Raw genomic sequence first — 461,373 nt, 5'->3', positions numbered from 1 at the left:
CCAGGATCCCACCCGGACCGCGCCGCGATCCCGCCGGGCCGCGCGGACGGGCGACGCCGGTCCGCGGCCCGGCGGGTGTGGCGCGTCGGCGGGTGCGCGGTAGGGTCGGCCCCCGTGACCGAGACCGCCCGCGAGCACGCGGCGACAGCGGACGCCGGTCCGGAGGCTCCCGGCGGCGCCGTGCGGGTGCTGCTGCGCCGGCTGGACCCGGACCTGCCGCCCCCCGCCTACGCCCACCCCGGCGACGCCGGTGCCGACCTCGTCGCCCGGGAGGACGTCGTCCTGCCGCCGCACGGGCGGCGCACCGTGCCCACGGGCGTCGCGATCGCCCTGCCCGAGGGGTACGCGGCGTTCGTGCACCCGCGCTCGGGGCTCGCGGCCCGGCACGGCGTCACGGTCCTCAACGCACCGGGGACGGTGGACGCCGGCTACCGCGGGGAGATCGCCGTGACGCTCCTCAACACCGACCCCGAGCACAGCGTGGAGCTGCGCCGGGGCGACCGGATCGCGCAGCTGGTCGTGCAGCGCGTCGAGCACGCCGCGTTCGTCGAGGTCGACGAGCTGCCCGACTCCGTCCGCGGGGCGGGCGGCTTCGGCTCCAGCGGCGGCTGGGGGTCGGCTCCGCCACGGGCCTGAGAGACGCCTGAGGACGAACTACCGTCGTCACCGACGGCGTTGATGATGGACGAGGGCGCACGGGCGCCGGTCGGAGGAGTGGGGATCGTGGGTCTGTTCCGTCGGGGGCCGAAGAAGGTCGAGGAGGCCGACGCGGCCGAGGTCGCCGAGGTGGCGGACGGGGCGACGCCGCCGGGCGAGGACGCCGGGGAGGCGTCCGTCGACGGCACGCCGGGCGTCGGCCCGTGGGACGCCGCGGACGCGGTGCCCGGGGTCCCGCGCGTCGACCTCGGCGCGATCCTCCTGCCCGGTGTGCAGGGCATGGAGGTGCGCCTGGAGATCGACAAGGCGACGAACGTCGTCTCGGCGGCGACGGTGCTGCTGGAGGGGTCGTCGCTGCAGGTGCAGGCGTTCGCCGCGCCGCGCACCGAGGGCATCTGGGACGAGATCCGCGAGGAGATCGCCCAGTCGATCACGCAGCAGGGCGGCACGGTGGACGACCTGCCGGGGCCGTTCGGGCGCGAGCTGCTCGCCCGCCTGCCCGTGCGCACCCCCGAGGGACGCACCGGGCACCGCCCGGCCCGCTTCATCGGGACCGACGGGCCCCGCTGGTTCCTGCGCGGCGTCCTCACCGGCAAGGCCGCGGTCGAGCCGGACGCGGCCCGCGCCCTGGAGGACCTGTTCGGGCAGATCGTCGTGGTGCGCGGCCAGGAGCCGCGGCCGCCGCGCGACCTGCTCGCCCTCAAGCTCCCGGAGGGTGCGCCGACGCCGCAGGCGCCGGCCGCACCCGCACCGCGGTTCGAGCCCCCCGCCCGGGGCCCCGAGATCACGGAGATCGGATGACCCTCAAGGACCGGGTCCGCAAGGCCCTCGCCTCCCAGGCGGAGATCGAGGCGGACGAGGAGCGCGCGGACGCCCTCGCCGTGCCGGGCTGCTGCGCCGTCGACCGGCTGCAGGACCGCACGCGTGCGTCGGTGTCCGGCGTGCTGCGCTCGGTGACGCTGCGCCCGCGCGAGGGCGTGCCGGCGCTCGAGGCCGAGCTGTACGACGGGTCGGGCACGCTCGACCTCGTGTGGCTGGGCCGCCGGCAGATCGCCGGCATCGAGCCCGGGCGCCGCCTGCGCGTCGACGGCATGGTGTGCCGGGTGGACGGGCGGCGCACGCTGTTCAACCCCCGCTACGAGCTGCGCCCGCGGCCGGGGGAGTGAGCGTGGACGGGACGGGACCCGAGCGGCCCGCGGACGACCCGCCGGTGCTGGACGTCGTCGACGACGTGACGCCGCCCGAGGACGGCGGCGCGCGCGGGATGCGCGCGATCACCGCCGAGCAGTTCTCCGCGCTGGACGCGATCGGCGGCGTGCGCGGTGCGGTCGAGGCCGTCGCGCCGGGCCTGCTGTTCGTCGTCGTGTACCTGGCCGCCGGTCAGCGGCTCACGCCCGCGCTGGTCGCCGCCGGGGGTGCCGCCGTGCTCGCGGTGCTGGCGCGGCTCGTGCAGCGCACGCCCCTGACGCAGGCGTTCTCGGGCGTCATCGGCGTCGCGGTCGGCGTGATCTGGGCCTGGCGCACGGGCGACGCGAGCGACTACTTCGCCTACGGCCTGCTCGTGAACGCCGCGTACCTGGTCGGCACGCTGGTGACGATCCTCGTCGGCTGGCCGCTGGTCGGGCTCGTCGTCGGGCTGTTCCGCAACGACGGGCCGCTCACGGGCGGCCCCTGGTCGGCGGTCGTGGACTGGCGGCGCGACCCCGTGCGCCGGCGGCGGTACGCGCTCGCGACGTGGCCGTGGGTCGGCATGTTCGGGCTGCGCCTGGCCGTGCAGCTGCCGCTCTACTGGGCGGGCGAGGTCGCGTGGCTCGGCACCGCCAAGCTCGCGATGGGCCTGCCGCTGACGGCGCTCGCGCTGTGGCTCAGCTGGATGCTGGTGCGCGGGTCAGGAGGCGCTGCAGCGCCGCCTCGTCCGCGTCCCGACCGGTGACGAAGAGCAGCTCGTCGCGTCCCTCGAGGGTGTCGTCGGCGGTCGGCGCGATGGGCCGCGCGTCGCGGACGATGCACGCGAGGACCGTGTCCGCCGGCCAGGCGACCTGACCGACGCGCACGCCCGCCAGCGGCGAGTCCTCGGGCAGCGTGAGCTCGAGGATGTCCGCCTTGGACTGGTGGAACGTGAAGATCCGGACGAGGTCGCCGACCGCCACGGCCTCCTCGACCATCGCCGTCATGATGCGCGGCGTCGACACGGCCACGTCGACGCCCCAGGCCGCGTCGAACATCCACTCGTTCTTGGGGTTGTTCACGCGCGCGACCGTGCGCGGCACGCCGAACTCGGTCTTCGCGAGCAGCGAGATGACGAGGTTCGCCTTGTCGTCGCCCGTCGCGGCGACCATGACGTCGCACTCGTCGGCGCGCACCTCGCGCAGCGTGGGCAGCTCGCACGCGTCGGCGAGCAGCCAGTCGGCGTCCGCGACCTGCGCGACGCGCATGGCCGACGGCTGGCGGTCGACCAGGGTGACCTCGTGGTCGGCCGCGAGCAGCTCGCGGGCGATGGAGCGGCCGACCGAGCCGGCCCCGGCGATGACGACCCTCACGCGGTCACCGCCGGGGGAGCGGTGAGCACGCGCTCGACGGCGGGCGCGTCGTCGGCGCGCAGCAGCATGTGCACGGTGTCGTTCTCCTGGAGCACGGTCGCGGCGGTCGGCAGCACGCCGTCGCCGTAGCGGGTGAGGTAGGCGACGCGGGCGCCGGAGGCGTCCTCGAGGGCGCGGACGGGCAGGCCGACCCAGCCGGCGTGGACGTCGACCTGCGAGAGCTGGATCTGCCCGGAGGCGTCCCGGTACTCGTCGGTCGTGCCCATGGGCAGCAGCCGGCGCAGCACCTGGTCGGCGGTCCACCGCACCGTCGCGACCGTGGGGATGCCCAGGCGCTGGTAGATCTCGGCGCGGTGCGGGTCGTAGATGCGCGCGACGACGTTCTGCACGCCGAACGTCTCGCGCACGACGCGCGCGGCGAGGATGTTCGAGTTGTCGCCGTCCGACACCGCGGCGAACGCGTACGCGTCGTCGATGCCGGCCGTGCGCAGCGTGTCCCGGTCGAACCCCAGCCCGGTCACCTTGTTGCCGGTGAAGCCCGCGTCGAGGCGCCGGAAGGCGTCGGGGAACTGGTCGATGACGGCGACGGAGTGGCCGCGGGACTCCAGGGACTGCGCCAGGGTGGCCCCCACGCGGCCGCAGCCCATGATCACGAAGTGCACAGCCGGTCACGGTATACCCGCGCACCCGTCCCCACCGCCTCGGCGGGGATCGTGTACGGAACCCTGACGGGGCATACGATCGCTGACCGTGTCCGACCTCAGTGACGCCGCCAAACGGCTGCTGCTCGGCCGCCCGGTCCGCAGCGACCGGCTCGGCCACACCCTGCTGCCGAAGCGCATCGCGCTCCCGGTCTTCGCGTCCGACGCGCTCTCGTCCGTGGCGTACGCCCCCGACGAGATCCTCCTGACGCTCTCGATCGCCGGGCTGGCCGCCCTGACGATCTCGCCGTGGGTCGGCCTCGGGGTCGTGCTCGTCATGGTGACGGTCGTCGCGTCCTACCGGCAGAACGTGCACGCGTACCCGTCGGGCGGCGGCGACTACGAGGTCGCGTCGGTCAACCTGGGCCCGAAGGCCGGCGTCACGGTCGCGAGCGCGCTGCTGGTCGACTACGTCCTCACCGTCGCGGTGTCGATCTCGTCCGGGGCGCAGTACGCGGCGACGGCGATCCCGGCGCTGCGGGGGCACGAGACCGCGTTCGCGGTGGCGCTGGTCGTGCTGCTCACGCTCGTCAACCTGCGCGGCGTCAAGGAGTCGGGCTCGGCGTTCGCGATCCCCGTCTACCTGTTCATGTTCGCGATGGGCTCCCTCGCGGTCGTCGGGGCCTTCCGGTACTTCACCGGGACCCTCCCCGCCGCCGAGAGCGCCGACCTCGAGCTCGTGGCCGAGGCGGGGTTCGACCAGGGCCTCATGGGCCTGGCCGGCGGGTTCCTCGTGCTGCGCGCGTTCGCGTCGGGCTGCGCCGCCCTGACGGGCGTCGAGGCGATCAGCAACGGCGTGCCCGCGTTCCGCAAGCCGAAGTCGCGCAACGCGGCGACCACCCTGCTGCTGCTGGGCACGATCTCGATCGCGATGATCATGTCGATCCTGCTGCTCGCGCAGGCGACGGGGGTGCGCTTCGCGGAGGCGCCGGCCGAGCAGCTGCTGCGCGACGGCGTCCCGGTCGGCGAGGACTACGTCCAGCACCCGGTGATCAGCCAGCTCGCCGCCTCGGTGTTCGAAGGCGCGGACGTGCTGTTCGTGCTCGTCGCGATCGTCACCGGCCTCATCCTCGTGCTGGCCGCCAACACCGCGTTCAACGGGTTCCCGGTGCTGGGGTCGATCCTCGCGCGCGACGGGTACCTGCCGCGGCAGCTGCACACCCGCGGCGACCGGCTCGCGTTCTCCAACGGCATCGTCACGCTGGCGGCCGCGGCGGCCGTGCTCATCTGGGCGTTCGACGCGCAGGTGACGCGGCTGATCCAGCTGTACATCGTCGGCGTGTTCGTGTCCTTCACGCTGTCCCAGCTCGGCATGGTGCGGCACTGGACGCGCGCGCTGCGCACCGAGGTCGAGCCGCGCGCCCGCGCCCGCATGGTCCGCTCGCGCGTCATCAACACCGTCGGCCTCGGCATGACGGGGACCGTGCTCGTCATCGTCCTGGCCACCAAGTTCCTGCTCGGCGCGTGGATCGCGATCCTCGCGATGGTGGTGGTGTTCGTCGCGATGCAGGGCGTGCACCGGCACTACCAGCACGTGCGCGAGGAGCTCGCGCTGGGCGACGACGTGGAGGCGGCCCGCGCGCTGCCCAGCCGGGTGCACGCCGTCGTCCTGGTCTCGCACCTGCACCGGCCGACGATGCGCGCGCTGGCGTACGCCCGCGCGTCCCGGCCGCAGGTCCTGGAGGCGGTGACGGTCGGCGTCGACCCCGACGACGTCGCCGCCCTGCGGGCGCAGTGGGAGGCGGCGGACCTGCCCGTCCCGCTCAAGGTGCTCGACTCGCCGTTCCGCGAGATCACGCGTCCGGTGCTCGCGTACGTGCGGTCGATCCGGCGCGACAGCCCGCGCGACCTCGTGGTCGTGTACATCCCGGAGTACGTCGTGGGTCACTGGTGGGAGCAGCTGCTGCACAACCAGAGCGCCCTGCGGCTCAAGAGCCGTCTGCTGTTCACGCCCGGCGTCGTCGTGGCGTCCGTGCCGTGGCAGCTCGCGTCGAGCGAGGGGCAGACGGGTATGGAGGAGACCGTGCGAGGACCGGTGAAGCGTGTCATCTGAGGACCCGACCACCACGGCCGAGGCCGGGGACGTCGTCGAGCTCGAGGTCGGGCCGGTGGCGCACGGCGGCCACTGCGTCGCCCGGCACGAGGGACGCGTCGTGTTCGTCCGGCACACCCTGCCGGGCGAGCGCGTGCGCGCGCGCCTGACGGACGCGGGGGAGACGGCGAAGTTCTGGCGCGCCGACGCCGTCGAGGTCCTCGACGCGTCGCCCGACCGCGTGCCGCACGTGTGGCCCGAGGCCGGCCCCGGCGGGGTGGGCGGCGGCGAGCTCGGCCACGTGGCGCTGCCCGCGCAGCGCGCGTGGAAGGCCGCGGTGCTGGCCGAGCAGCTGCGCCGGCTGGCCCGGCTGGACCTCGAGCCGCCCGTGCTCGCGGCCCCGGGGGACGACGAGCGGGACGGGCTCGCGTGGCGCACCCGGATCGACCTGGTGACCGACCGCGCGGGCCGGGCCGGCATGCACCGGCACCGCTCGCACGACGTCGTCCCGCTCGACGCGATGCCCCTCGCGACCCCGGAGGTGGCGGCGCTCGGGCTGTTCGACCGCCGCTGGCCGGCGGGGGTGCGCGTCGAGGCCGTCGCGCCCGCGGACGGCTCGCCGGCCCTCGTGCTCGTCGACGGCGTCCCGTTCGACCGTGGCCGCGGCCGGCCGGACCCCCGCCCGAACGCGCGCACGGCCGTGCGCGAGCGGGTCGAGGTCGGCGAGCGTCGGTACGACTACCGGGTCGCCGGCGCCGGGTTCTGGCAGGTGCACCGCGAGGCGCCCGCGCTGCTCGTGGGCGAGGTGCTGCGGGGCGTCGGGGACGTCGCCGGCGCGACGGTGCTCGACCTGTACGCCGGGGCCGGCCTGTTCTCCCTCCCGCTCGCCGACGCGGTCGGGGAGGACGGCCGGGTCGTCAGCGTCGAGGGGGACGCCCGGGCGGTCCGGGACGCGCGGCGCAACGCGCACGACCGGCCCCAGGTCGAGCTGCACGCCGGTGACGTCGCGACGGCGCTGTCCGGCCGGGGCGGCGTGCCGGCGGCGGTGCACGCCGACGTGGTCGTCCTCGACCCGCCGCGCACGGGTGCCGGGCGCGCGGTCGTCGATGCGATCGCCGCGCTGCGCCCCGAGCGCATCGTCTACGTCGCGTGCGACCCGGCGGCGCTCGCGCGGGACGTCGCGCTGCTCGGCGAGCACGGGTGGACGGGCCTGGATGTGCGCGGGTTCGACCTGTTCCCGCACACCCACCACCTCGAGGCGGTCGCGGTCCTGACGCGCTGACGGCAGACCCCTCGCGGCGGTCCCGGGGCGGGCCTACCGTGGCACTGAGGCCCTTACAGGGACGGGCCGCCGGACGACGGAGGTGGACCATGACCGAGTCGCAGGACGCCCAGCGCCGGCTCGCGGAGGCCAGCCGGATCGCGACGCAGGAGCTGCACAAGCAGGGCACGCCCGACTACGACCGCCGTGCGCACCAGCGGGCGGTCGAGGCCGAGCGGAAGGCGGCGGAGGCGGTCCGCGCGGCCGGCGGGGCGCAGCAGCGCTGACCGCGGGCACGGCAGACCCGCCGACCGTCCGCGAGGGGCGGCCCGTCCGCCGGGCCGCCCCTCGCGCCGTGCGGGACGTGCGGGGCGCGTCGTGCGTGCGGTGCGTCCCGGAGCAGGTACGATGTATCTCGACATCAAGATATCTACGGACGGGCGCCGCTGCCGGTGGCAGGGGCCGCGCGTCACGAGGTCGCGCGGCCGGGTCCTAGGCTGGTCGCCGGCCGCCCCCGCCGGGCCCGGACGACCGCCCGGCCACTCGCCAGCGAAGGAGCCCACGTGAGCAGCGTCGACAGCTTCGGATCGAAGGGAACGCTCGAGGTCGGTGACGACTCGTACGAGATCTTCCGACTCTCCGCGGTCCCCGGTGTGGAGCGGCTGCCGTACAGCCTGAAGATCCTCGCCGAGAACCTCCTGCGCACGGAGGACGGCGCGAACATCACCGCGGACCACGTCCGCGCGCTCGCCGGGTGGGACCCGCAGGCGCAGCCCGACACCGAGATCCAGTTCACGCCGGCGCGCGTGATCATGCAGGACTTCACGGGCGTGCCGTGCGTCGTCGACCTCGCGACGATGCGCGAGGCGGTCGCGGACCTCGGCGGCGACCCGTCCCGCATCAACCCCCTCGCCCCGGCCGAGCTCGTCATCGACCACTCGGTGCAGATCGACGTGGCGGGCCGCCGTGACGCGTTCGAGCGCAACGTCGAGCTCGAGTACCAGCGCAACCGTGAGCGCTACCAGTTCCTGCGCTGGGGCCAGACGGCGTTCGACGACTTCAAGGTCGTCCCCCCGGGCACCGGCATCGTGCACCAGGTCAACATCGAGTACCTGGCCCGCGGCGTCATGGTCCGCGACGGCCGCGCGTACCCCGACACCTGCGTCGGCACCGACTCGCACACGACCATGGTCAACGGCCTCGGCGTGCTCGGCTGGGGCGTCGGCGGCATCGAGGCCGAGGCCGCCATGCTCGGCCAGCCGGTGTCGATGCTCATCCCGCGGGTCGTGGGCTTCAAGCTCACCGGCTCGATCCCCGCGGGCGTCACGGCCACCGACGTCGTCCTGACGATCACGCAGATGCTGCGCCAGCACGGCGTGGTGGGGAAGTTCGTCGAGTTCTACGGCGACGGCGTCGCGTCCGTGCCGCTCGCCAACCGCGCCACCATCGGCAACATGAGCCCCGAGTTCGGCTCGACCGCCGCGATCTTCCCGATCGACGGCGTGACGATGGACTACCTGCGCCTGACCGGCCGGTCCGAGCAGCAGCTCGCGCTCGTCGAGGCGTACGCCAAGGAGCAGGGCCTCTGGCACGACCCGAGCGCGGCGTCCTACGTCGAGCCCGTGTTCTCGGAGTACCTCGAGCTCGACCTGTCGACGGTCGTCCCGTCGATCGCGGGCCCGAAGCGCCCGCAGGACCGGATCGAGCTGTCGGCGGCCAAGGAGTCGTTCGCGACCTCGATCCTCGACTACGTCGACCCGCACGAGGCGGCGTCGTTCACCGGTCTCGACGAGTCCGTCGCCGAGACGTTCCCCGCCTCGGACCCGATCGCCGCCGGCGAGCACGCCGACGGCTCCGACAAGCCCTCGCACGTCGAGGGCGGCGACTCGGCCCGGCGCCCGCACAAGCGCGTCCCGGTCACGCTCGCCGACGGCACGACGACCGAGCTGGACCACGGCCACGTCGTCATCGCGTCGATCACGAGCTGCACCAACACGTCGAACCCGTCGGTCATGCTCGCCGCGGCGCTGCTCGCGAAGAACGCGGTCGAGAAGGGCCTCACGGCCAAGCCGTGGGTCAAGACGTCGATGGCGCCGGGCTCGCAGGTCGTCACGAACTACTACGAGAAGGCCGGCCTCTGGCCGTCCCTCGAGAAGCTCGGCTTCCACCTGGTCGGCTACGGCTGCGCCACCTGCATCGGCAACTCCGGCCCGCTCGCCGACGAGATCTCGGCGACGGTCAACGAGCACGACCTGTCGGTCGTCTCGGTGCTGTCCGGCAACCGCAACTTCGAGGGGCGCATCAACCCCGACGTGAAGATGAACTACCTCGCGTCGCCGCCGCTCGTCATCGCGTACGCGCTGGCCGGCACGATGGACTTCGACTTCGAGAACGAGCCCCTCGGCCACACCGAGGCCGGCGAGCCGGTGTTCCTCCGGGACATCTGGCCGTCCCCGGAGCAGGTGCAGGCGACGATCGACGCGTCGATCGACCGCCAGATGTTCGAGTCGGACTACGCCGACGTCTTCGCGGGCGACGACCGGTGGCGGTCGCTGCCGACGCCCGAGGGCGACACGTTCGCCTGGGACGCGGAGTCGACCTACGTCCGCAAGCCCCCGTACTTCGAGGGCATGGGCGCCCAGCCGGAGCCCGTCACGGACATCTCCGGGGCGCGCGTGCTGGCGAAGCTCGGCGACTCGGTCACGACCGACCACATCAGCCCGGCCGGCTCCATCAAGGCCGACAGCCCCGCGGGCCTCTACCTCGCCGAGCACGGCGTCGAGCGCCGGGACTTCAACTCCTACGGCTCGCGCCGCGGGAACCACGAGGTCATGATCCGCGGCACGTTCGCGAACATCCGCCTGCGCAACCAGCTGGTGCCGGGCGTCGAGGGCGGCTTCACGGTCAACCACCTCACGGGCGAGCAGACGACGATCTACGACGCGTCGGTCGCCTACCAGGAGGCGGGCGTGCCGCTGGTCGTCCTCGGCGGCAAGGAGTACGGCTCGGGCTCGTCCCGCGACTGGGCCGCCAAGGGCACCCGCCTGCTCGGTGTCCGCGCCGTCATCACCGAGTCGTTCGAGCGCATCCACCGCTCCAACCTCATCGGGATGGGCGTCCTGCCCCTGCAGTTCCCCGAGGGCGAGACGGCGGACTCGCTGGGCCTGGACGGCACGGAGACGTTCGACATCGCCGGCGTCACCGCGCTCAACGAGGGCACGACGCCGCGCACGGTGAAGGTCACCGCCACGAAGGCCGACGGCTCGGTCGTCGAGTTCGACGCGGTCGTGCGCATCGACACCCCCGGCGAGGCGGACTACTACCGCAACGGCGGCATCCTGCAGTACGTGCTGCGTTCGCTCGTCGGCTGACGAGCACGCGGCGGACGGCCCGCCGGCACCCGGACTCCCGGGCGCCGGCGGGCCGTGCCATGCTCGGGTGATGGGCGACGGCACCCCCAGGACGGTCGAGAACGACGGCGACGTCGCCGCGTTCCTCGCCTCGGTGCCCGACGACCGCCGCCGCGAGGAGGCGCACACGCTCCTCTCGCTGCACGAGCGTGCGACCGGGCAGCCCGCGCGCATGTGGGGCGGCTCGATCGTCGGGTTCGGCCGGTACCACTACCGGTACGCCTCGGGACGCGAGGGCGACGCCGCGGCGGCCGGCTTCTCGCCCCGCAAGGCGAGCTCGACCGTCTACCTCCCGCTCGGCTTCGACGGGCTCGAGGACGACCTCGCCCGGCTCGGGCCGCACACGACGAGCGTGTCGTGCCTGTACCTCACGCGGCTCGACGCCGTGGACCTCGACGTGCTCGAGGGCATGGTCGGCCGGTCGTACGCGCGCGTCGTCGCGCACGTCTGGGGCTGAGGCCGCCGCGCGTCCGACGCGCCGGGTCAGCGCCCGTCCGAGGCGATCTGCACCGCCGCGTGCCGGCCGACGGCCGCCATGAGCGGGTACTCCTCGGGGTGGGCGACCAGGACGGGGACCAGGGCCGCGGCCCAGGCGCGCGCGCGGACCCACGTCGCGTCGTCCCACCCGCGCAGGGCGGTGGTGCGTGCGCGGAACGCCGCCCGGCCCTCGGCGTCGAACGTGAGCCACGCCGTCGCGAGGTCCGACGCGGGGTCGCCCGCGGTGAGGTCGCCGAAGTCGAGCAGCCCGGCCAGGCGGCCGTCCCGGCTGACGAGGTTGCCCGGGTGCGGGTCCCCGTGCAGCCACACAGCCGGTTCCGACCAGGCCGGTGCCGCGAGGCCGGCCGTCCACGCGCCCCGCAGGGCGGTGCCGTGCGGCAGGTCGCTCGCGAGCCGGTCGGCGACGACCGCGTCGCGCTCGGCGAGCGGGACGCCGCGGTACGGGTTCGGCGGGGCGCCGGGTGGTGCCGGGACGTGCAGCGCCGCGAGGGCGTCCGCGAGCTCGTGCGCCCAGGCGGTCCGTGGCGCGACGGCGGTGGCCGCGACCACCTCGCCCGGGAGCCACGGCACGACGCTCCACGCCCACGGGTAGCGGGGACCGGGGTGTCCCGCGCGCACGGGCGTCGGCACGGGCACGGGCAGGCGCGGAGCCAGCACCGGCAGCCACGTCTGCTCCCGCTCCACGAGCGGCGACGACATCGCCCGCACGGGGAAACGCAGCGCCAGGTCGGCGCCGAGGCGCCAGGTGATGTTGTCCCAGCCGTTCGTCCGGCCGTGCAGCGGCAGGTCGGCGAGGTCGGGGTGCTGCTCGGCGAGCAGCGTGCGCGCGAGGTCGGCGTCGACGTCGACCTCGATCATCGGGTGGGCGGGCGGCGGGGTCACGGCGTCACGGTACGGCGGTCGTCCCACGGCCGGGTCCAGCCGAGCGCGTCGAAGATGCCCGAGAGCACGATGGCGGTGAAGCCCCACACGAGCACGCCGCCGTCGAGCTCGAACGCCGGCGTGCGGCTGCGGCCGCGGGGGACGGGGTGGACGACGACGGCGCGGCGCGCGGGGTCCAGCAGGTCCGCGACGGGGGCGCGGAACACGTCGACCGCCTCGCGGTGGTCCACCGCGGCGACGCGGGACGGCCGCGTCCACCAGGCGACGACCGGGGTGACGACGTTGTTGCTGACGGGCAGCGGGATCTCGTCCAGCTCGCCGAGCACGTCGACGCCGCTCGGGTCCAGGCCCGTCTCCTCGACCGCCTCGCGCAGTGCCGCCGCCGTGGGGCCGTGGTCGTCCGGGTCGATGCCGCCCCCGGGGAACGCGACCTGGCCGGGGTGGTGCCCGAGCGTGGCGGCGCGCCGCTGCAGCAGCACGTCCAGGTCGTCCGGCACGTGCCCGTGGCCGTGCTCGTGCGCCGGGACGGAGTCGAGGACGCCGAACAGCACCAGCACCGCGGCCCGTCGGACGCGAGCCGGGTCCATGTGCAGACCGGTCGGGTCGCCGGGCCACCGCACGCCCGCCCGGACCATCCGGAGCAGCTCGTCCCGCGGGCCCGACGGCCCGCCGGCGGCGGGACCGGTGGTGCCGCGGCCCGGTGCCGTCACGCGCGCGCCCGCACCCGGTCGGCGAACGCGCCGAACGCCTTCTCCGCGGCCGGGACCAGAGCCGGCAGGTGCTGCTCGCCACCGGCCCGGATCGCGGCCACCTCGTCCTCGTCGAGGTCCGCCGTCATGTCGGGCGTCGCCAGCCAGAGGTCCAGCATCGTGGCGTCGAGCTCGGGGTGGAACTGCAGCCCGACCGCGCTGCCCGCGCGGAACGCCTGCACCTCGGTCACGGCCGACGACGCGAGCAGCGTCGCCCCCGGGGGCAGGTCGACCTCGTCGGAGTGCCAGTGCAGCACCGTCGGCGACGAGCCGACCGCGCCGAGCGCCCCGACCACGGGGTCGTCCGCGACGACGTCGACCGGGGCGAACCCGACCTCGCGCGCGGTGCGCCGGTGCAGGCCCGCCCCGAGCGCGAGGGCCAGCAGCTGCGCGCCGAGGCACACCCCGAGCACCGGCACGTCGGCGTCGACCGCCGCACGCAGCAGCGCCCGCTCCGCGGCCAGGCCCGGGTGACCGGCCACGTCGTCCGCGTCCATCGCGCCGCCCATGACCACGAGCCCCGCGAGGCCCTCGGCCGCCGGCAGCCGCGGCGCGTCCTGGTGCAGCACCGTGCGCAGCGTGTACGGCGTCCCGGCCAGCGCGCGGCCGATCAGCCCGGGTCCCTCGTGCGGCGCGTGCGTCAGCACGAGGACGGGACGCGGTCCGGTGGCCGGCCCGGTCACCAGCCGTCCGGCAGCGGCCGGCCCTCGTCGTAGCCCGCGGCGGACTGGATGCCCACCACGGCGCGCTCGTGCAGCTCCTCGAGGGTGGTCGCGCCGACGTACGTCGCGGCCGAGCGCACGCCCGCCGTGATGTGGTCGACGAGGTCCTCCACGCCGGGGCGACGCGGGTCGAGGTACATCCGCGAGGACGAGATGCCCTCCTCGTACAGCGCCTTGCGGGCGCGCTCGAACGCCGACCCGCCGCGGGTGCGCGCCGCGACGGCCCGCGCGGACGCCATGCCGAAGCTCTCCTTGTAGAGGCGGCCCTGGCCGTCGGTGTGCATGTCGCCGGGGGACTCGTGCGTCCCGGCGAACCAGGAGCCGATCATCACCTGGGAGGCGCCGGCGGCGAGCGCGAGCGCGACGTCGCGGGGGTGACGCACGCCGCCGTCGGCCCAGACGTGCCGGCCGAGCCGTCGCGCCTCCGCCGCGCACTCCAGCACCGCGGAGAACTGCGGCCGGCCGACCGCGGTCATCATGCGCGTCGTGCACATCGCGCCGGGGCCCACGCCGACCTTCACGATGTCCGCGCCGGCCTCCACGAGGTCCCGCACGCCGGCGGCCGTCACGACGTTGCCGGCCACGACGGGCACCTGCGGGTCGACGGAGCGGACCGCGGCCAGCGCGTCGAGCATCTTGCGCTGGTGGCCGTGTGCCGTGTCGACGACCAGCGTGTCGACGCCGGCCTCGAGCAGCTCCGCCGCCTTCGTCTTGACGTCGCCGTTGATGCCGACGGCCGCGGCGATGCGCAGCCGCCCCTGGGCGTCCAGGGCCGGCGTGTAGATCGACGAGCGCAGCGCGCCGACGCGCGTGAGCACGCCGACGAGGCGGCCGTCGCGCACGACGGGGGAGAAGCGGCGCCGCTCGTGGTGCAGCCGCTCGAACGCCTCCTCGAGCCCGCGCGTGCCGTGCTCCTCGACGACCGACAGCTCGATCGTCGTCGGGTCCGGCGTCATCACCTGGTCGACCTGCGTGAACAGGTCGACGCCGCGGCAGTCCGCCTCCGTGACGACGCCGACGGGCCGCCGGTCCGCGTCCACGACGACCGCCGCGCCGTGCGCGCGCTTGGCGATGAGGGACAGCGCCGTGTGGACGGTGTCGTGCGGGTCGACGACGGTCGCCGTCTCGACGACCGGGTGCCGCTCCTTGACGCTCGCCACGACGGTCGCGACGACGTCGGTCGGCGTGTCCTGCGGCAGGACGGCGATGCCGCCGCGCCGGGCGATGGTCTCGGCCATCCGGCGGCCGGCGACGGCGGTCATGTTCGCGACCACGAGCGGGACGGTCGTCCCCGTGCCGTCGACCGACGTGAGGTCGACGTCGAAGCGGGACGTGACCTCCGAGCGGGACGGGACGAGGAAGACGTCGCCGTAGGTGAGGTCCGAGGTGGGCGTGTGGCCCGGGAGGAAGCGCATGAGGATCCCCTTTCCGACTCATGCTACCTGCTCGTCGTCACGACGACGGGGGACGTGCTGGCACTCGCGGCGTGAGAGTGCTAAGAGAAGTGCGGGCGCCCCGGGCGCCCCAGGATCGGGCAGGTGGTCAGCTGCCCCTCGGACACGTCGTAGGAGGACGACACCCCATGACTGTCGTGGAGCTCGCGTCGGCGCCGGGCGCGCCGCAGGTCCCCACGTCCGCACCGCTGCGCGTCGCGATGGTGGCGCCGCCGTGGTTCGAGCTGCCGCCCGCCGGCTACGGCGGCATCGAGTCGGTGGTCGCCGACCTCGTGGACCAGCTCGTCGCCCGCGGCCACGAGGTCACGCTCGTCGGCGCCGGCCGGCACCGCACCGCGGCGCAGCGCTTCGTCCAGGTCTTCCCCGAGCCGCCGTCGCACCGGCTGGGCACACCCGCACCCGAGGTCATCCACGCCGCCGCCGCGGCGGAGGCGCTCGACGGCCTCGACGTCGACCTGGTGCACGACCACACCCTCGCCGGCCCGCTGCTGGCGCGCGGCCGGGCCGTCCCCACGGTCGTGACGATGCACGGCCCCGTCACCGGTGAGCAGGGCGACTACCACCGGCGCCTGGGCCGGACGATCGACCTCGTCGCCATCTCGGACGCGCAGCGGCGCCTCAACCCCGACCTGCACTGGGTGGGCCGGGTGCACAACGCCGTCGACGTCGCGTCCTTCCCCTACCGGGAGGACAAGGACGACTACGTCCTGTGGCTCGGCCGGTTCAACCCGGACAAGGGGCCGGACCTCGCGATCGACGCCGCGCGCGCGGCGGGCCGGCGCATCGTGCTCGCCGGCAAGCGCAACGAGCCCGGCGAGCGCGCGTTCTTCGACGAGCGGATCGCCCCGCGCCTCGGCCCGGGCGTCGAGTACGTGGGGGAGGCGGACGCCGCGCTCAAGCGCGAGCTGCTGGCCGGGGCGCGCGCCCTCGTCTTCCCGGTCTGCTGGGAGGAGCCGTTCGGCATGGTGATGATCGAGGCGATGGCCTGCGGCACGCCGGTCGTCGCGCTGCGCCGCGGGGCGGTCCCGGAGGTGGTCGCGGACGGCGAGACCGGCCGGCTGCTCGACGACCCGGCGCACCTGCCGGCGGCGATCCTGTCCGCCGACGACCTCGACCCCGCCGCGTGCCGCCGCCGCGCGCTCGAGCACTTCGACCTGCCGGTCATGGCGGCCGGGTACGAGGCGGTCTACCGGGCCGCCGTGGGGAGCGCCGCCGGCGGGCGCGCCGGCGCCGGCCGCCGCCACCGCGGGCGCGGCGCCGCGCGGCCGCACCGGACCGCACGCGCCGCGGCCGCGCGCGGCGCCGTCGTGGAGGAGGTGGGCGCGTGAGCGTCGTGCCCGCCGCCGAGCCCGTGGCCGTCGCGAGGGCCGCCGTCGACCAGCACGAGGCCGTCCCCGCCCGTGACGAGGTCACCCTCGTCGAGGGCGCGTCGTTCTGCGTGAGCGACCGTGCGGGGGACATCGAGCCCGACAGGCCGCAGGGCGTCTTCTACCGGGACACCCGGATCGTCTCGGCGTGGCGGCTGCTGGTGGACGACGAGCCGGTGCAGGCGCTCGCGGTCGTGCCCGGCGAGCCGTTCGGCGCCCGCTTCGTCACCCGCGCCGCGGCGCGTCCCGGCCAGGACGACAGCACGGTGGTCGTCGAGCGGCGCCGGCTGGTCGCCGACGGCATGCGCGAGGACCTGCTGGTGACGAACCACGGCACCGAGCCCGCGGGGCTGACCCTGCAGCTGCTCGTCGACGCCGACTTCGCGGACCTCTTCGACGTCAAGGACGGCCGGCCGGGGCGGCGCGGGGCCGTGCGCCGCCGGGACGACGGCGACGCCGTGACGCTCGAGGCGGGGCACGGCACGCGCCGGCGCGGCGTGCGGGTGCGGGGTCACGGCGCCCGCGCGCACCCGGGCGCCCTGTGGTGGCGCGTCGTCGTCCCCCCGCGCGGGACGTGGCGGACGACGGTCGAGGTCCTGCCCTCGACCGACGAGGGCGAGGTCGACGCGTCGTTCCCCGTGGACCGGCCCGTCGAGCAGGCGGACCCGTCGCGGCGCATGCGCGCGTGGCGGCGGGAGCGGCCGGAGGTCCGGTGCGCCGACCCGCGGCTGCGCGACGCCGTCCGCCGCTCCGTGCTCGACCTGGGCGCGCTGCGCATCTCCGACCCCGTGCTGCCCGGCGCCGACGTGGTGGCGGCGGGCGCCCCGTGGTTCATGGCGCTGTTCGGGCGCGACTCGCTGCTGACGAGCGCGCTGGCCCTGCCGTTCGACCCCGACCTCGCGGTCGGCACGCTGCAGACGCTCGCGGCGCACCAGGGGCGGCGCGTCGACCCGCTCAGCGAGGAGGAGCCCGGCCGGATCCTGCACGAGGTGCGCCGCGGCGACGAGGAGCGCGCCCTGGGCGGCAGCGCCGTCTACTACGGCTCGGTCGACGCCACGCCGCTGTTCGTCGTCGTGCTCGACCTCGCCGCCCGGTGGGGCGTGCCGCTGGAGGACGTCTGCGCCCTGCTGCCGGCCGCGGACGCCGCCCTGGAGTGGGTCGAGCGGTACGGCGACCGCGACGGCGACGGCTTCGTGGAGTACCAGCGCTCGACGGACCGGGGGCTGCTGCACCAGGGCTGGAAGGACTCGCACGACGCGATCTCCTTCGCGGACGGGCGACCCGCCGCCGGGCCGGTCGCGCTGGTCGAGGTGCAGGCGTACGTGCACGGCGCGTATCGGGCCCGCGCGCACCTGGCGTCCCTGCTGGGGGACGAGGCGGGTGCGCGCACGTGGGCGGAGCGGGCCGAGCGGCTGCGCGCCGCGGTGGACGACGCGTTCTGGCTGCCCGACCGCGGGTACTACGCCCTCGCGCTCGACGGACGCAAGGAGCCGGTCGACGCCCTCGCCTCGAACCAGGGGCACTGCCTCTGGACGGGGCTGGCGACGGGGGAGCGGGCGGCGCAGGTCGCCGAGCACCTGCTCGGGCCCGCGCTGTTCACCGGGTGGGGCGTGCGCACGCTCGCCACGACGGCCGCCCGCTACAACCCGGTGAGCTACCACAACGGCTCGGTGTGGCCGCACGACAACGCGCTCGTGCTGGCCGGGCTCGTGCGCGCCGGCCTGCTCGACCACGCGCACCGGCTGGCCGAGGGCCTGCTCGACGCGGCGGCCGCGTTCGGCGGGCGGCTGCCGGAGCTGTTCTGCGGGTTCGACCGGGGCGACGTGCCGGTGCCCGTGCCGTACCCGACGTCCTGCTCGCCGCAGGCCTGGGCGGCCGCGAGCCCGCTCGGTCTGCTCACCGCGCTGCTGCGCCTCGACCCGTGCGTGCCGCACGGCCGCCGCGTGGCCCGGCCCGCGCTGCCGGCGTCGTGGGGCCCGGTCGAGGTGCAGGGCCTGCCGCTCGGCGACGACCGCTGGGACGTCGCGGGCCCCGACGACGGTGCGACCGGGGCGTGCGCGGGGCTGCTGACCTGCTGACACGAGGCCCGCGGCGGGCGCGGCCGGTAGCCTCGCCCCATGCTCGTGGCGCTCACCGGGATCGGCCTGTCGGCCGCCGCGGGCCTCAACGCCTACATCCCGTTCCTCCTGGTCGCGCTGCTCGCGCGCCTGACGGACGTCGTGACCCTGCCGTCCGCGCTCGTGTGGATGGAGAGCTGGTGGGCCATCGGCCTCGGCGCCGTGCTGCTGCTCACCGACGTCGTGCTCGACAAGGTCCCGCTCGTCGACACCTTCAACGACGTCGTGCAGACGGTGATGCGCCCCGCCACCGGCGGGATCGTCGCGGCCGCGACCACGGCGGCCGAGAGCGTCGAGGGCTCGACGTGGGTGAGCGAGAACCCGTGGGTGCCGATCGTGGCGGGTGTGCTCGTGGCCGCGCTGGTGCACAGCGGCAAGGCGGCGGTGCGTCCGGTCGTCAACGCGGCGACCGGCGGGGCGGGCGGACCGGTGGCCTCGGTGGTCGAGGACGTCGTGTCCGTGGGGCTCAGCCTCGTCGCGATCTTCCTGCCGGTGCTGGTCGTGGTCGTGCTCGGCCTGCTCGTGTGGGCGTTCGTGGCGCTCTGGCGCCGCCGGCGGCGACGCCGCGTCGGCGCGTCCGCGCCGCCGGCGCCCGCCGGGCCCGCCTGAGCCGCGCCTGAGCGGCCGTGCCGGCGAGCCACCGGCGGGCGCGCGCACGCCTAGACTGATCCGTCACTGAGGACGTCCCGTCGCCCGTGCGGCAGGGTCGCCGCACCGGGAGGAGACCTCGTGGGACTGCTGGACCGCATCACGTCGCCGCAGGACGTGCGCGCGCTGCCGGCGCGCGACCTGGACCGGCTCGCCGCCGAGATCCGCGACTTCCTCGTCGACCAGGTCTCGCGCACGGGGGGCCACCTGGGCCCGAACCTCGGCGTCGTCGAGCTGACGATCGCGCTGCACCGCGTCTTCGAGTCGCCCCGGGACACGATCGTGTTCGACACGGGCCACCAGGCGTACGTGCACAAGCTGCTGACCGGCCGGCGCGACTTCTCGCGGCTGCGCCGCCGCGGCGGCCTCTCCGGCTACCCGAGCCGCGCGGAGTCCGAGCACGACGTCGTGGAGAACTCGCACGCCTCGACCGCCCTGTCGTGGGCGGACGGCATCGCGAAGGCGCGTCAGCTGCGCGGCGAGGCCGACCGCCACACGGTCGCCGTCATCGGGGACGGGGCGCTCACCGGCGGCATGGCGTGGGAGGCGCTGAACAACATCGCCGCGGACGCCGACCGCCGCCTCGTCGTCGTGGTCAACGACAACGGGCGCTCCTACGCGCCGACCATCGGCGGTCTGGCCCAGCACCTCGACGCGCTGCGCACGACGCGCGGCTACGAGTCGATGCTGTCGTGGGGCAAGTCGACCCTGCGCCGCTCCGGCCCGCCCGGACGCCTGGCCTACGACGCCCTGCACGGCCTGAAGAAGGGCATCAAGGACGTCGTCGCCCCCCAGGGCATGTTCGAGGACCTGGGCCTGAAGTACATCGGCCCGATCGACGGCCACGACGAGGCGGCGGTCGAGACCGCGCTGCGCCGGGCCCGGGCGTTCGGCGGGCCCGTGATCGTGCACGTCATCACGGAGAAGGGCCGCGGCTACACGCCGGCCGAGCAGGACGTCGCGGACCGGTTCCACGCGGTCGGGCGGATCCACCCCGAGACGGGGCTGCCCCTCGCGCCGTCGCGGTTCGGCTGGACGAGCGTGTTCGCCGACGAGATCGTGCGGATCGGCCGCCGCCGCCCCGACGTCGTGGCGATCACCGCCGCCATGCTGCAGCCGGTCGGGCTCGCGCCGTTCGCGGAGGAGTTCCCCGACCGCGTGTTCGACGTCGGCATCGCCGAGCAGCACGCCGCGACGTCGGCCGCCGGCATGGCGTACGGCGGGCTGCACCCGGTCGTCGCGGTGTACGCCACGTTCCTCAACCGCGCGTTCGACCAGGTGCTCATGGACGTCGCGCTGCACCGGGCGGGCGTCACGTTCGTGCTCGACCGCGCGGGCATCACGGGGGACGACGGCGCGAGCCACAACGGCATGTGGGACATGGCGATGCTGTCCGTCGTGCCGGGCCTGCGGCTCGCGGCCCCCCGCGACGAGCCGACGCTGCGGGCCGCGCTGCGCACGGCCGTCGACGTCGACGACGCACCGACCGTCGTGCGGTACCCGAAGGGCGCGATGGGCGACACGATCCCCGCGCTCGACGAGGTCGACGGCGTCGACGTGCTCGCGCGGCACGAGGGCGAGGGCCAGCGCGTGCTCGTCGTGGGTGTCGGGCCGATGGCGACGACCGCGCTCGCCACCGCCGAGATCCTGGCGGGCCACGGGCTCGCCGTCACCGTGGTCGACCCGCGGTGGGTGCTGCCGGTCCCGGCGGCCCTCGTGAAGCTCGTGGGGGAGCACGACCACGTCGTGACGCTGGAGGACGGCCTGGTCGACGGCGGCGTCGGCGCGATGATCGGGCAGCGCTCGCGCGAGGCGAACGTCGCCACGCCGGTGCAGTCGGTCGGCGTCCCGGCGGCGTTCCTCGACCACGCGCAGCGCGACGAGATCGTCGACGCGCTGCGCCTGCGCCCGCACGACGTCGCGGCGGACGTGCTCGCGGCGCTCTCCGCCCGCGGCTGACCACGCTGCCGGGACGGAGGTCCCGAGACATCCCATCACTGCGCTCGTAGCGTCGAGGTATCGACCCCCGACGACCTCAGGAGCGTCAGATGTCCCTCACCGTGGAGCCCGTCAGCGAGACCGCCGTACCCGCGGCCTGGCAGGGCTTCGTCACCGGGCCGTGGACCGACACGGTCGACGTCCGTGACTTCATCCAGCGCAACTACACGCCCTACACGGGCGACGCGTCCTTCCTCGCCGGGCCGACCGCCCGCACCACGGGCATCTGGGACCGCCTGAGCGCGATGTTCCCGGCCGAGCGCGAGAAGGGCGTCTACGACGTCGACGCGGCCACGCCCTCGACGATCACGTCGCACGCGCCCGGCTACATCGACGAGGCGAACGAGGTCATCGTCGGCCTGCAGACCGACGCGCCGCTCAAGCGCGCGATCATGCCGAACGGCGGCTGGCGCATGGTGGCGACCTCGCTGCAGACGTACGGCTACGAGGCGCCGCAGGAGATCGTCGACATCTTCACCAGGTACCGCAAGACGCACAACGACGGCGTCTTCGACGTGTACCCGCCGAACGTCCGCGCGGCGCGCAGCTCGCACATCATCACGGGCCTGCCCGACGCCTACGGCCGCGGCCGGATCATCGGCGACTACCGCCGGGTGGCCCTGTACGGCGTCGACGCGCTCGTCGCCGCGAAGAAGCTCGAGAAGGCGTCGCTCGACATGGAGCGGTCGGTCGAGGACGTGATCCGCGACCGCGAGGAGCTGGCCGAGCAGATCCGCGCCCTGCACGAGCTCAAGGAGATGGCGGCGTCGTACGGCTACGACATCGCCCGGCCGGCGACCACCGCCCGCGAGGCCGTGCAGTGGCTCTACTTCGCCTACCTCGCGGCGGTGAAGGAGCAGAACGGTGCGGCGATGTCGCTCGGGCGCACGTCGACCTTCCTCGACGTCTACCTGCAGCGCGACCTCGAGGCCGGCGTCCTCACCGAGGAGCAGGCGCAGGAGATCATCGACGACTTCGTCATCAAGCTGCGCATCGTGCGGTTCCTGCGCACGCCGGAGTACGACCAGCTGTTCTCCGGCGACCCGACCTGGGTCACCGAGTCGATCGGCGGCATCGGCGAGGACGGGCGCCCGCTCGTCACGCGGACCTCGTTCCGGTACCTGCAGACGCTGTACAACCTGGGCCCGGCGCCGGAGCCGAACATGACGGTGTTCTGGAGCGAGCGGCTGCCCGAGGGCTTCAAGCGGTTCTGCGCGCAGGTGTCGATCGACACCTCCGCCGTGCAGTACGAGTCCGACGAGCTGATCCGCGCCTCGTGGGGCGACGACGCGGCGATCGCGTGCTGCGTCTCGCCGATGCGGGTGGGCAAGCAGATGCAGTTCTTCGGCGCCCGCGTGAACCTCGCGAAGGCGCTGCTGTACGCGATCAACGGCGGTCGCGACGAGGTCACCGGCAAGCAGGTCGCCCCGGTGGCGGCGCCGGTGGAGGGCGAGATCCTCGACTACGACGACGTCCTGGCGAAGTTCGACCGGACGATGGACTGGCTCGCCGAGACCTACGTCGACGCGCTCAACTGCGTGCACTACATGCACGACAAGTACGCGTACGAGCGCATCGAGATGGCGCTGCACGACCGTGCGATCCTGCGCACGCTCGCGTGCGGCATCGCCGGGCTGTCCGTGGTCGCGGACTCGCTGTCCGCGATCAAGCACGCGAAGGTCCGGGCGCTGCGCACGGCGGACGGCCTCGTCACCGAGTACGTCGTCGAGGGCGACTACCCGACGTACGGCAACGACGACGACCGCGCCGACGAGATCGCCGTGTGGGTGGTCCGGCGCTTCATGGAGAAGATCCGTGCGCTGCCGACGTACCGGAGCGCGCTGCACACGCAGTCGGTGCTGACCATCACGTCGAACGTCGTCTACGGCAAGGCCACCGGCTCCACGCCCGACGGGCGCAAGGCCGGCGAGCCGTTCGCCCCCGGCGCCAACCCGATGAACGGCCGCGACACGCACGGCATGCTCGCCTCGGCGCTGTCGGTCGCGAAGCTGCCGTACTCCGAGGCGCAGGACGGCATCTCGCTGACGTCGTCGATCGTCCCCTCCGGCCTCGGCCGCACCAAGGACGAGCAGGTGACGAACCTCGTGGGCCTGCTCGACGCGTACGTCCTGTCGTCGGGCTTCCACATGAACGTCAACGTCCTCAACCGCGAGACGCTCCTGGATGCCATGGAGCACCCGGAGAACTACCCGCAGCTGACCATCCGGGTGTCCGGCTACGCCGTGAACTTCGTCCGCCTCACGCGCGAGCAGCAGCTCGACGTGCTCTCCCGGACGTTCCACGGCGGGGTCTGACCCGCCCGCCGGCCCCGGCCCGGCCCGCTGACACCGGGCCGGGGCCCTCGCACCGCCCCCGCACCACCGACGACCGGAGGTCCCCGTGACCACGACCACCACCGAGCAGACCGGCGCCCCGGTCGTCGCGCTCGGCACGCCGCTGGTCGCCGGGTCGCACACCCGCGCGCACGGGCACGGCACCGCCGGCCTGGAGCCGACCGACGCGGAGCGCGCCGAGCGGCTCGCGGCGGTCCGCGAGGGCCGGCTGGGCTCGGTGCACTCGTGGGAGCTCGTCACGGCCGTCGACGGTCCCGGGACGCGGCTGACGGTCTTCCTGTCGGGCTGCCCGTTGCGGTGCCTGTACTGCCACAACCCCGACACGATGGAGATGCGCCGCGGCACCGACGTCGCCGCGGACGAGGTCCTCGCGAAGGTCGCCCGCTACCGGGGCGTCTTCCGGGCGACCGGCGGCGGCCTGACCATCAGCGGCGGCGAGCCGCTCATGCAGCCGGCGTTCGTGCGCCGGCTGGTGCGCGGTGCCGCGGCGATGGGCGTGCCGGTCGCGATCGACACGTCCGGCTTCCTCGGCGCGCACGCCACGGACGCGATGCTCGACGACGTCGACCTCGTCCTGCTCGACGTGAAGTCCGGCCTGCCGGACACCTACCGTCGCGCGACCGGCCGGGAGCTGCAGCCGACGCTCGACCTCGGGCGCCGCCTCGGCGCGCGGGGCACGCGGATGTGGATCCGGTTCGTGCTCGTCCCCGGGCTCACCGACGCCCCGGAGAACGTCGCCGCCGTGGCCGACCACGTCGTGTCGTTCGGGCCCGCCGTGGAGCGGGTCGAGGTGCTGCCGTTCCACCAGATGGGCCGCGACAAGTGGGCGGACCTGGGCATGCGGTACGAGCTCGGGGACGTCGAGCCGCCGACGGCCGAGGCGACCGAGGCGGTGCGCGAGGTCTTCCGGTCCCGCGGGCTCACGACGTTCTGAGGGCGACCGGAGGCGCGGAGGCCCTCGCGCCGCTATCAGCTGCCGGAGGGCGCTCATCGCTCCTTGAAGTAGCGGAAGAGGTGCCGCTCCCGGGTGGCCGCCACACCGGCGAGCGTGCCCAGGACGACGGCCGCGGCACCCGCACCGAGGGTGCGCGAGCCGGCCACCCAGGTGGGCCACGCGGGGCCGGGGTTCCCCACGCCGGCGACCCACACGAGGGCGGCCGCGGCGACGAGCGACGCGGCCGCGAGCCACGCGACGGTCTCGAGCAGGTGCTGCCACGTCAGGTGCGAGCGGGGGACCCGTGCGTGCAGGGCGCTCGCGATCTCGAGCCGACGCACTCGGGTGGAGCCGAAGCCCAGCGCGAGCCCCGCGACCGCCGCGGCGACGGGAGCGAGCGCGGTCGCGCGCGCGGCGAGGAGGTCGGGCGTGGGGTGCGCGGCGCCCAGGGCGGGGTTGAGCTGCGCGACGGTGGCGTCGGCCGTGCGGCCCGCGCGCGCACCGGTGTACAGCAGCCCGGTGACGTCCTCGTCGACCGGCCACGTCTGGGCCCAGCACTGGGTGAACGCGCCGCCGGCGGCCACCGGCGCGAGGACCGCGAAGCCCAGGGAGCGCGCGCGACCGTCCTCCGGCCAGCGGTAGACGCCCGCCACCGTCGCCGGGCCGCTGCGGGTCAGGACCTCGTCGCCGGGCCGGGTGCCGAGCACCTCCGCGAGGTCGGCCGAGAGCCAGAGGCCGCCGGTCGCGCCCGCGTCCGCCGCCGTGCGTCCGCCCGCCTCGCGCACGACCTCCAGCAGACCGGGGGTGACCTCGTACGTCGTCAGGTCCTGCGCCGGCAGCGTCGCGACGCGTGTGGGCTCCGCCAACCGCAGCGCCCCGGCCGCCTGGACGCCGTCGGTGCCCGCCAGGGCGTCGCAGGCCGCGCCGTCCACCGCACCTCCACCGTCGGCGCCCGCCTCGAGGACCTGCACGGCTGCCCCGCTCCTGCGGAACTGCTCGGCGCTGTCGAGCACGCCGACCACGGCACGCACGTCCGCGGCGGCGACCCCGCCGACCACCAGGAGGAAGAGCACCGCGAGCAGGCCGGGGCGACCCGTCCCCGTGACCACGTCCCGCCACGCCTCGGAGCACACCGACGACGCCCGCATCCGGCGCGTCACGGGCCCACCGGTGCGCTCTGGTGGTCCGCCAGGTCCACCACGCGGGTGCATGCGTCCCGCGTGCGGGGGTCGTGCGTCGCGACGACGACCACGGCATCCTCCTGCGCGATGCCCGCCAGGACGTCGTTGACGGTGTCCGCCGTCTGCAGGTCGAGCTGGGCGGTGGGCTCGTCGACGAGCAGCAGGTCCGCCGCCGTCGCGACGGCGCGAGCCAGCATGAGGCGCTGCGCCTCGCCGCCGGACAGCGCGCGGAAGGGGCGCGCCGCGGCGGCCGCCAGGCCGAAGCGGGCCAGCAGCGCCATGGCCTCGTCCTCGGCGTCCACCCGGCGCCGTCCCCGCGCCAGCAGCGGCAGGACGACGTGGTCGAGGGTGCTGCGCCGGGCGACGCCGTGCGGGTTCTGCAGGACCCAGCCCGTGTGGTCGATGCCGATGCGCTCCACGCGCCCGCCGAGCGGCGTCACCCAGCCGGCCAGGACGGAGAGCAGCGTGGACTTCCCGGAGCCGGACGGGCCCACGAGCCCGACGACCTCGCCGGCCCGCAGGACCAGGTCGAGTCCGGTGAACAGCGGGCCGGTGCCCGGGAAGGCGTGCGTCAGCCCCTCGGCCCGGACCAGCCTCACGTGCACGACGTGCCCGCCGGGACCGGGGCGGTGACGACCGCAGAAGGGGCGCCGTCGAACGTCACGAGCGCCTGGCCCAGGGCCGAGGACACGATCGTGACGGGACGCGGGACGCCGTCGGCCAGCACGCAGCCCGACCGCTCGTCGCTCGCGCGCACGGCCGCCGGTGGCACCACGGCGACGTCGACCGGCTCGGCCAGCGCCTCCTCGAGCTCCAGCGTCGCCGGCTCCCCGTCCTGGGGTCCCGATCGGAGCTCGGGACCGGCGGCGACCGCCGCGAGGAACCCGGGGTCCGTCACGGTGCCGTCGTCGGCGACGGGGGCCGCGTGCTGCCCGTAGCGGAGCACGAACCCGTCGCCGCGCGGCTCGGTGACCTCGAGCGCGGTGAGGCCGCCGTCGACCGTGGCGACCACGCCGTCGGTGAGGGGGTCGCCGACCCGGGCGGCGCACGTGGTCGCCACCACGTCGGGCGCGGGCAGCCACAGCACGGACGCGACCGGCAGCGCCCCGCTCGGCCGCACCGCTCCGAGGGAGGTCAGGAGCGCGCGGACGGCCGCGCGGGTGCGCTCGCGGTACACGCCGTCCGGGCGCAGCTCGTGGCCGAGGCGCACCAGCTCGTCCTGGAGCGCGCGGACGTCGGCACCGGTGGCGCCCAGGTCGAGGTCCCGCCACAGGGGCACCGCGGTGGACAGGGCGACGACCGGCCGGTCGTCCAGGGTGAGCGGACTGGTCCCCGAGGTGAGGTGCGCGCCGGGCGCGCACGCGCTCGCCGTGACGCGCCCCGTGTCCGTGACCGTCAGGTCGCGCGGCTCCGCGGTGCGCGGGATGACGGTCACCCGGCGCGCGGCGTCGAAGCTCTGCGTCGTCACGGCGACATCCCGGGTCGTGACGTCCGCCGCGGCCGGGCCGGCGACCGGCTGAGGCAGCAGGACGCTGGCGGCCAGGGCGCCCGCGGCGACCAGTGCCGTCCCCACCAGCCCCAGCACGGCGGGGGAGCCGGCGGCGGCGGGCAGACGCGGGCTCACGGTGCGGGCACCTCGGCGGACGTCCGCGCCTGCTCCACGGCCTCGGCGAGCTCGCCGGGGCTGAGCTGGCCGGTCGGGTCGACGACGCAGGCACGGGCCGCGTCGCTCGACGGCACGTACGACTCGTCGTGCAGCAGCTGGGTCAGCTGCTCCTCGCTGAGACCGTCGCCGTCCGGCACGCCCTTCTCCGCGAAGCAGGCACGGATGACCTGCACCCCGGTGCTGCCCTCGGGGTTGGAGCGCATCGCCTCGTAGAGGTAGCCGATGCTCGCCGTCGTGCCGTCCTCGCAGCCGGCGACGACCGCGTCCATCGCTGCGAGGGCCTCCTCGTCGCTGCCGTGGGCGTCCTGGACCTGCGGTCCGGGCCCGATGTCGAACCCGCCGCCCTCGAGGAAGGTCACCTCGTAGTGCGCGTCCTCGGCGCACTGCCGGAAGGCGTCCCGCGCGGTGGAGTACTCGGCGTCGGTGATGCGCCGGTCCTCGAGGACCTCGCGCTCGAGGTCGCTCGGGTCGCCGGCCAGGACGCGGTCGAACTCCGCCGCGTACACCGCGGGGAGGTCGGGGTCGGGCTCCGGGGCGCCCCCCGCGCAGGCCGCGAGGGCCGGCGCGAGGGACGTCACGGCGAGCACCCCGACGAGGGCTCGTGCGCGCATGCGTCAGTACGTCGGGAAGCCGGTGGTGGACGAGCCCAGCTGGACGTCGACCGCCCGGCTGACGAGCATCCCGCCGTGCGTGAAGCTGGCCGCGGAGTACGCCGCCCACGAGCCGTACACGTAGCGAGCGGTGCCGCCCGAGTCGCGGTACCCGACGCGGGCCCGGACCGAGGTGCAGGTGTTCCTGCTGGAGGCGGCACCGCTGGCGAGGCGGTGGTCGATCGTCTGGCAGACCGACCCGCCGACGGCGGCGGTCACGGCGGTCGCGGGCGCCGCGACGGCCACCGAGGCCCCGACCGCGGGCGCCGCGGCCGTCAGGGTGGAGAGCAGGACACGCGTCATTGCAGATCCTCTCGAGCAGAAACTGTCGGACCGCGCGGCGGGCCTGGTCGAGATCCGGACGAAGCATGGCGGCGCCCCCACCGCGCGTCAAGGGTCGTCCCTCTGCGGTCACGGCGGGCCGCGACGCGTCACCGCAGCGGGGCGGCCAGGCCAGAGATTCGAAAGTTGCGATCTCGTCGTGCGGTCGGGCCCGGGCCTCCCGGCGGCGCCTCCGTTCAGAAGGCGGCGACGACCCCCGGGGCCCGCTGCGGACGGCTGAGGGCGCGTACGAGCGCCGCCTGCCCGTGCCGGCGCACCGCGAGGTCGGTGAGCACGCGCAGCACGGGGACGGCGGCACCGGCCGGCAGGTCCGGCGTCGGCAGGTCGACGCTGGAGGCGAGGTCGTCGGTGTGCACCACGATCTCGAGCAGGCGGGTGACGAGGAAGTCGTCGGTGGCCATCACGGCGCCTGTCCAGGGCACGAGCACGCGCGGGCCCGCTTCGGCCAGCACGGCGTCGAGGCGGGCGAGGGACGCGCGGAGCCCGTCGCGCACCACCGCCGGCCCGTGCTCCGCGGCGTCCCGGGAGCGCGTCCGCACGGCGACGTTCGACGGGCCGTCCAGGTCCTCCTGGATCCACGTCGCCTGCGCGTAGTGCTCGTCCACGGTGACGTGCGGGCCGTCCGACGCGGGAGGGGCCGGTGCGCCGAGCACCTCGACCGTGCGCTGCGGCTGGAGCGTGAGGTGGTACGCCAGCGCGCCGACGCTCATGCCGGGGCACGAGGACTCCGCGTCCCAGGCCGCGAGCACCTCGGGACGGTCCACGAGGTCGGCGACGACGTGGGCCGCGGCGACCACCGCGGAGCGGTCGAGGGCGTCGGCGAAGGTCAGGGGCGGCAGCGTCTCGGGCACGGCGTCACCCTGGCGCAGGCGCGGTCGCCCGGGCAAGACGGTCCCCAGCGGCGAGGTCGCGGGGAGGTGCTGACGTCGCGGGCTGCGGCCCGCGACGTCGCACGTTCCCCGCGACCTCCCCGACCGACCGCTGCAGCGGTCCGGGTGAGGCCGGTGGGTCAGCGGCCGGGGACGTTCGCGACGCCGTCGGGCAGCAGCCGCCGCCCGAGCACGCGCTCGCTGTACCCGGTGCGGTCCAGGTACGGCGTGATCCCGCCGAGGTGGAAGCCCCAGCCGGCGCCGAGGATCATGCACAGGTCGACCTGCTGGGTCGTCGCGACGACGCCCTCGTCGAGCATGTGCCCGATCTCGACCGTCAGGGCCGTGAGCACGGCGTCGAGCACGCCGGCCTCGTCGAGCGGGGCGCCGGCCGCGGGCGTCTCGCGCGCGGAGTCGAACACCGCCTGCACCGCGGGGTCGACGCGCTTGGGCAGCCCCTTGGCGGGCGCCGGCCGGACGACCGTGGTCCCGTCGGCGACGAGCTTCTCCAGCCCGGGGGAGCGCGGGAACCGGTCGCCGAGGTCCTCCCGCAGCGACGTCAGCACGTGCAGGCCCACGGCCGGGCCGACGAGGTCGAACAGCTCGAACGGCGGCATGGGCAGTCCCAGCGGGTCGAGCGCGCGGTCCGCCACGTCGACGGGCGTGCCGTTCTCGACCGCCTCGACGATCTTCCCCAGCAGCAGGACCAGGAGCCGGTTGACGACGAACCCGGGCCGGTCGGCCACGAGCACCGCCGTCTTGCGCAGCTTCTGCGCGACCGCGAAGCCGGTCGCGAGCGCGGCGTCGGACGTGCGCTCCGCGCGCACGACCTCGACCAGCGGCATCGCGGCCACGGGGTTGAAGAAGTGCAGCCCGACGACGCGCTCCGGGTGCTCCAGGTCGGCCGCCATGCGGGTGACCGACAGCGCCGAGGTGTTCGTCGCCAGGACCGTGTCGGGCCCGACGACCTGCTCGAGCTCGGCGAAGACGCGCTTCTTGAGGTCGAGCACCTCGGTGACGGCCTCGATCACGAGGTCGCAGCCCGTGAAGACGGACAGCTCCGTCGAGCCGGTGACGGAGGCCGTGATGCGCGCGCCCGCGTCGGGGGTCATCCGGCCGGTCGAGACGAGCCGCTCGACCTGCTGCCGCACCGCCGCCAGGCCGTGGTCGACGCGCGCCTGGTCGAGGTCGCGCATCACGACGGGTACGCCGAGGCGCTGCGCGAACAGCAGCGCGATCTGCGACGCCATGAGCCCCGCGCCGACGACGCCGACGCGCGTGACGGGCTGCGCGAGCGACGGGTCCGGCGCGCCCTCCGGCCGCTTGCCGCCCTGGACGAGGCCGAACGCGTACACGCTCGCGCGCATCTCGTCGCTCATGATGAGGTCGGCCAGCGCCTCGTCCTCGGCCGCGTACGCGGCGTCCACGTCGGCGTCCCGCGCGGCCGCCATCAGGTCGAGCGCGCGGTACGGCGCGGGGCGCGACCCGTGGACGGTCGCGCCGAGCCGCTCGCGGGCCGCCGAGACGACGGCCTCCCACGTCCCCGCGTCGTCGAGGGGACGCCGCTCGACGACGACGGACCCGTCCAGGACCCGGGCCGCCCAGCGCACCGACTCCTCGAGGAAGTCCGCCGGGTCGAGCACGACGTCGACGAGCCCGGCCTGCGCCGCCTGCGCCGCGGTGTACGGCTTGTTGGCCGCGGGGCGGGTCAGCACGACCTCGAGCGCCTTCTCGATGCCGACGAGCCGCGGCACGCGGTACGCGCCGCCCCAGCCGGGCACGAGGCCCAGCCCCGTCTCCGGCAGCGCGAGCGCACGCACGTCGGCCGCGGCCGTCCGGTAGTCGCACGCCAGCGCCAGCTCGAGCCCGCCGCCGAGCGCGGCGCCGTTGACGAACGCGAACGTCGGCACGCCCATGTCGTTCAGCAGCCGGTACGCCGCGTGCCCCCCGCGGCCGAGCTCGAGCGCCTGCTCGCGGGTCGTCACGGACGCGACCTGGGTGAGGTCGGCTCCGGCGGCGAGGTAGTACGGCTTGCCCGTGACGGCGACGGCGGCGACCTCGCCGGCGGCGACGCGCTCGCGCACCGCCGTGAGCGTCGCGGTGAGCTCGGCGATGCCCTGCGGGCCGAACGTCGTCGGCTTGGTGTGGTCCAGCCCGTTGTCGACGGTGACGAGGACCAGCGTGCCCAGGCCGCCGGGCAGGCGGACGTCGCGGGCGTGCGCATGCGTGACGCGCTCGGGGCGGGGGGTGCTCGTGCTCATCGCGCGTCCTCCGTGAAGTGCGGGTTCTCCCAGACGACCGTGCCGCCCTGGCCGAGGCCGACGCACATCGTCGTCAGGCCGTACCGGACCTCGGGGCGCTCCTCGAACTGCCGCGCGAGCTGCGTCATGAGACGCACGCCCGACGAGGCGAGCGGGTGCCCGACGGCGATCGCGCCGCCGTACGGGTTCACCCGCGGGTCGTCGTCGGCGATGCCGAACGCGTCGAGGAACGACAGCACCTGCACCGCGAACGCCTCGTTGATCTCGATGAGGCCGATGTCGTCGATCGTCAGGCCCGCACGCGCGAGCGCCTTCTCGGTCGAGGGGACCGGGCCCAGGCCCATCACCTCGGGCTCGACGCCCGCGTACGCGAACGACACCATGCGCATGCGGACCGGCAGGCCCAGCTCCTCGGCCACGTCCTCGGCGGCGAGCAGGCACGAGGCGGCGCCGTCGGTGAGCGGCGCCGAGGTGCCCGCCGTGACGCGCCCGCCCGGGCGGAACGGCGTCGGCAGGCCCGCGATCGCCTCCACCGTGGTGCCCGGGCGCGGCGGCTCGTCCGCGGTGGCCAGACCCCAGCCGCGCGCGGGGTCGCGCAGCGCGACGGGCACGAGGTCGGGCTCGATCTGCCCGGCGGCGAGCGCCTTCGCGAACTTCTCCTGGCTCGCGACGCCGTACGCGTCGGCGCGCTCGCGCGTGAGCGCCGGGAACCGGTCGTGCAGGTTCTCGGCGGTCACGCCCATGTTGAGGGCGTCGGCGGCGACGAGCCGCTCGGCCATGAAGCGCGGGTTCGGGTCCGCGTCGAAGCCCATCGGGTGGCGCCCCATGTGCTCGACGCCGCCGGCGACGGTCACGTCCTGCGCGCCGTAGCCGATGGCCGCCGCGGTCGTGGTCACGGCCGTCATCGCGCCCGCGCACATGCGGTCGATCGCGAAGCCGGGGACGGTCGGCGGCAGGCCCGCGAGCATGGCGACGGTGCGGCCCAGCGTGAGGCCCTGGTCGCCCTGCTGCGTGGTCGCGGCGAGCGCGACGTCGTCCACGCGCTCGGGCGGCAGCTGCGGGTGGCGGCGCAGGAGCTCACGGACGGTCCTGACGGCCAGGTCGTCGGCGCGCGTGTGCGCGTACAGGCCGTCCTTGCGGGCGCGGCCGAAGGGGGTGCGGACGCCGTCGACGAAGGCGACGCGGCGTGCGGCGGGTGGGGACGAGGTCGGCATCGATCCTCCTGGGACGGCGGTGTCCGGGCGCCCGGCGGGCGGGGCGCGCGTCAGGACCATCGTCCCTGGACGCGCGAAGTTACTCAAGGGTAACAGTGGCGTCCGGACGGTCGGTGCCGAGGTCAGGAGGCCGCGAACGCCTCCGCGAACCGACCGGCGACGAGCTCGACCTGCCACTCCCGCGCACCGCCGGCGCGCAGGGCGGCCGCGATCGCGTCCGCGTCGGCCGGCTCAGGCGGGGACCACGCGAGGCGACGCAGGAGGTCGGGCTGGAGCAGGTTCTCGACCGGGACGGACCAGTGCTCGGACAGGTCGGCCACCACGGCGCGCGCGGCGGCCAGGCGTCGCGCGGCGGCCGGGTCGCGGTCGGCCCACGCGCGCGGCGGCGGCGGGCCGTCGCTCGACGGGCCCCGCGGCGACGGCAGGGCCGTCTCCGGCAGCGCCATCGCGCGGTCGATCGCGGACTGCCACAGCGCGGCGCGCCGGCGCGTGCCCTTGCCCGCGAAGGCGGGCAGCGCGACGAGCTGGCCGACGGTGCGCGGCAGCGCCTGGGCGGCGGCGACGATCGCCGCGTCGGGCAGGACGCGGCCGGGGGAGATGTCCCGCTCGCGCGCGTTCTTGTCGCGCGTCGCGTACAGCTCGCGCACGACCGCCAGGCGGCGCGGGTCGCGCAGCGTGTGCAGACCGGACACCCGGCGCCACGGGTCGGTGCGCGGCGCGGGCGGGGGAGCCAGCCGCACGGCCTCGAACTCCTGGCGCGCCCACTCGGCCTTGCCGGCCGCCGCGAGCCGCTCGGCGAGCACCTGGCGCACCTCGACGAGGACCTCGACGTCGAGCGCGGCGTAGCGCAGCCACTCCGCGGGCAGGGGTCGCGTCGACCAGTCGACGGCCGAGTGCTCCTTGGCCAGGCCGAGCCCGAGCGTGTCGGCCACGACGGCGGCCAGCCCCACGCGCTCCATCCCCAGCAGGCGCGCCGCGAGCTCGGTGTCGAAGACGCGGCTCGGGCGCATGCCCTGCTCGACGAGCCCCGGCAGGTCCTGCGACGCGGCGTGCAGGACCCACTCCACGCCGACGAGCGCGTCGGACAGCGCCGACAGGTCCGGCAGCGCGACCGGGTCGATGAGCGCCGTCCCGGCCTCCTCGCGCCGCAGCTGCACGAGGTACGTGCGCTGGCCGTAGCGGTAGCCGGACGCGCGCTCGGCGTCGACCGCCACCGGCCCGGTCCCGGCGCCGAAGGCCTCGACCACCGCGGCGAGCGCCTCGGGCGTGTCCACCACGGGCGGGACGCCCTCGGCGGGCTCGAGCAGGGGGACGACGGCGGGAGCGTCCGGGTCCGGCGCCGCGTCGTCCGGACCCGGGGCGTCGGGGGACGTGACGGGGTCCATGGCGACCACCGTAGGCGACGGGACGTGCACCTCCGTGCAGCGGCGCACCGCACCGCGTGCGGCGTGCGTCACCGCGGCGCCCTCAGTCGATGAGGCGGTTGCGGATCGCGATCGCCACGAGCTCGGCCCGGTCGCCCGTGCCGAGCTTGCGGGAGATGCGCGCGAGGTGGCTCTTCACCGTGAGCGCGGACAGGCCGAGCTCCTCGCCGATGAGGCGGTTGGTGCGCCCCTCGGCCACGCGCGCCAGCACGCTGAGCTCCCGGGCCGACAGGTCGGCGACGGGGACGGGCGCGGGCGGGGGCGTCGGACGTGCGGGCGGCGCGACGTCGGTCCCGGCGGCGACGCCGCCGCGCAGGCCACCGGCCAGGAGGGTGCGCAGCTCCGCGCGGCCGGCGCGACGGGCGAGCACGACCACGCGGGCGGCACCGCGACGACGCAGCGTGCGCACGAGCACCTCGCCCTCGCCGTCGCCGATCTGCGTCACGACGACGCACATCGGGTTGCGGGCCGGCGCCGCCTGCGCGGGCCGGCGCACGGAGGGGACCTGGGCCGCGCCGGGCGCGCGCCGGGCCGAGATCTCGCGGACGTCGCGTCGCAGGGGCTCGATGGTCACGTCCGGAGGATCGGCAGCACCCCCGGTCCACTTGAGGCGTCCGTCACCGTCGGCACCGCCGGCGGGTCGATCCGGCGCCGGTCGGTCCCGGTCTGGGGCGTTCTGACCGGGGTGAGCGTCCATCCCCCGGACGGGCGACGGCGGTGCTCAGCGGCGGGGGAGCGGGACGACGCCCTCGGGCAGGGGCGGCAGCCCCGCGGCGGTGCACAGCAGCGTCGTCCACGCCGTCAGGTGCGGTGCGAGGTCCTCGTCCCACGCCGTCCAGGACGCGCGGATCTCGAGCTCGGTCTGCTCGTCGCGCCGCTCGAGCGCGCCGAAGCTCTGCGACAGCACCCGCGTCACCGTGCCGCCGGCGGCGTGCGCCGGCACGCCCGCCGCGGCGAGGGCGTCGCCGAACCAGGTCCACGCCACCTCCGCGAGCAGCGGATCCGCCCCCACCTCCGCCTCGAGCGACGCGCGCACGAGCGTGACGAGCCGGAACGAGCCCTCCCACGCCTCCTGGCCCTGCGGGTCGTAGAGGACGACGAACCGCCCGGACGCGAGGTCCTCGGCCGCCACCGAGCGGCGGGCCGTGCGGACCTCGGCGGTCAGCGCCGCGGAGTACGGCGCGATGCGGGCGGGGCCGGGCACCTCGTCGAGGACGACCTCGGGTCGCACGGGCACGGCGCGCAGCGAGCGGAGCGCCCGGACGAACTCGGCGGGCACGTCGTCGGGTCCAGCGGGGGTCACGCCGGTGAGAGTAGGGCGGGCGTGCGCGTCTCGACGTCCGGCACGCCGCAGGGCCGGTGCCGTTCGTCCGACTAGTCTCGGCTCCCGTCACCGCACGTCCGCGCCCCGGCGCCGGGTCACCCGGCGGGCGCGGGTGCACCCTCGCGTCGAAGGAGTCCCGTGATGTCTGTCCCCGCGTCTGACCAGGGCACCGCGCAGATCGGTGTGACCGGACTGGCGGTGATGGGCCGCAACCTCGCGCGGAACTTCGCGCGCCACGGCTACACGGTCGCCGTGCACAACCGGACCCCCGCGCGCATGCACTCGCTCGTCGCCGACCACGGCGACGAGGGCACGTTCGTGCCGGCCGAGACGCTGGCCGACTTCGTCGCCGCGCTCGAGCGCCCGCGCAAGGTCGTCGTCATGGTCAAGGCGGGTGCCCCGACGGACGCCGTCATCGACGAGCTCGTGCCGCTGCTCGAGCCCGGCGACATCGTGGTCGACGCCGGCAACGCGCACTTCCCCGACACGGTCCGGCGCGAGGCGGCGCTGCGGGCGGTCGGGCTGCACTTCGTCGGCACCGGCGTCTCCGGCGGCGAGGAGGGGGCGCTCAACGGCCCGTCGATCATGCCGGGCGGCACGCGCGAGTCCTACGAGTCCCTCGGCCCGATCCTCGAGGCGATCTCGGCGAAGGTGGACGGCGTGCCGTGCTGCACGTATGTCGGCCCCGGCGGCGCCGGCCACTTCGTGAAGATGGTGCACAACGGCATCGAGTACGCCGACATGCAGCTCATCGCCGAGGCGTACGACCTGCTGCGGCAGGGGCTCGGCGCCTCCGCGAAGGAGATCGGCGAGGTCTTCGAGGCGTGGAACACCGGCGACCTCGAGTCCTTCCTCATCGAGATCACCGCCGACGTGCTGCAGCACGTCGACGCGTCGACCGGCCGGGCGTTCGTGGACGTCGTCGCCGATGCCGCCGAGCAGAAGGGCACCGGCCGCTGGACCGTGCAGAACGCGCTCGACCTCGGCGTGCCGATCACCGGCATCGCCGAGGCGACGTTCGCCCGCGCGCTGTCCGGCTCGGCCCCGCAGCGCGCCGCCGCGCGGGGCGTGCTGCCCGCCGACACGGTCGCCTGGCACGTGCCCGAGCCGGGGCAGTTCATCGAGGACGTGCGCCTGGCGCTGTACGCCTCGAAGGTCGTCGCGTACTCGCAGGGCTTCGACCAGATCGCCGCGGCCTCGCGCGAGTTCGGCTGGGACATCGACCGCGGCGCGATGGCCCGCATCTGGCGCGGCGGCTGCATCATCCGCGCGCGCTTCCTCGACCGGATCACGCAGGCGTACGAGCGGGACGCGGACCTGCCGCTGCTGCTCGCCGACCCGTACTTCACGTCCGCGGTCGCGAACGGCGTCGCCGCGTGGCGGCGCGTCGTCGCCGCCGCCGCGACGCACGGTGTGCCCACGCCCGCGTTCTCGTCCTCGCTTGCCTACTACGACGGGGTGCGCGCCGAGCGCCTGCCGGCGAACCTCATCCAGGCGCAGCGCGACTTCTTCGGCGCGCACACGTACCGCCGGGTGGACCGCGAGGGCGTGTTCCACACCGAGTGGTCGGGCGACCGGTCCGAGACGGCCGAGTGAGCGCGGCGCGTCCCACGGGGGCGCAGGTCCCGGTGCCGGACCTGCTGCCCGTGATCCTGGGCGGCGACATCGGCGCCTACAGCCTCGCGCGGACGTTCCACGAGGCGTACGGCGTCCGTTCGGTGGTCCTGCCGTCGGTGTCGACCGGCCTGACCCGCCACTCGCGGATCCTCGACGCGGTCGTCGAGCCCGGCATCGACGACGCCCCCACGGTCGTGGCGCGGCTGCGGGCGATCGCCGAGCAGCACCCGGGCCGGTCCCGGGTGCTGCTCGGCAGCGCCGACTGGCTCGTGCGCACGATCGTGGAGAACCGGGCCGAGCTCGAGGACCTGTACACGATCCCGTACGTCGACGTCGCGACACTCGACCGCGTCACGGACAAGGTGCTGTTCGGCGAGCTGTGCGTCGAGCTGGGCATCGACCACCCGGCCACCGTCGTGCACGACGTGCAGGCGGGCGGGACGCCCGACACCTCCGCGCTGCGCTTCCCGGTCATCGCCAAGGCGGCCGACACCGCGGCGTACCACCTCGTCGAGTTCCCGGGGAAGAAGAAGGTCTTCACGGTCGACTCGCCGGCCGACCTGGCGGACCTGCTCGAGCGCGTGCGCGTCTCCGGGTACCAGGGTCGCTTCGTCGTGCAGGACCTCATCCCCGGTGACGACTCGGGCATGCGGATCCTCACGTGCTACGTCGACCTCGACGGCAAGGTCCGGTTCTCCGCGTTCGGCCACGTGCTGCTCGAGGAGCACACGCCCGGTGCGCTCGGGAACCCCGCCGGCATCGTCACGGGGCACGACGAGGAGATCGTCGCCCAGGCGACCCGTCTGCTCGAGCACCTCGGCTGGCGCGGGTACGCCAACTTCGACCTGAAGTACGACCCGCGCGACGGGCGGACGGTGTTCTTCGAGCTCAACCCCCGGCTCGGGCGGTCGAACTTCTACATCACCGCGGGCGGGCGCAACACGGCCGAGCTCTACGTGCGCGAGCACGTGCAGGGGCTGGACCCGCTGCCGGACGGCGCGGCGGACCACCTCACGTCGCCCCACCTGTACACGGTGCTGCCCATGGCGCTCCTGCTGCGCTACGTCACCGACCCCGCCGTCCGGGCGCAGGTCCGCGGCCTGCAGCGGTCCGGCCAGGTGACGAACCCGCTGTGGTACTCGGCCGAGACCCACCCCCGGCGTCTCGCGTACCTCGCCGCCGCCCAGGCGAACCAGGTCCGCAAGTACCGCCGGTACCACCCGTGGCCGGCGCGGGGGGCGCAGGCGTGAGCGGCGAGGTCGGGGTGATCGGCGGCGTGGGCCCCGCGGCGACGGTGAGCTTCCTCGACCTCGTCGTGCGGCACACCGACGCCGGGCGGGACCAGGACCACGTCGACATGGTGGTGCTGCAGCACGCGTCCATCCCCGACCGCACCGCGTACATCCTCGGCGACTCGCCCGACGACCCCGGGCCGGTCATGGCCGCCGACGCGCGCCGGCTCGAGGCGCTCGGCGTCGACTTCGTCGTCGTGCCGTGCAACACGGCGCACCACTTCACGGAGGAGGTCGCCGCCGCCGTCCGGATCCCGGTGCTGAGCATCGTCGACGAGACCGTCGACGAGGTCGCCGCGCGCCCCGGTGCGTCCGCCGTCGGCCTGCTCGTGACGAGCGGCACCCTCGCGTCCGGCGTCTACCAGCGGGCGGCCGCGGAGCGCGGGCTGGCCGTGGTCGAGCCGGAGGCGGACGAGCAGGCCCGCGTCATGTCGATCATCTACGACCAGGTGAAGGCCGGGCGCCCGGCCGACGTCGACGGCCTGCGCGCCGTCGCCGGGCGGCTGGCCGAGCGCGGGGCGGACGTCGTCGTGCTCGGGTGCACCGAGCTGTCCGTGGTGGCCCTCCAGCACGACCTGCTCGCCGACCCGCTGTTCGTCGACTCGCTCGACGTGCTCGCGCGCCGCACCGTCGTGCGGTCGGGGCGACGGCTGCGCGGCGACGCCGGCTGACCGGCGACGTCCGCGTCGCCAGGGCGGACGCGACGGAGGGCGGGACCCGCGGGTCCCGCCCTCCGTCGCGTCCCGGTGGCGTCAGCCGAGCTCGCTCGTCCCGCTGTACAGGTGCAGCACGGGCACGTGCAGCTCGTCGCGGGCGCGCGACGCCCAGTCCGTGTGGAACGTGTCCTCGACCAGGTGCGGGTAGGTGACGACGACGACCTCCCGGACGTCGCCCGCCGCGACCGCGGTACGCAGGGCCGGCAGCGGGTCGTCGTCGGTGATCTGGCCGGTGGCGTCCCGGCCGGCGGCGCGGAACGCGGCGACGCTGCCGTCGACCTGCTCCTGCGCGGTCGCGCGCGCCTGCGCGCGGCTCGGCTCCTTGCCGAGAGCGCGGTCCCACGCCTCGCGCAGCTCGCCGAGGCTGAGCGCGTCGACGATCCACGGCACGAGGGGCCGTTCGGTGTCGGCGGGGACGAGCACCCGGTAGGCGAGCTGCTCCTCCTCGTGCAGCGCGAGGATGTGGCGGACGTCGGCGTCGGCGAGCGTGTCCTCGGTGAGGACCAGGATCGTGTCGGTCACGCGCCCGAGCCTACGGGCGGGGCGCTGACCTCGCCGGACGTCGCACCGCCGGCTGCCGGGCCCCGCAGGTCCCACCGGGCGAGCAGCGTGCCGTCCGCGTGCAGCAGGTGCCGCAGCCGGGCACCCGCCGGCGACGCCAGCCGTGCCTCCCCGTCCAGGAGGCCGGGTGCGGCGGGCCCGGCGAGCAGGGGCGTCGTCGTCAGGCACAGCTCGTCGACGAGCCCCGCCGTCAGCAGGTCGCCCAGGAGCGTCGGGCCGCCCTCCGTGAGCACGTGCGGCAGCCCTCGGTCCGCGAGGGCGCCGAGCCCGGCGGCGAGGTCGAGGGCGCCGTCGCGCTCGGGGACCGCCAGCACGCGGTCCGCGCCGACCGCGGCGGTCGCCGCGTCCCGCCCGTCCCGTCCCGTGACGACGAACGGCGGGAGGCCGCCGGGGCGTACGTCGGGCGGCACCGCACCGCGACGTGTCACGACCGCCAGTGCGATCCGCGGTGCCCGGCCGAGCGCGGCGCGTGCGTCGCGGAGGTGCTCGGCCACCGGCAGCTCGCGGTACCCCTCGACGCGGACGGTCCCCGCGCCGACGAGCACGACGTCCGCGAGCGCGCGCAGCACGCGGAACATCCGGCGGTCCGCCGGGCTGCTGATCGACGCGGACCGGCCGTCGGGTCCCACGCCGGCGCCGTCGAGCGTCCCGACCATGTTGGCGCGCACGTACGGACCGGCCGGGTCCTCGGCGTCCGCGAACAGGGCGAGCAGGTCCGGCTCGCCCTCGCGCACCGGCAGCACGCCGGCCCGGTCGTGGGGGAGCAGCAGGTCGTAGGCGGGGGCGGGCAGCACGCGGTTCAGGCTAGGGGCTGCGGCCCGAGCACCTCGGCGAGCGACGCCACGTGGCCGACGACGACGACCGCGGGGTTCTGCACCCCGACCGCCCGGGCGCGGGCCGCGATGTCGGCGGCCGTGCCGAGGGTGGTCCGCTGCCCCGGCAGCGTGCCGTTCTCGACGACGGCCACGGGGGTCTGGCCGGCCAGACCGTGCGCGAGCAGGCGGTCCATGTGGTCGCCCAGGCGCGCGACGCCCATGAGCAGCACGAGCGTGCCCCGCAGCCGGGCCAGGGTCTCCCAGTCGGTCTCGGCGTCGTGGGCCGAGACGATCGTCACCTGCCGGGCCACGTGCCGGTGGGTCACGGGGACGCCCGCGGCCGCGGGCACGGCGATCGCACTGGTCACGCCGGGTACGACCTCGACCTCGACGCCGGCGTCGCGGCACGCCTGCAGCTCCTCGCCGCCGCGCCCGAGCACGAACGGGTCGCCGCCCTTGAGCCGGACGACGCGCTGCCCGGCCTGCGCGCGCTCCACGAGCAGCCGGTTGATCTCGTCCTGGGTGAGGGTGTGCGCGTGCGGGGCCTTGCCCGCCTCGACGACCTCCACCCCGGCCTCGAGCTCGTCGAGCAGCGCGCGCGGCGCGAGGCGGTCGACCACCACGACGTCGGCCTCGGCGAGCGCGCGTCGACCACGGGTCGTGATGAGACCCGGGTCGCCGGGGCCGCCGCCGACGAGCGTCACACGCCCCGGTCCGGGCCTGTGCCGCCGGACGGGCAGCGCGCCCGCGTCGAGCAGGCCCTGGAGGGCTCCGCGCAGCGCGACCGCGCGGCGGGGGTCGCCGCCCGCGGTCACCGCCACCGTGACGTCGCCCGCGCGGGCCACGGCCGGCGTCCACGCCGTCGACGCGGCGGCGTCGTCGGCGCGCACGCACCACGTCCGCGCGGCCTCCGCGTCGGCCGCGACCGTGTCGTCGGTGCGGCGGTCGCCGGTGGCCGTGTGCACGAGCCACGCACCGTCGAGGTCGCCCGGCGCGTACTCGCGCGCCTCCCAGCCGATGGCACCGGCACCCGCGAGCTCGGCCAGCTCCTCGCACAGCGCGGGCGCGACGACGTGGACGTCGGCGCCGTCGGTGAGCAGGCCACGGGCGCGGCGGGCGGCGACGGGACCGCCGCCGACCACGACGACGCGGCGCCCGGTGACGTCGAGCAGCAGCGGGTGCCGGGCGGTCATATGCCGGCCCCCGCCAGCCAGTCGTCGTCCCGCTCGTCCGCACGGACGGGCGCCAGCCGGTCGAGCAGCGTCGGGCCCACCATCCCGGCGGCCAGCGTGCTGCCGTCCGCGGGGTCGACGAGCAGGAACCCGCCCGTGCGCCGGTGCGTCGCGTAGTCGTCGAGGACGACGGGCTCGGCGAGCCGCACGCGGACGCGCCCGATGGCGTTGAGGCCGAGCGAGCGCGGCGCGGCGTCGGACGACGTGTCCGTGGCGTCGATCGTGCGCACCGTGTCGACCGGGTCCCACTGCTCGACGGTGAGGGTGTCGACGTCGAGGCGGGCGTCGACCTCGCGCAGCAGCGCCCGCACGGTGCGGGTACCGGTCCGCACGAGCACCCGCGCCCCGGCGACGGAGCGACGCTCGGTGAGCCAGCAGACCGTCCCGACGAGGTCCTGGCCCGTGCGCACGTGCTCCTGCGCGGGCACGAGCACGTCGCCCCGCGACACGTCGAGGTCGTCCGCGAGCCGCACCGTGACCGACCGCGGTGCCTCCGCCTGCGTGAGGGGCCCGTCGAAGGTGTCGATGCCGACCACGCGGCTCGTCCGGCCGGACGGGAGGACGCGCAGCTCGTCGCCGACCCGCACCAGACCCGACGCGACCTTGCCGGCGTACCCGCGGTAGTCCGGGTGGTCGGGCGTGCGCGGGCGGATGACGTACTGCACCGGCAGCCGCAGGGGCTCCGCGGCCGCGTCGCGGCCGACCGGCACCTGCTCGAGCAGCTCGAGCAGCGTCGGGCCGTCGTACCAGGGCGTGCGGTCCGAGCGCAGCACGACGTTGTCGCCGTCGAGCGCGGACAGCGGCACGGCGTGCACGTCCGGCAGCCCGAGCACGTGCGCGTAGTCGGCGAACTCCCGCGCGATCGCGGTGAACGTCGCCTGGTCGAAGCCCACGAGGTCCATCTTGTTCACCGCGAGCACGACGTGCGGGACGCCGAGCAGCGCCGTGAGCGCGGCGTGCCGGCGCGTCTGCTCGAGCACGCCCTTGCGCGCGTCAACGAGGACGATCGCGAGCTCGGCTGTCGAGGCGCCCGTGACCATGTTCCGCGTGTACTGCACGTGCCCCGGTGTGTCGGCGAGCACGAACGCGCGGCGGGCGGTGGAGAAGTACCGGTAGGCGACGTCGATCGTGATGCCCTGCTCGCGCTCGGCGCGCAGGCCGTCGGTGAGCAGGGCGAGGTCGACCGCCGTGCCGTCGCCGCCGCGCGCCCGGGTCGCGCGCTCGACCGCGGACAGCTGGTCGGCCAGCACGGACTTCGTGTCGTACAGCAGGCGTCCGATGAGCGTGCTCTTGCCGTCGTCGACCGAGCCGGCGGTGGCCAGGCGCAGCAGGTCGCGCTGCGCGTGGTCGGCGGCGCCGCCCGCCGCGGGGAGGTCGGTCGTGGTCTGGGTGCCCATCAGAAGTACCCCTCGCGCTTGCGGTCCTCCATGGCGGCCTCGGAGGCCCGGTCGTCCGCGCGGGTCGCCCCGCGCTCGGTCAGCCGGCTCGACGCGACCTCGGCGATGACGTCGGCCACCGTCGCGGCGTGCGAGTCGACGGCCCCCGTGCAGCTCATGTCGCCGACGGTGCGGTAGCGCACGACGCGGCGCTCGACCACCTCGTCGGGGCGCGGGCCGCCCCAGTCGCCGGCGGTCAGCCACATCCCGTCGCGCGCGAACACGTCCCGCTCGTGCGCGTAGTAGATCTCCGGGAGCGGGATCCCCTCGCGCTCGATGTACCGCCACACGTCGAGCTCGGTCCAGTTCGACAGCGGGAACACGCGCACGTGCTCGCCGGGCTTGTGCCGGCCGTTGTACAGGTCCCACAGCTCGGGCCGCTGCCGGCGCGGGTCCCACTGCCCGAACTCGTCGCGCAGGGAGAACATCCGCTCCTTGGCGCGCGCCTTCTCCTCGTCGCGGCGCCCGCCGCCGAACACGGCGTCGAACCGGTGCTGCGTGATGGCGTCGAGGAGCGGCACCGTCTGCAGCGGGTTGCGCGAGCCGCCGGGGGTCTCCACCACGCGGCCGTCGTCGATGGCGTCCTGCACGCTCGCGACGACCAGGCGCAGCCCGTGCTCGGCGACGGTGGCGTCCCGGTACGCGATGACCTCGGGGAAGTTGTGCCCCGTGTCGACGTGCATGACGGGGAACGGCACGGGAGCCGGCCAGAACGCCTTGCGGGCCAGGTGCAGCATCACGATCGAGTCCTTGCCGCCGGAGAACAGCAGCACGGGACGCTCGAACTCGCCGGCGACCTCCCGCATGACGTGGATCGCCTCGGACTCCAGCGCGTCGAGCTGGGTCAGGCGCGCCGGTGCCGCCGTGGCCGCGCCGGGCAGGGTCGTGGTGCTCGTCGTCATGTGTGCAGCCCGCATTCCGTCTTGTTCGTGCCTGCCCAGCGCCCGGCGCGCGCGTCCTCGCCCGGGGCGACGGGACGCGTGCAAGGGGCGCAGCCGATGGAGGCGTAGCCGGCCTCGCGCAGGGGGTTGAGGACGACGTGGTGCTCGGCGACGTACGCGTCGACGTCGTCCTGCGTCCACGCCGCGAGGGGGTTGAGCTTCACCTTCGACCGCTTGGCGTCCCAGCCCACGACAGCGATGTCGGACCGCGTCGGGGCGTCCTCGCGGCGCATCCCGGTGACCCACGCCGTGTACGGCGCGAGGCCCCGCTCGAGCGGCTCGACCTTGCGCAGCGCGCAGCACAGGTTCGGGTCGCGCTCGTGCAGCCGGGGCCCGTGCGCGGCGTCCTGCTGCTCGACGGTGAGCAGCGGCAGGACGGTCCGCAGCCGGACGTCGGTGAAGTCGGCGTAGTAGTCGCGCGTGCCGATGGTCTCCGCGAAGTGGTAGCCGGTGTCGAGGAAGATCACGTCGATGCCCGGCACCGTCTTCGCGGCGAGGTCGACGAGCACCTCGTCGCCCATCGACGACGCGACGACCAGGTCGGGGCCGAACCGGTCCGCGGCCCACCGCAGGATCTCGCCGGGGTGCGCGCCCTCCAGGTCGCGCCCGGCCTGCTCGGCGAGGGCGCGCAGCTCGTCGGGAGCGACCCCGGTCAGGGGGCCGGCGACGGCGTTCACCGCGCGCCCACCAGACCGACGAACCGCAGCGCGAACGCGCGCCGGCACTCGCGGCACTCCCACTCGCCGTGCCGCTCCCCGGCGGGGAACAGGTCCTCGCCGGCGCAGAACGGGCAGTAGTAGGGAACCGCCCGCTGCCCGAAGCCGTCGCCGCTCATCGCAGGTCCTCCTCGTCCGCCCGGTGCGCCCACTCGGCGAAGAGCTCGCCGTCGAACCGCTGCTCGTCGTACCGGCGCGTCACGCGCTCGACGTAGTCCGGCAGCTCGGCCGCCGGCACGCGCAGGCCGCGCAGCGTGCGCCCGAGACCGCTCGTGAGGCCCAGCCCGCCGCCGAGGTGCACCTGGTAGGCGTCGGACCCGTCCGGTGCGAGCACGCCCTTGAGGCCGATGTCGGCGACCTGGATCCGTGCGCAGGAGTTCGGGCAGCCGTTGAGGTTGATCGTGATCGGCTGCTCGAAGTCCGGCATCCGCCGCTCGAGCTCGTCGACCAGCGCGGCGGCCCGGGCCTTGGTCTCGACGATCGCCAGCTTGCAGAACTCGATGCCCGTGCAGGCCATCGTCCCGCGCCGGAACGTCGAGGCGGCGCGGACGCGCAGCCCGATCGCCTCGAGGCCCTCGACCAGCGCGTCCACGCGCTCGGGCAGCACGTCGAGCACGACGAGCTTCTGCTCGACGGTGAGCCGGACGCGGTCGGATCCCGCCGCCGCCGCGAGGTCGGCGACCTGGGCGAGCAGCGGCCCGGAGACCCGGCCCACCGTGGGCGCGGCGCCCACGTACCGCAGGCCGTCGACCTGCTCGTGCACGCCGACGTGGTCCCGCCGGCCCGACGGGGGCGGGGGCGGCTCGGGCCCGTCGGGCAGGGTGTACCCGAGGTACTCGCGCTCGAGCACGTCGCGGAAGACCTCGGCGCCCCAGTCCGCGACGAGGAACTTCAGCCGCGCGCGGTTGCGCAGCCGGCGGTAGCCGTAGTCCCGGAAGATCCCGGTCACGCCGGCCCACACCTCGGGCACCTGCTCGAGCGTGACGAACGCGCCCAGCCGCACGGCGAGCTTCGGGTTGGTCGACAGCGCCCCGCCGACCCACAGGTCGAAGCCGGGGCCGAGCTCGGGGTGCACCACGCCGACGAACGACACGTCGTTGATCTCGTGCGCCACGTCGTGGTGCGGCGAGCCGCTGATGGCGGTCTTGAACTTGCGCGGCAGGTTGGAGAACGCGGGGTCGCCGATGAAGCGGCGCGTGATCTCCTCGACGGCCGGGGTGCCGTCGATGATCTCGTCCTTCGCGACGCCGGCGACGGGGGAGCCGAGCACGACGCGCGGCGTGTCCCCGCACGCCTCCTGCGTGCTCAGGCCCACCGCCTCCAGGCGACGCCAGATCTCCGGCACGTCCTCGATGCGCACCCAGTGCAGCTGGATGTTCTGGCGGTCGGTGATGTCGGCGGTGCCGCGGCCGAACGTGGTCGACACGTCGGCGATCGCCCGCAGCTGCGGGACCGAGAGGGCGCCGCCGTCGCAGCGGACCCGGAGCATGAAGTACTCGTCGTCGAGCTCGTGCGGCTCGAGCGTGGCGGTCTTGCCGCCGTCGATGCCGGGCTTGCGCTGCGTGTACAGCCCCCACCAGCGCATGCGGCCCCGGAGGTCCTCGCCGGGGATCGAGGCAAAGCCCTCGCGGGCGTAGACGGTCTCGATGCGGTGCCGCACGTTGAGGCCGTCGTCCTCGAGCTTGAACTTCTCGTTGGCGTTCAGCGGCTCGCGCTCACCGAACGCCCACTGGCCCTCGGGTCGCTTGGGGGGTGCCACGACGGGTGTCTGCGCCACGGGGCGCCACCTTTCGGGGGGATCTCGGGGCGTGCTCGCGCATCCGCACGACGGGGGTGTCGTGTGCACGGACGGCGACCACGCGCCCGTGCAGGAAGGGACGGGGCGGGGTCAGCGGTTCCGCGGACAGCACGCACACGGGACCGCGACGGCGCGACAGCACCGACACGTGAGGGAGGTCCCGTGGAAGATCACCGGACGAGAGTGTCACGCGTCCGCGTGACTCGGCACCATCCGTCCGGATGACGAGACGCGTGTTCGACAGGTGGACGAGCGTCCGGGCGCACGGGGCGGCACCGTCGCGTCGCGCCCGCCGCCGTATCCTGGAGCGTGTGACTCCCGCCGTGCCGGCCTCGCTCACCGCGCGCCGCCCCCAGGTGCCCGCGGACCGCCTGCTCGCCGAGCTCGTGCCCCCGCGCCACTTCGCGGACGAGTCGTTCGACACCTACCGCCCGGACCCCGCGCACGCGTCCCAGGCGCGGGCCCTCGCCCGCCTGCGCGAGGTCGGGGACACGCTCGCCCGGCCCGCGGCCCGCAGCGGCTGGTTCGGTCGCCGGCGTGCGGCGCAGGCCCCGGCGGTCTACCTCGACGGCGGGTTCGGGGTCGGCAAGACGCACCTGCTCGCGTCCCTGGCGCACGCCGTGGGCACCGAGCAGGCGGCGTTCGGCACGTTCGTCGAGTACACGAACCTCGTCGGGGCGCTCGGGTTCGGACCGACGGTGGAGGCGCTCGGCGCGAAGCGGCTCGTGTGCATCGACGAGTTCGAGCTCGACGACCCGGGCGACACGGTGCTCATGTCGCGCCTGCTGCGCGAGCTGGCCGACCGGGGCGTCGCGCTGGCGGCGACGTCGAACACGCTGCCCGAGTCGCTGGGCGAGGGCCGCTTCGCCGCCGAGGACTTCCTGCGGGAGATCCAGGCGCTGGCGGACCGGTTCGAGGTGATCCGCATCGACGGCGAGGACCACCGGCACCGGGCCGCGACGACGCACGCCGCCACCGTGCCGGACGCGCGCCTGCGGGCGGTCGTGGCCGGCCGCGACGACGCGACGCTCGACGACCTCGGCGCCCTGCTCGAGCACCTGTCCCAGGTCCACCCGAGCCGCTACGGCGCGCTGCTCGACGGGGTGGGCCTCGTGGCGCTGACCGACGTGACGCCGGTGGACCGTCAGGACGTCGCGCTGCGGCTCGTCGTGCTCGTCGACCGCCTGTACGACCGCGACGTGCCCGTGCTCGTCGCACGCGAGGGCGTCACGGACGCCGGGCTCGACCTGTTCACGCCCGAGATGCTGCGGGGCGGCTACCGCAAGAAGTACTACCGGGCGCTGTCCCGGCTCGGGGCGCTCGCCGCCGAGGGGGCGGCGCTCGCCGTGGAGCAGCCGGCCGCCTGACGTGCCGCACCCCGTGCCGGACCTCGACCGGTGCGGCACGGGACGCGGCGCGGGCTAGGCCAGGACGACGACGCTGCGCGCGGGCAGCTCCACGACCACCGGGGCGTCCGGGTGCTCCGCCGGCTGCACGGCACCGCCGTCCCACGCCGCACGGACCTCGACCGGCGCGGAGAGCGGCACCGGCACGGCGGCGGGCTCGTGCGCCAGGTTCAGCACCACGCGCGCGTCCCCGCGGTGCAGCACCAGCGCGCCCTGCCACGGCCCGTCGCCCTGACCCTCCACGGCGTGCACGTCGAGCGCGACCCGGCTCCGGTCGCCCGAGGCCAGGTCCGGCACCTGGCGGCGCAGAGCGACGAGCTCGCGGTACCAGTCGAGCAGGCGCGCGTGCTCCGGCTGCCCGGGCTCGGACCAGTCGAGGCGGCTGCGCTCGAACGTCGTCGGGTCCTGCGGGTCGGGCACCTCGATCTCGCCGCCGTACAGGCTCTCCCAGCCGTGCCCGCCGAACTCCTTCGTGCGGCCCTCGCGGACCGCCTCGGCCAGCTCGGGCTCGGGGTGGTCGGTGAAGAACATCCACGGCGTGCGCGCGCCCCACTCCTCGCCCATGAACAGCAGGGGCGTGAACGGGGAGAGCAGCACGAGCGCGGCCTGCGCGGCGAGCCCGCCGGCGTCGACGCGCGACGACGGACGGTCGCCGAGCGCGCGGTTGCCCACCTGGTCGTGGTTGGCGTCGAAGACGACGAACCGGTGGCCGTCGACGTCGTCGGGGACGGGCCGCCCCCAGGGCTCGCCGCGGAACGTCGACATCTGCCCGGCGTGGACGAACACCCCCGTCAGGGCCGTGCGCAGCGTCTCGGGCGAGCCGAAGTCGACGTAGTACCCGTGCCGCTCGCCGGTCACCAGCGCGTGGATGCTGTGGTGCACGTCGTCCGCCCACTGGCCGGTCATGCCCCACCCGCCCGCGGCGGTGGGCGTGACCGAGACGACGTCGTTGAGGTCGGTCTCGGCGACGAGGGAGAGCGGCCGGCCCAGCTCCTGCGACAGCGCGGCCACCTCGTCGGAGAGCTGCGCGAGCAGGTGCCGGTCGGACTCGTCGACCAGCGCGTGCACGGCGTCGAGGCGGAACGCGTCCACGTGGAAGTCCCGCGCGAAGCGCAGCACGCTGTCGACGATCCACCGCCGGACGTGCTCGGCGCCCTCCTGGTCGAGGTTGATCGCCGCGCCCCAAGGCGTGTGGTGCTCCTCGGTGAAGTACGGCCCGAACTCGTGCAGGTAGTTGCCCGACGGGCCCAGGTGGTTGTGCACGACGTCGAGGCACACCGCCAGGCCGCGCGCGTGCGCGGCGTCCACGAACGCCTGCAGCGCCGCCGGCCCGCCGTACGGCTCGTGCACCGCCCACAGCGCGACGCCGTCGTACCCCCAGCCGTGCCGGCCGTTGAAGCCCGCGACGGGGAGGAGCTCGACGACGTCGACCCCGAGCCCGACCAGGTGGTCGAGCCGCTCGATCGCGGACGTCAGCGTGCCCTCGGGCGTGAACGTGCCGACGTGCAGCTCGTAGAAGACCTTGCCGCGCACGTCGACGCCGCTCCAGCCCGCGTCGGTCCAGGCGAACCGGCCCGCGTCGAACACGCGTGCCGCACCGTGCACGCCGTCCGGCAGCCAGGCCGCACGGGGATCCGGACGGGCGGGCCCGCCGTCGAGCGCGAAGGCGTAGTCGGTGCCGTGCGGCAGCGGCCCACCCGCCCGCCACCAGCCGTCGCCGGCGGCGTCCATCGGCACCCGCACACCGGGGCCGCGCGCGTCCGCCCGGGCACCGCCGACGTCGACGCCCTCGGGGGCGCCCGACGGCAGCACGAGCTCGACGCGGCCGGCGGCGGGCGCCCACACCTCGGGGACGTAGGTCATCTCAGTGCTCCTCGTGCACGAGCAGGGCCACCGGCAGGCGCTCGAGCAGCTCGGCGACCGGCTGCACACCCCCCGGCACGGAACGGTCGGTGAGGACGTCGTGCCACGTGCCCTCGGGCAGCGCGACCGTGTGGTCCGCCCACCCGCCGAGGCGCTCGACCGCGGCGGCCAGGCGCGTCGCGACGACCGCGACCCGCGGCTGACCCGCCACCGTGCGCGCGTACGTGAGCGTGTGCCCCGAGGAGTGGGGGAGCGGGACGAAACCCGCGTCCGGCCCCACGAACGCCTCCGGCAGGTCCCGGCGCAGCCGCACGGCTCGGGACGTGACGAGCATCTTCTCGTCCGCCAGCGACCGGGCGCCCGCGCCCCCGTCGAGCCGCTGCAGGCGGGCGGCGAGCGCGTCCGCGTCCACGGGCCGGCGGTTGTCCGGGTCGACGAGCGACAGGACGGGGACCTCGGTGCCCTGGTACACGTCCGCGATCCCGGGCAGCGTCAGCTGCACGAGCTTCGTGCCGAGGGTGGCGGCCCGGACGGCCTCGTGCGTGCGGGCGTCCCACGCGGCCAGCAGCTCGAGCACGGCCGGGTCGGCGATCGCACGCGCGGCGGTGCCGAGCACGGCCTCCTCGTACGCGGTGTCCGGGGCCGTCCACGACGTGCGGGACTTCGCCTCGCGGATCGCCTTCGTCAGGTACTCGACGAGGCGCTGCTCCTCGATCGGCGCGTCGCCGTCCCACGTGCCGACGAGCGTCTGCCACAGCAGGTACTCGGTGCGCCCGTCGAGCAGCGCACCGCGGTAGCCGGCGGTGGCACGGCGCAGGTCGTCCACGAGCGCCGCCCACTCCGTCGGCAGCTCGGACAGCACGCCGATGCGGGCACGCGTGTCCTCGCCGCGCTTGGTGTCGTGCGTCGAGAGCGTCGTCATGCCCAGGGGCGTGGCGACCTGCGCGCGCGAGGCCCAGGCGGCGAGGTCCGTCGGGGTGAACGCGAACCGGTCGGGCTCGCCGCCGACCTCGCACAGCGCGACGAGGTGCGTCCATCGGTAGAACGCGGTGTCCTCGACGCCCTTGGCCATGACGGCGCCGCACGTCTGCTGGAAGCGCACCACCAGCTCGTCCCGGCGCGGGTCGCGGGTGCGGCCGGCGGAGCCGACCTCGCGGCCCAGCAGCAGGTCCACCAGCACGGACATCGTCTCGTGGCGCTCCGCCGGCAGACGACGGCGCGCACGCTCCGCCGCGGCCTGCAGGACCGCGACCTGCTCGTGCGACGGCGTCTCGCCCGGCACGACGTAGGCGCGGTAGCGGTCGAACGCGACGAGCAGCTCGACGAGGCACTCCTCGAGGGACCGCCACGTGTGGTCCCGCAGACGCAGGTCCTCGTGGCAGATCTCCGCCGCGATCGTCGTGAGGCGGTGCACCTCCGCGTACAGGGGGCCGTCGACGATCTGCCGCTTGGCCTCGTCGACCAGCCGCTCGAACGCGTCGGGCTCGTCGCCCGTGTACCGGTGCATGAGCGCACCGAGCCGCGCCGCGCCCCCCGGGTCGGTGAACGTCTGCTGGATCCGCCACAGCGCCTCGTAGCCGGTGCTGCCCGCGGTGTCCCAGTCGCCGGGCAGCTCCTCCTCGCCGGCGAGGATCTTCTCGACGACGACCCAGGCGCCGTCCGTGGCCTCGCGCAGCCGCGAGAGGTAGCCCCCGGGGTCCGCCAGACCGTCGGGGTGGTCGATGCGCAGCCCGTCGATCACGCCGTCGCGCAGCAGCCGCAGCACGAGCGCGTGCGTCGCGTCGAACACCTCGGGGTCCTCGACGCGGATCGCGACGAGGGTGCCGACGTCGAAGAACCGCCGGTAGTTGAGCTCCTCGTCCGCGACCTTCCAGTACGCGAGCCGGTAGTGCTGCCGCTCGACGAGCTCGCCCAGCGGCAGCGCCTCCGTGCCGGCCCGGACGGGGAAGACGTGGTCGTGGTAGCGCAGCACCCAGGTGGTGCCGGCGCCGGGCACGTCCTCCTCGACCAGGCGCAGCTCGTCGCGGGCGAGGACGGCACCGATGCGGTCGCCGAGCACCGGCATGAGCACGGCGCCGTCGCCGGACGACCAGTCGACGTCGAACCACGCCGCGTACGGCGACTCCGGGCCGTGCGTGAGCACGGACCACAGCGCGCGGTTGTGCCACACGGGCGTGGGCACGGCCATGTGGTTCGGCACGATGTCGAGGACCAGGCCGAGCCCGGCCTCGTGGGCGACGTCCGCGAGGCGGCGCAGCGCGTCCTCGCCGCCGAGCACGGGGGAGATCTCGTCGTGGTCGACGACGTCGTAGCCGTGGGTCGAGCCGGGGGCGGCCGTCAGCACGGGGGAGAGGTAGACGTGCGTGACCCCGAGGGACGCGTAGTAGGGCACGCGCGCCGCGACGTCGTCGAACGTCAGGTCGGCCCCGAGCTGGACGCGGTACGTCGAGACCGGGACCTTGTGCGGCGACCGGACGAGGCGGCGCTCGGGCGTGGTCCAGGTATCCGTCACTGCACCGCACCCGTCGCGCGCGCCGAGTCGCGCGCCGCCGTCGCAGCCGAGGGGGCCGCACCGGTCCCCGGACCGCCCGGCGTCTCGGTCATCGGCGGGCGCGTGAGCACGACCATCGAGCGCGGCGCGATCTCGAGCTTGCCGCGCGCGTCGATCTCCGTGCCGATCGCGACCGTCGAGTCCGTGTCGAGGACCGCCGTCCACACCTGGCCGTACTCGGCCGCCGGGATCTGGAACTGGCGCTTCTCCCAGTGCCCGTTGAACAGCAGCAGGAAGCTGTCGTCCACGACGTCCTCGCCGCGCATGTCCGGCTCGGCGATCGCGTCGCCGTTGAGGAACACCTGGACGGCGAACGCGTGGTCGGCGTGCCACGCCGAGTCCTCCATGTGCTCGCCGCCCGGGGACAGCCACGCGATGTCGTGCAGGTCGGACTCCCCGCCGTGGTCCGGCGAGCCGGCGAAGAAGCGGCGCTGACGGAAGACGGGGTGGTCCCGGCGCAGGCGCACGAGCCGCCGCGAGAACTCCAGGAGCGACAGGCGGTCCTCGTCGAGGTCCCAGTCCATCCAGGTGATCTCGTTGTCCTGGCAGTACCCGTTGTTGTTGCCGCCCTGCGTGCGCCCGATCTCGTCGCCGTGCGCGATCATCGGCACGCCCTGCGAGAGCAGGAGCGTGGCGAGGAAGTTGCGCTGCTGCCGCGCGCGCAGCCGGTTGACCTCCGGGTCGTCCGTCGGCCCCTCGGCGCCGCAGTTCCAGGACCGGTTGTGGCTCTCGCCGTCCCGGTTGTCCTCGCCGTTCGCCTCGTTGTGCTTCTCGTTGTACGAGACGAGGTCCTTCAGCGTGAACCCGTCGTGCGCGGTGACGAAGTTGATGCTCGCGATGGGACGGCGGCCGGTGTGCTCGTACAGGTCGGACGAGCCCGACAGCCGGCTCGCGAACTGCCCGAGCGTCTGCGGCTCGCCGCGCCAGAAGTCGCGCACCGTGTCGCGGTAGTCGCCGTTCCACTCCGACCACAGCGGCGGGAACCCGCCGACCTGGTAGCCGCCGTCGCCGAGGTCCCACGGCTCGGCGATGAGCTTGACCTGGGAGACGACCGGGTCCTGCTGGACGATGTCGAAGAACGCCGACAGGCGGTCCACCTCGTGGAACTGCCGGGCGAGCGTCGCCGCGAGGTCGAACCGGAACCCGTCGACGTGCATCTCGGTCACCCAGTAGCGCAGCGAGTCCATGATCAGCTGCAGCACGTGGGGGGACCGCATGAGCAGCGAGTTGCCCGTGCCGGTCGTGTCGAAGTAGTGCGCCGGGTCCTCGTCGACGAGCCGGTAGTAGCTGGCGTTGTCGATGCCGCGGAAGCTCAGCGTCGGGCCCAGGTGGTTGCCCTCGGCGGTGTGGTTGTAGACGACGTCGAGGATGACCTCGATGTTCGCGTCGTGCAGCGCCTTGACCATCGACTTGAACTCCTGCACCTGCTGGCCGGAGGTCGTCAGCGAGGAGTACGCGTTGTGCGGCGCGAAGAAGCCGATCGTGTTGTAGCCCCAGTAGTTCGACAGGCCGCGCTCCTGCAGCGTCGGGTCGTTGACGAACTGGTGCACGGGCATGAGCTCGATCGCGGTCACGCCGAGGCTCGTCAGGTGCTCGATGACGGCGGGGTGCGCGATGCCCGCGTACGTGCCACGCAGCTCCTCGGGCACCGCCGGGTGCAGCTGCGTCAGGCCCTTGACGTGCGCCTCGTAGATGACCGACTCGTGGTACTGGTGCTGCGGCGGGCGGTCGTGGCCCCAGTCGAAGAACGGGTTCACGACGACCGACGTCATCGTGTGGTCCTTCGAGTCCTCCTCGTTGCGCTCCTCGGGCGCGTCGAAGCGGTAGGAGAACAGCGAGGCGTCGCCGTCGATCTGCCCGTCGATCGCCTTGGCGTACGGGTCGAGCAGCAGCTTCGAGGGGTCGCAGCGGTGGCCCTGCGCCGGGTCGTAGGGGCCGTGCACACGGAACCCGTAGCGCTGGCCGGGGGCCAGGCCGGGCACGTAGCCGTGCCACACGAAGGCGTCGACCTCGGGGAGGTCGATGCGGGTCTCGCTGCCGTCGGCGTCGATGAGGCACAGCTCGACGCGCTCCGCCACGCCGGAGAACAGGGCGAAGTTGGTGCCCGTCCCGTCGTACGTGGCGCCGAGGGGGTAGGGGCGTCCGGGCCAGATCTGCATGGTGGACAGCGTGCCAGCGAGCGGTCGGGTCGGCCTGTCGAGCGGGACCCCCGGGCGCCGCGACGACCAAGGTCACAGCGCCGCCGCCGTCGTCAGCCGATCGACACCAGCGAGCGCACGTCGTCGTCGGGGAGGGTCTGCGCGACCGCCGCGACCGTGACCTCCTCGAGCACCGCCACGCCGCCGTGCACGGTGAGGAAGGCGGTGTCCGACGCGTCGCGGCCCGTGGCGACCCGCACGAGGGACGCGCGCGGGGCGAGCGTCGTCGCGTCCACGACACGCCAGGCGCCGTCGACCCACGCCTCGGCGACCGCGTGGAAGTCCATCGGCGCGAGCCCCGGGGCGTAGACCGCCACCAGGCGCGCCGGCACGTCGAGCGCGCGCAGCAGCGCCACGACGAGGTGGGCGTAGTCGCGGCAGACGCCGCGCCGTGCGAGCAGCGTGCTCACGGCGCCGTCGGTCGGCTGGCTCGACCCCGGCACGTACGCGAGCTGCGTGCCGACCCACGACGACACGGCGGCGAGCAGGTCGGCGCCCGCGAGCCCCGCGAACTGGGCGCGTGCCGTGGGACCGAGGGTGTCGGACTCGCAGTAGCGGCTCGGCCGCAGGAACCACAGGCGGTCCGGCTCGTCGGTCCCGGGCGGCTGCGCGCCGGCCCCGGGCACCGTCGCGCGGTAGTCGACGACGAGCGTCCCGGGCTCCGCGGTCACCACGTGCAGGCGGGTGCCGTGCGGCCCCGCGAGCTCGCGGACGGTGGCCGGGACGCCGTCGAGCGTCACCGCCAGCTCCTCCTGCGGGTCGTGCCCGAGGGCCACGGCCACCTCGAGGACGAGGGTCGCGGCCGAGCGGACCGTCACGGACAGGTGGGCGGAGACGTCGCGCTGCACGGACCCATGCTGCCGTGCGCCGGGCCCCGGCCGCGCGGAGACTGGGTGAAGCGTTTCGCCGGTTCGGTCCCTTCTGCCGTCTCAGGACGGTCGGCTACCGTGACCGGGTCGCCGGGGACCTCCTGGGCCGAGCGGTGCAGGAGCACCACGAGCGTGAACGAGGGTGAGATGACCGGACCGTCGCCGAGCACGCCGCGGCTCACCGTCGTCGTCCCGACGTTCAACGAGGCGCCGAACGTGCCCGAGCTCGTCCGTCGTGTCGCCGCCGCGACCCGGGGGCTCGACGCCGAGCTGCTGTTCGTCGACGACTCGACCGACGACACCGCGGACGTCGTGCGCGCGGTCGCGCCGACCGCGGGCATGCCCGTGCGGGTCCTGCACCGCGAGGACCCGGTGGGCGGGCTGGGCGGCGCCGTCGCCGAGGGTCTGCGCGCCTCGTCCGCGCCGCTGTGCCTGGTGATGGACGGCGACCTGCAGCACCCGCCCGAGCTGATCCCCACCATGGTGGCGCGGGCCGCCGAGGACGACGTCGACGTCGTCGTCGCCTCGCGGTACGTCGGCGACGGCAGCAGCGCCGGCCTCTCCGGCGCGGTGCGGCAGGCGGTGTCGTCCACGTCCACCGCGGTCACCCGCGCCATGTTCCCGGTGCGGCTGCGGGACTGCTCGGACCCGATGACGGGCTTCTTCCTCGTGCGGCGCAGCGCCGTCGACCTCGAGGTCCTGCGCCCCCGCGGCTTCAAGATCCTGCTCGAGATCCTCGCCCGCCACCCCATGCGGGTCGTCGAGGTGCCGTTCGTGTTCGGGGAGCGGTTCGCGGGACGCTCGAAGGCGAACGTCGCCCAGGGGCTGCACTTCCTCTGGCAGCTCGGCGGGCTGCGCTTCGGCCGCATGTCGCGGTTCGCGATCATCGGCGGCTTCGGCGCGCTGGTGAACGTCGCGGTCGTCGCGGCGCTGACCTCGCTCGGCGCCGGCTGGCTCCTCGCCGCGATCGTCGCGGCCGAGCTCACGATCGTCGGCAACTTCCTGCTGCAGGAGCGCTTCGTGTTCCGCGACCTGCGGCACGAGGGCAAGGGCGCCTGGGCACGGTTCGGGCAGTCGTTCACGTTCAACAACGTCGAGACGCTCCTGCGGATGCCGGTCATGGCCCTGCTGGTGGAGACGATGCACGTGGCGGCCGTGCTCGCGACGGCCATCACCCTCGTCGTCGCGTTCGTCGCCCGCTTCACGTTCCACTCCCGGATCGTCTACCGGCCGCGCGCGAGCCGTCGCCGCGTGCGCCTGACCACGCCGGCGGCCGCCGCCGTCGCCGCAGCGGACCGTCCCGACGCGGTGACGCCGCTGCTCGGCGAGCCCGACGTCGTGCTGCCGTCCGACCGCGCCTGACCGTCACCGCCGCTCTCGCCTGGCGCCGCGGGCCCCGAGGGCCCAGCATCGACACCACCCACGCCGGGCGGCCACGGCCGTGCGGCGGTCACGCGCGAGCGGAGGAGCGATGAGCACGCAGCAGCCCGAGATCGACCGCACCCTGCTGGCGACGTACCTCGCGGACCACGTCGCCGGCGCCTCGGCCGTGATCTCGCGCCTGACCCGGCTGAGCCAGGTCGAGGAGATCGGGGACATGCGCGCCCCGCTGGCACGTCTCGCCGACGAGCTGCGGGAGGAGCGGGCGACGCACGTCGCCACCGCGCAGGACCTGGGCCTGCCGCTGTCGCGGTGGAAGGCGCTGGCCGCCGCGCTCGGCGAGCGCGTCGCACGGCTCAAGCCGAACGGGCGGGTCGTCGGCCGCTCGCCGCTATCCCTCGTGCTCGAGCTGGAGATCGTCCGGTCCGGGCTGGAGGGCAAGCGCATGGGCTGGGTGACGCTGCGCGAGCACGCCGACCAGCTGGGGCTCGACGAGGCCCGGATCGAGCGGTTCGTGGAGCGCTCGCGGGACCAGGCGGAGCGCATCGAGCACCTGGCCTCCCGTGCGCGGGAGAAGGCGTTCGCCCCGCACCTGGGCACGTCGTCGAGCGACGACGCCTGACCCGGCGCGCGTAGGCTCGCCGACGCCGGGCGGGCGGGCCGCCCGCCGCCACGGGGAGGCACGCATGCCGGACGCGGAACCGCTGTACGACTGGCTCGCGCACGTCGCCGACGTGCTCGGCGTGGACCGGGCGCTGGTCGAGGAGACCACGCCGCCCGTGCTCGGCATGGTCCGCGACGTGGCGCACGGCGTCGTGCGCCCGGCGGGCCCGATGACCGCGTTCCTGGTCGGCGTGGCGGCGGGCAGTGCCGGCGGCGGCGCCGCGGAGACGGCGGCACGGGTGCGCACCGCGCTGGCGGAGGTGGAGCGCGAGCTGCGCGCGCGCGAGGCGACGCAGGGCTGACGCGCGGAGACGTTCAGCCCGTGCCGGGACCGGTGCGCCCGGCGGGACGGGCGTGCGGGACGGCACGGCGCGCCCGCGCCAGGTCGTCGGGCGCGTCGACGTCGAGCAGCTGGGCCGCGGGCAGCGGCACGGGCACGACGCGCAGGCCCGCCCACAGCGACCGCACGGGGCGGTCGGCGACCGGGCCGCGCAGCACGGCGGCGACGGCCGCCGTGCGGTACGCGGCGAGCAGGGGCTGGAGCCGGCCGTCGGGCTCCGCGGCCGCCGCGGCGTCGGCGTCGGGTGCGGCGTCGAGCGCCGCCAGGAGCGCGGGCACGGCACGTCCGGCGAACGGCTGGTCGCCGGCGACGGCGACGAGCACCCGCGCGTCCGGTGCGCGGGCGAGACCGGCGGCGAGGGCGGCGAGCGGGCCGGCGCCCGGCGGGTCCTCGCGGCACCACCGCACGTGCCGGGTGCGTGCGCGCACCGCGGCGGCGGGCGGGTCGGCGACGACCACGGTGGGCAGCGGGGCGAGGTCGGCGAGCAGCCGCTCCAGCACGGTGCGGCCCCCGACGTCCAGGGCGGTCTTGTCGCCGCCGCCCATGCGGCGCGAGGTGCCGCCGGCCGGGACGACGACCAGGACGTCGGGCCCGGGCGCGCTCACGTCCCCACCGTAGGCGTCGGCGAGCCGGGCGGGCGCTCGTCGTGACCGGCGCCCGCGAGTCCGGCGACGTACGCCGTGGCCGGGGCCGCGACGAGGTCCTCCGGGGCGCCGCGCTGGACGACCCGGCCGCCCTCGAGGACCGCCACCTCGTCGGCGAGGGCGCGCGCGTCGGCGAGGTCGTGCGTCACGAGCACGAGCGGCACCGCCCGGGTGCGCACGTGCCGGTCGGCCACCGCGCGGACGTGGGCGCGGGCGTGCGCGTCGAGCGCGGCGAACGGCTCGTCGAGGACGAGCGCGGCCGGCTCGACGGCCAGGGCTCGGGCCAGCGCGACCCGTTGCGCCTGCCCGCCCGACAGCCGGTCGGCGCGGGTGCGGACGTGCGCGGTCAGGCCGAGGTCGTCGAGCAGCGCGTCGGCGTGCCGGCGGGCGTCGCGCGCCCGCTCGCCGGCGGCTCGGCGGCCGAACGCGACGTTCTCGCGAGCAGACAGGTGCGGCACGAGGAGCACGTCCTGCAGGACGACGCCGAGCCCGCGCCGCTCGGGGGGCAGGTCGACGCCGGAGGTCGCGTCCGTGAGCGTCCGGCCGCCGAGCCGCACGTGCCCGCTGCGGAGGGGGACGAGGCCCGCCAGGGCGGCGACGGCGGTGGACTTGCCCCCGCCGTTGGGCCCGAGGACGGCGAGCACCCGGCCGGGCGCGACGGCGAGGCGGACGTCGAGGCGCCACGTGCCGCGCTCGACGACGAGGTGCGCGTCGAGGCCGTCTCCGTGGCCGGGGGCGACGCGGCTCACGACGGCACCGTGGTGCGGGCCGGCGCCGTGCGCGCGCCCGTGATCCCGCCCACCCACCGGCCGCGCAGCGCGACCAGCACCGCGACGGACAGCACGAGCAGCAGCAGCGACATGGCGACGGCGGCCTGCGGGTCGGTGTCGAGCGCGAGGTACACCGCGAGCGGCATCGTGCGCGTCGTGCCGGGGAAGCTGCCGGCGAACGTCAGGGTCGCCCCGAACTCGCCCAGCGCCCGGGCGAAGCACAGCGCGGCCCCGGCGGCGATGCCCGGCGCCGCGGCCGGCAGGGTCACCCGGCGCGTGACGTACCAGCGGGACGCGCCCAGCGTGGCGGCGGCGAGCTCGCGCCGCTCGTCCGTGCCGGCGATCGCGCCCTCGACGGCGAGGACGAGGAACGGCAGCGCGACGAACGTCTGCGCGAGCACGACCGCGGCGGACGTGAACGGCACCGTCACGCCGAACCACGCGTCGAGGTGGCGGCCGAGCAGCCCCTGACGCCCGAGCAGGAGCAGCAGCGCCACGCCGCCGACGACGGGCGGCAGGACGAGCGGCACCGTGACGAGGGCGCGCACGAGCGCCCGGCCGGGCAGGTCGGTCCGCGCGAGGACCCAGGCCAGCGGCACGCCGACCAGCACGCACAGCGCGGTGCTGACGCCCGCGGTGAGCAGCGACAGCCGCAGGGCGTCGAGGACCTCGGGCGCCAGGACGCGCGCGGCCAGGTCGCCCCACGGGGTCGCGACGACGAGCGCGAGGAGCGGGGCGACCAGCAGGACGAGCCCGAGCGCGGCCGGTGCGAGCAGCGCGACAGGGGCGCGGCGGCGGGTCACGGCGTGGTGAAACCCGCCGCGCGCAGCGCCTCGACGCCGGCGGGGGAGCGCAGGTGGTCGACGACGGCGCGCGCCGCCGCCGGGTTCGGCGCGTCGGGCAGGACGAGGGCCGGGTACGCCGTCGCCACCGCGTGCTCGGGGGGGACGGCGACGCCCTCGACGGCGTCGCCCCCGGCCAGGACGTCGGTGCGGAAGACGAGCGCGGCGTCCACCTCCCGCAGCCGGACCTTCGTGAGCACGGCCCGCACGTCCTGCTCGAGCGTGTCGGGCGCGGCGGTGACGCCGGCCGAGGCGAGGACCTCGGCCGCGACCGCGCCGCACGGCACCGACGGGTCGCACAGCGCCACCGTGAGGTCGGGGTCGGCGAGGTCGTCGAGCCCCGTGACGCCGCCGGGGTTCCCCGCCGGCACGGCGATCTGCAGGGTGTTGCGCGCCACGACGACGGGCTCGCCGCCGAGCGCGTCGGTCACGGTGGCCGTCGTCGCCTCGCTCGCCGTGACGAGGACGTCGGCCTGGGCGCCCGCGACGACCTGGGCGGCGAGCGTGGAGCTCGCCGCCGGGCTCGTGCGCACGTCCAGCCCCGGGTGGCGCGCCTCCAGCGCGGTCTCGACCTCGGCGAGGACGTCCGTCAGCGACGCGGCCGCCAGCACGACGACCGTGCCCGTGGGACCGGGGGAGGACGACCCGGCGGGGACCGCGGCACCGCCGCCCGCGCAGCCGGCGGCGAGGCACCCGGCCGCGAGGGTGGCGAGCGCCCCGCGGACGCGCACCGTCGTGCCGTTCACGCGCGCTCGACGTGCTCGACGGCGACGTTCGTCGCCTTGACCGACGCCACCGCGACGACGCCCGGCTCGAGCCCCAGCTCGTCGGCCGCCTCGCGGCTGATCAGCGACACCACGCGGTACGGCCCGGCCTGGATGTCGACCTGCGCCATCACGCCGTCGCGCACCACCCGGGTGACGATGCCGCGCAGGCGGTTGCGGGTGGAGTGCCGTGCGCGGCCGTCCTCGCCGGACCCCGCCTCGTCGGCGAGCTCCTGCGCGAGGCGCGCCAGGTCGACGCCGTCGATCTCGTGGCGGCCCGACGCCGTGCGGGTCGAGCGCAGCCGGCCCGCCTCCACCCAGCGGCGGACCGTGTCGTCGCTGACCGCCAGCAGACGGGCGGCCTCACCCACGCGGTAACGCATGCGGTCAGCGTAGGGCAGGCACCCGCTGCTGCGGCATCCGGCGGACGCGCACGCCGCAACCGCGGCGTTCGCCGCGCTCGACGCCGCCGTCCCGCGGGACCGCGCGACGCGCGGACTGCGGCCGTGCCTAGGGTGGCGCCGTGAGCCCGCACGACACGTCCCGCCGCACCGCCCCTGCGCGCCGCGTGCTGGTCGCCGACGTCACCGAGGAGGCCGTGGACGTCGCCGCGCTCGCGGACGCCGTGGCGGACGCCGCCGCGGGCGCGGTCGTGACGTTCGCGGGCGTGGTCCGCGACCACGACCACGGGCGCACCGTGACGGACCTCGAGTACGTCGCGCACCCGGACGCCGGTGCCGTCCTCGCCCGCGTGGTCGCCGCGGTCACCGAGGACGCGCCCGTCGACGCCGTCGCGGTGGTCCACCGCGTCGGCGCCCTCGCGCTCGGCGACTGCGCGCTGGGCGTCGCCGTGAGCGCCGCGCACCGGCAGGAGGCGTTCGCCGCGGCGGCGCGGCTCGTCGACGAGGTCAAGGAGCACCTGCCCGTGTGGAAGCGGCAGGTGTTCGACGACGGCACCCACGAGTGGGTCAACTGCGCCTGACGCCCGCGGCGTCCGGCGCGTCAGCCCCCCGCGAAGGGCGGCAGCACGTCGACGACCGCCGGCGCGCCCAGCAGCGCGTCCCGGTCGCGGTGCAGGGTGCCGTCCGCGAGCAGCGCGCACACGGCGAGCACGTCGCGCAGGGCGCCGCCGTGCCGCGCGGCGAGCGTGTCGAGGAGGGCGCCGACCGTGGTCCCGCCGGGCACGTCGACCCGTTCCTCCGCGACGCCCGCGGCCTCGTGCGCCGCCGCGAAGTACCGCACGGTGAGCGTGTGCACCGCCGCGCTCGTCCCGGTCATGTCAGCCTCCGATCGCGCTCATCGTGCGGGCCGGCTGCAGGAAGCCGACGTCGTCGATCCCGTGCCCCGGCTTCTTGCCCCACATCGCGGCGCGCCACGCCTCGGCGAGCGCCTCGTCGTCGGCGCCGGACCGCAGCAGACCCCGCAGGTCGTGCTCCTCGCGGGCGAACAGGCAGCTGCGCACCTGACCGTCCGCCGTCAGGCGGGTGCGGTCGCACGCCCCGCAGAACGGCCGGGTCACCGAGCCGATCACGCCGACGGTCGCCCCGGGACGCCCGCGCACGGTCCACGTCTCGGCGGGTGCGCCGCCGCGCGCCCCCTCGGGCTCGGGCTCGAGGTCGTACGCCGCCGTCAGGGCGTGGAGGATCTCCTGCGCCGTGACGAGCCCCGCGCGGTCCCAGGACCCGGCGGGGCCGAGCGGCATCTGCTCGATGAACCGCAGGTGGTAGCCGTGCTCGAGCGCCCAGGCCAGCAGCGGGACGGCCTCGTCGTCGTTGACGCCGCGCACGAGCACCGCGTTGACCTTGACCGGCCCCAGCCCCGCGTCCTGCGCGGCCCGCAGGCCGGCGAGCACGTCGGGCAGGCGGTCGCGGCGCGTGATCGCCGCGAACCGCTCGGGGCGCAGGGAGTCCAGCGAGACGTTGACCCGGCCCAGCCCGGCGGCGGCGAGCGCGCGGGCACGCTTGTCCAGCCCGAGGGCGTTGGTCGTCAGCGCGGTGCCGACGGGCGCGCCGTCGGTGGTCCGCAGGGCGGCGGTGGCCGCGACGATGCCCTCCAGCCCGCGGCGCAGCAGGGGCTCGCCACCGGTGAACCGGACGTCGCGGACGCCGAGCCGCTCGACCGCGACGCGCACGAGGCGCACGACCTCGTCGTCGGTCAGGACCGTCTCGTCGGGCGCCCACGGCAGGCCCTCGGCCGGCATGCAGTACGAGCAGCGCAGGTTGCACCGGTCGGTCAGCGAGACCCGCAGGTCCGTCGCGGTGCGCCCCCAGCGGTCGACGAGCCCGTCGCCGCGCAGCCGCGCGGTCGGTCCCGGCGCCGCGGTCGCGCGGGCCCGCCGCACGGGCGCGGGGCCCAGGGCGACCGGCACGGCACCGCGGGGCGTGACGGGCTCCATCGGGCCGATCATACGGACGTGCGGCGACGCGGCCCGGCGCCGGGGCGCGCGACGGGCCGGCGGCGCAGGTGCGGGCGCCGGCCCGCGTGCCGGGCGACGCTAGGTTGGGCCGCATGCCCGACACCGCCGCCGTGCCCGCCCGGCCGGTGCGCACGCTCGACGAGCACGCCGCCGCCGTGCTCGCGCTCGGTGCGCCCCTGCCCGTGCAGCAGGTGCCGCTGGCCGCGGCGCGGGGCGCCGCGCTCGCGCGGGACGTCGTCTCGGCGGTGGACCTGCCCCCGTGGGACAGCTCGGCGATGGACGGCTACGCGCTGGCGGCGACCGACGTGCGGTCCGGCGCCGTGCTGGACGTCGCGGACGACGTCCCGGCGGGGGACACCCGCACCGTGCGCGTCCCCGCCGGTGCGGCCGTCCGGATCATGACCGGCGCACCCGTCCCCGCCGGCGCCGACACGGTGGTGCCCGTCGAGCTCACGGACGCGCGCACGGACCGGGTGACCCTGCACGACGTCGTCGCCCCGGGCGCCCACGTGCGCCGCCGCGGCGAGGACGTGCGCACCGGGGACGTCGTCCTGCACGCCGGCGACGTGCTCGGGCCGGCCGCGCTGGGCCTGCTCGCCGCGACCGGGCACCGGGAGGTGCCCGTGCACGCGCGTCCCCGCGTCGCGGTCGTCTCGACCGGCAGCGAGCTCGTCACCGACGGGGGCGCGCTCGCGCACGGGCAGATCCACGAGTCCAACGGCGTGCAGCTCGCCGCCGCGGCCGAGGCTGCGGGCGCGTCCGTCGTCGACGTGGCCGTCCTGCCCGACGACGTCCCGGACGTGCTGCGCGTCCTGGACGACCTCGGCGCGCGCGCCGACGTCGTCGTGACCACCGGGGGCGTGTCCGTCGGGGCGTACGACGTGGTGCGGGACGCGCTGCTCACGGGCGGGCACGGCGAGCTCGTGCACGTGCGGATGCAGCCGGGCAAGCCGCAGGGGGTCGGCCGGCTGCCGTCCGGGGCGCCCGTCCTGAGCCTGCCGGGCAACCCGGTCAGCGCGTTCGTCTCGTTCGAGGTGTTCGTGCGCCCGCTGCTGCGTCGCATGCTCGGCGCGCGGGACGTGCACCGGCGGCGGCTGCCGGCCGTGCTCGCGTCGGACGTGCGCTCGCCCGCCGGCCGGCGCCAGCTGCTGCGCGCACGCCTCGACGTGCGCGACGGCGCGCTCGTGGCCACGCCCGTCGGCGGGCCCGGCTCGCACCTGCTCGGCTCGCTCGCGCGCGCCGACGCGCTCCTGGACGTCCCGGCCGACGTGACGCACGTCGGTGCCGGGGAGACGGTGACCGTGGTGGACCTGAGGGAGGGGGACGCGTGAGCGACCCGGACGGCGGCGCGCAGCCGCGGCTGACGCACGTGGACGCGCGCGGTGCGGCGCGGATGGTGGACGTGGCGGACAAGCCGGTGACGGTGCGGACCGCGCACGCGTCCGGGCGGCTGGTGACCACGCCCGAGGTCGTGGCGCTGCTGCGCGGCGAGGGCGTCCCGAAGGGCGACGCGCTCGCGGTCGCGCGGATCGCGGGCATCCAGGCGGCGAAGCGCACGCCGGACCTGGTGCCGCTGTGCCACCCCATCGCGATCCACGGCGTCCAGGTGGACCTCGCCGTCGAGGACGACGGCGTGCGCATCGCGGCGCGCGTGCGCACCGCCGACCGCACCGGCGTGGAGATGGAGGCGCTGACGTGCGTCGCCGCGGCCGGCCTCACGCTCGTCGACATGGTCAAGGCCGTCGACCCGGGCGCGTCGATCACCGACGTGCGGGTCGAGGCGAAGGAGGGCGGGCGCAGCGGCGCCTGGCACCGTGGCTGACCCGGGGGCGAGGCACGGCGACCTCGGGCGCGCGGTGGTCGTCACGGCCTCCGACCGGGCCGCCGCCGGCGTCTACGGCGACCGGTCCGGCCCGGTGCTCGTGAACGCGCTGCGCGAGCTCGGCTTCGCCGTCGACGACGCGGTCGTGGTGCCCGACGGCGAGCCCGTCGAGGCGGCGCTGCGCGCGGCCGTGGCCGAGGGCGCCGCGCTCGTCGTGACGAGCGGCGGGACGGGTCTGGGACCGCGGGACCGCACGCCCGAGGCGACCCGGGCCGTGCTCGAGCGCGAGGTGCCGGGCATCGCCGAGGCGCTGCGCGCCGACGGCGTGGCACGCGGGGTGCCCGCCGCGATGCTGTCGCGCGGGCTCGCGGGCGTCGCCGGGCGGACGCTCGTCGTTAACGTCGCGGGGTCGACCGGTGCCGCGCGGGACGCCGCCGCGCTGCTCGGGCCCGTGCTCGTGCACGCCGTGCGCCAGCTGCGGGGCGCCGACCACGGGTGACCGGCGCCCCGGCGGGCGGGTGGGTCAGGGGACGACGAGCGCCGGGTCGACCTCGCGGGCCCAGGCGACGAGCCCGCCGTCGAGGTTGCGCACGTCCCGCACGCCGGCCGCGCGCGCGACCGCCGCCGCCCGGGCGGAGCGCATGCCGGAGCGGCACACGAGCACGAGCGTGCGGTCCGGGTCGAGGCCGGCGAGCGCGGAGCCGTCCGCCCACGCGCCGAGCGGGACGAGGCGCGCGCCGGGCAGCGTGCCGGCCGCGGTCTCGCCCGGCTCGCGCACGTCGACGACGTCCACGTCGGCGGTGCCGGCGTCGCGTGCGGCGAGCAGGTCGCGCAGGTCGGCGGGGGTCAGGTCGGGGGCGTCGGGGGTCGTCACGGTGTCGACGCTACCCGCCGCGCGGGCGGGCGCCGCGACCGGGCGGTCCGTGCGGGGGCGTACCGGGACCTCGCGCCACGTGGCGTCGAACGCGTCGAGGACGGCGACCCGCCCCAGCAGGGCGCGGCCGGTCCCGCACACGAGCTTCACCGCCTCCACGGCCATCGCCGAGCCCGCGGCCGCGCAGACGGCACCGAGCACGCCGTCCTGCGCGCACGACGGCACGGTGCCCGGTGCGGGCGGCTCGCCGAACACGTCGCGCAGGTCGACCCCGCCCTCGACGCCGGCCCAGAACACGCTGACCTGCGCGTGCCCGCGCAGGACCGAGCCCCACACCCAGGGCAGGCCCAGGCGCGCGCACGTGTCGTTGACGAGGTAGCGCGTCGCGAAGTTGTCCGTCCCGTCGACGACGAGGTCGTAGCCGCCGAGCAGCTCCTCCGCGTTCTCCGCGGTCAGCCGCACCGGGTGCGTGCGGACCGTGACGTCGGGGTTGAGGCCGCGCAGGCGGTCCGCGGCCGAGTCGACCTTGCGCCGGCCGACGTCGTCGGCTCCGTGCACCACCTGCCGCTGCAGGTTCGAGGCCTCGACCACGTCGTCGTCCACGACGCCGATCGTCCCGACACCGGCCGCCGCGAGGTACAGCAGGGCCGGCGACCCCAGCCCGCCCGCGCCGAGCACGAGGACGCGCGCCGCGAGGAGCCGGCGCTGGCCCACGTCCCCGACCTGCGCCAGCGCCAGGTGTCGCGCGTACCGGTCGACCTGCTCGAGCGTCAGCGGCGGGCCGGGGGTGACGAGCGGGGGGAGCGTGCGGGTCATCCGTGCGGCGTGCGGTCGACGCTCGTCACGGTGGTGAGCAGCAGCACGGAGTCCTCCAGCGCGAGCACGGAGTGCCGCTCGTGCGTGAGCGTCCACAGCTCACCGGCGGCGACCTCCTGCTGCACCTCCTCGCCGACGTGCACGCGCACGCGGCCGACCAGCGCCTGCAGGCTGGCCGCCGGCGGGGACGCGTGCTCGCCGAGCTCGGAGCCCGCGGTCAGCGCGATGACGGTCTGGCGCAGCTCGCCGTCGTGGACGACGAGCTCGGCGCTGCGGCCGTGCGCGTCCGCGCGGGCCAGGTCCAGGTGGGTGGTCACGAGGGCGTTCAGGTCCGGCATGCGCCCATCCTGGCAGCCGCCGCGCGAACCGCCCGTCGGGACGCCGCCGCCCGGCTCCTTCTCACACCCGCCGCCGGGAGCGTGTGCGGAAGACGTTCGCGGCGGGTTACGCCAGGCCGCGGTCGGGCGAAACACGACATCCCTAGCGTCGGGGCACGGCGACGGACAGGTCCGCCGTCGCCCCCGCAGCCAGCCCCCGCACGACCGCGAGGCCCCGGGCACCGCCCGGCGCCCGGACGCCCCACCCGTGCCGCGCACCGCGCGCACCCGACGCCCGGAGGCTCCCGTGACCCAGACGACCACGCCCACCCCCGCGACCGCACCGCCGGCCGCCGGCGCACCCGCCACCGCCCCCGCCGAGCTCACCCTCCGCCGCGGACGCTGGATCGACGGCTGGGACCCCGAGGACGCCGACCAGTGGCGGACCGTCGGGCGCGCGTTCGCCCGCCGCAACCTCGGCCTGTCGGTGTTCGCCGAGTTCCTCGGCTTCGCCGTGTGGGCGCTGTGGAGCATCGTCGTCCCGCGGCTGCCCGACGCGGGCTTCGCCCTCACGGTCGACCAGATGTTCTGGCTCATCGCGGTGCCGAGCCTCGTCGGCGCGACGCTGCGCATCCCGTACACGTTCGCGGTGCCCGTGTTCGGCGGCCGCAACTGGACGGTCGTGTCGGCGCTCCTGCTCCTGCTGCCGACGGGCGCGCTCGTGTGGGCCGTGCAGAACCCGCAGCTGCCGTTCGGCGCGCTGCTGGCCGTGGCCGCGCTCGCCGGCGTCGGCGGCGGCAACTTCGCCTCCTCGATGGCCAACATCTCGTTCTTCTACCCCGAGAAGGAGAAGGGGAAGGCGCTCGGCCTGAACGCGGCGGGCGGCAACATCGGCACCGCCGCCGTGCAGCTCGCCGTGCCGCTCGTCGTCGCCGCCGGCGCGGGGCTCTCGCTGGAGCGGGCCGGTCTGATGTTCCTGCCGCTCGCCGTGCTCGCGGCCGTGCTCGCGTGGCGGTTCATGGACAACCTGAGCAACGCCAAGGCCGACCCGCGCGCGTACGGCGCCGCCGCCCGGGCCAAGCACACGTGGGTCATCTCGTTCGTCTACATCGGCACGTTCGGCTCGTTCATCGGGTTCTCCGGCGCGTTCCCGACGCTGCTGGACGCGCAGTTCCCCGAGGTGACGCTCACCATCGCGTTCCTCGGTGCGCTCGTCGGCTCGGTCGCGCGGCCCGCCGGCGGCGCGCTCGCGGACCGCTTCGGGGGTGCGCGGGTCACGGTCGTCGCGTTCGGCGTGATGGCGCTCGGCACGGTCGGGGCGATCCTCGCCCTGCGGGCGCAGTCGTTCGGTCTGTTCTTCGGCTCGTTCCTGCTGCTGTTCCTCGCCACCGGCGCCGGCAACGGCTCGGTGTACCGGATGATCCCCGCGGTGTTCCGCTTCGGCGCCGGTGACGACGCCGACCGCGCGCGCCGCGCCAAGGCGGCCGCCGGGTGCATCGGGATCGCCGGCGCCGTCGGGGCCCTCGGCGGGTTCCTCATCCCGCGCGGCTTCGCGGTCTCCACGTCGCTGACCGGGTCCATCCAGGCCGCGCTGTGGGTGGTCGTCGGGCTCTACGCGGTCATGGCGCTCACCACGTGGGCCGTCTACCAGCGCCGCGGGTCGGCGTTCGGCACGACGGTCATCTGACCGACGGCGACGACCCCGGGGAGGGCACGAGCGTGACGGTGACCACCACCGCGCAGGACGAGCGCACGACAGCGACGCAGGTCGCGACCGTGTGCTCGTACTGCGGCGTCGGCTGCGGCGTCGTCCTCGACGTGGTCGAGGACGACGCGGGCGGCCGGCGCGTCCGCAGGGCCAGCGGCGACCGCGCGCACCCGTCCAACGGCGGGCGCCTGTGCACCAAGGGCGCGACGAGCGCCGACATGCTCGCCGCCGGCGGACGCCTCACCCGCGCCCTCGTCCGCACCGAGCGCGGGGCCGAGGCCGCGCCCGTGCCGCTCGACGAGGCGATCGCCACGGTCGCCCGACGGCTGCGCGAGATCGTCGACCGGGACGGGCCGGACGCCGTCGCCCTCTACGTGTCCGGCCAGATGAGCATCGAGGCGCAGTACCTGGCGAACAAGCTCGCCAAGGGGTACCTGCGCACGAACCAGATCGAGTCGAACTCCCGGCTGTGCATGGCCAGCGCCGGCACCGGCTACAAGCTCTCGCTCGGCGCCGACGGGCCACCCGGCTCCTACGAGGACCTCGACCACGCCGACGTGTTCCTCGTCATCGGCGCCAACATGGCCGACTGCCACCCGGTCCTGTTCCTGCGCCTGCTCGACCGGGTCAAGGCGGGCGCGAAGCTCATCGTGGTCGACCCACGCCGCACCGCCACGGCGGAGAAGGCCGACCTGTTCCTGCAGGTGCGACCTGGGTCCGACCTCGCCCTGCTCAACGGGCTCCTGCACCTGCTCGTCGAGTCGGGCGCGGTCGACGAGGAGTTCGTGGCCGAGCACACCGAGGGCTGGGACGCGATGCCCGCGTTCCTGGCCGACTACCCGCCGGACGTCGTCGAGACCCTCACCGGCGTGCCGGCCGACGACCTGCGGGCCGCCGCCGCCCTCATCGCCCGCGCCGGGAGCTGGGTGTCCTGCTGGACCATGGGCCTCAACCAGTCCACGCACGGCACGTGGAGCACGAACGCGCTGGTCAACCTCCACCTCGCCACCGGCGCGATCTGCCGCCGCGGCAGCGGTCCGTTCTCGCTCACCGGGCAGCCCAACGCGATGGGCGGACGCGAGATGGGGTACATGGGCCCCGGCCTGCCGGGCCAGCGGTCCGTCCTCGACCCCGACGACCGGGCGTTCGTCGAGGACCTGTGGGACCTGCCCGCCGGCACGCTGCGCGCCGACGGGGTCGGCACCGGCACTATCGACATGTTCCGCCGCATGGCCGACGGCGAGATCCGCGCCTGCTGGGTGATCTGCACCAACCCCGTCGCGTCCGTCGCCAACCGCCGCACCGTCATCGAGGGGCTCGAGCGCGCCGAGCTCGTCGTCACGCAGGACGTCTTCGCCGACACCGAGACGAACGCCTACGCCGACGTCGTGCTGCCGGCCGCGCTGTGGTCCGAGGCGGAGGGCGTCATGGTGAACAGCGAGCGCACGATGACGCTCGCGCGCCGCGCCCTCGACCCGCCCGGCGAGGCCGTCCCCGACTGGCAGCTCATCGCCCGCGTCGCGACCGCCATGGGCTTCGACGGGTTCGCGTACGCGAGCGCCGAGGAGGTGTTCGAGGAGATCCGCCGCAGCACCAACCCGCGCACCGGCTACGACCTGCGCGGCGTCACCCACGCACGCCTGCGCCGCGGCCCCGTGCAGTGGCCCGCCGCCCCCGACGGTCCCGCGCGCAACCCGGTCCGGTACCTCAACGACGGCGTGCACCAGCCCGTGCAGGTGCGCCCCGACGGCACCCGCCCCCGCCTCGTCTTCCCCACGCCGAGCGGGCGCGCCGTCTTCCACGCCCGCCCGCACCTCGACCCCGCCGAGATGCCCGACGACGACTACCCGTTCGTCCTGACCACCGGCCGCGTGCAGCACCAGTGGCACACCCTGACCAAGACCGGGAAGGTCGCCGCGCTCAACCGCCTCGACCCCGGCCCGTTCGTCGAGGTCCACCCCGACGACGCCGCTCGCCTCGGCGTGGCCGCCGGCGGGACCGCCGAGGTCGCGTCGCGTCGCGGCCGCGCCGTGCTGCCCGTCGTCGTCACCGACCGCGTCCGGCCCGGCACGCTGTTCGCCCCGTTCCACTGGAACGACCTGTTCGGCGAGTACCTGTCCGTCAACGCCGTCACGAACGACGCCGTCGACCCCCTGTCGTTCCAGCCCGAGCTCAAGGCGTGCGCGGTCACCCTCACCCCGGTGTCCCCGCCCGACGCCGCGGACGTGCCCGACCGGGGCGACACCGCCGCCGACGACGCGGCGCCGCCCACCGGCACCCTCGACGGGCCCGCCACCATGCGGGCGCTCGCGGCCGCCCTCGGGCTCGAGGACGTCGGCCCGCCCGCTCTCGGTCCCGACGAGCAGCGCTACCTCGCCGGCTTCCTCGCGGGCCTCGGCCGGGGCGTGGCCGGCACGCCCGTGCTCCCGCCCACCGCGCCCCTCGACGGGCCCGCCGCCCTCTGGGTCGACGGCGTGCTCGCCGGCATGTTCTCCCGCGCGCCGGGCGGCGGCCGGCGTCCCGGTCCGCCCGCCGCCCCCGTGCGCGAGCTCGTCGTCCTGTGGGCCTCGCAGACCGGCACCGCCGAGGAGCTCGCCACCACGGTCGCCGCCCGCCTCGCCACCGCGACGGGCCGCACGCCCCGGGTCGCGGCGATGGACGACGCGCTCGAGAGCCTCCCGCGCCGCGCCGACGTCGTCCTCGTCACCAGCACCTTCGGCGACGGTGACGCACCCGACAACGGCACCGCCCTGTGGGAGCTGCTCGCCGACCCCGCCGCACCCCGCTTCGACGGCGCCCGCCACGCCGTCCTCGCCCTGGGCGACCCCGCCTACGACCAGTTCTGCGGGCACGGGCGCCGCCTCGACCGGCGCCTGGAGGAGCTCGGCGCGCAGCGCCTCGTGCCCCGGCTCGACCGCGAGCCCGGCGACGACGACGCCGTCGGCCCCTGGGTCGACGCGCTGGTGGCCGCGCTCGCGGACGGTGCCGACGCGACCACGACCGGCGGCGAGGCGACCGACGACGACGCCGCCCGCGCGCAGCCGGCTCCTCCCGCGCGGACGGCACCGGCGGGACCGGCGGCACCGCCCGCGCCCGCCGCGCCGCCGACGCACGCCACCCGGGCGCACCCCGGCCGGGCGCGCCTCGTCCTCAACCGCCGGCTCGGCGAGCCGGGGTCCGCGAAGGAGGTGCGCGAGATCGTCCTCGACACGAGCGCCAGCCCGCTGCCCGTGCCGTACCGGGCCGGGGACGCGCTCGCGGTGCGACCCGTCAACGCCGAGGCGCTGGTCGCCGAGTGGCTCGACGTCACCGGTGCTGACGCCGCCGCCGTCGTCACGGTGGAGGGGGTGGGTCCCGTCCCGCTCGCCGACGCGCTGCGGACCGAGCTGGACGTGACCCGACCCTCGACCGCGCTCCTGCGGTTCGCCGCCGAGCGCTCCGGCAGCGAGCGGCTGCGCCGGCTGCTGCGCCCGGACAACCGCAACGACCTCGCGCGGTGGCTGTGGGGGCGGCAGGCGGTCGACGTCGTCGCCGAGCTGGGCGTGCGGGCCGACGCGCAGGAGTGGGTGGACGTGCTCAAGCGCCTGCAGCCGCGGCAGTACTCGATCTCCTCCAGCCCGCTCGTCGACCCCCGGCGCGTGCGGCTGACCGTGTCGGTCGTCCGGTACGCCGGCCCCACCGGCGCCGCCCGCACCGGGGTGTGCTCGGCGTACCTGGCGGACGCCCCCGACGGCACGGAGGTCGCCGTGCACGTCCAGCCGTCCGCCCACTTCCACCTGCCCGACGACGGCACGACGCCGGTCGTGATGGTCGGGCCCGGGACGGGGGTCGCGCCGTTCGTCGGGTTCCTCGCCGAACGGCAGGCCCGGGGTGACCGCGGCGAGAGCTGGCTGCTCTTCGGCGAGCAGCACGCGGCCACGGACTTCTGGTACCGCGAGGAGCTCGACGCGCTGCGCGCCGACGGCGTGCTCACCCGGCTGGACACGGCGTTCTCCCGCGACCAGCGCACCAAGGTCTACGTGCAGGACCGGATGCGCGAGCAGGGGGCGCGGCTGTGGGCGTGGCTCGAGCGCGGCGCGCACGTGTACGTGTGCGGGGACGCCTCCCGCATGGCGGCGGACGTGGACCTGGCCCTGCGGGAGGTCGTCGAGCGGCACGGCGGCCTCGCGGCGCCGGACGCGGCGGCGTACGTCAAGCGCCTCGCGGAGCAGCGGCGGTACGCGCGCGACGTGTACTGACGCGCGCTCAGGCGACGGTGACCTCGACCTGGTGGTACCCCGTCGCCCCGTCGGGCACGACGCCCTCCCGCGCGCCCGTCTGTGGCCCCTGCGGGTCGAAGGCGCGCACGTGCAGCCGGTGCGCACCGGCGGGTGCGGCCCGCCACGTCCAGCGCCACTGCCGCCAGGTGTCGACGCCGCCGTCGCCCGCGAGCTCCGCGTCCTGCCACGCCCCGTCGTCGACCCGCACCTGCACGCGGTCCACCCCGCGGTGCTGGGCCCAGGCGGTGCCCGCGACGAGGACGTCGCCGGCGGGGACGGTCGCGCCCGCCCGCGGGACCTCGATGCGCGACTGCGTCTTCACCGGCCCGCGCTCCGACCAGCCCCGCCGGGTCCAGTACGCCTGCGCGGCGTCGAAGCGGGTGACCTCGAGCTCGGTGACCCACTTCGTCGCGGACACGTACCCGTACAGGCCCGGCACGACCAGCCGGACGGGGAAGCCGTGCTCGGGCGGCAGCGGGGCGCCGTCCATGCCCACCGCGAGGAGGGCGTCACGGTCGTCGGTGAGCGCCTCGAGCGGGGTGGACGCGGTGAACCCGTCGACGCTGCGGGACAGGACCATGTCGGCCTCGCCCGTGGGCCGTGCGCGAGCGAGCACCTCGCGCACGGGCAGGCCGAGCCAGCGCTGGTTGCCGACGAGGTCGCCGCCGACCGGGTTCGAGACGCACGCCAGGGTCACCCACGCCTCGACGAGGTCCGACGCGAGCAGCTCGTCCCACGTCAGCTCGACCTCGCGCTCGACGAGGCCATGCACGCGCAGGCGCCACGTCCCGGGGTCGACCTGCGGCACGACCAGGGCGGTGTCGATCCGGTAGAACGTCGCGGGCGGGGTGACCCACGGCTCGACCCCGGCGACGGCGACCTGCACGTCGGGCGGGGGAGCGGGCGCGGGACGGACGGGCCGCGGCAGCCGGAGGCCCTCGCGGACGGCCTGCACGCCGCGTCCGGCCGCGCCGGCGACGCGGCCGACGGCGAGCCCGACGACCCCCAGCGCGGCGGCGAGCGACGCCGCGAGCAGGAAGCCGCGCCGGGACGGGTCGGCCGGCGCGGACGGGGCGGCCGCGACCGGGGCGTCCGCGACCGCGGCGTCCGCGGGAGCGGCCTCGGCCGCGGCGGGCGGGAGGCGGCGCAGCAGGGTCCGCAGCACCAGCAGCCCGGCCGCGGCCCCCGCCACCGCGGGCAGCGGCGCGAGCAGGCCGGCGTCCGCACGCGTCATGGCGGCGAGGCCCGCGAGGCCGCCCAGCGCGACGACGAGCAGGGCGCCCCACGACCACCTGCGGTGCGCCAGGACCCCCGCGAGCGCCGCGAGGGCCGCCAGGACGACCGCCTGACCGGCCGCGAGCACCGCCTTGTCGGCCGTGCCGAACGTCGCGACCGCCCAGTCCTTCAACCAGGGCGGCGTGAGGTCGACGAACGCCGCGCCGACGGCGACCAGCGGGTCCGACGACGCGCCGGCGGCGGCCGCGAGGAGCGCGCCGACGCCGACCGTGACGGCACCCGCCGCGAGGCCGGCCGCCGCGGGGGCGGCCGCGGACCGGTGCCGATCACGTCCCATCCCGCCACGGTAGGCCCGCACCCCCGTCCCGCCCGCCGGGGACGGGCACGACGACGTCCTCACACCGCCACCCGTGCGGGTGTGCGCGGATCGTTCCGCCGGGGTAACGCACGCGCGACGCCGCCCGAAACACGCCGTTCGTAGCGTCGTGCCACGCCCCGCCGGACCCGCAGCCGCGGACCCGCACACCGCCACCCGCACCCCGGAGGCCCTCATGGACGGACCCCGCCACCTCGTCGTCGTCGGCGGCGGCATGGTCGCCCAGCGCCTCGTCGAGGCCCTGCGCGACCGCGACACCGCCGGGACCTGGCGCATCACGGTCCTCGCGGAGGAGCCGCGCCGCCCCTACGACCGCGTCGCCCTCACGAGCTTCTTCGCGGGCCGCACCCCGGACGACCTCGCGCTCGGCGACGCGGCCCTGTGGGACGACCCGCTCGTGACGCTCGTGCGCGGCGACGCCGTCACGGCCGTCGACCGGCAGGCGCGGACCGTGACGGCGGCGTCCGGGCGCACCTACCCCTACGACCACCTCGTCCTGGCGACCGGGTCGTACGCGTGGGTGCCGCCCATGGAGGGCGCGGACCTGCCGGGCGTGTTCGTGTACCGCACGCTCGACGACGTCGCGGCGCTGCGTGGCTACGTGACGCGGCTGCAGGAGGACCGGGCGCACCCGGTGCGCGGCGTCGTCCTCGGTGGTGGCCTGCTCGGGCTCGAGGCGGCCGGCGCGCTCGACGCGCTCGGGGCGCGGGCCACCGTGCTGCAGGTCGACACCCACCTGATGTCCGCGCAGGTCGACCTCGGCGGCGGCGAGGCGCTGCGCCGCCTCATCAACCGGATCGGCATCGGCGTGCGGACGCAGGCCATGACGACGCGCGTGCACGAGCACCGCCGCGGGGGCGTCGGCCGCGTCGAGCTGGCCGACGGCACCCGGCTCGACGCGGACGTCGTCGTCGTGGCCGCCGGGGTGCGTCCCCGGGACGAGCTGGCCCGGGCGGCCGGGCTGGCCGTGGGCCCGCGCGGCGGCGTGGTCGTCGACGACACGTGTGTGTCGGAGGACCCGGACGTCTCGGCGGTCGGCGAGGTGGCCTGCATCCAGGGCGCCTGCATCGGCCTCGTCGCGCCCGGCTACACGATGGCCGAGATCACCGCCGACCGGCTGCTCGGCGGGTCGGCCACCTTCCCGGGGGCCGACACGGCGACGAAGCTCAAGCTCGCCGGTGTCGACGTCGCGAGCTTCGGGGACGCGTTCGCGCGCACCCCCGGCGCGCTGGAGATCGTCTGGGCGGACCCGGTCGCCGGCGTCTACAAGAAGCTCGTCCTGTCCGACGACGCGCGCACGCTGCTCGGCGGCGTCCTGGTCGGCGACGCGAGCGCCTACGCGAGCCTGCGGCCCATGCTCGGCCGCGAGCTGCCCGGCGACCCGTCCGCGTTCCTGCTCCCCGAGGGCACGGGCGGCGCTCCCGACCTCGAGCTGCCCGACGACGCGGGTGTGTGCTCGTGCAACAACGTCTCCGCGGGCGCGATCCGCCACGCCGTCACCGAGGAGGGCTGCCACGACCTCGGCGCGGTCAAGGGCTGCACGCGGGCCGGCACGAGCTGCGGCTCCTGCCTGCCGCTCGTGAAGAAGCTCATGGCGACCGAGCTCGAGAAGCTGGGCGTCACGGTGAGCACCGCGCTGTGCGAGCACTTCGCGCTGTCCCGCGCGCAGCTCTACGACGCCGTCCGCGTCGCCGGCGCGCGCACGTTCACCGAGGTCGTGGAGCGGTTCGGCACCCGCGCCGCGGGTCGCGGCTGCGACATCTGCAAGCCCGCCGTCGCGTCGATCCTCGCGACGACGGCGCCGGGGCACGTCCTCGACGGCGAGCGCGCCGCGCTGCAGGACACGAACGACCACGTGATGGCGAACCTGCAGAAGGACGGGTCGTACTCCGTCGTGCCGCGCATCCCCGGCGGGGAGGTGACGCCCGAGGGGCTCATCGCGATCGGCGAGGTGGCGAAGGACTTCGGTCTGTACACGAAGATCACCGGCGGGCAGCGCATCGACATGTTCGGTGCCCGCATCGACCAGCTCCCGCTCATCTGGCAGCGCCTGGTCGACGCCGGGTTCGAGTCCGGCCACGCCTACGGCAAGTCGCTGCGGACCGTGAAGTCGTGCGTCGGGTCCACCTGGTGCCGGTTCGGGGTGCAGGACTCCGTCGCCCTCGCGGTCCTGCTCGAGCTGCGGTACCGGGGGCTGCGGTCGCCGCACAAGATCAAGCTCGGCGTCTCCGGGTGCGCCCGCGAGTGCGCGGAGGCCCGGGGCAAGGACGTCGGCGTCATCGCCACCGACAAGGGCTGGAACGTCTACGTCGGCGGCAACGGCGGCTTCACGCCCCGCCACGCGCGCCTGCTCGCCGAGGACCTCGACACCGAGGCGCTCATCCGCACCATCGACCGCTTCCTCCTTTACTACGTGCGCACCGCCGACCGGCTGCAGCGCACGGCGCCCTGGATCGAGGAGGTCGAGGGCGGGCTGGACGGCGTCCGTGCCGTCGTGATGGACGACGCGCTCGGCATCTGCGGCGACCTCGACGCGCAGATGGCCCAGCACGTCGAGGAGTACGAGGACGAGTGGCGCGCCACCCTCGACGACCCGGAGAAGCTGCGCCGGTTCGCGTCCTTCGTCAACGCCCCCGAGGTGCCCGACCCGTCCCTGGCGTACGTGCCCGAGCGCGGTCAGGCCCGCCCCGCCACGCCCGACGAGCGGGCCGCCGCCGCGACCGGCGCCCCCGTCCTCGTCGCCGGCTCGACCCTGGAGGTCCGGTCGTGACCACCCTCGACACCGACACGACGCTCGACGCAGCGGTCCCCGCACCCACCTGGCTCGCCGTGTGCCGCCTCGACGACCTCGCGCGCGAGCGCGGCGTCGCGGCGCTCGTCCCCGATGGCCCCCACGGACGGCTCGAGCAGGTCGCCCTGTTCCGGCTCGTCGACGACCGCGTGCTGGCGGTCCAGCAGCACGACCCGTTCAGCGACGCGTACGTGCTCGCCCGGGGGATCGTCGGCTCGCGGGCCGTCGACGGCGCGGAGGTGCCGACGGTCGCCTCGCCCATGTACAAGCAGGTCTTCGACCTGCGGACCGGCGTGTGCCTCGACGCGGCGGGCAAGCAGCCGGTCGTCGGCCACGGCCCCGACCTGCGCACCTGGGGCGTGCGGGTCGTCGACGGGACCGTCGAGGTCGCCGCGAGCACCGGCGGCGCGTCGTGACCGCGCTGCTCGGCGTCGAGCTCGCCGGCCGCGTGGTCGTCGTCGCCGGCGGCGGTCCGGTGGCGGCGCGCCGTGTGCAGCAGCTCCTGGCCGAGGGGGCGCTCGTGCGCGTCGTCGCCCCCGCGGTGTGCGAGCCGATCGCCGACCTGGTCGTGGCGGGGGAGGTCCGCTGGCTCGACCGCGAGGTGGTGCCCTCCGACCTCGACGACGCCTGGCTGGTGCACACCGCGACGGGGGACCGCGCGACGGACCAGGCCGTGGTCGCGTGGGCGACCGCGCGGCGCGTGTTCTGCGTGGACGCCGGCGGACCGCGACGTCCGGCCCGCGGCACGGCACGCACGCCCGCGACGACCCGCGCGGGCGACGTGCTGGTGGGGGTCGTCTCGACGGGCGGCGCCGACCCGCGCCGGTCGGTGCAGGTCCGCGACGCGCTGGCGGCGACGCTGCGCGAGGGACGCGTCGACCTGCGCGGGCGGCGGCAACGGCCCGCCGGCCAGGGGCGGGTCGTCCTCGTCGGCGGGGGACCGGGGGACGTCGACCTGCTGACCGTCGCGGGCCGGCGCGCGCTGGCCGAGGCCGACGTCGTCGTCGCCGACCGGCTCGGGCCGACCGCCGTGCTCGACGAGCTGCCCGACGACGTCGAGGTCGTCGACGTCGGCAAGTCGCCGGGGCACCACCCGGTCCCGCAGGCGGAGATCAACCGCATCCTCGTCGAGCACGCGCAGCGCGGGCACGTGGTCGTGCGCCTCAAGGGCGGCGACCCGTTCGTCTACGGACGCGGTGGGGAGGAGGTGCTCGCGTGCCGCGAGGCCGGCGTCCCCGTCACCGTCGTGCCCGGCGTCAGCAGCGCGTTCGCGGCCCCGGCCGCCGCCGGCATCCCCCTGACGCACCGCGGCACCGTGGGGGCCGTGCACGTCATGAACGGCACGGACGGGTGGACGCCGGCCGCGCTGACCGGCCTGCGCGACGCCTCCTGCACGGTCGTCGTCCTCATGGGCGTCGCCGCGCTGCCCGGCCTCGCCGCGACGGCGCTCGCCGCGGGCGTGCCGGGCACGACGCCCGTGGCGCTGGTCGAGGAGGCCACGCTGGGCGGGCAGCGGGTCACCCGCGCGCCGCTCGAGGGGGTCGCGGCGGCCGCCGCCGCGGCGGGGGTGCGGTCGCCGGCCGTGATCGTGCTCGGTGCGGTGGCCGCCGCCGGGCTTCTGGAGCCCGGACCGCGGGCGGTCGAGGACGGTCGCCGCCCGGACGTCCTGGCGCACGACCCCGCGCCGCCCGCGACAATGGTCCCGTGACGGGCGCGATGATCGACCAGACGCTCGCCGGATGCGTCGTCCTCGTGACGGCCGACCGGCGGGCCGGCGAGCTCAGCGCCGCCCTCGAGAGGCGCGGCGCGACGGTCCGCCACGCGCCCTCGCTCGGCATGGTGCCGCACACGGACGACGCGCTCCTGCTGCAGGAAACGCGCTCGGTCGTCGCCGACCCGCCGGACACCGTGGTCGTCACGACCGGCATCGGGTTCCGCGGCTGGGTCGAGGCCGCCGACGCCGCCGGGCTGGCGGAGCGGCTCGTGGACACGCTCCGCGGGACCCGGATCATCGCCCGCGGGCCCAAGGCCCGGGGGGCGATCCAGGCCGCCGGCCTCAGCGCGGACTGGGTCGCGGAGTCCGAGACGAGCGCCGAGATCGCCGAGGTCCTCCTCGACGAGGGGGTGGCGGGGCGCGACATCGTCGTCCAGCACCACGGCGCCGGCGCGGACGGGCTCGACGAGGCGTTCGTCGTCGCCGGTGCACGCGTGCGCAACCTCGTCGTCTACCGCTGGGGGCCGCCGCCCGACCCCGCGGTCGTCGCCGCGTCCACGCGGGCCGTCGCGGACGGCGAGGTCGACGCGGTCGTCTTCACGTCCGCGCCCGGGGCCGCGGCGTGGCTCGCCGCCGCCGACGCCGAGGGCGTCACCGAGGACGTCGTCGAGCGCCACCGCGCGGGCGCCGTCGTGTTCGCCGCCGTCGGCCCGGTGACCGCCCGGCCGCTCGAGGAGCGCGGCATCGCGCCGCTGCTGCCCGACCGGGGCCGGCTGGGGTCCCTCGTGCGGGCCGTCGTCACGCACTACGGCGGGCTCGAGGCCCTCGACACGGTCGCCGGGCCGCTGCGGGTCCACCGCGCCGCGGCGGTGCTCGACGGGCACGTGCTGCCGCTGTCCCGCACCGGGCTGGAGGTGCTGCGCCTGCTCGCCGCCGCCCGCGGCTCGGTCGTGCCGCGCGACCGGGTCCTGGCCGCGCTGCCCGGGGAGTCGTCGGACCCGCACGCCGCCGAGGTCGCGATCGCGCGACTGCGGGACGCGACCGGCAGCCGCGCGCTCATCCGCACCGTCGTCAAGCGCGGGTACCGACTCGAGCTGCAGGAGCAGGCATGACCGACCCCGTCCCGACCGTGCCGGCACCCGTGCTCGTCGGCTGCTCGCACGGCACCGACAGCGTGACGGGGCGCGCCGCGATCCGGTCGATCGTCGACGACGTGGCGCGGCTGCGGCCGGATCTCGACGTGCGCGAGGCGTTCGTCGACGTGCAGGAGCCGGAGGTCGCCGACGTCGTGGCGGACGCCCTCGCCGGTGCTCCCGCCGTGGTGGTGCCGCTGCTGCTGTCGGTCGGGTTCCACACGAAGGTCGACGTCGCGGCCGCCGTCGACCGTCCCGGCGCCGCGGCGTCCGGGCCGCTGGGGCCCGACCCGCGGCTCGTGGACATCCTCGCCGACCGGCTGGACGCGGCCGGCCTGCGGGACGCGGACGCCGTCGTCCTCGCCGCCGCCGGCTCCAGCGACCCCGCCGCCGCCGACGCCGTGCGGGTCGTCGCCGACGGGCTCGCGCGGCGGCTCGGCCGGGATGTCGCGGTGGGCTTCGGGGCCGGGGCGCACCCGCGCGTCCCCGTCGCGGTCGCGCAGGCGCGCGAGGGGCTCGCTCCGGGCGGTCGCGTCGTCGTCGCGTCCTACCTGCTCGCACCGGGCTACTTCCTCGACCGCGTGCTCGAGGCCGGGGCGGACGTCGTGAGCGACGCGCTCGCACCCGACCCGCGGCTCGCGCAGATCGTCCTGGACCGGTACGCGGAGGTCCGGGGCACGGCGGAGAGCGGCTGGTCGGCCGCCGCCGGGGCGGAGCCCGCCCGCCCCGCCTGAGCGGGCCCGGCCCGGTCGCGGGCTCGGGACCTGCGGTGGCGACCCGTCGGACCCGCGCCTAGCGTCGCAGGTGCCGGCCGGAGCACACCGCGCCGGCCGACACGCGCCCGCCGCGCACCACCGACGTCGCGGCCGGCGCACCCCGGCAGCCCCTGCGGAGGTGCGGCGATGAACAAGTCCTCGACGTCGAAGGCGGCCACGGCGCCGGCCCCGGACGACCCGCGCAAGCCGGACTCCCCGGGAGACCTCAAGAAGCGGTCGTGGAAGTACGTCCTGCGCAAGACGGTGCGCGAGTTCATGAAGGACCAGTGCACGGACCTCGCCGCCGCGCTGACGTACTACGGCGTGCTCGCGGTGGCGCCCGCGCTGCTGGCGATCGTCTCCCTGCTGGGCCTGGTCTCGAACCCGGAGCGCACCGTCGACGCGATCCTCGGGATCGTGCAGGACGTCGCTCCCGAGGGCGCCGACGAGACGCTCCGCCCGATCCTCCAGCAGCTGACCGAGGCGCCGGCCGCCGGGCTCGCCCTCGTCATCGGTCTCCTCACCGCGCTGTGGTCCGCGTCCGGGTACGTCGCCGCCTTCAGCCGCGGCATGAACCGCGTCTACGAGATCGACGAGGGCCGGCCCGTCTGGAAGCTGCGCCCGATCCTGCTGCTCGTCACGCTCGTGCTCGTCGTCATCGCGGTCCTGGTGATCGGTGCCGTCGTGCTCTCCGGCGGCGTCGCACGCTCCATCGGCGAGGCGATCGGGCTGTCGGACGCGGTCGTGACCGTGTGGAACATCGCCAAGTGGCCCGTCGTGGTGCTGCTCGTGGCACTCGCGATCGCGATCCTGTACCACGCCACGCCGAACGTGCGGCAGCCGAAGTTCAAGTGGATCAGCGTCGGCGCGTTCGTCGCGATCCTCGTCTGGGTGCTGGCCTCGCTCGGCTTCGCCTTCTACGTCGCGAACTTCTCGAGCTACAACGAGACGTACGGCTCGCTCGCGGGTGTGGTCATCGCCCTGCTGTGGCTCTGGATCACGAACCTCGCCCTGCTGTTCGGGGCGGAGCTCGACGCCGAGCTCGAGCGCGGCCGCCAGCTGCAGGGCGGCATCGAGGCCGAGCGCACCATCCAGCTCCCGCCGCGCGACACGAAGGCCAGCGACAAGAAGCAGGCGAAGGCCGAGGAGGACGTGCGTCTGGGCCGCGAGGTGCGTGAGGCGGCGCAGCGCGAGCAGGCGCAGGACGGGGGAGACGGCGACGCGGACCGGTCGGGTGCGCGCACCGGCTCGCACCGGGCGGACCCGGACCGCGACTCCCGCTGACGGCGCGACCGGCACCCCGCCCGGCGCGACGAGGCCCCCGGACCGCAGGGTCCGGGGGCCTCGTCGTGGGTTCTGCGTGCGGTCGGCGCTCGCGCGCGGTTCGCGCTCGCGCGGTCTCAGCGCAGGGCGCGTCCCGTCGCGCCGGCCGCCGCGGCGCCCGCGCCGGTCGGCACGGCCGTCCCGGTGCGGGACGGCGCCGGCACGCCGGTGCGGCGGCCCGGCCACGCCAGCAGGACGAACATGTCGCGCTCGCCGCGCGGTCCCACGAGCGACGCACGCACGACCGGCACCACGCCGTCGCGCTCGCAGCCCGACAGCTCGTCGGCCAGCGTGCGCCCCCAGGACGCGCCGAGCCGCCCGCAGGGCTGCCCGTGCGCGTCGAGCAGGCGCAGCCCGTGCTCGTCCCGCACCACCTCGAGCTTGAAGCGTCCCAGCCGGTCGGGGCGCGGCAGCACGCCGTCGCCCTCGCGGAAGCCCTCCACCCGGACGGTCACGTGCCCGCCGGCGCGGGGGACGATCCGCGTCTCCGGACGGGCCACCCGTGCGCGGCTCATCGCGGCAGGGGGAGGCCGGCGGCCTCGGCCAGGTACTCGCAGACGCGGTACGGGTCGCCACGGAACGTCGTCACCCGCTCGACCACGTGGGCCGCCAGGTCACGGATGGGCACGTTGCCGTTGTTCGACGCGGCGCGCAGCACGCCGAAGGCGCTCTCGGGGTCGATCCCGTAGGCGAACGCGACGATGCCCTTGGCCTGCTCGATGTGGGCGCGGTGCGCGGCCGACGCGGCGATGTCCCGGTTGGCCTCGCTGCGCGAGCGCTCGGCGACCTCGTCCGTCAGGTCGAGGAAGTAGCCCTCGAGGACGGACGCCGCCTCGGGGGCGCCGGGACGGCGTCGGCCGACCAGGGCGACGACGCGGGGACGGCCGGTGGCGTCCATGATCCGGTGCACGCTGCCGAACGGGCGGTCACCGACAGTGGCCTCCTCCAGGACGCGCCGCGCGCCGTCCCGGTCGTCCGGGTGCTTGTGGGCGAGGACGAGCGCCGTCGTCGGCACCACCTCGTGCGGCTCGAAGCCGTGGAGGCGGTAGACCTCGTCGGACCACCACCACGCGTCCGCCCGGGCGTCGTACGTGAACGCACCCACCCGGGTCCGAGCCTGCAGGGACGTCCGGTCCCGACGGTTCGCTGCACTGTGCACGGGCATTCCTCCACGAGTCACACCATCGTGGGCCGCGCCCTGACCCCGACCACGACGCTACCCCGACATCCGGGACGCGCCACTCGGAACGGGAGGCACCGGACTCTCGGGACAGGGCGGTGGGGTGGAGCGGCGTCGGCCCGACGCCCCGCGCCGCGTCCCCGGGACGGCGGCTTCATCCCGGCGCGTGCGCCGGGACGAGGTCATCACATCGCAGGTCAGAGCGCATCCGGAGGGCCCGCCCGGGCCGCGGCGCAGGGGTGACGGCGGCCCGTGCGACGGCAGCGCGACGCGCGGCGGGGCCGGCCGGCCCCGCCGCGCGTCGGGGTGCTACGGGACGAGCCCGGTCACGGCCAGGAGCTCTCCCCGGAGGCCATGACGAGCATCTCGCGGATCTCGGAGCCCACCGGCTGCGTGAGGGCCGCGAGCACCGCGCCCGCGGTGGCCCGGGGGTCGTTGAGGTCCGCGTCCGGGCCCGGCTTGTACTGCTCGGTGCGCCCGTCGAAGAACGCGGTGCGCATGCCGCCCGGGATCAGGCAGGTGACGCCGACGCTGCCCGCGAGCTCCGCCGCGAGGGCGTGCGAGAAGCCGCGCACGGCGAACTTCGACGCGCTGTACGCGGTCGCGTCGCTCATGCCGCGCAGCGCGAGCGTCGAGGCGACGGTGACGACCGTCCCGCGGACCTTCTCCAGGTAGGGGACGGCCGCGCGCACGACCGCGACCGTGCCGAACAGGTTGACGCGGACGACCTTCTCCCACGTCTCCGGGTCGATGTCGACGAGCCGTCCGCACGCGTCGGTGCCGGCCGCCGTCACGACGGCCGTCGGCTCGCCGAGCTGCTGCACGAGCTCCTCGACGGCCTGGGCCGCGGCGGCGGAGGCGGACAGGTCGACCTCGACGTACGGCACGTCGGGCCGCGCGGGCTTGGCCCGGTCCAGCACGCCGGCCCTGCCGCCGGCCGCGAGGACCGCCTCGACCACCGCGGCGCCGAGCCCGGAGGACCCACCGGTGACGATGACGGTGCCGACCTCGCGCGGGGCGAGCAGGACGGGGGACTCCGGGGTGGTGCTCACACGGTCTCCTTCGTGGTGGTGGTGGCACGGGCTGCGCCCGTGCGCTCGATGATCGACGTCGTCGAACGGCCGTCGAGGTAGGGGAGCAGGACGACGCGCCCGCCGTGCGCGCGCACCGTCGCCGCCTCGGGCAGCTCGGCGCCGCCGTAGTCGCCGCCCTTGGCCCACACGTCGGGCCGCAGGCGGTCCAGGGCGTCGCGCGGGTCGTCCTCGTCGAAGACGACGACCGCGTCGACGCAGTCCAGGGCCTCGAGCACGCGGGCGCGGTCGCCCGCGGTCACGACGGGCCGGCCCTCGCCCTTGAGCCGGCGCACCGAGGCGTCGGAGTTCATGAGCACGACGAGCGCGTCCCCGAGCCGGCGCGCGGCCTGCAGGGTGGCGACGTGGCCGGCGTGCACGATGTCGAAGCAGCCGCCGGTCGCCACGAGCGAGCGGCCGCCGGTGCGCAGCCGGGCGGCCAGCGCGGCCAGGTCGTCGCCGTCTGCGGGCGTCCCGGCCGGGGGGTCGGCGACGGTACCGGCGTCGTCGGGGGACGTCACGCCTGCGCCGGCACGCGACGGCGCGGGCGCGTCGTCCCGGCTGCGGTACCCCTCCGCGCCGCCCGCGGCGACCCAGGCGCCGGCGTCCGCGACGCCGCGGCCGACCGCCTCGACGGGCAGCGCACCGGCGGCGAGGGCGAGCGCGGCCGACGCGGCGAACCGGTCGCCCGCGCCGCACGGGTCGCCGCCCGTGACGGCCCGCGCCGGCACGTACTGGGCCTCGCCGCCGGTCGCGACGAACGCCCCGTCCTCGCTCACGGTCACCGCGACCGCGCGCGCCGACCAGACCTCGCGCAGACGGCGGGCGAGCGTGTCGGGCGGGGCCGCCGCCGCGCCGGGCTCGTCGCGCAGCGCGCCCCGGGCCTCGCCGAGGTTCGGCGTGACGAGGGTGACGCCGGGGACCGGTGCGCCCCCGCGGGGGTGCGGGTCCCACACCACCGGGCGGGTGCGCGCCGCCTCGGCGAGCAGCGCCCGCAGGTCGTCGTCGCGCGTGACGCCCGCGCCGTAGTCGGAGACCAGGACCACGTCGGCGTCCGCGAGCACCCGGCGCACCTCGTCGACCGGGACCTGGCCCGGCGTGCCCGGCCCGCCGTCGTCGATGCGGACCAGCGAGTGGGCCGCGCTGCGCACGCGCACCTTGCGCCGCGTGCCGCCCTCGTGGGGGAGCGCGACGACGTCGAGGACGCGCGACAGCGACGCCCTGAGGCGCCGGCCCGCGTCGTCGTCCGCGACGGGCGCCACGAGCGTGACCCGCGCGCCCTCCGCGGCGAGCAGCGCCGTCAGGCCGGCGCCCCCGGGGCTCTCGCGCACGTGCGTCACGTCGAGCACGGGTGCGGGGGCGTCGGGGCACAGCCGGTCGACTCGCCCCTCGACGTCGCGGTCGAGCACGACGTCGCCGACGACCACGACGTGCGGCCGGACCGCGCTCACGCGGGCACCTCGACCGCGGCCGGCACGCCCGCCGCGGGTCGGGTGGGGCGGGCCGGACGCAGCGCCAGGTGCTCGTCGAGGCTCGCGCACACGGCGTGCACCGCGACCAGGTGGACCGCCTGGATCGCCGCGGTCGACGGCGCGTCGACGGCGAGGACCTCGTCGGAGAGGGCCGCGAGGGGGTTCGGGCGCGGTCCCGTCATCGACCACACCGCGACGCCCACCTCGTGCGCACGCTCGGCGGCGCGCAGGACGTTCGGGCTGCGGCCGGACGTGCTCAGCAGCACCAGGACGTCCCCCGGGCGCCCGTGCGCCTCGACCTGGCGGGCGAACATCTCCTCCAGGCCGTAGTCGTTCACGAGCGCCGTGACGCTCGAGCTCTCGGAGCACAGGCACAGCGCCGACAGCGGGCGCCGGTCGTGCAGGAAGCGGCCGACGAGCTCGGACGTCAGGTGCTGGGCCTCGGCGGCGCTGCCGCCGTTGCCGGCCGCCAGCAGGCGGCTCCCGTCGGCGAGGCGCTGCGCCAGCGTGGCGCCCCACCGCTCGACGGTGCCGGCCTGCCGCCGCAGGCTGCGCAGCCCCTCGGCGAGCTCGGCGTCGTGGCTCTCGATCCAGGTACGGGCGCTCACACCGCCACCTCCTCCACCCGTGCCGCCGCGGCGACCGGGCTCGTCAGGGACTGGTACACCAGCTCGGTCTGCGCCGCGACGCCCCGCCACGAGTAGTGGGTGAGGGCGCGGCGGCGTGCCGCGACGCCGAACGCGCGCCGCCGGGCGGGGTCGTCGAGGAGACCGCGCAGCGCGGCCGCGAGGGCCTGCGGGTCCCGCGGGGGGACGAGCAGGCCGGTCACCCCGTCCGCGACGGAGTCGAGCAGACCGCCGACGGCGCTGCCGACCAGCGGCACGCCGCACGCGGCGGCCTCGAGGGGCACGATGCCGAACGGCTCGTACCAGGGGGTCGCGACGACGGCGTCCGCCGACGAGACGAGCTCGGGGACGTCGTCGTGCCCCACGCGCCCGAGCAGGTGCACGCGGTCCGCGACGCCCAGCTGGCGCGCGAGGGCGGCCAGGCGGCACGCCTCCGGGTCGTCCGGGAGGGCGGCCGCGTCGGGGCCGCCCGCGACGAGCAGCTCGGTGTCCGGCAGGTCCACCAGGGCGTGCAGGACCGTGTCGACGCCCTTGCGCTCCACCAGGCGGCCGAGGCAGACCAGGCGGTGGCGGCGGGCGCGCGGGAACGGGCCCGTCGCGCCGCGCACGGGGCGGAAGTGGTCGACGTCCACGCCGCAGGGCACGACCCGGACGCGCGCCGGGGGCACGCCGAGCCGGGTCAGCTCGCGCACCTCGTCGCTGCAGGTGGCGATGACGGCGTCGACCCTGCGCCCGATCGTCGCCTCGGCCGTGATGCGGCCCGACGGGCTCGTGTCCTTCACGCCCTGGTGTCGCCGCTTGACCGAGCCGAGCGCGTGGTACGTCTGCACCGTGGGGACGCCGTGCACCTGGGCGGCCTGCACCGCGGCCAGGCCGGACATCCAGAAGTGCGCGTGCACGACGTCGGGGACGCCGTGGGTCGCCCAGTCGTCCGCCACCCAGTCGCCCAGGTCCGGCATCCAGGGCAGCAGGTCGTCCTTGGGCACGGCCGTGGCGGGCCCGGCGGGCACGTGCACGACCTCGACCCCGGGGCTCATGGGCACCCGCTCGGGCAGTGCCGGGTCGTCCCGCCGGGTGTAGACGGTCACGTCGTGGCCCAGGTCGGCCAGGGCCGCGGCGAGCGCGGCGACGTGGACGTTCTGCCCTCCCGCGTCGACGCCGCCCAGCACGGCGAGCGGGCTCGCGTGCTCCGACACCATCGCGATCCTCATCGCGTCGCCCCCTCGATCACCTCGTGCCAGTCGGACAGGAACCGCTGGAGCCCGAACCGCTCGAGCGCGTGGGCCCGCGCGGCGAGCCCGCGCTCCTTCGCCTCCGTCGGGTCGGCGAGCCAGCGGCGCAGCGCGGCGACGAGGTCGGCCGGGTCGCTGCTGACGACGCCCGCGGCGGCCGGCACCGACTCGGGGGCCGCCGTCGTCGCGAGCACCGCCACCGGCATGCCCAGGTGCATCGCCTCGATCAGCGCGAGCCCCAGGCTCGTCCAGCGGTACGGGTGCAGGTAGGCGCGAGCGCCGGCGAGGCGGGCGTGCATCTGCGTCTGCGGGACGTCGTCGTGCAGGTGGTCCGCCTGCTGCGGCAGGTGCTCGGCCAGCGCGGCCATGCCCATGCCGTACACCTCGACGGGCATGCGCTCCGCGACGTGCAGCAGGACGTCGGTGCCGGCGACGCGCCAGCGCCGCACCGGCTCGTTCACGACCGCCGCGACGCGCTCGCGCTCACCGGTCCACAGGTGCCCCGGGTCGGGGATGCCGTGCTCCACCACCGTGACCGGCGCACGGCCGTTGTCCCACACGAGCGCGTTGAACCGCGTCACGTGCACCACCGGGATGTCGTCGCGGTCCGCGAGCAGGTGCCGCGTGGCGACCGGGTGCTCGACGGGCGTGTTGTGCTCCACGTAGACCGCGGGCACGTCGACGCCGGCGCGCTTGCCGGCCCAGCGCTCGAGGAGCTCCAGGTCGCGGGGCCGCTGCAGCACGACCAGGTCGAACGGCTCGTCGCGCAGGTGCTCCAGCGGCACCTCGCGCACGGTGTCGGGCCACGGGTACGTGCGCGCACGCCCCAGGCCGTCGGGGGAGCGCTCGGCGTCCACCGGGACGAGGTACTCGTGCTGGCCCTGGACGAACGAGGTCATCCACGAGCCGTGCACGTGCCAGGCGAGGATCCTCATGCGACCACCTCCTCGGGTGCGGCCGGCACGTCGGCGGGCGTGCCGACGACGTGCTCGACGGCCGGCGCGGAGGCCACCGTGAGCGCGTCGACGGCGGCGACCACCTGCGCCGGCGTGACGGACGAGAGGCACGGGTGGCCGGCCACCGGGCACTCGCGCGCCCGGCTGCCGGCGCACGGCGCCTCCTGGTCGCCGAGCACGACGCTCGGCACGGCCCACGGCGACCAGCGGTCGGCGGGGACGACGGGGGAGAACAGGGACACCACGGGCGCGCCGACGGCGGCGGCCAGGTGCGCGGGTCCCGTGTTCCCGACGACGACGGCGTCGGCGGCGGCGAGCACGGCCGCCAGGCCGGGCAGCGTGGTGCGGCCGGCGACGTCGACGACGCCGGGCAGGCCGGCGGCGACGCGGCCCGCGAGGTCGCGCTCACCGGGGCCGCCGGTGACGAGCACGGTGCGGCCGGCGTCGGCGAGGGCGGCGACGATCGCGCGGGCGTGCTCGGGCGAGGGGGCGCGTGCCGGGACGGACGCGCCCGGGTGCACCACGACGTACCCGCCGCCGACGTGCGCGTGCGCGTCGGCGGGCAGCGCGTCCCTCAGGTCGAGGAGCGGCCGGCGCACCGCCAGGTGGCCCGGGTCGTCCTCCGGCAGGCGGCCGCCCGCCGCCGCGGCGAGGTCGAGCGCGGCCTCGACCTCGTGCAGGCCGTCGGGGCGCCGGTGCCGCACGTCCAGCAGCGACCCCGGGTAGTCGACGCTCGTGCCGGCGACGAACGGGACGCCGGCGAGCCGCAGCACGAGCGCGGCGGGCAGCGGGCTCTGGTGGAAGGACGTGAAGACGACGGCGCGGTCGTAGCGCCGCGCCGCGAGGGTCGCCACGAGCTCCTGGACGGCCGCGGGGTCGACCGCGGGCGGGCGGTACCCGCTCCACGGCGGGTCGAACACCAGCACGTCGTCGACGCCCGGCAGCAGGCGCGCGGCCTGCGCGCCGGCGGGCGACGCCAGCAGGTCGAGACCGTCGGCGGTGGCGGCGAGCGCGCGCAGCGCCGGCCCGGTGAGCAGCACGTCGCCGTCGCTGTCGAGGCGCACGGCCAGCACGCGGGTCATGCGTGGACCTCGTCGCGCCGCACCCGCCCGGTCGTCTCGATCGCGGCGGCGTCGACGACCTCCGGGAGGAGGTGGTGCAGGGCGGCCCGCAGGTCGGGGGCGACGACGGGCGCCGCCGCGACCTCCTGCGCGCGGGTGACGGGCGTGGGCACCAGCACCGGGCGCGCACCAGCGGCGAGCGCCGCGCCCACGTCCGCGCCGATGTCGCCCACGACGGCGCACTCGTGCGGCGCCAGCCCGAGCGCGGCGGCCGCCGCGAGCACCATGCCCGGGGCCGGCTTGCGGCACGCGCACCCGTCGTCGGCGCCGTGCGGGCACACCTGGACGGTGTCGAAGGGCCCGAGCAGCTCCGCGAGCCGCGCGTTCACCGCGTCGACCTGCTCGCGGGTGAGCAGGCCGCGCGCGATGCCGGACTGGTTGCTCACGAGCCCGACGCGCACGCCGGCGGCCCGCAGCGCGTCGAGCAGCTCGCGTGCGCCGTCGACCGGGTCCACGAGGGCCGGGTCGCCGTTGTAGGGCACGTCGTGCACGAGGGTGCCGTCGCGGTCGAAGAGCACCGCGCGCACGGCCGGGGCGGCGGCCGGCGCGGGGCCGGTCGCGGCGGGCGCGTCGGGGCGCGTCGGGGAGGACGTCGCGGGGGAGGTGACCGGGATCACGCCGCGCCCGCCGCCGCGACGACCCGGCGGGCGGCCGGTGGGGCCGTCGACGGGTCGTGGTGCTGGGCGGTGACGCGGTGCTCACGCATGAGTGGCCGACCTTCCGTGAGTGGTCCACAGTCGTCCCGGACGAGGTCCGGCTGCAGATCAGGAGCGCAACCGGGCTTCTTCCGGCGGGGGCGACCCCGGGCCCAGAGTGGAGCACTTCACCCGCTCCTGCACTTCGAACCGTTCGGGACGCTTCGTTCCGCTTGTCCTGCGGATTCGCGTCCCGCATCCTTCGCCACCACCTGTCGACAGGAGATCTGATGACCACGACGTCCGACCCGACCACCGCCGCGCCGACCCCCACCGACGCCCTCGGGGAGGGCTCGGGCGCGGCCGCCGCGCCCGAGCGGCTCGCCGCGCACGTCGTCGGCGGACGCGTCGTCGACGCCCGCGGCGGGCGGGAGGTCGTGCGCTTCTCGCCGGTCGACGGCGCCCCGACGGTCGTGCTCGTCCCGGCGGACGCGGACGAGGTCGCCGAGGCGGTGGGCGCCGCGCACGCCGCGCGCCGGACGTGGCGCCGCACCGCGCCCGGTGCACGCGCCGCGGCCCTGCGCACCGCGGCGGCCCGCGTGCGCGAGCAGGCGGACGAGCTCGGCGCGCTCCTGACGGCCGACACCGGGCGCCTGCTGACGACGTCGGTCGAGTCGGCGCGCGTGGCGGCGGACATCCTGGAGGAGGCCGCGACCACGGGGCTGGGCGCCACCGGCCGCACGCTGGCCGGCGACCCGCTCGCGCTCGACGTCGTGCGGCGCGAGCCGCACGGCGTCGTCGCGGTCATCACGCCCTGGAACGACCCCTACCCGGCGGCAGCCGGCCTGCTGGCCGCGGCGCTGGTGACGGGCAACACGGTCGTGCACAAGCCCTCGGAGCGCAGCCCGCGTGCCGGGTGGGCGCTCGGGCGCCTCGTCGCGGAGGCGTTCCCGCCCGGGGTGCTCGAGGTCGTCAACGGCGACGGCGGGACGGGCGCCGCGATCGTCGCGGACCCGCGCGTCGCGCTCGTCGCGCAGGTGGGCAGCTCCGCGACCGGGCGGGCGATCGCGGCGGCGGCCGGCGCCCGCGGCGCCCGCGTGCTGCGCGAGAACGGCGGCAAGGACCCGATCGTGGTCGACGCGGGCGTCGACCCGGCGTGGGCGGCGCAGCAGATCGCGACCGGCGCGTTCACGAACACCGGCCAGCTCTGCACGTCCGTCGAGCGCGTCTACCTCCACGAGGACGTCGCGGACGCCGTCGTGGACGCGCTCGCCGCCCTCGCGCGCGACATGCGCGTCGGCGACCCCACCGACCCCGCCACGCAGCTCGGCCCGCTCGTCGACGAGACGCAGCTGGCCGTGGTCGAGGAGCACGTGGACGCCGCCGTGGCGGCGGGTGCGCGGGTCCTCGCCGGCGGGCACCGCCTGGACCGGCCCGGCGCGTTCTACGCGCCGACGGTCCTCGACGGCTGCACGGCCGACATGACGGTGCTGACCGAGGAGACGTTCGGGCCGGTCGCGGCGGTCACGCGCGTGCCGGACTTCGCGACGGCCCTCGAGCTCGCCGACACCGGGGCGTACGGGCTCGCGGCGACGGTCCTCACGCCGCGCCTGGAGCACGCGCTCGAGGCCGCGGAGACGCTCGACGTCGGCACCGTGAAGGTGAACGCGGTGTTCGGGGGCGCGCCCGGCGGCTCGGCCGACCCGCGCCGCGAGTCGGGTGCGGGCGCGGGCTACGGGCCGGACCTGCTGGCGGCGATGACGGTGCTTAAGGCCGTGCACGTCGAGGCGGCGGTCACCCCCGCCGGCTGACGCCCCCACCCGCGGGGACCGGACGCGTGCCCGCGCGACCGGTCCCCGCGGGTGCCACAGTGGCGGGGACAGCCCCGCCCACGCGCCGAGGAGGGAACATGACCAGGACCGTCTCCGAGGTCGTCGACCGCGACGCCGTCACGGCCGAGGTCACGACCACCGTGCGCGAGGTCGCCGAGCTCATGCGCGAGCGGGCGGTCGGCGACGTCGTCGTGCTCGACGGCGGCCGGCTGGCCGGCATCGTGACCGACCGCGACCTCGTCACGCGCGTCCTCGCCGTCGGCGGCACGGGTGCCGACCCGGTGGGCCAGGTGTGCACGCCCGACCCCGTGCACGTGGCGCCGGGCACGACGCTCGAGGAGGCGGCCGCCCTCATGGCGGACAACGCGGTACGCCGGCTGCCGGTCGTGGACGGGGACGTGGTGCTCGGCGTCGTCTCGCTCGGCGACGTCGCCGTGTCGCGGGACGCGGGCGACGTGCTGGGCGACATCTCGGCGGCGCCGTCGACGTGACGCCGCGCGCGGCGCGCGGACCCGCCGCCGGGGTGCGGCCCGCGGCGCCCCCGGCGATGCTGGGTGGCGACGTCGAGCAGCGCGCGTCGACCCGTCCGCCGGCGGGCGACCCGCCGGCCGAACCCACGAGGAGTGCCCATGGCCTCGACCTCACGCCGCCGTCCGCCGGTCCCGGGACGCGACGGGGGACGGGCATGAGCGGCGACGACATGCTCCTCGTGACGCGCCTCGACGAGCTCGTCGAGGTCGTGGAGGCGCTCGGCGACACGGCGTACGTGCGCTTCAGCGCCGGTCCCGACGTCGACCGGGGCAACCCGAGCACGGACGGCGAGAGCGGCGCGACGCTGCCCGGCCTGAGCGTGAACCGCCTGAGCCCCGAGCCCTGGTGGACGCGCCCGTCGCGCGAGTGGATGGCGCGGCAGGTGTGCCAGTACGCCCACCTCGCCGGGGGCGAGCGCTACGCGTGGGTGCTCACCGGTCGCGAGGCCGGGCGGGGCCCCGACAGCGAGCCGCTCGTGGACGACGTCGTGCCCGTCGCCCGCCTCGCGCAGTCCGCGCTCGACGAGGCGACGGAGGTCTACCACCGCGCCATGGACCCGGGCTCGATGCCGGGCTGACCTGCGGGGACGCGCGGACGCCGGTCGGTCGCGCGCCGCGGTCCGGAGCCCGTGGCGATCCCGCGTCCCGGCGTGCGGCCACCGCGGACCGGTGCCAACGTGGGACGCATGAGCGAGGAGACCACGGGCTACGACCCGGCACAGGACCCTGACAGCGACCCGGAGAGCCTGAACCCGCGCACGGGGGCGCAGGCCAGCGGCGAGGCGAGCGCCGAGTCCGGCGACCCCGACGCCGACCCGGACAACCTCAACCCGCGCAGCACCGAGGACGGCACCGCATGACGGAGCAGCTGCCCGAGAGCTTCGACCCCCAGCAGCCGGACCTCCCGTCGCTCGGCGTCGACCCGGACCCGGTGCCCGAGGGGCACGAGGGCGAGGCGCCGACGCCGGACCGCGACGTCGAGGACCCGTCCTGACCGCGGCCCCGTCGCACGTCGCCGGCCCCACCCGGGAGCACCGGGTGGGGCCGCGCGACGTCGTGACCCTGGGACCGGCGGAGCAGGCGCGCGTGCTGTCGACGGTGGTCGCGCCGCTGCTCGCGCAGGGTGCGATCGTGCGCCGGCCCCGGGTCACGGTCGCGGCCGAGCGCGCCCGCAGCGACGCGCGGGCCTCGGCCGTGCTGGAGCAGCTGGCCGAGCGGTACGACCGCCGGCCGGTCGCCGTCACGCTCGGGCGGCGTCGCCTCGTGCTGCCGCTGCACCACGAGGACGGCCGGGCGGTGCTCGACGCGTCGCCGGACCCGTTCTCACCCGCGTCGTGGGAGAAGCGCGCCGCGCTGTCGCACTTCCAGCCGCGCGGCGTGCTCATCAGCCCGCTCGAGGAGCGGCCCGCCCTGCGGGAGTGGAACGAGCGCGCCCTCGACACCGGGCGCCCCGTGCACTCGGCCGGGGAGGGCGTGGTCGGCTCCCTGCACGCGCTGGCGGCCGGCATGGTCGGTGCCGCGCGCGAACGCGGGGGTCTCGGCTTCGACGACGTGGACGGCCCGCTGTGGCAGGCCGCCCGCACGGTCGCGCTGGGCCCGGGGGCCAGGGACGACACCGTGCTCACCGACGAGCTCCAGGCGCTGCGCACGCGCGCCAACTGGGCGTTCGCGGTGCCGCAGCGGCGGGCCCTGCGCGCCCGGTTCACGCGGCACGTGCTGGACCACGTGCGCCGCGCCCCGGCCGACAGCCTCGCCGGTGCCGGCGTCGCCCGCGGCGGCTCCCCGCTGCTGGCCGCGACCCAGGTGCCGCACTGGCTGTTCGCGTTCGACGCGGTCCGCATCGCCCTGTGGCGCGCGCTGGCCGTCGCCGCCGCCCGCCCCGCCCTGCAGGACGCGCTGCGCGCCGAGGCCGCGCAGGCCGCGGCCGCGGGCGGGGTGCACGTGCTCCCGCTGGCGCGCGCCGCCGTGCTCGAGAGCGTCCGGCTGTGGCCGACGACGCTCGTGCTGCTGCGCGAGACGGTCGCGCCCACGGTCTGGGGCGACGGCGTGCTGCCGCCCGGCCACGGCGTGGCCCTCGTCAGCTCGTGGTTCCACCGCGACCCGGAGCGGCGGCCGGCCGCCGACACGTTCGACCCGGGCTTCTGGGACGGCACGGCCTGGACCGGGCCGGCCGGCTCCGCCGAGCCGTGGCTGGTCGTGCCGTTCAGCGCCGGGCCCGTCGTCTGCCCCGGTGAGGACGTGGTGCTCCTCACGGCGTCGACGCTCCTGTCGGACCTCGTGCGCGACGTCCGGTGGAGCCCGGACAGCCACCCGGGCCTCGCCGAGGACCCGCTCCCGCCGACGCTCGCCCACGAGCACCTGCGCATGCGCGCCGCCGCGGCCTGAGACGCAACCCACGCCGCGCGGCGTGCCGAGAAGTCGCGGAGCAGGAGAAGCAGTTCTATCGTCCGAACCGTCCTCGACGTTCCAGCAGGTGGACGTCACGAGGGGGGAGCTCCGACCCGGTTCGCCGGTGCGGACCGGACGACGGGAGCCGGCGATGACGCACGTTGCGCCCGCAGTGGCGGGCGGCCCTGCGACCACGACGGGGACGGCAGCACCGCCGCGACGACGACGCCGGCTCGACCGCGAGGCGATCGCGGGGTACCTGTTCATCTCGCCCTGGGTCGTCGGGTTCCTCGTCTTCACCGCCGGGGCGATGCTCTGGAGCCTGTACATCTCCTTCACGCGGTACAACCTCGCCACGGGCGCCACGACGCCGGTGGGCCTCGACAACTACCGCGAGCTGCTCGACGACCCCCGGGTGGCGACCGCGCTCGGCAACACGCTGTTCTACGCGGTGCTCGCCGTGCCGCTGGAGATCGCGTTCGCGCTGTTCCTCGCCGTGCTGCTGGACCGCGTCGGCAAGGGCGCCGGCTTCTTCCGCACGGTCTTCTACCTGCCGAAGATGACGCCGGCCGTCGCCACGGCGGCGATCTTCTTCCTGCTGCTCAACGGCTCGAACGGCGCGATCAACCGGTTCCTGCGCAGCCTCGGCCTGCCCGCACCGCAGTGGCTGGTCGACCCGGACTGGATCAAGCCGTCGATCGTGCTCATGTCGCTGTGGGCGGTGAGCGGCACGATGGTGATCTTCCTGGCCGCCCTCAAGTCGGTCCCGCGCGAGCTGTACGAGGTCGCGACGCTCGACGGCGCCGGGCCGTGGCGGCTGTTCCGGCACATCACGGTGCCGATGATCTCCGGAGCCATCTTCTTCAACACGATCGTGCTGACGATCGCCGCGTTCCAGATCTTCGACTCCGCGTACCTGCTGTTCTGGCGCGACCAGGGCTCCAGCGCACCGGACGCGTCGCTGTTCTACGCGATCTACCTGTTCCAGCAGGCGTTCCGTCAGTTCAACTTCGGCTTCGCCGCCGCGATGGCGTGGCTGCTCTTCGTGATCGTCATGCTGGTCACGGTCGTCCAGGTGCGGTTCGGGAACCGCTTCGTCTACTACGAGGCGGATCGCTGATGGCTGCCACGACCACCCCCCTCGGCGCGCCCCGGCAGGTGCCCGCGACCCCGACCCGCGCCCGCGGCGTCGACGAGGCCACGCCCGTCTGGCGGCGCAGCCGGTTCAGCGGCGTCGGCCGCGTGGTGCGCTGGGTCGTGCTGCTCGCCGTCACGGCGCTGTTCCTGTACCCGCTGCTGTGGCTCGTCGCCGCGAGCCTGAAGACGCGCGGCCAGGTCTTCGACAACTCCCTGATCCCCTCGCCCGTGCGGTGGGACAACTGGGTCACCGTGTGGCAGGAGCTGCCGCTGCTGAGCTGGCTGACGAACAGCGTGTCGATCGCCGTGCTGGCCGCGGTCGCGGTCGCGGTGTCGAGCTCGCTCGTCGCCTTCGGGTTCGCCTGGTTCCGCTTCCCGGGGCGCAGCCTGCTGTTCGGTCTCGTGCTGGGCACGATGATGCTCCCCGGCGCGGTGACGATGATCCCGACCTACCTCATCTGGAAGGAGACGGGCCTGCTCGGCACGTGGGTGCCGCTGTGGGGGGCCAACCTCTTCGGCTCGGCGTTCTACATCTTCCTGCAGCGGCAGTTCTTCCTCGGCCTGCCGCGGGAGATCTTCGAGGCGGCGCTGATCGACGGCGCCGGATACTGGAAGCAGTTCTGGCGGATCGCCATGCCGCTGGCCGTGCCCTCGTTCGTCATCGTGCTGCTGTTCGAGTTCCAGGCCTCGTGGAACAACCTGCAGTCGGCGCTGATCTACCTCAACGCGGGCAGCGTCGAGCAGTTCACGGCCCCGCTCGGGATCGCGTACGCGATGACCCGGTACAGCCCGACCGCCGGCGGCCAGGGCGACTACCAGTACGTGATGGTGGCGTCCCTGCTGGTGACGCTGCCCATGCTCGCGCTGTTCGCCTTCGGGCAGCGCTACTTCGTCGACGGCATCGCGACGACCGGACGCAAGGGATGACCCCCATGAACACTGCACGACGCACGCCTCTGCTGACCGGGCTGGCACTCGTCACGGCCGCCGCGACCCTGGCGGCCTGCGGCCCCGGGGGCGGCGGCGGGGGAGGTGCCGGCGGCGGCGAGCCGACGGACTTCACGACGGCGCCGACGGGCGAGCTCTCGGCCTGGGCGTTCGACAACGCGGACGACGTGGGCGAGGCCCGCATGGAGTACGCCGCCGAGCAGCTGGCGGACGTCGACATCACCATGGACCAGACCTCGTTCGACGCGCAGAAGTTCACGACCCGCGTCGCGGGCGGGCAGGTGCCCGACGTCGTGCAGATGGACCGCCGGTTCGTGCCCACGTACGCCGCCCAGGGTCTGATCCAGCCGCTGGACGCCTGCTACGAGGCGCACGGGGTCGAGGCCGACGAGCGGTTCTACGACTTCGTCGTCGACGACGTGGAGTGGGACGACCAGCTGTGGGCGGTGCCGCAGTTCTACCAGCCGCCGGCGATCATCCTGAACACCCGCGTGACCGAGGCGGCGGGCCTGACGGACGAGCAGTTCGACACCTCGAAGCCGGACCAGCTGCTCGAGGCGGTCGCGGCCACGTACACCGCGGAGGGCGGGACGCCCACCCGGCTCGGCTTCGACCCGGTCGCCACCGGCCAGGCGGGGCTGTGGGTGCTCGGCATGGGCGGGCAGCTCACCGACGAGGAGGGGCGGCCGACGCTCGACGACCCGTCGAACGTCGCGGGCGTGGAGCTGCTCAAGCAGATCACCGACGCGCAGGGCGGGTACGCCCAGGTGAAGTCGTTCAGCGACGCGTTCGACACCTTCGGCGACGCGAACCAGTACGTGACGGACCAGGTGGCCGCGCAGGTGAACGCGCAGTGGTACCCGAACGTGCTCTCGCCCTACATCGGCCAGGTCCAGCTGCGCGCCGTGCCGTTCCGCGGCGCCGACGGCGAGCCCTTCGCCGTCGCCGGCGGGTCGGCGTTCGTCGTGCCGGCGGGGGCGGCGAACCCGGACGCCGCGTGCGCGTGGATGCTCGCGCTCACGGAGCTCGACGCCTGGGAGGCCGCGGGGGAGGCGCGTGCCGCGACCCGGGAGGAGGACGGCGGCATCAACACCGGCCTGTTCACCGGCTCGCCCGAGGCGGACCAGCTGGTCCGGGAGCGCTGGGTGGTGGAGACCGGTGACCCCGGCTTCGACCAGGTCATCGCCACCTACTACGACGTCCTGGACTACGGTCGGACGTACGGCGCGTCCCCTGCCGGTCAGGAGATCACCAACGCGCTCAACAACGCGGTCACCGAGGCGCTGCTCGGCGACGCGACGGTCGAGGAGGCCCTCGCCGACGCGCAGCACGCGGCCGAGCGCGCGTACGAGAACGTGACGGCGGAGGGCTGACCGACGAGGTCCTCCCGCGAGGAGAGGACGGCACCGTGGACGAGCCGGTCGGCGAGGCGATCGAGCGCCTGCACACCACCCTGGTCGAGGCGACCGACGTGCAGCAGGTCCTCGAGGCGGTCGCGCACGCCTGCGCGGGGATCGTCGCCGGTGAGGCGGGGGAGACGACCGTCACGCTGCGCCGCGACGGCCGCGCGACGGCCGTCGCGTGGACCGGGGAGCGCGCCCGGCACTGCGACGAGGTCGAGTACGCCAGCGGCGCGGGCCCCTGCCTGAGCGCGCTCGACCTCGGCGAGACCGTCCTCGTGCACGACGTCGCCGCCGACCCGCGGTGGCCTGCGTGGCGTGACGCGGCCGTCGAGGCGGGCTTCGTGGCGGCGGCCGCGTTCCCGGTGAGGGTCAACCCCGACCTGGAGGTGTCGCTTAACGCGTACTCCGACGCTCCCGGGGTCCTCGACGACGCCTCGGTCGCCCGCGCCCAGGCGCTCGCCGGCGAGCTGCGGCACGTCCTGCGCTACTCGCTGCGGCTGCTCGAGCTGGCCACCACGACCGCCGACCTGCGGACGGCGCTGGAGTCGCGGGCCGTCATCGACCAGGCCATCGGGATGGTCATGGCGCAGAACCGCTGCTCGGCGGAGGAGGCGCTGGCGCTCCTGCGACGGGCGTCGCAGGGTCGCAACGTGAAGCTGCGCGACCTCGCGCACGAGATGGTCCGGCGCGTCGGCGGCGCGGAGCCGCCCGAGTCGACGTTCGAGCCCCGCAACGGCTGAGCGGCTCCTCGACGGCTGCGGAGGCGCCGCGCGGGGGCGGCGGGTGCACCCACCCGCCGCCCCCGTCGTGCGTCGTCCGCCGCTCAGTCCCGGCCGAGCACGTCCTCCGGGCCGACCCCGAGCAGGAACGGCGCGAGCTGGGCGGCGAGCGTCTCGTTGCGGGTCCCGTCCGCGACCACGTGCTCGACGACGCCCTCGGCGATCGTCCGCAGGTTCACGTTGCTGCGCATCGACGCCTCCCGCAGCAGCGCGAAACCGAGCTCCGGCGTGAGGCCGTAGGCGGCGGCGAGGATGCCCTTGGCCTGCTCGATCGTCGCGCGGGAGGCCGCGGACGCGGCGATCTGCGCGGTGGCGAGCCGGCTGCCCTCGGCGGCGACCAGCCGCGTCACGTCCACCAGGTCCACCTCGACGGCGTCCTCGGGCGTGCGGCGGTAGACGGCGACGACGTGGCGCTCCTGGCCCAGCGCGTCGCGCATCCGGAACCGGGAGTGCGCCGGCGCCGTGGTGGCGGCCGTCAGCTCGGCCCACCACCGGTCCCGGTCACCGGCGTCCACGTGGGCCAGCACGAGCTCGGTGGTGGGGACGACCTCGCCGACCTCGAAGCCGTGCAGGGCGAAGCACTCGTCCGACCACCACCAGGTGCCGTCCGCGGGGACGTGGCGGAGCCGCGCCGTCACGGCGGCGGGGACGTCGCGACCGACCGGGCGGTCGTCGCGGAGGGTGGTGGACACGGGATGGGGCCTCACGTCGGTCAGGAACCGTCGGGCCGTGTCCTGACCCGTGGTGAAAGTTAGGCGAACGGACGTGGCGAAGCAAACGGGCGACGGGCGGTTCGCGGGCGAGTGCGCAGGTCAGTCCAGCGACCGGTACCCGTTGACCTTGTGCGTGCCGTCGCACCAGGGCTTGATCGCGGAGCCGCCGCACCGGCACAGCGCGACGGTGGGCCGCGGCTTGTCGACGGGCCTGCCGTCCTCGTCGCGCAGGTCCACGTCGCCGCGGACGAGCACGGGGCCGTCGGGGCAGAACGTCAACGAGGCCCGTGGTGCGGGGGTGCGCGACGCCCGGTACGCCGGCGCACCCGTGTCGTTCGTCACGTCGGTCGGGTGCGGCTCCTGGCTCATGGCGTGCTCCTCGGGTCGGGCGCGGGACCGGCCGGGCGGCCGGCCGGGCGCAGGTCGCGTTCGCGGTGCGCGGCGACGCGCAGGCGGGTGCCGGCGTACGGGACGCCGCCGCGCAGGCGCAGCACGAGCGCGGCCCACGCGCAGACCCCCCGCTCGAGGCACCACAGCGGCGCCCACAGCGCCGCCGTCGCGGGGAAGCGGTCGGTGCCACCGGCGCGCCGGCGCCCCGTCTCGGCGAGCGCGACGACCGCGGTCGCCCCGGCGACGACGAGACCGGGCCGGCGACGCACCAGTGCCGCCGCCGTCAGCGGCAGCACGGCGAGCTCGGCCGCGAGCCGCGGTGGCTGCGCGAGGCTGTCGTACGCCTGGCGCACGCGCTGGTCGAGGAACCGGTGCACGTCCGGCGGACGGCGCTCGACCAGCACGTCGAGCGCGACGTGCTCGCGGCCGCCGCGGGCCCGCACCGTCCGCACGAGCTCGAGGTTCTCGAACAGCACCGCGTCGTCGTAGCCGTGCGGGGGCAGCGCCGAGCGGCGCACGAGCAGCGTGCCGGGCCAGTCGCCACCGAGCGCCCGGTTGAGCAGCGCCCGGCCGGTGTCCCACCGCGCGTGCCACGGCGCGGGCGCGAAGACGTTCTGCGGCCGGACGACCTCGGCGTCGTCGAGCAGGCGGAGCGCGCGGCGCAGGTCGGCCGGGTCCCACCGCACGTCGTCGTCGGCGACGACGACGCGCTCGGCGTCCGTGACCCGCAGGCCGTGCCGCACCGACACCGCCTTGCCGTTGCGTCCCGGCGGCGGCGTGCCGACGCGCTCCTGGCGCACGCCCGTGGGCAGCCGGCGCGCGTGCGCGTCCTGCACGTCCGGCGGCGAGCCGTCCACCACGACGACCGGCAGCACGGCGGCCACGCGCGTCAGGTACTGCCAGGTCTCGTCCGCCACGGGCGCGGGGGAGCGCAGGGGGAGCAGGTAGACGGCGTCCTCGACGGCCGCGGGGCCCGCGTCCGGGGCCCGCTCGTCGAGGCCCGGGGACACGCTCACAGCGGCAGGCGCAGGGAGGACTCGCCGGCCTCCCACCGCGCGATCGTGCGCGCCCCGGCCCAGCCCTCGACGGCGAGGCAGACCGCGGCACCCCACAGCACGTCGTCGACGAGCGCCGGCTCCTCCTCGGCGAGGTTGCCCGCGAGGTCGCGCGCCGCGATCTGCTCGTGCACCGCGTCCGCCGCGACGTGCTCGTCGAAGTACCAGGTGGTCGCCTCGTCGTCGTGACCGAGGCGGCGCAGGCCGTTGCCGTACAGGCGGTTCGGCAGGGACGACGTCATCTCGAACGCGGCGAGGTGGCCGACCGTGGCGCCGCGCAGGCGCCGCTGCAGGCCGAACAGGGACATGACGTTCGACGACGCCAGCGTGGCGGCGGGGACGTGGTCGACGTAGCGGCCGTACGTGTCGTCCAGTCCCAGGCCCCGCAGGGACGACGCGAACAGCGCGTGGTGCATGCGCTCCGGGTCGCCGCCGCCGTACTCGTCCGCCTGGATCTCCACGAGCGCGGCCTTCGCGCGGCCCCCGAGCCGGGGCACGGCCCACGTGTGCGGGTCCGCCTCCTTGAGCTGGTAGACCGACTTCTGCACGAGCAGCTCGCGCACCTGGTCCTCGGTCGCGCGGCGCGCGACCCAGCGGGACAGGCTGGGGGAGTCGTCCTCCTCGGTGAGGCGGAAGAGGCGCGCGGCGACCCCGGTGCGGGTGCGGTCGCCGCAGTCGGGCACGGGGACGCGCGTCCGCAGCTCGGCCTCCACCAGCCCCTCGAGCGTCGTGCGCACGCGCAGCAGGTCGACGTCCCACTCCCAGGCGTCGTCGACCCCGGCCAGGCCCCGGTAGTGCAGCTCGTACAGGCACAGCAGCGCGTGCTGGACGTCGTCGTCCTCGAGCCACGACGCCGGGGGCGCCGCGACGGCCGCGTCGACCGCCGCGTGCAGCGCAGCCGTGCCGCGGTCGGCGCCCGTCAGCAGCCGGACGAGCGCCTCGCCGACCGGTCCGCGCGGGGCGGGCAGGGGCATCGGCCGCGTGGGTGCGGGCCCGGGCTCGGCAGGGACGTCCGTCGGCACCGACGTGCTGGTCATCGTTCTCGTTCCCTCGGGCTGCGGCGCCGGGGCTCGACGCGCGACCCATCGTGGCCCCGGCCCCCGTGGCCCGCCACCGGAACATCGGCCGCCACGAGGCGCTCACCTGCGGCTGCGCCCATGGTCGGCACCCGGGACGCAGCCGCAGGACGAGGGCTCGCGCGTCAGACCCCGCCGGGACGCAGGACCGCCCGCAGGCAGCCGTCGTCCTTCTCCTTGAACAGGCGGTACGCCTCGGCGCCGTCCTCGAGGTCGAGCACGTGCGTCGCGAGGTACTCCGGCGCGAGCTCGTCACGCGCCATGAGGTCGAGCAGCGTCGGGATGTACTTCTGCCCGTGCATCTGCGCACCCCGCAGCGTGAGCCCCTTGTTCATCAGGGCACCGAGGGGGAACCGGTCCGCCCACGCCGCGAACACGCCCAGCACGGCGACGCGCCCGCCCTTGCGGCAGTGGTAGATCGCCTCGCGCAGCGGCGTGATGCGCTCGGTCTGCACCCGCGCGAGCTGCGTGACCTTGTCGAGCGCCGCCAGGGGCCCGGTGGCCCCGGACGCCTCCATGCCGACCGCCTCGATGCACACGTCCGGCCCCCGGCCGGCCGTGAGGTCGAGCAGCGCGTCGCCGAGCGCGTCCTGCGGGTCGAGCACGTCGCAGCCCAGCTGGTCGCGCGCGACGGCGCGGCGGTACGGGTCGGTCTCGATGACGACGACGCGGTCCGCACCGAGGATCTGGGCGGAACGGGCCGCCATCTGGCCCACGCCTCCCGCACCCCACACGGCCACGACGTCGCCGGGCCCGACCTCGCCCAGGTCGGCCGCGCCCATCCACCCCGTCGCCGCGGCGTCCGAGGCGAACAGCGCGCGCAGGTCCTCGACCCCGTCGGGCACGGGGAACGCGCCGACGTCCGCGAACGGCACGCGCACGTACTCCGCGTGGGAGCCGGCGTACCCGCCGAGCGCGTGCGAGTAGCCGAAGCACCCGCCGGGCGCGAAGCCCCACAACGTCTCGGTGACCGCGGGGTTGCGGTTGCCGTTGTCGCACAGCGAGAACAGCTGCTGCCGGCAGTACCAGCAGCTCCCGCACGCGATGAACGAGCTGACGACCACCCGTTCGCCCACCCGCCGGTCGCGCACGCCGGGCCCCACCTCGACGACCTCGCCGAGGAACTCGTGCCCGATGACGTCGCCGTGCCGCATGAACGGGATGTACCCGCCGAGCAGGTGCAGGTCCGAGCCGCACGTGACGCTCGCGGTGACCTTGACGATCGCGTCGTACGGCTGCTCGATCGCGGGGTCCGGCACGTCGCCCGTGCTGACCTCGTTGACCCCGGTCCACTGCACCGCCCTCACAGGCGTCCCTCCCGTCCCGCGGCGCGCAGCACCGCGTCCAGCGCCAGCCCCTGCGGCGTCGGGGGTCGGCCCGACAGGTCGTCGGGCGGCATGGTCGAGCCGGTCTCCAGCTGCTGCTTGAGCAGCCGCAACGTCTGCCGCGTGCCGGCCCGGTCGTGGCCGTCGTCGTCGACCCGTAGCTCCGTCCCGCGCCCGCCCGGCGCCGGCGTGCGCCGAGCCCGCGCCAGCAGGGCGCCGAGCTCGTCGTCCAGGCCGGTCGCGCGGGCGTCGACCTCGTCCGCCGTGAGCGCGACCGTGACGGCGAGCGTCCCGCGACCGGGTGCGTCGAGGGCCGTGCGGCCGCGCCGGAGCACGACCGCCGTGGCGGCGCCCGCACCGAGCGCCGCCACGGCCAGCAGTCGTCCGCGCACGCTCACTCGCGGTGCAGCTTGTCCTGCACCCGGCCGGCGACCTTCTCGACGGCGTTCGGCACGTCGGTCGTGCCGTACAGGCGCGAGTCCGGGCGCGTGGGCTTCGGCGCCGGCACGCCCGCGGGCGGCTCGGCGACGTACGTGAACTCGCCCTTGCCGTCCGGGGTGGGGCCGGACGCCCAGCTGCCCTCGGAGGCGTGCTCGCCGTTGGAGAAGTTGATGTACTGGTAGGACACGTCGCGGTGCTCCTTGGAGAGCGGGAAGTTCGACGGCACGGGCAGCAGCTCGTGGCCCTCCTCCTGCAGCTCCTTCGCGGCGGCGATCCACTGGTTCTGGTGCATCGTGTCGCGCGCGAGCAGGAACGCGAGCATGTCCCGCACGCCCTTGTCGTCGGTCATGTGGTAGAGCCGCGCGACCTGCAGGCGGCCCTGCATCTCGGCGTTCGCGTTGGCCGTGAAGTCGGCGAGCAGGTTGCCGCTCGCCGTGACGTACCCGGCCGTCCACGGGTTGCCGTTCGAGTCCACGGGGCGCGCGCCCGCACCCGCGACGATCGCGTGCTGCGGGTCCGTGCCGCCCACGATCGCGGCGACGGTCGGGTCGTCCTGGACGGCCCCCTCGACGATGCCGATCGGGGCGTCGTCGAGCAGCTGCGCGATCATCGTCGCGAGCATCTCGACGTGGCCGAACTCCTCGGCACCGATCCCGTAGAGCAGGTCGCGGTACTTGCCGGGGATGTGGGCGTTCCACGACTGGAACCCGTACTGCATCGCGACCGTGATCTCGCCGTACTGCCCGCCGAGCACCTCCTGCAGCTTGCGGGCGAAGACCGCGTCGGGCTTCTCGGGCTTGGCGTGGAACTGCAGCTCCTGGCGGTGGAAGAACATGTGGCTCCCTCTCGCTGGCACGCAGGCGTCCCCGGTCGGGACGACCGCCGGCACGCGCCATCTCCTCGACGCGCGGTGGTCCTGCCAGTCAAACAACGCCCGGCGGGGGACGCACCCGGAGGCCGGACACGCGTCCGGACCGGCGTGGACGCGCCCGCCCGCTCCCGGATGGCCCTGGCACGGTGCGCCGGGGACCATGTCCTGCGCCGGCGCGTGCAGCAGCCGCGGCCCGGCGCGTGAGCACCGAGGAGCAGCGTGAGCGCCACCCCTGCCCGGACGGCGCCCGTCGACCGTCCCGTGCGCGAGCCCGTCGTGTCCGTGGTCGTGCCCGTGCGCGACGACGCGGCGCACCTGGACGCGTGCCTGCGGCGCCTCGCCCGTCAGAGCGTCGCGCCCGACGAGGTGGTCGTGGTCGACAACGGCTCCTCCGACGCGAGCGCCGACGTCGCGCGCCGGTGGGGCGCCCGCGTCGTGCACGAGCCGCGTGTCGGCATCCCGGCGGCCGCCGCGGCGGGCTACGACGCGGCGCGCGGCGACGTCATCCTGCGCCTCGACGCGGACTCACGGCCCGACGAGGGCTGGGTCGCGCACGCCCTGCACGTGCTGGCCGACCCGCGCGTCGACGCCGTGACGGGGACGGGCCGGTTCGACCTGGCCGGCCGGCGTGGGCGGCGCGTCGCGCGGGCGTACCTGGGCGCCTACTACGTGCTGGGCCACCTCGCGGCGGGCCACCCCGTGCTGTGGGGGTCGTCGATGGCCGTGCGCGCCGACGCGTGGCGCCGGGTGCGCGAGCACGTCACCCGCGTCGAGGACGTGCACGACGACCTCGACCTGGCGCTCGCGCTCGGCCCCGCCGCGCGGGTCGTCGTCGACCGGGGCTGGTGCGTGGGGGTGTCCGCACGGTCCGTCCGGTTCGGCCGCCAGTGGGTGACCCGCCTGGGGCGTGCGTTCCGCACCCTCGGGCGGCAGTGGCGTGTGCTGCCGCCGTGGGAGCGCTGGGCCGCACGGTGGCGGCCGGTGCCCCACCGGTCCTGACACCGGCGTGGCCGTCCCTGCCGCCGGGCCCGGGCTCCTCGCCCGGGCCCGGCACCGGGCAGCGGGTCAGACGTCGCCCTGCGGCGACGTCGCGTCGGTGCCGTGCTGCGTGAGCTCGCCGAGGAACTGGTGGCAGCGCTGCGCGCGCTCGGAGTCCTCCCGCATCACCTGCTCGAAGAACGCGGCGATCTCCTCCTTGCCGGCGTTGCGGGCGTCGCGCACGTACTGCCCGTAGTCGTGCCCCGCCTTGAGGGAGTGGTACTGCACGGAGATGAGGTCGAACGTCACGTCGTCGAAGCCGGTCTCGCCAGTCGCCATGGGTGCCTCCTGCGGTCGACGCCCGCGGGCGGTCGCCCGGCCCGTCGGGGCGTGGTGCGGCGGCCACCTGCTGGACCGTCGTCGTCGTCCACGCTGACGAACGGCGACGGCGTCCGCAACCGGCGGGGGAGACCTGCGTCACACCTCGAACGTGTAGCCCATCCCGGGGCTCGTGCGGATGTGCCGGGGGTGAGCGGGGTCGTCCTCGAGCTTGCGGCGCAGCTGCGCGGAGTAGACGCGCAGGTAGTGGGTCTCGTCCGAGCAGGCAGGACCCCAGACCTCCTGCAGCAGCTGGCGGCGCGTGACGAGGCGGCCGTGGTGCCGGACGAGGACCTCGAGCATCGCCCGGTCCGTCGGGGTTCACGGACCCTTGACGCCCCGGACCCCCGCGTCGGCGGACCCCTGACGGGGTGCCGCGGACCGTCAGCCGGCGGCGGCGCGCACGCGCGGGTCGTGCGACACCGCGAGCACGCGGCCGACGAGGTCGTCCCGCTCGACCGCGTCGGCCAGCACCTGCCCGACCTGGCGTCGCGCGACCTTCATCGACGCGGTGCGGTCGTCGTCCGCGACGAGGGCGGGCACGGCGACGTCGTCGTCGGTCAGGTTGACGGGCTGCACCTCGACCCAGTCGAGGCCGCTGGCGTGCACGAGACGCGCCTGCCGCCGGGTGTCCGCGATCTGCGGCGCGAGCAGCACGGCGAACAGCGCGCGCATGAGCACCGGCAGTCGCGAGGCGCTCGACCCCACGCCGTAGGACGTCTGCACCACCAGGCGGCGCACCCCGTGCCGTCGCATCGCGTCGACCACCGCCGCGGTGCCGCGCGAGCGCACGTCCGGCGCCGTGCGGCGCGGCCCGCGCAGCCGCACCGCGAGCGCGTCCTCGCTGATGCCGAGCGTCACCACGACCGCGTCCTGCCCCGCGACCAGCGCGTCGACGGTCGCCGTGTCCGTCGCGTCGCCGTCGACGCCGCGCACGCGCGGCCCCGTCATGGCCGCGGCGTGCCGCGACAGCGCCGTCACCTCGTGCCCCGCCCACACCAGCGCCGCCACCGCCGCGCGTCCGGACCCGCCCGTCGCACCCACCACCAGCACCCGCATGTCGACCTCCGTCGTCCCCGGGTCTCGCCCGGACACCTCCATTCCAGGCCCTCCGTGGCGGACGCGGAACAGCAGGACGTCGCGCGGGCATTGCCGATCGTCCGGAACGGCCGGGAGGATGGCCGGATGACGACGACCCTGCCGAGCCTGTCCGCGGAGGGCGCGGCCGCCCCTGCCGGCCTGGCTCCCGGCGGACCGGGTCCGTGGAGCTCCACGGACCCCGTCGGTGCCGCCCTGCACCGGCTGCGCGTCACCGGGCTCTTCTACTCCCGCACCGAGGCGGCGGCGCCGTGGGCGGTCGACATGCCGGCGCTCGGCGCGTGCGTCAGCTTCCACGTCGTCACCGCGGGGGAGTGCCACGTCGACGTCGACGGCACGTCGGTGCACCTGCGTGCCGGGGACCTCGCGCTCGTCCCGCACGGGCGGGGGCACGCGCTGCGCAGCGCGCCCGGCGTGCCCTCGCTGGGCCGCGTCGACACGCTGCCCCAGGAGTACGTCACCGACCAGTACTCGGTGCTGCGCCACGACGGGCCGGGCCCGCGGACGCTGCTGGTGTGCGGGATCCTCGCCGTCGACGGGCCGGCGTCGCGGCACCTGCTCGCGCTCCTGCCGCCCGTGGTGCACGTGCCCGCGGGACGCTCGCCGTGGGCGGCGGACACGCTGCGCCTCATGGCGGCCGAGGTCGAGCACGCGCGGCCCGGCGGCGAGGCCGTCACCACCCGGCTCGCCGACGTCCTCGTCGTCCAGGCGATCCGCGCGTGGCTGGACGAGCAGGACGACACGACCGGCTGGCTCGCCGCGCTGCGCGACCCCCACGTCGGCCGCGCCGTCGCCGCCGTGCACGCCGACCCGGCCGCGCCGTGGACCGTGGCGGCGCTCGCCCGCGAGGCGGCGATGTCGCGGTCCGCGTTCGCGGAGCGCTTCACCGTCGTCGCCGGCGTGCCGGCGATGACGTACGTGACGCGCTGGCGCATGCACGTCGCCGAGGACCGGCTGCGCCGCGGGGAGACCGTCGCGCGCGTGGCGGCCGCGACGGGCTACGAGTCCGAGGCGGCGTTCAGCCGGGCGTTCTCCCGCGAGACCGGGCGCCCGCCCGGGGCGGTCCGCCGCGGCGACGGCTGAGCCGGCCGCCACGGTCGGCCGGCACCATCCAGCCGCACGGTCAGCCTGCCCGGACGCGCCTCCACCACCGTCCGCGGGTGCGCGTGCGGGGAACCCCGACGGACACCGACACCACCGGGCAGGGCCGTCGGCTCGCACCCGCACGCGCCCTGCCACAGGCTGGAGGCGTGCCGAACCGACTCGCCGCCGCCACGAGCCCGTACCTGCAGCAGCACGCCGACAACCCCGTGGACTGGTGGGAGTGGGGCGACGACGCGTTCGCCGAGGCGCGTCGCCGCGACGTGCCGCTCCTCATCTCGGTCGGCTACGCGGCCTGCCACTGGTGCCACGTCATGGCGCACGAGTCCTTCGAGGACCCCGCCACCGCCGCGTTCATGAACGAGCACTTCGTCAACGTCAAGGTCGACCGCGAGGAGCGGCCCGACGTCGACGCGGTCTACATGACCGCCACGCAGGCGATGACGGGCAGCGGCGGCTGGCCGATGACCGTGTTCGCGACGCCCGACGGGCGCCCGTTCTTCTGCGGCACCTACTTCCCGCCCCGGCGGGTCCAGCAGGTGCCCGCGTTCCCCGAGGTGCTCGCCGCCCTGGCGGCCGCGTGGACCACGCGTCGCGAGGAGGTCGTGGAGAGCGCGGGCAGCGTCGCGGACGCGCTCGCGCACCGTCCCGCGACCGCCGGCGGCCCGTCGGGCGGCGACCTGGTCGACGAGCGCGTCCTCGCGCGGGCGCTGGGCGCGCTCGGCACGACGTTCGACGAGCGCGACGGCGGCTTCGGCGGCGCGCCGAAGTTCCCGCCGTCGATGGTCCTCGAGTGGCTCCTGCGCCACCACGCGCGCACCGGCGACGCCGACGCCCTCGCGATGGCGCGGCGCACCCTCGACGCGATGGCCCGCGGCGGGATGTACGACCAGCTCGCCGGCGGGTACGCGCGGTACTCCGTCGACGCGACGTGGACCGTGCCGCACTTCGAGAAGATGCTCTACGACAACGCGCTGCTGCTGCGCGTGCACCTGCACGCCTGGCGGCTCACCGGTGACCCGCTCGACCGCCGCGTCGTCGAGGAGACGGCCGACTGGCTGCTGGCCGAGCTGCGGACGCCCGAGGGCGGCTTCGCCTCCGCCCTCGACGCGGACAGCGAGGGCCGCGAGGGCGCCTTCTACGTGTGGACGCCCAGCCAGCTGCGCGAGGTGCTCGGCGAGGAGGACGGCGCCTGGGCCGCGGGCGTGCTCGGCGTCACCGGCACCGGCACGTTCGAGGAGGGGTCCTCCGTGCTGCAGCGGCAGACCGAGCCGGCCGACCCCGAGCGGCTCGACCGGTTGCGTGCGGCCCTGCGCGCCGCCCGCGAGCGTCGCCCGAGGCCCGCGCGCGACGACAAGGTCGTCTCCGCGTGGAACGGTCTCGCCGTGGCGGCGCTCGCCGAGGCGGGCGCCCTGCTGGACCGGCCCGACTGGCTGGACGCGGCGCGCACCTGCGCGCGCCTGCTCGCGGACCTGCACACCCACACCGACGCCGACGGGGACGACCGGCTCGTGCGGACCTCGCGGGACGGGGCGGCCGGCTCGGCACCGGGCGTGCTCGAGGACTACGCGGACGTCGCCGAGGGCTACCTGGCGCTCGCCGCCGCGACGGGGGAGCACGAGTGGTCCGCTCGCGCGCAGCGGCTGCTGGCGACGGTCCTGCGCCGGTTCGGCGACGGTGAGGGCGGCTTCTTCGACACGGCCGACGACACGACGGACGCCGTGCTGGGCGCGCTGCGCCGGCCGCAGGACCCGACGGACGGGCCGACCCCCGGTGGGCAGCCCGCAGCCGCGGGGGCGCTCGTGACGCTGGCCGCCGCGACCGGTTCGCTCGAGCTGCGCGAGGCAGCCCTGGCCGCGCTGCGCGTGCCGTTGCAGCTCGCGGTCCGGTACCCGCGGGCGGCCGGGTGGGCGCTCGCGGCGGCCGAGGCGCTGCTCGACGGGCCGCGCGAGGTCGCGGTCGTCGGGCCCGTGGACGAGGCGGCGACGCGCGCGCTGCACCGCGCGGCACTCGCCTCCGGGGCGCCGGGCCTCGTCGTCGCGCTCGGCGACCCGGACCGGCTCGGCGAGGACGCGCCCGCCCTCCTGCGCGACCGCCCGCTCGTCGGCGGTCTCCCGGCGGCCTACGTGTGCCGCGGGTTCGTGTGCGAGCGGCCGGTGACCGACCCCGAGGAGCTCGCCCGGCTGCTGCGCGCCTGACGGCACCGCCGGCACGCGCGACGGCCCGGCACCCCGTCCGGGGTGCCGGGCCGTCGTCGTGGTGTCGCGTCAGACGGTCGGGCTGCCGCCCTGCACCGAGCCGCGCCAGGCGCCGGTCTCGGTGCCGCGGCTCTCGATGAACTCCTTGAACCGCTCCAGGTCGTTCTTCACCTGCCGGTCGTCGGCGCCGACCGCGGCGCCGACCTTCTCGACGAGGGACTCCGCCTCCCACTCGATCTTCGCGGTGACCCGCGTCGAGGTGGCGCCCAGGGGCTGGAACGAGATGTGGCCCGCGTGGGCCGTGCCGTCGACGCTGCGCCACGCGACGACCTGGTCGGGCTCCTGCTCGACGATCTGCGCGTCGAACTCGCGCTCGACCCCGCCGATCTTGGTCTTCCAGTGGGTCAGCGTGTCGCTGACCTGCGTGATCTGCTCCACGCCGTTCATGAAGTGCGGGAAGTCCTCGAACTGCGTCCACTGGTCGTACGCGGTGCGCACCGGGACGTCGACGTCGATCGTCTGCTCGATCGTGGGCATGCCGTCTCCTCCTGCGTGATCGGGGATCGTGCGCGTTCCACGCTAGGTGGAGCGCGCCGGGGCCGCGCGTCGAGCAGCAGCCCGCAGCCCGGCCTCAGCGCCCGCTCAGGCGCGCGCGTCGTCCGCGTCCGCCGCCGGCTCGGTGCGTGCGGAGGAGCGCCGCGTGACCAGGTACAGCACCACGCCGACGGCGAGCAGCACGCCCGCGAGCAGCCAGTGCCGCGGCTCCTGCTGCGTGAGCAGGACGAGGCAGGTGACGATCGCCAGGACCGGCAGCGGCGTCCACGCACGGAAGTGCGGACGGTCGACGTGGTCGCGACGCAGCACCAGCACCGCGAGGTTGGTGCTGAGGAACACGAACAGCAGCAGCAGCACGACCGTGGACGCGAGGTCGACGAGCGAGCCGGTCGCCGTGAGGACCATGGCCACGACCGTCGTGACGACGATGGCGACGACGGGGGTGCGCCGGTTCGGGAGCACGCGGGCGAGCGGGCGGGGGAGCAGGCCCTCCTCGGCCATCCCGTACGCGAGGCGGCTCGACATGATCATCGTCAGCAGGGCGCCGTTGGCGACGGCGATGAGCGCGACGACCGAGAACAGCTCCAGCGGCACGCCGCCCGAGGCGCGGACCACCTCGAGCAGGGGACCGCTGGACGCCTGCAGGTCGGCGGGGGCGACGACGGCGGGGGCGACGACGCCGACGAGCAGGTAGACGACCCCGGCGGTCACGAGGGCACCGAACAGCGCGCGCGGGTACACGCGGCGGACGTCGCGCACCTCCTCCGCGACGTTCGCGGACGTCTCGAAGCCGACGAACGAGTAGAACGCGATGAGCGCCCCGCCGAGGGTCGCGCCCGCCACGGTCGTGCCCTCGGGCAGCTCGAGCAGGCGACCCGGGTCGCCCTCGCCGCGGCCCAGCACGATCGCGCCGAGGACGACGACGAGCAGCAGGCCGCTGACCTCGATCGCGGTCATGACGAGGTTCGCGCGCATCGACTCCTTGATGCCGCGCGCGTTGAGCGCGGCGACGAGCGCGAGGAACACGATCGCGGCGGGGATGGCCGGGACGTCGAGGAAGACACCGAGGTAGTCGCCCGCGAACGCCAGCGACAGGCCGGCGGCGGACGTGACGCCCGCGGCGAGCATCGCGAAGCCGACGAGGAACGAGACGACCGGCTTGCCGAAGGCGCGCTGCGCGTAGACGGCGGAGCCGCCGGCCTGCGGGTACTTCGTGACGAGCTCGGCGTACGACGCCGCGGTGAGCAGCGCCATGCCGAGGGCCACGAGCAGCGGCAGCCACACCATGCCGCCGGCCTCGGCCGAGAGCTCGCCGACCAGCGCGTAGACCCCGGCGCCGAGGACGTCGCCGAGGATGAACAGGAACAGGAGCAGTCCGGTGACGGACCGCTTGAGGCGGGTGGGCGCGTCGGCGCCGGTGTCGGTGCTGGTCACCCGGCCGAGTATCGGGGCGCACGGCCGTGCGCGCGCGGCGGGCGGTCGTGCGCGTGCGACGGGCGGGCCGGTCCGTGCCGGCGGCCGGCGGCGTAGGACGGCAGGCGCAGCGCCGCCGCCCAGTCGTACGTGCGCCACGGGGCGGGCGCGTTCAGGACCGGGTCGAACCGCAGGTCGGTGTCCTCGACCGTCTCGGCGACCAGCCGGCCGTACCGGTGCCACGGGCCGCCCGCGCGGGCCGTCAGCAGCACGAGGTCCACGCGCAGGTCCTCGCGGTCGGCGTCGCCGCGCGCGCCCGGCACCGGCACGGCCCCGAGCAGGACCGGTCCGTCGGCGGTGCGGAAGGGCATGAGCGAGCCGAGGAACCCGCTCCACGGCCGGCGGCGCGGTGCCAGCAGGAACCGCGTCAGGCGTCCGGTCCCCGTCCCCGACAGCAGCACGTCCTGTGGCTGCCCGTCGACCTCCCAGCGCACGGCGAGCCCGTGCACGTCCGGCAGGCCCGGGGGCAGGCCCACCGACCGGGAGACGCGGACGAGCGCCGGCCCGGCGTACCGCAGCTCGCCCCCGGGGGCGTCCGGGTCGTCCCCGAGCCGCAGGGTCCCGCGCAGGACGGTGCCCCGCGGGTGCAGGGGCCGGTCGCGGCGCAGCGCGCCGACGCGGTCGAAGACGGCTCCGAACACCCTGCCGGCGACGCGGGCGGCCGCGGGGGCCTGGGCTGCGGTCATGCGGTCCTCCGGGACGCTCCACCGGGCGCGCGGGCACCGGGCGCCGCGGCGCGACGCCCGCCCAGCATCGCCCGTGGCGCCCGCCCCCGCGAGGCGGCGCACCCTCCGGCTCCTGACCGGCGGCCGAGCCCGCGCCCGGGGGCCGGGGTCGGCTCGCCGGTTCCCCTGGGCACGGCCCGCGCAGGTGGCGAGACTGGTGCCACCGGCACCGACGTCAGGGAGGACGCATGGACGGCATCGTCGTCGCGGTGGGAGGGTCCGCCGGCGGTCAGGTGATCGCCTGGGCCGCGGCCGAGGCGCGGGACGCCGGGCTCCCGCTCACGGTCCTGCACGTCCTGCCCGGGCGGGGCCGCGCGGACGAGCGCGGACGACGTGCCCGGGAGCTGCGGGCCGAGCTCGAGGAGCGCAGCGCCGCCGCCTGCTCCCGTGCGGGCGCCGACGTCACGGTGCACGTGCAGGTCGAGGCCGCCGACTCCGTCGCGGACGTCCTGCGCGGCACGGCCGCGCAGATGCTCGTGGTCGGCCGGCACGGCCGGCGGCGCAGCCCCGGCAGGATCGGGACCGCCGTGCTGGAGCACGCCCGCGTGCCCGTCACGGTCGTGCCGCACGACGAGGAGGGCGACGGGCAGCCGTGGTCCGGCCCGGTCGTCGTCGGTGTCGACGGCTCCCGACCCGGCGGTTCCGCCCTGCGGCACGGCGCGGAGGTGGCACGCCGGCGCGAGGGCGTCCTCGAGGCCGTCCTCGCCTGGCAGATGACCACCCTCGCCCCGCTGCCCGGCAAGGAGTTCGGCTACGTGCCGCCCCTCGACGAGTACGAGCGCCACGCCGCGACCCTCCTCGACCGCGCGCTCGCCGAGTCGGGCGTCGACGTGCCGCAGGACCGTCTCGTGCGCTCGGTCGTGCACGCCCCACCCGGCCGGGCCCTGCTCGAGGCCGCCGCCCGCGCCGAGCGCGTGGTCGTGGGTCACCGCGGCCGCAGCGGCCTCGACCGGGTGCTGCTCGGCGCGGTGAGCCGCGAGCTCGCGGGACGGGCGGCGTGCCCGGTGACGGTGGTGCGCTGACCGGAGCAGGTGACTGCGCCTAGGTGCGGGCCTCGGTGCGCCGGGGCTTCAGCCGGTCCGGGGCGTCACCGGCCGGGACCCAGTCGCAGGTGAACGTCCCGCGGTAGCCGAAGAGGAACCCGAACACCGGGTTGCGCACCTCGAGGTCGACGTGGAACGCCTCGTCCTCGTCGGACCAGTGCTCGCGCAGGGTGGCGCGTCCGCTGAACAGCATCGGGAAGCGGAACCCGACCCGACCCTCGTAGAAGCGCTGCGCACCGGTCCGCACCACCAGGCCTCCGCGGTCGTCGACCTCGAGGTCGAGGTCCACCGCGAGGTGCTGGTGGGTTCCCAGGTAGTCGAGCACGCGCCCGTCGACGAGCACCATCGTGGCGTCGAAGCGCGCGGTGCGGCCGGGCCGTGTCGTGTACGTGCGGACGAACGTGACGGTCTCGCGCCCCAGCTCGTCGCGGTACGGGTAGTTCTCGATCGTGAACGGGATGTCCTGCCCGACGTCGGGCACGAGGATGTTGCGCAGCCGCCCGATCTGCAGGAAGGGCACGGTCCACCACGGGCCGCGCCGGATCGTGGACATGACGCCGCGGCCCACGCACGCCTCGCCGGCGTCGAGGCCGACCCCGAACCGGCGGCGCATCATCGGGTGCAGGCGCTGGAAGTCGGCGCCGAGCGCCTGTTCGAAGAGCGAGGTCATGGTGCCTCCCCGGGTTCGGGCAGGGCGGCGAGGGTCGCCGGCGCGTCCTGCAGGTGGTCGTCGCGGCGGGTGCCGCCGGCGGGTGCGCGCAGGGTTCGCGAGGCACGCGGGCGGTCGGGGCGCCAGACCCACAGGACGCTGACCAGCGGCCAGGCCTCGGGCTCGGTCCCCGTCTCGAGCCAGATCCGCAACCGGTCGAAGCTCCACGCGGTGGCCCAGCCGAGGAGCGGGCGGACGACGACGTCGAGCGGCCCCCACCCGGGGTCGTAGTCGTACCCGGTGAGGAAGCGGGTGCGCCCGGTCCCGTCCGGCACGTAGCGCCAGTACCCCCGGCCGGCGCGGATGGGGGAGAGCGGGTCGTCCGTCCCGAAGCGCAGGGCGGAGGTGCGGGTCCCGTCCGGGCGCCGGCGCTCGCCGATGCTCACCCCGGTCCCGCGCACGTCCCGCAGCGGCGTGCGCCGCACATAGGTGAACCGGGCCGCCCCGTCCGCGTCCGCCGGCTCCGGCACGATCTCCGAGAACCGCAGGTCCCACCGCACGTGCCGGCGCGGGTCCTGGGTGGCCTGCCAGAGGGTGTCGACGTCGACGGCGACCACCGTCTCGACGTAGATGCCCCGGCCCGTCACGTGTGGGAGCGTACCCACACGGCTGATCCGCGCGGGCGCGTCCGTCGGACCCTGGTCGGAGGACCGTGCCGTGGCGGTGCTGTACGCCGAGCGGCCGACGGCCTGCCCCTGCCCCGCTGGGTGATCGGTTTCGCGCCGGACGGGTGGGGGCGCAGACGCCGGGCCGCCCGGCCCGGGCGGCGCGGCTCAGGCCTCGCGCACCGCCTCGCCCGCGATCTCGATCCGCACCTTGCGGCCGACGAGCCAGCCGCCGGTGTCCAGGGCCACGTTCCACACGAGGCCGTAGTCCTCACGGTTGATCTCGGTGGTCGCGGAGAAGCCGAAGATGTCCCGGCCGTACGGGTCCCGGCGGGCTCCGCCGAAGTCGAGGTCGAGCGTGACCTCGCGGCTCACGTCGCGGATCGTGAGGGCGCCGACGACCGTGAAACGGCCGCCGACGCCGACCTCCCGCTCGACGAGCTCGGTGGCGACGGGGGAGCGCTCGGGCAGGTGGCGACGCAGGCGTGCCCACTGCGCGATCGCGTCCTCCTGCGCGCGCCGCTCGACCCGGGTGCTGCGGAACTCGATGGCCGGGTAGCGCTCGACGTCGAGGAAGTCGGCGCTGCGCAGGTGCTGGTCACGCTCGGCATGGCCGGTCGTGAGGCTGTCGGTCCGGATCCACGCCTGGACGGCGGACCGGAGCGGGTCCTCACCGACGGCGATGCGGGCGTCGGCCTCGACGAACTCGCCCCGGACCGGGCTGACCATCATGTGCTGGGCGACGAAGCCGACCCGCTTGTGCGCGGCGTCGAGCGCGTAGGTGCCCGGCGCGGGGATCGTCATGCCCTTCCAGCGGCGCGTCGCCGGCGGTGTGCTCTCCGTCATGTGTCGTCCTCGGTCCTCGTGCCTGCGGCGCCGCTCGGGCCTGCCTGACCGTGGGTGCCGCCGCTCCGGGACCGGGTCGACGGAGGACGGCCGCCGTCGGCCCGCGTGCGCGGGACAAGGTCCATGCGCACGCATCGACTCACATTCTGGGGCCTCGCGGCCTGCACGCCAACGTGCGGCGTGTCGGCACCTCGTCCCGGGGCTGCGCCGGGACCGGCCGTTCGAGCGACACGTCGCTTCGCGCTTGCGTGGCATCCCGCGGTCGTCGTCCTCTGCGCCACGTCCGACGGCGTCCGGCCGTCGACCGCCAGGGGCTCCGTGGCGGGCCGGCGTCGCGACCTCCGACCCCGACGAGAGACGGGGCGTGCCGGTCATCGCGCCGTGGCGAGGTCCTTGCGCAGCACGACGAAGACGAGGTCGTCCCGGCGCGGCCGGCCGAACCGCTCGTCGCCGTACGGGAACGGCCGGGTCTCGCCCGTGCGGACGTAGCCGCGCCGCTCGTACCACCCGATCAGCTCGGGCCGCTGGGCGATGACGGTCATCTCCATCTGCGCCGAGCGCCACTCCGCGACCGCGCGCCGCTCGGCCTCGCGCATCAGCGCCCCGCCCGTCCCGGCGCCCTGCAGCCCCGGCCGCACGGCGAACGAGCCCAGGTACGCCGTCGTCGCGTCGGTGCGTCGGACGTGGCAGCAGCACACGATCACGCCGTCCGTGCCGATCGCGAGCAGGAGCCGGCTCCCTGGATCGGCCAGGATCTCCGCGACCGCCTCGGTATCGGTGCGCTGCCCGTCGAGGAGGTCCGCCTCCGTCGTCCACCCCGCCCGGCTGGCCTCGCCCCGGTAGGCCGCGTCCACCAGCGAGACGACCGCGGGGACGTCGGCGCCGGTCGCGTCGCGGTACGCGACGGTGCGGGCGGGTGCGTCCGGGGTGCTCACGGGCGCCCATGCTCGCACGGCCCGCGGCCGGGACCTCCCGGGGGAGCAGGCCGCGGACGAGGGCCGCGGCGTCCCTCGTTCAGCCGCGCACGGGGTCTCCGGCGCACGCCACCCGGTCCCGGCCGGCCGCCTTCGCCGCGTACATCGCCTCGTCGGCCGTCCGCAGCAGGTCGTCCGGCGACCCGCCCGGGTGCAGCGCCGCGACGCCGGCGCTCACCGTGACGCACACCGTCCCTGTCCTGGCCGGAACCGCGATCTGCGCGCAGCGGGTGCGCAGGTCCTGCGCGCGGCGCGCCGCCGCTCCCGGGTCGAGACCGGGGAGCAGCAGGACGAACTCCTCGCCGCCGAGCCGCGCCGAGGTCTCGCCCGGGCCGGTCGACTCGGCGAGCACCCGACCCACCTCGGCGAGCACCTGGTCTCCCACCCCGTGGCCGTGCGCGTCGTTCACCGCCTTGAAGTGGTCGACGTCGAGCAGCGCGACGCTCAGGGGCCGGCCGCTCGCGGCCGCGTCGTCGGCCGCGGCCGCCAGCCGCTCCTCGAGCGCACGGCGGTTGTGCAGCCCGGTCAGCCCGTCGCGCGTCGCCTGGTCGACGAGCTCGGCGCGCAGCCGCTCCAGCTCCGTCACGTCGCGCATCACCACCACGGTGCCCGCGGCCCGGCCCACCGCGTCGGTCAACGGGGTCACGCGCACGTCGAGGACGGCGCCCGAGTCGGTCGTCAGCGTTCCCGGTCCGCTCCGGAGGGCGTCGATCGCGACACGCGCGGGCCGTGGCAGAGCCTCGCCGTCCTCCTGCAGCCGTACGCCCTGCAGGTCGCCGAGCAGTGCGTGAGCCGCGGGGTTCGCGTCGAGCACCCGGCCGCGCGGGTCGAGCACGACGACGGCGTCGTCGAGCACCTCCAGCACCTGGCGGGTGCTCACCGGCACCGTCGCGCTGTGCCCGCCGAACCGCTCCACCCAGGACCAGATGGCGGCACTGACCAGGAAGAAGACGGGAGTCAGGTGAGGGCGCTCCGGACGCGCGGCAAGCAGGGTCGTGAGGACGTTCCCGACGGCCGGGACCGTCGCGGCGAGCGCCGCCACGACGAACACGTGCCGGTGCCCGGGGACGGCCCGGACCATCGCCGCCAGGGCGAGTGCGATCCCGGCGCCGATGAGCACGTAGCAGTAGGCCGAGTGGAGCCAGTACAGCGGCCCCACGCCGACCTGCACCGTCCCGCCGTCGACGGCGACGCGCAGGAACGCCTCGTGCCACGGGTTGCTCGCCAGCACGGCGAGCAGGAGCGTCGGGTGCACCAGGAGGAGCACCGCCGCTCGACGGCTGAGCCGGCGTCCGGTCAGCACGACGAAGTACCAGTACGCGGCGGCGGTGACCGCCGCCGCGCCGGGGAAGACCAGGTAGTGGAGCACCACGGTCCCCGGCACGGAGGCCCGGGCGACGTGCAGCAGGGCGCGGGCCGTCGCCCACGAGGACGCGCCGAACATCATGACCGCCAGGGGCAGGGCCAGGGGAGAGGTGCGGCTGCGGCGCAGCACGAGCACACCTGTCCAGGTCGCCACGACGGCGGCGAGCAACGAGACGACCTCGACGACCGTGGGCACGTGTACCTCCGGTGCACCCATCGGCCGTGATCGACAGCACGTGAAGGGCGCGCCCCGTTCGTGTCGGGCGACCGCGGCCGAACGGTCGAACGGCGCCGGCCCGCACGCGCCCCGCGGGTCCGCGTCCGGGGCGTCGTCGACGCGTCCCGTCGGGGTGCACCTCGCTGCTCGCCGGGCTGCGCCTGCCGCCGCGGGCGGGGACCGGGCACCCGTAAGGTCCTGTCATGGGAATCGTTATCCATGTCTCCGTCCACGGGTCCGACGACGCCGCCGGGACCCCGGACGCTCCTCTGCGCACGATCGACCGCGCGGCCCAGCTCGCTCGTCCCGGTGACACCGTCACCGTCCACGCCGGCACCTACCGCGAGTGGGTCCGGCCCCGCCGCGGCGGCCGCAGCGACGACCGGCGCATCACCTACCAGGCCGCCCCCGGCGAGCACGTGCGCATCACGGGCTCCGAGCAGGTCACCGGCTGGGAGCCGGTCGGCGGCGGCGTGTGGCGCGTCGAGGTGCCGAACACGCTGTTCGGCGAGGTCAACCCGTTCGCCGTGGAGGTCGACGGCGACTGGATCGTCCGCCCGGGCCGTGACGAGCCGAAGAAGCACCTGGGGGCCGTCTACCTCGACGGCCGTCGTCTCCTCGAGGTCGCGAGCGTCGACGCCGTCGCGTCCGCGCCGCGCCGCACCGAGATCGTGGACGACTGGACCGGCACCACCGTCCCCGTCCCCGACCCGGACTGGACGCAGCGGGTGTGGCACGCCGAGGTGGGCGCCGACGTCACGACGATCCACGCGGCCTTCGGCGACGCCGACCCGAACGCCGCGCTGGTCGAGATCAACGTGCGCCGCGCGGTGTTCTTCCCCGAGGAGCACCACGTCGACTTCATCACCGTCCGCGGCTTCGAGCTCGCGCAGGCCGCGACGCAGTGGGCGCCGCCGACGGCGAACCAGCCCGGCCTGATCGGCCCCAACTGGGCGCACGGCTGGGTCATCGAGGACAACGACATCCACGACGCGACGTGCTCGGCGGTCTCCCTGGGCAAGGAGGCCTCGACGGGTGACAACTGCGCCTCCGACCGCGGCGACAAGCCGGGCTACCAGTACCAGCTGGAGTCGGTGTTCTCCGCCCGCCAGATCGGCTGGGACCGCGAGCACATCGGCTCGCACGTCGTGCGCCGCAACCACATCCACCACTGCGGCCAGAACGCGGTCGTGGGGCACCTGGGCTGCGTGTTCTCGCGCATCGAGGACAACCACATCCACGACATCGCGAACGACCGCGAGTTCTACGGCCACGAGATCGCGGGGATCAAGCTGCACGCGCCCGTCGACGTCGTCATCGCGGGCAACCACATCCACGACTGCTCGCTGGGCATCTGGCTGGACTGGCAGACGCAGGGCACGCGCATCACGCGCAACGTGCTGTGGGACAACAGCCGGGACCTGTTCGTCGAGGTCAGCCACGGCCCGTACGTCGTGGACCACAACGTGCTGGCGTCGCCCGTCTCGGTCGAGAACCACAGCCAGGGCGGTGCGTACGTGCGCAACCTGCTGTGCGGGACGGTCGGCCTCAAGCAGATGCTCGACCGGGCGACGCCGTACCACCGCCCGCACTCCACGCAGGTCGCCGGCTACGCCATCATCCTGACCGGCGACGACCGCTGGATCGGCAACGTCTTCGCGGCCGGCGACCTCGACGCGGCGTACGCGCCGGAGTCGTGGGGCCGCATCGGCTCGCAGACCGGCACCAGCGCGTACGACGGCTACCCGACGTCGCTCGAGCAGTACCTGACGGAGATGGGCGACCGCTGGGACGGCGACCACAACCGCTTCGGCAGCCGCGTGCAGCCGTACTGGTCGCGCGGCAACGTGTTCGTCGGCGGCGCCCGCCCCGCGGACGTCGAGTCGGACCCGCTGGTGCTCGACAGGCCGGCGCGCGTCGAGGTCCTCGCGCAGGGTGACGAGCTCTGGCTGGAGGTCGACGTCCCCGGCGCGGACGCCGCCGTGCTCGACGTGGTCACGGGCGCCGACCTGCCGCCCACGCGTCTGGTCGGGGCCGACTTCGAGGCGCCCGACGGCAGCACGCTGCGCATCGACACCGACCTGGTCGGTGACGCGCTCGACGGCCCGCGGCCGGCCGGACCCCTGGCCGGCGGCCTGTCCGGCGTGAGGGTCCGCCTGGCGTGACCGGCATCCGCACGCCCCCGTGCCCGAGCTGGGCGCGGGGGCGTGCGGCACGTCCCGAGCCGTCGGCGTCTCGGGCCGGGCCGGGCCGTCGAGCTCGCCATGCCGCGGCTGCACAGTGATGCAGCGTGTCGCGACCCACGTCCTCACCGACGGCAACGGCTGCTGCACCCGTCGCTGCATCCCCGGGCGCGCACAGCAGAGAAGCCGCCCCGGATCTCTCCGTGACGGCTTCTGAGCTGCGGTGATGCTGGTGGGCGATACTGGGTTCGAACCAGTGACCTCTTCCGTGTCAGGGAAGCGCGCTACCGCTGCGCCAATCGCCCGGGGTGGGGGAGTGCTGAGAGGTGGAGACGGGATTCGAACCCGTGTATACGGCTTTGCAGGCCGCTGCCTCGCCTCTCGGCCACTCCACCGGTGAGACCGGAGTCCTCAACGGCTCGGGAGCCGACTGGGGTGATCCTCCGAGCGGACGACGGGATTCGAACCCGCGACCCTCACCTTGGCAAGGTGATGCTCTACCACTGAGCCACGTCCGCACATCTCCGTCCCGCCGTTTCCGGCGTTCCGGGGTGCGTCGAAGACTCTAGACCAGGTTCGACGCAGGAGTCCAACTGGCTCCGGTGTGCCCTGGACCACGTCCCGCGCGACGGCCGGGCGACGTCCGGACGAACCGGCGTGGAACGGTCGCCGACGCGTCGGTGCAGGCCGCGGCCGGGAGGACGGACGGGCCGCCTCCCCGGCCCGGCCCGTCGGTAGGTTGTCGGGCGTGCCCGCCCCCTCGTCGCCCCGGCCCGGCCGCGCCTGGTTCGCGGGCGTGCGGGCGACCGGGGTCGTCGAGCACGTCGACGTCCGCGCCGACCCGGAGGCGCTCGCGGCGCCGGGCTGGTGGGCGCTCGTCGGCACCTTCGAGGGCCGGGTCGACGCCTGGCGGTTCGCCGACGTGACGACGGGCGCCGGATCCGACGCCGCGGTCGGGCGCGCGCCGTCGTGGCGGGGTCCCGCGCCGGACTCCTGGACCACGTCCCTCGACCGCGACGCGTACGTGGCGGCGGTCGACCGCGTGCGCCACCACGTGCGCGAGGGCGACGTCTACCAGGCGAACCTCTGCCGCGTGCTGTCCGCGCCCCTCCCCGGCGATGACGGACCGCCCGACGCGGGGGCGCTGGCCGCCCGCCTCGCGGCGGGCAACCCCGCCCCCTACGCCGGCGCGGTGCACGTCCCGGGCCGCGGGGACGACCCGGGCTGCTGGGTGGTCACCGCCTCGCCGGAGCTGTTCCTGCGCGTCCAGGACGGCGCGCTGACGTCCGCGCCGATCAAGGGCACCGCGGCGACGGCGACCGGCCTCACCGCCAAGGACCGCGCGGAGAACGTCATGATCACCGACCTCGTGCGCAACGACCTGCAGCGCGTCTGCCGCCCGGGGACCGTGCGCGTCGCGCAGCTGCTCGACGTCGAGGAGCACCCCGGGCTGGTCCACCTCGTCTCGACCGTGACCGGCGAGCTCGCGGACGACGTGCGCACCGCCCCCGACGTCGCCGCGCGCGTCCTGGACGCCACCTACCCGCCCGGCTCGGTGTCGGGGGCGCCGAAGAGCTCGGCGCTGCGCCTCATCGACGCGCTCGAGCCGGTGCCGCGCGGGCCCTACTGCGGCCTGGTGGGGTGGTGGCGCGTCGACGACGACGGCGACGTGCGCGCCGAGCTGGCCGTCGGCATCCGCACGTTCTGGTGGGCGGACGGCGTCCTGCGGTTCGGCACCGGCGCCGGCATCACCTGGCACAGCGACCCGGCGGGGGAGTGGACGGAGACCGAGCTGAAGGCGGCGCGGCTCGTCGGGCTCGCCTCCACGGGCACCACGCCCCACCCGCACGAGGGCACGGTGGCAGGATGACGACCGTGGAGCACGTCATCTGGGCCGGTGGCCGCCTGCACGCACCCGAGGACGCGGTGCTGTCGGCGACGGACCACGGCCTGACGGTCGGCGACGGCGTCTTCGAGACCTGCGCCGTGTACGACGGCCGGGCGTTCGCCCTGACCCGCCACCTCGCGCGCCTGGAGCGCTCCGCCGCCGGCCTCGGCCTGCCGCCCGTGCCGGCGGACGTCGTGCGGCGGGCCGTCGACGAGGTGCTGGCGGCCGCGCCCGCCGCGGGCCGCCTGCGCATCACGGTGACGGGCGGCCCCGGCCCGATGGGGTCGTTCCGGCTGCCTCCCGAGGAGCAGCGCCCCACTGTCGTGGTGGTCGCCGGGCCCGCGCGCCGGAGCGAGACGTCCCGGGTCGTCCGCGTCCCGTGGGTGCGCAACGAGCGGTCCGCCGTCGCCGGGCTGAAGACGACGTCCTACGCGGAGAACGTCGTGGCCCTCGCCCGGGCCTACGCCGCGGGTGCCGACGAGGCGCTGCTGGCGGACACCCGCGGGCGGCTGTCGGAGGGCACGGGCTCGAACGTGTTCGTCGAGTCCGGCGGCGAGCTGCTGACGCCCTCCCTGGAGACCGGGTGCCTCGCGGGGATCACGCGCGAGCTCCTGCTCGAGTGGGGTGCGCAGGCGGGGCTGCCCGTGCGTGAGGCGACCCCCGAGGAGCTGCCGTGGGAGGTGCTCGACGAGGTCGCCGCCGGCGGCGCGCACCTCGCCCTGAGCGGCTCGATCCGCAACGTCTGCCCGGTGGTGCGTCTGGACGACGTCGACGTGACCCCCGGGCCCCTGTCGCTCGAGGCCCAGCGGATCTTCCAGGCGCGCGCGCAGGACGACCTCGACCCCTGATCCCGGTGCGGGGACGACGACGGCCGGCCCACCCGAGGGGCGGACCGGCCGGCGGCGGTGCGCTGGGGTCAGGCGGTCAGCAGCGCGGCGATCAGCGCGCTGATCTCGCCCTCCATGCGGTCGGACTCCGAGCCGCTCGGCACGAGCGCCTCGGTCGCGGCGAGGAAGCGCATGAGCGGCTCCGTCGACGCCGCCAGCAGCGCGCTGCCCTCGACCCCGCTGAGGGAGACGAGCGTGTAGTCGGGGTCGTCGTCGCGCCACACCTGGACGTCCCCGGCGCCGGCGGGCGCGTCGGCCGTGGCGTGCACCCCGAGCGCGAGCAGCTCGCGCCCCAGCAGCCACGTGGACATCGTGTGCGCACCCGTGAAGACGGCCCGCACGGTGTAGGGGTCGCTGATCCGGAAGGAGAGCTCCGCCGACACCGGGATGACGCTGGCGTCGGACCCGATCAGCTGCATGGCGACGACCTCGACGACGTCGTACGACGAATCCGTCATCGGGTCCTCCTGGTGGCTGGCGCCCACACCTGGGCTCGGAGTTCACATCATGGCAGCGGACCTGCCCGTTTGGACCGGTCCGTGCACACAGTTCACCCGCCCGGACGTGCAGCAGGCAGCACGGTCCCCCCGTCGGTCCCTCGCGCAGGCTAGTGGCGCGGCACGCCGCTGACCAGAGCCGGACGTGCGCGCCCGCGCCCGCGTCGACGCCGCGCACGGCGGGTGCCCGTCGCGGCCGTGCCGTGACCGTTTCGCCAACAGCCCTCGACGTCGGCTAGCATCGTGCACCGCAGCGGCCCACGGGCTGCGGCTGCGGGCGATTGGCTCAGTGGTAGAGCGCCTCGTTCACACCGAGGAGGTCACTGGTTCGAACCCAGTATCGCCCACCCTCTGCGAAGGCCCCCGACCTGGTCGGGGGCCTTCGTCGTCCCGGGCACCACCCGCTCGGTGACGGTCAGGACCGGGTGCAGGACTAGCCGACCGGATCCTCCCGCTTTGGCCTCACCCCCGGGGGGTGGGGCCGATGTGGGCTGCGGTGCGCAAGGTCGTCGCTGCGTCGAGCGCGGTGGCGCTGGCGATGGTGACGCTGGTCCTGGTGCCGGCGGCGGTGTCCGCGGCGCCCACGGTGCCGTTCACCCCGCGGTTCTCGGCCAACGCCAACGGCGCGATGGTGACGGTCGGCAACAACCTGCTGACGTGCCCCGCGTCGTCCTCGTGCGCGAGCGCCCAGAACGGGGGCGGCCGCGGACAACAACGCCTTCGCGATGGTGCACCTCGACGCCGACGGGGTCGCCGGCACGACGAACTCCTCCGCCTCGCAGCTGGACCTCCCGCCCGGCGCGACCGTCCTGTGGGCCGGCCTGTACTGGGGCGCGCGGCTGCAGGCCGGCACCGGTGGGCAGGCCGGGAACGCGAACGCGATCGACCGGGTGTCGCTGCGCGCGCCGGGCGACGCCGCGTACCGGACGGTGACCGCGTCGCAGGCGGCCCGTGACCAGTTCGGCCCCAACCCCGGCAGCTACAACGCCTACCAGCGCTTCAGCGACATCACGGCGATCGTGCGTGCGGCCGGCAACGGGACGTACTGGGGAGCGAACGTGGCGGCCGCGACGGGCCGGGACCGGTACGCGGGCTGGGCCATGACGGTCGTCTACTCGGCGCCCGGTCTGCCGCTGCGCAACCTCACGGTGTTCGACGGCTTCGACGTCGTGCAGCAGGGGCGGCCGCAGTCCGTGACCGTCGCGGGCTTCCTCGCGCCGCGCTCCGGCACGGTGGACGCGCAGCTGACGATGCTCGTCTACGAGGGCGACCTGTCGCAGACGGGCGACTACACGCGGCTCAACTCGACGCAGCTGGCCACACCGCTGTCCCCGGGGTCGAACTTCTTCGACTCCAGCAACGACGTGAGCGGCACCTCGGTGGCCACCCGGACCCCCGCGCACCGCAACATGCTCGGTGTCGACATCAAGAACCTCGGTGCGTCGGGCGCCATCCGCAACAGCGCGACGAGCGCGACCTTCACGTTCTCGTCCAACGGCGACGTCTACTACCCGGGCGTCGTGGGGCTGGCCATCAACCTCTACGCACCCGACTTCAGCGCGTCCTCGAAGTCGGTGGTGAACACGAGCGGGAACACCCCCGCACGTCCCGGGGACGTCCTGCAGTACACGCTGGGGTACGCCAACACCGGGCAGGACGCCGCCGTCGACGTCGTCTCCGAGGACGTCCTGCCCCCGGGGACCACCTACGTGCCCGGGTCGCTGGCGCTGGTCGACCCCGCGACGGGCGCGACCACGGCGCTGAGCGACGACGCGGGGGACGACCGCGGCGAGGTGGACGGACGCACGGTGCGCGTCCGGCTCGGTGGCGGGGCCGGTGCGTCGGCGGGCGGCCGCATGGCGTGCTCGGGCTCCGGCTGCACGGGCGACGGCACGTCCCGCCAGGGGTACACGTTCCGCGTGCGGCTCGACGCGGCGGGCGGCGGCACCACCGTCGTGAACACCGCGACCCTCGACTACGCGACCGAGACCACGGGCACGGAGGCCACGTACACGACGAACCCCGCCGCCACGGAGGTCGCCCAGCAGGCCGACGTGTCGATCGCGAAGGTGATGACGCCCGACCCGGCACCGGTCGGCTCGGCCGTCACGGCCACGCTCACGGTCCGCAACGACGGCCCCAACACCGCCACGGGCGTGACGGTGGCGGACACCCCGCCCGCCGGGTGGGAGGGCGTCACAGCCTCGACGACGCAGGGCTCGTGCGCCGTCACCGACGGCACGGTCGGCTGCTCGCTGGGCGACCTGGCGGACGGGGCGACCGCGACGGTGACCCTCACCGGGACGACGGCGGCGGGCTCGACGGCGACGGCGCTGACCAACGTGGCGTCCGTCAGCACGACGGCGGTCGACCCGGCCCCCGCCAACAACGTCTCCGGGGACACGGTCGTCCTCACCCGCGAGGCCGACCTCGTGGTCGCGAAGACCGTCGCCCCCGGCACGTACCGGGCGGGCGAGCCCGTCCGGAGGGTCGTCACCGTCACGAACCAGGGACCGTCGGACGCGCAGGGCGTGATCGTCGACGACGTCGTCGACGACCCTGCGCTCGCGACCTTGACCGGGATCAGCGGCGCGGACTGCGCGCTGCGGTCCGCCGCCGCCGTGCGCTGCACGCTGCCGCGGCTGGCGGCGGGCGCCGCCGCGACGATCACGGTCGACGGCGTCCTCGCCACCGGGCTCGGGCCGCAGGCGACGGTCGGCAACACCGCCTCCGCCGCGGCGGCGACGCCCGACCCGGCCCCGCTCGACAACACAGCGCGGGCGTCGCTCACCACCGCCGAGCCCGCGGCCGACGTGCGCGTGACGAAGACCGGTCCGGCGAGCGTCGTCGCCGGCAGCTCGATCACCTGGACCGTGACCGCCACGAACTGGGGCCCGTCCGACGCCGCGGAGGTGACGGTCGCCGACAGCGCACCGCCCGGCGTCACGTTCACCGGCGCCTCGACCTCGCGCGGCACCTGCACCACGACCGCCGGTGCCGTGAGCTGCCCGGTCGGGACCCTGCCGGCCGCGGGACCGGGCCCGGACGGCGCGCTGCGGCCCGGTGCCGACGCGACGATCACCCTGACGGGCACCGTCGCCCCCGACGCCACGGGCGCGCTGTCGAACACCGCGACGGCGACCGCGGCGACCGCCGACCCGCTCGAGGGCGACAACGCCGCGACCGCCAGCACGCAGGTCACCGCGGAGTACGACCTGGCCGTGTCGAAGACGGCGAACCGCAGCGCGCTGCCCGGGCAGGACCCTCCGGACACCCGACCCGTCCGCTACGTCGTCACGGTGACGAACAACGGGCCGTCGACGGCGACGGGCGTGGTCCTGCGCGACCTCGTGCCGACGGCGCTGCGCCTGGACGCCGTCACGGTGGTCGCGCCCGCCGAGGGAACGTGCTCCGAGCGCGAGCCGACGGCCGAGCCCGCCCAGGCCCTGGTCACCTGCGAGCTCACGTCCCCGCTCCCACCCGGTGAGAGCCGGACCGTCGAGGTCGACATGACCGCGACCACGAACCTCGCGGCGATCGGCGAGCCCGTGACGCAGACCGTGACCGTCGACGCCCCGGGCGACACCACCCCGGACAACGACACGGCGACGTGGGTCCTGAGCGGCGACCCGTCCAGCGACCTGTCCCTGACCAAGACGGCGGACGCGCAGGTCACGGCCGGCGGGACCGCCGAGTACGACCTCGTGGTCACCAACAACGTCGTCGACCCGGACGAGCCCGAGAACAACTACACCGCACTGCGCCCGGTCGTCACCGACACCCTGCCGCCCGGGGTGACGTACGTGTCCGCGTCGGGCGACGGGGCGTGCACCGCGGCCGGGCGGGAGCTGACCTGCCGGCTGGACGCGGACCTGGCCGTCGGGGCGTCCGCCGCCCTCACCGTGACGGTCGCGGTCGACCCCGCCCTCGCGGACGGCACCACGCTGGTCAACGCCGCGTCGGTCCGGTCCGCCAACCCGGAGACGAACCCCGACGACAACCCGGCGAACAACACCGCCGAGGCGACCAGCGTCGTGCGGGCCCTCGCCGACGTCGCGGTCACCGCCCTCACCGTCGACCCGCTGGACGACGCCTGGACGGGGCCCGGCACGCAACGGGCCGTCCACCTGAGCCTGAGGAACGAGGGGCCGTCGACGGCCCGCGCGGTGACGTTCCGCCTCACGCGCGCCGTCGACGCGTTCGTCGTCGACCCGGGGACGCAGCCGCCGGACTGCGTCAACACCGGGCGCGAGGTCGAGTGCACGGTCGGCGACCTCGCCCCCGGGCAGACGGTGGACGTCGACTACGTCATCGAGGTCTCCCCGGACGCGCAGCCGGGCTCCTACCCGGAGACCGTGGTCGCCTCGACCGCGACGGCCGAGTCCACACTCGACAACAACGAGCGGGACGCCGAGATCGTCGTGGGGACCGCCGTCACCGACCTCGAGGTCACCAAGACCCCGCTCGGCACGGTGCCGAACCCGTACGAGGCGCAGGACCCGCACCCGGCCTTCGTCGCCGGCGGCGCCTTCGGCTACCGCATCGAGGTCCGGGTCCCGGCGGCGCCCGACGACGCACCGGCCGGCGCCGGCTACGCCAGCGCCCGCGACGTCGTGCTCGACGACCTGCTCCCGCCCGGCTTCGTCGCCCGCTCGGTCACCGTCACCGGCGGCGCGCTGTGCGCCCTCAGCCCCGTCGTCGGCCCCGAGGGCGTGCGGAGCAGCCTGTCCTGCGACCTCGGCACCGTGCCCGGGTTGGCGGGGACGGCGGCGCCGCCCTCGGCCGTCGTCACGGTCACCGGCACGCTCCACCCGGACGCGAACGACCTCAACGGCGGGGACGTGTACGCCGAGCAGGTCCTCAACACGGCCGTCGTGACCTCGGGGACCGCCCTCGTCGGCGACCGCCCCGACGCGCGCGGCACGGCGTCCGTCGACGTCGTCGAGACCGCCGACCTCACGGTCGTCAAGACGCCCGACGCGGGCACGGTGACCGCCGGCGGGAGCATCGGGTACACCCTGACCGTCCTCAACGCGGGCCCGTCCGGCGTCGAGCACGCCGTGGTGTCCGACCGCCTCCCCGTCGGGTTCACCCTCGACCGCGCGCGGTCCGACTGCGAGCCGCCGCGCGTCACGGGCGGGGTGGACGAGACGCAGGCGCAGCCGGTGGTGCCCGACGGCCCCGGTGAGGAGTTCCGCTGCCGGCTCGGGGAGGTGGACGCCCGCGGGCAGGCGTCCGTCCACGTCGTCGCCACCACCGACCCGACGCTCGCCCCGGGGACGTACACCAACACGGCCACGGTCGGACTGCTGGCGAACGAGGCCGACCCGACCGACAACACGACCACGGCCGACGTCACGGTCGCGCGCCTGACCAACCTCGCCATCTCGTCGTCGGTGTCCACCACGACACCGGCGGCCGGCCAGGACGTCACGTTCACGGCGTTCTCCGTCAACAACGGCCCGTCGACGGCGGTCGGCACCACCGCGGACACGACGTTCCCGCCCGGCTTCGTCCCCGTCAGCGTCGACGTGCCGCTCAACGACTGCACCTGGAACCGGCAGCCGCCCGCCGACCCGCGCTCCGTCCCGTGGGAGGACTTCCGGTACGTGCTGCACTGCGAGCCGGCAACGCCGGGTGCGCAGTGGGAGCCCGGCGGCTCGGCGACCAACGTCGTCGTCATGCACGTGCCCGGCGACACCCCGGGAGGGGAGTACTCGGGCGAGTCGGTGATCCGCTCGCAGACCCCGGAGACCACCCTCGAGGACAACACGACCGGCCAGACCGTCCTGGTGCAGCACGTCTCGGACATGCGGGTCACCAAGGAGCTCGTCGAGCCGGACCCGATGGTCGCCGGGGCGCCTGCGACGTGGCGGCTCACCGTCACGAACGACGGTCCGTCCGTCGCCGAGAGCGTCGTCGTCTCCGACAACGTGCCCGACGGCATGACGTTCGTGGCGGCCGGCGTCGAGGGCGGGCAGGCGTGCCCGCCGCCCGAGCCGCACACCACGACCGCGGGGGACACGGAGACGATCGTCCGCTGCCCGGTCGGCACGCTCGGGGTGGGCCAGTCGGCGTCGGTGCTCGTCACGTTCACCGTCGGCGCCGGCCAGGTCGGCGACGAGCTGTGCAACGACGCGGTCGTCGGCTCCGGGTCGCTCGACCCCGACGCCGCCGACAACGAGGCGCAGGTGTGCGCCGTCGCGACGGGCCTCGCCGACGTCTCCCTGACCCTGACGCCCGAGTCCCAGACCCGTGCGTCCGGCGAGCGCGCCGAGCTCACCGCCACCGTCCGCAACGAGGGCCCGAGCACGGCGTCCGACGTGGTCGCCACGCTCGAGCTGCCCCCGGGCTTCACCGACTACTCGGGCGAGGCGGTCGCGTGGCCCGACGGACGGCCGCAGCCGCCCGACGGGGTCGTCGGGTCGCTCACCTTCGCGGTGGGGGACCTCGCTCCGGGGGAGCAGGTCGAGTACCGGGTCGTCGGCACGGTCTCCGGAGCCCCTGGGGACGTCCTGCCCGTCGAGGGGGTCGAGACGCAGGCCGGCGACGACCCCGTCCCGGCCAACGACGCGGACACGGCCCAGGTGCTCCTCGTCGCGGGCCCGCCGCCGACGCCCGCACCGTCCCCGACGACACCCTCGACCGAACCGCCGCCGTCCACGGACCCGCCACCCGCGGCGGCCGGGGACGACCCGTCCGACCGGGGGCGTGCACGCCGGCTCCCCGTCACCGGCACCGACCCGGGGCTGGCCCTGCTCGCCGCCCTCACCGCGGTCGCCGCCGGCGCCGCCCTGCTCGGCCTGCGTCGCCGCCGCTCGGGCTGACCCGGGCGCAGGTCGAGGGCGTGGCGGCGGCCCCGCCCTCGACCTGCGCGGACGCACGTGCGTGGAAGACTCGCCGCGTGGACTTCCTCTCCGCCTACGCCCACGGATTCGCCCGCGTGGCGGCGTGCACGGTGCCCGTGCGCGTCGCGGACCCCGTCGCCAACGCGGCCGCAGTGCTCGACGCCGCACGGCGGTGCCACGACGACGGCGTGGCGGTCGCCGTCTTCCCGGAGCTGTGCCTGTCCGGGTACGCCATCGACGACCTGTTCCTGCAGGACACGCTGCTCGACGCGGTCGACACCGCGCTGCGCGAGGTCGTCGCGGCCTCCGTCGACCTGCGGCCCGTCCTGGTCGTGGGCGCACCGCTCGTGCACGGCACGCGCCTGCTCAACGCGGCCGTCATCGTCCACCGCGGCCGCGTGCTCGGCGTCGCCCCCAAGGCGCACCTGCCCACCTACCGGGAGTTCTACGAGCGCCGCTGGTTCGCCCCCGGGGACGACGTGCGCGGCACGACCGTCGTCGCGGGCCAGGAGGCACCGATCGGCACCGACCTGCTGTTCGCCGCGAGCGACGTCCCGGACCTCGTGCTCCACGTCGAGGTCTGCGAGGACATGTGGGTCCCCGTGCCGCCCAGCGCGACCGCCGCGCTCGCGGGCGCCACCGTGCTGGCCAACCTCTCGAGCAGCCCGATCACGGTCGGGCGCGCCGAGGAGCGCCGCCTGCTCGTCCGGTCGGCGTCGGCCCGCTGCCTCGCCGCGTACGTGTACGCGGCGGCGGGCCAGGGGGAGTCGAGCACCGACCTGTCCTGGGACGGGCAGACGCTCGTGTACGAGATGGGCGAGCTGCTGGCGGAGGGCGACCGGTTCCCGGACGGCGCGCTGCTGACCGTGGCGGACGTCGACCTCGCACGGCTGCGCCAGGAGCGGCTGCGCATGGGCACGTTCGACGACAACCGGCGCGCGCTCGGCATGGCGGCGGCCGGCGGCGACCGGCGCACCGTGCCCTTCACGCTCGAGCCCCCGACGGGCGACGTCGGCCTGCGCCGGGCCGTCGACCGGTTCCCGTTCGTGCCGGACGACCCCGAGCGGCTCGCGCTCGACTGCTACGAGGCCTACAACATCCAGGTGTCCGCGCTCGAGCAGCGGCTGCGGTCGATCGGGAACCCGAAGATCGTGATCGGCGTGTCCGGCGGCCTGGACTCGACGCACGCGCTGATCGTCGCCGCGAACGCCATGGACCGGCTCGGCCGCCCGCGCAGCGACATCCTCGCCTTCACCATGCCCGGCTTCGCGACCAGCGAGACGACCAAGGGCAGCGCGCTGGCGCTCATGGAGGCGCTCGGCACCACGTACGAGACGATCGACATCCGCCCCGCCGCCCTGCAGATGCTCACGGACCTGGGGCACCCCGCGGGCGAGGGCGCCGACGTGTACGACGTGACGTTCGAGAACGTCCAGGCCGGGCTGCGCACCGACTACCTGTTCCGTGCGGCGAACCAGCGCGGCGGCATCGTCCTCGGCACGGGCGACCTGTCCGAGCTCGCGCTCGGGTGGTGCACGTACGGCGTCGGCGACCAGATGTCGCACTACGGGGTCAACGCGGGCGTGCCCAAGACGTTCATCCAGCACCTCATCCGCTGGGTCGTCGGCGAGGGGCACTTCGACGACGCGACCAACGCGGTGCTGCTGCGCGTGCTCGAGCAGGAGATCTCGCCCGAGCTCGTCCCCGTGCGCGAGGGCGAGCGCATGCAGAGCACCGAGGACGTCGTGGGCCCGTACGGGCTGCAGGACTTCACGCTGTTCCAGGTGCTGCGGTACGGCATGCGCCCGTCGCGGATCGCGTTCCTCGCGTGGCACGCGTGGCACGACGCGACGGCGGGGGCGTGGCCGCCGGGGTACCCGCAGGAGCGGCGCGCGCAGTACGACCTCGCCGAGATCCGGCACTGGCTGCAGGTGTTCGTCCGCCGGTTCTTCGCCCACCAGTTCAAGCGCTCCGCGCTGCCGAACGGGCCGAAGGTCAGCGCCGGCGGCACGCTGTCCCCGCGCAGCGAGTGGCGCATGCCGTCGGACGCGAGCGCGGCCGCGTGGCTGGCGGAGATCGAGGCGCGCGTGCCCGAGCGCCTGCCCTGACGAGCGGTTTGCCGTACGGGCCGCGCGGGCCGGGTCGGTAGCATCGACCCGCCCGCTCGGCGCCCCGCCGACCTGCCGCGCCCCGCGGCGCGGGCGCACGACAAGGAGCCTGGACCCGTGCCCGAACTCATGGACCTCACCGTCGACGGCGTCGCACGACAGGTGGAGGCGGGCACGACGGGCACGGACCTGTTCGGCGACCGCCGCGAGGTCGTCGTCGTGCGCGTCGACGGCGACCTCAAGGACCTCGCGCTGCCGCTGCCGGCGGGCGCGAGCGTCGAGGCCGTCACGATCGACTCGCCGGACGGCCTCGCCGTGCTGCGGCACTCGGCCGCGCACGTCCTCGCGCAGGCCGTGCAGGAGGTCAACCCGAAGGCGCGCCTGGGCATCGGCCCGCCGATCACCGACGGCTTCTACTACGACTTCGACGTCGAGACCCCGTTCACGCCCGAGGACCTCAAGGCCCTCGAGAAGGTGATGAACCGCATCGTCAAGGAGGGCCAGACCTTCCGGCGCTGGGACGTCTCCGAGGCGCAGGCGCGCGAGGTGCTCGCCGACGAGCCGTACAAGCTCGAGCTCATCGGGCTCAAGGGCGAGGCGACGGACGCCGCCGAGGGCGCGTCCGTCGAGGTCGGGCTCGGCGGCCTGTCCATCTACCAGAACGTCCGGGGCGCCGGCCGCGAGTCCGAGGCGGTCGTCTGGCAGGACCTGTGCCGCGGCCCCCACCTGCCCAGCACCCGCCTGATCGGCAACGGCTTCCAGCTGACCCGGTCCGCGGCGGCGTACTGGCGCGGCTCCGAGAAGAACCCCCAGCTGCAGCGCGTGTACGGCACCGCGTGGCCGACGAAGGACGAGCTCAAGGCCTACCTCGAGCGGCTCGCCGAGGCCGAGCGCCGCGACCACCGCCGGCTCGGCAACGAGCTCGACCTGTTCTCCTTCCCCGAGGAGATCGGCTCGGGCCTGTCGGTGTTCCACCCCAAGGGCGGCATCGTCCGCATGGAGATGGAGCAGTACTCGCGCCGCCGGCACGTCGAGGCGGGCTACTCCTTCGTGAACACCCCGCACATCACCAAGGAGCAGCTCTTCCAGATCTCCGGGCACCTGGACTGGTACGCCGACGGCATGTACCCGCCCATGCAGCTCGACGAGGAGCGGGACGCCGACGGGCACGTCAAGCGGGCGGGGCAGAACTACTACCTCAAGCCCATGAACTGCCCGATGCACAACCTGATCTTCCGGTCGCGCGGGCGCTCGTACCGCGAGCTGCCGCTGCGCCTGTTCGAGTTCGGGACCGTGTACCGGTACGAGAAGTCCGGCGTCGTGCACGGGATGACCCGCGGCCGCGGGTTCACGCAGGACGACGCGCACATCTACTGCACCCGCGAGCAGATGCGCGACGAGCTGACGAGCCTGCTCACGTTCGTCCTGGACCTGCTCAAGGACTACGGCCTCGACGACTTCTACCTCGAGCTGTCGACCCGCAACCCCGAGAAGTCGGTCGGGTCGGACGAGGTGTGGGAGGAGGCCACCGAGACGCTGCGCTCGGTCGCCGAGGCCTCGGGCCTCGACCTCGTCCCGGACCCGGGCGGCGCGGCGTTCTACGGCCCGAAGATCTCGGTGCAGGCGAAGGACGCGATCGGCCGCACCTGGCAGATGTCGACGATCCAGCTCGACTTCAACCTGCCCGAGCGGTTCGAGCTCGAGTACACGGCGCCGGACGGCTCGCGCCAGCGCCCCGTCATGATCCACCGCGCGCTGTTCGGCTCGATCGAGCGGTTCTTCGCCGTGCTGACGGAGCACTACGCGGGCGCCTTCCCGGCGTGGCTCGCGCCCGTGCAGGTGCTCGCCGTGCCCGTCGCCGAGCCGTTCGAGCCGTACCTCGACGAGGTGGTCGCGCGCCTGCGTGCGCAGGGCATCCGCGCCGAGGTCGACCGGTCCGACGACCGCTTCGGCAAGAAGATCCGCAACGCCAGCACGCAGAAGATCCCGTTCGTGCTGATCGCGGGCGGCGAGGACGCCGAGGCCGGCGCCGTGTCGTTCCGCTACCGCGACGGCCGGCAGGACAACGGCGTGCCCGTCGACGAGGCGGTCGAGCGCATCGTCGCCGCCGTCCGCGACCGCGTGCAGGTCTGAGCGGTGGGCGTGCCCGAGGACCAGGACGTCGAGGGTGCGGGCGGGCTCGCCGGCGTCCCCGACGGGTTCGGCCGGCTGTGGACGCCGCACCGCATGGCGTACATCGGCGGCGCGGACAAGCCGGCCGACGACGCGCCGGGGGAGGGCTGCCCCTTCTGCCGTGCGCCGGGCCTGAGCGACGAGGAGGGCCTGGTCGTCGCGCGCGGCGCCGTGGCGTACGTCGTGCTCAACCTGTACCCGTACAACGGCGGGCACGTGCTGGTGTGCCCGTACCGTCACGTCGCGGACTACACCGAGCTGACGGACGACGAGGTCGCCGAGGTCGCGGCGCTGACGCGCACCGCGATGCGGGTGCTGCGCGAGGTGTCCGCACCGCACGGCTTCAACCTGGGCATGAACCAGGGGCAGGTCGCCGGTGCGGGCATCCAGGCGCACCTGCACCAGCACGTGGTGCCCCGGTGGGGCGGCGACGCGAACTTCCTGCCGATCGTCGGGCGCACCCGCGCCCTGCCCGAGCTCCTCGCCGACACGCGCGCCCGCCTCGCCGCCGCGTGGCCCGGCACGGCGGGGGAGTGACGCCGCCGTGCTGAACCGACTGCGTGGCGCCATGACGCGCCTGTGGACCCCGCTCGCCGACGCGCTGCTGCGGGCCGGCGTCTCGCCCGACGCGGTGACGATCGCCGGGACGGTCGGCGTCGTGGTGACGGCGCTGTGGGCGTTCCCGACCGGTCACCTGCTGGTCGGCGCCCTCGTCATCACCGTGTTCTCGCTGACGGACTCGCTCGACGGCGTCATGGCGCGCCGGTCCGGCCGCTCCGGTCCCTGGGGCGCGTTCCTCGACTCCACGCTCGACCGCTTCGGCGACGCGGCGGTCTTCTCCGGCCTCGTCGTCTGGTACGCGGGCGGCGGCGACGACCGGCCGACCGCGCTGCTCGCGCTCGTCTGCCTGGTGCTGGGCTCGGTCGTGCCGTACGCACGTGCGCGCGCCGAGGGGCTGGGCATGACGGCGAGCGGCGGGATCGCCGAGCGCGCGGACCGCCTGTTCGCCGTGCTCGTCGCCGCCGCGGTCGTCGGCGTGGGCGCCCCCACGGTCGTCATGACCGTGGTGCTCGCGCTGCTCGCCGTCGCGTCGGCGGTCACGGTCGTGCAGCGCGTCGCCGCCGTCCGCCGGCAGGTGCGGGAGGGCGCGCGGTGAGCCTCGACGTCGCCCGTGCCTACCAGCTCGCGTGGCGGCACGCGCACCGGGTTCCCGGTCCCGTGGTCCGCGCGCTGACCACCCTCGCCGCCGACGTCACGTGGGCGCGCCGCGGCGGCGGGGTCCGCCGTCTCGAGGCGAACCTCGCGCGGGTGCGGCCCGAGCTCGACGCCCGCGCCCTGCGCCGGCTCTCGCGCGCCGGCATGCGGTCCTACCTGCGGTACTTCGGCGAGGCCTTCACGCTGCGCGCGCTGACGCCCGAGCAGCTCGACGCGCGGGTGCGCGTGACGGGGCGCGAGCACCTCCGGCCCCACCTCGACGACGGCCGGCAGGTCGTCCTGGCCCTCGCGCACATGGGCAACTGGGACCTCGCGGGCGCGTGGGCGACCGCGCACCTGGCTCCCGTCACCACGGTCGCGGAGCGGCTGGAGCCCGAGGAGCTGTTCCAGGAGTTCGTCGCCTTCCGCGAGAGCATCGGCCTGACGATCGTGCCGCTGACCGGCGGGGGTGACGTGTTCCGGCGCCTGACCCGCGTCGTGCGGACCGGCCCGGGCCTCCTGCCGCTGCTCGCGGACCGTGACCTCACCGCCAAGGGCGTCGAGGTCGACCTGTTCGGCCGGCGCGCCCGCGTCGCCGCCGGGCCTGCCGCACTGAGCGTGAGCAGCGGCGCACCGCTGGTGCCGGCGGCCATCACGTACGAGCGGCTGCGCGGTGCCCGCCGCCGTGCCGCGGGCGGTCCGTGGGGCATCCGGATCGCGTTCCTCCCGCCGGTGCAGGTGCCGGCCGACGTCCCGCGCCCGGAGCAGGTGCGCCGGGCGACGCAGGCCTGGGTGGACCGGGTCGCGGAGGCGATCCACGCGCGCCCCCAGGACTGGCACATGCTGCAGCGGGTGTTCGTCGAGGACCTGGACCCCGCGCGGGACGCGGCGGTGCGCGCGGGCGCGGGCACGGGTGGTGCCGCATGACATCCACGACGAGCAGGCCCCTGCGGGTGGGCATCGTCTGCCCGTACTCCTTCGACGTGCCCGGGGGCGTGCAGTTCCACGTGCGCGACCTCGCCGAGTCGCTGCTCGCGCGCGGGCACGAGGTCTCGGTGCTCGCGCCGGCCGCCGACGACACGCCCGTCCCGCCCTACCTGGTCGCCGCCGGCCGGGCCGTGCCCGTCCACTACAACGGCGCCGTCGCGCGCCTGACCTTCGGGCCCGTCACGGCCAACCGCGTGCGCCGCTGGCTCACGGCCGGCCGGTTCGACGTGCTGCACCTGCACGAGCCCGTGACGCCGAGCCTCGGCATGCTGGCGCTGTGGATCGCCGACGGCCCCGTCGTCGCGACGTTCCACACCTCGCTCGTGCGCTCGCGCCCCCTGCAGGTCGCCTACCCGCTCGTGCGGCAGTCGCTCGAGAAGATCTCGCTGCGGATCGCGGTCTCCGAGGACGCACGCCGCACCCTCGTCGAGCACCTCGGCGGCGACGCGGTGGTCATCCCGAACGGGGTCTGGGTGGACGCGTTCGCGTCCGCCTCCCGCGACGCGCGGTGGACCGGCACCCCCGAGGCGCCCACCATCGCGTTCCTCGGCCGCCTCGACGAGCCGCGCAAGGGCCTGTCCGTCCTGCTGCGCGCGATGCCCGCCGTGCTCGACCGGTACCCGGGCGCGCGGCTGCTGGTCGCGGGCACCGGCGAGACGGGCGAGGAGCAGGCACGCGAGCTCCTCGGTCCGCGCGCGGGCGCGGTCGAGCTGCTGGGCGGGGTCAGCGAGGAGGACAAGGCCCGTCTGCTGGCGTCCGCGGACGTCTACGTCGCGCCGCAGACCGGCGGCGAGAGCTTCGGCATCGTCCTCGTCGAGGCGATGGCGGCCGGTGCCGCGGTCGTCGCGAGCGACCTGGGCGCGTTCACGCGGGTGCTGGACGAGGGGGAGGCGGGCGTGCTGTTCCGCACCGGCGACCCGGACGACCTCGCGCGCACGCTGGTCGACGTGCTGGGCGACCCCGCTCGCCGCGAGGCGGTCACCGCCCACGCGTCCCGTGTGGTCGGGCGCTACGACTGGTCCGCCGTGACGGACCAGGTCCTCGCCGTGTACGAGATGGCGGTCGCCGGCCGCGACGCCCCCGTCGGCGAGGACCCGTCGTCGCTGCGCGGCGCGCGTCTGCTCGAGCTCCGCCGGGGCCGGACGTGAGCGGCGCGGCCTGGACCGACGCGGCGCTCCTCGCCGTGGCGGTGCTCGCCGTGCTGCTGTGGCTCGTCTGGGTGCGCGCCAGCCGGCTCGACCGGCTGCACCGCAAGGTCGGCGCCTCGCGCGCCGTCGTCGAGGCGCAGCTCGTGCGGCGTGCCACGGTCGCGGCCGAGCTCGCGACGAGCGGCCTGCTGGACCCCGCGAGCTCGGTCGTCGTGGGCGAGGCCGCGTGGGCGGCGCTCAGCGCGAGCGGGGCGGACGGCGACCTGCCCGCCGGGCTGCTGCCGGCGGACCTCGCGGTCCTGCTGCGTGCCGACGCGGACGGCCGTGCGGGCACGGTCCCGCCCGGTCCGGCGCCGGCTGCCGACCGGGGCCTGGTGGAGAGCGAGCTGACGGCCGCGCTGGACGAGGTGCTCGACGACCGGGACGAGGTCCTGGGTCTGGGTGCCGAGCCCGGCGGGCAGGAGCTGCTCGACGCGCTGGCCGCGGCCTGGTACCGGGTGCAGCTGGCGCGTCGCTTCCACAACGAGGCGGTGGCGCAGACGCAGCGGGTCCGCCGCGGCGTGGTCGTGCGCGCGCTGCGCCTGGCCGGTCACGCGCCCGAGCCGCGCACCCTCGAGATGGACGACGCCTGGCCCGCGGGCCTCCCGCGACCGGGCGAGCAGACGGCCCCGCGCCCCGGTGGGACGGGCACCCCCGGGACGGGTCCGACGAACTAGGATGAGCCGTCCTGACCACGGCGGCCGGCGCTCGATGGCGCGCCCCGGAGCGTCGCTCGTCCCGAACCCTGGATCGAAGAGGTCTGCAGTGACCGAGAACACCCAGCCCAGCGCCGCCGGCGAGGTGGGCACCGCGCGCGTGAAGCGCGGCATGGCGGAGATGCTCAAGGGCGGCGTCATCATGGACGTCGTCACGCCCGAGCAGGCCAAGATCGCCGAGGACGCGGGTGCCGTCGCCGTCATGGCGCTCGAGCGCGTGCCGGCCGACATCCGCGCGCAGGGTGGCGTCGCGCGCATGAGCGACCCGGACCTGATCGACGGCATCATCTCGACGGTCTCGATCCCGGTGATGGCGAAGGCCCGCATCGGCCACTTCGTCGAGGCGCAGGTCCTGCAGAGCCTGGGCGTCGACTACGTCGACGAGTCCGAGGTCCTCACGCCGGCCGACTACGCCCACCACATCGACAAGTGGGCGTTCACCGTCCCGTTCGTCTGCGGTGCGACCAACCTCGGCGAGGCCCTGCGCCGCATCACCGAGGGCGCCGCGATGATCCGCTCGAAGGGCGAGGCCGGCACGGGCGACGTCTCCAACGCGACGACGCACATGCGCACGCTGCGCGACGAGATCCGGCGCCTCACCTCGCTGCCCGAGGACGAGCTGTACCTCGCGGCGAAGGAGCTGCAGGCGCCGTACGAGCTCGTCAAGGAGGTCGCGACCACGGGCAGGCTCCCCGTCGTGCTCTTCACCGCCGGCGGCATCGCGACCCCCGCGGACGCGGCGATGATGATGCAGCTCGGTGCCGAGGGCGTGTTCGTCGGGTCAGGCATCTTCAAGTCGGGCAACCCCGCGGAGCGCGCCGCCGCGATCGTCAAGGCCACGACCTTTTACGACGACCCCGACGTCATCGCGAAGGTCTCGCGCGGCCTCGGCGAGGCCATGGTCGGCATCAACGTCGACGACGTGCCCGTCCCGCACCGCCTGGCCGAGCGCGGCTGGTGACGTCGCCGCTCCCGCAGGACCCCGGCACCGCCCCCGCCCCGCCCGCCGGCGAGGACGGGGGCGGTGCCGTCCGCGGCTTCGGGCCGGAGTGGCGGCTGGGGCCGGACGGCCTGCTGTTCCGGCGGGCCGCCCGCGTCATCCTGCTGGACGAGCACGACCGCGTCCTGCTGGTGCGCGGGCACGACGCCGACCAGCCGGACCGCTCGTGGTGGTTCACGGTGGGCGGCGGGCTGGACGACGGCGAGGACCCGCGGTCGGCCGCGGTGCGCGAGGTCCGCGAGGAGACCGGGATCGCGCTGCGCGCCGACGACCTGGTGGGGCCGGTGTTCACGCGCTCGGCGATCTTCGACTTCTTCGCGCGGCACTGCCGCCAGGACGAGGAGATCTTCCTCGCCCGCGTCCGCGAGTCCGACGTGGGTGCGCTGTCGCGCGAGGGCTGGACCGACGTGGAGCTCGACGTCATCGACGAGCTGCGCTGGTGGGACCTCGACGCGCTGGCCGCCGTGGAGATCGAGGTCTTCCCGGCCGGTCTGGCGGAGCTCGTGCGGTCGGTGCTCGCGTGGGACGGGCAGGTGCGGCACCTGGGGCTCGCCCGGGAGTGAGGGCCGGACCAGCCCTCGTGGGCGGCGGCCGGGGCGGGGCCGGGCGCGACCTAGGATCGACGCCCGTGAGCCCCACGATCGGTGTCCTGGCCCTGCAGGGCGACGTGCGCGAGCACGTCGCCGCCCTCGAGCACGAGGGGGCACGTGCGGTGGGCGTGCGCCGACGCAGCGAGCTCGACGCGGTGGACGCGCTGGTCGTCCCGGGCGGGGAGTCGACGACCATCGACAAGCTGCTGCGCGCGTTCGACCTGTTCGAGCCCGTGCAGGAGCGGCTGCGCGAGGGCATGCCGGCGTACGGCTCGTGCGCGGGGATGATCCTGCTGGCGGACCGGATCCTCGGCGGGATCGAGGGGCAGCGGACCCTCGGCGGCGTCGACATCACGGTGCGCCGCAACGCGTTCGGGCGGCAGGTCGACTCGTTCGAGACGGACCTCGTGATCGACGGGGTCGAGGACTCGCGCGACGCGCCGGTGCACGGCGTCTTCATCCGGGCGCCGTGGGTGGAGGAGGTCGGGCCGGCCGCGACCGTGGTCGGCCGCGTCGAGGAGGGTCCGGCCGCCGGTAGGATCGTCGCGGTGCGCCAGGGCCCTGTGCTCGTCACCTCGTTCCACCCGGAGGTGACCGGGGACACGCGGGTGCACCGCCTGTTCGTGCAGATCGTCCGCGAGAGCCGGTGAGCTCGCGGCGCCCGGCACCGTCGACGTGCGGGGCAGCGCGCCACCGGACCAGCGGAGACGGAGGGTAGACGAGGCATGTCGGGTCACTCCAAGTGGGCCACCACGAAGCACAAGAAGGCCGTGATCGACGCGAAGCGCGGCAAGCTCTTCGCGAAGCTCATCAAGAACATCGAGGTCGCGGCCCGCACGGGCGGCGGTGACCCCGCCGGCAACCCCACGCTCTTCGACGCCATCCAGAAGGCGAAGAAGTCGTCGGTGCCGAACGACAACATCGACCGCGCGGTCAAGCGCGGCTCCGGCGCGGAGGCCGGCGGCGCCGACTACCAGACGATCATGTACGAGGGCTACGGCCCCGGCGGCATCGCCGTCCTGGTCGAGTGCCTCACCGACAACCGCAACCGCGCGGCGTCCGACGTCCGCGTCGCGTTCACGCGCAACGGCGGGCAGATGGCCGACCCGGGCTCGGTGTCGTACATCTTCAGCCGCAAGGGCGTCGTCATCGTGCCCAAGGAGGGCACCGACGAGGACGCGGTCATGGAGGCGGTGCTCGAGGCCGGCGGCGAGGAGGTCACCGACCTCGGCGAGCAGTTCGAGGTGCTGTCCGAGGCGACCGACCTGGTGCCCGTCCGCACGGCCCTGCAGGAGGCCGGCATCGAGTACGACTCCGCGGACGTCGTGTTCTGGCCCTCGACGCAGATCGAGGTCGACGTGGACGGTGCGCGCAAGATCCTCAAGCTGATCGACGCGCTCGAGGACTCCGACGACGTGCAGAACGTCTACGCGAACTTCGACGCCCCCGACGAGGTCATGGCGCAGCTCGACGACGAGTGACGCGACGACGGCGCGCCGGGTCCCCTCGGGGCCCGGCGCGCTGTCGTCCCTGCACGGTCCCGGCGGTCCGGGCTGAGACGATGGGCCCGTGCGCGTGCTCGGAGTCGACCCCGGTCTCACCCGTTGCGGACTCGGCGTGGTCGACGGGCTGCCCGGACGGCGGCTGCGCATGGTCGCGGTCGACGTCGCGACGTCCGAGCCCGGCCTCGACGTGGACCAGCGCCTGCTGCGCATCGAGCGCCGCATCGAGGAGTACCTCGAGGAGCACGCGCCGGACACGGTCGCCGTGGAGCGGGTGTTCGCGCAGCACAACGTGAGCACGGTCATGGGCACCGCGCAGGTCGCAGGGCTCGCGCTCGTCGCCGCCGCGCGCCGGCGCATCCCCGTCGCGATGCACACCCCCAGCGAGGTCAAGGCGGCCGTCACGGGCAGCGGCCGCGCGGACAAGGCGCAGGTGCAGTCCATGGTCCGGCGGCTGCTCGAGCTCGAGACCGCACCGCGTCCCGCGGACGCCGCGGACGCCCTGGCCCTCGCCATCTGCCACCTGTGGCGTCCCGCGGGGGCGATCGGCGCCCCGCAGCGGGCGCCCGGGTCGATGACCGCCGCGCAGCGCGCGTGGGCGGCGGCCGAGCAGGCCGCGCGCCGGCGTGGCTGAGCGTGTCGTTCGTACACGTGTTCGCCCCTGTGGCACAGTGAGCAGCCGTGCGCCCGCCGCCGCGGCGGGGCCGGCGATCGGGAGGTGCGTGCGGTGATCGCGTCCGTGCACGGGACGGTCCTGACGGTGCGGCTCGACTCGGCCGTCGTCGAGGTGGGCGGGGTCGGCATGCTCGTGCAGGCGACGCCGACGACCCTCGCGGGGCTGCGCGTGGACCAGCCCGCGCGGCTCTTCACGTCGCTCGTCGTGCGCGAGGACTCCCTCACGCTGTTCGGGTTCGCGGACGCCGACGAGCGCGACGTCTTCGAGGTCCTCCAGACCGTGACGGGGGTCGGGCCGCGCCTGGCGCTCGCGATGCTCGCGGTGCACACCCCGGACGGGCTGCGGCGCGCGGTCGCGGACGAGGACCTCGCCGCGCTCGTGCGCGTCCCCGGCATCGGGCGCAAGGGCGCCCAGCGGATCGTGCTCGAGCTCGCGGACCGGCTCGGCGCGCCGGCGCCCTCGCACGCGGGAGCCACCCGTGCAGCGGCGACGCCCGACCACCGCGACCAGGTCGTGGACGCGCTCGTCGGCCTCGGCTGGCCGCTGCGCGCGGCGCAGGACGCCGTGACCGGCGTGCTGGAGGGCGGCGCGGAGCCCGTGGGCGCGGACGAGGTGCCCGGCGTCCTGCGTGCCGCGCTGCGCGTGCTCGGAGGTTCCCGTGCATGACGACGACGCCGCCCGGGACGCGGAGACCGCGGAGTCCCTGGTGCGCTCGGGCGCGGACGACCTGGAGCGCGCCGCCGAGGCGGCGCTGCGGCCGCGCCGCCTGGACGAGTTCGTCGGGCAGCGGGTCGTGCGCGACCAGCTCTCGCTCGTGCTGCACGCCGCGCTGAACCGCGGCCGTGCCCCCGACCACGTCCTCCTGTCGGGCCCGCCCGGGCTGGGCAAGACGACGCTCGCCATGATCATCGCCGCCGAGCTCGGTGCGTCGCTGCGCGTCACGAGCGGCCCGGCGATCCAGCACGCGGGCGACCTCGCCGCCGTGCTGTCCTCCCTCGAGGAGGGCGAGGTGCTGTTCCTCGACGAGATCCACCGCCTCGCGCGGCCCGCCGAGGAGCTCCTCTACGTCGCGATGGAGGACTTCCGCGTCGACGTCGTCGTGGGCAAGGGGGCGGGCGCCAGCGCGATCCCGCTCTCGCTGCCCCCGTTCACGGTGGTCGGCGCGACGACGCGCGCGGGTCTGCTCCCGGCGCCGCTGCGCGACCGCTTCGGCTTCACGGGCCATCTCGACTTCTACGCGGACGACGAGCTCGAGCGCGTGCTGCTGCGCTCCGCCGGCCTCCTCGACGTCCCGCTCGACGCCGACGCCGCCGCCGAGATCGCCGGCCGCTCGCGCGGGACCCCGCGCATCGCGAACCGGCTCCTGCGGCGCGTGCGCGACTGGGCGGAGGTGCGCGGCGACGGCCGGCTGACGCTCGCCGCCGCCCGGGCGGCGCTCGAGGTGTACGAGGTCGACGCGCGCGGTCTCGACCGCCTCGACCGGTCGGTCCTGGAGGCGCTGTGCCTGCGGTTCGGCGGCGGGCCCGTCGGGCTCACGACGCTGGCGGTCGCGGTGGGGGAGGAGCCCGAGACCGTCGAGACGGTGGCCGAGCCGTTCCTCGTGCGCGAGGGACTGGTCGGGCGCACGCCCCGCGGGCGGGTCGCGCTGCCGGCCGCGTGGGACCACCTGGGGCTCGACCGGCCGGCGCCCGCCGACACGCTGTTCGGCTGACGCGGCGCGCCGTGCGCGGACGCGGGCGTGCCCGTCGCCGGGAACCTCGCGGGGCGGACGGACGTTGGAGGCTCCGGCCGCGGCGCCTAGACTGCGGCGGACGTCGACACCGATGGAGATCCCGGACCTCATGGACTACTCGTTCCTCATCATCCTGCTCGTGGCCTTCGCGGCCCTGTGGTTCATGTCGAGCCGCACCCGCAAGCAGCAGCGCGAGATGATGGACCTGCGCAACACGCTCCAGGTGGGCGACGAGGTCATGACGGGCTCGGGTCTCTTCGGCACCGTCACGGCCGTCGACGGCGACGTCGTGACGCTCGAGTCGACCCCGGGCTCGCAGACCCGCTGGCTGAAGGCGGCCATCGCCCGCAAGGTCGACCCGCCGGTGGTCGCGGACGACGAGGAGATCGTCGTCGAGGACGACGTGGACGCCACGGACCGTCGTGACGACGACGTCATCGAGGTCCCGGACGACCTGTCGTCGCTGCCGCCGGAGAACCCGCGCCGCGACGACGACGACACCGACAGGAAGTGACCGCCGGCCCGGGCGACGACGCCCGGGCCTCGATCCCACCGGCCGCACCGCGGCCGGTGCGCGCACGAGAGAAGAACTCCGTTGGCCCCTCCTCCTCCTCGCCGTGAACGGCCGATCCGTACGCTCGTCGCCCTCGGGGTCCTGATCGGCGCGATCTTCGCGACGATCTTCGCCGGCAGCCGGTGGAGCGACGCCGAGCTGACGCCGAGCCTCGCGCTCGACCTCGAGGGTGGGACGCAGGTCATCCTGCAGCCCGTCGCCGAGGCGGAGGGCCAGGTGACGTCCGAGACGATCGACCAGGCCATCGGCGTCATCCGCCAGCGCGTCGACGCCTCCGGCGTGGCCGAGGCGGAGATCACCAGCCAGGGCGGCTCGAACATCGTCGTCGCGCTGCCCGGGCGCCCGAGCGAGGAGACGCTCGACCTCGTCCGGACGTCGGCCCAGATGGAGTTCCGTCCCGTGCTGGCGGTCGGTGCGCCGACGCCCACGACGCCGGCCGACCCGGCCGCGACGGAGACGCCCGCCCCCGAGGAGTCGGCCGCACCGGCCGACCCCGCCGCGGAGGGTGCGGACGCGGCCGCGGAGGGCGACGCCGCTGCCGGGGCCACCCCGTCGCCCGAGGCGTCCGCCCCGGCGGAGGAGCCGTCGGACGAGCCGGCCACGGCCGAGCCGACCAGCCCGAGCGACATCGCGTACTACGTGACGCCGGCGGTCCAGGCGCAGTTCGAGGAGCTCGACTGCACCCTGCCCGAGAACCGCACCGGCGGCGTCTCGGGTCCGGCGGACAGGGCCCTCGTCACGTGCGACCAGGAGGGGACGGCGAAGTTCATCCTCGGTCCCGTCGAGATCGAGGGCTCGGACATCGACACGGCCACCTCGGGCCTGCGGACGCTGCCGAGCGGCGCGCAGACCAACGAGTGGGTCGTGAACCTCGAGTTCACCTCGTCGGGCACGCCGAAGTTCACCGAGACGACGACGCGCCTGGCGACGCAGCAGCAGCCGCTCAACCAGTTCGCGGTCGTGCTCGACGCGCTGGTGATCTCGGCGCCCTCGGTCAACGAGGTCATCCCGAACGGCCAGGCGGAGATCTCCGGGACGTTCACGCGGGACTCGGCGGCGGCGCTGGCGAACCAGCTGAGCTTCGGGTCGCTGCCGATCAGCTTCCAGGTGCAGAGCGAGCAGCAGATCTCCGCGACGCTCGGTGCCGAGCAGCTGCGCAACGGCCTGCTCGCCGGCCTGCTCGGTCTGCTCCTCGTGGTCGTGTACTCGCTGTTCCAGTACCGCGCGCTCGGCCTCGTCACGGTCGCGTCCCTCGTGGTCGCCGCGCTCCTCACGTACGGCGCGATCACGCTGCTCTCCTGGTGGCAGGGGTACCGGCTCTCGCTGCCCGGCGTCGCCGGCGTCATCGTCGGCATCGGGGTCACGGCGGACTCGTTCATCGTCTACTTCGAGCGCATCCGCGACGAGCTGCGCGACGGACGCTCGCTCGCGGCCGCGGTGGACCGCGGCTGGGAGCGCGCGCGCCGCACGATCATCGCGTCCGACGCCGTGAACTTCCTCGCGGCGATCGTGCTCTACGCGCTGGCGGTCGGCGGCGTCCGTGGCTTCGCCTTCACGCTCGGCCTGACGACGGTCATGGACCTGCTCATCGTCTTCTGGTTCACCCGGCCGCTCATGCAGCTGCTCGCCCGGACCCGGTTCTTCGCCGAGGGCCACCCCGCCTCCGGGCTCGATCCCCGACGGCTCGGCGTCGACGCCCCGCGCGTGCGCTACACCGGCCGCGGCCGCGTGGTCACGAGCGGTGCAGGGACGCCGTCGTCGGCGGACGAGGCGAAGGCCGGACCCGCGCCCGCGCGTCGCGTCCAGCAGCCGGTCGCGGCTGGGGTCGGCGGCCCGACCATCGCCGAGCGGCGTGCAGCCGCGCGCGCCGCCGCCCAGGCCGACAGCCGGGAGGCGGGCGTCGACGACGCACCGGACTCCCCGACGACCACGTCCGACGCGCCCACCGGGCGCCCCGAGGGGAGCGACCACTGATGGCCTCCGGTTTCGCCCAGTGGGGCAACGACCTCTACACGGGACGGCGCTCGTACGACGTCGTCGGCAGGCGCCGCCGGTTCTACCTGGTCTCGGGCGTCCTGGTGCTCCTCTCGCTCGTGCTGCTCGTGCGGCCGGGCCTGAACCCGGGCATCGACTTCCGCGGCGGTTCGCAGTTCACCGTCTCCGACGTGCGCGACCAGGACCAGGAGCTCGCCGTCGAGACGGTGCAGTCGGTGAGCCCGGACGAGGTGCCGCGGGTCACGAACGTGGGCGCCTCCTCGCTGCGCATCCAGACCTCGCAGCTGGCGGAGGGCGAGGTGGCCGAGGTCTCCGAGGCGCTCGCGACCGCGTTCGACGTGCCGGCCGAGGACGTCACGAGCGAGTTCATCGGCCCGTCGTGGGGCCAGGACGTGTCGGAGAAGGCCCTCACAGGTCTCGGCGTCTTCCTCGTGCTCGTCATGCTCACGATGACCTTCTACTTCCGGAACTGGCGGATGGCCGCCGCGGCGATCATCGCGCTGTTCCACGACCTGATCCTCACGGTCGGCATCTACGCGGCCGTCGGGTGGGAGGTCACCCCCGCGACGGTCATCGGGTTCCTCACGATCCTCGCGTACTCGATCTACGACACCGTCGTGGTGTTCGACAAGGTGCGCGAGAACACGACGGACACGCTCGACCAGACGCGCTTCACCTACGCCGAGCGCGCCAACCTCGCGCTCAACCAGACCCTCGTGCGGTCGATCAACACGTCGGTCGTGGCGCTGCTGCCCGTGCTGTCGATCCTCGTGGTCGGCGCCTTCATCCTCGGTGCGGGCACGCTGCGGGACATCGCGCTGTCGCTGTTCGTCGGCATGCTGGTCGGCACGTACTCGTCGATCTTCCTCGCCACGCCGATCGAGGTGTCGCTGCGGGAGCGCGAGCCGCGCGTCCGCCGGCACACCGACAAGGTGCTCGCGCAGCGCGCCGGCACCGCGACGACGGACGGCGGGGAGGGCGAGCCCGCCCTGGCCGGCGCGCCGCGGGCCACCGCCGCGCTGCGGCCGGGGGCGCACCAGGGCCAGGCGGCGCAGCCGCGGCGCAAGAACCGGTGAGCGCGCTGACGGACGACGCCCGGGCCGCGCTGGCGCGGCGGGTCGACGGGCTGCTGCGCACGGTCCCGGACTTCCCCGAGCCGGGCGTGCAGTTCCGCGACATCATGCCGCTGCTCGCGGACGCCGAGGCGTTCGCGGAGGTCGTCGCCGCCCTGGTCGCCGACGCGCCCGGCCCGGTCGACCTGGTCGCGGGGATGGAGGCGCGCGGCTTCCTCCTCGCCGCACCGGTCGCCACGGCGCTGGGCGCGGGCGTCGTGCCGGTGCGCAAGGCCGGCAAGCTGCCCGGGCCCGTCGCGTCGGCGACGTACGACCTGGAGTACGGCAGCGCCACCGTGGAGGTGCAGCCCTTCACGGTGCGGCACGGCGCGCGGGTCCTCGTGGTCGACGACGTGCTCGCCACCGGCGGCACCGCGGCGGCCACGGTGGACCTGCTCGAGCGGTGCGGTGCCGAGGTGGTGGGGCTGAGCTTCCTCGTCGAGCTCGAGGCCCTGGCCGGTCGTGCGCTGCTGTCCGGCCACCGCGTGTCGGCGCTGCTCACCCTCTGAGTTCCGCCGCGCGGCGGTCCGTCACCCGTGCGGACCGCCGCGTGCGGGTGTTCGCCGGCGCCGACGTAGACTCGTCGGACCAGGTCCTCACCGTCGGCGACCGCCGACGGGCTGAGGCGGATCGGTCGGGGGAGGGGGTGCCGTGAACGAGAAGGTGAAGGCCGTGCCCTCGGAGGCGCCCGGCGGCGCGCCCGCGCCCGTCCCTCCGGCGGAGCCCGCCGAGGCGACGCCCGGCGGTGGCGTCCCTGCGACGGCGGAGGTCGGTGACCCGCCCGGCTCCTCCGCGAGCCGTGTGCGCGCGCGGCTGGCCCGCCTGTCCGGCCGGTCGACCGTCACGTACCCGGCGCTCGAGCCGGTCCTGCAGGCGGTGCGGCAGAACCACCCGAAGGCGGACCTGTCCGCGGTCGAGCAGGCCTACGTGGTCGCCGAGCGCGCCCACCGAGGCCAGCTGCGCAAGAGCGGCGACCCGTACATCACGCACCCCGTCGCGGTGACGACGATCCTCGCCGAGCTGGGCATGACGCCCTCCACGCTCGTCGCGGCGCTCCTGCACGACACGGTGGAGGACACCGACTACTCCCTCGAGCAGCTGCGCCGGGAGTTCGGGCCCGAGGTCGCGATGCTGGTCGACGGGGTCACGAAGCTCGACAAGGTCGCGTACGGCGACGCCGCGCAGGCCGAGACGGTCCGCAAGATGGTCGTCGCGATGTCCCGCGACATCCGCGTGCTCGTCATCAAGCTCGCCGACCGGCTGCACAACGCCCGGACGTGGAAGTTCGTCGCGGCGGCCTCGGCCGAGAAGAAGGCACGCGAGACGCTCGAGATCTACGCGCCGCTCGCGCACCGGCTCGGCATGAACACGATCAAGTGGGAGCTCGAGGACCTGTCGTTCGCGACGCTGTACCCCAAGGTCTACGACGAGATCGTGCACCTCGTGGCGGAGCGTGCGCCGGCCCGCGAGGAGTACCTCGCCACGGTCCGTGAGCAGGTGGGCACCGACCTGCGCAACGCGAAGATCCGCGCCACCGTGACGGGCCGGCCGAAGCACTACTACTCGATCTACCAGAAGATGATCGTCCGCGGCCGCGACTTCGCGGACATCTACGACCTCGTGGGCGTCCGCGTCCTCGTCGACACGGTGCGCGACTGCTACGCGGCCCTCGGCGCCCTGCACGCGCGGTGGAACCCGGTCCCCGGCCGGTTCAAGGACTACATCGCGATGCCGAAGTTCAACCTCTACCAGTCGCTGCACACCACGGTGATCGGGCCGGGTGGCAAGCCCGTCGAGATCCAGATCCGCACGCACGACATGCACCGGCGCGCGGAGTACGGCGTCGCGGCGCACTGGAAGTACAAGGAGAACTCGAAGGACGGCGGCCAGGACGGCAACGACATGGCGTGGCTGCGCCAGCTCGTGGACTGGCAGCGCGAGACCGCCGACCCGACCGAGTTCCTCGACCTGCTGCGCGACGAGATCGCGGGCGCCGAGGTCTACGTGTTCACGCCGAAGGGCGACGTCCAGGCGCTGCCGGCCGGGTCGACGCCCGTGGACTTCGCGTACGCGGTGCACACCGAGGTCGGTCACCGGACCATGGGTGCCCGCGTGAACGGGCGCCTCGTCCCGCTGGACTCGACGCTGGAGAACGGCGACGTCGTCGAGGTGTTCACGTCCCGCTCCGAGACCGCCGGGCCCAGCCGCGACTGGCTGGGCTTCGTCAAGAGCCCCCGCGCGCGCAACAAGATCCGGCAGTGGTTCACGAAGGAGCGCCGCGAGGAGGCGGTCGAGCACGGCAAGGACGCCATCGCGAAGGCGATGCGCAAGCAGAACCTGCCGATCCAGCGGCTCATGTCCCACGAGGCGCTCGTCGCCCTCGCGCACGAGATGCGGTACGCCGACGTGTCGGCGCTCTACGCCGCGGTCGGCGAGGGGCAGGTGTCCGCGGCGTCCGTCGTGCAGAAGCTCGTCCACTCGCTCGGCGGCGAGCCGGCCGCCGAGGAGGACCTGGCGGAGACCGCACGGCCGGGGCAGGCGACGCGGCGCGTGCGCACGGGCGACCCGGGCGTCGTGGTCAAGGGCGTCGACGACGTCTGGGTCAAGCTCGCCAAGTGCTGCACCCCGGTGCCGGGGGACGACATCCTCGGCTTCGTCACGCGCGGCCAGGGCGTGTCGGTGCACCGCACCGACTGCATCAACGTCGAGGCGCTGCGCCGCCAGCCCGAGCGGCTGGTCGAGGTCGGCTGGAGCCACACGAGCTCGCAGCTGTTCCTCGTCCAGATCCAGGTGGAGGCGCTCGACCGCAGCCGTCTGCTGTCGGACGTGACGCGCGTCCTGTCCGACCACCACGTGAACATCCTGTCGGCGTCGGTCTCGACATCCCGCGACCGGGTCGCGCTGTCCCGGTTCGTCTTCGAGATGGCCGAGCCGTCCCACCTCGCCTCGGTGCTGTCCGCGGTGCGCAAGGTCGAGGGCGTCTTCGACGTCTACCGCGTGACCGGTTCGCGCGCGGCGGAGGAGCCGGTCATCCGCGCCTGACGGCGCACGCCGCCACGAGGGCCGCGCGGCCGGACCGCACGCCGCGGTGCCCCTCGAAGCGGTGGAGGGCACGGAGTGCCGCCACGAGGTCGACCCCGGCCGACGCCAGACGCGCCAGCGCCTCCTGCGCGGACGCCGACGTCTCCCACCGCGCCACGTCCAGCGCGGTGCGCAGCGGCGTCGTGACGCGGACCGGGCCCAGAGCGACGACGTCCTCCGGCCCGAGCACGGCCTCCGCCACCCGGCGGTCCGGGTGGGGGTCGGGCCGCCGCGCCCCGGAGGCAACGAGGACGTCGACACGTCGGGGCGGCGGACCGCCGGTGTGGACCCACACGGCTGCCGTCCGACCGACGACACCGCGGGGCGGTACGAGCCGGGCGACCGCGGCGGCGCGGACGGCCGGCGTCTCCGCCGTCCCCGCGGTGCGGGCCACGTCGCCGCGCAGCGGCACCAGCGCGCCGTCCGCGAGCATGCCCGCCCACGCGAGCGGGCCGACGTCGGCGCGGTGCACGACCGGCGGCAGGTCGACGGGACGGGGGCGCAGACGGACGAGGGCCGCGGGCGCGGGGGGCGTGGACGGGTCGAGGCCGGGGACCATGCCCGTCAGGATGCCGCCGGCAGGGCCGGCCGGGCCGGGGTACGGGCGTCCTGTGGACAGCCCGCACCCCGGCCCCGCGGGTCAGCCCCGGGCGTCGTGGGCCGCGCGCTGCACCTGCTCCAGCCACGCCCGGCGCGCGTCGAGCGCGGCACGGGCCTCCTGGACGCGGCGCTTGTCACCCGCCGCCTCGGCGGCCGCAAGGTCCGCCTCGAGCGACGCGATGGCCTGCTCGAGCTGTGCGGCCGCGCCCTCGGCGCGGGCACGCGTCTCCGGGTTCGCGCGACGCCACTGCGCGTTCTCCGCGTCGCGGACGGCCTGCTCGACCGCGCGCAGCCGCCCCTCGACACGCTGCACGTCGGCGCGGGGCACCTTGCCCGCGGCCTCCCAGCGGTCCTGGATCGAGCGCAGGGCCGACTTGGCGCCCCCGATGTCACGCACGGGCACGAGCGCCTCGGCCTCGACCAGCAGCGCCTCCTTCACCTCGAGGTTCGCGCGGAACTCCGCGTCGACCGCCTGGTTGGCCGCGTCGCGCGCCGAGAAGAACGCGTCCTGGGCGGCGCGGAAACGAGCCCACAGCGCGTCGTCGACCTGGCGGTTCGCCCGACCGGCCGCCTTCCACCGGGCCATCAGGTCGCGGAACGCGGCGGACGTCGCACCCCAGTCCGTGCTGCCGGACAGGGCCTCGGCCTGCGCGACGAGCGACTCCTTGGTGGCCTTCGCCTCGGCGTTGCGCGACTCCAGCTCCGCGAAGAAGTGCCGGCGCTCACGGTCGAACGTCGTACGGGCGTGGCTGAACCGCTTCCAGAGCGACTCCTCCGTGGGACGGTCGATGCGCGGCCCCTGCCGCTGCGCCTCCTTCCACTCCTCGAGGAGGGCGCGCAGCTGCTCGCCCGCGGGCCGCCACTGGATCCGCGCCGGGTCGGTCGTCGCGATCTTCTCGGCCTGCTCGACGATCCGGGTGCGCGCCGCGACGGCCGCCTCCCGGGCCGCCTGGCGCTCCGCCTCGGCCTGGGCGCGCCGCTCGGCCGCGCGCTCGCGCAGCCCCTCGAGGCGGCCACGCAGGCCGTCGAGGTCGCCCACGGCCGCGGGCTCGGCGAGCTCCTGCGTCAGCTTGGCCAGCGTCTGGTCGATCTCCTTGACGGACAGGTCCGTCGCCGACAGGCGGGCCTCGAAGAGCGCGACCTTCGCCTGCAGGTCGAGGTAGCGGCGCACGTACAGGCCGAGGGCCTCCTCGGTGCTCGCACCGGGGAACTGCCCGACGACGCGCTCGCCCGCCGCCTCGCGCACGTGCACCGTGCCGTCCTCGTCGACGCGACCGAACTCGGCGGCGCGCGCCGCCTCCGCGGGGTCGACCGGCGGGGCGACCGGCGCGACGGCAGCGGGGGCGGCCGGCGCCGCCGTCGCCGCCCGCGGCGTGGGGCGGGGCCCGGGTCGGACCGAGCCAGGGGTCGGGCGCGGGCCGGGGCGCCCACCCGGCAGGGGAGCAGCGGGAGCGGTCTCCGTCGCGGCGTCGGTCCCGGTCTGCGCGGTCGCGCCGTCCTGGGCCTCCTCCGCGGGCTCGTCCGTGCCCTCCGGGCCCGCGGTCGCGACCTCGCTCGCGGGGGTCTCCTCGACCGTGGCGGGCTCGGTCTCGGGGGTCTCCTCGACCGTGGCAGGCTCGGTCTCGGGGGTCTCCTCGACCGTGGCGGGCTCGGTCTCGGGGGTCTCCTCGACCGTGGCGGGCTCGGTCTCGGGGGTCTCCTCGACCGTGGCGGCCTCGATCTCGGGGGTCTCCTCGACCGCCTCCGCCACCGGGGCGTCCTGCGTCGGCGTCGCGTCGGCCGTGGCTTCCGGGGCCACGGGCTCGTCGGCGGGGCCGTCCGCGGGCGTGGGCTCGTCGGCGGCGTCCTCCTGCACGGCTGCGTCCTCCGCCGCGGACGGGGCGGCGGTGAGGTCCTCGACGACGGCGTCGTCCGCGGACGGACGGTCGTCCGCCGTGGCGGGGTCCGCGGCGGCCGCGGTCTCCGTGAGGGCGGGAGCCCGGTCGGCGTCGTCCGCGGACGGCGTCGTGGTGTGCTCGGTCACTGGATCTCCACTCCCTCGATGATGACGTCCTGGACGGGCCGTTCGGTACCCGGCTGCGTCCCGGCGTCAGCGATGGCCTGCACGACGTCCAACCCGGACGTGATGCGGCCGAACACGGTGTAGCCACCCGCCGAGTCGGACGGGATGGTCGAGTCCTCGTAGACGAGGAAGAACTGGCTGCCCATCGACTCGGCGTCGTTGCCGATGCGGGCCATGGCGATGGTGCCGGCGGGGTACACGTCGCCCGCGGGGGCGTTCTCGACGGGGCCCCAGCTGTAGCCGGGGCCGCCGGTGCCCGTCGCGGTCGGGTCGCCGCACTGCAGCACGTGGATGCCGGTCGTGACCAGACGGTGGCACTGCGTGTCGTCGAAGTAGCCCTCCTGGGCGAGGGTCACGAAGTTGGCGACCGCCTGCGGGGCCGCCGCACCGTCGAGCTCGACCTCCACCGGTCCGGCCGACGTCGTGATGGTCCCGGTCCAGCTGCGCCCCTCGGCCGACGCCGGGTCGGGGACGACACCGCCGTTGCCGGTGCGCGCGGGGAGCGTCGGCGCGGGGGTCGCCTCCGCGGTCGGGCTGGCGGTGGCCGCGGGCGAGTCGTCGCGGGAGAGCGCGACGGCTGCCACCACGCCCGTGCCGACGACCAGGGCGCCGACCACCGTCCCGGCGATCACGCGCTGGCGCCGGCGCCGGGACCGGGCGACGGAGGCGGCCTGACGGGCCTGCCACTTCTCGTACCGCCGCCGCTCGTACTCGCGCTTGGAGTTCACCGCCACCCCTCGTCGTCGTGCGCGCGACCCCGCTCCGCGCCGCGCCCCGGACCCCCGCCGGACCCGGGACAGTCTAGGCAGGGCGCGGCACGCCGCGGGCACCGGGCGCACGCCGCGGCACGCCGCGGCCCTCGCCCCGGCCGGCCGGCGGTCTAGCGTGCGTGGCATGGAGATCCTCACGCTGGTCGCGCCCGTGTTCGGCGCCCGCTGCTCGGTCGTCGTCGGCCCCTCGCGGTCGTGCGTCGTCGTGGACGTGGGCGCGGGGGCGGGGGAGCAGGTGCGCGCCCTCGTCGAGCGCGAGGGGCTGCGTCCCCGCGCGGTGCTGGCGACGCACGGCCACGCCGACCACACCTGGGACGCCCCGGCGGTCGCGGCGGCCTACGACGTGCCCGTCGTGCTGCACGCCGCGGACGCCCACCGGCTGGCCGACCCGTTCGGCACGCTCGGCCTCCTGGACCCCCGGCACGACCCGCACGGTCCCCTGGCGCAGGCCCTGGCCGCGGCGGGCGTCGACGTCGCGTCGTGGCAGCCGCCCGCGCGCGTGGAGCCGTTCGGGGCGGTCGGCGTCGACCGCTCGGCCGACGTCGAGCTCGTGTGGGACGACGTCCGCCTCGTCGCCCGGCACGCCCCGGGTCACACGGAGGGGTCGACCTTGTACCTCGTGGACGCCGGGGACGCGGCGCCGGTCGTGCTCTCGGGCGACGTGCTGTTCGCCGGCAGCATCGGCCGCACCGACCTGCCCGGTGGGGACGACGCGACGATGGCCGCCACGCTGCGGGACGTCGTCGCCGCGCTGCCGGCGGACGCCGTCGTGCTCCCGGGGCACGGGCCGGCGACCGACATGCGGACCGAGCTCGCGCACAACCCGTACCTGCAGCGCCCGCGCTGACGCCGCCGACGGGCGGCGCGGCGGCCGCGCCCGCCCGTCTGGGATCATCGGGCGCATGGCGCGACCCACACCCCTGTCCGGATTCCCCGAGTGGCTGCCCGAGGGGCGGCTCGTCGAGCAGCACGTGCTCGACACCCTGCGGCGCACGTTCGAGCTGCACGGCTTCGCGGGCATCGAGACGCGGGCGGTGGAGCCGCTCGACCAGCTGCTGCGCAAGGGCGAGACCTCCAAGGAGGTCTACGTGCTGCGCCGGCTGCAGGAGGACGCCGACGCCGAGGAGCAGGACCCCGGGCGCCGGCTGGGCCTGCACTTCGACCTCACGGTGCCGTTCGCGCGCTACGTGCTGGAGAACGCCGGCCACCTCGCGTTCCCGTTCCGGCGCTACCAGATCCAGAAGGTGTGGCGGGGCGAGCGGCCGCAGGACGGGCGCTTCCGGGAGTTCGTCCAGGCGGACATCGACGTCGTCGGCGCCGGTGCGCTGCCGTACCACTACGAGGTCGAGCTCCCGCTCGTCATGGCCGACGCCCTCGCGGCGCTGCGCGGGATCGGCGTGCCGCCGGTCCGCATCCTCGTGAACAACCGCAAGGTCGCCGAGGGCTTCTACCGCGGGCTCGGCCTGACGGACGTCGACGCGGTGCTGCGCTCGATCGACAAGCTCGACAAGGTCGGGGCGGACGCCGTGGCGGACCTGCTCGTCGCCGAGGCCGGCGCCAGCCCCGAGCAGGCGCGCGCCTGCCTGGCCCTGGCGGAGGTGCGGGGCGAGGACGCCGGCGTCGTCGACCGCGTGCGCGCGCTGGCAGCCGAGCACGGGACGGGCACGGACCTGCTCGAGGAGGGGCTCGCCGAGCTCGGCGCGCTCGTGACGGCGGCGGCGGAGCGGGCGCCCGGCGTCGTCGTCGCGGACCTGCGCATCGCCCGCGGGCTCGACTACTACACGGGCTCGGTCTACGAGACGGTCCTCGTCGGGCACGAGGACCTCGGCTCGATCTGCTCCGGCGGGCGGTACGACACGCTGGCGTCCGACGGCGCGACGACCTACCCGGGCGTCGGGCTGTCCATCGGCGTCTCCCGGCTCGTCTCGCGGCTCCTCAACGCCGGCCTGGTGCGGGCGACCCGGTCGGTCCCGACGGCCGTGCTCGTCGCCGTGACGTCCGAGGACCGCCGCGGGCGCTCCGACGCCGTCGCCGCGGCGCTGCGGGCGCGCGGCGTCCCGGTCGAGGTGGCGCCGAGCGCGGCGAAGTTCGGCAAGCAGATCCGGCACGCGGACCGCCGCGGCATCCCGTACGTCTGGTTCGTGGGCGACGACGCGTCCGACGGCAGCCCCCGCCAGGACGAGGTGAAGGACATCCGGTCGGGCGAGCAGGCGCCGGCCGACCCGGCGACGTGGACGCCTCCCGCCGAGGACCTGTGGCCGCGGGTGGCACCGGTCGCGGGGGAGTGACGCGCCGCGGCCCGCGGGCGGGTGCGTCCCGGCGCCCCTAGCGTGACGTCATGACGCACGCGTCGGACGCACCGCCCGCCCGCGGCGACCGCCTCACGCTGGACGGGCACATCGCCGGTGCCGGCACGCAGGAGGGCACCCGGATCGTCGTGGGCCGCTGGCTGCGCTCGCCGCTGGGCGCGTTCGCGGACGTCATGGTCGAGCGCCCCGACGGCACGCGTGTGCTGCTCGCCCCGGACGAGGACGTCGCCGCCCTCGTCACGCGCCTCTACACGTTCGACGCGGTGCACGTGGTGGACGTGCGGGTCGCGGCGGACCGCGCCGCGCGGACGTGGACCGTCGAGGCGGGGCCGCTCGACGCCCGGCTCACGCTGGGCGGGCGGACGCCGGTCGGGCACCTGCTGTCCTCGCTGCCGCGGGCGGTGACGGGATCGGCGGTGACGGCCGGGCTCGTCGCGGGCGTGGCGGCCGTCGTGCTGCCCGGCGTGCGGACGCGGGGCTCCGGCGTCGACGGGACCCCCGAGCGGTACGCCGCGCACGACCAGCACGCGCTCGTGGCGGTCGACGCCCGGTGGGGCGACCGCACGCTCGGCGGGCTGCGGCCGGTCGCACCGCCGGTCCGCTTCGGCTTCTCGTCCGTCCCGGAGCGTCCCAGCGTGACCGCCGTGCACGTCGTGGTCGGCTGAGGCGTTGACACCCGTTCGAACACGTGTTCGACTAGCGTCGTGCGATGGGACGGGCAGAAGGTCGAGGCAGCCTCCGACGGGGTCCTGCCCGGCATGGACCTGCGCACGCTGCCCGGGCTCGTGCGCAGCGTGCGGACCCCGGAGTTCGCCGGCGTCACGTTCCACGAGGTGCTGTGCCGCAGCGCGCTGAACCGCGTGCCGGACGCGTCCAGCGTGCCGTTCCGCTGGACCGTCAACCCCATGCGCGGCTGCCTGCACGCGTGCGCGTACTGCTTCGCCCGTCCCACCCACGAGTACCTGGACCTGGGGGCCGGGCGGGACTTCGAGTCGCAGATCGTGGTGAAGACGAACGTCGTCGAGGTGCTCCGGGCCGAGCTCGGCCGGCGGTCCTGGCAGCGCGAGCACGTCGCGCTCGGCACGAACACCGACCCCTACCAGCGCGCCGAGGGGCGGTACCGGCTCATGCCCGGCATCCTCGACGCGCTCGCGTCCACCGGCACGCCGTTGTCGGTGCTCACGAAGGGCACGCTGCTGCGCCGCGACCTGCCGCTGCTGGCGGACGTGGCGGCGTCGGGCGGGTCGGTGGCCGTGAGCATCTCGCTCGCCACGGTCGACGACGAGCTGCAGCGCGTGCTCGAGCCCGGGACGCCGACCCCGCGTGCACGCCTCGAGCTGATCAGGGCCGTGCGCGACGCGGGACTGACGTGCGGGGTGCTGGTGGCGCCCGTGCTGCCGTGGCTCACCGACTCCGAGGAGCACCTCGACGCCCTGCTGGCCGCCCTGGCGGACGCCGGCGCCACCGGCGTGAGCGTCATGGCCCTGCACCTGCGCGGCGCCGTGAAGCCGCTCATGGAGGACTGGCTGCGCACGCACCGGCCGGGTCTGCTGGCGCGGTACCGGCGCCTGTACGGACGAGGCGCGTACACGCCGGACGAGTACCGGCGCTGGCTCGACGCACGCGTCGCGCCGCTGCTCGCCCGGCACGGCTTCGCCGACCCGCGCGAGCAGCGCGCCTGGCGCGCCGCGGCGACGTCACGGCCCGCGGCGTCGGGCGGGGCCGAGGACGGCACGCCGTCGGGTGGGGGAGCGCCGGCGGAGGCCGGTGCACGGCCCGGTGGGGGCGGCACGACGCGCGCAGCCGCGACGGTCGCGCCCACCCTGTTCTGACGGCCAGCCGCGGCACGGCGGTGCGGGTCGGCGCCGCCCCCGCAGGACCGGCCCACTAGGATCGTGCGGGCGTCCGACGGACGCGTCCCCACCCACCCCGACCCGAAGGACCACGCTGTGCTCCGCACCCACACCGCCGGCTCCCTGCGAGCCGAGCACATCGGCACCACCGTCACCCTGACCGGGTGGGTGGACCGCCGCCGCGATCACGGTGGGGTGGCGTTCGTGGACCTGCGGGACTCCTCCGGGATCGCCCAGGTCGTCATCCGCGACGAGGCGGTCGCGCACGGGCTGCGGTCGGAGTACGTGCTGCAGGTGACCGGGGAGGTCGGCCGCCGTCCGGAGGGCAACGAGAACACCAACCTCGCCACCGGCGAGGTCGAGGTGGTCGCCCACGAGGTCGTCGTGCTCAACGAGTCCGCGCCGCTGCCGTTCCCGGTGTCGACGTCCCTCGACGAGCCCGTCGGGGAGGAGGCGCGCCTGCGTCACCGCTACCTCGACCTGCGCCGCCCGGCGCCCGCACACGCGATCCGCCTGCGCGCGAAGGCGAACGCGGCCGCCCGCCGCGTGCTCGACGCCGACGGCTTCGTCGAGGTGGAGACGCCGACCCTCACCCGCTCCACGCCGGAGGGCGCGCGCGACTTCGTCGTGCCGGCGCGCCTGGCCCCGGGCAGCTGGTACGCCCTCCCGCAGTCGCCGCAGCTGTTCAAGCAGCTGCTCATGGTCGGCGGGCTCGAGAAGTACTACCAGATCGCCCGCTGCTACCGGGACGAGGACTTCCGCGCCGACCGGCAGCCCGAGTTCACCCAGCTCGACGTCGAGGCGAGCTTCGTCGACCAGGACGACGTGATCGCCCTCGGCGAGAAGATCCTCGTCGCCCTGTGGGACCTCATCGGCTACACGGTCCCGACGCCGATCCCGCGCATGACCTACGCCGACGCGATGGAGCGGTACGGCACCGACAAGCCGGACCTGCGCTTCGGGCTCGAGCTGACGGACCTCACGTCGTACTTCGCCGACACCCCGTTCCGCGTCTTCCAGGCGCCCTACGTCGGTGCCGTCGTGCAGCCGGGCGGGGCGTCGACGCCGCGCCGGGGCTTCGACGCCTGGCAGGAGTGGGCGAAGCAGCGCGGTGCGAAGGGCCTCGCGTACGTGACGGTCGGCGAGGACGGCGAGCTCGGCGGGCCCGTCGCCAAGAACATCTCGGAGAGCGAGCGTGCCGGCCTGGCCGCCGCCGTCGGCGCGCAGCCGGGCGACGCCGTCTTCTTCGCCGCCGGGTCGGCGTCCGAGGCGCGGGCGCTGCTCGGCGCGGCGCGCCTGGAGATCGGCCGCCGCGGCGGGCTCATCGACGAGGACGCCTGGTCCTTCGTGTGGGTCGTGGACGCGCCCCTCTTCAAGCCGACCGGCGAGGACGACGACGTCGCCGTCGGCGGCGGCGCCTGGACGGCCGTGCACCACGCGTTCACGTCGCCGACCCCGGAGTGGGTCGACCGCTTCGAGGAGGACCCGGGCGCCGCGCTCGCGTACGCGTACGACATCGTCTGCAACGGCAACGAGATCGGCGGCGGGTCCATCCGTATCCACCGCCGGGACGTGCAGGAGCGGGTGTTCGCGGTCATGGGCATCGGCCCGGAGGAGGCGCAGGAGAAGTTCGGCTTCCTGCTCGACGCCTTCCAGTTCGGCGCACCCCCGCACGGCGGCATCGCGTTCGGCTGGGACCGCATCACGGCGCTGCTGACGCGCTCAGAGTCGATCCGCGAGGTCATCGCGTTCCCGAAGTCCGGCGGCGGCTACGACCCGCTGACGGGTGCCCCTGCCCCCATCTCGCCGGAGCAGCGCCGCGAGACCGGCGTGGACGCCAAGCCGAAGCCGGCGACGGGCGCGGCGGGGCAGGCCGCGCCGGCGGAGTGACGACGACGGTCGACGGGCTCGCGGAGCGCCTCCCGCAGGCGTTCCGCGCCCGGCGGTGGCTCCTGGCCGACCGCGACCGGTGGCGCGACGCGCGCGTCCTCGGTGACGACCGCGCCGTCGTGCTCGTGCGCTCGGCCGACATCGGCGACGTCGTGCTCGGGGTCGGGGACGCCGACGCGGTGGCCGCGCTCGTCCGGGACCTCGCCGGGGAGCGGGCGGCGGCCGGCGGGCCCGACCTCGCCTGGATGACGCTGCCCCGCGCCACGGTGCTCGACGCCGTCACGCTCGGCGCGCTGGGCGTCGCCCCGTACTCCACCTGGGACCGGATGTCGACGGACGTACCGCCGCCGCCCGTGCCGGGGGAGGACCGCGTCGAACGCCTGGACGCGTCCGCGGCCGACGAGGTCGTCGCGTGCCTCGCCCGGGCGAACCCGGGGTCGCACGCACGCCCCGGCGGCCCGGACGACGCCGGCTGGTGGGGCGTGCACGCCGACGGCCGGCTCGTGGGTGTCATCGGTGCCGCCGACCGCCTGGGCGCCCTGGACGGCCGCCGGTCGTGGCACCTGCACGGCCTGGGCGTCGTGCCGGACGCCCGCGGGCAGGGGCTGGGCGCCGCGCTGACCGCCGTCGCGCTGCGCGCCGGCCGGGCCGCCGGCCTCGCGTGGGTCTCGCTCGGCCTGTACGCCGACAACGCCGTCGCGCGGCGGCTCTACCTGCGCCTCGGCATGAGCGTGGACGAGGAGAACGCGTCGTACGCGGCACCCGGCTACGACGGCTCCTGGCGGCGCTGACCCGGCGAGGCGTGCGCACCCCGGCAGGCAGCACCCGTCAGTGCAGGATCGCGAACCGCTCGTACAGCCGCCGCAGCGGCCGGGGCGCCCACCAGTTGGCCCGGTCGAGGATCGTCATGGTGGCGGGCACCAGCAGCAGCCGCACGATGGTGGCGTCGATGACGACAGCCACCGCGAGGGCGAAGCCGACCTGCTTGATGACGACCAGGTCGCCGGCGACGAACCCGGCGAACACGACGACGATGATCGTCGCGGCGGACGTGATGATCCGCCCCGAGCGCTGCAGGCCCAGCCGGACCGCCTCGTCCGTGGGGTGCCCGGCGTCGTGCAGCTCCTTCACGCGGGCGAGGAGGAACACCTCGTAGTCCATGGCGAGGCCGAACGCGAACGCCACCACGAGCGCGAGCACGTACGTCTCGATGCCACCCGTGGACTCGAACCCGAGCAGCCCCTCGAGGTGCCCGTCCTGGAACGCCCACACGAGCACCCCGAGCGAGGCGAGGATCGACAGCGTGTTCGTCAGGAGCGCCTTCACCGGGATGACGACGGAGCCGGTCATGAGGAAGAGCAGCAGGAGGGTCGCGACCGCGACGACCCCGAGCGCCAGCGGCGCGCGCTCGGCGAGGGCGTCCGTGAAGTCGATCTGGCTCGCGGCCTGGCCGACCACCCAGCGCTCGAACGGCGCGTCGAGGGCACGCACCTCGCGCACGACGTCCACGGCGACGTCCCCACCCGGGTCGTCCGAGTCCGGACGCACCCCGATCACGACGTAGGAGCCCGTCGTCGCCGGCGGGTCCACCGAGGCCACGCCCTCGAGCGACGCCACCTCCTCGGCCCAGGCCGTGGCCTCCTCGAGCGGTGCGGCGGCCACCACGGTCACCGCGGGCGACGACGCCCCCGCGTAGTCCTCCTCGAGCGCGGCCACGTACGCGCGCTGCGTCGTGCCGGACGGCAGGAGCTCGATCCCGCTGATGCGCAGGTCCATCCGCAGGACGGGCAGGGCGAGCACCACGAGCACGGCGCAGGCGCCGAGCATCACCCACCACGGGTGGCGCTGCACGCGTGCCGCGAGGGACGAGAACGTGCCCTCCTCGTGCCGCACGTCGGACGCGCGGGCGAGCAGGCGGCGCACACCGGGCACGCGCGCGAGAACCCCGGCGCCGGCGAGGCGGCGGCCGGCGAGCGTCAGCAGCGCGGGCACGAGGGTGAGCGCCGTGGCCGCCGCCACCAGCACCACGAGGAGCCCGGCCGCGGCGATCGCGCGGAGGATCTCGGGCCGGAACGCGAGCAGCCCCGCGATCGCGATCGCGACGGTGACGGCCGAGAACGCCACCGTGCGGCCCGCGGTCGCCATGGTGGCCTCGACGGCCGCCACGACCGCGCCGTCGCCGCGCCGCCGGCGGCTCGCCGCGCCGCCGTCGTCGTGGACGCGGCGGTGCAGCTCCTCGCGGAAGCGCGAGACGACGAGCAGCCCGTAGTCGATGGACAGGCCCAGGCCGAGCACGGTCACGACGTTGACGACCGAGGCCTCGACGTCGAGCACGTACGTCAGCGCGAGCAGGCTGCCGAGGCCGCCGGCGATCGACGCCAGCGCGCCGGCCATCGGCATGGCGGCCGCGAGGAACCCGCCGAACACCAGCACCATGACGACCAGCGCGATCGGCAGCGCGACGAGCTCACCCGTGCGCAGGTCCTCCTCGACCTGGTCCGTGATCTCCTCGACCACCAGGTGCTCCGCGCCCACCACGCCCGTGACGTCCGGCGCGACCTCCCGCAGCTCGCCCGGGACCTCGCGCAGGCGCTGCTCGACGGTCGCGAGCGCCTCGTCCTCGGTCGCGGCGGGCAGGTCCGGCTCGAGCTCGACGACGACGAGGAAGCCGTCGCCGTCCTCGGCGAGCAGGGGCGCGGCCGCGGGGTTGGCCGGTCCCTCCGGCAGCGCCAGCGGGTCGATCACGGCGGCGACGCCCTCGACGTCCGCGAGCTCGGCCCGCGCGGCGTCGAGCGCGGAGCCGAGGTCGGGGGTCGCCGGGTCCACGCCGTCGAGCACGAGCGTGACGGCCTGGCCGGACGTCCGGGCGTCGGCCAGCAGCTCCTGCCCCTGCGTGCTCTCGGCACCCGCGACGCCGGGCGCCCCGGTCGAGACGCGGTCGAACAGCGTCTGGCCGCCCACCCCGAGCACGGCCAGGCCGTAGCCCGCGACGGTGAGGACCAGCCACACGACGACGGTCAGGCGGGGGTGGTGGGCGACGAGCCGGCCCAGGCGAGGGAACACGCGGGCCATCGTGGCAGGTCGCCGACGGGCCCCGCACGTCGCGGGGCGAGGCCCGCACGAGCCGGGCGGCCGGAGCGTCGGCGGGCGACCGTAGGCTCGTCGCATGGACCTGTTCGACGCGGTGACCTCGACCGCGCAGGGCGTGCCCGCGCCCGCCGCGGGGGCGCCGCTCGCGGTGCGCATGCGCCCGCGCTCGCTCGCCGAGGTGGCGGGGCAGGCGCACCTGCTCGTCCCGGGGTCGCCGCTGCGCCGCCTGGTCGAGCCGGCGGACGACGCCGCGCGTCGCGCCGCACCCTCGTCCGTCGTCCTGTGGGGCCCTCCCGGCACCGGGAAGACGACCCTCGCGTACCTCGTCGCGGCGACGTCGGGACGCCGGTTCGTGGAGCTGTCGGCCGTCACGGCGGGCGTCAAGGACGTGCGTGCCGTCGTGGACGACGCGCGCCGTCGCCTCGCCACCGACGGGTCGGAGACGGTCCTGTTCGTCGACGAGGTGCACCGCTTCACGAAGGCGCAGCAGGACGCCCTCCTGCCGAGCGTCGAGAACCGCTGGGTCACGCTCGTCGCGGCGACGACGGAGAACCCGTCGTTCTCCGTGAACTCGCCCCTGCTGTCGCGGTCCCTGCTGCTCACGCTCCAGCCGCTGACCACCGACGACGTCCGGGCTCTCGTGCTGCGCGCCGTCGAGGACGAGCGCGGGCTGGCGGGCACCGTGGCCCTCGCGGAGGACGCGCTCGAGCACCTGCTGCGCCTGGCGGGCGGGGACGCCCGCAAGGCGCTGACGATCCTCGAGGCGGCGGCGGGTGCCGCGCTGGCCGACGCGCCGGGGGCCAGCGCCGAGGAGCCGGTCGCGGTCGACCTCGCCACGGTCGAGCGGGCGATCGACGTCGCCGCCGTGCGCTACGACCGCGACGGCGACCAGCATTACGACGTCATCAGCGCCTTCATCAAGTCGATGCGCGGCTCCGACGTCGACGCCGCCCTGCACTACCTCGCGCGCATGGTGGCGGCGGGGGAGGACCCCCGCTTCATCGCACGCCGCATCGTCATCGCCGCGGCCGAGGAGGTGGGGATGGCCGACCCGAGCGCGCTGCAGACGGCGGTGGCGGCCGCGCAGGCGGTGGCGCTCATCGGCATGCCGGAGGCGCGGATCATCCTCGCGGAGGCGGTCGTCCACGTGGCGACGGCACCGAAGTCCAACGCGGCGTACGTGGGCATCAACCGGGCCCTGGAGGACGTGCGGGCGGGACGCCTCGGGTCGGTGCCGCCGCACCTGCGCGACGCGCACTACGCCGGGGCGAAGGCGCTGGGCCACGGGGCGGGGTACCGGTACGCGCACGACGAGCCGCACGCGGTGGCGCCCCAGCAGTACCTGCCGGACGAGCTGGCGGGCACGCGCTACTACGAGCCGAGCGACCGCGGTTTCGAGCGCTCGGTGCAGGAGCGCCTCGCACGGATCCGCGACATCCTCGGGCGGGCGTGACGCAGGCCGCACGGCCGCGCGCGGGTCGGCGTTTGGGCCCGGCCGGGGTGGGCCGGTAGAGTGGCTCGGTCGTCCACCGCTGGTGGACGACCGCCTGGGGCCCTAGCCCGCGACGCACGCCGGCCGCACCGTCTCCGACGGGCGGGACGCGCGCCGCACCGTGGTCGGCCCCACGCCCGCCGGGATCCCTTCCGTCCGGAGCCGAGCTCCGGTCCGCGGGTGTGATCGTCCAACGACACGACAGGAAGTACCGCTGTGAGCAGTGTGACCCGCTCGCGCCGCCAGGTCCGCCTGAGCCGCGCCCTCGGCCTGGCCCTGACGCCCAAGGCCGTCAAGCACTTCGAGAAGCGTCCCTACCCGCCCGGTGAGCACGGCCGCGCCCGTCGCCGCACCGAGTCGGACTACGCCGTCCGTCTGCGCGAGAAGCAGCGTCTGCGCGCCCAGTACGCGCTGCGCGAGAAGCAGCTCGCCAAGGCGTACGAGAACGCCCGCAAGGCCCCGGGCCTGACCGGTGAGGCCCTCGTCGAGGACCTCGAGACCCGCCTCGACGCCCTGGTCCTGCGTGCCGGCTTCGCCCGCACGATCCTCCAGGCGCGCCAGGTGGTCGTGCACCGCCACGTGCTCGTCGACGGCAAGATCGTCGACCGCCCGTCGTTCCGCGTGAAGGAGGGCCAGACCCTCCAGATCAAGCCGAAGAGCCAGACGACGGTGCCGTTCCAGGTCGCCGCCGCCGGCGCGCACCGCGACGTCCTGCCGGCCGTCCCGGGCTACCTCGACGTGCAGCTCGAGAAGCTGACCGCCGTCCTCGTGCGCCGCCCCAAGCGCGCCGAGGTCCCGGTCACGTGCGAGGTCCAGCTGGTCGTCGAGTACTACGCCCGCTGACGCACCGCACCACCGGCCGGGGCGCACGCGTCCCGGTCCTGCACGAACGCCCCGCAGCGCGCCGCGCCGCGGGGCGTTCGTGCACGTGGCCGCCGCCCACCGCGCGGGTAGGGTGGCCCGGGTCGTGCGGCCGTCCGCCGCTCGTCCCACCCGCACCGAGAGGGGATCGCCGCATGTCCGCTGGGGACGTCGCCGGGCTCATCGCCGCCATCGCGTTCGTGCTGCTCGTCGGCGCGCTGGCCGTGCCGCTCGTCAAGCTGGGCCGTGTGCTGGACGAGGCGCGCGCCTCCGTCCGCCGGCTCACCGACCACAGCGTGCCGGTGCTCGACGAGACGGCCCAGCTCGTGGCGTCGTCGTCGACGCAGCTGGACAAGGTGGACACGGTCACCAGCGCCGCCGCGCAGGTGAGCGAGAACGTGTCGGCCCTGACCTCGCTCGTCACCGCCACGCTCGGCGGGCCGCTGGTGAAGGTGGCCGCGTTCTCCTACGGCGTGCGGCGCGCGGTCGCCGGGCTGCGCCGGGGCCCCCGGTGAAGCGCCTCTTCTGGGTCGGGGTCGGCGTCGCGCTGACCGCGGTCGCCGTCCGCAACGGGCGCCGCGTCGTCGAGACGTGGGCACCCGCGGGCACCGTCGAGACCGTCGAGGGCGTCACGCGCGTCTCGCGGGCCCTGCAGGCCGCACGCGACGACTTCCGCACCGGCGTCGCCGCCCGCGAGGCGGAGCTGCTCGAGGCCCTCGTCGGCGACGTCGACGTCGACGAGCTGCGTGCCTCCGCGCCCCGTCACAAGGACGAGCTGCGCACCGCTCTCGGCGGTGGTCCGCGCCGGACCGGCCTCGCCGGCGACCTGCGCGCCCGTGGCTGGGACGACGAGCCCACCCAGGACCCGGACGACGACGGCCGGGCCACCTTCTTCTGACCCGCGGTCCGGACGCCCTCCGCCCGCACCACCGCTCCACCCGCCGCCCCGGCGGCGGCAGACACCCCGAGGACGACATGCGCACCGCCGAGATCCGCCAGCGCTGGCTCGACTACTTCGCGAGCAAGGACCACGCCATCGTGCCGTCCGTGCCGCTCATCTCCCCGGACCCGTCGATCCTCTTCACGATCGCCGGCATGGTGCCGTTCATCCCGTACATCCTGGGCACGCAGGACGCTCCCTGGCCGCGGGTCGCCAACGCGCAGAAGTGCATCCGCACCAACGACATCGAGAACGTGGGCCGCACGACGCGCCACGGCACGTTCTTCCAGATGCTCGGGAACTTCTCGTTCGGCGACTACTTCAAGGAGGGCGCCATCGAGCTGGCGTGGGGCTTCCTCACGGGCTCACAGGCCGAGGGCGGCCTCGGCATGGACGGCGACCGCTTCTGGGTGACGATCTGGAACGAGGACGCCGAGTCCGCGGACGCGCTCGTGCGCGTCGGGGTCAACCCGGACCACATCGTGCGGCTCACGCGCGAGGAGATCTTCTGGGACACGGGCCAGCCCGGCCCCGCGGGCCCCTGCGCCGAGTGGCACTACGACCGCGGTCCCGAGTTCGGGCCCGACGCCGTGGGCGGCACGGTGGACCCCGGCGGCGACCGGTACGTCGAGATCTGGAACCTCGTGTTCGACCAGTTCGTGCGCGGCGAGGGCCGCGGCAAGGACTACCCCCTGCTGGGTGAGCTCGAGCGCAAGGCGATCGACACCGGCGCCGGCCTGGAGCGCATCGCGTACCTCCTGCAGGGCGTCAACAACATGTACGAGACCGACGAGGTCTTCCCGGTGATCCAGCGCGCGGCGGAGCTGACCGGCCGCCGCTACGGCGCCGGCGGCGAGGACGACGTGCGTCTGCGCGTCGTGGGCGACCACGTGCGCTCGGCGCTCATGCTCATCGGCGACGGCGTCACGCCGTCCAACGAGGGTCGCGGCTACGTGCTGCGCCGGCTCGTGCGGCGCACGGTCCGCTCGATGCGCCTGCTGGGCGTCGAGGAGGCGTCGCTGCCCGAGCTCCTGCCCATCAGCCGCGACCTCATGGGGGTCTCGTACCCCGAGGTGATCCGGGACTTCGACCGGATCTCCCAGGTCGCGTACGGCGAGGAGGACGCGTTCCTGCGGACCCTGACGGCCGGCACGACGATCTTCGAGGGCGCGGTGGACCGGGCGCGCGCGGCGGCCGGCACCTCGCCCGCGGTGCTGTCGGGGCAGCAGGCGTTCGCTCTGCACGACACGTACGGGTTCCCGATCGACCTGACGCTGGAGATGGCGTCGGAGCACGGCGTCGCGGTTGACGAGACGGCGTTCCGCTCGCTCATGCAGGCGCAGCGCGAGCGTGCACGGGCCGACGCGCTGGCGAAGAAGACGGGCCACGCCGACACGTCGGCGTACCAGCAGCTGCACGCGTCGCTGTCGGAGGAGAGCGGCGCGCCCGTGCGCTTCGTCGGCTATACCGACACGTCGGCGCGCGCGAAGGTCGTCGGCCTGCTCGTCGACGGCGTCCCGGCACCGTCGGCGACCGCGCCCGCGCACGTGCAGGTGGTGCTCGACGTCACGCCGTTCTACGCCGAGGCGGGCGGTCAGCTCGCCGACACCGGGACGATCGCGCTCGACGGCGGCGGGCTGGTCGAGGTGGACGACGTGCAGGCGCCCATCAAGGGCCTGTCGGTGCACCACGGCCGGCTGGTCGACGGCACGCTCACGCTCGGCGACGCGGGCACCGCCACGATCGACACGACCCGCCGGCGTGCCATCGCGCGCGCCCACACCGCGACGCACATGGTCCACAAGGCGCTGCGCGAGGAGCTCGGCGACACCGCGACGCAGGCGGGTTCGGAGAACGCGCCGAGCCGGCTGCGCTTCGACTTCCGCTCGGGCCAGGGCGTGCCGTCGTCGTCGCTCGCGCAGATCGAGGGCCGCGTCAACGAGCGGCTGCAGGACGACCTCGACGTCACCGACCAGGTCATGGCGATCGACGAGGCGCGCGCGCTCGGCGCGATGGCGCTGTTCGGCGAGAAGTACGGCAACGAGGTCCGCGTCGTCTCCATCGGCGGCGACTGGTCGCGCGAGCTCTGCGCGGGCACGCACGTGCGCCGCTCGGGCGAGCTGGGGCTCGTCACGCTGCTGGGGGAGTCGTCCATCGGGTCCGGCGTGCGCCGCGTCGACGCGCTCGTCGGCGACCAGGCGTACGGGTACCAGGCGAAGGAGCGCGCGCTCGTGAGCCAGCTCTCGGGCCTGCTCGGTGCCCGTCCGGACGAGCTGTCGGACCGCGTGTCCTCGCTGCTGACGCGCCTCAAGGAGTCGGAGAAGGCCCTCGCATCGCTGCGGCAGGGGCAGCTCCTCGCGGCGGCCGGCTCGCTCGCGGCATCGCCGCAGCAGGTCGGCACGACGCTCGTCGTCACGCACGACGCCGGCGACGTCGCGTCGGCGGACGACCTGCGGACCCTGGCGCTCGACGTGCGCGGCCGCCTCGGCGAGGCGTCCCCGTCGGTCGTCGCCGTGGGCGGCACGAGCAAGGGCCGGCCGGTCGTCGTGATCGCCACCAACGCGGCCGCGCGGGAGACGGGCCTCAAGGCCGGCGCCCTCGTCCGGACCGCGTCCGGTGTGCTGGGCGGCGGCGGTGGCGGCAAGGACGACGTCGCCCAGGGCGGCGGGGCCGACGCCTCCGCGCTGCCGGCCGCGCTCGACGCGGTCGTCGCGGCGGTCCGCGGCTGACGTGCCGGACCTCGAGCCCGCAGCCGGGCCGGACGCCGTGACACGAGGCGTCCGGCTCGCGGTCGACGTCGGCACCGTCCGCGTGGGGCTCGCCGCGAGCGACCCGGACGGCATGCTGGCGACCCCCGTGGTGACGCTGCGGCGCGCCGAGGGACGCGCGAAGCCCGGGTCACCGGACGTCGTGACCATCGCCGCTCACGTCCGTGAGCGCGACGCGCAGGTGGTCTACGTGGGCCTTCCGCGGCACCTGTCCGGTTCCGAGGGGTCGTCGGCAGCGCTCGCGCGCGCGTACGCTGTCGCACTGGCGCGCTCGGTCGCCCCCGTGAGGGTGCGGCTGGTCGATGAGCGGATGAGCACGGTGACCGCACATCAGGCGCTCCAGGCGTCCGGCCGATCCGGACGCCGCCACCGGCAGGTCGTCGACCAGGCGGCCGCGGTGGTGATCCTGCAGCACGCGCTCGACGCCGAGAGGGCGACGGGGCGGCGCCCGGGCGAACCGGTCGACGTCGACCGGCCGCCTCCGCGCCGAGGCGTGGGGGGGCCTGCGGGCGACGGCACGACGACGGTGGAGTGACGGCAGGTGAGCAACCAGACGGAGTGGTGGGCCCCGGTGACGTCCGACGAGAGCGCAGCCGACCTGTTCGGTTCCGAGCGGGTCGGGCAGGGAGCCCGCGCCCCCCAGGGCGGAAGCGCCCGGCGGTCGCGGTCGGCGGGGCGCCGGCAGGCGGAGCGGATGCGCAAGCAGCGCCGCCGCCGCTCGGTCGCCGTGCTGGTCGTGGCGCTGGTGATGGTGGCGGGTGCGGCCTACGTCGTGTTCTCCGTCCTCGGCGGCGCGAGCCTCTTCGGTGGCGGTGGGTCGTCCCAGGCCGAGCAGGTCGAGGACTTCTCCGGCCCCGGCCGCCCCGGTGCGCAGCCCGTGGTGATCAACCCCGGTGACACGGGGGCCGCGATGGCCGCGACGCTCGTCGACGCCGGGATCGTGGCGACAGCCGGTGCGTTCCTCGACGCGTACGAGGCGAACCCTGACGCGTCGTCCATCCAGCCGGGCACGTACCAGCTCCTGCTCGAGATGAAGGCGTCGGACGCCGTGCTCGCGCTGCTCGACCCCGCGAGCAAGGTGTCGATGAAGGTGACGATCCCCGAGGGGTACACGGCGTCCCAGATCTACGACCGGATCAGCGAGGTGACCCTGCTCCCGGTCGACCAGCTCAAGGCCGCAGCCGAGGACCCCGCCGCGATCGGCCTGCCGGCGGAGGCCGGCGGCAAGGTCGAGGGCTGGCTGTTCCCCTCCACGTACCAGGTGGAGCCGGGCGCGGACGCGGCCTCGGTGCTGCGTCAGATGGTCGAGCGCACGGTCCAGGAGCTCACGAGCCGTGGCGTGCCGCAGGACCAGTGGGAGACGGTGCTGAACAAGGCCTCGCTCGTCGAGCGCGAGGCCCGGCACGACCCCGACCGGCCCAAGATGGCGCGGGCCATCGAGAACCGCCTCGCGCGGGACATGATCCTGCAGATCGACGCGGCGGTCGCGTACGGGCTCGGCATCAACGGCACGCAGCTCACGCGGGAGATGACGCGCGACGCGTCCAACCCCTACAACACGTACATGCACGTCGGCCTGCCGCCGACGCCGATCGCGTCGCCGGGTCCCAAGTCCATCGACGCGGTGCTCAACCCCGAGGCGGGCGACTGGATCTTCTGGACCGCCGTGAACCTCGACACCGGGGAGACGCGCTTCGCCACCACCATGGAGGAGCACGACGCGAACGTGGCCGAGCTGCGCAAGTGGCAGGCGGCGAACGAGTAGTGACGGGTCCGCGCCGCTGCGCCGTCCTCGGCCACCCCGTCGCCCACTCGCTCTCGCCCGTCCTGCACGGGGCCGCCTACGCCGCGCTCGGGCTCGACGAGTGGCACTACGAGGTGCACGACGTCACCGAGGACGCCCTGCCCGCGTTCCTCGACGGTCTCGACGGGTCGTGGGCCGGTCTCAGCCTGACCATGCCGCTCAAGCACGCGGTGCTGCCGCTGCTCGACCACGTGGAGCCGCTCGCGCAGGTCGTGGGCGCGGTCAACACCGTGCTCCCGCACGGCGAGGGTGCTCGGCGGACGCTCACGGGCGCCAACACCGACGTGCACGGCATCGTCGCGGCGCTGGGGGAGGCGGGCGTGCACGGCGACGTGCGGCGTGCCGCCGTCCTGGGCGCGGGCGCGACCGCCGCGTCGACCCTGGCCGCGCTCGCCCAGCTCGGCTGCACCAGCCCGACGGTGCACGTCCGGTCGGCCGCCCGGGCCGGCTCGCTGCTGCGCGCCGCCCACCGGATGGGCGTGGAGCCCGTGCTGCGCCCGCTGGAGGCGGGGGCGCCGGAGCTCGCGGTCGCGGACGTGGTCGTCTCCACGTTGCCCGCCCACGCACCCGACGCCCTGGCGGCGCAGCTGGCGGGTCCGGTGCGCGGCGTCCTGCTCGACGTCGCCTACGACCCGCGGCCGACGGCGCTGGCCGTCGCGTGGGAGCGCGCCGGTGGCACGACGGTCGGCGGGGAGCGCATGCTCCTGCACCAGGCCGTCGAGCAGGTGCGGCTCATGACGGGCCGCCCCGGGCCGCTCGGGGCGATGGACGGCGCGCTGCAGGCGGCGCTCGCACCGGTGCGCTGAGCGGGGCGCGGACGGCACGGGCTCCACGATCCGTCATGCCGGGAACGCGCCACGCCACGTGCGGGTGATGACGCCGGCCCCCGTACGGGTGGTCCCCGGCCGGCGGGGAGCGGCGCGCTCACGGCGGTGCCCCCCGCTGCCGATGTCACCCGCTGGGTGCAGCACCTGCGCACCCGACGAGGGCGGAGGAACGCGCGTGAAGCAGCTCGGGGAGATCCTGCTCGACGAGGGGCTCGTGTCGGAGGCGCAGCTGCTCGCCGCGATCGACGAGCAGGCGTCCATGGGGACGTCGCTGGGCCGCACCCTGGTGGAGCTGGGGATCCTCAGCGAGGCGCAGCTCGTGCGTGCGCTCGCCGCGCAGGTCGGCATGGAGTTCGTCGACCTCGACGAGTACCCGGTCGACCGGACCGCCGTCGCCCTGGTCCCGGGCGCGCTCTGCCGCCGCTACTCGGTGCTCCCGATCGCGCTGCGGGACGGCGCGCTGGTGCTCGCCACCGCGGACCCGGCCAACGTGGTCGCCGTCGACGACGTCCGGACGGCCGCCCACCGGCCGGTCATCCCGGTGGTCGCGACGTACGACAACGTGCTGCGCGCGATCGACCGCTTCTGCCGCGCGGACGGCGAGATGGAGGACCTCTCCTCGGCGTTCGAGGACGAGGTGTCCGAGCCCGAGGCGGACCTGTCCCGGCTGGGCGAGTTCGTCGACGACGACGCGCCGATCGTGCGGTACGTCAACCTGCTCGTGACGCAGGCGATCACCGACCGCGCGTCGGACATCCACATCGAGCCGACCGAGCACGACCTGCGCGTGCGGTACCGGATCGACGGCGTGCTGCACGAGATGCAGCGCTCGCCGAAGAACATCCAGGGCGGCGTGATCAGCCGCGTCAAGATCATGAGCGACATCGACATCGCCGAGAAGCGCAAGCCGCAGGACGGCCGCATGTCGGTGACGCACAACGGGCGCAAGATCGACCTGCGCGTGGCGACGCTGCCGACGGTGTGGGGCGAGAAGATCGTCATGCGCGTCCTCGACAACTCGACGGCGAGCCTCGACCTGCGCGACCTGTCGTTCCTGGACCACAACTACGAGACGTACCGCGAGTCGTACACGAAGCCCTACGGGATGATCCTCGTGACCGGCCCCACCGGTTCCGGCAAGTCGACGACGCTGTACGCGACGCTCAACGCGGTCTCCAAGCCGGAGATCAACGTCATCACCGTCGAGGACCCGGTGGAGTACCGGCTCCCCGGCATCAACCAGGTGCAGGTCAACCCGAAGGCCGGCCTGTCGTTCGCGGCCGCCCTGCGTTCGATCCTGCGGTCCGACCCCGACGTGGTGCTCCTGGGTGAGATCCGTGACCACGAGACGGCGCAGATCGCCATCGAGGCGGCGCTCACCGGTCACCTCGTGCTCTCGACGCTGCACACGAACGACGCCCCCTCCGCGGTGACCCGGCTCACCGAGATGGGCATCGAGCCGTTCCTCGTCGGCTCCGCGCTCGACTGCGTGGTCGCCCAGCGCCTCGCGCGGCGGCTGTGCCCGAAGTGCAAGGAGCCGTACACGCCGACGCCGGCGGAGCTGGAGGCGGCGAGGTTCCCGTGGATGCCGGGGGAGCCCGTCCCCGAGCTGTTCCGGCCGGCCGGCTGCACGGCGTGCTCGCGCACGGGCTACAAGGGGCGCCTCGCCCTGCACGAGGTCATGCGGGTGACGGAGGAGATCGAGCGGCACGCGGTCGCGAACGCCTCGTCGGCGGACATCGGCGCGACCGCGGTGAAGCAGGGGATGGTCACGCTGCGCGACGACGGCTGGCACAAGGTCGCGGCCGGGCTGACGTCGGTCGAGGAGATCCTGCGCGTCGTCGCGTGACCCGGCGCGGGCACGGCGGCTCAAGTCGCGCCCGGCTGCGGCCGATGACAAGGCGGGCCGCCGTGCGCGGAGGACGGACGCCGCAGGCGCGGCATGTGGAGGGACTGTGACCGACTCCTACCAGGGGCGCGCCGGCGAGCCGACGCGCCCGCTGCCGCCGTACCAGCCGGCAGGCACGCGCGGCGAGGCCGCCACCACGGTGTACTCGCCGGTGCCGTCGCAGAGCTCGCGCCCGCCGGCGGCGGCCGGTGCGGTGCCGTACCCGGCGGCCGCACCGCCGGCGGGCCGCCCCTCGCCGGACGCCGGGCCGTACCCGGCTCCCGGGGCGCGGCCGCCGGCCGCGCCCCCGCCGCCCGGCGTGCCCGCCCCGCCCGCAGCGGGGGCCGCTCCCGCACAGCGCCCGGCACCGGTGCGCGCCGGCGTCGGCCAGGAGCGTCGCGAGGGCGACCTGCCGGTCGACGCGGTCCTGGCCGAGCTCGTGCGGCTCGGCGGGTCCGACCTGCACCTCACGTCCGGGTCCGCGCCGATGATCCGCGTGAGCGGGTCGCTGCGTCCGCTGGAGCAGTTCGAGGCGCTGACGCCGGACGTCCTGCGCCGCTCGCTCTACGGGATCCTGTCGCAGAAGCAGCGCGAGACGTTCGAGGAGCACCTCGAGCTCGACCTGTCGTACGCCGTGCGCGGTCTCGCGCGCTTCCGCGTGAACCTGTACCAGCAGCGCGAGTCCATGGGTGCGGCCTTCCGCGTGATCCCCTACGAGATCAAGCCCCTCGAGGAGCTGGGGGTGCCGCCGGTCGTCGGCACCTTCGCGGGTCTCCCGCGCGGCCTGGTGCTCGTGACGGGACCGACCGGCTCGGGCAAGTCCACGACGCTGGCCGCGGTGATCGACCTCGCGAACCGCACGCGCGAGGACCACATCATGACGGTCGAGGACCCGATCGAGTTCCTCCACCGGCACAAGAAGTCGCTCATCAACCAGCGCGAGGTCGGTGCGGACACGCACTCCTTCGCGAACGCGCTCAAGCACGTGCTGCGCCAGGACCCCGACATCATCCTGGTCGGCGAGATGCGCGACCTCGAGACCATCTCGGTCGCCCTCACGGCCGCGGAGACCGGTCACCTGGTCTTCGCGACCCTGCACACGCAGGACGCGGCGCAGACCATCGACCGCATCATCGACGTCTTCCCCTCGAGCCAGCAGGCGCAGGTGCGCACGCAGCTCGCGGGCGCGATCCAGGGCGTGGTCTGCCAGACCCTCTGCAAGCGCGTCGACCAGCCGGGCCGCGCGGTGGCGACGGAGGTCATGGTCGCGACCCCCGCGATCCGCAACCTGATCCGCGAGGGCAAGACCCACCAGATCTACTCGGCGATGCAGGCCGGCGCCCAGCAGGGGATGCACACGATGGACCAGCACCTCGCCGAGCTGGTGAAGACCGGACGCATCTCCTACGAGGTCGGCCTGGAGAAGTGCCACCACGTCGAGGACTTCAACCGGCTCACGGGCCGGTTCAGCGGCACGACGCAGGGCGCGGCCGCCATGTCGGTCGGGATGAACGGGGCGGGGTACTGATGGCCACGGCGGCGAAGACGTTCGAGTACGCGGTCCGCGACCGCCAGGGCGCCATCGTCAAGGGCCGCGTCGAGGCGCCCAACCAGGCGGCCGTCGCGAACCGGCTGCGCGAGATGGGGCTGTCCGCGGTCTCCATCTCGGAGGTCAGCACCGGGGGACTCAACCGGGAGATCTCGATCCCCGGGTTCGGCGGCAACCGCATCACCCTCAAGGACCTCGCCGTCATGTCGCGCCAGCTCGCGACGATGATCGACGCGGGGCTCTCGCTCCTGCGCGCGCTGGCGATCCTCGCGGAGCAGACCGAGTCGAAGCCGCTGGCGCGCGTGCTCGCGCAGGTGCGCAACGACGTCGAGGTGGGCGTCGCCTTCTCGGTCGCTCTCGGGCGTCACCCCGACGTGTTCCCCCCGCTCATGGTGAACATGGTCCGAGCGGGTGAGGTCGGCGGGTTCCTCGACCAGGTCCTCGTCTCGGTGGCGAACAACTTCGAGGCCGAGGTGAAGCTGCGCGGGAAGATCAAGTCGGCCATGACCTACCCGGTCGTGGTCTTCGTGGTCGCCATTCTCGCGATGATCGGCATGCTGCTGTTCATCGTGCCGATCTTCGCCAACATGTTCTCCAGCCTCGGCGGCGAGCTGCCGTTCCTGACGAAGATGCTCGTGGTCCTCTCGAACGTCATGAAGTGGACCATCGGGCCGTTCGTCGTCGCACTGCTCGCCTTCTCCTTCTGGTGGAGCAAGCACAAGAACGACGACGCCATCCGCGAGCGGATCGACCCGCTGAAGCTCAAGCTCCCGGTGTTCGGCTCGCTGTGGCGCAAGATCGCGATCTCCCGCTTCACGCGGAACTTCTCGACGATGGTGCACGCAGGGGTCCCCCTGCTGCAGGCCCTCGACATCGTGGGCGAGACCAGCGGCAACGTCGTCATCGAGCACGCGGCACGCGCCGTGCAGGAGTCCGTGCGGCGTGGCGAGACGCTGTCGGGTCCGTTGTCCCAGCACCCGGTGTTCCCGGCGATGGTCGTGCAGATGATGGCGGTCGGCGAGGACACCGGTGCGCTCGACACGATGCTCGCGAAGGTCGCCGACTTCTACGACCAGGAGGTCGAGGCGACCACGGAACAGCTCACGAGCCTCATCGAGCCGATCATGATCGTCGGGATCGGCGGGATCATCGGTTTCATCGTGGTCGGCCTCTACATGCCGATCTTCCAGATCTTCAACATCATCCAGTAGCGGTACGGCGAACGGGTGATCTGCGTCGGAATCCGGTGACGGCGCTCAAGTGGTCGCGAGTCGGGGCCGATCCACGGGGCGCACCACTCGAACCGGCTGACGCCGGATTGAACTCGACCACTCACCCCAGGAGGCCGGCGTGATCGCTCGGATCCGCAAGTCGATCGACGAGAAGGACCAGGGCTTCACCCTGATCGAGCTCCTCGTCGTCATGATCATCATCGGGATTCTCGCGGCCATCGCGATCCCGGTGTTCCTCAACCAGCGCAAGAAGGCCGTCGACACGGCGGCGAAGTCGGACGTCTCCGTCCTCGGCAAGGAGCTGGCGACGCACTACGTCGACAGCGTCACCGCGGCCCCCACGCTGGCGATCTCCGGCGACCAGTACACGTGGGGCGGCGACGCTCTCGGTCCGGTCAGCAACGGCATCACGGCGGTGGGCCAGGGCTTCGCCGCCGCGACCGCGACCGACCCGCTCCGCTGGTGCGTCCAGGTGACGTACAGCGGCGGCACCGAGACGACCGTCGCGTTCGGGTCCGAGGGCGGGCTGGGCGACCTCGGCTCCACCTGCAACGCCACGACGGGCGTCGTTTCCTGACGTAGTCGCAACCGACGCCGCCAGGTGGGCTCGTACGCAGCCCACCTGGCGGCGTCGCGTCGGTGGGAGGGGCACATGAAGGCTCGGCGAGTCGCGACCGATCACGACGACGGCTTCACGCTCATGGAGCTGCTCGTCGCCATGATGGTCATCACCGTCGTGCTGCTCGGTCTCATGGTCGTGCAGACCTCGGCCATGGTGACCACGGCCCAGACGAAGCAGCGCACGCAGGGCACGGCCGTCGCCAACCAGACGATGGAGCAGCTGCGCGCGCTGCCCTGGCTGGTCCTGAGCAAGGGCTTGCACGCCGGTTTCGCGACCGCGACCGGTGGCGACCCCAACGTGGCGGGTGGCCGGCTTCGCCCCGCGGCGAGCCCCACCATCGACGAGCCGCTCGTCACGGACAGCACGCAGGCCGTCGACAAGGCCCCGCTGTCCGGCACGGGCGGTTCCAACCGGATCACCACGACCGACCCGGCCATCCCGGGTGTGGAATTCACCTCCCGCAGCTACGTCACCCGCAGCGCCGGCACCGGGGACGACGTGCTGACGCTCACGGTCATCACCTCGTGGCGGACGAACGACTCCGCGACGGAGAAGTCCGTGGTCGTGCGCTCGGAGGCCTACGCGCCCGCCGGTGGCTGCGGCGACCCGGCGAACCAGCCCTTCCTCGGTGCGTGCCAGGCGCTGCTCTCCGCGAGCGGCGGCTCTGTTGCGCCCGCGACCACCGTCACGCCGGCGACGTTCGACCCCGCCGACCCGCCGCTGCCGCCCGACGCGCCGATCCTGCCCGGGACGACGTGGAGCGTCGGCTCGACGACGGGCGGCCAGATCGGCGTCGGCATCACCTCGCAGCAGTCGACCGCGGTCGACTCCTCGGTCCTGCACGGCGGCGTCCAGCTCACACCCGGCGACCCCGCCGGCACCCCCACCACCACCGGCGGGTCGAAGGTGCAGAACGCGGCGTCCGACGACGTCGGCAGCAGCGGTGCGGCACCCGCCAACCCTCCGGTGCAGAGCGGCACCGGATCGGCGTCCCACCTGGCGATCGACGCGCCGCCGGTCGAGCTGCGGCTCGCGACCCGCAGCGGCGTCAGCGGCACCGCCCGGGCCTCCATGTCCTCCTCCTGCGCGAGCGGCATCCCTGCCGGACAGGGCTGCGGCAGCGCCGGTACCTCGGGCGGGGCAGCCGGTGCGAGCACGCTGTCGGTGCCGTCCGCGACGTTCGGCCTGGCCACGCTCGCCGGGGGCGGGACGAGCGAGGCCTACGCCGCACGGTTCACGTCCGCCGTCGGCACCACGGCCACGGGCTGCACCGTCCTCAGCGGGGCCGGCTGCATCGCGGCGGGTTCCACCCGCACCCTGGGAGACGCGACGTTCGCGACCGGCCCCTGGGCGGGTGGCGCCGCCCCCTCCGGGCTCGTGCGCGTCACCGGGTACCAGGACCGTGTCATGGTCCAGCGCGGGCAGGAGCAGCGGACCGTCGACGCCACGATCACCCGGAGCGCCACCGTGCAGGTCTGGAACGGCACCGGCTACACCCCCGTCGCCGTCGACAAGCTGACCAACCAGACCGTGACCGGCGCCGCCGTGTCGTGGACCGGCGGCGGGCACACCGTCACGGCGGTCCCGGTCGTGACCGTCACGCCGGGCATGGCGATCGCTGCGGCCCCCGACCCCCTCCTGTGCGGCGCCGAGGGCTGCTCGATCGACGCCGACACAGGGACTGTGTCGGTGTCGGTGACGTGGCGCGTCTCGAACGCGTCCGGGCTGCGCCAGGCGTTCACCGTGGCGACCAACCTCGGCACCTCGCGGGCGGACGCGTCGTTCAAGGCGGCCCCCGGTGCGTGACGCCCGGCGCATGGGCGCACACCGGCGACCGACCGACGAGCGGGAGGACAGTGGCTGGACCCTGATCGAGCTCATGGTCGCGATGCTCATCTTCTCGGGCCTGCTCGTCGTCGTGTTCTCGATCCTCGTCACGGTCAGCCAGCAGACCAAGGACAACCTGGCCCGCACCCGGGCGGGCGACCAGGCCCGCATCGGCCTCATGCACATCGACAGACAGGTGCGCTCGGGCAACGTCATCTCGGACCCCGCCGGCGAGACCGTCGCGGGAGCGGGTGTGCCGGCGAACTACTCGCTGCGCGTCTACACCCAGACGGACGGCGTCTACCAGTGCGTGCAGTGGCGCGTGCGGTACCCGGGCGGCTCCGACCGCGGCGTCCTGGAGTACCGCTCCTGGAAGCCGTCCTGGCAGGTGACGGGCGGCGTCTCGCCGTGGGCCGTCGCCGCGCGGGACGTCGTCGCACCGTCGGGTCCCTTCGTGGAGTCCGACCCCACGACGTGGCCGCCCTTCTTCCGTGAGACGTCGCAGGCCGAGGCGTCGTCCGCGGCGCAGACGATCCGCGTCACCCTGCGCGTCAAGGACCCCGAGCAGCGGGCCTCCTCCCAGCCCACGACGGTGACGTCGGTCCTGACGGGCCGCAACACCGTCTACGGCTACCCCGCCGACAGCTGCGCCACCATCCCGGCACCGTGAACCGTCCCCAAGGAGCCCACATGTTCCGCGTTGTGCACCGGCGTCTGCAGCACGACGTCGACGACAGGGGCAGCGCCCTCGTCTCCGCCGTCGCCGTGGCGCTGATCGCCATGGCCCTCGCCTCGGTCGTGGTCACGTCCACCGTCGTCCAGGCACGCGACTCGGGCGAGGACCGCGCCCGGACGACCCAGCTGCACAGCGCCGAGGGGGTCATCGACGCGACCTACGCGGAGCTCGAGGTGGGTACGCCCTGCTCGTGGCCCGCCACCGGTGCCTTCAGCAACGGGTCGGCGCCGAGCAGGACCGAGGCGACCGCGACCGTCCGCTACTTCGACGCCACCGGCGCCGAGCTGACCTGCAGCGGGGGCGTCGTGTCCGGCGACCCCGTCGAGGCGGTCGTCACGGCGACGTCGACGACGCCCGGCACGGACGTGCGCCGCACGGTGCAGTCCAAGGTCGAGCTGACGCCGTCCGCGGTGCCGGGGCGCGGCGCCGCCATCTTCGCGGCGAACCAGATCATGACGACGAACGCCTTCACCCTGGAGACGTCGCTGCCCGACACGCCCGTCGACGTCTGGGTCGACACGGGCAACGTCAACTGCAACTCGAACGTCAAGATCGACGGCAACCTGATCGTCGTCGACGGCACGACCGAGATCTCGGGCGGGTGCCGCGTCACGCAGAACCTGTGGAGCAAGAAGCGGCTGACCGTGCACTCGGCGCAGTCCGCCGGGCTCACGACCGTGGGGCAGGACACCATGGTGTCGGCGGACGCGACGCTGGCCGGCGGCTCGAAGTACGGCCGCGACCTCCTCGTCGCCGGGGCCGTCTCGACGTGGGGGAGCGGCCCCCAGGTCGCGGGCACGACCCGGACCGGCGTCGGCGCCGCCGGCGTCCCGCAGTACGTGAAGGTCGGCCTGCCCGAGGTCAACTACCGTCCGGCGGACTGGACCGGGTTCGCCAACACGGGGGACCGGGCGGCCGCGTACAAGAGCTGGGTGACGTCGAACGCCGTCACCAACAACGCGCCGACCTGGTCGGAGGCCTGGAAGCCGGCCGGCAACAAGTGCACGGTCGCGGGCGACAGCTGGAGCCTCAACGGTCCGCTCGTCAGCCCCACGGTCCCCACGGTGATGGACACCCGCTTCTGCGCGCAGACCCGGTTCGAGGGCAACCTCAACATCAAGCTGCGCGCGGACCTCGTGATCTTCGCCAACGACTTCTACGCGACCGGCAACTTCCAGATCACGTCGGCCGACGGCGCGCAGCACAAGGTCTGGATCATCGTGCCCGACCCCGACACGTCCCCGAACGGCGTCGCCGAGTGCAACAAGACCGTGGGCGGCAACAAGTCGGGCAACATCAAGTTCGACTCCGGCAGCCTCGCGATCGCGCCGGTGACGATCTTCGCGTACACGCCGTGCAACCTCGAGACGAACAACACCATGACGTTCTACGGCCAGCTGTACGGTGGCAACGTCACGCTGCGCAACTCGATGACCATGCGGTACGTCCCGATCGGCATCCCCGGGGTCAGCCTGCCGAGCACCACCCCGACCGCGTCCTCCGGCTACCGTGTCGACGTCGTCTACAAGCGGGAGGTCAAGGCGCCGTGACGGGCCTGCTGGTCGCCGCCTGCGGGCTCCTCGGGCTGGCGGTCGGCTCGTTCCTCAACGTCGTCGTCTGGCGGGTGCCCCGCGGTGAGTCCGTGGTGCACCCGCCCAGCGCGTGCCCGCGGTGCGGGCACCCGATCCGGCCCCGCGACAACGTCCCCGTCCTGTCCTGGCTGCTGCTGCGTGGCCGCTGCCGCGACTGCGGTGCGCCGATCTCCGCGCGGTACCCCCTCGTCGAGCTCGGGACCGCCGTGGCGTTCCTCGCGGTCGCGTGGTTCACGGGCCCGGGCTGGGTCCTGCCCGCGCTGCTGTACCTCGCCGCGATCTCGGTGGCGCTCACGCTGATCGACGTCGACGTCCACCGCCTGCCCGACGCGATCGTCCTGCCGTCCTACCCCGTGGCGCTGGGCCTGCTCGCCCTCGCGAGCGCCGACCCCGGTGGCACCGCGGACTGGGCCGCCCTGGTGCGCGCGGCCGCCGGGGGCGCGGCCATGTACACGGCGTACCTGGTCATCCGGCTGATCCACCCCGCCGGGATGGGCTTCGGCGACGTGAAGCTGGCCGGCGTGCTGGGCCTGTACCTCGGCTGGTACGGCTGGGGGGCGCTGGCGGTCGGGTTCTTCGCGGGCTTCCTCGTCGGCGGTGTCGTCGGCATCGCCCTGCTCGCGGCGGGCCGGGCCGGCCGCCGCACGGCGATCCCGTACGGCCCGTGGATGCTCGTGGGTGCCTGGATCGGCGTCGTCGCGGGACCCGCGCTGGCCGGCTGGTACGTCGGACTGCTCTGACCGGACCGCTCAAGGTCGTGACGCGTCCCGCCGATAGAGCCCGTGGCAACCACGGCTCGACGGAGGGACCTACGTGGCCAGCGAACGGATGATCGGCCTGGACATCGGGTCGACGAGTGTGCGCGCCTCGGAGCTCGAGTTCGGCAAGGGCGCGCGGTCGGCAGGCGGGTCGCCGACCCTGCTGCGCACCGGGCACGTCGAGCTGCCCCCGGGCGCGGTCCGCGACGGCGAGGTGGCGCAGCCCGACATCGTCGCGACGGCCCTGCGGAGGCTGTGGTCGCAGGCGCGGTTCGAGTCCAAGGACGTCGCGATCGGCGTCGGCAACCAGCGCGTCGTGGTCCGCGAGCTCGAGCTGCCGTGGCTGCCCCTGGGTCAGCTCAAGGCCTCTCTGCCGTTCCAGGTGCACGAGCTGCTGCCGATGTCGACGGACGAGGCCCTGCTCGACTACCTCCCGACCGCCGAGGGCGACGGGCCGCAGGGCCGGGTCGTCAACGGCCTGCTCGTGGCCGCGCAGCGCGACACCGTCACCGCGAACGTGCTCGCGGTCGAGGCAGCGGGGCTGCGGCCCGTCATGGTCGACCTCAACGGCTTCGCGCTGCTGCGGTCGCTCGCACGCGGCGACGTCGCCCGTTCGACGGCCGCGCTCGTCGACGTCGGGGCCACCGTGACCACCGTGGTCGTCGTCGACCACGGTCAGCCGCGGCTCGTCCGGTTCCTGCCCGTCGGGGGCCACAACGTGACCGTGGCCGTGGCCGCCGCCGCGGGCGTGACGCCGGCGGAGGCGGAGACGCTGAAGCAGGAGGTGGGGATCGGCGTCGCCCCCGCACCCGGCCGTGAGGCCGTCGTCGAGGCGGTGACGGCCACCGTGCGCTCCCTCGTCGAGGCGGTGCGGAACACGCTCGTGTACTTCACCAGCACCAACCCCGGCCACGGCATCGAGGTGATGGTGCTGACCGGCCGGGGGGCGCAGCTGCCCGGGTTCGGGCAGTACCTGTCGAGCGCGAGCCGGCTCCCGGCGATCCTCGGCGACCCGCTGGCCGGGGTCCGGCACGGCAAGGCGGTCGACCGCGACGCCCTCCGGGGGCACGAGTCCAGCCTCGCCGTGTCCGTCGGCCTCGCGTACGGAGTCGCAGCATGAGCACCCTCACCGTGCGGCGCGGACGGCAGACGTCCGCCCAGACCGCCCTCCCGCCGACGCTCCCGCAGGTCAACCTGCTGCCGCCCGAGGTCCGCGACGCGCGCGACCTGCGGGCGATGAAGCGGTGGCTCCTGCTCGCCGTCGCGCTCGTGGTGGCCGTGTGCGCGCTCGCCTACGTCTTCGTCGTCATCCAGGGCACGCAGGCCCGGGACGAGCTGGCCAGGGCCGAGGCGGAGACGGCGCGCCTGCAGGACGAGCAGGCGCAGTACGCCGAGGTCCCGCTCGTCCTGGGCCAGCTCAACGCGACCCGCGCCGCGCGCGAGCTCGGGATGTCGACCGAGGTCCCGTGGAAGCCCTACTACGAGGCGATCACGGCGGTGCTGCCGGAGGGCGTGAGCATCGACACCCTCGCCTTCTCCGGCGCGACGCCGATCACGGCACCCGCACCGCCGGCGGATCCCCTGCAGGGTCCGTCCGTGGGCCAGGTGCAGTTCACCGGGCGCTCCTCGACCGTGCCCGACGCGGCGGCGTGGGTCGACGCGCTGAACTCGGTGCCCGGGTTCGCGGACGCCTGGGTCTCGTCGGCAGCAGTGACCGACGCCGAGGGCACCGTCTACTACACGGTCTCGAGCACGGTCCAGGTGACCGAGGCCGCCTACAGCGGCCGCTTCGCGGCGAACGACGGGGAGGGCTGAGATGCGCAGCGCGAAGGGCACGTGGATCGGCGGCACCGTCCTGGTGTCGCTGCTGCTCCTGGTCGCGACCTGGTTCCTCCTCGTCGCGCCGCAGACGACGGCGACCGCGGAGGTCCGTGACGAGATCATGGCCACGGAGCAGAGCAACGAGCTGCTCGAGCTCCAGCTGGTCCAGCTGCGGGCCGACTTCGAGAAGCTGCCCGAGCACCGGGCGGAGCTCGCGACGCTGCAGACGCAGATCCCGCCGACGGCGCGCATCAGCGACTACCTGCGCGAGGTCGAGCAGCTGGCCACGACGCACGGCGTCACCATCACGTCGGTGGGCCCCGGGGTGCCGCAGGTCCTCGAGCCGGCCGTGGCCGCCGCGCCTGCCGCACCCGCCGACGCCGGCACCGCGCCCACGGAGGGCGCCGGTGACGCGGGCGTGACGGACGCGGGTGCTGCGGATGCGAGCGGCACGGAGGCGACGGACCCGGCCGTGGCGCCGGTCCCGACCGGGCCGGCGGTCCCGGCCGGCATGGTCGCCGTGCCGATCTCCCTCACCGTGGTCGGCGGGTACGAGCCGACGCTCGCGTTCCTCGGTGCGCTGCAGGACGGGTCGCCGCGCCTGCTGCTCGTCTCGTCCCTGACGGCCACCGGACAGAAGCAGGCGGAGGCAGGCGGCGGCCGCCCCGCCACCGTCGCCGGGGACCAGGAGCTCGTGCTCACCGGGTTCGTCTACGTGCTGCCCGACGCCCTGGCGGTCCCGCCGGCGCCCGAGGCGGAGCCCACGCCGCTGCCCGCACCCGTGCCGGGCAAGAACCCGCTGGTGCCGATCGCCGGGGAGTGACGGCCCGGACGGGCGCCCACGGACGAGCGGCGACGGTGCGTGCACCGTCGCCGCTCGTCCACGTCACGGGCGTGGTCCGACCCGCCGCGCCGCACGTGGAAGGATCCCACCCATGCTCCGTTGGTTGACGTCCGGCGAGTCGCACGGTCCCGCGCTCGTCGGCATCCTCGACGGTCTGCCCGCGGGTGTGCAGGTGCAGACCTCCGACATCCAGGCCGCCCTCGCCCGCCGCCGGCTCGGGTACGGCCGCGGCGCGCGGATGAAGTTCGAGCAGGACGAGGTCCGCCTGCTCGGCGGCGTGCGGCACGGCCTCACGCAGGGCGGGCCGGTGGCGATCGAGGTCGGCAACAGCGAGTGGCCCAAGTGGACCGACGTGATGTCCGCCGACCCTGTCGCACCCGAGGCGCTGACGATCGACGCCGGTATCGGTGACGTGCGGGAGATCGCGCGCAACCGGCCGCTCACCCGGCCCCGCCCGGGTCACGCGGACCTGGTGGGCATGCGCAAGTACGGGTTCGACGACGCGCGCCCGGTGCTCGAGCGCGCCTCCGCGCGCGAGACGGCCACGCGCGTGGCTCTCGGCACGGTGGCGGCGGCGTTCCTCGAGCAGGCGGCGGGAGTGCGCCTGGTGTCCCACGTCGTGGCCGTCGGCCCCATCAGCGTGCCCGACGACGCGCGCGTGCCCACGCCCGACGACGTGTCGGCGCTCGACGCCGACCCGGTGCGCTGCTTCGACCCGGCCACGAGCGCGGCGATGGTCGCCGAGATCGACCAGTGCCACAAGGACGGCGACACCCTGGGTGGCGTCGTCGAGGTCCTCGTGCACGGGCTGCCCTCGGGCGTCGGCACCTACGTGCAGGCGGACGGGCGCCTCGACGCACGCCTCGCCGCGGCGCTCATGGGCATCCAGGCGATCAAGGGCGTCGAGGTGGGCGACGGGTTCCGCACCGCCGCACGGCGCGGCTCCCAGGCGCACGACGAGATCGGGCGCGACGCGACCGGTCGCATCGTCCGCCGCACGAACCGTGCCGGCGGCATCGAGGGCGGCATGTCGAACGGCGAGGTCGTGCGCGTGCGCGCCGCGATGAAGCCGATCTCCACGGTGCCGCGCGCGCTCGACACGGTGGACACGTCGAGCGGCGAGCCCGCGAAGGCGCAGCACCAGCGCTCCGACGTGTGCGCGGTGCCGCCGGCGGCGGTCGTCGCCGAGGCGATGGTGGCGCTGGTCGTCGCGCAGACCCTGCTGGAGAAGACCGGCGGGGACTCGGTGGCGGAGGTGCGCCGGAACCTCGACGCCTACCTCGCGTCGGTCCCCGAGCTGCTGCGCTGAGCCCGTCGTGACGACGTACGCGCGGCCACGGGCCGTCCTCGTGGGCCCGCCCGGCGCCGGGAAGTCGACCGTCGCGGCGGCCCTCGCGCGGCGCTGGGAGGTCGACGTGCGGGACACCGACGCCGACGTCGAGCAGACCGCCGGCAAGCCGATCGGCGAGATCTTCGTCGACGACGGCGAGCCGGCGTTCCGGGCGCTCGAGCGCGACGCGGTGCTCGCGGCGCTCGCCGAGCACGCGGGCGTCCTGGCGCTCGGGGGCGGGGCGGTCCTGCACCCCGACACCCGGGCGGCCCTCGCCGCGTACCGGGCGGGTGGCGGCGTCGTGGTCTTCCTCGACGTCTCGCTCGCCCACGCCGCGCCCCGCGTGGGCCTGAACCGGTCGCGCCCGCTGCTGCTCGGCAACCCGCGGGCGCAGTGGCAGGCGCTTATGGACGCGCGGCGGCCGGTGTACGAGGAGGTCGCCACGCTGCGCGTCCTGACGGACGGGCTGCGCCCGGCGGACGTCGCGGCGGCGGTCGAGGCCGCGCTGGGTGAGGGCTCGCGGGGCGCGACGACGACGGAGGAGGAGCGATGAGCACCATGACCGGGACCCCGGGGGACACCGGGGCGCGCACCGTCACGGTGGCGGGGGAGCAGCCGTACGACGTCGTCGTCGGGAGGCACCTGCTGGGGCACCTGCCCGCCCTGCTGGGCGACGCGGTCCGCCGCGTGCTCGTCGTGCACCCGCCGACGCTCGCCACGTCGGCGGACGCCGTGCGCGAGGACCTGCTGGCCCAGGGCTACGAGGTCTTCCTCGCCGAGGTGCCGGACGCGGAGGAGGCGAAGACCGCCCAGGTCGCCGCGTTCCTGTGGCAGGTGCTCGGCCAGGCGGACTTCACGCGCAGCGACGCCGTCATCGGGCTCGGCGGCGGGGCGACGACCGACCTCGCGGGCTTCGTCGCGGCGACGTGGCTGCGCGGCGTGCGCGTGGTGCACGTGCCGACGACCGTGCTCGCCATGGTCGACGCGGCCGTGGGCGGCAAGACGGGCATCAACACCGCCGAGGGCAAGAACCTGGTGGGCGCGTTCCACCCGCCGGCCGGGGTGCTGTGCGACCTCGCCGCCCTGGAGTCGATGAACCGGCACGACTTCGTCGCCGGCCTGGCCGAGATCGTCAAGGCGGGCTTCATCGCCGACCCGCGCATCCTCGAGCTCGTCGAGGAGAACACGGCGCTGCTGACCGACCCGGTCGCGGCGGCGTCGTCGCCCGTGCTGCTCGAGCTCGTCGAGCGTGCGGTCGCCGTCAAGGCGCGCGTGGTGGGGGAGGACCTGCGCGAGGCCGGGCTGCGGGAGATCCTCAACTACGGGCACACGCTCGGCCACGCGATCGAGCACGTCGAGCGGTACCGGTGGCGCCACGGCGCGGCCGTCTCCGTCGGCATGGTCTTCGCCGCCGAGCTCGCACGGCTGGCGGGCCGCCTGGACGACGCGGTCGTCGCGCGGCACCGGGCGGTGCTCACCGCGCTGGGGCTGCCGGTCACGTACCGCGGCGACCGGTGGGAGCAGCTGATGGCCGCGATGCGCCGCGACAAGAAGACGCGTGGCGACCTGCTGCGGTTCGTGGTGCTCGAGGACGTGGGCCGTCCGGTGCGCCTGGAGGGGCCGGACCCGACCCTGCTGGCGGCGGCCTACGCGGAGATCTCGGTCGACCCGGCGAGGACCGCGGCGATCGACCTCTGACCCGAGACCGTCGAACCGGGGCTGCGAGCACCCCCGTTCCTCGGTCTCGCCGAGTGCGAGCCGTCCCCAGCCCCGGGGCGAGGGGCAGGGGGCAGGGGGCACGGGCAGGGTGGTGCAGGGGTGTTGGCGGTGGGTGGGGCGGCAAGGGTGCGGGGGTGCCTCGTCTCATCGATCGCGGGTGGGTCCCGCCCGTCGCGCGGCGGCAGCGCGGCGTGTTCACGCGGCGGCAGGCCCTCGCGGCGGGCCTGACGGCGGACCAGGTCCGCCACCGGCTCGAACGCGGCGTGTGGCGACGCGTCGCCGGCTCCGCGCTGACGTCCTCCGTCACCCCCGCCTCCGTCGAGGTGGACGCCTACGCCGCCTGGCTGACCTGGCCCGACTCGGTGGTCGCCCTGACGACCGCGGCACGGCTCCACGGCATGCCCGTCCCGGACGACGACCAGGTGCACGTGCTCGTGCCCGGGCCGCGCCGGTCGCGCGGGCGGCTACGGAGCCACGAGCACCGGTGGTCCCGCTCCGAGGTGACGGCCTTCGGCGACGTGCGCGTGACCCGGCCGGACCGGACGCTCCTCGACTGCCTCGCCGTGCTGCCGGAGAGGGCGGGTGCCGGCTGCTCGCCTGGGCCGGACCTCGCCGGGCGATCGCCGCGGAGGCGATCGAGCGGTGGCTCGCGGACCATCCGGGGCACCGCGGGAACAGGCGCCTGGCGCGCGCGGCGGACCGGCTGCGCGCGGGTGCGTACAGTCCCGCGGAGGAGCTGTTGCACGAGATCCTGCGAGCGGCCGGGATCACGGGGTGGGTCGCGGACGCCCACCTGCTGCCGGTGCTCGGGGTGGCTGCGGTGGCGGACGTGTGGTTCCCGGCGGCGCGCCTCGTCGTCGAGGTGGACGGGCGGGTGGCCCACGGTCCCGACCGCTTCCAGCAGGACCGGACGCGGCAGAACCTCCTGGTGGCCGCGGGGTGCACCGTCCTGCGTTTCACCTGGGACGACCTGACCCGGCGCCCGCAGGAGGTCGTCGCCGCGATCCGGCGTGTCGTCGCGCGCCGCACGGACCGGTGAGCCCGATCGATCGGGGCCGTGTGTGCCCTCTGGAAGCGGTCTGAGCGCCGGGGTGTGAAGGTTCAGGCCTTGTGCGGTGCCCGACAAGGGGGCAGGCTTGTTCCGTGTTCGTGCTCACCGTCGACCAGCGCGGCAGCCGCCGCGGGACCGACCGCGTCCCCGAGCTGCTCGAGCGGCTCGCCGACCGCCCGGGGCTCGTGCGCGGGTTCGAGCGGACGGTCGGTGACGAGGTGCAGGGCGTGCTCGCCGACGCCGACGCGGTGGTAGAGCTCGTCCTCGACCTCGTGCGGCTCGGCGGCTGGAGCGTCGGCGTCGGGGCGGGGCCGGTCGTCGAGCCGCTGCCGGCGTCCCCGCGCGCCGCGTCCGGGGAGGCGTTCGTGCTCGCCCGAGCCGCCGTCGAGGCCGCGAAGAGCCGGCAGCGCTCGGTCCCGCTGGCGGTGCGCGGCGTCGACGTCGTCGCGGCCGCCGACGCCGAGGCCGTGCTCACCCTGCTCGGGGCCGTCCTCGTGCGCCGCACGCCCGGCGGGTGGGAGGCGGTCGACGCCGTGCGGGCGGGAGCCGGGCAGGACGTCGTCGCGCAGGGCCTGGGCGTCACGCAGCAGGCCGTGAGCCAGCGGCTGCGTGCCGCGCTGTGGGCCGAGGACCAGGCGGTGCGGCCCGTCGCGGCGCGCCTGTTGACGGCCGCGCAGGGCTGAGGCCAGGGTCGTCGCGTGCACCCCGCCCTGGAGGCCCTCGTCTGGGTCACGGCCCTCGCCGTGTCGACCGGCGGCGGCTGGTACGCCACGCGCCTCGTCCTCGACCTCGCGTCGCGTTCCGCTGACGCCGGCCGCGACGTCCCCACGGCCCAGGTGGAGGCCGGTCCGCTCACGCTCAGCGACGGGCCCGAGGGCCCGGGCGCCCGCCGGGTGCTCCGCGGCGGCACCTGGATCGGCCTGCTCGAGCGCCTCGGCGTGACCGCGGCCGTCCTCGCCGGGATGCCCGAGGGCGCGGCGGTCGTCGTCGCCGTCAAGGGACTGGGGCGGTACGCCGAGCTGCGCGAGAACCCCGGCGCCTCCGAGCGGTTCGTCATCGGCACGCTCGCGTCGCTGGTCTGGGCGTCCCTCGTGGGCTTCGTCGCCCGCCAGATCCTCACCTGAGCCGCCGCCCCGCTGGCGGTCCGGCAGGGCGGGCGGGCCGCGACCCGGTACGATGGACGACGGCCCGCGGCAGGGTGGTCGTCCCGTCGGTGCGCAGCCCCTGGTTCCCCGGGGGAGCGACGCGCCGGGCAGGACCCGCCGCCGCGGACGACCGGCGCACGCGCGCCGCACGCGCCGGACCCGGCGCGCACGCCGACCACCGACTGGGAGAACGACGCTCGTGGCGACCACCAACGACCTGAAGAACGGCACCGTGCTGCGCATCGACGGCCAGCTGTGGACCGTCATCGAGTTCCAGCACGTCAAGCCCGGCAAGGGTGGCGCGTTCGTCCGCACCAAGCTGAAGAACGTGCTGTCCGGCAAGGTCGTCGACCGCACGTTCAACGCCGGCGTGAAGGTCGAGACGGCGAACGTCGACAAGCGCGACATGCAGTACCTGTACAAGGACGGCGACGACTTCGTGTTCATGGACACGGACACCTACGACCAGCTGCACGTCCCCGCCGCGACGGTCGGCACGGCCGCGAACTTCATGCTCGAGTCGCAGACCGCGCTCGTCGCCACGAACGAGGGCGTCCCGCTCTACGTCGAGCTCCCGCCGTCGGTGGTCCTCGAGGTCACGTACACCGAGCCGGGCCTGCAGGGCGACCGCTCGTCCGCCGGCACGAAGCCCGCGACCCTCGAGACCGGCTACGAGATCCAGGTGCCGCTGTTCCTCGAGGCCAACACGAAGGTCAAGGTGGACACGCGCGACGGGTCGTACCTCGGCCGCGTGAACGACTGACGTGGGCGCCCGGACCAAGGCGCGCAAGCGCGCGCTCGACGTGCTGTTCGAGGCGGACCAGCGCGGCGTCGCCGTCGGCGAGCTCCTCGCACGGCGCGTCGTCGAGCCGGGCGCCGAGACCGCGCTGCCGCAGTACAGCGTCGACGTGGTCGAGGGCGTGCTGGCGCACCTCGAGCGGATCGACGAGGTGCTCGCGACGCACGCGCACGGCTGGACGATCGCGCGCATGCCGGCCGTCGACCGCGCGCTGCTGCGCATCGGCACGTGGGAGATCCTCTGGAACGACGACGTGCCGGACGCCGTCGCGGTCGACGAGGCCGTCAACCTGGCACGCGAGCTCTCCACGGACGAGTCGCCGTCCTTCGTCAACGGCCTGCTGGGCCGCATCGTCGAGCAGAAGCCGACGCTGCTCGCCTGAGCCGCCGAGCACCGGCGCGGGCGGTGCGACCACCACGGTCGCGCCGCCCGCGTCGTCGTGCAGGGCCGGTGACCGGGGGACGGGCGGGGGCGCCCTCAGAGCATGTCGGGCGACGACACGTCGGACGTCCCGCCCACGACCCGCAGGGGCCGCGGGACCGTCCGGCTGCGCGGGCGGCGGGGCAGGTCCGAGCGCGGTGTGGGCCGCGCGCCGCGCACCGGCAGGCCGGGAGCCGGGCGCCCCACGAACATCCCCTGCGCGTGCCGCACACCGAGGTCGACCAGGACCTGCAGGTCGCCGGCCGACTCCACGCCCTCGGCGACGACGTCGAGGCCGTGGTGCTCCGCGAGGGCGACGATGGCGCGCACCGGACCGGCACCCCGGGGGGTGCGGACCTCGCGCACGAAGGACCGGTCGATCTTGAGGACGTCCACGGGCAGCCGCGCCAGCCGGGCCAGCGAGCTGAACCCGGTCCCGAAGTCGTCCAGCGCGATCCGGGCGCCCCGGGCGCGCAGCTCGGACAGCACCGGGACGGCGGTGGTGGTGCGCAGCATCGTGCTCTCGGTGATCTCGACCGTGAGGTGCTCCCACAGGCCGCCGCCCCACGCCTCGTCGATCCGCTCGAGCACGTCGTGCTCGTGCAGCTCGCGCGCGGAGAGGTTGACCGCGACCGGCATCTGGTGGCGGTCCAGGGCACGCCGCGCCTGGCGGAACATCGCGTGGCCGATCGGCACGACGAGGCCCGTCTGCTCCGCGACGGCGAGCCAGTGCTCGGGCAGCACGACCTTGTCGCCCTCCTGCCAGCGGGCGAGCGCCTCGAGCCCGACGACCTCGAGCGTGTGCGTGTCGACGATCGGCTGGAACCAGGCCGTGATCCGGTCCTCGTGCACCGCTCGCTCGAGCGCCGCCCGCAGCCGGCGCGAGTCCTCGGCCTGCGCGCGCAGGGCCGAGTCGAAGACGCGGTGCCCGCTGCGCGCGCGCTTCGCCTCGAGCATGGCGTCGTCCGCGTGCCGGAGCAGCGCGTCCGCGTCGAGGACCTCCTCCGGGTTCCAGGTCGCGACGCCGCACGTGAGGTGGGGCCCCGCCGGGCTGCCGACACGCGTGTCGAAGCCCGCGCGCAGGCGCCGGGCGAGGTCCGCCAGGTCGGCGTCGTCGGGGGCGCGCGAGACGACCACCGCGAACTCGTCGCCGGCCAGCCGAGCCACGTACGTCTCGCTGTCGCTCCAGGTGCGCAGGTAGTCGGCGGTGCGTCGCAGGAGCTCGTCGCCCGCGGCGTGCCCCTCCCGGTCGTTGACGTCCTTGAAGCCGTCGATGTCGCAGTAGAGGACGGACACGCGCGTGCGCTCGACGGCCGCCCGCTCGAGCGTCGCGAGCAGGTAGCGGTCGGCGGCGCGGCGGTTGGGCAGGCCCGTGAGCGCGTCGGTCTCGGCCGCGCGCGACAGGCGGTCGGTCAGGGCGTACCGCTCGGCCGCCGACGCCACGACCACCGCCAGGTCGATGAGGAACGTCCGCTCGTGCGGGGCGAGCCCGTCCGGGTCGGCGGGGAACAGCTCGGCGACGAAGCGGTCGCGCTGCAGCGGGCGCAGCGACCCCTCGATGCTCGGGTCGTCGAGCACGGCGCGCGCGGCCTCGCACGCCTGCTCGAGCAGCGCGTCCGCGTCCCGGCTGAACCAGGCGGCGTTGGTCACGCCGGCCAGCGCGTCACGCATGAGCTCGCGGCGCCGCGCCGTCTGCTGCCAGCGCAGGAGCCGCACCAGGGCGAGGGACTCCAGCCCGACCGCGAGCGGGATCGGCCACAGCGCGCCGAACGCGGCGGCGTGCGCCACGTCGGACAGCAGGAGCCCGACGGTGAGCAGGACGAGCGAGAGACCGGCCGCCGCGGCGAGGAGCCAGCCCACCCGGGTGATGCGGGCTGCGCCGAGGGCCGCGACGACGTACCCGACGGTGACGGCGAGCGCGAGGAACAGCAGGCCGGAGACGACGTGCCGGCCCGACGGGTCCCCGCGCTCCGCGGCGTCCGCCGCCGGGACCCAGAGCAGGGCACGGACCGCGAGCACGGCCGCGGTGACGACGACCCACGGCGTCAGGCGCGGACCTCGGCCCCCGAACGCCTTCGTCGCGGGCAGGCAGAGCAGCACGACGGCGGCCACGAGCTGGGCGTGCAGGAAGGCCAGGGCCCCGCGCGCCGCCTCCGGCGCGGTGACGTCGCGCACGCCGGCGGCGAGCAGCGTGAGCGCCACGGCGGCCGAGAGCGCCACCGCCCACCGGGGCCCGTCCGAGCGGTGGGCGCCGCGCCACCACACCCACTGGAGCACGCAGAACCCGCCGACGAGCCCGGCGGCGAGGAGCTGCAGGACGGTGGTCCACAGGGGCACGTCGGGGGGCACGAGGTGTCCATCGGTCGTCCGTGACGTGGTGTTGAACGGCATCCGGGTGACGTCCCCCCGGCGGCGGGGCGGGTAAGGTGGCACCGCCACCCCCTTTAAGCCCGTCCCGTGAGGCGGGGAAGGAGCGCACGCATGAGCACTGGCACACCCGCGCCCGCGTCCGGGCGCACCGATGCCGTCCCGGACGGCACGGGGACCGAGGTCCTCGGCGCGGCGGACATCGGCCGCGCACTCACCCGCATCGCGCACGAGGTCGTGGAGCGCAACAAGGGCGTCGAGGACGTCGTCCTGCTGGGCATCCCGACCCGGGGTCTGCCGCTGGCCGAGCGCCTGGCCGCGCGTCTCGCGCACGTCGAGGGCGTCGACGCCGGCGACCTCGTCGGCAGCCTCGACGTGACGATGCACCGCGACGACCTCGCGCGGCAGCCGATCCGCCCGATCGGCACGACCCGCCTGCCGTCCGGGGGCCTGGACGGCCGGGTGGTGGTCCTCGTCGACGACGTCCTGTTCTCGGGGCGCACGATCCGGGCCGCGCTCGACGCGATCAGCGACCTCGGGCGGCCGCGCGCGGTGCAGCTGGCGGTCCTGGTGGACCGCGGCCACCGCGAGCTGCCGATCCGGGCGGACTACGTCGGCAAGAACCTGCCGACGGCGGCGAGCGAGCGCGTGCGCGTGCTCCTGCAGGAGACGGACGGCCGCGACGCCGTCCTCATCGAGGGTGCGAGGGGGACCGGACGATGAGGCACCTGCTCTCCGCGGGCGACCTGACCCGCGACGAGGCGGTGCTCGTCCTCGACACCGCCGCCCAGATGGCCGCGACGCAGGCCCGGGAGATCAAGAAGCTGCCGACGCTGCGCGGCCGCACCGTGGTGAACCTCTTCTTCGAGGACTCCACGCGCACCCGGATCTCGTTCGAGACCGCCGCGAAGCGCCTCTCGGCGGACGTCATCAACTTCTCCGCGAAGGGGTCGAGCGTCTCGAAGGGGGAGTCGCTCAAGGACACCGCGCTGACGCTGCAGGCGATGGGGGCGGACGCGGTGGTGATCCGCCACCACGCGTCGGGCGCCCCGCACACGCTCGCGCACGCGGGCTGGACGCACGGCGCGGTCGTGAACGCGGGCGACGGCATGCACCAGCACCCGACGCAGGCGCTGCTCGACGCGTTCACGCTGCGCCGGCACCTCGTCGGCGACGGCGGCCGGGCGGACGTCACGGGCCGCGACCTCGCCGGCGCGCACGTCGCGATCGTGGGCGACGTGCTGCACAGCCGCGTCGCGCGCTCCAACGTGCAGCTGCTGCACACGCTCGGTGCGCGCGTGACGCTCGTCGCACCGCCCACGCTCGTGCCGGTCGGCGCCGGCACGTGGACCGCGGACGTGTCCTACGACCTGGACGAGACCCTCGCGACCGGCCCGGACGCGGTCATGATGCTGCGGGTCCAGCGCGAGCGGATGTCGAGCGCGGGCGGCGGGTACTTCCCGAGCCCGCTCGAGTACACCCGCGCGTACGGGCTCGACGGGCGCCGGCTCGCGGTGCTGCCGGAGCACGCGGTCGTCCTGCACCCCGGGCCCATGAACCGGGGCCTGGAGATCTCGGCGGACGCGGCGGACTCGCCCCGCGCGGTGATCGTCGAGCAGGTGGCGAACGGCGTGGCGGTCCGCATGGCGGTGCTGTACCTGCTGCTCGCGGGCGGCGACCAGCGCCCCGGGGCGGACGCGGAGGACATGGAGGCGCGCACGGGCGTGCGCACGGACGGAACGAGGGTGCACGCGTGAGCACGACCTACCTGCTGCGGGGCGTGGCGCCCCTGGGCGGCGACCGCACGGACGTGCGCGTCGAGGACGGGGTCGTCACGGCCCTCGGCGCGGACGCGACGGCGGACGGCGCGACGGTCGTCGACGGCGACGGCCTCGTGCTCCTGCCCGGCCTGGTCGACCTGCACACCCACCTGCGCGAGCCGGGCCGCGAGGACGCCGAGACCGTCGCGTCGGGCACGCGGGCCGCGGCGGCGGGGGGCTTCACCGCCGTGCACGCCATGGCGAACACCTCGCCGGTCCAGGACACCGCGGGCGTCGTCGAGCAGGTGTGGCGCCTCGGGCGCGACGCCGGCTGGGCCGAGGTGCGCCCGGTCGGCGCCGTGACGGTCGGCCTGGCGGGGGAGCGCCTCGCCGAGCTGCAGGCCATGGCCCGGTCGGCCGCGGCGGTGCGGGTGTTCTCCGACGACGGGAAGTGCGTGGACGACCCGGTCCTCATGCGCCGGGCGCTGGAGTACGTCAAGGCGTTCGACGGGGTCATCGCGCAGCACGCCCAGGAGCCCCGCCTCACCGAGGGCGCGCAGATGCACGAGGGCGTGGTGTCGGCCGAGCTGGGGCTGACGGGCTGGCCCGCGGTCGCCGAGGAGGCGATCATCGCCCGCGACGTGCTGCTCGCGGAGCACGTCGGCTCGCGGCTGCACGTCTGCCACCTGTCGACGGCCGGGTCGGTCGAGATCGTCCGCTGGGCCAAGGCGCGCGGGATCGCGGTGACCGCGGAGGTCACGCCCCACCACCTCGTGCTCACCGACGAGTCGGCGCGCGGCTACGACCCGCGCTTCAAGGTCAACCCGCCGCTGCGCACCGCGGAGGACGTCGAGGCGGTCCGCGCCGGCCTCGAGGACGGCACGATCGACGTCGTCGCGACCGACCACGCGCCGCACACGCGCGAGGACAAGGACTGCGAGTGGGCGGCCGCGGCCTTCGGGATGACCGGCCTGGAGACCGCGCTGTCCGTCGTGCAGGCCACGATGGTGGACACGGGCCGGCTCACCTGGGCGGACGTCGCCCGCGTGCTGTCGCACACGCCCGCCGCGATCGGGCGTGTCGCGGGGCAGGGTCGGCCGGTCGCCGTGGGTGAGCCCGCGAACCTCACGCTGGTCGACCCCTCCGCCCGGCGCACGGTCGTGCCCGAGCGGCAGGCGACCGCGAGCGTGAACTCGCCGTTCGCCGGCACGGAGCTGCCCGGGGCCGTCGTCGCGACGTTCCTGCGCGGTCGGCCCACGGTGCTCGACGGCGTGCTCGTCGACGCGGGCGCCGGGGTGGGTGCCTGATGCCGACGTGGCTCTCGGTGGCCCTGCTGCTGGCGCTGCTCGTCCTGGCGCTGTGGGGCATGCGGGCCGGCTGGCGGAACCGGACCCGCCGCACCGCCCTGCTGGTGCCGACGCTCCCCGACGTGCCCGCCGACGCCGGCCCGGCCAGGACCGAGCCCGCCGAGGCGGTCTACGTGTCCTCGACCCGCGCGGGCGACTGGCTCGACCGCGTCGCCGCCCACGGGCTCGGCGACCGCAGCCCGGCGGTCGTGAGCGTGCACGACGCCGGCGTGCTGCTCCGCCGCCCAGGAGCACGTGACCTCTGGGTCCCCGCCGACCGCCTCACGGGGGTCGGCACCACGCGGGGCCAGGCCGGCAAGTTCGTCGGGCCCGAAGGGCTCGTCGTCCTCACGTGGGTGCCCGACCCGGCCACCGGCACCGCCCTCGACACCGCGCTGCGCATGCGCCACGACGCCGACAAGGAGCCGCTGCTCGCCGCGGCGCGCTCCCTCGTCCGGCCCGGTGGCCACCGCGACGGCGCCGACCACGACAGCGCCGTCCCCGACAGCGCGCCCCGACCGCAGGAGGAGCAGGCATGAGCGACGCGATCCTCGTCCTCGAGGACGGCCGCACGTTCACCGGACGGGCCTACGGCGCGACCGGCCGGACGCTCGGCGAGATCGTCTTCAACACGGGCATGACGGGCTACCAGGAGACCCTGACGGACCCGTCGTACCACCGGCAGATCGTCGTGATGACCGCGCCGCACATCGGCAACACGGGCGTGAACGACGAGGACCCCGAGTCGCGCCGCATCTGGGTCGCCGGGTTCGTCGTGCGCGACCCCGCCCGCCGCCCGTCGAGCTGGCGCTCGCGCCGCACCCTCGACGACGAGCTCGCCGAGCAGGGCGTCGTCGGCATCAGCGGCCTCGACACCCGCGCCCTCACGCGGCACCTGCGCGAGCGCGGCGTCATGCGGGCGGGCGTGTTCTCCGGCGACGCGCTCGTGGACGGCCAGGGCGACCGCCGCCCCGTCGACGAGCTGCTCGACGAGGTGCGGTCCGCGCCCGCCATGGCCGGTGCGGACCTGGCCGGCGAGGTCAGCGTCGACGCCGCGTACGTGGTGCCGGCGCTCGGCCCCGACGGCACGCCGCTGGAGGCACCCGTGGCTCGCGTCGCGGCGGTCGACCTCGGCATCAAGTCGATGACCCCGCAGCGCCTGGCCGAGCGCGGCGTCGAGGTGCACGTGCTGCCCGCGACCTCGTCGATCTCCGAGGTCCTCGCGGTCGGCCCCGACGGCGTCTTCTTCTCGAACGGCCCCGGCGACCCGTCCGCGGCCCGGCACGAGATCGACCTGCTGCGCGGCGTGCTCGACCGCCGCATCCCGTTCTTCGGGATCTGCTACGGCAACCAGCTGTTCGGCCGCGCCCTCGGGTTCGGCACCTACAAGCTCCAGTACGGGCACCGCGGCGTGAACCAGCCGGTCATGGACCGCACGACCGGCAAGGTCGAGATCACGGCGCACAACCACGGCTTCGCGGTCGACGCACCGCTCGACGCCGAGACCGTCGCCCCGTTCGACGGCGGCCGGTACGGGCGCGTCCGCGTCTCGCACGTCGACCTCAACGACGACGTGGTCGAGGGCCTCGAGGCGCTCGACCTGCCCGCGTTCTCGGTCCAGTACCACCCGGAGGCGGCGGCCGGCCCGCACGACGCGGCCTACCTCTTCGACCGCTTCGTCGACCTCATGACCCGTCACCCCGAGGGCACCGCCGACGACGCGGGCCTCCACGACTCCCAGAAGGGCGCCGCCTGATGCCCCGCCGCGACGACCTGCACAGCGTCCTCGTCATCGGCTCCGGCCCGATCGTCATCGGTCAGGCCGCCGAGTTCGACTACTCCGGGACGCAGGCGTGCCGGGTGCTCAAGGAGGAGGGCCTGCGGGTCGTCCTCGTGAACTCCAACCCGGCCACGATCATGACCGACCCGGAGTTCGCCGACGCCACCTACGTCGAGCCGATCACCACCGAGGTCCTCACCTCGATCATCGCCAAGGAGCGGCCCGACGCGATCCTGCCGACGCTGGGCGGCCAGACCGCCCTCAACGCGGCCATCGCGCTGGACGAGGCGGGCGTGCTCGAGGAGTACGGCGTCGAGCTCATCGGCGCGAACATCCCCGCGATCCAGAAGGGCGAGGACCGCCAGCAGTTCAAGGACGTCGTCGCGGTCGCGGGCGGCGAGTCCGCGCGCTCGGCGATCGTGCACACCGTCGACGAGGCGCTCGTCGCCGCCGAGGACCTCGGGTACCCGATGGTCGTGCGGCCGTCGTTCACCATGGGCGGTCTGGGCTCGGGCATGGCGTACGACGAGGCGGACCTGCGCCGGATCGTCGGCCAGGGCCTGCACTACTCCCCGACCACCGAGGTGCTCCTGGAGGAGTCGATCCTCGGCTGGAAGGAGTACGAGCTCGAGCTCATGCGCGACAAGCACGACAACGTCGTGGTCGTCTGCTCGATCGAGAACGTGGACCCGGTCGGCGTGCACACCGGCGACTCGGTGACGGTCGCCCCGGCGCTGACGCTGACCGACCGCGAGTACCAGCGGCTGCGCGACATCGGCATCGCGGTGATCCGCGAGGTCGGCGTCGACACCGGCGGCTGCAACATCCAGTTCGCGGTGCACCCGGACACGGGCCGCATCATCGTCATCGAGATGAACCCGCGCGTGTCGCGGTCGTCGGCGCTGGCGTCGAAGGCGACGGGCTTCCCGATCGCGAAGATCGCGGCGAAGCTCGCTGTCGGCTACACCCTCGACGAGATCCCCAACGACATCACCGGCTCGACGCCGGCGTCGTTCGAGCCGACGCTGGACTACGTCGTCGTCAAGGTGCCGCGGTTCGCGTTCGAGAAGTTCCCGGCGGCGGACGATACGCTGACGACGACCATGAAGTCCGTCGGCGAGGCCATGGCGATGGGCCGCAACTTCACCGAGGCGCTCGGCAAGGCGATGCGCTCGATCGACAAGAAGGGCTCGACGTTCCACTGGGACGGCGAGCCGGCGTCGGGCGAGGAGCTGGACCGGCTCGTCGCGTCGATCTCGCGGCCGACCGAGCACCGCCTCATCGACGTGCAGCAGGTGCTGCGGGCCGGCGTGGCGGTGGACGAGGTCTACGCGCGCACCGGCATCGACCCGTGGTTCCTCGACCAGGTGCAGCTCATGAACGAGGTCGCGGCGGAGACGGCGGCCGCACCGGCGCTGACCCGCGAGGTCCTCGCGCACGCCAAGCGGCACGGCCTCTCCGACACGCAGGTGGCGAGCCTGCGCCAGACCAGCGAGGACGCCGTGCGCCGCACCCGGTGGGCGCTGGGCGTGCGGCCGGTCTACAAGACGGTCGACACGTGCGCCGCGGAGTTCGCGGCCCGCACCCCGTACCACTACTCGTCCTACGACGAGGAGACGGAGGTCGCGCCGCGCGAGCGTCCCGCGATCCTCATCCTCGGCTCGGGCCCGAACCGCATCGGCCAGGGCATCGAGTTCGACTACTCCTGCGTGCACGCCGCGCTGGCGCTCAAGGGCGAGTACGAGACCGTCATGGTCAACTGCAACCCGGAGACCGTCTCGACGGACTACGACACCTCCGACCGCCTGTACTTCGAGCCGCTGACGTTCGAGGACGTCCTCGAGGTCTACGAGGCCGAGCTCGCGGCGGGTCCCGTCGCCGGCCTCATCGTCACCCTCGGCGGTCAGACGCCGCTCTCGCTCGCGCAGCGCCTCGCCGACGCGGGCCTGCCGATCCTGGGCACCCCGCCGGAGGCGATCGACGCGGCCGAGGACCGTGGCGAGTTCGGCCGCGTGCTCGAGGCGGCCGGGCTGCCGGCCCCCGCGTTCGGCACCGCCACGACGCTCGACGGCGCGCGCGAGACCGCCCGCCGCATCGGGTTCCCGGTGCTCGTGCGCCCCTCGTACGTGCTCGGCGGCCGCGGCATGGAGATCGTCTACGACGAGGCGCAGCTCACCGAGTACGTCGAGCGGGCGCTCGCCGAGGCGGCGGGCACGCGCGCCTCGCTGCCGCCGCTGCTCATCGACCGGTTCCTCGACGACGCGATCGAGATCGACGTCGACGCGCTCTACGACGGCACCGAGCTGTTCCTCGGCGGGGTCATGGAGCACATCGAGGAGGCGGGCATCCACTCCGGCGACTCGGCGTGCGCGCTGCCGCCGATCACGCTGTCCGCCGCCGAGCTCGAGCGGATCCGCACGTCGACCGAGGCCATCGCGCGGGGTGTCGGCGTGCGCGGGCTGCTCAACATCCAGTTCGCGCTCGTCTCCGACGTGCTCTACGTCCTCGAGGCGAACCCCCGCGCCTCCCGCACGGCGCCGTTCGTGTCGAAGGCCACGGGCGTCTCGCTCGCCAAGGCGGCGGCGCTGGTCATGGCCGGCCACTCGATCGCGCAGCTGCGCGCCGACGGCGTCCTGCCCGACGTCGACGCGGGGACGCTCGACCTCGACGCGCCCATCGCCGTCAAGGAGGCGGTGCTGCCGTTCAAGCGGTTCCGCACCGCCGACGGCACGGTGGTCGACACGGTGCTCGGGCCGGAGATGCGCTCGACCGGCGAGGTCATGGGCTTCGACGTCGACTTCCCGACCGCGTTCGCGAAGTCGCAGGAGGCGTCCTTCGGCGGCCTGCCGCAGTCCGGCACGGTGTTCATCTCCGTCGCGGACCGGGACAAGCGGTCGATCGTGCTCGAGGTCAAGCGTCTGCAGGAGCTCGGCTTCGAGGTGCTCGCCACCGAGGGCACGGCCGCCGTGCTGCGCCGCTCGGGCATCGCGTCGCGCGTGGTGCGCAAGCACTCGGCGGGCCGCGGGCCGTCGGGCGAGCCGACGATCGTCGACCTCATCACCGCCGGCGAGGTCGACATGGTCGTGAACACGCCGTCCGGCCAGGGCGCACGTGCGGACGGCTACGAGATCCGCGCCGCCACGACGGCCGCCGACAAGGCGATCATCACGACGGTCCAGCAGCTCGGCGCGGCCGTGCAGGCGATCGACGCGGCCCGGTCGGGCCCGTTCCGGGTCACGAGCCTGCAGGAGCACGAGGAGGCCGCCCGCGCGCGGCGCCGCGCGCTCACCGGGGCGGCGGCCGGGGGAGCGGCGTGACGGTCGGCACCGGCGGCGGCGCGGGCGCGCCCTTCGGGGCGCGCCTCGCCGCCGCGATGGACGAGCACGGTCCGCTGTGCGTGGGCATCGACCCGCACGCGACCCTGCTGGCGGACTGGGGACTGGCCGACGACGCCGGCGGCCTGCGCACGTTCGCGCTGACGGTCCTCGACGCCCTGGCGGGCCGCGTGGCCGCGGTGAAGCCGCAGGCCGCGTTCTTCGAGCGGCACGGCTCCGCCGGGGTCGCCGTGCTCGAGGAGGTCGTCGCCGCGGGGCGGGAGACCGGCACCCTCGTCGTGGTCGACGCGAAGCGCGGCGACATCGGCTCGACGATGGGCGCCTACGCGGAGGCGTTCCTGCGCGACGGCTCGCCCCTCGCCGGGGACGCGCTCACGGTGTCCCCGTACCTGGGGTTCGGCTCGCTCGACCCCGCGGTGGACCTCGCGCACGCCACCGGCCGTGGCCTGTTCGTCCTGTGCCTCACCTCCAACAAGGAGGGTCACGAGGTGCAGCACGCCCGCACGGAGGACGGTCCCACGGTCGCGGCGACCATGGCGGCGCGTGCCGCGGCGCTCAACGCGGGGGAGCGGCCGCTGGGCTCCGTGGGGCTGGTCGTGGGCGCCACCGTGGGGGACGCGGCGGAGCGTGCCGGTGTGGACCTGACGCGGGTCAACGGACCGCTGCTCGCGCCCGGTGTCGGCGCCCAGGGCGCCGGTGCCGCCGAGCTCGCCCGGGTGTTCGGCCCGGCACGCCGGCAGGTCCTGGCGTCCTCGTCGCGCGCGGTCCTGGCCGCCGGCCCTGACCCGCTGGCCCTGCGCGACGCCGCGGGACGTGCCGCCGCCGAGGCCGCCGCCGCCCTGCGGTGAGCCGGCCGGTGCACCGTCCGTGCAGGTCGGGGCGCGACACGCGTCCCGTGCCGCGTTGCCGACACGCATCCGCGTCGCTAGGTTCGATGCATCGATCCCACGCTCCGGCGACGAGGATCACCGGCCCAGTGACGAGAAGGTGACGCGCGTGGCTCTCCCTCCGCTGACTCCCGAACAACGAGCCGCCGCGCTCGAGAAGGCCGCCGCGGCGCGACAGGCGCGTGCCGAGGTGAAGAACCGGCTGAAGTACTCGCAGGGCTCCCTGTCCGAGGTGATCGAGCAGGGCCAGAAGGACGAGACGATCGGCAAGCTGAAGGTCGCCGCCCTGCTGGAGTCGCTGCCGGGCGTCGGCAAGGTCAAGGCCCGCGCGATCATGTCCGAGATCGGTATCTCGGAGACGCGCCGGGTCCGCGGCCTCGGGCCGCACCAGGTCAAGGCGCTCGTCGACCGCTTCGGCTGAGCAGCCCGCAGTCCGGCGCCCGCCCCGCTCCCGGGACGGGCGCCGTGGCGCGCCCGCGCCGCACCACCGCACGAGAAGAGGCACCCGACCCCATGACGACGCAGCCGGCACGGCTGACCGTGCTCGCCGGACCGACCGCCGTGGGGAAGGGCACCGTGTCGGCCGACATCCGCACCCGCTACCCCGAGGTGTGGCTCTCGGTGTCGATGACGACGCGGGCCCCCCGGCCCGGCGAGGTGGACGGTGTCCACTACCACTTCGTGTCGCCCGAGCGCTTCGACGAGATGGTGGAGCGCGGCGAGCTGCTGGAGTGGGCGGTCGTGCACGGCCGCAACCGGTACGGCACGCCGCGCGGGCCCGTCGAGGAGCGGCTCGCGGCCGGTGCGCCCGCGCTGCTGGAGATCGACCTGCAGGGCGCCCGGCAGGTGCGGGCGTCCATGCCGGACGCGCGCTTCGTGTTCCTCGCACCGCCGTCCTGGGACGAGCTCGTCCGGCGCCTCGTGGGGCGCGGCACCGAGGACGAGGAGGAGCGGGAGCGACGCCTCGCGTCGGCCCGCGTGGAGCTCGCGGCCGAGCCGGAGTTCGACCACGTCGTCGTCAACGACGACGTGCACCGCGCCACGGACGAGCTGGTCAGCCTGATGGGGCTGCCGACCCGGTAGCATGGCTCTGTCTGTGCCCGCCCTCGCGCTACGCGGTGCGGCCGGGGCACAGCCAGCCAGCACCCCTCTGCAGGACGGGAGTCCTCCGTGTCCGGAACCGTCGCCGCCCCCACCGGCATCACCGACCCGCCGATCGACCGCCTCCTCGAGCGCGCCGACTCGAAGTACGCGCTCGTGCTCTTCTCCGCCAAGCGCGCGCGGCAGATCAACGCCTACTACGCCCAGCTCAACGAGGGCCTGCTCGAGTACGTCGGGCCGCTCGTCGAGACGCGCCCGCAGGAGAAGCCGCTGTCGATCGCCATGCGCGAGATCGACGCGGGCCTGCTCACGGCCGAGCCCACCGAGGGCTGACGCACCACCGTGCGCATCGTCCTCGGCGTCGCGGGCGGGATCGCCGCGTACAAGGCGGTCCTGCTCCTGCGGCTCCTGCGCGAGCAGGGGCACGAGGTGCGCGTCGTGCCGACGCGCGCGGCGCTCGAGTTCGTGGGTCGCGCGACCTGGGAGGCCCTCTCGGGGCAGCCCGTGACGACCGAGGTGTTCGAGGACGTCGACCGCGTGGCGCACGTCGCGATCGGCAAGCAGGCCGAGCTCGTCGTCGTCGCCCCGGCGACGGCCGACCTGCTCGCCCGCGCCGCCGGCGGCCACGCGGACGACCTGCTCACGGCGACGCTCCTCACGGCGCGGTGCCCGGTGCTGCTCGCACCCGCGATGCACACCGAGATGTGGGAGCACCCGGCCACCGTCGCGAACGTGGCGACGCTCCGCGCCCGCGGCGTGCACGTGCTGGACCCGGCGTCGGGCCGCCTCACCGGTGCCGACACCGGACCGGGCCGGCTGCCCGAGCCCGAGGCGATCGCAGCCGCCGCGCTCGCGCTCGTCGGCGGCGACGACCGGACCCGTGACCTCACGGGGGTGCGCGTCGTGGTGTCCGCGGGCGGCACGCGCGAACCGCTCGACCCGGTGCGCTTCCTCGGCAACCGCTCGTCCGGCCGCCAGGGCGCGGCGCTCGCGCGGGCGGCGGCGGAGCGCGGGGCGCAGGTGACGCTCGTCGCCGCGAACGTCGCACCCGACGTGGTGGCCGGGGCCGGTGACGTGGCGGTCGTCCCCGTCGAGACGGGGGAGGAGCTGCGGCACGCGGTGCGCTCCGGCGCGAAGGACGCGGACGTCGTGGTCATGGCGGCCGCGGTCGCCGACTACCGCCCGGAGACCGTCGCGGGGTCGAAGCTCAAGAAGACCGGCGACGCGCCCGTGCTGCGGCTGGTCGAGACCGTGGACGTCCTGCGCGAGCTCGTGACCGACCCGCCCCGTCCGGGCCAGACCGTCGTCGGCTTCGCCGCCGAGACGGGCGACGCCGCGGGGGGAGTGCTGGACCACGGCCGCGCGAAGGCCCGCCGCAAGGGCGCCGACCTGCTCGTGGTGAACGCCGTGGGTGGCGGCCGCGGCTTCGGCGCCGCGACGAACGAGGTCACCGTGCTGGACCGCGACGGCGAGGTCGTCGCGACCGCCGCGGGGCCCAAGCAGGAGGTCGCGCACGCCGTCTGGGACGCCGTCCGGGCTCACCTGGACGCGCGCGCGGACGGGGCCGCGGGCGCCGGTACCCTGCCGTCATGATGTCGACGCCCCTCCGTCTGTTCACCTCGGAATCCGTCACCGAGGGGCACCCCGACAAGATCTGCGACCAGATCTCCGACGCGATCCTGGACGCGATCCTCGAGCAGGACCCGGCGGCGCGCGTCGCCGTGGAGACGATGGTCACCACCGGCCTGGTGCACGTGGCCGGCGAGGTGACGACCAGCGCGTACGTCGAGATCCCGCAGATCGTGCGCGAGGTCGTGCGCGGCATCGGGTACACCTCCTCGCACATCGGCTTCGACGGCGACTCGTGCGGCGTGTCGGTCTCCATCGGCCAGCAGTCGCCCGACATCGCCGCCGGTGTGGACAAGGCGATCGAGGTCCGCGAGGACGCGTCCGACATGGACCCGCTGGACCTGCAGGGCGCGGGGGACCAGGGCCTGATGTTCGGCTACGCGAGCGACGAGACGCCCACGCTGCTGCCGCTGCCCATCTGGGTCGCGCACCGGCTGGCCGAGCGTCTTGCGGCGGTGCGCAAGGACGGCTCCCTGCCCGGCCTGCGCCCCGACGGCAAGACGCAGGTGACGGTCGGGTACGAGGGCGACCGCCCCGTGAGCCTCGACACCGTGGTGCTGTCGACGCAGCACGAGCCCGACGTGCAGGAGTCCGCGCTCGCGCGGGACGTCGCGGAGCTCGTCGTCCGCCCGGTGCTGGACGACCTCGACCTGGACGTGTCGGCGCACCGGCTGCTGGTCAACCCGACGGGCCAGTTCGTCGTCGGCGGTCCCCAGGGCGACGCCGGCCTGACCGGGCGCAAGATCATCGTCGACACCTACGGCGGCATGGCCCGGCACGGCGGCGGCGCGTTCTCGGGCAAGGACCCGTCGAAGGTCGACCGCTCCGCGGCGTACGCGATGCGGTGGGTCGCGAAGAACGTCGTCGCGGCCGGTCTCGCCCGCCGCTGCGAGGTGCAGGTGGCGTACGCCATCGGCAAGGCGCACCCGGTGGGGCTGTACGTGGAGACGTTCGGCACCGGCACCGTCCCGGTCGACCGGCTCACCGCCGCCATCCACGAGGTCTTCGACCTGCGTCCGGCGGCGATCATCCGCGACCTCGACCTGCTGCGGCCGGTGTACCGGCGCACGGCCGCGTACGGGCACTTCGGCCGGGAGCTGCCGGAGTTCACGTGGGAGCGCACGGACCGCACCGCCGACCTGCTGTCGGCCGTCGGCTGACGCCCGTCCCGCGGCTGCGGTGTCCGCGCCGCGTGATGGGATGACGGGCGTGAGCGCACCGGACGGCCCCGAGCAGCCGACGCTCGCCGGTCTCGGGCTGCCCGCGCCACGGCGACCCCGTACACCGCCGTCGCTCAGGCCCGCGGCGACGCTGCCCGTCGCGCGCGTGTGCGTGGACCTCGCGCCCCCGCACCTGGACCGCACGTTCGAGTACCTCGTCCCGGAGTCGCTCGACGCCGCGACGCGGCCCGGCGTGCGCGTCAAGGTCCGGTTCGCCGGTCAGGACGTCGACGGCTGGCTGCTGGAGCGTGCACCGGAGGCGGAGCACGACGGCCGGCTCCTCCCGCTGCGACGCGTCGTCTCGTCCGAACCCGTCCTCACGCCCGCGGTCGCCCGGCTCGCACGTGCCGTCGCGGAGCGGTGGGCGGGGACGACGGCGGACGTCCTGCGGCTCGCCGTGCCGCCGCGGCACGCGCGGGTGGAGGGCGAGCCTCCCCCCGAGGCAGCCCCGCCGCCTGCGCCGGCGCTCGACCCGGTCGGGTGGGCGCCCTACCGCGGGGGTGCCGCGTTCTGCCGTCACGTCGCGGCCGGCGGCGCGCCGCGAGCCGTGTGGTCCGCGCTGCCCGGGCTCGGTCCGCTCGGGTGGGCGGGGGCGGTGGCGCAGGCCGTCGCCGCGGCGCTCCAGGGCGGCCGGGGTGCGCTGGTCGTGGTCCCCGACGCCCGGGACGTCGCGCGCGTGTGCGCGGCGCTGGCCGAGGCGGGACTGGGGTCGACCGCGGACGGCGGACCCGTCGCGCGCCTCGTCGCCGAGGACGGCCCCGCGGCGCGCTACCGGGCCTTCCTCGCGGTCCTGCGGGGCACCGCGCGCGTCGTCGTCGGGACGCGGGCGTCGGCGTTCGCCCCGGTGGCGGACCTCGGGCTCGCGGTGGTGTGGGACGACGGCGACGGCCAGCACGCGGAGCCGCGCGCGCCGTACCCGCACGTGCGCGAGGTGCTGGCCCTGCGCTCCGAGCTGGAGGGGTGCGCGCTGCTGGTGGGCGCCCACGGCCGGACCGTCGAGGCGCAGCACCTGGTCGAGACGGGGTGGGCGCGGGAGGTCGCCGCGGACCGCGCGGTGGTCCGCACCGCGACGGCACGCGTGCGTGCGCTCACCTCCGTCGAGCTGGCCCGGGAGGGGCCGGCGGCCGCCGCGCGCCTGCCGGGGCCGGCGTGGCGCGTGCTGAAGGAGGCGCTCGCCTCGGGTCCCGTGCTCGTGCAGACGCCCCGTGCCGGGTACGTGCCGGTGCTCGCCTGCGGGCGGTGCCGGACCCCCGCCCGGTGCGCCACCTGCCACGGCCCGCTGGGCCTCGCGGCCGGGGCGAGCACGCCGTCCTGCGGCTGGTGCGGGCGGCTCGCCACGGGCTGGCACTGCGGCGAGTGCGGTGCGACCGCGCTGCGGTCCGTGCGGGTCGGTTCGGAGCGGACGGCGGAGGAGCTCGGACGTGCGTTCGCGGGCGTGACGGTGCGGGTGTCCGGTGCGCGCGCGCAGGGCGGCGTCCTCGCCGAGGTGCCCGACCGTCCCGCCCTCGTCGTCGCCACGCCCGGGGCGGAGCCCGTCGCGCCGTCCGGGTACGCGGCCGCGGTGCTCCTGGACGCGGCCGTCGCGAGCGCCGGCACCCGCCTCGGCGCCGAGTCGGACGCGCTGCGCCGGTGGCTGGCGGCGGCGTCGCTCGTGCGGCCCGCGAACGAGGGCGGGCAGGTCCTGCTCGTCGGCGACGGCCTCGTGCGGCCGACGCAGGCGCTCGTGCGGTGGGACCCGGCGGGGCTCGCGTCGCGCGAGCTCGCCGAGCGCGCCGAGCTGCGCCTGCCCCCGGCCGTGCGGGTGGCCGCCGTCACGGGCACGCGCGACGCGGTCGCCGCCGTGCTCGCGCGTCTCGACCTGCCGGAGGCGGAGGTGCTCGGACCGGTGCCCGTCGAGCCCGCCGACGGCCCGACGACGCTCGACCCCGAGGTGCGCGCGCTGCTGCGCGTGCCGGTCGCGGGCGGCCGGGCGCTGGCGCAGGCGGTCGCGGCGTCGGTCGCGATCCGCAGCGCCCGGCGTGAGGGCGGCACCGTGCGCGTCCAGGTCGACCCGGTCGACCTCCTCTGACCGCGACCGTCGCGGCGCCGGTGCGACGGGCCGCCGTCCGGTCGACGGGCACGGGCCACGGCCGCGGCGGCACCTAGGATCGAGCCCATGCGTCTGCTGTTCGCCGGGAGCCCCGCGCCGGCCGTGCCGTCCCTCGAGGCCCTGCTCGCGTCCCGGCACGAGGTGGTCGCGGTCCTCACCCGACCGGACGCCCGCGTGGGACGGGGACGGACGCTGCAGCCCTCCCCGGTCGCGGCGGTGGCCCGCGAGCGCGGCGTCCCGGTCCTGACCCCGCGCACGCTGCGCGACCCGCAGGCGCGCGCCGAGATCGCGGCGCTCGAGGTGGACGCCGCACCCGTCGTGGCGTACGGCGTGCTGGTGCCGCCCGACCTGCTCGACGTGCCGCGGCACGGCTGGGTCAACCTGCACTTCTCGGTCCTGCCCGCGTGGCGCGGCGCCGCGCCCGTGCAGCACGCCGTGATGGCCGGCGACGAGGTGACGGGCGCGTCGACGTTCCGCCTCGAGGCGGGCCTGGACACCGGTCCCGTGTTCGGCTCGCTGACCGAGGTGGTGCGTCCGCGGGACACGTCGGGGGACCTGCTGGACCGCCTGTCGGTCGCCGGGGCGGAGCTGCTGGTGCGCACGCTCGACGGCATCGAGGAGGGCGCGCTCGTCCCGGTCCCGCAGCCCGCGGACGGCGTGAGCCATGCCCCGAAGCTCGGGCCGGAGGACGCGCGCGTGCGCTGGTGGCAGCCCGCGCACGTGGTGGACAGGCGGGTGCGCGGGTGCACCCCGGCGCCGGGCGCGTGGACGACGCTGCCGGACGGGTCGCGGCTCGGCCTCGGCCCCGTGGAGCCGGTCCCCGAGGCGGAGGGCCTCGCGCCGGGCGAGCTGCGCGTGACCAAGCGCGAGGTGCTCGTGGGCACGGGCGGCGGCGCCGTACGCCTGGGCGAGGTGGTCCCGCCGGGACGCCGGCCGATGGCGGCCGCCGACTGGGCGCGCGGTGCGCGTCCGGCCGACGGCACGGTGCTCGGCACGGCGACGGGCGGGGACGCCCGGGCGGCGGGGGCGGCCTCGTGAGTGCGGGCGACGGGTCCGACCGTCGCGACGGGCGCGGCGCGGGACGCGGGCGACCCGGGCAGGGCGGCGGGCGTGCCCGCGACGGCGAGCGCCGGGACGCGCGCGGGCGTCAGCGTGGGGCCGCACGCGCCGAGGGCCGTGGTCACCGGAGCGCCGCCGCACCGGCGCAGCGCGCCCGTGCCGGCGACGCCGCACGCGGGGCCGCGTTCGACGCCGTGCGCGCGGTCGCGGACGCGGAGGCCTACGCCAACCTCGTCCTGCCGCCGCTGCTGCGCGACCGGGGCATCACCGGGCGGGACGCCGGGTTCGCGACCGAGCTCGCCTACGGCACGCTGCGCCTGCGCGGCCGGTACGACGCGGTCCTCGCGCTGGCGTCGTCGCGTCCGCTCGAGCAGGTCGACCCGCCCGTGCTGGACCTGCTGCGCCTGGGGGCGCACCAGCTGCTCGGCATGCGGGTGCCGGCGCACGCGGCCGTCTCCGAGACGGTGGGGCTGGCGCGCGAGCGCGTGGGCGCCGGTGCCGCCCAGTTCGTGAACGCGGTCCTGCGCCGCGTCGCCGAGCACGACGTCGACGCCTGGCTGGCCCGCATCGGTGACGCCGCCGACCCCACCGGGGCGGACGAGGTGGCGCGCCTGGCGGTGACGCAGAGCCACCCCGCCTGGGTGGTCCGGGCGCTGCGGGAGTCCCTGGTCGGGGACGGGCGTGCCGCCGCCGAGGTCCCGGACCTGCTCGCGGCGGACAACGCCCCGCCGCGGGTGACGCTCGTCGCACGCCCGGGCCTGACGACCACGGACGAGCTGGTGGCCGAGGCCGGGCAGGACGCGGCGCCCGGGCCGTACGCGCCGACCGCCGTCGTGCTGCCCGGCGGTGACCCGGGCTCGCTGCCGGCCGTGCGCGAGGCCAGGGCGGGCGTGCAGGACGAGGGGAGCCAGCTCGTCGCGCTCGCGCTGGCGGCGGCACCCCTCGACGGGCCGGACGAGCGGTGGCTGGACCTGTGCGCGGGCCCGGGTGGCAAGGCGGCGCTGCTCGCCGCCCTCGCGGCGCAGCGGGGCGCGCGGCTGGTCGCGAACGAGGTGCAGCCGCACCGCAGCCGCCTGGTGGCGCAGTCGCTGCGGGCGGTCCCGGCGCCGGCGGTCGAGGAGGTGCGGACGGGGGACGGGCGGACCGTCGGCACCGACGAGCCGGGCGCGTACGACCGCGTGCTGCTCGACGCGCCCTGCACCGGGCTGGGCGCGCTGCGCCGGCGGCCGGAGGCCCGCTGGCGGCGGACGCCGGCGGACCTGGCGACGCTCGGGACGCTGCAGCGCGAGCTGCTCGCGTCGGCGATCGCCGCGGTGCGCCCCGGGGGCGTGGTCGCGTACGTCACGTGCTCGCCGCACCTGGCGGAGACGCGGCTCGTGGTGACGGACGCCGTGCGGGCCGCGAGGCGTGCGGGTACCGAGGTCGAGGTCGTGGACGCGGGGCCCGTGCTCGCGGACGTCGCCCCGGCCTGGGCGCCGACGCGGAGCGGCGACCGGCCGGACGTGCAGCTGTGGCCGCACGTGCACGGCACCGACGCGATGTACCTGTCACTGCTGCGCCGCCGCTGAGAGGGCGTCCCGCCGTCCGGCGCGCCGGGTGCGACGCGGCGGGACGTCGGTAGCGTGGCCGGGTGGCGACCGTGCAGATCAACCCGAGCATCCTGTCCGCGGACTTCGTGAACCTCGAGCGCGACCTGGCGGCGATCGCGTCCGCCGACTTCGTGCACGTCGACGTCATGGACCAGCACTTCGTGCCGAACCTGACGCTGGGGCTCCCGGTCGTGCGCCGCATCGCCGAGGTGAGCCCCGTGCCGCTCGACGTGCACCTGATGATCGAGGACGCGGACCGCTGGGCGCCGCAGTACGCCGAGGCCGGGGCCGCATCCGTCACGTTCCACGCGGAGGCGACGCAGGCGCCCGTGCGACTCGCCCGCGAGCTGCGCGCCGGCGGCGTGCGCGCGGCGGTCGCGCTGCGCCCGGCCACGCCCGTGGAGCCGTTCCTCGACCTGCTCGGGGAGCTGGACATGGTGCTCGTGATGACCGTGGAGCCGGGGTTCGGCGGGCAGTCCTTCATCGAGGGCACGCTGCCGAAGGTCCGGCGGACCCGGCAGGCGATCGACGCCGCCGGCCTGGCGACCTCCGTGCAGGTCGACGGGGGCGTGTCGCGGGAGACCATCGCCCGCATCGCCCGCGCCGGTGCGAACGTGTTCGTCGCGGGCTCCGCGGTGTACGGGGCGGACGACGTCGCGGCGGAGATCGCGGCCCTGCGCCGGCTCGCCGAGGCCCCGCCCATGCAGGCCTGAGGCCGTCCGCCCGCGTCGCGGGCACGTCCCGGGCGGGAATGCCCGCTGTGGCATGATCGTTGGCCGGTACGAGAAGCAACACACGTGCTCCGGGGTCGGTGCAATTCCGAGCCGGCGGTGACAGTCCGCGACCCGCAGGGCCCTCGGGCCCGGCGGTTGACCTGGTGGAACTCCAGGACCGACGGTGACAGTCCGGATGGGAGGAGACACGTGGCGGCGCGCCCCGCGCGCGCCGTGACGGTCCGCGGTGCGCCGCGGCGACCGTCCACCCCGGAGCGCCCGCGCGCACGGAGGTGGACGAGATGAGCGGGACGAGCGCCGGCCCTGCCGCGACGACCGCGCCGCGCACCCGGGTGCCGCACCCCACAGGCGCCGCCGCGGACGGCCCCGTGAGCCCCGCCGTGCACCCGGCCGAGACCGCCGCCATGCGTCGTGCCCTCGAGCTGGCGGCGCGCGGTCCCCTCGGACCGAACCCGCGCGTGGGCTGCGTGCTGCTCGGCCCGGACGGGGCCGTCCTGGGGGAGGGGTGGCACCGGGGCGCCGGCACGGCGCACGCGGAGGTCGCCGCCCTCGCCGACGCCCGGGCCCGCGGTGCGGACGTGCGCGGTGCGACGGCGGTCGTGACGCTGGAGCCCTGCGACCACACCGGGCGCACGGGGCCGTGCTCCGTCGCGCTGCTCGAGGCCGGTGTGGCGCGCGTGGTCGTCTCGGTCGAGGACCCGAACCCGGTCGCGGCGGGCGGGGCGCGCCGTCTGCGCGACGCCGGCGTCGACGTCGTGACGGGCGTCCTCCCCGAGGAGGGCGTCGCCGCGCTCGGCGCGTGGCTGCCCGCCGTCCACCGCTCCCGCCCGTTCGTCACCCTCAAGCTCGCGACGACGCTCGACGGTCGCGTCGCCGCCGCGGACGGCACGAGCCGGTGGATCACCTCCGAGCCGGCCCGGCACCACGCCCACGGCCTGCGCGCCGAGGTCGACGCCATCGCCGTCGGCACGGGCACGGTGCTCGCCGACGACCCCGCGCTCACCGCGCGGACCGTGGACGGCGGTCTCGTCGAGCGGCAGCCGCTGCGCGTCGTCGTCGGGCACCGCGACGTCCCCCCGGGCGCGCGCCTGCAGGGACCGGGCGGGGAGCTCGTCCACGTGCGGACGCACGACCCCGCCGAGGTCCTGCGCGTGCTGCACGCACGTGAGGTCCGGCACCTGCTCGTGGAGGGCGGCCCCACGCTCGCGGCCGCCTTCCTGGCCGCCGGCCTCGTCGACGAGGTGCACGCCTACGTCGCCCCCGTCCTGCTGGGCGCCGGTCCCGCCGCGGTCGCCGACCTGGGGGTCGCCACCATCGCCGACGCGGTCCGCCTGCGCACCGTCGAGGTCGTGCCGCTCGGCCCGGACGTCCTGGTCGTCGCCACACCGCTGCTCGACCCCACCACCACTGAGGAGCACTGATGTTCACCGGGATCGTCGAGGAGATCGGCACCGTCGTCGCGCTGGAGCCGGGCGCGCCCACGCCCGACGGCGAGGGGGACGCGCGCCTGCGCGTGCGCGGCCCGCTCGCCGTGTCGGACGCGGGGCTGGGCGACTCGATCGCGGTCTCGGGGGTCTGCCTGACGGTCACCGACCTCCCCGGCGACGGGACCTTCGCCGTCGACGTCATGCCGGAGTCGCTGCGTCGCACGGCGCTGGGCGACCTCGCCCCGGGTGACTCCGTGAACCTCGAGCGGGCGCTCGCCGTCGGCGGCCGGTACGGCGGCCACGTGGTGCAGGGGCACGTCGACGGCGTGGGCGTCGTGCGCTCGCGCCGGCCGGGGCCGCGCTGGGACGACGTCGAGATCGGGCTCGACCCGGCGCTCGCCCGGTACGTGGCCGAGAAGGGCTCGATCACCGTCTCGGGCGTGTCGCTCACGGTGACGCACGTGTCCGACGACGCGTTCGGCGTCTCGCTCATCCCGACGACGCTCGCGGCGACGACGCTCGGGGCGCTGGCCCCGGGCGCGCGCGTGAACCTGGAGGTCGACGTGCTCGCGAAGTACACCGAGCGGCTGCTGACGGCCGCGGGGGCGCTGCCGGCGACGGGGGCGGCCCGGTGAGCGCCGGCATCCGCCTCGGCACCGTCGAGGACGCGCTCGAGGCGCTGCGCGCGGGCCGTCCCGTGCTCGTGGCGGACTCCCCGGACCGCGAGGACGAGGCGGACGTGATCCTCGCCGCGCAGTCGGCGACGCCCGAGTGGGTCGCGTGGACGATCCGGCACTCGTCCGGGTACCTGTGCGCGCCCATGCCCGCGGCCCGCGCCGACGCGCTCGACCTGCCGCTCATGGTCCCGCACAGCCAGGACCCGCGGCGCACCGCGTACACGGTGACGGTCGACGCGGCGACGGGCGTGACGACGGGCATCTCCGCGGCGGACCGCGCGCGCACGCTGCGCGTCCTCGCCGACCCGGCGAGCGGGCCGCACGACCTCATCCGGCCCGGCCACGTGCTGCCGCTGCGCGCCGTGCCGGGCGGGGTGCTGCACCGCGCCGGGCACACCGAGGCCGCCGTGGACCTGTGCCGGCTCGCGGGCCTGGAGCCCGTGGGGGCGATCGCCGAGCTCGTCCACGACGACGGGACGATGGTGCGCCTGACCGAGGCCTCCCGGATCGCGCAGGAGGAGGGCCTGGTCCTGCTGACCATCTCCGACCTGCGTGCGTGGCGCACCGCCCAGGGCGACACCGAGCCGGTCGAGGCCGAGGTGACGGAGCCGAGCGCCCGCGTGCACGCGACGCACACGGCGCACCTGCCGACGCGGCACGGCGACTTCCGCATCCACGGCTACCGCGACCTGCGCACGGGCGACGAGCACGTGGCGCTCGTCCCCACGAGCGGCCTCGCCGAGGTGCCGACGGTGCGCGTGCACTCCGAGTGCCTGACCGGCGACGCATTCGGCTCCGCGCGCTGCGACTGCGGCCCGCAGCTCGAGGCCGCGCTGGAGCTCGCCGCCGCGGAGGGCGGCGCCGTGGTGTACCTGCGCGGGCACGAGGGCCGGGGGATCGGCCTGCTCGCCAAGGTCGCGGCGTACGCGCTGCAGGACGCCGGGCGGGACACCGTCGAGGCGAACCTCGACCTCGGGTGGCCGGCGGACCGGCGCGAGTACGGCGCCGCGGCCGCGATCCTCACCGACCTCGGCGTCCGCGCGGTGCGCCTGCTGACGAACAACCCCGCCAAGGTCACGGGCCTGCGCGCCCACGGCGTCGAGGTCGTCGAGGTCCGCGGCCTCGAGGTGGGCCTGACCCCGCACAACGAGGCGTACCTGCGCACGAAGGCGACGAGCATGGGCCACCTGCTGCACCTCCCCGGTGCGGCGACGGGCGTGCCGATCGCGGTCGAGCCCGTGCACGCCGCCCCCGCACCCGCCGGTGCGGACACCACCGACCACGCGTTCGACCCCCTGGAGGAGCTGGCATGAGCGGTGCGGGAGCGCCCACCCTGACCCTGGACGGCCGCGGCCTGCGCGTCGTCGTCGTCGCCGCGAGCTGGCACACCGTCGTCATGGACGGCCTGCTCGCCGGTGCCCGCCGTGCGCTGGAGGCGGCGCACGTGGACGACGTGACGGTCGTGCGCGTGCCGGGCTCGTTCGAGCTGCCCGTGGCCGCGCAGCGGGCGGCCGCGTCCGGCGCCGACGCCGTCGTCGCGCTGGGCGTGGTGATCCGCGGCGGCACGCCGCACTTCGAGTACGTGTGCCAGGCGGCGACCACGGGCCTGACGGAGGTCGCGCTGCGCACGGGCGTCCCGGTCGGGTTCGGCGTGCTGACGTGCGACGACGAGCAGCAGGCGCTCGACCGCGCCGGCCTGCCCGACTCCCACGAGGACAAGGGCGCGGAGGCCGCGGAGGCGGCGGTCGCGACGGTGCTCGCGCTGCGCGCGCTGGCGTGACCGACTGGCTCTTCGACGCGCAGCTCGTCGTCGCGGGCGTGCCGATCCTGTGGCGCGAGGTCGTCGGGAACCTGTTCGGCCTGGCGTCCGCGATCGGCGGGATGCGCCGCCGGGTGTGGGCGTGGCCCGTCGGCGTCGCCGGCAACGTGCTGCTGCTCACGGTGTTCCTCGGCGGCCTGTTCGACACGCCGCAGGCGAAGGACCTCTACGGGCAGGCCGCACGGCAGGTGTTCTTCGCGGTCGTGGCGGTGTACGGCTGGGTGCGCTGGCGGCAGGCGCGCGGCGCCGGCGGCCCGGCCGTCGTGCCGCGCTCGGCTGGCGCCCGCGCGCGGTGGGGGATGCTCGTCGCGGCGGTCGTGGGCACGGTCGTCTCGGCCCTGGTGTTCCGCGCGCTCGGCTCGTGGGGCCCCTGGGCGGACGGCTGGATCTTCACCGGCAGCCTGCTGGCGACCTACGGCATGGCGCGCGGCTGGACGGAGTTCTGGCTCGTGTGGATCGCCGTGGACGCCGTCGGGGTGCCCCTGCTCCTGCAGGCCGGCTACTACCCGTCCGCCGCCCTCTACGCCGTGTACGGGGGAGTCGTCCTGTACGGGTTCGTCGTGTGGCTGCGCGCGCAGCGGGCGGGGGAGCCGCAGGAGGTGACGGCGTCCGGGGGCGCCGGCACGCTCGCGGCGGACGCGCCCGAGCCGGTGGGCAGGGACGTCTAGGCTCTACCCACGTGAAGACCTTCGACTCCCTGTTCGCCGAGCTCGCCGAGAAGGCGACCACCCGCCCCGCCGGGTCGGGCACCGTCGCCGAGCTGGACGCCGGTGTGCACGCCATCGGCAAGAAGGTGGTCGAGGAGGCCGCCGAGGTGTGGATGGCGGCCGAGCACGAGTCGGACGAGCGCACCGCCGAGGAGATCTCGCAGCTGCTCTACCACCTGCAGGTGCTCATGCTGGCGCGCGGCCTGACGCTCGAGGACGTGTACACGCACCTCTGACGCCACGCGCGCCGCCCCTGCCCCCCGCCCGTCCCGCACCGACCACGGTGCGACCGCACCACCCGAGGACATCCGTGCTGAGGATCGCCGTCCCCAACAAGGGCTCCCTGAGCGAGCCCGCCGTCGAGATGCTGCGCGAGGCGGGCTACCGCCAGCGCCGTGACTCCCGTGAGCTCGTGCTGCCCGACCCGGACAACGACGTCGAGTTCTTCTTCCTGCGTCCGCGCGACGTGGCCGTCTACGTCGGTGCCGGCACGGTGGACGTCGGCATCACGGGTCGCGACCTGCTCATCGACTCCGGTTCCGCCGCGGTCGAGCACCTGCCGCTGGGCTTCGCCCGGTCCACGTTCCGGTTCGCGACGACGGCCGGCACGCTGACCGACACGCGTGAGGTGGGCGGCCTGCGGATCGCCACGTCCTACCCGGAGCTGGTCGCCGTGCACCTGCGCGAGCGGGGCGTCGAGCCGGCGGGCATCGTGCGCCTCGACGGTGCGGTGGAGTCGGCGATCCGGCTCGGCGTGGCGGACGTCATCGCCGACGTGGTCGAGACCGGGACGACGCTGCGCGCGGCGGGGCTCGAGGTGTTCGGCGAGCCGATCCTGCGCTCGGAGGCCGTGCTGGCGCGTCGGTCCGACGTGAGCGAGCCCGCCGGGCTCGACGTGCTCACGCGGCGCCTGCAGGGCGTGCTCACCGCGCGGGAGTACGTGCTCATGGACTACGACGTGCCGCTGCGGCTCGTCGACCAGGCCGTCGCGATCACGCCGGGCCTGGAGTCGCCGACGGTGTCCCCGCTGCACAACGGCGAGTGGGCCGCGGTTCGCGCCATGGTCCGCCGCGACCAGACCAACCGCGTCATGGACGACCTCTACGACGTGGGGGCCCGCGCGATCCTCGTCACGTCGATCCACGCCTGCCGGATCTGACCGTGGCCGGCAGCACGCAGCCCCCCGGGGACGACGCCGCGCTGGCGGCGCCGTTCCGCCCGCGGCTGGCCCGGCGCGTGACGCTGACCGTCGGCGCCGTGTTCCTCGCCCTGACGGTCGTGCTGGTCCTGGCGATGCCCGGGCTCGGCCCGCTCGACGCGGCGGGGTTCCTGCTGTTCGGGCTCGCCGTCGCGTGGTTCTGCTGGCGGCAGGCGTCCGTGCGGGCGGTGCCCGACGAGACGGGCCTGCTCGTGCGGAACCTGCTGTTCACGCGGCACGTCACGTGGGCCCAGATCGTGTCCGTGCGGTTCGGGCAGGGGCGGGCCTGGGTGCAGCTCGACCTCGCGGACGGCGACACGCTCGCCGTCATGGGCGTGCAGCGTGCCGACGGGGCGTTCGCCGAGCAGGAGGCGCGGCGGATGGCGACGCTCGTCGCGCGCCGCAGCGCGACCCCGCGCGACGACTGACGCGGTCCGGGGCCGGACGGGTCAGCCGAGCAGCCGGACGGCGTGCACGCCGGCGACGGCGGCGCCGAGGAACGCCGCGGGGTCGGCGTCGAGGCCACGGCCCATGGTGGACAGCCGCACGGGGCTCGTCCGCAGGGCGTCGAGCAGGTGGGCGTCCGCCGGCACGGGGTGCGTGCGGTGGCGTCCGTGCGGGGCCGCGAGGGTGCCCGCCTGCTCGCCGACGCGCCGCGACAGGGCCGACCACGAGCCGGGGTCGTCCGCCGCGGCGAGGTCCTGCGGCGTGCCGGGCAGGTCCGTGAGCACCGGCACCGGGACGTCGGCGGCGGCGAGCGCGACGCGGCCGTAGGCGGTCAGCGAGTGGTGGGAGACGCCCAGGTGCCGCTCGCGTGCGTCCGCGCCCGACACCCGCAGCGACGCGACCGCGCGACCGCCGAGGACCGCGGCCGCGTTGACGGCCTCACCCGCCGCGACGCCGGAGAAGCCCCACCGCGTGCCGGTGCCGAGGTTGCCCGGCCCCTGGGCGACCACGGCGAGGTCGGCACCGACCACGTGCCGGGCCGCGAGGAGGCCGGTGTGGACGGTTACGGCCTCGAGGTCGCCGCCGAACGCCTGGCCCGTCGTCACGCACGCGTCCACCCAGCCGGCGTCCCGCAGCCCGGCGACCGCGCGCGAGAACCACGCGGGCAGCGCGCCGCCGTCGGTCATGACGTACGCGACGCGCAGCGAGCGGCCACGGCGCTCGGCCTCGGCGCGTGCACCGGCGAGCACCGCCGGCAGCGCCGAGTGCAGGTCCGCCACGACGACCGGCATGCCGCCCAGGTCGTCCGCGTCGCGCAGCGTCTCGTGGTGCGGCGACTCCTGGTCGTCGACGCCCAGCACCATCGCCTGCAGCGGGGTGTAGCGGGCCTTGACGAGGTGGCCCGGCCCCGGGGGCGGGTCCGCGGGCAGCGCGTCGGTGCGCGCCACGACGAGCGCGTAGCCGCCGGTGCCGAGGCCACGCACCTGGGCGGTCACGTTGAGCAGGACACGCGCCCCGGGCTCCAGCGTGCCGACCAGAGCCGGGTAGGCGAGGGCCCGCACGGTGCGGTCCTCGCCCTCCAGCGCGACCTGCGCCTCGAGCGCCCCGTCCCACCGGGCACCGCACTCCGTCACGACCCCCGCACGCCACGCGATCACGCGGGCCACGGTACCGGTGGGGGGTGCGTCGCCCGTCCGCGCGGGCCCGGCGGCGCGCGCGCCCGCGATGCGGCCCCCTGCCGACTACGGTGGTCCCGATGCCCCCCGCGATCCCACCCGCCGAGCGCCTGCTCAACCTCGTCATCGCCCTGGTCAACACGCCCGGGCGCATGACGAAGGAGCAGGTGCGCGCGTCCGTCGCGGGGTACCAGGACGCGACGTCGACCGAGGCGTTCGAGCGGATGTTCGAGCGCGACAAGGACACGCTGCGCGAGCTCGGCATCCCCGTGCTCACGGTCACCCACGCGGGCCACGGCGACGACGTGGGCTACCGCATCGACACCGAGCGGTGGTCGCTGCCGCCCGTCGAGCTCACCGCCGCGGAGCTGGGGGTACTGGCTCTGGCGGCCCAGCTCTGGCAGGACCAGTCCCTGCGCGCCGACAGCTCGCGCGCGCTCACCAAGCTGCGCGCGGTCGGCAGCGGACCGGAGGCCGGCGACCTCGTCGCCGGCCTGGCGCCCCGGGTGCGCGCCGGCGGGGACGCGTTCGCGCCACTCGTCGACGCCGTGCAGGCCCGGCAGGCGGTGCGGTTCACCTACCACGCCGCGACGACGGGGGAGGTGCGGGTGCGGCACGTCGAGCCGTGGAAGCTCCTGGCCCGCCGCGGCGGCTGGGTGCTGCTCGCGCGCGACCGGGACCGCGGCGCCAGCCGCTCGTTCCGGCTGAGCCGCATCCGCGGGACGGTCCGCGCGGTGGGGGAGCCGGGTGCGTTCGCGCCCCCGACCCCGGAGGAGCTCGCGGAGGCCTCCCACATGTGGGCAGGCGACGGCCCGGAGCGGCTCGCGCTGCTCGCCGTCACGCCGGACCGCGCCGGCGCGGTCCGGGCACGCTCCACGCAGGCGCCGCCGGACGCCGCGCTGCCGGCGGGGGCGGACGCGGTCCTGGCGGGTCGGGACCTCGTGGCCGTGCCCTTCCGGCTCGCATGGGAGCTCGCCGAGGAGCTCGTCGGGTACGGGGACGCGGTCGTCGTCCTCGAGCCGGCGGACGTGCGCGACGAGGTCGTGCGGCTGCTGCGCGTCGCGGCGCGCCTGGACGCCCCCGGCCGTGACGCGGCGGACCCCGCCCCGTCGACGACGCAGGAGGTGCGCGGTGCCTGAGCGCGCGAGCGACCGCCTCGTGCGGATGCTGGGCATGATCGCGTACCTGCAGCGGCACGAGGACGTGCGTGTCGAGGACGTGGCCGCGCAGTTCGGCGTGACGCCGGAGCAGGTCATGGCCGACGTCGACACGCTGTGGGTGACGGGGACGCCCGGCTACCTGCCGGACGACCTCATCGACTTCGACGCGGCGTCCTACGAGCAGGGCGTCGTGCGCCTGACGGAGGGCCGCGGCGTCACGCGGCCGCTGCGGCTCGGACCGCGCGAGGCGGTCGCGCTGGTCGCCGCGCTGCGGGCGCTCGCGGCGCTGCGCCCCGCGCTCGACCCCGAGCGGGCCGCGGTCCTCGACTCCGCGCTCGCGAAGGTCCAGGGGGCGGCCGGCGACGCCGCCGCCGGCGTGGACGTCGAGCTCCAGGTCAACGCGCGGCCCGAGGTGGTCGCGGCGGTCGGCGCCGCGCTGGCGGAGCGCCGCCGCCTGCTGCTGCGGTACGTCGACGCGTCGGACGTGACGAGCGAGCGCGAGGTCGACCCGCTGCGCCTGGTCACGCAGGACGAGCAGTCCTACCTCATCGCCTGGTCGCTCGAGGCCGACGCCGAGCGGCGGTTCCGCATGGACCGCATCGTCGCCGCGACCGTCCTCGACGCGCCCGCGACGGCGCACACCCTGTCGCCGGACGCCGACGAGTTCTCCCCGGACCCGAGCGCCGAGCTCGTGACGGTGCGGCTCGCCGGGCGCGCACGGTGGGTGGTCGAGTCGGTCCCCGTCGAGGCGACGCGTGAGCTCGCCGACGGCTCGTTCGAGGTCGACCTGCGCGTCGTGCAGCCCGCGTGGCTGCGGCACCTGCTGCTCCAGGCCGCGGACGAGGTCCGTGCCGTCCGTCCGCCGCACGTCGCCCGCGAGGTCGCCGACGCCGCGCGCGCCGCGCTGGCGGCGTACGCCCCGCTCCTGGGACCGTCGCCCGTCGACGCGCCCGCCGTCGACGCCGCCGCGTCCACGAAGACCGCCGAGGAGGCCTGAGAGTGCTCTGGACCGTCGTCTGGGTGGTGCTCGTGCTCGCCACGCTCGCCGGCGCGTTCCTGCTGGGACGCCGCCTGTGGCGCTCCGCGGTCGCGCTCGGCGCGGAGCTCTCGCGGGCCGGGGAGACGGTGGCCGCGCTGAGCGAGCGCATCGAGGAGCTCGAGGCGGTGGCCCGCGCGGCCCGAGGGCCCGTGCGGCCGGCGCTCGGGCAGGACGTCGAGGTGCTGGGCGCCCGCGTCCAGGAGCTGCGGGCCGGGCGGCGCGCGCGTCGCGCCGCCCGCCGGGACCGGCACCGGGCGACGGCGCGCGACGCCGTCGCGCGCTGGTGGGCCTGATCGTGCCCGCGCGCCGTCCCGTCGCGCGCCCGTCGTCCCCTCGTCACCCGGGCGTCACCGCACCGGCTGGGGCGAAGCGCTTCGACGCACCATGCGCACGGCGTAGACTGGCCCACGTCAACGCCGTCGATGGCAGGAGTGCGTCGTGCGTCCTCAGTTGAGCCACATCCTCATCGTGCTGGTGGTGGTCGTCCTGCTGTTCGGGGCCAACCGCCTGCCGGGCCTCGCGCGGTCCGTCGGCCAGTCGATGAAGATCTTCAAGAACGAGGTCAAGGACCTCGCGGACGACGACCGGCGTGACGCGGCCGCCCCGAAGCCCAGCGTGACCGGGCCCGCCGTCCCCGGGCCGGACCCGGTGGCAGACACGGCACCGCAGCGGGCCGCGGACACCCCGCCGGACCCCGCCGCACCGCCGCGCGCCTGACGCCGGCGTGAGCAGGTCCCCCCGCCGGTCCCGTGAGCCCGGCGGCCGGATGCCGCTGCGCGAGCACCTGCGGGAGCTCCGGCGACGGCTGGTCCTCATCGCCCTCGGCCTCGTGCTCGGCGGCATCGCCGGGTGGCTCCTCTACGAGCCGGTCTTCTCGCTGCTCCAGGAGCCGGTGCGCCAGGTCGCCGCGGAGCGCGACGAGGTCGTCACGCTGAACTTCGCCGGCGTCGCCACGGCCTTCGACATGCAGGTGAAGGTCTCGCTCTTCCTGGGCATCCTCATCAGCAGCCCGTGGTGGCTCTACCAGCTGTGGGCGTTCGTGACGCCCGGCCTGACCCGCCGGGAGCGCCTGTACGCCGTCGGGTTCCTCGCCGCGGCCGTGCCGCTGTTCCTCGCCGGCGCCGGGCTCGCCTGGCTCGTGCTGCCGAACGCGGTGCGCCTCCTGCTCGACTTCACACCCGAGGGCACGGCGAACGTGACCGACGGCCAGCTCTACCTCAGCTTCGTCATGCGGCTCATGCTCGCGTTCGGTGCGGCCTTCCTGCTGCCGGTGGTGATGGTCGCGCTCAACATGACCGGTCTCGTCCAGGCACGGACGTGGGCGCACGGCTGGCGGTGGGCGGTGCTGATCTCGTTCGTGTTCGCGGCCGTCGCCACCCCCACGCCCGACGTCGTCACGATGCTCGCCGTCGCGTTCCCCATGTGCCTGCTCTACGTCGCCGCGCTCGGGCTGTGCCTGCTGCACGACCGCCGGGTCGACCGCCGCCTCGTGGCGGAGGGTCTGCCGCGCCTCGACGGCACGATGCCCGGGGAGCGGCCGGGCGAGCGTGCCGACCGTGCCCCCCGCACGGGCGGTCCCGCCACCGACGCGGGGTGAGCGTCCTCGGACTGGTGGTCAACCCCGCCGCCGGAGGCGGGTGCGACGCCGGCCGGCGCACGCTCGCGCTGCTGCGCGCGGACGGGCACGACGTGCAGGACCTGTCCGCCCCCACCGCGGCGCAGGCCGCGGAGCAGGCGCGTGCCGCCGTCCGCGACGGGGTCGACGCGCTCGTCGTCGTCGGCGGTGACGGGACGGTGCACCTCGGGGCCGGCGCGGTCGTCGGCACCGGCGTGCCGCTCGGCGTCGTCCCGGCGGGCACCGGCAACGACGTCGCGCGCTCGCTCGGGCTGCCGCGCGGCGACGTCGCCGCCGCCGTCGCCGCGATCACCCGGGGCCTGAGCACGGGGCCCGTCGCCGTCGACGCCGTGCGGGTCGGCCCGCCCGACGGGGCGGAGCGGGCGTGGTACGTCGGGGTGCTGTCGTGCGGGCTGGACGCCGCCGTCAACGCGCGGGCGAACGGGCTGCGGTGGCCGCGGGGGAGCGCGCGGTACGTGCGCGCCCTCCTGCCCGAGCTCCGGACGTTCCGGCCGTACGGCTACCGGGTCACCTGCGACGGCACCGTGTGGGAGGGCGGCGGCACGCTCGTCGCCGTCGCGAGCACGCCGTGGTTCGGCGGCGGGCTGCACATCGCGCCCGGAGCCGACCCGGCCGACGGCCTGCTCGACGTCGTGCTCGCCGGTCCCCTCAGCCGCGTCGACGTCGTGCGGATCTTCCCCGGGGTCTACCGCGGCCGGCACGTGCGCGACCCGCGTGTGACGGTCCTGCGGGCGCGGCGGGTGCTCGTCGAGCCCCTCGCGCACGCGGGGCCGCCGCCGCCCGCGGCATTCGCGGACGGGGAGCCCGTCGGCCCGCTCCCGCTCGTCGCCGAGGTCGTCCCCGGGGCGTTGTCGCTGCTCGGCGCGAGGTCCGCGCCGTCCTGAGCCTAGGGTGGACGGGTGGCACGCTCGTCCCGCCCCCGCCCCCGTACCGACGAGACGGAGCTCTCGCCGGCCGAGCGCTACGCCGCGGCCCGTCGCCGCGCGAGCGCCGACCGCAGCGCGCTCGGCGAGTTCCGCTCGCGGCTCGACTTCCCGCTCGACGACTTCCAGGTCGACGCGTGCGTCGCCCTCGAGCGGGGCAGCGGCGTGCTCGTCGCCGCGCCCACGGGCGCGGGCAAGACGGTCGTCGGGGAGTTCGCGGTGCACCTCGCGCTCGCGTCGGGGCGCAAGGCCTTCTACACGACGCCCATCAAGGCCCTGTCGAACCAGAAGTACGCCGACCTGGCGCGCGTGCACGGGCAGGAGCGGGTCGGGCTGCTGACGGGGGACACGAACGTCAACGGCGACGCGGACGTCGTCGTCATGACCACCGAGGTGCTGCGGAACATGCTGTACGCGGGCTCGCCGGCGCTGGCGGGCCTGGGCTACGTCGTGATGGACGAGGTGCACTACCTCGCCGACCGGTTCCGCGGGCCGGTCTGGGAGGAGGTGATCATCCACCTGCCCGACGACGTGCAGCTGGTGTCCCTCTCCGCGACGGTCTCGAACGCCGAGGAGTTCGGCGACTGGCTGTCCACCGTGCGCGGCGACACGAGCGTCGTGGTCAGCGAGCACCGGCCGGTGCCGCTCGGCCAGCACGTGCTCGTCGGGGACGAGCTCCTCGACCTGTACGCCGGGCACGTCGACCCCACGGACCCGGGCGTCGACCCGCCCATCAACCCCGACCTCACGCACCTGCTGCGGCGGGCGTCCGGCGACGGGCGCGAGCGGCGCGGCCCGGGGGACCGGGGCTACCGGGGGCGCGGGCGCGGGGGTCCGGGCATCGGCATCCGGCAGGCGCCGCGCTTCGCGGTGGTGGACACGCTCGCCCAGGAGAGCCTGCTGCCGGCGATCGTCTTCATCTTCTCCCGCGCCGGTTGCGAGGCGGCCGTGCAGCAGTGCCTGTCGGCCGGGGTGCGGCTGACGACGCCGGCCGAGCAGGCCGAGATCCGCCGCGTCGCCGAGGAGCGCTGCGCGGCGATCCCGCCGGAGGACCTGGGCGTGCTCGGGTACGACGCCTTCGAGGACGCCCTCGCGCGCGGCGTCGCCTCGCACCACGCGGGCATGCTGCCTCTGTTCAAGGAGACCGTCGAGGACCTGTTCTCCCGTGGCCTCGTCAAGGTCGTGTTCGCCACCGAGACCCTCGCCCTCGGCATCAACATGCCCGCCCGGTCCGTCGTGCTCGAGCGGCTCGTCAAGTGGGACGGGTCGCAGCACGTCGACATCACGCCGGGGGAGTACACGCAGCTCACGGGGCGCGCCGGTCGGCGCGGGATCGACACCGAGGGGCACGCGGTGGTCGTCGCCCACACGGGCCTCGACCCGGTGCAGCTCGCCGGGCTGGCGTCGCGGCGGCTGTACCCGCTGCGCTCGTCGTTCCGGCCGACGTACAACATGGCCGTCAACCTCGTGGCCCAGGTCGGGCGGGAGCGGGCGCGCGAGGTCCTCGAGACGTCGTTCGCTCAGTTCCAGGCGGACCGCGGCGTCGTGGGGCTCGCCCGGCAGGCGCAGTCGCACGCGGAGGCGCTGGACGGGTACGCCGAGGCGATGGCGTGCGACCTCGGGGACTTCACCGAGTACGCCGCCCTGCGGCGTGCGATCGGCGACCGGGAGCGCGAGCTGACCAAGCAGGCGGCCTCGGCCCGCCGCGCCGACGTCGCCCGCTCCCTGGAGGGCCTGCGGCTCGGGGACGTGCTGGAGATCCCGGTGGGCCGCCGGGCGTCGTACGGCGTCGTGGTCGACCCGGGCGGCAAGCCGGGCTTCGACGGCCCGAAGCCGACGGTGCTGACGACGGACCGGCAGGTGCGCCGGCTCACCGTCGCCGACGTCGGCCCGGGTGCGCGCACCGTCGGCTCCCTGCGGGTCCCGTCGTCGTTCAACGTCCGCGTCCCCGCGGCGCGGCGCGACCTCGCGGCGCGCCTGCGCGGCTACCTCGACGACCTCGACCTCGTGCCGCCCGCCGGCCGGCAGGGCCGCCGCGACGCGCGCCGGACGGCGGCAGCCGACGACGCCGAGCTGGAGGCCATGCGCCGCCGTCTGCGCGCCCACCCGTGCCACCGCTGCCCGGACCGCGAGGAGCACGCACGCTGGGCCGAGCGCTGGCATCGGCTGAAGTCCGAGCACGACGCGCTCGTGGCCCGCATCGCCGGGCGCACCGGCTCCATCGCGGCCGTCTTCGACCGCATCTGCGACGTCCTGGTCACGCTCGGCTACCTCGAGCGCACCGAGCCCGCCGGCGGCTCCGGCACCGCGCTGACGGTGACCGACGCCGGACGCTGGCTGCGCCGCCTGTACGCGGAGAACGACCTACTGCTGGCCGAGTGCCTGCGCCGCGGCGTGTGGGACGAGCTGGACCCGCCGCAGCTCGCGGCCGCCGTGTCGGCCCTCGTCTACCGCTCGCGCCGGGACGAGGAGGTCGAGCCGCGCGTGCCCGGGGGACCGGAGAGCCGCCTGGGACGTGCGCTCGACGCCGCGGTGCGGGCGTGGTCGGAGCTCGAGGACCTGGAGCACGCGCACCGCCTCGAGACGATCCAGCCGCTCGACACGGGCCTCGTCGAGCCCATCCACCGCTGGGCCGCGGGCCGCAGCCTGGACGCCGTCCTGCGCGGCGGCGACCTCGCCGCGGGCGACTTCGTGCGGTGGGTCAAGCAGGTCGTGGACGTCCTCGACCAGATCGCCGGCGCGGCCCCCACGGCACGACTGCGCACGACGGCCGACCGCGCGGTGACGGCGCTGCGGCGCGGGGTGGTGGCCTACTCGGCGGTCTGAGGCCGGCGGCGGGCCTAGGGTGTGCGGATGTGACCTCGACCCTCTACCGGCACGGCGTCGTCCACTCCCCGTCGGACCCCTTCGCCGAGGCGCTCCTCGTCGAGGACGGCACCGTCGCCTGGCTGGGCTCGGACGACACCGCGGACGGACTGGTCGCCAGCGTCGACGAGGTCGTGGACCTCGACGGCGCGCTGGTGGCCCCCGGCTTCGTCGACGCCCACGTCCACGTGCTCGAGACGGCGTTCGCGGCGCGCGGCGTGGACCTGTCGCCGCGCGGCGGTGTGCACAGCCTCGCCGACGCGCTGACCGCGCTGTCCCGCGCCGCCGCGGCACGCGTGACCGGCGACCGTCGTCCCCTCCTGGGTGCGGGCTGGGACGAGCGGGAGTGGCCGGAGGGGCGGCCGCCGACGCGGGCCGAGGTGGACGCCGTGGCGCCGGGCCTGCCGGTGTACCTCGCCCGGGTCGACGTCCACTCGGCCGTCGTGTCGACCCCGCTCGCGGAGGCCGCCGGGCTGCGCGGCCTGCCGGGCTGGAGCGAGGACGGACGCGTCGAGCGGGACGCGCACCACGCGGCCCGCACGCTCGCCCGCCACGTCGACGGGGCCGAGCGCACCACGCTGTACCGGGAGGCGCTCACCGCGGCAGCCGCGGCCGGGATCGTCGCCGTCCACGAGCAGTCCGCCCCCTCGATCGACACGCGCGAGGGTCTGCGCGAGCTCCTCGCCCTCACCGCCGACCCCGCCTCGGCCCTTCCCCTGGTCGTCGGGTACCGGGGGGAGCGATGCGTCACCGTGGACGACGCGCGCGAGCTCCTCGCCGACCTGCCGGGCCTGACGGGCATCGGCGGGGACCTCAACGTCGACGGCTCGATCGGCTCGCGCACGGCCGCCCTGCGTCAGCCGTACGCCGACGCCCGCGACACCCGCGGCCACCTGTACCTGACCGCCGAGGAGATCGCGAACCACGTCACCGCGGTCACGCGCGCCGGTTCGCACGCGGCGTTCCACGTCATCGGCGACCGCGGGCTCGACGAGGTGCTGCTCGGTCTGCGCGCCGCGGCCGACGTGGAGGGCACCGCGGCCGTCGCCGGCGCCGGGCACCGGCTGGAGCACGCCGAGATGGTGGACGCCCCCTCGCTCGCCCAGATGGTGCTGCTCGGGCTCCGCCTGTCCGTGCAGCCCGCGTTCGACGCCGCATGGGGTGGCGCGGACGGCATGTACGCCGCGCGCCTCGGCTCGGGCCGCGCCGCGTCCCTCAACCCGTTCGCCGACCTCGCGGCGGCCGGGATCCCGCTCGCGCTCGGCTCCGACGCGCCCGTGACCCCCCTCGACCCGTGGGGCGGCGTGCGTGCCGCGGCGCACCACCACGAGCCGGACCAGCGCGTGTCGGTGCGCGCCGCGTTCCGTGCCGCGACCCGCGGGGGCTGGCGGCTCGCGCACCTGGACCACACGGGTGCCGGCGAGGTGCGCGTGGGGGCACCCGCGCACCTGGCGGTGTGGCGCGCGGAGCACCTCGTGGTGCAGGCGTCCCGCACGTCGACGTGGAGCGCGGACGCACGGGCCGGGTCCCCGCTGCTGCCCGACCTGTCGCCGGGCGCGCCCGCCCCGCGGTGCGTGCGGACGGTCCGCGCGGGGGTCGTGCTCCACGACGAGCTGGACTGACGACCAGGACGCCGCCTGGGCCGATCGGGTGAAATCGTCGTTTCACCCGAGGGCCCGGTGAGAGGTCTCCGTCACGCGCCCGCAACACGATGCACGACACGCGCGGCGACACGCCGGGCCGCCCGACGCGTACCCGACGAATCGGACCCGCCTGACCAGCGGTGAGGCCGCTGACCTGCTGGGACGCCCGTCTTGACACCTCGGGCGCGGGCGGGGGTAGGTTCACTGGTGGCTTGCCGACGTCGGCACCACAGGGGGGCCACCGACTTCTCGTCGGGTGCCGCTCGGCACGAGCTCCGGCCGGGCCCGCGCGCTCAACAGACAACGGCAGGACGCAGTCCTCGCCGGTACGAAGGGCGCGCGGGCCGGTCGGTCGGGGGCACCGGGCCGGGTCGGCCCACGAGGGACACCGCGGCCCGGTGCGTCCGTGACGCGCCTCACGGCCCGCGGCCCGACGGGGCCGTCAGGTCGCTGACGTACCCTGACGCGGTGCCCTTGCCACCTCCCGCCCGATGGGTGACGCTGCTCCTCGCGGCGGCGGGCGGGCTGCTGACGCGCACGGCGTTCCCCGACCCCGGCTGGTGGGGTGCTGCCTACGTCGGCGTCGCGCTCCTGTACCTGGCGCTGCGGCGCGACAGCGCCCGGTGGAACGCCCTCGTCGGGCTCGTCTGGGGCCTGGCCTGCTTCGGCCCGATGATCACCTGGGCGCACGAGGCCGTCGGGGTCGTCCCGTGGGCCGCGCTGACCGTGCTCGAGGCCGGCTTCGTCGCGCTGTTCGGCGCGGCCTGGGCATGGGCGCGGCGCGGCCACGCGGTGTGGCGCAGCGGCGCGTGGCAGCTCGCGGCGTTCGTGGTCCTGTGGGTCGGGGTCGAGGAGCTGCGCTCGGCGTGGCCGTTCGGCGGCTTCCCGTGGGGCCGCCTCGCGTTCTCCCAGGCCGACTCGCCGCTGGCCGCGTTCACGTGGCTGGGCGGCACCCCGCTGCTGAGCGCCGCGGTCGCGGCCGTCGGCGTGCTGCTCGCGCGGGCGCTGCTGGCCGCGCGGCGGGTGGCGCTCGGGCGGACCCTGGGCGCGCTCGCCGCGATCGCCGCGGTCGTCGTGGGGGCCCTCGCGGTCCCGCTCGACACGGGCGCGGAGGACGGCACCCTGCGGGTCGGCGCGGTGCAGGGGAACGTGCCCGAGCCGGGCCGTCTCGACGCCTTCGGGCAGCGGCGGCAGGTGCTGGACAACCACGTCGCCGGGACGCGCGCGCTGCTCGACCGCGTGGCCCCCGGCGAGCTCGACGTCGTCCTGTGGCCGGAGAACGGCTCGGACATCGACCCCCAGGTCGACGCCGAGGCGGCGGGCCTCATCGACGGCGCCGCCCGCGACGTGGGGGCGCCGTTGCTGGTCGGCACCGTCGAGTACCCGGAGTCGGGCGGGCGGTGGAACACCGCGGTCCTCTGGCAGGCCGGCACGGGCGTCGTCGCGACCTACTCCAAGCAGCGGCCCGCGCCCTTCGCGGAGTACATCCCGATGCGCTCGTTCGTCCGCCACTTCTCGTCGGCGGTCGACCTGGTGACGCGCGACATGCTGCCGGGCACGGAGCCGGGTGTCGTCCCGCTCGAGTCGCCCCGGCTCGGTCGCACCGTCGTGCTCGGCGACGTCATCTGCTTCGAGGTGGCGTACGACGGCCTCGTGCGCGAGGCGGTCCGCGAGGGCGGTGAGGTCCTCGTCGTGCAGACGAACAACGCGTCGTTCGGCTGGACCGACGAGTCGACCCAGCAGCTCGCGATGTCGCGGCTGCGCGCGATCGAGCACGGGCGGGCCACGGTGCAGATCTCGACGGTCGGTGTGAGCGCCGTCATCGCGCCGAACGGCGCCGTGACGCAGAGCACCGACCTGTTCACCGCGGCGCAGATGGTCGCGACGCTGCCGCTGCGCACGTCGCTCACTCCCGCGGCGCGGCTGGGGGAGTGGCCCGCGTGGGCGTTCGACGCACTCGCGCTGTGCGTGGTCGCGGCGGGCATCGCCGGCGCCCACCGGCTGCGCCGCGAGGACCGTCCCGACGCCGCCTGACGCCACGCCCGCCCGAGCCCGGACAGCACGACGCCCCCGGGTCGTTGTCACCGGGGGCGTCGGGGATCGCGGGGTCAGGCGCTGCGGCGCAGCTTGCCCGCCCGGAGCAGGTCGAGCCGCTCGTCGAGCAGCTCCTGGAGCTCGTTCACCGTGCGGCGCTCGAGCAGCATGTCCCAGTGCGTGCGCGGCGGCTTGCCGGCCTTCGCCTCGGGCTTGGTCGCGTCCCGCAGCAGGGCCTCGGCGCCGCAGCGGCACTCCCAGACGACCGGTACGTCCGCCTCGACCGAGAACGGCAGGATGATGGTGTGCCCGTTGGGGCAGTCGTAGTACGCCTGGAGACGCGGGGCGAAGTCGACACCCTGCTCCGTCTCCATGCTGTGGGACCCGATGCGCATCCCGCGCAGGGACCTGTTGGCCATGTGGGGACCTCCGTGCCGTTGTGCGGCCGTCGTGCCTGATGCTTCCTGGTGTCTCAACGGGGGCGTGGACGGCGATGTTCCTGCCCGCCGTGAAGGTCTGGTGAAACCACTCTGACCCAGGCACGCGGCGAGCGCGCGCGGAACCGCGTGGGACACCGGCCCCGCCGCCGCGCGGGCCCGGGTGCTGCCGGGCAGCGGCGACGGGCCGCGTCGCACGACGCGCCTGGCGCGACCGGGTCCGCGGGACGCGCCTAGGCTGCCGAGGTGACCATGACCTACCGCCGCCTCGGCGACTCCGGCCTGACCGTCTCCACCGCCGGCCTCGGCTGCAACACGTTCGGCGCCACGCTCGAGCCGGACGGCGTCGCGTCCGTGGTGCACGCCGCGCTTGACGCGGGCGTCACGTTCTTCGACACGGCCGACGTCTACGGCGGCACGCCGGGCCAGAGCGAGGAGCTGCTGGGTGCGGCCCTGCGGGGCCGCCGGGACGACGTGGTCGTCGCGACGAAGTTCGGCATGGACGTGCAGGGGCTCAACGGCGCCGACTGGGGCTCGCGTGCGTCGCGGCGGTACGTCCGCCGCGCCATCGAGGGCTCGCTGCGCCGGCTCGGCACCGACCACGTCGACCTGTACCAGCTGCACCGGCCCGAGCCGGAGACGCCCGTCGAGGAGACGCTCGCCGCGCTGCAGGAGCTCGTCGACGAGGGCAAGGTGCGGTACATCGGGTCCTCCAACTTCGCGCCCTGGCAGGTCGTCGACGCCGACTGGGCGGCCCGCACCGCGGGGACGACCCCGTTCGTGTCGGCGCAGAACCGGTACAACCTCCTGGACCGCGGGGCGGAGGCCGAGCTGGTCCCGGCGGCCGAGCACGTGGGCGTCGGCATCCTGCCGTACGTGCCGCTCGCGTCCGGGCTGCTCACGGGCAAGTACCGGCGCGGCGAGGGCGCACCCGCCGGCTCGCGCCTCGAGCGCATGCCGCAGCGCCTCCAGGGGGCCGACTTCGACCGCATCGAGGCGCTCGCCGCGCTCGCCGAGACCTGGGGCGTCGACCTGCCGACGGTCGCGCTCGGCGGGCTCGCGGCGCAGCCCGCCGTGGGCTCGGTGATCGCCGGCGCCCGCACCGCCGACCAGGTCCGCGCCAACGTCGCCGCCACGCTGTGGGAGCCGACGCTCGAGCAGCTCGCCGCCATCGACGACGCCTCACCCAGCCCCGCGGCCTGACGCGGTCCACCGGGCACGGGCCGGCCCCTGGCCGACCCGCGCCCGGGCGTCAGACGGCGAGCACGCGCGCGCGGTGCTCGCCGATGGCCACGACGGCGCTGACCGTCAGGTCGCGGTCGGTCGCCGCGAGCACGAGCGCGTGCGCCCACGCCCGCTCGAAGGAGCCCTGGTCCCCGCCGGCGGCACGCACCACCGCGACGACCGCGCTGCCCCCGGGCGCCTCCCGTTCGAGCACCGAGGCCAGCACGTGCACGACCTGGCGCGCCGCCGCCGGGTCGGGCCGCAGCGGTACCTCCGACAGCGGCAGCACGACGGGGAGCAGGCGGCGCTCCGCGTCCAGGAGCGCGAACCAGAGCGCCGGCGGCCCGGCGCGCTCGGGTCCGACGAGCCGGAGCATCAGGTCGAGCGCCGCGGCGGCGTCCGGCACGGCGACGCCCGGCGTGGCGGCGTCGGCCAGGTCGTCGTCCGGTCCGGACGCGGCCCAGGGGAGGGGGCCGGCTCCCGGTCCGCCCCGCGGGTGCGCCGGCGCTGCCGGGGCGCGGGACGGGGGACGGTCGGTGTCGGGTGCGCTGCCGGCCGGCTGCGGCTCGTCGGTGGCGGTGTCGGGGACGGTGTCGGGGACGGGGTCGGGCGCGTCGGCGCCGTGGGGATCGGTCATGGCGGGGGAGCGTCACGTGTGCTCGCCGGTGCCCGTCGGGGGTGCACCGTGCGGACGGGGACGAGGGGGTGCGAACAGCGGGCTGGGGTCGGCTCGGCGACGCGGGATGTCGGAGGGTGCCGGTACACCGGAGCCGTCCCGTCCCAGCGAGCAACCCGAGGAGCACGCCGTGCGCATCGTCGTCAGCACGCCCACCGGCCAGGTCGGAGCACGCGTCGTCAGCCGTCTGCACCGTGCGGGGGAGCGGCCCGTCCTGCTGGTCCGCGACCCCGACCGGCTCACCTCCGAGGTGCGCGCCCGGAGCGAGGTCGTCGTCGCCGACCTCGCCGACGCCGACGCCGTCGTGGCGGCGACGGCCGGCGCGGACGCCCTGCACTGGGTGGTGCCGTCGACGGGGGACGACCCGCTCGCCGCCTACGACGCGTTCGGCGCCGTCGCGGCGACCGCCGTGCGGACGAACCGGGTGCCGAGGGTCGTCCTGCAGAGCAGCGTCGGGGCCGAGGCGCGCGGCGGCTTCGGGGAGATCGACGGGCTCGGCCGCGTCGAGGAGCACCTGGACGGCACCGGGGCGAGCGTGACGCACCTGCGCTGCGGCTACTTCTTCAGCAACGTGCTCATGGACCTCGAGGCCCTGCGGTCCGGCGTCGTCGCCACCCAGCTGCCGGTGGAGCAGCGCATCCCGTGGGTCGCCCCGGACGACGTGGCCGACGTCGCGGCTCTTCGCCTGCTGTCGACCGCGTGGTCGGGACGCACCACGCAGGGCGTGCTGGGCCCCGAGGATCTGTCGGCGGGCGACGTCGCCCGCACGCTGTCCGAGCTCATCGGACGCGAGGTGCGCGCCGAGCAGGTCCCCGACGAGGTCGTCGCGGCGCAGCTGCGGTCGTTCGGCGTGCCCGAGCCCCGCGTGGACGCGATCGTCGGCATGGCACAGGGCTTCCGCACGGCGTTCGTCCCGGAGGACCCGCGCGACGACGTCAGCACCACGCCCACGACGTTCCGGGCGTGGGCGTCCCAGGAGCTCGTGCCGCTGCTCGCCGCAGGGTGAGCGGTGCCGTGACGCCTGCGGTCAGGCGGGTACGAGCAGCGGGACCGCGACCACGACGACGAGCGCGACGAGGAGCAGCAGCGCGAGGACCGCGACCAGCGCCGTCACGCCGGGACGGGCGCGCCAGGCGGCGACGAAGCGGGGATCGACCGCACGCAGCTGCGCGGGCGTGATCCGGTGCGGGAACGGGGTCACCGGCACACCGCGCGAGGCGAGGTCGTGCGCCAGCGAGGTGAGCTGCGCCTGGTCCCACATCGCGCCGACGAGGTGCACGAGCGGCCCGCTGCGCCCCGCGAGCACCAGGTGGTGGCCGGTCACGGCGCCCATCGGCATGTCCGTCACCATCGCGACGGCCGCCACGTCGGACGCGGTGAACCGCCGGTCGCCGCGGAACGACCAGACCGTGTACGTGCCGTCACCGAAGACGATCCGGGACCGGCGCGCCCTCACGATGGACAGCACCACGGCCAGCACCGTCAGGACGACGCCCAGGAGCACGTGGACGAGCCCCTGTGCCGTGCGGCCGGCGAGCAGCAGGAAGCCGCCGAGGCCGAGGCCCAGCAGCAGCCCCGGGACGACGGCCGGCGGCACGTTCGTGCGGATCACGCGGCGACGGGCCTCGGGCGTCAGAGTCAGCTCGACCACGCGCGCATCATGCCAGCGCCGGTCACGTCCGGACCCGACCCGCAGGCCTCGGACGCGCACCGTCCGCCGGCACGACCCACCCCGGAGAGCGACCGGTGCCGCCCCGGGGACGGGACCTGCCGCGGCGACCTCAGGCGAAGCCGCCGCTGCTGTGGAGCAGCTGTCCGGTGATCCAGCCGCCCTGGGCCGAGCAGAGGAAGGTCACGAGGTCGGCGGTGTCACTCGGCGTGCCGAGACGGCCCAGGGGAGTCTGCCGCGTGCCGGCAGCGCGTGCGGCCTCGGTCATCCAGCCGGTGTCGATCGGGCCGGGGTTGATGACGTTGGCGCGGACCCCGAGATGCGCGAGCTCGGATGCGGCGGCCAGCGTGATGCGGTCCAACGCGGCCTTGCTCGCGCCGTACGGCAGGTTGCCGACCGTGTGGTCGGACGTCAGCGCGATGACCCGCCGTCGTGCGTCCTCGCCCTCGGCGCGCTCCGCGAACGCACGGATGAGCAACCACGTGGCTCGGGCGTTGACCGCGAAGTGGCGGTCGAAGCTCTCGACCGAGGTGTTAAGGATCCCGCTGGCGACCGACTCGCAGTGACACATCACCAGCGCCTGCACCCCACCCAGGGCCTGCACGGCACCGTCGAGCACCTGGTCCGCAGCCAGCGGGTCCGCGAGGTCGGCCTCGATCGCCACCGCCTCCGCCCCGGCGGCGCGCAGCTCGTCGGCGATCGCGTCGGTGGCCCCCGGTTCACCGCCCCACGGCATGCGGGTGTCGTAGGCGGAGTAGTACGTGAAGGCGATGTCCCAGCCGCTCGCCGCCAGCCCGCGGGCGACACCGGCGCCGATGCCCCTGGTGCGGCCCACCCCGGTGATCAGGGCGACCGGGCGGCGACCGGCGTCGTCGTAATCCTGTGTCATCCGTCCAGTGTCGTCGGCACGCGCCGTGCCGGCGACGTCATTGGCGCGTCGCGACTCGGGAGGCCGCATGCACGACGAGCAGGTCGCGGGTGCAACGTCACGTGCACCACGAGCGAGCCTCACACGTCATCTCGAGCCCCGTAAAGGCCCGTGATGGGCGGCGTCCGGCACGTCGAGCCCCAGCTGAGAACCCCGTCTGCAGCCCCTCCGCGTAACGCCGATAATGTGCATTATGTCAGACCGACGGAACAGGCGCCCTGCGCAGCTGGCAGACCCGCCCTCCCTCGCGACCCGTCAGGGACTGGCCGCGAGCCCCGCCACGTCGACCCGCCGCTCGTAGCGCTCCTCGACGCGGTCCGGGTCGCGCGGCAGCGCCTGACGCTCGCCGGTGCGCACGAAGCCGGCACGCACGTACAGGTCGACGGCCGACGCGTTGTCCTCGACGACCCACAGCGAGACCGTGCGCGCACCGTCGTGCGCCGCGGCGCGCACGACGGCGTCGAGCAGCGACCACGCCACGCCCTGGCGGCGCACCTCCGGCGCGACCCACATCTGCTGCACGTGGCGGTCGTCCTCCGGCGAGCCCGGCTCCCGGATCATCGACACGAGCCCTCGCGGCGCACCGTCGTCGTCGACGGCCACCCACGTCGGGCTCGTGCGCAGGCGCATGCGCCAGTGCGACTCGACGAATCTCTCCTCGCGCGCGAGGGACGACCCGAACACCTCCGGCGACTCGCGCAGGGCCCGGAGCCGGACCTCGCGCACCAGCGCCCAGTCGTCCTCGACCACGGCTCGGATCTGCATCCCGCAAGGATGCCCTACCCGTGGGCCGGCGACGGTCAGCCGACCTCGCGCGCCGTCGGTCCGTCCTCGGGCCGCGACTCCCCCAGGCCGTCCACGGCCTCCAGGTCGGCGGCTGCCCTGCGCTCGTCCCCGTGGCCGGCAGGGTCCGGGCGGCTGCGCGCCAGGTCCGCCGCCTCCTCCTCGGGCCGCGGCGGGACCGTCTCGTCCTGCTCGAGCGTCGGCACGTCCGGGTTCTCGGTCACGGTGCGCTCCTTCCGTCCTGGGACGACGCTAGCCAGGACGACGGTCCGCGGCGACCGCAGCAGCACACCGGACCGACCCGCGCCCCGACCCTGCGCCGGCGACGCGACCCCGGGGGCCGCTCCCCCGCCGCTGCCGGCGTCCGGCAGGTGCTGGACGCGCCGTAACGGGTGCTGAGGCCCCCTCGCGCGGCGCCGCACGACGAGACGCGATGGACGACGCGCCCGCACGGCGTTTCGTGCGCGGTGCGGTGCCCGGCTACCGTGGCGCCCGTGCTGGTCCTCGGTGTGTGCAGCCTCAAGGGTGGTGTCGGCAAGACCTCGGTGACGCTGGGTCTGGCGTCCGCCGCCCTCGAACGGGGTCTGCGGACGCTCGTGGTCGACCTCGACCCGCAGGGTGACTCGACGATGGCGCTCGGGGCCGCCGGCGCCGCCCCGGGCGACGTCGCGTCGGTGCTCGACGCCCCGTCCGGCGAGACGCTCGCCGCCGCGACCGCGCCGTCGAGCTGGTCCGGGCAGGGCCTCGACGTGCTCGTGGGCTCCGAGCGCTCCGTGCTGCACGACCGGGTGGACGACGACGACCTCGACCGCCTGCGCTACGCGCTGTCGTGGCTGGACGGCTACGACCTCGTCCTGATCGACTGCCCGCCGTCGCTCGGCGGGCTCACGCGCACCGGGCTGACCGCGTGCGACCGCGCCGTGGTCGTCACCGAGCCCGGCCTGTTCGCCGTCATGGCGGTCGGGCGCGCCATGCGCACGATCGACGAGCTGCGCCGCAGCGCCGCGCCGGCCCTGCAGCCCCTCGGCATCGCGGTGAACCGCGTGCGGGCGCGGTCCGTCGAGCAGGCGTACCGGCTGCAGGAGCTCCAGACGCTCTACGGCCCCCTGGTCCTCTCCCCCAGCATCCCCGAGCGCGCCGCCCTCCAGCAGGCGCAGGGGGCCGCGCAGCCGGTGCACGCGTGGCCGGGCGCGGCCGCCGCGGAGCTCGCCGACGTGTTCGACCAGCTCCTGGAGCGCGCGCTGCGCGCACCGCGCCGCTGACGCGACGACGCCCCGCCCGGGTCGTCCTGGGCGGGGCGTCGGTGGCCGGTCGCTCGAGCGGTCGGTGCTCTCAGCCGGCGGACCGTGCCTGACGGCGCAGCGCGAGCTCGTCCTGGGGTGCGGACGGCGTCTCGCCGTCCTCCTCCACGCGCTCGGTCGGCAGCTCCGCGAGGCTGCCCTCGACCTCGCGCCAGACCCGTCCGACGGCGATGCCGAACACGCCCTGCCCGCCCTGGACGAGGTCGATGACCTCGTCCGCCGACGTGCACTCGTAGACGCTCGCGCCGTCCGACATGAGGGTGATCTGCGCGAGGTCGTCCACGCCGCGCTCGCGCAGGTGGGAGACCGCGGTGCGGATCTGCTGGAGCGACACGCCCGTGTCCAGGAGCCGCTTGACGACCTTGAGGACCAGGATGTCCCGGAAGCTGTACAGACGCTGCGTGCCCGACCCGGTCGCGGGGCGGATCGACGGCTCCACCAGGCCCGTCCGGGCCCAGTAGTCGAGCTGCCGGTACGTGATCCCGGCGGCGCGGCAGGCGGTCGGGCCGCGGTAGCCGGTGGCGACGTCGAGATCGGGCAGGTCGTCGTCGAACAGGAGGCCTTGCGCACGCTGGGGGACGGCGCCGGCGTTCTCGGCGGTCTCGTTGCTCACCACGGGTGCCTCCCTCGGCGTCCGCGAGGCGGGCGCGCTGTTCCTGATCTGCTGCAACGCTAGGCCTGCACCGACACGTCCGCAACGAGCACGGACGGCGTGTCGCGCGGTGCGTGTCTCAGGTTCACCCTGAGGTCGAAGGTTGTCCCGCGCCGTACCTCACGCGTCCCGCCCGCCCGGCTCCTGCCCCGGCTCGCGCCCGGTCTCGAAGTCCTCGGCGGAGACCTGGTCCAGGAACTCGCGGAACTGCGCGAGGTCCTCCTCGCTGCCGGCGGGCCGCACCTCGACGCCGGCCAGCGCGACGACCTCCGCCGAGCACAGCACCGGGCACCCGAAACGCAGGGCGACCGCGATCGCGTCCGACGCGCGCGAGTCCACGCGCTGCCCGCCACGCAGCACCAGCGCGGCGTGGAACACGCCGTCCTCGAGCCGGGTGATCTCGACGCGGGTCACGGGTGCACCCGCGGCGAGGAGCGCGTCGCGCAGCAGGTCGTGCGTCATCGGACGCGGCGGCACGATGCCCGCCTGCGCCGCCGCGATCGCCGACGCCTCGGCCGGCCCGATCAGGATCGGCACGAGGAGCGCCGAGTCGGGGTCGAGCAGGAGCACGACGATCTCGTCGTCGGCCAGGTGCGTGCGCACACCGACGACCTCCACCGGTACCAGCTCGGGATCGTCCGCCACGTGACCACGCTACGACGCCGTCGCTGCGGCGTCTGCCCCAGCGGTGAGGACGGCGCGTCGGGCGGCACCGCGGCTCAGGGCGCGAGGTCCGCGACGGACGAGCGCAGCAGGGCGGTGTGCATCTGCCCGCACAGCTCCCCCACCTCGGCCGCGAGCGTGCCCGCCCGGGCGCGCGCCGAGACGCTGCGCTGCCCGCGCCACGGGGCCACGACCTGCTCGACCAGGTCCGCCTGGCGGTCGGCGGCCGCACGGAAGGCGCGCAGGTGGCGAGGGTCGATGCCGTGCTCGCCGAGCGCCGCGGCGGCCACGACGACGTCCCGCGCCCACGCGTCGAAGGCGCCCCGGTGGTCCGGGCGCAGCACGCCCAGGGCCACCAGCTCCTCGACGAGGCCCGGTGCCACGCCCGCGTCCTGGGCGAGCCGCTCGGCCGTCATCCGTCCGGGCGTGCGGGCGACACCGTCGCTCGTGGCCAGGCGCGCGCGCGGCGGCGCAGCGTCCTCGTCCTCCGCGCCCGCGTCCAGGGCGGCGAGCCGCTCGCCGATCACCTTGAGCGGCATGTAGCGGTCGCGCTGCTGACGCAGCACGAACCGCAGCCGCTCGACGTCCGCCGGGGAGTACTGGCGGTACCCGGACGGCGTGCGCACCGGCGCGACGAGCCCCTGCTCCTCGAGGAAGCGCAGCTTCGACGTCGTGACGGCCGGGAACTCCAGGCGCAGCGCGGCGAGCACGTCCGAGATGCGCATGCTGGCGCGCCGGGAGATGCCCCGCGGCCACGGCTCGGGCGCCGTGCCGTCCTCCGCCGCGCGGACGTCCTCCGACGCGGCGCGTGCGCGGACCGCACGCGCCGCGGCACCGTCAGGAGGCGTCACGGTGGGGGCTGGGGTGGAACGTCATGCGGTACTTGCCGATCTGCACCTCGTCGCCGGCGCGCAGCACGGCCTGGTCGATGCGGCTGCGGTTCACGTAGGTGCCGTTCAGCGAGCCGATGTCGCGGACGACGAACTGGTTGCCCTCGCGCACGAAGTCCGCGTGCTTGCGGGAGACCGTCACGTCGTCGAGGAAGATGTCGGCCCGCGTGCTCCGGCCGGCGGTCGTCCGCTCGGCGTCCAGCAGGAACCGCGCCCCCGAGCTGGGACCGCGCTGCATGATGAGGAGGGCGGACGTCGGCGGCAGCGCCTGCACGGCGGCCGCCTCGTCCGCGGTCAGGCCCACGCGCGCCGGGGCCTCCTGGTCGACCGGCGCGAGCGATCCGAAGCTGACGGTCGTGTCCGGCCCGTCGCCGCGGTACTCCGGCAGTCCTCCGGCCGGAGCCTGTCGATCGTCGCTCATGTGCACCTCCCGTGTCGGATGCGGGCGCGTCGCAGCTCCCGCCTCGACCCAGCCGTCGCGGGTCTCACCCTATGTGGTGTCGGCACGTCCGTGCAGCACGGTGAGCACCTGGGCGAGTGACGTCGCGCCCGGAGCGCGACCAGGTCAGCCGGCGTCCGGGACGGGCGTCGCGTAGACGGGGTCCGGCAGCTGGCGCAGGGCCGTGACGTCGACCCTCTCCAGCCGGTCCACCGTCCCCCGGCCGCCGTCGCGGCGGACCGTCGCCATCGCACCCCCGGGGATCTCGAGCGCGGTGGCGATGGTGTCCGGGTCGCCGATGACGACCCAGCGGTAGGGCGGGGACAGGGTGACGCCGTCGAGCACGATCGCCCCCGCCGTCCCCGTGAACGCGCTGCTCGCCGTCACCCGCATGTCGTTCAGCTGCACCGCCTCCGCACCGGCGTTCCGCAGCTCCTCGAGCACGTGGAGCATCGTCGCGGGCTTGATGCCGGGTTCCGACTCGTGCAGCGTCACGTGCACGCCCGGTCCCGTCGCCGGCAGGCGTCCGGTGAGGATGCCCTGCGTGGCGGCGTTGCGCCGGGCCGCGTCCAGGGCGGCCTGCTGGCGGTCGGAGCCCGAGAGCAGCTCGTCGCGCTCGCGCTGCAGGTCGGCCGCCTCGCGGGCGAGCTCGTCGGCGCGCGTCGTCGTCTCGTCGAGGAGGCGGACCAGGTCGTCCTGCCGCAGGGAGCCGAGCTGCGCGTCGGTCGTCTGCCGGACCTGCACGACCAGTGCGAGGCCGAGCAGCGCGCACAGCGCGGCGGCGAGCAGCTGCCCGGACGTGATGCGGGGGCGCATCGCGTGCCGCAGGCGGCCCCACGCCGACCGACCGGCGAGGGCCGCCTCGGGCTGCGCCGGTGCTGCAACCCGCTCGTCGGCGCCGCCCACCGGCACGGCGTCCTCGTCCGGGCCCCGCGGAGCAGGCGGCACCGGGACGTCGGCGGCCGGGACGACGGGCGCGTGAGGGTCGGCGGCTGCCGGTGTCGTCCCGCCCGGGGTGTCGGCACCGTCCACCACGGAGGCCTCCCGCACGTCCGGGGGCGGCTCGTCGTCCGGCGTCGGGTCCACGTCCGGCGTCAGGTCCACGTCCGGTGTCGGGTCCACGTGCGGCGTCGGCGCGTCGTCGGGCGTCGGCTCCCCGTCGGCTGCCTCGCCGTCGGCCGCCGGCTCGCCGTCCGCGCCCGTCGCGGGGACCGCCGTCTCCTCGCCGTCGGTCGCGGGGGCGACGCCCGGCGCGTCGTCGTCCCCGCGCGGGCCGCCGCGGGAGAGGTCGCCGAGCCCGAGCGGGTCCTGCGGGTCGATGACGGGCGCGTCGGGGTCCGACGCGGGCTCCTGCGGGTCCCGCGGCTCGTCGTCCGCGGGGCCTGCCGGCCGGTGCTCGTCGTGCGTCATGCCTTGAACAGGTGGCGTCGGATGGAGGCGGCGTTCGAGAAGATGCGGATGCCGAGCACGACGATGACCGCGGTGGTCATCTGCGAGCCGACGCCGAGCTGGTCGCCGAGGAAGACGATGAGCGCCGCGACCACGACGTTCGACAGGAACGACGTGAGGAACACCCGCTCGTCGAAGATGCCGTCGAGGAACGCCCGCAGGCCGCCGAACAGCGCGTCGAGCGCCGCGACGACGGCGATCGGCAGGTACGGCTGCAGGTTGGCGGGCACCGTCGGCTCGATCAGGAGCCCGGCGACCACGCCGAGCACGAGCCCGATCACCGCGATCACGAGCCCTCCCCTCCGTCAGGACGGACCGACACTGCCACACCCGACGACGCAGGCCCAAGACCGGCTGCTCCGTCCGTGCCGGTCTCGCCCGCCGTCGGCGAGACCTCCTCGGACGCGGCGGCGTCCTCCGGCACCCGTGCTGCGCGCAGCGTGGAGGACCCCGACGCCGGCAGATCCAGCTTCGACTGCGCGCTGACGTCGACGCCGATGCCGTACGTCGAGCGCAGGAAGGCGAGGTGCTGGCCGGCGGCGCCCCGGGCCAGGCCCGTCTGCAGCGCGACCGCGTCCCCGATCGCCTCCACCCGGAACGGGCTGACGATCGGGCGCATGTCGACGAGGACCGCCGCACCCGCGCTGCGGATCGCGGTGGTCGAGGTCAGCCGGGCGTCGTTGATCGCGACCGCCTCGGCACCGGCCGCCCACAGGCCGTTCGCCAGCACCTGCAGGTCGATGTCCTGCACGCGCCCCTCCGGGTCCGGCTCCTCGCCCGCCGAGACCTGGGGGTCCGTCAGGACAATGCGCAGGCCGGGACCGGTGACGGGCAGCCGCCCGGCCGGCACGGCGTCCTGCTGGAGCTGGGCGAGAAGCGCCGGGTCCTCGCTGGACGCGGCCGCGGTCTGGAGGGCGGCGATCTCGGCCGACAGCCGGGCGTTCCCCTCCCGCAGCTCCTCGGCGCGGACCGTGCGCTCGCGGATCTCGTCCTCGAGCAGCGTGCGGGCCTCGACGACCGCGGGCGGCGGACGCCGCAGGGCGCTCGCCGCCGACGTGGCCCCCGCCCCCAGCACCACCGCGAGCACGAGGAGCGCCGCGGCGCCGCGGGCGGTCCGGCGCGGCGCGAGCCCGGCCGCCCGCCGGTCGGCGACCTCCTGGTAACCGGGGTCCAGCGGCCGTCGGTAGGTCTCGTTGATCAGCGTCATCGACGCGTCGGCGGCGCGGGCCGGCCCCGGCTGCGCGTGCCGCCGGTTCACCGCGTCGCCGCCCGCTCGAGCCGGCGCTCGCGGCGCAGCACCGACGCGGCCTGCACCAGGTAGAGCCCGCCGGCGAACCAGTACAGGGCCACGCCCCACACCGCGCACGCCCAGCCGAGGACGCCGGCGGCCTGGCCGAGGGCGGACTGCCACTGCGACAGCAGCAGCAGCGGGAACGCGTACAGCAGCACCATGGTCCCGGCCTTGCCCGCCAGGTGGACGCGCAGCGGCGGGTAGCCGGCACGCGCGAGGACGACGAGCATCCCGGCGAGCACGAGGTCCCGCGCCGCGAGGACGACGACCAGCCACACGGGCACGATGTCGCGCCACGCGAGGCCGACGAGCGTGACGAGGATGAACAGGCGGTCGGCGGCCGGGTCCAGCATCTGCCCGAGCCGGGTGACCTGGTGCATGCGGCGCGCCAGGACGCCGTCGAGCCAGTCGCTCGCCCCCGACACCGCCAGCACGAGCAGGGCCCACGCGTCCTCGCCGCGCGCGACCAGCACGGCGAACACCGGGACGAGCAGCAGCCGCACCAGGCTGATGACGTTGGGGACGGTGAGCACGCGCGCGCTGACCGCCGGCTCCTCCGCCACACCTTCCCCCGTCGTCGTCCTGACCGCGATCCTATGCGCACCTGCACGGACGCCCGTCAGCGACGCTCCGGCGGTGACCCGGACGGGCGGCGGACGGCGGGCGCCGGTGGCAGGCTCGGGGCATGAGCGCCGCCGTCGACCCGGACGTCGTCGACCGACTCCTGCGCACGCCCGCGACCTGGGCCGTGGTGGGCCTGTCGACGAACCGGGCGCGAGCCGCGTACGGGGTGGCCGCCTACCTGCAGCGCCTCGGGCACCGCGTCGTCCCCGTGCACCCGAGCGCGCCCACCGTGCACGGCGTGCGCGGCGTCCGCCGGCTGGACGAGCTGCCCGAGCCGCCCGACGTCGTCGACCTGTTCGTCAACAGCAGCATCGCGGGCGGGGTCGTGGACGAGGCCGTCGCGGTCGGGGCGCGTGCGGTGTGGCTGCAGCTCGGGGTCGTCGACGAGGCGGCGGCGGCCCGGGCGCGCGCCGCCGGTCTCGACGTCGTCATGGACCACTGCCCGGCGATCGAGGGGTCCCTGCGCGGGCTCGGCTGAGCCCTGTGCGCGAGGTCACCGCGGCCCGTTCCCCCGCCGGGGCGGTGGAACGGGTAACCTGGACGGGACATCAGGAGTCGTGTCGCGTCCCCGCGCGGGACGGTGAGCCCCTCGGGCCGCCGTGTGCCGCCGATGCGTGTCGGACCACCCGAGCGGTGGTCCAGGTGTGGGTTTACGGGGCGAGCGACGTCGAAGGACGCCTTCCGGGCGGCCCCCGTCTCCCCCCTCCGACCGAACGGTCCCCTTGTGAGCACCTCTGTGTCCTCTCCCCTGCCCACCGCCGAGTCCCCGAGCGGCCCGACGTTCGCCGACCTCGGCCTGTCCGACGAGCTCCTCACGGCCGTCACCGGCCTCGGGTTCACCTCGCCGACGCCGGTGCAGGCCGCCACCATCCCCGCCCTGCTCGAGGGCCGCGACGTCGTCGGCGTCGCCCAGACGGGCACCGGCAAGACCGCCGCGTTCGGCCTGCCGCTGCTGCAGCGCGTCGACCCGTCGCTGCGCGCCGTGCAGGTCGTCGTCCTGACGCCGACCCGCGAGCTCGCGATGCAGGTCGCGGACGCGATCACCTCGTTCGCCGAGCACCGCGAGGGCCTGCAGGTCGTCGCCGTGTACGGCGGCTCGCCCTATCTGCCGCAGCAGCGCGCCCTCGCGCGCGGCGCCCAGGTCGTCGTCGGCACGCCCGGCCGCGTCATCGACCACCTCGACCGCGGCACGCTGAAGCTGCAGGACGTGCGCTTCCTCGTCCTCGACGAGGCCGACGAGATGCTGCGCATGGGCTTCGCGGAGGACGTCGACCGCGTGCTGTCGCAGACGCCCGCCGGCCGGCAGGTCGCCCTGTTCTCGGCCACGATGCCCGCGCCCATCCGCCGGGTCGCCGACCAGCACCTGACGAATCCGGTCGAGGTCGCCGTCGCCCGGCAGTCCTCGACGGTCACCGCGATCACTCAGCAGTACGCGGTCGTGCCGCACCGGCACAAGGCGGGGGCGCTCGCACGGGTCCTCGCGGTCAGCGACGCCGACGCCGCGATCGTCTTCGTCCGCACCCGGGAGGCCGCGGAGGAGGTCGGGAACCTGCTCGTGCAGCGGCAGATCGCCGCCGCGCACATCTCCGGGGACGTCGCCCAGGCCGACCGCGAGCGGATCGTGGACCGGCTGCGCAGCGGCGCCCTCGACGTCCTCGTGGCCACGGACGTCGCGGCCCGCGGGCTCGACGTCGAGCGGATCGGGCTCGTGGTCAACATGGACGTCCCGCGCGAGGCGGAGACGTACGTGCACCGCATCGGCCGCACGGGCCGCGCCGGCCGCACGGGCGCGGCGCTCACGTTCGTGACGCCGGCCGAGCGCGGCAAGCTGCGCCAGATCGAGCGCACGACGCGCACCCCGCTCGTCGAGACGACGATCCCGTCGCCCGCGGAGGTCTCGGCGCACCGCGTCGCGCGCCTGCTGGGCCGCACGCCCGAGCGTCTGGCCGCGGGCCGGCTCGAGCTGTACCGCGACGCCATCGGCGCGCACCTGGCCGAGAACCCCGAGGTCGACGTGACCGACCTGCTCGCCGCGGTCGCCGCGCTCGCCGTCGGCGACGAGGGCCCCGCCCCCCGCACGGCGGAGGGCGACGACCTCGACGACGCGGTGCGGCGCGCCCGGGAGACGCCGGACGACGGCCGCGGGTCGGCGACCGGGCACGGCACTGCGGGTCGCCGGCGCGCGACCCCGGGCGGGCCGAGCGGACGGCCGCGGTACCGCGTGGCGGTCGGCCACCGGGACGGCATCCAGGCCGGCCAGCTGGTCGGCGCGCTCACCGGCGAGGGGGGCCTGCAGGGGTCCGACGTCGGCCGCATCGACATCTTCCACACGTTCGCGCTCGTGGACATCCCCGACGGCCTGTCGCCGGAGGCGGTGGACCGCATCGGTCGCGCCCGGGTCGCCGGGCGCCCGCTGCGGATCCGCGTCGACACCGGTCCGCGCGCCGACCGTCACCCGAGCCGCGGCGAGAAGGTCCGTCGCACGCACGCCTGACGCACGCACGCCCGGCGCACGCACGCACCACGGCCCGGCGACCCTCGAGGGTCGCCGGGCCGTGGCGTGTCCGGGTGGCGTGTCCGGGTCGGCGTCGTCAGCGCAGGACGGTGCCCCGCAACGGGTCCTGGCGCGTCTGCTCGCGCAGCAGCACGATGTCGGCCTCCCGCAGGACGTCCGCAGCGTCCCGCATGCCGCGGATGCTCCCGAGCACGCCGATCGCCAGGCGCGGGCCGATGTCGCGGCGCAGCCGCTCGAGCAGCTCCGCGAGACGCTGCGGCATGCCGCCGGCGCCGACGTCGTCGACGAGCACGGCGAAGTCGTCCTCGCCGATGCGTGCCGTCGTGTCCCCCTCGCGCAGGGGCCGGCGCAGCTGGCGCACGACCTCCCGGTGGACGTCCGGGGCGACGTCGGCCGGCTCGCGCACGACCGTCGGGGTGGGCTCGACCACGCGCACGAGCGCCAGCGCGCAGTCGTAGGCCGGTGACCGCCGCGTGCGCAGCAGGGCGGCGCCGAGGCGGTCGATGAACAGCAGCCGGTTGACGAGCCCGGTCTCGGGGTCGTGCAGAGCGTCGCGCTGGAGCGCCATCTCGGCCTCCTTGCGCTCGGTCACGTCGACCAGCGTGCCGACGAGACGAGCCGGACAGCCGGCGTCGTCGAGGACGGTGACGGCGCGGCAGAGCATCCACCGGTAGTCGCCCGAGGACGTGCGGACGCGGTGCTCGAGCTCCAGGGGCGTGCCGCACCCGGCGAGCTGGGCGGCGATCGCGGCGGACAGCTCGTCACGGTCGGCGGGGTGGACGCGCTCGAGCCACTCGGCCGGCTGGTCGCCGATGACGTCGTCGGCGTAGCCGAGGGTCTGCTTCCACCGGGGCGAGTAGTACACCGTGCCGGCCGACACGTCCCAGTCCCAGGTGCCGTCGTGCGCCGCCATGGACGCCAGGGCGTAGCGCTCCTCGCTCTCCCGCACCGTGTCGGCGAGGGCCCGCTCACGCGCCGCCGCCTGCTCGAGCGCCTTGCGCTGCTCGCGCAGCGAGGCCAGCAGCCGCTCCTGGTCGAGCGCGACCGCGAGCAGCGCGGCCCAGTGGTTGAAGCGGTCCCGCGGCTGCGTCGACCGCGTCTCGACGACCCCGTCGATGGCGAGCAGTCCCCAGTCGCTGCCGCCGAACGTCACGGGGACGACGAACGTCAGCTCGTTGGAGCCGACCGTGCCCGCCCGGGTCAGGGCCGCCGGCGGGAACTGGCTGGCCGTGGTCCGGACGCCGACCAGCCGCGAGAGCGTCCCGGTGGTGTCGTGGACGCCCACGATCTCCATCTCCCGGTCCCCCGGTCCGCGGTCGGAGCCGACCCACAGGCCCAGGCACGCGTGCCCGCGGACGCCCCGCGGGAGCCAGCCGAGCGCGCGAGGGCTCGCGCCGTCGCCGCGCAGGAGGTCCATGTCGACCTCGTACTGGTCGACGATCGTCCGCTCGAGCTGGCCGCTGCGCGCGAGCATCGCCCGGGTGCAGCCCTTCGTCACGGCGAGCAGGACGTCGGTCACCGCACGCCGCACCGCGCCGGCGTGGTGGGCGCGCGCCTCGGAGAGCGCTTCCACCTGTCGGCACTCGACGGCGCGCATCACCGTGACGGTCTGCTCGAGGGCCTCGGGGTGCGGCTGCAGCGCCGCGGTGAGGTCCGCCAGCCGGCCCAGTGCCGCGGCCGCGGGCGCGACCCCGCGCTCGGCCGCGGCCTCGACCGGCTCGACGACCGCGCGCCACCAGGCCTCCCGCGCGTCGGGCCCGGACCGCCGGACCGACGCCGATCCGGCCGGGCCGGCGAAGGCCGAGTCGGCGAGGCGCCGCACGAGGTCGGCGCCGGCGACGCCGTCGTCACCGACGCCGGCGACGGCCGCCGAGGTCACCTCGGTGCAGCCGCACGACTCGCGCACCACCAGCGTGGACGCCACGCGGTGCTCGCCGGGGGCCACCTCCTCGCCGCGCATCCGCGCGAGCAGCAGCTGCACGGCCTGCTCCCCCACGCGCCCGAAGTGCGCGTCGACGGTCGACAGCCGCGGGCTCACCCGGGCGCCGGAGTCGGCGTGGTCGAAGGCGACCACGGCCTGGTCCCGGGGCAGCACGAGACCGTGCGAGCGCAGGGCGCGCTGGAAGCCGACCGCGTTGCGGTCGGTCGCCGCGACGACCGCCGTGGTCGGGGTGCCGGCGGCGAGCATCCGCGCCGCCGCGTCGACGCCGCCCTGCTCCTGGTTGTCCGACGCCTCGTACCACCACGACTCGTCGGACTCGATGCCGTGCTCGGCGAGCGTCGCCCGGTAGGCGGCGAACCGCTCGCGCATGTCCCGCTGCGAGAGGTTGCCGAGGAAGCCGATGGCCGTGTGCCCGTGCCAGAGCAGGTGCTCGACCGCCTCGCGGACACCGCCGGCGTTGTCGGGCACGACGACGGGGTCGTCGGGGTGCACCGGGTCCTCGCTGACGAGCACGACCGGCACACCCCACTCGCGGACCGCGGCGAGACGCTCCTGGCTCAGGGACTTGCCCACGACGACGAGCCCGTCGACGGCGCCGAGCGCGACCGGTGTGTCGAGGACCGACTCGTCCGGGTAGCGCTCGCGGTCGAGGCCCGCGGGGTAGGTCTGCACCGCGACGACCCGGTGGCCTGCACCCCGCGCGGCACGGGCCACGCCCGCGATCAGGGCACCGAAGTAGAACCCGCCGACGACCGGGGACAGGACGCCGATCGTCCGACGGACAGTGGCGGGGACCCCGCGCCGGGCAGTGACCATGGAGCTACCTCGCCTACACCGTCGGAGCCGAGTTGATGCGATCTACCCACATCGGGCGCAAGACTAGGCGATCGTGGTCACTCCTGCACATGACAACGGCAAAGACGCCGTATCTCCGGCGACCGGCGCACAGCCCGTCGTCCCCGGCCCGGCGACTCGTCGCCCCACCATCACGGACGTGGCGCGCGCCGCCGGCGTGTCGATCGCGGTGGTGTCCTACGCGCTCAACGGGCGCCCCGGCGTGAGCGCCGCGACGCGTGAGCGCGTGCTGCGCGTCGCCGACGAGTTCGGCTGGCGCCCGAGCGCGGCGGCGCGCTCGATGCGCAGCGGGCCCCGCGCGGTGGGGCTCGTGCTCGACCGGACGCTCACCGGCCCGGTGGGCTACGGCGCCGACGTGCTCGAGCTCGTCGTGCCGCTCCAGGACGTGCTGCGCACGCGCGGCCTCGCGCTCGTGCTGCAGGTCGTCGACGACCTGGCCGCGGCGGTCTCCCTCTACGGCGAGTGGTGGGCCGAGCGGCGGTTCGACGTCATGGTCGTCACGGACGTGCGCACCGAGGACCCCCGGCTCGACGCGCTGCGCAGGCTGCGGATCCCGTCGGTCGTCGTCTCCTCGGGCGAGCCGAGCGGCGAGATGGCGATCCTCGGCGTCGACGACGAGGAGGCGACGTCCCGCGTCGGGCGCTACCTCATCGAGCTGGGGCACCGGCAGGTCGCCGTCGTGACGGGCCCGGACGCCCTGCAACGGACCCGGGCGCGCGTCGCCGGGCTCGGCCAGTCCGTGGGCGCAGGCGGTGGCGCCCTCGTGCACGAGGCGACCGCGGGCACCCCGGAGGGCGCGGCGGCCGCGTGCCGCCGGCTGCTGACCGGCGGCCGGCCGCCCACCGCGCTCGTGTTCGACACCGACCACATGGCCGTCGCGGCGCTGGACGTGGCGCGGCGCACGGGCCTCGCGGTGCCGTGGGACGTCTCGGTCGTGTCGCTGACCGACTCCCCCCTCTGCCGCCTCGCGACGCCGTCCATCACGGCGCTGCCGACGGTCCAGTCCGAGCTGGGGACGGCCGTGGGGCAGGCCGTCCTGCAGGTCCTCGACGGCCGGGCCGGAGCGGGTCCGCAGCTCCCGGTCGGCGGCCTCGCCGTTCGGGGCAGCACGGGGCCGCGGTCGCGCTGACCTGCGGGAACGCCGTCCGAGCGGCCGTCGCGGATGGTAACGATTCGGTAACGCGGCCCTGCCTAAACGGTTCGCCCAGGTCCCGGGCCGCACCGGCGCGTGATGGATTCCACGGCAGTCGTCGTGGACCCCCTGCGGCGGCCCGCACCCTGCCGCCGAGGGCCGGGTGCTCGGATCGACACCCGGAGGACACACGTGTCCACACACGGCAAGAGTTCGGTCGGACGGCGCCTGCGCGCCGTCGCGACCGCGGCGACGGCAACGGCGCTCGTCGCGGTGCCGCTGACGCTGGCGGGCACGACCGCCACGGCGGCCGAGCCGCACGTCGACAACCCCTACGCGGGCGCCAAGCAGTATGTGAACCCCACCTGGGCCGCGTCCGTTGAGAGCGCTGCCACGCGCGCCGGCGACGCCGCGCTGGCCGCCCAGATGCGCACGGTGGCCAAGCAGCCGACGGCCGTGTGGATGGACCGCATCAGCGCCATCACCGGCAACGCCGACGGCAACGGCCTGAAGTTCCACCTCGACGAGGCCGTCAAGCAGAAGACGGGCAGCCAGCCCCTCGTCTTCAACCTCGTGATCTACAACCTGCCCGGACGCGACTGCTTCGCGCTCGCCTCCAACGGCGAGCTGCCCGCGAGCGACGCCGGCCTGGCCCGCTACAAGACCGAGTACATCGACCCGATCGTCGACCTGCTGTCGGACCCGAAGTACGCGGACCTCCGGATCTCCGCGACGATCGAGCCCGACTCGCTGCCGAACCTCATCACCAACATCAGCGAGCAGAAGTGCCAGCAGTCGGCGCCCTACTACCGCGAGGGCGTCAAGTACGCGCTGGACGAGCTGAAGACGCTCGACAACGTGTACACCTACATCGACGCCGCGCACTCCGGCTGGCTCGGCTGGGACTCGAACGCCGGCCCGGCGGCCAAGCTGTTCGCCGAGGTCGCGCGCACGACCAGGAAGGGCTTCGCGTCGATCGACGGGTTCGTCACCAACACGGCGAACACGACGCCGCTGGCCGAGCCGTTCCTGACGAACCCCGACCAGCAGGTCGGCGGGCAGCCGGTCAAGGCCGCCAAGTTCTACGAGTGGAACCCCGACTTCGGTGAGCTCGCCTGGACGGCGCACCTGCACCGCCTGCTCGTCGCCGAGGGCTTCCCGGCCAGCACCGGCATGCTGATCGACACCTCGCGCAACGGCTGGGGCGGCCCCAACCGCCCGACGGCCGCGTCGACGAGCACGTCGCTCGACACCTTCGTCGACCAGTCGCGCATCGACCGCCGCGTCCACCGCGGCGCGTGGTGCAACCCGCTCGGCGCCGGCATCGGCGAGCTCCCGCGGGCCACGCCCGCCGGCGCCCCGGCCGCGGCGCACCTCGACGCGTACGTCTGGATCAAGCCCCCGGGCGAGTCGGACGGCGCGTCGAAGGAGATCCCGAACGACCAGGGCAAGAGCTTCGACCGCATGTGCGACCCGACCTTCGTGTCGCCCAAGCTGGCCAACCAGCTGACGGGTGCCACGCCGGACGCGCCGCTCGCCGGCCAGTGGTTCGAGGCGCAGTTCCGGACGCTGGTCCGCAACGCCCACCCGGTCATCCCGGCGGACGGCTCCACGCCGAACCCGACCCCCACGGCCACGCCGACGGCGACCCCGACCGCCACGCCCACGGTGACACCCACCGTGACGCCGACGGCCACGCCCACGCCCACGCCGACCCCGACGCGGACGAACACGCCGACGCCGACGCCCACCTCCGGGCCCGCCGCCTGCTCCGTGCGCTACACGGCGAACAGCTGGAACACCGGGTTCACCGCCTCCGTGCGGCTGACCAACACGGGCTCCAGCGCGCTGTCGGGCTGGACGCTGCGCTTCACGCTGCCGAACGGCAGCTCGGTGCAGCAGGGCTGGAGCGCCACCTGGGCCCAGTCCGGCCAGACCGTGACCGTGACGAACGCCGCCTGGAACGGCACGCTCGCCGCGGGTGCGTCGGTCGAGATCGGCTTCAACGGGTCGCACAGCGGCCAGGCGGGGACGCCGACCGGCTTCACGCTGAACGGCTCGCCCTGCGCGTCGGCCTGACCCACCCGGACGTCTGACGCGCCCCGCGCGTCCGGCGCCCACCGCGGGGCCCTCCCGGTCGTACCGGGAGGGCCCCGCCGCACGTCCGCGGCCTGCGACCGGCCGCGGGCGTTCGCGTCAGCGCGCCGCCAGCGCGTCGCCCAGGGCGGACAAAAGGTCGTCGACGTCCTGCGTGGTCGTGTCGAACGCACACATCAGGCGGACGGTGCCGTCGGTGGGGTCCCAGTCGTAGAACCGCCACCGCCGGCGCAGGGCCGCGGCGACGTCGGCGGGCAGGCGGACGAACACGGCGTTGGCCTCGGTGGGCAGCGTCACGTCGAGACCGAGCGCGTCGACCCCGGCCCGCAGGCGGTCCGCCATCGCGTTCGCGTGGGCGGCCGAGCGCAGCCACAGGTCCCCCTCGTACAGCGCGACGAGCTGGGCCGACACGAAGCGCATCTTGGACGCGAGCTGCATGCCGGACTTGCGCAGGTACCCCACGCCGTCGACGGCGGCCGGGTCGAGCACCACGACGGCCTCGCCGAACAGCAGGCCGTTCTTGGTCCCGCCGAGCGAGACGACGTCGACCCCCACGTCGGTGGTGAACGCCCGCAGCGGCAGACCCAGGCGTGCGGCGGCGTTCGAGAGCCGCGCGCCGTCGACGTGCACCCGCATGCCGAGCGCGTGCGCCTGGTCGACGAGCGCGCGGACGTCCTCCGGGCGGTACACCGTGCCGAGCTCGGTGGACTGCGTGAGGGACACGACGCCGGGCTGCGCCCGGTGCACGTCGCCGAAGCCGTGCGCCTGCCGCGCGACGAGCTCCGGCGTCAGGCGGCCGTCGGGCGTGGGGACGGTCAGGAGCTTGAGGCCGCCGACCCGCTCGGGCGCGGCGTTCTCGTCCGTGTTGACGTGGGCGCTCGCGGAGCAGATGACGGCGCCCCACCGCGGCAGCATGGCCTGCAGCGCCACGACGTTCGCACCCGTGCCGTTGAAGACGGGGTACGCCACCGCCGCGCTGCCGAAGTGCGCCCGGACGACGTCCTGCAGGTGGGCGGTGTGCGGGTCGTCGCCGTAGGCGGGTGCGTGCCCGACGTTCGCGGCGCCGAGGGCCTCGAGGACCTCGGGGTGGGCGCCGGCGTAGTTGTCGGACGCGAAGTGACGGGGGACGTGCGGGGTGCTCACACCCTCAGTCTCGCCCACGCGGACGCGTGCTCCGGCCCACGTGCGCGCTGGTCACGCGGGCGGCGCGCCGGACGCGGGCCCGTCGTGCGCGCGGCGCCGGGGACCGGCATGATCCGTGCAGCCCTGGACCAGGAGGAGGCGCCACGACCATGACCGGTCCCGCAGGCAGCACCCGTGCCACCCCGCCCGACGCGCCGGCGGCGACGCCGCCCGCCCGCGGCGACGACGGCCGGAACGAGACGTACATCGAGCGCATGGACCGCAACTGGAACGAGCTGCTGCAGGAGCTGCGCGTCACCCAGACGGGCGCGCAGATCCTCACCGGGTTCCTCCTCACGGTCCCGTTCCAGTACCGGTTCGACGAGCTGGACGACTACCAGCGGGCCACGTACCTCGTGCTGGTGCTCCTGTCGGCGCTCGCGACGATCCTCTTCGTGGCGCCGGTGAGCCTGCACCGCCTGCTCTTCCGGCGCCGGTTGAAGCCCCAGCTGGTGGACGCCGGGCACACGTTCGCGCGCGTGGGCCTCGTCGCGCTCGCCCTGACGCTCGCGGGCGTCACGATGCTGCTGTTCGACGTCGTCGTGACCCGCACCGCCGGATGGGTGGTGGGCGGGGCGCTGCTCGTGGTGATCGCGGTCGCGTGGCTCGTGCTGCCCCGCCTCATCGCGCGCCGGGCCGCGGCCGACCAGGAGGCCGGGCCCGTCTGACGCCGGACGCACGAGGGCCCCCGACCGTGACGGTCGGGGGCCCTCGTCGTGGCTCAGCCCTGGACGGCGCGCTTGAGGGCGCTGCCCGCGGTGAGCTTCACGCGGTGACCGGCGGGGATCTCGAGCTTCTCGCCCGTCTGCGGGTTCACACCGGTGCGCGCGGCACGCTCGGCACGCGCGACCGAGAGGAAGCCGGAGATCGACACGTCCTCGCCGGCGGCGAGCTTCTCGACGAGCACCTCCTGGAAGGCCTTGAGGGCCTTGTCGGCCTCGGCGTTGCTCAGGCCCGCCTTCTCGGCGACGGCCTGGACGAGCTCGGTGCGGTTGACGCTCACGTCAGGTGCTCCTTGGGGGTCGGATCGCTGCCCGGTCCGGACGACGGGCCGGGGGTGCGCCACGGGATCGTCCGGGCGCACGGCCATCGACACTAGCGGCGCGCCGGGCACCTGCGTGACCGCGGCGCGCGGGCGGCGCGTCGTCAGCACGCCCGCGAGGGGCCCGAGCGGCCGTCGCACGACCTCGTCACCGGCCCACGGCCGCCCGTCGTCCGCGTGCGCGCACCTCCTGCGCGGAGCGCGCGGTCACGACCCTGTCGGGGCCGATGCCGTGCGCGACGGCCCGCTCGCACCCGGCGCGCAGCCACGCGAGCTGGCCCGGTGCGTGCGCGTCGGAGTCGATCGCGAACTCGCACCCCGCCGCGACCGCGACCTCGAGCAGCGCGTGCGGGGGGTCGAGCCGGTCCGGGCGGGAGTTGATCTCGACGGCGACCCCGTGCTCGGCGCACGCCGCGAAGACCGCCTCGGCGTCGAACTCGCTGGGCGGCCGCTCGCGCCCGGTCAGGCGCCGGCCGGTGCAGTGCCCGAGCACGTCGGTGCGGGGGTCGCGGACGGCGGCCAGCATGCGGCGCGTCATCGAGGCGCGGTCCATGCGCAGCTTCGAGTGCACGGAGGCGACCACCACGTCGAGCTCGTCGAGCAGGTCGGGGTCCTGGTCGAGCGACCCGTCCTCGAGCACGTCGCACTCGATGCCGGTGAGGACGTCGAACGGGGCGACCGCCCGCCGCAGGGCGGCGACCTGGGACATCTGTGCCCGCAGCCGCTCTGCGGACAGGCCGTGGGCGACCGTCAGCCGGGGCGAGTGGTCGGTGATCGCGAGCCAGTCGTGCCCGAGCTCGAGGGCGGCCAGCACCATCTCCTGCACCGGCGTCGCGCCGTCGCTCGCCTCGGTGTGGGCGTGCATGTCGCCCCGCAGCGCGCCCAGCAGGACGGACGCCTCGTCGTCGGGCGCGGCCGCGTCGGCGGCGGCGGCCTCGCGCTCGAGGTCGTCGAGGACCGGGACCGGCTCACCGGCGAGGGCGGACGCGACGACTCCCGCGGTACGGGCGCCCACGTGCGGCAGGTCGGTGAGCGCGCCCGCCGCGGCGAGCGCGTGCAGCCGGTCGGGCTCCTGGCGCTCCACGGTGCGGGCGGCGGCGCGGTACGCGGCCGGCCGGTAGCTGCTGGCCTGCGCGCGTTCGAGGAGGAACGCGATGCGCCGCAGCGTCGCGACGGCGCGGTCGCGGTCGTCCGCTGCGCTCACGAGGCCTTCTTGCGCGTCCGCTTCGCCGGGGCCTTGCCGCCGTCGTCACCCCCGGTGTCCCCCGCCTTGGCGCGGGTGCGGCGCTTCGGGGCGGGCGCCTCCTCGTCGTCGTCCCCGCTCGAGCGCGACGCGCGGCTCGCGGACTTCTTCGCCGCCGGTGCGTCGTCGGCGGCCTCGCCGCGCGCGCTGCGGGCCTTCTCGACGCTGCGCTGGAGCGCGGCGAGCAGGTCGACGACCTCACCCGCACCCTCGTCGCGCTCCTCCTCCGAAGCGGCGGGCGCCTGCGTCTGGCCGGAGGAGACCTTCTGCTGGATGAGGTCCTCGAGCGCCGTCACGTACGCGTCGGTGTACTGCGAGGGGTCGAAGTCGGCCGCGAGCGACTCGACGAGCGAGCTCGCCATCGTCAGCTCCTGCGGGCGCACCTGGACCTCGGTGTCGAGGACCGGGAAGTCGGCCTGGCGCACCTCGTCGGGCCAGAGCAGCGTCTGCAGGACGATGACCTTGTCCCGCACACGCAGCACGGCCATCGTCTCGCGCTGGCGCAGCGCGACCTTGACGACGGCCATGCGGTCGGTCTGCTCGAGCGCGCCGCGCAGCAGGGCGTACGGCTTGGCGGCGGTCTTCTCGGGCTCGAGGTAGTACGTCTTCTGCAGCAGGATCGGGTCGACCTGCTCGGCCGGGACGAACTCCAGCACCTCGATCTCGCGCTCGGTGGACAGCGGCAGGTTGTCGAAGTCCTCGTCCGTGAGCACCACGAGCTCGCCCGAGTCGGTCTCGTACCCCTTGGCGATGTCGCCCCACTCGACGGCCTCGCCGTCGATGCTGCACACCTTCTTGTAGCGGATCCGCCCGCCGTCCTCGCGGTGCACCTGGTGCAGCCGGACCTCGTGCTCCCCCGTGGCCGCGTACAGCTTCACGGGGACGTTGACCAGGCCGAACGCCACCGCACCCTTCCAGATCGCGCGCACGTCCGCCTCCCGTCGTCCTCGCCGCGGCGCCGGGCAGCGGCCGCGGCGCCGGGCGGCGCGCCGTCACCCGGCCCGCCGCACCGTCCACGGGCAGGATGGACCCGTGCACCCCGTGGCCGCCACCCCTGAGCGCAGGTCAGCGCCGTGAGCGCCGACCGGCAGACCGTCGACGTCGGGGGCCGTCCCGTCCGGCTGACGCACCTCGAGAAGGTCATGTACCCGGCCACCGGCACGACCAAGGCGGAGGTGATCGACTACTACGTCCGCGTCGCGCCGGCCCTCCTGCGCCAGCTCGCCGACCGGCCGGTCACCCGCATCCGCTGGCCCGAGGGCACCGCCGGCGAGCGGTTCTTCGAGAAGAACGTGCCGCGCGGGGCGCCGGCGTGGCTGCGGCACCACCGCGTGCCCGCCTCCCCCGGCGGTGACGAGGACGGGACCGTGCTCGACCTGCCCGTCGTCGGCGACCTCGCGGGACTCGTCTGGGCGGCGAACCAGGGCGCGCTCGAGCTGCACACGCCGCAGTGGACGGTGGGCCCGCGCGGCGGCGTGCGCGACGCGGACCGCCTCGTCGTCGACCTCGACCCCGGACCGGGCACGGGCCTCGACGAGTGCGTGCGCGTGGCGCACCTCGTGGCCGACCGGCTGGCGGCCGACGGCCTGACGCGGACCGTGCCCGTGACGTCGGGGAGCAAGGGGCTCCAGCTGTACGCGCCGCTCCCCCGGCCGCGTCCGCCGCACGACGTGCGGGAGTACGCCCGCACCCTCGCCCAGGCGGTCGCCCGTGACGAGCCCGGTCTCGTCGTGTCCGTGATGCGCAAGGACGTCCGGCCCGGCCGCGTCCTGATCGACTGGTCGCAGAACCACCCCGCGAAGACGACGATCACGCCCTGGTCCCTGCGCGGCAGGGAACGCCCGACCGCCGCCACGCCCCGCCGGTGGGAGGAGCTGGAGCCGGGGTTGACGCAGCTCACGGCCGCCGAGGCCGCCGAGCGGCTGGCCCGCGACGGGGACCCCTTCGAGGACTGACGCCGCAGGTCGCGCCCGGGTCGGGGGCGCCGTGGCGCTCCTGTGGCGGACGTCCACCGGGGCTGGCAGCGTGGACGCAGCGCCGGACCGCCTCGGTCCGGGAGGCGACATCGAAGGAGTGGTCATGGCTGCTGCCGAACTGCCCAAGTACACCGTCCCGTCCCTCACCCCCGAGGACGGCGCCCGGGTGGCGGAGATCCTCCAGGGGCGCCTGCACGCGCTGAACGACCTGCAGCTCACGCTCAAGCACATCCACTGGAACGTGGTCGGCCCGCACTTCATCGCCGTGCACGAGATGCTCGACCCGCAGGTCGACGCCGTGCGCGCGATGGTGGACGCGACGGCGGAGCGCATCGCCACCCTCGGCGTCTCGCCGCAGGGCACGCCGGGCGCGATCGTCGCGGCGCGCACCTGGGACGACTACAGCATCGGGCGCGCCACGACCACGGCGCACCTCGGTGCGCTCGACGAGGTGTACGTCGGCGTCATCACCGACCACCGGGCGGCCGCCGAGGCGACGGAGGAGCTCGACACGGTCACCAACGACCTGCTGGTCGGGCACCTGCACGAGCTGGAGCTCTTCCACTGGTTCGTGCGCGCGCACCTGGAGAACGCCGGGGGCGACCTCAGCAACGCGGGCGCGGAGACGGAGCGGGACGCCGCGGCGCTGGCCGAGGCGGGCAACCCGGCGGACGACGCGCACCGGTGACGACCTCCTCCGCCCCCACCACACCCGTCCCCGCCGGCACCGCCGACGGGGACGGGCTGCGCACGGGCCGTGGCGCCGCCCGCGACCTCGACGGCGCACCCCGTCCGCGCCCGCACCTCGCGGCCCGGCTCGAGGACAGGGTCGATGCCGGGGTCGCGCGCCTGCTGCGGCGGCGCGGCTGGACCGTCCGGATCGTCGCCTACGCCGGCTACGGCTCGCAGGGCTGGGTGCGCGTGCTGGCGCGGACCCTGCTGGCCGCGCCGACCGTCGGCGGCGAGGACCTGCCCGGTGCCGGCGGCAGCGCCCAGACCGGCGACGAGCCGCCCGCGCCGCCCATGCGCGGCTGGCGCTCCTTCCTCACGTCGCCCGTCACCGGCGCCCGGCTCGAGGTCCGGGTCGGCTCGGCCACGCACCTGATCGAGACGGACCGGGGCGGGTACGTCGACACGGTCGTGCCGTCCGACCTGCCGCCCGGGTGGCACGAGGTGACGCTCACGTCGGCGGACGGGGCGACGGCGGTCGCACCGGTGCTCGTCGTCGGCCCCGAGCCGACCGTCGGGATCGTCAGCGACATCGACGACACGGTGATGGTCACGCGCCTCCCGCGTCCGCTGGTCGCCGCCTGGAACACCCTCGTGCGGCACGAGAACGCGCGGGAGGCGGTGCCGGGCATGTCGCGGCTGTACCGCGAGCTGCGCCGCGGTCACGACGAGCGGCCGGTCGTCTACCTGTCGACCGGCGCGTGGAACGCGGCACCGGCGATCGGGCGCTTCCTGCGCCGGCACGACTACCCCGCGGGCCCGCTCCTGCTCACCGACTGGGGCCCGACCAACACGGGCCTGTTCCGCAGCGGTCAGCAGCACAAGGTGAGCCAGCTGCGGCGGCTGTTCCACGAGCTGCCGCAGGTGCGCTGGCTGCTCGTGGGCGACGACGGTCAGCACGACCCCGAGATCTACGCGGGAGCCGTGGCCCGCCACGCCGACTGGGTCGAGGCCGTGCTGATCCGCCAGCTCACCGCGGCCGAGCACGTGCTCTCGCACGGTCTGCCCACCGCGACCGTGCAGAACGAGGAGGCCGAGGCCGAGGCCGACCGCCCCGGCGTGGTGGTGCTGCAGGGCGCCGACGGCGAGGAGCTCCTGGTGCGGGCACGCGAGCAGGGACTCGTGCCCGGCGCCTGAACGGGACCGGACGCACGACGGCCCCGGCGACCACGCGGTCGCCGGGGCCGTGCCGTGCGGGGACGCCGCGACCGCTCGTCCCGTCGCCGGGTCAGAGGCGCTGCGGGTCGTCCCAGTCCTCGCTGCTGCTGATCGCCTCGTCACCGCCCTCGCGCTCCGACGCCTGGAGCGAGCGCGGTCCGCGGCTCGGGTCGCCGCCGGAACGGGTGTCGGTGCCGTCGAGGTCCGCCTCCGAGGGCTGGCGGTCCGCCAGACGCTGGGCGGCGGGGTCGGAGGCGAGGTCGCGCGTGCGGTTGTGGGCCATGCTCGTTTGTACCGCTTCGCGGGGGTGCGCCGCACCCGCTGGACGGGCGCGTCGGAACCGGGTGCACGAGGCTCCGGTGAGCCGGGCGCACGGGCCCGCGGACCGCCGACCCGGGGAGGCTAAACGCTTCGGCCGCTGCCGCTCGTCGAAGCGCATCGATAGCGTCGCGCCGCCGGAGCCCGCCGCACGGCACGACGCGGCGTACGGCGCCACCTGGCCGCGTCGGCCGGGCCCACGCCTCGCCACGAAGGAGTGCAGCGGATGCGCGTCCCACCCCTGTTCGTCCCCCTGCTGGCGGCGGGAGCGGCCGCCGCGCTCGCCGCCGGCGTCGTCACGACCGCAGCGGCCGCGTCCCCCGCGCCCGCCGCCGTCGCACCCGGCGGCACCGGCTACAGCTGGGGCAACGTCGAGATCGTCGGCGGCGGGTTCGTCCCCGGCATCGTGTTCAACCAGCGGCACCGCGACGTCGTCTACGCGCGCACCGACATCGGCGGCGCCTACCGGCTCGACCCGGCGACGCGTCGGTGGGTGCCCCTGCTCGACCACGTCGGGTGGGACGACTGGAGCCACTCCGGCGTCCTGTCGATCGCCACGGACCCCGTCGACCCCGACAACGTGTACGCGGCCGTCGGCACCTACACGAACTCCTGGGACCCGCAGAACGGCGCGATCCTGCGCTCCTCGGACCGTGGCGAGACGTGGCAGCGCACCATGCTGCCGTTCAAGGTCGGCGGCAACATGCCCGGCCGCGGCATGGGCGAGCGCCTCCAGGTGGACCCCAACGACAACCGCGTCCTCTACCTCGGCACCGAGAGCGGCAACGGCCTGTGGCGCTCCACGGACAGCGGCGTGACCTGGGGCAAGGTCGCCTCGTTCCCGAACCCGGGGAACTACGTGCAGGACCCGACGTCCGACAACGACTACCTGACGAGCAACCAGGGGGTCGTGTGGGTCACGTTCGACCCCGCGAGCGGCACCCGGGGCTCCGCCACCCGCACGATCTACGTGGGCGTGGCGGACAAGGAGAACAACGTCTACCGGTCGACCGACGCCGGCGCCACGTGGCAGCGCGTGCCCGGTCAGCCCACCGGGTTCCTGCCGCACAAGGGCGTCTACGACCACGTCGGCAAGCAGCTGTACATCGCGACGAGCGACACCGGCGGTCCCTACGACGGCGGCCACGGCGACGTCTGGCGCCTCGACACCGCCACGGGCACGTGGACGAACGTCTCGCCGGTCCCGTCGTCGTCGACGGACAACCACTTCGGCTACTCCGGTCTCACGATCGACCGGCAGGACCCGGACACGATCATGGTGACGACCCAGATGTCGTGGTGGCCCGACATCGTCGTCTTCCGCAGCACCGACCGCGGCGCGACGTGGTCGCGGATCTGGGACTGGGACGGGTACCCCGGCAAGACGGAGCGCTACACGCTCGACATCTCGGGGGCGCCGTGGCTCACGTTCGGCAAGACCTCCGCACCCGTCGGCGAGCCGCTCGTCAAGCTCGGCTGGATGACGGAGTCGTTCGAGATCGACCCGTTCGACTCCGACCACGCGCTCTACGGCACGGGCGCCACCGTGTACGGCACGGACAACCTGACCGACTGGGACACCGGCGGGAAGGTCGACATCGAGGTGCGGGCCCAGGGCATCGAGGAGACCGCGGTGCTCGACCTCGCCGCTCCCCCGGGACCGGTCGAGCTGCTGTCCGGGCTCGGCGACATCGGCGGGTTCGTGCACACCGACATCCGGCGCGTGCCGGGGCAGATGTACACCTCGCCGTACTTCGGCTCGACCACCGGCGTGGACTTCGCCGAGGCGAAGCCGGCGACGATGGTGCGGGTCGGGCAGGCGGTCGACGGCACGGTCGAGTCGCACATCGGCGTCTCGACGTCGTCGGGGTCCTCGTGGTGGGCCGGGCAGCAGCCCGCCGGCGTGACGGGCGGCGGGACCGTCGCGATGTCGGCCGACGGCGCGACCATCGTCTGGAGCCCGGCGGGCGCGGGCGTGCACCGCTCCACCACGCTCGGGTCGTCCTGGACGCCGTCGCAGGGCGTCCCGGCGGGCGCGCGCGTCGAGTCCGACCGCGTCGACCCGCAGACCTTCTACGCCTTCGCCGACGGCCGCTTCCTCGTCTCCCGTGACGGCGGCGCGACCTTCGCGCCCTCCCCCGCGACGGACTTCCCGACCACCGGCAACGTGCGCTTCGGGGCCGTGCCGGGGCAGCGCGGGCACGTCTGGCTCGCGGCCGAGACGGGCCTGTGGCGCTCGACGGACGCGGGCGCGACGTTCACGAAGCTGCCCGGCTTCGAGGACGGCGGCGCCGTGGGCTTCGGCAAGGCCGCGCCGGGCGCCTCCTACCCGGCGATCTACACGACGTCGAAGTACCAGGGCGTGCGCGGGTTCTTCCGCTCCACCGACGCGGGGGCCACGTGGGTCCGCATCAACGACGACGAGCACCGGTACGCCTGGACCGGGTCCGTCATCACGGGCGACCCCGACGTCTTCGGCCGGGTCTACGTCGGCACCAACGGACGTGGCGTCGTGGTGGGCGAGTCGGACGGGACGGTCCCCACGGCGACGCCGACGCCGACCGCCTCGCCGACCGTGACACCGACGCCGACCGTGACGCCCACCGCCACGCCGACCGTGACGCCGACGCCGACCGGGACCCCGACCGCGACGCCCACCCCGACGCCCACGGCGACGAGCGGGCGGTCGGCGTGCGCGGTGCGCTGGACGGCGAACAGCTGGAACAGCGGCTACACCGCGTCGGTCCGGCTGACGAACACCGGCACCACGGCGCTGTCCGGCTGGACCCTGCGCCTCACCCTGGGCGCGGGTCAGGCGCTGCAGCAGGGCTGGAGCGCGCAGTGGACCCAGTCCGGCCAGACGCTGACGGCCACGAACGCCGCCTGGAACGGCACGCTCGCGCCGGGCGCGTCGGTGGACCTCGGCTTCAACGGCTCGCACACCGGGACCGTCACCGCGCCCACCGGCGTCACGGTGAACGGCTCCCCCTGCACCACCGGCTGACGCGCACCGGCCGGGGACGCACGGCGCCGGACGGGGCGGACCCCGTCCGGCGCCGCCGTGCGTCGTGCCCCGGGCGGCACCTGGTCCGCACGAGACCAAGGTCACATTCGCTGAGTGCAGGACACCTCTCGACGTCGACCTAACATCGCGAGGTGACCACGCGTGCCCACGAGACGACCGCCGACGTCGACGTCCTCCTGGTCGGGGGCGGCATCATGAGCGCGACCCTCGCCGCGCTCCTCACCACCCTCGAGCCCACGTGGCGGATCGAGATCCACGAGCGGCTCGACGGGCCGGCGCAGGAGAGCTCGAACGCCTGGAACAACGCGGGCACGGGGCACGCCGCGCTCTGCGAGCTGAACTACACGCCGCAGAAGGCCGACGGCACGGTCGACATCACCAAGGCCGTGAAGATCAACGAGCAGTTCGAGCTCTCGCGCGAGCTGTGGTCGCACCTCGCCGCCGCCGGGCGCCTGCCGGGCGCCGAGAACGCCGTGACGCACACGCCCCACATGACGTTCGTGCGCGGCGCGAAGGACGTCGAGTACCTGCGCCGCCGCCACGAGGCGCTGCGCAAGCACCGGCTCTTCGCCGACATGGAGCTGACGACCGACCGCGCGACCATCGCGTCCTGGGCGCCGCTGCTCGTGGACGGCCGCGAGGACGACGAGCCGATCGCGGTCACCCGTGCCACCTCCGGCACCGACGTCGACTTCGGCTCCCTCACGCGCGCCATGCTGGACGACGCCGTCGCCCGCGGCGCCACGCTGCACACGCAGAGCGAGGTCGTCGGCCTGCGCCGCCGCCGCGACGGGCTGTGGCGCGTGCGCGTCGCGGACCGGCGCTGGAACGGCGGCGGCAGGCGCACGCGCACGGCCCGCTTCGTCTTCGTCGGCGCGGGCGGCGGTGCCCTGCACCTGCTGCAGCGCTCCCGCATCAAGGAGATCCGCGGCTACGCGGGCTTCCCGATCAGCGGTCAGTTCCTGCGCACGACGAAGCCGGAGCTGGTCGCCCAGCACGACGCCAAGGTCTACGGGAAGGCCGCGATCGGCGCCCCGCCCATGTCGGTGCCGCACCTGGACGCCCGCGCCGTCGACGGCGGCCGCGCCCTCATGTTCGGCCCGTACGCCGGCTGGAGCATGAAGTTCCTCAAGCAGGGCTCGTGGGGCGACCTGATCCGCTCGATCCGGCCGGGCAACCTCGTCCCGATGCTCGCGGTCGGGCTGCGCAACCTCGACCTGGTCACGTACCTGGTCCGCGAGGTCACGGCGACCGACACCCAGCGCCTGCGGTCGCTGCGGGCGTACATGCCGACGGCGGACCTGCGGGACTGGGAGCTCATCACGGCCGGGCAGCGCGTCCAGGTCATCAAGCGCGGCAAGGGCGGCGGCGTCCTCGAGTTCGGCACCGAGCTCGTGTCCTCGGCCGACGGCTCGATCGCCGGCCTGCTCGGCGCCTCCCCGGGGGCGTCGACGGCCGTCGCGACGATGCTCGACCTGCTGCAGCGCTGCTTCCCCGACCGCTCCGACGAGTGGCTGCCCCAGCTCCAGCGGATGATGCCGAGCCTCGGCAGCGAGGACTGGGACACGGCGTTCGAGCTCGACCAGATGGTCGACGACGGGACCGTCACGAGCGGACACTGACCGTCGTGCCCGACACCCACGACGAGACCGGCCCCCGGGCGGAGACGGGCGACGCCCCCGTCGTCCCCGTCAGCGCGCCCATGCGGCACGCCAAGGTGCGCGCCTTCACGGACCACACCACGGTCGGGCAGGTACGGGTCGACGCGGACGGCGGCGTGACGATCGGCTGCGCGTGCGGCATGACGCTCACCAACGGTCCCGGCTGGTCGCTGGACGAGCACATCCGCCTGCACCGCGCCGAGGCGCGGTTCCTCGCGCTCGCGGCGGTGGCGCCGGAGGGCATCCCGCGGCTGGTCCCGTTCCCGCTCGGCCCGACCGCCTGACGACGTCCTCGGCTAGGACCCGGCGGCGACCGACGCGGACTCGCGGGCCGCGATCCGCGCCTGCACCTCCGGGCGCCGCAGCGGCGGCACGGTGGCCGGCGGGCGCCGACGGTCGGGCAGCTCGTCGAGCAGGCGTGCGGTGATCGCCGTGATCTCCGCGACCGCCCGCTCGAACGGCTCCCGGGTCGCGTCGGAGAGCTGCTGCACGCCCGTCACCTTGCGCACGTACTGACGGGCGGCCGCCTCGATCTCGTCGTCGGTGGCGTGCGGCTCCAGGCCGCGCAGGGTCGTGATGTTGCGGCACATGCCGCCGACGCTACGCCTGCCTGCCGCCGCGCGGCGAGAGTGCGGCCGCCCCCTCGAGCCTGAGCAGCGCCGCCTTCGCCGCCTCGCCGCCCGCGTACCGGCCGGCGGAGCCGTCGGAGCGCACGACGCGGTGGCAGGGCAGGAGCAGCGGCACCGGGTTACGGGCGCACGCCGTGCCCACGGCGCGCACCGCCGCGGGCCGGCCGGTGAGCGCGGCGACCGCGGCGTAGGAGGCCGTCGCCCCGTACGGCACGCGCGGGAGCGCCTCGACCACCTCACGCCGGAACCCGGTGAGCAGGCGCAGGTCCACCGGCACGTCGAACTCCCGCCGCGTGCCCGCGAAGTACTCGTCGAGCTCGCGCAGCACCGGGTCGAGACGCCGCCCGCCCTCGAGCACACGAGGGCTCACCCGTGCGGCCAGCTCGGCGAGGGCCGCGTCGTGGTCCTGGACCGCGAACGCCACGCGCAGCACACCGCTCTCCCCTGCCGCGATCAGCAGGTCCCCCACCGGGCTGGGGACGACCCGGTACGCCACGTCGAGCAGGCCCTCGCGCTGGGCGTCGGCGAGCAGCCGTGCGTGCAGCCCGCGCAGCACGTCGTCGTCCGTGGTCGCCGTCGTGGTGGTCATGGCCGGCCTCCCGTCTTCCCGTCCACGGCCGCTCGTGCGTAGGTGCGCCGCAGCGCCGCCACCCCGTCGGCCCCCGCGCGGCGCGCCGCCGCGTCGCTCCCGCCGACCACGTCGGCCACGTCCGCGTACGGCAGGCCGCCGATGTGGTGCAGCACGACCGCGCGGCGCTGCTTGTCCGGCAGCGCACCGAGCGCGTCCCACAGGTCCAGGTCCCGGTCGCCCGGGGCGGTCAGGGCCGCGACGAGCGGACGTCCCAGGGCACCGTCCGCCGGGTCGACGGGCAGCGCGTGCCGCGCCCGGCGGCGCAGCTCGTCGAGCGCCTTGCGGCGCGCGACCGTCACCAGCCACGCCTCGACGTTGACGTCGGGCGGCAGCGAGGGCCACGCGCGCAGCGCGGCGAGGAACGTGTCGGACCAGGCGTCGTCGGCGTCGTGCGCGCCCAGGAGCGCGCGGCACACCCGCAGGACGGTCGCGCCGTGCGCGCGCACCACCTGCTCGAACGGCCGGTCCATCCCCACAGTGTGCAGACGTGCGGGGCGTCGCAGACGTGAGGTACGGGTGCCGACGCGGGTGCGGACCCGCGTCGACCTCGGCTCAGGACTGCGGCTCGTCCGGCAGCGGGTCGTGCGCCGTCGGGTCCGGGTCCTGCCCCGTCGGGTCGGACGGGTAGATCCGGCGCACCGGCTGGTCCTGCGTGTCGCCGGGCGACGGCTGCTGCTCGGACTCGGTGCTGCCGGGCAGCGGCTGGTTCTCCGCGTCCTGCGTCTCGGGGCGCTGCTGGGCCGGGTGGACGGTGTCCTCGCTCATGGCCCCACCCTGGCGGTGGCGCGTCACGGTCGCCACCCGAGCCGAGCCCTCGGTGCCCCGCGGAGCCGGGCTCTCTCCCCGCCTTGCGGCACCCGCGCACCGGACGCACGCTGGCCGCACCGGGCGGCCCGCACCGGGCCGCCGCCGGCAGCCTCAGGGAGGACGCATGAGCGAGACGGACGCGGGCGGCACGGGCAGCGAGGGCACGGGCAGCGGAGGCACGACCGGCGACGAGCTCTCCGACGCCGGCGTGGGTGCCGGTGCGGGCGGCGAGCCCAACACGATGGAGCCCGAGGAGGACCCGGACGCGGCCCCCGAGGCCGGCTGACGGGTCGACGCACGACGGCCCCGGCACCCGTGGGGTGCCGGGGCCGTCCTCGTGCCCGGTGCGTCAGCCGGTGACGCCGTCCGGACCGACGGTCGCGCCGGCCGGCACCGTCGCCGGCCCGTCGCCCTCGAGCACCGCGTCGCCGACGACGCGGACGCCGGGCGAGAAGGTCCAGTCGCCCCGCACGCGCAGCGAGGTGGCGTCGCGCAGCGACGGCACGTCCGCGACCCGGCTGTCGAACGCACCGACGGTCGCGTAGTGCTCCGGGTCGAGGTCGACGAACGGCGCCGCGACCTGGGCGACCAGGCGGTCGGCCGCATCCACCTCGTACACGTCCGAACGCAGCACGAGCAGGTCGTTCGTGGTCTTGACGGGCAGGAACCGCTCGCGCCCGACCTCGAGCACCGCGGCACCGTCGAAGACCTCGATGGCCGCGCCCATCGCGGACTCGATCTGGACGACCTTCGTGGACGTCTTGTCGGTCGGGTCCACGGTCTTCTCGTTGCGGATGAGGGGCAGGTCGAGCACGCCGCCCGTCCGGTCCAGCTCGGCGGCGAGCGCCCGCAGGTCGAGCCAGAGGTTGTTCGTGTTGAAGTAGCGGTGGGTCGTGATGTCGCCCGCGGCCTCCGCGTCCTCCTTCGGCGTCTGGGCCGACTCGCGCAGCACGATGCGGCCGTCGGAGCGGCGGACGACGAGGTGGCCGCCCTTGCGGTCGGCCGGCGTACGCCGGGCCACCTCGGCGGCGAACGGCGCACCCGACGCGGCGAACCACCCGGCGATCCGCGCGTCCGGGGTCGCACCGAGGTTGTCGGAGTTCGACACCGCGGCGTACCGGAAGCCTGCCTCGAGCAGGGAGTCGAGCACGCCCGAGGCACGCAGGGCGGTGTACAGGTCGCCGTGCCCCGGCGGGCACCACTCGAGCGAGGGGTCGGCGGGCCACTCGACGGGGGTCAGGTCGTCCGCGCGCAGCTTCGGCTCGCGGTTCTGGAGGAAGTCGAGCGGGACGCCGTCGACCGCGAGCTCGGGGTACGTGGCGAGGGCGGCGAGGCTGTCGTCCCGCGTGCGGAAGCTGTTCATCAGCACCAGCGGCAGGCGCGCGCCGGTCGCGGCACGGGCGGCGAGCACCTGGCCCGCGATGACGTCGAGGAAGGTGCGGTCCCCCCGGACCGGCAGCAGGGACTTGGCGCGGTCCATGCCCATGGACGTGCCGAGGCCGCCGTTGAGCTTGAGGACGACGGTCTGCGCGAGAGCCTGCGCCCCCGCGTCCTCGTCGACCTCGAGCCGGTCGAGGTGCGGGACGTCGCCCAGCGGGGCCACGTCCGCCTCGGGGATCAGGCCGGTGCGGCCCGACTCGAGGAGTCCGTAGAACCGGGTGAACACGTCGACCGCGGTGCCGGGCACACCGGCGTCGCGCATCTTCTGCTGGGCACGGGCGAGTCCGTCGGCGCTCATGCACCGACTCTAGGCACCCCGCGGTGCGCGCGGGCGGTGACTGTCGTCACGGCACGGCATGGCCACCCCGGCGGCGGCCCGGCGACCGCCGGTGTTCGCCGTCCGTTGGTGGTCACCGGGGCGACCAGACGCCGAGCTCGTTGCCCGCAGGGTCCAGCAGGTGGAACCGGCGTCCGCCGGGGAAGGCGTACGGCCCCTGGACGACCCGGCCGCCGGCCCGCTCGACCGCGGCCGCCGTCGCGTCCAGGTCGTCCGAGTACACGAGGACCAGCGGTCCGCCACGAGGCGCGGGGCGGTCGCCGGCGACGAGGGCGAGGCCGCCCGCCTCGTCCTCCCCCTGCTCCGCGGCCGTGCGGATCCCCGCGTACGCGTCGCCGTACGCCACGAACGACCACCCGAACACGGCCGCGTAGAACGCACGGGCGACGTCGAGGTCGGTGACGGGGATCTCGACGTAGTCGATCGTGTGGTGCAGACCGTGCGCGTGGGTCGTCATGGAGCCGATGCTGCACCCCGCCACCGACACCCGAGCCACGTCCGCGCAGGAGGAGCGGCGAGTACGGTGCGCCGGAGCGGGTCGCGGGGGCAGGATCGGTGCAGGACGGGAGCGTGTCCCGCCGCCGGGGAGGGGGCGAGCATGCAGGAACCGGCACGGGTCGACGGCGACCCGCCCGCCCCGCTGGCGGCGGCCGAGCGGCTCGCGCTGCTCGACCTCGCGGCGCGCGCGGCAGGCCTGGGCACGTTCCGCTGGGACCTGCGCGCCCGTGCCCTGCACTGGGACGACGCGATGCTCGAGACGTTCGGGTACGACAGCCGGACGTTCGACTCCACCGTCGAGGCGTTCGAGGCGCGCGTGCACCCCGACGACCTGCCCCGGGTTCGCGCCGCGCTGCGGCAGGCCGTCACCGCGTGCGGCCCGTACCAGACCGAGATGCGCGTGCTCCGGCCGGACGGGACGACGAGGTGGCTCGTCGCGCGCGGTCAGGCGGTCGCGGGCGCCGACGGGGCGGCCGCCCAGCTGGTCGGCGTCGCGACCGACGTGACGGCGCTGCGCGCCGGCGAGGAGCGGGTGCACCAGATCCTCGAGGACATGACCGTCGGGTACTACTGGCTCGACGCGCAGTGGCGGTTCGGCTACGTCAACGCCGAGGCCGAGCGCATCATCGGCGTCGGTCGCCGGCTGCTGCTCGGGCGGGTGATCTGGGAGGTCTTCCCCGGCGTGGCGGGCACCGTCTTCGAGCAGGAGTACCGGGAGGTGGCGCGCACGGGAGCGCCCGCGGTGTTCGACGCCTGGTACCCCGCCCCGCTCGAGTCCTGGTTCGAGGTGCGCGCCGTGCCGGAGCGTGGCGGTGTCGCGGCGTACTTCACCGACGTCACCGACCGCCGTCGCGCCCTCGAGGCCGCGCAGCAGGCACGCACGCGCTCGGAGCTCGTCGCGGCCGTGGCGTCCGAGCTCGTCGAGGTGCTCGACCCGGTCGCGGCGCTCGAGGCGGTCCTCCCCCACCTCGTGCCCTCCGTGGCCGACTTCGCGATCGCGAGCGTCCTCGACGAGGGGCACGGTCCGTGGCAGCAGCGCCTGCACGACGTCGCGGCCCTGCACGCGGACCCGGCGATGCAGCCCGTGCTGGACCGGTACCGCGAGACCCGGGTGCCCGCGCTGACCAGCACCTCGCTCGTCGCGCAGGCGCTCGCCGGCGGCAGGCGCGTCCTCGCGACGGGTGTGCCCCGGGCCGGGGAGGTCGGGGCGGCGGGACCGGCCCAGGACGCGCTCGCCCGGCTCGCGCCGCACGCGCGCGTCGTGGTGCCGCTGCGCGGCCGCGGCCACGTGCGCGGGCTGCTGACGCTCGGGCGCAGCGAGCGCCGCGGGGAGTTCACCGGTGCGGAGCTGCGCTCGCTGCGCGAGGTCATGGCGCAGATCGGCCTCGCCCTCGACAACGCCCACCTGCACGCGGCGCGCCGCGACCTCGCCGAGGAGCTGCAGCGCAGCCTCCTCACCGCGCTGCCCGAGCCGGACCACCTCGAGCTCGCCGCGCGCTACCTGCCCGCCGCGACCGCCACGCAGATCGGCGGGGACTGGTACGACGCCTTCCTCGTCCGGGACGGCAGCACCTGCCTGGTCATCGGGGACGTCACCGGCCACGACCTGCGGGCCGCGGTCGCGATGGCCCAGATCCGCAACGTGCTGCGGGGCGGCGCGCACGCCATCGTCCAGCCGCCCGCCGGCATCCTCTCCGCGCTCGACTGGGCGATGCGCGACCTGGCCGTCGGCGCGCTCTCGACGGCCGTGCTGGCGAAGGTCGAGCAGCCGCCCGACCTCGCCGCCCAGGGCCTGCGCCGGCTGCGGTGGTCGAACGCGGGGCACCTGCCGCCGCTGCTCCTGCACCCCGACGGCCGCGCGGAGCTGCTGCGGCGTCCGGGCAACCTGCTGCTCGGGCTGCGCTCGCACGTGGAGCGGCACGACCACGTCGTCACGCTCGCCCCCGGCGCGACGGTGGTCCTCTACACGGACGGCCTCGTCGAGCGGCGCGGCGAGCGGCTGTCCGCGGGTCTGGAGCGGCTGCGCGGCCACGCCGAGACGCTCGCCCCGCTCCCGCTCGAGGAGCTGTGCGACCGGCTCGTCCACGACCTCGCCCAGGGCAGCGAGGACGACGTGGCGCTGCTCGCGGTGCGGGCGCACCCCGAGGACCGTCCGCGGCCGCAGGAGGCCGGCCCGCAGCGGCTCCCGGAGGACCTCACCGACGGGCCCGGCACGGGCGCGTCGTCCGAGGAGCCGCCGACGGGCCGCGCCGAGGTCTGACGCTCAGTCGTCGCCCTTGCCCTTGCCGCGCTCCTCCAGCGCCTTGCGCGCCCGCTCGGCGGCCTTCTCGGCAGCCTCCCGCACCTTCTCCGCCGCCTCCTCGCGGATCTCGGCCCTCTCCTCCGCCTCGTCGTCGGCCGGCGGGACCGAGGTCTGGCGCCGCTGCGCCTCCTCGGCCGCACGGGCACGCTCGGCCGCGCGCGCCTCCTCGGCGGCGCGCGCCTCCTCCACCGCGCGCGCCTCCGCCTCGGCGACCGCGGCGGCGACCGCCGCGTCCCGCGCGGCAGCGGCCTCCGCCTCGGCCGCGGCCGCCTGCGCGGCCAGCCCGGCCGCGAGCTCGGCGGCGACGCCGTCGAGCGCGGCCGTCACCTCGGTGTGCCGGGCGGCGGAGAGGTCACCGGCGCTGCGCGCGTCCTCGACCTCGGCGCGCAGGTGCTCGAGCAGCACGGACGCCGCGTCGAGGCGCCCCTCGGAGGCGGCCTGCGTGACCGCCAGGACGTCGTCCTGCAGCAGGCGCGCGCGCTGCGCGTCCAGGTCGGGCCCGCCGCACCCGGCGAGGACGACCGAGACGGCCAGCGCGGCGACGGCCGTGCGGACCCGTGCGTGCCGACGAGCGCGCGTCACGGTCCCACGCTCCGCTGCAGGCGCTCCAGGGCGTCGCCGAGCGCACCGTCGACGGCGGGGTACGTCGGTGCCGCGGGAGGCTGCTCCGCCGAGCGCGTCGCGGCGACGGCGGCGGTGGTACCCCCCGCCAGGAGCACGGCCGCGACCGCGACGGCGGCACCCCGGCGACGACGGCTCGTCCGTCCGGGGCCCGTCGGGGCCGGCCTGTCGCCGGTCCCCCGCGGCGGACCGTCCGCGGGCCTCGCGCGGTCGGGGACGGCGGCCTCGGCGGGCGCGTCGGCGGCCGCGGTCGAGGGGACGGGCACGGTGGGCACGGGCGCGCCGTGGTCCGGGTCCGGTGCGGCGAGCCCGTCCTCCAGCAGCGCCTCCGCGGCACGCTGCTCGGCCGGCGTCGCGGCGGCGCCGGGGACGACGACCGGCGCGGCGACGGTCGGTTCCTCGTCGTCGTCCGGGTCGGCGGCGCCGCGCGGGACGGCCACGGGGAACGCGCGCGTCGGCTCCTGCCAGGGCACGCCGTCGACGACGTCGGTGAGGGCCCGGGCGGCCTCCTGCGCCGTGGGCCGGTCCTCCGGACGCCGCCGCGTCATGGCGGTGAGCAGGGCGGCCAGCCCCGGGTCCAGGTCCTCCGGCACGTCCGGGTCGCGCGTCAGCCGCGCGGCGGCGACCTCGGCCGTCGTGCCGCTGAACGCGCGCCGCCCGGTGACCGCCTCGAGCAGGACGAGCCCCAGCGCGTACACGTCGGAGGCGGGACCGACCTCGCCGCCCACCGCCTGCTCGGGGCTGAGGTACGCGACGGTGCCCAGCACGGTCCCCGTCATGGTGAGCCGCGTCGCCGCGGCGAGCCGGGCGATGCCGAAGTCGACGAGGCGCGCGGGGCGCCACTCGTGGACGTCGTCGGGCTCGGTGTCCAGGCACGTGTCGTCGACGAGCAGCACGTTGCCCGGCTTCACGTCGCGGTGCACGACGCCCTGGCCGTGCACGACGCCGAGGGCCTCGGCGGTCACCCGGCCGACGGCGGCGGTCTGCCGCACCGTCAGCGGTCCCTGCCGGAGCCGGTCGCCGAGGCTGGGCCCGCGGACGATCTCCATGACGAGGTACGCCTGGACGAGGCCGCCCTCGAGGGGCACGGAGTCCGCGTCGAACAGCCGGACGAGCCCGGGGTGCCGCAGGCGCGCGAGCACGCCGATCTCGGCCTCGTGACGGCGCAGCTCGTCGCTGTCGCCCGCGACGGCCGGGAGCACCTTGACGGCGACCTCACGGCCCAGGACCTGGTCGCGCGCCCGGTGCACGACGCCGGAGCCGCCGCGCCCGATGACGTCCTCGAGCAGGTACCGGTCACCGAGGAGGACGGGTCCGCCCTGCGCGGGCACGCCGTCGGTCCACGACGTGCGCGCTCGTCCTGACGCACCGTCCAACATGCCCACGACGCTAGGCGACCGCGGGCCGGACGGCACGTCGGGGCCGGGGCGCACCGTGTCGCCGCAGGTGGGGACGGGGGCGCTCCGTCAGTCCCGCCAGAGGCGCAGGTGCTCGAACCGGGCCACGGCGCGCGGGTCCGTGCCGTTCCAGCCGTGCGCGGCGAGCCCGACGCGCAGGGCCGTGCCCGGCGGGAACGTCCAGACGCCGCCGACCGCCCATCGCGTGCCGTCGGTGCTGGTCAGCGCGCGCACCTCGTGCTCCCCCGCGTCGTCCGTGCGGTGCACGAGCCGCAGCCACGTGCGGTCGCCCGGCGGGCCGACGATGGTGCCGCCGTAGGACGTGCGTCCCGCGTACGGCGTCTCGTGGCCGAACTCGGTCTGGCGGGTGTTCCAGATCGCCACGTGCGAGAGCCGGGCGAACAGGTCGTCGTCGGCGTGCACGACGAGCCCCGCCTGCTGGTAGTTCCGCACGGTGTCGGCGCCGAGGTCGACCCGGACCACGGTCTCGGCCGTCCAGTCGCCGTCGGGCACGTCGCGCAGCAGCAGCCCCGCGGTGCCGCCGGGGCCGACCAGGTCGGCCTGCTCGACCGGCCACACCAGGTCGCCGTCCTCGACGGTCACCTGCGGCGCGCGCACCGCGGTCCAGCCCGGCCCCGTGCCGTCCTCGAAGGTCACGTCCTCGACGAGCGCACCGGGCTCCGGCACGCGCTGCGGGGGGCGCGGCGGCGCGGCGAGCCGCACCGCGCTGAGGTCGTCGACGCGGACGCCGGGCGTCAGCGCGACCGCACCGGCGGCCCCGGCACGCACCGCGTGCGGGAGGTCCAGCGCCGCCTCGGCGAGCGGGTCCCCGAGGCGCGCGTGGCTCAGCTCGGCGCGGGCCCTGCGTCCGTCGACCTCCAGCGCGAGCGCGTGCCAGGTCGACCAGTCGGGACCGGGAGGCAGCGGTGCCGTCGCCTCGCGGTCGCCGGAGCGCAGGCGCAGGACGCCCGCTCCCGGGTCGACGACGGCGGTGACGGCGGGCGCGCGCCCGTGCCCGCGCCCCTGGTCGAGCTCGGCGTGGAGGGCGTCGTGGCGTCCGTCCTTCCGCCCGCCGGCCGCGACGCCGGCGACGACGCCGCCGACGGCGCGTCCCTCGAGCCGCACGTCGGCCTCGACCCGCACGGGACCGGGCAGCGCCCGGTGGGTGACGAGGGTGCCGGGACGGCGCGCGACCGCGTGCGGCCCGCCCTGCGGGTCGTCCGGGGCCGTGCGCCACGCCTCGCCCCGCCACGGCCGGGTGCCCCGCTCGAAGCCGGTGACGGTGCGGGCGGTGCCGACGGGCCCCGCCTGGCGGTCGTCCGACGGCCCGGCGCCACCCCGCACGACCGGCCAGCCGTCGACCCAGTCGAGACGGTCGATCAGCATGGGCCGCTCGTTCACGCCCTCCGTGCCGTCGAGGTACGGGTCCGCGCGGTCGATGGCGTGGTACACGACCCAGTCCTGGCCCGCCAGGTCCGTGACGACGGCGTTGTGGCCGGCGCCCACCCAGCGGTTCCCGTTCTGCACGAGGACGGGCGTGCCGCCGGCGCGCGAGGCCAGGAGCGGGACGCCGTCGCGGTCGAGGTACGGACCGGTGGGCGCGTCCGCCCGGCCGACGTGCACCGAGTACCCCGTCGTGGGGCCGGCGCAGCAGTTCGCGGAGGAGGCGAACAGGTACCAGTGCCCGTCGCGCTGCAGCACGTAGGCGCCCTCGTACTTGTTGTCGACGGTCACCTGCACGGGCTCCCCGACGGCCTCCGTACCGGTCGCGTCGAGCTCGGTGAGCCAGATGCCGCCGTAGTACGAGCCGTAGAACAGGTGCTGCCGCCCGTCCGGGCCCACGACGTGGTGCGGGTCGTAGGTCCACAGGAAGTCGTCCGGCCCGCCGGACCCCGGCCGCGGCCCCACGACGGGCGCGCCGGCGTCGGTCCACGGGCCCGTGGGCGTCGGGGCCGTGGCGACGCCGATCGCGCTGTCGTTCGCCCCGGGGGTGAAGGTGGTCTGGGTGACGACGTAGTAGAGCCGGTACTCGCCGTCGACGTAGCGGATGTCGGGCGCCCACAGCGCGGCGCGGCGGGCGGGGTCGGTGTCCGCCCACGACGGCAGGGTCCGCTCGGTGAACGCGTCGCCGACGTGCTCCCAGGTGACGAGGTCGCGCGAGCGCGACACGGGCAGCAGGTGCCGGGTCCCCTCGCCCTCCCGCAGCGGGTCCGTGGTGCCGTACGCGTACCACCAGCCGTCCTGGCCGCGCACCACCGCCGGGTCGGCGAACGTGTCCGCCGCGCCCGCGCCCACCGGGTTGACGTACGTCGCGCGCCCGTCCCCGGGGCCGTGGCCGCCGCGTGCGTCGGGGGCGGCCGTGGCCGGCGGTCCGGCCGCCACGGCGGCGAGCAGGGCGAGGGCGGCGGCCGCCGTCACGGCGCGTCGTACGGGACGTCGGGCGGTCTGCTCCATCGCAGCGACCCTCTCTCCGGGGGCGGGTCCTCCCTCTCTACGCCCGCGGCACGCACCGCGCCACCCGGCACGCCGGCCCGGGTGGCCGCAGCCGGTGCGCGGCGCGCCGGGGTGCTTCCACCCGCCCGGGTGCGCGCGCGGGGTCCTGGACGGGGGATGATGTGCGGCGGCCCCGGGGCGCGACGGCACCGGGGCGCACCCCGCGCGACGTCGGACGGCGTCACCGCGGCCGACGCCCGGTGGAGGAGGCACGCAGATGCAGGACCCGCTGGCCGACGACCGCGAAGGCGCGGCCACGTCGCGGGCGGACGGGCCGGGGCACGCGCAGCCGCCCCGTGCGAGCGGGGACCCGGACGACCGGCAGGCGCTCCTGGAGTCCGCGGTGCGCGCCGCCGGTCTCGGCACCTTCCGGTGGGACCTGCGCAGCGGCGCCCTGGAGTGGGACGACGCGCTGCTGGACGCGTTCGGGTACGACGCGTCGACGTTCGGCGGCACCATCGACGCGTTCTCCGCTCGGCTGCACGCCGAGGACGTCGCCCCCGTCCTGCGCGCGCTCGACGAGGCGATCGCGACCTGCGGGCTCTACGAGGCCGAGTTCCGCGTGCTGCGGCCCGACGGCACCCGGCGCTGGCTCACCGCGCGCGGTCGCGCGCTGCCGGGACCGCGCGGCGCCGCGGTCGAGGTCGTCGGGGTCGCCACCGACACCACCGCGCTGCGCGCCGGGGAGGAGCGCGTCCACCGCGTCCTCGAGGACATGACGGTCGGCTACTACTGGCTCGACCCGCAGTGGCGCTTCGGCTACGTCAACGCCGAGGCCGAGCGGATCCTCGGCAGCCCCCGGGAGCGGCTGCTGGGCGGGGTCGTGTGGGAGCTGTTCCCCGCGGCCGTCGGCACCCGCTTCGAGGACAGCTACCGGGCCGTGGCGGCGACCGGCGAGCCGGCCGTCTTCGACGCGTACTACCCGGCGCCGCTGGACGGGTGGTACGAGGTCCGCGCCGTCGCGGAGCGCGGGGGCGTGGCGGTCTACTTCACCGACGTCACCGAGCGGCGCCGCGCGCTGGACGCCGCTCAGCAGGCGCGGGAGCGCTCGGAGCTGCTCGCGGCGGTGGCGACCGAGCTCGTCGAGATCCTCGACCCCGTCCGGGCGCTCGAGGCCGTGCTCCCCCACCTCGTGCCGGCCGTCGCGGACTTCGCGATCGCGAGCCTGCTCGACGAGGGCCACGGCGGGTGGCAGTCGCGCCTGCGGGACGTCGCCGCCCTGCACGCCGACCCGTGGCTGCAGCCGGTCCTCGACCGCTACCGCGCCGTGCGGGTGGCCGCCCTGACGCGGACGTCGCTGGTCGCGCAGGTCGTCGCCGGCGGCACGCACGCCCTGCGCACCGGTCTGCCGGGCCCGGGCGACCTCGTGCAGGACGGGCCGGCGCACGAGCTGCTGACCCGGCTGGGCCCCGAGGCGCTCGTCGTCATGCCGCTGCGCGGGCGCGGGCACACCCGGGGCCTGCTGACGCTGGGCCGCACGGCGGGACGCGGCGAGTTCACCGACCTCGACCTCACCGCGCTGCGCGAGGTCATGGCCCAGATCGGGCTGGCGCTGGACAACGCGCACCTGCACGCGGCCCGCCGCGACCTCGCCGAGGAGCTGCAGCGCAGCCTGCTCACCGAGCTGCCGGAGCCGGACCACCTGCACCTCGCGGCCCGGTACGTGCCCGCGGTGGCCGCGACCCAGATCGGCGGCGACTGGTACGACGCGTTCCTCGTGCGCGACGGCAGCACGTGCCTCGTCATCGGCGACGTCACCGGCCACGACCTGCGGGCCGCGGTGTCGATGGCCCAGCTGCGCAACGTGCTGCGCGGCGGCGCGCACGCGGTCGTGCAGCCGCCGGCACAGATCCTCTCCTCCCTGGACTGGGCGATCCAGGACCTCGCGGTCGGGGCGATCAGCACCGGCATCCTGGCGAAGGTGGAGCAGCCGGCGGACCTCGCGGCCCGTGGCCTGCGGCTGCTGCGGTGGTCGAACGCCGGCCACCTGCCCCCGCTGCTGCTGCACCCCGACGGGCACGCCGAGCTGCTGACCCGCCCTGCGGACCTGCTGCTGGGACTGCGCGCGCACACCGAGCGGCACGACCACACGGTCGTCCTGCCGCCCGGTTCGACCGTCCTGCTGTACACCGACGGCCTCGTCGAGCGGCGCGGCGAGCGCCTGGGTGCCGGCCTGGAGCGCCTGCGCACGGCCGCCGAGCGGCTCGCCGACGTGCCGCTGGAGGAGCTGTGCGACCGCCTCATCGCCGAGCTCGCGTCGGGCAGCGAGGACGACGTGGCGCTGCTCGCCGTCCGGGCGCACCCGGAGGACGCGCCGCGCCCCGCGGAGGCCGGCCCCGCACGTCTCCCCGAGGACCTGCGCGCGGACGCCGAGGCGGACCCAGGTGTGGAGCCGCGGGCGGACGGAGCGCCGCGCACCGAGGCAGGAGGGTCCCGATGAGCCGCGTGGGCGACCGGCGGGCCGCGCGGGACCGCGCGCTCCCCGCCAAGCGCCCTCCTCGCGGCCTGCGGCAGCTCGGTCGCTGGCAGGTCGACGAGGTCGCCGAGCTGGCCGGCCTGCGGCACGCCGTGCGGGACGCCGTGGCCGCCCACGCCACCCCCGACCGTGCCGCGCGGCGCACCGCGGACCAGGTGACGCTGCTCGTGTCGGAGCTCGCGACGAACGCGCTGCGGCACGGCGGTGCGCCCACCGTGGTCGAGCTGCGCACGGACGGCACGACGTACCTGCTCGACGTCGCCGACCACGACACCGCGAGCGCACCGGTGATGTCCGGCGCGCGCGCACCGGGCGACGGGGGCTTCGGTCTCCTCATCGCGCGGCGTCTCGCGCAGGACGTGGGCTGGTACGCGACCCGCACGACCAAGCACGTGTGGGCGCGGATCGCGGCCGGCTGACCGGCCGAGGTCAGGCGTCGGCCGCGCCCGCCGGCGCCGCGGCCAGCCGCTGCCAGAACGACGCGAGCGTCACCGTGCCCGCGTGCAGCAGGTCCAGCCGCACGCTCTCGTCGCTGTCGTGCCAGTGGTCCTCCGGCAGCCCGGTCCCGAAGAACACGACCGGTGCGCCGGTCGTGTCGTGCAGCAGCGAGGCGGGTGAGCCGCCGGCGTTGCGCATCGTGCCCACCTCGTCGGCCCGGAAGCCGTCGGCCATGGCGGCGCGCAGCAGCGCGAGGGCGGGCACGTCGTCCGGCGTGCGGTAGGGCTCCTGCCCGCTCTCCTCGGGCACGCTCAGCTCGTACTCGACGCCGTCGCCGAGCCGGTCGGCCACCCACGTGCGCAGCTGCTCCGCCACCCGCTCGACGCGCTGGTCGGGCACCGTGCGGATGCTCAAGGACGCGGTCGCGACGGACGGGACCGCCCCGCGGGCCGGGCCCTGCACGTCGCCGGCGGTCATGACGAGCACCTCGGCCGCCGGCCGCAGCCAGAGTCGCTCGAGCGGGGTCCAGCCCGCCTCTCCCCCGATGCTGTTCGTCTCCGACCGCTGGAGCCAGTCCTCCTCGCTCCACGGCAGGGCGGCCAGCGCCGCGCGCTCGGCGTCCGAGGGGACGACCACGTCGTCGTAGAACCCGGGGAGCGTCACGCGCCCGTCCTCGTCGTGCAGGTCCGCGACCAGCCGCGCCACGGCGTGGACCGGGTTCGGCGCGACGCCGGACACCGCCCCGCTGTGCACGTCGCGGCCGGGCCCGACGACCTCGAGGTCCGCGGTGACCAGCCCGCGCAGCCCCACGCACACCGCGGGCGCGTCGGCCCGCCACAGCAGGGTGTCGGACAGCATGACGAGGTCGGCCCGCGTGGCCTCGGGGTGCTCGTGCAGCAGGGCCGCCAGGTGCGGCGAGCCCTGCTCCTCCTCGCCCTCGACGAGGAGCTTGAGGTTCACGGCGGGGGCGGTGCGCCCGGTGGCCGCCAGGTGCGCCCGCAGGCCCCAGACGTGGCACAGGACCTGTCCCTTGGCGTCCGACGTGCCGCGTCCCCAGAGGCGCCCGTCGCGCAGGGCGGGCTCGAACGGCGGGGCCTGGCCCCAGGAGTCGTCCTTCGCGGCACGCACGTCGTGGTGGCTGTACACCAGGACGGTCGGCGCACCCGGGGCCTCGCACCACTCGGCGTACACGGCGGGTGCGCCGTCCTCGACCTCCCACAGCTCGACGCGGGGGAAGCCGGTGTCGCGCAGGACACCGGCGAGCCAGTTCGCCGACCGCTGCAGGTCGGCCTGGTGCTCGGGCATGCCGGCGACGGAGCGCAGCCGCACCCAGCCGACGACGTGCTGGACCAGGTCGTCCAGGTGCTCGGCGGCGTACGCGTGCAGCCCCTCGACGTCGGGCGAGGGGCCGTCGACACCGGTCACGCGACGGTCCGGGCGGCGGCGTCGGCGACGACGTGGTCGAGCCGGCCGGCGCGTGCGGCGACGGCACGCTGGTGGCGGGCCCCCGTGCCGCGTGTGAGCACGCGGTCGAGCCCGCGCTCGACGAGGGCGAGGTCGCCCGAGGCGCGCAGGGCGTCCCGCACGTAGTCGAGCAGGCAGGCGAGCACCTCGGGCGCCGGCCGCAGCCGGTGCGTGCGCGGGTGGACGAGGTGGTCCTCGACGCCGGACCTGCTGGCGCGCCAGGCCGCCATCCGCAGGACCGACGTCGGGTCGCCCGGCGCGGGCTCCCCCGCGGCCCAGGCGCGTGCCGCCGTGTCGACGAGCGCGCGGGCCAGCGCCGCGACGAGCACCGCGTCCTCGACGTCGAGGCAGACGTCCGGCACGCGGATCTCGACGGTCGGCCAGCGGGCCGAGAGGCGGGCGTCGAAATAGACCATGCCCTCGTCGAGGACGGTGCCGGTGGCGATGAGCTCGGCGACCACGGCCCGGTACGCCGCGGCGGAGCCGAAGGGGTCGCACGGCCCGGTGCCGGGCCAGCGGTTCCACGCCTGCGTGCGGTACCCGGCGTAGCCGGTGTCCGCGCCGTTCCAGAACGGGGAGTTGGTCGCGATCGCGGTGAGCACGGGCAGCCAGGGGCGCACCCGGTCGAGCACGGCCACGCCCTCCTCGTCGGAGGCGACCGCGACGTGCACGTGGCAGCCGCAGGTGAGCTGCTCGGCGCAGGTCAGGCCCATCTGCGCGGCGATGGCCTCGTAGCGGGCGTTGGGCGTGAGCAGGGGCGCGACCGGCAGCGGCGACGTGGCGAGGGCGGCCACGCGCGCACCCACCGTGGCCGCGGCGGCGTCCGCCGCGCGGCGCAGGCGGCGCAGGTCCTCGGCGACGTCCTCGAGGCAGGTGCGGGGCGGGGTCGCGGTCTCCACCTGCTGCTGCTGCAGCTCGGCACCGAGCGGCAGGACCTCGGCCACCGGCAGGCCGCTGGCCGCGACGCCCGTGACGGCGGGGCCCCCGGCACGGCGAGCCCGGTGCGGGGGTCGACGAGGAGGAGCTCCTCCTCCACGCCGACCGAGCGCAGTGCCGGGACGGCGGGCGGGACCACGGGGACGGGGACGCGCGACGGCGAGGGGGCGATGGACATGGGTGCTCCCGGTGCAGCAGTCAGGAGGACGCCACCGTCCGGACGTCCCTCCCGTCGAACCGGTTCCAGGCTCACACCCCGGCGTGTCGCGCGCGCGCCGAGCCCCAGGACCCGGTGCGCGAGCGAGGCACGCGCGGCGTCCCCGGGCTGCGCCGGCGGTCTCAGCCGGCGTCGTGGTGCGACGTCCGCTCGGAGTCGCGGCGGCCGTCGACGGCCTCGGGCACGAGCTCCTCCGGCAGCGCGGGCACGGGTGCCACGACCACGTCCTGCAGCTTCCAGTCCAGGTCGCTCACGGAGCGCTGCAGCGCGGTGATCTCGTCGAGCGTCGGCGCGCGGCCGTCGCGGGGCACGACGAAGCACTCGGCGTGGAAGACGTGCCCCTCGTCGCGCAGCCGCGCGCGTCCCTGCGCGACCCAGGGCACGGCGGCGAGGTGCCCGTCGACCTCCGCGACGAGGGGGTGCGGCTCGTCCCCCTCGACGGTGGTCGCCCGCGCGTCCATGAGGGCCACCGTCGCGGTCCGCACGTTGCTCACGCCGTCCTTGAGGATCGAGAACGAGATGACGAGCGCCGCGGCGGCGTCCGCCCACCACAGGCCCACGCCGATGCCGAGCACGCCGACGATCCCCGCGACCGCCGTCATCCAGTCGGCGCGGTTCATGTCGGCGTCCGCGTACAGGACGCGGTCGTGCAGCGTGCGGGCCAGCGGCAGCTTGGCCCGTCCGAGCAGGACCGGCGGGACCGCGGTGTACGCGAGCACCGCGATCATCAGCCAGCCCGACCACACCGGCTGCCCGAGGACGACGAGCACCCCGACCGGGGGGTGCTCCTGCGCGAGCAGCGAGCTCGCGGACTCCCACACCAGCAGCGCCCCCATGGTGAGCAGCGCGGTGCCGGCGACCAGGTGCCCGACCCCCACGGAGCGGTGGTACCCGTAGGGGTGCCGAGGCCCGGGCCGGCGGCGGGTCACGTGCGTGCCGACGAGGAAGGCGGTGGGCGGGATGAGCGAGAGCAGGTCCTCGGCCCACGCGGTCCGCATCGCCTGCGAGCTGCCCATGACGAGGTACATGAGCACGATCGCGGTCGCGAGGAACCCGATGGTCAGCCACGCGAGCCGCACCGCGCGGCGCAGCGCCGCCTCCTGCTCCTCGGGCAGCTCCGTGCTGCCGAACCGCCGCGTCACCGCAGCCCCCCGAAGTCCTGCTGCACGTCCTGGGCGATCAGGAAGCGCTCGAGCTCGACGAGGAAGGCGTTCTCCCCCGCGCGCGTCGCCATCACGTGGTTCTCCTCGTCGCCGTGCTCGTCGGGGACGGTGACGTAGGGCCGGGTGAGCGCGACGCGCGACGCCCACGGCGAGCTCGCCGTGAGCCCGCCGACGAGCAGGTCCACGTCCCCCTCCTCCAGGTCGGCCACGAGCTGCTCCTCGCTGCCGACCTCCCACTCGACCTGCGCCCCGAGGTGCTCCGCGAAACGCCGTCACGAGGTCGACCTCGAGACCCGCCGGAGGTGCGTCGTCCCCGTCCGGCAGGCTCGTCCACGGCTCGCGCACCGTCACCCCCACCCGCAGCCGCCCGTCCCGCACGCGGTCGAGCGTGCCCTCGGGGTCGGAGGGCACCGTGACGGCGCACGCGGCCGTCACCAGCACCGCCAGCAGCGCGCTCACCAGCGCAGTCGTCCGTCGCACACGGTCAGTGAAGCCCACCCGCCCGCTTCCGCAACCGGGACCGCCGGCGTGCGTGCCGCGGGAGGGCGGTGCGACCGCACGCGTTTCGGTCAATGAACCGAATGCGCGCCCGGGGTGCGCGTCGTGGTCCAATGCCGCGGTTCGGCGGCGGCGCCGCGAGGGACAGCAGCGTGGAGGACGTGTGGACCAGTCGTTGGAGCCGGTGTTCGAGCAGGTCCTGCGGCGCAACCCGGGCGAGGCGGAGTTCCACCAGGCGGTGCGCGAGGTGTTCGACACCCTCGGCCCGGTGGTGCGCAAGCACCCGCGGTACGCCGACGCGGCCGTGCTGGAGCGGCTGTGCGAGCCGGAGCGCCAGGTCATCTTCCGCGTGCCGTGGGTCGACGACGCCGGGCGCGTGCAGATCAACCGTGGTTTCCGCGTCGAGTACAACTCCGCGCTCGGCCCGTACAAGGGCGGCCTGCGGTTCCACCCGTCGGTCTACCTGGGGATCGTCAAGTTCCTCGGCTTCGAGCAGATCTTCAAGAACGCCCTGACCGGCATGCCGATCGGCGGCGGCAAGGGCGGTTCGGACTTCGACCCGCGCGGCCGGTCCGACGGCGAGGTCATGCGCTTCTGCCAGTCGTTCATGACCGAGCTGTACCGGCACCTGGGCGAGCACACGGACGTGCCGGCCGGTGACATCGGCGTGGGCGGGCGTGAGATCGGCTACCTGTTCGGGCAGTACAAGCGGATCACGAACCGCTACGAGTCCGGCGTGCTCACCGGCAAGGGCGTCGCGTGGGGTGGGTCGCTCGTGCGGACCGAGGCCACCGGCTACGGCACCGTGCTGTTCACGCAGGAGATGCTGCGCACCGCCGGCCGCGAGTTCGACGGCCTGCGCGTGTCCGTGTCGGGTGGCGGCAACGTCGCCGTGCACGCCATCGAGAAGGCGCAGCAGCTCGGCGCGCAGGTCGTCACGTTCTCCGACTCCTCCGGGTACGTCGTCGACGAGGCCGGCATCGACCTCGCGCTCCTCAAGGACGTCAAGGAGGTGCGCCGCGGGCGCGCCGCCGACTACGTCGCCGAGCGTCCCGGCGCGCGCCTGGTGACCGACGGGAGCGTCTGGGACGTGCCCGTCGACGTCGCTCTGCCGTGCGCGACGCAGAACGAGCTGCTCGAGCAGGACGCCAAGACGCTGCTGCGCAACGGCGTGGTCGCGGTCGCGGAGGGCGCCAACATGCCCACCTCCCCGGAGGCGGTCGCGCTGCTGCAGGAGGCCGGCGTCCTCTTCGGCCCCGGCAAGGCGGCCAACGCCGGGGGCGTCGCCACGTCGGCGCTCGAGATGCAGCAGAACGCGTCGCGGGACTCCTGGACGTTCGAGCACGCCGAGGAGCGGCTGACCGAGATCATGGTCGGCATCCACGACCGCTGCGCCGCGACGGCCGAGGAGTACGGCGCACCGGGCAACTACGTGCTCGGCGCCAACATCGGCGGGTTCCTGCGGGTCGCCGACGCGATCATCGCCCTCGGCGTCATCTGAGGACGCCGCGGTCGCACCCTCGCCCGGTCCGCCGCCGGCGAGGGTGTGACCGACGGCACACCGCCCGCCCTGTCACGCCCGGGACCCGGCCGGTGTCCCCTTCCTGTCAGGACGTGTCGAGGGAGGACGGACCATGTCGGGAACGGTGCGTGTCGTGGTGGTCGGCGGCGGGTACGCGGGGGTGATGGCGGCGAACCGGTTGCTCGCGCCGAGGTCGGGGCGGGTGCGCGTGCCCGCGCCGGTGGACGTCGTGCTCGTCGACCCGGCACCGCGCTTCACCGAGCGGATCCGGCTGCACGAGGTGGCGGCCGGGACGCGGGCGTCGGCGGGACGGGACTGGTCGGACGTGCTGCACCCGCGGGTCCGGCGCGTGGCGGCGCGCGCCGTGCGGGTGGACGCCGGCGCCGGGCACGTGGTGCTCGCCGACGGCCAGGACGTGCCCTACGACCACCTCGTGCTCGCGGTGGGCAGCGGCGCCCGGGCGGACGCCCTGCACTCGGTGACCGACCAGGCCGCCGCGGAGCGCACCCGGGACGCGCTCGCGCGGCTCGCCCCGGGAGAGGCGGTGACCGTCGCCGGCGCCGGCGCCACCGGGCTCGAGGTGGCCTGCGCGGTCGCGGTGGCCCGTCCGGACCTGGTGGTGACGGTCGTCGACCCCGGCGGCGCCCCCGCCGGCGAGCCTGCCATCGCGCGCCGGCTGGCCCGCCTGGGGGTCACGGTGCTCGCCGGGACGGTCGACCGCGGCACGGGCGTCGTGACGGGCGACGACGGGCGGGACCGCCCCGCCGCACCCGTCACCGTGTGGACCGTCGGGCTGGCGGTGCCGACCCTGGCCGCGGACAGCGGCCTGCCCGTCACGGCCGACGGCCGGCTCCTCGTCGACGAGACGCTCACCGTCGTCGGTCACGACCGCGTGGTCGGCGCCGGGGACGCCGTCGCGGTGGCCGGTCCGCGCGGCGCCCACCTGCGGATGTCGTGCGCCGCGGCGCTGCCGCTCGGGGCCCGGGCCGCGGACACCGTGCTGGCGCGCGTCGCCGGGGTGACGCCGCGCCCGCTCGACGTGGGCTTCGCCGCCGTCTGCCTCGACCTCGGCGCCGGTCACGGGCACGTCCGCCTCGTGGCCCGCGACGACGCGCGCCGGCCGTGGTCGGTCTCGGGCCGCGCCGCCGGCTGGGTCAAGGAGGGGATCTGCCGCGCGACGGTCTCGTGGCTCGCGGCCGAGGCCCGCACCCCGGGGCGCTACCGCGGCGTCGCCGGACCGCGCCCGGTGGCCGCGGCGTGACGGTCGTGCGCGACGGCGACGCCGTGTTCACGGCGCACCGGGCGACGGTCGTCGCCGTCGCCTACCAGGTGCTCGGCACGCGCGCGGACGCCGAGGACGTCGCCCAGGACACGTACCTGCGCTGGCGGGACGTCGACCCGGGCACGGTGCAGGACCCGCGCGCCTACCTCGCCACGATGGCGGCGCGCGGGGCCCTCAACGCGGTGCGTGCCCGGGCCCGGCGCCGTGAGGAGTACCCCGGTCCGTGGCTGCCGGAGCCGGTCGTCACGGACGACCCGCTGCGTCGCCTCCTCGTCCGCGAGCAGCTCACGTACGCGCTGTCGGTGCTGCTGCAGGACGTCGCGCCCGAGCAGCGTGCCGCGCTCGTGCTGCGCGACGTCCTGGAGCTGCCGTACGCCGCCGTGGCCGCGGCCCTGGACCGCAGCGAGGAGGCGGTGCGCCAGCTCGTGCACCGCGCCCGCTCGCGCGTCCGTGCCGCCTCGGGCGGCCCCGATCGTGCACCGCAGGACGTCGCGGTGCTGGAGGCGTTCGTCGCCGCGGTCGCCGCCGGGGACCCGCAGCGGCTCGTCGGCCTGCTCGCCCCCGAGGTGGTGCTCGTCTCCGACGGCGGGGGCAAGGTCTCGGCCGCCCGCCGGCCCGTGCACGGGGCGCAGGACGTCGCGCGGTTCGTGCTGGGTGTCGCCGGCCGCGCCGACGCCGGCACGCGGGTCGAGCTCGGCACGGTCAACGGCGGTCCGGGCGTGCTCGTCCACGCCGGGTCGCGCCTCGACCTGGCGCTCGCCCTCGGCGTCGACGCGCAGGGGCGCGTGACCGGCGTGTACCTCGTGCGCAACCCCGACAAGCTGGGAGCCCCGGCCCCCGACGCACGGGCGTGACGGGCGCCGCCGCACCGTCGCCCGGTCAGGCCTCGCGCACCCAGACCGCCATCGTGCCCTGGCCGCGGTTGCCCCACGCGAAGTAGGGGACGGCGCGCACGCGCGTCGCCTCCCGCGCCGGGGGCTCCTCGCGGTACAGCGGCCTCCCCTCCGGCGGGTCCGGCTCGGCGAGGCCGTCGGCCACCACCGCGGCGAGCCCGGACACCGGCTCGGGCTCGAGGCCCAGCGCGGCGTCCCGCGGGAGCAGCAGCGCGCGCACCGGTACGTCGTGGTCGACGCCCTCGAGGCAGTGGACGACGGGGCCGCGCTGCAGGGCGACCCGCCCGGTGGCCGAGGCGACGCGGGGGTCCGCCCAGACCCGCCGCGGGCGCACGTCCAGACCGAGCTCCACCACGTCGCCCGCGGCCCACGTGCGGTGCAGACGCACGTACCCGCGGTCGAGCACGTCCGCGACGGGCACGGGGTCGCCGTTCACGGTGAGCGAGGTGCGCGCCGACCAGGCGGGCACCCGGACCGCGAGCGTCCACGCGGCCCCGGGCACCTCGGGCGCGACCGTGAGACGCACGGCGCCGTCGTCCGGGTACCGGGTGCCGACGTCGACACACGCCCCTCCCCCCGCCCGCGTGCGCACCGAGCCCGCGACGTGCAGGTGCACCGCGAGCTCGTCGTCGGCGTCCGCGTACGCGTACTGCTCGAGGGACGTCAGCAGCCGCGCGAGGTTCGGCGGGCAGCACGCGACACCGAACCACTCGTGCCGGTGCACGTCACCGTCGCTCGCGAGCGGGTTGCCGTAGAAGTAGCAGGTGCCGTCGGCCGACGCGCCCGCCAGCACGCCGTTGTACAGCGCCCGCTCCAGCACGTCCGCGTAGCGGCCGTCACCGGTGACGTTCGTCATCCGTTGCGCCCACATCACCAGGCCGATCGCGGCGCACGTCTCGGCGTACCCGTCGCGGTCGGGCAGGTCGTACGGGGCGCCGAAGCCCTCGATGGACGGGTCCGAGCCCAACCCGCCGGTGACGTACATCTTCGTGCCGGTCGTCGAGTCCCACAGGCGACCGCACGCGGCGAGCAGGTCGTCGTCGCCGTCCTCCGCCGCGAGGTCGGTCATCGCCGAGAGCATGTACATCGCCCGCACCGCGTGCCCGACCACCTCCTGCTGCTCGCGGACCGGCAGGTGCGACTGGTTGTACTCCCGGTAGCGCTGCGCCTGCTCCGTGCGGTCGGGGAAGTGGGACCCGAAGTAGCCGGGCGTGCCCCGGCGCACCTCCTCCACCTCGAACCAGTACGGCTGGGTCCCGCGCGCGTCGAGCATGCGACGTGCCAGGTCCAGGTACCGCCGCTCGCCCGTCGCCCGTGCGAGCTTCACGAGGGCGAGCTCGATCTCCTGGTGACCGTCGTAGCCGCCCTCGAGCGCGCCGCCCGGGCCGAGCTCCTGTGCGACGAGGTCCGCGTACCGGCGCACGACGTCGAGCAGCGTCGTGCGCCCCGTGGCGCGGTGGTGGGCGACGGCCGCCTCGATCAGGTGCCCGAGGCAGTACAGCTCGTGCGCGTCGCGCAGGTCGGTGAACCGCTGACCGGGCCGCACCACGGTGAAGTACACGTTGAGGTAGCCGTCCGGCTGCTGGGCGTCGGCGAGCAGGGCGATCGCCTCGTCGACGGACGCCTCCAGCGCGGGGTCCGGCTGCGTGGCCAGCGCGTAGCTCGCCGCCTCGATCCACTTGGCGACGTCGCTCTCCCAGAAGACGTGCGGCTCGCGGGGGTCGCCCTCGCGCCACTGCAGCCGCAGCGCCTCGAGCTGGCCGACGGTGCGCAGCTGCCGCTCCTGCTGCGGGAGGGTCGTCGTGCGGACGGTCTCGCGACGGGGCGCCCAGAACGCGTCGTCGATGCGGACGTCACGCAGGTCGGCCGGGCGGAGCGGGCCGCCGGGGCGCCGGGCAGGGGTGGTGGCGGTCATCGTCGACCTCCCGGTCGGGTCACGTCGTCGGGACCCTGCAGGCTACGTCGGGCGAGCGACGTGCGCCCGGGTCCGACGCGCCCCGTCGGCACGCCGGACCCGGGACGTCAGCGGCGGCGCACCGCGATCACGCGCTGCAGCACGACGAACGCGAGCAGCACGCCCCCGATGAACACGCGCGTCCACCACGAGTCGAGGCCCTCGCGTGCGATCAGCACCTGGATGAGGCCGTACACCAGCACGCCCGCCCCGGTGCCGAGCACGAACCCGACGCCGCCGGACAGCAGCGTCCCGCCGATGACGACGGCCGCGATCGCGTCGAGCTCCATGCCGATGCCCGTGAGGTTGAACCCGGACTTCGTGTAGAGCGCGAAGAGGATGCCCGCGATCCCCGCGCACGTGCCGCTGATGACGTAGACCCACACGCGCGTGCGCGCCGGCTTCAGACCCATGAGCGTCACGGCCGCCCCGCGGTCCCCCGCGCCGAGCCCGTACACCGTCCGCCCGAACCGCGTGTAGTGCAGCAGGTAGACCGCCACGAGGAGCACCGCGAGGGCGATGAGGATGCTCGCGTTGATGCGCCACAGCCCGCGTCCCTCGCCGAACTTCAGGCTCCACGAGGCGAGCGCGGAGAAGCCCGGGTCGTCGATCGCGAGCGAGTTGGTGCTCACGACGTTCGCCAGCCCGCGCGCGAGGAACATGACGGCGAGCGAGGCGATGAAGGGTTGGATGTCGAACACCTGCACCATGACGCCGATCAGCAGGCCGCACGACGTGCCGATGAGCACCCCGACGACGAGCACCACGGGCAGCGGCAGGCCGGCCCTGAACAGCGTGGCGGTCGCCAGGCCCACGAGCGCGACGACGGCCCCGACGGACAGGTCGATGCCGCCGGTGAGGATGACGAACGTCATCCCGACCGCCAGCACCAGCAGGTAGGAGTTGTCGACGAGCAGGTTCGACAGCAGCTTCATGCTGACGAAGGACGCGCGGTCCGTGCTGTACCGGCTCTGCCCGACGCCGAGCATCAGCATCAGCGTGAGGACGGTGCCGAGCACCGGCAGGAACCGCCGGTCGACCCGGCCCAGGTAGCCGCGGACGCGGTCGACGGACGCGCGCGGGCCGGTGCCGCGCGGGGCCGTGCGGGTCAGCTGGTCGGTGCTCATGCCGCCACCTCCACGGGTCGCTGCGCGCCGCGGGCACCGGGACGGGGGGTCCGCAGCCGGCCGCGCAGGTAGGGGGACGCCGCCACGCAGACCGCGATGAGCACGACCGCCTTGAACAGCGGCGTCGTCTGGCTGGGCAGCTCGAAGATGATGACGGCCCGTTCGAGCGCCGACAGCAGCAGCGCGCCGACGACCAGGCCGCCCAGGTGGAACCGGCCGCCGTCGAGCCGGGTGCCGCCGAGGACGACGACCATGATCGCGTCGAGCTCCTTGAGCAGGCCGATGTTGTTGGCGTCGGCCGCCATGGTCGGGGCGCCGTAGACGATGCCCGCGAGGCCGGCGAGCAGGCCGGCGATCACGTACACGGTCCACGTGGTCGAGCGGGCCTTCACGCCGGCGAGCCGGCTCGCCTCGCGGTTGATGCCGATGGACTCGAGGAACATGCCGAGGGCGGTCCGCCGCACGGCCAGGGTCACGAGGACGAACACGGCGACCGCGATGACGACGGGCGTCGGGATCCCCAGCACGAAGCCGGAGCCGAGCGACTTGAACGGCGGGCTCGTCACGGTCGTGATCTGCCCCTCGGTGATGAGCATGGCGATGCCGCGCCCCGCGACCATGAGGATCATGGTCGCGATGAACGGCTGGATCCCCAGCGCCGCCACCATGAAGCCGTTGAACGCGCCGGCGACGGCGCCGAGGCCGAGCCCGAGCGCGAGAGCGGTCGCGACCGTGACGGGGCTGCTCGGGTCCGCCGCGCCGTCGAGGTAGGTCAGCGACACCGCGAGGGACATCGCCATCACGGCGCCGACGGACAGGTCGATGCCGCCCGTCGCGATGACCAGGCACATCCCGAGCGCGAGCAGCAGCGGCGTCGCGCTGTTGCGCAGCAGGTCGACGAGCTGGCCGTACAGGTGGTCGTCGCGCAGCGTGACGTCGAGGAACCCGGGGCTCTTGACGCCGCAGGCGAGCAGGAGGACGACGAGCGCGACGCTCGGCCACAGCAGGCCGTGCTGCGTCACCTCGCGCCAGAGGCTGCCGGCGCGTCCGCCGGGGCTGTGGGTGGCGGACGTGGTCATGAGGCGTGCACCCCGCTGCTCGCGATGGTCTCGAGGACGGTCTCGGTGGTGACGTCGTCGCCGTTGGCGACCTCGGCGATCTTCTGCCGGTCGCGCATGACGACGACGCGCTGGCTGAGGCGGAGCACCTCCTCCAGCTCGGAGGAGATGAAGACGACGGACATGCCGTCCGCGGCGAGCTCGGTGACGAGGCGCTGGATCTCCGTCTTGGCGCCGATGTCGATGCCACGGGTCGGCTCGTCGAGCACCAGCAGGCGCGGTGCGGTCGCGAGCCACCGGGCCAGCAGCACCTTCTGCTGGTTGCCGCCGGACAGGTTGCGGATCAGCGCGTTCGGGTTCGGCGGGTTGATGTTCAGGGCGACCATGTACTTCTGCACGAGCTCGTCGAGCTCCCGGCGCGGGATGCGCCGCCACGTTCCGCGGCTGGCCTGCAGCGCGAGGGCGATGTTCTCGCGGACGGTGAGGTCCCCGATGACGCCCTCCTTCTTGCGGTCCTCCGTCGACAGCGCGATGCCGTGCCGCAGGGCGGCGAGCGGGCTCGGGAGGCGCACGGGCGTGCCCTGGAGCGTCAGGCCGCCGTGGTCCGGGCGGTCGGCGCCCGTCAGCAGCCGGGCGGCCTCGGTGCGGCCCGACCCGAGCAGGCCCGCGAAGCCGACGATCTCCCCCGGGTACAAGGCGAGGTCGAACGGCTCGACCGACCCGTCCTTGCCGAGGCCGACGCCCGTGAGCAGCGGCGTCTCGCGCGAGGAGTGCGTCGTCACCGCGGTCCGCGCCTGCTCCTCGATGCCGGCGAGCGCCTCGCCCGAGCGGCCGACCATGTGGGAGATCAGGTCCCGTCGCGGCAGCTCCGCGGTGCGGAACTCCCCGACGAACCGGCCGTTGCGCAGCACCGTCATGCGGTCCGACAGCGCGTAGACCTGCTCGAGGAAGTGCGAGACGAACAGGATCGCCACACCCGCGTCGCGCAGCGTCCGCACGACGCGGAACAGCTCGGCGACCTCTGCCTTGTCGAGGCTGGACGTCGGCTCGTCGAGGACGAGCACCTTCGCGTCGACGACGAGCGCGCGGGCGATCGCGCACAGCTGCTGCACGGCGATGCTGTGGGACGCGAGGGGCGAGCGCGGGTCGATGTCGAGGTTGAGGCGCTGCAGGTAGCGCCGCGCCTCGCGGCGGGTCGCCCGCCAGTCGATGAACGGCCCCCGCCGCACCTCGTGGCCGAGCATGACGTTCTCGGCCACCGTGAGGTTCGTGCAGAGGTTCACCTCCTGGTACACGGTGCTGATGCCGGCCGCCTGCGCCTGGCTCGGGTCGTCGAAGCGCAGCTCCTGCCCGTCCACGGCGATGCCGCCGGAGTCGACGCGGTAGACGCCGGTGAGCGCCTTGATGAGCGTCGACTTGCCGGCGCCGTTCTCGCCCATGAGCGCGTGGACCTCGCCGCGGCGCAGCACGAGGTCGACGCCGTCGAGCGCCTTGACCCCCGGGAACGTGATCGTGATCCCGGTCATCCGCACGGCGGCGTCGTCCGCCTGCGCGTTCCTGTCGGACATCGGTGTCCTTCCTCGGACGGGGTGCGGCACGGGGCCGGCCGGACGTCCGGCCGGCCCCGCGGACCGTCAGTACGGACGGGCGTCGACGTCCGCCTGCGTGATGGTCTGGTCGAAGGACTTGTCCTCGACGACCGTGGTCTCGGGCACGTCCTCGCCGTCCACGACCTTGCGGATGAGCTCCGCGAGCTGGTCGCCGAAGACGGGGTTGCACTCGACGACGAAGTTGAACTTCTTGTCCACGAGCGCCTGCAGGCCGTCGCGCACGCCGTCCACCGACACGATCTGGATGTCCTCGCCGGGCACCTTGCCGGCCGCCTCGATCGCCTCGATCGCACCCAGGCCCATGTCGTCGTTGTGCGTGAAGATCAGGTTCATCTCCGGGTAGGCCTGCAGCGCCGCCTCGACGGCCGTGCGGCCCTCGGCGCGCGTGAAGTTGCCGGACGCCTTGCCGATGACCTGGTCGCCGACGACGTCGTTGAACCCCTTCTCACGGTCGACCTGCGCACCCGAGCCGAGCGTGCCCTGCAGCTCGAAGACCTTGGCGTCGGGGGCGTTCTCCGCCACCCACTCGCCCGCGGTGCGGCCCTCCTGCTCGAAGTCGGCACCGATCCACGTGACGAAGGGGTCCTCCACGGAGGTGTCGACCGTGCGGTCGACGAGGACGACCGGGATGCCCGAGTCCTTGATCTCCTGCAGCACCTCGTCCCAGCCGGTCTCGATGACCGGGGAGAACGCGATGACGTCGACGTCCTGGGCGACGAAGTCGCGCAGGGCCTTGATCTGGTTCTCCTGCTTCTGCTGGGCGTCGACGAAGTTGAGGTCGAAGCCGTTCTCCTCGGTGAGGCTGGCCTTCACCGACTCGGTGTTGGCGGTGCGCCAGCCGCTCTCGGCACCCAGCTGCGAGAAGCCGACGCGGATGAGGTCGCCACCCGAGCCGCCGTCGGAGCCGGCGTCGGCCCCACCGCTGCTGCTGCAGGCGCCGAGGGCGAGCACCGCGCCGACGCCGACGAGGGCGGCGAGGCGGGTGCGCAGGGACGCGGGACGAGACATGAACTCCTCCTTGAGCCGGTGCGGACCGCGATGTCCGACGCGCCGATTGTTAACGTTCACAACAGGCGGGTCAAGGCTTCTCGATCACGATCCGGTCACGCGTCGCCGGACGGGTGCCGACCGTCAGGACCGGGGGCGGCCGCTGCTCGCGCGCACCGCGAGCGAGGCCCGCACGAGCACCGGCTCGGCGGGCTCCCCCGCCATCGCCGCGACGAGCTGGTCCAGGCACCGGCGCCCCAGCTCGACGAAGTCGGGACGCACCGTGGTCAGCGGCGGGAAGAAGTGGGCCGCCCCCTCGACGTCGTCGTACCCGACGACCGACACGTCGTGCGGCACCCGCACGCCCGACTCGGCGAAGGCGTGCAGCAGGCCGAGCGCGAGCTGGTCGTTCGCGGCGAACACCGCGGTCGGGAGCCGGTCCTCCCCCGTCCGGTCGCGCTCGACGAGCTCCTTGCCGATGCGGAACCCCGTGGACGCCGTCCAGTCGCCCGGAACGGGGTCCCGCGGACGCAGGCCGGCCTGCAGCATCGTGTCGTGCCAGCCGCGGGAGCGGGAGCGCGCGTCCAGCCAGACCTGCGGCCCGGCCACGTGCAGCACGTCCGTGTGGCCGAGGTCGAGCAGGTGGCGCGTCGCCAGCCGCGCGCCGGCGTACTGGTTGACCGCCACGGTGGGGATGTCCCCGTCGAGCTCGGCGGGTCCGACCATGACGACCGGGACCCGGGCCCGGAAGGACTGCACGGCGCGCACCGCCTCGTCGTGGGAGGCGATGACCACCACCCCGTCCACGCCCTGGTCCATGTAGTGCTCGAGGGACCCCTGCACCGTGGCGACGTCCCACCGGGTCACCGTGGCGACGGACACGTACATCCCCTGGCCCCGGGCGGCGTTCTCGAGGGCGATGAGCGTCATCGTGGGCCCGTACAGCGGCGAGTCCTCGGTGACCACCCCGATCGCGCCGGTGCGCCGTGTGACCAGGGCCCGCGCGACGGTGTTGCGGCGGTAGCCGAGCTGCTCGATCGCCGACAGGACGCGGTCGCGGGTCTCGGCCCGCACGTTCGGGTGGTCGTTGAGGACGCGCGAGACGGTCTGGTGCGAGACGCCGGCGAGCCGCGCGACGTCGCCCATGGCGGGCGGGCGGTCGCTCGCCGGGGCGGCGCGCGGCGCGCCCGGGGCGTCCTGGGACACGGTGACCGGCCCGCTCGTGGTCTTGCGTGTCACCCTCGACTCTTCCCGTCACCGTGCGAGTGCACGTCACCGTACAGCGCGCTCCCGCGGGCGACGCGTTGTGAACGTTAACAGCCGAGTCGGGGCCCGGGAAGTGCCGCGTGGCCGCGTCGGGGCAGGACCCGCCGGACGGACGTCAGGCCGGGCCCAGGTCCCCCGCGTCCACGGGCCGGTAGAAGTTCCTCTCCCAGCGGTGCCGCCGGACCACCTCGCGCTGCTCCGGCGTCAGGCGGCGACCGTCGCTCGTCGCCGCGTTGCGCTCGACGTTGCGCACGGTGCGCATGCCGGCGATCACGGTCGAGACGGCGGGGTGGTCGAGGACGTACCGCAGCGCCACGTCGGCGAGCTGGTCGGTCTCGACGCCGAGGTCCCGCACGAGCGCGGTGACGTGCTCCTCGACCTGCGCGGGTCGGTCGCCGCCGAAGTAGGTGTTCCGGAAGTCGCCGTCCGGGAAGGTCGAGCCGGCCGTGATGCGGCCCGTCAGCCCGCCCTCGTCCAGCGCGACCCGGACGATCACGCCGACGCCGTGCTCCGCGCACGCCGGGAGCAGCTGCTCCTCGGGCTGCTGGTGGAACGCGTTGTAGATGACCTGCACCGTGTCGACCGCGCCGCTGCGGACGAGCTCGAGCGCGTTCTCCGGCTGGTAGTCGTTGATCGACACGCCGAAGAACCGGATCTTTCCCTCGTCGCGCAGCGCGCCGATCGTCTCGAGCCAGTCGCCCTTGCCGACCCACTCGTCGCTCCAGACGTGGAACTGCAGGAGGTCGAAGGCCTCGAGCCCGGACGCGGCCAGGCTCTCCTCCAGGCTGGCGCGGATGTGCGCGCCGGGGAACGTCTCGTCGGGGTGCACACCGGCGGGCGCCGGCCAGATCCCGTTCCTCGGCGGCACCTTCGTCGCCACGTGGACGTCGGGGTGGTCCCGCACCACGCTGCCGACGATCCGCTCGCTCTCCCCGTACCCGCGGGCGGTGTCGATGAAGTTCACCCCGAGCTCGATCGCGCGGTGCAGCGCGGCGACGGACTCGTCCTCCCGCGCACCGATCCACATCGCGGCGCCGATCCCCCACGCCCCGTACCCGATCTCGGACACGCTGACGCCCGTCCGTCCCAGCCGGCGGTACTCCATGCTCGCTCCTCGTCCCGGGCGCGCGTCCGCGCCGTGGCGTCGCCGCGGCAGCGCGGCCGCGTCCAGCCTCCCCCGCCGTCGACCGCCGCGCGAGCCCGTGCGATGCTCGGGAGCGAGTTCCCGCACGCTGCTCCTCCATCCCGGGCCCGCGCCGCGCGGCCCAGTCTGCGAGGTCGGACCGTGAGCACGACGCACGAGACCGCTGCCGCCAGGACGTCGACGGTGAGCCTCCTGACGCTCACCACGATGGTCGTCGGGTCGATGGTCGGCGCCGGGGTGTTCTCGCTGCCCCGCCGCTTCGCCCAGGAGACGGGCGTCGCGGGGGCCCTGGTCGCGTGGACGGTCGCGGGCGCCGGGATGCTCATGCTGGCGTTCGTCTTCCAGACGCTCGCGGTGCGCAAGCCCGCGCTCGACGCCGGCGTCTACGCGTACGCGAAGGCGGGGTTCGGGGAGCTCCCGGGGTTCTACTCGGCCATCGGGTACTGGGCCAGCGCGTGCGTCGGCAACGTGACCTACTGGGTGCTCATCATGTCGACGCTCGGCGCCGTCGTGCCCGCGCTCGGCGCCGGCGACACGGTCCTCGCGGTCGTGCTGTCGTCCGTCGGGCTGTGGCTGTTCTTCCTCCTGATCCGCCGCGGCATCCGGGAGGCGACGGCGATCAACCGCATCGTGACGATCGCCAAGGTGGTGCCGATCGTCGTCTTCGTGCTGCTCGCCCTGTTCGTCCTCGACCCGTCGGTGCTGGCGGGCAACCTGCAGGGCGCGGACTACACGGGGTCGGTGTTCGACCAGGTGCGCGACACCATGCTCGTGACGGTCTTCGTGTTCCTCGGCGTGGAGGGCGCCAGCGTCTACTCGCGGCACGCGCGGCGCCGCGAGGACGTCGGACGGGCCACCGTGCTCGGGTTCCTCGCCGTCTTCGCCGTGTTCGCGTCCGTGACGGTCGTCTCGTACGGCGTGCTGCCGATGGCCGAGATCGCGCAGCTGCGGCAGCCGTCGATGGCGGGGGTCCTGGAGGCGGCCGTCGGGGGCTGGGGCAGCACGTTCGTCAGCGTCGGGCTGATCGTCTCGGTGCTCGGCGCGTACCTGGCGTGGAGCCTCATGGCCGCCGAGGTGCTGCTCGTCGCGGCGAGGGACCGCGACCTGCCCCGCTTCCTGGCGCGGACCACCAGCAAGGACGTGCCCGTCAACGCGCTGCTGCTGACCACGGGCCTGTCCCAGGTGGTGCTCGTCGTCACCCTGTTCTCGCGCGACGCCTTCGACTTCGCCCTCGACCTGACCGCGTCCCTGAGCCTCGTCCCGTTCCTGCTCGCGGCGGCGTACGCGCTCAAGCTCGTGCTGACGCGCGAGTCGTACCCCGCCGCGTCCGGCCCGCCGGTGCGCGACGGCGTCGTGGCCGCCCTGGCGACGGTCTACACCGCCTTCCTCGTGTACGCCGCCGGTCCCACCCTGCTGCTCGTCTCGTTCCTGTTCTACGCGCCGTCGACCGTGCTGTTCGTCCTCACCCGTCGCGAGCAGGGCCGCCGGGTGTTCCACCCCGGCGAGCTGGTCCTGTGCGGGGTGGCGGTCGTCGTGGCGGTCGTCGCGGTCGTGGCGCTCGCCCAGGGGTGGATCCACCTCTGACGTCCCGTCCTGTCACGAAGGAGACCGCATGAGCACCACGCAGGAGACCCAGGCGACCACGCGCACGCTCGGCGTCCACTCCGAGGTCGGGCGCCTGCGCAAGGTCCTCGTCTGCGCACCGGGGCTCGCCCACGAGCGGCTCACGCCCAGGAACTCCGACGACCTGCTGTTCGACGACGTCATGTGGGTCGAGGCGGCGCAGCGCGACCACCTCGACTTCGTCGACAAGCTCCGCAACCGGGGCGTCGAGGTCGTCGAGCTGCACGACCTGCTGGCCGAGACGGTCGCGATCCCCGAGGCTCGCGCCTGGCTGCTGGACCGCAAGATCGTCGCGAACACCGTGGGCCTGGGTCTGGTCGAGGGCACCCGCGCCTACCTCGACCAGCTCTCGCCGCGCGAGCTGGCCCGCTTCCTCATCGGCGGCCTGTCCACGCGCGACCTGCCCGCGGACCTCCGCAGCGGCTACCTGGCGCTGGCGCGCGAGTCGCCCGACGCCGCCGAGTACCTGATGCCGCCGCTGCCGAACACGCTCTACACGCGGGACACGACGTGCTGGGTCTACGGCGGGCTCACCCTGAACCCGCTGTACTGGCCGGCACGGCACGACGAGACCCTGCTCATGCAGACGGTGTACCGGTTCCACCCGGACTACCGGGACGCCACGGTCTGGTGGGGCGACGCCGAGCAGGACTGGGGTCGCGCCACGCTCGAGGGCGGCGACGTCATGCCGATCGGGAACCGCTCGGTGCTCGTCGGCATGAGCGAGCGCACGTCGCGCCAGGCGATCACGCAGGTGGCCCGGGCGCTGTTCGAGCAGGAGGTGGCCGACCGCGTCGTCGTCGCCGGCATGCCCAGCCTGCGGGCCGCGATGCACCTCGACACCGTGTTCACCTTCGCCGACCACGACCTCGTGACGGTGCACCCCGCGATCGTCGACGGCATCCACGCCTTCACGCTCCTGCCGTCCGACCGGGCGCCCGGGATCGAGCTCGTCGACGAGGGCGACACGCCCCTGGTCGACGTCGTGGCCCGCGCCCTCGGGCTGCCGCGCCTGCGGGTCGTCGAGACCGCGGGCGACGTCTACGCGTCCGAGCGCCAGCAGTGGGACAGCGCGAACAACGCCGTCGCCGTCAGCCCCGGGGTCGTGTTCACCTACGACCGGAACACCCAGACGAACGCGGCGCTGCGCCGGGCGGGCGTCGAGGTCGTCACGATCGCGGGGGCCGAGCTCGGCCGCGGCCGCGGCGGCGGGCACTGCATGACGTGCCCGCTCGCGCGCGACGCCGTCGACTGAGGCGCGGGCGCGGCGGCGGACCGGAGGGCGACGCGGTCAGGTCGGGCCGAGCGTGCACCGCATCTCGGCGTTCGGCACGACGACGCCGCGCGCGGTGTTGTCGGGCCGGTCCGCCCACACGGTGAAGCCCAGCCGCTCGAACACCGGCTGCGCGGTGCGGCTCGCGAACGTCCGCAGCTCGCGCAGCCCCCGGGCCCGCGCCTCCGCCGCGACGGCCGTCAGCAGCGCGCGCGCCACCCCGCGGCCGCCCGCGTCCGGGTGGACGAAGAGCATGTCGACGAGGCCGTCGGGCAGCAGGTCGGTGAAGCCGACGACGTCGCCGGTCCCCGCCCGGGCCACCAGCGTGCGCGCTCGGGCGCGCGCCGCGCCCCAGCCGGTGAGGTCACCCCCTCGCCGGCCGAGCCACGCCTCGATCTGCTCCGGCGTGTAGTCCTTCGCCGCGGTGCGGCGGATGGCGGCCTGGTAGACCGCGAACGTCGCCCCGGCATCCGTCGTCGGGTCGTACGGACCGATGGTCACGTCCTCGTCTCCGCTGCGCACCCGTGCACGGTACGCCGCCGCGTCCCCTCTCCGTCGCGGCCGACGTGGCGGACCCGGACACGGGCCGACCGGCGGACGAGGTCGCTCGCGAGCGCGTCGCTACCCTCGGCGCGTGACCGGGACCGCGCTGCTCCTCGACCGCCTGCACCGTGCCGGCCTGACCGACGTGACGCGCGTCGAGCTCACGGAGGGCGGGGTCGCCGCGGTCGCCGGGCTGGCACGGCGCACCCACGGGGCGCCCCTGTTCGCGAAGACGTTCCCGGACCCCCCGGCGGACGACCTGTTCGCCGCCGAGGCGGACGGGCTGGGCGCACTGGCCGCGACGGGTGGCGTCCGCACCCCGCAGGTGCACCTGGCGCGACCTGACCTGCTCGTGCTCGAGGCCCTCGCCCCGCGGGTCGACACCGCAGCGTTCTGGGAGCACCTCGCGCACGACGTCGCGCGCCTGCACACGTCGACGGCCGGCGGCCGGTTCGGCTGGCACCGCGACACCTGGCTCGGCCGCCTGCGCCAGGACAACACGTGGGACGACAACGGCCACCGGTTCTTCGCGGAGCGCCGCCTGCTGCGCTGGCTGCCGGAGCCCCGCGTGCAGGCCGCGCTCGACGCGGAGGACCGTCGCGCGCTCGAGCGCCTGTGCGCCGCCCTGCCCGACCTGCTGCCCGAGCGGCCGGCGTGCCTGACCCACGGGGACCTGTGGTCGCAGAACGTGCTGTCGGCGGACGGCGCCCCCGCCCTGATCGACCCGGCCGTGTCCTACGCCTGGGCGGAGGTGGACCTGTCCCACCTGTGGTCGAGCCCGCGCCCGCCCGAGTCCGACCGCTTCTTCGACGTCTACGCCGAGCTCACCGGGCTCGACGACGGCTGGCGCGAGCGCATGCCGCTGCTGCACCTGCGCCAGCACCTGGCAGTGGTCGCCCAGTACGAGCCCGACTGGGGGCACGCGGAGCAGGCCCGGGCGGTCCTCGCACCGTTCCGGCGGTCGCGGGCGCGCTGAGACGGGCCCTGCGCGACGGTCACCGCTCGGACGGGCCCGCCGCGGTCGTGCCCGCGTGGTGCGGGCTGGCCGGGTTCAGCAGCGAGTGGCCCCGCCCGTACGCGAAGTAGACGACCAGCCCGATCACCAGCCACACCCCGAAGCGCAGCCACGTCTCCCAGTGCAGCTGCAGGATCAGGAACAGCGACGCCAGCACGCCGAACGCGGGCACGACCGGCATGAACGGCAGCCGGAACGAGCGCGGCGCGTCGGGCCGCGTGTAGCGGAACAGGATGACGGCGACGCAGACGACCACGAACGCCGACAGGATGCCGATGTTCGTCAGGTCGGCCACCGCGCGGATCGGGAACACGCCCGCGAGCAGGGCCGCCCCGATCCCGGCGATCCACGTGACGCGCTGCGGGGTGCCGTGCCGGTCGACCCCCGCGAACCACGTCGGCAGCAGGCCGTCACGGCTCATGGAGAACCACACCCGGGTGACGCCCAGCAGGAACGTCAGCATGACCGTGAGGATCGACAGCACCGCGAACACCGAGATGATGCTCGCGACCACGGGCAGGCCGACGTTCGTGAACGCGGACGCGAAGCCGGCCGTCGGGTCGATGTCGCGGTAGTCCTGCAGCCCGGTGAGCACCAGCGTCGCCGCGACGTACAGCAGCATCGCGATGACGAGCGACAGGATGATCGCCTTCGGCATGTGCCGGCGCCCGTCCGTCGCCTCCTCCGCGGCGGTCGACATGGCGTCGTAGCCGAACACCGCGAAGAACACCGTCGCCGCCCCGGTGAGCACGGGCCCGAAGCCGTTGGGCATGAAGGGGCTGTAGTTGCCGGTGTCCACGTAGAAGATGCCGAGCCCGATGATGAACAGGATCAGCAGGATCTTGATCGCGACGGCGGCGAGCTCGAACCGCCCGAACGCGCGCGTCCCGCGGCTGAGGATGAACGTGACGAGCAGGCAGATGAGCAGCGCGGGGAGGTTGACGACGCCGCCCTCCTCCGCGCTCGCGGTCACCGCGGTGGGCAGCTCGACGCCGAAGCCGGCGAGGAACGCGTCCAGGTACCCGGATATCCCGATCGCCACGACGGCGACGATCGCGATGTACTCGAGCAGCAGGTCCCAGCCGATGAACCAGCCGACGATCTCGCCGAGGGCCACGTACCCGTAGGTGTAGGCCGAGCCGGCCCGCGGGATCATCCCGGCGAACTCGGCGTAGGACAGCGCGGCCGCGGCCGAGGCGAGGCCCGCGACGAGGAACGAGATGAGGACCGCGGGACCGACGCCGGGGTTCTCGGCGTCGCCGTGGGCGACCAGGCCGGCGAGGGAGAAGATCCCGACGCCGATGATGCCGCCGACGCCGATCGCGGTGAGCTGCCACAGCCCCAGGCTCTTCGTCAGCCGGCCCGCGCCGCTGCGGGCCTCGACCTCGTCGATCCGCTCGACCGGCAGGCGCCGCCAGACCGACCGCTGCTGCCTCGACACGTCCATGTGCCTGCTCCCCTCGGGCGGTGGCGGACGCGGGGAGCGCCGTCGGACGCCTGCGGTTCGAGCATCACCGCGATCGGCCGGCACGTCCACCGCAGGGCCGTGCCGGGCCCTGCGCCGTCCGCCCTTGCGCCGTCAGCCCCTGCGCCGTCAGCCCCTGCGGCGGACGGCGGCGGGCAGGACGACCAGGCCGGACGCGCACAGCAGCGGCCACCACTCCCCCGTGGCGATCCCGGCCGCGACGCCGGCGGCCAGGACGAGCGCCGAGAACACGCCGGCGACCCAGGTCGACGTCCGTCGTGCCGCCTCCTCCGCCATGCCGGCGACGCCAGCAGCGCGTCCTCGTGGGCGCCGCGCGGGCTCCGTGCCGGGCGGGCACACTCCTGCCATGGGCGCACGCACGGCGTGGGTGCTGCACGTCGACCTCGACCAGTTCGTCGCGGCGGTCGAGGTGCTGCGCCGCCCCGAGCTGGCGGGCCGGCCGGTCGTCGTGGGCGGCCGCGGCGACCCGACCGAGCGGGGTGTCGTGTCGACGGCGTCCTACGAGGCGCGGGCCGCCGGTGTCCGCTCCGGCATGCCGCTGCGGGTGGCCGCGCGCCGGCTCCCGGACGCCGTGTTCCTGCCCGTCGACGCCGCCGAGTACGACGCCGTCTCCGACCGCGTCATGGCGACGCTGCGGACGCTGGGCGCGGTGGTCGAGGTCCTCGGCTGGGACGAGGCCTTCCTGGGGGCGGTGACCGACGACCCCGAGGCGCTCGCCCGCCGGGCGCAGGAGGCGGTGCTGGCCGCGACGGGGCTGCACTGCTCCGTGGGCATCGGCGACAACAAGGTGCGCGCGAAGATCGCCACGGAGCACGGCAAGCCCGCGGGGGTCTTCCGGCTGACCGCGGAGAACTGGTCCGCGGTCATGGGCGACCGCCCGACGATCGACCTCTGGGGCGTCGGCACGAAGGTCTCGCGGCGTCTCGCCGGCCTCGGGGTCACGACCGTGCGCGAGCTCGCCGCCGCGCCCGTGGACGCCCTCGTGGCGGAGTTCGGGCCGCGGATGGGCGTCTGGTACCACGAGCTCGGGCAGGGCCTCGGGCCGACGACGGTCGACGACCGGCCGTGGGTGCCGCGTGGGCACGGCCGGGAGACGACCTTCCAGGAGAACCTGACGACGCCGGAGCAGGTGCGCCGCGCCGTCCGCGAGCTCACGGACCGGGTCGTCGAGGACGTCGCCGAGGACGGGCGGCCGGTGGTCCGGGTCGCGCTCAAGGTGCGCTACGCGCCGTTCGTCACGACCGGGGCCAGCCGTCGGCTGGCCGAGCCGACGCGGGACCCGGACGCCCTGGTCGCGGCCGTGATGGCGCTCGCGGACCGGGTCGAGGACCGTGAGGTGCGCCTGCTGGGCGTGCGCGCCGAGATGGCCATGCCCGAGGACGCCGGCCCGGCCGAGCGGACGCCCGTGCGCGGACGGATCTGAGCAGGCGGCGGCACCGCGCCCGCGGTGGCAGCCTGACGTGCATGCACGCGCTCCAGGACACGGCCATGCGCACCGCCGCCGAGCTGCCCGGCGTCACGCACGAGCACCCCTTCGGGCCGGAGTGGGAGGTGTTCAAGGTGTCGGGCCGGGTCTTCCTGCTCGTCACCGACGTGCCCGGCGAGCCGGTCGCCGTGCTCAAGTGCGACCCGGAGGACGCCCTGGCGCTGCGCGGGGAGCACGCCGGCATCACGCCGGGCTACCACATGAACAAGCGCCACTGGATCACCGTGCACGCCGGCCGGGACGTCAGCGGGGACCTGGTCGAGGAGCTGGTGCGCGAGTCGTACCTGCTCGTGCGCGCCGGGCTGCCGCGCGACCGGCGACCCGTCCTGCCCGACGACCTCGCCAGGAGCGGCTGACCGCCGGTGCCACCACCCCGTCCCGCCGCCCGCGACCCGCGCACGGCTGCGCGGGGTCGCCGACGAGGGCTAGGGCGCGAGCGCGGCGCGCGCCAGCCAGCGCGCGACGTCCTCGAACGTGTCGCGGTCGACGGGGTCGGTGGACCGGGCACCGGCGACGCGCTCGAGGAGCACGCCCTCCATCGCCGCCACGAGCCAGTCCGCGCGCTGCCGGGGCTCGGGTGCGCCGAGGTCGGACAGGACCTCGGCGACGGCGCGGCGAACGGCGGCGCCACCCTGGTGCAGCGCACGCGCGAGGTCGGGCCGGCGCACCGCCTCGAGGAACAGCTCGTAGCGTCCGAGCTGACGCGTCCGGTCCGTCGTGGCCCAGCGGTGCAGCACCTCGGCGAGCACGGCGGCGAGGGACGCCTCGTCGCCGGCACGCAGCAGGGGCGCGGTCGCGGCGATGTCGGCCTCGTCCTGGCGCACGAGGTCGTCGAGGCACGCCTCGAGCAGCGCGGCCCGCGTGCGGTGGTAGTAGGACGTCGACCCGGTGGGCAGTCCCGCAGCCTCGTCCACCGCACGGTGCGTGAGCCCGCGCGCGCCCTCCCGGGCCAGCACCTCCAGTGCGTGACGCGCGATCAGCCGGCGACGGTCCAGGTCCACGACGCGGACTCTACCGACGTAGAGTTGTGCACGGTTCCTCTACGTTCGTAGAGTGCCGGCATGACGCCACCACCGGGCCCGGCAGGACCGCCGTCCGCCACCGTCGTCGGCGCGGGGATCGCCGGGCTGGCCACCGCGGTCGCGCTGCGGCGCTCGGGCTGGTCGGTGACCGTCCACGAGCGGGCGGCGACCCTGCGGGCGCTGGGCGCCGGGCTCGTCCTCGCACCCAATGCCGTGCACGCCCTGGACGCGCTCGGCCTGGGCGACGCGGTCCGCGAGCACGCCGTCACCCTCACCGCGTCCGCCCTGCGCCGGCCGGACGGCCGCACGCTCTCGAGGCTGGACGCCTCGCGGCTCGCCCGGCGGCACGGCGCGCCGCTGCTCGGCGTCGAGCGGGGGGCCCTGCACGCCCTGCTCGCGGACGCGGTCGGTCCCGGCGCCGTGCGGTGCGGCTCCGCGGTGACGGACCTGGCCTCGGTCGCCGCGCAGCACGACCTGGTGGTGGCCGCCGACGGCCTGCGGTCGCACATGCGCACGGCGGGCTGGCCCGGTGCCGCGGCGCCCACGTACTCCGGGTACACGACGTGGCGAGCGCTCGTGCGCACGGGTGCACCGGTGACCGAGGCGTCCGAGACGTGGGGCCGGCGCGAGCGCTTCGGCGTGGTACCGGTGGCCGAGGGCGTGGCCTACGTCTTCGCGACGGCGACCGTCCCGGCGGGCCGGCACGCGCCCGACGGTGCGGCGGAGCTCGCCGGGCTGCGCCGGCGCTTCGGCGGGTGGCACGCGCCGATCCCCGCCCTGCTCGACGCCGCGGACCCGGCGACCCTGCTGCGGCACGACGTGCACGCGCTGTCGCGGGTGCCCGCGTCGCTGCACCGCGGCACCACGGTGCTGGTGGGCGACGCGGCGCACGCCCTGGAGCCGAACCTCGGCCAGGGCGCCGGCCTCGCCCTGGAGGACGCCGTCGTCCTGGCGCACGTGCTCGCCGACGGCGCGCCGGTCGCGCAGGCGCTCGCCCGCTACAGCGCGTCCCGGCGTGCGCGCGCCGCGGAGCTGCACGCCACGTCGCGGCGGCTGGGCCGGCTGACGCAGCACGCCAACCCCGTCGTGGAGTCGGCGCGCGACGCCGCCGTGCGCCTCACGCCCGCCGCGGTCGCGCTGCGCGCGTCGGACCGGACGATGGGCTGGCGGCCGCCGCGTCCCACGTCGCGGCGCGGGTGACGACGCCGTAGGCAACGACGGCACACCTCCCGGCCCCCGGGACCGGCGCCCGCGCGCCGTGGGGGCCGCGGGGGCGCCCTGCCGTCACCGGCCCAGCGGGTCCACGAGCTCGACCCCGGGGCGCGCCACGACGAGGTAGCCGCCGCCGTCGAGCGGGGTGGGGACGTCGACGGTTCCCGTCACCGTGCCGGCGTCGGTGTCGAGCACGTCGATCACCCCGTCCCCGCCGCGGGACACGTACCCGAGGGCGCCGTCAGCGGTCAGCGCGGCGATCGGACGCCCCGGGGACGCCCAGACGGCGTCCGCGTCGGCCTCGCGGGCAGGCGCCCCCGTGGGCACCGGGAGGTCGATCTCGTGGAGCGTCTCCAGGAACGTCGGGGACGCGGGATCGGCGTCGACGACGTGGGCGACGTAGCCGTCCGGGTGCATGCGCGCGAACAGGACGCGGCCGTCGGCGACCGCGAACCGGAACGCCAGCCCGTCGCCGAGCGGGGCGCGCCGGGCGGCGTCCTGCCCGGCGGGGAGCACGTACACGTCGTTGCGCCACTCGCCCCAGCTCTGGCTCGACTGGTCGCGGACGTAGCTCCACACGTGCGGCTGCTCCCCGCCGACGACCCGCAGGTAGTAGCCGCGGCCCCAGTCGCTGCCGTCGGCGGCCCAGGGCACGGTGGGCTGCGCGGTCAGGCCGTCGGGCGCGACGCGGAGGCGCTCCAGACCGGAGTCGGTAGCCAGCAGCAGGTCGCCGTCGAGGACGGCCTCGCCGTGCCCGTACGCCCCCACGGACGCCGTCGCCGCCGCCTCGGACCTCCCCTCCTGGAGGCCGTCGAGCGGCAGCAGCTCCACGCGCCCGCCCTCCGCCCCGTCGCGGTGCAGCAGCCCGTGCTCGACGAACGCGATGCCCGGCTCCTCGCTGGCCACCTCGACCGAGCTGCGCGCCTCGAACGAGGACAGGTCGACCACCGTGATGCCGGCGTCGCCGCCCTCGGACGCGGCGGCCGTGCTCACCGCCGCGAGCCCGGCCCCGGGGTCGACGGCGATGTGGACGGCGGCGCCGGGCAGGCCCACGCGGCCGAGGACCTCCGGCTCGGTGCCGGTCACGTCGAGCGCCACGAGCTCCGGCGGCTCGGTGTTCGCCGCGAGCAGGCGCCCGTCCTCGAGCTGCACGAAGCCGGCGTGATCCCCCACGGTCACGTCCTCCACCGTGCCGAGCAGCTCGTGCTCGGGCACGGAGAACGCGTGGACGACGGACTCCGCCGGGTCGGCGACGACGAGCCGCTCGTCGTCGGACGACGCGGTGAAGGACGGGGCGGGCGCCGACGGCGTGGCCGTCGTCGGGGAGGCGTCGCCGGCCGTACCGCTGCAGGCGGCCAGCGCGAGGACGGCCGCGGCGCCGGCGCCCGCGGCGAGGAGGCGCAGGGACCGCCCGGACGGGCGGTGGTGCGCGGGCAGGTGAGGCATGACGTTCTCCTTCGAGGGGTGGGGGCGGGGAGGTGACGGGCGTGCCGGCGGGGCGCCGGGCGGGTCTAGCGGCCCACGACCACGTGCGTGCGCCGGCCGTCGTGCAGCGTCCGCGCGTGCACGCGGTACACCCGGCCGACGAGGGCCGCCGTCAGCACGTCGGCGGGCCGGCCGTCGGCCACGACCGAGCCGGAGGCGAGCACCACGACGCGGCTGCAGTACGCCGCGGCCAGGTCGAGGTCGTGCAGGGCGACCACCGCCGTGCCCCCCGCGTCGGCGACGTGGGCGAGCAGGGCGTGCTGGTGGCGCAGGTCGAGGTGGTTCGTGGGCTCGTCGAGCAGCAGGACGTCCCCGCCCTGCGCGAACGCGCGCGCGAGCAGCACCCGGCGGCGCTCGCCGCCGGACATCTCGTCGAGGCCCCGGTCGGCGAGGCCGGTCAGCTGCCAGGTCTGCAGGAGGGCCGCGACCGCGGCGTGGTCGTCGGCGTCGTACGGGCGCCAGTCGGGGTGGCGGACCGCCCGGCCGAGCAGGAGGACCTCGCGGGCGGTGAACGGCAGGTCGCCCTCCTCGTCCTGGCCGACGTAGGCGACCCGCCGGGCGCGCTCGCGGTCGGGGACCCGTCGCAGGTCCGTCCCGGCGAGCAGCGCGCGCCCCGTCGTCGGCCGGCGCAGCCCGCCCAGGACCCGCAGCAGCGTCGTCTTTCCGGAGCCGTTCGGCCCCACGAGAGCGACGACCTCGCCGGGGTCGACCCGGACGTCCACCCCGGCGAGCGCGGTCACGTGCCCGTGCCGCACGCCGACGTCCTCCGCGTGCAGCACGGCGGGCGCGCCCACGTCAGCCCGTCGCCGCGACGAGCCGCTCCAGCCCGTCGACGGCCGCCGGCGAGGGCGCCGACGCGTCGCCCGGCAGCAGGACGACCCGCCCCTCCTGCACGGCGGTCAGCCGGTCCACGCCCGGCTGCGCCAGGAGCGCGGCGCGGGCGTCGTCCTCGCTCTCGCCGTACAGGCCGTAGGACAGCACCACCCAGTCCGGCTGCTCCGCGAGCAGGCTCTCGACCGCGACGGTCAGGTAGGCGTCCTCCTCGTCGCCCAGCACGTTGCGCAGGCCGGCGGCCTCGAGCACCGCGTGCGGCATCCCCGTCCCGCCGTACCCGGACAGCGGGTCCGAGGACGAGAAGAAGTACAGCCAGGCAGCGGTCTCACTGGTCGGCGCACGCTCGGCGTCGGCGACGCGCGCGTCGAGGGCGTCCGCGGCGTCGTCGGCCACGTCCGAGGTGCCGAACACCGTGCCGAGCCGTCGCACGTCGTCGCTCACGGTCGCGAGGGTGACCTCGGCCGGGGCGTCGGTCGACGCGTCGTGCCCGCACTCCCCCTGCACCGTGAGCAGCTCGATGCCCGCGGCCCGCACCTGCTCGGGGTCGGCTGCGAACAGCCCGTACCCCAGCACCACGTCCGGGTCGGCGGTGAGGACGGCCTCGGTCGTCGGGTCCGACGGGTCGACGACGAGGTCGTCGGAGGGCGGGTCCTGCAGACCCTCCGGCAGGGGCGCGCCGAACTCCCCCGAGCGTGCGGTGATGCGGTCGGCCGCACCGGCGGCGTCGAGCAGGGCGACGGCCGCCGTGCCGACCGTCATGACGCTGCCGGGCGGGGTGTCGAGCACCACCTCGGCGCCGCAGTCCCCCACGGTCACGCCGTCCTGCGCCGCGCCGCCCGCGGCGGGGGTGGTGCAGGCGGTGAGCGCCAGCAGCAGGGCCGCGCCCCCGGAGGCGGGCAGGCGGGTGCGGGCTCGGGCGGGACGGGACACGGGTCCTCCTGGGATGTCGGGCGGGTGGGCGGTGGTGGGCGACGGCGGGTCAGCCGTCGACGGAGGGGCGGCGCAGCCGGCGCCGGACGAGGGCCATGAGGAGCGGGGTGCCGAGCAGGGCGGTGAGGATGCCGAGCGGGATCTCCCGCGGGGCGAGGACCGTGCGGGCGAGGGTGTCCGCCCACACGAGGACGAGGGCGCCGAGCAGGGCGCTCGCGGGGACGACGAGGCGGTGGGTGGCACCGACGAGCCGGCGCGCCAGGTGCGGGACGACGAGACCGACGAAGCCGATCGACCCGCTCACGGCGACGGCGGCGGCGACGCCGAGCGCGCTGACGGCGGCGACCTGCCGGCGCAGGCGGTCCGGGTCGGTGCCGAGGCTGCGTGCGACGTCGTCGCCGAGGCCGATCGCGTCGAGGCGCCGGGACCGCAGGACCAGCACGCCGAGCGTCACCAGGCCGACGGTCGCCAGCACGGGCAGGTCGCCCCAGTCGGCGCGGCCGAGGGAGCCGAGGGTCCAGAACGTGACCGCGCGGACGGCGTCCCGGCTGTCCGCCAGGACGACGACGAGGTTCGTCGCGGCGGCCAGGAAGTAGCCGACGGTGAGCCCGGCGAGGACGAGCCGGTGGGACGAGAGGCCGCGACCGCGCCCGACCAGGACGAGCACCAGCGCGAGCGCGAGGAGCGCGCCGCCGAAGGCGCCGGCCGCGAGCGTCACGGCGCCGACGAGGGAGCCGAGGCCGGCGGTGAGCACGAGCGCGGCGCCGAGCGAGGCGCCCGAGGAGATGCCGAGCAGGTAGGGGTCCGCGAGCTGGTTGCGCACGACGGCCTGCAGCGCGGCGCCGGCGGCGGCCAGCACGGCGCCGACCAGCGCCCCGACGAGCACGCGCGGGACCCGCAGCAGCCACACCACCGTGTCGTGCGTGCTCCCGGCGGCGGGAGCACGGCCGGTCAGCCGCGCGTGGACGACTGCCGCGACCTCGCCCGGCGCCACCGTCAGCGGGCCGATGCCGACGGCGAGGACGAGCGAGACGAGCAGGGCCGCGGCGAGCACGGGCACCCACAGGCCGACGCGCGGTCGGCGCTCGTCCGGCAGGACCGGCGGGGTCCCGTGGGCGGACGGGGCGTTGACGTGCCCGATATGGGTGCCTAAGGTCACATCGCGAATGATAACCACTCGCAACAGGGGGTCGACGTGGTGCACCTGCGACTGTCTCGGCTGCTGGACGGGCGGCGGTGGGTCCTGCTCGTCGTCGCGGCCGTGGGCGTCGCCGTCTCCGCCACGTGGGTGGTCCAGGCGCTCCTGCTGTCCCGCGTCTTCGGCGCGCTCACGAGCGGCGCCGGCGCGCCCGCCGACCGCGTCCGGGACCTCGCTCCCCTGCTCGTCGCGCTCGCCGCCGTGCTCGTCGCCCGTCCCCTGCTCGTCCTCGCCCGCCAGCTCGTCGCGCAGGCGCTCATGAGCCGCACGAAGCAGGACCTGCGCGAGCGGGTCACCCGCGCGTTCGTGCGGCGCAGCGCCGCGGACCCGGCCGCCGGGCGCACGGGCCGCGACCACGCCGTGGTGGTCGACGGCGTGGAGAACCTCGACGCCTACCTCGCGGGCTACCTCCCGCAGCTGCTGGTGACCGGCGTCGTCGTCGCGGGCGTCGGCACGGCCGCCCTCCTCGTCGACCCCGTCGTCGGGGCCGTCGCCATCGCCGCCACCGCCCTGCTGCCGCTGCTGCCGCGCGCGTGGGACCGGGTGCTCGCCGCGCGGGGAGCGGACCACTGGGACGCCTACCAGCAGCTGCACGCCGAGTTCGTCGACTCCATGCAGGGCATGACGACCCTCGTCACCCTCAACGCCGAGCACCGGCGCGCCGCCGAGCTCGCGCGGGCGTCCGAGCACCTGCTCTCCCGCACCCTGCACCAGCTGCGCGTCTCGCTCGTGGAGTCGGGCCTGTCGAGCCTCGCGCTCGTCGCCGTCCCCGCAGTCGTCCTCGCGGTCGTGGCCGCACGCCGGGACGCCCTGACCCCGGTCGCCGTGTTCACGCTCGTGCTGCTCTCGGTCGAGCTCGTCCGACCGCTGCGCGACCTCGCCGCCGCGTGGCACGCCGGGTACCTGGGGACCTACTCCGGCGAGCAGGTGGCGCAGGTGCTCGCGGACGCCCCGCCGGACGACCCTGTCGCGGTCGCACCGCCCGCTCGCGTGCCGGGCGCCCCGCCCGTGGAGCTGCGCGGGGTGCGGGTGCGCCACCACGGCACGGACCGCGACGCGCTGAGCGCTGTCGACCTCGTCCTGCGGCCCGGGCTCACCGCCGTCGTCGGCGCGACGGGCAGCGGCAAGTCGACGCTCGCGGGCGTGCTCGCAGGGCTCCTCGTCCCGGTCGACGGCACGGTGCTCCTGCACGGCGTGCCGGCCGGCCCCGACCGGCTCCTGGCACACGTCGCCCTCGTGCCGCAGGACCCCGTGCTGTTCGCCGGCACGGTCGGGGACGACATCGGGCTCGGCGTCCCCGCCGCCCCTCGTGCACGGACCGGCACCGCGCCCGACGTCGCCACCGCCGCCGCCGTGGCCGGCATCGGCACCCAGGACCCGACCGTGCACCTGGCCACCCCGGTCGGCGAGCGCGGGGCGCTCGTCTCCGGCGGGCAGCGTCAGCGCGTCGCGGTGGCCCGGGCCCTGGTCCAGAGCCGTGACGTTCTCGTCCTCGACGAGGCGACGTCGGCGCTGGACGCCGCCTCGGAGGCGCGCCTCGTCGCCGGGGTCGTCGCGCTCGACCCCGACCGGGCGGTGGTCGCCGTGACCCACCGGCTCGACGTCGCGCGGTCGGCGCGGCACGTCGTCGTCGTGGACGGCGGGCGTGTGGTCGAGCAGGGCGCACCCGACGCGCTCCTCGCCCGGCCTGGGGCGTTCGCCGCGCTCGCCGGGGTGAGGGTGCCGTGAGCGCCGCCGCAGCAGCGCCGGCGCGGCCCTCGCCGTGGCGCGACGCGCTCGTGCCGGTCCTCGCGCTCGGCCGGCACCTGGGTGGGCAGCGCCGCCTGTTCGCCGAGGTCGCGGTCGTCGTCTGGGCGGCGCTCGTGGCCGGGGTCGCCGTCAGCGTGCTGTCGGTGCGGGCGGCGACGACGGTGGCGGTCGGGGACCCCGCCGGCGCGCAGCTCCTCGCGCTCGCCGTGGCCGTCGTCGCCGTCGGCCTGCTGGCCTGGACCGAGCAGTGGCTGGCGCACGTGCTCGCCTACCGCGTCATCGACACCGTCCGCCGGCAGGTGCACGCGGCGATCGCACGGCTGGCCCCGCTCGGGCTCGGGCGGCGCCGGTCCGGGGAGACGGTCGCGGCCGCCATGACGGACGCCGAGCAGCTCGAGTGGTTCTACGCGCACACCGCCGCGCAGGTGGTGGGGGGCGGCGCCGCCGCGGTCGCCGTCTCCGCGGGCGCCGTCGCGTGGCTGGGCCCGGTCGGTCTCGTCGTGCCGGTCGCCCAGGCCCTCGTGCTCGCCGTCCCCGTGCTCGTGCTCCCGGTCGCCGACCGCCAGGGCACGGCCCTGCGGGCCGAGGTCGCGGCCCTCGCCTCGACCGTGATGGAGGCGCGGTCGGCGGCGCGGGAGACCGTGCTGCTGGGTCGGCTGCCCGCCGTCGTCGAGGCCGTGCGCGCCGGCACCGCCCGCGTGCAGCGGGTGCGCCGCGGCCTGGCGGTCCGCACCGGGCTCGAGCAGGCGGCCGTGGAGGCCGTCGCCGCGGCCGCCGTCCTGGCGACCCTGCTGCTGACGGTCGGCGGCGGCGTCGCCGCGGAGGCGGTGCCCGCGGCCGTGGCCCTCGCGGGCGCCGGGCTGGCCCCCGCCCTCGCGGTCGTGTCCGGCCTGCAGCGGCTCGGCGAGACGTCGGCCGCCGCGGCACGCGTCGACGCGCTGCTCCGCTCCCCCGGCGCCCGCCCGGCGGACGGGCCGCACGAGGACCTGGCCGGGCACCCGGACGAGCACGGCGCGCTGCGCGTGAAGGGGCTGCGGATGACGTACCCGGGCACCGACCGCGCGGTGCTCGACGGCGTCGACCTCGACGTGCGGCCCGGTGAGCACGTCGCCGTCGTCGGCGCGAGCGGCGCGGGCAAGTCGACGCTGGCCCTGGTGCTGGCACGGCTCGTCGGGCACGACGCGGGCGAGGTGCACGTCGACGGTGTGCGCGTCGCCGACGAGCCCGGCGGACGCACCCGCGAGCGCGTCGTGCTCGTGGGTCAGCACGCCCACGTCTTCCGGGCGAGCGTGCGCGCCAACCTGCTCGCCCCGGACGCGCCGGACGAGGCCCTGTGGCAGGCCCTCGAGCGCGCGCACCTCGCCGAGCGGGTGCGGGCGCTGCCGGACGGGCTCGACACCGTGCTCGCCGAGCTCGGCGGCGCGTGGTCCGGCGGGGAGCGGCAGCGCCTCGGCCTCGCCCGCGGGCTGCTGCGCGACCCGTCCGTGCTCGTCCTCGACGAGCCGACCGCGGGCCTGGACGCCCGTACCGAGGCCGCGTTCCTCGCCACGCTGCGCGAGGCGCGCCGGGGTCGCACGACCCTCGTCGTGACCCACCGGCCCGCCGTCGTGCGGGCGTGCGACCGCGTCGTCCTGCTCGACGGCGGGCGCGTCGTCGCCGACGGCACCCACGACTCCCTGGTCCCCGGCTGCGCGCGCTACCGCGAGGTGCTCGCGACCCCGGCCGGTCCCGGTCCCGACGAGCACGGGGAGGAGGTGACGAACCATGGCTGAGATCACGATCACGACGGTCGAGGAGCAGCGGGCGGCGGAGACCGTCCTCGCGCCGAACTCGAACCACCACGGTCACGTGGCGACCGCGTTCTCCTGGGCGTGACGCCCGGGCGCGGGTCCGGCCCCACCGCACGGGGCCGGACCCGCGTCGGCGCGGTGCGCAGCGACGACGCTACGCCCGCCCGACCCGCGCCGCCTGACCCGCCCGCGCCGCCCGACCTGCTCACGCCGCCCGCCGCGCTGTACGGCCCACGCCGTCGCGCCCACCCGCGAGGGAACACCCATGACCACCACCCCCGTCGGCACCCCGGCGACCGCGCCCGCCGGCGCACCGCCGCGCCACGCGCGTGTCGAGGTGCGCCCGCTCGACCCGACCGCGTGCGTCGTGACGACGCCGGACGACGTGCACCACGTGGTGGGGCTGCCCGCCGCGACGGTGCAGCTGCTCGTCGCGTCCTGGGACGCGACCGTCGACGGCCTCGTCGACCCGGCGCTCGCCGTCGCCGCGCGCCCGCTGCGCGCGCTGCTCACCGAGCGCCGCGTCTGGGACGCACCCGCACCACCGCCCGCTCCGGCGCCCCCGCGTGCCCGGCCCGGGCTCGACGTCCTCCTCACGGGCGACGCCGACCTCGTCGCCGCGCTCGCGGACCGCGCCGGCCCGGGCGCCGCGCTCGACGTGATCGCGTGGGACCCTCGCGCCGTCGTGAACCGCGCGTACGCGTCCGGGCGGCTGCTCGTCGTCGCGGTCCGGGGCCCGCGCGACGGCGACCTCGCCGATGTGGACCGGATGTGCCACGACATGCGCGTGCCGTGGCTGCCCGTCGAGCTCACGCGGGGGCGCGCGTGGGCGGGGCCGCTCGTCACGCCGGGCGTCGGGGCGTCGTTCGAGGACGCCGTCGCGCGCCGCACGGCCGCGTCCCGTGACCACCGCGTCCACCGGGCCGTCCGCACACCCGCCCCGGGCGGGGACGCCGGCCCGCCGCCGGACCTGCTGCCCGACGTGCTCGACGCCGTGCTCGACGTGGTCGCCGACGCGTCCGCCCGTGCGCACGACGGCATCGCCGCGCCCGGTGACGTGCTGCACGAGGTGACCCGCGGGGACGGCGGGGTCGTGCACGTGCGTCACCCGGTGCTGCCGCTGCCGCACCGCAGCACCGTGCACCGTCCGCACCCGGTCGACGACCTCGTCGACCCGCGCACGGGCCTCGTGCTGCGTGTCCGGGACGTGCGCCACCACCCGTCGGTGCCGGCCGCGCTGGTCACGCGGCAGTGCGACGTCGGCGACGTCCGTGCCGTCTCGCCGTGGGCCAACAACGTCCTCTGCCAGGGCAGCGCCTTCAGTGACCCCGACGGCGCGTCGGCGGCGGCGGTCGGCGAGTCGGTCGAGCGGTACTGCGGCAACGTCCTCGACACGCTCCCGGTGACGCACGCGTCCTGGGACGAGCTGCGGCGCCGCGGTGCGCCCGCGCTCGACCCCGAGGAGCTCGTCCTGTACTCCGACGCGCAGTACGGCGCGCCGGGCTTCCCGTTCGTGCCGCTGACGCGCGACCTGCCGGTGCACTGGGTGCCGGGCCGCTCGCTCACGCGCGACCGGGAGGTGCTCGTCCCCGCGTCGCTCGTGTACGTCAACTGGTACTCCGCCGGGTACGCGTCGGCGCCGCCGACGAACTTCTGCGCGTTCGCGGGCATCGCCGCGGGCCCCGACGAGGACTTCGCCGTCGCGAGCGCGCTGGAGGAGGTGGTGGAGCGGCACGCGACGATGGTGTGGTGGCTCAACGGCCACCCCCTGCCGGCCGTCGTGCCGGACGCGGCGCTCGCCTCCGTCGTCACGGGCCGGACGGCGCTGCTGCACCTCGACAACGAGTTCGGCGTGCCGGTGGCCGCCGCGGTCGTGCACGACGACGCCGACGCCCTCGTGAACGTGGGCTTCTCGGCCCGCCCTCGCTTCCGAGACGCCGCCCTCAAGGCGTGGACCGAGGCGTTCACGCTGCAGGAGGGGTCGCGCGACCTGCTGCGCCGCGACGGCCTGCACTGGCAGGTCATGGCCGACGGCGAGCTCAACGGCCGGGCCTTCAAGCCGTGGCGCGCCGACCGCCGGTACCTCGACGACTTCCGGCCCGACATGCGCGACTGCGACGACCTCATGGTGCAGCAGCAGGTGTACCTCGACCCACGGGCGGGGCGGCGCGTGGAGCACCTCCTGGCCCCACCCGCGACGCGCGCCCTCGACGACGTGCCGCACCTGCCGGACCGCTCCGCCGCCACGTACCGCGCGGCCGTCGAGGAGCAGGGGCTCGAGGTGGTCGTCGTGGACCTCACGACGCCCGACGTGGCGTCGACGGGGATGCGGGTCGTGCGGGTGCTGGTCCCGGGGACCGTGGGCAACGCGCCTGCCGCGTTCCCGTTCCTCGGTCGCCGTCGTGTGCAGGACCTCGCGGTCGAGCTGGGCTGGCGGGAGGAGCCGCTGGCCGAGCACGAGCTGCTCACGTTCCCGATGCCGCATGCCTGACGGGGCGGTCCTCGACGGACTCACCGCCGTGCGGCTGCGCCACGGCGCGGACCTGCCGGCCGGGTTCCACCACCACCAGGTGCGGATGCCGCTGGCCCCCGGCGTCGACGCGCAGGCGGTCGCGGTGCAGCTGACGGACGGGCTCCCCGACCCCGACGTGCTCGTGGACGCCGTCGTGCGGCACTGGGCCGGCGAGGACCACGGGCAGCTCGACGTCGTGGACGCCACGGCGGCGGAGCTGCGCGCCCGCGGCGTGCCGCTGCTCGACCTGTCCGACCTGCGCCTGGTCGACCCGGACGTGCTCGCCCGGCCCGGGTGCCCGCTGGTGCGCGTCGACGACCGGACCCGCACCGCGTGGGCGGCGGCGACGCGGCACCGTGCCGACGGCACCGCGACCGCCGGGCGCGTCCCGTACGCGCAGGCGGTGGTCCGCTGGCTCGACACCCGCCCGGACCTGCCCGTCGCTCACCCGATGAACATGGCCGGGCTGGGCGCGGGGCGCGATCACGCGGCGGCGCTGGAGGCGGCGTGCCGGGACGTGGCCGCGCAGGACGCCGCGTGGACGTGGTGGTCCGACTCGGCGGCGCCCGCACCGGTGCCGGTAGCGGTCGTCGAGGACGTCGTGCGGGCATGGGGCGGCACCTCGCTCGCCCTCGACCTGCGGCGGCTGCCCTCGCCCCTCGGCGTCCCGGTGGTGCTGGCCGTCGTCGACGACGGCGACGTGGCGACCCTCGCCGTCGCGGCCGGGCCGGACCACGAGGCGCAGCCCCGTGCCGCCGCACGTGCGCTGTGGCAGCTCGTCGTGGCGCGCGACCTCGCCGACCCCGGCGGGTCGCTCGTGCGCTACGCGGTGCCAGGGCTCCCGCCGCACCGTCCGGACCGCGACTACCTGGATGCGGCCGGGCCGGGGCAGCGGCGGCTCGTGGACCCGCTGGCGCACGTGCAGCTCACGCTCGACCCGGCGGTGCGCACGCGCCTGCGGGCGCGGCTCGGTACCGGACGTACCGGGCCCGTGCCTGCCACCGCGCCCGCCGCACGGGGTGGCGCCGGCACGTCCGGCAGCCTGCCGGCCACCGCCCCGCCGCACGGGTGCGCACGGGCGGCCGTCCTGGCCGCCGGCCGGGACGTCTGGGTCGTCGACCTCACGACGGCCGAGGTCGCGGCGGCCGGGTGGCGCTGCGTGCGGGTGCTCGCGCCCGGGACGTCACGCCTGCCCGTCGGCGCGTTCCCCCCCGACCCGGCCGTGGCCGAGGCGGCGGCGCGGGCCCTGGGCCGGGAACCGGGGCCGGCTGAGGCGGTGCCCTGGCCCGGCTGGTGACGGTCCCGCGCGGTCAGCCGAGGGAGGTGGCCGGCGGCTGCGCCGCCACGTGCGCCCCTCCGGTGGCTGATCCGCACGCGCCTGCCCAGACTCGTGGGACCGGGTCATCGCCCCGCCCGTCACGACCGAGGAGGGACGGCAATGACCGTCGTCAACCCGCCCACGGACCTGCGCGAGTACATCGAGTTCCTGCGCGACAGCGGCTACACGGTGCGCGAGAGCCACACGCCCGACCCGAACCTCATCGACCCCGAGGGCAACCCCGTGTACACGTGGCGGGAGGGGTACCCGTACGACGACCTCCTCGACCGCGACGCGTACGAGGTCGAGAAGTACCGGCTGCAGGTCGAGCTGCTCAAGCTCCAGTACTGGCTGGAGGACACCGACCGCCGCGCCGTCATCCTGTTCGAGGGCCGCGACGCGGCCGGCAAGGGCGGGACGATCCGCCGCTTCACCGAGCACCTGAACCCGCGCAGCGCGCGCGTGGTCGCCCTGTCGAAGCCGAGCGACCGCGAGCGCGGGCAGTGGTACTTCCAGCGCTACGTGCAGCACCTGCCGACGGCCGGCGAGATCGTGATGTTCGACCGCTCCTGGTACAACCGCGCCGGGGTCGAGCGGGTCATGGGCTTCTGCACGGACGAGGAGTACCGCACGTTCATGGCGCAGGCGCCGGCGTTCGAGCGGATGCTCGTGGAGTCGGGCATCCACCTCACGAAGCTGTGGTTCTCCGTCTCGCGGACGGAGCAGCGCACGCGGTTCGCGATCCGCCAGCTCGACCCGGTCCGCCGCTGGAAGCTCTCCCCCATGGACCTCGCCTCGCTGGACCGCTGGGAGGACTACACGGCGGCGAAGGAGGAGATGTTCCGGCGCACCGACAAGAAGTACGCGCCGTGGACGATCATCCGGTCCAACGACAAGAAGCGAGCCCGTCTCAACGCGATGCGCTTCTTCCTCGGGCAGTTCGAGTACGACGGCAAGGACCACGACGTCGTCGGCACGCCGGACCCGCTCCTGGTGACGCGGGGCAAGAAGGAGGCCGCCGACGAGTGACGGCGGCGACGCGGGTGCGCGGGCCCGCGGTCAGCGGGTCGGTGCGGACGAGGCGCCGGTCGGTCGGCAGGGCGTGACGTCCGGGGCCTGCCGCACCCAGGCGGGCAGGTCGGCGCGGAACGCCGCCGCCACGGCGGGGTCCCCGCTGAGGGACCAGCGGACCTCGGCGTCGACCTCGGTCTCGTGCTTGTCCCAGTCGAACCAGTTGACGAGGCGGAGGGCGGGCAGGCGCTCGTGCACGGCGTCGGAGAACACCTGCCGCCACCACGTCTGCTTGATCTGCAGGGCGAGCGCGTCGTCCGCGTCGGCGGAGACGAAGGCGGCCGTCTCGGGGATGGCCAGGGGCTTGCCGCGGGCCTGGGCGTAGTCGGCGTGGAAGTCGGGGACGGGCGAGTCGTCGCCGGAAGCTCCCACGTACGTGCCGGTGAGCTGGTCGAGGAACTTCGTCGGCTCGGGGACCTCGTCCTCGCCCCAGGGGTAGGCGTCGCCCCAGTGGTAGAGCGACATGCCGACCCAGTCGACGGCGTCGTCCCCCGGGTAGTAGGGCGCGTACGGGTCGTCGGCGCCGGTGAGGGCCCCGTCCCGGTTCGTGTCCAGCAGGTCGAGGTCCGCCGTCCCGGGCTGCGCCGCGTGCTGCCCGCCGACGAAGGGGTACCCGCCGCCGCCGTAGTTCGGGGCCCAGAGCGTCTGGGTGCCCGGCGCGCCCGCGTGCACGGCGGCGGCGACGCGGCGGAACGTCTCGACGTACGCGGCGGGCTGCTGGCCCCAGGGGTACCAGGAGCCGTTCATCTCGTGCGCGAAGCGCAGCAGCACCGGCACGCCCGTGGCGTTGACCTCGGCGAGCAGGTCGACGACGTCGGAGACGACGGCGTCCGTCACGGCCCCCAGGCCGTCGCGGGGCTCCAGGGTGAGCACGAGGACGCCCCCGCTCCCGGCGACCTGCTCCGCGGCCGCGCGCACGTTCCGGGCGTCGGCGTCGTCGAGGGGCACGTCCGTGAACGACACCGCCGCACCCGGCCGCAGCCCGGTCGCGTCCGTGAACTCCGTCAGCATCTCCTGGCCCCAGTCGGGGTTGACGCCCAGGGTCACGCCGTCGTCGGGGATCGCCTGCGACGGCAGGGCGGCGACGCAGGTCGTGGCCGACGGGGTCGGCACGGAGCCGGTGGGGCCGGAGGCGCAGCCCGCCGTGACGAGCGCGATACCGACGACCGGGGCGAGCAGCGCCCGTGTGCGCCGGGTCCGGGAACGACGGGTCATGGAGCTCCTCGAGATGCGGGCGGCCCCCTCGGTCCGCCGCCGGCCGGCGCCGTCCAGGCTACGTGGCGCCGGACGGTCCCCCGTCGCCCCCGCCACGTGCGAGCGGGCGGGCGCCCCGGATCGCGCCTAGCCTCGAAGACGCCCCCACGTTCGACGCGACCCGCCCCCGGCCGCCGAGACGATGCTCGTCGTTCGGCTGCCCACCGGGGCATGGAGCCACATGGCAGACGACGACCGCACCCTCACCACACGACAGGGCCACCCGGTCCAGGACAACCAGAACCAGCGCACCGTCGGCAGCCGCGGACCCGCGACGCTGGAGAACTACCACTTCCTCGAGAAGATCAGCCACTTCGACCGCGAGCGGATCCCGGAGCGCGTGGTGCACGCGCGCGGGTTCGTGGCGTACGGCGAGTTCGAGGCCACCGGGAAGATCGGCGACGAGCCGGCCTCGACGTACACGCGGGCCAAGCTCTTCGCCGAGCCGGGCAAGAAGACGCAGCTCGCGATCCGGTTCTCGACCGTGATCGGCGGGCGGGACTCCTCGGAGGTCGCGCGCGACCCCCGCGGCTTCGCCGTGAAGTTCTACACCGAGGACGGCAACTGGGACGTCGTCGGCAACAACCTGGCCGTGTTCTTCATCCGCGACGCGATCAAGTTCCCCGACGTCATCCACGCCCTCAAGCCGGACCCGGTGACGTTCCGGCAGGAGCCGAACCGCATCTTCGACTTCATGAGCCAGACGCCCGAGTCGATGCACATGCTCACGCACCTGTTCAGCCCGCGCGGCATCCCGGCGACGTACCGCCACATGGAGGGCTTCGGCGTCAACACCTACAAGATGGTGAACGCCGCCGGCGAGACGGTGCTGGTGAAGTTCCACTGGCACCCGCGCCAGGGCGTGGCCTCGCTGACCGACGAGGAGGCCGCGACGGTGCAGGGCCAGGACCTGGGCTCGGCGTCCAAGGACCTGTACGACGCGATCGAGCGCGGCGACTTCCCGCAGTGGGACATGTACGTGCAGGTCATGGAGGACCACGACCACCCCGAGCTCGACTGGGACCCGCTGGACGACACGAAGATCTGGCCCGAGGACCAGTTCCCGCTGCGGCACGTCGGCACGATGACGCTGAACCGCAACGTGGACGACTTCCATAACGAGAACGAGCAGATCGCCATGGGCACGGGCGTGATCGTGGACGGCCTGGACTTCTCGGACGACAAGATGCTGGTGGGCCGCACGTTCAGCTACTCCGACACCCAGCGCTACCGGGTGGGCCCGAACTACCTGCAGCTGCCGGTCAACCAGGCCCGCGGCCGCGAGGGCCGGGTGCACACGAACCAGCGCGGCGGGCAGATGTCGTACGGCGTCGACCTGGCCCCCGGCCAGAACCCGCACGTGAACTACGAGCCGTCGATCCACGGCGGGCTGCACGAGGCCGAGCGGCAGCCGAACCAGCCGCCGGAGATCCGCGGGCAGCTCACGCAGGCGCCGCTCGAGCGCACGAACGACTACGTCCAGGCCCGCGGCCGGTACAACACCATGAACGACTGGGAGCGCGACGAGCTCGTGAAGACGCTCGGCGGGCTGCTGGCCGACTGCGAGCGCGACGTGCAGGAGCGCATGCTCTGGCACCTGTTCCTCGTGCACGACGACTACGGCACCCGCGTCGGTGAGCGCCTCGGCATGACCGCCGACGACGTGCGCCACCTCGAGCCCCTGCCGACGCAGCGGCTCACCGACGACGAGCGCAAGCGCCTGGAGAACCTCGGGCACAACGGCGACGTGGTCGACCCCACCCAGTGGGGCCGGTGGACGAGCTCGGTCGTCAACCACCGGGCGTCCGCCGAGGACGTCCTGGCCGGCACGCTCGGCCGCCTGCCCTACACCGACGACGCGGCGCCGGCGGCGGGCTGACGACACGGGCTGACGACGACACGGGCGGCGCGGCCGCTCGGACCGGGGCACCGTGGGCACGTCCCGCGGTGCCCCGGGCGCGTCCGGCAGGCCTGCACCCCCGCCGCGGACAGCGCGCGCGACCGCCGAGCCGCGCCGGCCGCGACCGTGCGGCCGGCCCGGCGCGTCAGGCCGTGCCCGCGAGCAGGCGCACCCGCAGCAGCTCCGGCGTCGCCCACCCGTCGCGGCCGTGCACCGCGACGTGCACGCGCCCGTCGGCGTCGCGCGCGTCGGCGGCCACCGCGTAGTCCTCGTGCACGACGCCCCCGTCCGCCCGGGACGCGACGGGCCGGACCACCTCACCACCGATGCGGACCTCGTGCGCGCGGCGGTCCCCCGGGTCCGCGGAGAGCCAGGTCAGCCGCAGGACCTCGCCCGCACGGGCGGGGTCGCGCAGGGCGTACGCGAACCAGCCGGTCGCGCTGCGGCTGCGCGTGCTGCCCGCGACGTGCGCGCGCGTGCGCTCGCCGGCGAAGGCGTGGTCGGACTCGGGCTGCTGCTCCCCCGCGGCCACGTCGTCGAGGACGACGGCCTCGCCCGCCTCGGCGGCGTCGAGGCCGGCGAGCTCGGCCCGCCGCGCGTCGGCGTCGGCACCCATGGGCCAGTACACCGTGTACCGCTCGTCGTGGACGGACGCGAAGGGCTCGAGCCGCACCGCGTCGGGAGCGTCCGCGCCTGGCGCCCACGCGGTGAGGTCCACGGCCAGCGGGTCCCGGGACACCAGCGTGGCCGCGCGCGCCGGGTCCCCCTGCGGCACGACGACCGGGGTCTGCGCCAGCGGACGCAGCGGCCCGGCCGCGACGTGCCCCATCCGCTCCTCCCCCGCGAGCAGACCGTCCTGCCCGTCCACCCCGTCGCGGCCGGCCAGCACGACCGGCCCCCACCGGTACGCGACCCAGGGCGATCCGTCCGGCAGCGGCTCGGCTGACAGGCCGGTCGCGAGACGCACCGTCACGGCCCGGTCGCCGGACCACGTCCGGCGCACCACCAGGTAGCCGCCGTCCTCGACGGCGCCCGCGGGGAGCCCGTCGACCTCCACCTCCACCGCGTGCGCCCAGCCGGGGCGGCGCAGCCGCAGCCCGAGCTCGACCGGCTCGGCTGCGGACACGCGCACGACGGCCGTGTCCGAGCGCAGCAGGTCCGCCTCGAGGCGCACGCGGACCCCGCGCTCCGCCCAGTCGAGCTCGGCACCGAGGTAGAGGTTCACCGCGAGGTCCTCGCCCTCGCGCGAGAAGACGAGGCGGCCGTACGCGGCGTGGTTCTCCATCCCGGAGCCGACGCAGCACCACATCGACGTGCTCGGCTGCGAGTACACGCGGTAGTGCGCCGGCCGCAGGGGCGTGAAGTAGACGAACCCGCCGCGCACCGGGTGCTGCGAGGACAGCACGTGGTTGAACGTCGCGCGCTCGTAGAAGTCGAGCAGCGCGGGGTCCCCCGTGGCGTCGAAGCGCAGCGCCGTCAGCTTGAGCATGTTGTAGGTGTTGCACGTCTCGGGCCCCTGGCGCTCGGCCACCGTCGCCGTGAAGTCGTCCGCGGCGTGGAAGTGCTCACGGACGCTGTTGCCGCCGATCGCCACCGTGCGCCGCTCCGTCACGGTCCGCCAGAACGTGTCCGCCGCGTCGCGGTACCGGTCCGCGCCGGTCAGCGCGGCCAGCCGCGCGTACCCGACCACCTTCGCGATCTGCGTGTTCGCGTGCAGGCCGTCGAGCTCGTCGCGGCCTGCCGCGAGCGGCTCGAGCACCCGGCGGTGCGCGAACCGCTGCGCCTGCGCGAGCAGGTCGGCCCGGCCCGTGACCTCCGCGAGGCCCGCGAACGTGTCCGCCATGCCGCCGAACTCCGTGGTCAGCATCTCCTCGAAGTCGTCGTCGGACATCGCGCCGCTGACCGACAGCCACCAGTCGGCCCATCCCACCGCGAGCGCGAGGGCCCGCGCCGAGCGGGCGTGGGTCGCGGCGTCGAGGAGGCCTGCGACCGTCTTGTGCAGGTTGTACAGCGGCACCCAGCGGCCGTTGAGGCTGAACGTGTCCGCGTCCACGACCCCCGAGGCGAGCTCCTCCCCGAGCCGGGCCCCGTCCGGGACGCCGCCGACGTACCCGGTGCCGACCGCGTCCCGGCACCGCTCGAGGACGTCGAGGACGTGCTCCACGCGGTCCCGCAGCCGCGGGTCGCCCGTGGCGGCCCACAGCTGCGCGCACGCGGAGAGGTAGTGGCCGGCCATGTGGCCGCCCATGCCGTCGCCCTCCCAGTTGCCGTAGCCCGGCGCGTCCGTCGCCAGCCCTGCCTCGCGCAGGTACGGCACGCACAGGCGGTCGGGGTCGAGCGCGAGCACGTAGCGGACGTCCGCGTCCTGCGCGTCCTTGAAGGGGCCGTCGAGCAGGCGCACGGCGTCCAGGGGGAAGGTCCGCGTCCCCCGGGGGGACCGGAGGGCGGACGCCGCACCGGACGCCGGTGGGGCCGACAGGTCGACGTGCTGCATGAGGATGCCTCCAGGGAACGGGCGCGTCCGGGGACGGACGGCGACGGGAGCGTGACACGGTGCGAGGGCGCGCGCGCGACAGGGACGGGACGCCGCCGCGCCCCGCCCGTCACGCCGACGGGATGCGGCCCACCAGGTGCGCCAGGGCGCCGTCGCGGCTGAACACCGGCACGGTGGCGAGCGGCGCGTCGACGTCGACCCACCGGCCGCCGTCGTGGACCTCCCCCGTGACGAGCGAGGTCCACCGCGCGCCGGCCGGCAGCCACACGCGGCGTGCCGTGGCGCCCGCCTCGAGCACCGGTGCGACCAGCAGCGAGGGCCCGTAGAGGTACTGGTCGGCGACCCGCCACGCCTCGGGGTCGTCGGGGAACTCGTGGAAGAGCCCGCGCATCACGGGCTGGCCGTCGGCGTGCGCCGCCGCCATGAGCTCGCGCGTGTAGTCGCGCAGCTCCTCGCGCAGGTGCACGTACCGGGAGAGCACGTCGTACACCTCGTCCCCGAACGACCAGAGCTCGTTGCCGGCACCCGTGGGGTTGCGCGGCGAGCCGTCCGCCGCCACGACGGGAGCGGCGGGGGCGCGGTCCCCGTGCAGGCGCATCACCGGCAGGAACGTGCCCACCTGGAACCAGCGGACCAGCAGCTCGTGGAACGCCGGGTCGTCGGTGCGACCGCCGCCGAACCCCCCGATGTCGGTCGTGAACCACGGGATGCCCGCGACGCCCATGTGGACGCCGGCGACGACCTGGCGGCGCAGCGTCGGGAAGTCGGAGTGGATGTCCCCCGACCACACCAGCGCGCCGTAGCGCTGGGACCCCGCCCACGCGCAGCGCACCAGGTTGACGACCTCGGTCTCGCCGTCCGCCGTCTGCCCCTCCCAGAACGCCCGTGAGAACGCCTGGGGGTACAGGTTGCCCACCTCGAGGGCCTGCCCCTGGTGGTACCGGTAGGCGTCCAGGTCGTACACGCCGTACTCCGGCTCGGCCTCGTCCAGCCAGAAGAGCCGGACGCCGTGCCGCGCGTACCCCTCCCGGCAGCGGTCCCACAGGAACGCGCGGGCCCGGGGGTTCGTGACGTCGACGAACCGGCTGGGGCCGCCGAACCACATCTGGACGTCGATGCCGCTGTTCGTGCGCACCAGCAGGTTGCGCCGGGACATCTCGGCGACGTTCTCGGACTCGAGCGACACCTGCGGCCAGACCGAGACCATGAGCTCGACGCCGAGCTCGCGCAGCTCCGCGACCATGGCCGCCGGGTCGGGCCAGAACTCGTCCTCGAACCGGTAGTCCCCCAGGTGGGGCCAGTGGAAGAAGTCCGCGACGATCACGTCGAGCGGCAGGCCGCGGCCGACGTGCTCGCGCGCCACCGCGAGCAGCTCGGCCTGGCTGGAGTAGCGCAGCTTGCACTGCCAGAAGCCGAGCCCGTGCTCGGGCATCATCGGTGCGTGCCCCGTGGCCTCGGCGTAGCGGCGGCTGATGTCGGCGGGGGTCGCGCCGGCGGTGACCCAGTAGTCGATCTGCCGGCAGCTCTCGGCCGCCCACTCGGTGCGGTTGGCCCCGAACGTCGCGCGCCCGACGGCCGGGTTGTGCCACAGGAACCCGTACCCCGCGGTCGACACGACGAACGGCACGCTGGCCTGGGAGTTGCGGTGCGCGAGCTCGAGCGTGCACCCCTTGAGGTCGAGCAGGTCCTGCTGGTACTGGCCCATCCCGGCCAGGTGCTCGTCGGCGGGGGCGGTCAGCGCGAGGCCGGCGCGGACGCCGCCGCCGGGCAGCGGGCGGTAGCTGCGTGCGCGCAGCTTCAGCGCACCGCCGGTGCCCACCTCGGAGAACAGCGGCCGCCCGTCCACGTCCTCGAACGCGAGGCGGCAGTCGTGCGCGAGCGCACCGGTCTGCCAGTCCTTCCCGCTCGTCGCCGTGGCCACCACCCGGATGCGGCCGTTCGTCAGCGTCGCGCGCGCGCCGTCGACCACGACCGTGGCCCCGTCGTGCGAGGCGGGGTCCGGCGCCAGGAGGGCCCAGTCGGCGTCGACCACGTCGCCAAGCGCCGAGCGCACCCGCACGCTGTCGCGCCCCCAGGGCTCGACGACCAGGGTCTCCCCGTCGCCCCGCCAGACCAGGGCGGCGGCGTGCACGTCGAACGGCCGGGTCACGTGGCTCTCCTCGCCGGGTGGGACGGGACCGGTCGCGGCGCGGCGGGGCGTGCCGGCGCCGGCAGGAGGCCGGAGCCCCACAGCGTCGCGAACGACAGGTAGGCGGGCAGCGCCACGCCGAACACCGGCACGAGCCCGGGGACGACGTAGTACAGGCACAGCACGGCGCCGACGACCGCCGTGTGCACCAGCGCGTGCCCCGGCCGCGCCGCGACGAGCACCAGGGCGCGCCGCAGGAGGCGCACCGGCCCCTCGGCGTAGTGGGACGCCAGCGCCGGCAGCGCGGCCGTGACCGCGAACGCGACCACGGTCAGCACAGTCAGCAGACCGGCGAGGACCGGTCCGGCGGCCCCGAGGTCCGCGACGCCGAGCAGCCGCCGGTCGAGGAGCAGGACGGCCCAGCCGGCCGCGACGGCGTACCCGAGCACGTTCGCCGGCACGAGCTCGCGGCGCCACGCGGCGGCGAACTCCTGCCGCAGCGGGCCGCGGCCGGGCTCGTCCGTGCCGTGCAGCGCGTCCCGCCGCACGACCGCCTGCACGGCCGCGCAGGCCGGGAAGAGGCCGAGCACGACCCCGCCGCGCAGCGTCCAGGCGAGCCACAGCAGGTGCAGGACGAGCAGGCGCAGGCCCAGGTCGCCCACGCGGGTGTGCCACCCGACCAGGCGGCCCATCAGCCCTTCACCGACCCGACCATGACGCCCTTCTCGAAGTACTTCTGGATGAAGGGGTAGACGAGCAGCACGGGCAGCGTCGAGACGATGATGACCCCGTACTTGATCTGGTCGGCGAACTGCTGGGCGTACTCCCCGCCGCCGGACCCGCCGGCACCGCCGGCGCCGCCGGCGAACGCCTGGTTGGACAGCAGGATGTCCCGCAGCACGATCTGCAGCGGCTGCTTGTCGTAGTCGCGCACGAAGATCAGGCCGGTGAAGAAGTCGTTCCAGTGCTGCACCAGGTAGTACAGCCCGATCACCGCGATGATCGCCTTCGACAGCGGCAGCGCCATCGTGAGGAAGAACCGCAGGTAGCCCACGCCGTCGAGCGTCGCCGCCTCGAACAGCTCCTCGGGCAGGGAGTTCTCGAAGAACGCCCGCGCGATGATGAGGTTGTACACGTTGAGCGCGGACGGGATGACGAACACGAGCCAGTTGTCCAGCAGGTTCAGGTCGCGGTACAGCAGGTACGTCGGGATGAGACCGCCGCTGAAGAACATCGTGAACGCGAAGAAGAACATCAGCGGCCTGCGCGGGGCGAACTCGCGCCGCGACAGCGCGTACGCCGCCGGCAGCGTCACCACGAGGTTCAGCGCGGTGCCGACCACCGTGTACAGGATGGTGTTCCGGTAGCCGGTCCAGATGCGGCTGTCGGCGAGGATCTGCTCGTAGCCGAACAGGCTGAACCCCTGCGGGACCAGCCACACCCTGCCGGTGGCGACCATCGTCGGGTCGCTCACCGAGGCGATCGTCACGAACCAGATCGGGTAGATCGTCGCGAAGAGCACGAGCGCGACCGTGGTGCCGAGCGCGATCGAGAACAGCAGGTCGCCGGGCGTCCTGCGCCGCAGGGCCGGCCGCAGGGACGGCCGCAGGGACGTCGTCGTCATGGTCGTTCTCCCGTTGTTCGTCCGGATCACCACAGGCTCGTGTTCGCGAACTTCTTGGCGAGCTGGTTCGTCAGCACCAGGAAGGTGAAGTTGATGACCGTGTTGAACAGCCCGATGGCGGTCGAGTAGCTGAACTGGCTCTGCAGGATGCCGATCTTGTAGACGTACGTGGAGATGACCTCGGAGGCCTGCAGGTTGAGCGGGTTCTGCATCAGGAAGATCTTCTCGAAGCCCGCGTTCAGCACGCCGCCCATGTTGAGGATGAACAGCACGACCATCGTCGGCACCAGCGCGGGCAGGTCGATGTGCCGGATGATCTGCGGCCTGCTCGCACCGTCGACCCGCGCGGCCTCGTACAGGTGCGTGTCGATGCTCGACAGCGCGGCGAGGTAGATGATGCTGTTCCACCCGCAGTGCTGCCAGACCTCGGAGATCACGTAGACGGGGACGAACGAGTCCGGGTCGCCCAGGTAGTTGCGCTCGGCGACGCCGAACAGCGACAGGAAGTTCGGCACGACCCCGGAGGTCGGCGACAGGAACACCTGCAGCATGCCGACCACCACGACGATCGAGATGAAGTGCGGCAGGTACGTCGCGGTCTGCGTGAACCGCTTGCGCCGCCGCCCGACGATCTGGTTCACGGTGAGCGCGAGCAGGATCGGCGCGACGAAACCCACCACGAGGGTCGTGAGGCTGATCGCGACCGTGTTGCGGATCAGGGTCCAGAACAGCGGGCTCTCGAAGAACTGCGTGAAGTACTTCAGGCCCACCCACTCACCGCCGGTCAGACCGGCGGCGAAGTCGAACTCGCGGAACGCGAGCTGGATCCCGTACATCGGGACGTACGCGAACACGGCGGTCACGACGATCGCCGGTGCCAGCATGAGCCACAGCTGCCACTTGGTCCGCAGGTGGCCGGAGACCGTCCGGCCCCGCCGGGTCCGCATCGCCGGACGCACCGGCGTCGTCCCCGGCACCCTCGCCGCGGTCTCGTCGACGCTCACCGCCACGACACCACCCCCTTCTCGTCACCGACCCGCGCCGTCGCGGGTCCCGGGTCCGTCCCTGCGCGGACGTGGTGGCGGGCGGTCGCCCGCCACCACGCCGTACCGCGCCTAGCCCTGCGACTCGTCGTAGTACTTCTGGTACAGGTCGACGTTCTGCTGCAGGCCGGAGGCCTCGAGCTGGGCGACGTAGGCGTCCCAGCCCTCCTCGATCCCGCCGGCGGTGACGAACTCCGCGAACTTGGTCTGGGTGAGGTTGAGGATCGTCGAGCTGTTGAGCGCGAGCGTGCTCAGGTCTTCGGTGCTCATCTTCAGGTAGGGCGGCAGGACGTCCTCGTCGGGGTCGACGTTCGCGACGGCCTCCTCGAGCGGCTCGCTCTGCTCGACGGCCTCGGCCAGGTCGGCGGGCAGCGTCAGGTCGATCCCCTCGCGGATCCACATCGGGCCGAAGTCCGCGAGCGTGGACGTCCACTTCCAGCTCGACGGGTCGCTCGTGCCGTCCGCGGGCGGCAGCACCCGGTAGGTGTCGTCGTCGACCTTCTCGACGTTGGTGCCGAAGTCCCCGAACAGCACCTGGACCGACATGTCCTGGTCGTAGAACGCGTCGACCACCCGCAGGGCCGCGTCCTTCGCGTCCGACTGCGCGGACACGACGACGTGGTTGGCGGTGAGGTTCTCGAAGTCGTAGCTCCACGTGAGGGGCTCGTCCTGCCCCTCCTCCGCCAGCAGCGGGGCCATCGACGCGTACTGGGGGGCGAGCCGGGCACCGAACCGGTCGGACGCCGTCCAGCCCCAGCTGAAGCCGACGGCCGCGGTGTCGCCGGAGCCGCGCGCGACCGACTGGTAGGCCGAGTAGTCCTGGGTGATGACGTTCTGGTTCACCAGCCCGGCCGCGTACGCGCGGTGGAGGAACGTCAGGACCTCCTTCCACCGCTCGTCCGCGAGGAAGTTGCCGACCTCGCCGTCCTCGACGAAGTAGCCCGCGCCCCCGCCCCCCGTGATCGGCAGGCCGAGGCTCCCGAGCAGCGCGGTCGGTTGGAAGTAGCCGTACCCGGTGGTCCCCACCGGCGACCAGTCGAACGGGATCTCGTCGCCGGGGTCGCCGTTGCCGTTCGCGTCCTGCTCCTTGAAGGCGACGAGGACGTCGTACAGCTCGTCCCACGTGGTCGGCATCTCCAGGCCGAGGTTGTCCAGCCACTGCTGGTTGATGTACTGCCGCGTGATGGCCTGCGGCCAGAACTCCTTCCAGCTCGGCAGCGCGTAGACGGCGCCGTCCGCCTGCGTGGCCATCTCCTTCGCCCCGTCGACCTCCTCGAGCATCGCGCGGACGTTGGGCATGGCGTCGAGGTCGTCGCTCAGGTCCTCGAACAGCGTGCGGAAGGTCGCCAGGTCCGCATCGGTGATCGCGTTCACGCCGATGATGAGGTCCGGCGTGTCCCCGGCGGCGAGCATCGTCGACTTCTTCTGGTCCCAGTCCGCCGTGACCTCCTCCCAGGAGATCGAGACGTCCGCCGCCTCCTCGAGCTCCGCGACCCACGCCATGTCGGTCATCGCGCGCGTGAGCGGGTGCTTGACGACGAGGACGCTCAGCTCCTCGCCGCCGCCCCCCGTCGTCTCCCCGCCGTCGTCGTCGCCGCCCGTGCAGCCGGCGAGGACCAGGGCGGACGCGGCGACGGCGACCGTCGTCGTCGTGAGCGTGCGGCGCCCGTGCGCCTGGCCCGGCGTGCGAGTCCGCCGGGAGCGGGTGGTGCGAGCCATGGGTCTCCTCCTCGAGACGGGCGTGCGGTGACGGCTGCGACGCACCGGGCGACCGGCGCCGGGACCGCGCCCGGCGACGGTGCCGGGGCGGCGGGTGCGCGGCGTGCGGCCCGGGTCGGGGCGGCCGTCGTGCGGGTGGTGCGGTGCGAGCCGTGCGTCCTCGTGGGCGCAGGTCGATCGTGGCGGCGTTACTTCAGCGTTGTCAATAGCGAGACAACAACTGGGTTTCGTCCGGATCGCCCGATGGCGCGCGGCGCGCGCGGTGCCGACGACCGACGGGCGGAACCACGGCCGGCGCGCGCCGAGCGTGCCCGCCGTCGTCGGCGTGGCCCGCTGCGCAGGTCAGGACGTCGCGGACGAGGCCCGGAGCACGACGTGCGCCCCCGTGCGGACCTCACGGGGCGGGCCGTCGTGACCCGCCATGCGCTCGAGGAGCATCGCGACCGCGTGCCCGACCATCTCCTCCTGCTGCGGGCTGACCGAGGACAGCGCGGGGACGGTGAACGCGCTCTCGTCGGTGTCGTCGAACCCGGTCACGGCCACGTCGTCGGGGACGCGCACGCCGTGGCGGTGCAGCGCACGCAGCACGCCCGCCGCGATCGCGTCGTTGACGCACAGCGCCGCGTCGAACGACGCGCCCGAGCGCAGCAGCCCGACCATCGCCTCGTACCCGGAGGCGCGCCGGTCCCAGTCCGACCCCGACACGACGAGCGCGGGGTCGTGCGGCACGCCGTGCGCCTCGAGCGCCGCCCGGTACCCGGCGAACCGGTCGTCCGTCGGCGTGGCACCCGGGGCGCCGTTCCAGACGACCGCGATGCGTCGCCTGCCCGTCTCCAGCAGGTGCCGGGTGATGGCCTCCGCGCCCTCGCGCTCCCCCATCACGACGCAGTCCCACCGCGGCGTGGGTGGACCGCCGAGCTGGACGACCGGACGCGGCGGGGTCGCGACGTCGTCCGGGTCGGGGACGAAGTGCGGGCAGAAGACCACGCCGTCCACGTCGCGCGTCCGGGGGCCCAGCACCGCCTCGCGCTCGGCCGCCTCGTCGTGGCCGATCCGCAGCATCGTCGTCAGGCCGTGCTGCTCGAGCGCGAGGATGAGGCGCTCGGCGATCTCGGCGAAGTACGGCTGGTAGATGTTCGGCACCACGACGGCGACGCGCCCCGTGCGTCCGGACGCGAGCCCACGGCCGGCCAGGTTGACCTCGTAGCCGCTCTGCGCGACCGCGGCGAGCACCGCCCGGCGCGTCGCCTCGGACACCTCGTTGCGTCCCAGCAGCACGTTCGAGACGGTCTTCGCCGACACGCCGGCGACCGCGGCGACATCGGCGAGCGTCGGGCGCCTCACGGCGCGACCTCGCCGAGCGTGGACTCGCGCCGCACGAGGTGCACGGGCAGCGTGACCGCCCGCGGCTGCTGCGGTCCGCGTCCCGCGAGGCGGTCGCCGAGCAGCTCGAGCGCCACGCGCGCCAACCGGGCGGGCCCCGGGTCGACGGTGGTGAGCGACGGCGTCGAGAACCGGCCGTCGTCCAGGTCGTCGTGCCCCACGACCGCGACGCGGCCGGGCACGTCGACGCCGAGGGCGCTCAGGGCGGCGAGCGCGCCGAGCGCCACCTCGTCGTTGAGGCACAGCAGCGCGTCGAGCCCGGGATGCTCCGCCACGGCACGACGGGCGGCGTCCGCGCCCGCTCGTCGGTCCGCGACGCCCTCGACCGGCACGACCGGCACGACGTCGGGGTCGAGCCGCGCACCCGCGAGCGCCGCCCGCATCGCGGCGGACGGTGCGTGCGGGTCCTCGTCCGGGCGGCGCGCCCGGTCGCCGCCCAGCAGCACGGGACGTCGGCGTCCCATCACGGCCAGGTGCCGCGCCGCGAGGGCCATCGCCTCGTCGACGTCCTCGTCCACGCGGTCCACGCCGTCGACGGCCGCCCCGCCCTGGACGACGACGACCGGCCGGTCCGTCAGCGCGCCGGGGAGGGCGATCGCGGCGGGAGGCGGTCCGATGTGCACGAGGCCGTCGAACACGCGGCCCCGCGCGTCGACCAGCGCACGGGTCCGCTCGACGTCGCCGTGGGTCGGCTCGACGGCGACGGGGATCCCGCAGCGGTCCGCCTCGGCGACGAGCGCCTCGACCAGGGTCGCCAGGTACGGCCGGCGCAGCTCGGCCACGCCGATCCCGACCAGCCCGGTGCGGCGGGTGCGCAGGCTGCGGGCGGTCGCACTGGGCGTCCAGCCGAGCTCCGCCATGGCCGCGGTGACCCGCTGCACGACCTCGGGACGGGTGTGCGGCTCGCCGTTGACCACCCGCGAGACGGTCTTCACCGAGACGCCCGCCAGGGCGGCCACGTCGCGAGCGGTGGGGGCCACCGGCACAGCATAGGTGCCGGGTCCGGTTAGCCTGCGGGACGAGACGAGGAGGAACCCGCATGGTCGACGAGGACCGCGCCGAGCCCCTGACCACGCTTCCCGACCCCGCCCGTGCCCCGTCCGGGGGCGGGCCGGCAGCGCGGACGACGCCGCCGATGGGCTGGAACAGCTGGGACTGCTACGGCACGACCGTGACCGAGAAGGAGGTGCTCGCGAACGCCGAGTTCATGGCCGAGCACCTCCTGCCCCACGGGTGGGACACCGTCGTCGTGGACATCTCCTGGTCGGACCCGACGGCCCGCTCGCACGGCTACAACGAGGGCGCACCCCTCGTCGTCGACGACCACGGGCGCCCGCAGCCCGCGCCCAACCGCTTCCCGTCCGCCGCCGGCGGGGCGGGCTTCGGTCCGCTCGCCGACCGCGTGCACGCGCTCGGCCTGCGCTTCGGCGTCCACGTGATGCGCGGCATCCCGCGGGTCGCCACCGAACGCGATCTCCCGGTCCTCGGCACCGACGCGACCGCTCGCGACATCGCCGACCCGGGCGAGCGGTGCGAGTGGAACCCGGACAACGACGGTCTCGACCACGGCCACCCGGCCGCGCAGGCGTACTACGACTCGGCGGTCGCGCAGCTGGCCGGCTGGGGCGTGGACTTCATCAAGGCCGACGACATGCTCTGGCCGTACCGCCGGGCGGACATCGAGGCCTACGCCCTGGCGATCCTGCGCAGCGGGCGGCCGATCGAGCTCAGCCTGTCCCCCGGGCGGGACGTCGCGACCACGCGGCTCGAGCACCTGCGCGCGCACGCGACCATGTGGCGCGTCTGCGACGACCTGTGGGACCGGTGGGAGGACGTCGAGGCGAACTTCGCGCGCCTGGCGCGGTGGGCGCCGTTCGCGTCGCCGGCGGGATGGCCCGACGGCGACATGCTGCCGCTGGGCCACATCGGCATCCGCGCCGAGCGGGGCGAGGACCGCCACAGCCTGCTGACCGCGGCCGAGCAGCGCACGCTCGTCACGCTGTGGGTCGTGGCACGCTCCCCGCTCATGATGGGCGGGGACCTGCCGACGTCGTCGCCCGAGACGATCGCGCTGCTGACGAACGACGCCGTCCTGGACGTGCTGCGCCACTCCACGGACAACCGGGAGGTGCTGCGCGAGGGCGAGCTGGTGCTGTGGGCGGCGCGCTCGACGACCACGCCGAGCCGGTACGCCGCGGTCTTCCACCTCGGCGACGCACCGGCCGTGGTCGACGTGCAGCTCGGCAACGTCGGGGCCGCGCGCGGGTGGCGGGCGACCGACCTCTGGTCCGGGGAGCCGGTCCCCACGGACGGCGACTGGCTGCGGCCGGCCGTCGAACCCCACGGGACGCGGCTGCTGCGCCTCGACCCCACCTGACCGCCCGCCGGCTCCCGACCTGCGCGTCGCGGCCCGGCGGGCACGCCGGGCCGCCGCGTCGACGGGCCGGCCCCGCCAGATCATCCTCGACACCCCCGTACCCCGGTGGGAGCCTGAAGCCCGGACCGTCGCCCTTCGGCTCCTGCCGGTAGGCGGCGGTGGGTGCGGACGCGGGGGGCGTCATGAGGGCGAGCCAGGTTGCCCGGCGGCTGGGAGCGGCGACCGTCGTCGCCGCCCTGACGATGGTGGGCGGGCTGCCCTCGCTGGTCGCCGCCGCACCGACGGACCCGGGGAGGGACCTCCCGGGCGACGCCCCTCCCCCGGCCGCGCGGCCGTTCGCCGCGGCAGCGGGCGGGACGACCCTCACCTTCGACGAGGCCGCCAGGCAGGCGCGGTTGCGCGTCGACGACGGCGGCTCCCTCGACCAGTACCTGTACGGTCCCGGCCCGATCACCTTCGAGATCGACCTCCAGGGGTTCGCCCCCGACCCCGCGGCGGGGCAGCCCGTCGAGCTGTCCATGTTCGTCTACGACGTGGACCAGGCGGGCAGCGAGGACTGCGGACCCGAGGTGGACAGGGTCTCCGTGAACGGCCGGCCGCTGGGGACGCTCACGGGCGCGAACGGCCAGTGGATCGTCAACACGTTCCAGGTCCCGGCCGGCGCGCTCGTGCGCGGCGTGAACGCGTTCCGGGTCGACATCGACACGGGCGGCACGGGCTGCTGGGCGGTGCAGGTGGACTGGGCCGAGGTGACGCTGCCGTTCAACGTCGCCCACCTGAGCACCGACGCCACCGACGACGTCGACGTGCGCCGCGGCGTGAGCACGGACGAGATCCCGGACCGCGTCTTCGAGCGCGCGTTCGACGCGTCGGGTTCGCTGACCGCTCCCACGGCGGACGACCCGGTCGCGGACGCCATGAACGACAGCCACTGGTTCAGCGGCCCGACCGCGGGCCGCTTCACGTACCGGTACGGGCTCGACGCGTGGCCGGCGAGGCCGGACTGGACGCCGACCGTCCGGGCGCGGTGGTCGTTCTCGGGCGGCGGCGGCAGCGGCGCGGGTCCCGCGGAGGGCGTCGAGGGCTGGGAGGGCGAGGTCGACGTCGACGTGCCCAAGCGCACCGGGAAGTACGACCTGACGGTGTGGCTGGAGATCAGCAAGGACGGCACGAGGCTCGTGGAGCAGCAGCGCACGACGACGGTGTACGTGCTGCTGGGGCAGCCGGTCGGCGGCGGGTTCCTCGGCCCTGACACGGCGACCCCGAAGACGCAGTGGCTCGACCGGGCGTTCGAGCTCGGGGCGGCGGGCTGGTCCGCGCCGAAGATCATCCTGCAGACGATGATGATCCGGATCTACGGCAACCCCCTGGGCTGGTCGTACGTGGGGTCCGGCCCGTACAGCACCCCCGAGGAGCTGATCGAGGCCACCGGCACGCGCGGCGAGTGCTTCACCTTCCGGGACGTCTGGTGGCTCCTCGCGCTGAGCCTCGGCATCGACGCCTCCGTCAACGGCTACGCGGAGGGCAACTTCCTCACCGGCACGCGGCCGGCGCTCGACGGCAACGCGAGCGCCAACGCCACGCCGGCCGGCGGCGGCGCACCCGACCGCTGGGTGTTCGGCAGCCACGGGTGGGGCACGTTCGGCGGCGAGCGGTACGACCCGACGTTCGGGATCACGAACGTGGACACGCCCGAGACGTTCGAGGCGGACAGCGTGCTGTGCAAGGTCGTCGGGGCGAACAGCGCCGGGATGCTCTGCGGTGCCCTGGACGGTGGGAGCGACGTGTACCTCGTCACCCCGACGGGCACCCGGAACGCGACGGGCTGGCCCATGAACACCTACCGGCTCCTGCCGCCGCCTCCGCCGGCGCCGCAGCGGGCCGGACCGGCCCAGGCGCCGGCCGCCCTCCCCGCGACCGACCAGGGCGAGGACACCGACGGCAACGGGCAGCTCGACTGGCTCCGGGTCGACGTGCCGGTCACCGCCCCGGCCGACGGCGAGCACACGGTGCTGCTCCACCTCGCCGCGCCGGACGGGACGTACCTCGCGACGGGCACGCTGGACCCGGCCGCCCGCTCGACGACCGCCGTCGTCACGACGCTCACCGCCGGCACGCACACCCTCGCGGTGCGCTTCCCCGCCCGCGCCGTCCGCGCGGGCGGCGTCGACGGCCCGTACACGGTGACGGGTGACGTCCGCGCGCCGGACGGCTCCGTCGTCGGGTCCGTCGCGCACAGCACGCGGGCCTACGACCACACGTCGTTCCAGGGGCCGCTCGCGACGGTCGGCACGGTGACCGACGAGCTGTCCGGCGCCCGGCTGCGCCTGCACGTCCCGATCACGCCGACGGGCTCGGGCCCGGTCACCGTGACCGCCCAGCTGTTCGCCGGTGGCACCCAGGTCGGCGCCGGCAGCCGCGACGTGACCCTCTCCGGGGGAACCGCCCAGGACGTCACGCTCGACCTCGCGACCGGGCCGATCTGGGCCAGCGGGCTCGACGGGCCGTACACGGCGTACCTCTCCGTCCGGGACGCGAGCTCGACGGTGGCCGTCACCCACACCACCGCCGCCTACGACGCCGACGCGCTGGCTCCCCCACCCGTCCGCCTCGAGCCCGACGTGTCCGACGACGGGGTCGACGAGGACGGCGACGGCCTGTTCGACGCGCTCGCCCTGACGGCGGAGGTGGCGGCGACGACCGCCGGGCCCGTGACGGTGCACGCCGCCCTGCAGACGGACGACGGCACCGCCGTCACGGCCGCGACCAGGACCGTCGACGCGGGGCCCGCGCCCGCACCGGTGACGCTGCGGCTCGACGGCCGGGACATCGCCGGGGCAGGTGCGGACGGGCCCTACGACGTGGCGCTCACCGTCTCCGACGCGTCGGGCACCGTGCAGATGACCCGCGTGCACCGCACCCGCACCTACGAGGCGGCGCAGTTCGACGCCCCGGTGGCGCTGCTCACCGGGTCGTACACGGACGCGGCGGTCGACACGAACGGCGACGCGAGCCCCGACGTGCTGCGGGTCGAGGCGGAGGTCGTGCTGCCCGCCGCTGCGGACGTCACGCTGAGCGGCACGCTCGTCGACGCCTCCGGCCAGGCCGTCGCCGAGGCGACCGTGAGCGCCACCGTCCCGGCCGGCACCGCCCCGCTGGTCCTCGACTTCGACGGCGCGGACATCGCCGCGCACGCCCGGCCGGGCCCGTACCGGCTGACCGGGGTCGAGCTCGGCCGCTCCGGCGAGCCCCCCGAGGTCACGGCGCTCGACGTGCACACCACAGCCGCCTACGCGGCGGACCTGTTCCGCCCGGGCGGGTCGTTCTTCATCGACTCGGTCACGGACCGCGGGCAGGACGACGACGGCGACGGCCTGCTCGACGCGCTCGCCGTCAACGTCACCGTCCAGGTGGACGAGGCGGGTCTCTACTCCGCGAACGCGCGGCTCACCGACGCCGCCGGCGAGGAGATCCAGTGGGCGGGCGCCCAGCAGTTCCTGGACGCCGGGCGGAACGTGCTGACCCTCCGGTACGACGGGCGGCTCGTCTCGGGGCGGCAGGCCGACGGGCCGTACCGCGTCGAGTCGCTGTCCGTGTACCTCGACCCCGCCCAGCCCGTCACGCTGCGCGCACCGCACCTGACGGCTCCGTACACGTGGCGGCAGTTCGAGCTCGGCGGCGCGATCACGGGCCACGTGACGTCGGAGGGCGAGCCGGTCGCGGGGGCGGCGGTGGCCGTACCCGGGCAGGCCTTCGACGTGACCGACGAGACCGGTGCGTACCGCCTGGCGCTGACCGGCGGCGGGACGTACGAGGTCGTCATCTCCGCCGACCCCACGCTCGCGCCCTGGCGCATTCTCGTCGGCGGGGTCGAGCAGGCCACCGGCACCAGCGTGCTGGCGGACGTCGCGGACGGCTCCACCACGACCGTCGACTTCGTGCGCGGCGCCGCGTCCGAACCCGCTGCGTACCGGCCGCTGGCGGGCGAGACGATCGCGGACACCCGCACGGGGGCGGGCGTGCCGAGGGGGCGTCTCGGCGCCGCCGGTGCGGACGTCGCAGTCGCCGGCCGCGGTGGCGTCCCCGAGGCGGGTGCGGCGGCGGTCGTGCTCCGGGTGCAGGCGCTCGACGCCCTGGGGGCCGGTGAGCTGCGGGTACGCCCGTCCGACGGACCCGCAGCCGTCGACCCGCACGTGACGTACGGGTTCGACGACGCGACCGGGCTGGCGGTCGTGCCGCTCGGCGCCGACGGCGGGGTGCACGTGAGCGCAGCGCGCGGGCGGCCGCACGCCGTCGTCTCGGTGGCCGGCTACTTCCCGGCCTCGGGCGGCGTCCCCGGCTACACGCCCGTCACCCCGACCCGCCTCGACGTGACGTCCCCGTGCCGCCTGCTCGTGCGGGTGCCGTGCAGCGCGGACGTACCGGTCGCGGGCCACGGCGGCGTCCCGACCAGCGGCGTCGGAGCCGTCGTGCTGTCGGCGTCCGCCGTGCGCCCGGTCCTGCCCGGCTCACTGTCGGTGCACGGCGTGGCCGACCCCGTGCCGCGTGTCCCGACCCTCACGTACTCGTGGCTGCGACCGGCCGCCACCACCGTCGTCGCGCCGCTCGACGGCGCGGGGAGGGTGCGCGCGACCACGCTCGGCGCGCGGACGCAGCACCGCCTGTCCGTCGTCGGGTGGCTGCCCGAGGGCACGTACACGCCGGTGCCGTCCACCCTCGTCGCCGCGACGTCCAGGAGCAGGGACGTCCAGGTGACCGGCGTGGCCGGCGTGCCCGGTACCGGGGTCGCCGCCGTCGCGCTCCACGTCGTCGGGTACGGCGGGTTCCGCGGCGCGACCCTCACGGTGTACCCGAGCGACGCACCCGCGCCTGCGACCGCCGACGTGCTCGCGCCGCGGCTGGGCGCTGGGTCCGGGCTGGTGCTGGTCCGCCCGGGCCCCGACGGCAAGGTCCACGTCGCCCTGACTGGGAAGCACGCCCGGGCCCAGGTGGCCGTCGTGGGGTGGCTCCCCGGGGGCTGACGTGCCGGCGTCGGCGACGCGGTCACCGCCGCAGGCGCGGTCGCCCTTCCGGCGCCTAGCTGCCTGCTGCAGCCGCCTCACCCCGACGCTCCGCCTCCTGACGCCGCCGCTTGTGCGGCGGGCGCGGGACGCGGTCGCTCGTACGGCAGGTCCGGCCGGGCTCCGCGCCGCAGCGGGGGCAGTGCACCTCTTCCGCGTGGGTCATGCCGCCATGCTCGCCGAGCCGACGACGGGTGGCGCGCGCTGGACGCCCGTCCTGCTGATCCGCCATCAGCTGTTCACCGGGACGTCGGACGAGCGAGACCGGGTCACGACGACGGCGTCACCCGCGCCGCCCACCCGCGTCGGCGACGGACACCTCGGGCGCTCGACGCCTGCGCCGGCGCGCTCCGCCGCGACCTCCCCGCTGCCCAGCGCCCGTGGTACGAACGGCTCCGGATGAGCCTCGGGCAGGGTCCCGCTCGGACAGGCCTGATCGACGGCACCGGTGCCACCGGCGGCTGACCGCCCACGGGGCCGACCGTGGTCGCGCCGGTGCCCCTCCGCTCGCCTCGCCCTGTCCTCGTCGGCGGGGCTCGTCGATCACCGGACCGAGCACGACGGTCCGGGCGCAGGGACGTGCCTCCACGGGCGACGCCGCTGCGGGCGTGATCCGGTCCTGCGCCCACCTCCTGCCGGACATCAGACCAGCGCGCTCGCCAGCCGTGCCAGCCCGTCGGCGGTGCGCGCAGGCAGACCGCGTCCGCGCCACTCCGCGACGGTGAGCTCGCGGCTGCGGGAGCGGTACAGGCCCTCCACACCCCGCAGCTGGTCCACGAACGTCGCCCCGCGCACCAGCACGCAGACCTCCAGGTTGAGCTGGAAGGAGCGCATGTCGAGGTTGGACGAGCCGATCACCGCCACCTCGTCGTCGACGCTGAGGGTCTTGGCGTGCAGCACGTACGGCCGCGGGTACAGCCAGATCCGCACCCCGGAGCGCAGCAGCGCGTCGTAGTACGAGCGCTGGGCGTGGTGGACCAGCCGCTGGTCGCCCCGCTCCGAGACGAACAGCTCGACCGCCAGGCCGCGCTCGGCCGCGCTGCACATCGCGAGGAGCAGGGACTCGTCCGGCACGAAGTACGGGCTGACCACCACCGCGCGCTCCTGGGCCGCGTGCAGCAGCGAGACGAACAGCCGCAGGTTGTTCTCCTGCTCGAAGCCCGGGCCGCTGGGCACGACCTGCGCCTGCAGCGCGGACCGGTCGGGCGCCTCCGGCAGCACGTCGGGTCTCGACGCGCTGTCCAGCAGCTCGCCGGTCTCGCTGTACCAGTCGGCCAGGAAGACGGCGTCCAGCGCGGTCACCACGGGACCGGTGAAGCGGGCCACCACGTCGACCCAGCGCCGCCCCCGGCGGCGGTTGCTCCGCTTGCCGTACGCCGCGTCGACGACGTTCTGGCTGCCCGTGAACGCCACGGCGCCGTCGACGACCAGGATCTTGCGGTGGTTGCGCAGGTCGACACGCAGCAGCTCGCGCGACGTCGGCCACACCGGCAGCATGCGCCGCCACAGCACGCCGGAGGCGCGCAGGCGACGCACCATCGCCCGGTACCCCCGCACGCGCAGGCTCGCCAGGTGGTCGAACAGGACGCGGACGACGACCCCGCGGGTGACGGCGCGCTCCAGGGCCGCGAACACCGGCTCCGTCGTCTCGTCGAGGGCGAGGATGTAGAACTCCGCGTGCACGAAGCGCTCGGCCCCGTCGATCTCCGCCACCATCGCGGCCAACGAGCCGGTGTAGTCCTCCAGGAGCTCGGCCGCGTTCCCGGACAGGACGGGCATGGCGCCCAGCCGGCGGTTCATCGTGTGGATCGTGCGCAGCGCGGGCAGCTGCTCGTCGGTGGGCGTGAGCGGCAGCGGCGCCCGGTCGGTCGTGTGCTGCAGCACCGTCGCGTCGAAGCGCCGCTGCTTCTCCCGCCGCGCACGGGAGAGCTTGGGGCTGCCGATGGCGAGGAACGCCACGAGCCCGAGGTACGGGACGAGCACGACCGCCAGCACCCAGCCCAGCGCGGCCGACGGTCGCCGGTTGTCCGCGATCAGCGCAGCGGCGACGAGACCGACGAGCACCCCGAGCACCACGACGAGCCACACCGCCCACCCGGGCCACCCGTCGGGCAGGGCGGAGAGGAAGGGCGGCACGCTCACGCCCGCACCCTATGCGGCCGGCGCTGTGCGCCCGGGTCACGGCGCCCTCCGAGCGCCCTGACCACCCGGATGCACCGTCCGACTGCCCACCGTCGAGGCTCCCGGGCACCGTCGGCGCCTCGTGCCCGACCCGGACCGGAGGGGGCGACGGGGCAGGACCCCTCCTCGTCCAGGCGCTGCCTCCCTCCCCTTCCGTCGGCCCTGGTGAGCGCCACCGGCACGTTCACGTCGTCCACGCTCAGGTGTCCGAACCCCCCGGTGGAACGGTCGGCGATCTCGATGTAGAGCTCCTCCCCGATGTGGTCGGACGCGTCGATGGTCCGTCGCCGGTACTGGGCACGCAGCGTCTCCTCGACGTTCCCGCTGACCTTGGCGACGACCTCGCCGTCATGGGCACGTACCAGCGCGACGTACAGATCGTCGGGGTCGTACCCGCCGTCAAGGGCCTGGACCGCGGGCCGCGCACGGGCCGCTCCCGTCACTGTTCACCCGACGTTCGATCGCGAGTCCGGCGGTCTCGTAATTCGCGGTCACCTGGAGCCGTTGGAGTACCGGTGTTCTCGGAACTCCCGAGGCCCCGCCCTCCCGAAAGGCCACCCCGATGCGCCGCTACTCGCTCCCTGCGATGGGCATGCTCGGCATCACCGCCCTCACCCTGGCCGCGTGCCAGAACGCCACCGCCGACGCGGCGCCCGCCGACGCGGACGCGCCGATCACGATCGCCACGCTGCCGGTGTCGGACGACCCGACCCAGGTCAACCCCGTCGAGGCCCTCGTCGAGCTCCTGGAGCAGGAGACCGGCCGCGAGGTCGAGGTCACCGACGTGCCGGACTACCTCAGCGTCGTCGAGGCGATCCGTGCCGACCACGTCGACATCGGCATCATGAGCGGCTTCCCCTCCGCGCTGGCCGTCAACACCGGGGAGGTCGACGCGCTGCTGGCCTGGGAGGGCAGCGACGACCCCGTGTCCACCTGCGTGGTGCTCGACGACTCCCCCGTCCAGACCGTCGAGGACCTCGCGGGCAGGACCGTCGCCTTCGCCGACCAGGCCTCCAGCTCCGGGTACTTCATGCCGGTCTACATGCTGCACGAGGCCGGCCTGGAGCAGGGCGAGGACTACGAGGCCGTCTTCTCCGGCGGCCACGAGGGCAGCTTCGCGGCCCTGCAGCAGGGCCAGGTCGACGCGGCGTGCACGGCCGTCATGCTGACGGAGATGGGCGCGCCCATGTTCCCGTTCGCCGACGGCGAGTGGCGGGCGGTGGGCGAGAGCCCGGCCATGGCGATCCAGGGCACGGTCCTCGCGCGCCAGTCGCTGGACGAGGAGACGCGCACGCTGCTGGAGGAGGCGCTCCCCCGGGTGTTCTCGGCGGGGAACGCCGAGGCGCTGGGCGCGTACGGGTCGTTCGCCGGCCTGGACGTCGTCATCGCGCCGGAGCCCAGCGCGTTCGCCTCGTTCGCCGACATCGCCGCGGTCGCCGGCGTCGAGCTCGAGGACCTCGAGTGACGTCCACGGCCACCGTCCTCGAGGCCCCGACGCACGTGCCGGCGCTGCCCCTCGTCACCGTCCGCGACCTGCGGGTCGCCTACGACGCGCACGTCGTGCTCGACGGGGTGGACCTGGACGTGCGCGCCGGCGAGACCGTCGCGCTGCTGGGCTCCTCCGGGTCGGGCAAGTCGACGCTGATGAAGAGCCTGACCGGCTTCGCCCCGATCGCCCGCGGCACGGTGCGGGTGGCCGGGCACGACCTGTCGGACCTGCCGCGCGGCGGCCTGCGCGCGCTGCGCTCCGACGTCGGTCAGGTGTTCCAGCAGTTCCACCTGATCCCGCGGCTCAGCGTGCTGACCAACGTGCTCACCGGGGCGCTGCACGAGGCCGGGGCGATCAACGTGGCCGGCGGGTTCTCGCGCACCCACCGTGTCCGCGCGATGCAGCTCCTCGACCGGGTGGGCATCGCGCACAAGGCGAAGGAGCCCGCCCGGTCGCTCTCCGGCGGGCAGCAGCAGCGGGTCGCGATCGCCCGCGCGCTGATGCAGCAGCCGCGCGTGATCCTCGCGGACGAGCCGGTCGCGTCGCTGGACCCCCGGCTGGCCGGGTCGGTGCTGCGCCTGCTCCGGCAGATCGCGACCGAGGACGGCATCCCCGTGCTGGTCAGCCTGCACGTGCTGCCCCTCGCGCTGGAGCACGCGGACCGCGTCGTCGGCCTGCGGCACGGGCGGGTGCTCGTGGACTCACCCGTCGCGCAGGCCGACGCCCGGGCGCTCGCCGCCCTGTACGAGGAGCAGGACGACGCACATGACCACGACCTCTGACGCCCCGGCCCGCCGGACGGCACCGCCTCCGCTGCCCCCCGAGGAGCGCGCCCGGCTCGCGCGCGCGTTCTCGGTCCCGCGCACGCGGTTCCTCGTCGGGCTCCCGCTGGCCGCCGCCGTGCTGCTCTGGTCCATGGGCGGCGCGGAGTTCAACTTCGTCAAGCTCGGCGAGGGCTCGGTGAACATGGCGGAGTTCCTGTCCCGCCTGTTCCCACCGGACTTCTCGAAGCTCGGGATCATCGTCGAGCTGCTCGTCGAGACGCTGCAGATGGCGATCGTCGGCACCGTCCTCGGCGCCGTGCTGTCGCTGCTCGTCGCCTTCGCGGCGGCCTCGAACATCGCGCCGCGCTGGCTCTACTACCCGGCCCGGTGGGCGATGAACGTCATCCGGTCCGTCCCGGACCTGGTGTTCGCCCTGATGTTCGTCTCGGCCGTGGGCCTCGGCCCGTTCGCGGGCATCCTCGCCATGACCCTGGGCTCGCTGGGGTCGATCGGCAAGGTCTTCGCGGAGGCGATGGAGGCCGTGGACCGCGGCCCGATCGTCGCCATGCAGGCCGTCGGTGCGTCGAGGCGCCAGGTCGTCCAGTACGGGGTGCTGCCCCAGGCGGCGCCGCTGCTGGTCTCGTACACCCTCCTGCTCTTCGAGGGCAACGTGCGCGGCGCGACCATCCTCGGCCTCGTCGGTGCGGGCGGCATCGGTCTGGAGCTCACCACGGCGATGCGGATGTACGACTACGGGCACCTCAGCGCCATCACCATCTGCATCATCGTGCTGGTCACGGTGATCGACCAGGGCAGCGCCCTGATCCGGAGGAGGATCACATGACCACGACCACCGACATCGCCCTCAGCGCACCGGTCAACCTGCGCGACCTCGGCGGCATCCCGGTCGACGGCGGGAGCGTCCGCGAGGGCTTCGCGATCCGCGCGGACGACCTGTCGACGATCACCGCCGAGGACGCGTCCGCGCTCGTCGAGGCAGGGCTCACCGCCGTGATCGACCTCCGGTCCCCCGGGGAGGTGCGCGTGACCGGTCGTGGCCCCCTGGCCGCGCACCCGGTGGGCTACCACCACCTGCCGCTGATCGCGAGCGTCGGTGACTCCACCCGCGAGGGCTTCACCCACGAGGGCATGGGCGAGATGTACGTCCGGATGGTCGAGGACGCGGCCCCGCAGCTCGTCACCGCGCTCACCGTCATGGCGCACACGACCGGCGCGACCGCGTTCCACTGCGCGGCGGGCCGCGACCGCACCGGCGTGCTCGCCGCCACGCTGCTCCTGGCGCTCGGCGCCGGCGACGACGCGGTGGTCACGGACTACGGCAGGACCGCGGCGAACATGCCGGCGGTCATGGAGCGCACCCGGCCCCTGATGGGCGCGATGCTCGCCGCGCTGGACCTCGACCCCGACCTCCTGCGCACCGCCGGGCTCCTCGAGGGGTCGATGGAGGTGTCGATGCGCCTCATGCTCGCCCGCCTGCGTGAGCGGCACGGCGACCCGCTCACCCCGCTGCGCGACGCCGGCCTCGGCGCCGAGACGACCGCCCGGCTCCGGGCACGGGCGCTGGCCGCATGACGACGGGCACGACCACGGCCGGGGACGCGATCCGTCGCGGCCCCGGCCGGCCGCGTGACGAGGAGCTCGACGGCCAGGTCGTCGCCGCCACGCTCGCGCTGATCGACGCCGAGGAGGAGGTGACGGTCGCCCGGGTCGTCGCCCGCAGCGGGGTCAGCCGGGCCGCGCTCTACCGGCGCTGGCCCTCCCTGACGACCCTCATCGCCGCCGCGCTCGACGTGGGCCGCACCGTGCCGCCCGAGCTGCCGGACGACGGCGACCTGCGGGCCACGGTGTACGCGGCGATGTTCGGCGGCCCGACGTCCGTGACCGCGGTCGGCTACCCGGAGGCGCGCTTCCGGCAGCGCATCCGGCTCGTGATGAGCGACCGCGCCCTGCAGAAGGCGTACTGGACGTCGCACGTGGCGCTGCGCCGCGTGCCGATGGAGAGGGCCCTGCGGTCCGGCATCGAGCGCGGCATCCTGCGGGCCGACCTGGACGTCGCCGCCTGCTTCGACGCGATGGCAGGCGCCGCGTACTACCAGATCGTGGTCCGGGGGGACCGGTTCGACGACGCCGCGACGCAGGCGCGGCTCCAGGCGGCGTTCGACGTCGTGTGGCGCGGGATGGAGGCGTAGGCCGGTTCCCTGCACTCGTGCTGCGGTGTCGTCACGGCGGGGACGGTGCGACGCGCACGGCGGTCGGCCAGTGGTGCGCGGACCTCGCCGGCAGCGCCGACGAGCCGGCAGGTCGCTGTCCGCCATGAGGACCACGAGAGCTGTGCACCAGGGGAACTCCCGTCGCGACCGTTCTCCGGCGTCTCCCGGCGAGGGCGGCATCACGTCGCGGGGCGCGGGAAGTCACGAGGACGAGGGGCGGCGACGACTGTGCATCGGTCGGAGGGAGCCGGTCTCCCCCCGAGGCTCCGCGAGGTGGTGGTCATGGTGGCGATCATCTCGGCGCGCTCCGGGGACGGTGACGCGTCGACCGCCGTGGGAGGACGGTCTCGGCCTGTACGAGGTCCTCGGCGACGAGGTACGGGACGCGCCGGCTTCGTGACCTGCGCTCGCCGCATAGGGTCTGGTCGACGCACCGGCCCGCGGTGTGCGCGACCCGAAGGACACGATGATGCGCCGCCGCTCGACGATCCTGCCCCTGGTCCTGTCCGCTGCAGTCGCTGCCGGGGCGCTGACCGGGTGCGCCGGATCTGGTGGTCCCGCGGAGGGCGGAGCTGCTGCCACGGCCCAGCAGGACACCGCCGGGGCTCTCACCGAGGAGGAGTTCGTCGACGAGCTCACCGCGGCGATGGTGGAGGCGGGCACCGTCTCGTTCGACGTCGACGGCACCCACGTCGTCCAGACCATCGCTGCAGACTCGTTCGCCGCACGGCTGACCGACGACACCGGCGAGGAGTTCTACGTCGGTGACGGCGCCGTGTACGTCGCGGCTGGCGAGAGCATGCGCGGCTACGTCGACGGCGACTGGATCAAGGCTGACCCGAGCGACCCGAACGACCCGATGACCGCGTACATGGGCGAGGAGTTCGCCGCGCTCGCCACCCTCAGGACAACCCTCGACGTGCGGTTCATGGTGCAGGTCGCCGACGGTGCGATGACCGACTTCGAGGTCGGCGACATCGAGGACCACAACGGGGTGGAGGTGCGCCGGTACGAGGTCACGATGGACCTGACCAGCTTCAAGGCCGACACGCTCGGCGACCCCGCCGCCGAGGACATCCCGGACGTGCAGACCGTCACCTACCTCGTCGACGAGAACAACCTGCTGCACGCCGCGCTGAACCCTGACGACGCGGACGTCGAGTACACCTGGGGTGGCCAGGATCCGGTCACCCTGCCCACCGAGGACCAGCTCGTCGACACCGAGATGCTGGTCGCGTGGCTGGAGTTCTACGGGGCGCTCAACGACATCCCGACGCCCTGACGCTCCGCCGGTGAGCATCCGGCGCACGGTGTCGTCGTCGCACGTCACTCGGGATGCGTCCGCACAGGGACGGGCATGGCGACCCGACGAGCACCCGCACCCGAGCCCACCCCGGTCATCGAGGACCCGGACGAAGTCCGCGCCGAGCGGGACGATCTCCGTGCCGTCGTCGAGCGGGTCGAGGCGCTGGTGGCCATCCGAGCTCGCGCATGAAGGAACTGTTCGTCCACCTCGCCCTACGCGGGCCTGTCACCGGAGCCGATCTCGATGACGCCCTCCGGGTTGGCGCCCGGATCTGACCGGGTACCCGCGGTCGCCGGTCGAGTGACCGACGATCCGATCGGAGAACACGTCCTGGATCGCGCAGACGGTCACAGGCGACCTCGAACGCGGCATCCTGCGGGCCGACCTGGACGTCGCCGCCTGCTTCGACGCGATGGCGGGCGCTGCGTACTACCCGGTCGTGGTCCGCGGGGACCGGTTCGACGAGGCCGCGACGCAGGCGCGGCTGCGCGCCGTGTTCGACGTGGTCTGGCGCGGGATGGAGGCGTAGGTGCGGTCAGCCGAGCGCCCCGGGCTGGGGCACGGCGTGCTCGGCGGCGCGGCTGACCTCCTCCCAGGCGGACCAGGTCTCCATCCGCTGCCGGGAGACGTGGTGCGCGAGGTCGTAGGTCGTGCTCCCGAGGGCCAGGCGCAGCGGGGGCTCGTCGCTGTCGACCACCGCGAGCATCGCCTCCGCGGCGAGCCGCGGGTCGCTGTCCACGGACCCCTCGGCCCACTGCCGCTCGAGCTCGGTGCGCAACGGCCCGTACGCGTCGAGCGGCGTCGTGGACGTCATGCTCGTGTAGAGGTCGGTCCAGTAGCCGCCGGGCTGCACGATCGTGACCTTCACACCGAACGGGGCCGCCTCCATCGCGAGCGCCTCGCTCATGCCCTCGAGCGCGAACTTGCTCGCGCTGTACAGGCCGGTGCTCGGGAAGCCGCCCAGCCCGGCGATGCTCGAGACCTGCAGCACGTGCCCGGACCCCTGCCCGCGCAGGTGCGGCATCACCGCCTGGCTGACCCACAGCGCGCCGAAGAAGTTGACCTCGAGCTGGGCGCGCGCCTGCGCCTCGGAGAACTCCTCGACCATGCCCATGGACATGGTGCCGGCGTTGTTCACGACGACGTCCAGGCGTCCGAAGCGGTCGACGGCGGCGGTCACGGCGGTGTCGACCGCGCCCTTGTCGGTGACGTCCACGCTCAGCGCGAGGACGCGCTCGCGGTGCCGGGCGTCGAACACGTCGGCGGTCGCCGTCCGTGCCGCGGCGACGACGCGGTCGCCGCGCTCGAGCGCTGCCTCGGCAAGCGCGCGCCCGATGCCGCGGCTGGCGCCCGTGATGAACCAGGTCCGAGTGGCGGTTGTCGACGAAGTCATCGGCTCTCCCAGAAGTAAGACGAGACGTCGCGTCTCGTTGCCGCCGACCGTAGGTCATCTGAGCACGGGACGGCAATACGAAACGTCTCGTCTCGCTCGCGCTACCCTGTCGTCATGCCGAACCCGGACCCGGGCCGCCGCAACGAGAGCTCGCGCCGCGCCGTCCTCACCGCCACGCTCGACCTCCTCCAGGAGGTCCCCTACGCCCGGCTGAGCATCGAGGGCATCGCCGCGCGGGCCGGCGTCGGGAAGCAGACCATCTACCGGTGGTGGCCCTCGAAGGCGGCCGTCCTCTTCGACGCGTTCCTGCTCCTCAGCGAGACGAGCAGCGGAGAGAGCCCGCGGCTCCCCGACACGGGCGACCTGCGCGCCGACCTCGCCCTGGTGCTGAAGGCGACCGTCGCGGAGCTCGACGACCCCCGCCTGTCCGAGCCGATGCGCGCGCTGGCGACCGAGGTCGCGCACGACGAGGCGCTCGCCGCCGCGTACCACGAACGGCTCGACGGCCCTCTGCGTGACGCCAAGCGACAGCGTCTGCGCAGCGCGCAGGAGGCCGGCCAGCTGGCGGACGACCTCGACCTCGACGTGGCGATCGACATCATCTGGGGCCCTGTCCTCAACCGGTGGCTGCAGCGCGGCCCTGTGACGGACGAGTACGTCGACGCCCTCCTGGACACGGCGCTGAGCGGCCTGCGGCCCCGACGTCCTGCGCCGTGAGCCCGACCGGCCTCAGTCCTGGCGCGGTGGTGGACCCCTTCTCGAAGCGGTCGAACGGAGGTCGCAGGTCTGCTGCACGAGGAGGTGCCGGCGGGTCTCAGGCGGCGAGTGCGACCTGAGGGTGCTGACGGTCTCGGTGCTCGGTCGGCGTCAGGCCACCCAGTCGGTGCTGGCGTCGGCGGCGCGGTAGGTCCGCTCGAGCTCGTCGCGGCCGGCCCCTCTCCGGACGCTGACTCGGACGAGGCGACTGGTTCGGCCCCCGTATCGCCCACCAGCACGACTGCACGTCTCAAGTCGTACCGGAGCGAACCGGGGCGGCCTCCCTGCTGGCGGGGACTCGTGCGCGCGTGGAGGTCGCCGTCGTCGCGCCGCAGGGGGCTCGCCAGGCGCGCGACATCGCGCGCTGTCACCAGTCGGTCGTCCACCGTGCCCCTGCGGTCGCGCCCTGTACGGACGTCGGCAGCATCGCGCACACGAAGGACGCGATGTACGGCCTCACCCGCGGGCGCAGGACCTCAGACCTCGTCGCGCCACGTGTGCTGCGGGTCGTACCCCAGCAGGCGACGTGCCTTGTCGATGGAGAGGAGGGTCTCGCGGCCCTCGATCGGGCGCGTCACGGGGACGTCCGGGAAGTACTCGGCGACGAGGTCCGCCGACGGGCGGTCGAGCACCGTGTCGGGCGAGGCGATGATGAAGACCTCGAACCCGCGCAGGTCGCTCTCGAGGGCGAGCCGGACCGCGAGGGCCCCGTCGCGGGCGTCGATGTAGCCCCACAGGTTCCAGATCCGGCTGCGGGGATCGGCCGCGAAGCCCGGGAACGCGGCGTAGTCGCCGACGTCCATGACGTTGGAGAAGCGCAGACCGATGAGCTTGAGCTCCGGGTCCCAGCGCGTGAAGTGCCGGGCCATCTCCTCCTCGACCGCCTTGCCGAGGGAGTACGTGCTCTCCGGGCGGACAGCGTACTCCTCGTCGACCGGGACGTACGGCGGAGGCGTCTCGAAGGGCAGTCCGAGGACGGTCTCGCTGGACGCCCAGACCACGTTCTTGATGCCGGCACGGCGTGCGGCGCTGAACACGTGGTGGGTCGCGACGACGTTGTTCGCGAACGTCGCACCGCTCGGGCGCAGACCCGGCGCGGGGATGGCCGCGAGGTGCACCACCGCGTCGACACCGTCGTACCGGTCGTCGATCCCCGTCAGCGCCTCGGTCACCTCGCCCAGATCGGTGAGATCGACACGGGTGAAGAGCGCCGGCTGGCCCGCCGGCGGGGGCGCCGTGTCGACGTTGACCACGTCGTACCCGTGCGTCGCCAGGTGCTCGACGACCGCGCGACCGAGCTTGCCGCTCCCGCCGGTCACGACGACGCGGCTCATGCGCCGAACCCCCCGTGCGACGGCGGCCGCAGAGCCTCGAGGGCCTGCGACAGCGCTCCCGGGTTCGGCGGCCTCCTAGTTGCGTGGAGAGGCAGGTTCATCGCCACATCACACCACGGCTGTCCCTGCCGGCGGCGGGTGGGCGTCGCACGTGCCGGACGGCTCGCCACGTCGACGCGGCGGCTGACGACATGAGCCGTCACAGAGGCCGGGGCCGGTAGGCCTCCAGCAGGCGCTCCGTCAGCGCCTCGAACTGCGGGTCGACCACCCGGCGCGCCGGGTCGGCGTCGTGCCAGGCGACGATCTCGCGCGCACCCTGCGCGAACGGGATGCGGGGCGAGAAGTGCGGGACCAGCCGTCGGATCTTCGAGTTGTCGAAGATCATCGTGTGCGCCTTGTCGCCGAGGATCCCGGCGCCGAGCTCGGGGTCGGCGGCGGCGATCGCCTCGGACGCGACGTGCACGAGCCGCGGCTCGTCGACGCCGGCGGCCCGGGCCATCGCGAGGTAGATCTGGTCCCACGACGGCGCCTCGTCGCCCGTGATGTGGAACGCCTCGCCGATCGCCTCCTCGCGGCCCAGCAGCCCGACGAGCCCGACCGCGACGTCCGCGCTGTGCGTGATGGTCCACCGCGAGGTCCCGTCGCCGGGGACGACGACCTCCAGGCCACGGCGCATGCGGTCGACGACCGTCCAGCCGCCGTCCATCGGGACCAGTGTGGCGTCGTAGGTGTGCGACGGGCGCACGATCGTCATCGGGAGGCCGGTGTCGCGGTACGCGCGGGCGAGGAGGTCCTCGCACGCGATCTTGTTCCGGGAGTACTCCCAGAAGGGGTTGCGCAGCGGCGTCGACTCGACGACGGGCAGGTGGGTGGGCGGCGTCTGGTAGGCCGAGGCGGAGCTGATGAACACGTACTGACCCGTCCGGCCCGCGAACAGGTCGAGGTCTGCCTGCACGTGCTCGGGCGTGAACGCCATGAACTCCACGACGGCGTCGAACTCACGGTCGCCCAGCGCGGCGCGGACCGACTCCGGGTCGCGGACGTCGGCGTGGACCACGCGGGCCCCGTCGGGCACCGGCCGCGTCGACGACCGCCCGCGGTTCAGCAGGGTGAGCTCGACACCCTCCGCGACCGCCCGCCGGGCCGCCTCTGTGCTGATGATGCCGGTCCCGCCGATGAACAGCGCGCGCAGTGCCATGGCCGCAGGATAGGGACCTGCACTCCGAGTCCGCCCGGCGCCCCGCAGAACCTCCAGGCGAACGTCCGCGGTCCCCTCCGTGCCACGGACGCCTCCCCGACGCTGCGAGCCGCGAACCAGCTGGGTGCGCTCCTGCACGACGACGAGCACGCCGACGTGCTCGGCCGACGTCTCGACGACCAGGAGCAGTCGAGGCCGGCGGGACGGGTGCCGGAGAGCTGCAGCTCAATGGTTCGGCGCGGATGGGTGTCCGTGTCGGCTGGTGTGAAGTGACCCCCGTGGGCCGGACGCCTCCAGACTTGGCAGGAGCCAGGGAGGAGGCCCGGGTGGGTCGAGTGAGCAAGTACCCGGTGGAGTTTTGCCAGCAGGCCGCCGCGATCGTCCTGGAGGGCGGTCGTGGAGTGCGCGAGGTCGCGCGCGAGCTCGGGGTGAACCACGAGACGCTGCGCGACTGGGTCGCCGCGGCCCGCAAGGAGCGCTCCGCCGGCCCCGGCGCATTGAGCAGCGAGGAGCGCCTGGAACTGGCGCGGTTGCGGCGCAAGGTCGCCGAGCTGGAGCTGGAGAAGGAGATCCTGAAAAACGCCGCGGTCTTCTTCGCCAAGGAGACGGGTCGATGAACCGGCGCGCCGCGCTGTCGTTCATCGACGCGCAGAAGACCGCCTACGGGGTCCGTCGCCTGTGCCGGGTCATGCAGATCAGCCCGTCCAACTTCTACGAGTGGGCCGCCCGCGGCGGCGGCCCGAGCGCAGCCGAGGTCGACGAAGCGCACCGGGCGCACGCCGCCCGGGAGGCGTTCATCGAGCACCGCAGCGTCTACGGCGCTCGGCGGCTGACCGCCGACCTCCGCCACCGCGGGCACACCTGGAACCACAAGTACGTGGCCAGGCTGATGCGCGTGACCGGCATCGAAGGCGCCCACCGGCGCCGCCGGGGCAAGTACGGGCGCCGCGCAGTCTCGACCGCGACCGCGCCGGACCTGGTCGCCCGCCAGTTCACCGCCCCCGAACCGAACCGGCTGTGGGTCGCCGACATCACCTACCTGCGCACCGGGGAGGGCTTCGTCTACCTCGCGCTCGTCGTCGACGCCTACTCCCGGCGCATGGTCGGCTGGGCGATGGCCGACCACCTCCGCACCGAGCTCGTGCTCGACGCCGTCGGCATGGCGATCTTTACACGCCGCCCCGAGCCCGGGCTGGTGCACCACACCGACCGCGGCAGCCAGTACACCTCATATGAGTTCGGCAAGGCGCTGCGCAGCTCCGGGCTGCTGGCCTCGATGGGACGCGCCGGCTCCGCATTCGACAATGCGATGGCCGAGTCCGTGTTCGCCACGCTGAAGACCGAACTGGTCTACCGGCGCTCGTGGCCGACCCGCCACGAGCTCGAGATGGAGGTCTCCTCCTACCCTCGAGGGCTTCTACAACACCCGCCGCCGCCACACCCGGCTCGGCAACCTCAGCCCCGCCGCCTACGAGAACACCACCCCGACACGAAACCAGGCGTCCACCTGACGGGGGTCACTTCATCCGACGTCACTACAACGCCCGCCTGGCGTCCCTCCGCGAGCAGTGGGCGATCCCCGCGAGCATCTCCGACGGCGCCATGGGAGGCGCAGCCACCGCCCAGGTGGAGACGAGGATCGCCGAGATCGCCGAATCGGCGAAGCGGCACGCGTTCCAATACGTCCAGACAAAACCACGGTACGCCAGCCAGCTCGGCGCGCTCTACTCGACTCCCGGCCACCGACCGATGCTTAGCTCATCGACGCACTGTTCGCGGTCGGTGACGTCGAGCGGCTGGGCCGTCTGGTGCACCGGATGACGAGTGCAGTCATCCACGGCCAGACCCACGCGCTACTGCCCCACCTGCAGCACGTACGCGACACCGAGACCGAAGGGGTCATGGAGGCGGCCGTCGGGATCGACCTGAGGTTGTACTCGATCCTGACGGGAGCGGTCGTGGATGCAGCGAACGGCACGATGCACCGGCTCATCGATCACGTCGGTTGGCCTGACCGCAGGAACACCACGCTCAGGCGGTGTCTCCTCGTGCGGCTGCGCGCACTTGCGGGTCCAGCAGGTCGGCGGCGTGGTCCATCCCGGCGAGGGCGTCGAGGGCGGCACGCTGCTGCGCGTCCATGTCGTCCAACTCGGCGTCACGCACCGGCGTGCTGACGCGCCCCGGATCGAACTCCACGTCGGGGCCGTCCATCCGCAACGCGTCAGCGAGGGAGCCGTGCTCCTCGGAGGCATGGGTCATCTCGTCACCGTGCCACGGACACGTCGCGGCGTGACGCGGGGACGCCCCCGCTCAACGGTGGTCGTCGAACCGTCGCCCCGACACCCGCCAGCCCTCATCCGGATCCGGCTCGCGACCAGCCGGCACGTCATCGGCCTGCACAGGCTCGACCGCGACGCACCTCCGCTGCACCTACCACCGTAGTCGCGGGCACCAGGTTCCGGGTCGGTCAGCCACCGATGCCGCTCCCCGACCCGGATGGCCCCAGGGGTGCTCTCGCTGTCGACCTTCACGAGCGGCACCCAGCAGTCGTCCCACGCGCCCCGGCTCGAGCCGTCCCCCGGCTGCCGCAGCATCCGGCCGGCGTCCGCGTCGAAGAGGTACACCGTCGCGCTCTCGCTGCGGATCGCCCAGACACCGGCCGCGTCGGCGACGGTGAGCTCGGTCGTGGTCGTCGTCATGTCCGAGACCTTCTCAAACTGGTCCCAAGGTGACAGCGCTTGCGGCCCGGACCCGGCAGCGCGTCGGCACGGGAGCAACCCGCGGAGCTGCGAAACCAGGTCATCCGGTGGCAGCCGTTGGAGCGCGGCAACTCGCGTCGCTGGTGCATGGAAGAGACGACGCGACGCAAGCTCGGCTTCCGCCTACGGTCCGGGGTGCTCATCCGTGCCTTCGGATGCAACACCGCCGACCCGCCGTCGCATCACCGACGCGCTGTCGTGCTCGTGCCCCGCGCCGAAGTGCTCGCGTGTCGCCGTCGCCGTCAGCAGGTCCACCACATGGTCCTGTGGAGCACCGTTCCGGCCCCTGCCGAGGTTCTGGCCTGATCGCTCACGATCTACTCCGCTCGGCCGAAGGGTTCCTCGTGACACGACGCCTCCTTGCCGCGATGGCCTGCGGACTCGTACTGCTGAGCACCTCGGCCTGCTCGCCCTCCGAATCCTCCGCACCGAGCACGCCTTCCATCGCCTCGGAGTCCGCACCTGTCGCCGCCGACACCACGCCAGCCGTTGGCGACTGCTGGTGGTGGGACGAGGACTACGAGATCGTGAATGACTGGCGATCGTGGGAGGCGGATGGGCCCGTCGACTGCGCGGAGCCGCACAAGGCCGAGACCTTCACAGTCGGAGTCCTCACCGACGCCGCCTTCTCGTACCCAGACCCAGCGGCGGAGATCCCCGCTGACATGTCCGCCGCCATCCGCGACGCTTGCGGAGGCATCGAAGCCCAGTTGCTCAACACCGGCCGGGTCAACGTCCTTACCTACATTCCGTCGGCCGACGAGTGGGAGGCAGGGGCACGCTGGGTGCGCTGCGACCTCGTCGTGCGCGACGTCGGCCTCGTCGACGGACGAGACGCGGTGCCGATGACGACCTCCGCAGAGGACATCGTCGCAAGCATTCGCGCCGGTGATCTCACCTACCGGCTGTGCGTGAACACCCCGAACGACCCGACTCAGGGCGGCGGCCCGTACGCCGACCGCAGTGTGGCGACCGTCGTGGAGTGCGACGGATCTCAGCAGTGGACCAACGATCGCGCCGTCGTAGTCGACCTGGGCGACGCCTTCCCCGGTGACGATGCGATCAACGAGTACATCACCCCTTACTGCGACGAGGCTTGGCACGCCAGAGGGGCGCAGGGATGGTGGGCGTTCTGGCCGAGCCAGGAGAACTGGACGGCCGGCTTCCGTGTCGCGACCTGCTGGACCGCCTAACCACCAGTGACCTGAGTGTGGAGGAGCGCAGCGTCGTTTCTACCGGGAGTTCGGTGAGCACCGCGGAAGGCGCCGCCCTCGACGTCGCGAGCGAGTAGAGCGACGCGATCATGAACGACGGGGGCTCGGATGGACGGGTCGCCTACTGGCCGACCGAGGAGCAGTTCGCTGCTGGACTGCGGCTGTCGCAGTGCTGGATGTACCGCGACACGTCGGGGAGCATGCGCGAACCGCGCCGACGTCTCGAGCACCCGGAGCACGCCCGGTGAGCGACGGCGACCAACCGCAGGAAGCACCTGATCGCCGGTAAGTACGGAGAGCATCACTGGAGACGCGGTCGTGGAGATCAGCGAGACAGTGGTGATCCCCTGACGCGCCGGTCGAACTCGGCGCACCCGCGACTCCCTCGGCGTGTCAGTTGCGTTGGCCGAGCGCCGGGGCCTCGACCTACCGCACACGGCTGCCGCCCAGGTTCTGCCAGTCACGCGGAGGCGCTCCCGAAAGTCCCATCGAAGGTCTCCGCTCCCTTCGAGGACTCAGAAGGCGGCCCCGGACGAGACTCTGTGTTCTCCGGGCCTGCACCCGGATCGTGAGACCCAGTCGGCAAGGCGGGCTCGGGCTGCGTCGAAGTGCTCGTGCCATACCAGCGGCCCGTCGGCTTGCGCGGAGGTGGAGTACGCGCCCTCCCAGGCGAGATGCAGTGCCGCAAGCTCCTCGATTAGGTCCCAGTGATCGCGCCAGCAGGCCGGGTCGTGCCGCCGGTCGAGGCGGTAGTGCCGAACCAACCACTCGACCCAAACGGTCAGGTCCTGCAGGTGGAGCTGCTAGTTCTCCGGGGTCTGAGCCGCTCGCAGATGGGCACGGGAGGGCCGATCGGCTGCTGCAGCTCGGCGCTCGGGAAGAAGGCGTCGTCGTCGCCGACGTGGCCACGGCGGGAAGCAATCGTCACAACGCCACGCTGCTCTCGGCCGCGCTCGGGCGGTGTCTCGTCGGCTGCGGTGCCGTGGCCACCGGGCTGTTGACGAAGTCCTCGCGGGCGACCGTCAGAGCGACCCGTCGCCTCCATGCAGCCCGCTCTTCCGCGTCGGGCGGGTATCGGACCGAGCTCAGCAAGCCAGGCCGGGCGTGTCTGGATCGCGTGGTCGGTGAGGGCGTCGCTCCGAGCCGCGATGAGGTGGTCCATCTGCGTCACGAGTGCTTGGGCGTCCGGTGGCGAGCCGGGCGGTGTGCGCGGCGCAACGAGGTCCCGGGGCTCTTCGACCTGCGTGTCGATCCATGCCCGCGTCGCCGCAAGGAGCATCTCGGCGGGATCGACGTCCGGCCAGGCCGCCTGGGCAGCAAGGACCAGGCGTCGCAGGACCGGCAGCAGATCAGGTTGGACCGCCTCAACCTTCGCCAGCGCCGAGAAGAGGGCACCCGCAGAGGGGCGAGCGCGACACCTCACCGAGCAGTTCCGCCGCCACGCCAGCGCGCTCGAGCATCTGCCTCCATCGGGGCGCGGTGACGTCCGCGATGATCGTGCGCCGGACGGGCTCCGGCCGTCGCAGCGAGGCGACGGCGTCTTGCTGCCGAGCAATGGTCTGAGTGGCCGAGAGCTCGGCACCGGAGGTGGCCAGGATGCTGGCGAGCACGTCTTGTCCGTCCTGCATCGGATCGCTGTTGGGGATGCCGTCGCAGTCAGCGATGACGTCATCGATCGCGACATAGGCGTGGTTGTCCTGCCGACCACGCGTCATCGCCACGTAGAGGGTTCTCGCGCGTCATCCCGCTCGCCGCGAGCACGTGGCCTTGTTCGACCGTGACGCCCTGTGCGCGGTGCGTCGTGGTGCCGTAACCCAGGTCGACGTGCTCGGCGACGTACGGCGCCGGAAGGGTGACGCGGGCGCCGTGAGCGGCGTGACCGTCTCGGGTGAGTCGCTCGACCTCGATCGACCCGTCAGTAGCCGTGGCGATGACGGCCCAGAGGTCGCCGTTGCGGACGTACCCGCCGGGGATCCTCAGCCCCCGGTGGTTGGTCCGCGTGACGACGCGATCGCCGACCGCGATCCGCACGTCCTCCCCCGTGGTGGAAGCGATCGCCGTCGCGAACACCGCCGTCCGACGCGCCGCCCTCACCGATGTCGTCAACGTGGCTAGCGCTCTTCTGGCGGTCGAAGAGCGACTCGCGCTGCGGTGCCTCCAGGTGGGCCTCCCCCAGCGCACGGTCCTCGTCGCACTGCCGGGCATGACCAAGATGACACGGCTCGCTCGTAGCGCTGCCGTCCCCGGGGCCGACGCCACGACGTCGACGGCCACACCGCTCCGGGTACTGACGCAGGCCTTCATCGTCCCGGCACTGGGAGAGCCGATCGCCGAGCTCGAGGCGCGCCTCCTCCGGCTTCGCGCAGCCACCTGGGCCCGTCAACGGCGACCCGCACTCCACCCTGGCGGTGCTGCGCGATGCCGCAGTCGCGGGCGTCGCCGTGACCACGCATGCAGCCGCGTTCCACGGCGCCGACGTGGCGTTCTGGTCGTTCGTGATCGGGCCGACCGGCGCGGTGCTGTCGATCCCGCTCACCCTGCTCATGCGGGCGCTCGTCCTGGAGCCCGACCCGTCGACGCGCTGGCTCCGGTGGCTGTCCGGCGACCGGTCGATCGGACCCACCTGATCGCCGACCCAGCCGCCGGCACGGTGATGGTCGGAGTCGGGTCGCTGAACGTGCCGAGCGGGCCGCACTCCCACTCGACGGACGCGTACCCCGGCACGCCGCCCGACTCGCTGATCGTGTAGCCGCCGGCCGGCACGGTCAGTTGCTGCACGCCGTTGAGCCCGTTGCCCTCGAACGTGTACGCCGGGTCCTCGGTGCTCACCGCGCGCATCGACCACAGCTCGCGGCGACCCTCGCTGGCACCGGTGTCGCGGTTCTCGATGCGCTCGAACAGCGAGAGCTGGCCCGTTACCGACGGGTCCACCGCGGCGGTGACCGGCCCCGCCCTGGACAGCAGCGCGGCCACGAGCGCCAGCAGCAGCGCGACGGCGGTGGTGCGGGAGCGACGGTGCGACATGGCACGCCCCTCGTCCGGATCGTCCTGCGGGTCCATCACCGCAGGCGGCGCCCGATCGCGCAACGGGGTAGCCCATGCGAGCGGTCTCGGGGCGGCGGACGATCGGGACGCAGACGCGGCCGGCGGTGTCGCGCCACCGTCGCTGCATCAGCGCACCGGAGCCCAAGGCGAAGGACGACGTGGACGGCTCGCCGACGAGCGCATGCACGCTGGCCACCACCGGAAGTCACCAGTCGGTCACCTCCCGAGCCGCGCGTCCGTGCGCGGGCTCCAGCGTCCATGTTCGTCCAGGGCGTACTTAGGCACCCCGGTAGGCTCCCTGAACGCTCAAAGGCCCGCCCCGCCGAAGCGGTGCGGGCCTCTGACCTGCACGAACGATGTCGGGCTGACAGGATTTGAACCTGCGACCCCTTGACCCCCAGTCAAGTGCGCTACCAAGCTGCGCCACAGCCCGATGGCCCCCGTGAGGGCCGTCCAGAACTCTACCGCACCTGCCGGGTGCCCTTCGCGTCCGTCGCCGCGGCCGTGTCGGCGGCCGTCAGGCCCCCGGCGGGAGCCTCCGCCACCGGCACATCGGTCCGGGCACCCGTCTCCGTCGCGGCACCCCGCTCCTCCGCCGCCCGCCGCAGCACCGCCAGCTCCGCGCTCACGACGCCGAGCAGCAGCAGGTCGACGAGCAGGCCCCAGCTCGCGTCCCACTCGGACAGGCGGAACAGGAAGAACTGGGTGACGAGCAGGCTGACCAGCACCGACCGGCGGAACCACCGGTACCCCTCGACGGCGTCGCGGCCGACGCGCAGGAGGCCGACGACGGCGCAGACCACGCCGACCGCACCGCTCACCACGACGCCGGCGGCCACCCACCACAGCCCGCCGAGCTCCCCCCAGCGCAGGAGCCCGCGCGTGACGGTGACACCGGCCGTCCCGACGAGCAGGACCACGGCCACCCACGGCACGAACCGCGCCCGCACGAGGACGTGCAGCACGCGCACCGTGCCCCGGGCGACGGCGGCGACCGGGTCGGGCAGCTCCTCGTGGTCCTCCCGCACGGAACGCAGCAGCGCCGCGGTCTCGGCCGCCCCGGGCACCTGCCCGGCCTCCTCGAGGCGGCGCCACGCGCGGCTGCGCGCCTCGGGCGTGAACCCGCCGACCACGCCGGCCACGGCGTCGTCCAGCGCTCCGGCCAGCGCCTCGCGCGGGTCGCGCGGCCGGCGCCCGTGCAGCGCCTCCACGACGAGGCCCAGCGCGACCACGGTGGCGTAGATGATCGCGGCCGTCGGCTCGTAGAAGTAGTCGTTGTCGTCGGTGACGAACTTGCCGACCTCGTCGACGAACAGCCCGAACCCGACACCCCCGACCACGGCCCCGATCGGCCGGAGCACCGGCCCGAGGAACGAGAGCAGCAGCAGGAACGCGACCGCCATGAGCAGGCCGCCCCACAGCACGTGCGCGATGTGCAGGCCCTCGCCCCCGAGCTGCGGGTACCCGGACGCCGCGAGCAGCGCGCGCGTGACGAGGACGGTCGCCGCCGTGACGGCGAGGAACGTGCCGAGGTGCCGCGTCGCGCGCGGGTCCCGCGGCAGCCCGAGGCGCAGCAGCAGGTGGACGGTGGCGTCCCGCGCCGCCGTCGCGGTCCCGGCCCCGCGCGCGCTCACCGCCGCCGCTTCTCCCGCACGCGCACGGAGATCGAGATCGGCGAGCCCTCGAACCCGAACGTCTCGCGCAGCCGGCGCTCGATGAACCGGCGGTAGGGCGGCTCGAGGAACCCGGTCGCGAAGATGACGAACCGCGGCGGGCGGGTCGACGCCTGCGTGGCGAACAGGATGCGCGGCTGCTTGCCGCCGCGCAGCGGGTGGGGGTGCGCCGCGACGAGCTCGCCGAGGAACGCGTTGAGCTTGCCGGTGGGGATGCGCGTGTCCCACGACTCGAGCGAGCGCTCGAGCGCGGGCACGAGCCGGTCGGTGTGCCAGCCGGTGCGGGCCGAGACGTTGACCCGCGGCGCCCACTGCACCTGCACGAGCTGCTGCTCGATCTCGCGCTCGAGGTACGGGCGGCGGTCCTCGTCCATGAGGTCCCACTTGTTGTACGCGACGACGAGCGCGCGGCCCGCGTCGATGACCTGCTGGACGATCCGGATGTCCTGCTCGGTCATCGGCTGCGACGCGTCGACGAGCACGACCGCGACCTCGGCCTTCTCGATCGCGGCCTGCGTGCGCAGCGACGCGTAGAAGTCCGCACCGGACGTCTGGTGCACGCGGCGGCGGATGCCGGCGGTGTCGACGAACACCCACGGCTTGCCGCCGAGGGCGACGAGCTCGTCCACCGGGTCGCGCGTGGTGCCCGCGGTGTCGTCGACGACGACGCGCTCGGACCCGACCACCTTGTTGAGCAGCGACGACTTGCCGACGTTCGGCCGGCCGACGAGCGCGACCCGGCGCGGCCCGTCGGGCAGGACGACGCCGTGCGCCGACTCCGTCGGCAGGGCCTCCATCGCGGCGTCGAGCAGGTCGCCGGTGCCGCGCCCGTGCAGCGCGGAGATCGGGTGCGGCTCCCCCAGGCCCAGGCTCCACAGCATCGCCGCGTCCGCCTCGACGGCCGGGCCGTCGACCTTGTTCGCGACGAGCACGACCGGCTTGCCGGAGCGCCGCAGCAGACGGACGACCTGCTCGTCGGTGTCCGTCGAGCCCACGGTGGCGTCGACGACGAACAGCACGGCGTCGGCCAGCTCGATCGCGACCTCCGCCTGCTGCGCGACGCGCGCGTCGATCCCCGCGACGTCGACCTCCCAGCCGCCGGTGTCGACCAGCGTGAAGCGCCGGCCGGACCACTCGGCGGGGTAGCTCACGCGGTCGCGCGTCACGCCGGGGGTGTCCTCGACGACGGCCTCGCGACGGCCGAGGATGCGGTTGACGAGCGTCGACTTGCCGACGTTCGGCCGGCCGACGACGGCGAGCACCGGCAGCGGCGCCTCGCCGCCCTCGTCGAGGTCGCCCTCGGCCCCGGACCCGAGCAGCGCGAGGTCCTCGTCGCCGAGCTCGTACTCCTCGAGGCCGGCGCGCAGGGCGCGCTCGCGGGCGCGCTCCTCCTCGGTCTCGTCGAGGTCGGGGACGGGCCCGGTGGTCTCGTCCACGGCCACGGCGTCGTCGGCGTCGGGCGCGGGCAGGGTGGGGTCCGGCTGGGTCATGCGGCCATTCTCCCCCGTCCGGCGTCCGCGTCTCGACACGGACCGCGCCGGCGTCAGGCGGGACGACGTCGCGGGTCGTCCTCCGGCAGCGCGATGCCCGTGCGCGCAGCCGCGCCGGCGACGAGCGCCGCGAGCTCGGTGCGCACCGTCTGCGCCCCGAGCGCGATCGCCTCGCGGCGGCTCACGCCCTCGCGGGCCAGGTCCACGGGCTCGCCGAACTCGACCACGAACCGGCGCCGCGGACCGGGCAGGTGACCGAGCGACTCCCCCGTCCGCCGCGTCCCGAGGATCGCGGCGGGCACGACCCGCGCCCCCGAGTGCACGGCGAGCCACGCGATCCCGGCCCGCGCGTCCTCGACGGCGCCGCGCCCGCGGTTGCCCTCGGGGAAGATGCCGACGGCGTCCCCGCGCCGGAGCACCGCCAGCGCGCTCTGCAGCGCCGGCCGGCCCATCTCGCGGTCGACGGGGATCTGCCCCGCACCGCGCAGCACGGCACCCACCGGCCCCCGGAACATCTCCTGCTTTACCAGGACGTGCAGGGCCCGCGGCGCGGCACCCACGAGCAGCGGCCCGTCGACGATCGAGACGTGGTTCGCCGCGACGAGCACGGGCCCGTCCTGCGGGACGCGGTCGGCACCCAGCACCTGCGTGTCCCAGAGCCCGTGGGCGAGGAACCGCCCGATGCCCAGCGCCCACGCGGGCACCGGGGCCGGCGCGGCGTGGGCGTCGCGCCCGGCGCTCACGACCGACCGGCGAGGGTCCGCTCGACGACGTCGAGCACCGCCTGCACGGTGCCGGGCAGGTCGAGGTGCGAGGAGTCGACGGTCACCACGCCGTCCGCCGCGACCTGGAACTGCACGACGGTCGAGTCGTCGGCGTCGCGGCGCACCACCTGGTCGCGGGTCGCGGCGACGGCGGCCGCGTCGTCCGTGCCGTGCAGCTCGCGGGCGCGGCGCGCGAGGCGGGCCTCCTCGCTCGCGGTGAGGAGCACGCGCACGTCGGCGTCGGGCGCGATCACCGTGGTGATGTCGCGCCCCTCGGCGACGACGCCGCGCCCCTGCGACCAACCGCCCGCGCGCTCGTCGTCGATGACCGCGCGCTGGCGCCGGCCGAGCTCGGCGCGCGCGTCGAGGTTCGTCGCCACGGCGCTCACGGCGGCCGAGATGCGGGTCTCGCGGATCGCGGCCGTGACGTCCGTGCCGCCCACGCGGACCGTCGCGTCGTCCGGGTCGACGCCCATGTCGAGGGGCAGCCCACGCACGGCGTCGGCGACGGCTGCGGCGTCCGACAGCGGGACCTCCCCGTGCAGGCACCACCACGTCGCCGCCCGGTACATCGCGCCCGTGTCCAGGTACGCGAGCCCCAGCCGCCGGGCGACCTCCTTCGACACGCTCGACTTGCCCGACCCCGACGGGCCGTCCACCGCCACGACGGTGCTCACCTCACCAGCCTCCATCCCCGAGCGGTCAGCTCGGACTCCAGGTACTCGGCGCGCGCGGGCAGCACCGAGATCGCCGTCATCCCGACGGGACGCCCGGCGGCGTGCTCGAGGCGCAGGTCCTCGATGTTGACGCCCGCGGCGCCGACGTCGCCCATGAGCCGTGCGAGCTCGCCCGGCCGGTCCGGCACCAGCACCGTGACCTCGGCGTACTGCTTGGTCGCGCCGCCGTGCTTGCCCGGCACGCGCGCCACCCCGGCGTTGCCGTCGGCGATCGTGCGGGCGATCGCCGCGAGCGCGCCCAGCTCGACCGACTCCGGCCCCTCCGCCTGGGCTGCGAGGTCGAGCGCGCCGAGCAGCAGGTCCAGGTCGTCCCTCAGCCCGGCGAGCACGGCTCGCACGGCCGACGCGTTCGCGGCGAGGATCGACGTCCACAGCGCCGGGTCGGACGCCGCGAGCCGCGTGACGTCCCGCAGGCCCTGACCGGCCAGGCCCAGGGCCGCGTCGTCGAGCCCGCGCAGCCGTGCCGCGACGAGGCTCGAGGCGATCTGCGGCACGTGCGAGACCGCCGCCACGGCGGCGTCGTGCTCGTCGGCGTCCATGGCGACCGGGACGGCGCCGAGGTCGACCGCGAGGTGCCGCACCGCGAGCAGCGCCGCGTCGGACGACGAGCCCGACCCGGCGATGACCCACGGCCGCCCGAGGAACAGGTCGGGCACCGCCGCCGACGGCCCGGAGCGCTCGCGCCCGGCCATGGGGTGGGAGCCGACGTAGCGGGTGAGGTCCACGTCCGAGCCGCGCAGCTCGGACAGCACGTACCCCTTGACGCTCGCCACGTCCGTGACGACCGCCGACGGGTGCGCCGCCAGCGCGTCGCGCACGGCGTCGGCGGTCACGTCCGGCGGGGCGGCGACGACGACGAGCGCCGGCTCCGGGTCGTCCGTCCCGACCGGCTGCCCCGCACCGACGTCCCGCGCGAGCGCGAGCGCCGTGCGGGACGGGTCCTGCAGCTGCACGGGCACGCCGTGCCGGGTGAGCGCGAGCCCCACGGACGTGCCGAGCAGGCCGGTGCCCACGACCCGCACGGGTCCGGTCGTCGCGAGGCTCACATCCCCACCGACGCCATCAGCGAGCCCACCTCCGTGCGCGAGAGCACGCGCGTGCGTCCCGGGCGCAGGTCGCCCAGGCGGATGGGACCGATGCGCGTGCGGACGAGGCGCGTCACGGGGTGCCCGACCTCGTCGAACAGGCGCCGCACGACCCGGTTGCGTCCCTCGTGCAGCACGACCTCGACGAGGCTCGCCTGCGGCGTGGTCTGCACGATCTTGAAGGCGTCGACCGAGACCGTGCCGTCCTCGAGCTCGACGCCCGCGCGCAGCCGCCTCTCGAGCGAGGCGGGCACACGGCCCTCCACGTCGACGAGGTACGTCTTCGGCACGCCGTGCGACGGGTGCGACAGCCGGTTCGCGAGCTCGCCGTCGTTCGTCAGCAGGAGCAGACCCTCGCTGTCCGCGTCGAGCCGCCCGACGTGGAACAGGCGCTCCTCACGGTTCTGGATGAACTGCGCGACCGTCGGCCGTCCCTCCGGGTCGTGCATCGTCGAGACGACACCCTTCGGCTTGTTCAGCGCGAGCGTCACCATCGACGTGTCGAGCTGCACCCGCATGCCGTCGACGTGGATCACCGCCGTCGTCGGGTCGACGCGCACGCCCAGCTCCACCACCACCTGGTCGTCGACCGTCACCCGGCCCGACGCGATGAGTTCCTCGCACGCGCGGCGCGACCCGAGCCCCGCCTGGGCGAGGACCTTCTGCAGGCGCACGCCCTCGGGGTCGTGCACGTCCACGGGCTCGACCGGCTGGGGACGACGCCGGGTCCGCCGCGGCCCGCCGCCGCTCGCACCGCCGCGCCCGGCACCCGGGCGCCCCGCGCCCTGGCCCCGACCACCTCGTGCTCCGCCGCCGCCTGCCGGCGCTCCCCCGCGCCCGCGGTGCCCGCGCCCTCCGCCGCTCATGGTCCGACCTCTCGTCCGTCCGTCGTGTCGACGCCCTCGACCGCCTCGAGATCGGGCAGGTAGGGCGCCAGCGGGGGCAGCTCGTCGAGGCTCGACAGGCCCATCCGCTCCAGGAAGTATCCCGTGGTCCCGTACAGCACGGCACCACTGGTCGGCTCGGTGCCGACCTCCGCGACGAGCCCGCGCGCGCTGAGGGTCCGCATGACGCCGTCCACGTTGACGCCGCGGACCGCCGACACCTGCCCGCGCGTCACCGGCTGGCGGTAGGCCACCACGGCGAGCGTCTCGAGCGCCGCCTGCGTCAGACGTGCCGTCTGGCCGTCGACCACGAAGCGGCCCACGACGTCCCCGTACGCCGAGGCGGAGTAGATCCGCCAGCCCTCGCCCGCGCGCCGCAGCTCGAACCCGCGCGGCCGCCCGCCGTGCTCCCCCCGGTAGTCGGCCGCCAGCTCGTCGAGCAGCGCCTCGACCCGCTCGGTCGGCAGCGCGAGCGCCGTCGCCAGCCGCACGGCCGGGATCGGCTCGTCCGCCACCATGAGCACCGCCTCGAGGGCGCCGAGCGCGCCGCCCGGCAGCGCGTCGACGTCGAAGGCCAGCTCGTCGGGCGCGCCGGCGTCGACGACCGGGTCGACCGGCCGGTCCTCGTCCTGGCGCACCTCGTCCTGGCGCACCCCGGCGCCGTCCTGCTCGCTCATCGGTCACCCTCCCCGTCGCCCGGCGGTGGCCCGCCGATCGCGACCACGTCCGCGTCCGTCACCGCGTCGGCGACCGGCGCGTCCTGCGTCACCTCTCCTGCCGCCCGGTCGAAGTCGTCCGAGACGGTCACGTCACCCTCCGCGCTGCCGGTCCAGCGCACGGTGAGCTCGCCCAGCGGGGCCACCTGGTCGAACGCGACCGCACCCTCGCGGAACAGCTCCAGCAGCGCCAGGAAGCGCACCACGACGACCACCGGCTCGTCCGCGTCCCCCGTGAGCGCGCGGAACGTCGAGGCGCCCTGCTCCCGCAGCCGCGCGACCAGCACGGCAGCCTGCTCGCGCACGCTCACCGGCGGCGCGTGCAGGTGGCTGATGTCGACACCGGGTGGCGGCGGCTTCGGGGCGAGGGCCCGCGCCGCGAGGGCGGCCAGCTGCTCCGGGCCCATCTGCCAGACGAGCTCCGGCAGCAGCGCGGCCAGGTGCGGCTCGAGCTGCACCGAACGCCCGAACCGCCGCGACTCCGCCTCGAGCCGGGCGCCGAGGTCCCCCGCCACGACCTTGTACGCGCGGTACTGCAGCAGCCGCGCGAACAGCAGGTCGCGCGCCTCGAGGAGCTCGAGGTCCTCGGCGTCCTCCACCTGGGCCGACGGCAGCAGGCGGGCGGCCTTGAGGTCCAGCAGCGTCGCCGCGACCACGAGGAACTCGCTGGCCTGCGACAGGTCCCAGTCGCGCCCGCCCTCGGCGGCCGCGCGCTCCGCCGTCCGGATGTGCGCGATGAACTCGTCCGTGACCTTCGCCAGCGCGATCTCGGTGATGTCGAGCTTGTGCTTGGCGATCAGGCCGAGCAGCAGGTCGAACGGGCCGCTGAAGACGTCGAGGTGCACCTCGAAGGCGTGCGCGCCGGCGGGCGTCGCAGCGCCGGCGGCGTCGACCGGGCCGGCGCCCGGCGCGACGGCGCCGCCCGGCGCCCCCTGGTCCGTGACGGCGGCGCCGTCAGGCGGCGTCGCCACGCGCCACGAGCTCCCGCGCGAGCTGGCGGTACGCCGTCGCACCGGCGTGCGTCGGGGCGTAGACCGTGATCGGCTCGGCAGCCACCGTCGCGTCGGGGAACTTCACCGTGCGCCCGATCACCGTGTGCAGGAGCGTGTCGCCGAACGCCTCGTGGACGCGGGCGACGACCTCGCGGGCGTGCAGCGTCCGCGAGTCGTACATCGTGGCGAGGATCCCGTCGACCTCGAGCCGCGGGTTGAGGCGGTCCCGGACCTTCTCGATCGTCTCGACGAGCAGCGCGACGCCGCGCAGCGCGAAGAACTCGCACTCGAGCGGGATCAGCACGCCGTGCGCAGCGGTCAGCGCGTTCACCGTGAGCAGGCCGAGGGACGGCTGGCAGTCGACGAGCACGACGTCGTACTCGTCGAGCACGGGCCGCAGCACGCGGCTGAGCACCGACTCGCGGGCGACCTCGCCGACGAGCTGGACCTCGGCGGCCGACAGGTCGATGTTCGCCGGCAGCAGGTCCAGGCCGGCGACGGCGGTCGGCCGGATCATCGCGTGGATGTCCGCGTCCCGCTCCATGAGCAGGTTGTAGACGGTGCGCTCGAGCTCGTGCGGGCTGATGCCCAGCCCCACCGACGCCGCTCCCTGGGGGTCGAAGTCGACGATGAGCACCCGTCGCCCGTACTCGGCGAGCGCGGCGGCCAGGTTGATGGTGGTCGTGGTCTTGCCCACGCCGCCCTTCTGGTTGCACATCGCGATGACGCGCGCGGGCCCGTGCGACGCGAGCGGCGCCGGGACGGGGAAGTCGGGCAGCGGGCGCCCCACCGCGTCGAGCTGCTGCTCGGTCGTCTCCTGGCTCATCAGCTCACCTTGCTCCCCTGCGCCCGCTCCGGGCTCACCTCGCGGGACAACCTACCCGAGGCGGGCACGGCCGCTGCGACGACCCTCCGCAGCGCGTGCGCACGTGGTCGACGTCACCGCGCGCGTGGGTGGCTTGCGGCGTACACCTCGCGCAGCGTGTCCGGCGTGACCATCGTGTAGACCTGCGTCGTCGTGACGGACGCGTGGCCGAGCAGCTCCTGGACGACGCGCACGTCGGCGCCGCCGGCGAGCAGGTGCGTGGCGAACGAGTGCCGCAGGGTGTGGGGCGAGACGTGGTCCGCCCCGTCGAGCCCGGCGCGCTCCGCGGCCGTCCGCAGCACCGCCCACGCCGACTGGCGGCTGAGCCGGGCGCCGCGGGTGTTGAGGAACACCGCGGACGTGCCACGCCCTCCGGCCGCCAGCGCGGGCCGTGCGCGCACGAGGTACGCCTCGACCGCCTCCGCCGCGAACGAGCCGACCGGCACGACGCGCTCCTTGCTCCCCTTGCCCAGCAGCCGGACCGCGGCCCGGCCCGGCGTCAGGTCCAGGTCGTCGACGTCGAGGCCGACGGCCTCGGAGATGCGCGCACCCGTGGAGTAGACCAGCTCGAGCAGCGCGCGGTCGCGCAGCGGGACGGGTCCGTCGCCGAGGCCGGCGGCGTCGATGAGGCGCTCGACCGCCTCGACCGAGATCGCCTTGGGCAGCCGCTTCGGCTGCGCGGGGGGCCGCACCTGCGCGGCCGCGTCGGTCGCCGCGAGGCCGTCGAGCGCGAGGAACCGGTGCCAGCCCCGCAGCGCGACGACGCTGCGGGCGGCGGACGCCGGGGACAGCGGCGCACGTCCGTCCGAGCCGCTGCGCAGGACGAGCACGTAGTCCTCGACGTCCCGCTCGGTGATGTCGCCCGGGGCGGTCCGGCCCGACGCGCGCAGGTGCTCGACGTACCGGGTGAGGTCGCGGCGGTAGGCGGCGAGCGTGTGCGGGGCGAGACCGCGCTCGACCGTCAGGTGGGCGAGGTACCCCTCGAGGGCGGTCGTGAGGGCGTCGGCGCCGGGCACGGCCGCGGCGTCAGAGCGGGAGGAACACGTCCACCGCGATCGCGACCGACAGCAGCGTCAGGTACGTGATCGACCCGTGGAACACCGACATGGCCTTCAGGGGACCCCGCTGCGGGTCCTGCGCGCGGCGCAGCAGCGTGACGCACGACCAGAGGAACCAGACGCCCAGGGCGGCCGCCACGAGGGCGTAGACCCACGTCATGCCGGCCACCGGCACCAGCAGCAGCGAGCAGGCGATCATCGCGAGCGTGTACGCGATCATCTCCCAGGCGACGCGCGTGTCCTTCGCGACGACGGGGAGCATCGGCACGCCGGCGGCGGCGTAGTCGCGGCGGAACTTCATCGACAGGGGCCAGTAGTGCGGCGGCGTCCAGAAGAAGACGACGCCGAACAGCAGCAGCGCCGACCAGGACACCCCGCCCGTGACGGCCGACCACCCGATCACCACCGGCATGCAGCCGGCGGCACCGCCCCACACGATGTTCTGCGGCGTGCGCCGCTTGAGGATCATCGTGTAGCCGACGACGTAGATGGCGATCGCGGCGCCGGTGAACAGCGCGGACGCCGGGTTCACGGCGAACCACAGCCAGGCGAGCGACACGACGCCGAGGACGGACCCGAACACGAGCGCCGCGCGCGGGGTGATCCGGCCCGTGACGATCGGACGGCGACGGGTGCGGTTCATGACCGCGTCGATGTCGCGGTCGAGGTACTGGTTCAGCGTGTTCGCCGCACCGGCCGCGCCCGCACCGCCGACGAGCGTGGCGACGACGAGGCCGAACGGCGGGAACCCGCCCGCGGCCAGGAACATCGTCGGGATCGTCGTGACGAGCAGGAGCTCGATCACGCGCGGCTTCGTCAGCGCGACGTAGGGACCCACGGTCCACCGGAGGCGGGCCAGGGCGCCGCGCGGCGGCGGCCCGCCCACCGTGCGCACCTCCCCCGCTGCCGCCGTCGACGCAGCGGCCTCCTCGTGCGCCACGGGGGCGACGTCGGGGCTCGCGTCGAGGGACGGGCTGGTGAGGCGCACGCGCAGGGGTATCCGTTCGTGAGCGGGGGCGGGCACCGCCATGGTACGTCCCCGCCGCGCGCGAGGGGCGGAGGGCCCGCAGGCCGCGGCCCCACCCGGGGGTGACGTGCGTCGCAGACCGGGGCGACGACGAGCCGGAAAGCGCTTGCCCACTGAATGGACCGCCAGCGCGCGCCGCAGGCCGTGCGCTATAGGCTCGACGCGCAGGACTGCCCGTCCGACGACGTGACGGGACACGCCCCGGACGCCGCCAACCGTGCACGCCCGGGTCACGCTCGACAGCGACGTCCCGTTCGCACGGGGCGGGAATGAGGTGTGGTGAACGCGAAGGCTCCTCTGGCCTCGGCGGTCGGCTGGTCGGATCTGGACGTGCGGGCGGTGGACACCGTGCGCGTCCTCGCCGCGGACGCGGTGGAGAAGGTGGGCAACGGCCACCCGGGCACGGCGATCAGCCTCGCCCCGGTCGCGTACCTGCTCTACCAGAACGTCCTGCAGCACGACCCGACCGACCCGCACTGGCTCGGCCGCGACCGCTTCGTCCTGTCCGCCGGGCACTCGAGCCTGACGCAGTACATCCAGCTCTACCTCGGCGGCTTCGGCCTCGAGATCGAGGACCTCGCGGCTCTGCGCACGTGGGGCTCGAAGACCCCGGGCCACCCCGAGTTCCGGCACACCGCGGGCGTCGAGATCACGACGGGGCCCCTCGGCCAGGGCCTCGCGTCCGCGGTCGGCTTCGCGATGGCGGCCCGGCGCGAGCGCGGCCTCCTCGACCCCGAGGCGGCGCCCGGCACCAGCCCGTTCGACCACCACGTCTACGTCATCGCCTCCGACGGCGACCTGCAGGAGGGCGTGACGAGCGAGGCGAGCTCGATCGCCGGCACGCAGGAGCTCGGCAACCTCGTCGTGCTGTGGGACGACAACCACATCTCGATCGAGGGCGACACCCAGATCGCGTTCACCGAGGACGTCGTCGCCCGCTACGAGGCGTACGGGTGGCACGTGCAGTCGGTCGACTGGACCGCCGGCGGCGAGTACCGCGAGGACGTCGACGCGCTGCACGCGGCGATCGAGGCCGCGAAGGCCGTCACCGACAAGCCGTCCTTCATCCGGGTCCGCACGCTCATCGCGTGGCCGACGCCGGGCAAGACGGACGACCACTCCTCGCACGGCTCGAAGCTCGGCGGCGACGCCGTGCGCGGCCTCAAGGAGCTGCTGGGCTTCGACCCGGAGAAGTCGTTCGACGTCGCCCCGGAGGTCCTCGCGCACACCCGCTCCCTCGCCGACCGCGCCGCCAAGGCGCGTGCCGCCTGGCAGGAGAAGTTCGACGCGTGGGCGGAGGCGAACCCCGAGCGCAAGGCCCTGCTCGACCGCCTCCGCGCCGACGAGCTGCCCGAGGGCTGGGCCGACGCGCTGCCGACGTTCGAGGCCGGCAAGGCCGTGGCCACCCGCCAGGCGTCCGGCCAGGTCCTGTCCGCGCTCGCGCCCGTGCTGCCCGAGCTGTGGGGCGGCTCCGCCGACCTCGCCGGCTCGAACAACACGACGATGAAGGGCGAGCCGTCCTTCATCCCCGCCAAGCGCTCCACGCACGAGTTCGCCGGCGACCAGTACGGCCGCACGCTGCACTTCGGCATCCGCGAGCACGCGATGGGCTCGATCCTGTCGGGCATCCGCCTGCACGGGCTCACCCGTCCCTACGGCGGCACGTTCTTCACGTTCTCGGACTACATGCGCGGCGCCGTGCGTCTCGCGGCCCTCATGGGCGTGAACGTCACCTACGTGTGGACGCACGACTCCATCGGCCTCGGCGAGGACGGCCCGACGCACCAGCCCGTCGAGCACCTCACCGCCGTGCGCGCCATCCCCGGCCTCGCGGTCGTCCGTCCCGCGGACGCCAACGAGACCGCCCAGGCGTGGAAGGCGATCCTCGAGCGCACGGACGGCCCTGCCGCCCTCGTGCTCACGCGCCAGAACGTCCCGACGTTCCCGCGCGGCGAGGAGGGCTTCGCGTCCGCCGAGGGCGTGGCCCGCGGTGCGTACGTGCTGCTCGACGCGTCGGACGGCGAGCCGGAGGTCGTCCTGATCGCCACCGGCTCCGAGGTCCAGCTCGCCGTCGAGGCGCGGACCGCGCTCGAGGAGTCGGGCGTCCCGACGCGGGTCGTCTCGGCGCCCTGCCTCGAGTGGTTCGCGGAGCAGGACGAGGCGTACCGCGAGTCCGTGCTGCCGTCCGCCGTGCGCGCCCGCGTCTCGGTCGAGGCCGGCATCGCGCTGTCGTGGCACAAGATCGTCGGCGACGCCGGCCGCAGCGTCTCGCTCGAGCACTACGGCGCGTCGGCGGACTTCCAGACGCTGTACCGCGAGTTCGGCCTGACGGCGGAGGCCGTCGTCGACGCGGCCCGCGAGTCGCTCGCCGCGGCGCGCGGCGACGCGGCTCCCGCCGCCACGGGCGCCGCACCCAACCAGTCCGGCACGGGCGACCTGCCCGCCTGACACCCGGCGCGGCGGGCCGTCCCAGCACGGCCCGCCGCGCCCGCACGCGCACGCATCCGTCGTGGGACAAGGGGAACGACCATGGCAAGCACCACCCTGCACCAGCTGCGCGAGGCCGGCGTCGCCGTCTGGCTCGACGACCTCTCGCGCGAGCTGATCCGCTCGGGCGACCTGGGCCGGCTGCTCGAGCGCGGCGTCGTCGGCGTGACCACCAACCCGACGATCTTCGCCTCGGCCCTCGCCAAGGGGAACGCCTACGACGAGCAGCTGCGCGAGCTCGCCGCCGCCGGCGCCTCCGTCGACGAGGCCGTCGGGCAGATCACCACGGACGACGTCCGCGAGGCCTGCGACGTGCTGCGGCCGGTCTACGACGCCACGCAGGGCGTGGACGGGCGCGTCTCCCTCGAGGTCGACCCCCGGCTCGCCCGCGACACCGAGGGGACGCTCGCGTCCGCGCGCACCCTCTGGGCGACGGTCGACCGGCCCAACCTGTTCATCAAGATCCCCGCGACGGTCGAGGGGCTGCCCGCGATCGCCGGGGCGCTCGCCGAGGGGATCAGCGTCAACGTGACGCTCATCTTCTCGCTCGAGCGGTATCGCGCGGTCATGGACGCGTTCGCCGAGGGCCTGGAGCGCGCACAGGCGGCGGGCATCGACCTCGCGCCGATCGGCTCGGTCGCCTCGTTCTTCGTCTCGCGCGTCGACGCCGCGATCGACCCCCGTCTCGACGAGATCGGCACGGCCGAGGCCGACGAGCTGCGCGGCAAGGCGGCGCTCGCCAACGCCCGCGTCGCGTACGGCGCCTACGAGGAGTTCGTCGCGAGCGAGCGCTGGCAGGCGCTCGCGGCGGCCGGTGCGCGCCCGCAGCGGCCGCTCTGGGCGTCGACGGGCGTCAAGGACCCGCGCTACCCCGACACGCTGTACGTCGAGGACCTCGTCGTCCGCGGCTCGGTCAACACCATGCCCGGCAAGACGCTCGAGGCCGTCGCGGACCACGGCGTGCTGCGCGGCGACACCGTCACCGGCCTGCAGGACGCCTCCGCGGCGCTGCTCGACCGGCTGCGTGACCTCGGCATCGACATCGACGAGGTGACCCAGCAGCTCGAGGTCGAGGGGCTGGACAAGTTCGAGGCGTCCTGGGGCGAGCTGCTCGAGACGGTCGAGAACGGGCTGCGCGACGCCGCGCCCGCCGCGGGCAGCGAGCGGTGAGCCCGGCCCGGGTGGAGGCGGGGCACAACCCGCTGCGCGACCCGCGCGACCGGCGCCTGCCGCGGATCGCGGGGCCGAGCGGCCTCGTCATCTTCGGCGTCACGGGCGACCTCGCCCGCAAGAAGCTCATGCCGGCGGTGTACGACCTGACGAACCGCGGCCTGCTGCCCCCGGGTTTCGCGCTCACCGGCTTCGCCCGGCGTGACTGGGAGACGCAGGACTTCGAGCAGGTCGTCCACGACGCCGTCAAGCAGTACGCCCGCACGCCCTTCCGCGAGGCGACCTGGCGGCAGCTCGCCGAGGGCATCCGCTTCGTGCAGGGCACGTTCGACGACGACGACGCGTTCGACCGGCTGCGCGACACCGTCGAGGAGCTCGACGTGTCCCGCGGCACGGGCGGCAACCACGCGTTCTACCTGTCGGTGCCGCCGAGCTCGTTCCCGGTGGTCTGCAAGCAGCTCGCGCGGTCGGGTCTGTCGCAGCCGCAGGACGGCACGTGGCGCCGCGTCGTCATCGAGAAGCCGTTCGGACACGACCTGCAGTCGGCGCGCGAACTGAACGACATCGTCTCGTCGGTCTTCCGGCCCGACGACATCTTCCGGATCGACCACTACCTCGGCAAGGAGACGGTCCAGAACCTGCTCGCGCTGCGGTTCGCGAACCAGCTGTTCGAGCCGATCTGGAACGGCAACTACGTCGACCACGTGCAGATCACGATGGCCGAGGACATCGGCATCGGCGGCCGCGCCGGGTACTACGACGGCATCGGCGCCGCGCGCGACGTCATCCAGAACCACCTGCTGCAGCTCCTCGCCCTCACGGCGATGGAGGAGCCGGTCTCGTTCGACGCGGCGGCCCTGCGGGCCGAGAAGACGAAGGTCCTCTCGGCCGTCCGGCTGCCCGCCGACCTCGCCCGCCACACGGCCCGCGGTCAGTACACCGCCGGCTGGCAGGGCGGCGAGAAGGTCATCGGCTACGCCGAGGAGGAGGGCTTCAACCCCGACTCGACGACCGAGACGTACGCCGCGATCCGCGTCGACATCGACACGCGACGCTGGGCCGGGGTGCCGTTCTACCTGCGCACCGGCAAGCGCCTGGGGCGCCGGGTCACCGAGATCGCCGTCGTGTTCAAGCGGGCCCCGCACCTGCCGTTCGAGTCGACGGCGACCGAGGAGCTCGGCAAGAACGCGCTCGTCATCCGGGTCCAGCCGGACGAGGGCGTCACGCTGCGGTTCGGCGCGAAGGTGCCGGGCACGCAGATGGAGGTCCGGGACGTCACGATGGACTTCGGTTACGGCCACGCCTTCACCGAGTCCTCCCCGGAGGCGTACGAGCGGCTGATCCTCGACGTGCTGCTCGGCGACCCGCCGCTGTTCCCGCAGCACGAGGAGGTCGAGCTCTCCTGGAAGATCCTCGACCCGATCACCGAGTTCTGGGCGTCGCAGGGCAAGCCCGACGAGTACCGCGCCGGGACGTGGGGGCCGGCGTCGGCCGACGAGATGATGGCCCGTGACGGGCGCGCCTGGAGGCTGCCGTGATCATCGACATGCCCGACACGACCACCCGGGACATCAACAAGCGGCTCATCGACGAGCGCGAGCAGGGCGGCGCGGTCGCGCTCGGCCGGGTGCTCACGCTCATCATCGACGTCGGCGCGCACGACCCGGAGGAGGCGATCGCGGCGGCCAACGAGGCCAGCCACGAGCACCCGTGCCGGATCGTCGTGCTCGCGGAGCGCCCCGACGAGCGCTCCACCGTGCTCGACGCGCAGATCCGCCTGGGCGGGGACGCCGGGGCCAGCGAGGTCGTCGTGCTGCGTCCCTCCGGCGGCGTGCTGTCCCACCTGGACACGCTCGTCATGCCGCTGCTGCTCCCGGACGCGCCGATCGTCGCCTGGTGGCCGTACGACGTGCCCGAGAACCCCTCGGAGCACCCGTTCGGCCGGATGGCGCAGCGGCGCATCACCGACACGAGCCAGACCGCGGACGCCGGAGCGGCACTGCGCCGGCTCGCCGCCGTGTACCAGGACGGGGACACCGACCTCGCCTGGACCCGCGCGACCCTGTGGCGCGGGCTCATCGCGGCGACGCTCGAGCAGCCCCCGTTCGAGCCGGTCCGGCGTGCGGTCGTCATCGGCGAGAGCACGCACCCGTCGGTCGACCTCATGGCCGCGTGGCTCGCCCAGGCGCTCGACTGCCCCGTCGAGGTCGAGCGCGTCCCCGGCGCACCGGCCATCACGCAGGTGAAGCTGGTGCGCGAGTCGGGCGACATCGTGCTCGACCGGCCGGACGGCAAGACGGCCGCCCTGCGCCAGCCCGACCAGCCCGAGCACCGCATCGCGCTGCCGATCCGCCAGCTGCGCGAGTGCCTCGTCGAGGAGCTGCGCCGCCTCGACGCCGACGAGGTGTACGGCGAGGTCCTGCAGAAGGGTCTCGCCCGCATCCAGGCCTGACCCGACGGACCGCGGGGCCGGACGCCGCACGGCGTCCGGCCCCGCGGCGCACGCACACCCGCTCCCGCACCACCGGAAGGGACCACCGTGAGCACGCACGCCTCCCCCGACGTCGTCGTCCACCCGGATGCGGAGGTGCTCGCGGCGGCGACCGCGGCGCGACTCCTCACCCGCCTCGTCGACCTGCAGTCGCACCGCGCCCCGCTGCACGTGGTCCTCACCGGCGGCACCGTCGGGATCGCCACGCTGCGCGCCGTCGCCGCGAGTCCCGCCCGCGACGCCGTCGACTGGTCGCAGGTGCACCTGTGGTGGGGCGACGAGCGCTTCCTGCCCGACGGCGACCCGGAGCGCAACGAGACCCAGGCGCGCGAGGCCCTCCTCGACGCCCTCGGCGAGGCGCTGCCGGCGCAGAACGTGCACCCGGTGCCGCCGCTGTCCGACGACGTCCCGGACGTCGACGCGGCTGCGCGCGCGTACCGCGCCGAGCTCGGCGCCCACGCCCCCGACGGCCTGCGCGCGCCCGTGCCCGACGTCCTCCTGCTCGGCGTCGGCCCCGACGGGCACGTCGCCTCCCTGTTCCCCGGCAAGCAGACCGTCCACGAGCAGCGCGACCTCGTCGTGGCCGAGCACGACTCCCCCAAGCCCCCGCCCGAGCGCGTCTCGCTGACCTTCCCGGTCATCCGGTCCGCGCGCGAGGTCTGGCTCGTCGCCGCAGGGGCGGAGAAGGCGCCGGCGGTGGCCCGCGCCCTCGCCGGCGACGACGTCACCGGCACGCCCGCCGCCGGCGCGCAGGGCACCGAGCGCACGCTGTGGCTGGTCGACGTGGCGGCCGCGCAGGACCTGCCGGCCGCGGACGCCGCCGCACCGGCCTCTCCGCACCCGGTCGAGACCGCTCCCGGCTCGGCCGACCTGGCGGAGCTCTGGGCGCGCGTGGACGACTACACGCGCGTCGTCGTGGCGGAGCCCGACGAGGCGGCAGCCGTCGCGGCAGCCGCCGCGCAGGCGGGACTGCCGGACATCGCCGTCTCCCCCCACCAGGGCCGTCTCCTCGAGCTCCTCGCCCGCGCCGTGGACGCGCGACGGGTCCTCGAGATCGGCACGCTCGGCGGCTACAGCACGTGGTGGCTCGCCCAGGCCGTCCCCTCCGACGGCTCGGTCGTCACCCTCGAGCTGAGCGAGGCCCACGCAGCCGTCGCCCGCGCGTCCCTCGACGCCGCGGGCGTCGGCGACCGGGTCGACGTCCGCGTCGGGCCGGCCCTCGAGAGCCTCGACGCCCTCGTGCGGGACGGCGCGGGGCCGTTCGACCTCGTCTTCGTCGACGCGGACAAGCAGCAGCTCGCGGCCTACACGGACCGGGCGGTCGCGCTCAGCCGACCGGGCACCCTCGTCGTGGTCGACAACGTCGTCCGCCGCGGCGGCGTCGTCGAGGCCGACCACCCCGACGAGCGGGTGCAGGGGGTGCGGACCTTCGTCGAGCAGCTCGCGCGGGACCCGCGCGTCGACGCCACGCTGCTGCAGACCGTCGGCAGCAAGGGCTACGACGGCTTCGCCCTGCTGCGGGTGCGCTGACGCCGCCACGCTCGGCCTCGCCGCCGCGAACGCGACGACGCCCCGGTCCCCGGGCTCCTGCGAGCCGGGGGAACCGGGGCGTCGTGCGTCGTCCGTCGGCGCGGCGTCAGCGGACGCCCGCCGCGCAGACCTGCGTCAGCGGCCGCGACGGGCGCGGAGCGCGGCGAGGGCCTCGTCGAGGATCGCGGCGCCGTCCTCGTCGCTGCGCCGCTCCTTCACGTACGCGAGGTGCGTCTTGTACGGCTCGTTCTTCGTGGGGGACGGCGGGTTCTCCGGGTCCTGCCCCGCCGGGAAGCCGCAGCGCGGGCAGTCCCAGGTCTCGGGCGCCTCGGCCGCCGCCTCCTCCGCGAAGCTCGGCCGGGTCTCGTGGCCGTTCGCGCACCAGTACGAGATCCAGATGCGGGGCGCCGCGTCGCCGCGTTCCGCCTCGCCCATGGGCCCGGCCCCGACCCGCGACCCCCTGATCGCGCTCCCGCTCGCCATGTCCGATCCCTCTCAGTCCGAGAACTTCTCGATGAGCCCGAGCAGGACGATCACGACCGTCCACACCAGGGCGACCGACACCGTGATGCGGTTGAGGTTGCGCTCGGCGACGCCCGACGAGCCCGCGCTGGCGGTGATGCCGCCGCCGAACATGTCGGACAGGCCGCCGCCCTTGCCCTTGTGCAGCAGCACGAGAGGGACCAGCAGGAGGCTGGTGAGCACCAGCAGCACCTGGAGAGAGATTCGCAGGGCAGTCACGTCGGTGGGCTTCCTCAGCTCGGTGGTCGTGGTGCGGGTGCGTGCCGCCGGGTGGCGACGGTGCGCAGACCGCGGTACAGGGTAGGCGACGCGGGGCGGTGCGAGCCAGCACCGCCCCGCGCCGGGTGCGCGCCGTGTCGCGGCGCGCCGGGGTCGTGCGGTCAGCCGACCTGGTGCGACTGGTACCGGACGATCTTCGCGAACTCCTCGGGGTCGAGGCTCGCCCCGCCCACGAGGGCGCCGTCGACGTCGGGCTTCGTCATGATCGACGCGACGTTGGACGACTTCACCGAGCCGCCGTACAGCACCCGCACCGCGTCCGCGGTCGCCTGGTCGTACAGCTCCGCGACGCGGCCGCGGATGGCGCCGCACAGCTCCTGCGCGTCCTCCGGAGTCGCCGTCTCGCCCGTGCCGATCGCCCAGACGGGCTCGTAGGCGATGACCAGCCCGGCCACCTGCTCGGCGGTCAGGCCCTCGAGCGCGCCGTCGACCTGCGCGAGCGTGTGCGGGACGTGCTCGCCGGCCTTGCGGACCTCGAGCGGCTCGCCGACGCACAGGATCGGCACGAGGCCCGCCCCGAGCGCGGACCTCACCTTGGCGTTGACCAGGGCGTCGTCCTCGTGGTGGTACTGCCGGCGCTCCGAGTGCCCGACGGCCACGTACGTGCAGCCGAGCTTGCTGAGGAACAGCGGGGAGATCTCCCCCGTGTACGCGCCGGACTCGTGCGCCGACACGTCCTGCGCGCCGTAGACGATCTCGAGCTTGTCCGCGTCGACCAGCGTCTGCACGCTGCGCAGGTCGGTGAACGGCGGCAGGATCGCGACCTCCACGGACCCGAAGTCGTGCTTCGCGTCCTTGAGCGTCCACGCCAGCTTCTGCAGCGTGTGCGTCGCCTGGTGGTGGTCCAGGTTCATCTTCCAGTTGCCCGCCATGAGCGGGGTACGGCTCTGCGCCACGGTCAGTCCTCCAGCACTGCGATGCCCGGGAGGGTCTTGCCCTCGAGGAACTCCAGCGACGCGCCGCCGCCGGTGGAGATGTGGCCGAAGTCGGCCTCGTCGAACCCGAGCGTGCGCACGGCGGCCGCCGAGTCGCCGCCGCCGACGATCGTGAAGCCGCCGGCCCGGCCCGCGTCCACGAGCGCCTGCGCGACCGCACGCGTGCCGGCCGCGAACGCCTCGAACTCGAACACGCCCGCCGGGCCGTTCCAGACGACCGTCTTCGCGTCCACGATCTTCGACGCGAACAGCTCCGCGGAGCGCGGGCCGATGTCGAGGCCCATCTGGTCCTCGGGGATCGCGTCGACGTCGACGACCGTCGCCGGGGCGTCGGCCTTGAACTCGGGCGCGACCACGACGTCGACCGGCAGGACGATCTCGACGCCGCGCTCGGCGGCCGTGGCGAGGTAGCCCTTCACGGTCTCGATCTGGTCCTCCTCGAGCAGGCTCTTGCCCACCGCGTGGCCCTGCGCCGCGAGGAACGTGAACAGCATGCCGCCGCCGATGAGCAGGCGGTCGGCCTTGCCGATGAGGTTCTCGATGACGCCGAGCTTGTCGGAGACCTTCGAGCCACCGAGCACGACGACGTACGGCCGCGCCGGGTCCTCCGTGGCCTTGCGCAGCGACTCGACCTCCTTGAGGACGAGCTGGCCGACCGCGTGCGGGAGGCGCTGCGCGACGTCGTAGACCGACGCCTGCTTGCGGTGCACGACGCCGAAGCCGTCGGACACGTAGGCGTCCACGAGGGACGCGAGCTCGTCGGCCAGCGCACCGCGCTCGGCCTCGTCCTTGGACGTCTCGCGGGCGTCGAAGCGCACGTTCTCGAGCAGGGCGAGCTGCCCGTCCTCGAGGCCGGCGACGGTCGCCTTCGCGGACTCCCCCACGAGGTCGTCGGCGAGGGCCACCGGCTGGCCGAGCAGCTCGCCGAGGCGCTCCGCGACGGGCGCGAGCGAGTACTTGGCCTCCGGCGCGCCCTTCGGGCGGCCCAGGTGGGCCACGACGACGACGCGCGCGCCCTTGCCGAGCAGCGCCTGCAGCGTCGGGAGCGCGGCGCGGATGCGGCCGTCGTCGGTGATGGTCGTGCCGTCGAGCGGCACGTTGAAGTCGGAGCGGACGAGCACGCGCTTGCCGCGCAGGTCGCCCAGGTCGTCGATGGTCTTCATGGTCTCCTACCTCGCTGCCGCCGGGCGGTGCCGGCGGCCAGGTGCACGGCCCCGGCGGCGCCGGGGGCTCGGGGCGTACGGCCCCGGACACGGCAGCGTCCGCGTGCGCCGGGCCGGTGGCCTCGGCGCACGCGGACGCATGGACTGCCTACGGACGCGTCGACGTCAGAGACGGTCGCCCACGTACTCCGTGAGCTTGACGAGGGAGTTCGAGTAGCCCCACTCGTTGTCGTACCAGGAGACGACCTTCACCTGGTCGCCGATCACCTTCGTGAGCTTCGAGTCGAAGATGCTCTGGTGCGGGTCCGTCACGATGTCCGAGGACACGATCTCGTCCTCGACGTAGGACAGGACACCCTTGAGCGGGCCCTCCGCGGCGGCCTTCACCGCGGCGTTGACCTCGTCGACCGTGACCTCGCGCGAGGCGGTGAAGGTCAGGTCCGTCGCCGAGCCGGTGATCGTCGGCACGCGGAGCGCGTAGCCGTCGAGCTTGCCCTTGAGCTCGGGCAGGACGAGCGACACGGCCTTGGCGGCACCCGTCGACGTCGGGACGATGTTCTGCGCGGCGGCGCGGGCGCGACGCAGGTCGCGGTGCGGGCCGTCCTGCAGGTTCTGGTCGCCCGTGTAGGCGTGGATCGTCGTCATGAGGCCACGCTCGATGCCGATCGAGTCGTTGAGGGCCTTGGCGAGCGGCGCGAGGCAGTTCGTCGTGCAGGACGCGTTGGAGATGATGTGCTGCGTCGCGGGGTCGTACTGCTCGTGGTTCACCCCGACGACGAACGTGCCGTCCTCGTTCTTGGCGGGCGCGGAGATGATGACCTTCTTCGCGCCGGCCTCGATGTGCGCCTTGGCCTTCTCGGCGTCCGTGAAGAAGCCGGTGGACTCGATGACGATGTCCGCGCCGAGCTCGCCCCAGGGCAGGTCGGCCGGGTTGCGCTCGGCGAGCGCACGGATCGCCTTGCCGTCGACGATGATGTTCTCGTCGTCGAACTCCACGCTCAGCGGGAAGCGGCCCAGGACCGTGTCGTACTTGAGCAGGTGGGCCAGGGTCTTGTTGTCCGTCAGGTCGTTGACCCCGACGATCTCGATGTCGGCCCCCGAGGCCACGATGGCGCGGTAGAAGTTGCGCCCGATGCGGCCGAAGCCGTTGATGCCGACCTTGATGGTCACTTGCCCTCCTCGGCACGCGCCGAGCAGAGCCCGGCGCACACAGTTGGTGTCGGTCACGCACGCCGCTGTGCGTCCCGGTCGCGGGCCCGCAGCGTCCCCGGGACGTTGCCCAGCGTGTTGCGCGCGCGTTGCGATCGGATGACCCGAGCCTATACCCCGTGGCTCAGGTCACGCCCATGACGTTGGTCCGCCACCCCACCCGTTCGCATGCTGGACGATCGCCCGGGTACCCGGGGCCGCCGGGCGGCCCGCACCGGGCTCAGAGGTCGAGCAGGTCCGGGCTGAGCCCCGCCTCGGTGTCCGGCACACCGAGCTCCGCGGCCCGACGGTCGGCGGTGGCCAGCAGCCGCCGGATCCGCCCGGCGACGGCGTCCTTCGTCAGCGGCGGGTCGGCCAGACGCCCCAGCTCCTCGAGCGACGCCTCCTTGTGCGCGAGCCGCAGCTCGCCCGCCTGGCGCAGGTGGTCGGGCAGGTCCTCGCCGAGGATCTCGAAGGCGCGCTCCACCCGGGCCCCCGCGGCGACCGCGGCGCGCGCCGAGCGGCGCAGGTTCGCGTCGTCGAAGTTGGCCAGCCGGTTGGCGGTGCCACGCACCTCGCGGCGCACGCGCCGCTCCTCCCAGACCAGCAGCGTGTCGTGCGCGCCGAGACGGGCGAGCATCGCGCCGATCGCGTCGCCGTCGCGGATCACGACCCGGTCGACGCCGCGCACGTCCCGGGCCTTCGCGGCCACGCCGAGCCGACGCGCCGCGCCGACGAGCGCGAGCGCCGCCTCCGGGCCGGGGCAGGTGACCTCGAGCGCCGAGGACCGACCGGGCTCCGTCAGGGAGCCGTGCGCGAGGAACGCCCCGCGCCACGCGGCCTCCGCCTCGCCGAGCCCCGCCGAGACCACCTGCGGCGGCAGGCCGCGCACCGGACGCCCGCGGTTGTCGAGCAGGCCCGTCTGGCGTGCCAGCGACTCCCCGTCCTTGACGACGCGCACGACGTACCGGGAGCCGCGCCGCAGGCCGCCGCCGGAGACGACGATGATGTCGCTCTCGTGGCCGTACACCTCCGCGATCGCCTGCCGCAGACGCCGGGCGGCGATGCCGGTGTCGAGCTCGGCCTCGATGACGATCCGACCGGAGATGATGTGCAGGCCGCCGGCGAACCGGAGCGTCGCCGAGATCTCCGCCTTCCGGCACGAGACCTTGTCCACCTTGAGGCGGGCCAGCTCGTCCTTCACCTGTGCCGTCAACGCCATGCCGTCATCCTGCCATTGCCGGACACCTGTCCGTGGCGCCCTCGGGCGGTTGCCGGATGCCCCGTGCGTCACCCGGATGCGCGCGTGCCCACGTCCCCCAGGTAGCCCTCGACGACGTCGCGCAGCGCCGCCGCCAGGCGCAGCGGGTCGTGCACGGCCCGCTGGTCGCCCCGGCTCACCTGGCGCACGAGGAGGCGGCTGCCCAGCTCGGAGCAGAAGTCGGCGAGGGCGGACACGTCGTCCACCGAGGCCGGGTCGGCCACGACGGCGTGCACGGGCAGCTCGGGGGCGTGCGCGCGCAGGACGTCCAGGTGGTCCGCCGGGCGCATCCCCGCGGTCTCCCCCTCCTCCGGGCTGAGGTTGAGGATGACGACGATCCGGGCCTGCGTCTCGAGCAGCGCCGCGCGCAGCTCCGGTACGAGCAGGTGCGGCAGCACGGACGTGTACCAGGAGCCCGGCCCGAGCACGACCCAGTCCGCGGCACGGACCGCGGCCACGGCCTCGGCGCACGCGGGGGGTGTCGGCGGGTCCAGCCGCACGTGCTCGATCGGGTCGACGGTGCGGGCGACGTGGCTCTGCCCGACGACCACGTCGAGCGCCCCGCCCGGCCGGCGCACGTCGGCCTCGATGCGCAGCGGCACCGACGCCATCGGCAGGACGCGGCCGCGCGCACCGAGGAGCTGCCCCACCAGGTCGAGCCCGCCGACCGTGTCGCCCAGCAGCTCCCACAGCGCGACGATCAGCAGGTTGCCGACCGCGTGGTGGTCCAGCGGCCCGTCGGAGGTGAACCGGTGCTGGAGCAGGTCGCGCCACGTGCGTCCCCAGTCCGAGTCGTCCGTGAGCGCCGAGAGCGCCATGCGCAGGTCACCCGGCGGCAGGACGCCCAGCTCGTCCCGCAGCCGACCCGACGAGCCGCCGTCGTCCGCCACCGTCACGACCGCCGTGATGCGGTCCGTCATGAGCCGCAGCGCCGAGAGGGACGCCGACAGCCCGTGCCCGCCGCCCAGCGCCACGAACGCGGGGCGGGCGGGGTCCCGACGTCGCGGCGGCACCGCGCCGGTCACTCCTTGCCCAGGTCGCGCGCCGTGACCTGGACGCGGTGCCCGCGGGCCCGCAGGCGTGCCGCGAGCGCCTCGCTGATGGCGACCGACCGGTGCTTGCCGCCCGTGCACCCGACGGCGATGGTGACGTAGCGCTTCTCCTCCTGCAGGTACCCGGCGAGCACGGGCTCGAGCGCGTCCACGTACCGGTCGACGAACGTCACCGCGCCCGGCAGGCCGAGCACGTAGTCGCGCACCGGTGCGTCCCGCCCCGACAGGTGCCGCAGCTCGGTGATCCAGTACGGGTTGGACAGGAAGCGCACGTCGACGACGTGGTCGGCGTCGAGCGGCAGCCCGTACTTGAACCCGAACGACAGGACCGACACGTGGAGCACGTCCTCGCCGGGGCCGCTGACGGCGGCCCGGACCTCGCGCGCGAGGTCGTGCACGTTCAGCTCGGAGGTGTCGATGACGACGTCGGCCTGCTCGCGCAGCTCCGCCAGGACCGACCGCTCGAGCCCGATGCCGTCGAGGATGCGTCCCTCGCCCTGGAGCGGGTGGGGGCGGCGCACCTGCTCGAACCGGCGCACGAGGACCTCGTCGGAGGACTCGAGGAAGAGGACCCGCACGTCGACGCCGCTGCTGCGCAGCTGCTCCAGCACGCCCGTCAGCGCCGCGAAGTACTCGCGCCCGCGCACGTCGATGACCGCGGCCAGCCGCCGCGCCCCCGACCCGACGGGACCGCTCGTGAGCATGCCGACCAGGTGCGTGAGCATCTGGGCGGGCAGGTTGTCGACGACGTACCAGCCCAGGTCCTCCAGCACCGCCGCGGCGCGCGTGCGTCCCGCGCCGGACATGCCGGTGATGACGAGGACCTGCGGCTGGTCGAGGACGGGCGCCTCGGCCGCGGCCTCGAGCGCGGGGATGCCGGAAGGGACGGTGATGGGCGACGGCTCGCTCATGCCCCCAGGATGCCAGCCCGGTCGGCGACCGGCTCCGGGGACCCGCCGTCGCGCTCCTCGGGCACCGCGGTCTCCCCCGGCACCGCCGCCTGCGCCGGCCCGGCCGCCTCCTGCGCGCCCTCCGCCGCGCGGGCGTCGCCGGCGCCGGACGCGGCCCCCGTGGCCGGTCCGCCGCCCAGCGCGGCCACGACCGCCTCCGCGGTCCTGGCGCCCATCCCCGGGACCGTGGCGATCTCCTCCGCGGACGCGGCCCGCAGCCGCTTCACCGAGCCGAAGTGGCGCAGCAGGGCCGCCTTGCGGGCCGGGCCGAGCCCGGGCACGTCGTCGAGCACGGACGCCGTCATCCCCTTGCTGCGGCGCTTGCGGTGCGCCGAGATCGCGAACCGGTGCGCCTCGTCGCGGACGCGCTGCAGCAGGTACAGGCCCTCGGAGCTGCGCTGCAGGATCACCGGGTACTCCTCCCCCGGCACCCACACCTCCTCCAGCCGCTTCGCCAGCCCGCACAGCGCCACGTCGTCGACGCCGAGCTCGGCGAGCGCAGCCGCCGCGGCCGCGACCTGCGGCGGACCGCCGTCGACGACGACGAGGTTCGGCGGGTACGCGAACCGCGCCGGCCGCCCCGTCTCGGCGTCGACCGCGCCGTTGCGGGGCCCGTCGTCGTCCTCGCCGTCCCCGAGGTCGGGGTCGCCGAGCTGCGACCGCTCCGCCAGGTAGCGCCGGAACCGCCGCGTGATGACCTCGTGCATCGCCGCGGTGTCGTCGCGCGCGCCCTGGCCCTCGGGACCGCGGACGCTGAACAGGCGGTACTCGCTCTTGCGGGCGAGCCCGTCCTCGAACACGACCATCGACGCCGACTGGTAAGTGCCCTGGTTGTGGGACACGTCGTAGCACTCGATCCGCAGCGGCGCGGTCGGCAGGTCCAGGGCCTCCTGGATCTCGCGCAGCGCCTGGCTGCGGGTCGTCAGGTCGCCGGCCCGGCGCGTGCGGTGCAGCGCGAGGGCGTGCTCGGCGTTGCGCAGGACCGTGCGCGCGAGCTCCGCCTTGTCCCCGCGCTGGGGCACGCGCACCTGCACGCGGGCGCCGCGCAGGCCCGTCAGCCACGTCTGCACCTGGTCGAGGTTCGCCGGCAGCACGGGCACCAGCACCTCGCGGGGGACGGCGCCGGTGCCGGCACCGTCGGAGGCGCCCTCCCCGCCGTACACCTGCTGCAGCAGGTGCTCCACGAGCTCCTCGTCGCCGAGGTCCTCGACCTTCTCCACCACCCAGCCGCGCTGGCCGCGGATGCGGCCGCCACGCACGTGGAACACCTGGACGGCGGCCTCGAGCTCGTCGCCCGCCATCGCGAAGATGTCGGCGTCCGTGCCGTCGGAGAGCACGACGGCGTTGCGCTCGGTGGCCTTCTCGAGCGTCGCGACGTCGTCGCGCAGCCGGGCCGCCCGCTCGAAGTCGAGCTCGGCCGCGGCCTCCTTCATGCGCTGCGTGAGCCGGCGCGTGAAGCGGGCCGTGTCGCCCGCCATGAAGTCGCAGAAGTCCTGGGCGAGCTGGTGGTGGTCGTCCGTGGAGATGCGCCCGACGCACGGCGCCGAGCACTTGTCGATGTACCCCAGCAGACACGGCCGCCCCTGCTGACGGGCGCGCTTGAACACACCGGCCGAGCAGGTGCGCACCGGGAAGACGCGCAGCAGCAGGTCGACGGTCTCGCGGATCGCCCAGGCGTGGGCGTAGGGGCCGAAGTAGCGGGTGCCGGGGCGCTTGGCGCCGCGCATGACCTGGACGCGGGGCACCTCGTCGGCCATCGTCACGGCGAGGTACGGGTACGACTTGTCGTCCCGGTACTTCACGTTGAAGCGGGGGTCGAACTCCTTGATCCAGGAGTACTCGAGCGCGAGGGCCTCGACCTCGGTGCCGACGACCGTCCACTGCACCGACGCCGCCGTCGTGACCATCTGCTGGGTGCGCGGGTGCAGGTGCGCGATGTCCTGGAAGTAGCTGTTGAGGCGGTTGCGCAGGCTCTTCGCCTTGCCGACGTAGATGACCCGGCCGTGCTCGTCGCGGAACCGGTACACCCCGGGGGCGTCGGGGATCTCCCCCGGCGCGGGGCGGTAGGTGGCGGGATCGGCCATGTGTTCGAGCCTAGTTCGCCCCGCTGACAGCACCCGTGCCAGGGGCGCCGCTCGTAGTGTGACGTCATGCCGCCCGTGCACACCTACAGCGTCGACCTCGAGTGGACCGGCGCCGGTGCCGCCGGCACCGCCTCCTACACGTCGTACGGACGGGAGCACGAGCTCTCGGCCCCGGGCAAGGCCGTGCTGCTCGGGTCGTCGGACCCCGCCTTCCGCGGCGACCGGTCACGGTGGTCGCCGGAGGACCTGCTGGTCGCCGCGCTCGCGCAGTGCCACATGCTGTGGTTCCTGCACCTGGCGGCGCAGCGCGGCGTCGTGGTGCTCGGCTACGCCGACCAGCCCACCGGCACGATGCGCGTCGAGGCCGCGGGGCACGGGCAGTTCACCGAGGTCGTGCTCCGCCCGCGCGTGCGGGTCCTCGCCGACGCCGTGCTGCCCGACGGGGAGCCGGTCACCGACGCCGTGCTCGCCGAGCTGCACGTCGCCGCGCACCAGCACTGCTTCATCGCCCGCTCGGTGAACTTCCCCGTGCGGCACGAGCCGGCACCGCTGACACGGGGCGTGCCTGCGCGCTGACCGCCGGGATCAGGCCCCGACGGCCACCGGCTCGCGCTCGACGTCCAGCACCTCGGCGAGGAACCGGCCGGTGTGGCTGGCCGGCACGGTGGCGACGTGCTCGGGCGTGCCCTCGGCCACGACGGTGCCGCCGCCGTTGCCGCCCTCGGGACCCATGTCGATCACCCAGTCGGCGTTCTTGATGACGTCGAGGTTGTGCTCGATGACGATCACCGAGTTGCCCTTGTCGACCAGCGACTGCAGGACGCCGAGGAGCTTGCGGATGTCCTCGAAGTGCAGGCCCGTGGTCGGCTCGTCGAGGACGTAGACGGTGCGGCCCGTCGACCGGCGCTGCAGCTCCGCGGCGAGCTTGACGCGCTGCGCCTCGCCGCCGGACAGGGTCGGCGCCGGCTGCCCCAGCCGCACGTACCCGAGCCCCACGTCCACGAGCGTGCGCAGGTGCCGCGAGATGGCCGGGACGGCGGCGAAGAACTCGGCCGCCTCCGCGATGGGCATGTCGAGCACGTCGGCGACGGTCTTGCCCTTGAAGTGCACCTCGAGGGTCTCGCGGTTGTACCGCGCGCCGTGGCACACCTCGCACGGCACGTACACGTCCGGCAGGAAGTTCATCTCGATCTTCAGGGTGCCGTCGCCGGAGCACGCCTCGCAGCGCCCGCCCTTGACGTTGAACGAGAAGCGCCCGGGCGTGTACCCGCGGACCTTCGCCTCGGAGGTCTCGGCGAACAGCCGGCGGACGTGGTCCCACACGCCGGTGTAGGTCGCGGGGTTCGACCGCGGCGTGCGCCCGATCGGCCCCTGGTCGACGTGCACGACCTTGTCGAGGTGCTCGAGCCCCGTGACGCGCTTGTGCCGTCCGGCGACCTGGCGGGCGCCGTTGAGCTCGTTCGCCATCACCGTGTAGAGGATCGAGTTCACGAGGGTCGACTTGCCCGAGCCCGAGACGCCGGTCACCGCCGTCAGCGTGCCCAGGGGGAACGACACGTCCACGCCCTTGAGGTTGTGCTCGCGCGCACCCACGACCGTGACCTGCCGCGTGGGGTCGACGGGCCGGCGCGTCGCCGGCGTGCCGATCGCGCGGCGACCGGACAGGTAGGCGCCGGTGACGGACTCGCGCGCCTCCAGCAGGCCCTGCAGGTCCCCGGAGTGCACGACGCGGCCGCCGTGCTCGCCGGCGCCCGGGCCGATGTCGACGACCCAGTCCGCCGTGCGGATCGTGTCCTCGTCGTGCTCCACGACGATGAGCGTGTTGCCGAGGTCGCGCAGGCGCGTGAGCGTCTCGATGAGCCGGCGGTTGTCGCGCTGGTGCAGGCCGATCGACGGCTCGTCGAGGACGTACAGCACGCCCACGAGGCCGGACCCGATCTGCGTCGCGAGCCGGATGCGCTGCGCCTCGCCGCCCGAGAGCGTGCCCGCCGGGCGCGACAGCGAGAGGTAGTCCAGGCCGACGTCGAGCAGGAAGCCCAGACGTGCCTGGATCTCCTTGAGCACCTGGGCCGCGATCGCCCGCTCGCGCTCGCCCAGCTCGAGGGCGTCGAGGAACTCGCGGGCCTCGTCGATGGGGAGGTCGCACACGTCGGCGATCGACTTGCCGCCGACACGCACGGCGAGGACCTCCGGCTTGAGCCGGGCGCCCCGGCAGACGGGGCACGGGACCTCGCGCATGTAGGCCTCGTACTTCTCCTTGCTCCACTCCGACTCGGTCTCGGAGTGGCGCCGCTGGAGGAAGGTGATGACGCCCTCGAAGCCGGTCGAGTAGGTGCGCTCGCGCCCCCACCGGTTCTTGTAGCGGACCTTCACCTCGTGGTTCTGCCCGTGCAGGACCGCGTCCTTCGCGCGCTTGGGCAGCGCGCGCCACGGGGTGTCCATCGAGAAGCCCATGTCCTGCGCGAGCGCGGTCAGGACGCGCGTGAAGTACTCGGACGACACCTGCGCCCACGGCGCGATGGCGCCCTGCGCCAGCGAGAGCTCGTCGTCCGGGACCACCAGGTCGGGGTCGACCTCGAGCCGCGACCCGATGCCGGTGCACTCGGGGCACGCGCCGTAGGGCGCGTTGAAGGAGAACGTCCGGGGCTCGATCTCCTCGAGCGTGAGGACGTGGTCGTTCGGGCAGGCACGGTTCTCGGAGAACCGGCGCTCCCGCTCCGGGTCGTCGGCGTCGGCGTCGACGAGCTCGACGACGAGCAGGCCGCCGGCCAGCTGCAGCGCGGTCTCGACGGAGTCCGTGAGCCGGCGCTGCACGCCCTCGCGCGAGACGAGGCGGTCGACGACCACGTCGATGTCGTGCTTGAGCTTCTTCTCCAGCGTCGGGGGCGCGCTCAGCTGGACGACCTCGCCGTCGACCCGCGCGCGGGAGAAGCCCTTGCCCTGCAGCTCGCGGAACAGGTCGGCGTACTCGCCCTTGCGGCCGCGCACGACGGGTGCCAGCACCTGGTAGCGCGTGCCCTCGGGCAGCTCCAGGAGGCGGTCCACGATCTGCTGCGGCGTCTGCGCGGTCACCCGCTCGCCGCACACCGGGCAGTACTGCGTGCCCGCACGGGCGAAGAGCAGGCGCAGGTAGTCGTAGACCTCGGTGATCGTGCCGACGGTCGACCGGGGGTTGCGGTTGGTCGACTTCTGGTCGATGGAGACGGCCGGGGACAGCCCCTCGATGAAGTCGACGTCCGGCTTGTCCATCTGCCCGAGGAACTGGCGGGCGTACGCGGACAGCGACTCCACGTACCGGCGCTGGCCCTCGGCGAAGATCGTGTCGAACGCGAGCGAGGACTTGCCGGACCCCGACAGGCCCGTGAACGCGATCAGGGCGTCACGGGGCAGGTCGAGGTCGACGTTCCGCAGGTTGTGCTCCCGGGCACCGCGGACCACCAGGCGATCGTTCACAGCGGACGAGTCTACGTCCGGCCACCGACAATCGCACACGTGTTCGACGTCACGCCGACCAGCCCGGCGCGCGTGCCCGCGGCCGGGCGGCCATGCTGGGCGGGACGACCAGCGCGCCGCCCGTCCCGGCGCTCGTCCTGACGGGCGGGAGGCGGCGGCGCACAGCCGGGCGACGGCCGGCGGGGAGGAGCGGCGGTGACGTACACGGGCGAGGTCCGCGTCGGCGGCCCGACCGAGCTCCGGGTGCTCGACGACGCGGAGATCCGCAAGGTCGCGGTCGGCGCCATGGACAACAACGCCTACCTCGTGACGTGCCGGCGCTCGGGCGCGCAGCTCCTCGTCGACGCGGCGGCGGACCCCGACCGGCTCCTCGCCCTCGTCCGGGAGGGCTCGGGCTCGGCGCGCCTCGACGTGGTGGTGACCACGCACCGGCACCGTGACCACCTCGGCGCTCTCGCCTCCGTCGAGGCGGTCACGGGCGCCACCCTCGCCGCCGGTGCCGACGACGCCGACGCCGTCGCCGCCGGGGTGGGCCGGCCCGTCCCCCGGCGTCTGGTGCACGGCGACACGCTGACGGTCGGGCACCTCGTGCTGGAGGTGGTCGCGCTGCGGGGGCACACGCCCGGGTCGGTCGCTCTCGCGCTCCGCGAGCCGGAGCACGTGGACGCGCCGGACGCCGTGCCGGGACGCGTCCACCTCTTCACGGGCGACAGCCTCTTCCCGGACGGCGTGGGCGCCACCGGCGGCGACCCCGCGCGGTTCACGCAGCTGTTCGACGACGTCGTCACTCGGGTCTTCGACCGCTTCGACGACGCGACCTGGGTGTACCCCGGGCACGGGGCGGACACCACCCTGGGGGCGGAGCGGCCGCACCTCGCCGAGTGGCGCGAGCGCGGCTGGTAGCGGCGCGGGCCCGAGCCGCGAGCCCGGCCGGCCGCGGTCCAGCCGGCCGGGTCTCGGCTCAGTCCTCGACGGGTCCCAGCAGCGACGCGGCGACGGTCGCGTGCGCGGACTCGTCGTCGGACGGGTGGTAGATGCCGGCCAGCACGTCGCGGTACAGGCGCGCGAGCTCGCTGCCCGTGAAGTAGGCGCCGCCTCCGGAGACCCGCAGCGCGAGGTCGACGACCTGCCGGGCCGTCTCCGTCGCCCGCACCTTGAGCCCGACGAGCTGGGCGAACCAGCGGCTGCCGTGGTCGGCCTGCTCGTCGACGTCGCGCGCGAGCGCGAACACCTGCAGCTCCGCCCCGTCCTGCGCGAGGGCCGCGTCCGCGATCTTCCAGCGGATGTCGGGGTCCTGCGCGTAGGACCGGCCGCCGTACTTCATCGACGTCCGCCGGCGCGCGTGCTGCACGCCCAGCTCGAGCGCGCGCCGGCCGATCCCCGTGTACACGGCGGCGAGCAGCGTCTCGAAGACGGCGAAGAGCGCGAACACGAAGGGGTCGGCGCTGGGCCCGACGGGCAGGCGACGGTAGACGCGGTCCGCCGGGGCGTACGCGCCGTCGAGGACCGTCGTGGCGGACTGCGTCGCGCGCATGCCGAGGGTGTCCCAGTCGTCCTTCGTGCTCACGCCGCCGTCCGCCCGGGCGACGACGCCGTGCACGAGGCGGGGGTCCTCGGGGTCGGACTCGTCGAGGCCGAAGGTCGCCAGGCGGGTCCAGACCGGGGACAGCGACGTGAAGATCTTGGTCCCGGTGTACCGGTAGCCGCCGTCCTCGGCCGGTTCCGCCCGTGTCCGGGACCCGAACATCACGAGGTCGTTGCCCGCCTCGGAGTTGCCGAACGCGAAGACCTCGCCCGCGGCCGCGTCCCGCAGGACGAACTCGACCGAGTCGTCGCCGCGCGCGACGAGCAGCGCCGCGAGGCCCGTGACGACCAGGTGCATGTTCACCGCGAGGGCTGTCGCCGGGGCCGCCGCAGCGAGCCGCACCTGCTCCCGCGCGACCTCCTCGAGGGTGAGACCGGCACCGCCGAGACGCTCGGGCACGAACGCCGTCAGGTACCCGGCCGCCACGAGGTCGGCGAGGTCGTCGTGGGGGAAGGTGTTCTCACGGTCGTGGACGTCGGCGCGCGCGTGGACGCGCTCGAGCAGGTCGTCGGACAGCAGGGTGCGCGGGGACCGGGTCATCGGTCGCCGCCCGTCGCGGAGGTCATGCCTCCACTCTGCCACCGGGCGCGCGGCCGTCCTCCCCGGCCGGCCCGGTGGTGGGCCGCCTCACCTGCGGCAGGATGACGCCATGACCCTCTTCGCCGTCCGGTACACCTACGACGACCGCACCGACGTGCGCGACGCGGTCCGCCCCGAGCACCGGGCGTGGCTCGCCGGGCTCGCGGACGAGGGGGGCCTGCTCGGGTCCGGCCCGTTCGCCGACGACGCCGAGCCGGGCGCGCTGCTGGTGTTCCGCGCCGAGGACGAGCCCGGGCTGCGCGGGCTGCTGGCCGACGACCCGTTCGCGCGCGAGGGCCTCGTCGCCGCCACCGAGGTGCGCACGTGGCAGCTGGTGCTCGGCCCGTGGGCCGACCAGGTCTGACACCGGGCGCCCGCCCGCCTCAGGCCTCGGTCGCGGGCTCCTCGGCGGCGCCGCCGACGGGCCGGTCGACACCCTGCGTCGCGGTCCGTCGCGACGCGAGCAGGCTCGCCCCGGTCGCGGTCAGCAGGGCGACGGCGATGACCACGAGCGACAGCCACGTCGGCACCTCGGGCGCCCAGGCGAACGGCTCCCCGCCGTTGAGGAACGACAGCGAGTTCGTGGCGAGCGCCTCCAGCACGAGCTTGACGCCGATGAACGCGAGGATCGCCGCGAGGCCGTACGGCAGGTACACCAGCCGGTCGAGCAGCCCACCGAGCAGGAAGTACAGCTGCCGCAGCCCCATGAGGGCGAAGACGTTCGCCGTGAAGACGATGAACGGGTCGTGCGTGAGCCCGAAGATCGCGGGGATCGAGTCGAACGCGAACAGCAGGTCCGTCGTGCCGATCGCGAGGAACACCACGAGCAGCGGCGTGAACACGCGCCGCCCGTCGTGGACCGTGCGGACCCGCCCGCCGTCGTAGCCCGGCGACATCGGCAGCACCCGGCGGACGCCACGGACGAGCGCGTTCTCCTCGTACTCCTCGTCGCCGCCGGTCCCCTCGCGCAGCAGCCGGACCGCCGTGTACACGAGGAAGGCACCGAAGAGGTAGAAGACCCAGGTGTTCCGCTCGATGATCGCCGCGCCGGCGAGGATGAACGCCGCCCGCAGCACGAGCGCGACGACGATGCCGACCATGAGCACCCGCTGCTGCTGCTCCCGCGGCACCGCGAAGCTCGACATGATGAGCAGGAAGACGAACAGGTTGTCGACGGAGAGGCTGTACTCGGTCAACCAGCCCGCGACGAACTCCTCCGCGGGCACCAGCCCGCCGGCCGCCCACAGCAGCCCGGCGAAGACGAGCGCCAGCCCCACGTAGACGCCTACCCACGTGACGCTCTCGCGTGTCGACGGCACGTGCGGACGGCGCCCCACGACGCCCAGGTCCACGAGCAGGATCCCCACGACGAGGACGAGCGAGACGACCACGAAGGCCGTCGGCAGCTCCTGGGTCACGGGCGGCGGTCGGCGTCGTCCTCGAGCGGCGCCTCGGACTGGACTCCGAGCGCCGCCTCCTGGACGGAGGCGTGGTGCACCGCGCTGGCCGTCGCGTCCCGCCGGGTCCGGCGCAGCGAGAGGACGGTGGTGATCGCGAGCGTCACGACGATGAAGGCGAGGGACACCGGCGTGGAGATCTCGGGGATGACCTCGACGTGCTCGCCCCCGTTGACGAACGGCAGCTCGTTGGTGTGCAGGGCGTGGATGACGAGCTTGATGCCGATGAAGCCGAGGATGGCCCCGAGCCCGTACGACAGGTACACGAGCTTGTCGAGCAGGCCGTCGATGAGGAAGAAGAGCTGGCGCAGGCCGAGCAGCGAGAACGCGTTGGCCGCGAAGACCAGGTACGTCTCCTGCGTGAGGCCGAAGATGGCCGGGATCGAGTCGACGGCGAAGATGATGTCGGCCGTGCCGATCGCCACCATCACGATGAGCATCGGCGTGATGAAGCGGACGCCGTCGCGCCGGACGACCATGCGGTCCTCGACGTAGTCGTCGGTGGTCCGGAACACCCGGCGCGTCAGCCGCAGGGCCGCGTTCTCCTTGTACTCGTCCTCGTCCTCGCTGCCCGAGCGGATCTGCGCCCACGCGGTGTACAGCAGGAAGGCGCCGAAGATGTAGAAGATCCAGCTGAGGTTCTCGATCAGCGCGGCGCCGACGAAGATGAAGATCGTCCGCAGCACCAGGGCGATCGTGATGCCGATGAGCAGCACCTTCTGCTGGTACAGCCGCGGCACCCGGAAGCTCGCCATGATGAGCACGAACACGAAGAGGTTGTCGACGGACAGGCTCTTCTCGGTGATGTAGCCGGCGAAGTACTCACCGCCGTACTGCCCGCCGGCGAACACCCAGACGAGCACGCCGAACAGCAGCGCGATGCCGACGTAGCCGGCGGACCACCACGCGGACTCGCGCAGCGTCGGCTCGTGCGGCGAGCGCACGTGCCCCACGTAGTCGACGGCGAGCATCACGAGGATGGCGCCGACGGTGACGGCCCACACCCAGCCGGGAACGTCCACAGGGAAGACCTCTCGATCGGTACGACGGATGACCGGAGGTCTCTTCCGCCCGCGCACGGACGGGTCGCTGTGCCCGGTGTCGTGCGACGCGGCCGACGGCACCGGGCCGGCAACGCTGGCGACCGTGATGACGATGACGTCGTGGGGAGTACTCCCCTCCGCCGACCATCATAGGTGCCCGCCGCGCGTGACCGCCCCGCGGGCGTCCGTTCAGACGAGGCAGAACTCGTTGCCCTCCGGGTCCTGCATGACGACCCAGAACCCCGACACCGGCTCGTCGAACTCCTGGACCACGCGGGCGCCGAGGCCCGCCAGCTCCTCGGCCCGGGCACGGACGGCGTCCCGGTCCGGCTCGTCGCCGCGGCGGCCGCCGCCGGGCAGACCCACGTCCAGGTGCATCCGGTTCTTGGCCGTCTTCCCCTCCGGCACGCGCTGCAGGAAGATCCGCGGGCCGTCCCCGGCCGGGTCGACGATGGCGTAGGCGTCGTTCCAGCGCTCCTCGGGCAGCCCCCAGGCCCGCAGCGCCGCCTCCCAGTCGTCGAAACCCTCCGGAGGCGGGTCCTCGACGTAGCCCAGCACCTCGGCCCAGAACGTGCCGAGGGCGCGCGGGTCGTGGGCATCGAACGTCAGCTGCAGCCTGCGGTCCATGCGTCCTCCCGGTCGTGGCGTCCCGCGGCGCCGTCAGGCGGTCGCCGCGTGCATCTGCCGGAGCTCCTTCTTGAGCCCGGAGATCTCGTCGCGCAGACGCGCCGCGAGCTCGAACTGCAGCTCGGCCGCCGCCGCGTGCATCTGGTCGGTCAGCTGCTGGATGAGGTCGGCGAGCTCGCCGGCGGCCGCCCCGACCAGGCGCGTGCGCTCGTCGGTCGGGCCCTGACGCGACCCGAGGCCGGGCACCGGGGCCTTGCCGCGGCTGGCCTGCCGCCCGGCCCCGCCCAGGAGCTCCGCGGTGTCGGCGTCCTCGCGGGCCAGCAGGTCGGTGATGTCGTTGATCTTCTTGCGCAGCGGCTGCGGGTCGATCCCGTGCTCACGGTTGTACGCGACCTGCCGCTCGCGCCGGCGGTTCGTCTCCTCGATGGCCGTCGCCATGCCCGGCGTGATGCGGTCCGCGTACATGTGCACCTGGCCCGAGACGTTGCGCGCCGCGCGCCCGATCGTCTGGATGAGGGACGTCCCCGAGCGGAGGAACCCCTCCTTGTCGGCGTCGAGGATCGCGACGAGCGAGACCTCCGGCAGGTCGAGGCCCTCTCGCAGGAGGTTGATGCCGACGAGGACGTCGTACTCGCCGAGACGCAGCTCGCGCAGCAGCTCGACGCGGCGCAAGGTGTCCACCTCGGAGTGCAGGTAGCGCACCCGCACGCCCTTCTCGAGCAGGTAGTCGGTGAGGTCCTCGGCCATCTTCTTCGTCAGCGTCGTGACCAGGACGCGCTCGTCGCGGTCGACGCGGTCGCGGATCTCCCCCAGCAGGTCGTCGATCTGCCCCTGCGTCGGCTTGACCACGACCTCGGGGTCCACGAGGCCGGTGGGACGGATGATCTGCTCCACCACGCCGTCCGACATGGACAGCTCGTAGCTGCCCGGCGTGGCGGACAGGTACACCGTCTGCCCGATGCGCTCGACGAACTCCTCCCAGCGCAGCGGCCGGTTGTCGGTCGCGCTCGGCAGGCGGAAGCCGTGGTCCACGAGGCTCCGCTTGCGCGACATGTCGCCCTCGAACATCGCCCCGATCTGCGGCACGGTCACGTGCGACTCGTCGATGACGAGCAGGAAGTCCTCGGGGAAGTAGTCGAGCAGCGTGTTCGGCGCCGAGCCGGGCGCGCGTCCGTCGATGTGCCGCGAGTAGTTCTCGATGCCGGAGCAGGAGCCGACCTGGCGCATCATCTCGATGTCGTAGGTGGTCCTCATCTGCAGCCGCTGCGCCTCGAGCAGCTTGTTCTGCCGCTCGAGCTCCGCCAGCCGCTCCTCGAGCTCGGCCTCGATGCCCGCGATGGCCCGCTCCATGCGCTCGGGGCCCGCGACGTAGTGCGTCGCCGGGAAGACGTGCACCTGCTGCTCGACGCGCACGACGTCGCCCGTCAGCGGGTGCAGCGTCGCGATGGCCTCGATCTCGTCGCCGAAGAACTCGATGCGGATCGCGAGCTCCTCGTACACCGGGATGATCTCGACGGTGTCGCCGCGCACCCGGAAGGTGCCGCGCGTGAACGCCATGTCGTTGCGCGAGTACTGCATGGTGACGAACTGCCGGAGCAGCCGGTCGCGGTCGACCACGTCGCCGACGTTGAGCGTCACCATGCGGTCGACGTACTCCTGGGGCGTCCCCAGGCCGTAGATGCACGACACGGACGCGACCACGACGACGTCGCGCCGGGTGAGCAGCGAGCTGGTCGCCGAGTGCCGCAGGCGCTCGACCTCCTCGTTGATGGAGGAGTCCTTCTCGATGTACGTGTCCGTCTGCGCGATGTACGCCTCGGGCTGGTAGTAGTCGTAGTACGACACGAAGTACTCGACCGCGTTGTTCGGCAGCAGCTCGCGGAACTCCGTCGCGAGCTGGGCAGCCAGCGTCTTGTTCGGCGCCATGACGAGCGTCGGGCGCTGGAGCTTCTCGATCAGCCAGGCCGTCGTCGCCGACTTGCCGGTACCGGTCGCACCGAGCAGGACGACGTCCTTCTCGCCCGCCTGGATGCGCTCGGCGAGCTGGGCGATCGCGGCCGGCTGGTCGCCGCTCGGGGTGTACTCCGACACCACCTCGAACGGCGCGACGGTCCGCTGCAGGTCGGTCACGGGGCGCATGCGTCCACGGTACGACCGACCACCGACAGACGCGGCGCCCGTGCACGGGAGTCCGCGCAGGGCGAACCGCCTCCCGCGGTGGCCGGCCGCCCACGACGGCGCCGGGCGTCAGTCGCCGCTGTACGACACCTGCACGTCGGGGTCGACGTCCGACAGCGCGTCGGCGTACCGCTCCATGAAGGCCCGGTAGGCGCTGAAGCCGGCGATCTTGCGCCGGGCCACCGGCAGCAGCGCCGCCACGCCCGACTGCTTCACGACGAAGGTCTGGATGACCGTGCGCGCCGTCACGCGGCCGACGGCGCGGTCCACCTCCACGTCGAAGTGCAGGACGGGCTCGTCGTCCGCCCGGGTCAGGTCGCGGACCACCAGCCGCAGCCGGTTCGAGCCGCGCTCGAGCGGACGCACCCACCCGCTCGTGTCCTCCACCTCGGCGGCCGCCTTCGCCGCGAGGTCGAGGACCTGGTTCGCGGTGAGCACGCGGCTCGCCACCGAGACCGACGCCTTCGACTGCGCGGGGCGCGCCTCCCACCCGTTCGTGCCGATCGACTGGAGCGCCATGGTCCCTCCCGGGATCCGTCCGCGTCACGGTGCACGTCCTCGTCCACCGTGTCGGCGCAGCTCTGCGCCTGCCCCCTGATCGGACGGCGGGAGCGCAGGCATGCGCTTCCCCGTCCGACTTCACCCGGACGGCCGAGCACGTCCCACCGGGCGACGCGACGGTACAGGGTCCCGGGTCGGCAGCGGAACGGGTCCGCCCCCGGGACACCCCATCAGGTGAGGCCCGCCCCCGTCTCCGCGTCGCGCTCCTGTGCGAGCCGCTCCCACAGGTCGTCGACCTGCCGCTCCAGGTCGGCGTCCTGGCCCGTCCCGTCGAGCACCACGTCCGCCACCTCGAGCCGTACCTCGTCGCCCGCCTGCGCGGCGACCCTGGCCTCGGCGTCCGACCGCTCCATGCCGCGCAGGCGCACGAGGCGCTCGACACGCAGCACCGCCGGGGCGTGCACCACGACGACGAGGTGGAAGCGGTCGGCCTGCCCGGTCTCGACCAGCAGCGGGATGTCGTGCACCACCACGGCGGACGCGTCCGCGGCCGCCGCGGCCGCCTCGCGCTCGGCGGCGAGACGGCGGACGACGGGGTGCACGATGGCGTCCAGCCGCGCGCGTGCGGTGGGGTCGGAGAACACGACACGGCCGAGTGCTGGGCGGTCCAGCACGCCGTCAGCGGTGAGCACCTCCGGGCCGAACGCCTCGACCACGGCGTCGAGGCCCGCCGAGCCGGGCAGGACCGCCTCCCGGGCCAGCACGTCGTGGTCCACCACGACCGCGCCCCGGGCCGCCAGCCGCCGTGCTGCGACGGACTTCCCCGCCGCGATGCCACCTGTCAGTCCGATGCGCTGCACCTGCCCATCGTGGCGGCAGGGAGGGAGCGGCGCGACCCCGGCCTCCGCCGCCCGGGAACGCCGACGGCCGGCCACCCGAGGGGTGACCGGCCGTCGTGAGCCTGCGGGCCGCGGCCCGCGTGCGTCAGTTGCCCGTGAGCTTCTCGCGCAGGGCGGCGAGCGCCTCGTCCGACGCGAGGGTGCCGGTGACCTCCTCGGTCGACGACGAGTACGTCGAGGGCGCGGCACCGCCGGTGGCGGCGGGAGCCGACTCGTTGCCCGCCTCGGCGTCCGCACGGTTCGCCTCGGCGACCTGCTTGCGGTGCGCCTCCCAGCGCTCGTGCGCGGCCGCGTACTGGGCCTCCCACGCCTCGCGCTGCGCCTCGAAGCCCTCGAGCCACTCGTTGGTGGTCGGGTCGAAGCCCTCGGGGTACTTGTAGTTGCCCTGCTCGTCGTACTCGGCCGCCATGCCGTACAGCGCGGGGTCGAAGTCGTCCGACTCGGGGTCGAAGCCCTCGTTCGCCTGCTTGAGCGAGAGCGAGATGCGGCGACGCTCGAGGTCGATGTCGATGACCTTGACGAAGACGTCGTCGCCGACCTGCACGACCTGCTCGGGGATCTCGACGTGGCGCACGGCCAGCTCCGAGATGTGCACGAGGCCCTCGATGCCGTCCTCGACGCGCACGAACGCACCGAACGGCACGAGCTTGGTGACCTTGCCGGGCACGACCTGGCCGATGGCGTGCGTGCGGGCGAACGCCTGCCACGGGTCCTCCTGCGTCGCCTTCAGCGACAGGGAGACGCGCTCACGGTCGAAGTCGACCTCGAGCACCTCGACCGTGACCTCCTGGCCGACCTCGACGACCTCGGAGGGGTGATCGATGTGCTTCCAGGACAGCTCGGAGACGTGCACGAGCCCGTCCACGCCGCCCAGGTCGACGAACGCACCGAAGTTGACGATCGACGAGACCACACCGGGGCGCACCTGGCCCTTCTGCAGCGTCTGCAGGAAGGTGGAGCGGACCTCGGACTGCGTCTGCTCGAGCCACGCACGGCGCGAGAGGACGACGTTGTTGCGGTTCTTGTCGAGCTCGATGATCTTCGCCTCGATCTCCTTGCCGACGTACGGCTGGAGGTCGCGGACACGGCGCATCTCGACGAGCGAGGCGGGCAGGAAGCCGCGCAGACCGATGTCGAGGATGAGGCCGCCCTTGACGACCTCGATGACGGTGCCGGTGACGACGCCGTCCTCCTCCTTGATCTTCTCGATCGTGCCCCACGCGCGCTCGTACTGCGCCCGCTTCTTGGACAGGATCAGCCGGCCCTCCTTGTCCTCCTTCTGGAGGACCAGGGCCTCGACCTGGTCGCCGACCTGGACGACCTCGCCCGGGTCGACGTCGTGCTTGATCGACAGCTCACGGGACGGGATGACGCCCTCGGTCTTGTAGCCGATGTCGAGGAGGACCTCGTCGCGGTCGACCTTGACGATCGTGCCCTCGACGATGTCACCGTCGTTGAAGTACTTGATGGTGGCGTCGATCGCGGCCAGGAAGTCCTCGGCCGAACCGATGTCGTTCACCGCGACCTGCGGCGTGGCGGGCTTCGCGGGGGTGGAGATGCTCATGTAGTGGTGGGCTCCGATGCGGACAGGGAGTAGTGCGGACGTGGGAGGGGTGGCGCCACGGACGTGCGTTGCGGTGCCGATGAGGTCAACCGCGGCACCGACCCCGGTGTTCCTCTCCGTCGCGGAGCGGAGATCGGGACGAAGGCGCGCGACAACCGCCGTCCACCCTATCGGTGGACAGGCCTGCAGGCAAAGACGCGGGGCGCGCTCAGGCCAGGGCGCCCGCGACCCGCAGGAGGTCCTCCGGGACGTACTTCACCTTGCCCGCGATCTCCGGGATCGGCACGAGCTCGACACGCTCGCCGCGCAGGGCCGTCATCACGCCGGACGTGCCGGCGTCGACGGCGTCGATCGCGGCCACGCCGAACCGCGAGGCGAGGATCCGGTCGGCCGCGGTGGGCGTCCCGCCCCGCTGGGTGTGCCCCAGGACCGTGACCCGCGTGTCGAAGCCCGTCCGCCGCTCGATCTCGACCTTGAGCCGCTCGCCGATGGCGCCGGCCACGATCTCGCCGAACTTGCCGACCTGCGTCTCGTAGTGCATGGACGTGCCCTCGGCGGGCACCGCGCCCTCCGCGACGACGAGGATCGAGAAGCTGGCGTGTGCGCGGTGCCGGTGCTTGAGGAAGCGCTCGACCCGGTCGATGTCGAACGGCTCCTCGGGGGCCAGGACGAGCTCGGCGCCGCCCGCGATCCCGGACGTCACCGCGATCCACCCGGCGTGGCGGCCCATCACCTCCACGATCATCACGCGGTTGTGCGACTCCGCCGTGGTGTGGACGCGGTCGATGGCCTCGGTCGCGATGCTCACCGCCGTGTCGAAGCCGATGGACGCGTCGGTCCCCCACACGTCGTTGTCGATGGTCTTCGGGATGCCGACGATCTTGACGCCCGCCTCGGCGATCCTGCTCGCCGCGTGCAGCGTGCCGTCGCCGCCGATGCAGATGAGCGCCTCGATCCGCTCGGCCTCCAGCGTGGCCAGCGCCGCGTCCAGGCCGCCGTCGGCGGCGTGCGGGTGGTACCGCGCGGTGCCGAGCAGCGTCCCGCCGACGGGCAGGACGTTGCGGATGTGCTGCCGGGTCAGCGGCATGACGTCGCCGTCGACGACGCCCTTCCACCCGTTGCGGAACCCGATGATCGAGTGCCCGTGCTCCCCCTCCCCGCGCTTGACCACGGCACGGATGGCGGCGTTCAGGCCGGGGACGTCGCCCCCGCCGGTGAGCAGTCCGACACGCACGCTGATGAGCTCCTCGTCGCACAGGGGGTGGGGGCGGCGCGCCCACGTCGTCGCGCCGCCGCCACCCTATCCAGCGCCTCTGCCCCTGACGTGCGCCTTCGGTCCCTGTCGCCGGGCCTCAGGCCGTGCGGCCGAGCTCGAGGTCGCGCCCGGGGATCGCGTCGAGGAGCGTGCGCGTGTACTCGGTGCGCGGCCGCTCGAACACGTCCTCCACGGTGCCCTCCTCGACCAGGCGGCCGGACTGCATGACGCACACGTGGTCGGCCACCTGCCGCACGACCGCGAGGTCGTGGCTGATGAACAGGTAGGACAGCCCGAGCCGCTCCTGCAGCTCCACGAGCAGCCGCAGGATCTGCGACTGCACGATGACGTCGAGCGCGGAGACCGCCTCGTCGCACACCACCAGCTCCGGCTCGAGCGCGAGCGCGCGTGCGATGGCGACGCGCTGCCGCTGGCCCCCCGAGAGCTCCGCCGGGTAGCGGCGCAGCAGCTCGGCCGGCAGGGCGACCTGGTCCATGAGCTCGCGCACCCGGGCGCGCCGGGACGCCCCGTCGCCGATGCCGTGCGCGCGCAGCGGCTCCTCGATCGTCCGGTAGATCGTGAAGAGCGGGTCGAGCGACGCGTAGGGGTCCTGGAAGATCGGCTGCACGCGGCGCCGGAACGCCACCTCGGCAGCGCGGTCCTTGCCCGTCACGTCGACGCCGTCGAAGCGGATCGTGCCCGACGTCGGCGGCAGCAGGCCCAGCATCATCTTCGCGACCGTGGACTTGCCCGACCCGGACTCCCCCACCACCGCGACGGTCCGGCCGCGCGGGACGACGAAGCTGACGTCGTCGACCGCCGTGAAGTCGGTGGCACGGCCCAGCAGGCCCTTGCCGCGCAGGCGGAAGACCTTCGAGACGTGGTCGACCTCGACGATCGGCCGCTCCTCCGGCGCCTGCCCGTCGTGCGCGGCGGGGACGACGAGCAGGTCGTCCACCCCCGCGACCGCCACCTGCGCGCCGGTGCGCGCCAGCTCGGCGCGGCGGGAGGCCAGCGACGGCGCGGCCGCGATCAGGCGCCGCGTGTACTCGTGCTGCGGGTCGGTGAGCAGCTGCCGGGCCGGCCCCTGCTCGACGACCTCGCCCCGGTACATGACGACGATCCGGTCGGCGCGCTCCGCCGCCAGGCCCAGGTCGTGCGTGATGAGCAGCACCGCGACGCCCAGCCGGTCCGTGAGGTCGGTCAGCCCGTCGAGGATGACCCGCTGCACCGTGACGTCGAGCGCCGAGGTCGGCTCGTCCGCGATGAGCAGCTGCGGACGGGCCGCCAGCCCCATCGCGATGAGCGCGCGCTGGCGCATGCCCCCCGAGAACTCGTGCGGGTACTGCTGCGCGCGGCGCGCCGCGTCGGGCAGGCCCGCCTCCTCGAGCAGCTCGACGGTGCGCGGCCGCACGTCCCGCCCCGTGACCACCGCGTTGTCCACGAGCGTCTCGTCGATCTGGTGCCCCACCCGGCGGACCGGGTTGAGGTTCGACATGGGGTCCTGCGGCACCATCCCGATGCGGCTGCCGCGCAGGCGGTGCATCGCGTCCGGCCCGAGCGTCGTCAGGTCCTCGCCGTCGAACAGGATGCTGCCGCCCGTCACCGAGCCGTTGCCCGCGAGCAGGCCGATCACGGCGGCGGCGGTCGTCGACTTCCCGGAGCCCGACTCGCCGACGACGGCGACCGTCTGCCCGGCGTGCACGTCGAAGGACGCGCCGCGCACGGCGACGGCGGACCCGGCCTCGGTCCGGAAGGTGACCTCGAGGTCGCGGATGCTCAGCAGGGGCGCGCCGGAGCCGCCGCCCCGGTTCGTGCTCGTCGTCGTCACGTCAGCGCCTCCTCGAGCGCGGGTCGAGGGCCTCGCGCAGCGCCTCGCCGAACAGGGTGAAGCCGAGGGCGGTCACCGAGATGCAGATGCCCGGCAGCAGCGCGAGCCGCGGGGCGATCTCGAGCTCGTTCTGCGCCGCCACGAGCATGCGGCCCCACTCGGCCGTGGTCGGCGACCCGCCGCCGAGGCCGAGGAACGACAGGGCGGCCGCCTCGATGACGGCGGTGGCGAGCAGCAGCGTCGCCTGGACGATGACCGGGGAGACGGAGTTCGGCAGGACGTGGCTCATGGTCACGGTCCGCCGCGAGAGTCCCAGCGAGCGAGCCGCGAGCACGTAGTCCTGCCCGCGCTGCGCCAGCATCGAGCCGCGCAGCAGCCGCGCGAACACCGGCACCTGCACGACACCGATCGCGATGACCACCGAGGACGGGGTCTGCCCCGCCACCGCGGCGATCGAGACGGCGAGCAGCAGGCTCGGCACGGCGAGCATGAGGTCGACGAAGCGCATCGCGACCGAGTCGACCCACCCGCCGAACGCGCCCGCCAGCAGCCCGACGACCATGCCGCCCGCGAGCCCGAGCAGCGTCGACAGCACGCCGATCAGCAGCGAGGCGCGCGCACCCCAGATGAGCTGCGAGAGCACGTCGGCGCCGTACCGGTCCAGCCCGAGCGGGTGCTCGGCCGACGGTCCGGGGATGAACGTCGGCCGCACGTCGGCGCGGCCGGGCAGCTCACCCGCGGCGTAGGGGGCCAGCACCGGGGCGAGCAGCGCGACGAGCACGAACGCCACGACGATGACGGCGCCGACCACGGCGCCGGGGTTGCGGACGAGCCGGCGCAGAGCGACGCGCCACAGCGACTCCCCCGCGCGACGGTCCTCGGCCAGCGCGTCGCCGGCGTCCACCGGCGGCTGCGGGACCTCGTACACCTCGGGTGCGCTCATCGTGCCCTCATCCTCGGGTCGATCAGTCCGTAGGAGACGTCCACCGCGAGGTTCACCAGCGCGTAGACCACCGCGATGAGCAGGATGAAGCCCTGCAGCACCGCGTAGTCGAGCGCGAAGATCGCGTCGGACAGGAACTTGCCGATGCCCGGGTAGGCGAACACCGTCTCGGTGAGCACCGCGCCGGACAGCAGCAGACCGACCTGCAGGCCGATCGTGGTCGACACCGGGAGCATCGCGTTGTGCAGGATCACCCGGCTGCGCAGGTGGCCGCCGGCCAGGCCCTTGGCCCGTGCCGTCCGGACGTAGTCCGCGTGCTGCACGTCGATGACCGAGGCGCGCGTGATGCGCGCGATGATCGCGAGCGGGATCGACCCGAGGGCCACCGCCGGCAGCAGCAGGTGCAGGAACGCGTCCCAGCTGGCGTCCCACTCCCGCGTGAGCAGGCCGTCGAGCACGTAGAAGCCGGTGGGGTGCGTCGCGACCATCGCCGGGTCCTGCCGCCCGGAGGACGGGAACCAGCCGAGCTGGACCGCGAACAGCCACTTCAGCAGGAACGCCAGGAAGAACACGGGGACCGTCACGCCGAGCAGGGACATGACGACCGCGGCGTGGTCGACGGTGCGGCCCTGGTAGCGCGCGGCGAGGTACCCGAGCGGGATGCCCACGCCGACCGCGACGAGCAGCGCCACGAGGGCCAGCTCGATCGTCGCGGGGAACCGGGCCAGGAACTCCTCGAGCACCGGCCGGTTGGTGCGGGTGGAGACCCCGAAGTTGCCCTGCAGCAGCTGGCCGAGCCAGGTGACGTACTGCTCGGGCAGGGGTCGGTCGAAGCCGTAGAGCTCGTTGATCCGCTCCACCGCCTCCGGGGTGGCGCGCTCCCCCAGGAGAGCCGTCGCCGGCCCTCCCGGGAGAGCGCGCACCCACAGGAACAGCAGGATCGACAACCCGAACAGGGTCGGGACGAGCAGGGCGAGCCGTCGTAGGACGAGTCGGGTCATCGGTACGTGGTGCTCCTCAGTCGCCGAGCGTGACGACGTTGTAGACCTCGTCCTGGACGGGCGAGGCCGGGTAGTCGTGGACGTCCGGCTTGAAGGCCAGCGAGGGCACCGGGTGCGCGAGCGGGACGCCCGGCAGGAACTCCATGATCGCGGCGTTGGCCTCCTCGTAGGCGGCCTTCTGCTCGTCGATGTCGGCCACGTAGCGCGCGTCGCCGATCGCCTGGAACAGCTCCGGGTTGTCGAAGCCCCACTCGTTGGACTTCCCGCCGAAGAACACGCCGATGAAGTTGTACGTGTCGTTGTAGTCACCGGTCCACCCGAGCAGGTGCAGGCCGTGGTCCGGGCCGCCCTGGATGGTGTCGAGGTACTCCGGGCTCCACGGCGCCGGCACCGGGTTCACGGTGATGCCCACGGCCTCGAGGTCCGCCTCGACCGCGGTGAAGACCTGCTCCGGCGTCGGCATGTACGGCCGCGAGACGTTGGTCGGGTAGTTGAAGTCGATCGTGAGGTCCGACTTGCCCGCCTCGGCCAGGAGCTCCTTGGCGCGGTCCGGGTCGTAGTCGTACGTCGTCACGTCCTCGTTCCAGCCCGACACGCTCGGCGGGACGAAGTTCGTCGCGACCTCGGTGCCCTCGGGCAGCGTCTGCGCGACGAGCGCCTCCTTGTTGATCGCGTGCGCGATCGCCTGACGCACCCGGAGGTCGGCCAGGTCGGGGTTGGCCTGGTTCATGCCGAGGTACAGGACGTTGAACGGGTCGCGGTTGACGATCTGGAAGCCGGCCTCCTCGAGCGCGGCGACGTCCGCCGGGCCCACGAGGTCGTAGCCGTCGATGTCGCCGGCCTGCAGCGCCTGGCGGCGGGCCGTCGCGTCCGAGATGACCGGGAAGACGATGCGGGTGATCTGGCCCTGCTCGCCCCAGTAGTCCTCGTTGGCGGTGAGCACGACCTCCTCGCCCGGGCTCCACGACTCGAACTTGTAGGGGCCCGTGCCGGTCGGGTGGGCCGTCGCGTACTCCGGCAGCGTCGGGGTGTCGCCCTCGCCGGTGACGTTGTCGGCGTCGTACTCCTGCAGCGCCGTGGGCGACTGCATCGAGAACGACGGCAGCGACAGCGCCGCGACGAGCTCGGGCAGCGGGCTCTTGAGGTGGATGACCGCGGTGGTCGCGTCGGGCGCCTCGCACGACTCGTACTTGCCGGTGCCGTCGAGCTCCGGCACGTCGCTCGTCGCGAAGCCGCCGTTGACCTTCTGCCAGTAGTACGTGAGCGACTCGGACTGCGCGACGCCGGTGAAGTTGTTCCACCGCTCGAAGTTGAAGCAGACCGCCTCCGCGTCGAACGGAGTGCCGTCGTGGAAGGACACGCCCTCCTTCAGCGTGAACGTGTACTGCAGGCCGTCCTCGCTGCTCTCCCACGACTCCGCCAGGAGCGGCGCGGGGTCGGCGGTGCCGGGCTTCGTGCCGACGAGGCCCTCGAAGATCTGCCGTGCGACGCGGAAGGACTCGCCGTCGTTCGCGAAGGCGGGGTCCAGCGATGCGGGGTCGGACGACGCCGCGAAGATGAACGTGCTGCGGCCCTCGCCGGTCGCGCCGTCCGTGGCGCCGCCGCCGGAGTCGCGGTCGCTCGCGGCGCACGCGGACAGGGCGAGCCCCACCACGACGCCACCGGCGACCATCTGCCACCTGGTCTTCACTGATTGCCACCTCTCTGACGGGCACGACGGACGTCGCGCCTCGCGGGAACCCGGCGAACCCTAGGTGCGCCGTGTCACGTCGTTGTTACGCACGGGTACGGGTTCCGCATCGGACAGACTGGACGGGTGCAGCCCGGATCGGACGACGACACGCTGGCGGAAGCCGGTTTCCTGGAGGTCCCGGACGAGGAGGGCGGCCGCGCGGCGCGCCGCTGGTGGGACGCCAACGCGGACGAGTACCTCGCCGAGCACGGGGACTTCCTCGGCGACGTCGACCTGCTGTGGTGCCCCGAGGGGCTCCGGGAGTCGCAGGCACGGCTGCTCGGCGACGTCGCCGGGGCGCACGTGCTCGAGGTCGGCGCCGGTGCGGCGCAGGGCACGCGGTGGCTGGCGTCGGTGGCGGGCGCCCGGGCCGTCGCGACCGACGTGTCCCACGGGATGCTCGCCGCCGGCGCGGCGGACGAGCGCGCGCACGGGGTGCGGGTCCCGCTCGTGCAGGCGGACGCCCGGGCCCTGCCGTTCGCGGACGCGACGTTCGACGCGGCGTTCACGGCCTTCGGCGCGCTCCCGTTCGTCCCGGACGCGCACCGCGTCCACGCGGAGGTCGCGCGCGTCCTGCGGCCCGGCGGACGGTGGGTGTTCTCCGTGACGCACCCGGTGCGCTGGGCCTTCCCGGACGACCCGGGCCCCGGCGGCCTGACGGCGACGCGCTCCTACTTCGACCGTCGCCCGTACGTCGAGCAGGCGGCCGACGGGCGGGTCCTGTACGCCGAGTACCACCGCACGCTGGGCGACCACGTCGCCGACGTCGTGGGCGCGGGCTTCGTGCTCGACCGGCTCGTCGAGCCGCAGTGGCCCGAGGGCCACGACCGCGTGTGGGGCGGGTGGGGCCCGCTGCGCGGCGCCCTCCTGCCGGGCACGGCGATCCTCGTCGCCCACCTGCCCGCGCACGGCTGAGCCCCCGTCCCCGCCGGGGCGCTGGGTCCGGACGGGCGTCCGCCCGCACCGCGACGGGCGCGGGGCGGGCGGACGCCGTGCAGCGGGACGGTCAGTGCGCGGTGGCCTTCTCGGCGCCGGCACCGGTGAGCGAGCGGACCTCCATCTCCGCGAACTTCTCCGGGTGCGGCTGCTCCTTGCTCAGGAGCGTCCCGACGATCCCGAGCAGGAACGCGAGCGGGATCGACACGATCCCCGGGTTCTCGAGCGGGAACACCGCGAAGTCGACGCCCGTGTCCCGGATCATCGACAGGCTCTCGCCCGTGGCGGGGTCGACCTTGCCGGAGACGACCGGCGACAGCGCGATCAGCACGATGCAGGAGACGAGCCCCCCGTACATGCTCCACAGGGCACCGGACGTGTTGAACCGCTTCCAGAACAGCGAGTAGATGATCGTCGGCAGGTTCGCCGACGCCGCGACCGCGAACGCCAGTGCCACGAGGAACGCGACGTTCTGCCCGTTCGCGAAGATGCCGCCCACGATGGCGAGCGCACCGATCGCGACGACGGTGATCCGCGCGACCCGCACCTCCCGGTCCGGCTCCACCTGACCGCGCTTGATCACCGACGCGTAGATGTCGTGCGCGAACGACGCCGCGGCGGTGATCGTCAGGCCGGCGACCACCGCCAGGATCGTCGCGAAGGCGACGGCCGAGATGATCCCCAGCAGGAACACCCCGCCGAGCTCGTACGCCAGCAGCGGGGCCGCCGAGTTCGCGCGCCCCGGTGCCGACGCGATCCGCTCCGGCCCCACCAGGGCGCCCGCGCCGTACCCGAGCACGAGCGTGAACAGGTAGAAGATGCCGATGAGCCAGATCGCCCACACGACCGACCGGCGGGCCTCCTTGGCCGACGGCACCGTGTAGAAGCGCATGAGCACGTGCGGCAGGCCGGCGGTGCCGAGGACGAGGGCGAGCGCGAGCGACACGAAGTTGAGCTGCGTGAGCGCGGACGCGCCGTACTGCCGACCGGGCTCGACGAGCGTCTCGCCGCCCTCGCCGGCCACGTCGATCGCGCCCTGGAGCAGGTCGGACAGGTTGAGCCCGAACCGTGCGAGGACCCAGACGGTCATGACGCCGGCGCCGGCGATGAGCAGCACCGCCTTGATGATCTGCACCCAGGTGGTGCCCTTCATGCCGCCGACGAGCACGTACAGGATCATCAGCGCGCCGACGACCGCGATGACCACGCTCTGCGCGGCGACCGTGTCGAGGCCCAGGAGCAGCGCGACGAGGCCGCCCGCCCCCGCCATCTGCGCGAGCAGGTAGAAGAACACGACGGCGAGCGTGGAGATCGCCGCCGCCATGCGGACCGGCCGCTGGCGGAGCCGGAACGAGAGCACGTCGGCCATCGTGAAGCGGCCGGTGTTGCGCAGGAGCTCCGCGACCAGCAGCAGCGCCACGAGCCACGCGACCAGGAAGCCGATCGAGTAGAGGAAGCCGTCGTAGCCGTAGATGGCGATGGCGCCGCAGATGCCGAGGAACGACGCCGCCGAGAGGTAGTCCCCCGCGATCGCGGTGCCGTTCTGCGGGCCGGTGAAGGACCGGCCCGCCGCGTAGTAGTCCGCGGCGCTGCGGTTGTTGCGCGAGGCGCGGAACACGATCACGAGCGTCACGAGGACGAACGCGCCGAAGATCGCGATGTTGACGACCGGCTCGCCGATCTGCTCGGCGGGCGCGGTGGCGGCGGGCAGCACGCCCGCGAGAGTCGCGGCGCTCATGCCCGGCTCCCCTCGGCACCGCGGACGGCGGAGGCACCGCCGACGCCGCCCTGCTCGATCTCGTCACGCAGCCGCTCGGCGACGGGGTCCTGCCGGTTGTTCGCCCACCGGGCGTAGATCATCGTGATCGCGAACGTGGAGACGAACTGCCCGAGCCCGAAGAGCAGGCCGACCGTGATGGTCCCCGTCACCCGCTGGCTCATGAAGTCGTGCGCGTAGTTGGCCAGCAGCACGTAGACGAAGTACCAGACGAGGAACAGCGCGGTCATGGGGAAGACGAACCGCCGAAACCTTCGGCGTAGGTCCTGGAACTCCTCGGAGCGCTGCACGCGCTGGTAGTCGGTCTCCTGACGGGTCTCTGACACACCCACCTCCGCAGGTCGTGGTGGCCTCGTCGCCACCGCAGCCCGCCTACTGTGGCCCAGATCACCTCGACATTCCAGACACCACGCACCGCGGAAGTCCGAAAGTCGTCCGAAACCACGACCCGTGTCACCCGGGACGGTGACCCGGGCGACACCGGCGGTGCGTCAGTGACCGGCCTCGTGCCAGCTGCCGCCGACGCCGACCGAGACGTCCAGCGGCACGTCCAGCGGCCCGTCGGGTGCGGCGTCGCCCGCGCGCGCCATCTGCTCGCGGACGAGTGCCTCCACCTCCTCGCGCTCCCCGGCCGCGACCTCGAGCACGAGCTCGTCGTGCACCTGCAGGAGCATCCGCGACGCCAGCCCCCGGCGGCGCAGCTCGCCGTCGACGCCGAGCATCGCCACCTTGATGAGGTCGGCGGCGCTGCCCTGGATCGGCGCGTTCAGCGCCATGCGCTCGGCCATCTCGCGACGCTGCCGGTTGTCGCTCGTCAGGTCGGGCAGGTAGCGGCGCCGACCGAGGATGGTGGCCGTGTAGCCGGTGGCGCGTGCCTGGTCCACGACGCCCGAGAGGTAGTCCCGGACGCCGCCGAAGCGCGAGAAGTAGTCGGCCATGAGCGCCGACGCCTCCGACACCTCGATGGACAGCTGCTGCGACAGGCCGTAGGACGACAGCCCGTACGCGAGGCCGTAGCTCATCGCCTTGATCTTCGAGCGCATCGCCGGCGTCACCTCGTCCGTCGGCACGTCGAACACGCGGGAGCCGACGTAGCTGTGCAGGTCCTCCCCGGAGCGGAACGCCGCGATGAGGCCCTCGTCCCCGGACAGGTGGGCCATGATCCGCATCTCGATCTGCGAGTAGTCCGCGGTCAGGAGGGTCTCGTAGCCCGGGCCGACCACGAACGCGCGGCGGATCTGGCGTCCGGCCTCGGTGCGGATCGGGATGTTCTGCAGGTTGGGGTCCGCGGACGACAGCCGGCCGGTCGCCGCGATGGTCTGCTGGAACGTCGTGTGGATGCGGTCGTCGGGCAGGACGGACCGGAGCAGCCCCTCGACCGTCTGGCGCAGCCGGATCGCGTCGCGGTGCGCGAGCAGGTGCTCGAGGAACGGGTGCTGCGTGCGTGCGAACAGGTCCGTGAGCGCGGCGGCATCCGTCGTGTACCCCGTCTTGATCTTCTTCGTCTTCGGCATGCCGAGCTGGTCGAAGAGGACCTCCTGCAGCTGCTTCGGCGACCCCAGGTTCACCTCCCGGCCGATGACGTCGTAGGCCTCCGAGGCCGCCGACTGCACGTGGGAGTCGAACTCGCGCTCGAGCGACGTCAGGTACTCCCGGTCGACCGCGATGCCCGTCCGCTCGAGGCGGGCCAGCACGTCCTGCAGCGGCAGCTCGAGGTCGGCGAGCAGGCCGGTCGCGCCGCGGTCGGCCACCTCGGCCGACAGCACGTCGACCAGGTCGCGCACCGCGGCCGCGCGCACGGCCGCCCGCCGGCCCTCCCCGGCCCCGTCGACCTCGAGGTCGAGCGCGCCCTGGCCCGCCGACGCCGCGTCGTCCGCCGTGAGCTCGCGGTGCAGGTAGCCGATGGCCAGGTCCGGGAGGTCGTAGGCGCGACGGTCGGGCTGGCACAGGTAGGCCGCCAGCTCGGTGTCGAACGCGACGCCCGCCAGGGGCAGCCCGCGGCCCTCGAGCGCGTGCCACGCCTCCTTCGCGGCGTGCACCGCCTTCGGCCGGGCCGGGTCGGCCAGCCACGCGGCGAGCGCCTGCTCGTCGGCCGGGTCGATCTCGGCGAGGTCGTAGGCGACCCCCTGGCCCTGCGCGTCCGCGACGGCCACGCCCCAGGCGTCGCCGCGCGCCGGGCTGCCGGTGCCGCGCACGTCGAGACCCAGCAGCGCGTCGCCGCGCTCCTCGAGCCAGGCCGCGAGACCCCCCACGCCGACCTCGACGAGGTCGAGGGCCGCCGCCGTCGCGACCCGCTCCTCGCGCCCCTCGTCCGGGAGCATCGCGAACAAGCGGTCGCGCAGGGTGCGGAACTCCAGCTCGTCGAGGATCGTGTGCAGCTCCTGCCGGTCCCACGGCCGCGCGGCCAGGTCCTCCGGGCCGACCGGGAGCTCGAGGTCGTCGAGCAGGCGGTTGAGCTCGCGGTTCAGCTGGACCTGCGCGAGGTGCTCGCGCAGCGCGTCCCCCGCCTTGCCGCCGATCGCGTCCGCGTGCGCGACGACCCCCTCCAGGCCGTCGTACTGCGTCACCCACTTCGCCGCGGTCTTCGGCCCGACCCCCGGCACGCCGGGCAGGTTGTCGCTCGACTCGCCGACGAGCGCCGCGATGTCCGGGTACCGGTGCGGGGGGACGCCGTACTTGGCCTCGACCGCCTCGGGCGTCATCCGCGCGAGCTCGGACACGCCCTTCACCGGGTACAGCACGGTGACCTCGGGCCGGACCAGCTGGAAGGCGTCCCGGTCGCCGGTGCAGATGGCGACGTGCATGCCGGCCGCGGTCGCCTGCGCCGCCAGCGTGGCGAGGATGTCGTCCGCCTCGAACCCCGGCTTGTCCAGCACCTGCACGTGCATGGTGGCCAGCAGGCGCTTGATGATGTCCACCTGGCCGCGGAACGGCTCGGGGGTCGCGTCGCGGTTGCCCTTGTACGCCTCGTACCGCTCCGTGCGGAACGTCGTGCGCCCGGCGTCGAACGCCACGGCCACGTGGGTCGGCTCCTCGTCGCGGAGCAGGTTCGCGAGCATCGAGGTGAACCCGAAGACGGCGTTCGTGGGCTGACCCGTCGACGTCGCGAACTTGTCGACCGGCAGCGCGAAGAACGCCCGGTACGCCATCGAGTGGCCGTCGATGAGGAGGAGTCGGGGAGCGGTCGCTGGCTGTGCGGCGGTCACGGTGCCAACCTATCCGCCATGTCCGACACCGCCGTCCCCGCCTTCACCCTGCCGCCCGTGGACGGGACCCTCCTCGCCCGGATGGGCATCGAGGTGACGCACGTCGACGCGGACGGTGCGCACGGCACCATGCCGGTCGCGGGCAACACCCAGCCCTACGGCTTGCTGCACGGCGGCGCGTCCGCCGCCCTCGCCGAGACGCTCGGCTCCTTCGCCGCGCAGGCGCACGCGGGTCCCGGCCGTGCGGCGGTGGGCGTCGAGCTCAGCGCGACCCACCACCGGGCCGTCCGCACCGGCACCGTCAGCGCGCGTGCGACCGCCCTGCACCGCGGACGCTCGCTGGCGACCTACGAGGTCGTCGTCGAGGACGAGGAGGGCCGGCGGGTCTGCACCGCCCGGTTGACGTGCATGCTCATCGAGCGCACCTGACGCAGGTCGCCCTGCGGCTCCGCCGCGGCACGCTCGCGCGCCCGGCGCCGGCGCTCGATGAGGTCGCCCAGCCCGCGAGCGGCCGCACCGGCGCGGACCACCGCCAGGCCGCCCGCGTCCTGGGCGAGGCGCCGCTGCAGCGCGGCCGTCGTGACGTGCCGGTGCGCGGCCGCCGGCGCGAACCCGACCCGGGCGAGGAACCGCTGCATGCCCCGGGCACCCGGCAGCGGTGCGGCGTAGACCTCGCTCGCCCCGGCCGTCTCGGCCCAGGACGTCGCCTCCTGCAGCAGCGCGTGCCCGATCCCCCGGCGCCGGACGCCGGGTCGCACGAAGACCGCCTCGATGCCGAGCACGACGGCGTCCGTGAACAGACCGGGCCCGACGAGGCGGCACAGCAGCAGCCCGGCGGGTGCGCCGTCGCACGTCGCCACGAGCACCCGCCCGCCGTCGGCGCCGCCCAGCACCGCGAGCTGCTCGCGCAGGCGTCCGCGGTCGTCCGTGCACAGCTGCGCCCCGACCCCGGCCTCGGCCCGTGCCTCGAGGCACAGGTCGACGAGGGCGTCGAGGTCGTCGGCCTGCGCCGGTCGGACGATGATGCCTGGCCGCACGGTGGGCCTCCCGGGGACGTGGTGCGGGACGGACGGGCCCCGGTCTCCCCCGGGCCGGACCCGCTCCGATCATGGACCACCGCGAGGCCGCGTGCCTAGTCCTGGGGCGCAACGGACCGGACGGGCGTCCAGGAGTGCTGGGCCGCGCGGGCGACACCACGACGGATCCGGCCCGGGCCCTCGCGCTGGCGTAATGAACCGGACACAATCCCTCCCTATCGTCCGTGCCACCCGGCGGGCGTCCGCCCCCTGACCACTGCTCCAGCGCCGAGGCGCTCGTGCCCCCACCCGAAGGACGGAGGTCCCCGTGCGCGCAGAGGCGAGCCCGGACCGCACCGTCGCCGTGCGACGTGGAGGGGCGGCCCTGCTGCTGCTCCTCCTGCTGGCCCTGACGACCACCGTCGTCGCGCCGGCCGCCCGCGCGGCGGCCGCGACCTGCACCCCCGACGAGGCGACCGCGTGCCTCCACGTCACGGTGACGCAGCCCGGGACGGGGCCGGTCGCCGGCGCCCGGGTGACCGTGGAGGGGCCCGGCGGCGAGACCGAGGCGACGACCGACGCCTCGGGGCGCGCCTCGGTCGCGCTCGACGCGCCCGGCGACCACACGGTCACCGTGGACGAGTCCACGCTGCCCGCGGGCACGGTCCTGCGGGACCCCGCGGCCAACGCGGTGACCATCCCCGTGGCCCTGGGACGCGCCGCCGGGCGCATCTTCCCCGTGGTCGCCGCGGGGGCGGAGGGCGGCGACAGCGGCCCCGCGCCGTCCCCGACGGACGGCACGTCGCCGGGTGACGACAGCACCGGCACGGCCCCGGCGGACGAGACCGGCGAGGGGACCGAGTCGTCCGCCGGCCCGGGCACCAACCGCGTCGCGCAGCTCGTCCTCGCGGGGCTCGTGTTCGGCGTCCTGCTGGCCCTCGCCTCCCTCGGCGCCAACCTCATCTACGGCACGACCGGCCTGTCGAACTTCGCGCACGGCGAGCTCGTGACCCTCGGCGGCATGACGGCGTTCATGGCCGTGCAGTGGTGGGACCTGCCCCTGTGGCTCGGGATCGTCGTCGCGACGCTCGTCGGGGCGGCGGTCGGCTGGCTCCTGAACCGGCTCGTGTTCGCGCCCCTGCGGCGCCGCGGCGTCGGCATCACGCAGCAGATGATCGTCACGATCGGGCTCGCGCTCGCCGGGCTGTCGCTCTTCCTCTTCTTCTTCGGCGCCCAGCCGGCGCCCGTCGTGTCGGGCATCTCCCAGCGCATCCAGCTGGGTCCCGTGCAGATCTCCGGCCAGTCGCTGCTGTCCGTGGCGGTCGCCCTGGTCGTCCTCGGCGCCGTCGCGCTCACCCTGTCCCGCACCCGCCTGGGCCGCGCGACGCGGGCCGTGTCCGACAACCCCGCGCTGGCCGCGGCGACCGGCATCAAGGTCGAGACGATCATCGGCGGGGTCTGGGTGGTGTCCGCGGCGCTGGCGTCGCTCGGCGGCGTGCTGCTCGCGCTGTACCTCAACTCCACGCGGTTCAACTTCGGCTCCACGCTGCTGCTGCTGATGTTCGCCGCGATCACGCTCGGCGGTCTCGGCTCGCCCCTCGGCGCCGTCGTCGGCGCGGTCGTCATCGGGCTCGTCGTCGAGCTCTCGACGCTCGTGCTGCCGAGCGACATGCGGTACGCCAGCGCGCTCGTGATCCTCATCCTCGTCCTGCTCATCCGGCCCCAGGGCATCCTGGGCCGCGCCGAGCGCATCGGTTAGCGGGAAGGTCGGCACCCATGGACTTCGGGCAGCTGTTCACCAACGTCCTCAACGAGATGACCGGTCCGACGGCGATCGCGTACGCGCTCGCCGCCATCGGCCTCAACATCCACTTCGGCCTCACGGGCCTGATCAACATGGGCCAGGCGGGCTTCATGCTGCTGGGCGCCTACGGCTTCGCGGTCTCCACGATCGCCGGCGCACCGCTGTGGCTCGCCTTCCTGGTGGCCGTCGGCGCGGCCGTCCTGTTCGCGCTGCTGCTGGGCATCCCGACCCTCAAGCTGCGCGGCGACTACCTGGCGATCGTCACGATCGCCGCGGCGGAGATCGTCCGCATGGTCGGCCGCTCCACGGCCCTCACGGAGCTGACGGGCGGCGCCGAGGGGCTCACGGGCAACAGCTTCAAGAGCACGTTCCAGGACGCCTCGCCCTTCCCGGACGACCGGTGGGCGCTCGGACCGATCACGCTGGCGACGAACGCGTCGAACAGCTGGTGGCTGCGCATCGTGGGCTGGGTCCTCGTGGCGCTCGCGTGCCTGCTGGTCTGGCGCCTCGTGCGCAGCCCCTGGGGGCGCGTCCTGCGGGGCATCCGCGAGGACGAGGACGCCGTCCGTGCGCTCGGCAAGAACGTCTACTCCTACAAGCTGCAGGCGCTCGTGCTCGGCGGCGTGTTCGGCGCCCTCGGCGGCGTCGTGTTCGTGCTCGCCAGCTCGGTCCAGGCGGACTCCCTCGGCCGGCCCGTCACCTTCAACACGTGGACGATCCTGCTGCTCGGGGGCGCCGCGACCGTGCTCGGCCCCGTGCTCGGGTCGCTGCTCTTCTGGGCGGCGCTCGTGTTCGTCCGCGGCTTCCTGCGCGGCGCCGTGCCGACCGAGGTGCTGTCGGTCCAGCAGGTCGAGCAGATCGGCTGGGTGCTCGTCGGGCTCACGCTCGTCCTGCTCATCGTGTTCCGACCCCAGGGCATCCTGGGCGACAAGAAGGAGCTGGCGATCAATGCCCGCTGAGGACGTCGTCACCCGGGCCCGCCGGGACCTGCACCAGGTGCCCCGCACACCGGGCGCCCCCAAGCCGGACGCCCTGCTCGTCGCGGACGGCGTCCGCCGCAGCTTCGGCGGGGTGAACGCCGTCGACGTCGAGCACCTCGAGGTGCAGCGCCACGTCATCACCGCGCTGATCGGTCCGAACGGCGCCGGCAAGACGACCTTCTTCAACCTCATGACGGGCTTCGACAAGCCCGACACGGGCACCTGGGTCTTCGACGGCACGCCCCTGGCGGGTGTGCCCGCGTCCCGGGTGGCGAAGTCGGGCATGGTCCGCACGTTCCAGCTGACGAAGGCGCTCGCGCGCATGACGGTCCTGGAGAACATGCGGCTCGGGGCGCGCGAGCAGCCGGGCGAGAACCTGTTCACGGCGCTCGTGAAGCCGCTGTGGGCCCCGCGCGAGCGGGAGGTCACCGAGAAGGCGATGGCCCTGCTCGAGCGGTTCAAGCTCGACACGAAGAAGGACGACTTCGCCGGGTCGCTGTCCGGCGGGCAGCGCAAGCTGCTGGAGATGGCGCGGGCCCTCATGTCGGACCCGGCGCTCGTCATGCTCGACGAGCCGATGGCCGGCGTGAACCCCGCCCTCACGCAGTCGCTGCTGGGCCACATCACGGACCTGCGCGACTCCGGCACGACCGTGCTGTTCGTCGAGCACGACATGCACATGGTCCGGCACATCTCCGACTGGGTCGTGGTCATGGCCCAGGGCCAGGTCGTCGCCGAGGGCCCGCCCGGGGAGGTCATGGCGGACCAGGCCGTCATCGACGCCTACCTGGGTGCGCACCACGACACCGACCTCGGGGACGACGCGCTGCTCACCGAGGGCGGCACGATCGACGCCGAGGCCGAGGCCGAGGCCGACGCGGAGGAGACGAAGGCGTGACCGAGACCACCGCACCCGCCGTCCACCGCGGCGCGCCCTCGGGCGAGCCGCTGCTGCACGCCGACGAGCTCGTCGCCGGGTACCTGCCGGGCGTCAACATCCTCAACGGCTGCTCGCTCGTCCTGCACCCCGGTGAGCTGGTCGGGATCATCGGCCCGAACGGCGCCGGCAAGTCGACCCTGCTCAAGGCGCTGTTCGGGCTCGTCGGCGTCCGCTCCGGGACGCTGACCCTGCAGGGCGAGGACATCACCAACCTGCGCGCGGACGCCCTCGTGCGCCGCGGCGTCGGCTTCGTCCCGCAGACGAACAACGTGTTCCCCAGCCTGACCATCGAGGAGAACCTCCAGATGGGGGTCTTCCAGACGCCCGGGAAGTTCGCCGAGCGGCTCGAGGTGGTCCTGCACCTGTTCCCGGAGCTCGTGAAGCGCCGGAAGCAGCGCGCGGGCGCCCTGTCGGGCGGCGAGCGGCAGATGGTCGCGATGGCGCGGGCCCTCATGCCCGAGCCGTCCGTGCTACTGCTCGACGAGCCGTCGGCGGGCCTGTCCCCCGTCCGCCAGGACGAGGCCTTCCTGCGGACCCGGCGCATCAACAAGGCGGGGGTCTCGGTCGTGATCGTCGAGCAGAACGCCCGCCGCGCCCTGCAGATCTGCGACCGCGCCTACGTCCTGGACCAGGGCCGCAACGCCTACTCCGGGCCGGGGCGCGAGCTCATGCACGACCCCAAGGTGATCGAGCTGTACCTCGGCACCCTCGCCACGGACGTCGACGCCGCGCGCGCGGCCGAACGGGCCGCCGGCGAGGAGCACGGCGGCTGACCGCACGCTCGCTGCACGGGACGGCCCCGGCACCCCTCGCGGGTGCCGGGGCCGTCGTCCGTCCCCGACCGGCGGCGGACGGGGACGGCCGGCTGGCCACCGGTGGCACGCGCGAGGGCCCCCGGGGTCGCACCCCGGGGGCCCTGCACGTCACGTCAGCGGGTCAGTCCTGCGGGACCTCGCCCTCCTCCGAGCGGCTGAACGTGTAGGTGTTGTCGGGACCGAACTGGTAGATCCCGATGAACGCCGACGACGGGTCGTTGGCGTCGTTGAACGGCCCGACACCGGAGACCGCCTGGTAGGCGATGTCCTCGCCGGCCTCGACGAGGTCCGCGCACTCCTGCCAGCCCGTGCACTCCTCGCCGCCGTCCGCGCCCGAGACCGCCGCCAGGTTCGCCTGGATCGTCTCGCCCGAGGAGTCGCCGCCCTTGAGCGCGGCGAGCGCCGCGAGCATCGTGGCGTCGTACGCCTCCGGGCCGTACGAGAACTCGGTCAGGTCGGGGTCGACGCCGCGCATCCGCTCCTGGAACTCCTCGGAGGGGTAGGCGCCCGGCAGCGTGCCCTGCGCCCCCTCGAGCGTGCCCGCCGGGAAGCCGGTCTCGCCCTCGGTGCCGAAGTTCTGCAGGTTGCCGTCGACGAAGTACGTCTTGCTCATGTCCCAGCCCTGCGCCGCGAGCTCGCGCACGATGAGCGGCGTCTGCTCCGTGAAGGTCAGGATCACGAGGGCGTCGGGGCTCGCCGCGATGGCGTCGCCGACGATCGTCGAGAAGTTCTGCTCGGCGGGGTCGAACTCCTGCCCCTTCTCGCCGTAGACGATCGTGCCGCCGGCGCTCGTCACGACGTCCGCGACGACGTCGCGCAGCGACGTGCCGTAGGAGTCGTTGAAGACGAGGATGCCGACGTTGCTCGCACCGTCGGAGACGATGAGGTTGCCGAGCACGTCGCCCTGCACGGAGTCCGGCGGGGCGGTCCGGAAGTAGAAGTCGGAGTAGCCCGAGAGGTTCGTCGCGGTGTTGGCGGGCGAGATCTGCACGATCCCGGCGCCGGTGATGTCGTCGACGACGTTCAGCGTGACGGACGACGAGGCGGCACCGACGACCACCGACACGCCTTCCGAGATCAGCTCCTGCGCGGACGCCGTCGCGACGGAGGCGTTCTGCGCGTCGGACGAGTCCTTGTGGGAGACCTCCACGTCGGCGCCGAACAGGCCACCGGCCTCGTTGATCTCGTCGACCGCGAGGTCGACACCCGCGATCTCGGGCGGGCCGAGCTGCGCCAGCGAGCCCGTGACGGGGAGCAGGGTGCCGATGCGCAGCGGCTCGCCGCCGCCGTCGCCTCCGCCGCCGGCAGGCTCGTCACCGCCCCCGGATCCACCCGCACAGGCGGTCAACGCGAGCACGAGCGCACCGGTCACAGCCACGGAACGTCCTGCATGTGTCCTACGAGTCATGCGTGGTACCCCTCTGTCTGAGTACTGCACTGCTCCCCGGGCCCAGGTGCGGACCACGGCGATGTGGCGCGAAGGTACTCATGGTTTGTGTCCGCGATGTGAATGGCAACGTCTCGGCGCCATGTCGTTGTGGACCTGTGACCTGGAACACGTGAGCCCGGCCGGCACGAGGTGCCGACCGGGCTCACGAGGGGTGTCGTGGCGGGGTGCCGCGTCAGGAGGAGGCGCCGCCGACCTGCTCGATGACCGCGTCCGCGACCTCGCGCATCGTGAGGCGGCGGTCCATCGACGTCTTCTGGATCCACCGGAACGACTCGGGCTCCGTCAGGCCCATCTTCGTCATCAGGAGGCCCTTCGCGCGGTCGACCCGCTTGCGGGTCTCGAAGCGCTCGGCCAGGTCGGCGACCTCGGACTCGAGCGCCGTGATCTGCGCGTAGCGGGAGATCGCGATCTCGACCGCGGGCAGCAGGTCCGCCGGGCTGAACGGCTTGACGACGTAGGCCATGGCCCCGGCGTCGCGCGCGCGCTCGACCAGCTCGGTCTGCGAGAAGGCCGTGAGCAGGACCACGGGCGCCAGGTGCGCCTTCGCGATCCGCTCGGCCGCCGAGATCCCGTCGAGCACCGGCATCTTGACGTCCATGACGACGACGTCGGGCTTGAGCTCGGTCGCGAGCGCCACGGCCTGCTCGCCGTCCCCGGCCTCCCCCACGACCTCGAAGCCCGCCTCGCGGAGGGTCTCCACGACGTCCATGCGGATGAGCGCCTCGTCCTCGGCGACGACGGCGCGGCGGGCGGGGCGACCGGCGGCGGGCGCCGGCGCGGGGGCCGGCTCGGCCGACGGCAGGTCCAGGCCGGCAGCGGCCGCCTCGGTGGGCTCAGGGGTGGCGTCCGTGGTCACAGGCACAGCGTAGTGCTCCCTCCCCCGCGGGGTCGCGGGCGCGTCGTCGTGGTCGTCATCACGTCCGGACTGCGCCACGGCCGGGGGCGGCGCCCGCCGCCCCCGGCCGTCGGACCGGCGGTGCCCCCGGAGGGACTCGAACCCTCACGCCTCGCGGCGCTCGATTTTGAGTCGAGTGCGTCTGCCGGTTCCGCCACGGGGGCCGTGCGGGACGAGCCTAGTGGGCTCGTGCAGATCGCCCGGCCCGGAAGGACACGGGCACCGGACCCGTGCCGGCCGAGGCCTGGACCCCGGGCGCCGACCCGCGCCGGACGACCACGGGGGTGGCGGGGACGTCCCGCCACCCCCGTGCCCCGCACCCGCTGCGCTCTCCCCCGCGCGGCCCGCGCCGGATCGTCGGGTGCGGTGGACGGGCGCCGCCACGGCGGCGGCGTCCGTCCTCGCGCGGGCCCTGTGCCGCCCGCGACACCGTCAGCCGCCCAGCACCGTCTCCGCCTCCGTGAACCACTCCTCGACGCCGTCCTCGACGGACAGGTTCCCGTAGGCCAGCTCCTGGGCGATGGTGGTGAAGGCCGCCTCGAGGGTGCCGAAGCCGGCCACCGGCGGCGGCGGCGAGCTCGTCAGCCGCGGCTCCAGCGCACGCTCGTACTCGAGGATCTGCGCGTCCAGCCCCGTGGGCTCGAAGCCCTCCAGCGCGGTCGACGACGCCGGCACCCCGCGGGACATCCCGAAGATCTCCCCGACCCGGGGGTCGTTCGTGAGGAAGTCGATCAGCGCGGCGGCCTCCTCCGGGTGCCGGCTGTTGGCACCGACCGAGAGCATGAGCGACGGCTTGAGGAACAGGCCCGACTCGTCGGGGTCGTCCGCGGGCGGCGGCAGGAGCACCAGCTGCGGCGACGCGCTCCCCTCGCTGTAGCGGACGAGGAAGTTGTCCCAGCTGATGTCCGACGCCGTCTCTCCCGTACCGAGCGCGTCGACGCCCTCGAGCTGCGCGAGCCGCTCGGGCGGCAGGAACGCGCCGGACGTGTGCAGCGCGGGGGCGCGCCCCCACCACCGCGCCAGGTCCTCGCGGGTGAAGCCGAGCCCGTCGTCCTCGAACAGGGTCTTGCCCTGCTGGCCGAGCCACACCTGGAACAGCCAGAAGACCTGCGTGTAGTCCACGGACCCGTGCACGGCGGGCTGCCGGGACGCACCGGCCGCGGCGATCTCGCCGAGGAGCGCGTCGTACTCGTCCCACGTGAGGTCGCCCTCCGGCACCGGGACGCCGAGCTCGCCGAGCAGCGCGGTGTTGACCTGGGTCGCCAGCGTGTTCGTGCTCGTCGGCACCGCGTACGTCTCGCCGTCCACCTGTGCGGCGGGCAGCAGAGACTCCGGCAGCGCGTCGACGTCGACGGTGGACCCGAGGTGCTCGTCGAGGGCCGCGATCCGGCCCGTCGACGCGTACTCCGTCAGGTACGCGAGGTCCATCTGCATCACGTCGGGCAGGCCGCCGGCGGCCGCCTCCGTGCTCCGCGACGTCCAGTAGTCGCCCCACGAGGCGTAGCCGGTCCGGACGTCGACGTCGGGGTTCTCCTCCTCGAACAGGGCAACCGCCTGCTCGTAGCGCTCCGCACGGCTGGTGTCGCCCCACCACGTGAACCGGAGCACCGTGCCCTCGTCGGCCGTCCCCGCCGCGCCACCCGAGCAGGCGGCCGTCAGTGCCAGCACCGCCGCGACCGCGACGGTCCCGAGTCGGTGCGCCCCGCCCCGCCCCCGGGTCCGCCGGTGCGGTGGCCTCGCCTCCCGTGCCTGCGCCGCCATGTGAGCCTCCTCGCTCGCCGTCGATGCCCGGCTCCGTCGCCGGGCGGGGCCCAGCCTGACAACGCGCCGCGAGGCGCGTGCTCGGTCGGACAAAAACGATCAGGGACGCGCGCCGCACGAGCGCCGCACGGTCAACCGCGGGAGCAGCTGGACGTGCCGCGGCGGTCGTGGCGCCGACGCGTCCTCCGCGATGCGCTCGACCACCATCCGCAGCGCCTCCTGCCCGAGCTCGCGACGGGGTGATCCGACGGCCGTCAGCGGCACCGCGGCGAGCTCGGCGTTCTCGTCGTCGTAGGCGACCACCGCGAGGTCCTCGGGGACGCGCAGACCCCGGTCGAGGGCGGCCTCGACGAGCCGGGACGCGTGGTCGTCGGTGTGCACCAGGACGGCGCGCGTCCCGTCGCACCGGCACAGCTCGAGCAGCCCCTCGAGCGCGGCGTCGAGCGCCTCCGGGTCGTCCTCACCCTTCGGCAGCGACACCGTCGGCGCCGCGCGCAGGCCGAGGTCCGCGACCGCCGCGCGGTACCCGTCCCGCACCGACGGCGCGGTGGGCGTGCGGTCGTACGACGCGAGCGCGACCGCGTCGTGACCGAGGCGGGCGAGGTGCTCGACGGCGAGGACCGCACCGTGCACGTGGTCGGTGCGGGCGCTGTCCACCGACGCCAGCGCCGCCGTCCGCTCGGTGCGCCGCTCGAGCAGCACCGTCGGCACGGGCAGGCCGGCGAGCCACGCGGCGACGTCGGCGTCCGAGCGGTCCCGCGTGGTGGGCGCCACGACGAGGCCCTGCGCGCCGAGCGACAGCAGGCGCTCGACCTGCTTCTCCTCCGCGTCCGCGCGGTAGTGGGAGACACCCAGCACGAGCCGGGCGCGCAGCGGCGCGGCGACGGCCTCCATCCCGCGCACGACGAGCGGGAAGTGCGCGCTCGCGCTCGGCACCACGACGCCGACCAGGGCACGGGCCGCACGCGGCTCGCGCGCCTCGGCGAGGGCGATGGCGCCGCCGTGGACGCGGACCAGGCGGCCGGCGCGGTCCAGCTCGACGATGTCCCGGCGCACCGTCACCTCGGACACGCCGAGCTCCTCGGCGACGCGCGCGGCACGGACGCTGCCCCGCAGCTCGATCTCGCGCAGCAGGTGCTCGTGCCGCGCACGGGGCAGCGGGGACCTCGTGGACCGCGTCATCGCGTGCTCCTCGGTCGTCTCGCCTGGCCGGTCCTGATCGAAACTGTCCGTTCCGTGACCGCGCCGCCCGACCCTAGCCCAGGCTCGGTCCATGGCCGTGCTGCGCGACGACGCCCCCGACCCCGCCGCCCCTCACGACGGCCGCGCCCGCTGGCTCGCCGTCGCCGACGACCTCCTGCGCGCCGTGCGCCCCTACGCGTCCCCCGGGCACGCCCTCCTGACGCTGCCCGGCCCGGTCAGCGCGTCCGGGCGGTGGAGCGACGGGCTCGAGGGGTACGCCCGGACCTTCCTGCTGGCGGCCTTCCGCGTCGCGGGCGAGGGCGGCGCCGACCCCGACGGCCTCCTGGAGCGGTACGCGGCGGGCCTCGCCGCAGGGACCGACCCGGCGAGCCCCGAGCGGTGGCCCCGGATGACGGAGCGGCGACAGGCCGTGGTCGAGGCCGCGTCGGTCGCCGTCGCGCTCGCGGAGACGCGGCCGTGGCTGTGGGACCGGCTCGACGACGGGGTGCGCGCCCGGGTCGTCGACTGGTTCGCGGACATCGTCGGGACCGCCGGGTACCGCAACAACTGGCTGTGGTTCCAGGACGTGGTCGAGGCGTTCCTCGCGGACGTCGGTGGCCCCTGGAGCCAGGACGACCTCGACCGCAACGACGCCCTGCGCGAGGACCTGTACGTCGGGGACGGCTGGTACTCCGACGGTCGCGGCCGCGACGGCGAGCGGCAGACCTTCGACCACTACGCGGGGTGGGCCTGGCACCTGTACCCGCTGCTGCACGCACGCATCCGCCGGCGCCCGCTCGAGCAGGGGCACGCCGAGCGCCTGCACGCCTACCTCACGCAGGCGCGGCAGCTCGTCGGTGCGGCCGGCGCCCCGCTGCTGCAGGGACGCTCGACCACATACCGGTTCGCCGTCCTGGCGCCCTTCTGGGCGGGCGCCCTGGCCGGTGCGACCCCGCTGCGCCCTGCCGAGACGCGCACGCTCGCCGCGGGCGTGCTCGAGCACTTCCTGGAGGCCGGCGCGGTCGACGAGCACGGGCTCCTGCCGATCGGGTGGCACCGCGCGTACCCGCGGCTGCGCCAGCTGTACTCCGGCGGCGCGTCCCCCTACTGGGCGAGCAAGGCGTTCCTCGGGCTGCTGCTCCCCGCGGACGACGCGGTGTGGACGGCACCCGCCGAGCCCGAGCCCGCGCCGGCGACCGGTGCGCAGGTCGCCGCCCTGCCGGTCCCGGGGTGGCTCGTCGTGCGCACCCCCGCGGACGGCCTCGTGCGCGTCCTCAACCACGGGTCGGACCGGATGCTGGAGCCGCGCGTCGCGGCACGCGCGGACGACCCCGCGTACCGCCGCCTCGGGTACTCCACCGCCACCTCGCCGCAGCTCTCCCGGGACGCCGTCGCCGCCCCGCTCGAGTCGCACACGGCGCTGCTCGACCGCGCGGACGCACCGTCGCACCGCGACGGCATCCAGCGCGTCCACCTCGGCGGCACCTGCGCCGTCTCCCGGTCCCGCGTGCACTGGCTCGACACGCCCGGCGCCCCCGGCGCGGGCGACGACGCCGGCTGGGCGGGGCTGCGGCGGGGGCCGCAGGTGACGACCGCCTCGGTCGTGCACGGGGTCCACGAGCTCCGGCTCGCGTGGTGGCACCCGGCGGTCGACGACCCCGTCGGGCCCCCCGACGCCGACGCGGCCTGGCCGGCGGACCCGGGACCCTGGCGCGTGCACGTCGGCGGCTGGGCCCTGGCGGGAGCCGGGCGTGACGAGGTGCGCGTCGAGGACGGGCCCGACCGGGTGGTCCTGCACCGGGCCGACGGCACGGTGAGCGCCGTGCGGGCCGTCCGCGGGCTCGACGAGGCGGGCGCGACCTGGCGGGACGGCGCCGACCCGTTCGCCCGCTGGTCGGCCACGCCGTGGCTCCGCAGCAGCGCACCCGTGGCCGCCGGTGCCGTCGTCGCGGCGCTCGTCGTGCTCGCGGGCGGTGCCGGGGACGACGTCGACCTCGACGCCGTCGCGTCGGTGGACGTCGGGGACGGCGAGGTCGCCGTGCGGTGGCGGGACGGACGCCGGGACGTCGTCCCCGCCGCGCACGTCGTCGCGACGGCCGACGGGGTGCACCCGTGACCCGCGCGCGTGCGGCCGTGCTGCTCGGCGAGGCCGCGCTGCTCCCCCGGCTCCTGGACGACGCCGCCCTCGAGCGCCTGAGCTCGGCGGTGGACCTGCACCCGGGCGTGCTCACGCCCGCGACGGTGGCCGGCGCGCTCGGCGACGTCGACGTGCTGCTCACCGGCTGGGGCGCGCCACCCCTGGACGCGGCGCTGCTCGACACCGCCCCGCGGCTGCGGCTCGTGGTGCACACGGCCGGCACGGTCAAGAGGCTCGTCACCCCCGCCGTGTGGGAGCGCGGGGTGCGCGTGACGAGCGGCGCGGCCACGAACGCCCTGCCCGTCGCGGAGTACGCGCTGGCGACGGTCCTGCTGGCGGCGAAGCGGGTCGGCGAGGCGCAGGAGCACTACCGCGCGCGCCGCCGCCTCGACGCGTGGCAGCCGGGCGGGCCCGTCGGCACCAACGGCGCGACGGTGGGGGTGGTCGGCGCGTCCCGCACGGGTCGGCGCCTGCTCGAGCTGCTGCGGCCCTTCGACCTGCGTCCCGTCCTGCACGACCCGTCCCTCTCCCCCGCGGAGGCGGCCGACCTGGGCGCCGACCTGCTGCCGCTGGACGGGCTGCTCGCGGCGTCGGACGTCGTGACGCTGCACGCGCCCGCGCTGCCGGCGACGTACCGCATGATCGGGGCCGCGCAGCTCGCGCTCATGCGTGACGGCGCCACGCTCGTCAACACCGCCCGCGGCAGCCTGGTCGACACCGACGCCCTCACGGCGGAGGTCCTGCGGGGGCGTCTGCGCGCCGTCCTCGACGTGACCGACCCCGAGCCGCTGCCGCCGGACCACCCCCTCTTCGACGCGCCCGGCGTGGTCCTGACGCCGCACGTGGCGGGGTCGCTCGGCAACGAGCTGCGCCGCCTCGGGGACGAGGCGGTGGCGGAGGTGCTGCGGTGGGTCCGCACCGGGGCGCTGCGGGCCGAGGTGCGCGCGGACGACCTGGCGCGCATCGCCTGACCCCCGCCCGCCCTTCGTCCTCCCGTCCGCGCCCGGGCGGGCGGGCCCGCGCGCACCCACCTACGGTGGCCCGCAGGAGGTGCACCATGCTGACCACCGACGTCGCACCCGGGGTCCACCGGCTCGCGCACGCGTACGTGAACTGCTACCTCGTCGAGGGCGACGACGGCCGCCTCACGATCGTCGACACGGGCCTGCCGGACACGTGGCCGCTGCTCGGCCACGCCGTCCGGGCGCTCGGCCGCCGCCCCGACGACGTCGCCGCGGTCGTCCTCACGCACGCGCACTTCGACCACACGGGCTCGGCCGCCGCCGCGCAGCGCCGGCTCGGGGTGCCCGTGTGGGTGCACCCCGACGACGCGACCCTCGCCGCGCACCCGTACCAGTACCTGCACGAGCGGCCCCGCGCCGCGTACCCGGTGCGTCACCCGCTCGGCCTGGTCCCCCTCACGGCGATGCTGCTCGCGGGCGCCTGGCGCGTCCCGGGCGTCACGGGCACGACACCGATCCCCGGCGGCGGGGTCCTGCCCGTCCCCGGGGGGCCCCGGGTCGTCCTGTCCCCCGGGCACACGCTCGGGCACTGCGCCCTGCACCTGCCGGACCGGGACGCGCTGCTGTCCGGCGACGCGCTCGTGACGCTCGACCCCTACACCTACGGGCGCGGCCCCCAGATCGTCGCGGGTGCGGCGACGGCGGACAGCGCGCAGGCGCTCGCCTCCCTCGACGCCCTCGAGGCGACGGGCGCGGGTGTCGTGCTGCCCGGGCACGGCGACCCGTGGACCGACGGCATCGGCTCCGCCGTCGAGCACGCGCGGCGCGTCGGGCCCCACTGACGCACCCCGCCACGCGGACGTCGGCGGTGCGTGCCAAGGTGCGGTCGTGAGCGACGACCACCAGGACCCGGTGCCGGAGCGCCGGGCCGTCCGGGACACGTACCGCAGCCTGCGGATCGCGGTCGTCGCCCTCGTGGCGCTGCTCGCCTCCGCGGTCGTCGCGCAGACCGTCCGGTCGGGCTGCTGGGAGACGTCCGTCAGCGCCTACTACTGGACCGGCGCGCACGACGCGGTCGTGGGCGCCGTCTGCGCGATCGGCGTCTGCCTGCTCGTCTACCGCGGGACGTCGGACCTGGAGAACACCGCGCTGGACGTGGCCGGTGCGCTCGCGCTCGTCGTGGCGTTCACGCCCACCGCGCAGGAGCCGAGCTGCGGGGCCGCCGCCCCGCCCGTCCCGGTGGACGTGCTGCCCGGGGTGCAGGTGGCGGTCACCGCCCTGCTCGTCGCGGGCGCGCTGACGATCCTCGTCCGCCTCGTCGTCCGCCGGCGCGGACCCCTGACCGGGGCCGAGCGCGCCGCCCGGCTCGTCGCCGGCGCCGTCCTCGCGGTTCTCGCCGCCCTGTTCCTCGTCGACGCCGAGCGCTTCGCGACGACGGCGCACGACCTGGCCGCCGTCGGGCTGTTCGTCGCCACGGCCAGCGTCGTGCTGCTGCGCGCGTTCGAGGCACGGGCGGTCTCGGCCCGGTGGGCGGCCGCGTACACGGTCCTCGGCGTCGCGCTGGTCCTCACGCTCGCCGCCGTCGTCGCGCTGCGGGAGCAGGTGCCGACGTGGCGGCACGCCGTGCTCGTCACCGAGGCGGTGCTCGTCGGGCTGTTCGCGGCGTCCTGGCTCCTGCAGACCGTCGAGCTGTGGGGCACCGACGTGCCGCGTCCCGCACGCGCGACGGCCGCCGCCCGGAGCGGGCGGCGGCCGTCGTGACGCGTGAGCCGGGTCAGGCGATGCGGGAGCGGGTCTGCTCCTCGTCGCCGATCTTGTGCACCACGACCGTGTTGGTCGAGCCCACGACGCCGACGGGCGCACCCGCGACGACGACGACGTAGTCGCCCACCTCGGCGAGGCCGTTGGCGCGCAGCGTCTGGTCCACCTGGCTGACCATGACGTCGGTGCTCTCGACCTCGGGCACCTGGTACGTCTGCACGCCCCACGAGAGCGACAGCACGTTGCGCACCGACTCCTCGGGCGTGAACGCGAGCAGCGGGATCGACGCGCGCAGGCGGGACATGCGACGCGCCGAGTCGCCGGACTGCGTGAAGGTCACGAGGTACTTCACCCCGAGGACCTCGCCGATCTCGGCGGCCGCTCGGGTGATCGCACCGCCGCGCGTGGACGGCACGGAGCCGAGCGGGGCGATGCGCTCGCGCCCGAGCTCCTCGGTGCTCTCGATGATGCGGGCCATCGTGCGGACGGCCTCGATCGGGTAGTCGCCGACGCTGGTCTCGCCCGAGAGCATGACCGCGTCCGCGCCGTCGAGCACGGCGTTGGCGCAGTCGGACGCCTCGGCGCGCGTCGGGCGCGGGTTCTGGATCATCGACTCGAGGACCTGCGTCGCGACGATGACGGGCTTGGCGTTGCGACGGGCCAGCTCGACGGCACGCTTCTGCACGAGCGGCACCTGCTCGAGCGGCAGCTCGACGCCGAGGTCGCCACGGGCGACCATGATGCCGTCGAAGGCCTGGACGATCTCCGTGAGGTTCTCGACGGCCTGCGGCTTCTCGATCTTGGCGACGACCGGGACGATCCGGCCCTCCTCCTCCATGATCCGGCGCACGTCGTCGTAGTCGGCCGCGCTGCGGACGAACGACAGCGCGATGATGTCCGCGCCGACGTTGAGGGCCCAGCGCAGGTCCTCCTCGTCCTTCTCGCTCATGGCCGGGACGGACACCGCGACGCCCGGCAGGTTCAGGCCCTTGTTGTTCGACACGGGGCCCGGCACCTCGACGCGCGTGACCACGTCGTTGCCCTCGACGGCGGTGACCCGCACGAGCACCTTGCCGTCGTCGATGAGGATCGGGTCGCCCGGCTTCACGTCGCCCGGCAGGCCCTTGAACGTCGTCGAGACGCGCTCCTTGGTGCCCTCGACGTCGTCCGTCGTGATGGTGAACGTGTCGCCGACGGCGAGCTGGTGCTTGCCCTCCACGAACCGGCCCAGGCGGATCTTCGGGCCCTGGAGGTCGACGAGGACGGCGACCGAGCGACCCGAGGCCTTCGCCGCGGCGCGCACATTGTCGTACACGCGCTTGTGCACCTCGGTGTCACCGTGGCTGCGGTTCAGACGGGCGACGTCCATCCCCGCGTCGACGAGGGCCTGGACCTGCTCGGCCGACTCCGTGGCGGGGCCGATGGTGCAGACGATCTTGGCTCTACGCATGGTTCGAGACTAAGCCTTTCCTGGGGCCGGCCACAGGCCGGACGTCCCGACGCGGGCCGCGCACCAGCAGGTACGCGGCCCGGTTCGGTTCGAGGGGGTGGGATCGGAGGGACGGTGCGGGACGATCCGGTCAGGGACGCAGCGCCACGGTGCTGGCGGTGACCGGGACCGGGAGCTCGGACGTGCCGGACAGGTAGGCGTCGACGGCCGCGGCCGCGGCGCGGCCCTCGGCGATCGCCCACACGACGAGCGACTGCCCCCGGCCGGCGTCGCCGGCCACGAACACGCCGGGGACGTCGGTGGCGAAGTCGTCGCTGCGCGCGACCAGGCCGCGGTCGGTGAGCGCGACGCCGAGCTGGTCGGCGATCCCCTCGGTCTCCGGACCGGTGAAGCCCATCGCGATGAGCACGAGGTCTGCGGGGATGTCGCGCTCGGTGCCGGGCTGCGGCACGCGGCGGCCGTCGGGCAGGTACTCGGTGGTCGCGAGGCGCAGCCGCTGCACGCGCCCGCTCTCGTCGCCCACGAACGCCACGGTGGACGCGAGGTACTCGCGCTCACCGCCCTCCTCGTGCGACGAGGAGACCTCGAACACGACCGGGTCGGTCGGCCACGGCTGGTGCGCGGGGCGCTCCTGCGGCGGGCGCTTGCCGATGGCGAGCGTCGTCACGGACGCCGCGCCCTGGCGCAGCGCCGTGCCGAGGCAGTCCGAGCCGGTGTCGCCGCCGCCGATGATGACGACGTGCTTGCCCTCGGCCGTGATCTGGCCGGGCACGTCCTTGCCGGCGACGACGGCGTTGGCCTGGTGCAGGTAGTCCATCGCCACGTGGACGCCGTCCAGGTCGAGACCCTGCACGGACGGCTGACGCGGGACCGTGGCCCCCGTCGCGACGACGATCGCGTCGTAGCGCGCCTGCAGCTGCGCCCACGTGACGTCCTTGCCGACCTCGACGCCGGCGCGGAAGCGCGTGCCCTCGGCGCGCATCTGCTCGAGGCGACGGTCGATGTGGACCTTCTCGAGCTTGAAGTCCGGCACGCCGTAGCGCAGCAGGCCGCCGATCTCGTCGTCCCGCTCGTACACGGCGACCGTGTGCCCGGCCCGGGTGAGCTGCTGCGCGGCCGCGAGGCCGGCGGGGCCCGAGCCGACGACGGCGACGGTGTGGCCCGTCAGGCGCTGGGGCACCTGCGGCGTCACCAGGCCGCGCGCGAACGCCTCGTCGATGATCGAGACCTCGACGTTCTTGATCGTGACCGGCGGCTGGTTGATGCCGAGCACGCAGCTCGACTCGCACGGCGCCGGGCAGATGCGCCCCGTGAACTCGGGGAAGTTGTTCGTCGCGTGCAGGCGGTCGATGGCGTCGGCCCACTGGCCGCGCCACACCAGGTCGTTCCACTCGGGGATCAGGTTCCCGAGCGGGCAGCCGTTGTGGCAGAACGGGATGCCGCAGTCCATGCAGCGGCCCGCCTGCTCCTTGAGGAACGGCTGGCCCGCCACGAGGTTCGCGTGCACGTCCTTCCAGTCGCGCAGACGCACCTCGACGGGGCGGTTGGGCGGGAGCTCGCGCTCGCGCACCTTCAGGAAGCCGCGGGGGTCAGCCACGGGCCACCTCCAGGATCTGGTCCCACACGCCGGGCGCCGCGGGGTCGAGGCCCTCGGCCTCGGCCTTCGCGAGGGCGCTCCGCACGCGGGCGTACTCGGTGGGCAGCAGGCGCGTGAACCGCGCCCGCGTGCCCGCGGGGTCCTCGAGGAGCTGGGCCGCCACCGGCGAGCCCGTCTCCTCGGCGTGGACGCGCAGCAGGTGCTCGACCAGCGCGGCGTCCTCGTCGTCGAGCGGTGCGAGCGACAGCTCGCCGGCGCGCACCGCCTCGATGTTCACCAGCTCCGGCTGCAGGTCGAGCACGTAGGCCGTGCCGCCCGACATGCCGGCGCCGAAGTTGCGCCCGGTGCTGCCGAGCACGACGACGGTGCCGCCCGTCATGTACTCGCACGCGTGGTCGCCCACGCCCTCCACGACGAGGGTGGCGCCGGAGTTCCGGACGCCGAACCGCTCGCCGACGAGGCCGCGCAGGAAGATCTGCCCGCCCGTCGCGCCGTAGCCGATGACGTTGCCCGCGATGACGTTGTGCTCGCTCGAGAGCACCGAGCGACGGTCGGGACGGATGATGATCCGCCCGCCCGACAGCCCCTTGCCGACGTAGTCGTTGGCGTCGCCGAACAGGCGCAGCGTGATGCCGCGTGGCACGAACGCGCCGAACGACTGCCCGGCGGACCCGGTCAGCGTGACGTCGATCGTGTCGTCGGGCAGCCCGGCGCCGCCGTAGCGCTTGGTGACGTGGTGGCCGAGCATCGTGCCGACCGTGCGGTTGACGTTGCGCACCGGCAGGTCGATGCGGACCGGCTCGGCCCGCTCGAGCGCGTCGCCGGCCAGCGCGATCAGCTGGTTGTCCAGCGCCCGGGACAGCCCGTGGTCCTGCTCCTTCACGTGGTGCAGGGCGGAGCCGGGCTTCGGCTGCGGCACGGCGAGGACCGGGCCCAGGTCGAGGCCGGCGGCCTTCCAGTGGTCGACGGCGTTGCGCGTGTCGAGCAGCTCGACGTGCCCCACGGCCTCCTGCAGGGAGCGGAAGCCGAGCTGCGCGAGCAGCTCGCGCACCTCCTGCGCGACGAACTCGAAGAACGTGACGACGAACTCGGGCTTGCCCGTGAACCGCGCGCGCAGCTCCGGGTTCTGGGTCGCGACGCCGACCGGGCAGGTGTCGAGGTGGCAGACGCGCATCATGACGCAGCCGGAGACCACCAGCGGGGCCGTGGCGAAGCCGAACTCCTCGGCGCCCAGCAGCGCGCCGATGACGACGTCGCGGCCGGTCTTCAGCTGGCCGTCCACCTGCACCACGACGCGGTCGCGCAGGTCGTTCAGGACCAGCGTCTGCTGCGTCTCCGCCAGCCCGATCTCCCACGGCGTGCCCGCGTGCTTGAGCGACGTCAGCGGCGAGGCGCCCGTGCCGCCGTCGTGGCCGGAGATCAGCACGACGTCGGAGTGCGCCTTGGCCACGCCGGCCGCGATCGTCCCGACGCCGAACTCCGACACGAGCTTCGTGTGGATGCGGGCCGACGGGTTCGCGTTCTTGGCGTCGTGGATGAGCTGCGCCAGGTCCTCGATGGAGTAGATGTCGTGGTGCGGCGGCGGCGAGATCAGGCCCACGCCGGGGGTGGAGTGCCGGGTCTTCGCGACCCACGGGTACACCTTGTGCCCGGGCAGCTGGCCGCCCTCGCCGGGCTTGGCGCCCTGCGCGAGCTTGATCTGGATGTCGTCGGCGTTCGTCAGGTACTCGCTCGTCACGCCGAACCGGCCCGACGCGATCTGCTTGATCGCGGACCGCCGCTCCGGGTCGTGCAGGCGCTCGGGGTCCTCGCCCCCCTCGCCCGTGTTCGACTTGCCGCCGAGGCGGTTCATCGCGATCGCGAGCGTCTCGTGCGCCTCCGCCGAGATCGACCCGTACGACATGGCACCGGTCTGAAACCGCTTGACGATCTCGCTCACCGGCTCGACCTCGTCGACCGGCACGGGCGGGCGCACGCCGTCCTTGAACCGCAGCAGCCCGCGCAGCGTCATGAGCCGCTCCGACTGCTCGTCCACGCGCTGCGTGTACTGGCGGAAGACGTCCATCTGCCGCGTGCGCGTCGAGTGCTGCAGGCGGAACACCGTCTCGGGGTCGAACAGGTGCTCCTCGCCGCCCCGGCGCCACTGGTACTCGCCGCCGACGGCGAGCCGCTGGTGGGCCTGGCGGTTGCCGCTCGCCGGGTACGCGTCGGCGTGCCGGGCCGCGACCTCCGCCGCGATGACGTCCAGGCCGATGCCGCCGAGGCGGCTCGTCGTGCCCGTGAAGTACTTCTCGACGAGCGCGTGCGACAGGCCGATCGCCTCGAACACCTGCGCGCCCCGGTAGGACGCGATCGTCGAGATGCCCATCTTGGACATGACCTTGAGGACGCCCTTGCCGAGCGCCTTGATGAGGTTCGCGACGGCCTTCTCCGGCGTGACGCCCGGGAGGAACCCGCTGCGGGCGAGGTCCTCGACGGACTCCATCGCCAGGTACGGGTTCACCGCCGCCGCGCCGTAGCCCACGAGGAGCGCGACGTGGTGGACCTCGCGCACGTCGCCGGCCTCGACGACGAGCGAGATCTGGGTCCGGGTGTGCCGCCGCAGCGTGTGGTGGTGCACCGCCGAGAGCAGCAGCAGCGACGGAATCGGCGCGAGGTCCGCGTCGGAGTTGCGGTCCGACAGCACGAGGAAGCTCACGCCGTCGGCGATCGCGCGGTCGACCTCGGCGAAGATCTCCTCGAGGCGCTTCTCGAGCGCCGCTCCCCCGCCGTCGACCTTGTACAGGCCGCGGATCGTGGTGGAGCGGAACCCGTGCGCGGGCGACTTCGCCACGTGCACGATCTTCGCGAGCTGGTCGTTGTCGATGACCGGGAACGGCAGGGCGAGCTTGCGCGCGTGCTGGGGCCCGTCCACGAGCAGGTTCGGCTCGGGCCCGATCGCGCCGCCGATGGAGGTGACGAGCTCCTCGCGGATCGCGTCGAGCGGCGGGTTGGTGACCTGCGCGAACATCTGCGTGAAGTAGTCGAACAGCAGCCGGGGGCGCTGCGACAGCACGGCGACGGGCGTGTCCGAGCCCATCGCGCCGAGCGGCTCCGCGCCGGCGGCGGCCATCGGCGCGAGGAGGACCTTGAGCTCCTCCTCGGTGTAGCCGAACGCCCGCTGCCGCCGGCGGACCGACGCGCTCGAGTGCGAGACGTGGTCGCGCTCCGGCAGCTGCTCGAGCCGCAGGAGGTTCTCCTCGAGCCACTGGGCGTACGGCCGCTGGGCCGCGAGCTGCGACATGACCTCGGCGTCGGCGACGATCCGGCCCTGGCCCGTGTCCACCAGGAAGAACAGACCCGGCTCCAGGCGGCCCTTGGCGACCACGGTCGCCGGGTCGAGGTCGAGCACGCCGGCCTCGGAGGCGCAGACGACGAGCCCGTCCTCGGTCACCCAGTACCGGCCCGGGCGCAGCCCGTTGCGGTCCTGCATCGAGCCGATGACCGTGCCGTCGGTGAACGTCATGGCGGCCGGGCCGTCCCACGGCTCCATCAGCGTGGAGTGGTACTCGAAAAAGGCCCGCGTGGCGGGGTCCATCTGCGCGTGGTTCTCCCACGGCTCCGGGATCATCATCATCATCGCGTGCGGCAGCGACCGCCCCGCGAGGTGGAGCAGCTCGAGCACCTCGTCGAAGCTGCCCGAGTCGGACCCGCCCGGCGTGCACACGGGCAGCAGCGGCGCGAGGTCGCCCAGCGCCTCCGACGCGAGCATCCCCTCGCGGGCCGCCATCCAGTTGCGGTTGCCGCGCACCGTGTTGATCTCGCCGTTGTGCGCGATCATCCGGAACGGCTGCGCGAGCGGCCACGACGGGAAGGTGTTCGTGGAGAAGCGCGAGTGCACGAGCGCGATCTCGGACGCGTACCGGGGGTCCGACAGGTCCGCGAAGAACGGCTCGAGCTGACCGGGCGTGAGCATGCCCTTGTAGACGAGGGTGCGCGCCGACAGCGACGCGAAGTAGACGCCCGCCTCGCGCTCGGCACGCTTGCGCAGCCGGTACGTGCGGCGGTCGAGCTCGATGCCCGCCAGCTCCCGCGAGGGGTCGGCGACGACGAGCTGCCGGAACGCCGGCATCGACGCGCGCGCCGTGGGGCCGACGAGGTCGGCGGTGACACCGACCTCGCGCCACGCGAGCACGTCGAGCTTCTCCTCCGCCGCGATCGCCTCGACCGCGCGCACGGCGCGCTGCAGGTCCGCCTCCTCGACCGGCAGGAACGCCATGCCGATGGCGTAGTGCCCGGGCGGCGGGAGCTCGGCGTCGACGACGTCGCGCAGGAACGCGTCGGGGATCTGCGTCAGGATGCCGGCCCCGTCGCCGCTGTCCTCCTCGGCCCCGACCGCTCCGCGGTGGTCCAGGTTGAGCAGCGCCGTCAGACCGGCGTCCACGATGTCGCGGCCCGGTGTGCCGCGCAGGGTGGCGACCCACGCGAACCCGCAGGCGTCGTGCTCGGCGGCCGGGTCGTACAGGGTGTGCGGGGACGGCCCCACGGGGGCGTCGGGGCTCACGGGCGACGTGGACATCAGCACCGTCCTCACAGTCCCCGGGGCCGGGGCATCGCAACAACAGGGGGGGGTACAGGGACGTCGTCGGCCCGGTGTGCAGGCGACTATACGACCCGTGGGAACGGGCGCGGCACCGCCTGGGGAGGCCGGACGGCGTCCGGCCCCGGTCAGCGTGCGGGCGCGGAGGCGTCCGCCTCGTCGTCCTGCGTCGTGGGGGGTGTGCGCAGGAGGGTCGTGTCACGTCCAGGATGCCGACGGCCGACCACGACGAACGCTACCAGCGCGACGATCCCGACGATGACGGACGTCCAGACGTTGAGGCGCAGACCCAGCACCGTCTCCGCCGGGTCGATCCGCAGCAGCTCGATCCACAGGCGTCCGGCCGTGTAGAGGACGACGTAGAGCCAGAAGACCCGGCCGTGGCCGAGGCGGTACCGCCGGTCGAGCCAGATCAGGAGCGCCGCGGCCGCCAGGTTCCACACCAGCTCGTACAGGAACGTCGGGTGGAACAGGGTGCCGGCCTCGAAGCCCGGCGGCAGGTGCGCGTCGTCGATCTGCAGCCCCCACGGGAGCGTCGTCGGCCCGCCGAACAGCTCCTGGTTGAACCAGTTGCCCAGCCGCCCGATCGCCTGGGCGACCAGCAGCCCGGGCGCGAGCGCGTCCGCGAACGGCGCCAGCCGCACCCCGTGCCGCCGGCAGCCGATCCACGCGCCGACCGCGCCGAACGCGACGGCACCCCAGATGCCCAGCCCGCCCTCCCAGATGTACAGGGCGCGCACGGGGTCGCCCCCGGGGCCGAAGTACGCGTCCGGGGAGCTGAGCACGTGGTAGATCCGACCGCCGACGATGCCGAACGGGACCGCCCAGTAGGTGATGTCGAGCACCGTCTCCGGGTCGCCGCCGCGCTCCGCCCACCGACGGCGGGTCAGCACGGCGGCGGCGACGATGCCGAGCAGGATCGCGAACGCGTACGCCCGCAGCGGGAACGGCCCGAGGTGCCACACGCTCTGCGACGGGCTGGGGATGCCCGCGGCGAGCACCTGCCCGGCGAGGATCACCGTCCCGACCTGTCGGCCGAGCGCACGCCGTCGGCCAGCCCCGCCACGACGCGCTGCAGCGCGTCGATGCCGGCGGTCTCGTCCGGGGCGTCCAGCAGCGCACGCACGAACGCGGACCCGACGATGACGCCGTCGGCGTACCCCGCCACCTGCGCGGCCTGCTCCGGGCGCGACACGCCCAGCCCCACGCAGACGCGCTCGGCACCGGCGGCCCGCGTGTCGGCGACGAGCTGCTGCGCCCGCTCGCCGACCGTGGCCCGCTCCCCCGTCACGCCCATCGTCGACGCCGCGTAGACGAACCCGCGGCTCGCGGCGCTCGTCGAGGCGAGGCGCTCGGGCGTCGAGGACGGGGCGACGAGGAACACCCGGTCGAGCCCGTGCGCGTCCGCGGCCGCGAGCCAGTCGCCGGCCTCGTCGGGGATCAGGTCCGGCGTGATGAGCCCGGCACCGCCCGCGGCGGCCAGGTCGCGCGCGTAGGCGTCGACGCCGTACCGCAGCACGAGGTTCCAGTACGTCATGACCAGGACCGGCGCGCCCGTGCCGGCGACCTGCTCGACCGCGACGAGGGTGTCCTTGACGCGCGTGCCACCCGCGAGAGCGGCGTCCGCCGCACGCTGGATCACCGGCCCGTCCATGACGGGGTCGGTGTAGGGCATCCCGAGCTCGACGACGTCGGCACCCGCCTCGACCATCGCGCGCGCGGCGCGGACCGACCCGGGGACCGTCGGGAAGCCGACGGGCAGGTAGCCCACGAGCGCGGCGCGGGGCGACGGGCCGGCGGCGAGCGCGTCGAGCCGCTCGGCCGTGCGCGACCGGACCTGCGTCGTGCTCACAGCTGCTCCCCCTCGTCGGCCTTCACCACGGGCTCGTCCTCGATGAGCCCGAACCACGCCGCGGCGGTGGCCACGTCCTTGTCCCCGCGCCCCGAGAGGTTCACGAGCAGGACCGCCTCGCGGCCGTCGCGCGCCCACTCCTGCGCCTGCGGGCCGAGCGCGATCGCGCCCGCGAGGGCGTGCGCGGACTCGATGGCGGGGATGATCCCCTCCGTCCGGCACAGCAGCTCGAACGCCTGCATCGCCTCGACGTCCGTGACCGGCCGGTACTGCGCGCGGCCGATGTCGTGCAGCCACGCGTGCTCGGGACCCACGCTGGGGTAGTCCAGGCCGGCCGACACGGAGTGGCTCGGCAGGGTCTGCCCGTCCTCGTCCTGCAGCAGGTAGCTGCGGGCACCGTGCAGGACGCCCGGCACACCGCCGGAGAAGCGGGCCGAGTGGCGACCCGACGAGACGCCCTCGCCGCCGGCCTCGAAGCCGAACAGCCGGACGTCGGGGTCGTCGAGGAAGGCGTTGAAGATGCCCATGGCGTTGGACCCGCCGCCGACGCACGCGGCGACCGCGTCGGGCAGGCGGCCGATCTCCTCGAGGAGCTGCGCACGCGCCTCCTCACCGATGACCTTGTGGAAGTCGCGGACCATCTCCGGGAACGGGTGCGGCCCGGTGACGGTGCCGAGGAGGTAGTGCGTCGTGTCGACGTTCGCGACCCAGTCCCGCAGCGCCTCGTTGATGGCGTCCTTCAGGGTCCGCGAGCCGATCGTGACCGGCACGACCTCCGCGCCGAGCAGCCGCATGCGGGCGACGTTCAGCGCCTGCCGCTGCGTGTCCTCCTCGCCCATGTACACGGTGCAGTCGAGGTCGAGCAGCGCGCAGGCCGTCGCCGTCGCGACGCCGTGCTGGCCCGCGCCGGTCTCGGCGATCACGCGCGTCTTGCCCATGCGCTTGACGAGGAGCGCCTGCCCCAGGACGTTGTTGATCTTGTGGGAGCCCGTGTGGTTCAGGTCCTCCCGCTTGAGGAACACCCGGACGTTCTCGCCCACGTGCCGCGCGAAGCGCCGCACCTCGGTGAGCGGGCTCGGCCGCCCCGTGTACGTGCGGTGCAGCCGCTCGAGCTCGTCGGCGAACGTCGGGTCGGCGAGGGCCTTGTGGTACTCGGTGTCGAGCTCGTCCAGGGCGGCGATCAGGGCCTCCGGGACGAAGCGCCCGCCGAAGTCGCCGAAGTAGGGCCCGGCCTGGGTGCCGAGCGCACCGCCCGACGCGAGGACCTCCCGCATGCTCCGGCTCACCTGCGACCGTCCGGTGGCGCTCACTGCCGCACCGCCCGCAGCGAGGGGTGGGCACCGGCGGCGACGAGGTCGGCCACCGACTGCCGGGGGGCGTCGTCCGTGACGAGCGCCTCGCCCACGAGCACGACGTCCGCACCGGCCCGGGCGTAGTCCATGACGTCGTGCGGGCCGCGCACGCCCGACTCGGCCACCTTGACCACGTCCGACGGGATGGCCGGCGCCACCCGGGAGAAGGTCGTCCGGTCGACGTCCAGCGTCTTCAGGTCGCGGGCGTTGACACCGATGACGCGGGCGCCGGCGTCGACCGCCCGTGCGACCTCCTCGGTGTCGTGCACCTCGACGAGTGCCGTCATCCCGAGCGAGTGCACGCGCTCGACGAGCGACTCCAGCACCGTCTGCTCGAGCGCCGCCACGATGAGGAGCACGAGGTCGGCGCCGTGTGCCCGGGCCTCCCACACCTGGTAGGGCGAGACGACGAAGTCCTTGCGCAGCACGGGGATGTCGACCCGGGCGCGCACGGCGTCGAGGTCGTCGAGGGACCCGTTGAAGCGCCGGCGCTCGGTCAGCACCGAGATCGCGACGGCGCCGCCCTTCTCGTACTCGGCGGCGAGGGCCGCGGGGTCGCTGATGGTCGCGAGGGTGCCCTTGCTCGGGCTCGACCGCTTCACCTCGGCGATGACGGTGACCGCGTCGTCCGCCTTCAGGCGCCCGAGGCAGTGGATCGCCGACTCGCGCCGTGCGGCGCGCTCCTTCAGCTCGGCCAGCGGCGTCGCCGCCTCGCGGCCGGCGAGGTCCTCCCGGACCCCCGCGACGATGTCGTCCAGCACGGTCATCGGCGGCTCATCCCCTTCGCCCGGTCGGTACGGCGGCCCGTCCCCTGCCTTCCGGCGCCGGCTGCCAACGGGTCATGGTAGACGTGCGCTGGGCCACATCGGTCCACGGCCCGGTCCGTGGGACCCGGCCGCCCGCGCTCAGTACCCGCCGCCCGACACCGCCGCCGACCAGGGCAGCGCGAAACCCAGGACCACCAGCGGGACCAGGAACGACAGCACGACCAGGACGGTCATCACGACGCCGAGCCCGATGGCGACCCACCCCGAGATCACCCCGGCGAGGGCCACGCCGTCGTTGTTGGCCTCGCCGCGTGCGACCGCGCCACGCGCCCGGAGCCCCAGGATCACGGCCGGGATGCCGGTGAGGAACCCGCACGCGAGGACGATGCCGGCCACGCCCAGCACGAGCGACCAGACGCCCAGGTCGTTGCGCGGCCAGTAGCCGGGGCCGGCGTAGGACGGCGCCCCGACCGGCACGGGTCCCGGCGGCGGGTACGCGCCGGCCGCACCCGGCGGGTACGCACCGGCCGCGCCCGGCGGCGGGTACGCGCCGGCCGCGCCCGGCGGCGGGACCTGCGGACCGGGCGCCGACCACCCGGCACCCGGCGCGCCGGCGTGAGCCGACGCGCCCGCGGAGCCGGGGTGAGCCGAGGTGCCCGCGCCGCCGGCGGGACGTGCGCCCGCGGAGGCGTCCGCCGAGGGCGAGGCCGGAGGCGGCCCGTACGGCGCCTCCTGGCCGTAGGCGGGGCGGGACGGGTCGCTGGGACGGGGCTCGGTCATCGGGTCTCTCCTCCGGCGGGACGGCGGGACGTCAGGGCAGGGGTGCGGGCCCGAGGTAGGGCGTCAGCGCCGGCACGTTGCGCAGGACGGCGAACAGCAGCACCACGACCAGCAGGGTCCAGGCGAGCCACGCGGGCGGCACCCCCGAGGGCAGGCCGCGCCAGCGCCGTCGGGTCCACGACGCCCACGCGAGGACGAGCAGCGGTACGACGAGGACCCACAACGGGTTCGCCTGCCACGCCCCCGCCAGGTCCCCCGTCACCAGGTCGTGCGTGGCGCGCAGCCCGCCGCAGCCGGGACAGCTGACGCCGAGCAGGAGCACCGAGGGGCAGATGCCGTACGACAGCGGCTGGTACGGCGAGCGCACCGCGAGCAGCACCGCGGCCGAGGCGGCGACGCCGGCGACCGCGAGGGGCACGAGCGCGCCCCGGAGTCCCGCGCGGGGGCGGGACTCCGGGGCGCGCACGGCGGAGCTCACGAGGGTCAGGGCGTCTGGAGCTGCTGCTGACGCTCGATCTCGTCCTGGAAGTACTCCATGAAGCCGTCCCAGCCGCCGTACTCGCTCATCGTGGCCGCGAAGCTGATGAGGAAGTACAGGCCGATGACGAGACCGATCGCGCCGAGGATGATGCCGGCCAGCGACATGCCGCGGTTCGTGGCCTCGCCGCGGGCGGCGGCGCCGCGGCCGAGGAAGCCGAGGATGACGGCCGGGATGCCGGGCAGCCAGCCGACGCAGCAGAGCACGATCGACAGGATGCCGAGCACGAGCGACCAGATGCCCAGGGCGTTCCGGCGGTTCGAGCCCGCGGCGGGCTGGTCCCCCCAGCCCTGCTGCGGCGTGCCGTAGCCGCCGGACTGCCCGTAGGCCGGCGCCTGGCCGTACGCGGGCGCCTGCCCGTACGACGGCGCCTCGCCGCCGGCCGGCTCGCCGCCGGTCGGCTGCCCGTAGGCCGGGGGCTGGCCGTAGGCCGGCGCCGCCGGGGTGTCCGGGCTCGTCCCCGCGGGGTAGCGGGGCGCCTCGCCACCGGAGGACACGGGCCCGGCGCCACCGGGCGCGGCCTGTGCGTCACCGGCGCCCGTGGCACGGGGCTCGTCGTCGGGGGCGTACGGGTCGCGCGGATCGTTCGGGCTCGACATCCAGCTCTCCCTGCGTCAGGAGGCGTGCGGGGGCACGCCTGCGTCGGACCGACGGGCGCTCGCCCGTCCGGTCGGGTCAGTGACCGCCGCGGCGCTGCTCCCGGGCACGCGTCGCGGCGCCGCCCTGGCCGTGGCCCAGCACCTGCAGGACCTTGCCGAGGACGACCCCGAGCACGATGACGCCGAGGCCGACCCAGAAGAGCCAGCCGAGCGCGAGGGCGACCCCGAGCGCCGCGACGACCGCGCCGAGGACGACCGTCCACGTCGTGGTCCAGGCGGCGACGGTCTTGCCGTGGTTGGTCGGCGGGGTGGCCGGCGGCAGGTGCACCGTCTCCGTCGTGGTGGGGTGCTGTGTGCGGTGGGCCAGGGAGTGGTCGGCCATCGATACGTCCTTCGTGCTCGGTTCTCGTCCACCCTAGCCGAGACGGCGGGGGTGCACGCGCTGGTCACAGGGGGTCGGGGTGCGTCGGCGCCGGACGCCGACCGCGGTCAGGTGGGGTCGTCGCCGCGACTCAGCGCGTCCCAGTCGTCGCGCCCGTCCCCGGGGTCGGGGCGGGCGGCGCGCGAGGTCGCGCCGGGCACCTCGTGCCGGCGGGAGCGCTGCGACCACGGCCCGGGCGCCCGCGACAGGGCGAGCCCGAGCAGCACGACGAGCACGCCGACGGCCGTCGCGAGCCACGGCAGGAGCCCGGCGCCGGCGTCCGGCGCGGCCGGGTCGACCCCGGTGCGCTCCGCCACCGCGTTCGCGGCGGCCGCCGCGGGGTCGCGCAGCACGGCGAGGGCCGCCGCCGCGACCAGCGCGCCGCACCCGGCCACGACGAGGCCGACGACGACGCGGCCGACGCGCCCGACCAGCGCGAGCGCCGCCGACGACGCGAGCAGCGCCAGGGCGGCGGCCACCACCTGCGGCGCGACGCGCGAGCCCGCCACGGCCACGGCGACCTCGCCCTCCAGGGCGGTGGACACGTGCGCCGTCACCCACGTGGGCAGGGTGGACGCGCCCGTCACCGCCGCGGCGAGGACGACGAGGGCGGCCCACCGCCCCCGGCGCGGCCCGGGCGGGGCCGCCCCGGGCGCAGCCGTCACGGTGCGTCGCGGCGCAGGCGGGCGGCGATCTGCACCGCCCGCACGGCCGCGGCCGCCTTGTTGCGCGACTCCGCGTACTCGTCGGCCGGTACCGAGTCCGCCACGATGCCCCCGCCCGCCTGGACGCTCGCGCGTCCGTCGCGCAGCAGCGCCGTGCGGATGGCGATCGCCATGTCCATGTCGCCGGCGAAGTCGAAGTACCCCACCGTGCCGCCGTAGACGCCGCGGCGGGCCGGCTCGATCTCGTCGATCAGCGCGATGGCGCGCGGCTTCGGCGCCCCCGAGAGCGTCCCGGCCGGGAACGTCGCGACGAGCGTCTGCAGGGCCGTCGCGCCCTGCCGCAGCCGGCCGACGACGGTCGAGCAGATGTGCATGATGTGGGAGAAGCGCCTGACCGCCATGAAGTCGACGACCTCGACGCTCGTCGGCTCGCACACCTTCACCAGGTCGTTGCGGGAGAGGTCCACCAGCATGATGTGCTCGGCCCGCTCCTTGGGGTCGGCGAGCACCTCGTCCTGCAGCGCCCGGTCCTCCTCCGGCGTGGCGCCGCGGGGACGCGAGCCGGCGATCGGGAACGTCGTGACGTGCCCCTCGGTGACCTTGACGAGTGTCTCGGGGCTCGACCCGACGACCGCGAAGTCGCGGCCCTCGGCGTCCTGCAGCGCGAGCAGGTACATGTACGGGCTCGGGTTGATCGTCCGCAGCACCCGGTACACGTCGAGCGGCTCGGCCGGGCAGTCCAGGTCGAGGCGCTGGGACAGGACGACCTGGAACACCTCGCCGTCGCGGATCGCCTCCTGGCCGCGGCGCACCGCGTCCTCGAACTCCTGACGGGTCGAGCGGAACTCCAGCTCCGGCTCGGGCAGCGCGGCGTCGAGCACCGACGTCGCCGGCGGGGCCGGGCGGCGCAGCGCGTCCTGCATGGCGTCCAGGCGCGCCACCGCGTCCGCGTACGCCTCGTCGACCCGCTCGTCCGTCGCGTCGAAGTTGATCGCGTTGGCCACCAGCCACACGGAGCCCTCGGCGTGGTCGACGGCGGCCAGGTCGGTCGCGAGCAGCAGGCTGACCTCCGGGACGCCCAGCTCCTCCGGTGCCCGCGCGGGCAGCGTCGGCTCCCACTGCCGCACGACGTCCCAGCCCAGCATGCCGACGAGACCGCCGGTGAGCGGCGGCAGACCGGGCACCGACGGGGTGCGCAGCACGTCGAGCGTACGCCCCAGCACGTCCAGCACCCGGCCCTGCGTGGGCACGCCCACCGGCACGTCACCGGTCCAGGCGGCGTGCCCGTCGCGCACCGTGAGGGTCGCCCGGGACGAGACGCCCACGAACGACCAGCGCCCCCACGTGCCGTCGGACTCCGCGGACTCGAGCACGAACGTGCCGGGCCGCCCTGCGGCGAGCGTGCGGTACAGGCCCACCGGGGTGACGTCGTCCGCGAGGAGACGGCGCACCACGGGGATCACCCGCCGCGTCGGCGCCAGCTCCCGGAACTCCTCGAGCGACGGCCACGTGGTGCCCCAGGGCAGGTCCGTGGCGGTCGCACGGGGTGCGGCGGTGACGGACGGCTGGGTCACGGGGTGTCTCCTCGCTCGGGCTCGGCCGGCGCCTGCGGGTCGGCCTCGGTCGGGACGGTGACGGGCAGCGGGCCGCCCGCCTCGAAGCACGTGCGGGTGCCCGTGTGGCAGGCCGCACCCACCTGGTCGACGGTGACGAGCAGGGCGTCGCCGTCGCAGTCGAGCGCGACCGAGCGCACGTGCTGCACGTGGCCGGAGGTGTCGCCCTTGCGCCAGTACTCCTGCCGGGACCGGCTCCAGAAGGTGACGCGGCCCGTCGTCAGCGTGCGGTGCAGCGCCTCGTCGTCCATCCACCCGAGCATGAGCACGTCACGCGTGTCGTGCTGCTGCACGATCGCCGCGACCAGGCCCGACGCGTCGCGGCGCAGGCGCGCGGCGATCGCGGGGTCGAGGCCGCTCGGGCGGGGGCTCGGGGTGGTCGGGGAGACGTCGACGGGCACCGGACGATCCTGCCACGCCGCGCCGTGGACCCGGCGTGGCCGTCCGTCGTGCTCAGCGCGTCTGCGCGACCCAGGCCGCGTGCATCGCGGCGTAGTGCCCACCCGCGGCGGCCAGGGTCGTGTGGTCGCCCACCTCGACCACCTCGCCGGCGTGGACGACCACGACGAGGTCCGCGGCCTCGGCGGTGGACAGGCGGTGCGCGATCGTCAGCGTGGTGCGCCCGCGGGCGAGCTCGCGCAGGGCGCGCGCGATGCGCACCTCGGCGACCGGGTCGACCGCCGACGTCGCCTCGTCGAGCAGCAGCAGGTCGCCGTCGGCCAGCCGGGCCCGGGCGAGCGCCACGAGCTGGCGCTCCCCCGCCGACAGCAGCTCGCCGCGCTGCCCGACGGGCGTGCCCAGGCCCTGCGGCAGCTCGTCGACCCACGTGTCCAGGCCGAGCTCGGCCACCGCCTCCCGCACGCGCTCCTCGGCGTCCGGGCCGGGCGCGCGCAGGCCGTGAGCGATGTTCTCGGCGATCGTGCCGTCGAACAGGAAGCCCTCCTGCGGCACGAGCACGACGCGGTGGCGCAGGTCCGCACCGCGCACCTCCCGCAGGTCGACGCCGTCGAGGCGGACCGTGCCGGTGGTCGGGTCCATGAACCGCGCGACGAGCTTCGCGAGCGTCGTCTTGCCCGACCCCGTGGCGCCCACCACGGCCACGCCGGTGCCGGCCGGGATGTCCAGCGACACGTCGCGCAGGACCGGGGGCCCGTCGGGGTAGGCGTAGCCGACCCCCTCGAAGGACAGCGCTGCGGGGCCGCGCGGGCTCGGGCGGCCCTCCTCGCCCGGGTCGGGCACGTCCACCGCCGTCTCGAGCACGCCGAGCACCCGGCGCCAGCCGGCGACGGCGTTCTGCAGCTCGTTGAGGATCTCCGTGGCCATCTGCACCGGCCCCGTGAACAGCTGCACGAGGAACAGGAACGCGAGGACCCGGCCGATGCTCAGCTCCCCCAGCGCCCCCAGCCAGGTGCCCGCGACGACCACCGCGGCGAGCACCAGGTTGGCGGTGAGGACCCCGGAGGAGAACACGACGGCGACCAGGCTCTGGGCCTTCACCATCGCGTCGCGCGTCGCGCGGACCGCGGCGTCGATGCGCCGCTGGGTGCGTGCCGCGACGCCGTACGCCCGGATCGTCTCGGCGCCCACGACCGCCTCGGACACCGCGCCGAGCATGGCGCCGTACCGCTCGCGCACGCGCCCGTAGCGCGCGTTCACGCCCTTCTGCATGCGCGGCAGGACGACGAGCAGGGGCACGAAGCACACCCACACCAGGAGCGTGAGCTGCCAGGAGTAGACCGCCATCAGCGCGGTCGCGACCAGGATCTGCAGCAGCGAGACGAGCAGCATGATGCCGCCCCACTGCACGAACATCGAGATCGTGTCGACGTCGGACGTCACGCGCGACACCAGCGACCCGCGCCGCTCGCTGCCCTGCGTGAGGACCGACAGGTCGTGCACGTGCCGGAACGCGCGCGTGCGCAGCGTCAGCAGGCCGCTCTCGCTCGAGCGGAACAGCCGGACGTTGACCGCCGCGGAGCACGCCGCGCCGAGCAGCAGCCCGGTCGCGGCGAGGCCGACGAGCGTCGCCACGCGCCCGACGTCCGGCCCGGCGGGGGCGAGGATGCCCGTGTCGACCGTCTGCTGCACGGTCGCGGGGACGAGCACGCGGGCCAGTGCCGCCAGCAGGGCCAGCCCGACGGTGACGACCAGCCCGTCGAGCAGCTCGGGCGAGACCTGGACCCCACGACGCAGGGTCGCCAGCACGCCCAGCGTGCTCGCGGGCGCCATACGGGCGTCCGCGCGCGCCGACGCCTGCGGTGCCGTGCCGCTCATCGCCGCCCTCCTCGCGCGCCCGCGTCCTCGAGCCCGTCCTCCAGCCCGTCGTCGTCCGACGGCTCGCCCGGCGGCGACGGGTCGTCCCCGTCCGCCTCGGCGGCGCGCACGTCGGCGCGCTCCCGCCGCCGCCGCGCCGACTCCTGCTCGTACGCCGTCGCGAGCTCCGCGTACCCGGGGTCGCGCGCGACGAGCTCCGCGTGCGGCCCGCGGTCCACGACGCGGCCCGCGTCCAGGTGCAGCACCTCGTCCGCGAGCAGGACGGACGACATGCGGTACGCGACGAGCAGCACCGTCGGGACCTGCGCGTCGTCCTCCGCGCGCAGACCCGTGAGGATCGCCCGCTCGACCCGCGGGTCGACCGCGGACGTGGCGTCGTCCAGGACGAGCACGCGCGGGCGGCGCACGAGCGCCCGGGCCAGGGCCAGCCGCTGGCGCTGGCCGCCGGACAGGTTCGCGCCGCGCTCGCCCAGCGGCGCGTCGAGGCCGCCCGGCAGCGCGCGCACGACGTCGTCGACGTGCGCGGTGCGCAGCGCGGCCCACACCTCCTCGTCGGAGGGGGCCGCGGGGTCGTCCGGGTCGGCCAGCGTGACGTTCCCCCGCACCGTGTCCTCGAACACGAACGTCGACTGGCTGACGTACGCGACCTGCTCGGCCAGGTCCGCCGCCGCGAGCGTGCGCACGTCCCGGCCGTCCACCTCGACGACGCCCGCCGAGGGGTCCGCCAGGCGGGGCACGAGACCCACCAGGGTCGACTTGCCCGAGCCGGTGGGGCCGACGACCGCGAGCGTGCGCCCGGCCGGCACGTGCAGGTCGACGCCGTGCAGCAGCTCCGCCTCGCCGTCGGCGGTCGGCACGCGCAGGCTCACCCCGCGCATCCGCACGTCTGCCCCGCCCGCGCCGCGGGGCAGACGCACGCCCTCGTCCGCGGGCGCGCCCCGGGCGTCGAGCACGCGGGCGATGCGGTCGTGGCCGACGAGCCCGCGCGGCAGCTCGCCGAGCACCCAGCCGAACGCCCGCACCGGCACCGCGAGCAGCGTCAGCAGGTAGGCGGCGCCCACGACGTCGCCCGTGCCGATCGCCCCCGAGGCGACGCGCTGCGTGCCCACCAGCAGCACGAGCAGCGTCCCGAGGTTCGGCAGCAGGTCGATCACCGGGTCGAACACGGCACGCACCACGCCGACCCGTACGTTCGCGTCCCGCAGCGCGCGGGCCCGGTCCCCGAAGCGCGCCTCCTCGCGGTCCTCGGTGCCCAGCGACTTGACGAGCGAGGCCGCCTCGAAGCTCTCGTGCGCGATGTCCGCGACCTCCGCGCGCAGCTGCTGCGCGCGCGTGATCGCCGGCGTCATGCGGCGCTGGAAGACGAGGTTGGCCACCACGGCGAGCGGCAGGACCACGAGCGCCGCCAGCGCGAGCCACACGTCCGTGCGCAGCAGCGCGCCGGCCGCGACGCCCAGCATGACGACGACGCCGAGCGCGAACGGCAGCGGGTTGAACACGCCGGTCGCGGCCTCGACGTCCGACCCGGCGTTCGAGAGCAGCTGGCCGGTCGGGTGGCGACGGTGCCAGGACATCGGCAGGCGCAGGTACTGGCGCGTCACGGCACGGCGGTGGTCCGCCTGCAGGTCGGCCACGCCGATGCCGGCGAAGATGCGCCGGCCGGCGACGGCGACGGCGAGCGTGACGGCCACGAGGACCATGACGAGGCCCGCCACGCCGATCCGCCCGCGCGCCTGCTCGGACCCCTCGATCGCCGGGACGACGACCGCGTCCGTGGCCCAGGCGAGGACCCGGCTGACCGCGACCGTCGTCGCGCCGAACACGGCCGACGTGGCGACCGCCAGGACGTAGGTGCGCGGCTGCGACCGCATGCCGCGCCACACCAGGGCCGCCGACCTGCGCAGGGCCGACCCCTGGAGCGCCGCGGACGTCGACGGGGCGCTGCTGGGCACGGCGGTCTCACACTCCTGCAGGACGGGGGTCCGGTCATCCTCTCACGCGGCCACGGCTGCCCCCCGCGGGCCCGGGCGTGGCACGATCCGTGGCATGACCTGGCACGAGACCGAGCGGGCATGGCTGGCCGACACCCTGCGGGCCACCGCGTTCGACGCCCCGACGCTGTGCGCCGGGTGGCAGGCCCGGCACCTCGCCGCGCACCTCGTGCTGCGGGAGAAGGCGCCGCGCGCCGGTGTCGGCGTGGTCGGCACCGCGGCCACCCGCGGTCCGGAGGCGGCCGTGCAGCGGCTCGCGGAGGACGTGCACGACGCCGTGTCGTACGCCGCGCTCGTCGACGCCTTCGCCGCACGCCCCGCCCGCTGGAGCCCGCTGTCGTGGGCCGGTGACGCCGTCAACGCCTCCGAGTACTTCATCCACACCGAGGACCTGAGGCGCGGCGCAGGTGCCGTGCCGCCGCGGGACCTGCCCGACGGGTTGCGCGAGCTGCTGTGGCGTCAGCTCCTGCGGATGGCGCCCGTCCGCCTGCGCCGCCTCGGCCCCGGGCTGGTCCTGGTGCGGCCCGACGGCGTCCGCTCCGCCGTGCACCGGGCCCGCGCCGGGCACGGGACGGTGGTGGCGCGCGGCGACGTCGGTGAGCTCGTGCTCGCGGTCTCGGGCCGCCTGCAGGCGGCCGACGTGCGACTGGAGGGCTCCGACGCGGACGTGGCGGCGGTGCGGGAGATGCTCACCGGTCCGTGAGACCCGGCGCCCGTCGCCGCGACGCGCTCAGCGGACCTCGACGCCCGCCGCCCGCAGCGCGTCCTTGACCTGACCGACGGTCAGGGTGCCGAAGTGGAAGACGCTGGCCGCGAGGACCGCGTCGACGCCGGTGCGCGCGACCTCGACGAAGTGCTCCGCCGTCCCGGCCCCGCCCGACGCGATGAGCGGCACCGGCACCACGGCACGCACGTCGCGGATCATCTCCAGGTCGAAGCCGGAGGTCGTGCCGTCGGCGTCCATGGAGTTGAGCAGGACCTCGCCGACGCCGAGCTCGACCGCCCGCCGTGCCCACCCGACGGCGTCGATGCCCGTGCCGCGCCGGCCGCCGTGCGTCGTCACCTCGTACCCCGAGTCGGTGCGGGTCTCGCCCGTCACGCGGCGCGCGTCGACGGACAGCACCAGCACCTGGGACCCGAACCGCTCCGCGATCTCCGTGATCAGCTCCGGCCGGGCGATGGCCGCGGTGTTCACGCCGACCTTGTCCGCGCCGGCGCGCAGGAGCCGGTCGACGTCGTCCGCGGAACGCACGCCGCCGCCCACCGTGAGCGGGACGAACACCTCCTCGGCGGTGCGGCGCACGACGTCGTAGGTCGTCGAGCGGTCCGACGAGGACGCGGAGACGTCGAGGAACGTGATCTCGTCGGCGCCCTCCGCGTCGTAGCGGCGCGCGAGCTCGACGGGGTCGCCCGCGTCCCGCAGGTTCTCGAAGTTCACGCCCTTGACGACGCGGCCCGCGTCGACGTCCAGGCAGGGGATCACCCGCAGGGCCAGGCTCATCGGGCCACCTCCGCCGGCGCACCGGTCGCCAGGATGTCGATCACGAACACGACGGTCTGCCCCGCCAGCTCCTCCGCGTCCGTCACGCCGAGCGGGTAGGTGGGCGGGACGACCAGCATCACCTGGCTGCCCGCGGGCTGGTCCACCAGCCCCTCGGCCCACGCCTGCACGTCGGACAGCAGGAAGGACACGGGCAGGACCCGTTCCCAGGACGCGTCGAACAGCTCGCCCGTGTCCCACGCGAACCCGCTGTAGTGGACCGTGATGACGTCGCCCTCTGCGACCTGCGCGCCCGTGCCCCGCACGAGCGGCTGCACGACGAGGTCCGCGGGCGGCGGCGTCCCCGTCGGGGTGATGCTGGGCGAGCCGTCCTCCGCGAGGGCGACCGCGGGGAGCGTCGGGTTCGGTGCGACCGGCTCGCCCACCGCCCGGGTCGGCAGCACGTCGAGCACGGTGACGGTCGGGTAGTCGGCGCCCTGCCCGGCGGGCGCGACCTGCAGGATGCGTGCGCCCACCCGCTGGCCCCGCAACGTCTCGTACAGGTCGGTGCCGAGGTCCTCCTCGGTGAGGGGACGCGGCGTCGGGCTCGTCGAGTAGCTCTCCTTGACCAGGCTCGCGTCCGTCGCGTTCTCGAGCCAGAAGTCGATGAGCACGGGCGCACCCTCGACGAGCTCGGCGCCCGTGCCGGGCCACACCGTCTCCCGGTACGTCTCGTCGACCGTCAGGGGGGTCAGGTAGGTCACCGTCGGCGCCGCGCCCGGCTCGCCGGTGACGGTGACCTCCGGGTCCGTCGTCGTCGGTGTGCTGCCGCACGCCGCGAGCAGCAGCGCCAGGACGGCCAGGAGCGCCACCCGGCGGGCAGCCGGCACTCGCGCCACGTCGTGTCCTCTCGATCCGTTCCGCTCCCCCGGGCGCGCGGGCGCGACCGGGGCGCGCACACGCCGGGGCGGTGCGCGGGCTCACTGTACGTGCCGGTGGAGGTGGCGCAGGACCCGCCCTCACCGGCGTCGGGTCACATGGACTCGATGAGGCGGTCCACCCGCTCGTCGACGCTGCGGAACGGGTCCTTGCACAGCACCGTGCGCTGCGCCTGGTCGTTCAGCTTCAGGTGCACCCAGTCCACGGTGTAGTCCCGGCGTGCGTCCTGCGCCGCGCGGACGAAGTCGCCGCGCAGCTTCGCGCGCGTCGTCTGGGGCGGGACGGCCGTCGCCTCGAACACGTCGAGGTCGGTCGTGACCCGCTCGACCAGACCCCGCGCCGCGAGCAGGTTGTACAGGCCCTCGCTGCGCGAGATGTCGTGGTACGCCAGGTCGAGGCGCTGGACCCGGACGTCCGACAGCGCCAGGTCGTGCTTCGCGCGGTACCGCTCGATCATGGACCACTTGATCGCCCAGTCGAGCTCCCGGTCGACCAGGGACAGGTCGCCCGTCCGCAGGGCCCGCAGCCCCCGCTCCCACAGGTCGAGCACCTGCTTCGTCTCCGGGGACGGACCCACCTCGGCGTCGACGAGCTCCGACACGCGCGCGAGGTACTCCTCCTGCAGGTCGATCGCCGTCACGGTGCGGCCGGACGCGAGCGTGATCGGCTGCTGCCCGCTCATGTCGTGGCTGATCTCGCGGATGGCACGGATCGGGTTCTCGAGCGTCATGTCCCGCAGCGGGACGCCCGCCTCCACCAGGCGCAGGACGAGGTCCGTGGACGCGACCTTGAGCAGGGTCGTCGTCTCCGCCATGGAGGAGTCGCCGACGATGACGTGCAGGCGCCGGTAGTGCTCGGCGTCCGCGTGCGGCTCGTCACGGGTGTTGATGATCGGCCGGGAGCGCGTCGTCGCGCTCGAGACGGCCTCCCAGATGTGGTCGGCGCGCTGCGAGAGGCAGTAGACGGCACCCCGGGGCGTCACGAGGACCTTGCCGGCGCCCGTCAGGACCTGCCGGGTGATGAGGAACGGGACGAGCACGTCCGACAGCCGGGAGAAGTCCCCCTGCCGCCGCACGAGGTAGTTCTCGTGGCAGCCGTAGGAGTTGCCGGCCGAGTCCGTGTTGTTCTTGAACAGGTGGATCCGGCCGGGCAGCCCCTCGTGCTCGAGCCGCTGCTGCGCGTCCTCCACCAGCCCCTCGAGGATCCGCTCGCCGGCGCGGTCGTGCGTGACCAGCTGGCGCCAGTCGTCGCACTCCGCCGTCGCGTACTCGGGGTGGGAGCCGACGTCGAGGTACAGCCGCGACCCGTTGCGCAGGAAGACGTTGGACGACCTGCCCCAGGCCACCACCTTGCGGAACAGGTAGCGCGCCACCTCGTCGGCCGACAGCCCGCGGCCGTCCTGCGCCGCGCACGTCACGCCGTACTCGGTCTCCAGCCCGAAGATCCGCCTGTCCATGCGTGCCTCCCGTTCCTCGCCGCCCGGCACCGCGGGTGCGCCTCGCCGTGCGTGGCCGCTAGACGGCCGTCGCCCCCAGCACGTCCTCGAGCAGGGCGCCCGTGAGCCGGCGGAACGCGCGGCGCGGACGCGTGCGGTCCAGGACCGCGACCTCGAGCTGACCGGCCCCCAGCGCGCGCTGCTCGCCGTCGTCGCCGGACTGGCCGAGGACGCGCACGGCGAGCCCGAGCACCTCGGCGAGCGTCATGCCAGGCCGCCACTCGCCGCCCAGCACACCGGCGAGGCGGTCCGCCTGCCCGCCCATCACGACCCAGCCCTGCTCGTCGGTCACCGAGCCGTCGTACGAGAGGCGGTAGATCTGGTCCCCCGCCGGCTCGCGGCCGACCTCGACCACCACGAGCTCGACCTCGAGCGGCTTGGACTCGGTCGTGAAGACGGTGCCGAGCGTCTGGGCGTACGCGTTCGCGAGACCGCGCGCCGTCACGTCGACGCGGTCGTAGGAGTACCCGCGCAGGTCCGCGTACCGCACGCCCGCGACCCGCAGGTTCTCGAACTCGTTGTACTTCCCGACGGCCGCGAACGCGATGCGGTCGTAGATCTCCGAGATCTTGTGCAGCGCCCGCGAGGGGTTCTCGGTCGCGAACGCGATACCGTCGTCGTACTGCAGGACCACGACCGAGCGCCCGCGCGCGATGCCCTTGCGCGCGTAGTCGGCCCGGTCCTTCATCAGCTGCTCGGGCGAGACGTAGAACGGCATGCTCATCGGTCGGCCTCCCCTGCGCCGGCCACGCCGAGGCGGCGTTCGGTCTCGATGGACTCGGCGACCGCCTCGAGCTGCGCGTCCGGCACCCGCAGGTAGCCCGACTGCGTCACCGTCGCGACGACCGGCCAGATGCGGCGGACCCGGTCCGGCCCGCCCGTCGCGGAGTCGTCGTCCGCCGCGTCGACGAGCGCCTCGACCGCGACGCGCACCGCACCGGCCGCGTCGAGGCCCGGGCGCCAACGCTTCTTGAGGGACCCGCGCGCGAACACCGACCCCGACCCGACGGCGTGGTGGTCGTGCTCCTCGTACCGCCCGCCCGTCACGTCGTAGGAGAAGAGCCGTCCGACGCCGCGGTCCAGGTCGTACCCGCCGAACAGGGGCACGACGGCCAGGCCCTGCAGCGCGAGGCCGAGGTTGCCGCGGATCATCGTGGCGAGCCGGTTCGCCTTGCCGTCGAGCGACAGCAGGCTCCCCTCGATCTTCTCGTAGTGCTCGAGCTCGAGCTGGAACAGCCGGACGAGCTCGATCGCCAGACCGGCGGTGCCGGCGATGCCGACGGCCGAGAACTCGTCCGCGGGGAACACCTTCTCGATGTGCCGGCTCGCGATCGCGGAGCCCATCGTGGCCCGGCGGTCGCCCGCCATGACGAGACCGCCGTCGAACGTCAGGGCGACGATCGTCGTGCCGTGCGGCGCCGACACCTCACCCGACGGCAGCGGCCGCCGGCCGGGCAGCAGCTCCGGCGCGTAGCCGGAGAGGAACTCGACGAACGACGACGTGCCGGGGGTGGTGAAGGCGTCCGGGAGCCGACCGGACGTGGACGAGGCGGACGACGTCATCGGCGCTCACTGACCGCCCTTCTGCACGAACCCGCGCACGAACTGCTCCGCGTTCGACTCGAGGACGTCGTCGATCTCCTCGAGGAGCGCGTCGACCTCGGCGTCACGGTCCTGCGCCGCCGGGGCCGGCGTCGGCGTGCCCGGCTCGTCGATCGGCTCGTCGTCCTCGCGGCGCCTGACGTGTTCCTGACCAGCCATGGTGACCTCCGTCCTCCGGGCCGGCGCGTCCCGCGCGCCCGCCTGACCCACCCTAGGCCCATCCTCCGCCGCAGGGCAGCGAGGGCGAGCCCACGCGCGCCCGGCGATGTGGACGGACCACGAGGTGGACGTCGCGGCGGTGGGAGCATCCGCGTCATGGCCCGTCCGGAACCGACCCCGCTCTACGACCGCGCCCTGCGGGCGCTGCTCGACCGCACCCGCTGCCCGGCGTGCACGGCCGCGCTGTCGGGGCCGCGGTGCGCGGCCTGCGGGCTGGACGTCACCGCGCCGGGGGCGGGCCTGCTGTGGGAGGACAGCGTCGCCGCGGCGGAGGCGCTGCGGCGGCGCGCGCAGCGCATCGCCGCCATGCGGGCGGCCGCGCGCTCGGCGGCACCGCGCGCGGCGGCACCGCGCCCCGCCGCGCCGTCGGTGCCGACCGCGCGCACCGCGACCGGGGCGGGGCCCGCCGCCCCGTACCCGGCCGACCCGTGGGCTGCGTCGCCCGGGCCGGCGGCGCCGGTCGCCCGCCCCGCGCCCCTGCCCCAGGTCGTCCTCGGCACCGGTCCCGCGCCGGCGCCGGGACCGGCGGCGGCGCCCACGCCGGAGCGCGCGCCGTGGCGGGTGCAGACGGTGCTCCAGGTCGTCGGGGCCGCGCTGCTCGTCGCCGCCTGCGTGACGTTCCTCGTCTTCGCGTGGGACGTCCTGACGCTCGGCGCCCGCGCCGCGGCGGTCGGGACGGTGACGCTCGTCGTCCTCGGCGTGGCCGCGCTCCTGCGCGCCCGCGGCCTGCCGCAGGGTGCCGAGGCCGTGGGTGCGCTCGGGGCGGCGCTCCTCCTCCTCGACGCGTGGGCGCTGCGTGCCACGGGTGCGGTCGTGGTCGGTACCGGTCCCGGCCAGGCGACGGTCTCGCTCGTCGCCTGCGCCGCCGTGCTCGCGACCTGGGGACGCGCCGCACGCCTGCGTGCGGGCACCGTGGCGGCGGCCGTGCTCCTGCCGGTCGTGCCCCTCGTCTGGCTCCCCAGGGCCGGGACGGTCGAGCACGCGGCCCTGCTGCTCGTCGCCTCCGCGACGCTCACGCTCGTGCGCGCCGCGGCCGGGCCCGGGCACAGGACGGAGCGCACGGTGCTCCGCGCCGCCGCCTGGGGGGCCGCCGTGCCGGCCGTCGTCCTGGCCGCCGGCGCCGGCGTCGTCCGGACCGCTCTCGGCGCGCCGGCGTGGTCCGCGGCCGTGGTCCTCCTCGCCGCGTGCGTGGTGCTCGTCCTGCAGGCGCGGGTGGAGGAGCGGGTGCTGCCTGCGGCCGGGAGCGGCGTCGAGCCCGCGCCGGCGGGCGGTCCGCACCCCGCGACGACTCCCGCCTGGTGGTCCGCGGCGGGTGTGACCGGCGCCGTCGGGGTCGCCACCGCCGGGGCCGCCGTGGCACGCGCCGCCGGGGCGGACGGCGCCGCGAGCTGGCACGTGGCCGCGCTCACCGCGCTCGTCGCCGGGCTCGTGCTGCACCGCGGCGCCCGCCTCGTGCCGCACCGCCTGCGCGCGTCGGTCGGGCTGGCGGCCGCGACCGCCGCCGCCGGGACCGCGGCCTGGGTCGTCCTGGCGGCGCTGGTCCGTCTGGGCGCGCCCACGGCGACGCGTCCGGTCCCCCTCGTCGCCGCCGTCACCGCCGTGGTGGCGCTGGCGGCGGCCGGCCTGCTGGCGGGCACCGTGGCGGCGCGACGTGACGGAGCCGGGGTTCGGGCGGCGGGTGCGGCACGCGCGACGGCGGCGGTGCTCGCGTCCGTCGCCGCGCCGCTGCTCGTCGTGGCCGACCGCCTCGGGGCGGCGCCGGCCGCGCGCAGCGCGGTGGCGGTGGCCGGCCTCGCCGCCGTCGTGGCGGCGTGGGTGCGGGTGCGCGCGGCGTCGCCGACGTGGCGCAGGCCGGCGAGCGTGGGGACGGTCGCCGCGGCGGCGACGGCCGTGCCGGCGGGTGCGTCCTCCCCGGCGGCGACCGCGGCCGCGCTCCTGCTCGCCGCGGCGGTGGCCCTGCACGCCCGGACCTGGAGCCGCCGGGCGTGGGCCGACGCCGCCTCCACCGGCACGGCCGGCGGCCTGGTCGCGGCGGCGGCGGTCGTGGGCGCGGTCGGCCTCGGCGTGAGCCCGAGCGCCGGTGCGGCCGTGGCGGCGGCGCTCACGACCGTCCCGCTGCTCGCCCGCGCGACGCGGCCGGCCGCCGGTGCCCTCGAGCGAAGCGCGGCGCTGGTCGTCGCCGCGGTCCTCGTCCTCACCGCGTGGGCCGCGACCGCGCTCGGGGACCCCGGCCCCGGCGCCTGGGGGCAGGTCGCCCCCTGCCTCGCGGCCGCCTCGGCGCTGGTGGTCGTCGCAGCGCTGCTCGGGGACGCCGCCGGTGCCGGTCGCGGCTGGGTCGGTGCGGGCGCCGGTGCGGCGGCACCGGTCGCGGCTCTCGCCGTGGCGACCGTGCACGACGTGCTCGGCCGACCGGCCCCGGGCGGTGCCGCGCTCGTGGTGGCCGGGGTCGGTGCGGCGTCGGTGCTCGCCTCCCACCTGCTCACGGAGCGCGGGGGACGCAGCGCGCGCGTCGCCGCCGAGGCGGCCGGGTGGCTCGTGGTCGCGTGCGCCGTGCCGGCCGCCGCGACGGCCGGCACCGGACCGGCCGTCGCGGTCCTGGCCGCGGCCGCCGCGACGGCGGGCGGGTGGGCCGTGCACCGGGACCGTCACCGGGCCTGGTGGGCGGCGTGGGCCCTCGGGACGGCGGCGTGGTGCGTCGCGCTGTCGTCCACCGCAGCGGTCCCCGTCGAGCCGTACGTCGTGCCGCCCGGGATCGTGCTCGTCGCGGTCGGCGCCGCGCGCCTGCGCCGGGCGTCGTCGGGAGCGGCGCCGCTGGTCGGCGGCGGCGCCGCGCTGGTCTCCCTCCCGGCCGCCGTGCTCCCCGCCGTCCTCCAGCTGGGCGACCGCTGGGTCGACCGGGCCGCGGTGACGGTCGTGCTCGGGACGGCCGTCCTCGTGGCCGCGGCGCTGATCGGCAGGCGGACGCCCGGCCCGGCCGACGACTCCCGCCGGACGGCCGCCGTGCTCACCGTCGTGGCGGCGCTGCTCGCCGCCCTCGGCCCCGCGCGCCGGGCCCTGGCTGCTGCGGCGGACGCGTCGGGCGCCGGGGGGACGGGCGGCCCGCCCGAGGTGTGGGCCGTCGTCGCCGCGGCACTGCTGGCGGGGACCGCGGTGGTCGCGCACCGCACGTGGCCGCCGCGCCGGCGCGCGCCCCTGCTGCGCGTCGGCCCGTGGGTCGTGCTGGCCGCGGCCGCGGTGCCGGTCCTGCTCGCGGTGGCCGTGGGCGCGGGCACCGCCGACGCCACGACCGCCCGTGTACGACTGGCCGTGCTGGGGCTCGTCGCGGTGACGCTCTGCGCCGTCGGCGCGGCGGACGAGCGCCGGATCGCA

The 461,373-nt window shown here is 75.2% G+C and carries 406 protein-coding genes, 6 tRNA genes, 1 pseudogene and 1 riboswitch (1 of these 414 running past the window's edge); of the genes and pseudogenes, 203 read left to right on the top strand and 210 right to left on the bottom strand.

Annotation, left to right across the window (positions count from 1 at the left end):
• Positions 1 to 114 precede the first annotated feature (114 nt).
• The 4 genes from dut to FB586_RS15355 all read left to right on the top strand — a co-directional run bounded on the left by dut (position 115) and on the right by FB586_RS15355 (position 2,590).
• Positions 115 to 636 (top strand): dUTP diphosphatase, encoded by a 522-nt coding sequence (gene dut / locus FB586_RS15370; protein ID WP_222928376.1) that lies wholly within the window; start codon positions 115 to 117, stop codon positions 634 to 636.
• A gap of 87 nt (positions 637 to 723) precedes the next feature.
• On the top strand, positions 724 to 1,458 hold the full coding sequence (locus FB586_RS15365; protein ID WP_246036797.1) for a DUF3710 domain-containing protein: 735 nt from the start codon (positions 724 to 726) through the stop codon (positions 1,456 to 1,458).
• Positions 1,455 to 1,823, top strand: a complete 369-nt coding sequence (locus FB586_RS15360) for an OB-fold nucleic acid binding domain-containing protein (protein ID WP_136520169.1) — start codon at positions 1,455 to 1,457, stop codon at positions 1,821 to 1,823. Before FB586_RS15365 ends, FB586_RS15360 begins: the two co-directional genes overlap by 4 nt.
• A 2-nt stretch (positions 1,824 to 1,825) precedes the next feature.
• The gene (locus FB586_RS15355) at positions 1,826 to 2,590 is read left to right on the top strand and encodes a DUF3159 domain-containing protein (RefSeq protein WP_306419172.1); all 765 of its coding nucleotides are present in this window, start codon (positions 1,826 to 1,828) and stop codon (positions 2,588 to 2,590) included.
• Here the strand turns inward: FB586_RS15355 and FB586_RS15350 are convergent.
• The gene (locus FB586_RS15350; protein ID WP_136520168.1) at positions 2,523 to 3,197 is read right to left on the bottom strand and encodes a potassium channel family protein; all 675 of its coding nucleotides are present in this window, start codon (positions 3,195 to 3,197) and stop codon (positions 2,523 to 2,525) included. The genes FB586_RS15355 and FB586_RS15350 overlap by 68 nt on opposite strands.
• Positions 3,194 to 3,844 (bottom strand): potassium channel family protein, encoded by a 651-nt coding sequence (locus FB586_RS15345; protein WP_136520282.1) that lies wholly within the window; start codon positions 3,842 to 3,844, stop codon positions 3,194 to 3,196. Before FB586_RS15345 ends, FB586_RS15350 begins: the two co-directional genes overlap by 4 nt.
• 103 nt (positions 3,845 to 3,947) lie before the next feature.
• Between FB586_RS15345 and FB586_RS15340 the strand changes: the two genes are divergently transcribed.
• The 5 genes from FB586_RS15340 (at position 3,948) to FB586_RS15320 (ending at position 11,058) form a co-directional block, all read left to right on the top strand.
• Positions 3,948 to 5,951, top strand: coding sequence for an APC family permease (locus tag FB586_RS15340; protein ID WP_136520167.1), 2,004 nt, complete (start codon positions 3,948 to 3,950; stop codon positions 5,949 to 5,951).
• Positions 5,941 to 7,212: a class I SAM-dependent RNA methyltransferase gene (locus tag FB586_RS15335; RefSeq protein ID WP_136520166.1), complete on the top strand. Its 1,272-nt coding sequence runs from the start codon at positions 5,941 to 5,943 to the stop codon at positions 7,210 to 7,212. Before FB586_RS15340 ends, FB586_RS15335 begins: the two co-directional genes overlap by 11 nt.
• Positions 7,213 to 7,301: 89 nt before the next feature.
• Positions 7,302 to 7,478 (top strand): translation initiation factor 2, encoded by a 177-nt coding sequence (locus FB586_RS15330; RefSeq protein WP_136520165.1) that lies wholly within the window; start codon positions 7,302 to 7,304, stop codon positions 7,476 to 7,478.
• 276 nt (positions 7,479 to 7,754) lie between these two features.
• Complete coding sequence (locus FB586_RS15325) at positions 7,755 to 10,562, top strand: aconitate hydratase (protein WP_136520164.1); 2,808 nt, start codon at positions 7,755 to 7,757, stop codon at positions 10,560 to 10,562.
• A gap of 70 nt (positions 10,563 to 10,632) precedes the next feature.
• Entirely contained in the window at positions 10,633 to 11,058 is a 426-nt protein-coding gene (locus FB586_RS15320) for a DUF1801 domain-containing protein (protein ID WP_136520163.1), read from the top strand.
• 26 nt (positions 11,059 to 11,084) lie between these two features.
• On the opposite strand, the gene FB586_RS15315 is transcribed toward FB586_RS15320, so the two are convergent.
• The 4 genes from FB586_RS15315 to FB586_RS15300 form a co-directional block, all read right to left on the bottom strand.
• Entirely contained in the window at positions 11,085 to 11,981 is an 897-nt protein-coding gene (locus FB586_RS15315; RefSeq protein WP_246036796.1) for an aminoglycoside phosphotransferase family protein, read from the bottom strand.
• Positions 11,978 to 12,616 (bottom strand): NUDIX hydrolase, encoded by a 639-nt coding sequence (locus tag FB586_RS15310; protein WP_136520280.1) that lies wholly within the window; start codon positions 12,614 to 12,616, stop codon positions 11,978 to 11,980. The genes FB586_RS15315 and FB586_RS15310 overlap by 4 nt, the downstream gene beginning before the upstream one ends.
• 71 nt (positions 12,617 to 12,687) lie before the next feature.
• Complete coding sequence (locus FB586_RS15305; protein WP_136520162.1) at positions 12,688 to 13,413, bottom strand: type 1 glutamine amidotransferase; 726 nt, start codon at positions 13,411 to 13,413, stop codon at positions 12,688 to 12,690.
• The gene (locus FB586_RS15300) at positions 13,410 to 14,867 is read right to left on the bottom strand and encodes a GuaB1 family IMP dehydrogenase-related protein (RefSeq protein WP_136520161.1); all 1,458 of its coding nucleotides are present in this window, start codon (positions 14,865 to 14,867) and stop codon (positions 13,410 to 13,412) included. The genes FB586_RS15305 and FB586_RS15300 overlap by 4 nt, the downstream gene beginning before the upstream one ends.
• 167 nt (positions 14,868 to 15,034) lie before the next feature.
• Between FB586_RS15300 and FB586_RS15295 the strand changes: the two genes are divergently transcribed.
• From FB586_RS15295 to pflA, 6 genes are all read left to right on the top strand, one after another.
• Positions 15,035 to 16,234 (top strand): glycosyltransferase family 4 protein, encoded by a 1,200-nt coding sequence (locus tag FB586_RS15295; RefSeq protein ID WP_136520160.1) that lies wholly within the window; start codon positions 15,035 to 15,037, stop codon positions 16,232 to 16,234.
• Complete coding sequence (locus tag FB586_RS15290) at positions 16,231 to 18,351, top strand: amylo-alpha-1,6-glucosidase (protein ID WP_136520159.1); 2,121 nt, start codon at positions 16,231 to 16,233, stop codon at positions 18,349 to 18,351. The genes FB586_RS15295 and FB586_RS15290 overlap by 4 nt, the downstream gene beginning before the upstream one ends.
• A 39-nt stretch (positions 18,352 to 18,390) precedes the next feature.
• Positions 18,391 to 18,999, top strand: a complete 609-nt coding sequence (locus FB586_RS15285; protein WP_136520158.1) for a DUF4126 domain-containing protein — start codon at positions 18,391 to 18,393, stop codon at positions 18,997 to 18,999.
• A 120-nt stretch (positions 19,000 to 19,119) separates the two neighbouring features.
• Positions 19,120 to 20,997 carry a 1-deoxy-D-xylulose-5-phosphate synthase gene (gene dxs / locus FB586_RS15280; protein WP_136520157.1) on the top strand — a complete coding sequence of 626 codons (1,878 nt, stop codon included), beginning with the start codon at positions 19,120 to 19,122 and terminating at the stop codon, positions 20,995 to 20,997.
• An 89-nt stretch (positions 20,998 to 21,086) separates the two neighbouring features.
• On the top strand, positions 21,087 to 23,351 hold the full coding sequence (pflB, locus tag FB586_RS15275) for a formate C-acetyltransferase (protein WP_136520156.1): 2,265 nt from the start codon (positions 21,087 to 21,089) through the stop codon (positions 23,349 to 23,351).
• 85 nt (positions 23,352 to 23,436) lie between these two features.
• Entirely contained in the window at positions 23,437 to 24,324 is an 888-nt protein-coding gene (gene pflA / locus FB586_RS15270; RefSeq protein WP_136520155.1) for a pyruvate formate-lyase-activating protein, read from the top strand.
• A gap of 53 nt (positions 24,325 to 24,377) precedes the next feature.
• Here pflA and FB586_RS15265 read toward each other — a convergent pair whose 3' ends face one another.
• The 11 genes from FB586_RS15265 to FB586_RS15215 form a co-directional block, all read right to left on the bottom strand.
• Positions 24,378 to 25,484, bottom strand: coding sequence for a hypothetical protein (locus FB586_RS15265; RefSeq protein WP_136520154.1), 1,107 nt, complete (start codon positions 25,482 to 25,484; stop codon positions 24,378 to 24,380).
• Positions 25,481 to 26,104 (bottom strand): ATP-binding cassette domain-containing protein, encoded by a 624-nt coding sequence (locus FB586_RS15260; protein ID WP_222928375.1) that lies wholly within the window; start codon positions 26,102 to 26,104, stop codon positions 25,481 to 25,483. The genes FB586_RS15265 and FB586_RS15260 overlap by 4 nt, the downstream gene beginning before the upstream one ends.
• Entirely contained in the window at positions 26,101 to 27,129 is a 1,029-nt protein-coding gene (locus tag FB586_RS15255; RefSeq protein ID WP_136520152.1) for a peptidoglycan-binding domain-containing protein, read from the bottom strand. Before FB586_RS15255 ends, FB586_RS15260 begins: the two co-directional genes overlap by 4 nt.
• The gene (locus FB586_RS15250; RefSeq protein WP_136520151.1) at positions 27,126 to 27,782 is read right to left on the bottom strand and encodes a hypothetical protein; all 657 of its coding nucleotides are present in this window, start codon (positions 27,780 to 27,782) and stop codon (positions 27,126 to 27,128) included. The genes FB586_RS15255 and FB586_RS15250 overlap by 4 nt, the downstream gene beginning before the upstream one ends.
• A 3-nt stretch (positions 27,783 to 27,785) precedes the next feature.
• Entirely contained in the window at positions 27,786 to 28,124 is a 339-nt protein-coding gene (locus tag FB586_RS15245; protein WP_136520150.1) for a hypothetical protein, read from the bottom strand.
• Positions 28,125 to 28,339: 215 nt separating this feature from the next.
• Positions 28,340 to 29,014, bottom strand: a complete 675-nt coding sequence (locus FB586_RS15240; protein ID WP_136520149.1) for a maleylpyruvate isomerase N-terminal domain-containing protein — start codon at positions 29,012 to 29,014, stop codon at positions 28,340 to 28,342.
• 158 nt (positions 29,015 to 29,172) lie between these two features.
• The gene (locus FB586_RS15235; RefSeq protein WP_136520148.1) at positions 29,173 to 31,293 is read right to left on the bottom strand and encodes a 3-hydroxyacyl-CoA dehydrogenase NAD-binding domain-containing protein; all 2,121 of its coding nucleotides are present in this window, start codon (positions 31,291 to 31,293) and stop codon (positions 29,173 to 29,175) included.
• Entirely contained in the window at positions 31,290 to 32,507 is a 1,218-nt protein-coding gene (locus FB586_RS15230) for a thiolase family protein (protein WP_136520147.1), read from the bottom strand. Before FB586_RS15230 ends, FB586_RS15235 begins: the two co-directional genes overlap by 4 nt.
• Positions 32,508 to 32,629: 122 nt before the next feature.
• A complete protein-coding gene (locus FB586_RS15225) occupies positions 32,630 to 33,892 on the bottom strand; it encodes an HRDC domain-containing protein (RefSeq protein ID WP_136520146.1) in 1,263 nt (420 codons plus the stop codon).
• 82 nt (positions 33,893 to 33,974) lie between these two features.
• The gene (locus FB586_RS15220; protein ID WP_246036794.1) at positions 33,975 to 34,505 is read right to left on the bottom strand and encodes a helix-turn-helix transcriptional regulator; all 531 of its coding nucleotides are present in this window, start codon (positions 34,503 to 34,505) and stop codon (positions 33,975 to 33,977) included.
• A 147-nt stretch (positions 34,506 to 34,652) separates the two neighbouring features.
• Positions 34,653 to 35,234: a DUF3000 domain-containing protein gene (locus tag FB586_RS15215; protein WP_136520145.1), complete on the bottom strand. Its 582-nt coding sequence runs from the start codon at positions 35,232 to 35,234 to the stop codon at positions 34,653 to 34,655.
• A 162-nt stretch (positions 35,235 to 35,396) separates the two neighbouring features.
• On the opposite strand from FB586_RS15215, the gene gnd reads away from it, so the two are divergent.
• From gnd to cuyB, 3 genes are read left to right on the top strand one after another with little or no spacing between them, the layout of a single operon-like run.
• The gene (gene gnd, locus FB586_RS15210) at positions 35,397 to 36,851 is read left to right on the top strand and encodes an NADP-dependent phosphogluconate dehydrogenase (RefSeq protein ID WP_136520144.1); all 1,455 of its coding nucleotides are present in this window, start codon (positions 35,397 to 35,399) and stop codon (positions 36,849 to 36,851) included.
• Positions 36,848 to 38,122: a carboxylate--amine ligase gene (locus FB586_RS15205; RefSeq protein ID WP_136520143.1), complete on the top strand. Its 1,275-nt coding sequence runs from the start codon at positions 36,848 to 36,850 to the stop codon at positions 38,120 to 38,122. Before gnd ends, FB586_RS15205 begins: the two co-directional genes overlap by 4 nt.
• Entirely contained in the window at positions 38,119 to 38,835 is a 717-nt protein-coding gene (gene cuyB / locus FB586_RS15200) for a cysteate racemase (protein ID WP_136520142.1), read from the top strand. The genes FB586_RS15205 and cuyB overlap by 4 nt, the downstream gene beginning before the upstream one ends.
• 81 nt (positions 38,836 to 38,916) lie before the next feature.
• Here cuyB and FB586_RS15195 read toward each other — a convergent pair whose 3' ends face one another.
• Genes FB586_RS15195 through FB586_RS15165 form a run of 8 tightly spaced genes read right to left on the bottom strand, consistent with a single transcriptional unit; the run spans position 38,917 to position 46,358 of the window.
• Complete coding sequence (locus FB586_RS15195) at positions 38,917 to 39,402, bottom strand: hypothetical protein (protein ID WP_136520141.1); 486 nt, start codon at positions 39,400 to 39,402, stop codon at positions 38,917 to 38,919.
• Complete coding sequence (locus tag FB586_RS15190; protein ID WP_246036793.1) at positions 39,399 to 40,235, bottom strand: dihydrofolate reductase family protein; 837 nt, start codon at positions 40,233 to 40,235, stop codon at positions 39,399 to 39,401. The genes FB586_RS15195 and FB586_RS15190 overlap by 4 nt, the downstream gene beginning before the upstream one ends.
• 5 nt (positions 40,236 to 40,240) lie before the next feature.
• Positions 40,241 to 41,449, bottom strand: a complete 1,209-nt coding sequence (gene cobA / locus FB586_RS15185) for a uroporphyrinogen-III C-methyltransferase (protein WP_136520140.1) — start codon at positions 41,447 to 41,449, stop codon at positions 40,241 to 40,243.
• Positions 41,446 to 42,885 (bottom strand): sulfate adenylyltransferase subunit 1, encoded by a 1,440-nt coding sequence (locus FB586_RS15180; RefSeq protein WP_136520139.1) that lies wholly within the window; start codon positions 42,883 to 42,885, stop codon positions 41,446 to 41,448. Before FB586_RS15180 ends, cobA (FB586_RS15185) begins: the two co-directional genes overlap by 4 nt.
• Complete coding sequence (cysD, locus tag FB586_RS15175; RefSeq protein ID WP_136520138.1) at positions 42,885 to 43,826, bottom strand: sulfate adenylyltransferase subunit CysD; 942 nt, start codon at positions 43,824 to 43,826, stop codon at positions 42,885 to 42,887. The genes FB586_RS15180 and cysD overlap by 1 nt, the downstream gene beginning before the upstream one ends.
• Complete coding sequence (locus FB586_RS15170; protein ID WP_136520137.1) at positions 43,823 to 44,542, bottom strand: phosphoadenylyl-sulfate reductase; 720 nt, start codon at positions 44,540 to 44,542, stop codon at positions 43,823 to 43,825. Before FB586_RS15170 ends, cysD begins: the two co-directional genes overlap by 4 nt.
• A complete protein-coding gene (locus tag FB586_RS19485) occupies positions 44,539 to 44,700 on the bottom strand; it encodes a hypothetical protein (RefSeq protein WP_168800573.1) in 162 nt (53 codons plus the stop codon). The genes FB586_RS15170 and FB586_RS19485 overlap by 4 nt, the downstream gene beginning before the upstream one ends.
• Positions 44,697 to 46,358, bottom strand: coding sequence for a nitrite/sulfite reductase (locus tag FB586_RS15165; protein WP_136520136.1), 1,662 nt, complete (start codon positions 46,356 to 46,358; stop codon positions 44,697 to 44,699). Before FB586_RS15165 ends, FB586_RS19485 begins: the two co-directional genes overlap by 4 nt.
• A gap of 332 nt (positions 46,359 to 46,690) precedes the next feature.
• Here FB586_RS15165 and zapE point away from each other — a divergent pair, with 332 nt between their 5' ends.
• On the top strand, positions 46,691 to 47,746 hold the full coding sequence (zapE, locus tag FB586_RS15160; RefSeq protein WP_246036792.1) for a cell division protein ZapE: 1,056 nt from the start codon (positions 46,691 to 46,693) through the stop codon (positions 47,744 to 47,746).
• A gap of 54 nt (positions 47,747 to 47,800) precedes the next feature.
• Here the strand turns inward: zapE and treZ are convergent, their stop codons facing one another.
• From treZ to FB586_RS15140, 4 genes are all read right to left on the bottom strand, one after another.
• Positions 47,801 to 49,648, bottom strand: a complete 1,848-nt coding sequence (gene treZ, locus FB586_RS15155) for a malto-oligosyltrehalose trehalohydrolase (RefSeq protein ID WP_136520134.1) — start codon at positions 49,646 to 49,648, stop codon at positions 47,801 to 47,803.
• 1 nt (position 49,649) lies between these two features.
• Positions 49,650 to 52,160: a malto-oligosyltrehalose synthase gene (gene treY, locus FB586_RS15150; protein ID WP_136520133.1), complete on the bottom strand. Its 2,511-nt coding sequence runs from the start codon at positions 52,158 to 52,160 to the stop codon at positions 49,650 to 49,652.
• A complete protein-coding gene (gene glgX / locus FB586_RS15145) occupies positions 52,157 to 54,358 on the bottom strand; it encodes a glycogen debranching protein GlgX (protein ID WP_136520132.1) in 2,202 nt (733 codons plus the stop codon). The genes treY and glgX overlap by 4 nt, the downstream gene beginning before the upstream one ends.
• Positions 54,359 to 54,450: 92 nt before the next feature.
• A complete protein-coding gene (locus FB586_RS15140) occupies positions 54,451 to 55,245 on the bottom strand; it encodes a transglutaminase-like domain-containing protein (RefSeq protein WP_136520131.1) in 795 nt (264 codons plus the stop codon).
• 168 nt (positions 55,246 to 55,413) lie between these two features.
• Here FB586_RS15140 and FB586_RS15135 point away from each other — a divergent pair, with 168 nt between their 5' ends.
• From FB586_RS15135 to FB586_RS15125, 3 genes are all read left to right on the top strand, one after another.
• Positions 55,414 to 56,628, top strand: coding sequence for a glycosyltransferase (locus FB586_RS15135; RefSeq protein ID WP_136520130.1), 1,215 nt, complete (start codon positions 55,414 to 55,416; stop codon positions 56,626 to 56,628).
• A gap of 109 nt (positions 56,629 to 56,737) precedes the next feature.
• Positions 56,738 to 57,268 (top strand): hypothetical protein, encoded by a 531-nt coding sequence (locus FB586_RS15130; protein WP_136520129.1) that lies wholly within the window; start codon positions 56,738 to 56,740, stop codon positions 57,266 to 57,268.
• 64 nt (positions 57,269 to 57,332) lie between these two features.
• On the top strand, positions 57,333 to 57,611 hold the full coding sequence (locus tag FB586_RS15125; RefSeq protein WP_136520128.1) for a DUF6457 domain-containing protein: 279 nt from the start codon (positions 57,333 to 57,335) through the stop codon (positions 57,609 to 57,611).
• Between the two features lie 13 nt (positions 57,612 to 57,624).
• Here FB586_RS15125 and mobA read toward each other — a convergent pair whose 3' ends face one another.
• The 5 genes from mobA to FB586_RS15105 are packed head-to-tail and all read right to left on the bottom strand — an operon-like array spanning position 57,625 to position 61,052.
• Complete coding sequence (gene mobA, locus FB586_RS15120) at positions 57,625 to 58,254, bottom strand: molybdenum cofactor guanylyltransferase (protein WP_136520127.1); 630 nt, start codon at positions 58,252 to 58,254, stop codon at positions 57,625 to 57,627.
• Positions 58,251 to 59,042 (bottom strand): ABC transporter ATP-binding protein, encoded by a 792-nt coding sequence (locus FB586_RS15115; protein WP_222928374.1) that lies wholly within the window; start codon positions 59,040 to 59,042, stop codon positions 58,251 to 58,253. Before FB586_RS15115 ends, mobA begins: the two co-directional genes overlap by 4 nt.
• Complete coding sequence (locus tag FB586_RS15110; RefSeq protein WP_222928373.1) at positions 59,039 to 59,866, bottom strand: ABC transporter permease; 828 nt, start codon at positions 59,864 to 59,866, stop codon at positions 59,039 to 59,041. Before FB586_RS15110 ends, FB586_RS15115 begins: the two co-directional genes overlap by 4 nt.
• On the bottom strand, positions 59,863 to 60,651 hold the full coding sequence (modA, locus tag FB586_RS19830) for a molybdate ABC transporter substrate-binding protein (protein WP_222928372.1): 789 nt from the start codon (positions 60,649 to 60,651) through the stop codon (positions 59,863 to 59,865). Before modA ends, FB586_RS15110 begins: the two co-directional genes overlap by 4 nt.
• Positions 60,648 to 61,052, bottom strand: coding sequence for a TOBE domain-containing protein (locus FB586_RS15105; RefSeq protein ID WP_136520125.1), 405 nt, complete (start codon positions 61,050 to 61,052; stop codon positions 60,648 to 60,650). Before FB586_RS15105 ends, modA begins: the two co-directional genes overlap by 4 nt.
• Positions 61,053 to 61,192: 140 nt before the next feature.
• On the opposite strand from FB586_RS15105, the gene FB586_RS15100 reads away from it, so the two are divergent.
• On the top strand, positions 61,193 to 61,651 hold the full coding sequence (locus FB586_RS15100) for a molybdenum cofactor biosynthesis protein MoaE (protein ID WP_222928371.1): 459 nt from the start codon (positions 61,193 to 61,195) through the stop codon (positions 61,649 to 61,651).
• A gap of 20 nt (positions 61,652 to 61,671) precedes the next feature.
• Here the strand turns inward: FB586_RS15100 and FB586_RS15095 are convergent, their stop codons facing one another.
• Complete coding sequence (locus FB586_RS15095) at positions 61,672 to 61,947, bottom strand: MoaD/ThiS family protein (RefSeq protein WP_136520124.1); 276 nt, start codon at positions 61,945 to 61,947, stop codon at positions 61,672 to 61,674.
• A gap of 1 nt (position 61,948) precedes the next feature.
• Complete coding sequence (moaA, locus tag FB586_RS15090; protein ID WP_136520123.1) at positions 61,949 to 63,064, bottom strand: GTP 3',8-cyclase MoaA; 1,116 nt, start codon at positions 63,062 to 63,064, stop codon at positions 61,949 to 61,951.
• 113 nt (positions 63,065 to 63,177) lie between these two features.
• On the opposite strand from moaA, the gene FB586_RS15085 reads away from it, so the two are divergent.
• The 3 genes from FB586_RS15085 (at position 63,178) to FB586_RS15075 (ending at position 65,406) form a co-directional block, all read left to right on the top strand.
• Complete coding sequence (locus FB586_RS15085) at positions 63,178 to 64,416, top strand: molybdopterin molybdotransferase MoeA (RefSeq protein WP_222928370.1); 1,239 nt, start codon at positions 63,178 to 63,180, stop codon at positions 64,414 to 64,416.
• 62 nt (positions 64,417 to 64,478) lie between these two features.
• On the top strand, positions 64,479 to 64,907 hold the full coding sequence (gene moaC, locus FB586_RS15080) for a cyclic pyranopterin monophosphate synthase MoaC (protein ID WP_187697883.1): 429 nt from the start codon (positions 64,479 to 64,481) through the stop codon (positions 64,905 to 64,907).
• Positions 64,900 to 65,406 (top strand): MogA/MoaB family molybdenum cofactor biosynthesis protein, encoded by a 507-nt coding sequence (locus FB586_RS15075; RefSeq protein WP_136520121.1) that lies wholly within the window; start codon positions 64,900 to 64,902, stop codon positions 65,404 to 65,406. The genes moaC and FB586_RS15075 overlap by 8 nt, the downstream gene beginning before the upstream one ends.
• A 24-nt stretch (positions 65,407 to 65,430) precedes the next feature.
• Here FB586_RS15075 and FB586_RS15070 read toward each other — a convergent pair whose 3' ends face one another.
• Together FB586_RS15070 and FB586_RS15065 are read right to left on the bottom strand one after the other, a co-directional pair.
• Positions 65,431 to 66,597 (bottom strand): ThiF family adenylyltransferase, encoded by a 1,167-nt coding sequence (locus FB586_RS15070; protein ID WP_136520120.1) that lies wholly within the window; start codon positions 66,595 to 66,597, stop codon positions 65,431 to 65,433.
• Positions 66,594 to 66,935: a cupin domain-containing protein gene (locus FB586_RS15065; RefSeq protein WP_136520119.1), complete on the bottom strand. Its 342-nt coding sequence runs from the start codon at positions 66,933 to 66,935 to the stop codon at positions 66,594 to 66,596. Before FB586_RS15065 ends, FB586_RS15070 begins: the two co-directional genes overlap by 4 nt.
• 286 nt (positions 66,936 to 67,221) lie before the next feature.
• Between FB586_RS15065 and FB586_RS15060 the strand changes: the two genes are divergently transcribed.
• A complete protein-coding gene (locus FB586_RS15060; RefSeq protein WP_136520118.1) occupies positions 67,222 to 68,601 on the top strand; it encodes an MFS transporter in 1,380 nt (459 codons plus the stop codon).
• Between the two features lie 32 nt (positions 68,602 to 68,633).
• Positions 68,634 to 72,860, top strand: a complete 4,227-nt coding sequence (locus FB586_RS15055; protein ID WP_136520117.1) for a bifunctional nitrate reductase/sulfite reductase flavoprotein subunit alpha — start codon at positions 68,634 to 68,636, stop codon at positions 72,858 to 72,860.
• A gap of 7 nt (positions 72,861 to 72,867) precedes the next feature.
• On the opposite strand, the gene FB586_RS15050 is transcribed toward FB586_RS15055, so the two are convergent.
• Positions 72,868 to 74,454, bottom strand: a complete 1,587-nt coding sequence (locus FB586_RS15050; protein ID WP_136520116.1) for a molybdopterin-dependent oxidoreductase — start codon at positions 74,452 to 74,454, stop codon at positions 72,868 to 72,870.
• A 214-nt stretch (positions 74,455 to 74,668) separates the two neighbouring features.
• On the opposite strand from FB586_RS15050, the gene nirB reads away from it, so the two are divergent.
• From nirB to FB586_RS15020, 6 genes are all read left to right on the top strand, one after another.
• Positions 74,669 to 77,263: a nitrite reductase large subunit NirB gene (gene nirB / locus FB586_RS15045; RefSeq protein WP_136520115.1), complete on the top strand. Its 2,595-nt coding sequence runs from the start codon at positions 74,669 to 74,671 to the stop codon at positions 77,261 to 77,263.
• Positions 77,260 to 77,700 carry a nitrite reductase small subunit NirD gene (gene nirD, locus FB586_RS15040; RefSeq protein ID WP_136520114.1) on the top strand — a complete coding sequence of 147 codons (441 nt, stop codon included), beginning with the start codon at positions 77,260 to 77,262 and terminating at the stop codon, positions 77,698 to 77,700. Before nirB ends, nirD begins: the two co-directional genes overlap by 4 nt.
• A complete protein-coding gene (cobA, locus tag FB586_RS15035; RefSeq protein WP_136520113.1) occupies positions 77,697 to 78,992 on the top strand; it encodes a uroporphyrinogen-III C-methyltransferase in 1,296 nt (431 codons plus the stop codon). The genes nirD and cobA (FB586_RS15035) overlap by 4 nt, the downstream gene beginning before the upstream one ends.
• 8 nt (positions 78,993 to 79,000) lie before the next feature.
• The gene (locus FB586_RS15030; protein ID WP_136520274.1) at positions 79,001 to 80,110 is read left to right on the top strand and encodes a uroporphyrinogen-III synthase; all 1,110 of its coding nucleotides are present in this window, start codon (positions 79,001 to 79,003) and stop codon (positions 80,108 to 80,110) included.
• On the top strand, positions 80,107 to 80,865 hold the full coding sequence (locus tag FB586_RS15025; protein WP_136520112.1) for a sirohydrochlorin chelatase: 759 nt from the start codon (positions 80,107 to 80,109) through the stop codon (positions 80,863 to 80,865). The genes FB586_RS15030 and FB586_RS15025 overlap by 4 nt, the downstream gene beginning before the upstream one ends.
• Before the next feature lie 168 nt (positions 80,866 to 81,033).
• Positions 81,034 to 82,170: a YihY/virulence factor BrkB family protein gene (locus FB586_RS15020; protein WP_222928369.1), complete on the top strand. Its 1,137-nt coding sequence runs from the start codon at positions 81,034 to 81,036 to the stop codon at positions 82,168 to 82,170.
• A 116-nt stretch (positions 82,171 to 82,286) separates the two neighbouring features.
• On the opposite strand, the gene FB586_RS15015 is transcribed toward FB586_RS15020, so the two are convergent.
• The 9 genes from FB586_RS15015 to FB586_RS14975 all read right to left on the bottom strand — a co-directional run bounded on the left by FB586_RS15015 (position 82,287) and on the right by FB586_RS14975 (position 90,483).
• Positions 82,287 to 82,724: a hypothetical protein gene (locus FB586_RS15015; RefSeq protein WP_136520111.1), complete on the bottom strand. Its 438-nt coding sequence runs from the start codon at positions 82,722 to 82,724 to the stop codon at positions 82,287 to 82,289.
• Positions 82,721 to 83,314, bottom strand: a complete 594-nt coding sequence (locus tag FB586_RS15010) for a PAS and ANTAR domain-containing protein (RefSeq protein WP_168800571.1) — start codon at positions 83,312 to 83,314, stop codon at positions 82,721 to 82,723. The genes FB586_RS15015 and FB586_RS15010 overlap by 4 nt, the downstream gene beginning before the upstream one ends.
• A 401-nt stretch (positions 83,315 to 83,715) precedes the next feature.
• Entirely contained in the window at positions 83,716 to 84,441 is a 726-nt protein-coding gene (locus FB586_RS15005; RefSeq protein WP_246036791.1) for an SDR family oxidoreductase, read from the bottom strand.
• Positions 84,438 to 85,910 (bottom strand): PfkB family carbohydrate kinase, encoded by a 1,473-nt coding sequence (locus FB586_RS15000; RefSeq protein WP_136520109.1) that lies wholly within the window; start codon positions 85,908 to 85,910, stop codon positions 84,438 to 84,440. Before FB586_RS15000 ends, FB586_RS15005 begins: the two co-directional genes overlap by 4 nt.
• A complete protein-coding gene (locus FB586_RS14995; protein WP_136520108.1) occupies positions 85,907 to 86,539 on the bottom strand; it encodes a D-sedoheptulose-7-phosphate isomerase in 633 nt (210 codons plus the stop codon). Before FB586_RS14995 ends, FB586_RS15000 begins: the two co-directional genes overlap by 4 nt.
• Complete coding sequence (locus tag FB586_RS14990) at positions 86,536 to 87,768, bottom strand: glycosyltransferase (protein ID WP_136520107.1); 1,233 nt, start codon at positions 87,766 to 87,768, stop codon at positions 86,536 to 86,538. Before FB586_RS14990 ends, FB586_RS14995 begins: the two co-directional genes overlap by 4 nt.
• On the bottom strand, positions 87,765 to 88,724 hold the full coding sequence (locus FB586_RS14985; protein ID WP_136520106.1) for a glycosyltransferase family 4 protein: 960 nt from the start codon (positions 88,722 to 88,724) through the stop codon (positions 87,765 to 87,767). The genes FB586_RS14990 and FB586_RS14985 overlap by 4 nt, the downstream gene beginning before the upstream one ends.
• Positions 88,721 to 89,827 carry a glycosyltransferase family 9 protein gene (locus FB586_RS14980; RefSeq protein WP_136520105.1) on the bottom strand — a complete coding sequence of 369 codons (1,107 nt, stop codon included), beginning with the start codon at positions 89,825 to 89,827 and terminating at the stop codon, positions 88,721 to 88,723. Before FB586_RS14980 ends, FB586_RS14985 begins: the two co-directional genes overlap by 4 nt.
• Positions 89,824 to 90,483 carry a D-glycero-alpha-D-manno-heptose-1,7-bisphosphate 7-phosphatase gene (locus FB586_RS14975; RefSeq protein WP_136520104.1) on the bottom strand — a complete coding sequence of 220 codons (660 nt, stop codon included), beginning with the start codon at positions 90,481 to 90,483 and terminating at the stop codon, positions 89,824 to 89,826. Before FB586_RS14975 ends, FB586_RS14980 begins: the two co-directional genes overlap by 4 nt.
• A 308-nt stretch (positions 90,484 to 90,791) precedes the next feature.
• Between FB586_RS14975 and FB586_RS14970 the strand changes: the two genes are divergently transcribed.
• The 10 genes from FB586_RS14970 to FB586_RS14930 all read left to right on the top strand — a co-directional run bounded on the left by FB586_RS14970 (position 90,792) and on the right by FB586_RS14930 (position 99,479).
• Complete coding sequence (locus FB586_RS14970; RefSeq protein ID WP_136520103.1) at positions 90,792 to 92,312, top strand: aldehyde dehydrogenase family protein; 1,521 nt, start codon at positions 90,792 to 90,794, stop codon at positions 92,310 to 92,312.
• Positions 92,313 to 92,410: 98 nt separating this feature from the next.
• Positions 92,411 to 92,824 (top strand): CBS domain-containing protein, encoded by a 414-nt coding sequence (locus tag FB586_RS14965; protein WP_136520102.1) that lies wholly within the window; start codon positions 92,411 to 92,413, stop codon positions 92,822 to 92,824.
• 194 nt (positions 92,825 to 93,018) lie between these two features.
• Complete coding sequence (locus tag FB586_RS14960) at positions 93,019 to 93,441, top strand: DUF6098 family protein (protein WP_136520101.1); 423 nt, start codon at positions 93,019 to 93,021, stop codon at positions 93,439 to 93,441.
• Between the two features lie 108 nt (positions 93,442 to 93,549).
• The gene (locus FB586_RS19480; protein WP_168800570.1) at positions 93,550 to 93,723 is read left to right on the top strand and encodes a hypothetical protein; all 174 of its coding nucleotides are present in this window, start codon (positions 93,550 to 93,552) and stop codon (positions 93,721 to 93,723) included.
• Positions 93,720 to 93,857, top strand: a complete 138-nt coding sequence (locus FB586_RS14955) for a chromosome partitioning protein (RefSeq protein ID WP_136520100.1) — start codon at positions 93,720 to 93,722, stop codon at positions 93,855 to 93,857. Before FB586_RS19480 ends, FB586_RS14955 begins: the two co-directional genes overlap by 4 nt.
• A 44-nt stretch (positions 93,858 to 93,901) precedes the next feature.
• Positions 93,902 to 95,248: a cytochrome P450 gene (locus tag FB586_RS14950; protein WP_136520099.1), complete on the top strand. Its 1,347-nt coding sequence runs from the start codon at positions 93,902 to 93,904 to the stop codon at positions 95,246 to 95,248.
• Between the two features lie 154 nt (positions 95,249 to 95,402).
• Positions 95,403 to 96,371, top strand: a complete 969-nt coding sequence (locus FB586_RS14945; RefSeq protein WP_136520098.1) for a carbohydrate ABC transporter permease — start codon at positions 95,403 to 95,405, stop codon at positions 96,369 to 96,371.
• Entirely contained in the window at positions 96,371 to 97,315 is a 945-nt protein-coding gene (locus tag FB586_RS14940) for a carbohydrate ABC transporter permease (RefSeq protein WP_136520097.1), read from the top strand. The genes FB586_RS14945 and FB586_RS14940 overlap by 1 nt, the downstream gene beginning before the upstream one ends.
• 5 nt (positions 97,316 to 97,320) lie before the next feature.
• Entirely contained in the window at positions 97,321 to 98,709 is a 1,389-nt protein-coding gene (locus FB586_RS14935) for an extracellular solute-binding protein (RefSeq protein WP_136520096.1), read from the top strand.
• Positions 98,710 to 98,744: 35 nt separating this feature from the next.
• Entirely contained in the window at positions 98,745 to 99,479 is a 735-nt protein-coding gene (locus tag FB586_RS14930; protein WP_136520095.1) for a GAF and ANTAR domain-containing protein, read from the top strand.
• 83 nt (positions 99,480 to 99,562) lie between these two features.
• Here FB586_RS14930 and FB586_RS14925 read toward each other — a convergent pair whose 3' ends face one another.
• The 7 genes from FB586_RS14925 to FB586_RS14895 form a co-directional block, all read right to left on the bottom strand.
• Entirely contained in the window at positions 99,563 to 100,210 is a 648-nt protein-coding gene (locus FB586_RS14925) for an ANTAR domain-containing protein (protein ID WP_136520094.1), read from the bottom strand.
• Positions 100,211 to 100,330: 120 nt separating this feature from the next.
• Entirely contained in the window at positions 100,331 to 100,600 is a 270-nt protein-coding gene (locus FB586_RS14920) for a CDGSH iron-sulfur domain-containing protein (RefSeq protein ID WP_136520093.1), read from the bottom strand.
• A complete protein-coding gene (locus FB586_RS14915) occupies positions 100,597 to 101,637 on the bottom strand; it encodes a glycosyltransferase family 2 protein (protein ID WP_246036790.1) in 1,041 nt (346 codons plus the stop codon). The genes FB586_RS14920 and FB586_RS14915 overlap by 4 nt, the downstream gene beginning before the upstream one ends.
• A complete protein-coding gene (locus FB586_RS14910; protein WP_246036789.1) occupies positions 101,634 to 102,713 on the bottom strand; it encodes an iron-containing redox enzyme family protein in 1,080 nt (359 codons plus the stop codon). Before FB586_RS14910 ends, FB586_RS14915 begins: the two co-directional genes overlap by 4 nt.
• Positions 102,714 to 102,877: 164 nt before the next feature.
• On the bottom strand, positions 102,878 to 104,059 hold the full coding sequence (locus FB586_RS14905; RefSeq protein ID WP_136520092.1) for a zinc-dependent alcohol dehydrogenase: 1,182 nt from the start codon (positions 104,057 to 104,059) through the stop codon (positions 102,878 to 102,880).
• Complete coding sequence (locus tag FB586_RS14900) at positions 104,056 to 104,475, bottom strand: hypothetical protein (protein ID WP_136520091.1); 420 nt, start codon at positions 104,473 to 104,475, stop codon at positions 104,056 to 104,058. Before FB586_RS14900 ends, FB586_RS14905 begins: the two co-directional genes overlap by 4 nt.
• A complete protein-coding gene (locus tag FB586_RS14895) occupies positions 104,472 to 105,353 on the bottom strand; it encodes a manganese catalase (protein ID WP_136520090.1) in 882 nt (293 codons plus the stop codon). The genes FB586_RS14900 and FB586_RS14895 overlap by 4 nt, the downstream gene beginning before the upstream one ends.
• A 255-nt stretch (positions 105,354 to 105,608) precedes the next feature.
• Here FB586_RS14895 and FB586_RS14890 point away from each other — a divergent pair, with 255 nt between their 5' ends.
• Positions 105,609 to 106,388: a glycosyltransferase family A protein gene (locus tag FB586_RS14890; protein WP_136520089.1), complete on the top strand. Its 780-nt coding sequence runs from the start codon at positions 105,609 to 105,611 to the stop codon at positions 106,386 to 106,388.
• 66 nt (positions 106,389 to 106,454) lie between these two features.
• Here the strand turns inward: FB586_RS14890 and FB586_RS14885 are convergent, their stop codons facing one another.
• The 3 genes and pseudogenes from FB586_RS14885 to FB586_RS14875 form a co-directional block, all read right to left on the bottom strand.
• The gene (locus FB586_RS14885; RefSeq protein WP_136520088.1) at positions 106,455 to 106,706 is read right to left on the bottom strand and encodes an acyl carrier protein; all 252 of its coding nucleotides are present in this window, start codon (positions 106,704 to 106,706) and stop codon (positions 106,455 to 106,457) included.
• Positions 106,707 to 106,844: 138 nt separating this feature from the next.
• Positions 106,845 to 107,066 (bottom strand): annotated as a pseudogene (locus FB586_RS14880) (winged helix-turn-helix domain-containing protein); the annotation flags it as partial.
• Positions 107,067 to 107,129: 63 nt separating this feature from the next.
• A complete protein-coding gene (locus FB586_RS14875) occupies positions 107,130 to 107,804 on the bottom strand; it encodes an NAD(P)-dependent oxidoreductase (protein ID WP_136520087.1) in 675 nt (224 codons plus the stop codon).
• A 126-nt stretch (positions 107,805 to 107,930) separates the two neighbouring features.
• Between FB586_RS14875 and FB586_RS20215 the strand changes: the two genes are divergently transcribed.
• Both FB586_RS20215 and FB586_RS14865 read left to right on the top strand, forming a co-directional pair.
• The gene (locus FB586_RS20215; RefSeq protein WP_136520086.1) at positions 107,931 to 108,926 is read left to right on the top strand and encodes an AraC family transcriptional regulator; all 996 of its coding nucleotides are present in this window, start codon (positions 107,931 to 107,933) and stop codon (positions 108,924 to 108,926) included.
• Between the two features lie 167 nt (positions 108,927 to 109,093).
• Positions 109,094 to 111,142 (top strand): thioredoxin domain-containing protein, encoded by a 2,049-nt coding sequence (locus FB586_RS14865; RefSeq protein WP_136520085.1) that lies wholly within the window; start codon positions 109,094 to 109,096, stop codon positions 111,140 to 111,142.
• Positions 111,143 to 111,211: 69 nt separating this feature from the next.
• Here the strand turns inward: FB586_RS14865 and FB586_RS14860 are convergent, their stop codons facing one another.
• The 3 genes from FB586_RS14860 to FB586_RS14850 form a co-directional block, all read right to left on the bottom strand.
• The gene (locus FB586_RS14860) at positions 111,212 to 111,679 is read right to left on the bottom strand and encodes an SRPBCC family protein (protein WP_136520084.1); all 468 of its coding nucleotides are present in this window, start codon (positions 111,677 to 111,679) and stop codon (positions 111,212 to 111,214) included.
• 105 nt (positions 111,680 to 111,784) lie between these two features.
• A complete protein-coding gene (locus FB586_RS14855; protein ID WP_136520083.1) occupies positions 111,785 to 113,131 on the bottom strand; it encodes an APC family permease in 1,347 nt (448 codons plus the stop codon).
• Complete coding sequence (locus tag FB586_RS14850) at positions 113,128 to 113,856, bottom strand: catalase family protein (protein WP_136520082.1); 729 nt, start codon at positions 113,854 to 113,856, stop codon at positions 113,128 to 113,130. Before FB586_RS14850 ends, FB586_RS14855 begins: the two co-directional genes overlap by 4 nt.
• Before the next feature lie 227 nt (positions 113,857 to 114,083).
• On the opposite strand from FB586_RS14850, the gene FB586_RS14845 reads away from it, so the two are divergent.
• The gene (locus FB586_RS14845; RefSeq protein ID WP_136520081.1) at positions 114,084 to 114,917 is read left to right on the top strand and encodes a universal stress protein; all 834 of its coding nucleotides are present in this window, start codon (positions 114,084 to 114,086) and stop codon (positions 114,915 to 114,917) included.
• A 19-nt stretch (positions 114,918 to 114,936) separates the two neighbouring features.
• On the opposite strand, the gene FB586_RS14840 is transcribed toward FB586_RS14845, so the two are convergent.
• The 5 genes from FB586_RS14840 to FB586_RS14820 all read right to left on the bottom strand — a co-directional run bounded on the left by FB586_RS14840 (position 114,937) and on the right by FB586_RS14820 (position 119,633).
• Positions 114,937 to 115,608, bottom strand: coding sequence for a DUF4166 domain-containing protein (locus FB586_RS14840; RefSeq protein ID WP_136520080.1), 672 nt, complete (start codon positions 115,606 to 115,608; stop codon positions 114,937 to 114,939).
• Positions 115,605 to 116,234: an SRPBCC family protein gene (locus tag FB586_RS14835; RefSeq protein ID WP_246036788.1), complete on the bottom strand. Its 630-nt coding sequence runs from the start codon at positions 116,232 to 116,234 to the stop codon at positions 115,605 to 115,607. Before FB586_RS14835 ends, FB586_RS14840 begins: the two co-directional genes overlap by 4 nt.
• Positions 116,235 to 116,420: 186 nt before the next feature.
• On the bottom strand, positions 116,421 to 117,098 hold the full coding sequence (locus FB586_RS14830) for a YceI family protein (protein WP_136520079.1): 678 nt from the start codon (positions 117,096 to 117,098) through the stop codon (positions 116,421 to 116,423).
• Positions 117,099 to 117,469: 371 nt separating this feature from the next.
• Positions 117,470 to 118,033, bottom strand: a complete 564-nt coding sequence (locus tag FB586_RS14825; RefSeq protein ID WP_136520078.1) for a GNAT family N-acetyltransferase — start codon at positions 118,031 to 118,033, stop codon at positions 117,470 to 117,472.
• A 79-nt stretch (positions 118,034 to 118,112) separates the two neighbouring features.
• Positions 118,113 to 119,633, bottom strand: a complete 1,521-nt coding sequence (locus tag FB586_RS14820) for a histidine kinase N-terminal 7TM domain-containing diguanylate cyclase (RefSeq protein WP_168800569.1) — start codon at positions 119,631 to 119,633, stop codon at positions 118,113 to 118,115.
• Between the two features lie 224 nt (positions 119,634 to 119,857).
• Between FB586_RS14820 and FB586_RS14815 the strand changes: the two genes are divergently transcribed.
• On the top strand, positions 119,858 to 121,819 hold the full coding sequence (locus tag FB586_RS14815) for a right-handed parallel beta-helix repeat-containing protein (RefSeq protein WP_136520076.1): 1,962 nt from the start codon (positions 119,858 to 119,860) through the stop codon (positions 121,817 to 121,819).
• A 248-nt stretch (positions 121,820 to 122,067) separates the two neighbouring features.
• On the opposite strand, the gene FB586_RS14810 is transcribed toward FB586_RS14815, so the two are convergent.
• From FB586_RS14810 to FB586_RS14800, 3 genes are all read right to left on the bottom strand, one after another.
• Positions 122,068 to 122,142 (bottom strand) — tRNA-Val (locus FB586_RS14810).
• A 19-nt stretch (positions 122,143 to 122,161) separates the two neighbouring features.
• A tRNA-Cys gene (locus tag FB586_RS14805) sits at positions 122,162 to 122,232 on the bottom strand.
• A gap of 51 nt (positions 122,233 to 122,283) precedes the next feature.
• Positions 122,284 to 122,355 (bottom strand) — tRNA-Gly (locus FB586_RS14800).
• A 230-nt stretch (positions 122,356 to 122,585) separates the two neighbouring features.
• Between FB586_RS14800 and FB586_RS14795 the strand changes: the two genes are divergently transcribed.
• Both FB586_RS14795 and FB586_RS14790 read left to right on the top strand, forming a co-directional pair.
• Positions 122,586 to 123,707, top strand: a complete 1,122-nt coding sequence (locus FB586_RS14795; protein WP_136520075.1) for a chorismate-binding protein — start codon at positions 122,586 to 122,588, stop codon at positions 123,705 to 123,707.
• A gap of 5 nt (positions 123,708 to 123,712) precedes the next feature.
• Complete coding sequence (locus FB586_RS14790) at positions 123,713 to 124,573, top strand: aminotransferase class IV (RefSeq protein ID WP_136520269.1); 861 nt, start codon at positions 123,713 to 123,715, stop codon at positions 124,571 to 124,573.
• Positions 124,574 to 124,641: 68 nt separating this feature from the next.
• On the opposite strand, the gene FB586_RS14785 is transcribed toward FB586_RS14790, so the two are convergent.
• Positions 124,642 to 125,070 (bottom strand): SsgA family sporulation/cell division regulator, encoded by a 429-nt coding sequence (locus tag FB586_RS14785; protein ID WP_136520074.1) that lies wholly within the window; start codon positions 125,068 to 125,070, stop codon positions 124,642 to 124,644.
• Positions 125,071 to 125,384: 314 nt separating this feature from the next.
• Here FB586_RS14785 and FB586_RS14780 point away from each other — a divergent pair.
• Positions 125,385 to 125,456, top strand: a tRNA-Val gene (locus FB586_RS14780).
• 115 nt (positions 125,457 to 125,571) lie between these two features.
• Here FB586_RS14780 and FB586_RS14775 read toward each other — a convergent pair.
• Positions 125,572 to 125,754: a hypothetical protein gene (locus FB586_RS14775; protein ID WP_136520073.1), complete on the bottom strand. Its 183-nt coding sequence runs from the start codon at positions 125,752 to 125,754 to the stop codon at positions 125,572 to 125,574.
• 80 nt (positions 125,755 to 125,834) lie between these two features.
• Here FB586_RS14775 and FB586_RS14770 point away from each other — a divergent pair, with 80 nt between their 5' ends.
• The 20 genes from FB586_RS14770 (at position 125,835) to FB586_RS14675 (ending at position 152,544) form a co-directional block, all read left to right on the top strand.
• Positions 125,835 to 131,936: a DUF11 domain-containing protein gene (locus FB586_RS14770; protein ID WP_136520072.1), complete on the top strand. Its 6,102-nt coding sequence runs from the start codon at positions 125,835 to 125,837 to the stop codon at positions 131,934 to 131,936.
• A 77-nt stretch (positions 131,937 to 132,013) separates the two neighbouring features.
• A complete protein-coding gene (locus FB586_RS14765; protein WP_136520071.1) occupies positions 132,014 to 134,065 on the top strand; it encodes an NAD(+) synthase in 2,052 nt (683 codons plus the stop codon).
• A gap of 129 nt (positions 134,066 to 134,194) precedes the next feature.
• A complete protein-coding gene (gene thrS, locus FB586_RS14760; protein WP_136520268.1) occupies positions 134,195 to 136,198 on the top strand; it encodes a threonine--tRNA ligase in 2,004 nt (667 codons plus the stop codon).
• A 9-nt stretch (positions 136,199 to 136,207) separates the two neighbouring features.
• Positions 136,208 to 136,774, top strand: a complete 567-nt coding sequence (locus FB586_RS14755; RefSeq protein ID WP_370741091.1) for an HIT family protein — start codon at positions 136,208 to 136,210, stop codon at positions 136,772 to 136,774.
• A gap of 7 nt (positions 136,775 to 136,781) precedes the next feature.
• On the top strand, positions 136,782 to 137,393 hold the full coding sequence (pgsA, locus tag FB586_RS14750) for a phosphatidylinositol phosphate synthase (RefSeq protein ID WP_136520070.1): 612 nt from the start codon (positions 136,782 to 136,784) through the stop codon (positions 137,391 to 137,393).
• A complete protein-coding gene (locus FB586_RS14745; protein WP_136520069.1) occupies positions 137,390 to 138,358 on the top strand; it encodes a phosphatidylinositol mannoside acyltransferase in 969 nt (322 codons plus the stop codon). The genes pgsA and FB586_RS14745 overlap by 4 nt, the downstream gene beginning before the upstream one ends.
• Before the next feature lie 20 nt (positions 138,359 to 138,378).
• Positions 138,379 to 139,566 carry a glycosyltransferase family 4 protein gene (locus tag FB586_RS14740; protein ID WP_136520266.1) on the top strand — a complete coding sequence of 396 codons (1,188 nt, stop codon included), beginning with the start codon at positions 138,379 to 138,381 and terminating at the stop codon, positions 139,564 to 139,566.
• A complete protein-coding gene (locus FB586_RS14735) occupies positions 139,563 to 140,282 on the top strand; it encodes a hypothetical protein (RefSeq protein ID WP_136520068.1) in 720 nt (239 codons plus the stop codon). The genes FB586_RS14740 and FB586_RS14735 overlap by 4 nt, the downstream gene beginning before the upstream one ends.
• 88 nt (positions 140,283 to 140,370) lie before the next feature.
• Positions 140,371 to 141,282, top strand: coding sequence for a pyridoxal 5'-phosphate synthase lyase subunit PdxS (gene pdxS, locus FB586_RS14730; RefSeq protein ID WP_136520067.1), 912 nt, complete (start codon positions 140,371 to 140,373; stop codon positions 141,280 to 141,282).
• The gene (locus FB586_RS14725) at positions 141,279 to 141,884 is read left to right on the top strand and encodes an NUDIX hydrolase (protein ID WP_136520066.1); all 606 of its coding nucleotides are present in this window, start codon (positions 141,279 to 141,281) and stop codon (positions 141,882 to 141,884) included. Before pdxS ends, FB586_RS14725 begins: the two co-directional genes overlap by 4 nt.
• Positions 141,885 to 141,949: 65 nt before the next feature.
• Positions 141,950 to 142,561, top strand: a complete 612-nt coding sequence (gene pdxT, locus FB586_RS14720) for a pyridoxal 5'-phosphate synthase glutaminase subunit PdxT (protein ID WP_136520065.1) — start codon at positions 141,950 to 141,952, stop codon at positions 142,559 to 142,561.
• Positions 142,562 to 142,636: 75 nt separating this feature from the next.
• Entirely contained in the window at positions 142,637 to 143,392 is a 756-nt protein-coding gene (locus FB586_RS14715; protein ID WP_136520064.1) for a YebC/PmpR family DNA-binding transcriptional regulator, read from the top strand.
• Positions 143,393 to 143,480: 88 nt separating this feature from the next.
• Positions 143,481 to 144,047 carry a crossover junction endodeoxyribonuclease RuvC gene (gene ruvC / locus FB586_RS14710; protein ID WP_136520063.1) on the top strand — a complete coding sequence of 189 codons (567 nt, stop codon included), beginning with the start codon at positions 143,481 to 143,483 and terminating at the stop codon, positions 144,045 to 144,047.
• Between the two features lie 93 nt (positions 144,048 to 144,140).
• Complete coding sequence (gene ruvA, locus FB586_RS14705; RefSeq protein ID WP_136520062.1) at positions 144,141 to 144,755, top strand: Holliday junction branch migration protein RuvA; 615 nt, start codon at positions 144,141 to 144,143, stop codon at positions 144,753 to 144,755.
• The gene (gene ruvB / locus FB586_RS14700) at positions 144,748 to 145,800 is read left to right on the top strand and encodes a Holliday junction branch migration DNA helicase RuvB (RefSeq protein ID WP_136520061.1); all 1,053 of its coding nucleotides are present in this window, start codon (positions 144,748 to 144,750) and stop codon (positions 145,798 to 145,800) included. The genes ruvA and ruvB overlap by 8 nt, the downstream gene beginning before the upstream one ends.
• Positions 145,801 to 145,912: 112 nt before the next feature.
• A complete protein-coding gene (yajC, locus tag FB586_RS14695; RefSeq protein WP_246036786.1) occupies positions 145,913 to 146,335 on the top strand; it encodes a preprotein translocase subunit YajC in 423 nt (140 codons plus the stop codon).
• Between the two features lie 81 nt (positions 146,336 to 146,416).
• Positions 146,417 to 148,369, top strand: coding sequence for a protein translocase subunit SecD (gene secD, locus FB586_RS14690; RefSeq protein ID WP_246036785.1), 1,953 nt, complete (start codon positions 146,417 to 146,419; stop codon positions 148,367 to 148,369).
• Positions 148,369 to 149,466, top strand: coding sequence for a protein translocase subunit SecF (gene secF, locus FB586_RS14685; protein ID WP_136520060.1), 1,098 nt, complete (start codon positions 148,369 to 148,371; stop codon positions 149,464 to 149,466). Before secD ends, secF begins: the two co-directional genes overlap by 1 nt.
• Positions 149,467 to 149,471: 5 nt before the next feature.
• Entirely contained in the window at positions 149,472 to 150,011 is a 540-nt protein-coding gene (locus FB586_RS14680; protein ID WP_136520263.1) for an adenine phosphoribosyltransferase, read from the top strand.
• Positions 150,012 to 150,174: 163 nt separating this feature from the next.
• Positions 150,175 to 152,544, top strand: coding sequence for a RelA/SpoT family protein (locus tag FB586_RS14675; RefSeq protein WP_136520262.1), 2,370 nt, complete (start codon positions 150,175 to 150,177; stop codon positions 152,542 to 152,544).
• Here FB586_RS14675 and FB586_RS14670 read toward each other — a convergent pair.
• From FB586_RS14670 to FB586_RS14660, 3 genes are all read right to left on the bottom strand, one after another.
• Positions 152,531 to 153,142 carry a hypothetical protein gene (locus FB586_RS14670; RefSeq protein WP_136520059.1) on the bottom strand — a complete coding sequence of 204 codons (612 nt, stop codon included), beginning with the start codon at positions 153,140 to 153,142 and terminating at the stop codon, positions 152,531 to 152,533. The two genes, FB586_RS14675 and FB586_RS14670, sit on opposite strands and share 14 nt — an antisense overlap.
• 81 nt (positions 153,143 to 153,223) lie before the next feature.
• On the bottom strand, positions 153,224 to 155,206 hold the full coding sequence (locus tag FB586_RS14665) for a DUF349 domain-containing protein (protein ID WP_246036783.1): 1,983 nt from the start codon (positions 155,204 to 155,206) through the stop codon (positions 153,224 to 153,226).
• Positions 155,203 to 155,979, bottom strand: a complete 777-nt coding sequence (locus FB586_RS14660; protein WP_246036782.1) for a peptidylprolyl isomerase — start codon at positions 155,977 to 155,979, stop codon at positions 155,203 to 155,205. The genes FB586_RS14665 and FB586_RS14660 overlap by 4 nt, the downstream gene beginning before the upstream one ends.
• 160 nt (positions 155,980 to 156,139) lie before the next feature.
• On the opposite strand from FB586_RS14660, the gene FB586_RS14655 reads away from it, so the two are divergent.
• From FB586_RS14655 to FB586_RS14630, 6 genes are all read left to right on the top strand, one after another.
• A complete protein-coding gene (locus tag FB586_RS14655) occupies positions 156,140 to 156,862 on the top strand; it encodes an MBL fold metallo-hydrolase (protein WP_136520057.1) in 723 nt (240 codons plus the stop codon).
• A 55-nt stretch (positions 156,863 to 156,917) separates the two neighbouring features.
• A complete protein-coding gene (hisS, locus tag FB586_RS14650; protein ID WP_136520056.1) occupies positions 156,918 to 158,303 on the top strand; it encodes a histidine--tRNA ligase in 1,386 nt (461 codons plus the stop codon).
• A 50-nt stretch (positions 158,304 to 158,353) separates the two neighbouring features.
• Positions 158,354 to 158,989, top strand: coding sequence for a hypothetical protein (locus FB586_RS14645; protein WP_136520055.1), 636 nt, complete (start codon positions 158,354 to 158,356; stop codon positions 158,987 to 158,989).
• A gap of 39 nt (positions 158,990 to 159,028) precedes the next feature.
• Complete coding sequence (locus FB586_RS14640) at positions 159,029 to 160,156, top strand: Rv2578c family radical SAM protein (RefSeq protein ID WP_136520054.1); 1,128 nt, start codon at positions 159,029 to 159,031, stop codon at positions 160,154 to 160,156.
• Between the two features lie 117 nt (positions 160,157 to 160,273).
• Positions 160,274 to 162,067, top strand: coding sequence for an aspartate--tRNA ligase (aspS, locus tag FB586_RS14635; protein ID WP_136520053.1), 1,794 nt, complete (start codon positions 160,274 to 160,276; stop codon positions 162,065 to 162,067).
• The gene (locus FB586_RS14630; RefSeq protein WP_136520052.1) at positions 162,064 to 162,858 is read left to right on the top strand and encodes a GNAT family N-acetyltransferase; all 795 of its coding nucleotides are present in this window, start codon (positions 162,064 to 162,066) and stop codon (positions 162,856 to 162,858) included. Before aspS ends, FB586_RS14630 begins: the two co-directional genes overlap by 4 nt.
• Positions 162,859 to 162,895: 37 nt before the next feature.
• Here FB586_RS14630 and FB586_RS14625 read toward each other — a convergent pair whose 3' ends face one another.
• Positions 162,896 to 165,139 carry an MMPL family transporter gene (locus tag FB586_RS14625; protein WP_136520051.1) on the bottom strand — a complete coding sequence of 748 codons (2,244 nt, stop codon included), beginning with the start codon at positions 165,137 to 165,139 and terminating at the stop codon, positions 162,896 to 162,898.
• A 94-nt stretch (positions 165,140 to 165,233) separates the two neighbouring features.
• Between FB586_RS14625 and FB586_RS14620 the strand changes: the two genes are divergently transcribed.
• From FB586_RS14620 to nusB, 27 genes are all read left to right on the top strand, one after another.
• Positions 165,234 to 166,610: a replication-associated recombination protein A gene (locus tag FB586_RS14620; RefSeq protein ID WP_136520050.1), complete on the top strand. Its 1,377-nt coding sequence runs from the start codon at positions 165,234 to 165,236 to the stop codon at positions 166,608 to 166,610.
• A gap of 255 nt (positions 166,611 to 166,865) precedes the next feature.
• Positions 166,866 to 167,492, top strand: a complete 627-nt coding sequence (gene rpsD, locus FB586_RS14615) for a 30S ribosomal protein S4 (protein WP_136520049.1) — start codon at positions 166,866 to 166,868, stop codon at positions 167,490 to 167,492.
• A 173-nt stretch (positions 167,493 to 167,665) separates the two neighbouring features.
• A complete protein-coding gene (locus FB586_RS14610; protein ID WP_136520048.1) occupies positions 167,666 to 168,025 on the top strand; it encodes a DUF948 domain-containing protein in 360 nt (119 codons plus the stop codon).
• Entirely contained in the window at positions 168,022 to 168,408 is a 387-nt protein-coding gene (locus FB586_RS14605; protein ID WP_136520047.1) for a hypothetical protein, read from the top strand. Before FB586_RS14610 ends, FB586_RS14605 begins: the two co-directional genes overlap by 4 nt.
• A gap of 77 nt (positions 168,409 to 168,485) precedes the next feature.
• Complete coding sequence (gene alaS, locus FB586_RS14600) at positions 168,486 to 171,179, top strand: alanine--tRNA ligase (RefSeq protein WP_136520046.1); 2,694 nt, start codon at positions 168,486 to 168,488, stop codon at positions 171,177 to 171,179.
• 37 nt (positions 171,180 to 171,216) lie between these two features.
• Positions 171,217 to 171,753: a Holliday junction resolvase RuvX gene (ruvX, locus tag FB586_RS14595; RefSeq protein ID WP_246036781.1), complete on the top strand. Its 537-nt coding sequence runs from the start codon at positions 171,217 to 171,219 to the stop codon at positions 171,751 to 171,753.
• Positions 171,754 to 171,759: 6 nt separating this feature from the next.
• The gene (gene mltG, locus FB586_RS14590) at positions 171,760 to 172,983 is read left to right on the top strand and encodes an endolytic transglycosylase MltG (protein ID WP_136520044.1); all 1,224 of its coding nucleotides are present in this window, start codon (positions 171,760 to 171,762) and stop codon (positions 172,981 to 172,983) included.
• Positions 172,983 to 173,828 carry a shikimate dehydrogenase gene (locus FB586_RS14585; RefSeq protein WP_136520043.1) on the top strand — a complete coding sequence of 282 codons (846 nt, stop codon included), beginning with the start codon at positions 172,983 to 172,985 and terminating at the stop codon, positions 173,826 to 173,828. The genes mltG and FB586_RS14585 overlap by 1 nt, the downstream gene beginning before the upstream one ends.
• A 196-nt stretch (positions 173,829 to 174,024) precedes the next feature.
• Entirely contained in the window at positions 174,025 to 175,698 is a 1,674-nt protein-coding gene (locus FB586_RS14580) for a GspE/PulE family protein (protein WP_136520042.1), read from the top strand.
• Positions 175,699 to 175,804: 106 nt separating this feature from the next.
• Positions 175,805 to 177,265 carry a type IV pilus twitching motility protein PilT gene (locus tag FB586_RS14575; RefSeq protein WP_281276683.1) on the top strand — a complete coding sequence of 487 codons (1,461 nt, stop codon included), beginning with the start codon at positions 175,805 to 175,807 and terminating at the stop codon, positions 177,263 to 177,265.
• Entirely contained in the window at positions 177,265 to 178,497 is a 1,233-nt protein-coding gene (locus FB586_RS14570) for a type II secretion system F family protein (protein ID WP_136520041.1), read from the top strand. Before FB586_RS14575 ends, FB586_RS14570 begins: the two co-directional genes overlap by 1 nt.
• Positions 178,498 to 178,636: 139 nt before the next feature.
• On the top strand, positions 178,637 to 179,095 hold the full coding sequence (locus FB586_RS20210; protein ID WP_136520040.1) for a type II secretion system protein: 459 nt from the start codon (positions 178,637 to 178,639) through the stop codon (positions 179,093 to 179,095).
• 75 nt (positions 179,096 to 179,170) lie between these two features.
• Positions 179,171 to 180,946 (top strand): prepilin-type N-terminal cleavage/methylation domain-containing protein, encoded by a 1,776-nt coding sequence (locus FB586_RS14560; protein ID WP_136520039.1) that lies wholly within the window; start codon positions 179,171 to 179,173, stop codon positions 180,944 to 180,946.
• Positions 180,947 to 180,956: 10 nt separating this feature from the next.
• Positions 180,957 to 181,637, top strand: a complete 681-nt coding sequence (locus FB586_RS14555; protein WP_136520038.1) for a PilW family protein — start codon at positions 180,957 to 180,959, stop codon at positions 181,635 to 181,637.
• A 20-nt stretch (positions 181,638 to 181,657) separates the two neighbouring features.
• On the top strand, positions 181,658 to 183,253 hold the full coding sequence (locus tag FB586_RS14550) for a hypothetical protein (RefSeq protein ID WP_136520037.1): 1,596 nt from the start codon (positions 181,658 to 181,660) through the stop codon (positions 183,251 to 183,253).
• Positions 183,250 to 184,035: a prepilin peptidase gene (locus FB586_RS14545; protein ID WP_136520036.1), complete on the top strand. Its 786-nt coding sequence runs from the start codon at positions 183,250 to 183,252 to the stop codon at positions 184,033 to 184,035. The genes FB586_RS14550 and FB586_RS14545 overlap by 4 nt, the downstream gene beginning before the upstream one ends.
• A 73-nt stretch (positions 184,036 to 184,108) precedes the next feature.
• Complete coding sequence (gene pilM, locus FB586_RS14540; RefSeq protein ID WP_136520035.1) at positions 184,109 to 185,173, top strand: type IV pilus assembly protein PilM; 1,065 nt, start codon at positions 184,109 to 184,111, stop codon at positions 185,171 to 185,173.
• Complete coding sequence (locus FB586_RS14535) at positions 185,170 to 185,868, top strand: PilN domain-containing protein (RefSeq protein WP_136520034.1); 699 nt, start codon at positions 185,170 to 185,172, stop codon at positions 185,866 to 185,868. Before pilM ends, FB586_RS14535 begins: the two co-directional genes overlap by 4 nt.
• Before the next feature lies 1 nt (position 185,869).
• On the top strand, positions 185,870 to 186,697 hold the full coding sequence (locus FB586_RS14530; protein ID WP_136520033.1) for a hypothetical protein: 828 nt from the start codon (positions 185,870 to 185,872) through the stop codon (positions 186,695 to 186,697).
• 112 nt (positions 186,698 to 186,809) lie between these two features.
• A complete protein-coding gene (gene aroC, locus FB586_RS14525) occupies positions 186,810 to 188,027 on the top strand; it encodes a chorismate synthase (RefSeq protein WP_136520032.1) in 1,218 nt (405 codons plus the stop codon).
• 7 nt (positions 188,028 to 188,034) lie between these two features.
• Positions 188,035 to 188,601 (top strand): shikimate kinase, encoded by a 567-nt coding sequence (locus FB586_RS14520; RefSeq protein WP_136520031.1) that lies wholly within the window; start codon positions 188,035 to 188,037, stop codon positions 188,599 to 188,601.
• A complete protein-coding gene (gene aroB / locus FB586_RS14515; protein ID WP_370741090.1) occupies positions 188,598 to 189,746 on the top strand; it encodes a 3-dehydroquinate synthase in 1,149 nt (382 codons plus the stop codon). Before FB586_RS14520 ends, aroB begins: the two co-directional genes overlap by 4 nt.
• A gap of 109 nt (positions 189,747 to 189,855) precedes the next feature.
• Entirely contained in the window at positions 189,856 to 190,806 is a 951-nt protein-coding gene (locus FB586_RS20275) for an endonuclease domain-containing protein (protein WP_306419168.1), read from the top strand.
• Between the two features lie 104 nt (positions 190,807 to 190,910).
• Positions 190,911 to 191,501 carry a hypothetical protein gene (locus tag FB586_RS14505; protein WP_136520029.1) on the top strand — a complete coding sequence of 197 codons (591 nt, stop codon included), beginning with the start codon at positions 190,911 to 190,913 and terminating at the stop codon, positions 191,499 to 191,501.
• A 15-nt stretch (positions 191,502 to 191,516) separates the two neighbouring features.
• A complete protein-coding gene (locus tag FB586_RS14500; protein ID WP_136520028.1) occupies positions 191,517 to 191,942 on the top strand; it encodes a hypothetical protein in 426 nt (141 codons plus the stop codon).
• A gap of 220 nt (positions 191,943 to 192,162) precedes the next feature.
• Positions 192,163 to 192,726, top strand: coding sequence for an elongation factor P (gene efp / locus FB586_RS14495; protein ID WP_136520027.1), 564 nt, complete (start codon positions 192,163 to 192,165; stop codon positions 192,724 to 192,726).
• A gap of 1 nt (position 192,727) precedes the next feature.
• Positions 192,728 to 193,144 (top strand): transcription antitermination factor NusB, encoded by a 417-nt coding sequence (gene nusB / locus FB586_RS14490; RefSeq protein ID WP_136520026.1) that lies wholly within the window; start codon positions 192,728 to 192,730, stop codon positions 193,142 to 193,144.
• A gap of 95 nt (positions 193,145 to 193,239) precedes the next feature.
• Here the strand turns inward: nusB and FB586_RS14485 are convergent, their stop codons facing one another.
• On the bottom strand, positions 193,240 to 195,531 hold the full coding sequence (locus tag FB586_RS14485; RefSeq protein ID WP_246036779.1) for a putative bifunctional diguanylate cyclase/phosphodiesterase: 2,292 nt from the start codon (positions 195,529 to 195,531) through the stop codon (positions 193,240 to 193,242).
• Positions 195,532 to 195,663: 132 nt separating this feature from the next.
• On the opposite strand from FB586_RS14485, the gene pyrR reads away from it, so the two are divergent.
• From pyrR to FB586_RS14365, 24 genes are all read left to right on the top strand, one after another.
• Positions 195,664 to 196,272, top strand: a complete 609-nt coding sequence (gene pyrR / locus FB586_RS14480) for a bifunctional pyr operon transcriptional regulator/uracil phosphoribosyltransferase PyrR (RefSeq protein WP_136520024.1) — start codon at positions 195,664 to 195,666, stop codon at positions 196,270 to 196,272.
• Positions 196,269 to 197,306, top strand: coding sequence for an aspartate carbamoyltransferase catalytic subunit (locus tag FB586_RS14475; protein WP_136520023.1), 1,038 nt, complete (start codon positions 196,269 to 196,271; stop codon positions 197,304 to 197,306). The genes pyrR and FB586_RS14475 overlap by 4 nt, the downstream gene beginning before the upstream one ends.
• Positions 197,303 to 198,616 (top strand): dihydroorotase, encoded by a 1,314-nt coding sequence (locus tag FB586_RS14470; RefSeq protein ID WP_136520022.1) that lies wholly within the window; start codon positions 197,303 to 197,305, stop codon positions 198,614 to 198,616. Before FB586_RS14475 ends, FB586_RS14470 begins: the two co-directional genes overlap by 4 nt.
• On the top strand, positions 198,616 to 199,194 hold the full coding sequence (locus tag FB586_RS14465; protein ID WP_136520021.1) for a PH-like domain-containing protein: 579 nt from the start codon (positions 198,616 to 198,618) through the stop codon (positions 199,192 to 199,194). The genes FB586_RS14470 and FB586_RS14465 overlap by 1 nt, the downstream gene beginning before the upstream one ends.
• Positions 199,191 to 200,411: a glutamine-hydrolyzing carbamoyl-phosphate synthase small subunit gene (carA, locus tag FB586_RS14460; RefSeq protein WP_136520020.1), complete on the top strand. Its 1,221-nt coding sequence runs from the start codon at positions 199,191 to 199,193 to the stop codon at positions 200,409 to 200,411. Before FB586_RS14465 ends, carA begins: the two co-directional genes overlap by 4 nt.
• Positions 200,411 to 203,752 carry a carbamoyl-phosphate synthase large subunit gene (carB, locus tag FB586_RS14455; protein ID WP_136520019.1) on the top strand — a complete coding sequence of 1,114 codons (3,342 nt, stop codon included), beginning with the start codon at positions 200,411 to 200,413 and terminating at the stop codon, positions 203,750 to 203,752. Before carA ends, carB begins: the two co-directional genes overlap by 1 nt.
• Positions 203,749 to 204,618, top strand: coding sequence for an orotidine-5'-phosphate decarboxylase (gene pyrF, locus FB586_RS14450; RefSeq protein WP_281276682.1), 870 nt, complete (start codon positions 203,749 to 203,751; stop codon positions 204,616 to 204,618). Before carB ends, pyrF begins: the two co-directional genes overlap by 4 nt.
• A 148-nt stretch (positions 204,619 to 204,766) precedes the next feature.
• Positions 204,767 to 205,078 carry an integration host factor, actinobacterial type gene (gene mihF, locus FB586_RS14445; RefSeq protein WP_136520018.1) on the top strand — a complete coding sequence of 104 codons (312 nt, stop codon included), beginning with the start codon at positions 204,767 to 204,769 and terminating at the stop codon, positions 205,076 to 205,078.
• Between the two features lie 92 nt (positions 205,079 to 205,170).
• A complete protein-coding gene (gene gmk / locus FB586_RS14440; RefSeq protein ID WP_136520017.1) occupies positions 205,171 to 205,740 on the top strand; it encodes a guanylate kinase in 570 nt (189 codons plus the stop codon).
• Positions 205,741 to 205,827: 87 nt separating this feature from the next.
• Complete coding sequence (gene rpoZ, locus FB586_RS14435; RefSeq protein WP_136520016.1) at positions 205,828 to 206,091, top strand: DNA-directed RNA polymerase subunit omega; 264 nt, start codon at positions 205,828 to 205,830, stop codon at positions 206,089 to 206,091.
• 9 nt (positions 206,092 to 206,100) lie between these two features.
• Positions 206,101 to 207,351, top strand: coding sequence for a bifunctional phosphopantothenoylcysteine decarboxylase/phosphopantothenate--cysteine ligase CoaBC (gene coaBC, locus FB586_RS14430; protein ID WP_136520015.1), 1,251 nt, complete (start codon positions 206,101 to 206,103; stop codon positions 207,349 to 207,351).
• Complete coding sequence (gene metK / locus FB586_RS14425) at positions 207,348 to 208,547, top strand: methionine adenosyltransferase (RefSeq protein WP_370741089.1); 1,200 nt, start codon at positions 207,348 to 207,350, stop codon at positions 208,545 to 208,547. Before coaBC ends, metK begins: the two co-directional genes overlap by 4 nt.
• Before the next feature lie 49 nt (positions 208,548 to 208,596).
• Positions 208,597 to 210,675: a primosomal protein N' gene (locus FB586_RS14420; protein ID WP_246036778.1), complete on the top strand. Its 2,079-nt coding sequence runs from the start codon at positions 208,597 to 208,599 to the stop codon at positions 210,673 to 210,675.
• 87 nt (positions 210,676 to 210,762) lie between these two features.
• Positions 210,763 to 211,734 (top strand): methionyl-tRNA formyltransferase, encoded by a 972-nt coding sequence (gene fmt, locus FB586_RS14415; RefSeq protein ID WP_136520013.1) that lies wholly within the window; start codon positions 210,763 to 210,765, stop codon positions 211,732 to 211,734.
• Positions 211,731 to 213,323, top strand: a complete 1,593-nt coding sequence (locus tag FB586_RS14410; protein WP_136520012.1) for an RsmB/NOP family class I SAM-dependent RNA methyltransferase — start codon at positions 211,731 to 211,733, stop codon at positions 213,321 to 213,323. Before fmt ends, FB586_RS14410 begins: the two co-directional genes overlap by 4 nt.
• Positions 213,324 to 213,385: 62 nt before the next feature.
• Positions 213,386 to 214,057: a ribulose-phosphate 3-epimerase gene (rpe, locus tag FB586_RS14405; RefSeq protein ID WP_136520011.1), complete on the top strand. Its 672-nt coding sequence runs from the start codon at positions 213,386 to 213,388 to the stop codon at positions 214,055 to 214,057.
• Between the two features lie 82 nt (positions 214,058 to 214,139).
• Positions 214,140 to 214,269: riboswitch (FMN riboswitch) on the top strand.
• A 90-nt stretch (positions 214,270 to 214,359) separates the two neighbouring features.
• Entirely contained in the window at positions 214,360 to 215,499 is a 1,140-nt protein-coding gene (gene ribD, locus FB586_RS14400; protein ID WP_136520010.1) for a bifunctional diaminohydroxyphosphoribosylaminopyrimidine deaminase/5-amino-6-(5-phosphoribosylamino)uracil reductase RibD, read from the top strand.
• On the top strand, positions 215,499 to 216,140 hold the full coding sequence (locus FB586_RS14395; protein ID WP_136520009.1) for a riboflavin synthase: 642 nt from the start codon (positions 215,499 to 215,501) through the stop codon (positions 216,138 to 216,140). The genes ribD and FB586_RS14395 overlap by 1 nt, the downstream gene beginning before the upstream one ends.
• Positions 216,137 to 217,495 (top strand): GTP cyclohydrolase II, encoded by a 1,359-nt coding sequence (ribA, locus tag FB586_RS14390; protein ID WP_222928367.1) that lies wholly within the window; start codon positions 216,137 to 216,139, stop codon positions 217,493 to 217,495. The genes FB586_RS14395 and ribA overlap by 4 nt, the downstream gene beginning before the upstream one ends.
• Positions 217,492 to 217,962 (top strand): 6,7-dimethyl-8-ribityllumazine synthase, encoded by a 471-nt coding sequence (gene ribH, locus FB586_RS14385; RefSeq protein WP_136520008.1) that lies wholly within the window; start codon positions 217,492 to 217,494, stop codon positions 217,960 to 217,962. The genes ribA and ribH overlap by 4 nt, the downstream gene beginning before the upstream one ends.
• Positions 217,959 to 218,669, top strand: coding sequence for a nicotinamide riboside transporter PnuC (pnuC, locus tag FB586_RS14380; protein WP_136520007.1), 711 nt, complete (start codon positions 217,959 to 217,961; stop codon positions 218,667 to 218,669). The genes ribH and pnuC overlap by 4 nt, the downstream gene beginning before the upstream one ends.
• Before the next feature lie 11 nt (positions 218,670 to 218,680).
• Positions 218,681 to 218,944: a phosphoribosyl-ATP diphosphatase gene (locus FB586_RS14375; protein ID WP_136520006.1), complete on the top strand. Its 264-nt coding sequence runs from the start codon at positions 218,681 to 218,683 to the stop codon at positions 218,942 to 218,944.
• Positions 218,945 to 219,018: 74 nt separating this feature from the next.
• Positions 219,019 to 219,867 carry an ATP phosphoribosyltransferase gene (gene hisG / locus FB586_RS14370; protein ID WP_136520005.1) on the top strand — a complete coding sequence of 283 codons (849 nt, stop codon included), beginning with the start codon at positions 219,019 to 219,021 and terminating at the stop codon, positions 219,865 to 219,867.
• A 2-nt stretch (positions 219,868 to 219,869) separates the two neighbouring features.
• Positions 219,870 to 220,334 carry a PH domain-containing protein gene (locus FB586_RS14365; RefSeq protein ID WP_246036777.1) on the top strand — a complete coding sequence of 155 codons (465 nt, stop codon included), beginning with the start codon at positions 219,870 to 219,872 and terminating at the stop codon, positions 220,332 to 220,334.
• 21 nt (positions 220,335 to 220,355) lie between these two features.
• Here the strand turns inward: FB586_RS14365 and FB586_RS14360 are convergent, their stop codons facing one another.
• A complete protein-coding gene (locus tag FB586_RS14360; RefSeq protein WP_136520004.1) occupies positions 220,356 to 221,510 on the bottom strand; it encodes a DUF3866 family protein in 1,155 nt (384 codons plus the stop codon).
• A gap of 98 nt (positions 221,511 to 221,608) precedes the next feature.
• On the opposite strand from FB586_RS14360, the gene FB586_RS14355 reads away from it, so the two are divergent.
• The 9 genes from FB586_RS14355 to lnt all read left to right on the top strand — a co-directional run bounded on the left by FB586_RS14355 (position 221,609) and on the right by lnt (position 232,828).
• The gene (locus FB586_RS14355) at positions 221,609 to 222,667 is read left to right on the top strand and encodes a helix-turn-helix transcriptional regulator (RefSeq protein ID WP_136520003.1); all 1,059 of its coding nucleotides are present in this window, start codon (positions 221,609 to 221,611) and stop codon (positions 222,665 to 222,667) included.
• On the top strand, positions 222,660 to 223,685 hold the full coding sequence (locus FB586_RS14350) for a helix-turn-helix transcriptional regulator (protein ID WP_136520002.1): 1,026 nt from the start codon (positions 222,660 to 222,662) through the stop codon (positions 223,683 to 223,685). The genes FB586_RS14355 and FB586_RS14350 overlap by 8 nt, the downstream gene beginning before the upstream one ends.
• 2 nt (positions 223,686 to 223,687) lie before the next feature.
• Entirely contained in the window at positions 223,688 to 224,020 is a 333-nt protein-coding gene (locus FB586_RS14345) for a hypothetical protein (protein WP_136520001.1), read from the top strand.
• Positions 224,021 to 224,165: 145 nt separating this feature from the next.
• Entirely contained in the window at positions 224,166 to 224,444 is a 279-nt protein-coding gene (gene tatA / locus FB586_RS14340) for a Sec-independent protein translocase subunit TatA (protein ID WP_136520000.1), read from the top strand.
• A 49-nt stretch (positions 224,445 to 224,493) separates the two neighbouring features.
• Positions 224,494 to 225,324: a twin-arginine translocase subunit TatC gene (tatC, locus tag FB586_RS14335; protein ID WP_136520254.1), complete on the top strand. Its 831-nt coding sequence runs from the start codon at positions 224,494 to 224,496 to the stop codon at positions 225,322 to 225,324.
• A complete protein-coding gene (locus FB586_RS14330; RefSeq protein WP_136519999.1) occupies positions 225,321 to 226,247 on the top strand; it encodes a diacylglycerol/lipid kinase family protein in 927 nt (308 codons plus the stop codon). The genes tatC and FB586_RS14330 overlap by 4 nt, the downstream gene beginning before the upstream one ends.
• A 15-nt stretch (positions 226,248 to 226,262) precedes the next feature.
• Positions 226,263 to 229,112, top strand: coding sequence for a DEAD/DEAH box helicase (locus FB586_RS14325; RefSeq protein WP_136519998.1), 2,850 nt, complete (start codon positions 226,263 to 226,265; stop codon positions 229,110 to 229,112).
• Between the two features lie 29 nt (positions 229,113 to 229,141).
• Positions 229,142 to 230,773: an amidohydrolase gene (locus FB586_RS14320; protein ID WP_136519997.1), complete on the top strand. Its 1,632-nt coding sequence runs from the start codon at positions 229,142 to 229,144 to the stop codon at positions 230,771 to 230,773.
• A 489-nt stretch (positions 230,774 to 231,262) separates the two neighbouring features.
• Positions 231,263 to 232,828, top strand: coding sequence for an apolipoprotein N-acyltransferase (gene lnt, locus FB586_RS14315; RefSeq protein ID WP_246036776.1), 1,566 nt, complete (start codon positions 231,263 to 231,265; stop codon positions 232,826 to 232,828).
• A 74-nt stretch (positions 232,829 to 232,902) separates the two neighbouring features.
• Here lnt and FB586_RS14310 read toward each other — a convergent pair whose 3' ends face one another.
• Positions 232,903 to 233,247: an RNA polymerase-binding protein RbpA gene (locus tag FB586_RS14310; protein WP_136519996.1), complete on the bottom strand. Its 345-nt coding sequence runs from the start codon at positions 233,245 to 233,247 to the stop codon at positions 232,903 to 232,905.
• A 270-nt stretch (positions 233,248 to 233,517) separates the two neighbouring features.
• Between FB586_RS14310 and FB586_RS14305 the strand changes: the two genes are divergently transcribed.
• Positions 233,518 to 234,468: an aldo/keto reductase gene (locus FB586_RS14305; RefSeq protein WP_136520252.1), complete on the top strand. Its 951-nt coding sequence runs from the start codon at positions 233,518 to 233,520 to the stop codon at positions 234,466 to 234,468.
• 49 nt (positions 234,469 to 234,517) lie between these two features.
• On the opposite strand, the gene FB586_RS14300 is transcribed toward FB586_RS14305, so the two are convergent.
• The gene (locus tag FB586_RS14300) at positions 234,518 to 235,126 is read right to left on the bottom strand and encodes a hypothetical protein (protein WP_136519995.1); all 609 of its coding nucleotides are present in this window, start codon (positions 235,124 to 235,126) and stop codon (positions 234,518 to 234,520) included.
• A 169-nt stretch (positions 235,127 to 235,295) separates the two neighbouring features.
• Between FB586_RS14300 and FB586_RS14295 the strand changes: the two genes are divergently transcribed.
• Complete coding sequence (locus tag FB586_RS14295) at positions 235,296 to 236,171, top strand: NAD(P)H-binding protein (protein WP_136519994.1); 876 nt, start codon at positions 235,296 to 235,298, stop codon at positions 236,169 to 236,171.
• 21 nt (positions 236,172 to 236,192) lie between these two features.
• Here the strand turns inward: FB586_RS14295 and FB586_RS14290 are convergent, their stop codons facing one another.
• The 4 genes from FB586_RS14290 to FB586_RS14275 form a co-directional block, all read right to left on the bottom strand.
• Positions 236,193 to 236,816, bottom strand: coding sequence for a hypothetical protein (locus FB586_RS14290; RefSeq protein ID WP_136519993.1), 624 nt, complete (start codon positions 236,814 to 236,816; stop codon positions 236,193 to 236,195).
• A gap of 130 nt (positions 236,817 to 236,946) precedes the next feature.
• Positions 236,947 to 237,723 carry an SDR family oxidoreductase gene (locus FB586_RS14285; RefSeq protein WP_136519992.1) on the bottom strand — a complete coding sequence of 259 codons (777 nt, stop codon included), beginning with the start codon at positions 237,721 to 237,723 and terminating at the stop codon, positions 236,947 to 236,949.
• Positions 237,724 to 238,017: 294 nt separating this feature from the next.
• Complete coding sequence (locus FB586_RS14280) at positions 238,018 to 238,527, bottom strand: GNAT family N-acetyltransferase (protein ID WP_136519991.1); 510 nt, start codon at positions 238,525 to 238,527, stop codon at positions 238,018 to 238,020.
• A gap of 35 nt (positions 238,528 to 238,562) precedes the next feature.
• Positions 238,563 to 238,769 carry a hypothetical protein gene (locus tag FB586_RS14275; RefSeq protein WP_136519990.1) on the bottom strand — a complete coding sequence of 69 codons (207 nt, stop codon included), beginning with the start codon at positions 238,767 to 238,769 and terminating at the stop codon, positions 238,563 to 238,565.
• 270 nt (positions 238,770 to 239,039) lie between these two features.
• On the opposite strand from FB586_RS14275, the gene FB586_RS14270 reads away from it, so the two are divergent.
• Positions 239,040 to 239,807: a ParA family protein gene (locus tag FB586_RS14270; protein WP_136519989.1), complete on the top strand. Its 768-nt coding sequence runs from the start codon at positions 239,040 to 239,042 to the stop codon at positions 239,805 to 239,807.
• Between the two features lie 70 nt (positions 239,808 to 239,877).
• Here the strand turns inward: FB586_RS14270 and FB586_RS14265 are convergent, their stop codons facing one another.
• The 8 genes from FB586_RS14265 to clsA form a co-directional block, all read right to left on the bottom strand.
• Positions 239,878 to 240,462: a MerR family transcriptional regulator gene (locus tag FB586_RS14265; protein WP_136519988.1), complete on the bottom strand. Its 585-nt coding sequence runs from the start codon at positions 240,460 to 240,462 to the stop codon at positions 239,878 to 239,880.
• Positions 240,463 to 240,618: 156 nt separating this feature from the next.
• Positions 240,619 to 241,143, bottom strand: a complete 525-nt coding sequence (locus FB586_RS14260; protein ID WP_246036775.1) for a bifunctional nuclease family protein — start codon at positions 241,141 to 241,143, stop codon at positions 240,619 to 240,621.
• Positions 241,144 to 241,217: 74 nt separating this feature from the next.
• Positions 241,218 to 242,012, bottom strand: a complete 795-nt coding sequence (gene ftsR, locus FB586_RS14255) for a transcriptional regulator FtsR (protein ID WP_306419167.1) — start codon at positions 242,010 to 242,012, stop codon at positions 241,218 to 241,220.
• A complete protein-coding gene (locus FB586_RS14250) occupies positions 241,999 to 242,472 on the bottom strand; it encodes an FHA domain-containing protein (RefSeq protein ID WP_136519987.1) in 474 nt (157 codons plus the stop codon). Before FB586_RS14250 ends, ftsR begins: the two co-directional genes overlap by 14 nt.
• A gap of 144 nt (positions 242,473 to 242,616) precedes the next feature.
• Positions 242,617 to 243,900: a DUF881 domain-containing protein gene (locus FB586_RS14245; RefSeq protein WP_168800566.1), complete on the bottom strand. Its 1,284-nt coding sequence runs from the start codon at positions 243,898 to 243,900 to the stop codon at positions 242,617 to 242,619.
• The gene (locus FB586_RS14235) at positions 243,897 to 244,229 is read right to left on the bottom strand and encodes a small basic family protein (RefSeq protein ID WP_136519984.1); all 333 of its coding nucleotides are present in this window, start codon (positions 244,227 to 244,229) and stop codon (positions 243,897 to 243,899) included. Before FB586_RS14235 ends, FB586_RS14245 begins: the two co-directional genes overlap by 4 nt.
• Positions 244,226 to 245,146: a DUF881 domain-containing protein gene (locus tag FB586_RS14230; RefSeq protein ID WP_136519983.1), complete on the bottom strand. Its 921-nt coding sequence runs from the start codon at positions 245,144 to 245,146 to the stop codon at positions 244,226 to 244,228. The genes FB586_RS14235 and FB586_RS14230 overlap by 4 nt, the downstream gene beginning before the upstream one ends.
• Before the next feature lie 47 nt (positions 245,147 to 245,193).
• A complete protein-coding gene (clsA, locus tag FB586_RS14225) occupies positions 245,194 to 245,793 on the bottom strand; it encodes a cardiolipin synthase ClsA (protein ID WP_136519982.1) in 600 nt (199 codons plus the stop codon).
• Between the two features lie 122 nt (positions 245,794 to 245,915).
• Between clsA and FB586_RS14220 the strand changes: the two genes are divergently transcribed.
• Together FB586_RS14220 and FB586_RS14215 are read left to right on the top strand one after the other, a co-directional pair.
• Complete coding sequence (locus FB586_RS14220; RefSeq protein WP_136519981.1) at positions 245,916 to 246,332, top strand: CoA-binding protein; 417 nt, start codon at positions 245,916 to 245,918, stop codon at positions 246,330 to 246,332.
• Between the two features lie 246 nt (positions 246,333 to 246,578).
• Positions 246,579 to 248,348, top strand: coding sequence for a DEAD/DEAH box helicase (locus FB586_RS14215; RefSeq protein WP_246036774.1), 1,770 nt, complete (start codon positions 246,579 to 246,581; stop codon positions 248,346 to 248,348).
• Positions 248,349 to 248,445: 97 nt separating this feature from the next.
• Here the strand turns inward: FB586_RS14215 and FB586_RS14210 are convergent, their stop codons facing one another.
• Positions 248,446 to 251,127: a substrate-binding domain-containing protein gene (locus FB586_RS14210; RefSeq protein ID WP_136519979.1), complete on the bottom strand. Its 2,682-nt coding sequence runs from the start codon at positions 251,125 to 251,127 to the stop codon at positions 248,446 to 248,448.
• 178 nt (positions 251,128 to 251,305) lie between these two features.
• On the opposite strand from FB586_RS14210, the gene FB586_RS14205 reads away from it, so the two are divergent.
• Both FB586_RS14205 and FB586_RS14200 read left to right on the top strand, forming a co-directional pair.
• Positions 251,306 to 252,295: a LacI family DNA-binding transcriptional regulator gene (locus FB586_RS14205; RefSeq protein ID WP_246036773.1), complete on the top strand. Its 990-nt coding sequence runs from the start codon at positions 251,306 to 251,308 to the stop codon at positions 252,293 to 252,295.
• A gap of 195 nt (positions 252,296 to 252,490) precedes the next feature.
• A complete protein-coding gene (locus FB586_RS14200) occupies positions 252,491 to 254,377 on the top strand; it encodes a glycoside hydrolase family 6 protein (RefSeq protein WP_136519977.1) in 1,887 nt (628 codons plus the stop codon).
• Positions 254,378 to 254,494: 117 nt separating this feature from the next.
• Here FB586_RS14200 and FB586_RS14195 read toward each other — a convergent pair whose 3' ends face one another.
• A complete protein-coding gene (locus FB586_RS14195) occupies positions 254,495 to 255,538 on the bottom strand; it encodes a threonine aldolase family protein (protein ID WP_246036772.1) in 1,044 nt (347 codons plus the stop codon).
• Between the two features lie 149 nt (positions 255,539 to 255,687).
• Here FB586_RS14195 and FB586_RS14190 point away from each other — a divergent pair, with 149 nt between their 5' ends.
• On the top strand, positions 255,688 to 256,245 hold the full coding sequence (locus FB586_RS14190) for a DUF6328 family protein (protein WP_222928366.1): 558 nt from the start codon (positions 255,688 to 255,690) through the stop codon (positions 256,243 to 256,245).
• 53 nt (positions 256,246 to 256,298) lie between these two features.
• Here FB586_RS14190 and FB586_RS14185 read toward each other — a convergent pair whose 3' ends face one another.
• The 3 genes from FB586_RS14185 to ku form a co-directional block, all read right to left on the bottom strand.
• Positions 256,299 to 256,580 (bottom strand): HU family DNA-binding protein, encoded by a 282-nt coding sequence (locus tag FB586_RS14185; RefSeq protein ID WP_136519975.1) that lies wholly within the window; start codon positions 256,578 to 256,580, stop codon positions 256,299 to 256,301.
• Between the two features lie 187 nt (positions 256,581 to 256,767).
• Positions 256,768 to 257,823, bottom strand: a complete 1,056-nt coding sequence (locus tag FB586_RS14180; protein WP_136519974.1) for a PHP domain-containing protein — start codon at positions 257,821 to 257,823, stop codon at positions 256,768 to 256,770.
• Entirely contained in the window at positions 257,820 to 258,791 is a 972-nt protein-coding gene (gene ku / locus FB586_RS14175; protein ID WP_136519973.1) for a non-homologous end joining protein Ku, read from the bottom strand. Before ku ends, FB586_RS14180 begins: the two co-directional genes overlap by 4 nt.
• 144 nt (positions 258,792 to 258,935) lie before the next feature.
• Between ku and ligD the strand changes: the two genes are divergently transcribed.
• The 3 genes from ligD to FB586_RS14160 all read left to right on the top strand — a co-directional run bounded on the left by ligD (position 258,936) and on the right by FB586_RS14160 (position 261,704).
• Positions 258,936 to 259,817 (top strand): non-homologous end-joining DNA ligase, encoded by an 882-nt coding sequence (gene ligD, locus FB586_RS14170; protein WP_136519972.1) that lies wholly within the window; start codon positions 258,936 to 258,938, stop codon positions 259,815 to 259,817.
• A gap of 124 nt (positions 259,818 to 259,941) precedes the next feature.
• The gene (locus FB586_RS14165) at positions 259,942 to 260,526 is read left to right on the top strand and encodes a Dps family protein (protein ID WP_136519971.1); all 585 of its coding nucleotides are present in this window, start codon (positions 259,942 to 259,944) and stop codon (positions 260,524 to 260,526) included.
• A complete protein-coding gene (locus FB586_RS14160) occupies positions 260,523 to 261,704 on the top strand; it encodes an App1 family protein phosphatidate phosphatase (protein ID WP_136519970.1) in 1,182 nt (393 codons plus the stop codon). Before FB586_RS14165 ends, FB586_RS14160 begins: the two co-directional genes overlap by 4 nt.
• A gap of 91 nt (positions 261,705 to 261,795) precedes the next feature.
• Here the strand turns inward: FB586_RS14160 and FB586_RS14155 are convergent, their stop codons facing one another.
• Positions 261,796 to 262,008, bottom strand: a complete 213-nt coding sequence (locus FB586_RS14155; protein WP_136519969.1) for a hypothetical protein — start codon at positions 262,006 to 262,008, stop codon at positions 261,796 to 261,798.
• A 261-nt stretch (positions 262,009 to 262,269) separates the two neighbouring features.
• On the opposite strand from FB586_RS14155, the gene FB586_RS14150 reads away from it, so the two are divergent.
• From FB586_RS14150 to FB586_RS14140, 3 genes are all read left to right on the top strand, one after another.
• A complete protein-coding gene (locus FB586_RS14150) occupies positions 262,270 to 265,047 on the top strand; it encodes a cellulose-binding domain-containing protein (RefSeq protein WP_136519968.1) in 2,778 nt (925 codons plus the stop codon).
• Positions 265,048 to 265,199: 152 nt separating this feature from the next.
• Positions 265,200 to 266,690 carry a malate dehydrogenase (quinone) gene (gene mqo / locus FB586_RS14145; RefSeq protein ID WP_281276681.1) on the top strand — a complete coding sequence of 497 codons (1,491 nt, stop codon included), beginning with the start codon at positions 265,200 to 265,202 and terminating at the stop codon, positions 266,688 to 266,690.
• A 5-nt stretch (positions 266,691 to 266,695) separates the two neighbouring features.
• Positions 266,696 to 267,013: a hypothetical protein gene (locus FB586_RS14140; protein ID WP_136519967.1), complete on the top strand. Its 318-nt coding sequence runs from the start codon at positions 266,696 to 266,698 to the stop codon at positions 267,011 to 267,013.
• Between the two features lie 12 nt (positions 267,014 to 267,025).
• Here FB586_RS14140 and FB586_RS14135 read toward each other — a convergent pair whose 3' ends face one another.
• From FB586_RS14135 to FB586_RS14120, 4 genes are all read right to left on the bottom strand, one after another.
• Positions 267,026 to 267,319, bottom strand: coding sequence for a DUF2277 domain-containing protein (locus FB586_RS14135; protein ID WP_136519966.1), 294 nt, complete (start codon positions 267,317 to 267,319; stop codon positions 267,026 to 267,028).
• Between the two features lie 10 nt (positions 267,320 to 267,329).
• A complete protein-coding gene (locus FB586_RS14130; protein WP_136519965.1) occupies positions 267,330 to 267,947 on the bottom strand; it encodes a methylated-DNA--[protein]-cysteine S-methyltransferase in 618 nt (205 codons plus the stop codon).
• The gene (locus tag FB586_RS14125; protein ID WP_136519964.1) at positions 267,944 to 268,459 is read right to left on the bottom strand and encodes an RNA polymerase sigma factor; all 516 of its coding nucleotides are present in this window, start codon (positions 268,457 to 268,459) and stop codon (positions 267,944 to 267,946) included. Before FB586_RS14125 ends, FB586_RS14130 begins: the two co-directional genes overlap by 4 nt.
• Positions 268,460 to 268,541: 82 nt before the next feature.
• Complete coding sequence (locus FB586_RS14120) at positions 268,542 to 268,754, bottom strand: hypothetical protein (protein ID WP_136519963.1); 213 nt, start codon at positions 268,752 to 268,754, stop codon at positions 268,542 to 268,544.
• A gap of 166 nt (positions 268,755 to 268,920) precedes the next feature.
• Between FB586_RS14120 and FB586_RS19475 the strand changes: the two genes are divergently transcribed.
• Positions 268,921 to 269,082 (top strand): hypothetical protein, encoded by a 162-nt coding sequence (locus FB586_RS19475; RefSeq protein ID WP_168800565.1) that lies wholly within the window; start codon positions 268,921 to 268,923, stop codon positions 269,080 to 269,082.
• A gap of 63 nt (positions 269,083 to 269,145) precedes the next feature.
• On the opposite strand, the gene FB586_RS14115 is transcribed toward FB586_RS19475, so the two are convergent.
• Both FB586_RS14115 and FB586_RS14110 read right to left on the bottom strand, forming a co-directional pair.
• Positions 269,146 to 270,534 (bottom strand): UTP--glucose-1-phosphate uridylyltransferase, encoded by a 1,389-nt coding sequence (locus tag FB586_RS14115; protein ID WP_136519962.1) that lies wholly within the window; start codon positions 270,532 to 270,534, stop codon positions 269,146 to 269,148.
• 112 nt (positions 270,535 to 270,646) lie between these two features.
• Positions 270,647 to 271,030: a VOC family protein gene (locus tag FB586_RS14110; RefSeq protein ID WP_136519961.1), complete on the bottom strand. Its 384-nt coding sequence runs from the start codon at positions 271,028 to 271,030 to the stop codon at positions 270,647 to 270,649.
• A gap of 141 nt (positions 271,031 to 271,171) precedes the next feature.
• Between FB586_RS14110 and FB586_RS14105 the strand changes: the two genes are divergently transcribed.
• Entirely contained in the window at positions 271,172 to 273,331 is a 2,160-nt protein-coding gene (locus FB586_RS14105; RefSeq protein WP_136519960.1) for a SpoIIE family protein phosphatase, read from the top strand.
• A 3-nt stretch (positions 273,332 to 273,334) separates the two neighbouring features.
• Here FB586_RS14105 and FB586_RS14100 read toward each other — a convergent pair whose 3' ends face one another.
• From FB586_RS14100 to FB586_RS14090, 3 genes are all read right to left on the bottom strand, one after another.
• Positions 273,335 to 273,955: a hypothetical protein gene (locus FB586_RS14100; protein WP_136519959.1), complete on the bottom strand. Its 621-nt coding sequence runs from the start codon at positions 273,953 to 273,955 to the stop codon at positions 273,335 to 273,337.
• Positions 273,952 to 275,373: a serine/threonine-protein kinase gene (locus FB586_RS14095; RefSeq protein WP_136519958.1), complete on the bottom strand. Its 1,422-nt coding sequence runs from the start codon at positions 275,371 to 275,373 to the stop codon at positions 273,952 to 273,954. The genes FB586_RS14100 and FB586_RS14095 overlap by 4 nt, the downstream gene beginning before the upstream one ends.
• An 87-nt stretch (positions 275,374 to 275,460) precedes the next feature.
• Positions 275,461 to 277,845: a glycoside hydrolase family 43 protein gene (locus FB586_RS14090; protein ID WP_136519957.1), complete on the bottom strand. Its 2,385-nt coding sequence runs from the start codon at positions 277,843 to 277,845 to the stop codon at positions 275,461 to 275,463.
• 256 nt (positions 277,846 to 278,101) lie between these two features.
• Here FB586_RS14090 and FB586_RS14085 point away from each other — a divergent pair, with 256 nt between their 5' ends.
• A complete protein-coding gene (locus FB586_RS14085) occupies positions 278,102 to 280,324 on the top strand; it encodes a SpoIIE family protein phosphatase (protein ID WP_136519956.1) in 2,223 nt (740 codons plus the stop codon).
• Positions 280,321 to 280,779, top strand: a complete 459-nt coding sequence (locus FB586_RS14080; RefSeq protein ID WP_136519955.1) for an ATP-binding protein — start codon at positions 280,321 to 280,323, stop codon at positions 280,777 to 280,779. The genes FB586_RS14085 and FB586_RS14080 overlap by 4 nt, the downstream gene beginning before the upstream one ends.
• Positions 280,780 to 280,789: 10 nt before the next feature.
• Here FB586_RS14080 and FB586_RS14075 read toward each other — a convergent pair whose 3' ends face one another.
• From FB586_RS14075 to FB586_RS19825, 4 genes are all read right to left on the bottom strand, one after another.
• A complete protein-coding gene (locus FB586_RS14075) occupies positions 280,790 to 282,223 on the bottom strand; it encodes a M20/M25/M40 family metallo-hydrolase (RefSeq protein WP_246036771.1) in 1,434 nt (477 codons plus the stop codon).
• Entirely contained in the window at positions 282,220 to 283,206 is a 987-nt protein-coding gene (locus FB586_RS14070) for a glutamate--cysteine ligase (RefSeq protein WP_246036770.1), read from the bottom strand. Before FB586_RS14070 ends, FB586_RS14075 begins: the two co-directional genes overlap by 4 nt.
• Positions 283,207 to 283,537: 331 nt before the next feature.
• Positions 283,538 to 284,557 (bottom strand): cation efflux transmembrane domain-containing protein, encoded by a 1,020-nt coding sequence (locus FB586_RS14065; RefSeq protein WP_136519953.1) that lies wholly within the window; start codon positions 284,555 to 284,557, stop codon positions 283,538 to 283,540.
• Positions 284,554 to 284,787 (bottom strand): hypothetical protein, encoded by a 234-nt coding sequence (locus FB586_RS19825; protein WP_222928365.1) that lies wholly within the window; start codon positions 284,785 to 284,787, stop codon positions 284,554 to 284,556. Before FB586_RS19825 ends, FB586_RS14065 begins: the two co-directional genes overlap by 4 nt.
• A 452-nt stretch (positions 284,788 to 285,239) precedes the next feature.
• Here FB586_RS19825 and gdhA point away from each other — a divergent pair, with 452 nt between their 5' ends.
• The 3 genes from gdhA (at position 285,240) to sigJ (ending at position 288,734) form a co-directional block, all read left to right on the top strand.
• Complete coding sequence (gene gdhA, locus FB586_RS14055) at positions 285,240 to 286,577, top strand: NADP-specific glutamate dehydrogenase (protein ID WP_136519952.1); 1,338 nt, start codon at positions 285,240 to 285,242, stop codon at positions 286,575 to 286,577.
• Positions 286,578 to 286,710: 133 nt separating this feature from the next.
• The gene (locus FB586_RS14050; protein ID WP_136519951.1) at positions 286,711 to 287,859 is read left to right on the top strand and encodes an FAD-dependent oxidoreductase; all 1,149 of its coding nucleotides are present in this window, start codon (positions 286,711 to 286,713) and stop codon (positions 287,857 to 287,859) included.
• A complete protein-coding gene (gene sigJ / locus FB586_RS14045; protein ID WP_246036769.1) occupies positions 287,856 to 288,734 on the top strand; it encodes an RNA polymerase sigma factor SigJ in 879 nt (292 codons plus the stop codon). The genes FB586_RS14050 and sigJ overlap by 4 nt, the downstream gene beginning before the upstream one ends.
• Positions 288,735 to 288,759: 25 nt before the next feature.
• Here the strand turns inward: sigJ and FB586_RS14040 are convergent, their stop codons facing one another.
• The 7 genes from FB586_RS14040 to FB586_RS14010 form a co-directional block, all read right to left on the bottom strand.
• Entirely contained in the window at positions 288,760 to 290,688 is a 1,929-nt protein-coding gene (locus FB586_RS14040) for a glycoside hydrolase family 127 protein (RefSeq protein WP_136519950.1), read from the bottom strand.
• 107 nt (positions 290,689 to 290,795) lie between these two features.
• Positions 290,796 to 291,854 carry an ABC transporter permease subunit gene (locus FB586_RS14035; protein WP_136519949.1) on the bottom strand — a complete coding sequence of 353 codons (1,059 nt, stop codon included), beginning with the start codon at positions 291,852 to 291,854 and terminating at the stop codon, positions 290,796 to 290,798.
• Positions 291,851 to 292,933, bottom strand: a complete 1,083-nt coding sequence (locus FB586_RS14030) for an ABC transporter permease (protein WP_136519948.1) — start codon at positions 292,931 to 292,933, stop codon at positions 291,851 to 291,853. The genes FB586_RS14035 and FB586_RS14030 overlap by 4 nt, the downstream gene beginning before the upstream one ends.
• Complete coding sequence (locus FB586_RS14025; protein ID WP_136519947.1) at positions 292,930 to 294,480, bottom strand: sugar ABC transporter ATP-binding protein; 1,551 nt, start codon at positions 294,478 to 294,480, stop codon at positions 292,930 to 292,932. Before FB586_RS14025 ends, FB586_RS14030 begins: the two co-directional genes overlap by 4 nt.
• A gap of 66 nt (positions 294,481 to 294,546) precedes the next feature.
• On the bottom strand, positions 294,547 to 295,530 hold the full coding sequence (locus FB586_RS14020) for an ABC transporter substrate-binding protein (protein WP_136519946.1): 984 nt from the start codon (positions 295,528 to 295,530) through the stop codon (positions 294,547 to 294,549).
• A 123-nt stretch (positions 295,531 to 295,653) separates the two neighbouring features.
• Positions 295,654 to 296,748, bottom strand: coding sequence for a LacI family DNA-binding transcriptional regulator (locus tag FB586_RS14015; RefSeq protein WP_246036768.1), 1,095 nt, complete (start codon positions 296,746 to 296,748; stop codon positions 295,654 to 295,656).
• 142 nt (positions 296,749 to 296,890) lie between these two features.
• Positions 296,891 to 297,880: an aldo/keto reductase gene (locus FB586_RS14010; protein WP_136519945.1), complete on the bottom strand. Its 990-nt coding sequence runs from the start codon at positions 297,878 to 297,880 to the stop codon at positions 296,891 to 296,893.
• Between the two features lie 102 nt (positions 297,881 to 297,982).
• Between FB586_RS14010 and FB586_RS14005 the strand changes: the two genes are divergently transcribed.
• A complete protein-coding gene (locus FB586_RS14005) occupies positions 297,983 to 299,503 on the top strand; it encodes a basic amino acid/polyamine antiporter (protein ID WP_136519944.1) in 1,521 nt (506 codons plus the stop codon).
• Positions 299,504 to 299,531: 28 nt separating this feature from the next.
• Positions 299,532 to 300,797, top strand: coding sequence for an arginine deiminase (locus FB586_RS14000; protein ID WP_136519943.1), 1,266 nt, complete (start codon positions 299,532 to 299,534; stop codon positions 300,795 to 300,797).
• A gap of 36 nt (positions 300,798 to 300,833) precedes the next feature.
• Here the strand turns inward: FB586_RS14000 and FB586_RS13995 are convergent, their stop codons facing one another.
• The gene (locus FB586_RS13995) at positions 300,834 to 301,337 is read right to left on the bottom strand and encodes a GNAT family N-acetyltransferase (RefSeq protein WP_136519942.1); all 504 of its coding nucleotides are present in this window, start codon (positions 301,335 to 301,337) and stop codon (positions 300,834 to 300,836) included.
• A gap of 112 nt (positions 301,338 to 301,449) precedes the next feature.
• Between FB586_RS13995 and FB586_RS13990 the strand changes: the two genes are divergently transcribed.
• Positions 301,450 to 302,334, top strand: coding sequence for a fructosamine kinase family protein (locus tag FB586_RS13990; RefSeq protein WP_246036767.1), 885 nt, complete (start codon positions 301,450 to 301,452; stop codon positions 302,332 to 302,334).
• A gap of 19 nt (positions 302,335 to 302,353) precedes the next feature.
• Here FB586_RS13990 and FB586_RS13985 read toward each other — a convergent pair whose 3' ends face one another.
• Together FB586_RS13985 and FB586_RS19470 are read right to left on the bottom strand one after the other, a co-directional pair.
• The gene (locus FB586_RS13985; protein WP_136519940.1) at positions 302,354 to 303,820 is read right to left on the bottom strand and encodes an amino acid permease; all 1,467 of its coding nucleotides are present in this window, start codon (positions 303,818 to 303,820) and stop codon (positions 302,354 to 302,356) included.
• A 147-nt stretch (positions 303,821 to 303,967) separates the two neighbouring features.
• Positions 303,968 to 304,135, bottom strand: coding sequence for a hypothetical protein (locus tag FB586_RS19470; RefSeq protein ID WP_168800564.1), 168 nt, complete (start codon positions 304,133 to 304,135; stop codon positions 303,968 to 303,970).
• 70 nt (positions 304,136 to 304,205) lie between these two features.
• Between FB586_RS19470 and FB586_RS13980 the strand changes: the two genes are divergently transcribed.
• Together FB586_RS13980 and FB586_RS13975 are read left to right on the top strand one after the other, a co-directional pair.
• On the top strand, positions 304,206 to 305,282 hold the full coding sequence (locus tag FB586_RS13980) for a DNA polymerase IV (protein WP_136519939.1): 1,077 nt from the start codon (positions 304,206 to 304,208) through the stop codon (positions 305,280 to 305,282).
• Positions 305,283 to 305,323: 41 nt separating this feature from the next.
• Positions 305,324 to 305,701 (top strand): MmcQ/YjbR family DNA-binding protein, encoded by a 378-nt coding sequence (locus FB586_RS13975; RefSeq protein ID WP_136519938.1) that lies wholly within the window; start codon positions 305,324 to 305,326, stop codon positions 305,699 to 305,701.
• Between the two features lie 69 nt (positions 305,702 to 305,770).
• Here FB586_RS13975 and FB586_RS13970 read toward each other — a convergent pair whose 3' ends face one another.
• Positions 305,771 to 306,346 (bottom strand): TetR/AcrR family transcriptional regulator, encoded by a 576-nt coding sequence (locus tag FB586_RS13970; protein ID WP_136519937.1) that lies wholly within the window; start codon positions 306,344 to 306,346, stop codon positions 305,771 to 305,773.
• A gap of 60 nt (positions 306,347 to 306,406) precedes the next feature.
• Between FB586_RS13970 and FB586_RS13965 the strand changes: the two genes are divergently transcribed.
• The gene (locus FB586_RS13965) at positions 306,407 to 307,567 is read left to right on the top strand and encodes an FAD-dependent monooxygenase (protein WP_136519936.1); all 1,161 of its coding nucleotides are present in this window, start codon (positions 306,407 to 306,409) and stop codon (positions 307,565 to 307,567) included.
• Between the two features lie 84 nt (positions 307,568 to 307,651).
• On the opposite strand, the gene FB586_RS13960 is transcribed toward FB586_RS13965, so the two are convergent.
• The 4 genes from FB586_RS13960 to FB586_RS13945 all read right to left on the bottom strand — a co-directional run bounded on the left by FB586_RS13960 (position 307,652) and on the right by FB586_RS13945 (position 311,987).
• On the bottom strand, positions 307,652 to 309,025 hold the full coding sequence (locus FB586_RS13960; protein ID WP_136519935.1) for a YncE family protein: 1,374 nt from the start codon (positions 309,023 to 309,025) through the stop codon (positions 307,652 to 307,654).
• A gap of 65 nt (positions 309,026 to 309,090) precedes the next feature.
• Positions 309,091 to 309,858, bottom strand: a complete 768-nt coding sequence (locus FB586_RS13955; RefSeq protein WP_222928364.1) for an ABC transporter ATP-binding protein — start codon at positions 309,856 to 309,858, stop codon at positions 309,091 to 309,093.
• A gap of 1 nt (position 309,859) precedes the next feature.
• Entirely contained in the window at positions 309,860 to 310,828 is a 969-nt protein-coding gene (locus FB586_RS13950) for an ABC transporter substrate-binding protein (protein ID WP_136519934.1), read from the bottom strand.
• A gap of 49 nt (positions 310,829 to 310,877) precedes the next feature.
• Positions 310,878 to 311,987, bottom strand: coding sequence for a FecCD family ABC transporter permease (locus tag FB586_RS13945; RefSeq protein ID WP_246036766.1), 1,110 nt, complete (start codon positions 311,985 to 311,987; stop codon positions 310,878 to 310,880).
• Positions 311,988 to 312,023: 36 nt separating this feature from the next.
• Between FB586_RS13945 and FB586_RS13940 the strand changes: the two genes are divergently transcribed.
• From FB586_RS13940 to ppk2, 5 genes are all read left to right on the top strand, one after another.
• Positions 312,024 to 313,754, top strand: coding sequence for an ATP-binding cassette domain-containing protein (locus FB586_RS13940; protein WP_136519933.1), 1,731 nt, complete (start codon positions 312,024 to 312,026; stop codon positions 313,752 to 313,754).
• The gene (locus FB586_RS13935) at positions 313,751 to 315,547 is read left to right on the top strand and encodes an amino acid ABC transporter ATP-binding/permease protein (protein WP_136519932.1); all 1,797 of its coding nucleotides are present in this window, start codon (positions 313,751 to 313,753) and stop codon (positions 315,545 to 315,547) included. The genes FB586_RS13940 and FB586_RS13935 overlap by 4 nt, the downstream gene beginning before the upstream one ends.
• Positions 315,548 to 315,830: 283 nt before the next feature.
• Positions 315,831 to 318,056: a YcaO-like family protein gene (locus FB586_RS13930; RefSeq protein WP_136519931.1), complete on the top strand. Its 2,226-nt coding sequence runs from the start codon at positions 315,831 to 315,833 to the stop codon at positions 318,054 to 318,056.
• A complete protein-coding gene (locus tag FB586_RS19465; RefSeq protein ID WP_168800563.1) occupies positions 318,049 to 319,374 on the top strand; it encodes a YcaO-like family protein in 1,326 nt (441 codons plus the stop codon). The genes FB586_RS13930 and FB586_RS19465 overlap by 8 nt, the downstream gene beginning before the upstream one ends.
• A gap of 141 nt (positions 319,375 to 319,515) precedes the next feature.
• A complete protein-coding gene (gene ppk2 / locus FB586_RS13920) occupies positions 319,516 to 320,424 on the top strand; it encodes a polyphosphate kinase 2 (RefSeq protein WP_136519930.1) in 909 nt (302 codons plus the stop codon).
• Positions 320,425 to 320,454: 30 nt separating this feature from the next.
• Here ppk2 and FB586_RS13915 read toward each other — a convergent pair whose 3' ends face one another.
• On the bottom strand, positions 320,455 to 321,681 hold the full coding sequence (locus tag FB586_RS13915; protein WP_136519929.1) for a glycoside hydrolase family 26 protein: 1,227 nt from the start codon (positions 321,679 to 321,681) through the stop codon (positions 320,455 to 320,457).
• Between the two features lie 220 nt (positions 321,682 to 321,901).
• Between FB586_RS13915 and FB586_RS13910 the strand changes: the two genes are divergently transcribed.
• On the top strand, positions 321,902 to 323,599 hold the full coding sequence (locus FB586_RS13910) for a catalase (protein WP_136519928.1): 1,698 nt from the start codon (positions 321,902 to 321,904) through the stop codon (positions 323,597 to 323,599).
• Between the two features lie 166 nt (positions 323,600 to 323,765).
• Here the strand turns inward: FB586_RS13910 and FB586_RS13905 are convergent, their stop codons facing one another.
• The 8 genes from FB586_RS13905 to FB586_RS13870 form a co-directional block, all read right to left on the bottom strand.
• A complete protein-coding gene (locus FB586_RS13905; RefSeq protein WP_136519927.1) occupies positions 323,766 to 326,114 on the bottom strand; it encodes a beta-L-arabinofuranosidase domain-containing protein in 2,349 nt (782 codons plus the stop codon).
• Positions 326,115 to 326,223: 109 nt separating this feature from the next.
• On the bottom strand, positions 326,224 to 328,263 hold the full coding sequence (locus tag FB586_RS13900; RefSeq protein ID WP_187697877.1) for a glycoside hydrolase family 31 protein: 2,040 nt from the start codon (positions 328,261 to 328,263) through the stop codon (positions 326,224 to 326,226).
• Positions 328,260 to 328,934 (bottom strand): YesL family protein, encoded by a 675-nt coding sequence (locus FB586_RS13895; protein WP_136519926.1) that lies wholly within the window; start codon positions 328,932 to 328,934, stop codon positions 328,260 to 328,262. The genes FB586_RS13900 and FB586_RS13895 overlap by 4 nt, the downstream gene beginning before the upstream one ends.
• The gene (locus FB586_RS13890) at positions 328,934 to 329,866 is read right to left on the bottom strand and encodes a carbohydrate ABC transporter permease (RefSeq protein WP_136519925.1); all 933 of its coding nucleotides are present in this window, start codon (positions 329,864 to 329,866) and stop codon (positions 328,934 to 328,936) included. Before FB586_RS13890 ends, FB586_RS13895 begins: the two co-directional genes overlap by 1 nt.
• 26 nt (positions 329,867 to 329,892) lie before the next feature.
• Positions 329,893 to 330,876, bottom strand: a complete 984-nt coding sequence (locus FB586_RS13885) for an ABC transporter permease (RefSeq protein ID WP_246036765.1) — start codon at positions 330,874 to 330,876, stop codon at positions 329,893 to 329,895.
• A gap of 105 nt (positions 330,877 to 330,981) precedes the next feature.
• Entirely contained in the window at positions 330,982 to 332,628 is a 1,647-nt protein-coding gene (locus FB586_RS13880; RefSeq protein WP_136519924.1) for a type 2 periplasmic-binding domain-containing protein, read from the bottom strand.
• 342 nt (positions 332,629 to 332,970) lie between these two features.
• Complete coding sequence (locus tag FB586_RS13875; protein ID WP_136519923.1) at positions 332,971 to 333,972, bottom strand: LacI family DNA-binding transcriptional regulator; 1,002 nt, start codon at positions 333,970 to 333,972, stop codon at positions 332,971 to 332,973.
• On the bottom strand, positions 333,969 to 334,991 hold the full coding sequence (locus tag FB586_RS13870; protein ID WP_136519922.1) for a LacI family DNA-binding transcriptional regulator: 1,023 nt from the start codon (positions 334,989 to 334,991) through the stop codon (positions 333,969 to 333,971). The genes FB586_RS13875 and FB586_RS13870 overlap by 4 nt, the downstream gene beginning before the upstream one ends.
• Positions 334,992 to 335,146: 155 nt before the next feature.
• Here FB586_RS13870 and FB586_RS13865 point away from each other — a divergent pair, with 155 nt between their 5' ends.
• Both FB586_RS13865 and FB586_RS13860 read left to right on the top strand, forming a co-directional pair.
• A complete protein-coding gene (locus FB586_RS13865) occupies positions 335,147 to 336,388 on the top strand; it encodes a glycoside hydrolase family 27 protein (protein ID WP_136520240.1) in 1,242 nt (413 codons plus the stop codon).
• A gap of 182 nt (positions 336,389 to 336,570) precedes the next feature.
• Complete coding sequence (locus tag FB586_RS13860; RefSeq protein ID WP_136519921.1) at positions 336,571 to 341,409, top strand: peptidase associated/transthyretin-like domain-containing protein; 4,839 nt, start codon at positions 336,571 to 336,573, stop codon at positions 341,407 to 341,409.
• Positions 341,410 to 341,464: 55 nt separating this feature from the next.
• Here the strand turns inward: FB586_RS13860 and FB586_RS20370 are convergent, their stop codons facing one another.
• From FB586_RS20370 to FB586_RS13850, 3 genes are all read right to left on the bottom strand, one after another.
• Positions 341,465 to 341,680: a zinc finger domain-containing protein gene (locus FB586_RS20370; RefSeq protein WP_442319895.1), complete on the bottom strand. Its 216-nt coding sequence runs from the start codon at positions 341,678 to 341,680 to the stop codon at positions 341,465 to 341,467.
• A 410-nt stretch (positions 341,681 to 342,090) separates the two neighbouring features.
• On the bottom strand, positions 342,091 to 343,590 hold the full coding sequence (cls, locus tag FB586_RS13855; protein WP_306419166.1) for a cardiolipin synthase: 1,500 nt from the start codon (positions 343,588 to 343,590) through the stop codon (positions 342,091 to 342,093).
• Positions 343,587 to 344,072 (bottom strand): hypothetical protein, encoded by a 486-nt coding sequence (locus FB586_RS13850; RefSeq protein ID WP_136519920.1) that lies wholly within the window; start codon positions 344,070 to 344,072, stop codon positions 343,587 to 343,589. Before FB586_RS13850 ends, cls begins: the two co-directional genes overlap by 4 nt.
• Positions 344,073 to 344,191: 119 nt before the next feature.
• Between FB586_RS13850 and FB586_RS13845 the strand changes: the two genes are divergently transcribed.
• From FB586_RS13845 to FB586_RS13820, 6 genes are all read left to right on the top strand, one after another.
• Positions 344,192 to 345,094, top strand: coding sequence for a phosphate/phosphite/phosphonate ABC transporter substrate-binding protein (locus FB586_RS13845; RefSeq protein ID WP_136519919.1), 903 nt, complete (start codon positions 344,192 to 344,194; stop codon positions 345,092 to 345,094).
• Positions 345,091 to 345,900: a phosphonate ABC transporter ATP-binding protein gene (locus FB586_RS13840; RefSeq protein WP_136519918.1), complete on the top strand. Its 810-nt coding sequence runs from the start codon at positions 345,091 to 345,093 to the stop codon at positions 345,898 to 345,900. The genes FB586_RS13845 and FB586_RS13840 overlap by 4 nt, the downstream gene beginning before the upstream one ends.
• A complete protein-coding gene (gene phnE / locus FB586_RS13835) occupies positions 345,884 to 346,726 on the top strand; it encodes a phosphonate ABC transporter, permease protein PhnE (protein WP_136519917.1) in 843 nt (280 codons plus the stop codon). Before FB586_RS13840 ends, phnE begins: the two co-directional genes overlap by 17 nt.
• Positions 346,723 to 347,475: a tyrosine-protein phosphatase gene (locus FB586_RS13830; RefSeq protein WP_136519916.1), complete on the top strand. Its 753-nt coding sequence runs from the start codon at positions 346,723 to 346,725 to the stop codon at positions 347,473 to 347,475. Before phnE ends, FB586_RS13830 begins: the two co-directional genes overlap by 4 nt.
• Complete coding sequence (locus FB586_RS13825) at positions 347,472 to 348,092, top strand: TetR/AcrR family transcriptional regulator (protein ID WP_136519915.1); 621 nt, start codon at positions 347,472 to 347,474, stop codon at positions 348,090 to 348,092. Before FB586_RS13830 ends, FB586_RS13825 begins: the two co-directional genes overlap by 4 nt.
• A gap of 490 nt (positions 348,093 to 348,582) precedes the next feature.
• Complete coding sequence (locus tag FB586_RS13820) at positions 348,583 to 349,395, top strand: hypothetical protein (RefSeq protein ID WP_136519914.1); 813 nt, start codon at positions 348,583 to 348,585, stop codon at positions 349,393 to 349,395.
• 559 nt (positions 349,396 to 349,954) lie between these two features.
• On the opposite strand, the gene FB586_RS13810 is transcribed toward FB586_RS13820, so the two are convergent.
• A complete protein-coding gene (locus FB586_RS13810) occupies positions 349,955 to 350,812 on the bottom strand; it encodes an SDR family NAD(P)-dependent oxidoreductase (protein WP_136519913.1) in 858 nt (285 codons plus the stop codon).
• Between the two features lie 114 nt (positions 350,813 to 350,926).
• Here FB586_RS13810 and FB586_RS13805 point away from each other — a divergent pair, with 114 nt between their 5' ends.
• The gene (locus tag FB586_RS13805) at positions 350,927 to 351,529 is read left to right on the top strand and encodes a TetR/AcrR family transcriptional regulator (RefSeq protein ID WP_136519912.1); all 603 of its coding nucleotides are present in this window, start codon (positions 350,927 to 350,929) and stop codon (positions 351,527 to 351,529) included.
• 515 nt (positions 351,530 to 352,044) lie between these two features.
• On the opposite strand, the gene FB586_RS13800 is transcribed toward FB586_RS13805, so the two are convergent.
• Together FB586_RS13800 and FB586_RS13795 are read right to left on the bottom strand one after the other, a co-directional pair.
• Positions 352,045 to 352,902 (bottom strand): NAD-dependent epimerase/dehydratase family protein, encoded by an 858-nt coding sequence (locus FB586_RS13800; protein ID WP_136519911.1) that lies wholly within the window; start codon positions 352,900 to 352,902, stop codon positions 352,045 to 352,047.
• 199 nt (positions 352,903 to 353,101) lie between these two features.
• Positions 353,102 to 354,100 carry an NAD-dependent epimerase/dehydratase family protein gene (locus FB586_RS13795; RefSeq protein ID WP_136519910.1) on the bottom strand — a complete coding sequence of 333 codons (999 nt, stop codon included), beginning with the start codon at positions 354,098 to 354,100 and terminating at the stop codon, positions 353,102 to 353,104.
• A 335-nt stretch (positions 354,101 to 354,435) separates the two neighbouring features.
• Between FB586_RS13795 and FB586_RS13790 the strand changes: the two genes are divergently transcribed.
• Together FB586_RS13790 and FB586_RS13785 are read left to right on the top strand one after the other, a co-directional pair.
• Positions 354,436 to 354,717, top strand: coding sequence for a transposase (locus FB586_RS13790; RefSeq protein WP_168800562.1), 282 nt, complete (start codon positions 354,436 to 354,438; stop codon positions 354,715 to 354,717).
• Positions 354,714 to 355,886, top strand: coding sequence for an IS3 family transposase (locus tag FB586_RS13785; RefSeq protein ID WP_136519908.1), 1,173 nt, complete (start codon positions 354,714 to 354,716; stop codon positions 355,884 to 355,886). Before FB586_RS13790 ends, FB586_RS13785 begins: the two co-directional genes overlap by 4 nt.
• 245 nt (positions 355,887 to 356,131) lie before the next feature.
• Here the strand turns inward: FB586_RS13785 and FB586_RS13780 are convergent, their stop codons facing one another.
• Positions 356,132 to 356,359 carry a hypothetical protein gene (locus FB586_RS13780; protein WP_136519907.1) on the bottom strand — a complete coding sequence of 76 codons (228 nt, stop codon included), beginning with the start codon at positions 356,357 to 356,359 and terminating at the stop codon, positions 356,132 to 356,134.
• Positions 356,360 to 357,203: 844 nt separating this feature from the next.
• Here FB586_RS13780 and FB586_RS13775 point away from each other — a divergent pair.
• Entirely contained in the window at positions 357,204 to 358,052 is an 849-nt protein-coding gene (locus tag FB586_RS13775; protein ID WP_168800561.1) for a septum formation family protein, read from the top strand.
• A 1,385-nt stretch (positions 358,053 to 359,437) separates the two neighbouring features.
• Here FB586_RS13775 and FB586_RS13770 read toward each other — a convergent pair.
• From FB586_RS13770 to FB586_RS13700, 15 genes are all read right to left on the bottom strand, one after another.
• Entirely contained in the window at positions 359,438 to 359,794 is a 357-nt protein-coding gene (locus FB586_RS13770; protein ID WP_136519905.1) for a hypothetical protein, read from the bottom strand.
• Complete coding sequence (locus FB586_RS13765) at positions 359,742 to 360,143, bottom strand: hypothetical protein (protein WP_136519904.1); 402 nt, start codon at positions 360,141 to 360,143, stop codon at positions 359,742 to 359,744. The genes FB586_RS13770 and FB586_RS13765 overlap by 53 nt, the downstream gene beginning before the upstream one ends.
• A gap of 471 nt (positions 360,144 to 360,614) precedes the next feature.
• The gene (locus FB586_RS19460; protein ID WP_168800560.1) at positions 360,615 to 361,097 is read right to left on the bottom strand and encodes a hypothetical protein; all 483 of its coding nucleotides are present in this window, start codon (positions 361,095 to 361,097) and stop codon (positions 360,615 to 360,617) included.
• A 380-nt stretch (positions 361,098 to 361,477) separates the two neighbouring features.
• A tRNA-Pro gene (locus FB586_RS13755) sits at positions 361,478 to 361,551 on the bottom strand.
• Positions 361,552 to 361,579: 28 nt separating this feature from the next.
• A complete protein-coding gene (locus FB586_RS13750; protein ID WP_246036764.1) occupies positions 361,580 to 362,752 on the bottom strand; it encodes a hypothetical protein in 1,173 nt (390 codons plus the stop codon).
• Positions 362,749 to 364,281, bottom strand: a complete 1,533-nt coding sequence (gene der, locus FB586_RS13745) for a ribosome biogenesis GTPase Der (RefSeq protein ID WP_136519903.1) — start codon at positions 364,279 to 364,281, stop codon at positions 362,749 to 362,751. The genes FB586_RS13750 and der overlap by 4 nt, the downstream gene beginning before the upstream one ends.
• 53 nt (positions 364,282 to 364,334) lie before the next feature.
• Entirely contained in the window at positions 364,335 to 365,024 is a 690-nt protein-coding gene (locus FB586_RS13740; protein WP_136519902.1) for a lysophospholipid acyltransferase family protein, read from the bottom strand.
• On the bottom strand, positions 365,021 to 365,737 hold the full coding sequence (gene cmk, locus FB586_RS13735) for a (d)CMP kinase (protein ID WP_136519901.1): 717 nt from the start codon (positions 365,735 to 365,737) through the stop codon (positions 365,021 to 365,023). Before cmk ends, FB586_RS13740 begins: the two co-directional genes overlap by 4 nt.
• On the bottom strand, positions 365,719 to 366,828 hold the full coding sequence (locus FB586_RS13730; protein ID WP_136519900.1) for a prephenate dehydrogenase: 1,110 nt from the start codon (positions 366,826 to 366,828) through the stop codon (positions 365,719 to 365,721). The genes cmk and FB586_RS13730 overlap by 19 nt, the downstream gene beginning before the upstream one ends.
• Positions 366,825 to 367,565: a pseudouridine synthase gene (locus tag FB586_RS13725; protein ID WP_306419165.1), complete on the bottom strand. Its 741-nt coding sequence runs from the start codon at positions 367,563 to 367,565 to the stop codon at positions 366,825 to 366,827. Before FB586_RS13725 ends, FB586_RS13730 begins: the two co-directional genes overlap by 4 nt.
• Before the next feature lie 164 nt (positions 367,566 to 367,729).
• Positions 367,730 to 368,428, bottom strand: coding sequence for an SMC-Scp complex subunit ScpB (gene scpB / locus FB586_RS13720; RefSeq protein WP_136519898.1), 699 nt, complete (start codon positions 368,426 to 368,428; stop codon positions 367,730 to 367,732).
• Positions 368,425 to 369,438: a segregation and condensation protein A gene (locus tag FB586_RS13715; RefSeq protein ID WP_136519897.1), complete on the bottom strand. Its 1,014-nt coding sequence runs from the start codon at positions 369,436 to 369,438 to the stop codon at positions 368,425 to 368,427. Before FB586_RS13715 ends, scpB begins: the two co-directional genes overlap by 4 nt.
• Positions 369,422 to 370,285: a ParA family protein gene (locus FB586_RS13710; RefSeq protein ID WP_136519896.1), complete on the bottom strand. Its 864-nt coding sequence runs from the start codon at positions 370,283 to 370,285 to the stop codon at positions 369,422 to 369,424. Before FB586_RS13710 ends, FB586_RS13715 begins: the two co-directional genes overlap by 17 nt.
• A 113-nt stretch (positions 370,286 to 370,398) precedes the next feature.
• On the bottom strand, positions 370,399 to 371,340 hold the full coding sequence (locus FB586_RS13705) for a site-specific tyrosine recombinase XerD (RefSeq protein WP_136519895.1): 942 nt from the start codon (positions 371,338 to 371,340) through the stop codon (positions 370,399 to 370,401).
• Positions 371,341 to 371,350: 10 nt separating this feature from the next.
• Positions 371,351 to 372,370: a heme o synthase gene (locus FB586_RS13700; RefSeq protein ID WP_246036763.1), complete on the bottom strand. Its 1,020-nt coding sequence runs from the start codon at positions 372,368 to 372,370 to the stop codon at positions 371,351 to 371,353.
• Positions 372,371 to 372,688: 318 nt separating this feature from the next.
• Between FB586_RS13700 and tkt the strand changes: the two genes are divergently transcribed.
• The 5 genes from tkt to pgl all read left to right on the top strand — a co-directional run bounded on the left by tkt (position 372,689) and on the right by pgl (position 380,087).
• Positions 372,689 to 374,857, top strand: a complete 2,169-nt coding sequence (gene tkt, locus FB586_RS13695; RefSeq protein ID WP_136519893.1) for a transketolase — start codon at positions 372,689 to 372,691, stop codon at positions 374,855 to 374,857.
• 81 nt (positions 374,858 to 374,938) lie between these two features.
• On the top strand, positions 374,939 to 376,066 hold the full coding sequence (tal, locus tag FB586_RS13690; RefSeq protein ID WP_136519892.1) for a transaldolase: 1,128 nt from the start codon (positions 374,939 to 374,941) through the stop codon (positions 376,064 to 376,066).
• Positions 376,063 to 377,604 carry a glucose-6-phosphate dehydrogenase gene (gene zwf / locus FB586_RS13685; RefSeq protein WP_136519891.1) on the top strand — a complete coding sequence of 514 codons (1,542 nt, stop codon included), beginning with the start codon at positions 376,063 to 376,065 and terminating at the stop codon, positions 377,602 to 377,604. The genes tal and zwf overlap by 4 nt, the downstream gene beginning before the upstream one ends.
• Positions 377,601 to 378,518, top strand: a complete 918-nt coding sequence (gene opcA / locus FB586_RS13680) for a glucose-6-phosphate dehydrogenase assembly protein OpcA (protein WP_136519890.1) — start codon at positions 377,601 to 377,603, stop codon at positions 378,516 to 378,518. Before zwf ends, opcA begins: the two co-directional genes overlap by 4 nt.
• 87 nt (positions 378,519 to 378,605) lie before the next feature.
• Positions 378,606 to 380,087, top strand: coding sequence for a 6-phosphogluconolactonase (pgl, locus tag FB586_RS20270; RefSeq protein ID WP_136519889.1), 1,482 nt, complete (start codon positions 378,606 to 378,608; stop codon positions 380,085 to 380,087).
• A 135-nt stretch (positions 380,088 to 380,222) separates the two neighbouring features.
• On the opposite strand, the gene FB586_RS13670 is transcribed toward pgl, so the two are convergent.
• The 9 genes from FB586_RS13670 to uvrC form a co-directional block, all read right to left on the bottom strand.
• Complete coding sequence (locus FB586_RS13670; protein WP_136519888.1) at positions 380,223 to 380,570, bottom strand: RNA polymerase-binding protein RbpA; 348 nt, start codon at positions 380,568 to 380,570, stop codon at positions 380,223 to 380,225.
• Between the two features lie 12 nt (positions 380,571 to 380,582).
• Positions 380,583 to 380,828, bottom strand: coding sequence for a preprotein translocase subunit SecG (secG, locus tag FB586_RS13665; protein WP_136519887.1), 246 nt, complete (start codon positions 380,826 to 380,828; stop codon positions 380,583 to 380,585).
• A 161-nt stretch (positions 380,829 to 380,989) separates the two neighbouring features.
• Positions 380,990 to 381,784, bottom strand: a complete 795-nt coding sequence (gene tpiA, locus FB586_RS13660) for a triose-phosphate isomerase (RefSeq protein WP_136519886.1) — start codon at positions 381,782 to 381,784, stop codon at positions 380,990 to 380,992.
• A gap of 2 nt (positions 381,785 to 381,786) precedes the next feature.
• Positions 381,787 to 382,986 carry a phosphoglycerate kinase gene (locus tag FB586_RS13655; protein WP_136519885.1) on the bottom strand — a complete coding sequence of 400 codons (1,200 nt, stop codon included), beginning with the start codon at positions 382,984 to 382,986 and terminating at the stop codon, positions 381,787 to 381,789.
• A gap of 165 nt (positions 382,987 to 383,151) precedes the next feature.
• Complete coding sequence (gap, locus tag FB586_RS13650; protein ID WP_136519884.1) at positions 383,152 to 384,156, bottom strand: type I glyceraldehyde-3-phosphate dehydrogenase; 1,005 nt, start codon at positions 384,154 to 384,156, stop codon at positions 383,152 to 383,154.
• 259 nt (positions 384,157 to 384,415) lie between these two features.
• Complete coding sequence (whiA, locus tag FB586_RS13645; protein WP_136519883.1) at positions 384,416 to 385,396, bottom strand: DNA-binding protein WhiA; 981 nt, start codon at positions 385,394 to 385,396, stop codon at positions 384,416 to 384,418.
• 68 nt (positions 385,397 to 385,464) lie between these two features.
• On the bottom strand, positions 385,465 to 386,448 hold the full coding sequence (locus FB586_RS13640; RefSeq protein WP_246036762.1) for a gluconeogenesis factor YvcK family protein: 984 nt from the start codon (positions 386,446 to 386,448) through the stop codon (positions 385,465 to 385,467).
• 8 nt (positions 386,449 to 386,456) lie between these two features.
• Positions 386,457 to 387,398 carry an RNase adapter RapZ gene (gene rapZ / locus FB586_RS13635; protein WP_136519881.1) on the bottom strand — a complete coding sequence of 314 codons (942 nt, stop codon included), beginning with the start codon at positions 387,396 to 387,398 and terminating at the stop codon, positions 386,457 to 386,459.
• On the bottom strand, positions 387,395 to 389,521 hold the full coding sequence (gene uvrC / locus FB586_RS13630) for an excinuclease ABC subunit UvrC (protein ID WP_246036761.1): 2,127 nt from the start codon (positions 389,519 to 389,521) through the stop codon (positions 387,395 to 387,397). The genes rapZ and uvrC overlap by 4 nt, the downstream gene beginning before the upstream one ends.
• A 66-nt stretch (positions 389,522 to 389,587) precedes the next feature.
• On the opposite strand from uvrC, the gene FB586_RS13625 reads away from it, so the two are divergent.
• A complete protein-coding gene (locus FB586_RS13625; RefSeq protein WP_136519880.1) occupies positions 389,588 to 390,097 on the top strand; it encodes an OsmC family protein in 510 nt (169 codons plus the stop codon).
• Positions 390,098 to 390,106: 9 nt separating this feature from the next.
• Here FB586_RS13625 and uvrA read toward each other — a convergent pair whose 3' ends face one another.
• Positions 390,107 to 392,974, bottom strand: coding sequence for an excinuclease ABC subunit UvrA (uvrA, locus tag FB586_RS13620; protein ID WP_136519879.1), 2,868 nt, complete (start codon positions 392,972 to 392,974; stop codon positions 390,107 to 390,109).
• Between the two features lie 195 nt (positions 392,975 to 393,169).
• Between uvrA and FB586_RS13615 the strand changes: the two genes are divergently transcribed.
• On the top strand, positions 393,170 to 393,877 hold the full coding sequence (locus FB586_RS13615) for an MBL fold metallo-hydrolase (protein ID WP_246036760.1): 708 nt from the start codon (positions 393,170 to 393,172) through the stop codon (positions 393,875 to 393,877).
• Positions 393,878 to 393,935: 58 nt separating this feature from the next.
• Here the strand turns inward: FB586_RS13615 and FB586_RS13610 are convergent, their stop codons facing one another.
• Positions 393,936 to 395,099, bottom strand: a complete 1,164-nt coding sequence (locus FB586_RS13610) for an acyl-CoA dehydrogenase family protein (protein WP_136519878.1) — start codon at positions 395,097 to 395,099, stop codon at positions 393,936 to 393,938.
• Between the two features lie 109 nt (positions 395,100 to 395,208).
• On the opposite strand from FB586_RS13610, the gene FB586_RS13605 reads away from it, so the two are divergent.
• On the top strand, positions 395,209 to 395,502 hold the full coding sequence (locus FB586_RS13605) for a YciI family protein (protein ID WP_136519877.1): 294 nt from the start codon (positions 395,209 to 395,211) through the stop codon (positions 395,500 to 395,502).
• A 19-nt stretch (positions 395,503 to 395,521) separates the two neighbouring features.
• Here FB586_RS13605 and FB586_RS13600 read toward each other — a convergent pair whose 3' ends face one another.
• From FB586_RS13600 to FB586_RS13545, 12 genes are all read right to left on the bottom strand, one after another.
• Positions 395,522 to 396,556: a TerC family protein gene (locus FB586_RS13600; RefSeq protein ID WP_136519876.1), complete on the bottom strand. Its 1,035-nt coding sequence runs from the start codon at positions 396,554 to 396,556 to the stop codon at positions 395,522 to 395,524.
• Positions 396,553 to 397,617: a TerC family protein gene (locus FB586_RS13595; protein WP_136519875.1), complete on the bottom strand. Its 1,065-nt coding sequence runs from the start codon at positions 397,615 to 397,617 to the stop codon at positions 396,553 to 396,555. Before FB586_RS13595 ends, FB586_RS13600 begins: the two co-directional genes overlap by 4 nt.
• A gap of 210 nt (positions 397,618 to 397,827) precedes the next feature.
• Positions 397,828 to 398,265: a VOC family protein gene (locus tag FB586_RS13590; RefSeq protein ID WP_136519874.1), complete on the bottom strand. Its 438-nt coding sequence runs from the start codon at positions 398,263 to 398,265 to the stop codon at positions 397,828 to 397,830.
• A 33-nt stretch (positions 398,266 to 398,298) separates the two neighbouring features.
• Positions 398,299 to 400,404: an excinuclease ABC subunit UvrB gene (gene uvrB, locus FB586_RS13585; protein ID WP_136519873.1), complete on the bottom strand. Its 2,106-nt coding sequence runs from the start codon at positions 400,402 to 400,404 to the stop codon at positions 398,299 to 398,301.
• A gap of 108 nt (positions 400,405 to 400,512) precedes the next feature.
• Positions 400,513 to 400,962, bottom strand: coding sequence for a hypothetical protein (locus tag FB586_RS13580; RefSeq protein ID WP_136519872.1), 450 nt, complete (start codon positions 400,960 to 400,962; stop codon positions 400,513 to 400,515).
• A gap of 212 nt (positions 400,963 to 401,174) precedes the next feature.
• Positions 401,175 to 401,804, bottom strand: a complete 630-nt coding sequence (gene coaE / locus FB586_RS13575) for a dephospho-CoA kinase (RefSeq protein ID WP_136519871.1) — start codon at positions 401,802 to 401,804, stop codon at positions 401,175 to 401,177.
• A gap of 124 nt (positions 401,805 to 401,928) precedes the next feature.
• Positions 401,929 to 403,407, bottom strand: coding sequence for a 30S ribosomal protein S1 (rpsA, locus tag FB586_RS13570; RefSeq protein WP_136519870.1), 1,479 nt, complete (start codon positions 403,405 to 403,407; stop codon positions 401,929 to 401,931).
• Between the two features lie 208 nt (positions 403,408 to 403,615).
• The gene (locus FB586_RS13565; RefSeq protein ID WP_136519869.1) at positions 403,616 to 404,641 is read right to left on the bottom strand and encodes a 6-phosphofructokinase; all 1,026 of its coding nucleotides are present in this window, start codon (positions 404,639 to 404,641) and stop codon (positions 403,616 to 403,618) included.
• A 118-nt stretch (positions 404,642 to 404,759) separates the two neighbouring features.
• Positions 404,760 to 406,493 carry an ABC transporter ATP-binding protein gene (locus FB586_RS13560; protein ID WP_136519868.1) on the bottom strand — a complete coding sequence of 578 codons (1,734 nt, stop codon included), beginning with the start codon at positions 406,491 to 406,493 and terminating at the stop codon, positions 404,760 to 404,762.
• Position 406,494: 1 nt separating this feature from the next.
• A complete protein-coding gene (locus tag FB586_RS13555; RefSeq protein ID WP_136519867.1) occupies positions 406,495 to 407,436 on the bottom strand; it encodes an ABC transporter permease in 942 nt (313 codons plus the stop codon).
• Positions 407,433 to 408,437: an ABC transporter permease gene (locus tag FB586_RS13550; protein ID WP_136519866.1), complete on the bottom strand. Its 1,005-nt coding sequence runs from the start codon at positions 408,435 to 408,437 to the stop codon at positions 407,433 to 407,435. Before FB586_RS13550 ends, FB586_RS13555 begins: the two co-directional genes overlap by 4 nt.
• A 16-nt stretch (positions 408,438 to 408,453) precedes the next feature.
• Positions 408,454 to 410,109, bottom strand: a complete 1,656-nt coding sequence (locus FB586_RS13545; RefSeq protein ID WP_136520237.1) for an ABC transporter substrate-binding protein — start codon at positions 410,107 to 410,109, stop codon at positions 408,454 to 408,456.
• Between the two features lie 144 nt (positions 410,110 to 410,253).
• Between FB586_RS13545 and FB586_RS13540 the strand changes: the two genes are divergently transcribed.
• On the top strand, positions 410,254 to 411,084 hold the full coding sequence (locus tag FB586_RS13540) for a class I SAM-dependent methyltransferase (protein WP_136519865.1): 831 nt from the start codon (positions 410,254 to 410,256) through the stop codon (positions 411,082 to 411,084).
• 91 nt (positions 411,085 to 411,175) lie between these two features.
• Here the strand turns inward: FB586_RS13540 and FB586_RS13535 are convergent, their stop codons facing one another.
• The 3 genes from FB586_RS13535 to polA form a co-directional block, all read right to left on the bottom strand.
• Positions 411,176 to 412,843 carry a monocarboxylic acid transporter gene (locus FB586_RS13535; RefSeq protein ID WP_136519864.1) on the bottom strand — a complete coding sequence of 556 codons (1,668 nt, stop codon included), beginning with the start codon at positions 412,841 to 412,843 and terminating at the stop codon, positions 411,176 to 411,178.
• Positions 412,840 to 413,208, bottom strand: coding sequence for a DUF485 domain-containing protein (locus FB586_RS13530; protein ID WP_136519863.1), 369 nt, complete (start codon positions 413,206 to 413,208; stop codon positions 412,840 to 412,842). Before FB586_RS13530 ends, FB586_RS13535 begins: the two co-directional genes overlap by 4 nt.
• A 165-nt stretch (positions 413,209 to 413,373) precedes the next feature.
• Complete coding sequence (gene polA / locus FB586_RS13525) at positions 413,374 to 416,088, bottom strand: DNA polymerase I (RefSeq protein WP_136519862.1); 2,715 nt, start codon at positions 416,086 to 416,088, stop codon at positions 413,374 to 413,376.
• Positions 416,089 to 416,106: 18 nt separating this feature from the next.
• Between polA and FB586_RS13520 the strand changes: the two genes are divergently transcribed.
• The gene (locus tag FB586_RS13520) at positions 416,107 to 416,517 is read left to right on the top strand and encodes a hotdog fold thioesterase (protein WP_136519861.1); all 411 of its coding nucleotides are present in this window, start codon (positions 416,107 to 416,109) and stop codon (positions 416,515 to 416,517) included.
• Here FB586_RS13520 and FB586_RS13515 read toward each other — a convergent pair.
• Entirely contained in the window at positions 416,436 to 417,125 is a 690-nt protein-coding gene (locus tag FB586_RS13515) for a GNAT family N-acetyltransferase (protein WP_136519860.1), read from the bottom strand. The genes FB586_RS13520 and FB586_RS13515 overlap by 82 nt on opposite strands.
• A 307-nt stretch (positions 417,126 to 417,432) precedes the next feature.
• Between FB586_RS13515 and FB586_RS13510 the strand changes: the two genes are divergently transcribed.
• From FB586_RS13510 to FB586_RS13495, 4 genes are read left to right on the top strand one after another with little or no spacing between them, the layout of a single operon-like run.
• Positions 417,433 to 418,863 carry a branched-chain amino acid ABC transporter permease gene (locus tag FB586_RS13510; RefSeq protein ID WP_246036759.1) on the top strand — a complete coding sequence of 477 codons (1,431 nt, stop codon included), beginning with the start codon at positions 417,433 to 417,435 and terminating at the stop codon, positions 418,861 to 418,863.
• 17 nt (positions 418,864 to 418,880) lie between these two features.
• Positions 418,881 to 419,867 carry a branched-chain amino acid ABC transporter permease gene (locus tag FB586_RS13505; RefSeq protein ID WP_136519859.1) on the top strand — a complete coding sequence of 329 codons (987 nt, stop codon included), beginning with the start codon at positions 418,881 to 418,883 and terminating at the stop codon, positions 419,865 to 419,867.
• Positions 419,857 to 420,786, top strand: coding sequence for an ABC transporter ATP-binding protein (locus FB586_RS13500; protein ID WP_136519858.1), 930 nt, complete (start codon positions 419,857 to 419,859; stop codon positions 420,784 to 420,786). The genes FB586_RS13505 and FB586_RS13500 overlap by 11 nt, the downstream gene beginning before the upstream one ends.
• Positions 420,783 to 421,601, top strand: coding sequence for an ABC transporter ATP-binding protein (locus tag FB586_RS13495; protein WP_136519857.1), 819 nt, complete (start codon positions 420,783 to 420,785; stop codon positions 421,599 to 421,601). Before FB586_RS13500 ends, FB586_RS13495 begins: the two co-directional genes overlap by 4 nt.
• Before the next feature lie 163 nt (positions 421,602 to 421,764).
• Here FB586_RS13495 and FB586_RS13490 read toward each other — a convergent pair whose 3' ends face one another.
• The 5 genes from FB586_RS13490 to FB586_RS13470 all read right to left on the bottom strand — a co-directional run bounded on the left by FB586_RS13490 (position 421,765) and on the right by FB586_RS13470 (position 426,931).
• The gene (locus FB586_RS13490) at positions 421,765 to 423,051 is read right to left on the bottom strand and encodes an ABC transporter substrate-binding protein (RefSeq protein ID WP_136519856.1); all 1,287 of its coding nucleotides are present in this window, start codon (positions 423,049 to 423,051) and stop codon (positions 421,765 to 421,767) included.
• Positions 423,052 to 423,265: 214 nt separating this feature from the next.
• Positions 423,266 to 423,949 (bottom strand): ANTAR domain-containing response regulator, encoded by a 684-nt coding sequence (locus FB586_RS13485; protein ID WP_136519855.1) that lies wholly within the window; start codon positions 423,947 to 423,949, stop codon positions 423,266 to 423,268.
• 121 nt (positions 423,950 to 424,070) lie between these two features.
• A tRNA-Leu gene (locus FB586_RS13480) sits at positions 424,071 to 424,152 on the bottom strand.
• A 268-nt stretch (positions 424,153 to 424,420) separates the two neighbouring features.
• Positions 424,421 to 425,656 (bottom strand): ABC transporter substrate-binding protein, encoded by a 1,236-nt coding sequence (locus FB586_RS13475; RefSeq protein WP_246036758.1) that lies wholly within the window; start codon positions 425,654 to 425,656, stop codon positions 424,421 to 424,423.
• 192 nt (positions 425,657 to 425,848) lie between these two features.
• Positions 425,849 to 426,931 (bottom strand): LacI family DNA-binding transcriptional regulator, encoded by a 1,083-nt coding sequence (locus FB586_RS13470; RefSeq protein ID WP_136519853.1) that lies wholly within the window; start codon positions 426,929 to 426,931, stop codon positions 425,849 to 425,851.
• A 91-nt stretch (positions 426,932 to 427,022) separates the two neighbouring features.
• Here FB586_RS13470 and FB586_RS13465 point away from each other — a divergent pair, with 91 nt between their 5' ends.
• The 4 genes from FB586_RS13465 to FB586_RS13450 all read left to right on the top strand — a co-directional run bounded on the left by FB586_RS13465 (position 427,023) and on the right by FB586_RS13450 (position 431,791).
• On the top strand, positions 427,023 to 429,047 hold the full coding sequence (locus FB586_RS13465; RefSeq protein WP_136519852.1) for a DUF2264 domain-containing protein: 2,025 nt from the start codon (positions 427,023 to 427,025) through the stop codon (positions 429,045 to 429,047).
• On the top strand, positions 429,044 to 430,039 hold the full coding sequence (locus tag FB586_RS13460; protein WP_136519851.1) for a hydroxyacid dehydrogenase: 996 nt from the start codon (positions 429,044 to 429,046) through the stop codon (positions 430,037 to 430,039). The genes FB586_RS13465 and FB586_RS13460 overlap by 4 nt, the downstream gene beginning before the upstream one ends.
• An 86-nt stretch (positions 430,040 to 430,125) precedes the next feature.
• Entirely contained in the window at positions 430,126 to 430,872 is a 747-nt protein-coding gene (locus tag FB586_RS13455) for an MBL fold metallo-hydrolase (protein ID WP_136519850.1), read from the top strand.
• Positions 430,873 to 430,918: 46 nt separating this feature from the next.
• The gene (locus tag FB586_RS13450) at positions 430,919 to 431,791 is read left to right on the top strand and encodes a hypothetical protein (RefSeq protein WP_136519849.1); all 873 of its coding nucleotides are present in this window, start codon (positions 430,919 to 430,921) and stop codon (positions 431,789 to 431,791) included.
• 13 nt (positions 431,792 to 431,804) lie between these two features.
• Here the strand turns inward: FB586_RS13450 and pyk are convergent, their stop codons facing one another.
• The 16 genes from pyk to FB586_RS13370 form a co-directional block, all read right to left on the bottom strand.
• Positions 431,805 to 433,241 carry a pyruvate kinase gene (gene pyk / locus FB586_RS13445; RefSeq protein ID WP_136519848.1) on the bottom strand — a complete coding sequence of 479 codons (1,437 nt, stop codon included), beginning with the start codon at positions 433,239 to 433,241 and terminating at the stop codon, positions 431,805 to 431,807.
• Between the two features lie 130 nt (positions 433,242 to 433,371).
• Positions 433,372 to 434,838 (bottom strand): glutamate synthase subunit beta, encoded by a 1,467-nt coding sequence (locus FB586_RS13440; protein WP_136519847.1) that lies wholly within the window; start codon positions 434,836 to 434,838, stop codon positions 433,372 to 433,374.
• Positions 434,831 to 439,396, bottom strand: coding sequence for a glutamate synthase large subunit (gene gltB / locus FB586_RS13435; protein WP_136519846.1), 4,566 nt, complete (start codon positions 439,394 to 439,396; stop codon positions 434,831 to 434,833). The genes FB586_RS13440 and gltB overlap by 8 nt, the downstream gene beginning before the upstream one ends.
• A 149-nt stretch (positions 439,397 to 439,545) precedes the next feature.
• Positions 439,546 to 440,436: a prolipoprotein diacylglyceryl transferase gene (gene lgt, locus FB586_RS13430; RefSeq protein WP_370741083.1), complete on the bottom strand. Its 891-nt coding sequence runs from the start codon at positions 440,434 to 440,436 to the stop codon at positions 439,546 to 439,548.
• A complete protein-coding gene (gene trpA / locus FB586_RS13425; RefSeq protein ID WP_136519845.1) occupies positions 440,433 to 441,269 on the bottom strand; it encodes a tryptophan synthase subunit alpha in 837 nt (278 codons plus the stop codon). Before trpA ends, lgt begins: the two co-directional genes overlap by 4 nt.
• Positions 441,266 to 442,543 carry a tryptophan synthase subunit beta gene (gene trpB / locus FB586_RS13420; RefSeq protein WP_136520234.1) on the bottom strand — a complete coding sequence of 426 codons (1,278 nt, stop codon included), beginning with the start codon at positions 442,541 to 442,543 and terminating at the stop codon, positions 441,266 to 441,268. The genes trpA and trpB overlap by 4 nt, the downstream gene beginning before the upstream one ends.
• A 32-nt stretch (positions 442,544 to 442,575) precedes the next feature.
• Positions 442,576 to 443,388, bottom strand: coding sequence for an indole-3-glycerol phosphate synthase TrpC (gene trpC / locus FB586_RS13415; RefSeq protein WP_136519844.1), 813 nt, complete (start codon positions 443,386 to 443,388; stop codon positions 442,576 to 442,578).
• Between the two features lie 138 nt (positions 443,389 to 443,526).
• Entirely contained in the window at positions 443,527 to 444,168 is a 642-nt protein-coding gene (locus FB586_RS13410; protein WP_136519843.1) for a DUF4190 domain-containing protein, read from the bottom strand.
• Positions 444,169 to 444,199: 31 nt separating this feature from the next.
• On the bottom strand, positions 444,200 to 444,646 hold the full coding sequence (locus tag FB586_RS13405; protein ID WP_246036757.1) for a DUF2752 domain-containing protein: 447 nt from the start codon (positions 444,644 to 444,646) through the stop codon (positions 444,200 to 444,202).
• Between the two features lie 5 nt (positions 444,647 to 444,651).
• Positions 444,652 to 445,305, bottom strand: coding sequence for a DUF4190 domain-containing protein (locus FB586_RS19745; protein ID WP_136519842.1), 654 nt, complete (start codon positions 445,303 to 445,305; stop codon positions 444,652 to 444,654).
• Positions 445,306 to 445,381: 76 nt separating this feature from the next.
• Entirely contained in the window at positions 445,382 to 445,687 is a 306-nt protein-coding gene (locus tag FB586_RS13395; RefSeq protein WP_136519841.1) for an HGxxPAAW family protein, read from the bottom strand.
• 107 nt (positions 445,688 to 445,794) lie between these two features.
• Entirely contained in the window at positions 445,795 to 446,391 is a 597-nt protein-coding gene (locus tag FB586_RS13390) for a Trp biosynthesis-associated membrane protein (protein WP_136519840.1), read from the bottom strand.
• Positions 446,388 to 447,965: an anthranilate synthase component I gene (locus tag FB586_RS13385; protein WP_136519839.1), complete on the bottom strand. Its 1,578-nt coding sequence runs from the start codon at positions 447,963 to 447,965 to the stop codon at positions 446,388 to 446,390. Before FB586_RS13385 ends, FB586_RS13390 begins: the two co-directional genes overlap by 4 nt.
• The gene (gene hisI, locus FB586_RS13380) at positions 447,962 to 448,405 is read right to left on the bottom strand and encodes a phosphoribosyl-AMP cyclohydrolase (protein WP_136519838.1); all 444 of its coding nucleotides are present in this window, start codon (positions 448,403 to 448,405) and stop codon (positions 447,962 to 447,964) included. Before hisI ends, FB586_RS13385 begins: the two co-directional genes overlap by 4 nt.
• Positions 448,406 to 448,457: 52 nt before the next feature.
• On the bottom strand, positions 448,458 to 450,278 hold the full coding sequence (locus FB586_RS13375; protein WP_136519837.1) for an ABC transporter ATP-binding protein: 1,821 nt from the start codon (positions 450,276 to 450,278) through the stop codon (positions 448,458 to 448,460).
• Complete coding sequence (locus FB586_RS13370; protein ID WP_136520232.1) at positions 450,275 to 452,149, bottom strand: ABC transporter ATP-binding protein; 1,875 nt, start codon at positions 452,147 to 452,149, stop codon at positions 450,275 to 450,277. The genes FB586_RS13375 and FB586_RS13370 overlap by 4 nt, the downstream gene beginning before the upstream one ends.
• A 175-nt stretch (positions 452,150 to 452,324) precedes the next feature.
• Between FB586_RS13370 and FB586_RS13365 the strand changes: the two genes are divergently transcribed.
• Positions 452,325 to 452,972 (top strand): TIGR03085 family metal-binding protein, encoded by a 648-nt coding sequence (locus FB586_RS13365; RefSeq protein WP_136519836.1) that lies wholly within the window; start codon positions 452,325 to 452,327, stop codon positions 452,970 to 452,972.
• Between the two features lie 27 nt (positions 452,973 to 452,999).
• Here the strand turns inward: FB586_RS13365 and hisF are convergent, their stop codons facing one another.
• From hisF to FB586_RS13335, 6 genes are all read right to left on the bottom strand, one after another.
• Complete coding sequence (hisF, locus tag FB586_RS13360) at positions 453,000 to 453,770, bottom strand: imidazole glycerol phosphate synthase subunit HisF (RefSeq protein WP_136519835.1); 771 nt, start codon at positions 453,768 to 453,770, stop codon at positions 453,000 to 453,002.
• Complete coding sequence (locus tag FB586_RS13355) at positions 453,767 to 454,648, bottom strand: FKBP-type peptidyl-prolyl cis-trans isomerase (RefSeq protein WP_136519834.1); 882 nt, start codon at positions 454,646 to 454,648, stop codon at positions 453,767 to 453,769. The genes hisF and FB586_RS13355 overlap by 4 nt, the downstream gene beginning before the upstream one ends.
• A gap of 134 nt (positions 454,649 to 454,782) precedes the next feature.
• Positions 454,783 to 456,144, bottom strand: a complete 1,362-nt coding sequence (pafA, locus tag FB586_RS13350; RefSeq protein ID WP_136519833.1) for a Pup--protein ligase — start codon at positions 456,142 to 456,144, stop codon at positions 454,783 to 454,785.
• Between the two features lie 58 nt (positions 456,145 to 456,202).
• Positions 456,203 to 456,907, bottom strand: a complete 705-nt coding sequence (prcA, locus tag FB586_RS13345) for a proteasome subunit alpha (RefSeq protein ID WP_136519832.1) — start codon at positions 456,905 to 456,907, stop codon at positions 456,203 to 456,205.
• Positions 456,904 to 457,746 carry a proteasome subunit beta gene (gene prcB / locus FB586_RS13340; protein ID WP_136519831.1) on the bottom strand — a complete coding sequence of 281 codons (843 nt, stop codon included), beginning with the start codon at positions 457,744 to 457,746 and terminating at the stop codon, positions 456,904 to 456,906. Before prcB ends, prcA begins: the two co-directional genes overlap by 4 nt.
• Before the next feature lie 6 nt (positions 457,747 to 457,752).
• A complete protein-coding gene (locus FB586_RS13335; RefSeq protein WP_136519830.1) occupies positions 457,753 to 457,944 on the bottom strand; it encodes a ubiquitin-like protein Pup in 192 nt (63 codons plus the stop codon).
• A gap of 156 nt (positions 457,945 to 458,100) precedes the next feature.
• On the opposite strand from FB586_RS13335, the gene FB586_RS13330 reads away from it, so the two are divergent.
• Positions 458,101 to 461,373, top strand: partial view of an SCO7613 C-terminal domain-containing membrane protein gene (locus FB586_RS13330; protein WP_136519829.1) — the 5' portion only. 1,308 nt of this gene lie beyond the right edge of the window; the window shows 3,273 of its 4,581 coding nt (coding positions 1–3,273); the start codon lies at positions 458,101 to 458,103; its stop codon lies beyond the right edge, outside the window.

The organism is Cellulomonas telluris, from assembly GCF_004886325.1.
GTDB classification, from domain to species: domain Bacteria; phylum Actinomycetota; class Actinomycetes; order Actinomycetales; family Cellulomonadaceae; genus Cellulomonas; species Cellulomonas telluris.
Note: the sequence above shows the minus strand (reverse complement) of the source record. Positions and strands in the feature narration are given on the sequence as shown.

Bases quoted from the DNA above. Each gene is read 5' to 3' on its own strand.
- FB586_RS15360 (WP_136520169.1), top strand. From the start codon at position 1,455: ATGACCCTCAAGGACCGGGTCCGCAAGGCCCTCGCCTCCCAGGCGGAG.
- FB586_RS15345 (WP_136520282.1), bottom strand. From the start codon at position 3,844: ATGGGCTGCGGCCGCGTGGGGGCCACCCTGGCGCAGTCCCTGGAGTCC.
- FB586_RS15330 (WP_136520165.1), top strand. From the start codon at position 7,302: ATGACCGAGTCGCAGGACGCCCAGCGCCGGCTCGCGGAGGCCAGCCGG.
- FB586_RS15320 (WP_136520163.1), top strand. From the start codon at position 10,633: ATGGGCGACGGCACCCCCAGGACGGTCGAGAACGACGGCGACGTCGCC.
- FB586_RS15310 (WP_136520280.1), bottom strand. From the start codon at position 12,616: ATGGTCCGGGCGGGCGTGCGGTGGCCCGGCGACCCGACCGGTCTGCAC.
- FB586_RS15300 (WP_136520161.1), bottom strand. From the start codon at position 14,867: ATGCGCTTCCTCCCGGGCCACACGCCCACCTCGGACCTCACCTACGGC.
- FB586_RS15295 (WP_136520160.1), top strand. From the start codon at position 15,035: ATGACTGTCGTGGAGCTCGCGTCGGCGCCGGGCGCGCCGCAGGTCCCC.
- FB586_RS15285 (WP_136520158.1), top strand. From the start codon at position 18,391: ATGCTCGTGGCGCTCACCGGGATCGGCCTGTCGGCCGCCGCGGGCCTC.
- pflB (WP_136520156.1), top strand. From the start codon at position 21,087: ATGTCCCTCACCGTGGAGCCCGTCAGCGAGACCGCCGTACCCGCGGCC.
- FB586_RS15250 (WP_136520151.1), bottom strand. From the start codon at position 27,782: ATGCGCGCACGAGCCCTCGTCGGGGTGCTCGCCGTGACGTCCCTCGCG.
- FB586_RS15245 (WP_136520150.1), bottom strand. From the start codon at position 28,124: ATGACGCGTGTCCTGCTCTCCACCCTGACGGCCGCGGCGCCCGCGGTC.
- FB586_RS15235 (WP_136520148.1), bottom strand. From the start codon at position 31,293: ATGAGCACGAGCACCCCCCGCCCCGAGCGCGTCACGCATGCGCACGCC.
- FB586_RS15230 (WP_136520147.1), bottom strand. From the start codon at position 32,507: ATGCCGACCTCGTCCCCACCCGCCGCACGCCGCGTCGCCTTCGTCGAC.
- FB586_RS15225 (WP_136520146.1), bottom strand. From the start codon at position 33,892: ATGGACCCCGTCACGTCCCCCGACGCCCCGGGTCCGGACGACGCGGCG.
- gnd (WP_136520144.1), top strand. From the start codon at position 35,397: ATGTCTGTCCCCGCGTCTGACCAGGGCACCGCGCAGATCGGTGTGACC.
- cobA (WP_136520140.1), bottom strand. From the start codon at position 41,449: ATGACCGCCCGGCACCCGCTGCTGCTCGACGTCACCGGGCGCCGCGTC.
- FB586_RS15180 (WP_136520139.1), bottom strand. From the start codon at position 42,885: ATGGGCACCCAGACCACGACCGACCTCCCCGCGGCGGGCGGCGCCGCC.
- cysD (WP_136520138.1), bottom strand. From the start codon at position 43,826: ATGACGACGAGCACCACGACCCTGCCCGGCGCGGCCACGGCGGCACCG.
- FB586_RS19485 (WP_168800573.1), bottom strand. From the start codon at position 44,700: ATGAGCGGCGACGGCTTCGGGCAGCGGGCGGTTCCCTACTACTGCCCG.
- treZ (WP_136520134.1), bottom strand. From the start codon at position 49,648: ATGACCTACGTCCCCGAGGTGTGGGCGCCCGCCGCCGGCCGCGTCGAG.
- glgX (WP_136520132.1), bottom strand. From the start codon at position 54,358: ATGCAGATCTGGCCCGGACGCCCCTACCCCCTCGGCGCCACGTACGAC.
- FB586_RS15135 (WP_136520130.1), top strand. From the start codon at position 55,414: ATGACCGGACCGTCGCCGAGCACGCCGCGGCTCACCGTCGTCGTCCCG.
- FB586_RS15130 (WP_136520129.1), top strand. From the start codon at position 56,738: ATGAGCACGCAGCAGCCCGAGATCGACCGCACCCTGCTGGCGACGTAC.
- FB586_RS15125 (WP_136520128.1), top strand. From the start codon at position 57,333: ATGCCGGACGCGGAACCGCTGTACGACTGGCTCGCGCACGTCGCCGAC.
- FB586_RS15105 (WP_136520125.1), bottom strand. From the start codon at position 61,052: ATGCGTTACCGCGTGGGTGAGGCCGCCCGTCTGCTGGCGGTCAGCGAC.
- FB586_RS15095 (WP_136520124.1), bottom strand. From the start codon at position 61,947: ATGACCGGGACGAGCGCGGCGGTGCACACGCTCACCGTGCGGTACTTC.
- moaA (WP_136520123.1), bottom strand. From the start codon at position 63,064: ATGGAGCCCGTCACGCCCCGCGGTGCCGTGCCGGTCGCCCTGGGCCCC.
- FB586_RS15085 (WP_222928370.1), top strand. From the start codon at position 63,178: ATGCCCGACACCGCCGCCGTGCCCGCCCGGCCGGTGCGCACGCTCGAC.
- moaC (WP_187697883.1), top strand. From the start codon at position 64,479: ATGGTGGACGTGGCGGACAAGCCGGTGACGGTGCGGACCGCGCACGCG.
- FB586_RS15070 (WP_136520120.1), bottom strand. From the start codon at position 66,597: ATGACCCGCACGCTCCCCCCGCTCGTCACCCCCGGCCCGCCGCTGACG.
- FB586_RS15065 (WP_136520119.1), bottom strand. From the start codon at position 66,935: ATGCCGGACCTGAACGCCCTCGTGACCACCCACCTGGACCTGGCCCGC.
- FB586_RS15050 (WP_136520116.1), bottom strand. From the start codon at position 74,454: ATGGGACGTGATCGGCACCGGTCCGCGGCCGCCCCCGCGGCGGCCGGC.
- nirB (WP_136520115.1), top strand. From the start codon at position 74,669: ATGGACGGACCCCGCCACCTCGTCGTCGTCGGCGGCGGCATGGTCGCC.
- FB586_RS15030 (WP_136520274.1), top strand. From the start codon at position 79,001: ATGATCGACCAGACGCTCGCCGGATGCGTCGTCCTCGTGACGGCCGAC.
- FB586_RS15025 (WP_136520112.1), top strand. From the start codon at position 80,107: ATGACCGACCCCGTCCCGACCGTGCCGGCACCCGTGCTCGTCGGCTGC.
- FB586_RS15020 (WP_222928369.1), top strand. From the start codon at position 81,034: ATGAACAAGTCCTCGACGTCGAAGGCGGCCACGGCGCCGGCCCCGGAC.
- FB586_RS15015 (WP_136520111.1), bottom strand. From the start codon at position 82,724: ATGAGCCGCGCACGGGTGGCCCGTCCGGAGACGCGGATCGTCCCCCGC.
- FB586_RS14990 (WP_136520107.1), bottom strand. From the start codon at position 87,768: ATGAGGATCGCGATGGTGTCGGAGCACGCGAGCCCGCTCGCCGTGCTG.
- FB586_RS14985 (WP_136520106.1), bottom strand. From the start codon at position 88,724: ATGAGGATCCTCGCCTGGCACGTGCACGGCTCGTGGATGACCTCGTTC.
- FB586_RS14980 (WP_136520105.1), bottom strand. From the start codon at position 89,827: ATGACCCGCGTGCTGGCCGTGCGCCTCGACAGCGACGGCGACGTGCTG.
- FB586_RS14970 (WP_136520103.1), top strand. From the start codon at position 90,792: ATGACCACGACGTCCGACCCGACCACCGCCGCGCCGACCCCCACCGAC.
- FB586_RS14965 (WP_136520102.1), top strand. From the start codon at position 92,411: ATGACCAGGACCGTCTCCGAGGTCGTCGACCGCGACGCCGTCACGGCC.
- FB586_RS14960 (WP_136520101.1), top strand. From the start codon at position 93,019: ATGAGCGGCGACGACATGCTCCTCGTGACGCGCCTCGACGAGCTCGTC.
- FB586_RS19480 (WP_168800570.1), top strand. From the start codon at position 93,550: ATGAGCGAGGAGACCACGGGCTACGACCCGGCACAGGACCCTGACAGC.
- FB586_RS14955 (WP_136520100.1), top strand. From the start codon at position 93,720: ATGACGGAGCAGCTGCCCGAGAGCTTCGACCCCCAGCAGCCGGACCTC.
- FB586_RS14945 (WP_136520098.1), top strand. From the start codon at position 95,403: ATGACGCACGTTGCGCCCGCAGTGGCGGGCGGCCCTGCGACCACGACG.
- FB586_RS14940 (WP_136520097.1), top strand. From the start codon at position 96,371: ATGGCTGCCACGACCACCCCCCTCGGCGCGCCCCGGCAGGTGCCCGCG.
- FB586_RS14935 (WP_136520096.1), top strand. From the start codon at position 97,321: ATGAACACTGCACGACGCACGCCTCTGCTGACCGGGCTGGCACTCGTC.
- FB586_RS14920 (WP_136520093.1), bottom strand. From the start codon at position 100,600: ATGAGCCAGGAGCCGCACCCGACCGACGTGACGAACGACACGGGTGCG.
- FB586_RS14910 (WP_246036789.1), bottom strand. From the start codon at position 102,713: ATGACCAGCACGTCGGTGCCGACGGACGTCCCTGCCGAGCCCGGGCCC.
- FB586_RS14895 (WP_136520090.1), bottom strand. From the start codon at position 105,353: ATGTTCTTCCACCGCCAGGAGCTGCAGTTCCACGCCAAGCCCGAGAAG.
- FB586_RS14885 (WP_136520088.1), bottom strand. From the start codon at position 106,706: ATGGCGACTGGCGAGACCGGCTTCGACGACGTGACGTTCGACCTCATC.
- FB586_RS14875 (WP_136520087.1), bottom strand. From the start codon at position 107,804: ATGCGGGTGCTGGTGGTGGGTGCGACGGGCGGGTCCGGACGCGCGGCG.
- FB586_RS20215 (WP_136520086.1), top strand. From the start codon at position 107,931: ATGACGACGACCCTGCCGAGCCTGTCCGCGGAGGGCGCGGCCGCCCCT.
- FB586_RS14860 (WP_136520084.1), bottom strand. From the start codon at position 111,679: ATGCCCACGATCGAGCAGACGATCGACGTCGACGTCCCGGTGCGCACC.
- FB586_RS14850 (WP_136520082.1), bottom strand. From the start codon at position 113,856: ATGACCGCAGCCCAGGCCCCCGCGGCCGCCCGCGTCGCCGGCAGGGTG.
- FB586_RS14845 (WP_136520081.1), top strand. From the start codon at position 114,084: ATGGACGGCATCGTCGTCGCGGTGGGAGGGTCCGCCGGCGGTCAGGTG.
- FB586_RS14840 (WP_136520080.1), bottom strand. From the start codon at position 115,608: ATGACCTCGCTCTTCGAACAGGCGCTCGGCGCCGACTTCCAGCGCCTG.
- FB586_RS14830 (WP_136520079.1), bottom strand. From the start codon at position 117,098: ATGACGGAGAGCACACCGCCGGCGACGCGCCGCTGGAAGGGCATGACG.
- FB586_RS14815 (WP_136520076.1), top strand. From the start codon at position 119,858: ATGGGAATCGTTATCCATGTCTCCGTCCACGGGTCCGACGACGCCGCC.
- FB586_RS14785 (WP_136520074.1), bottom strand. From the start codon at position 125,070: ATGACGGATTCGTCGTACGACGTCGTCGAGGTCGTCGCCATGCAGCTG.
- FB586_RS14770 (WP_136520072.1), top strand. From the start codon at position 125,835: ATGGTGCACCTCGACGCCGACGGGGTCGCCGGCACGACGAACTCCTCC.
- thrS (WP_136520268.1), top strand. From the start codon at position 134,195: ATGGACCTCACCGTCGACGGCGTCGCACGACAGGTGGAGGCGGGCACG.
- FB586_RS14715 (WP_136520064.1), top strand. From the start codon at position 142,637: ATGTCGGGTCACTCCAAGTGGGCCACCACGAAGCACAAGAAGGCCGTG.
- yajC (WP_246036786.1), top strand. From the start codon at position 145,913: ATGGAGATCCCGGACCTCATGGACTACTCGTTCCTCATCATCCTGCTC.
- secF (WP_136520060.1), top strand. From the start codon at position 148,369: ATGGCCTCCGGTTTCGCCCAGTGGGGCAACGACCTCTACACGGGACGG.
- FB586_RS14670 (WP_136520059.1), bottom strand. From the start codon at position 153,142: ATGGTCCCCGGCCTCGACCCGTCCACGCCCCCCGCGCCCGCGGCCCTC.
- FB586_RS14655 (WP_136520057.1), top strand. From the start codon at position 156,140: ATGGAGATCCTCACGCTGGTCGCGCCCGTGTTCGGCGCCCGCTGCTCG.
- hisS (WP_136520056.1), top strand. From the start codon at position 156,918: ATGGCGCGACCCACACCCCTGTCCGGATTCCCCGAGTGGCTGCCCGAG.
- FB586_RS14645 (WP_136520055.1), top strand. From the start codon at position 158,354: ATGACGCACGCGTCGGACGCACCGCCCGCCCGCGGCGACCGCCTCACG.
- FB586_RS14625 (WP_136520051.1), bottom strand. From the start codon at position 165,139: ATGGCCCGCGTGTTCCCTCGCCTGGGCCGGCTCGTCGCCCACCACCCC.
- FB586_RS14620 (WP_136520050.1), top strand. From the start codon at position 165,234: ATGGACCTGTTCGACGCGGTGACCTCGACCGCGCAGGGCGTGCCCGCG.
- FB586_RS14610 (WP_136520048.1), top strand. From the start codon at position 167,666: ATGTCCGCTGGGGACGTCGCCGGGCTCATCGCCGCCATCGCGTTCGTG.
- alaS (WP_136520046.1), top strand. From the start codon at position 168,486: ATGCGCACCGCCGAGATCCGCCAGCGCTGGCTCGACTACTTCGCGAGC.
- FB586_RS14570 (WP_136520041.1), top strand. From the start codon at position 177,265: ATGGCCACGGCGGCGAAGACGTTCGAGTACGCGGTCCGCGACCGCCAG.
- FB586_RS14560 (WP_136520039.1), top strand. From the start codon at position 179,171: ATGAAGGCTCGGCGAGTCGCGACCGATCACGACGACGGCTTCACGCTC.
- FB586_RS14555 (WP_136520038.1), top strand. From the start codon at position 180,957: ATGGGCGCACACCGGCGACCGACCGACGAGCGGGAGGACAGTGGCTGG.
- FB586_RS14550 (WP_136520037.1), top strand. From the start codon at position 181,658: ATGTTCCGCGTTGTGCACCGGCGTCTGCAGCACGACGTCGACGACAGG.
- FB586_RS14535 (WP_136520034.1), top strand. From the start codon at position 185,170: ATGAGCACCCTCACCGTGCGGCGCGGACGGCAGACGTCCGCCCAGACC.
- FB586_RS14530 (WP_136520033.1), top strand. From the start codon at position 185,870: ATGCGCAGCGCGAAGGGCACGTGGATCGGCGGCACCGTCCTGGTGTCG.
- aroC (WP_136520032.1), top strand. From the start codon at position 186,810: ATGCTCCGTTGGTTGACGTCCGGCGAGTCGCACGGTCCCGCGCTCGTC.
- aroB (WP_370741090.1), top strand. From the start codon at position 188,598: ATGAGCACCATGACCGGGACCCCGGGGGACACCGGGGCGCGCACCGTC.
- pyrR (WP_136520024.1), top strand. From the start codon at position 195,664: ATGAGCACTGGCACACCCGCGCCCGCGTCCGGGCGCACCGATGCCGTC.
- FB586_RS14475 (WP_136520023.1), top strand. From the start codon at position 196,269: ATGAGGCACCTGCTCTCCGCGGGCGACCTGACCCGCGACGAGGCGGTG.
- FB586_RS14465 (WP_136520021.1), top strand. From the start codon at position 198,616: ATGCCGACGTGGCTCTCGGTGGCCCTGCTGCTGGCGCTGCTCGTCCTG.
- carA (WP_136520020.1), top strand. From the start codon at position 199,191: ATGAGCGACGCGATCCTCGTCCTCGAGGACGGCCGCACGTTCACCGGA.
- carB (WP_136520019.1), top strand. From the start codon at position 200,411: ATGCCCCGCCGCGACGACCTGCACAGCGTCCTCGTCATCGGCTCCGGC.
- gmk (WP_136520017.1), top strand. From the start codon at position 205,171: ATGACGACGCAGCCGGCACGGCTGACCGTGCTCGCCGGACCGACCGCC.
- metK (WP_370741089.1), top strand. From the start codon at position 207,348: ATGATGTCGACGCCCCTCCGTCTGTTCACCTCGGAATCCGTCACCGAG.
- fmt (WP_136520013.1), top strand. From the start codon at position 210,763: ATGCGTCTGCTGTTCGCCGGGAGCCCCGCGCCGGCCGTGCCGTCCCTC.
- ribD (WP_136520010.1), top strand. From the start codon at position 214,360: ATGAGCGGGACGAGCGCCGGCCCTGCCGCGACGACCGCGCCGCGCACC.
- FB586_RS14395 (WP_136520009.1), top strand. From the start codon at position 215,499: ATGTTCACCGGGATCGTCGAGGAGATCGGCACCGTCGTCGCGCTGGAG.
- ribH (WP_136520008.1), top strand. From the start codon at position 217,492: ATGAGCGGTGCGGGAGCGCCCACCCTGACCCTGGACGGCCGCGGCCTG.
- FB586_RS14355 (WP_136520003.1), top strand. From the start codon at position 221,609: ATGCCCCCCGCGATCCCACCCGCCGAGCGCCTGCTCAACCTCGTCATC.
- tatC (WP_136520254.1), top strand. From the start codon at position 224,494: ATGCCGCTGCGCGAGCACCTGCGGGAGCTCCGGCGACGGCTGGTCCTC.
- FB586_RS14310 (WP_136519996.1), bottom strand. From the start codon at position 233,247: ATGGCCAACAGGTCCCTGCGCGGGATGCGCATCGGGTCCCACAGCATG.
- FB586_RS14305 (WP_136520252.1), top strand. From the start codon at position 233,518: ATGACCTACCGCCGCCTCGGCGACTCCGGCCTGACCGTCTCCACCGCC.
- FB586_RS14300 (WP_136519995.1), bottom strand. From the start codon at position 235,126: ATGACCGATCCCCACGGCGCCGACGCGCCCGACCCCGTCCCCGACACC.
- FB586_RS14285 (WP_136519992.1), bottom strand. From the start codon at position 237,723: ATGACACAGGATTACGACGACGCCGGTCGCCGCCCGGTCGCCCTGATC.
- FB586_RS14280 (WP_136519991.1), bottom strand. From the start codon at position 238,527: ATGCAGATCCGAGCCGTGGTCGAGGACGACTGGGCGCTGGTGCGCGAG.
- FB586_RS14250 (WP_136519987.1), bottom strand. From the start codon at position 242,472: ATGAGCGACGATCGACAGGCTCCGGCCGGAGGACTGCCGGAGTACCGC.
- FB586_RS14245 (WP_168800566.1), bottom strand. From the start codon at position 243,900: ATGACGCACGACGAGCACCGGCCGGCAGGCCCCGCGGACGACGAGCCG.
- FB586_RS14230 (WP_136519983.1), bottom strand. From the start codon at position 245,146: ATGACGCTGATCAACGAGACCTACCGACGGCCGCTGGACCCCGGTTAC.
- FB586_RS14220 (WP_136519981.1), top strand. From the start codon at position 245,916: ATGAGCGCCGCCGTCGACCCGGACGTCGTCGACCGACTCCTGCGCACG.
- FB586_RS14210 (WP_136519979.1), bottom strand. From the start codon at position 251,127: ATGGTCACTGCCCGGCGCGGGGTCCCCGCCACTGTCCGTCGGACGATC.
- FB586_RS14190 (WP_222928366.1), top strand. From the start codon at position 255,688: ATGACCGGTCCCGCAGGCAGCACCCGTGCCACCCCGCCCGACGCGCCG.
- FB586_RS14165 (WP_136519971.1), top strand. From the start codon at position 259,942: ATGGCTGCTGCCGAACTGCCCAAGTACACCGTCCCGTCCCTCACCCCC.
- FB586_RS14155 (WP_136519969.1), bottom strand. From the start codon at position 262,008: ATGGCCCACAACCGCACGCGCGACCTCGCCTCCGACCCCGCCGCCCAG.
- FB586_RS14150 (WP_136519968.1), top strand. From the start codon at position 262,270: ATGCGCGTCCCACCCCTGTTCGTCCCCCTGCTGGCGGCGGGAGCGGCC.
- FB586_RS14135 (WP_136519966.1), bottom strand. From the start codon at position 267,319: ATGTGCCGCAACATCACGACCCTGCGCGGCCTGGAGCCGCACGCCACC.
- FB586_RS14130 (WP_136519965.1), bottom strand. From the start codon at position 267,947: ATGACCACCACGACGGCGACCACGGACGACGACGTGCTGCGCGGGCTG.
- FB586_RS14125 (WP_136519964.1), bottom strand. From the start codon at position 268,459: ATGGACCGGCCGTTCGAGCAGGTGGTGCGCGCGCACGGCGCGACCGTC.
- FB586_RS14120 (WP_136519963.1), bottom strand. From the start codon at position 268,754: ATGAGCGAGGACACCGTCCACCCGGCCCAGCAGCGCCCCGAGACGCAG.
- FB586_RS19475 (WP_168800565.1), top strand. From the start codon at position 268,921: ATGAGCGAGACGGACGCGGGCGGCACGGGCAGCGAGGGCACGGGCAGC.
- FB586_RS14115 (WP_136519962.1), bottom strand. From the start codon at position 270,534: ATGAGCGCCGACGGACTCGCCCGTGCCCAGCAGAAGATGCGCGACGCC.
- FB586_RS14110 (WP_136519961.1), bottom strand. From the start codon at position 271,030: ATGACGACCCACGCGCACGGTCTGCACCACACGATCGACTACGTCGAG.
- FB586_RS14105 (WP_136519960.1), top strand. From the start codon at position 271,172: ATGCAGGAACCGGCACGGGTCGACGGCGACCCGCCCGCCCCGCTGGCG.
- FB586_RS14095 (WP_136519958.1), bottom strand. From the start codon at position 275,373: ATGTTGGACGGTGCGTCAGGACGAGCGCGCACGTCGTGGACCGACGGC.
- FB586_RS14090 (WP_136519957.1), bottom strand. From the start codon at position 277,845: ATGGAGCAGACCGCCCGACGTCCCGTACGACGCGCCGTGACGGCGGCC.
- FB586_RS14085 (WP_136519956.1), top strand. From the start codon at position 278,102: ATGCAGGACCCGCTGGCCGACGACCGCGAAGGCGCGGCCACGTCGCGG.
- FB586_RS14080 (WP_136519955.1), top strand. From the start codon at position 280,321: ATGAGCCGCGTGGGCGACCGGCGGGCCGCGCGGGACCGCGCGCTCCCC.
- FB586_RS14050 (WP_136519951.1), top strand. From the start codon at position 286,711: ATGTCGGGAACGGTGCGTGTCGTGGTGGTCGGCGGCGGGTACGCGGGG.
- FB586_RS14040 (WP_136519950.1), bottom strand. From the start codon at position 290,688: ATGACCGCCACCACCCCTGCCCGGCGCCCCGGCGGCCCGCTCCGCCCG.
- FB586_RS14035 (WP_136519949.1), bottom strand. From the start codon at position 291,854: ATGAGCACCGACCAGCTGACCCGCACGGCCCCGCGCGGCACCGGCCCG.
- FB586_RS14030 (WP_136519948.1), bottom strand. From the start codon at position 292,933: ATGACCACGTCCGCCACCCACAGCCCCGGCGGACGCGCCGGCAGCCTC.
- FB586_RS14025 (WP_136519947.1), bottom strand. From the start codon at position 294,480: ATGTCCGACAGGAACGCGCAGGCGGACGACGCCGCCGTGCGGATGACC.
- FB586_RS14020 (WP_136519946.1), bottom strand. From the start codon at position 295,530: ATGTCTCGTCCCGCGTCCCTGCGCACCCGCCTCGCCGCCCTCGTCGGC.
- FB586_RS14010 (WP_136519945.1), bottom strand. From the start codon at position 297,880: ATGGAGTACCGCCGGCTGGGACGGACGGGCGTCAGCGTGTCCGAGATC.
- FB586_RS14005 (WP_136519944.1), top strand. From the start codon at position 297,983: ATGCTCGGGAGCGAGTTCCCGCACGCTGCTCCTCCATCCCGGGCCCGC.
- FB586_RS14000 (WP_136519943.1), top strand. From the start codon at position 299,532: ATGAGCACCACGCAGGAGACCCAGGCGACCACGCGCACGCTCGGCGTC.
- FB586_RS13985 (WP_136519940.1), bottom strand. From the start codon at position 303,820: ATGGACGTGTCGAGGCAGCAGCGGTCGGTCTGGCGGCGCCTGCCGGTC.
- FB586_RS19470 (WP_168800564.1), bottom strand. From the start codon at position 304,135: ATGGCGGAGGAGGCGGCACGACGGACGTCGACCTGGGTCGCCGGCGTG.
- FB586_RS13980 (WP_136519939.1), top strand. From the start codon at position 304,206: ATGGGCGCACGCACGGCGTGGGTGCTGCACGTCGACCTCGACCAGTTC.
- FB586_RS13975 (WP_136519938.1), top strand. From the start codon at position 305,324: ATGCACGCGCTCCAGGACACGGCCATGCGCACCGCCGCCGAGCTGCCC.
- FB586_RS13965 (WP_136519936.1), top strand. From the start codon at position 306,407: ATGACGCCACCACCGGGCCCGGCAGGACCGCCGTCCGCCACCGTCGTC.
- FB586_RS13960 (WP_136519935.1), bottom strand. From the start codon at position 309,025: ATGCCTCACCTGCCCGCGCACCACCGCCCGTCCGGGCGGTCCCTGCGC.
- FB586_RS13930 (WP_136519931.1), top strand. From the start codon at position 315,831: ATGACCACCACCCCCGTCGGCACCCCGGCGACCGCGCCCGCCGGCGCA.
- FB586_RS19465 (WP_168800563.1), top strand. From the start codon at position 318,049: ATGCCTGACGGGGCGGTCCTCGACGGACTCACCGCCGTGCGGCTGCGC.
- ppk2 (WP_136519930.1), top strand. From the start codon at position 319,516: ATGACCGTCGTCAACCCGCCCACGGACCTGCGCGAGTACATCGAGTTC.
- FB586_RS13915 (WP_136519929.1), bottom strand. From the start codon at position 321,681: ATGACCCGTCGTTCCCGGACCCGGCGCACACGGGCGCTGCTCGCCCCG.
- FB586_RS13910 (WP_136519928.1), top strand. From the start codon at position 321,902: ATGGCAGACGACGACCGCACCCTCACCACACGACAGGGCCACCCGGTC.
- FB586_RS13905 (WP_136519927.1), bottom strand. From the start codon at position 326,114: ATGCAGCACGTCGACCTGTCGGCCCCACCGGCGTCCGGTGCGGCGTCC.
- FB586_RS13895 (WP_136519926.1), bottom strand. From the start codon at position 328,934: ATGGGCCGCCTGGTCGGGTGGCACACCCGCGTGGGCGACCTGGGCCTG.
- FB586_RS13890 (WP_136519925.1), bottom strand. From the start codon at position 329,866: ATGACGACGACGTCCCTGCGGCCGTCCCTGCGGCCGGCCCTGCGGCGC.
- FB586_RS13880 (WP_136519924.1), bottom strand. From the start codon at position 332,628: ATGGCTCGCACCACCCGCTCCCGGCGGACTCGCACGCCGGGCCAGGCG.
- FB586_RS13865 (WP_136520240.1), top strand. From the start codon at position 335,147: ATGGGCTGGAACAGCTGGGACTGCTACGGCACGACCGTGACCGAGAAG.
- FB586_RS13860 (WP_136519921.1), top strand. From the start codon at position 336,571: ATGAGGGCGAGCCAGGTTGCCCGGCGGCTGGGAGCGGCGACCGTCGTC.
- FB586_RS20370 (WP_442319895.1), bottom strand. From the start codon at position 341,680: ATGGCGGATCAGCAGGACGGGCGTCCAGCGCGCGCCACCCGTCGTCGG.
- FB586_RS13845 (WP_136519919.1), top strand. From the start codon at position 344,192: ATGCGCCGCTACTCGCTCCCTGCGATGGGCATGCTCGGCATCACCGCC.
- phnE (WP_136519917.1), top strand. From the start codon at position 345,884: ATGACCACGACCTCTGACGCCCCGGCCCGCCGGACGGCACCGCCTCCG.
- FB586_RS13830 (WP_136519916.1), top strand. From the start codon at position 346,723: ATGACCACGACCACCGACATCGCCCTCAGCGCACCGGTCAACCTGCGC.
- FB586_RS13825 (WP_136519915.1), top strand. From the start codon at position 347,472: ATGACGACGGGCACGACCACGGCCGGGGACGCGATCCGTCGCGGCCCC.
- FB586_RS13820 (WP_136519914.1), top strand. From the start codon at position 348,583: ATGCGCCGCCGCTCGACGATCCTGCCCCTGGTCCTGTCCGCTGCAGTC.
- FB586_RS13810 (WP_136519913.1), bottom strand. From the start codon at position 350,812: ATGACTTCGTCGACAACCGCCACTCGGACCTGGTTCATCACGGGCGCC.
- FB586_RS13805 (WP_136519912.1), top strand. From the start codon at position 350,927: ATGCCGAACCCGGACCCGGGCCGCCGCAACGAGAGCTCGCGCCGCGCC.
- FB586_RS13800 (WP_136519911.1), bottom strand. From the start codon at position 352,902: ATGAGCCGCGTCGTCGTGACCGGCGGGAGCGGCAAGCTCGGTCGCGCG.
- FB586_RS13795 (WP_136519910.1), bottom strand. From the start codon at position 354,100: ATGGCACTGCGCGCGCTGTTCATCGGCGGGACCGGCATCATCAGCACA.
- FB586_RS13785 (WP_136519908.1), top strand. From the start codon at position 354,714: ATGAACCGGCGCGCCGCGCTGTCGTTCATCGACGCGCAGAAGACCGCC.
- FB586_RS13780 (WP_136519907.1), bottom strand. From the start codon at position 356,359: ATGACCCATGCCTCCGAGGAGCACGGCTCCCTCGCTGACGCGTTGCGG.
- FB586_RS19460 (WP_168800560.1), bottom strand. From the start codon at position 361,097: ATGTCGCACCGTCGCTCCCGCACCACCGCCGTCGCGCTGCTGCTGGCG.
- der (WP_136519903.1), bottom strand. From the start codon at position 364,281: ATGACCCAGCCGGACCCCACCCTGCCCGCGCCCGACGCCGACGACGCC.
- cmk (WP_136519901.1), bottom strand. From the start codon at position 365,737: ATGGAGGCTGGTGAGGTGAGCACCGTCGTGGCGGTGGACGGCCCGTCG.
- scpB (WP_136519898.1), bottom strand. From the start codon at position 368,428: ATGAGCGAGCAGGACGGCGCCGGGGTGCGCCAGGACGAGGTGCGCCAG.
- FB586_RS13710 (WP_136519896.1), bottom strand. From the start codon at position 370,285: ATGAGCCAGGAGACGACCGAGCAGCAGCTCGACGCGGTGGGGCGCCCG.
- tal (WP_136519892.1), top strand. From the start codon at position 374,939: ATGGCAAGCACCACCCTGCACCAGCTGCGCGAGGCCGGCGTCGCCGTC.
- FB586_RS13670 (WP_136519888.1), bottom strand. From the start codon at position 380,570: ATGGCGAGCGGGAGCGCGATCAGGGGGTCGCGGGTCGGGGCCGGGCCC.
- FB586_RS13655 (WP_136519885.1), bottom strand. From the start codon at position 382,986: ATGAAGACCATCGACGACCTGGGCGACCTGCGCGGCAAGCGCGTGCTC.
- whiA (WP_136519883.1), bottom strand. From the start codon at position 385,396: ATGGCGTTGACGGCACAGGTGAAGGACGAGCTGGCCCGCCTCAAGGTG.
- rapZ (WP_136519881.1), bottom strand. From the start codon at position 387,398: ATGAGCGAGCCGTCGCCCATCACCGTCCCTTCCGGCATCCCCGCGCTC.
- uvrC (WP_246036761.1), bottom strand. From the start codon at position 389,521: ATGGCCGATCCCGCCACCTACCGCCCCGCGCCGGGGGAGATCCCCGAC.
- FB586_RS13625 (WP_136519880.1), top strand. From the start codon at position 389,588: ATGCCGCCCGTGCACACCTACAGCGTCGACCTCGAGTGGACCGGCGCC.
- FB586_RS13610 (WP_136519878.1), bottom strand. From the start codon at position 395,099: ATGACCCGGTCCCCGCGCACCCTGCTGTCCGACGACCTGCTCGAGCGC.
- FB586_RS13605 (WP_136519877.1), top strand. From the start codon at position 395,209: ATGACCCTCTTCGCCGTCCGGTACACCTACGACGACCGCACCGACGTG.
- FB586_RS13590 (WP_136519874.1), bottom strand. From the start codon at position 398,265: ATGGACCGCAGGCTGCAGCTGACGTTCGATGCCCACGACCCGCGCGCC.
- uvrB (WP_136519873.1), bottom strand. From the start codon at position 400,404: ATGCGCCCCGTGACCGACCTGCAGCGGACCGTCGCGCCGTTCGAGGTG.
- FB586_RS13580 (WP_136519872.1), bottom strand. From the start codon at position 400,962: ATGGCGCTCCAGTCGATCGGCACGAACGGGTGGGAGGCGCGCCCCGCG.
- rpsA (WP_136519870.1), bottom strand. From the start codon at position 403,407: ATGAGCATCTCCACCCCCGCGAAGCCCGCCACGCCGCAGGTCGCGGTG.
- FB586_RS13555 (WP_136519867.1), bottom strand. From the start codon at position 407,436: ATGAGCGCACCCGAGGTGTACGAGGTCCCGCAGCCGCCGGTGGACGCC.
- FB586_RS13550 (WP_136519866.1), bottom strand. From the start codon at position 408,437: ATGACCCGACTCGTCCTACGACGGCTCGCCCTGCTCGTCCCGACCCTG.
- FB586_RS13545 (WP_136520237.1), bottom strand. From the start codon at position 410,109: ATGGTCGCCGGTGGCGTCGTGGTGGGGCTCGCCCTGTCCGCGTGCGCC.
- FB586_RS13535 (WP_136519864.1), bottom strand. From the start codon at position 412,843: ATGAGCGCCGCGACTCTCGCGGGCGTGCTGCCCGCCGCCACCGCGCCC.
- FB586_RS13520 (WP_136519861.1), top strand. From the start codon at position 416,107: ATGTCCGACACCGCCGTCCCCGCCTTCACCCTGCCGCCCGTGGACGGG.
- FB586_RS13505 (WP_136519859.1), top strand. From the start codon at position 418,881: ATGGACTTCGGGCAGCTGTTCACCAACGTCCTCAACGAGATGACCGGT.
- FB586_RS13500 (WP_136519858.1), top strand. From the start codon at position 419,857: ATGCCCGCTGAGGACGTCGTCACCCGGGCCCGCCGGGACCTGCACCAG.
- FB586_RS13490 (WP_136519856.1), bottom strand. From the start codon at position 423,051: ATGACTCGTAGGACACATGCAGGACGTTCCGTGGCTGTGACCGGTGCG.
- FB586_RS13470 (WP_136519853.1), bottom strand. From the start codon at position 426,931: ATGACGCGGTCCACGAGGTCCCCGCTGCCCCGTGCGCGGCACGAGCAC.
- FB586_RS13465 (WP_136519852.1), top strand. From the start codon at position 427,023: ATGGCCGTGCTGCGCGACGACGCCCCCGACCCCGCCGCCCCTCACGAC.
- FB586_RS13455 (WP_136519850.1), top strand. From the start codon at position 430,126: ATGCTGACCACCGACGTCGCACCCGGGGTCCACCGGCTCGCGCACGCG.
- pyk (WP_136519848.1), bottom strand. From the start codon at position 433,241: ATGCGTAGAGCCAAGATCGTCTGCACCATCGGCCCCGCCACGGAGTCG.
- gltB (WP_136519846.1), bottom strand. From the start codon at position 439,396: ATGTCCACGTCGCCCGTGAGCCCCGACGCCCCCGTGGGGCCGTCCCCG.
- trpB (WP_136520234.1), bottom strand. From the start codon at position 442,543: ATGCGGGAGGTCCTCGCGTCGGGCGGTGCGCTCGGCACCCAGGCCGGG.
- trpC (WP_136519844.1), bottom strand. From the start codon at position 443,388: ATGACCGTGCTGGACGACATCGTCGCGGGGGTCCGGGAGGACCTCGCC.
- FB586_RS13410 (WP_136519843.1), bottom strand. From the start codon at position 444,168: ATGACCGAGCCCCGTCCCAGCGACCCGTCCCGCCCCGCCTACGGCCAG.
- FB586_RS19745 (WP_136519842.1), bottom strand. From the start codon at position 445,305: ATGTCGAGCCCGAACGATCCGCGCGACCCGTACGCCCCCGACGACGAG.
- FB586_RS13395 (WP_136519841.1), bottom strand. From the start codon at position 445,687: ATGGCCGACCACTCCCTGGCCCACCGCACACAGCACCCCACCACGACG.
- FB586_RS13375 (WP_136519837.1), bottom strand. From the start codon at position 450,278: ATGAGCGGCACGGCACCGCAGGCGTCGGCGCGCGCGGACGCCCGTATG.
- FB586_RS13370 (WP_136520232.1), bottom strand. From the start codon at position 452,149: ATGCGGTCGCAGCCGCGCACCTACGTCCTGGCGGTCGCCACGTCGGCC.
- FB586_RS13365 (WP_136519836.1), top strand. From the start codon at position 452,325: ATGACCTGGCACGAGACCGAGCGGGCATGGCTGGCCGACACCCTGCGG.
- hisF (WP_136519835.1), bottom strand. From the start codon at position 453,770: ATGAGCCTGGCCCTGCGGGTGATCCCCTGCCTGGACGTCGACGCGGGC.
- pafA (WP_136519833.1), bottom strand. From the start codon at position 456,144: ATGGACAGGCGGATCTTCGGGCTGGAGACCGAGTACGGCGTGACGTGC.
- prcA (WP_136519832.1), bottom strand. From the start codon at position 456,907: ATGAGCATGCCGTTCTACGTCTCGCCCGAGCAGCTGATGAAGGACCGG.
- prcB (WP_136519831.1), bottom strand. From the start codon at position 457,746: ATGACGTCGTCCGCCTCGTCCACGTCCGGTCGGCTCCCGGACGCCTTC.
- FB586_RS13335 (WP_136519830.1), bottom strand. From the start codon at position 457,944: ATGGCTGGTCAGGAACACGTCAGGCGCCGCGAGGACGACGAGCCGATC.